Source organism: Cohnella caldifontis (genome assembly GCF_029360585.1).
Lineage (GTDB): Bacteria > Bacillota > Bacilli > Paenibacillales > Paenibacillaceae > Cohnella > Cohnella caldifontis.
On the sequence record NZ_JAQZSJ010000001.1, the window covers coordinates 282,550 to 632,241 of the forward strand.

General features: G+C 60.1%; 315 protein-coding genes, 2 pseudogenes and 3 riboswitches (1 of these 320 only partly in view). Of the genes and pseudogenes, 55 read left to right on the top strand and 262 right to left on the bottom strand.

Translation table 11 applies throughout. From position 1 onward, the window contains the following. Positions 1-69, bottom strand: partial view of an ABC transporter ATP-binding protein gene (locus PTZ19_RS01415; protein ID WP_276351802.1) — the 5' end (the start) only. 819 nt of this gene lie to the left of the window's left edge; only the first 69 of its 888 coding nucleotides appear in the window; its start codon is at positions 67-69; the stop codon falls past the left edge of the window. A 158-nt stretch (positions 70-227) separates the two neighbouring features. Here PTZ19_RS01415 and PTZ19_RS01420 point away from each other — a divergent pair, with 158 nt between their 5' ends. Then, the gene (locus PTZ19_RS01420; protein ID WP_276351805.1) at positions 228-821 is read left to right on the top strand and encodes a TetR/AcrR family transcriptional regulator; all 594 of its coding nucleotides are present in this window, start codon (positions 228-230) and stop codon (positions 819-821) included. A 78-nt stretch (positions 822-899) separates the two neighbouring features. Here the strand turns inward: PTZ19_RS01420 and PTZ19_RS01425 are convergent, their stop codons facing one another. The 6 genes from PTZ19_RS01425 to ald form a co-directional block, all read right to left on the bottom strand. Further along, on the bottom strand, positions 900-4,139 hold the full coding sequence (locus PTZ19_RS01425; RefSeq protein WP_276351808.1) for a DEAD/DEAH box helicase: 3,240 nt from the start codon (positions 4,137-4,139) through the stop codon (positions 900-902). Positions 4,140-4,298: 159 nt separating this feature from the next. Next, positions 4,299-5,126 carry a purine-nucleoside phosphorylase gene (locus tag PTZ19_RS01430; protein WP_276351810.1) on the bottom strand — a complete coding sequence of 276 codons (828 nt, stop codon included), beginning with the start codon at positions 5,124-5,126 and terminating at the stop codon, positions 4,299-4,301. Positions 5,127-5,150: 24 nt separating this feature from the next. Further along, the gene (locus PTZ19_RS01435; RefSeq protein WP_276351813.1) at positions 5,151-6,326 is read right to left on the bottom strand and encodes a phosphopentomutase; all 1,176 of its coding nucleotides are present in this window, start codon (positions 6,324-6,326) and stop codon (positions 5,151-5,153) included. A gap of 44 nt (positions 6,327-6,370) precedes the next feature. Beyond that, positions 6,371-7,276 (bottom strand): tyrosine recombinase, encoded by a 906-nt coding sequence (locus PTZ19_RS01440; RefSeq protein ID WP_276351815.1) that lies wholly within the window; start codon positions 7,274-7,276, stop codon positions 6,371-6,373. An 18-nt stretch (positions 7,277-7,294) separates the two neighbouring features. Then, positions 7,295-7,528, bottom strand: coding sequence for a DUF4227 family protein (locus PTZ19_RS01445; RefSeq protein ID WP_276351818.1), 234 nt, complete (start codon positions 7,526-7,528; stop codon positions 7,295-7,297). A 77-nt stretch (positions 7,529-7,605) separates the two neighbouring features. Continuing rightward, positions 7,606-8,709 (bottom strand): alanine dehydrogenase, encoded by a 1,104-nt coding sequence (gene ald, locus PTZ19_RS01450; protein WP_276351820.1) that lies wholly within the window; start codon positions 8,707-8,709, stop codon positions 7,606-7,608. Between the two features lie 83 nt (positions 8,710-8,792). Between ald and PTZ19_RS01455 the strand changes: the two genes are divergently transcribed. After that, positions 8,793-9,920 (top strand): S8 family peptidase, encoded by a 1,128-nt coding sequence (locus PTZ19_RS01455; protein WP_276351822.1) that lies wholly within the window; start codon positions 8,793-8,795, stop codon positions 9,918-9,920. A 42-nt stretch (positions 9,921-9,962) separates the two neighbouring features. Here the strand turns inward: PTZ19_RS01455 and PTZ19_RS01460 are convergent, their stop codons facing one another. Then, positions 9,963-10,460, bottom strand: a complete 498-nt coding sequence (locus tag PTZ19_RS01460) for a glutathione peroxidase (RefSeq protein WP_276351824.1) — start codon at positions 10,458-10,460, stop codon at positions 9,963-9,965. Between the two features lie 124 nt (positions 10,461-10,584). Between PTZ19_RS01460 and PTZ19_RS01465 the strand changes: the two genes are divergently transcribed. Next, a complete protein-coding gene (locus PTZ19_RS01465; RefSeq protein WP_276351826.1) occupies positions 10,585-11,067 on the top strand; it encodes a glutathione peroxidase in 483 nt (160 codons plus the stop codon). Positions 11,068-11,130: 63 nt separating this feature from the next. Beyond that, a complete protein-coding gene (locus PTZ19_RS01470; RefSeq protein WP_276351828.1) occupies positions 11,131-11,439 on the top strand; it encodes a hypothetical protein in 309 nt (102 codons plus the stop codon). A 387-nt stretch (positions 11,440-11,826) separates the two neighbouring features. On the opposite strand, the gene fur is transcribed toward PTZ19_RS01470, so the two are convergent. The 4 genes from fur to PTZ19_RS01490 all read right to left on the bottom strand — a co-directional run bounded on the left by fur (position 11,827) and on the right by PTZ19_RS01490 (position 14,889). Further along, positions 11,827-12,300 carry a ferric iron uptake transcriptional regulator gene (gene fur, locus PTZ19_RS01475; protein ID WP_276351830.1) on the bottom strand — a complete coding sequence of 158 codons (474 nt, stop codon included), beginning with the start codon at positions 12,298-12,300 and terminating at the stop codon, positions 11,827-11,829. A 75-nt stretch (positions 12,301-12,375) separates the two neighbouring features. Further along, positions 12,376-13,032, bottom strand: a complete 657-nt coding sequence (gene spoIIM / locus PTZ19_RS01480; RefSeq protein ID WP_276351833.1) for a stage II sporulation protein M — start codon at positions 13,030-13,032, stop codon at positions 12,376-12,378. Between the two features lie 70 nt (positions 13,033-13,102). Continuing rightward, complete coding sequence (locus PTZ19_RS01485) at positions 13,103-14,308, bottom strand: endonuclease Q family protein (protein ID WP_276351836.1); 1,206 nt, start codon at positions 14,306-14,308, stop codon at positions 13,103-13,105. Further along, entirely contained in the window at positions 14,305-14,889 is a 585-nt protein-coding gene (locus PTZ19_RS01490) for an NUDIX hydrolase (protein ID WP_276351838.1), read from the bottom strand. Before PTZ19_RS01490 ends, PTZ19_RS01485 begins: the two co-directional genes overlap by 4 nt. Before the next feature lie 126 nt (positions 14,890-15,015). On the opposite strand from PTZ19_RS01490, the gene mciZ reads away from it, so the two are divergent. Then, positions 15,016-15,207: a Z-ring formation inhibitor MciZ gene (gene mciZ, locus PTZ19_RS01495; protein ID WP_276351841.1), complete on the top strand. Its 192-nt coding sequence runs from the start codon at positions 15,016-15,018 to the stop codon at positions 15,205-15,207. A 495-nt stretch (positions 15,208-15,702) separates the two neighbouring features. Then, positions 15,703-16,134 (top strand): DoxX family protein, encoded by a 432-nt coding sequence (locus PTZ19_RS01500; RefSeq protein WP_276351843.1) that lies wholly within the window; start codon positions 15,703-15,705, stop codon positions 16,132-16,134. A 63-nt stretch (positions 16,135-16,197) separates the two neighbouring features. Here PTZ19_RS01500 and PTZ19_RS01505 read toward each other — a convergent pair whose 3' ends face one another. Both PTZ19_RS01505 and PTZ19_RS01510 read right to left on the bottom strand, forming a co-directional pair. Beyond that, positions 16,198-16,986, bottom strand: a complete 789-nt coding sequence (locus PTZ19_RS01505; RefSeq protein ID WP_276351847.1) for an anti-sigma factor — start codon at positions 16,984-16,986, stop codon at positions 16,198-16,200. After that, entirely contained in the window at positions 16,979-17,581 is a 603-nt protein-coding gene (locus tag PTZ19_RS01510) for a sigma-70 family RNA polymerase sigma factor (RefSeq protein ID WP_276351850.1), read from the bottom strand. Before PTZ19_RS01510 ends, PTZ19_RS01505 begins: the two co-directional genes overlap by 8 nt. Before the next feature lie 206 nt (positions 17,582-17,787). Between PTZ19_RS01510 and PTZ19_RS01515 the strand changes: the two genes are divergently transcribed. The 4 genes from PTZ19_RS01515 (at position 17,788) to PTZ19_RS01530 (ending at position 22,244) form a co-directional block, all read left to right on the top strand. Next, the gene (locus PTZ19_RS01515) at positions 17,788-18,939 is read left to right on the top strand and encodes a COG1470 family protein (protein ID WP_276351854.1); all 1,152 of its coding nucleotides are present in this window, start codon (positions 17,788-17,790) and stop codon (positions 18,937-18,939) included. Next, positions 18,939-19,949 (top strand): ABC transporter ATP-binding protein, encoded by a 1,011-nt coding sequence (locus tag PTZ19_RS01520; protein WP_276351856.1) that lies wholly within the window; start codon positions 18,939-18,941, stop codon positions 19,947-19,949. The genes PTZ19_RS01515 and PTZ19_RS01520 overlap by 1 nt, the downstream gene beginning before the upstream one ends. Beyond that, positions 19,933-20,979, top strand: coding sequence for an ABC transporter permease (locus tag PTZ19_RS01525; protein WP_276351859.1), 1,047 nt, complete (start codon positions 19,933-19,935; stop codon positions 20,977-20,979). The genes PTZ19_RS01520 and PTZ19_RS01525 overlap by 17 nt, the downstream gene beginning before the upstream one ends. 119 nt (positions 20,980-21,098) lie before the next feature. Next, entirely contained in the window at positions 21,099-22,244 is a 1,146-nt protein-coding gene (locus PTZ19_RS01530; protein WP_276351861.1) for an alpha-hydroxy-acid oxidizing protein, read from the top strand. A gap of 148 nt (positions 22,245-22,392) precedes the next feature. Here the strand turns inward: PTZ19_RS01530 and PTZ19_RS01535 are convergent, their stop codons facing one another. From PTZ19_RS01535 to lpdA, 7 genes are all read right to left on the bottom strand, one after another. Next, entirely contained in the window at positions 22,393-23,529 is a 1,137-nt protein-coding gene (locus PTZ19_RS01535) for a M20/M25/M40 family metallo-hydrolase (protein ID WP_276351863.1), read from the bottom strand. Between the two features lie 130 nt (positions 23,530-23,659). Then, positions 23,660-24,376, bottom strand: coding sequence for a lipoyl(octanoyl) transferase LipB (lipB, locus tag PTZ19_RS01540; protein WP_276351865.1), 717 nt, complete (start codon positions 24,374-24,376; stop codon positions 23,660-23,662). Positions 24,377-24,467: 91 nt separating this feature from the next. Then, entirely contained in the window at positions 24,468-25,019 is a 552-nt protein-coding gene (locus PTZ19_RS01545) for a DUF1697 domain-containing protein (RefSeq protein WP_276351869.1), read from the bottom strand. Positions 25,020-25,054: 35 nt separating this feature from the next. Next, entirely contained in the window at positions 25,055-26,392 is a 1,338-nt protein-coding gene (locus PTZ19_RS01550; RefSeq protein WP_422614962.1) for a dihydrolipoamide acetyltransferase family protein, read from the bottom strand. A 60-nt stretch (positions 26,393-26,452) separates the two neighbouring features. Continuing rightward, a complete protein-coding gene (locus tag PTZ19_RS01555; RefSeq protein WP_276351875.1) occupies positions 26,453-27,439 on the bottom strand; it encodes an alpha-ketoacid dehydrogenase subunit beta in 987 nt (328 codons plus the stop codon). A gap of 1 nt (position 27,440) precedes the next feature. Further along, positions 27,441-28,466, bottom strand: a complete 1,026-nt coding sequence (locus PTZ19_RS01560) for a thiamine pyrophosphate-dependent dehydrogenase E1 component subunit alpha (protein ID WP_276351878.1) — start codon at positions 28,464-28,466, stop codon at positions 27,441-27,443. Positions 28,467-28,634: 168 nt separating this feature from the next. Next, positions 28,635-30,065 (bottom strand): dihydrolipoyl dehydrogenase, encoded by a 1,431-nt coding sequence (lpdA, locus tag PTZ19_RS01565; protein ID WP_276351880.1) that lies wholly within the window; start codon positions 30,063-30,065, stop codon positions 28,635-28,637. A gap of 180 nt (positions 30,066-30,245) precedes the next feature. Between lpdA and PTZ19_RS01570 the strand changes: the two genes are divergently transcribed. Then, positions 30,246-30,557, top strand: coding sequence for a DUF2627 domain-containing protein (locus PTZ19_RS01570; RefSeq protein WP_276351883.1), 312 nt, complete (start codon positions 30,246-30,248; stop codon positions 30,555-30,557). Positions 30,558-31,500: 943 nt separating this feature from the next. On the opposite strand, the gene PTZ19_RS01575 is transcribed toward PTZ19_RS01570, so the two are convergent. Continuing rightward, on the bottom strand, positions 31,501-32,700 hold the full coding sequence (locus PTZ19_RS01575; RefSeq protein WP_276351886.1) for a foldase protein PrsA: 1,200 nt from the start codon (positions 32,698-32,700) through the stop codon (positions 31,501-31,503). A gap of 154 nt (positions 32,701-32,854) precedes the next feature. On the opposite strand from PTZ19_RS01575, the gene PTZ19_RS01580 reads away from it, so the two are divergent. The 3 genes from PTZ19_RS01580 to PTZ19_RS01590 are packed head-to-tail and all read left to right on the top strand — an operon-like array spanning position 32,855 to position 36,340. Continuing rightward, positions 32,855-34,183 (top strand): spore germination protein, encoded by a 1,329-nt coding sequence (locus PTZ19_RS01580; RefSeq protein ID WP_276351888.1) that lies wholly within the window; start codon positions 32,855-32,857, stop codon positions 34,181-34,183. Continuing rightward, positions 34,176-35,261, top strand: coding sequence for a GerAB/ArcD/ProY family transporter (locus tag PTZ19_RS01585; protein ID WP_276351891.1), 1,086 nt, complete (start codon positions 34,176-34,178; stop codon positions 35,259-35,261). The genes PTZ19_RS01580 and PTZ19_RS01585 overlap by 8 nt, the downstream gene beginning before the upstream one ends. Then, a complete protein-coding gene (locus tag PTZ19_RS01590; protein ID WP_276351894.1) occupies positions 35,258-36,340 on the top strand; it encodes a Ger(x)C family spore germination protein in 1,083 nt (360 codons plus the stop codon). The genes PTZ19_RS01585 and PTZ19_RS01590 overlap by 4 nt, the downstream gene beginning before the upstream one ends. Before the next feature lie 37 nt (positions 36,341-36,377). Here PTZ19_RS01590 and PTZ19_RS01595 read toward each other — a convergent pair whose 3' ends face one another. Further along, positions 36,378-36,827 (bottom strand): Hsp20/alpha crystallin family protein, encoded by a 450-nt coding sequence (locus PTZ19_RS01595; protein WP_276351897.1) that lies wholly within the window; start codon positions 36,825-36,827, stop codon positions 36,378-36,380. 163 nt (positions 36,828-36,990) lie between these two features. Here PTZ19_RS01595 and PTZ19_RS01600 point away from each other — a divergent pair, with 163 nt between their 5' ends. Both PTZ19_RS01600 and PTZ19_RS01605 read left to right on the top strand, forming a co-directional pair. Then, entirely contained in the window at positions 36,991-38,013 is a 1,023-nt protein-coding gene (locus tag PTZ19_RS01600; protein ID WP_276351899.1) for a hypothetical protein, read from the top strand. A 168-nt stretch (positions 38,014-38,181) separates the two neighbouring features. Next, complete coding sequence (locus PTZ19_RS01605) at positions 38,182-38,607, top strand: hypothetical protein (RefSeq protein ID WP_276351902.1); 426 nt, start codon at positions 38,182-38,184, stop codon at positions 38,605-38,607. Between the two features lie 404 nt (positions 38,608-39,011). Here PTZ19_RS01605 and spo0A read toward each other — a convergent pair whose 3' ends face one another. The 26 genes from spo0A to PTZ19_RS01735 form a co-directional block, all read right to left on the bottom strand. Next, positions 39,012-39,824 carry a sporulation transcription factor Spo0A gene (spo0A, locus tag PTZ19_RS01610; RefSeq protein ID WP_276351905.1) on the bottom strand — a complete coding sequence of 271 codons (813 nt, stop codon included), beginning with the start codon at positions 39,822-39,824 and terminating at the stop codon, positions 39,012-39,014. A 244-nt stretch (positions 39,825-40,068) separates the two neighbouring features. Then, positions 40,069-41,394, bottom strand: coding sequence for a SpoIVB peptidase (spoIVB, locus tag PTZ19_RS01615; RefSeq protein WP_276351907.1), 1,326 nt, complete (start codon positions 41,392-41,394; stop codon positions 40,069-40,071). 129 nt (positions 41,395-41,523) lie between these two features. Continuing rightward, positions 41,524-43,206 carry a DNA repair protein RecN gene (gene recN / locus PTZ19_RS01620; RefSeq protein ID WP_276351909.1) on the bottom strand — a complete coding sequence of 561 codons (1,683 nt, stop codon included), beginning with the start codon at positions 43,204-43,206 and terminating at the stop codon, positions 41,524-41,526. 79 nt (positions 43,207-43,285) lie between these two features. Continuing rightward, positions 43,286-43,735, bottom strand: a complete 450-nt coding sequence (gene ahrC / locus PTZ19_RS01625; RefSeq protein WP_276351911.1) for a transcriptional regulator AhrC/ArgR — start codon at positions 43,733-43,735, stop codon at positions 43,286-43,288. Then, positions 43,732-44,199, bottom strand: a complete 468-nt coding sequence (locus tag PTZ19_RS01630; RefSeq protein WP_276351913.1) for a hypothetical protein — start codon at positions 44,197-44,199, stop codon at positions 43,732-43,734. The genes ahrC and PTZ19_RS01630 overlap by 4 nt, the downstream gene beginning before the upstream one ends. A 268-nt stretch (positions 44,200-44,467) precedes the next feature. Beyond that, positions 44,468-45,310: a TlyA family RNA methyltransferase gene (locus tag PTZ19_RS01635; protein ID WP_276351917.1), complete on the bottom strand. Its 843-nt coding sequence runs from the start codon at positions 45,308-45,310 to the stop codon at positions 44,468-44,470. After that, positions 45,307-47,226, bottom strand: coding sequence for a 1-deoxy-D-xylulose-5-phosphate synthase (gene dxs, locus PTZ19_RS01640; RefSeq protein WP_422614954.1), 1,920 nt, complete (start codon positions 47,224-47,226; stop codon positions 45,307-45,309). Before dxs ends, PTZ19_RS01635 begins: the two co-directional genes overlap by 4 nt. Positions 47,227-47,338: 112 nt before the next feature. Further along, positions 47,339-48,250, bottom strand: a complete 912-nt coding sequence (locus tag PTZ19_RS01645; protein ID WP_276351922.1) for a polyprenyl synthetase family protein — start codon at positions 48,248-48,250, stop codon at positions 47,339-47,341. Between the two features lie 2 nt (positions 48,251-48,252). Further along, positions 48,253-48,540, bottom strand: coding sequence for an exodeoxyribonuclease VII small subunit (gene xseB / locus PTZ19_RS01650; RefSeq protein ID WP_276351924.1), 288 nt, complete (start codon positions 48,538-48,540; stop codon positions 48,253-48,255). Then, positions 48,533-49,891: an exodeoxyribonuclease VII large subunit gene (gene xseA, locus PTZ19_RS01655; protein ID WP_276351926.1), complete on the bottom strand. Its 1,359-nt coding sequence runs from the start codon at positions 49,889-49,891 to the stop codon at positions 48,533-48,535. The genes xseB and xseA overlap by 8 nt, the downstream gene beginning before the upstream one ends. A gap of 27 nt (positions 49,892-49,918) precedes the next feature. Further along, positions 49,919-50,776 carry a bifunctional methylenetetrahydrofolate dehydrogenase/methenyltetrahydrofolate cyclohydrolase FolD gene (gene folD / locus PTZ19_RS01660; RefSeq protein ID WP_276351931.1) on the bottom strand — a complete coding sequence of 286 codons (858 nt, stop codon included), beginning with the start codon at positions 50,774-50,776 and terminating at the stop codon, positions 49,919-49,921. Beyond that, positions 50,773-51,234: a transcription antitermination factor NusB gene (nusB, locus tag PTZ19_RS01665; protein WP_276351935.1), complete on the bottom strand. Its 462-nt coding sequence runs from the start codon at positions 51,232-51,234 to the stop codon at positions 50,773-50,775. Before nusB ends, folD begins: the two co-directional genes overlap by 4 nt. A 151-nt stretch (positions 51,235-51,385) precedes the next feature. Continuing rightward, the gene (locus tag PTZ19_RS01670) at positions 51,386-51,616 is read right to left on the bottom strand and encodes a DUF2273 domain-containing protein (RefSeq protein ID WP_276351937.1); all 231 of its coding nucleotides are present in this window, start codon (positions 51,614-51,616) and stop codon (positions 51,386-51,388) included. A gap of 12 nt (positions 51,617-51,628) precedes the next feature. Then, a complete protein-coding gene (gene amaP, locus PTZ19_RS01675; RefSeq protein ID WP_276351940.1) occupies positions 51,629-52,192 on the bottom strand; it encodes an alkaline shock response membrane anchor protein AmaP in 564 nt (187 codons plus the stop codon). A gap of 159 nt (positions 52,193-52,351) precedes the next feature. Then, positions 52,352-52,759, bottom strand: a complete 408-nt coding sequence (locus PTZ19_RS01680) for an Asp23/Gls24 family envelope stress response protein (RefSeq protein ID WP_276351943.1) — start codon at positions 52,757-52,759, stop codon at positions 52,352-52,354. A gap of 116 nt (positions 52,760-52,875) precedes the next feature. Further along, the gene (gene accC / locus PTZ19_RS01685; RefSeq protein WP_276351945.1) at positions 52,876-54,234 is read right to left on the bottom strand and encodes an acetyl-CoA carboxylase biotin carboxylase subunit; all 1,359 of its coding nucleotides are present in this window, start codon (positions 54,232-54,234) and stop codon (positions 52,876-52,878) included. A 102-nt stretch (positions 54,235-54,336) separates the two neighbouring features. Then, a complete protein-coding gene (gene accB / locus PTZ19_RS01690; protein ID WP_276351947.1) occupies positions 54,337-54,831 on the bottom strand; it encodes an acetyl-CoA carboxylase biotin carboxyl carrier protein in 495 nt (164 codons plus the stop codon). Between the two features lie 271 nt (positions 54,832-55,102). Beyond that, on the bottom strand, positions 55,103-55,849 hold the full coding sequence (locus PTZ19_RS01695; RefSeq protein WP_276351950.1) for a SpoIIIAH-like family protein: 747 nt from the start codon (positions 55,847-55,849) through the stop codon (positions 55,103-55,105). A gap of 23 nt (positions 55,850-55,872) precedes the next feature. Beyond that, entirely contained in the window at positions 55,873-56,523 is a 651-nt protein-coding gene (gene spoIIIAG, locus PTZ19_RS01700; RefSeq protein ID WP_276351953.1) for a stage III sporulation protein AG, read from the bottom strand. A 5-nt stretch (positions 56,524-56,528) separates the two neighbouring features. Then, the gene (locus PTZ19_RS01705; RefSeq protein WP_276352284.1) at positions 56,529-57,266 is read right to left on the bottom strand and encodes a stage III sporulation protein AF; all 738 of its coding nucleotides are present in this window, start codon (positions 57,264-57,266) and stop codon (positions 56,529-56,531) included. A gap of 33 nt (positions 57,267-57,299) precedes the next feature. After that, the gene (gene spoIIIAE / locus PTZ19_RS01710) at positions 57,300-58,547 is read right to left on the bottom strand and encodes a stage III sporulation protein AE (RefSeq protein WP_276351956.1); all 1,248 of its coding nucleotides are present in this window, start codon (positions 58,545-58,547) and stop codon (positions 57,300-57,302) included. 44 nt (positions 58,548-58,591) lie between these two features. Beyond that, positions 58,592-58,981 carry a stage III sporulation protein AD gene (gene spoIIIAD / locus PTZ19_RS01715; RefSeq protein ID WP_276351958.1) on the bottom strand — a complete coding sequence of 130 codons (390 nt, stop codon included), beginning with the start codon at positions 58,979-58,981 and terminating at the stop codon, positions 58,592-58,594. A 9-nt stretch (positions 58,982-58,990) separates the two neighbouring features. Further along, on the bottom strand, positions 58,991-59,194 hold the full coding sequence (gene spoIIIAC, locus PTZ19_RS01720; protein WP_276351961.1) for a stage III sporulation protein AC: 204 nt from the start codon (positions 59,192-59,194) through the stop codon (positions 58,991-58,993). A gap of 75 nt (positions 59,195-59,269) precedes the next feature. Continuing rightward, positions 59,270-59,788: a stage III sporulation protein SpoIIIAB gene (gene spoIIIAB, locus PTZ19_RS01725; protein ID WP_276351964.1), complete on the bottom strand. Its 519-nt coding sequence runs from the start codon at positions 59,786-59,788 to the stop codon at positions 59,270-59,272. Next, on the bottom strand, positions 59,785-60,813 hold the full coding sequence (gene spoIIIAA, locus PTZ19_RS01730) for a stage III sporulation protein AA (protein WP_276351966.1): 1,029 nt from the start codon (positions 60,811-60,813) through the stop codon (positions 59,785-59,787). The genes spoIIIAB and spoIIIAA overlap by 4 nt, the downstream gene beginning before the upstream one ends. 96 nt (positions 60,814-60,909) lie before the next feature. Next, on the bottom strand, positions 60,910-61,176 hold the full coding sequence (locus PTZ19_RS01735) for a YqhV family protein (protein WP_422614955.1): 267 nt from the start codon (positions 61,174-61,176) through the stop codon (positions 60,910-60,912). A 150-nt stretch (positions 61,177-61,326) separates the two neighbouring features. On the opposite strand from PTZ19_RS01735, the gene comA reads away from it, so the two are divergent. Further along, positions 61,327-62,145: a phosphosulfolactate synthase gene (gene comA, locus PTZ19_RS01740; RefSeq protein WP_276351968.1), complete on the top strand. Its 819-nt coding sequence runs from the start codon at positions 61,327-61,329 to the stop codon at positions 62,143-62,145. 156 nt (positions 62,146-62,301) lie between these two features. Continuing rightward, positions 62,302-62,763 carry a DUF441 domain-containing protein gene (locus PTZ19_RS01745; RefSeq protein ID WP_276351971.1) on the top strand — a complete coding sequence of 154 codons (462 nt, stop codon included), beginning with the start codon at positions 62,302-62,304 and terminating at the stop codon, positions 62,761-62,763. 18 nt (positions 62,764-62,781) lie between these two features. On the opposite strand, the gene PTZ19_RS01750 is transcribed toward PTZ19_RS01745, so the two are convergent. From PTZ19_RS01750 to PTZ19_RS01770, 5 genes are all read right to left on the bottom strand, one after another. Next, on the bottom strand, positions 62,782-64,035 hold the full coding sequence (locus PTZ19_RS01750) for an aspartate kinase (RefSeq protein WP_276351974.1): 1,254 nt from the start codon (positions 64,033-64,035) through the stop codon (positions 62,782-62,784). Between the two features lie 903 nt (positions 64,036-64,938). After that, positions 64,939-65,496, bottom strand: coding sequence for an elongation factor P (gene efp / locus PTZ19_RS01755; RefSeq protein WP_276351977.1), 558 nt, complete (start codon positions 65,494-65,496; stop codon positions 64,939-64,941). A 33-nt stretch (positions 65,497-65,529) separates the two neighbouring features. Continuing rightward, a complete protein-coding gene (locus tag PTZ19_RS01760; protein ID WP_276351979.1) occupies positions 65,530-66,603 on the bottom strand; it encodes a M24 family metallopeptidase in 1,074 nt (357 codons plus the stop codon). A gap of 4 nt (positions 66,604-66,607) precedes the next feature. After that, on the bottom strand, positions 66,608-67,054 hold the full coding sequence (aroQ, locus tag PTZ19_RS01765) for a type II 3-dehydroquinate dehydratase (RefSeq protein WP_276351980.1): 447 nt from the start codon (positions 67,052-67,054) through the stop codon (positions 66,608-66,610). Between the two features lie 106 nt (positions 67,055-67,160). Continuing rightward, on the bottom strand, positions 67,161-67,667 hold the full coding sequence (locus PTZ19_RS01770) for a YqhR family membrane protein (RefSeq protein ID WP_276351981.1): 507 nt from the start codon (positions 67,665-67,667) through the stop codon (positions 67,161-67,163). A 171-nt stretch (positions 67,668-67,838) separates the two neighbouring features. Between PTZ19_RS01770 and PTZ19_RS01775 the strand changes: the two genes are divergently transcribed. Together PTZ19_RS01775 and PTZ19_RS01780 are read left to right on the top strand one after the other, a co-directional pair. Then, positions 67,839-68,771 (top strand): DUF1385 domain-containing protein, encoded by a 933-nt coding sequence (locus PTZ19_RS01775; RefSeq protein WP_276351982.1) that lies wholly within the window; start codon positions 67,839-67,841, stop codon positions 68,769-68,771. 87 nt (positions 68,772-68,858) lie between these two features. Continuing rightward, positions 68,859-69,161: a hypothetical protein gene (locus PTZ19_RS01780; RefSeq protein ID WP_276351983.1), complete on the top strand. Its 303-nt coding sequence runs from the start codon at positions 68,859-68,861 to the stop codon at positions 69,159-69,161. Positions 69,162-69,277: 116 nt separating this feature from the next. On the opposite strand, the gene PTZ19_RS01785 is transcribed toward PTZ19_RS01780, so the two are convergent. Both PTZ19_RS01785 and mntR read right to left on the bottom strand, forming a co-directional pair. Then, positions 69,278-70,234 (bottom strand): patatin-like phospholipase family protein, encoded by a 957-nt coding sequence (locus PTZ19_RS01785; RefSeq protein WP_276352286.1) that lies wholly within the window; start codon positions 70,232-70,234, stop codon positions 69,278-69,280. 141 nt (positions 70,235-70,375) lie between these two features. Continuing rightward, positions 70,376-70,801, bottom strand: a complete 426-nt coding sequence (gene mntR, locus PTZ19_RS01790; RefSeq protein ID WP_276351984.1) for a transcriptional regulator MntR — start codon at positions 70,799-70,801, stop codon at positions 70,376-70,378. A gap of 195 nt (positions 70,802-70,996) precedes the next feature. Between mntR and splB the strand changes: the two genes are divergently transcribed. Then, entirely contained in the window at positions 70,997-72,055 is a 1,059-nt protein-coding gene (splB, locus tag PTZ19_RS01795) for a spore photoproduct lyase (protein ID WP_422614963.1), read from the top strand. Here splB and PTZ19_RS01800 read toward each other — a convergent pair. The 9 genes from PTZ19_RS01800 to PTZ19_RS01840 all read right to left on the bottom strand — a co-directional run bounded on the left by PTZ19_RS01800 (position 72,052) and on the right by PTZ19_RS01840 (position 79,318). Then, positions 72,052-72,762: a cytochrome c biogenesis CcdA family protein gene (locus PTZ19_RS01800; RefSeq protein ID WP_276351989.1), complete on the bottom strand. Its 711-nt coding sequence runs from the start codon at positions 72,760-72,762 to the stop codon at positions 72,052-72,054. The two genes, splB and PTZ19_RS01800, sit on opposite strands and share 4 nt — an antisense overlap. Before the next feature lie 13 nt (positions 72,763-72,775). After that, positions 72,776-73,582, bottom strand: coding sequence for a metal ABC transporter permease (locus PTZ19_RS01805; protein WP_276351990.1), 807 nt, complete (start codon positions 73,580-73,582; stop codon positions 72,776-72,778). A 6-nt stretch (positions 73,583-73,588) separates the two neighbouring features. Further along, on the bottom strand, positions 73,589-74,374 hold the full coding sequence (locus PTZ19_RS01810; RefSeq protein WP_276351991.1) for a metal ABC transporter ATP-binding protein: 786 nt from the start codon (positions 74,372-74,374) through the stop codon (positions 73,589-73,591). Between the two features lie 46 nt (positions 74,375-74,420). After that, positions 74,421-75,356 (bottom strand): metal ABC transporter substrate-binding protein, encoded by a 936-nt coding sequence (locus PTZ19_RS01815; RefSeq protein WP_276351993.1) that lies wholly within the window; start codon positions 75,354-75,356, stop codon positions 74,421-74,423. Positions 75,357-75,488: 132 nt separating this feature from the next. Further along, positions 75,489-77,477 (bottom strand): methionine--tRNA ligase, encoded by a 1,989-nt coding sequence (gene metG / locus PTZ19_RS01820; protein ID WP_276351994.1) that lies wholly within the window; start codon positions 77,475-77,477, stop codon positions 75,489-75,491. Positions 77,478-77,840: 363 nt separating this feature from the next. Beyond that, positions 77,841-78,092, bottom strand: coding sequence for a membrane protein insertion efficiency factor YidD (yidD, locus tag PTZ19_RS01825; RefSeq protein ID WP_276351995.1), 252 nt, complete (start codon positions 78,090-78,092; stop codon positions 77,841-77,843). Then, positions 78,089-78,541 (bottom strand): Fur family transcriptional regulator, encoded by a 453-nt coding sequence (locus PTZ19_RS01830; RefSeq protein WP_276351996.1) that lies wholly within the window; start codon positions 78,539-78,541, stop codon positions 78,089-78,091. The genes yidD and PTZ19_RS01830 overlap by 4 nt, the downstream gene beginning before the upstream one ends. Before the next feature lie 52 nt (positions 78,542-78,593). After that, positions 78,594-78,794, bottom strand: a complete 201-nt coding sequence (locus PTZ19_RS01835) for a hypothetical protein (protein WP_276351997.1) — start codon at positions 78,792-78,794, stop codon at positions 78,594-78,596. Positions 78,795-78,853: 59 nt separating this feature from the next. Next, positions 78,854-79,318 (bottom strand): hypothetical protein, encoded by a 465-nt coding sequence (locus PTZ19_RS01840; RefSeq protein WP_276351998.1) that lies wholly within the window; start codon positions 79,316-79,318, stop codon positions 78,854-78,856. A gap of 134 nt (positions 79,319-79,452) precedes the next feature. On the opposite strand from PTZ19_RS01840, the gene PTZ19_RS01845 reads away from it, so the two are divergent. The 6 genes from PTZ19_RS01845 to PTZ19_RS01870 all read left to right on the top strand — a co-directional run bounded on the left by PTZ19_RS01845 (position 79,453) and on the right by PTZ19_RS01870 (position 81,417). After that, positions 79,453-79,698, top strand: coding sequence for a spore germination protein (locus tag PTZ19_RS01845; protein ID WP_276351999.1), 246 nt, complete (start codon positions 79,453-79,455; stop codon positions 79,696-79,698). Between the two features lies 1 nt (position 79,699). Continuing rightward, complete coding sequence (locus PTZ19_RS01850; RefSeq protein WP_276352000.1) at positions 79,700-79,909, top strand: spore germination protein GerPB; 210 nt, start codon at positions 79,700-79,702, stop codon at positions 79,907-79,909. A 17-nt stretch (positions 79,910-79,926) separates the two neighbouring features. Beyond that, positions 79,927-80,565 (top strand): spore germination protein GerPC, encoded by a 639-nt coding sequence (gene gerPC, locus PTZ19_RS01855; RefSeq protein WP_276352001.1) that lies wholly within the window; start codon positions 79,927-79,929, stop codon positions 80,563-80,565. A 14-nt stretch (positions 80,566-80,579) separates the two neighbouring features. Beyond that, a complete protein-coding gene (locus tag PTZ19_RS01860) occupies positions 80,580-80,768 on the top strand; it encodes a spore gernimation protein GerPD (RefSeq protein ID WP_276352287.1) in 189 nt (62 codons plus the stop codon). Beyond that, a complete protein-coding gene (locus PTZ19_RS01865; RefSeq protein WP_276352002.1) occupies positions 80,765-81,169 on the top strand; it encodes a spore germination protein GerPE in 405 nt (134 codons plus the stop codon). Before PTZ19_RS01860 ends, PTZ19_RS01865 begins: the two co-directional genes overlap by 4 nt. A 125-nt stretch (positions 81,170-81,294) precedes the next feature. Then, positions 81,295-81,417, top strand: a complete 123-nt coding sequence (locus PTZ19_RS01870; protein ID WP_276352003.1) for a sporulation protein YjcZ — start codon at positions 81,295-81,297, stop codon at positions 81,415-81,417. 77 nt (positions 81,418-81,494) lie between these two features. Here the strand turns inward: PTZ19_RS01870 and PTZ19_RS01875 are convergent, their stop codons facing one another. The 3 genes from PTZ19_RS01875 to PTZ19_RS01885 all read right to left on the bottom strand — a co-directional run bounded on the left by PTZ19_RS01875 (position 81,495) and on the right by PTZ19_RS01885 (position 84,731). Then, complete coding sequence (locus tag PTZ19_RS01875) at positions 81,495-82,820, bottom strand: PucR family transcriptional regulator (RefSeq protein WP_276352005.1); 1,326 nt, start codon at positions 82,818-82,820, stop codon at positions 81,495-81,497. Positions 82,821-83,109: 289 nt separating this feature from the next. Then, positions 83,110-83,763: a zinc-ribbon domain-containing protein gene (locus PTZ19_RS01880; protein WP_276352006.1), complete on the bottom strand. Its 654-nt coding sequence runs from the start codon at positions 83,761-83,763 to the stop codon at positions 83,110-83,112. A 128-nt stretch (positions 83,764-83,891) separates the two neighbouring features. Further along, positions 83,892-84,731, bottom strand: a complete 840-nt coding sequence (locus PTZ19_RS01885; RefSeq protein WP_276352008.1) for an AraC family transcriptional regulator — start codon at positions 84,729-84,731, stop codon at positions 83,892-83,894. A gap of 134 nt (positions 84,732-84,865) precedes the next feature. On the opposite strand from PTZ19_RS01885, the gene melA reads away from it, so the two are divergent. Beyond that, positions 84,866-86,167: an alpha-glucosidase/alpha-galactosidase gene (gene melA / locus PTZ19_RS01890; protein ID WP_276352009.1), complete on the top strand. Its 1,302-nt coding sequence runs from the start codon at positions 84,866-84,868 to the stop codon at positions 86,165-86,167. A 71-nt stretch (positions 86,168-86,238) separates the two neighbouring features. On the opposite strand, the gene PTZ19_RS01895 is transcribed toward melA, so the two are convergent. From PTZ19_RS01895 to PTZ19_RS01945, 11 genes are all read right to left on the bottom strand, one after another. Further along, positions 86,239-86,937: a DUF1361 domain-containing protein gene (locus PTZ19_RS01895; RefSeq protein ID WP_276352010.1), complete on the bottom strand. Its 699-nt coding sequence runs from the start codon at positions 86,935-86,937 to the stop codon at positions 86,239-86,241. Between the two features lie 64 nt (positions 86,938-87,001). After that, positions 87,002-87,961 (bottom strand): hypothetical protein, encoded by a 960-nt coding sequence (locus tag PTZ19_RS01900; protein ID WP_276352011.1) that lies wholly within the window; start codon positions 87,959-87,961, stop codon positions 87,002-87,004. Next, positions 87,961-88,947 carry an aldo/keto reductase gene (locus PTZ19_RS01905; RefSeq protein WP_276352012.1) on the bottom strand — a complete coding sequence of 329 codons (987 nt, stop codon included), beginning with the start codon at positions 88,945-88,947 and terminating at the stop codon, positions 87,961-87,963. The genes PTZ19_RS01900 and PTZ19_RS01905 overlap by 1 nt, the downstream gene beginning before the upstream one ends. A 104-nt stretch (positions 88,948-89,051) precedes the next feature. Then, the gene (locus PTZ19_RS01910; RefSeq protein WP_276352013.1) at positions 89,052-91,058 is read right to left on the bottom strand and encodes a glycoside hydrolase family 15 protein; all 2,007 of its coding nucleotides are present in this window, start codon (positions 91,056-91,058) and stop codon (positions 89,052-89,054) included. Positions 91,059-91,098: 40 nt separating this feature from the next. Continuing rightward, positions 91,099-92,562, bottom strand: coding sequence for a glycogen synthase GlgA (gene glgA, locus PTZ19_RS01915; RefSeq protein ID WP_276352015.1), 1,464 nt, complete (start codon positions 92,560-92,562; stop codon positions 91,099-91,101). A gap of 37 nt (positions 92,563-92,599) precedes the next feature. Continuing rightward, positions 92,600-93,715 (bottom strand): glucose-1-phosphate adenylyltransferase subunit GlgD, encoded by a 1,116-nt coding sequence (glgD, locus tag PTZ19_RS01920; RefSeq protein WP_276352016.1) that lies wholly within the window; start codon positions 93,713-93,715, stop codon positions 92,600-92,602. Next, entirely contained in the window at positions 93,712-94,878 is a 1,167-nt protein-coding gene (locus tag PTZ19_RS01925) for a glucose-1-phosphate adenylyltransferase (RefSeq protein WP_276352017.1), read from the bottom strand. The genes glgD and PTZ19_RS01925 overlap by 4 nt, the downstream gene beginning before the upstream one ends. 24 nt (positions 94,879-94,902) lie before the next feature. Then, a complete protein-coding gene (glgB, locus tag PTZ19_RS01930; protein WP_276352019.1) occupies positions 94,903-96,918 on the bottom strand; it encodes a 1,4-alpha-glucan branching protein GlgB in 2,016 nt (671 codons plus the stop codon). Positions 96,919-96,999: 81 nt separating this feature from the next. Continuing rightward, positions 97,000-98,112 (bottom strand): NAD(P)H-dependent flavin oxidoreductase, encoded by a 1,113-nt coding sequence (locus PTZ19_RS01935; protein WP_276352020.1) that lies wholly within the window; start codon positions 98,110-98,112, stop codon positions 97,000-97,002. Between the two features lie 314 nt (positions 98,113-98,426). Continuing rightward, positions 98,427-98,897 carry an IS200/IS605 family transposase gene (tnpA, locus tag PTZ19_RS01940; RefSeq protein ID WP_276352022.1) on the bottom strand — a complete coding sequence of 157 codons (471 nt, stop codon included), beginning with the start codon at positions 98,895-98,897 and terminating at the stop codon, positions 98,427-98,429. Positions 98,898-99,091: 194 nt separating this feature from the next. Further along, positions 99,092-99,331 carry a DUF3892 domain-containing protein gene (locus PTZ19_RS01945; protein ID WP_422614956.1) on the bottom strand — a complete coding sequence of 80 codons (240 nt, stop codon included), beginning with the start codon at positions 99,329-99,331 and terminating at the stop codon, positions 99,092-99,094. Between the two features lie 165 nt (positions 99,332-99,496). Here PTZ19_RS01945 and PTZ19_RS01950 point away from each other — a divergent pair, with 165 nt between their 5' ends. Then, positions 99,497-99,838, top strand: coding sequence for a LytTR family transcriptional regulator DNA-binding domain-containing protein (locus PTZ19_RS01950; RefSeq protein ID WP_276352023.1), 342 nt, complete (start codon positions 99,497-99,499; stop codon positions 99,836-99,838). Positions 99,839-99,912: 74 nt separating this feature from the next. On the opposite strand, the gene PTZ19_RS01955 is transcribed toward PTZ19_RS01950, so the two are convergent. The 14 genes from PTZ19_RS01955 to PTZ19_RS02020 form a co-directional block, all read right to left on the bottom strand. Then, a complete protein-coding gene (locus PTZ19_RS01955; protein ID WP_276352025.1) occupies positions 99,913-100,722 on the bottom strand; it encodes a pyruvate, water dikinase regulatory protein in 810 nt (269 codons plus the stop codon). A gap of 19 nt (positions 100,723-100,741) precedes the next feature. After that, on the bottom strand, positions 100,742-101,428 hold the full coding sequence (locus tag PTZ19_RS01960; RefSeq protein ID WP_339329282.1) for a helix-turn-helix transcriptional regulator: 687 nt from the start codon (positions 101,426-101,428) through the stop codon (positions 100,742-100,744). Positions 101,429-101,544: 116 nt separating this feature from the next. Then, positions 101,545-102,195, bottom strand: coding sequence for a fructose-6-phosphate aldolase (gene fsa, locus PTZ19_RS01965; RefSeq protein ID WP_276352026.1), 651 nt, complete (start codon positions 102,193-102,195; stop codon positions 101,545-101,547). 105 nt (positions 102,196-102,300) lie between these two features. After that, positions 102,301-103,281: a class II fructose-bisphosphatase gene (glpX, locus tag PTZ19_RS01970; protein WP_276352028.1), complete on the bottom strand. Its 981-nt coding sequence runs from the start codon at positions 103,279-103,281 to the stop codon at positions 102,301-102,303. A 235-nt stretch (positions 103,282-103,516) separates the two neighbouring features. Then, complete coding sequence (locus PTZ19_RS01975) at positions 103,517-103,705, bottom strand: hypothetical protein (protein ID WP_276352030.1); 189 nt, start codon at positions 103,703-103,705, stop codon at positions 103,517-103,519. A 65-nt stretch (positions 103,706-103,770) separates the two neighbouring features. Next, a complete protein-coding gene (locus PTZ19_RS01980; protein WP_276352032.1) occupies positions 103,771-104,481 on the bottom strand; it encodes a FadR/GntR family transcriptional regulator in 711 nt (236 codons plus the stop codon). Positions 104,482-104,528: 47 nt separating this feature from the next. After that, positions 104,529-105,257 carry a LutC/YkgG family protein gene (locus tag PTZ19_RS01985; protein WP_276352034.1) on the bottom strand — a complete coding sequence of 243 codons (729 nt, stop codon included), beginning with the start codon at positions 105,255-105,257 and terminating at the stop codon, positions 104,529-104,531. Continuing rightward, on the bottom strand, positions 105,250-106,770 hold the full coding sequence (locus PTZ19_RS01990; protein ID WP_276352035.1) for a LutB/LldF family L-lactate oxidation iron-sulfur protein: 1,521 nt from the start codon (positions 106,768-106,770) through the stop codon (positions 105,250-105,252). Before PTZ19_RS01990 ends, PTZ19_RS01985 begins: the two co-directional genes overlap by 8 nt. Next, a complete protein-coding gene (locus PTZ19_RS01995; RefSeq protein WP_276352037.1) occupies positions 106,767-107,495 on the bottom strand; it encodes a (Fe-S)-binding protein in 729 nt (242 codons plus the stop codon). Before PTZ19_RS01995 ends, PTZ19_RS01990 begins: the two co-directional genes overlap by 4 nt. Before the next feature lie 164 nt (positions 107,496-107,659). After that, positions 107,660-108,427: a DeoR/GlpR family DNA-binding transcription regulator gene (locus PTZ19_RS02000; protein ID WP_276352038.1), complete on the bottom strand. Its 768-nt coding sequence runs from the start codon at positions 108,425-108,427 to the stop codon at positions 107,660-107,662. A gap of 19 nt (positions 108,428-108,446) precedes the next feature. Further along, positions 108,447-109,931 carry a rhamnulokinase gene (locus tag PTZ19_RS02005; RefSeq protein ID WP_276352039.1) on the bottom strand — a complete coding sequence of 495 codons (1,485 nt, stop codon included), beginning with the start codon at positions 109,929-109,931 and terminating at the stop codon, positions 108,447-108,449. Between the two features lie 52 nt (positions 109,932-109,983). After that, on the bottom strand, positions 109,984-111,243 hold the full coding sequence (gene rhaA / locus PTZ19_RS02010) for an L-rhamnose isomerase (protein ID WP_276352041.1): 1,260 nt from the start codon (positions 111,241-111,243) through the stop codon (positions 109,984-109,986). A 12-nt stretch (positions 111,244-111,255) separates the two neighbouring features. Continuing rightward, the gene (locus tag PTZ19_RS02015; protein WP_276352043.1) at positions 111,256-111,639 is read right to left on the bottom strand and encodes a sensory rhodopsin transducer; all 384 of its coding nucleotides are present in this window, start codon (positions 111,637-111,639) and stop codon (positions 111,256-111,258) included. 43 nt (positions 111,640-111,682) lie between these two features. Beyond that, positions 111,683-113,752 carry a bifunctional aldolase/short-chain dehydrogenase gene (locus PTZ19_RS02020; RefSeq protein WP_276352045.1) on the bottom strand — a complete coding sequence of 690 codons (2,070 nt, stop codon included), beginning with the start codon at positions 113,750-113,752 and terminating at the stop codon, positions 111,683-111,685. Positions 113,753-114,014: 262 nt separating this feature from the next. Here PTZ19_RS02020 and PTZ19_RS02025 point away from each other — a divergent pair, with 262 nt between their 5' ends. Both PTZ19_RS02025 and PTZ19_RS02030 read left to right on the top strand, forming a co-directional pair. Then, positions 114,015-114,461, top strand: a complete 447-nt coding sequence (locus PTZ19_RS02025) for a hypothetical protein (RefSeq protein ID WP_276352048.1) — start codon at positions 114,015-114,017, stop codon at positions 114,459-114,461. Between the two features lies 1 nt (position 114,462). Then, the gene (locus tag PTZ19_RS02030; RefSeq protein WP_276352050.1) at positions 114,463-114,684 is read left to right on the top strand and encodes a helix-turn-helix transcriptional regulator; all 222 of its coding nucleotides are present in this window, start codon (positions 114,463-114,465) and stop codon (positions 114,682-114,684) included. A gap of 88 nt (positions 114,685-114,772) precedes the next feature. On the opposite strand, the gene PTZ19_RS02035 is transcribed toward PTZ19_RS02030, so the two are convergent. From PTZ19_RS02035 to PTZ19_RS02065, 7 genes are all read right to left on the bottom strand, one after another. Further along, positions 114,773-116,035, bottom strand: a complete 1,263-nt coding sequence (locus PTZ19_RS02035) for an MFS transporter (RefSeq protein ID WP_276352052.1) — start codon at positions 116,033-116,035, stop codon at positions 114,773-114,775. Between the two features lie 109 nt (positions 116,036-116,144). Then, the gene (locus PTZ19_RS02040; RefSeq protein WP_276352054.1) at positions 116,145-116,447 is read right to left on the bottom strand and encodes a putative quinol monooxygenase; all 303 of its coding nucleotides are present in this window, start codon (positions 116,445-116,447) and stop codon (positions 116,145-116,147) included. Positions 116,448-116,550: 103 nt separating this feature from the next. After that, positions 116,551-117,267, bottom strand: coding sequence for a YwaF family protein (locus PTZ19_RS02045; protein ID WP_276352056.1), 717 nt, complete (start codon positions 117,265-117,267; stop codon positions 116,551-116,553). A 175-nt stretch (positions 117,268-117,442) separates the two neighbouring features. After that, on the bottom strand, positions 117,443-119,371 hold the full coding sequence (locus PTZ19_RS02050; protein WP_276352058.1) for an ABC transporter ATP-binding protein: 1,929 nt from the start codon (positions 119,369-119,371) through the stop codon (positions 117,443-117,445). After that, the gene (locus tag PTZ19_RS02055) at positions 119,368-121,104 is read right to left on the bottom strand and encodes an ABC transporter ATP-binding protein (protein ID WP_276352060.1); all 1,737 of its coding nucleotides are present in this window, start codon (positions 121,102-121,104) and stop codon (positions 119,368-119,370) included. Before PTZ19_RS02055 ends, PTZ19_RS02050 begins: the two co-directional genes overlap by 4 nt. A 75-nt stretch (positions 121,105-121,179) precedes the next feature. Continuing rightward, positions 121,180-122,127: an RluA family pseudouridine synthase gene (locus tag PTZ19_RS02060; protein WP_276352061.1), complete on the bottom strand. Its 948-nt coding sequence runs from the start codon at positions 122,125-122,127 to the stop codon at positions 121,180-121,182. A gap of 74 nt (positions 122,128-122,201) precedes the next feature. Continuing rightward, a complete protein-coding gene (locus tag PTZ19_RS02065) occupies positions 122,202-123,014 on the bottom strand; it encodes a TetR/AcrR family transcriptional regulator (protein ID WP_276352063.1) in 813 nt (270 codons plus the stop codon). A 172-nt stretch (positions 123,015-123,186) separates the two neighbouring features. Between PTZ19_RS02065 and PTZ19_RS02070 the strand changes: the two genes are divergently transcribed. Further along, a complete protein-coding gene (locus PTZ19_RS02070; protein ID WP_276352064.1) occupies positions 123,187-124,179 on the top strand; it encodes a lipoate--protein ligase in 993 nt (330 codons plus the stop codon). Between the two features lie 68 nt (positions 124,180-124,247). Here the strand turns inward: PTZ19_RS02070 and lacZ are convergent, their stop codons facing one another. Further along, positions 124,248-127,364, bottom strand: a complete 3,117-nt coding sequence (lacZ, locus tag PTZ19_RS02075; protein ID WP_276352066.1) for a beta-galactosidase, LacZ type — start codon at positions 127,362-127,364, stop codon at positions 124,248-124,250. Positions 127,365-127,481: 117 nt separating this feature from the next. Here lacZ and PTZ19_RS02080 point away from each other — a divergent pair, with 117 nt between their 5' ends. Further along, positions 127,482-128,312 carry an AraC family transcriptional regulator gene (locus PTZ19_RS02080; protein WP_276352068.1) on the top strand — a complete coding sequence of 277 codons (831 nt, stop codon included), beginning with the start codon at positions 127,482-127,484 and terminating at the stop codon, positions 128,310-128,312. A 598-nt stretch (positions 128,313-128,910) separates the two neighbouring features. Here PTZ19_RS02080 and PTZ19_RS02085 read toward each other — a convergent pair. From PTZ19_RS02085 to PTZ19_RS02095, 3 genes are read right to left on the bottom strand one after another with little or no spacing between them, the layout of a single operon-like run. Next, positions 128,911-130,407, bottom strand: coding sequence for a rhamnulokinase (locus PTZ19_RS02085; protein ID WP_276352071.1), 1,497 nt, complete (start codon positions 130,405-130,407; stop codon positions 128,911-128,913). Between the two features lie 25 nt (positions 130,408-130,432). Further along, on the bottom strand, positions 130,433-131,098 hold the full coding sequence (locus PTZ19_RS02090) for a class II aldolase/adducin family protein (protein ID WP_276352072.1): 666 nt from the start codon (positions 131,096-131,098) through the stop codon (positions 130,433-130,435). Positions 131,099-131,116: 18 nt separating this feature from the next. Continuing rightward, entirely contained in the window at positions 131,117-132,907 is a 1,791-nt protein-coding gene (locus tag PTZ19_RS02095) for an L-fucose isomerase (protein WP_276352073.1), read from the bottom strand. 138 nt (positions 132,908-133,045) lie between these two features. Between PTZ19_RS02095 and PTZ19_RS02100 the strand changes: the two genes are divergently transcribed. After that, positions 133,046-134,071: a LacI family DNA-binding transcriptional regulator gene (locus PTZ19_RS02100; protein WP_276352075.1), complete on the top strand. Its 1,026-nt coding sequence runs from the start codon at positions 133,046-133,048 to the stop codon at positions 134,069-134,071. A gap of 98 nt (positions 134,072-134,169) precedes the next feature. Here PTZ19_RS02100 and PTZ19_RS02105 read toward each other — a convergent pair whose 3' ends face one another. Together PTZ19_RS02105 and PTZ19_RS02110 are read right to left on the bottom strand one after the other, a co-directional pair. Beyond that, positions 134,170-134,763: a TetR/AcrR family transcriptional regulator gene (locus PTZ19_RS02105; RefSeq protein WP_276352077.1), complete on the bottom strand. Its 594-nt coding sequence runs from the start codon at positions 134,761-134,763 to the stop codon at positions 134,170-134,172. Positions 134,764-134,770: 7 nt separating this feature from the next. Further along, positions 134,771-135,697: an SDR family NAD(P)-dependent oxidoreductase gene (locus PTZ19_RS02110; RefSeq protein WP_276352079.1), complete on the bottom strand. Its 927-nt coding sequence runs from the start codon at positions 135,695-135,697 to the stop codon at positions 134,771-134,773. A gap of 178 nt (positions 135,698-135,875) precedes the next feature. On the opposite strand from PTZ19_RS02110, the gene dat reads away from it, so the two are divergent. Next, complete coding sequence (dat, locus tag PTZ19_RS02115; protein ID WP_276352080.1) at positions 135,876-136,715, top strand: D-amino-acid transaminase; 840 nt, start codon at positions 135,876-135,878, stop codon at positions 136,713-136,715. A gap of 101 nt (positions 136,716-136,816) precedes the next feature. On the opposite strand, the gene PTZ19_RS02120 is transcribed toward dat, so the two are convergent. The 17 genes from PTZ19_RS02120 to PTZ19_RS02200 form a co-directional block, all read right to left on the bottom strand. After that, complete coding sequence (locus PTZ19_RS02120) at positions 136,817-137,323, bottom strand: SRPBCC family protein (protein ID WP_276352082.1); 507 nt, start codon at positions 137,321-137,323, stop codon at positions 136,817-136,819. Positions 137,324-137,504: 181 nt separating this feature from the next. Then, a complete protein-coding gene (locus PTZ19_RS02125) occupies positions 137,505-139,385 on the bottom strand; it encodes an LTA synthase family protein (RefSeq protein ID WP_276352084.1) in 1,881 nt (626 codons plus the stop codon). A 128-nt stretch (positions 139,386-139,513) separates the two neighbouring features. After that, complete coding sequence (locus PTZ19_RS02130; protein ID WP_276352086.1) at positions 139,514-140,110, bottom strand: thymidine kinase; 597 nt, start codon at positions 140,108-140,110, stop codon at positions 139,514-139,516. A gap of 25 nt (positions 140,111-140,135) precedes the next feature. Further along, on the bottom strand, positions 140,136-140,435 hold the full coding sequence (locus PTZ19_RS02135; protein ID WP_276352089.1) for a hypothetical protein: 300 nt from the start codon (positions 140,433-140,435) through the stop codon (positions 140,136-140,138). A 135-nt stretch (positions 140,436-140,570) separates the two neighbouring features. Then, positions 140,571-141,308, bottom strand: a complete 738-nt coding sequence (locus PTZ19_RS25300; RefSeq protein WP_339329283.1) for a response regulator — start codon at positions 141,306-141,308, stop codon at positions 140,571-140,573. Positions 141,309-141,321: 13 nt separating this feature from the next. Next, the gene (locus tag PTZ19_RS02145) at positions 141,322-144,294 is read right to left on the bottom strand and encodes an ATP-binding protein (RefSeq protein ID WP_276352091.1); all 2,973 of its coding nucleotides are present in this window, start codon (positions 144,292-144,294) and stop codon (positions 141,322-141,324) included. Then, positions 144,291-145,421: an adenylate/guanylate cyclase domain-containing protein gene (locus PTZ19_RS02150; RefSeq protein ID WP_276352094.1), complete on the bottom strand. Its 1,131-nt coding sequence runs from the start codon at positions 145,419-145,421 to the stop codon at positions 144,291-144,293. The genes PTZ19_RS02145 and PTZ19_RS02150 overlap by 4 nt, the downstream gene beginning before the upstream one ends. Beyond that, complete coding sequence (locus tag PTZ19_RS02155; protein WP_276352098.1) at positions 145,418-146,152, bottom strand: response regulator; 735 nt, start codon at positions 146,150-146,152, stop codon at positions 145,418-145,420. The genes PTZ19_RS02150 and PTZ19_RS02155 overlap by 4 nt, the downstream gene beginning before the upstream one ends. Before the next feature lie 204 nt (positions 146,153-146,356). Next, positions 146,357-147,214 (bottom strand): GGDEF domain-containing protein, encoded by an 858-nt coding sequence (locus PTZ19_RS02160; RefSeq protein ID WP_276352100.1) that lies wholly within the window; start codon positions 147,212-147,214, stop codon positions 146,357-146,359. A gap of 83 nt (positions 147,215-147,297) precedes the next feature. Continuing rightward, positions 147,298-147,379: riboswitch (cyclic di-GMP riboswitch) on the bottom strand. A gap of 69 nt (positions 147,380-147,448) precedes the next feature. Next, positions 147,449-147,982: a hypothetical protein gene (locus PTZ19_RS02165; RefSeq protein WP_276352102.1), complete on the bottom strand. Its 534-nt coding sequence runs from the start codon at positions 147,980-147,982 to the stop codon at positions 147,449-147,451. A gap of 88 nt (positions 147,983-148,070) precedes the next feature. Next, the gene (locus tag PTZ19_RS02170) at positions 148,071-149,306 is read right to left on the bottom strand and encodes an aminopeptidase (RefSeq protein WP_276352104.1); all 1,236 of its coding nucleotides are present in this window, start codon (positions 149,304-149,306) and stop codon (positions 148,071-148,073) included. Positions 149,307-149,450: 144 nt separating this feature from the next. After that, entirely contained in the window at positions 149,451-150,653 is a 1,203-nt protein-coding gene (locus tag PTZ19_RS02175) for a bifunctional diguanylate cyclase/phosphohydrolase (protein ID WP_276352106.1), read from the bottom strand. A gap of 965 nt (positions 150,654-151,618) precedes the next feature. After that, the gene (locus PTZ19_RS02180) at positions 151,619-152,209 is read right to left on the bottom strand and encodes a DUF5317 domain-containing protein (protein ID WP_276352108.1); all 591 of its coding nucleotides are present in this window, start codon (positions 152,207-152,209) and stop codon (positions 151,619-151,621) included. An 18-nt stretch (positions 152,210-152,227) separates the two neighbouring features. Further along, positions 152,228-152,416: a helix-turn-helix domain-containing protein gene (locus PTZ19_RS02185; protein WP_276352110.1), complete on the bottom strand. Its 189-nt coding sequence runs from the start codon at positions 152,414-152,416 to the stop codon at positions 152,228-152,230. Between the two features lie 705 nt (positions 152,417-153,121). After that, positions 153,122-153,550 carry a universal stress protein gene (locus tag PTZ19_RS02190; RefSeq protein ID WP_276352112.1) on the bottom strand — a complete coding sequence of 143 codons (429 nt, stop codon included), beginning with the start codon at positions 153,548-153,550 and terminating at the stop codon, positions 153,122-153,124. A 91-nt stretch (positions 153,551-153,641) separates the two neighbouring features. After that, positions 153,642-154,958, bottom strand: a complete 1,317-nt coding sequence (locus tag PTZ19_RS02195) for a (Fe-S)-binding protein (RefSeq protein ID WP_276352114.1) — start codon at positions 154,956-154,958, stop codon at positions 153,642-153,644. Between the two features lie 52 nt (positions 154,959-155,010). Next, on the bottom strand, positions 155,011-156,426 hold the full coding sequence (locus PTZ19_RS02200) for an FAD-linked oxidase C-terminal domain-containing protein (RefSeq protein ID WP_276352116.1): 1,416 nt from the start codon (positions 156,424-156,426) through the stop codon (positions 155,011-155,013). 140 nt (positions 156,427-156,566) lie between these two features. Between PTZ19_RS02200 and PTZ19_RS02205 the strand changes: the two genes are divergently transcribed. Continuing rightward, on the top strand, positions 156,567-157,301 hold the full coding sequence (locus tag PTZ19_RS02205; protein WP_276352118.1) for a FadR/GntR family transcriptional regulator: 735 nt from the start codon (positions 156,567-156,569) through the stop codon (positions 157,299-157,301). A 311-nt stretch (positions 157,302-157,612) separates the two neighbouring features. Further along, a complete protein-coding gene (locus PTZ19_RS02210; RefSeq protein ID WP_276352119.1) occupies positions 157,613-158,905 on the top strand; it encodes an arsenic transporter in 1,293 nt (430 codons plus the stop codon). A 398-nt stretch (positions 158,906-159,303) separates the two neighbouring features. Here PTZ19_RS02210 and PTZ19_RS02215 read toward each other — a convergent pair whose 3' ends face one another. After that, entirely contained in the window at positions 159,304-162,417 is a 3,114-nt protein-coding gene (locus tag PTZ19_RS02215; protein WP_276352120.1) for a heavy metal translocating P-type ATPase, read from the bottom strand. Between the two features lie 29 nt (positions 162,418-162,446). After that, positions 162,447-162,650 carry a copper ion binding protein gene (locus PTZ19_RS02220; RefSeq protein ID WP_276352121.1) on the bottom strand — a complete coding sequence of 68 codons (204 nt, stop codon included), beginning with the start codon at positions 162,648-162,650 and terminating at the stop codon, positions 162,447-162,449. Positions 162,651-162,884: 234 nt separating this feature from the next. Here PTZ19_RS02220 and PTZ19_RS02225 point away from each other — a divergent pair, with 234 nt between their 5' ends. Beyond that, complete coding sequence (locus PTZ19_RS02225; protein WP_276352122.1) at positions 162,885-164,042, top strand: acyl-CoA dehydrogenase family protein; 1,158 nt, start codon at positions 162,885-162,887, stop codon at positions 164,040-164,042. Positions 164,043-164,078: 36 nt separating this feature from the next. Here PTZ19_RS02225 and PTZ19_RS02230 read toward each other — a convergent pair whose 3' ends face one another. The 88 genes and pseudogenes from PTZ19_RS02230 to PTZ19_RS02655 all read right to left on the bottom strand — a co-directional run bounded on the left by PTZ19_RS02230 (position 164,079) and on the right by PTZ19_RS02655 (position 264,527). Next, positions 164,079-165,365, bottom strand: coding sequence for a M20 family metallopeptidase (locus PTZ19_RS02230; protein WP_276352123.1), 1,287 nt, complete (start codon positions 165,363-165,365; stop codon positions 164,079-164,081). Positions 165,366-165,395: 30 nt separating this feature from the next. Beyond that, positions 165,396-166,325, bottom strand: coding sequence for a nucleoside hydrolase (locus tag PTZ19_RS02235; RefSeq protein ID WP_276352124.1), 930 nt, complete (start codon positions 166,323-166,325; stop codon positions 165,396-165,398). After that, complete coding sequence (locus PTZ19_RS02240; RefSeq protein WP_276352125.1) at positions 166,322-167,260, bottom strand: nucleoside hydrolase; 939 nt, start codon at positions 167,258-167,260, stop codon at positions 166,322-166,324. Before PTZ19_RS02240 ends, PTZ19_RS02235 begins: the two co-directional genes overlap by 4 nt. 36 nt (positions 167,261-167,296) lie before the next feature. Next, positions 167,297-168,460, bottom strand: coding sequence for a M20 family metallopeptidase (locus PTZ19_RS02245; RefSeq protein WP_276352126.1), 1,164 nt, complete (start codon positions 168,458-168,460; stop codon positions 167,297-167,299). Positions 168,461-168,462: 2 nt separating this feature from the next. Then, complete coding sequence (locus tag PTZ19_RS02250; RefSeq protein WP_276352127.1) at positions 168,463-169,077, bottom strand: urea carboxylase-associated family protein; 615 nt, start codon at positions 169,075-169,077, stop codon at positions 168,463-168,465. 36 nt (positions 169,078-169,113) lie between these two features. Then, positions 169,114-169,797 carry a cyclase family protein gene (locus PTZ19_RS02255; protein ID WP_276352128.1) on the bottom strand — a complete coding sequence of 228 codons (684 nt, stop codon included), beginning with the start codon at positions 169,795-169,797 and terminating at the stop codon, positions 169,114-169,116. 15 nt (positions 169,798-169,812) lie between these two features. Continuing rightward, positions 169,813-171,630, bottom strand: a complete 1,818-nt coding sequence (gene ade / locus PTZ19_RS02260) for an adenine deaminase (protein ID WP_276352129.1) — start codon at positions 171,628-171,630, stop codon at positions 169,813-169,815. Between the two features lie 12 nt (positions 171,631-171,642). After that, positions 171,643-171,903 carry a EutN/CcmL family microcompartment protein gene (locus PTZ19_RS02265; RefSeq protein WP_276352130.1) on the bottom strand — a complete coding sequence of 87 codons (261 nt, stop codon included), beginning with the start codon at positions 171,901-171,903 and terminating at the stop codon, positions 171,643-171,645. Further along, positions 171,854-172,657 (bottom strand): hypothetical protein, encoded by an 804-nt coding sequence (locus PTZ19_RS02270; protein WP_276352131.1) that lies wholly within the window; start codon positions 172,655-172,657, stop codon positions 171,854-171,856. The genes PTZ19_RS02265 and PTZ19_RS02270 overlap by 50 nt, the downstream gene beginning before the upstream one ends. A gap of 9 nt (positions 172,658-172,666) precedes the next feature. Then, complete coding sequence (locus tag PTZ19_RS02275) at positions 172,667-172,948, bottom strand: BMC domain-containing protein (protein WP_276352132.1); 282 nt, start codon at positions 172,946-172,948, stop codon at positions 172,667-172,669. A gap of 39 nt (positions 172,949-172,987) precedes the next feature. Further along, positions 172,988-173,401, bottom strand: coding sequence for a BMC domain-containing protein (locus tag PTZ19_RS02280; protein ID WP_276352133.1), 414 nt, complete (start codon positions 173,399-173,401; stop codon positions 172,988-172,990). Between the two features lie 6 nt (positions 173,402-173,407). Then, positions 173,408-174,325: a hypothetical protein gene (locus PTZ19_RS02285; protein WP_276352134.1), complete on the bottom strand. Its 918-nt coding sequence runs from the start codon at positions 174,323-174,325 to the stop codon at positions 173,408-173,410. A gap of 20 nt (positions 174,326-174,345) precedes the next feature. Beyond that, on the bottom strand, positions 174,346-174,609 hold the full coding sequence (locus tag PTZ19_RS02290; protein ID WP_276352135.1) for a BMC domain-containing protein: 264 nt from the start codon (positions 174,607-174,609) through the stop codon (positions 174,346-174,348). Between the two features lie 19 nt (positions 174,610-174,628). Then, entirely contained in the window at positions 174,629-175,969 is a 1,341-nt protein-coding gene (locus PTZ19_RS02295; RefSeq protein WP_276352136.1) for a UbiD family decarboxylase, read from the bottom strand. Next, positions 175,966-176,529 carry a UbiX family flavin prenyltransferase gene (locus tag PTZ19_RS02300; RefSeq protein WP_276352137.1) on the bottom strand — a complete coding sequence of 188 codons (564 nt, stop codon included), beginning with the start codon at positions 176,527-176,529 and terminating at the stop codon, positions 175,966-175,968. The genes PTZ19_RS02295 and PTZ19_RS02300 overlap by 4 nt, the downstream gene beginning before the upstream one ends. A 54-nt stretch (positions 176,530-176,583) precedes the next feature. Next, positions 176,584-177,180: an aminotriazole resistance protein gene (locus PTZ19_RS02305; protein WP_276352138.1), complete on the bottom strand. Its 597-nt coding sequence runs from the start codon at positions 177,178-177,180 to the stop codon at positions 176,584-176,586. A gap of 28 nt (positions 177,181-177,208) precedes the next feature. Next, complete coding sequence (locus PTZ19_RS02310) at positions 177,209-177,997, bottom strand: creatininase family protein (protein WP_276352139.1); 789 nt, start codon at positions 177,995-177,997, stop codon at positions 177,209-177,211. A 34-nt stretch (positions 177,998-178,031) separates the two neighbouring features. Next, the gene (locus tag PTZ19_RS02315) at positions 178,032-178,814 is read right to left on the bottom strand and encodes an energy-coupling factor transporter transmembrane component T family protein (RefSeq protein WP_276352140.1); all 783 of its coding nucleotides are present in this window, start codon (positions 178,812-178,814) and stop codon (positions 178,032-178,034) included. Further along, the gene (locus tag PTZ19_RS02320; RefSeq protein ID WP_276352141.1) at positions 178,804-180,480 is read right to left on the bottom strand and encodes an ABC transporter ATP-binding protein; all 1,677 of its coding nucleotides are present in this window, start codon (positions 180,478-180,480) and stop codon (positions 178,804-178,806) included. Before PTZ19_RS02320 ends, PTZ19_RS02315 begins: the two co-directional genes overlap by 11 nt. A gap of 26 nt (positions 180,481-180,506) precedes the next feature. After that, positions 180,507-181,058, bottom strand: a complete 552-nt coding sequence (locus tag PTZ19_RS02325) for a cysteine hydrolase family protein (protein ID WP_276352142.1) — start codon at positions 181,056-181,058, stop codon at positions 180,507-180,509. Positions 181,059-181,223: 165 nt separating this feature from the next. Next, a complete protein-coding gene (locus PTZ19_RS02330; RefSeq protein ID WP_276352143.1) occupies positions 181,224-181,574 on the bottom strand; it encodes a DUF2294 domain-containing protein in 351 nt (116 codons plus the stop codon). Positions 181,575-181,836: 262 nt separating this feature from the next. After that, a complete protein-coding gene (locus PTZ19_RS02335; RefSeq protein ID WP_276352144.1) occupies positions 181,837-182,757 on the bottom strand; it encodes an ABC transporter permease in 921 nt (306 codons plus the stop codon). Beyond that, entirely contained in the window at positions 182,750-183,799 is a 1,050-nt protein-coding gene (locus tag PTZ19_RS02340; RefSeq protein ID WP_276352145.1) for an ABC transporter permease, read from the bottom strand. Before PTZ19_RS02340 ends, PTZ19_RS02335 begins: the two co-directional genes overlap by 8 nt. Continuing rightward, complete coding sequence (locus PTZ19_RS02345; RefSeq protein ID WP_276352146.1) at positions 183,792-185,345, bottom strand: ABC transporter ATP-binding protein; 1,554 nt, start codon at positions 185,343-185,345, stop codon at positions 183,792-183,794. Before PTZ19_RS02345 ends, PTZ19_RS02340 begins: the two co-directional genes overlap by 8 nt. 105 nt (positions 185,346-185,450) lie before the next feature. Then, complete coding sequence (locus PTZ19_RS02350; protein ID WP_276352147.1) at positions 185,451-186,602, bottom strand: BMP family ABC transporter substrate-binding protein; 1,152 nt, start codon at positions 186,600-186,602, stop codon at positions 185,451-185,453. A 71-nt stretch (positions 186,603-186,673) separates the two neighbouring features. Further along, positions 186,674-187,492: a BtpA/SgcQ family protein gene (locus PTZ19_RS02355; RefSeq protein WP_276352148.1), complete on the bottom strand. Its 819-nt coding sequence runs from the start codon at positions 187,490-187,492 to the stop codon at positions 186,674-186,676. 190 nt (positions 187,493-187,682) lie between these two features. Next, positions 187,683-188,447 (bottom strand): DeoR/GlpR family DNA-binding transcription regulator, encoded by a 765-nt coding sequence (locus PTZ19_RS02360; RefSeq protein ID WP_276352149.1) that lies wholly within the window; start codon positions 188,445-188,447, stop codon positions 187,683-187,685. 140 nt (positions 188,448-188,587) lie between these two features. Next, positions 188,588-190,108 (bottom strand): FGGY-family carbohydrate kinase, encoded by a 1,521-nt coding sequence (locus PTZ19_RS02365; protein ID WP_276352150.1) that lies wholly within the window; start codon positions 190,106-190,108, stop codon positions 188,588-188,590. 27 nt (positions 190,109-190,135) lie between these two features. Further along, positions 190,136-191,254, bottom strand: coding sequence for a M42 family metallopeptidase (locus PTZ19_RS02370; RefSeq protein ID WP_276352151.1), 1,119 nt, complete (start codon positions 191,252-191,254; stop codon positions 190,136-190,138). A gap of 108 nt (positions 191,255-191,362) precedes the next feature. Continuing rightward, positions 191,363-191,752 carry a glycine cleavage system protein GcvH gene (gene gcvH / locus PTZ19_RS02375; RefSeq protein WP_276352152.1) on the bottom strand — a complete coding sequence of 130 codons (390 nt, stop codon included), beginning with the start codon at positions 191,750-191,752 and terminating at the stop codon, positions 191,363-191,365. 53 nt (positions 191,753-191,805) lie between these two features. Then, positions 191,806-193,266, bottom strand: a complete 1,461-nt coding sequence (gene gcvPB, locus PTZ19_RS02380; protein ID WP_276352153.1) for an aminomethyl-transferring glycine dehydrogenase subunit GcvPB — start codon at positions 193,264-193,266, stop codon at positions 191,806-191,808. Continuing rightward, positions 193,263-194,618 carry an aminomethyl-transferring glycine dehydrogenase subunit GcvPA gene (gene gcvPA, locus PTZ19_RS02385; protein ID WP_276352154.1) on the bottom strand — a complete coding sequence of 452 codons (1,356 nt, stop codon included), beginning with the start codon at positions 194,616-194,618 and terminating at the stop codon, positions 193,263-193,265. The genes gcvPB and gcvPA overlap by 4 nt, the downstream gene beginning before the upstream one ends. Next, positions 194,615-195,733 carry a glycine cleavage system aminomethyltransferase GcvT gene (gene gcvT / locus PTZ19_RS02390; protein ID WP_276352155.1) on the bottom strand — a complete coding sequence of 373 codons (1,119 nt, stop codon included), beginning with the start codon at positions 195,731-195,733 and terminating at the stop codon, positions 194,615-194,617. Before gcvT ends, gcvPA begins: the two co-directional genes overlap by 4 nt. Before the next feature lie 93 nt (positions 195,734-195,826). Beyond that, a riboswitch (glycine riboswitch) is annotated at positions 195,827-195,932 on the bottom strand. Next, positions 195,933-196,028, bottom strand: a riboswitch (glycine riboswitch). 100 nt (positions 196,029-196,128) lie between these two features. Beyond that, positions 196,129-197,859, bottom strand: a complete 1,731-nt coding sequence (locus PTZ19_RS02395) for a class I adenylate-forming enzyme family protein (RefSeq protein ID WP_276352156.1) — start codon at positions 197,857-197,859, stop codon at positions 196,129-196,131. 13 nt (positions 197,860-197,872) lie between these two features. Beyond that, positions 197,873-198,295, bottom strand: a complete 423-nt coding sequence (locus tag PTZ19_RS02400; protein WP_276352157.1) for a PaaI family thioesterase — start codon at positions 198,293-198,295, stop codon at positions 197,873-197,875. Between the two features lie 27 nt (positions 198,296-198,322). Beyond that, positions 198,323-198,661, bottom strand: coding sequence for a histidine triad nucleotide-binding protein (locus PTZ19_RS02405; RefSeq protein ID WP_276352158.1), 339 nt, complete (start codon positions 198,659-198,661; stop codon positions 198,323-198,325). 507 nt (positions 198,662-199,168) lie between these two features. Further along, a pseudogene (locus tag PTZ19_RS25355) lies at positions 199,169-199,388 on the bottom strand (IS91 family transposase); the annotation flags it as partial. A 119-nt stretch (positions 199,389-199,507) separates the two neighbouring features. Then, positions 199,508-199,711 carry a copper chaperone CopZ gene (gene copZ, locus PTZ19_RS02410; RefSeq protein WP_276352159.1) on the bottom strand — a complete coding sequence of 68 codons (204 nt, stop codon included), beginning with the start codon at positions 199,709-199,711 and terminating at the stop codon, positions 199,508-199,510. Positions 199,712-199,729: 18 nt separating this feature from the next. Beyond that, positions 199,730-200,065 carry a metal-sensitive transcriptional regulator gene (locus PTZ19_RS02415; protein ID WP_276352160.1) on the bottom strand — a complete coding sequence of 112 codons (336 nt, stop codon included), beginning with the start codon at positions 200,063-200,065 and terminating at the stop codon, positions 199,730-199,732. 1,339 nt (positions 200,066-201,404) lie between these two features. Continuing rightward, positions 201,405-201,711, bottom strand: a pseudogene (locus PTZ19_RS25360) (transposase zinc-binding domain-containing protein); the annotation flags it as partial. A 101-nt stretch (positions 201,712-201,812) separates the two neighbouring features. Continuing rightward, positions 201,813-204,191 (bottom strand): YcdB/YcdC domain-containing protein, encoded by a 2,379-nt coding sequence (locus PTZ19_RS02420; protein ID WP_276352161.1) that lies wholly within the window; start codon positions 204,189-204,191, stop codon positions 201,813-201,815. A gap of 227 nt (positions 204,192-204,418) precedes the next feature. Then, positions 204,419-205,276 (bottom strand): alpha/beta fold hydrolase, encoded by an 858-nt coding sequence (locus tag PTZ19_RS02425; protein WP_276352162.1) that lies wholly within the window; start codon positions 205,274-205,276, stop codon positions 204,419-204,421. A gap of 19 nt (positions 205,277-205,295) precedes the next feature. Beyond that, positions 205,296-207,548 carry a helix-turn-helix domain-containing protein gene (locus PTZ19_RS02430; protein ID WP_276352163.1) on the bottom strand — a complete coding sequence of 751 codons (2,253 nt, stop codon included), beginning with the start codon at positions 207,546-207,548 and terminating at the stop codon, positions 205,296-205,298. Between the two features lie 87 nt (positions 207,549-207,635). Continuing rightward, a complete protein-coding gene (locus PTZ19_RS02435; protein WP_276352164.1) occupies positions 207,636-208,817 on the bottom strand; it encodes an acetyl-CoA C-acetyltransferase in 1,182 nt (393 codons plus the stop codon). Positions 208,818-208,833: 16 nt separating this feature from the next. Beyond that, a complete protein-coding gene (locus PTZ19_RS02440; protein ID WP_276352165.1) occupies positions 208,834-209,682 on the bottom strand; it encodes a fumarylacetoacetate hydrolase family protein in 849 nt (282 codons plus the stop codon). A 23-nt stretch (positions 209,683-209,705) separates the two neighbouring features. After that, on the bottom strand, positions 209,706-210,815 hold the full coding sequence (locus PTZ19_RS02445) for a cupin domain-containing protein (protein WP_276352166.1): 1,110 nt from the start codon (positions 210,813-210,815) through the stop codon (positions 209,706-209,708). Positions 210,816-211,030: 215 nt separating this feature from the next. Continuing rightward, the gene (locus tag PTZ19_RS02450; RefSeq protein ID WP_276352167.1) at positions 211,031-212,488 is read right to left on the bottom strand and encodes an NAD-dependent malic enzyme; all 1,458 of its coding nucleotides are present in this window, start codon (positions 212,486-212,488) and stop codon (positions 211,031-211,033) included. A 152-nt stretch (positions 212,489-212,640) separates the two neighbouring features. Further along, positions 212,641-214,845, bottom strand: coding sequence for a helix-turn-helix domain-containing protein (locus tag PTZ19_RS02455; RefSeq protein WP_276352168.1), 2,205 nt, complete (start codon positions 214,843-214,845; stop codon positions 212,641-212,643). A gap of 110 nt (positions 214,846-214,955) precedes the next feature. After that, positions 214,956-216,071 carry a cupin domain-containing protein gene (locus PTZ19_RS02460; protein WP_276352169.1) on the bottom strand — a complete coding sequence of 372 codons (1,116 nt, stop codon included), beginning with the start codon at positions 216,069-216,071 and terminating at the stop codon, positions 214,956-214,958. A 14-nt stretch (positions 216,072-216,085) separates the two neighbouring features. Continuing rightward, positions 216,086-216,583: a DinB family protein gene (locus PTZ19_RS02465; protein ID WP_276352170.1), complete on the bottom strand. Its 498-nt coding sequence runs from the start codon at positions 216,581-216,583 to the stop codon at positions 216,086-216,088. Positions 216,584-216,598: 15 nt separating this feature from the next. Continuing rightward, complete coding sequence (locus PTZ19_RS02470; RefSeq protein ID WP_276352171.1) at positions 216,599-217,537, bottom strand: fumarylacetoacetate hydrolase family protein; 939 nt, start codon at positions 217,535-217,537, stop codon at positions 216,599-216,601. Between the two features lie 213 nt (positions 217,538-217,750). Further along, entirely contained in the window at positions 217,751-218,956 is a 1,206-nt protein-coding gene (locus PTZ19_RS02475) for a cytochrome P450 (protein WP_276352172.1), read from the bottom strand. 47 nt (positions 218,957-219,003) lie between these two features. Beyond that, complete coding sequence (locus PTZ19_RS02480; protein WP_276352173.1) at positions 219,004-220,122, bottom strand: CapA family protein; 1,119 nt, start codon at positions 220,120-220,122, stop codon at positions 219,004-219,006. Between the two features lie 13 nt (positions 220,123-220,135). Next, complete coding sequence (locus PTZ19_RS02485; protein WP_276352174.1) at positions 220,136-221,074, bottom strand: MBL fold metallo-hydrolase; 939 nt, start codon at positions 221,072-221,074, stop codon at positions 220,136-220,138. A gap of 49 nt (positions 221,075-221,123) precedes the next feature. Continuing rightward, complete coding sequence (locus PTZ19_RS02490) at positions 221,124-222,455, bottom strand: 2-hydroxyacyl-CoA dehydratase subunit D (RefSeq protein WP_276352175.1); 1,332 nt, start codon at positions 222,453-222,455, stop codon at positions 221,124-221,126. Further along, positions 222,452-223,606 (bottom strand): 2-hydroxyacyl-CoA dehydratase subunit D, encoded by a 1,155-nt coding sequence (locus PTZ19_RS02495; RefSeq protein ID WP_276352176.1) that lies wholly within the window; start codon positions 223,604-223,606, stop codon positions 222,452-222,454. The genes PTZ19_RS02490 and PTZ19_RS02495 overlap by 4 nt, the downstream gene beginning before the upstream one ends. 162 nt (positions 223,607-223,768) lie before the next feature. Beyond that, complete coding sequence (locus PTZ19_RS02500; RefSeq protein WP_276352177.1) at positions 223,769-224,962, bottom strand: cytochrome P450; 1,194 nt, start codon at positions 224,960-224,962, stop codon at positions 223,769-223,771. 33 nt (positions 224,963-224,995) lie between these two features. Beyond that, a complete protein-coding gene (locus PTZ19_RS02505) occupies positions 224,996-226,504 on the bottom strand; it encodes a carboxylesterase/lipase family protein (protein WP_276352178.1) in 1,509 nt (502 codons plus the stop codon). Next, positions 226,501-227,676, bottom strand: coding sequence for an MFS transporter (locus PTZ19_RS02510; RefSeq protein WP_276352179.1), 1,176 nt, complete (start codon positions 227,674-227,676; stop codon positions 226,501-226,503). The genes PTZ19_RS02505 and PTZ19_RS02510 overlap by 4 nt, the downstream gene beginning before the upstream one ends. A 31-nt stretch (positions 227,677-227,707) precedes the next feature. Continuing rightward, positions 227,708-229,168: a carboxylesterase/lipase family protein gene (locus tag PTZ19_RS02515; RefSeq protein WP_276352180.1), complete on the bottom strand. Its 1,461-nt coding sequence runs from the start codon at positions 229,166-229,168 to the stop codon at positions 227,708-227,710. A gap of 15 nt (positions 229,169-229,183) precedes the next feature. Continuing rightward, positions 229,184-230,305 (bottom strand): CapA family protein, encoded by a 1,122-nt coding sequence (locus PTZ19_RS02520; protein ID WP_276352181.1) that lies wholly within the window; start codon positions 230,303-230,305, stop codon positions 229,184-229,186. Positions 230,306-230,317: 12 nt separating this feature from the next. Beyond that, on the bottom strand, positions 230,318-231,955 hold the full coding sequence (locus PTZ19_RS02525) for an ABC transporter substrate-binding protein (protein WP_276352182.1): 1,638 nt from the start codon (positions 231,953-231,955) through the stop codon (positions 230,318-230,320). A 62-nt stretch (positions 231,956-232,017) separates the two neighbouring features. Next, positions 232,018-233,634 (bottom strand): ABC transporter substrate-binding protein, encoded by a 1,617-nt coding sequence (locus tag PTZ19_RS02530; RefSeq protein ID WP_276352183.1) that lies wholly within the window; start codon positions 233,632-233,634, stop codon positions 232,018-232,020. 119 nt (positions 233,635-233,753) lie between these two features. Further along, the gene (locus PTZ19_RS02535; protein WP_276352184.1) at positions 233,754-234,971 is read right to left on the bottom strand and encodes an MFS transporter; all 1,218 of its coding nucleotides are present in this window, start codon (positions 234,969-234,971) and stop codon (positions 233,754-233,756) included. Beyond that, entirely contained in the window at positions 234,972-236,705 is a 1,734-nt protein-coding gene (locus PTZ19_RS02540) for a CocE/NonD family hydrolase (protein WP_276352185.1), read from the bottom strand. It lies immediately after the preceding gene. A 55-nt stretch (positions 236,706-236,760) separates the two neighbouring features. Then, complete coding sequence (locus PTZ19_RS02545; protein ID WP_276352186.1) at positions 236,761-238,809, bottom strand: ABC transporter ATP-binding protein; 2,049 nt, start codon at positions 238,807-238,809, stop codon at positions 236,761-236,763. Positions 238,810-238,860: 51 nt separating this feature from the next. Then, a complete protein-coding gene (locus PTZ19_RS02550) occupies positions 238,861-239,760 on the bottom strand; it encodes an ABC transporter permease (protein ID WP_276352187.1) in 900 nt (299 codons plus the stop codon). 16 nt (positions 239,761-239,776) lie between these two features. Then, the gene (locus PTZ19_RS02555; protein WP_276352188.1) at positions 239,777-240,724 is read right to left on the bottom strand and encodes an ABC transporter permease; all 948 of its coding nucleotides are present in this window, start codon (positions 240,722-240,724) and stop codon (positions 239,777-239,779) included. A 539-nt stretch (positions 240,725-241,263) separates the two neighbouring features. After that, positions 241,264-242,376, bottom strand: coding sequence for a CapA family protein (locus tag PTZ19_RS02560; protein ID WP_276352189.1), 1,113 nt, complete (start codon positions 242,374-242,376; stop codon positions 241,264-241,266). Positions 242,377-242,393: 17 nt separating this feature from the next. Then, a complete protein-coding gene (locus PTZ19_RS02565; RefSeq protein ID WP_276352190.1) occupies positions 242,394-244,016 on the bottom strand; it encodes an ABC transporter substrate-binding protein in 1,623 nt (540 codons plus the stop codon). Positions 244,017-244,060: 44 nt separating this feature from the next. Continuing rightward, positions 244,061-245,278, bottom strand: a complete 1,218-nt coding sequence (locus tag PTZ19_RS02570; RefSeq protein ID WP_276352191.1) for a CaiB/BaiF CoA transferase family protein — start codon at positions 245,276-245,278, stop codon at positions 244,061-244,063. A gap of 285 nt (positions 245,279-245,563) precedes the next feature. Then, complete coding sequence (locus PTZ19_RS02575; protein WP_276352192.1) at positions 245,564-246,088, bottom strand: hypothetical protein; 525 nt, start codon at positions 246,086-246,088, stop codon at positions 245,564-245,566. Positions 246,089-246,107: 19 nt separating this feature from the next. Continuing rightward, positions 246,108-246,521 (bottom strand): acyl-CoA thioesterase, encoded by a 414-nt coding sequence (locus tag PTZ19_RS02580; RefSeq protein WP_276352193.1) that lies wholly within the window; start codon positions 246,519-246,521, stop codon positions 246,108-246,110. Positions 246,522-246,566: 45 nt separating this feature from the next. Beyond that, the gene (locus tag PTZ19_RS02585) at positions 246,567-247,415 is read right to left on the bottom strand and encodes an SDR family NAD(P)-dependent oxidoreductase (protein ID WP_276352194.1); all 849 of its coding nucleotides are present in this window, start codon (positions 247,413-247,415) and stop codon (positions 246,567-246,569) included. Positions 247,416-247,445: 30 nt separating this feature from the next. Further along, positions 247,446-248,987 carry a class I adenylate-forming enzyme family protein gene (locus tag PTZ19_RS02590; RefSeq protein ID WP_276352290.1) on the bottom strand — a complete coding sequence of 514 codons (1,542 nt, stop codon included), beginning with the start codon at positions 248,985-248,987 and terminating at the stop codon, positions 247,446-247,448. Positions 248,988-249,045: 58 nt separating this feature from the next. After that, the gene (locus tag PTZ19_RS02595; protein WP_276352195.1) at positions 249,046-250,263 is read right to left on the bottom strand and encodes an FAD-dependent monooxygenase; all 1,218 of its coding nucleotides are present in this window, start codon (positions 250,261-250,263) and stop codon (positions 249,046-249,048) included. 19 nt (positions 250,264-250,282) lie between these two features. Beyond that, positions 250,283-251,062: an enoyl-CoA hydratase/isomerase family protein gene (locus PTZ19_RS02600; RefSeq protein ID WP_276352196.1), complete on the bottom strand. Its 780-nt coding sequence runs from the start codon at positions 251,060-251,062 to the stop codon at positions 250,283-250,285. 20 nt (positions 251,063-251,082) lie between these two features. After that, entirely contained in the window at positions 251,083-251,946 is an 864-nt protein-coding gene (locus PTZ19_RS02605) for a 3-hydroxyacyl-CoA dehydrogenase family protein (RefSeq protein WP_276352197.1), read from the bottom strand. Positions 251,947-252,089: 143 nt separating this feature from the next. Further along, positions 252,090-253,463: an MmgE/PrpD family protein gene (locus tag PTZ19_RS02610; RefSeq protein WP_276352198.1), complete on the bottom strand. Its 1,374-nt coding sequence runs from the start codon at positions 253,461-253,463 to the stop codon at positions 252,090-252,092. Between the two features lie 13 nt (positions 253,464-253,476). After that, a complete protein-coding gene (locus PTZ19_RS02615) occupies positions 253,477-255,033 on the bottom strand; it encodes a carboxylesterase/lipase family protein (RefSeq protein ID WP_276352199.1) in 1,557 nt (518 codons plus the stop codon). A gap of 29 nt (positions 255,034-255,062) precedes the next feature. Further along, a complete protein-coding gene (locus PTZ19_RS02620) occupies positions 255,063-256,682 on the bottom strand; it encodes an ABC transporter substrate-binding protein (RefSeq protein WP_276352200.1) in 1,620 nt (539 codons plus the stop codon). Positions 256,683-256,702: 20 nt separating this feature from the next. Continuing rightward, on the bottom strand, positions 256,703-258,217 hold the full coding sequence (locus PTZ19_RS02625) for a carboxylesterase/lipase family protein (RefSeq protein ID WP_276352201.1): 1,515 nt from the start codon (positions 258,215-258,217) through the stop codon (positions 256,703-256,705). Between the two features lie 3 nt (positions 258,218-258,220). Continuing rightward, entirely contained in the window at positions 258,221-259,354 is a 1,134-nt protein-coding gene (locus PTZ19_RS02630; RefSeq protein WP_276352202.1) for a CapA family protein, read from the bottom strand. Between the two features lie 15 nt (positions 259,355-259,369). After that, entirely contained in the window at positions 259,370-260,221 is an 852-nt protein-coding gene (locus PTZ19_RS02635) for an alpha/beta fold hydrolase (RefSeq protein WP_276352203.1), read from the bottom strand. A 298-nt stretch (positions 260,222-260,519) separates the two neighbouring features. Continuing rightward, positions 260,520-260,789: a zinc-binding dehydrogenase gene (locus PTZ19_RS02640; RefSeq protein WP_276352204.1), complete on the bottom strand. Its 270-nt coding sequence runs from the start codon at positions 260,787-260,789 to the stop codon at positions 260,520-260,522. A gap of 624 nt (positions 260,790-261,413) precedes the next feature. Next, positions 261,414-261,836 (bottom strand): hypothetical protein, encoded by a 423-nt coding sequence (locus PTZ19_RS02645; protein WP_276352205.1) that lies wholly within the window; start codon positions 261,834-261,836, stop codon positions 261,414-261,416. 34 nt (positions 261,837-261,870) lie between these two features. Then, on the bottom strand, positions 261,871-263,574 hold the full coding sequence (locus PTZ19_RS02650) for a CocE/NonD family hydrolase (RefSeq protein WP_276352206.1): 1,704 nt from the start codon (positions 263,572-263,574) through the stop codon (positions 261,871-261,873). 14 nt (positions 263,575-263,588) lie between these two features. Beyond that, positions 263,589-264,527, bottom strand: coding sequence for an alpha/beta hydrolase (locus PTZ19_RS02655; protein ID WP_276352207.1), 939 nt, complete (start codon positions 264,525-264,527; stop codon positions 263,589-263,591). Between the two features lie 241 nt (positions 264,528-264,768). Between PTZ19_RS02655 and PTZ19_RS02660 the strand changes: the two genes are divergently transcribed. Beyond that, positions 264,769-266,013 (top strand): flavin-dependent oxidoreductase, encoded by a 1,245-nt coding sequence (locus PTZ19_RS02660; protein ID WP_276352208.1) that lies wholly within the window; start codon positions 264,769-264,771, stop codon positions 266,011-266,013. 14 nt (positions 266,014-266,027) lie between these two features. After that, positions 266,028-266,480, top strand: coding sequence for a DUF3237 domain-containing protein (locus PTZ19_RS02665; protein WP_276352209.1), 453 nt, complete (start codon positions 266,028-266,030; stop codon positions 266,478-266,480). A 16-nt stretch (positions 266,481-266,496) separates the two neighbouring features. Here PTZ19_RS02665 and PTZ19_RS02670 read toward each other — a convergent pair whose 3' ends face one another. The 3 genes from PTZ19_RS02670 to PTZ19_RS02680 form a co-directional block, all read right to left on the bottom strand. Beyond that, complete coding sequence (locus tag PTZ19_RS02670; RefSeq protein ID WP_276352210.1) at positions 266,497-267,696, bottom strand: thiolase family protein; 1,200 nt, start codon at positions 267,694-267,696, stop codon at positions 266,497-266,499. Further along, positions 267,683-269,758 (bottom strand): 3-hydroxyacyl-CoA dehydrogenase/enoyl-CoA hydratase family protein, encoded by a 2,076-nt coding sequence (locus PTZ19_RS02675; protein ID WP_276352211.1) that lies wholly within the window; start codon positions 269,756-269,758, stop codon positions 267,683-267,685. Before PTZ19_RS02675 ends, PTZ19_RS02670 begins: the two co-directional genes overlap by 14 nt. 291 nt (positions 269,759-270,049) lie before the next feature. Beyond that, positions 270,050-272,038, bottom strand: a complete 1,989-nt coding sequence (locus tag PTZ19_RS02680; RefSeq protein WP_276352212.1) for a glycoside hydrolase family 127 protein — start codon at positions 272,036-272,038, stop codon at positions 270,050-270,052. A gap of 135 nt (positions 272,039-272,173) precedes the next feature. Between PTZ19_RS02680 and PTZ19_RS02685 the strand changes: the two genes are divergently transcribed. Then, complete coding sequence (locus tag PTZ19_RS02685; protein WP_276352213.1) at positions 272,174-273,034, top strand: helix-turn-helix domain-containing protein; 861 nt, start codon at positions 272,174-272,176, stop codon at positions 273,032-273,034. Between the two features lie 315 nt (positions 273,035-273,349). Here the strand turns inward: PTZ19_RS02685 and PTZ19_RS02690 are convergent, their stop codons facing one another. The 6 genes from PTZ19_RS02690 to PTZ19_RS02715 form a co-directional block, all read right to left on the bottom strand. Then, entirely contained in the window at positions 273,350-274,231 is an 882-nt protein-coding gene (locus PTZ19_RS02690; protein ID WP_276352214.1) for a DUF6807 domain-containing protein, read from the bottom strand. A 17-nt stretch (positions 274,232-274,248) separates the two neighbouring features. Further along, a complete protein-coding gene (locus PTZ19_RS02695; protein ID WP_276352215.1) occupies positions 274,249-275,295 on the bottom strand; it encodes a Gfo/Idh/MocA family protein in 1,047 nt (348 codons plus the stop codon). Positions 275,296-275,347: 52 nt separating this feature from the next. After that, positions 275,348-277,171 carry an MGH1-like glycoside hydrolase domain-containing protein gene (locus tag PTZ19_RS02700; RefSeq protein ID WP_276352216.1) on the bottom strand — a complete coding sequence of 608 codons (1,824 nt, stop codon included), beginning with the start codon at positions 277,169-277,171 and terminating at the stop codon, positions 275,348-275,350. Positions 277,172-277,210: 39 nt separating this feature from the next. Next, on the bottom strand, positions 277,211-278,095 hold the full coding sequence (locus PTZ19_RS02705) for a carbohydrate ABC transporter permease (protein WP_276352217.1): 885 nt from the start codon (positions 278,093-278,095) through the stop codon (positions 277,211-277,213). Beyond that, entirely contained in the window at positions 278,092-279,000 is a 909-nt protein-coding gene (locus tag PTZ19_RS02710) for a carbohydrate ABC transporter permease (protein WP_276352218.1), read from the bottom strand. Before PTZ19_RS02710 ends, PTZ19_RS02705 begins: the two co-directional genes overlap by 4 nt. Before the next feature lie 66 nt (positions 279,001-279,066). Further along, entirely contained in the window at positions 279,067-280,422 is a 1,356-nt protein-coding gene (locus PTZ19_RS02715; RefSeq protein ID WP_276352219.1) for an ABC transporter substrate-binding protein, read from the bottom strand. 195 nt (positions 280,423-280,617) lie between these two features. Between PTZ19_RS02715 and PTZ19_RS02720 the strand changes: the two genes are divergently transcribed. Further along, a complete protein-coding gene (locus PTZ19_RS02720) occupies positions 280,618-282,405 on the top strand; it encodes a cache domain-containing sensor histidine kinase (RefSeq protein WP_276352220.1) in 1,788 nt (595 codons plus the stop codon). A gap of 25 nt (positions 282,406-282,430) precedes the next feature. Next, positions 282,431-283,459, top strand: coding sequence for a response regulator transcription factor (locus PTZ19_RS02725; protein WP_276352221.1), 1,029 nt, complete (start codon positions 282,431-282,433; stop codon positions 283,457-283,459). A gap of 130 nt (positions 283,460-283,589) precedes the next feature. On the opposite strand, the gene PTZ19_RS02730 is transcribed toward PTZ19_RS02725, so the two are convergent. From PTZ19_RS02730 to PTZ19_RS02755, 6 genes are all read right to left on the bottom strand, one after another. After that, the gene (locus PTZ19_RS02730) at positions 283,590-284,645 is read right to left on the bottom strand and encodes an NAD(P)-dependent alcohol dehydrogenase (RefSeq protein ID WP_276352222.1); all 1,056 of its coding nucleotides are present in this window, start codon (positions 284,643-284,645) and stop codon (positions 283,590-283,592) included. 33 nt (positions 284,646-284,678) lie between these two features. Continuing rightward, on the bottom strand, positions 284,679-286,313 hold the full coding sequence (locus PTZ19_RS02735) for a glycoside hydrolase family 43 protein (protein WP_276352223.1): 1,635 nt from the start codon (positions 286,311-286,313) through the stop codon (positions 284,679-284,681). Continuing rightward, the gene (locus tag PTZ19_RS02740; protein ID WP_276352224.1) at positions 286,310-288,334 is read right to left on the bottom strand and encodes a YjhG/YagF family D-xylonate dehydratase; all 2,025 of its coding nucleotides are present in this window, start codon (positions 288,332-288,334) and stop codon (positions 286,310-286,312) included. The genes PTZ19_RS02735 and PTZ19_RS02740 overlap by 4 nt, the downstream gene beginning before the upstream one ends. A 17-nt stretch (positions 288,335-288,351) precedes the next feature. Beyond that, entirely contained in the window at positions 288,352-289,833 is a 1,482-nt protein-coding gene (gene gucD, locus PTZ19_RS02745; protein WP_276352225.1) for an alpha-ketoglutaric semialdehyde dehydrogenase GucD, read from the bottom strand. An 18-nt stretch (positions 289,834-289,851) separates the two neighbouring features. Further along, the gene (locus PTZ19_RS02750) at positions 289,852-290,757 is read right to left on the bottom strand and encodes a fumarylacetoacetate hydrolase family protein (RefSeq protein ID WP_276352226.1); all 906 of its coding nucleotides are present in this window, start codon (positions 290,755-290,757) and stop codon (positions 289,852-289,854) included. A gap of 97 nt (positions 290,758-290,854) precedes the next feature. Continuing rightward, complete coding sequence (locus PTZ19_RS02755) at positions 290,855-291,613, bottom strand: IclR family transcriptional regulator (RefSeq protein ID WP_276352227.1); 759 nt, start codon at positions 291,611-291,613, stop codon at positions 290,855-290,857. Between the two features lie 468 nt (positions 291,614-292,081). Between PTZ19_RS02755 and PTZ19_RS02760 the strand changes: the two genes are divergently transcribed. Then, on the top strand, positions 292,082-292,387 hold the full coding sequence (locus PTZ19_RS02760; RefSeq protein WP_276352228.1) for an ArsR/SmtB family transcription factor: 306 nt from the start codon (positions 292,082-292,084) through the stop codon (positions 292,385-292,387). A gap of 11 nt (positions 292,388-292,398) precedes the next feature. Further along, positions 292,399-293,358, top strand: a complete 960-nt coding sequence (locus PTZ19_RS02765; protein WP_276352229.1) for a cation diffusion facilitator family transporter — start codon at positions 292,399-292,401, stop codon at positions 293,356-293,358. An 844-nt stretch (positions 293,359-294,202) separates the two neighbouring features. Here the strand turns inward: PTZ19_RS02765 and PTZ19_RS02770 are convergent. The 17 genes from PTZ19_RS02770 to PTZ19_RS02850 form a co-directional block, all read right to left on the bottom strand. Next, a complete protein-coding gene (locus PTZ19_RS02770) occupies positions 294,203-295,810 on the bottom strand; it encodes an ABC transporter substrate-binding protein (RefSeq protein WP_276352230.1) in 1,608 nt (535 codons plus the stop codon). Positions 295,811-295,886: 76 nt separating this feature from the next. Beyond that, positions 295,887-296,795 (bottom strand): carbohydrate ABC transporter permease, encoded by a 909-nt coding sequence (locus tag PTZ19_RS02775; RefSeq protein WP_276352231.1) that lies wholly within the window; start codon positions 296,793-296,795, stop codon positions 295,887-295,889. Positions 296,796-296,813: 18 nt separating this feature from the next. Then, positions 296,814-297,719 (bottom strand): ABC transporter permease, encoded by a 906-nt coding sequence (locus PTZ19_RS02780; protein ID WP_276352291.1) that lies wholly within the window; start codon positions 297,717-297,719, stop codon positions 296,814-296,816. Between the two features lie 92 nt (positions 297,720-297,811). Next, a complete protein-coding gene (locus PTZ19_RS02785; protein ID WP_276352232.1) occupies positions 297,812-300,622 on the bottom strand; it encodes a beta-galactosidase in 2,811 nt (936 codons plus the stop codon). A 257-nt stretch (positions 300,623-300,879) separates the two neighbouring features. Then, on the bottom strand, positions 300,880-301,929 hold the full coding sequence (locus PTZ19_RS02790) for a LacI family DNA-binding transcriptional regulator (RefSeq protein ID WP_276352233.1): 1,050 nt from the start codon (positions 301,927-301,929) through the stop codon (positions 300,880-300,882). 125 nt (positions 301,930-302,054) lie between these two features. Further along, positions 302,055-302,882: a carbohydrate ABC transporter permease gene (locus PTZ19_RS02795; RefSeq protein ID WP_276352234.1), complete on the bottom strand. Its 828-nt coding sequence runs from the start codon at positions 302,880-302,882 to the stop codon at positions 302,055-302,057. A 13-nt stretch (positions 302,883-302,895) separates the two neighbouring features. Beyond that, positions 302,896-303,780 (bottom strand): carbohydrate ABC transporter permease, encoded by an 885-nt coding sequence (locus PTZ19_RS02800; protein ID WP_276352235.1) that lies wholly within the window; start codon positions 303,778-303,780, stop codon positions 302,896-302,898. A gap of 63 nt (positions 303,781-303,843) precedes the next feature. Next, complete coding sequence (locus PTZ19_RS02805) at positions 303,844-305,202, bottom strand: ABC transporter substrate-binding protein (protein WP_276352236.1); 1,359 nt, start codon at positions 305,200-305,202, stop codon at positions 303,844-303,846. A 130-nt stretch (positions 305,203-305,332) separates the two neighbouring features. Continuing rightward, positions 305,333-306,706 (bottom strand): ABC transporter substrate-binding protein, encoded by a 1,374-nt coding sequence (locus PTZ19_RS02810; RefSeq protein ID WP_276352237.1) that lies wholly within the window; start codon positions 306,704-306,706, stop codon positions 305,333-305,335. Next, positions 306,703-308,541 (bottom strand): sensor histidine kinase, encoded by a 1,839-nt coding sequence (locus PTZ19_RS02815; RefSeq protein ID WP_276352238.1) that lies wholly within the window; start codon positions 308,539-308,541, stop codon positions 306,703-306,705. Before PTZ19_RS02815 ends, PTZ19_RS02810 begins: the two co-directional genes overlap by 4 nt. Continuing rightward, complete coding sequence (locus tag PTZ19_RS02820) at positions 308,542-310,089, bottom strand: response regulator (protein WP_276352239.1); 1,548 nt, start codon at positions 310,087-310,089, stop codon at positions 308,542-308,544. A gap of 586 nt (positions 310,090-310,675) precedes the next feature. Then, positions 310,676-311,734, bottom strand: a complete 1,059-nt coding sequence (locus tag PTZ19_RS02825; RefSeq protein WP_276352240.1) for an ABC transporter substrate-binding protein — start codon at positions 311,732-311,734, stop codon at positions 310,676-310,678. 104 nt (positions 311,735-311,838) lie between these two features. Then, positions 311,839-313,842 (bottom strand): methyl-accepting chemotaxis protein, encoded by a 2,004-nt coding sequence (locus PTZ19_RS02830; protein ID WP_276352241.1) that lies wholly within the window; start codon positions 313,840-313,842, stop codon positions 311,839-311,841. 55 nt (positions 313,843-313,897) lie between these two features. Beyond that, positions 313,898-314,866 (bottom strand): galactofuranose ABC transporter, permease protein YjfF, encoded by a 969-nt coding sequence (gene yjfF, locus PTZ19_RS02835; RefSeq protein ID WP_276352242.1) that lies wholly within the window; start codon positions 314,864-314,866, stop codon positions 313,898-313,900. Beyond that, the gene (locus PTZ19_RS02840; RefSeq protein ID WP_276352243.1) at positions 314,859-315,896 is read right to left on the bottom strand and encodes an ABC transporter permease; all 1,038 of its coding nucleotides are present in this window, start codon (positions 315,894-315,896) and stop codon (positions 314,859-314,861) included. Before PTZ19_RS02840 ends, yjfF begins: the two co-directional genes overlap by 8 nt. Before the next feature lie 4 nt (positions 315,897-315,900). Next, entirely contained in the window at positions 315,901-317,409 is a 1,509-nt protein-coding gene (locus PTZ19_RS02845; RefSeq protein WP_276352244.1) for a sugar ABC transporter ATP-binding protein, read from the bottom strand. 85 nt (positions 317,410-317,494) lie between these two features. After that, positions 317,495-318,541: an ABC transporter substrate-binding protein gene (locus PTZ19_RS02850; protein ID WP_276352245.1), complete on the bottom strand. Its 1,047-nt coding sequence runs from the start codon at positions 318,539-318,541 to the stop codon at positions 317,495-317,497. Positions 318,542-318,805: 264 nt separating this feature from the next. Between PTZ19_RS02850 and PTZ19_RS02855 the strand changes: the two genes are divergently transcribed. The 3 genes from PTZ19_RS02855 to PTZ19_RS02865 are packed head-to-tail and all read left to right on the top strand — an operon-like array spanning position 318,806 to position 323,175. After that, positions 318,806-320,644: a cache domain-containing sensor histidine kinase gene (locus PTZ19_RS02855; RefSeq protein ID WP_276352246.1), complete on the top strand. Its 1,839-nt coding sequence runs from the start codon at positions 318,806-318,808 to the stop codon at positions 320,642-320,644. Further along, positions 320,622-322,226 (top strand): response regulator transcription factor, encoded by a 1,605-nt coding sequence (locus PTZ19_RS02860; protein WP_276352247.1) that lies wholly within the window; start codon positions 320,622-320,624, stop codon positions 322,224-322,226. The genes PTZ19_RS02855 and PTZ19_RS02860 overlap by 23 nt, the downstream gene beginning before the upstream one ends. Then, entirely contained in the window at positions 322,177-323,175 is a 999-nt protein-coding gene (locus tag PTZ19_RS02865) for a sugar ABC transporter substrate-binding protein (protein ID WP_276352248.1), read from the top strand. The genes PTZ19_RS02860 and PTZ19_RS02865 overlap by 50 nt, the downstream gene beginning before the upstream one ends. Positions 323,176-323,189: 14 nt before the next feature. On the opposite strand, the gene PTZ19_RS02870 is transcribed toward PTZ19_RS02865, so the two are convergent. After that, positions 323,190-324,032: a helix-turn-helix domain-containing protein gene (locus tag PTZ19_RS02870; RefSeq protein ID WP_339329284.1), complete on the bottom strand. Its 843-nt coding sequence runs from the start codon at positions 324,030-324,032 to the stop codon at positions 323,190-323,192. A 183-nt stretch (positions 324,033-324,215) separates the two neighbouring features. Here PTZ19_RS02870 and PTZ19_RS02875 point away from each other — a divergent pair, with 183 nt between their 5' ends. Next, on the top strand, positions 324,216-325,292 hold the full coding sequence (locus PTZ19_RS02875) for a glycoside hydrolase family 88/105 protein (protein WP_276352249.1): 1,077 nt from the start codon (positions 324,216-324,218) through the stop codon (positions 325,290-325,292). Positions 325,293-325,360: 68 nt separating this feature from the next. On the opposite strand, the gene PTZ19_RS02880 is transcribed toward PTZ19_RS02875, so the two are convergent. Beyond that, complete coding sequence (locus PTZ19_RS02880; protein WP_276352250.1) at positions 325,361-325,576, bottom strand: CDGSH iron-sulfur domain-containing protein; 216 nt, start codon at positions 325,574-325,576, stop codon at positions 325,361-325,363. Positions 325,577-325,760: 184 nt separating this feature from the next. Here PTZ19_RS02880 and PTZ19_RS02885 point away from each other — a divergent pair, with 184 nt between their 5' ends. The 5 genes from PTZ19_RS02885 to PTZ19_RS02905 all read left to right on the top strand — a co-directional run bounded on the left by PTZ19_RS02885 (position 325,761) and on the right by PTZ19_RS02905 (position 330,285). Further along, positions 325,761-327,197, top strand: a complete 1,437-nt coding sequence (locus tag PTZ19_RS02885) for an MFS transporter (protein ID WP_276352251.1) — start codon at positions 325,761-325,763, stop codon at positions 327,195-327,197. Positions 327,198-327,254: 57 nt separating this feature from the next. After that, complete coding sequence (locus PTZ19_RS02890) at positions 327,255-327,728, top strand: hypothetical protein (protein ID WP_276352252.1); 474 nt, start codon at positions 327,255-327,257, stop codon at positions 327,726-327,728. Next, positions 327,725-328,921, top strand: a complete 1,197-nt coding sequence (locus PTZ19_RS02895; RefSeq protein ID WP_276352253.1) for a response regulator transcription factor — start codon at positions 327,725-327,727, stop codon at positions 328,919-328,921. Before PTZ19_RS02890 ends, PTZ19_RS02895 begins: the two co-directional genes overlap by 4 nt. An 85-nt stretch (positions 328,922-329,006) precedes the next feature. Beyond that, positions 329,007-329,459: a DUF2269 family protein gene (locus tag PTZ19_RS02900; protein WP_276352254.1), complete on the top strand. Its 453-nt coding sequence runs from the start codon at positions 329,007-329,009 to the stop codon at positions 329,457-329,459. 10 nt (positions 329,460-329,469) lie between these two features. Then, positions 329,470-330,285, top strand: coding sequence for an arylamine N-acetyltransferase (locus tag PTZ19_RS02905; protein WP_276352255.1), 816 nt, complete (start codon positions 329,470-329,472; stop codon positions 330,283-330,285). An 82-nt stretch (positions 330,286-330,367) separates the two neighbouring features. Here the strand turns inward: PTZ19_RS02905 and PTZ19_RS02910 are convergent, their stop codons facing one another. The 15 genes from PTZ19_RS02910 to PTZ19_RS02980 all read right to left on the bottom strand — a co-directional run bounded on the left by PTZ19_RS02910 (position 330,368) and on the right by PTZ19_RS02980 (position 348,199). Continuing rightward, on the bottom strand, positions 330,368-331,234 hold the full coding sequence (locus tag PTZ19_RS02910; RefSeq protein ID WP_276352256.1) for a sensor domain-containing diguanylate cyclase: 867 nt from the start codon (positions 331,232-331,234) through the stop codon (positions 330,368-330,370). A gap of 92 nt (positions 331,235-331,326) precedes the next feature. Continuing rightward, the gene (locus PTZ19_RS02915; protein WP_276352257.1) at positions 331,327-332,964 is read right to left on the bottom strand and encodes a glycoside hydrolase family 5 protein; all 1,638 of its coding nucleotides are present in this window, start codon (positions 332,962-332,964) and stop codon (positions 331,327-331,329) included. 52 nt (positions 332,965-333,016) lie between these two features. Continuing rightward, entirely contained in the window at positions 333,017-333,424 is a 408-nt protein-coding gene (locus PTZ19_RS02920; protein ID WP_422614957.1) for a helicase-related protein, read from the bottom strand. A 359-nt stretch (positions 333,425-333,783) separates the two neighbouring features. Beyond that, on the bottom strand, positions 333,784-334,179 hold the full coding sequence (locus tag PTZ19_RS02925; RefSeq protein WP_276352258.1) for a hypothetical protein: 396 nt from the start codon (positions 334,177-334,179) through the stop codon (positions 333,784-333,786). A 130-nt stretch (positions 334,180-334,309) separates the two neighbouring features. Beyond that, positions 334,310-335,146, bottom strand: coding sequence for a carbohydrate ABC transporter permease (locus tag PTZ19_RS02930; protein WP_276352259.1), 837 nt, complete (start codon positions 335,144-335,146; stop codon positions 334,310-334,312). Positions 335,147-335,169: 23 nt separating this feature from the next. Continuing rightward, positions 335,170-336,045, bottom strand: coding sequence for a carbohydrate ABC transporter permease (locus PTZ19_RS02935; RefSeq protein ID WP_276352260.1), 876 nt, complete (start codon positions 336,043-336,045; stop codon positions 335,170-335,172). 96 nt (positions 336,046-336,141) lie between these two features. Beyond that, complete coding sequence (locus PTZ19_RS02940; RefSeq protein WP_276352261.1) at positions 336,142-337,437, bottom strand: ABC transporter substrate-binding protein; 1,296 nt, start codon at positions 337,435-337,437, stop codon at positions 336,142-336,144. Between the two features lie 227 nt (positions 337,438-337,664). After that, a complete protein-coding gene (locus PTZ19_RS02945; RefSeq protein ID WP_276352262.1) occupies positions 337,665-338,840 on the bottom strand; it encodes a response regulator in 1,176 nt (391 codons plus the stop codon). After that, a complete protein-coding gene (locus PTZ19_RS02950; RefSeq protein WP_276352263.1) occupies positions 338,818-340,617 on the bottom strand; it encodes a cache domain-containing sensor histidine kinase in 1,800 nt (599 codons plus the stop codon). The genes PTZ19_RS02945 and PTZ19_RS02950 overlap by 23 nt, the downstream gene beginning before the upstream one ends. A 112-nt stretch (positions 340,618-340,729) precedes the next feature. Continuing rightward, positions 340,730-341,632, bottom strand: a complete 903-nt coding sequence (locus tag PTZ19_RS02955) for a nucleoside hydrolase (RefSeq protein WP_276352264.1) — start codon at positions 341,630-341,632, stop codon at positions 340,730-340,732. A 28-nt stretch (positions 341,633-341,660) separates the two neighbouring features. Beyond that, positions 341,661-343,418, bottom strand: coding sequence for a DUF5605 domain-containing protein (locus tag PTZ19_RS02960; RefSeq protein ID WP_276352265.1), 1,758 nt, complete (start codon positions 343,416-343,418; stop codon positions 341,661-341,663). A 32-nt stretch (positions 343,419-343,450) separates the two neighbouring features. Next, entirely contained in the window at positions 343,451-344,950 is a 1,500-nt protein-coding gene (glpK, locus tag PTZ19_RS02965) for a glycerol kinase GlpK (protein WP_276352266.1), read from the bottom strand. Between the two features lie 10 nt (positions 344,951-344,960). Further along, on the bottom strand, positions 344,961-345,899 hold the full coding sequence (locus PTZ19_RS02970; RefSeq protein WP_276352267.1) for a transketolase family protein: 939 nt from the start codon (positions 345,897-345,899) through the stop codon (positions 344,961-344,963). A gap of 2 nt (positions 345,900-345,901) precedes the next feature. Next, entirely contained in the window at positions 345,902-346,747 is an 846-nt protein-coding gene (locus PTZ19_RS02975; protein ID WP_276352268.1) for a transketolase, read from the bottom strand. Positions 346,748-346,765: 18 nt separating this feature from the next. Further along, positions 346,766-348,199, bottom strand: coding sequence for an L-fucose/L-arabinose isomerase family protein (locus tag PTZ19_RS02980; protein WP_276352269.1), 1,434 nt, complete (start codon positions 348,197-348,199; stop codon positions 346,766-346,768). Positions 348,200-348,433: 234 nt separating this feature from the next. Here PTZ19_RS02980 and PTZ19_RS02985 point away from each other — a divergent pair, with 234 nt between their 5' ends. Next, positions 348,434-349,504 carry a LacI family DNA-binding transcriptional regulator gene (locus tag PTZ19_RS02985; protein ID WP_276352270.1) on the top strand — a complete coding sequence of 357 codons (1,071 nt, stop codon included), beginning with the start codon at positions 348,434-348,436 and terminating at the stop codon, positions 349,502-349,504. Positions 349,505-349,692: the final 188 nt, after the last annotated feature.

Sequence of the window (349,692 nt, forward strand, 5' to 3'; positions counted from 1 at the left end):
CGAGAAAGCGACATCGAAAATGCCCCTTCCGTTCGGAAATTTCTTCGTTACATGCTCGACGGATAACATGCCGGCACCTCCGGATCTTGAAAAAATGAAATGATATCATTCAAATATTTCATATGTTATACTATTCCGGAAAGCGAGCATCGTCAATGATTTTGTGAAATATTTTTATTTAATAATTTCATAAATTACAAAATAAAAATGGAGATTGGGTGAATTTCATGAACGGATTCGAGAAACGGTCGCGGCAAATCAAAGAAAAGATCGTCAAAACCACAATCGACCTGCTCGGCACCACGGATCCGAACCGCATCCGAATCGCCGACATCGCCAATGCGGCGAAAGTTTCGCAGGTGACGATCTACAATCATTTCGAAAGCAAGGAGAACCTGCTCCGCGAAGCGATCAAGCAGTTCCTCGAAGTCATGATCGCCGATTTCGAAACTTACCTGAATGAAAGCCACTCGCTGAAGGAGAAAATCGAGTACATCCTGTTTCGGGAGAAACAATATTTCAAGCTCATCCCTCCCCGGGTTCTTCAAGAGCTGATGCTGAGCGACCCCGAAATGGCCGGTTACGTGGAGCGGATCTATCTGGAGAAGTCGCTGCCGATGACGGTTCGCATCCTGGAGGAAGGGAAGCAAAACGGGGAGATTTCCGAGCGCGTTTCGATCGAAAACGTGCTGGCGCTCATGCAGCTGTACATGAACCAGTATGAAACGATGCTGCGGATGGCCGGCGAAAGCGGCGACGTCGAACGGTTCGTCGAGGAAATGGTGCATTTGTTCTTCTACGGCATCTGCGGAAAAGAATGAGACGCGCGAAAAAACCCCAAGCCGGCGGAAAACGCCGCTTGGGGTTTCTTACGTAACATTATGCGATTCGCCGTTTGCTCAAATCATCAACAACTCGCGGATATCCTCCTCGCCCAGCGAAGCCAGCGCTTCCTCGCCCGGCTGCACGACGGCGTCGATCAGATCCCGCTTGCGCTGCTGGAGCTCGTGCATTTTCTCCTCGATCGTTCCTTGCGTGACGAGACGGATGACCTGCACGACGTTCTTCTGCCCGATCCGGTGGGCGCGGTCGGCCGCCTGCTGTTCCACGGCGGGGTTCCACCAGAGGTCGTACAGCAGCACGGTGTCGGCGCCGGTCAAGTTGAGCCCCGTTCCGCCCGCCTTCAGCGAGATCAAGAATACTTCCCCTTCGCCTTCGTTGAACCGGCCGCACAGCTCCACGCGCTCGCGGCCCGGCGTCTGGCCGTCCAGGTAGAAATACGCGACGCCCAGCTTCTCCAATTCGCCGCGGATCAAGCCGAGCATCTCGGTGAACTGGGAGAAAATCAGCATGCGTTTGCCCGCGCCGCGGCACTCTTCGATGACCTCGAGCAACTGCTCCAGCTTGCTGGAGCCTCCTTCGTATCCCTCGACGAACAGGTTCGGATGGCAGCAAAGCTGCCGCAGCCGGGTCATGCCGGCCAAAATATGCATTCGGCTCTTCTGGAAGCCTTCCTCCCGGATCCGCTTCCGCGCGTCTTCTTGCAGCCGGGTCAGATAAGCCAAATAAAGCTTCTTCTGTTCCGGCAGCAGTTCGGACGTCTGCACCGTTTCGATTTTCTCCGGCAGTTCCTTGAGCACGTCACCCTTGAGCCGGCGGAGCAGGAAAGGCCGGATTTTGCGCGCCACCTGCTCCTGCGACAGCTCCGAGAAATGCCGGCGGCTGACGAACAGCTCGGGGAACACCGCGTCGAAGATCGACCACAATTCCTCGAGCCGATTCTCGACGGGCGTTCCGGTCAGCGCGAACCGGTGCTTGGCGCGGATATCCTTGACGGACTGGGCCGTCTGGGTCGCGTGGTTTTTGATCGCCTGGGCTTCATCCAGAATGAGCGCGTGGAACATGAGCTCGGCGAAAGCGTCGGCGTCCCTTCGCAGCAGCGGATACGAGGTGATCAGCACGTCGATGCCCGCCAAATTTTCCAGGATGCCGCCTCTCGCTTCTTTATCGCCTTCCACGACGACGGCGCGGACCTCCGGCGCGAATTTCCGCAGCTCATTCCGCCAGTTATACGTCAGCGAAGCCGGGCAGACGATCAACGCCGGCCGGCCGGTTTCCCGCAGCTCGGGCAGCTCCGACAGCAGAAACGCAATGCTTTGGAGCGTCTTGCCGAGGCCCATGTCGTCCGCGAGGATGCCGCCGAACCTGTAGTGGGACAACGTCTTCATCCATTGGTATCCGAATTTCTGGTAATCCCGCAAAATCGGGGCCACCGACTCCGGAACCGGGAAATCGAGGCTGTCCGGATTCCGCATGTTCTCGATCAACTCGCGGAACCGCTGCCCCAGCTTGACATGCGCGGTCTTGTCGTCCGGATCGAGGAAACGGAGGCCCCGGGCGACCGGCAGCTGCAGCCTCGTCGACCCCAGATCGCCCCTTCGGAGATCCATTTCCTCCAGCAGCCGCCCGATCGAGGCGTAACCTTCGTCCTCGAGCGACACGTATGCCCCGTCCGGCATCCGGTAGTACTTTTTCTTTTCGACCAGATGCCGAAGCAAATGCCGGATCTCGTCCTCGTCGATGCCCTCCATGTCGAAACGGACTTCCAGCCAATCCGTGCCCGCGTCCAGGTCGATCGTGATTTTCGGAGGGCGCGGCGGCGCTTCGAGCATCCGCTCGACCTCGGGCGTGGCGTACACTTCCGTCCATCGGTTCAGCTGGGGGAGCGTCCGGAACAGGAAGTGGTAAATTTCGTCTTCCTCGTCCAAATGAAGCCTGCGGCCGTCGTAGCGGAACGGGATTTGCTCGATCAAGCCCATGACGCGGCTTTCCTTCTCCCCGTCGCGCAGGAGAATGCGGTCGGACCTTGCGCTCCGGCCTTCCCGGTCCGCCAGCGGGTCCAGCGTGACGTCGCCGTAGACGAATTCCAGCCGGGCCAGCAGCCGGTCTCCTTCGCCGCGGTCCAGGTACAGTCTCGCCGACAGCGGAGCGGTTACGATGCGGTTTTGCACGTCCTCTTCGAAGATCACCGGACCGACGCGCCTAAGCCCGGGAACGACGCGGGCCAGGAACAATTCCAGATGGGCGGGGGAAATCAGCACTTGATAGCCCGAATTGCGGGAAAACATGTTTTTCAGTTCGCCGATCTGCTTGACCGCCTCGGCGTCCATGCGGTAAATCCGGTTCCCTTCCAAGAGCAAGTCGTAAGATTCGAGAACCGTCAGAAACTGCAGTCCCTCCACCGCGACCCGGTATACGTTGGGAGAGGGTTGGCCGAATCGGAACGTGAGCGGAACGTTCCCCGGCGCTTCCTTCATCTCTTCGTACGTCTGCCCGCCGTGGACGAACCGGACGTTCGCGCGCAGCAGCAGGGGAAGCAGCTTCTCCCAAGCGAACGGCGGAATGAACAGCGCCCGCTCGTTATTGGAATAGCCGGAAAAAGCGTACATCAGGTGGGACTCCCGATACGCCGCCTCGTTGCGGGCGATCTCCCCGAGGATGGAGAGGATTTCCCGGTCCGTCTCGGTAAACGCGTGCGCGTCCGGGTCCAGCGTGAACAGCTTCGCGATTTCGAACGGGGTCCGGCTTTCCACGTGGGCGAGCAGCGGCTTGATTTTCTGGATCGTGTACAGCCGCTTGACGCCCAGCTTAAGCTCGATCGTCAGCGTCGGTTTGCGTCCGGAACCCGCGGCCGTGCAAGTATATTCCACGCGAACAAGCTCCGAATCGCCCAGCCGGTACGTTTCCCCGGACTCGGCGGCCGGCGCCCGGTCGAAAATGGCGATCATGCTGCGGGCGAGAAACAAATGTTCGTTCGTGATGACCGGAGCGGCTTCCGCCGCCATCGCGGATCCTTGCAGCTCGTGAATGCGAAGGAGAACGGCCGCTACGTGTTTGCAGAATCCGCCGTAGGAATCGCCGTACGGGCAGTCGCAATGGGCCGACGGCTTGCCGCCGTCCTCCAGCTCCAAATGGACGCGGTAACGCTCCGTCCCCACCACGACGGCGTCGAACAAGCGGCCGTCGGGATCGCGTTCCAGGCGCTGCACCCTTTTTTGCTTGAAGTAGGTTTGGCCTTTGGCATAGATGTCGTCTCCGCACCATTCGCGGATATCGGCCAGCGTTATCGGTTGCGTCATGCTCCGTCCCTTCCCGTCTCCGGTCCAATTTGGGAGTAAACCGTATCTACTCATTATATCACAGGAAGGCAAATTTACCGGTTCGGACATGAAAACAGCGCCCGGGAAGCGAGGCTTCCGGGCGCCGCGACTGTCCGGCTGACCGCCGGCAGGAGCCGATTACATTTGCGGCAATACCGCCGTCACCAGCGAGATGAACTTGTCCTTGACCTTCTCCGACGTCTCCATGACTTCCTCGTGGGACAGCGGCTGATCGAGAATGCCGGCGGCCATGTTGCTGATGCAGGAGATGCCCAGCACCTCCAAGCCGGCATGGCGCGCCACGATGACTTCGGACACCGTCGACATGCCGACCGCGTCTCCTCCGATCGTCCGCAGCATGCGGATTTCGGCCGGCGTTTCGTAATTGGGCCCCAGCAGACCGACGTAGACGCCTTCCTTGACTTCGAAGCCGAGGCCGGACGCCGTCTTCTTCGCGACTTCCCGCAGCCTGCGGCTGTAAGCCTCCGACATGTCGGGAAACCGCACGCCGAGCGCGTTGTCGTTCGGGCCGACGAGCGGATTGCGGCCGGTTAAGTTGATATGGTCGGTAATGACCATCAGGTCGCCGGGCTCGAACCCGAGGTTGACGCCGCCCGCCGCGTTCGTGACGAGCAGCTTCGACACGCCCAGCGCCTTCATGACGCGCACGGGGAGCGTCGTCCGCTCCGCCTCGTATCCCTCGTACAGATGGAACCGCCCGCGCATCAGCGCCACGTTTCTCCCTTGCATGCGGCCGATCACGAGCTCGCCGGCATGACCTTCCACCGTGGAAATCGGGAAGTGCGGGATTTCATGGTACGGGATCGTGACCGAATCCTCCAGGTCGTCTCCGAGCACGCCGAGGCCGGAGCCCAGGATGAGCAGGATTTCCGGTTTCGCCTTGATCCGGGATGCGATGTATTCGGCCGCCTCGTCGATGACGGCTTTCGTTGCGTGTTTGGACATGTTCGGGTTGTCTCCTCTCTCCGTTTAAACCAATCGTTCCAAAAAGCTATGTCCGTGCGTGTTCAAACCGACGCCGAAATTGTCCGCGATCGTCGCGGCCAAATCGGCGTACGTCGGCATCGTGCCGAGTCCGGACGGGTTGGCGAACGCGGGGCTGTATGCCAGCAGCGGCACGTATTCCCGCGTATGGTCGGTGCCGGAATGGGTCGGGTCGTTGCCATGGTCCGCGGTGATGACGAGCAAATCGCTCGCGGCCAGGGTCGCGATCAAATCCGGAACCGCCCGGTCGAATTCCTCAAGCGCCCGAGCGTAGCCGACGGGATCGCGGCGATGGCCGTACAGCGAATCGAAATCGACCAAGTTCACGAAGAGCAGCCCCCGGAACGATCCGCGCAGCTCCTGCAGCGTCGTTTCGATGCCGTGGGCGTTGCTCTTCGTCGGCGTTGCGCGCGTGATGCCTTCCCCGTCGAAAATATCGTTGATCTTGCCGACGGCGACGACGTCGTACCCGCCGCCCTTCAGCGCATTCAGAGCCGTCGGGGCCGGCGGCTTCAGCGCGTAGTCGTGGCGGTTCGGCGTCCGCTTGAACGCGCCGGGCTGCCCGACGTACGGACGGGCGATGACGCGGCCGACGGAGAACTCGTCCCGCATCGTCAACCGCCGCGCGATTTTGCACGCCGCATACAGCTCTTCGAGCGGGATGATCTCCTCGTGCGCGGCCAGCTGAAATACGCTGTCAGCCGAAGTGTAGACGATCCAGGCGCCGGTTTTCATCTGTTCTTCGCCCAGTTCGTCTAAAATTTCCGTGCCGGACGCGGGCTTGTTCCCGATCACCTTGCGCCCCGTCTCTTGCTCGAAAGCCTCGATCAACTCGGCGGGAAAACCGTCCGGGAACGTGCGGAACGGCGTTTCGATCCGCAGCCCCATCAATTCCCAATGCCCGGTCATCGTGTCTTTGCCCGCCGATACTTCCCCCATCTTGCCGAAATACGCGGACGGCTTCGGTTCCTCCGGCCAATCCCCGATCGGCGCGATGTTGGCGAGTCCGAGCCGCCGCAAATTCGGCAGCGACAGATCCGGGACCGAGCGGGCGATATGCCCGAGGGTGTGCGCGCCTTTGTCCCCGTAGGCGGGCGCGTCCGGCAGCTCGCCGATGCCGACGCTGTCGAGCACGATGACGCCGATTCTCGTGAACTTCAATTCGCTCTCCCCTTCATGCGCTTAAGCCCGGCGTCCCGCTCGCTTCAGCGGGCCCGCGGATGCGCGCGGTCGTATTCCTCTTTCACTTTCGCCCGGGCGGCGCTTTGATACGATTGGGTCGCCTGGAGGCTGACGTGCCCGAGCATCTCCTGGACCGCCCGAAGATCTGCGCCGTTCTCCAGCAGATGGACGGCGAACGAACGCCTCAGGGATTGAGGAGTCGGCTCCGCGTCCAATCCCGCCGCGCGGGCGTGTTTCTTGATGCATTTCCAGAAGCCTTGCCGGGTCATCCGCCGCCCGAGCCGGCTCGGGAACAGCACGCCGGCAAGCTTGTCCCCGTCCGCTGCCGCCTTCAACAGGGCCGGCCGGCCTTCCGACATAAAGCGGGTCAAGGCGCGTACCGCCGATGCGCCGATCGGCACGAGCCGCTCCTTGCCCCCGGCGCCGGCGCAGTGCAGAAACCCGAGATCGGCTCTCACGTGCGACGCGTCGAGCGCCAGCAGCTCGGATACCCGCATGCCGGTCGCGTACAGCACCTCGAGCATGGCCCGGTCCCGCAGCCCTTCCGGCGTCGCTTCATCCGGCGCTTCCAGCAGCTTCTCCACGTCCCCGCGCTCCAGCGCCCGCTGCGCTCTGCGTTCGGCCTTCGGCGCTTCGATCTGCAGCGTGGGATCCCGATCCAGTACCCGGTCGATCACGCCGTAGCGGCACAGCCTGCGGATCGAGGCCAGCCGTCGGGCGGCCGTGGCCGCGGACTTGCCTTCTTTGGCCAGCCGCTGCAAGTAGCTTTGCACGTGGAAAGGCTGCAACGCGGAAGGCGCGGTTACGCCTATCTTCTCCATGGCGTCCAAGAAATCCTTCAGATCCGCGCCGTACCCCGCGCGCGTGTGCTCCGAGATTCGCGGGTTCCGCGCCAGATCTTCCATATATGCCTGGATCCAGCGTCTCATCGCGGCTTTCCGTCCCCCCTACTCCCCATACCAATAGAACAGGCGAAGACGGTCTCCGGGCGAAGCGCCCGGATCGGCTCCTTCGCCGGACCGAAACACCTTATAGGCCCGCCCCTCCGGCTCCCGATACGGATCGGACGGCTTGAGCCAACCATGGAACCAGCCGAACAGGCTGTGCACGATCACCGTCATCGCGAGGAACAGCAGCGTAAACTGCAGCCGGCTCCACCATTTGCCATACGGTTCCTTCATTCCCATCCCGCCCTTGTCCGCGTATTCTCGTTACACCGTATGAGATCGGACAAGGTTTGATGTCTACCGCGCCGGGATCAGAGCGGGACGTACCGATCGCCGAGCGCCTCGGCCACTTGCGGATGCCGGAAAGCGCCGCCGTGCACGTTCACGCCGGACGCGAGAACCGGATCCGCGGCCAGCGCTCCTTCGAAGCCGAGGGACGCCAGACGCAACACATAATCGATCGTCACGTTCGTGAGCGCCAGCGTCGAAGTGCGGGGAACGGCGCCCGGCATGTTGGCGACGGCGTAATGGATCACCCCGTGCTTCTCGTAGACCGGGTTATCGTGCGTCGTCGCCCGGTCGATCGTTTCGATGGAGCCGCCCTGGTCGACCGCCACGTCCACGATGACCGCGCCTTTTTTCATCGTTTTCACCATGTCCTCGGTCACGAGCCGCGGCGCCCTCGCCCCGGGCACGAGCACGGCTCCGATGAGCAGGTCCGCCTTCCGCACGGCGCTGGCGATGTTATGGGGATTGCTGGTCAACGTCCGCAGCCGTCCCTGGAACACGTCGTCCAAATACCGCATGCGCTCGGCGCTTTTCTCCAGTACCACGACGTCGGCGCCGAGGCCGAGCGCCATTTTGGCGGCGTTCGTGCCGACGATGCCGCCGCCCAGGATGATGACCTCTGCCGGAGGCACGCCCGGCACGCCGCCGAGCAGAACGCCGCGGCCGCCTTGGAACGCCTCCAAGTACTTGGCCCCCTCCTGCACCGACATGCGTCCCGCCACCTCGCTCATCGGAGTCAGCAGCGGCAGGGTCCGGTTCGGCAGCTGGATCGTTTCGTACGCGATGGCCGTTACGCCGGCCGCGGCCAAAGCCCGGGCCAAGTCCGGCGCCGCGGCCAAGTGCAGGTACGTAAACAGGAGCAAGCCCGGACGGAAGAAACCGAACTCCTCCGCGATCGGTTCCTTCACCTTTACGATCAGGTCGGACCGGCCCCAGACATCGGCCGCGGAACCCAAAATCTCGGCGCCGGCAGCCGCATACTCCTCGTCCGGAAACCCGCTCCCGCTTCCCGCCCCGGCCTGCACCAGCACGCGATGCCCGGTTTCCTTCAGCATGCCGGCGCCGGCAGGCGTCAAGGCGACGCGGTATTCGTGTTTTTTGACCTCTCTCGGCAATCCGACGATCATTCGACGCACCCCCTTGAGGAATCCCTGCCTAAATGTTGCACAACCCTGCTGCGCTCACATATTTTGCTACGGGTGATGAAGACATGAACGTCAAAATCGAACGATTGCTGGCCAACGCGGCCAGGCGGAAGTCCGGTCCGAAATCGGAGCGGCTGCTGGTCGCCTTGAAACGGGGTCCGGCGTACCGCCGATGCATCGGCCGCCTGAAAGCTTCCGGCGTCATGCCGATTAAAACGAACGACGTCCACCGCCTCATCTGCTGCCACGCGGACAAACGCACCGGACGCGCGCGGCTGCGGAACCACCCCGACGTCGCCTACGTCGAGCGGGACGCCGGCGTCAAAGCCCATGACTGCGGATGCCGGGCGGGCATCCGCGCTATCGTCGTGCCCTGGAACGTGCGCCGGGTCAAAGCGGCGCCGGTGTGGTCCCGCACCCGCGGATCGGGGGTCCGGGTCGCGGTGCTGGATACCGGCATCGCCCGCCATCCCGACCTGAAGATCGCCGGTGGCGTGAATACGCTCGGCGGGCGCTCGTTCGCGGACGACAACGGCCACGGCACCCATATTGCGGGCATACTTGCCGCGACCGGACGCCGGCGGCTGACCGGCGTCGCGCCTGCCGTCCGGTTGTATGCCGTGAAGGTGCTGGATGCCGCGGGGAACGGATTCGTGTCCGATATCATCGAAGGAATCGACTGGAGCCTGAAGCGCGGCATCCGGGTCCTGAACATGAGCTTCGGCACGTCCGCGGACAGCTTGGCGCTTCGGAACGCGATCCGCAGAGCCCGCCGCAAAGGCGCGGTCGTCGTCGCCTCCGCCGGCAACGAGGGTCCGTTGAACCGCAGGCTGGATGCGCCCGCCCGTTATCCGGAGACGATCGCGGCCGCGGCCTCCACCCGGGCGAACCGCGCCGCCTCGTTCTCCAGCCGGGGCCGCAATATCGCCGTGGCCGCGCCCGGCGTGAATATCCTGTCCACGCTGCCGGGCGGCAAATACGGCCGGATGTCCGGCACCTCGATGTCCGCCCCGCATGTCGCGGGCGGAGCCGCCCTGCTGCGCGCCTTGTCTCCGAAGCTGTCCCCCGCTTCCGTCGCCAAACGACTGAAAGCGGCGGCTCTGCCGATTCCCGGCGGGAAACGGTCGGCCGGTTCCGGCCTGCTGCGAATCGCGCCGGCCGCCGCCGGACTTGGCACGAAAACGCGGACCTGACGCTGCCGCCGATCCCGTTAACGCTGCGGGGGCGGAATTCCCTTACTTGATCCCGAGCAACTCCCGAATCCGGGGCTCGATTTCCTCCGGTTTCACCGCGGGCTCGATCCGATCGGCGACCCGGCCTTCCCGGTCAACCAGGAATTTGGTGAAATTCCAACGGATATCCTTCTCGCCGTCGGTCGACTCCACCGGCGGCGGAGTCTGTTCCTTCAAGTAACGATACAACGGGTGCTCATCCGGCCCATTGACCTCGATCTTTTCGAACATCGGGAACGTCACGCCGTAGTTCGTCCGGCAGAACGACCCGATTTCCTCGCTCGTGCCGGGCTCCTGCGCCCCGAATTGGTTGCAGGGAAACCCGAGAACGGCCAGCCCTTGTTCCGCATACGAGTCGTACAAGCGCTGCAGCCCCTCGTATTGCGGCGTCAATCCGCATTGGCTCGCCGTGTTCACGATCAGCAGCACCTTGTTCCGGTAAGGCGTCAAATCCGTCTCCCGTCCGTCCAGCGTCCGGACTTCGAACTCGTAGACCGACATGCGATTCCTCTCCTTTAATAGGGAGTTTGACTTCGTCAATCTCTCCTGATTCAACTGGTGCCAGTTCCTGCTTCTATGATGTACAATCCAAGTATAATCGATTTGTTTCGAGGGGGGAAATTCCATGTCGCTGTACGACATCGAAGTGCGGGGCATACGCGGGGAAACGCTGAGAATGGAGGATTACCGGGGAAAGGTCCTGCTGATCGTGAATACGGCCAGCCAGTGCGGCTTCACTCCCCAGTATTCCGAGCTTCAGCGGCTGCACGAAACTTACGGCCCGCAGGGGCTGCAAGTGCTCGGTTTTCCGTGCAACCAGTTCGCCGGCCAGGAGCCGGGTTCGAACGAGGAAATCCGGCAGTTCTGCCAATTGAACCATGGGGTCACGTTCCCGCTGCACGCCAAAATCGAAGTCCGCGGACCCGGCGCCCATCCGCTTTTCCGCCATCTTACCCGCGAGGCGCGCGGATTTCTCGGAACGAAGGCGATCAAGTGGAACTTCACGAAGTTTCTCGTCGACCGGGACGGACGCGTCGTCAAACGTTTCGCCCCGAACGCCGCGCCGGCCAAAGTCGAACCGTACATCCGCAAGCTGTTGGAAGCGTGAAGACATCCAACCCTTGAACGAAACGCGAATGGGCTCCCTGACCGAAACGGCAGGGGGCCCATCGTGTCCTTATGCGCTTGTTCGCGGCCCTCCGGATCGACGAGAACCATGGCGCCTCCCGCCGATGTTTCGCCGACGGAAGCGTCGCGCAGAATTCCCTTGAACGCGTCGCTGATCATGATCGTCATGACCGATACGGCGATGTGCCGCAGCCGCTCGTCCAGCACCTGCTCCGCTTTGCCCATCGTATTCTGCGCGGAACGCGCCGCGTTCGTCTCCACGATGTCGGAGGCGATCCAGTACGAACCCCAGCCGGTGAGCGAGACGGCCAGCACGATCGGGACGATGAAGGTCATCCGCATGCGATTCTGAAAGAATTGATTGTAGTAGAAATGCGAGAGCAAGCGGCGCAACCTCCCGAAAACGGTTTCTTCTACAATCTATCGCATCAGGTATACTTTGGTAAAGAACAAACCGTTGGGGAGCATTGCGGACCCATACGATGTACGGAGAAGTCGGATAACGGCGACGTTTTTGCTAAAATAAGAGGCGGATATCCGACAAAGTCGGACAACGGAGGCACTTTTGCTGAAAATGGGGGCGGATATCCGGGAAAGTCGGACAACGGCGGCGTTCTTCGCGCGAATTCGAGCGAGATGCACGAGAAAGCCGTACATCGGCGCACATGGGAGGTTTGCATGAAAAAAGCCCGACCGCGGAGGTCGGGCGCTTTCGCACTTTTCGGGCAACTCTCGTTCGTTATTTCGCGTCTCCCGAGGATTCTCCCGCCCGGGCGGCGTTGCATTTGGCGCACAGGCCTTGGAAATCGAGGCGGTGGTCCAGCACGGTGAAGCCGTATTCCTTCTCCAGCCGTTCTTCCAGCGGAATCAGCCAGTCTTCCATAATCTCCGTCATGGAGCCGCATTGCACGCAGATCAGATGGTGATGGTGGTGCTTGGTGCTCTCCGCCCGGAGATCGTAACGGGCGACGCCGTCGCCGAAGTTCATTTTCTCGACGACATGCATTTCGCTGAGCAGCTCCAACGTCCGGTAGACGGTCGCCAAGCCGATCTCGGGCGCCTTCTCCTTGACGAGCATGAACACGTCTTCCGCGCTGAGATGGTCTTCCTCGTTCTCCAGCAGTACGCGCACCGTCGCTTCCCGTTGGGGGGTCAGTTTGTAGCCCTGAGACTGAAGCTGCTGCTTGATTTTTTCGATCCGGGCTTCCTCCAAAACCTTTCCCCCTCCGGTCCATTCGTTTGGTTCCATTATAGGGGGAGGCCGTTCCGGAAGTCAAACCCGAACCTGCTAGAATCGCGCCGCGCCGATAGATTGTACCGCCGCTTGCGCTTCGGGCGCGGCGCGTTCCAGCAGCAGCGGCGACACGTAGGCTTCGTAGAGGGAAGCGAGCGCCAGCATGCCCATCATGAGCGCCGCCGCCGCGGTATGGGCGAGGAACGGCGGCAACAGGTTGCCTTTGCGCCGGAACAGCCTATCCTTGACGACGAAGTAGGCAAACCGGGCCGAGGAGACGCTCGCGATCATGAGCGCCGGGATGACGAGCGCATTCTGGGGCGCCACGGCCGCGAGCGAGAACCACACGCCCTGCCAGGCGTATTCGTTCACGAGCAGGCCGACGGCGAAACCGATCAGCACGCCTTTCAGGAAATCCAGGATCAAGACGAGCGGAAGGCCGATCACGGACACGCCGAGCAGCCAAATCAGCACGAGCCATTTAGCATAGAAGAGCAGGCTGTCCCGGAACGCCGCCGCGACGTTCCAGTCCTCCGGGGTTTTCGCCGACTTCAGGTAAACGCCCAGATGCTGGGCGAGTTCTTGCCGTTGCTCCAGCGTCAAGGCATGGACGAGCAGCACGCCGAATACGGCCCCTACGGCCAGCAGCACGCCCACGAACAAATACAGGTTCAGGTTTTCACGGGCCGACAGATTCCACAAGCGAGCCATGATCGTCCTTACGCCCCTTTCGTCCGACAGTAGGCGGTCTCGTGCCTAATGTATGTCGGACAAGGGGGATTTAGAAGGATTCCGAAAGCTTGCCGTACTTGCCCCCGCTGCCGGGCGTGAAGGTCGCGCGGCCTTCTCTCGCGGCGACGATCGCCGAGGCGATCCGCTCTCCCGCCGTTGCCGCGATGCGTTCCCGGGACGCCCGGTGCAGCACTTCCATTTCCGTCCCGACCTCCTCCAGCAGGCGGTCCCGCAAGACGCGGCCCACGCCGGGAAAGAAGGACAGCGGCACCTGCGGCCGATAAGGAGCCCGGAACTCCGGATGCATGGGCTCGCCGCGATCCGCCAGCATCTCGATCCGGCCCGACACGCCGCGGATCAGCTTCCGGCTGCCGCAGGACGGGCAGACCTCCGCGACCTCCTCGTCCGAGCCGCTGCCGACGGCTTTGCGGCATTCCGCGCAGTAGGTCGTATGGTATTTGCCGAGTAGAGGATGGAGACCGTAATTCGCGAGAATCCGGCGTCCATCCTCGCCTCTCAGCGCCTTGACCCATTCCCGGAAAGTCGGCCCGGCCATCAGCATCTCGTTGCATTCCCGGCCGATCATGCCGGTGGAATGGGCGTCCGAATTCGTTAGGAACGGGTAGCGCTCCATCTCCGAGAGCCGGTCCGCCATGTCGGAATCCGCGCTGAGCCCCAGCTCGACCGCGGCGATGCCGTCCGGGTCGAGCCGGTCGGCGAGACGGTCGGCGGAGCAGCCGAGCAGCCCCCGGTGCGGCGTGAAGACGTGGGCCGGCACGAGAACGCCGCCTCGGGCCAACAGCTCCTCCTGCAGTTCCCTGGCGGTCGCCCGCAGCCGCTGGGAGCTGAGCATGACGTTTTTCTGCCGCGGAGCCATCCAGGCGGTCCATTCTTTCATGGCGCGCATGTCGGGGAGAAAACCGAGCAAGTGGAACGGTCCGCCGCCCGGTTCGCGCACCTCCATCTCGGCGCCGGGCAGGATCACCGTGTCGCGGTACCGGATTCCCCCGCCCTCAGCCTCTTCCATTTCCCCCGATTCGAGACAGCGGTCGATATCCGCCTGTACGGCCGGGGAATGGCAATCGATCACGCCGATCAGCTGGATGCCTTTGCGCTCCGAAGCCTCATGCGCGATCGAACGGAAGGTCAGGTCGCGGCTGGCGCTGATTTTCACCGGCTGCCCGCCGTCCGAGCGGCCGATATGCACGTGCAGGTCGGCAAAAAACGGGCGGAGCCCGTTATCCGTTTCCTTCATCCCGGCAACGATCCCGTCGTCGCCTGCAGCTGCCAGGCGTAGACGGCCAGCAGCGTCTTCGCGTCGCAAATGCGGCCGTCCCTGATGTATTGCCAAGCCTGCTCCAGCGTGATCGCCTCGCAAGTCATGAACTCTTCCTCGTCCAAGTGGACTTCACCTTGACGCAGCTCATCCGCGTAATACAGATGCACCACTTCTTCGGCGAATCCGGGGGACGTGGAGAACGATTGCAGATGCTTCAGGCTCGCGGCTTTGAACCCCGTCTCCTCTTCCAGCTCCCGGCCCGCCGCCTCGAGCGGATCTTCCCCCGGCTCCAGCTTGCCCGCCGGAATTTCCACCTGCGCCTTCTCGAGCGGCTTGCGGAACTGCTCGACGACCAACATTTTCCCTTCCTCCGTGAGCGCCAGCACGGCGACCGCCCCGGGGTGCTTCACGATTTCGCGCGTCGCGGTTCCGCCGTCGGGCAGCCGCACCGTATCCACCTGCAGGGAGATCATGCGGCCCTGGAAAATCGGTTTCGTCTCGATCGTTTCTTCATAAAAAGGGTGTCTTCCCCCTTCGTTCGTCTTCAAAAGGTTCATCCTCCCGTCATGTTCCTGCCTTATTCCTCATAGGATCAAGGTAACGGCTTGTCCCCGAGAATGCAAGCCCCGAAGCGGAGAGAGCTCGATTCCGCCAATCTCCCGATTAGAGGAGGATCTTGCGAGATGCTGAAACGATACGCCGCACCCGAACGGATTTCCTGGTCCGGGCGGGCATGGGAAATCCGCCATGCGTTGCGTCAGGAAATCCGCAATCGCGGGCGAGCGGCCCGCTTGGCCGATCTGCTGCCGGCTGCCCGACCGCCGTTGCAGGCGGTTCCGCCGTCAGGCGGAGGCCGAAACGGAAAACCGGACTGAAAGGGAAGGAATCCGGAAGGCTGCCGAAAACATGCGAAACCAGGCGATGCGGTCGCAGGCCTGGTTTTTTCGATTGGCATTTTGAACTTATAAAAACCGCAGCAACCCGTTCGCATACACCGTTCATCAAGCTATGGGAGATCGGGTTAAGGGACACAGCGGCCGCTATGGGGGACATTCCTCGAACATTTGTACGCTAACGGACTCCGTTGCGCTTATTTAGAAAAATACGCTGCATCTTCGCAAATCGTTGCAAATAAGGGCTTCCGTGTCCGTTACGATTCGAGCATGACCCTTAATCCTCAAATAGCGGCTGCGGTGTCCGTTAGTTAGGATCGGCTCCGGACGATAAGGGGGGACCGTTGGAGCGTTTTTCGTCAACTCGTCAATCGATGAGAGGCAGAAAAAAACTTTAAATATCCCTTGACAGGAATATTCTCTATGGAGTATATTCAAATCAAGGAATACAAAACAAATTTCAAGGAGAGATGGATCATGAAAAAAGTACGGATCGCTTACTGGACGGTTACCACCCTGTTCTCGCTGCTGATGTTGTTCGCGGCCGTCCCGGCCATCATGGGAGAAGCGTCGACCGTCGAGCTGATTACCGAGCATTTAGGTTACCCGGACTACTTCGTCTTCTTCAGCGGAATCGTGAAGGTGATCGGCCTCGCGGCGATCTTGATCCCCGGCTTCCCCCGGCTGAAAGAATGGGCCTACGCCGGAATGGCCTTCGATTTGGTCGGCGTCGTGTATTCCGGCCTCGCGTCCGGCGAACCCGTCGCCTCCAACTTGCCGATGCTCGTTTACTTCCTGTTGCTCGCCGGATCTTACGTGCTCTACCACAAGCTGAACGCCGCCGCGGGAGCGGCCGCGGCGGATGCCGGGAACTCGAAACAATCGAGGTTGGTCGGAGCCGGGGGTTAACCCCGGTTTTTCGTCCGTCCGGCCGTCTCCGTTCCCAGCCCCCGCGATCGACCGCCGGCCGGATCACGGGCTTCCCGTCAGTTTGACGTGAGCGGTTTCCGGTGCCGTCGGTTTCTCGCTCCCGCCTTTGGGCTCGATCGTGAAGGACACGTCCCGCACGTCCCGTACGGGCGGCAGATGGGAATACAAATGCCCTTGGGCCCGATGGAATTCCACCAATCCCAGGCTGGTGAGCCCGCCGGGAACGTCCCCCCAAGCCTGCAAATCGTTGGTGTCCGCGGGCAGCAAGCCTTCGATCAGCACGAACATCTCGCCCGTGCGGCCGTTCACCCACACGGTGACGGCTTTTTTTCCGTCCGCGACCGGTACGCCCGGCGCGAACGAAGAAGCCACCGCGTACACCTTCGTGTCGGGATCGCTGATGACCGCCGCCCCTACCGGCTCATGCAGCCGGGCGTATTCCAGCGGGGCCAGTCCTCCCGATCTTGCCTCCGGTACCGGACGCTGCGGCAATTCCCGCAGGAGCAGCCCGGATACGAGCAGCACGCAGGCCAGCGCGGCGCCGGCCAACAGCAACGGCCGCTTCGCCAGCCTTTTTTTCCAACTTCTTCTCCATACCGCCATCCGCAGCGAACGTCGAACGCGCTCCCCCGGCATCGGATCGCCCGCGGTCCCCGTCTCCGCCGACACCTCCGGCTTGCCGAGCAGCTCCCGCCATTGCGCGAACGTCCGCCTGCACGCGGCGCAAGTCTCGAGATGCCTCTCCATGGCCCAGGCGGTTTCCTCCGGCAGGCGTTTCAAATGCCAATCGATCCATTTTTCCTCGGGCACCCCGCAGCTCCGCTCATTCACCGCGTCCGCCCCCTTCCGCCCATCCGAGCCTTTCCATCGCTTTGCGCAAGTGCGACAAGCCGTACCGCACCCGCGATTTCACCGTGCCGAGCGGCACTTTCCAGTTCTCCGCGAGCTCGCGCTGGCTTCGGTAATCATAGAACGCCGCGGCCAGCGTCTGCCGCTGGGCGCCCGGCAAATCCCCCCAAGCCCGGCGGAGCGCTTCCCGCTCCAGCCGGTTCAGCACGCGGCGTTCCAAATCGCCGGCATCCGATCCTCGCGGCTCCGGCCACGCGTTCGCGGCGGATTCGAGCACCACGCGCTTGCGTTTGCGCAGCCGGTCCAAACAGCGGCTTTTCGCCAGCACCGCCAGCCATGCCTCTACCGATCCCCGGGCCGGATCGTAACGCTCCGGTTTCGCGATGACGCTCATCAGGACGTCATGGCAGACGTCTTCGGCCTCCATCCGATCGCCCAGCATTTTGCAGCCGAGCCCCATGACGAACGGGGCGGCCTCCTCGTAAAAACGGTCGAACGCCTGAAGCGATCCTTCGCGGATTTGCCGCAGCAGATCCGCCAGGCTCTCCTCTTCCGTACGGCGTTTTGGCGCTTCCATGATCGCAGGCACCTCCGAAATCCATCGTCGCTCCCTCTTTTTTTATACATACCAAAAAACGCGGCGTTCGTTAACGTACCGCGGCCGTTTTTTATCTGCCTTTAAGCTTCCTTTAAGCGAACTTTTAATTTTCGGCCTAAATCCGGCGGCCGCCTTCGTGCGTAGAGGAGGTGAAATCAAAATCGACTTGGGAGGGTCATCCGAACATGAAACGCTTTACCGGTTCCGTACGCTTGATCATGACGGCGCTGCTCTGCCTGCTGGCAGCGGCGTCGGCCGCGCCGGCATACGCCGCGGGCGGAGGCAAGGTTTACACCCCGTATACCGATTTGTCCGCGCCGCCCGGGGAGACGATCAACTATTCCGTAGACTTGATCAACGATTCCGCGGACATCCTGACGGCTGCCGTAGGGTTCAGCGCTCCTTCGGGGTGGACGTACGAGCTGACGGCCGGGGGAAACAACATCCGCCAGATCTCGGTCAAACCGAACGATACCCAGACGATGAACCTGACGCTTCACGTGCCGCTGGAGGTGGAAAAAGGCGACTACTCCTTCCAGCTCAGCGCGGGGGCTTTCGGCACGCTGCCGATCAAAGTGAACGTCTCGGAGAAAGGCTCCTACAAATCCGAGCTCACCGTCGATCAGCCCAACATGCAAGGTCATTCCGACTCCACGTTCACGTACAGCCTGTCGCTGAACAACCGCACCGCATCCAAGCAGACGTACGCGCTGACCGCGGAAGCGCCGTCCGGCTGGGACGGCAAATTCACGGTAGACGGCAACGGCGTAACCAGCGTGGACATCGATCCGGGCGCGTCCAAAACCGTTACGCTCAACCTGACGCCGGCGGAAAACGCGAAAGCCGACACCTATAAAGTCGCCGTCCACGCGGCGAGCGGCAGCTCGACCGCCGACGCGGAAGTGGAAGCCGTCATCACCGGGACATACGCCATGACGCTGTCCACTTCCGACGAAAGGCTCAGCGCGGACGTTACGGCCGGCCACGAACGCAAGCTGGAGCTGGTCGTGAAAAACACGGGCTCCGCGGACCTGACCGACATCAATCTGACCAGCACGCCGCCCGCGAACTGGGAGATCAGCTTCGAACCCAAAACGATCAACACGCTGAAGGCAGGCGAATCCAAGCCGGTCACGGCGACGATCAAAGCTTCCGGCAAAGCGCTGGCCGGCGACTACGTGGTCGGCCTGACGGCGCAGGCTTCCGAGAAATCCGCCGACGCCGCGATCCGCATGACCGTGAAATCCTCGGTCCTCTGGGGCTGGATCGGGGTGCTCATCATTCTGGCCGTCATCGCCGGCGTCTACGGCTTGTTCCGGAAATACGGGAGGCGGTAATGTTGTCCATCCAAGCGGATAACCCGGTGATCGAGCTCAAAAGCCTCGTCAAAAAATACGGAGATTTCACCGCGGTCGACTACTTGTCCCTGAACGTATACCCAGGGGAAATCTTCGGACTGCTCGGCCCGAACGGCGCCGGCAAAACGACGACGATCCTGATGATGCTGGGCCTCACGGAGCCGACCTCCGGTTCCGTTAAAGTGTGCGGAATCGACTCGACGCGCAATCCGATGCAGGTCAAACGCAAAGTCGGCTACATGCCCGACGACGTCGGGTTTTACGAGGACCGCTCGGCCTTCGACAACTTGATGTACACCTCCGGGCTGAACCGCATCCCGCCGAAGGAAGGCCGGGAGCGGGCGCTTCGGCTGCTCGAGCGGGTCGGCCTCGCCGAAGCCGCCCATAAGCGCGTCGGCACGTTCTCCCGCGGGATGCGGCAGCGGCTGGGGCTGGCGGACGTGCTGATCAAGCAGCCGGAAGTGATCATCCTCGACGAGCCGACGCTCGGCATCGACCCGGAGGGCGTGCGGGAGCTGCTCGCGCTGATCGAGGAACTCAGCCGCAAGGAAGGCCTGACCGTGCTCCTGTCCTCGCACCACCTGCACCAAGTGCAGCAAATCTGCGACCGCGTCGGCCTGTTCGTGCGCGGCAAGCTGATCGCCTCCGGCGACATCGATACGCTGTCCCGGCAACTGGACGGCGCTCCAGCCCACCGCATCGAGTTGGACGTCGCGACGGCGGCTGAACCGATCGAGGATTCGATCCGCGGCATGGAAGGCGTCTTGTCCGTCACCCGCAAAGAGACGGAACGCCTCGCCTCTTCCCAGGGGGAAGCCGCGCCGGTTACGCTCGTCGTCACTTCCCATTCGGACCTGACGGCCGAGCTGGCCGACTTCGTCGTCCGCCAAGGCGTCCGGATCCATGGCCTTCGTCCGCACCGCTACGGGCTGGACGACATTTATCACCGTTACTTCGAAGGAGGCGAAACCCGTGAGCGTATGGGCTGACAAATGGCGCGCCGCCATCGGCGGCAACCCGAGGCGGAAGGAAGCCGATTCCGCCGGCGTGACCGGCCGGAGTACCCCGCCCTTCTGGGTGATGGTGCAGAAGGAGTTCGGCGACCATATCCGCAGCTGGCGGTTCGTCATCCTGCTCGCCATCATCACCCTGGCCTGCGTCGGCTCGATCTACGCCGCGATCACGGCGCTGAAGGCCGGCGTATCCAGCACCGACGATCCGACGGATACCCGGTTCCTGTTCCTCAGCATGTTCACGGCATCGGACGGCAACTTGCCCAACTTCCTGACGTTCCTCTCGTTCCTGGCGCCGCTCATCGGCATCGCCATCGGCTTCGACTCGGTAAACTCCGAGCGGAACAAAGGAACGCTCAGCCGCGTGCTGTCCCAGCCGGTGCACCGGGACGACTTCCTGAACGCCAAGTTCGTCGCGGGCCTCTTGCTGATCGCCGTCGTCATTTTCTCCCTAGGCTTCCTCGTCATGGGGATGGGGCTGTTCACGATCGGCTACCCTCCGACGCCGGAGGAATTCGGCCGCGTCGTCGTCGTGCTGCTCATGACGACGGTGTACGTCGGCCTATGGCTGAACTTGTCATTGCTGTTCTCCGTCCGGTTCAAGCAAGCGGCCACTTCCGCCTTGTCCGGCATCGCGCTATGGATTTTCTTCCTGGTGTTCTACGGCATGATCCTGAACTTGATCGCGGGAGCGATCACGCCTTCGGATACGAGCGACGCGTCGTCGGTGATCCAGTATTCCAACACGATGCAATTCCTGTCCCGCATCTCGCCTTCGGAACTGTTCCAGGAAGCGGCCCAGACGCTGCTTTTGCCGGACACGCGGACGCTGAACCCGTTCGTGACGCAGGAGCAGGCGTATCTGGCCATCTCCGCGCCGCTGTCATTCGGGCAAAGCCTGCTGCTCGTGTGGCCGCACATCGTCGCCATGATCGCCGAAACGGCGGTTTGCTTCGCCGCCTCCTACGTGCTGTTCATGCGGCAGGAAGTGCGCTCGCGCTCCTGATTTCGCCATCAGGCCGACCAAGATTCCCTCCCCTCGCGCTGGGGAGGTTTCTTCATGCCGTTCGGCCGCATACTGCCGCATCCGAATCCCGCATATACTCCGTCAGGGGAGGGGATCGCGTGAACTACGGCGTGCGGGTCCAAAGCGCAAGGGGCGCCGAATGCGCGTCGGGTCGGGTTCCTGTCGTATCGTACTGGGAGTGGGAACGGATGGCCCGCCGTAAGCTGCCCCTATTCGCTTTCGATTACGTCGCGGGAGGCGCGGGCGGCGAAAGCACGATCCGGGCCAACCGCCGCTCCTTCGAACAATGGAAGATCGTTCCCCGGCTGATGAGCGGCGTTTCGGACCGGAAGCTGACCGTGGAGCTCTTCGGCCGAACGTACCCGTTCCCGATCGGATTGGCCCCGACCGCCAGCCAAGGGCTTTTTCACGGGATGGGAGAAGTCGCGACGGCCAAAGCCGCTGCCGCGTTAGGCATTCCTTTTATCCTTAGCACAAGCTCCTCGTATTCCATCGAGGAGGTAGCCTCCACGGGGGCTCCCCGATGGTTCCAGCTCTATCCGGGCAACGACCGCGATGTCATGTTCAGTCTGGTTTCGCGAGCCGAGAAAGCCGGTTATACCGCCATCGTCTTCACGCCGGACCGGCCCGAGATCGGTTGGAGGGAAAGAAATATCCGAAACTGCCTTTCCACATACATCGGCCCATACGCGTCAGGCAATTTGCGATCCGACCCGGTCGTGAGGAAGAAATACGGGGAACCGCTCGCGTCCCAGGCCGCCCTGGCCCTCATCACCAATCCGGGCGTTACCGCGGCCGACATGCAATTCGTCCGCTCGATCACCAGACTTCCGCTGCTGGTTAAAGGGGTGCTCCATCCCGAAGACGCGGAAACGTCGATTCGTTTCGGCGCGGACGGCCTCATCGTATCCAACCACGGGGGACGGCACGTCGACGGGGCGATCGCGGCGCTCGAGGCGCTTCCGTCCGTCGCCATGGCGGTCGGCAGCCGCGTTCCCGTACTGTTCGACAGCGGCATCCGGCATGGAGCGGATCTGTTTAAAGCGCTGGCGCTAGGCGCGAAAATGGCGTTTATCGGGAGGCCTTACGTGTACGGGTTGGCGGTGAGCGGCGAAATCGGGGTGCGAACGGTCGCGGAAAATTTGCTGGCCGATTTCGATCTGAACCTCGGAAATTCGGGAATCCGCTACGCAGCGCAGCTGCACAAGACGCACCTTGTTCGATCGGTCTGCGAAAGCCCGTGAGTCCGCCCTGGTCCGATTCGGATCCGCGGGTCGGGGAAGCAGCCGATCCCCGGCAGGCCGCGTGTACGGCATCGACCGTCCGAACCGCAAAAAAAGCCTCCGGTTCCGCTTAAACAAGCGGAATTCGGAGGCTTTCTCTCTCAATGGCTTACGCTTGCCGTTTCGCCGTTTCGGCGACGATGGCCAGCACGAGCTCGGCCACTTTCACGATGTCGTCGGCTTTGATGCGTTCGCTCGTCGTATGGATGTCTTCATACCCGACGGCCAGGTTGACGGTCGGCACGCCGTTGCCGTTGAACATGTTGGCGTCGCTGCCGCCGCCGGATTCGAATTGGCTCGGTTCGAGGCCGATCGCGCGGATCGCCGACTTGGCGATTTCCACGACTTCGTCGCCGTCGCCATAGCGGTACGCCGGATAAATCACGATATTCTGGAAGTCGACTTCGGCTCCGTGCTCGCGCGCCGCGCTCTCCGCCGCCTCCCGCATCTGCTCGACGACCTTCTCCATTTTGGCATGGTCGCGGCTCCGGGCTTCGGCGTAAATGGTCACTTTGTCCACGACGATGTTCACTTCGCCGCCGCCTTCGAAACGTCCGATATTGGCGGTCGTCTCATGGTCGATGCGGCCGAGCTTCATGCGGGATACCGCTTTGGAGGCGACCTGGATCGCGCTGATGCCGTCCTCCGGATTCACGCCGGCGTGGGCGGCTTTGCCCTTGATCGTGATGAACTGCCGGGAATTCGTCGGAGCGGCCACCGCGATCGAGCCGATCTCCCCGTTGGAGTCGAGCGCGTATCCGAATTTTGCCCGAAGCAAAGATCCGTCCATCGCGCGGGAGCCGATCAGTCCGGACTCTTCCCCGGCCGTGATGACGAACTGGATCGTGCCGTGCGGCAGGTTGTTCTCCTTCAGGACGCGGATCGCTTCGAAAATCGCGGCCAATCCGGCTTTATCGTCGCTGCCGAGAATCGTCGTCCCGTCGGAACGGATATAGCCGTCCGGATCCAGCCGCGGCTTGATGCCTTTGCCCGGGCTGACGGTATCCATATGGGAAGTGAACAGCAGGCCGGGCGCGTTCTCCGCTCCCGGAGTGGCCGGAAACCAGGCGAACAGATTTCCGGAACCGTGCCCCGTTTTCCCCGCCGTGTCATCCTCCGTCACCTCGAGCCCGAGGCCGCCGAACTTTTCCTTCAGTACCTTGCTGATTTCCTGCTCGTGTTTCGTTTCGCTGTCGATCTGCACCAATTCCATGAATTCCGCGATCAACCGTTCGCGCTGGACCATGAGCTTTCCTCCTTAGACCGCTTTCGTTACAATAGAAGATGGATAAGCTTAGACAGGAAAGGTGGAGCCGCCGTGAACAACCGCACGTTCAAAATCGTGATTTGGGTGACGCTTGCCGCCATGGTCTTTTCTACGATTCTGATGAGCGTAGGGGCGTTTCTGCAATAGACGGCCGCCGCGCCTCGTCCGGGAATCCGAACACCCGGCGAAAATGGGGAACGATACGGCGGCCGATATCTTCCGTCGTCAACGCGAGTCCGGTGAGCGCCTCCAGCGAGGTGACGCCGTACTCCGAGATGCCGCACGGGATAATGCCGCTGAAGCCTTCCTTCTCCACGCCCCGCTTGACGTTCAGGGCGAAGCCGTGGCTGGTGACGAATCCCCGCCTCGCGCGCGCCTTGTTGAACTTGACGCCGATCGCGGCGATTTTCTCGTCCCCGACCCATACGCCCGTATACGCCGGCTTGCGGCCGCCTTCCAGGCCGAATTCGCCCAGCAAGCCGATGATCGCTTCTTCCAAATCCCTTAAGTACTGATGGAGGTCCAATCCGACCGAGTCCAAATACAGCAGCGGATAACCGACGAGTTGTCCCGGTCCGTGGTAGGTAATGTCCCCTCCCCGGTCGATTTGGAAGACGGAAATCCCTTTTCGCTTCAGCTCCTCCGGTCCGAGCAGCAAGTGCTCGGGATGCCGGTCCGACCCGATCGTGTAGGTAGGCGGATGCTCCAGCAGCAGCAGCGTGTCGCCGCGCTCGCCCCGGTCGATTTCGCGTACGAGCCGTTTTTGCAAATCCCAAGCTTCCTCGTAGCCGATCCGCGACAACCATTCGACTTGCAGGGGGATCATTTCCGTCCCTCCTTTTTCCCGGATTTCCACTTTAAATTGTAACGCAACGAAAGCGCCGTCCGCAAACGGCGCTTCCATGCGCTCCGGCGATTCAGGGAAGCTTCGCTTCCGCCAGCTCCGCCAGCTTCGTCGTCGTATTCCAATTGCGCAAGGTGAGCGGAACCCCGAGCTTGCCCAGCTGCTCCGCCAGCTTCGAATCCCGCAGGCCGGCTCGAAAGGCGGCGAATACTTCGCGGTTCGAAAGCCGATACCCCTCGTTCTCGTTCACTCGGGCATCCAATTTCGCCAGCTTGTCCGCCGCCAGTCCCGCTTTTTTCATAAAGCCCACGTGCAGATGCAGCTCCTCGGGCGATCCTTCCGCCGCGAACGGGTTGGCGTCGATCGCCCCGCGCAGCTCCGCCGCCGTCCGGATCATGACGTCGACCGGAAAGCCGAAAACCTTCTCGATCTCCCGCTCGATCCGCTCTTCCAGCGCTTCGCCGCCGTCGTCGGAATCGGATTCGAAAATGACGTTGCCGCTGTTGATGTACGTGAGCACGCCTTGAAACCCCAGCGACTCGAACATCGATTTCAGCGCGGGCATGGGAACCTTCCGGTTGCCTCCGACGTTGATCCCGCGAAGCAGCGCGATGTAGACCGTCAAGCTTCCGCCTCCTCTAAGTCAAACACTCCGGCTGATCAATACAGCTTCGTATCCGGCCCGTAGCTTTCCAGGATTTCCTTGACCTTCTGATGGAAACGGCCGCAGATGATGCCGTCCAGGATTCGATGGTCGAACGACAGGCACAGGTTCACCATCGAACGGATGCCGATCATTTCGCCGATGACGACCGGTCGTTTGACGATCGTCTCCAGCGTGAGGATCGCCGCCTGGGGGTAGTTGATGATCGGGTAAGAGAGCACGGAACCGAAAGTGCCCGTATTGTTGACCGTAAACGTGCCGCCTTGCAAATCCGCGAGCTTCAGCTTGCCCTCCCTCGTCCGGCGGGCAAGATCGTGGATTTCGTGGGCGAGCCCGGTGATCGTCTTCTGGTCGGCGTTGCGGATGACCGGCGTGATGACGGATTCCTCGGAGCCGACCGCGATCGACAGGTTGATGTCCCGCTTGACGATGATTTTATCGACCGCCCAGACGGAGTTCATCAGCGGATATTCTTTGATCGCCCCGACGACCGCCTTGAGCAGGAACGGCATGAAAGTCAGGTTGATGCCTTCGTTTTTCTTGAAGTCGTCCTTCAGCGCTTTGCGAAGGTTCACGAGGTTGGTCAGGTCGACTTCAACCATCGTCCAGGCATGCGGAATCTCGTTGACGCTCTGGCGCATGTTCTTGGCGATCGTATTGCGGATCGGCGTGACGTCGATGGAATACTCGCGGCCGCCGGGCGCCGGGCTTCCTTCATCCACTTCGACTTCCGGGATGATGAGCGTCTCCGCGGCTTTCGCCGGCGTAAACGCGGGCGTCGGCGCGTAAGACAAGGCGGCCGGGGCCGGCGCGTGGACGGGTTCGGCGCCTCCACGGTTGCCCGATCCGATGGCGGCCAGCACGTCTTTGCGCGTGATCCGCCCGCCGAGTCCCGAACCCGCCACGCGGGCGAGATCCACGCCGTTCTCCGCGGCCAGCCTCTGCACCGCCGGGGAGAACCGGGAACGCATCGGCGCGTTCGGATCGAAGGCGACTGCCGGCATCGGAGCCGAAGCCGGCGAAGCTAGACCCGGCGCCCCGGCCGTCGCGGCGGGAACCGCGGCTTGCCGTTCTTCCTTCGCGCTCGGAGCGGTCGGTGCAGACGCGGCCGCCTCCTCCGTCTCGACCAAGCAGATCGCCGTGCCGACGTCCACGACTTCGCCTTCGCCTTTCAGGATTTTCACCAGCGTTCCCCGCACGGTCGAAGGCAGCTCCGCGTTTACTTTATCCGTAATAAGGTCGCAGATGGGCTCGTACATGTCCACCGTGTCGCCCGGCTGTTTGAGCCAACGGTCGATCGTGGCGTTCACGAGCGATTCCGCGAGCTGCGGCATCGTAATTTCCACCACTTGTTTCGCCAAGGTGTTCCCTCCCGCTCCAGACCGGACCGCGCATTAGAAACGCGCCAGCTCCAGCATGGCCGATTTCAATTTCTCTTTGTTCAGCAGAAAATGCTTCTCCCCCGGCGGGTTGATCGGCATCGCCGGCACGTCCGGCCCGCACAGCCGGCGAATCGGGGCGTCCAGGTCGTACAGAAGCTCTTCGGCGATGATCGCCGCGACTTCCGCGCCGACTCCCCCGGTTTTGTTATCCTCGTGCACGATCAGCACTTTGCCCGTCTTGGCCGCGGCTTCGAGAATGCCGGCGCGGTCGAGCGGCTGCAGCGTGCGCAAGTCCAGCACGTGCGCTTCCACGCCTTCCTCGCGCGAAAGCTCTTCCGCCGCCTGCATCGCGAAATGAAGGGGCATGCTGTACCCGATGACCGTGATGTCGCCGCCTTCGCGCATGACCTTGGATTTTCCGATCGGAACCGTGTAGTCTTCCTCCGGAACCTCATCCGCGACCAAACGATAGCATTTTTTGTTTTCGAAGAACAGCACCGGATCCGGATCGCGGATCGCCGCCTTCAGCAAGCCTTTGGCGTCGTAAGCGGTCGACGGGGCCACGATTTTGAGCCCGGGCGTGCCGAAAAACACCGACTCCGGACATTGGGAATGGTACAAGCCCCCGAATACGCCGCCGCCGATCGGAGCGCGGATGACGATCGGACAGCTCCAGTCGTTATTCGAACGGTAGCGGATTTTGGCCGCTTCGCTGATGATCTGGTTCGTGGCGGGAAACATGAAATCCGAATACTGCATCTCGGCGATCGGCTTCATGCCCGCCATCGCCGCCCCGATGGCGACGCCCGCGATGGCGGATTCCGCCAGCGGCGTGTCCAGCGCGCGGTCCTCCCCGAACTGCTGCTGGAGCCCTTTCGTCGTGCCGAAAACGCCGCCTTTAAGTCCGACGTCCTCCCCCATGACGAATACTTCGGGATCCCGCTCCATTTCTTCTTTCATCGCGAGCCGTATGGCTTCGATATATTCGATGACCGGCATCTCAGCGCGCCTCCCCTTCTTCGGCGTACACGTACCGGAACGAATCCTCCGGCGGTTGGAACGGCGCCTTCTCCGCGTACTCCGTCGCTTCGTCGATCATGGCCCGCAGTCTCCGCGTCAGCTCGTCCTCTTTCTCGTCGGACCATAGGCCCAGCTCGGTCAAATACCGGCGGTACACGGGGATGCCGTCTTTCGCCTTGTGGATTTCGACTTCTTCCTTCGTGCGGTAGGCCAAATCGTTGTCCGACGTCGAATGCGCCGTGACGCGGTACGTCATGATCTCGATCAGCGTCGGTCCTTCTCCCGCCGCGGCCCGTTCCCGCGCTTCCTTGACGACCCGGTACACCTCGAGCGGGTCGTTTCCGTCCACCCGATAACCCGGGAAGCCGTAACCGATCGCCCGATCGGCGATCTTTCCGGCGGATTGCTTGGAGAACGGAACCGAAATCGCGTATTGGTTGTTCTGGCACACGAAAACCACGGGAAGCTTTTGCACGCCCGCGAAATTCAAACCCTCGTGGAAATCGCCTTGGTTGCTGGAGCCTTCGCCGAACGACACGATGGAGACGGCGTCTTCCCCGCGCATTTTGGCGGCCAGGGCGAACCCGACGGCATGGGGAACCTGCGTCGTGACCGGGCTGGAGCCCGTGACGATGCGCAGCCTGCGGCAGCCGAAGTGCCCGGGCATTTGGCGGCCGGCGCTGTTGGGATCCTCCGCTTTGGCGAAAATCGACAGCATGAGCTCCTTGACGGTCATGCCGACGGACAGCACGAGCGCGTAGTCGCGGTAATAAGGAAGAAACCAGTCCCGCTCGCGGTCCATGGCGAACGCCATGGCCGTCTGCGACGGCTCCTGCGTGATTCCGGATATGTGGAAATTGATTTTCCCCGCCCGCTGCAGCAGCTGCCCGCGTTCGTCGTACATTCTGGCAAGCTTCATGATTTCGTACATGGCAACGGCCTTTTCGTCGGAAATGCCGAGTGCGGCGTGTCGGCTGTTCTGGCGTACGGTTCCCGTCTGGGTCATGGCGCGTCCCTCCCGGCTTTGATTTCGGTCCTTGTATTATAACCTGGTCTTAATACTTGAAGTTAATTCACATTATACTCTTCCTTGCCACAAAAAGAAACGCCCAACCGGCGCCGAAGAGGTCGTCTTCTCCCGATTGGGCCCGCGAAATGCCGCTGAGCGAAACGTTTAAGCGTGTCCGGCCGTCCCGTCCAGGCCCAGCATCGTCTCCTGCATGATTTCCGACAGCGTCGGATGGGGATGGATCGCGCGGCCGATTTCCCAAGGCACCGCGTCCAGCAGCTTCGCCAGAGAAGCTTCGGCGATCAGCTCGGTCGCATGCGCCCCGACCAAATGCACGCCGAGCAGATCTCCCGTGGCGGCGTCGGCCACCGCTTTGGCGAAGCCTTCGGCTTCCCCGTACACCAAAGCCTTGCCCAGCACCCGCAGCGGGATTTTGGCCGTCTTTACTTTCAGGCCGCTGGCGGCGGCAGCTTCTTCCGTCCAGCCGATCGAGGCGGCCTCCGGCCGCGAATAGATGCAGCGGGGAATGTCCCGGTCGGGACAACGCAGCGGATGCCCGCCGGTCAGATGCTCGACCGCGACCGCCGCCTCGTGCATCGCCGCGTGGGCCAGCTGAACCCCGCCGATGACGTCGCCGATGGCGTAAATGTGCGGCTCCCCGGTTTGTAAAGTCGCGGGGTTGACGGCAATGAAGGGGCCGGCCGTTTTCACGTCCGTATTTTCGAGCCCGATGCCTTCCACGTTGCCTTGGCGGCCGACCGATACGAGCATGCGTTCCGCGGACAAAGCGACGGTCTCTCCCCGCACTTCCGCTTGCAGCGAGACTTGGCCGTTCTCCGACCGGCAGCTCGAAGCGTTCAGCTTCGCCCCGGCCAGCACGCGGACGCCCCGTTTGCCGAGCGCCCGGGCGATCTCGGCGGATACGTCTTTATCTTCTCCGGGCAGCAGCCGTTCCGCCGTTTCCAATACGGTGACTTCCGTGCCGAAGTCGGCCAGCATCGACGCCCATTCGACGCCGATCACGCCGCCCCCGACGATCAGGATGGAAGCCGGGCGTTCGGTCCACGCGAGCGCCTCGTCGCTCGTCGCCACCGTTTTGCCGTCGTAAGGCAGCCCTTCCAGTTTCCGAGGGCGGGAACCCGTGGCAATGACGACATTGCGCGGGACGACCGTTTCCGATTCCCCGTCCGCCAGCTCCACCGCGATCGCTCCGCTGCGGGGCGAAAAGATGGACGGACCGATGATGCGGCCGCTCCCATGGATCACCTGGATTTTATGCTGCTTCATCAGTGCCTGCACCCCGCGGTGCAGCTGTTCGACGATGCCGTCCTTCCGCGCGAGGACCGCCGTCCAATCCACCGTTGCTTCTCCGCTTGCGATTCGGATGCCATAGGATGATGACTGTTTTAACGTCGTGAATACTTCCGCGCTTCTCAGCAGCGCTTTGCTGGGGATGCAGCCCCGGTGAAGGCACGTTCCGCCCAGCTTGTCCCGCTCGATCAGCACGACGCTGCGCCCGGCTTGCGCCGCGCGAACCGCCGCCGTGTAACCTCCCGGTCCGCCGCCAAGTACGGCGACGTCGGTTTCGATTGGCATAAGGGTCCCTCCGCCGTCTTGTTTCTTCCATCGCCCGGAAGCCGGGCATATGCTTTTCCTATTGTACCTGTTTTTAACCACGGGAACAAAGAGGCGGTTCGATATTCGACATAAAGCGATTTCATGGACAGAAAGGTAGGAACAAGGTATGATAGAAGGGATGAAAGGAGGGCCTTGGAAATGAAACTCGTCCTTTCGCGGTTGATCGCCATCCTGTTATTGGTAATTCCCGGCCTGGGCGCCGCTTATGGATTTTTGCTGATGAAAGACGCATTGTTCACCTATTTCGCGGATATGGGGAAATTAGGCCCCCAAAACCCCGATTTCGAATGGCTCCATTTCTTGGCCGGATTTTTTCTGTTCTTGATCGGCGTGAGCTTCATCGGAGGATGGATCTTCTTCCGGGACAAGAAACACAACTATTTGTCGTCCCGCTTCCGGCCGAAGCGGCCTCGGCCGCCGCGCCGCGAAGGCGCGGAAGAAAGCAAATAGGCGGAATAACCGCTGCCAGCTCGGAAACTCCCTCCTCGTAGAGGGATTTTTTGATGCGTTGATTCGATTTCAATTGCATTCCCTTTGCCAATGCGTCAAAGGAACGTTGGTCTGTCGGGAATTTGGGATCGGAGCTTGACCGGCAGCTGGGGGAGTTGGGCAACTTTCATTCTTAACGCCTGGCTTTTTATCCCTGCTGGGCTAGATTTAAGAAACTTTCTTTCTTATCTCCTGGCAATAACCCGCTGATGGGTTTCAGTTAAGAAACTTTCTTTCTTATCTCCTGGCAATAACCCGCTGATGGGTTTCAGTTAAGAAACTTTCTGTCTGATCTCCTGGCAATAACCCGCTGATGGGTTTCAGTTAAGAAACTTTCTGTCTGATCTCCTGGCAATAACCCGCTGATGGGTTTCAGTTAAGAAACTTTCTGTCTGATCTCCTGGCAATAACCCGCTGATGGGTTTCAGTTAAGAAACTTTCTGTCTGATCTCCTGGCAATAACCCGCTGATGGGTTTCAGTTAAGAAACTTTCTTTCTTATCTCCTGGCAATAACCCGCTGATGGGCTTCAATTAAGAAACTTTCTTTCTTATCTCCTGGCAATAACCCGCTGATGGGCTTCAGTTAAGACACTTTCTTTCTTATCTCCTGGCTATAACCCGCTGATGGGCTTCAGTTAAGACACTTTCTTTCTTATCTCCTGGCTATAACCCGCTGATGGGCTTCAGTTAAGAAACTTTCTTTCTTATCTCCTGGCAATAACCCGCTGATGGGCATCAATTAAGAAACTTTCTTTCTTATCTCCCGGCAATAACCCGCTGATGGGCTTCAGTTAAGAAACTTTCTTTCTTATCTCCTGGCATTCCCAGTCGCAGCGACTTCCGCAACGCAACAAAGAGCCGCACCGATCCGACGAGCGGATGGATGCGGCTCTTTTTCTATCCTTATTGGCCGGACGCAGACGCGGACGGAGATGCCGAAGCCGACGGAGTCGCCGTTTCCGGTGCCGTCGTCGCTTGGGACGCCGGGTTCAGCAAGTTGGCGAAGTGGTACTCTTCTTTCTTAGCCGTGAGCCAATCGCCGATCTTGCTTTGGATTTCCTGGTCCAGATAGTCGTTTTTGACTTGTTGCTTCACGGTATCGAAGGCGGGGGTCACCGCCGGCTTCTTATCCGTTACTTTGATGATATGGAATCCGTTCGGGGATTCCACGACGCCGCTGAGCTCGCCGACGTTCAGCTTGAAGGCGGCGGTTTCGAACTCTTCGTTCATGTCGCCTTTGCCGAAATAATTCAAGTCCCCGCCCTGGTCCTTGGAGCCCGGGTCGATCGATTTTTCCTTCGCCAGCTTCGCGAAATCGGCGCCGTTCTTGAGTTCGGCCAGCACCGCTTCCGCTTCCGCTTTCGTCTGAAGCAAAATATGCGAAGCGCGGATTTGTTCCGCCGTGCCGTAATTGGACTTGTTGTCTTCGTAGAACTTTTTCAGTTGATCGTCGGTCGGCTTGATCTGCGGCTCGAAAATTTTGCGCAGCTTGACCGAAATCGCGATCTGTTCCTTCAGTCCGTCCATTGACATGCCTTGCATCTGCAACGCCGAGTTGAATTCGTCGTCGCTGGCGAAATTTTTCTTGTATTTCGCGATTTCCGCGTCGATGTCGGCGTCGTTTACCGTGATCCCCTGCTTGTCCGCTTCGATGTCGAGCATCTTCAGGATCATCAGGTTGTCCAGCGCGGATGCGGCTTGTCCTTCGGCCATTTGCTTCACCATGTCGTCATAGAGGTCGACCTTGGTGAACGTGGCGCCGTCCATCCGGCCGACGACTTCGTTCGGGGTGCCCCCGGCCGCTTCGCTGTTGTCGCGGATCAATACGAAGATCAATGCGGCGACCGCCAGCAAGGCGACGGCAATCCACGGCCAAGGAGCCTGTTTTTTCACGGATGCCGCTGAAGCCGCGTTCGCAGAAGCGGATTCCGCCGCTGCCGCGACCGTATCTTCAGCGGATTCCTCCGTTGCGGCCACCGTATTTTCGGCGGATATCTCCGCACCCGGCGCCCCCGCGGCATCCACGGTCGTCTCGCGCCGCTCTGACGGTTCCGTTTGCGCGCCTTGGTCCGGATTCCCGTTCCGGTTCTCGTTCTCGTTCATGTAAAGATGATTCCCCCTTCGGTTAATGAGCGTAACTTCACCACTATAACACGTTTCGAAAATAAAACATTAAACCAAGATGAAATCCGGGGATCTTGAATACCGGAACCCGTTCGGGAAATACTGGGAAATCGACGCGAAAGGAGCGACGGGCATGGACCTATTGGCTTTTTTGAAAACCAGGCAGGAACAGGATGCGGATCTGTTCCTCCATCGGATGTTCGTGGCGGATCAATCGGTCGTTTTGGCCGGTTTCAAGTCCCTGATCGATTTGCCGCAAACGATGATGCTGCTCCAGCAGCAGGCCCGGAACACCGTCGCTTCGGAACGTCCGTTGTTCGCGCTCGAGAGCGGGATCGGCACCTGTATCCGGGATGCGGATGAACGGAGAGTGATGGAAGCGATTTCCGAAGGCGATTTGATCCTGCTGCCCGAATCGGTCCCGCTCTGCATCCGGATCGTACCGGTCAATCGGACGCTTACCCGTGCCATCGAGGCGCCGACGACCGAAAGCGTGCTGCGCGGACCGATTAGCGCCTTCAACGAAGACCTGGACACGAATCTCGGAATTCTGAAAAAACTCGTCGTGTCCCCCCGGCTTCGGACACGATCCTTCTGGATGGGGAGCGACGTGCGAAGGCATGCGGTTCTCGTCTATATGGAAGGCCGAATCGACCCTGCCCTGCTGACGGCGATCACGCAGAAGATCGAATCGAACCAAGAGACGGACGTTCCCGATTTAATGGCGCTCACCCGACTGCTCGGATTCCCCAAATGGACGCTGGTCACCCGTTACAATACGACCGAACTGCCGCAGAATGCCGCCTCCGCGCTCAGCAAGGGCAAAGCGGTTTTATTGCTCGACCGGTTTCCGTTTGCCATCGTGCTGCCCAGTCTTCTGCTGGACATGTTTTTCGCGGACAACGACATGAATTTCCCTTTGTTTTACGCGGTATCCTTTCGGTTCCTGCGGATGGTCGGGGTTTTGACGAACGTTTTGCTGCCCGGTTTGTACGTCGCGCTCGTATCGGTCAATCCTGAGGTTCTCCGGATCGAGATCGCGTTGTCCATCGCCGGCAGCCGCTCGGAAGTCCCTTATCCGGCCCTGGTGGAAACGCTGCTACTTCTGCTCATTCTGGAATTGACGCTGGAAGCCAGCATTCGGCTCCCGAAAACGATCGGACCTACCATCACGATGGTGGGCGGCATCATTCTCGGACAAGCCGTCGTGGAAGCGAAATTGGTCAGCAATATCCTGATCATCATTTTAGCCGCGACGACCATCGCCAATTTCGCCGTCATCGGATTCCATAATGCGACGACCGTGCGCCTGGGCAAGTATTTGATCCTGTTCCTATCTGCGGTCTACGGCCTTATGGGATTATTCGTCGGCACGGTGGTGCTCTGCGCGTACATCGCCAAGGTGAGCACCTTCGGAATTCCGTACGTATACCGGTGGAGAGCAAGGGATCGAAATGGATAAAAGTTCGCAGGTTATCGCCATGTATCTCCTCGTGCATATCGGACTGATTTTTTTCACGTATCCGGCGGACGTCATCGCCAGCCTTTCCGTCGGCCATTGGAGCGCGATCCTGCTTGGATTCGCGTGCCATTTCACCTTGCTTGGAATATACACGAAAGGATTAAGCCGCTTCGCGTCCCAGAACCTGATCGATATTTTTCGGGGAACGGGTAAAGCGTTTGCCGTCGTTTTGCTGTTTCCGGTTATGGCGTATCTCTTTATGACCATGGTCGTCACGGTTCGCGTTTACGCGGAAATCATTACGGTGGTTTTCATTGGCAATACGCCGATATGGAGCGTGATGCTCCTCGTGGTTGCGGTTTGCGCCCTGATTTCCTCTTTTGGCGTCGAATCCCTGTTCAGAACGGGTGTTCTCGTCGCGATCCTCTTTTTGCCCCTTCTTCTTGCGGTTTTTATCCTGTCCTTCCAAAACGCGGACTGGCGCTATCTTTTACCTCTGATCGATGAGCGGTCCGCTTCCTTCTCGTACGTTTTTAGGCGGCCTTACTTGCTAAGCCAGTTCGCTTTCGCGGGCGGGTTCGTCTTTTTGGGGTTCATCCCGTCCTATATCCCTTACGAAAGGCGCAAAGTCGTCCGGGCAAGCTTTTTGCTGCTGCCCCTGTTTCTGATCTCCGTCTATATCCCGCTGCTGACGTTCGGAGAAGACACGGCCGCCCGATTCCAATTTCCGTTTATCATGGCGGTGGATACCGTGGATGTCAGCTGGCTGATGTTCGACCGGGTGACGGTCTTTTTCATGATCAGCCTGATTTGCTTTGTATTGCTTTATTTATCGTTAGCCATGTGGAAAACGGTACTGCTGCTGCGGAGCGGCATTCCGCTCATCCGTCCGGTTCAGGCGAATGCGTCATTGGCGGCGGTTTTGTATATCGTTTGCGCGCTCATCCCCGATTGGGAATCCGTTGAACGGTTGTTAGGATGGAATTTGTTTTTGCTCGCGTACGTCACCATGGTGATACCATTGGTTACGTTTTTGCTGGGCTTGCGCCGAGAACGAATGGGAGCGGCCCGGCCATGATCCGGAACCTTATGTATCGGATTCCGTTGCTCTTGATTACGGTTTCGGCGGCGGTGACGTTAAGCGGTTGCTGGAATATCAAAGACATCAATCATCGCTCTTTGCCCGTTATAATGGGATTGCAGCATAAAAACGGCGTGTTCCAAGTGTGGCTGCTGCTGCCCGAGGCTTCGGAAGGCCGGTCGAACGTGAGGGTCGTGAGCGATGCGGGGAAAACGATCGAAGGAACGATCGACCGCATCGGCAAAAACATGGAGACGCGGGTCGATTTGCTGCATTTGAAAGTCATCGTTTTCGGGCAGGCTCTCGCGGAGAAAGGGCTGGGCGACACCGTTTCCGGCTTCATGCGAGCCCGCGATATTCCGGCCAAAACGCTCGCGGCGATCTGCGACGGAGAACTCGAGCCGCTTTTCGATCGCTTGAAATCCTCTACGTCGAACAACGGGATAGAAGCTTACAACTATTTCGAGAAAAACGCCGGTTGGACTCCTCAAGTGGCGCAAACGAGAATTTGGCAAATATACAGAAGCCTTCATTCCTACACGAGGGACGTGGCCATTCCCATCATCAAGCCTGGCCGAACGACCACCCTGGAAAGCACCGGCTCTGCCGTCATCAAAAACGGAAGGATGGTCGCGCGGATAACGCCGGACGAAACGTTGCTGTACAATTTGTTTAACGGACAAGGGGCGCAAGGCAGAATCGAGGTCATGGATCATGCGGCCGTTCAAATTTTGACGGACAGAATGACTCATCAAAGCGCTTTGAAGGAAGGGAAAGCCGTACTGAACAGCCGGCTGCACCTGAAAGTCACCGTTTTGGAAACGATAAGTTCCCCTACATCGGATAGGATCCGGCAAGAGCTGAACGAACTGTTGACCACGCGGTTTCAACGGATGTTCCGGGAGCTGCAGCGCGAAGAGGCCGACATTCTAGGGGTGGGCCAATTTTTCCGGGCTCGAATGTCAAGGGAAGATCTTCGGGATTGGAGATCGGATCACTATCCGCATTTGCTAATAAACTTCCGGGTCGATTCGATCATCGAAAACGTAGGACTGCTGAATACGATGGGACCGTAAAAGCAAGCCGGCCGAAAATTCCTGCTGGCTTGAACCGTCAATGGAACTGAACGTCGATGCGTTGCTTCGAATCGCCCTTCTTCTTCGGCATCCGGACTTCCAGCACCCCGTTTTTGTACGTCGCCGTCACGCCTTCGGCCGAAACCGCGGTCGGCAAGGCGACGGAGCGGTGAAAACGGCCGAAAAACCGCTCCTGGCGATGTATATTCTCTTCCTTCACTTCGTTCACGCGGTTTAACGTCCCGCTGATCGAAAGCACGTTGTCGCCGACGTCGATGTTCACGTCTTCCTTCTTTTCCAGACCCGGGATCTCGCAAGCGGCGACCACTTCGTTTTCCGTTTCGTAGACGTCGACGCTGATTCTGCCCAAACCCATTTCGCGGGACAAGCCGGCGGGCAGCATCGGCCAATCGCGGGAGAAAAACGAGTCCAAATCGCGTCTCATGTTCTCAAAATGGCGAAACGGTTCGTAAGGAACGAGCGGCATCGATTCCCCTCCTTTCAGTAGGTTCCGGAAAATAATCTTCCCGAAAAATAGCCCGTTATTCGCATGTACGGAGGAACGTCGTTTAGCGGGAAACTTTCATGCGGGGAACTACGTCAAATTAGGAAGAGGTGATCGAATGAGACGCCAATGGATGTTATCGCTTATGTGTTTGATATTGCTGTGCGCGGGATGCGCGTCATCCCCGGAGTCGTCGAAGCCGGAACCGGGCACGCCTTCCGTGACGTCGGACCAGGCCGCCGAAGCCGAACCTCGCCCGCTCCAATCCGTTTTCGACGGTGCCCAAGCCATTCCGTCGGACCTGCTGGCCAGCGAAAAGACGCTGCCGCCGGATTTCGACCGAATCGCCTTTACCCGACCGACCGTCCCCCATTACGAGTATGTCGTGTCCCGAGCCGACGATGAACAGGGAATGAAGCGGTTATGGAGCGATTTCGGACTCGCCACGAAAGTCCCGACGGTCGATTTCGAGCATAAGCGGGTGTACTTTATCGGAGTGCGTGAATCCGGCACGTGTCCCTATCGGTTGGCCGGCCCGAGCTTGAGCCCGGAAGGTACGTCATTAATCTTCGGGTTGACGGGAGCGGAGGGCGTCTGTACGGCGGACGCAACCCCGCGGACGTTCGTCGTCGCCGCGGATCATTCCGACGTCGAAGACGTGACGGAGGCGGTCCTCGCGGAAGGGGAGACCGTGACTTCGGTGCCGATCCGACGCTGGTCCAGCGAATATTCCTTGCAGATCGGGGACGGTTATTTGGCGCTCCGCGACGGAGGCGATCGAGCGGACGCCATGCTCGGCGCCCTTGCTTCGCGTCAGGTCGAGAAGCTGGAAAACGCGGATACCTATACCGGATCGTGGATCGAAAGACGGACCTACGACGGCTTGAAAATGGAACTGTTTTCGCCCAAACAAGACGGGAAAACGTTCTGGATCATGACCATGGAAGTATCCAAGAAAGGATATCCGACTTCGAAAGGCATCGAAATCGGCGATACTTTAGAGCAATTGAAGAAGGCTTACCCGGGCATCGAAATGGCCAATGACGGAAGAACCGACCCAATCAACGCCGCGTACGAGATACACGATCGCGATAGGTTTAACTTTCTTTCCTTCGAGATCGTAGACGGGACCGTGACGGGAATCAAAATATACAATTTGCTGCCTTGAAATTCCGATTCAACTCACCGTACATTGTGTTCCGCTTTGTGATGTGAAGATTCGGTTCTGTTTATTTAGTGGCAGCCTTTCAACTATTTTTAGTCGTTCTTAAAATTGGGGTATTATAATGGATCGATCGAAGATGAATACCCATTTGATTGAGGTGGATAGAGAATTATGTCAAAGGACAACATTCGAAATGATCAAGTAAAAATTATTTGTGCAGAAGATTGTGGAAACGCACCAAAAAAAGAACTGCTTAGATCATTTAACGTTGCCTTTGTTTGCAATGATGTCGGCTTTATCACGGAGACCATTACGGAAAATATCAAATGGAACTTTATCGGTAACAGTGTATTACAAGGTAAGGATGAAGTTTTCAAAATGCTTGAAAAACTGATTCACAAAAAGCCAACCGAGTTAGTTGTTAGCAATATAATAACGCATGGATATTCTGGTTCTTTAAATGGCATCTTAAATCTCGAAAACAATATAAGCTACGCTTTCTGTAATGTATATCGTTTCAACAGCAGCTTAAACAACACAAAAATCAAGGAAGTTAATTCCTATATCATTGACATTTCAAAATTAAACGAGAAGTGATTGCTAAATCACCGTTGCAGCTCTACCCCTGCCCTAACCCCTGCATCTTAAATACAGAGATCGTTATATCACATGCGCATACCTATTCCCGACTACAACGTCGACAGTTGTGGTGCTAACTTTTCCTTCAGGTAAAGCCCAAACAATTTTAAAGTCCGCTCATAACTTGCCAACGTCTTTTGCAAGGTTCCGACTTGTACAATAGAGCATGAAATTGTCTAACTGAACCTCAAAATTGCGTTATAAAAATACCACTCCCTCATTGAGTTTTGGCAACCCAATAAAGCAGTGGTATTTATACAAGTGACTTATGGTTGTTTATCGCCTTAATTTTGCGATTGAAAAAGACAATTCACAAAATTAGTCGGCTTCCCACAACCCAAAATCCTTTACGTTTCCTACTTTCACGAAACCTTATGCTCGATGCGCAGCTTGTCGGCGACCATCGCGATGAACTCGCTGTTGGTCGGCTTCGACTTCGCGATGTTGATCGTGTAGCCGAACAGATGGCTGATGGAATCGATGTTGCCGCGCGTCCAGGCGACTTCGATCGCATGGCGGATGGCCCGTTCGACGCGGGACGGCGTCGTTTTGAATTTCTCGGCGATCGCCGGGTACAGCGTCTTCGTGATCGCGCCGAGGATCTCGATGTTGTTGTACACCATCGTGATCGCTTCCCGGAGATATTGATAGCCTTTAATATGCGCCGGGACGCCGATCTCATGAATGATGCTCGTGATATTGGCGTCGAGATTCTTCGGCTTGCCGATCGGCACGATATTGGAACGGACGACATTGGCGGATGCGGCGCCTGGAGTGACGGATACGGGAGATGCCGCTCCGGCGAGCTGGCGGATGCGGTTCGCCAGCACGTCCATATCGAAAGGCTTCAATATGTAGTACGAAGCTCCCAATTGTACCGCGCGCTGCGTGATGCTTTCTTGGCCGAACGCCGTCAGCATGATGATTTTGGGCATCGGGGACAGGTTCATGTCCCGAAGCTTCTCCAGTACGCCCAACCCGTCGAGATGCGGCATGATGATGTCGAGAATCATCACGTCCGGCACCCTCCGGGTTTCCTCCAGCTGACGGATCACCTCTTCGCCGTTATACGCGACTCCAATGACCGTCATATCATCCTGTTCTTGAATGTACTCGGACAATAAATTCGTGAATTCTCGGTTGTCGTCCGCAAGAAAAACTTCGATCCGCTGCAATGTCTGGTCCTCCCTTTCTCTGTGCAAAATGATAGTCGAGGAAACGGGCATCGTTTCTCTGATTATTCGATTTCGACAAGAGATAAATAATTCCTTCTGGACCGAAAAATTTTTCTTTCTTTTTTATTTGAAATCGAATATAATTAATAATTTACGCCATTTCCTGATCTTTTTCATGGATTTTCGACAAACGTTCGGATTTAGCACAATCCGCCCGAGTGCGGCAAAACCAAAATCTAAGGCGTCATACCGCCTTAGATAAGGTTTGCTGCGGATTCACCATAATGCCGGCGTCCTGAAGCATCCATTCGATGTAGCAGCCATATCCGGATGTTGGATCGTTCACGAACACATGCGTCACGGCTCCGACAAGCTTTCCGTTCTGGAGGATCGGACTGCCCGACATGCCTTGCACGATTCCGCCGGTTCTCTCCAGCAGCTTGGGATCGGTGATCTTGATGACCATGCCTTTGGTTGCCGGAGCGGATTGTTTGGACACGTGCACGATGCGGATATCGAATTTCTCCACTTTCTGTCCGCCCACCACCGTCCAAATTTCGGCAGGGCCTTCCTTGACCTCTTCGGCGAATGCGACGGGGACTTCTTCGGAACGATAGGAATGGCTGGGCATATCGCTCATGCGGCCGAATATGCCGAACGGCGTGTTGCGCTCAACGTTGCCCAGCGTGCGTCCTTCTTTAAAATACGCCCTCTTCTCGCCCGGCTCGCCGTTTTGGCTTTTATTGATCGAAGTGACGCTCGAGTGCAGGATTTGGCCGCTGCCGACCACGATCGGGGTTTGCGTGTCCATGTCGGTAATCACATGGCCGAGCGCTCCGTATACGCCATGATCCGGGGAATAGAAAGTCAACGTGCCGACGCCGGCCGCGGAATCGCGGATGTAGAGACCGAGTCTCCACGCTTTGTCTTGCTCGTCGTAAGCGGGCCGAAGCCGGGTTTGGAAACGTTCCTTGCCTCGCTGGACGAGCAGGGTGAGCGGACGGCCGCGCTGGCCGGCTTCCTGGGCGATCGCTCCGACTTTCGTGACGTCATTGAGCGGCTTGCCGTCGATTTCGACGATCAAATCGCCCAGCTTCAGCCGTGCTTCTTCGCCTGGGGAGATTTGAGCGCCGGATCCCGTCTTGACGAGATGATGGCCGACTACCATGATCCCGGCAGCCTTCACCTTCACCCCGATCGTCTGTCCGCCGGGGATGACCTTCAAATCGGGAATGACTTGCAGTTTCACCGTCTTAAAAGGGATTTTGCCAAACAGGCGAAGCTTGAGTTCCGTCGTCCCGCTCTGTTTCGGATGTATCGACAAGGGCTTGTTCAGATCGATGGGAAAGGTGGCGTCGGTTCTGCCGTTAATGCCGGCGACCTGGGGATTGACGCTTGCTTGGGCGTGAACCGGCATGGCGTAATGCAGTTGCTTGTCCTGTCCCAGGAACATCCGAAGCTGTCCCGGGAAGGACGCGTAATGGCGGATCGGCGGGGAGCATACGGCCAATGCCAGCATCAGGACGAGAGAAAGACCGAACAAGCGGCGTTTGCGGGATTGAGGGTACAAGTTCTCACGCTCCCTTACAGTCTTGACCGGCGACAAGGAATAACCGCCGATGGCGTACCTATAAGGTAACCGTGCCCCTCCGCTTTTATGTTCCCGAAAAGCTTCCTCGAAGTCCGATTTTTCGCGTCGTTACGCGTTTTTTTGGCGTTCGGCCAGCGCCAGCATTTCCTGTGCGTGATGCCTCGTTTTTACCGTCACTTCCACTCCGCCGAGCAGCCGCGCGAGCTCTTCGACCCGCTCGTCGCCGCAGAGTTCCCGCACCGAGGTAGCCGTCCTTCCTTCTTCGCTGACGGATTTTCGGATTTCGTATTGATGGTCGGCCATGCAGGCGACTTGAGGCAGATGCGTGATCGAGAACACCTGGCAGCCGCGGGACAGCCTGGAAAGCTTGTCCGCCACCGCCTGGGCCGCCCTGCCGCTCACGCCGGTGTCCACTTCGTCGAAGACGAGCACGGGAATCCGGTCGATCGCCGCGAAAATGGATTTGAGCGCCAGCATGACGCGGGACATCTCGCCTCCGGAAGCGATTTTGGCCAGCGGCTTCGGAGGTTCGCCTGGATTGGTCGACAGCAGGAATTCCGCCGAGTCGGCCCCGGAAGCGGTTAAGGGGCCTTGCACCAGCTTGACTTCAAAAACGGAGCGCTCCATCTGAAGCTCGGCCAGTTCCTTCTCGATGGCGCCCGACAGCACCTGTCCGGCCTGCCCGCGGATCGCGGTGAGCCGTTCCGCGCGTTCGGCGAGCTCCCGGTGCAGCGCTTGCTCTCTTGCTTCCAACTCGCGCAGCCGCTCATCACGGTTTTCCAACCGCGAAGCTTCCCCATGGATCTTCTCCCGGTAAGCCAAAATGTCCTCGACGGTCTCGCCGTACTTGCGCCGGAGTCCGAACAACAGATCGAGGCGCGATTCGATCTGCGCGAGCCGCTCCGGGTTGAATTCGATGTTATCGCGGTAATCCCGAAGCTGATAAACCGCATCCTCCGCGGCATAATAGGAAGACTGCAGCTGTTCCACCAACGGCCCGAGAACGGCGGGATCCACCTTCGTCACGTCCTGCAGCCGGGCGAGCGCCTTGGACATGGCCGTTAGGCTTTTGCCGTAAAGCAGCTCATACGACTCGGAGACGGCGTCGGACAGTTTTTCGGCATGGGACAGTTTCCGCCTCTCGTCCGCCAATGTCTCGTCTTCGCCCGCCTTCAGTCGGGCCGCGTCGATCTCCTCGATTTGGAACCGGTACAAATCCAGCATCTGCATGCCTTGCCGGGTTTTGTCCTCCAATTCCCTTCTTTCCTTGACGATGTCTTGATATTCGGAATACCGTTCGCGGTATGCGGACTTCTCTCCTTCAATCGCTTCGCCCGCGAATTGGTCCAGCCATTCCAAATGGCGGTCCGTCCGCAGCAGCGACTGATGCTCGTGCTGTCCATGCAGGTTCACCAGGTATTCCCCGATTTCGCGCAGCATGGTGAGCGTTACGTTCTGCCCGTTAATCCGGGCCGACGATTTTCCCTGCGCGTGCAATTCCCTGCGGATGATCAGCGGCTCCCCGGCATCGGCCTCGACTCCGAGCCCTTCCAGAACGTTCCAGACCGGATGGCCTTCCGGCAAATCGAACAGCGCCTCGATCGAGCCCCGATCGCTTCCGTGGCGGATCATTTCAGCCGATCCCCGGCTGCCGGCCGCCAGAGCCAGGGCGTCGATCACGATCGACTTGCCCGCGCCGGTCTCGCCGGTCAGCACGTGAAACCCTTCGTGGAAGGTCACGGATACGTTCTCGATAACCGCCAAGTTACGGATGTTCAGTTCCCGCAGCATGGAATTCCTCCTCTAATCGGGAGTTTGACTCCGTCAAACTCTCACCTTACATCGGGAGTTTGACGGAGTCAAACCCGCTCTAAAGCAGCATCTCGTGGATTCGGCCGACGAGCCGGTCGGCCTGCTCTTTGGTCCGGCAGACGAGCAGCGTCGTATCGTCTCCGCTGACCGAACCGATGATTTCGGGCCAGTCCATGCCGTCGATCAACGCGGCGATCGTATTGGCCGTGCCGGGCAAACACTTGACGACGACCAAGTTCTCCGCCGAATCCGTGCTCACGAAATGGTCCAACAGCGCCCTTCTCAGCTTATGGGCGGGATTGAACCGCTGGTCTTGCGGCATCGCGTATTTGTATCGCCCGTCCTCCAGCGGCACTTTGATCAGCTGCAGCTCTTTGATATCCCGGGAGACGGTCGCTTGCGTGACCTGCATGCCCGCTTCCCCGAGCGCTTCGACAAGCTCTTCTTGCGTCTCGATTTCCCTTGAACCGATGAGCTCCCGAATTTTGCGTTGTCGTTGACCCTTCATTCGTCTCCATCCTCCACGTGAAATCGAACCATTCGAACCCACCCGTCTTTCGGATCCGCTACCAGGATCCCTTCGCACCCCGGAAACAAAAGCGCATACACCAACAGCCGCTCGCGCAGCCCGCTGGCCGTCCATTCCGTCGGCTGCCTGGCCCGTTCCAGCTTGACCAGATAGTATTTGCCGTCCTTGGAAACCAAATAATCGAAAAAGAGCCGCGTAGACATGGACGGTTCCTCGTCCACGGATACGCCCAGCGGAATCCGGTGCTTGCCCGTCAGCACTTCGAAGCCGTTGTCCTGCAGCAGCGTCACGGCTTCGTCCGGAATCACGCCGCCGTCCTTCGCCAACCGGCGGAGCCGGGCATCCGGAGACTCGTGCAGCCAGCGATCGAGCCGCCTGACGATCAGCCAGGCCAATGCGCCGGCCGCGATCAGCAACAGAAGCCAATCTCCGAACCGTGACAACGGATTCACCTCTTCGCGGGACCGAATTCGGGCAAACGTCGGATTCCCAATCAAAGGAACCCTCAAGATCCTTGCCGACGCGCGCCGCTGCCCGCTCTTTTCTGATTCGCCCTCCGGCGCGGATTTCCTTTTTTCGGGGAGGTTTCGAACAAAAAGGAGCCTGCCGCGGCGCAACCTCCTGCGGCCGTTCTTCGGCTAAGCTCCCTGAATGTTCACCCAAAAGCGCGCGACTCTTCGCAGTTGCTGCCGCATGCTCGATCTTGATCGCCTATTTCGAACGGAACGTCTCGTGCGCCTGCCGGGTCACGCCGTCGATCTGCGCTTCCAGCTCGCCCGTCAGCCACCCTTCGCCCAACGGAACGCCCGTCCGTTTCCAATAAGCCAGGAACTCGATGTTGCCTTCCCCGCCCGTTATCGGGGAGAAGGTCAAGCCCTGCAGCGCGAATCCCATCCCGTCCGCGAAGCCGAGAATTTCCCGCAGCACCGACGCATGCACTTTCGGATCGCGGACGACGCCGGATTTGCCGACTTGCTCGCGACCCGCTTCGAATTGCGGTTTGATCAGCGCCACCGTGCGGCTCCCGACGGCCAATACGCCCGCCAGCGCCGGCAAAATCAGCCGCAGCGAAATGAAGGATACGTCGATCGACGCGAAATTCGGCACCGGTCCCTTCAATTGGTCCGGCGTGAGATGGCGGAAATTGGTCCGCTCCATCACGTTCACTTGCGCATGCTGCCGCAGGGACCAGTCGAGCTGGTTATAGCCGACGTCGATCGCGTAAACGTACGATGCGCCATGCTGGAGCGCGCAATCGGTAAAACCGCCCGTCGAAGCCCCGATATCCAGCATGACGGCGCCCGCGAGGTCGATCCCGAACGTCCGGATCGCCTTCTCCAGCTTCAGCCCGCCCCGGCTGACATACGGATGCGGCGCCCCCTTCACGGCGAGATCGGCATCCCGGGGCACTTTGGTCCCGGCTTTGTCTAGCCGCTCGGTGCCTTGCCAGACCAAGCCCGCCATGATGGCCGCCTTCGCTTTTTCCCGGCTCTCGAAGTACCCGCGTTCGACGAGCAAGACGTCGAGCCGTTCCTTGGCCGCCTTTTCGTTCATGTGGCGCGCTGCTTCGGGCGGACGACGGCGGCGCGGATGCGCTGGGCGGCTTGTTCCGCGGTAAGCCCGGTCATCTGCCTCTGTTCCTTGATCGTGGCATGCTCCACGAAGACGTCCGGGACGCCGAGAATGCGGACCGGCACGTTCTGGAACGGCTCCCGCGCGTAAAACTCCAGCACCGCGCTGCCCAGCCCGCCCGCCTCGGCCCCTTCCTCCAGCACCAGAATCGGGAAGTGCTCACCCGCCAGCTGGGTCAGCATGGCTTCATCCAGCGGTTTGACGAATCGGGCGTTTACGACGCGGACGTTCATGCCTTCCCGCTTCAGAAACTCGGCCGCTTCCTGCGCGACCGTCACCATCGGCCCGATCGCCAGAATCGCCGCGGAATCTCCTTCCCGCACCGTCTCCCAGCTTCCGATCGGAATGGCGGCCGGCTCGGCGTCGTAAGGCACGCCCAGCGCCTGCTCGCGCGGATACCGGACGGCGATCGGCCCGTCGTCGTATTGCAAGGCGGTATACAGCATGTTGCGGAGCTCGTTCTCGTCCTTGGGCATCATGAGCACCATGTTCGGGATGTGGCGCAAGAAAGCCATGTCGTATACGCCTTGGTGCGTCTCTCCGTCCGCCCCCACGAAACCCGCGCGGTCGATGGCGAACACGACGTTGGCGTTATGCCGGCAAATGTCGTGCACGACCTGGTCGTATGCCCGCTGCAGGAACGTCGAATACACCGCGAACACCGGCTTGAGCCCTTCCATCGCCAGCGCGGCGCACATCGTGGCGGCGTGCTGTTCGGCGATGCCCACGTCGAACATCCGGCCCGGGAATTTGGCGTCGAAACCGAGCAGGCCCGATCCGCCCGGCATGGCCGGCGTGACGGCGACGATCCGCTCGTCTTGCTGCGCGAGCTCGATCAGCGCGTTGCCGAACACTTCGGTGTACATCGGCGGTCCGACCGGCTTGATGAGCTGCCCGGATTCGATCTTATATGCGCCGGAAACGCCATGCCATTTGTGGGAATCTTGTTCCGCCGGGGTGTACCCCTTGCCTTTAGTGGTCAGCACGTGCAGCAGCACGGGCCCGTCGACGCTGTCGGCATGGCGGAACGCCTCCAGCAGCTTGCCGATGTCGTGGCCGTCTACGGGGCCGAAATATTTCAAGCCGAACTCCTCGAACAGCATGCCGTCCGGCGTGATCAAATATTTCAGGCTGTCCTTCACCCGCTCGGCGGTTTTGGCCAGCTTGCCGCCGATCGCCGGCACTTTGCGCAGCAGCCACTCCAGCTCGTCTTTGGCTTTGCGGTACGTTCGGTCCGAACGGACCTTGCCCAAGTAGTTATGGATCGCGCCCACGTTAGGAGCGATGGACATTTCGTTGTCGTTCAGCACGACGGTCAGCTTCCGCTTCTCATGGCCGATGTGGTTGAGCGCTTCGAGCGCCATGCCGCCGGTCAGCGCGCCGTCTCCGATGACGGCGATGACGCGATGGTCCTCGCCTTTCAGATCCCGGGCGATGGCCATGCCGACGGCCGCCGACAGCGAAGTGCTGCTGTGGCCCGCCTCCCAGACGTCGTGCTCGCTCTCGCCCCGTTTGACGAACCCGCACAATCCGCCTTTCTGGCGAAGCGTATGGAACCGGTCCATGCGGCCGGTCAGCATTTTATGCACGTATGCTTGATGCCCCACGTCGAAAATGAATTTGTCGTCGGGGCTGTTGTATAAATAATGAAGCGCCAGCGTCAGCTCCACCACGCCCAGATTGGGCGCGAGATGGCCGCCGGTCACGGACAACCGTTCGATGAGGAACCGGCGGATTTCCTCCGCCAGCTGCGGCAATTCCGCCAGCGATAATTGTTTGAGGTCCGACGGGCCGTTAATCCGTTCGAGCAGCAATGGTGTTCCCCGCTTTCTCCACATCGGGATTCACGTCATTTCGCTATTATACCATAATTCGCAAACCCAGCCCAAATGATGACAAACGGCGCCAAACTCCCCGAGGAGAGTCTCGCGCCGCGCTTTGAACATCGTTTCAGTGGTCTCTCGACATGATCATGTCGGCGATCGCCGCAAGCCGCATGGGATCGGCCAGACCGGCGTCCGCGATCGCGTTTTTGGCCTCTTCCGTCAAGAGGGCGACGCGCTTACGGCTTTCGCTGAGCCCGATCAAATACGGGTACGTCACCTTCGCTTGTTTCTGGTCGCTGTTCACCGGTTTGCCCAGCTTGGCCTCATCTCCGGTCACGTCCAGAATATCGTCCTGGATTTGGAACGCCAGGCCGACGTTGCGGCCGAACAAGCCGAGCGCCTGCAACTGGCGCTCGTCGGCCCCGGCGGCATGCCCGCCGGCGCGAAGAGAGAAGGCGATCAAATCGCTCGTCTTGTGCAGATGGATCGATTCCAACTGCGCAAGCGACGTGCGCCCCTGCTCGCCCATCATGTCTTCGGCTTGTCCGCCGACCATGCCGGGAAAACCGGCATAACGGGCCAACTCGGAGATCACCGCCAGCGTTCGGTCCGCCGGTACGCCCCGCGATGCCGCTTGGGCGGCCGTATAGAACGCGTGCGTCAGCAGGCCGTCCCCCGCCAGCAGCGCCATCGCTTCCCCGTAAACCTTATGGTTCGTGGGACGCCCTCTGCGAAAATCGTCGTTATCCATCGCCGGCAGATCGTCGTGGATCAGCGAGTACGTATGGATCATTTCGACCGCCGCCGCGAACGGCAGGGCGTAGGCTGCGGGTTTTTCTCCGCCGGTCACGCTCTCCGCCGCCGCCAGCACGAAGATCGGACGCAGGCGTTTGCCGCCGGCGAGCAGCGAATATTCCGCCGCTTCGCGCAGCTTGGACGGTACGGCCCACTCCGCGGGAATCGCTTCCCGCAGCGTTTGCTCGACGAGTTTCTTCCGTTCCTCGAGGTAATTCTCCAGTTGCTCCGAATTCGTCACCTTTATTCCCCTTTGCCGTCTTCCCGGGTCGGAGCGAACGGCTTGCGGCCCGGACCGTTCTCGCCTTCGACGAGCATTTCGATCCGCCGCTCCACCTGCTCCAGCTTCCGTCCGCACAACCGTGACAGCTCCATGCCTTCCTGGAACAACTCGATCGCCGTCTCCAGCGGCACGTCGCCGCTTTCGAGCTTGGCGACGATCGTTTCCAACCGCTCCATCGCCTGCTCGAACGTTACGCCGTTCAGCGCTTCGTCCAACGCGGAATCCCGATCTCCCCGCACTTCAGCCACCCGTATTCTCCTCCCCGTGAATGCCCCAGACCTGGCAGTCCAGGCGCCCGTCCGCGAGTCTGACCCGCAGCAGGTCGCCCGGCTGGACTTCTCCAATGGTCCGGATCAACCGTTTCTCCTGCTCATCGTATACCAGGCTGTAGCCCCGCCCCATGACTTTCAGCGGGCTCAGCGCGTCCAGCTGCCGGAGCAGCGAGCCGTACCGGCTCTGCGCGTGCCGGAGCGTGCCGGACATCGCCAGCTCCAGCGACCGGCTCGCGCCGGCCAGCCGCTTGCGGGCGAAACCCGCCTGCTCGGTGGGGCTCGAAGCCGCCAGCCGGCCGCTCAGCCGGGCGAGCCGCTCCCGCGCCCGGGCTTCTTGCGCCTGGGCGCGGAAGACGAGGCGGTCGCGCAGCCGGTCCAATCGCTCGGCTTGCGCCAACAGCGTGCGCCGCGGCTGGGTGAAGTACGGCGAACGGGCGGCATGTTGCCACCGCTCCCTCGATTTGCCCGCCAGCAGCCGCAACGATTTAACCAAACGCTGCTGCAGATGGCCCAGGTGCTGCCGGAGCTCCCCCGCGTGGGGAACCGCCAGCTCGGCGGCGGCGGTCGGCGTGGCGGCCCGCAGGTCGGCGACGAAATCCGCGATCGTGAAATCCGTCTCGTGGCCGACCGCCGAAATGACGGGAATCCGCGACGCCCGGATCGCCCTTGCCACGGCTTCCTCGTTGAACGCCCACAATTCCTCCAGCGACCCTCCGCCCCGGCCGACGATGAGGACGTCCACCTCGCCGAGCCGGTTCATCGTCTCGATGGCCTTCACGATCGACGGCGCGGCCCCCGTCCCCTGTACGGAGACAGGGTGGAGCAGCACGGGCACCGAAGGAAACCGCCGCTGCAACGTGATGATGATATCGCGAACCGCGGCCCCTGTCGGAGACGTAATGACGCCGACGGCCTGCGGAAACCGGGGGATCGGACGTTTCAGCGCCTCGGAGAACAGCCCTTCGCCTTCCAGCTTTTTCTTCAGCTGTTCGAAGGCAAGGTACAGGCTGCCGATTCCGTCCGGCTGCATCGCGGTCGCGTAAAACTGGTAAGCGCCGTCCCTCTCGTAAACGGAAACGCCTCCGCGCGCCAGCACCTTCATGCCGTCCTTCGGCGCGAACGGAAGACGCTGGTTATAGGAGGCGAACATGATGCATTTGAGCCGGCCGCTTTCATCCTTGAGGGTGAAGTACATATGTCCGCTGGAGTGGCGCGTGAAGTTCGAGATTTCCCCCCGGATCCAGATGTCCTGGAGGTTCCCGTCTCCTTCCAGCTTCATTTTGATATACCGGTTGACGTCCCGGATGCTGAGCACTTTCTGCTCCACGTTCCCCCTCCTTCCGGCGCCTTGCGGTCAGCCCATTCCGTTCGCGCGCTTGCAGGATTTGAGCGTGTTGGCCATCAGCATCGTAATCGTCATCGGGCCGACGCCGCCGGGCACCGGGGTGATCCAGCCGGCCGTTTCGACCACGTCGTCGAAATCGACGTCCCCGGCCAGTTTGCCGTTCTCCAGGCGGTTCATCCCGACGTCGATGACGACCGCGCCGGGTTTGACCCAATCTTTCTTGACCAGTTTCGCCACGCCGACCGCCACGACGAGAATGTCCGCCTGCCGGGCGACGGCCGGCAAATCCGGCGTGCGCGAGTGGCAGATCGTGACGGTCGCGTTCTCTCTCAGCAGCAGCATGGAGACCGGCTTGCCGACGATGTTGCTGCGGCCGATCACGACGGCGTGTTTGCCCGCGGGCGAAATCCCCGACCGCTTAAGCAGTTCGATCACGCCGGATGGCGTGCAAGGCAGCAGCGCGTCGTCCCCGATCATCAAGTTGCCGACGCTGACGGGATGGAAACCGTCCACGTCCTTCTCTACCGCGATCGCGTCGATGACCGGTTTTTCTTCCAAATGCTTCGGCAGCGGGAGCTGCACGAGGATGCCGTGAATGGCCGGGTCCGCATTGTAACGCTCGATGAGGCCGAGCAGTTCATGCTGGCTCGTCTCCGCCGGCAGGCGGACGACCTCCGAATGGTAGCCCAGCTCCTCGCAGGCTTTCGCTTTGTTGCGGACGTACACCTGCGAGGCGGCGTCGTCTCCGACCAGAATGACGACCAGTCCCGGCCGGATTCCGCGTTCCGCCAGCCGCGCGGTTTCCTCGCGGATCTCTTGGCGGATCGACGCGGAGATCGCTTTGCCGTCGATGAATTGGGCACTCATTCAGGCTTCCCCTCTCCTGTCTGGATGGCTTGTTCTTTCTCCCGGATCATTCGCCCGAGCACTCCGTTGACGAATTTGCCGGACTCCTCCAAGCCGAAATGTTTGGCCAGCTCGATCGCCTCGTTGACGACCACTTTCGGAGGCACGCCCCGCAGGTTCATCTCGTAGGCGGCGAGCCGAAGGATCTGCCGATCCACCCGGGAAAGCCGGTCCACTTGCCACCCCGTCAAATAGGCGGCCAGCTGGCGATCCAGTTCCTCGCGGTTGGCGGAGACCCCCTCCACCAGCTCGCGGGTAAACTCGTCCACGTTCGCCAATTGGCCGACTTCCGCTCCGATCTCGTTTTCCTGCCGGGCTTCGTCCATGACCATATTCACGGCTTCCTCGCCCGTGACGCCGCTCATTTCCATTTGGTATAAGCTCGATACGGCGATTTCCCTTGCCAGTCTGCGATTCATGCGTCCTCCGTTCGGCGCTGTCCGACGTAACATTACCTAGTATGGTAACGGTTGAAAACAAAAAAACCTATGATCCGCCCGATTCCCCGGATTCGTCCGGAATCCGCGGGAGGATTTCGGTTGCTTCGGGAAGATGGACGCTCCACAGGGATCAGCGGGTCCAAGGCCAGCGGTCCGTCATCCAATCCGTCAAGCGTTCCCACGGAAAGAGCGGCCCCCGCTTCTCGTCCTTATGCTTGCCCGCCCAGAATCCGATTCCGACCAGCAAGGCGACGAACAGCATGTCCCAGAATCCGCACAGCAAATAGACGAGACCGAAAAACAAGCCCGCAGCGACGCCGCAGGTCCGTCCTCCGTAAGCGTCCCACCACGCTTTCCACATGGCCGGCACCCCCTATTCCACGCGGCTCTTGAATGAGGCCGGCGCCTGGGTTACGTTGGCGATATAGACGGAAATATTGGCGACGGGAATGCCGGTGGCCTCCTCGACCTGCTGCGAAATCGTGCGCTGCATGTCTTCCGACAGCGCGGGAATCGATCCTTCCCCGTCGATGAAGGCGCGGATCATGATTTGCAGGCCGGAATCCGCGACGCGGACGCGTGCCTTCAAATCTTTCACGCCGCGCGTGCGAGAGGCGGCTTTGAGCGCGAGATTCTCCACGGTTTCGACCGAAATCCGGATATCGCCGTGCTCGGTCTTCTGGATGATCGAAGGAGCGGAAGTTCCGCTCCGGCGGACCGAAACGATGAAAAAGCGCAGGCTCACCAGCAGGACCACGACGGAAACGCCGATTACCGTGCCTTGGACGCCGCGGTCCTCGCCCGCGAGCTCCGAGACGAATTGAACGAGGGAAGACGGTGCGAATACGCCGCTTGCGGCCAGGATGGCCAAGACGGCAAGCGCTCCGATCGCGACGCTGTATAGAAAGAGCAGCAGCCTGTCCAACACTTTGATCAACTGGGTGTCCTCCTGTTCCCCGATGAAAAAGGACTCTCTATCGAAAACTCCGATGACGCGCGCAAAGTCCTCTTCGGGAAATCCGCATCGGATTCCCCGTCGGAGGACTTCGGGCTGCGGGCCGGGCGCCGGGATGAACCGGCGCCGAACCCGGCTGGGTTATCGGACTCTCGTACTCGCGTCTTCTTCTTCCGGCTTCTCCGCCGTTTTGAAATGAACGTCATGCACGTGCACGTTCACTTCCACCACGTTCAGACCCGTCATCATCTCGATGGACCGTTTGACGTTCCTCTGGATTTCCGCCGAAATCTCCGGAATCCGGCGTCCGTATTGCACGATAATGGACACGTCCACCGCGGCTTCCCGCTGACCGACTTCCACTTTCACGCCTTTGGATAAGTTCTTCCGGCCGAGCAATTCGCCGATTCCCGAAGAAATCCCGCCGCTCATGCCCGCAACGCCGTCGACTTCCACCGTCGCCAGCCCGGCGATCACCTCGATCACTTCCGGCGCGATTTCGATGGTGCCCATGGTCGTTCTCTCGTACTCCGGGGCTATCGTTTCCAAGCGTTACTCCACCTCCATCTGACCGTGATTCCCTCGTCCGGGCGGTGCGCCCTCGTTATTATAACTATAACATTCGCGGATAATTATGACAAACGCTTGGCCGAAGCGGGACGAACTCACTCCGGCAGCTCGTTCACGTCGTGTTCTTCGAGGAATTTGATATCGAACGTCCCTTTATTGAATACGGGATGGTTAAGCAGCTTCATGTGGAAAGGAATCGTCGTTTTGACGCCTTCCACCATGAACTCTCCCAGCGCCCGGCGGGCCCTGGCGATCGCTTCGTCCCGCGTCGGCGCCCAGACGATCAGCTTGGCGATCATCGAGTCGTAATGCGGCGAAATGAGATAGTTCGGATAGGCGCCGCTGTCCACCCGCACGCCGGGACCGCCCGGAGGCAAGTAAAAACCGATGCGGCCCGGGGAAGGCATGAAATTGCGGTCGGGATCTTCCGCGTTGATGCGGCACTCGATGGCCCAACCGTCGAATTTCACGTCTTCTTGCGTGAAGGACAGGGGCTCCCCTTCCGCGATCGAGATCATTTCCTTGATCAAGTCGACGCCCGTGATCATCTCCGTCACGGGATGCTCGACTTGGATTCTCGTATTCATTTCCATGAAGTAGAATTGCCCGTCCGGACCGAGCAGGAACTCGAGCGTGCCTGCGCCGGAATAGTTCACCGCGCGGGCGGCCCGCACGGCGGCTTGCCCCATGCGCTCCCGCAGCTCGGGCGTCATGACCGGGCAGGGCGCTTCTTCGACCAGCTTCTGCCGGCGGCGCTGCACGGAGCAGTCCCGCTCGCCGAGATGGCAGACGTTGCCGTGCTTGTCGGCGATGATCTGGATCTCCACGTGCTTCATGCCCGTGAGGTATTTCTCCAGGTAGACGCCCGGGTTGCCGAACGCCTTCTGCGCTTCCTGCTGGGCGGTCGAAATTTCCCGGATCAGCATCTCTTCGTCGTCCGCCAGCCGGATGCCGCGGCCGCCGCCGCCGGCGGTCGCCTTGATGATGACCGGATAACCGATGCTCCGGGCCACCGCAACCGCTTCCTCGAGATCCTCCACCAAGCCGTCGGAGCCCGGAATGACGGGCACGTCGGCTTCTTTCATCGTCGACTTCGCCACCGATTTGTCGCCCATGCGGCTGATCGCGTCGGCGGAGGGGCCGATGAACGTAATATTGCACGTTTCGCAAATTTCGGCGAAATCGGCGTTTTCGGACAGGAACCCGTAACCGGGATGGATCGCGTCGCACTCGGTCAAAGTAGCCACGCTCATGATGCTCGTCAAATTCAGATAGCTGTCTTTGGAAGGGGTCGGCCCGATGCAGTACGCCTCGTCCGCGAGACGGACGTGCAGCGCTTCGCGGTCGGCCTCCGAATAGACGGCCACGGTGGCGATGCCCAGCTCCCGGCAGGCGCGGATGATGCGAACCGCGATTTCCCCTCGGTTGGCCACCAAGATTTTATGGAACTTCAAGGCAGTGTTCTCCCTTCTGAAACTCGCAGGACAAAGATAAACGAGAAAAGAGCCGCGATCGGACGCGGCGTTCGGCTGCCGAATCGGGCGGCAATCCCGCGATTATTCCGGTTTGACAAGGAAAAGCGCTTGGCCGTATTCGACCAATTGGCCGTTCTCGACGAGAATCTCGACGATTTCGCCTTTGACTTCCGCTTCGAGCGGGTTCATCAACTTCATCGCTTCCAAAATGCAGACCACCGTTTTCTCGGTGACCCGGTCGCCGACGTTGACGAATGCCGGCGCATCCGGAGACGGCGCGCGGTAGAACGTTCCGACCATCGGGGAAACGATCCGGCGCAGGTTGGAGGTGTCGGGCGACGCCGCCTTGGCTTCCGGCGACGGCGCGGCGGCCGGGGCCGGCGTGTCCTGGACGGGCGCCGCCTGGGGGGCGGGCACGTATGCAGAGGCGATCGGGGCAGGCTGAACGCTTACCGTCTCGATTCGGCCCGGCTTGCGGATCGCGAGGCGCGTGCCTTCGTTTTCGATTTCGAGTTCATGCACGGACGTCTGGTCCACCAATTTGATCAGTTCTTTGATTTCGCTCAGCTTGAACATCCAGTCCACTCCTTGGGATAGGGGTCGGGCGCAGGGCTTGTAAAGACGGCCTGAACGATCCCATAACGGAATCATTATACCATAATCGACCGAAATGGAAAGACAAGCTAACGCCCCGCGCTCCGTCCCCTCTTGAGTTATGCGCCGACCGGAGGGATGGCCGCCGAGTCGGCCGGATCCGCCCGCCGGGTCCGGAAAACCGTGAAGCCGAAGACCGCCGGTCCCGCGTGTCGCGGTTCCGCAGCTTCGGCATCGGGATCGGGTTCAGGCGTCAAGGCACGTATTGGACGGACAGGCGGTCCGGCTTGACGTTCAGTTCCTTCGCGGCGAGATCGATGATTTTAACGGCTTCCAGCTTTTCGAGCTTGGCGGCTTGCACGACGACTTTGAAATTGGATTCGTTCTCCACGACGACGGCGCTGTCGTAATCCTGCACCAGCTTCTCTTCCAGGCTCGTCATGCGGGATTCCATGTCTTCCAGCCGGGTCAGCTCCTCGGCGGCGGAAGAAGCGTCCTCCTGCGAATGGTTTTTCGTATCGGCGATGATCGCGGTCAAACGTTCGTTTTCGGTGTCCCATTTTTCCTTCTGGACGCGCTGCATTTCATCGAGCAGCTGCCTGCCCTGCAGGTTGGTCATCTGCTTCAGTACCTCTTCGTCGCTCGGGGAGACCGAGCCTTCCGCCTGGCCGCCCGTATCGTCCGAAGCGGCGTCCTTCCCGTCCGTGCCTGCCGCGTCCTTGCCCGCGCCGTCCGGACTTCCCGTTCCGGCCGCTTCGCTGCCGGTCTGGGGGACGGCGGAGCCGTCCGGCTGATCCGTCGCGGGATCGACTTCGGTCACTTCCACGCCCTGGGAGAGATCCCCGGTCGCCTTGGAAGCGCCCGTTACCTCCTGCTGCTGCTTGCTCCCCGCGGCGTTCTGGGCCGGCGTGACGTCTTCCGTGAACAAGTAATACGCGGACAAAATGACCATGAGACTGAGCATCGAGACGAGCCAAATCGTTTGACGCTTGTTGTTCATGTTTCCATCCTCCTATCGTTGGATCAGGTTTTTCTCGGTACGACCGAAATCCGGTTCATCGGAACGTCCAGCCCCCGCGAGACCGCTTCCTGCACGAGTTTGCGCACCGTGGCGTTCTCGGCGCCCTTGGCGACGACGACCACGCCCCGCACCTTCGGCTTGACTTTCTTGACGACGATGGGCGCCTGGCCGCCGGACACTTCGTACAGCACCACCTGGCCGTCCCTCGTTACGTCCGTGACGTGGCGGCTCGTTCCGTTTTTGTCCGACTCGGTCGTCAGCTGCTGCGTCGTTTTCTCGTTCAGCTGAACGACCGTTTCCTCCGTCGAATCCACCGTCACCAGCACGTTCACGGTGCCCACTCCGACCATCGTTTCCAACAGATCCTTGAGCCGGCTTTCGAGCTGCGACTCGATATCGGCGAACGGATCGCTCTTGCCGTCGCCTCCCAGGAACGTTTCCTGCTGTTGAGGGGGGGCGTCCCGGTCCCCGGGAGGCGTGAATTCCGTCTGGTTGCCGGAAGGCACCTTCTTGACGTTCAGGAGCGAAGCGGCCAGCAGCAAGGCGGCTCCGATGAGGCCCAGCAGCACCAGCCACCGGAACGTCTTGATCCTGCCGGCTCCTCCGGATCCCCCGCCGATGAACGATTCGAGCCGTTCCAGCCACTTGGCCATTCCCTTCACCTCCCGTCTTCGCCATTCGTACCGCCGGAATCGCCGGACGCTCCGGACTGCACGGTCACCCGGTCGGCCGGCACCCCGTACCGGGCCGAAATCCACGCCGAAATCCGATTCGCCGTCCGCGGATCCGCCGTCGCGCCTGACGCCGCGGCAGAAGCTTCCGGCGGCTCCGCGGCAACCGGGCGGGCGTCTTCTCCGACGCCTTGCACCGTCACCGGTTCGACTTCGACGGGCTTTACCGCGGCGACCGGTTCCGGCGCCTTCCGCCCGTTTCCTGCGTCCCGCCCGCCGCCGAGGTTGACCGTCACTTCCTTCACCTCGAGCGTACCGTCGGTCCTCCAACCCATGTCGACCCGGACTTCGGCCGGCTTGGATCCCTCGTTTTCCGCCAGATCGGCCCGGATCGCTTCTTCCAACCGAGCGGCCGCCAGGCTTGCGGCGTCATCCCGCTGCTTCTCCTGCCATTTCCGGCCTTCCTCCCGGATGCGGGAAAGCTCTCCGGAAGCGGACGCGGTGTTTGCCCGGAAGGATGCGTCGTTCAACCCCTCGGTGAGCCTGCTGCTGAAATCGCCCTGGATCCACCGGAGGATCGGCGAAGCCACGGCCAGCAGGATGAACAACCCCGCGACAAGCCGGACGTACCGCTGCATCGTCCGGTTCGGCAGCAGCAGATCGACGATGCCGGCCAGCAGCACGACGGCGACGACCTGCTTCAGCCAGACCGACAATCCCTCCATCACGCGGATCCCTCCTCCCTTGCGGCCGATTCGCTATCGGATCATCAAGGCGGCGTTGCCGGCGGTCAGGATGATCGTGACGGCGAGGAAGAACATCAGGCCGACCGCCGCCAGCGCGGCGAAGACGTAGATCAGCGTTTTGCCGATCATCTGCAGGCACGCCGTGATGGGAGATCCCCCCAGCGGCTGCAGGACCGCGCCGGCCACGTTGTAGATCAGCGCCAGCACCATGATTTTGATGGCGGGAAAAGCGCACAGGAACAAGAGAATGATGACCCCGGCGAGCCCGATGGCGTTTTTGACGAGCAGGCTGGCGGAGAGAACGGTGTCTGCGGCGTCGGAGAACATCCGGCCGACGACGGGCACGAAGTTGCCAGTCACGAATTTGGCGGTCTGCAGCGCGACCCCGTCGGCGACGGCGCCGGTGGCGCCCTGGATGGACAGGACGCCCAGGAAAACGGTGAACATCACGCCCATGACCCCGACGGCGACGTTCCGCAGCAGATTGGCGAGCTGCGTGACCTTGTACCGGTCGCTGATCGAGCTGACCAGGTGGAGCACCGCCGAGAAGAACAGCAGCGGAAACACGAACAAGTGAATGAACGTCCCCACCGTATGGATCATGAACACGATCAAGGGATGAAGCACCGTGACGGACGCGACGCTTCCGGTGCCGGCCAGCAGCGTCAGGAGCAAAGGAACCATGGCCAGCATGAACTGGACCATTCGCTGAATCGCTTCCCCCGCGTAGGAGGTCGCGGTCCGAAAGCTGTTGACGGCCAAGATGAGCAGCACCAGGTAGGCGATCCCGTAAGCGACCTTGCTCACGGCGCCCCGCTCGAAGGCGGTTTGCATCGTTTCCAGGATCATCGTGAATACCGTCAACAGGACGATGGTGACGAGCAGCTTGCCGCTGAACAGCACTTCGTGAAGGAAGTAGCGAAGCAGGCCGGAAAGCGCTTGGCCGAAACTCCAGGGCCGGTCGTTCGGGAACATCAGCTGGCCGACCTCGGGCAAGTTGCCGTCCGGGAAGTACCCCCCGTACTTCGTCCTCAGCTCGTTCCAGAATTGTTCGATTTCCTTCGTCTGCATCTGCAGGGACTGCTTTTCGGCCAGCTCGGCGACGACGCTGCCCGGCTCATCCGCCCCGATCCGGGACGATGGCGCCGAAGCGGCTTCCCCGCCGGTCCCGGGGGCGTTATCGGAAGCCGAAACGGACCCGGCAAAGAAAACGAATGGCATCAGCAGGAGCAAGAGAACCGCGAAACAGCGGCGGCGCATGATGGTCTCCCTCCCGTTTCTCCCGTCGCCCGGCGGCGGCCGCGTCAGGCCGGCAGCAAGTTCAGCACCGTTTCGACGACGACGCTGATGATGGGGATCGCCATGACCAGAATCAGCATTTTGCCCGCGAACTCGATTTTCGAGGCGATGCTCTCGAGCCCCGCGTCGCGGACGATTTGCGCGCCGAATTCGGCGATGTAGGCGATCCCGATGATTTTCAGCATCGTCTTGAGGTAGACGGACGGGATGCCGGATCTCGCGGCCAACTCGTCCAGCACGGACACGACGCCGCCGATTTTGCCGATCAGGGCCAGGAAGATGCCGACGCCGGTGAACACCGCGAGCAAAAACGCGAACATCGGCTTCTGTTCCCGGATCACGAGAATCAGCACGGTGGCCAGAAACGCGACGCCGACGATCTGAAGGATGTCCATCGGCTTCACCTACTGGAACAGAAAAATCGTCTTGATTTCCTGAAAGAGCTGGTTGAGCAGCCTCACCACCATGAACAGCACGACGACGAAGCCGATGACCGTAACCCAGTGCGCCATGTCTTCCTTGCCCATCTGCTTGAGTACGGTATGGATCATGGCAACGATGATGCCGATGCCGGCGATTTGGAAAATGGTGCTGACATCGATACTCATGGCCTTCTCCCCCAAACGTGACGTTAAGGCTGCTTGGTTTGGGGGCTCCCCCAAAATTGGAATGGATCACTCCGATTACAACAACACGATGACGACGAGGGCCGCTCCCAGGACGCCGAGACTGCGGCTCATTTTCTCGTATCGCTGCTGCTCTTCCCGGGCCGCCGTTTCCTCCGCCTGCAGCTGGAGCATCGCCAGCCGCACGTGCTTGAGCTGGTCTTCCCTGCCGCTTCCCCCGAGGGTCGCTCCCAAGCGGGCCAACGCTTCGCGCTCCGGGGTTTTCATGGCCGTACGGCTCCATCCTCCGGCGATGGCTCGTTCCCAGATTTCCCGGACGGTCGGGCCGGCCCGCTGTTCCAATTGGCCGGCGATATTGGCGAACAGGCCGGAAACGGGCTCGGGCACGACGCCCGCCAGCCGGGCGAGCGCTTCCGGAAGCGGCGTTTGGCCGTATTGGATTTCGGTCTCCAGCCTTTGCAGCGCGTGGATGAGCTGCCGGATCTGCCGGGGCCGGGCGGCGAACCGCGCGGCCTGCGCGTATCCGATCAGCGTCCCCGCGAGCAGGACGAGCATAGCGCCGGCGAATCGGATCATGGGACCGGCCTTTCCGCCGCGAAGGCGTCGGGAGAACGGATCGCGGGCTTTGGACGGGATTTGAATTCCCGCGACGTCTGCTCGGCGGCGATCACCCGGTGTTCCACTTTCCCGCCGGACCGGGAGAGCAGCACGTAAGCCCCGAACATTCCGCGTTCCGCCATGCCGGCCAGCACGGGCCTCGAGAAGACGTCCTCCAAATCCGCGGCGTGGGCGGTCGCCACGACCCTTACGCCGGCGTGCAGCGCTTCGGCGAGGGCGTCCGCATCCTCCTGCCGGCCGATTTCGTCCACGGCGATCACCTCCGGCGACATGGAGCGGATCATCATCATGATGCCTTCCGCCTTCGGGCAGGCGTCCAGAATGTCCGTGCGGGGACCCAGGTCGAAGGAAGGAATGCCGGCTTCGCAGGCGCCGATTTCCGACCGCTCGTCGACGACGCCGACTTTGCGCCCGCCCCAGCCGGCCGCGGCGGCGTGGGACCATTCGCCCGCGCTGATGCAGCGGATCAGGTCGCGCAGCAGGGTCGTTTTCCCTTGTTGGGGAGGCGAGACGATCAGCGTGTGCCGGACCGTGCGTTCCCGGAAATCCAGGATGCCGGGCAGCACGGCGGCGGCGCAGCCGCCGCGCGCGCGGGCGATCCGGACGTTGAAGCCCGTGATGTCCTTGAGCCGCGCCACGGTCCCCCGCTCCAGCACGGCTCGTCCGGCCAATCCGACGCGATGCCCTCCTTCGACGGTGATGTAACCTCGCTTTAACTCTTCTTCCACGGCGTACAGCGAATGGCGGGTCACCCTCTCCAGCAGCGCCCGGCATTCTTCCCTGCCCGGCGCGTAGGCGGAGCGGCCGTCCGCGGCGAGCGAACCGTCGGGGCGCACGAAGGCGTAACGCCCGGCATAGCCGATTTCGAGCGGACGGTTTTCCCGCACCCGGATTTCCTCCAGCGTCATCGCCGCATGCTCGGGGAGCCGTTCCAATACCCCCCGCAGCGGATGAACGAACAAATCGGGAACGTTCGGCGCCATTCACCAGCCCCCTTTCCGGCAGAAGTTGTCCTTTGCTCTCTCATATGTATGCCTGGACCGCCCGAATATGACTGCTTGGCCCGTTCCTCCGCGCCTCTACGTCTTGCGCAAAACGCCGATCAGGATGCAGCCGACGCCGGCGAGCACCCAAATCAGCTTGCTCGGGGACAGCTTGTCCGACAGCCCGACGAGCCCGATCGCCATCGTCGAGATCAGGACGAGCGGACCGACCAGGGCCAGCATCGAATTGACGATCAGCGCCTTCTCCACGTTGTTGAGCCGTATCATGACGATCGCCGCGGTAAGCTCGAGGCTCCCGGACAGCATTCTGAGCACCGCCATGCTGAGCGCCGACTTGTCCAAATTCGCCCTCTCCTTTTTCCGTGTTTGTATCGATTCTATGCGGAGTTTTCCGGCAACTTGTCTACTTTGTCGCTTCAGGGAACCGGCGGATAGGCAACTGCATATATTGCTTTTGATCTTCCACCTTGTGGACCGACGAGGAGAGAGAACATGGAAATTACGGCAAACCTCATGTGGCCTTTGGCGCTGTCGGACCCGAGCGGACGGCGTTCCGCCAAGCCCCGGAGCCAAGGCGTCACGATGGTGATCGACAAGGGACTGGGCCGCTTCGCGTTCGAGGATCTGGTGGCGGTGGCCGGCGCGTACATCGACATCGTCAAGTTCGGATTCGGCACGTCGCCGCTGTATCCCCTTGAGGTTCTGAAAAACAAAATCGATGCCGCCAAACGCTTCCAAATCACGGTAATACCGGGAGGGACGCTGCTGGAGACGGCCGTGGCCCGGGACGTGGTGCCTGCCTTCTTCCGCCAGGTATTGGCGCTCGGCTTCGACGGCATCGAGGTATCGGACGGCACGATCCAACTGCCCCGGGACCGGCGGGACGAACTCATCCGCGACGCTTGCGCGCTCGGACTCAGGGTGTTCACGGAATACGGCAAAAAAGCGTTCGGATCGCGGATCGACGCGCTGGAATTCGCGAGGACGGCCGAGCGGGATTTCCTGGCCGGGGCGGAATTGGTGACGGTGGAAGCGAGGGAGTCCGGCGTCGGGGTCGGATTGTTCGACGAGCAGGGATCCTGCCGGGAGAACGATTTGCGCGAAATGCTCCAAGTGGTGCCGAGTCCGGAGCGCATCTTGTGGGAAGCCCCGCAAAAAGAACAGCAGGTGTCCCTGATCAAGACGATCGGACCCGAAGTCAACCTCGGCAACATCCCGGTCCAAGACGTGCTGGCGCTTGAAACGATGCGGCGGGGCCTCAGGTCCGACACGTTCGAGCTGAACCAGCCGTACTCGGATTACGTGATCTAGGGGACTTGGATTTACCGCGTCCAAAAAGAAACGGAAAGCCCCGCAGCATCGGTCTGCGGGGCTTTCCGTTCTAAATCCGGGACGGGCTCCATATCGTGGTACAAGCGCCGTTGCTCCATGACGCGGCAATTCGTTTTCGGGAGCGTGTCTCACAGGATGAACGGTGAAATCGTGCTCGTCGCCCTGATCATCATCGGTCTGCTGGGGCGTTCTCCCATCATCACGACGGCGGCGTGCCTGCTGCTCATCATCAAGCTGATCCATTTCCAACGCTACCTGCCGGTAATCGAGAGGCGGGGGCTGGAATTCGGCTTGCTGTTTCTGACGCTGGCCGTGCTCGTCCCGTTCGCATCGGGCAAAATGCAGGTCAAGGACGTGACCGCCGCGTTTACGAGCTGGACCGGCTGGGTGGCCCTGTTCGGAGGGGCCGTCGCCACCTATTTAAACAGCAAGGGGCTCGATCTTCTCAAGATCGACCCCCAGCTGATCGTCGGCCTCGTCATCGGGTCCATCATCGGCATCGTGCTGCTGCGGGGCATCCCCGTCGGGCCGCTGATGGCCGCGGGACTCACGGCCTTGGTGATGAAAATCGTGCAGTTCATCGCGGGAAAATTTTAGCCTCGCGACGGTTAACGGTTAACGGCGTTCTTGCGGACCGCCGACGTACGCGGTGTCGGCCGTGTCCAGCCCGTACGCGGTATGGAGGGCGCGCACGACGTCTTGCAGCGGTTCCGCCGCGATCACGCACGATACCTTGATTTCGGACGTGCTGACCATTTTGATGCTGACGCCGAGTTTCGAAATCGTGTCGAACATTTGGGCCGCGACGCCCGGGTTGGACACCATGCCCGCGCCAACGATCGACACCTTCACGAGGTTTTCCTCGTAAGTCGCCTCGTCGTACGGCAACGCACCGCGGATCCCCGCGATGACGTCCATCGCGCGGGGACGGTCGGCCAGCGACACCGTGAACGAAAAGTCCGCTTTGCCGTTCTGCACGCCGCTTTGCACGATGATGTCCACGTCGATGCCGGCGTCCGCCAAGGCGGTGAACATTTTCGCCAGTACGCCCGGCACGTCCGCTACGCCCAAAATGCTGATTCTCGCCACGTTTTTGTCATACGCGATTCCGCGGACGACGACCCCTTGTTCCATTTCGGCTTCCTCCCTCACGAGCGTTCCCTCGTTCTGCGTAAAGCTGGAACGCACGACCAGATTCACGTTGTAATGTTTCGCGTATTCCACCGCCCGGGGATGCAGCACGGCCGCCCCCAGGTTCGCCAGCTCGAGCATTTCGTCATAGGAGATGGCTTCCAGCTTGCGGGCGTTTTTCACGATGCGCGGATCCGTCGAATATACGCCGTCCACGTCGGTATAAATCTCGCAAACGTCCGCCTTGACCGCCGCAGCCAGCGCCACCGCCGTCGTGTCCGAGCCCCCGCGGCCCAGCGTGGTGATCTCGCCGTCGTCCGTCATGCCCTGGAAGCCGGCTACGATGACGATGTTTCCTCCCTCCAGCGCTTGGAACAGCTTCTCGGGCGAAATATCGGTGATGCGAGCTTTGCCGTGCACCGCTTCCGTCCGGATCCCGGCCTGCCAGCCGGTAAACGATTTGGCCGCGTGGCCGCGCTGGTGGATCGCCATGGACAGCAGGGCAACCGAAATTTGCTCCCCGGTCGTGAGCAGCATATCCATTTCCCGCGCCGGCGGGTTATCGCTGATTTCCTTCGATTTATCGATCAGATCGTCCGTCGTGTCGCCCATCGCGGAGACGACGGCCACGACGCGGTCGCCTTGCAGCTTACGGTCGATGATCCGCTGGGCGACGCGCCCCATGCGCTCGGCCGTGCCGACGGAGCTCCCGCCGAATTTCATCACGATCAAAGCCAACGGTCCTTCACTCCCCAAGTAAACATTCGCATAATGCCTAACATTATAGCATATGTACCAGGGTCCAAAAAGCAAAAAAATCGTGAATAACATGGGAGTTCGCGGGATCGGATGAGGCGTAATGCTTGCTCATTCGTGGGAGCAGGCAGTAGGCGCAAATATTGCGGATTGAGCGAGGGTTCGTTTACGGAAGCAACCCTTAGGCGCAAAAACGTGGGTTGGTCTTATGTGAGCATGCAGTAGGAGCAAGGTTTGTGGTTCTAGCGAGGTTCGTTTCCGGATGCGGCCTGTAGAAGCCATATTTGGGGTAGAGCGAGGGTTCGTCTTTAGTCTGCGCGAACCAGGCTGCGGGCACGAAGATTGTGGTTTGTGCGTCCGGCAAGGCGGTTCCATACATGAGCCGGGTTTCGCTGTTCAAAAGTTCCTTTACCCCTCGTTTGCCGCGGGGTTCAACGGCCAGTTAGGAAAGAAAGTTTCTTAATTCCTCTCTAAACACGGGGTTCAACGGCCAGTTAAGAAAGAAAGTTTCTTAATTCCACTCTAAACACGGCGTTCAACGGCCAGTTAAGAAAGAAAGTTTCTTAATTCCACTCAAAACACGGGTTCGACTTCCAGTTAAGAAAGAAACTTTCTTAATTCCTCTCCTTATCTCCCCACTAATCACCTGCTGCAGCCAGGAGATAAGGATGAAAGTTCACTCAACTCCTCCCGCCGTGAAGGGTCCGAGGACCTCTCGCCGTCCCTTCCGGTCAAGATGCTCTCTGAGGACGGGCAAAACATACCGCAAAAAAATCCCCGCCGTCCAGATAGATCGGACGATGCGGGGATTCGGATCGAGATCGGCGCAATGCATCGGCTCAAGTAACTTGATCCCGCTGCGGTTTACGCTCCTCCCACGTTGGCTTACGCGCGGGAGATGTACTTGCCTTCGCGGGTGTCGATCAGCAGCACGTCGCCTTCGTTGATGAAGAGCGGGACCTGTACGTTCAGGCCGGTCTCGACCTTCGCGTTCTTGGTGGCGCCGGTCGCGGTGTTGCCCTTGATGCCCGGCTCGGTCTCCGTTACTGTCAGCTCGACGTTGTTCGGCAGGTTGATGCCGATGATTTCGCCTTGGTAGCTGAGGATGTTGACGTTCATGTTTTCCTTCAGGAAATTGATTTCCCATTCCAGCTGTTTCTTGTCCAGCTCGAATTGGTCGTACGTCTCGTTGTCCATGAACGTATATTCATTGCCCGAATTATACAGGTACTGGACCTGACGGTTCTCGATCATGGCGCGGGACACCGTCTCGCCGGCGCGGAACGTTTTTTCGACGACGTTGCCGTTGCGCAGGTTTTTGAGCTTCGACCGCACGAAAGCGGCGCCTTTGCCCGGCTTCACGTGTTGGAAGTCGATGACGGAATAGATGTCTCCGTCTACCTCGATGGAGAGGCCTGTCTTGAAATCGTTAACGGAAATCACTGAAACTTTTCCCTCCTGTGGAATGGCCGCTCCTTAGTCCAGTACAATCAGTTCTTTGGGGGAGCGTGTAAGAATTTGAATGCCGTTGTCCGTGAGGATGACGTCGTCCTCGATCCGGACGCCCCCGAAGCCGGGGACGTAAATGCCGGGTTCGACCGTCACCATCATGCCCGGCGCAAGGACGGTATCGCAAGTCAGCGACAGCCTCGGTTCTTCGTGGATTTCCATCCCGAGACCGTGGCCCGTCCCATGGCCGAAATGGTCACCATAACCATACCTTGTGATGATGTCCCTCGTCAAGGCGTCGCCTTCGCGCCCCGTCATACCGGGCTTCAGATGGTCCAGCGCGTATTGCTGCGCTTCCTTCACGATGGAATAGATTTCCCGGTGTTTGTCCGTCGGCGTGCCCACGAACACGGTCCGGGTCAAATCCGAGCAGTATCCTTTGTAATAAGCCCCGAAATCGAGCGTGACGAACTCGTCCCGGCCGACCTTTTTCTCGCTCGCGACGCCGTGCGGCATGGCCGAACGTTCCCCGGACGCCACGATCGTGTTGAACGAGGGGCCGGTCGCGCCGTTCTTCCGCATGAAATATTCCATTTCCGCCGCGATTTCGATCTCGGACACGCCCGGCTTGATGAAGCCGAGAATATGCCGGAACGTGCGGTCCGCCAGGTCCGCCGCCTCCTGCATGACGGCGAGCTCGCCGGCGTCCTTCACCATGCGCAGCCCTTCGATGATTCCGCCTGCCGGCTGAAGCTGCGCGGGCGCGAACGCTTTGGCCCACAGCGCCTGCTCGGCGACCGTGACGTGGCGGTCTTCGAACAAGAGCTTCGTGACGCCCCACGCCCCGAGGGTTTCGGCGATCGTCGCGTTCAAATCCCGTCCGTGCTCGATGATTTCGAAGCCTTTCGCCTGCTCGCCGGCTTGAAGCCGGTAACGGAAATCCGTCAGCAAGGCCGCTTTGTCCGGGGACAAGAGCACCACGCCGTGCGTCCCCGTAAACCCGGTGAGATACCGGCGGTTCACCTCGCTCGCGACGACGATCGCCTGGCCGCCGGCCTCCGCGATTTTCTCCCGAAGCCGTTTCGCTCTTTCGTTCGGCATCCCTCTATCCCCTTTGCTTTCGAATATGATCGAGCAGCGCGGTCAGCCCCAGTTCGTATCCCAGCGAACCGAAGCCGGCAATCTGTCCTACCGCCACGGGGGCGATAACGGAAACGTGGCGAAACGCTTCCCGTTTATGGATATTGGACAGGTGGACTTCGACGACCGGCAGCCCCACGGAAGCGAGGCCGTCCCGCAAAGCGTAGCTGTAATGCGTAAACGCCCCGGGATTGATCAGGATCCCGTCATGCCGCCCGTATGCCGCGTGGATGGCGTCCAGCAGCGCTCCTTCATGGTTGGACTGGAAAAAATGAAGTTCCGCCCCGAGCTTGGCGGCCGACTCTTTCAACCGGTTTTCGATGTCCTGCAGCGTCTCGCTGCCGTATACGCCGGGCTCCCGGATCCCGAGCATGTTGAGGTTCGGGCCGTTTACAACCAGAATGCTGGGCATGCCGACAAATTCCTCCCCGCCGGCGCGGGCATCCCGTGCCGTAGATTCTCCGGTAAAGTTCACCAGAAAATTGTATCACAGACCCCGGCGCAAGAAAACCGGAAGGTCAGCCGGCGGCGGGTTCCGGCTCCCGTCTCGCCTCGTCATGGAATTCGAAAGCGATGCTGTATCCGATGAACAATCCCCAAATCAGAAACAAGCAGCCGTCGGTGATCATGCTGTTCCAACCGATCTTATTCAGCGGGGGCACCGCCCCGATCGACGGCCCTGCCCAAAGATAGAAGCCTGCCCACCATGCGGCTCCGAAGAGCAAGCCCGGATAAGGGCCCCGGTACGGTTTCAGCACCACGTAGTAAACCAGCGCCGCCGCCATGGACATGAGGATGAACAGGGCCAAACCCGTGATTTGCCAGTACGCGCTGGCCAGCGCGCTCCGCTTGACCCAAGGATCGGCCAGGAAAGCCGCCGGAACCTTGGTCAGGTTCATCGCGACGGCCAGCCAGCGGACCGATCCCCAGATCAGACCGGCGAAAAAGCCGATTTTCAGACAAAACCGAACCGGCGGCGTGCGGATCGGCTCGTCTTCTTCCCGCCTTGCGGATGATTCGGCCATGACGGCACCCCTCCCAGCCTGGCTTTCGAGTCAGCTAATGGATGAACATTAGGTTATCCCGCCTCCGTTTTCCTTACTCTCCCATGCCCGGCCGCGCGGCGGTCGTTGTAGCAATCCGCCATTCGATCTAGTAAAATAAGAAACACATCCTCTTAAAGCAGGTGAAACCGAATGTCCCAACCGACCGCTGTCTACGGCGGACAGGCCGTCATCGAAGGCGTCATGTTCGCGGGCCGTACCGTGAACGTAACCGCCGTCCGGCGCAAAAACCAGGAAATCACCTTCTACGAGGTGCCCAGGAAGGATTCTTCCTCCTTATTGAAAACCGCCAAAAAAATCCCGTTTATCCGGGGGATCGTCGGCATTCTCGAATCCGCCGCCAAAGGCTCCCAGCATTTGACTTATTCCGCGGAAGCGTATGCCGAAGACGAGGCGGGCCCGGAGGCCAAACCCGAGCCGCGCAAAGAGAAATGGAACCTCTCCATGATCCTGGGCGTAGCGGTCGTCGGCATTTTGTCGTTTATCGCCGGAAAATTTATTTTGACTTTGGTGCCCGCGGCGCTCGAAGATTTGATTTTCGGACGGGCGTTCGAGAATAAAATATTGCACAACCTGCTCGAAGGCCTGATCAAAATCATCCTTCTGCTGGCATACTTGTGGGGGATTTCCCAGACGCCGATCATCAAACGGCTGTTTCAATACCATGGCGCCGAACATAAAGTGATCAGCGCTTACGAAGCGGGAGAAGAATTGACGGTCGAGAACGTTCGCAAGCAAAGCCGGCTTCATTATCGCTGCGGAAGCAGTTTCATCATCTTCACGGTGATCGTCGGCGTCATCCTTTATTCCTTTTTCAGTTGGGACACCCTGATCGAGCGCTTGGTGATCCGCATCGCCTTGCTGCCGGTCGTGCTCGGGGTTTCTTACGAAGTGCTGCGCGCGACGAATGCGGTTCGAGACGTGCCCGTGCTCCGTTGGCTCGGTTATCCCGGGCTGTGGCTGCAGCTGCTGACGACGAAAGAACCGAACGACGAGCAAATCGCCGTGTCGATCGCTTCGTTCAACCGGATGAGAGAATTGGACCGGCAAGTGAATCCGGTATAAGAATCGGGGAGGCTCCGCTAAACTCCCTATTCGCATCTGCGGGGAGAGTTTGGCTTCGCCAAACTCCCGATTAAAGGAGGAATCGCCATGCAAAGCCGTTTCCATCCCCTGTTTTACGTCATCCTGCCGCTCGCCGTCCTGGGTTTCGCGTCTCAATTCGAAACGATTTGGCGGTCCATGCTGCTGCCGCTGGCGATCATCGCGGTGCTGTTCGTCCTGTTTCTGGCCACGCAGAAACGGTCCTTCCGGCCCCGCGTATCCCGCACCTCCTACCGGCCCGCGAGCCGGCCGGCGGACCGAAAGCCGAGACCCAAATCGAAAACCGTGCCTTTCAAGGTGATCGAAGGCCGCAAAAACCGCGGCGACGAGGAGCCGCCCCGGTATCACTGAGCCTTCCGCGGATCGCCGCGAACGCCGGACGAACGCAACGCAAAAACGCCTCCTGCTCTCCGCTGCAGGGGGCGTTTTTGCGTTGCTGCGCAGCTGCGCGTCGGCTTCCGCCAGCGTTATGGAAAAGGCTTCTCCGTCCGCAGCTTGCCCGTCCGGCAGTCCCACCTGCCGAAAAACTTCCGTCCGGCGGCCAGCCCCGCATCGTACAGCTTCGCGCTGTCCTCGGGCGAGAGGTCGAATTGGGTCGTCCCCACCCCCATCGTCGGGATCCGGATCGTGCGCACCCAATTTTGCTCTTCGATGTATCGCTCGTCATGGGCGCCAAGCATCGTTTCGAACATCGCCTGGAACATCGTGATCGGACCGCTGATCCGGTGATGTTTGGCTTCCGATCTTCCGATCATCTGAAAGCCGATGACCGGCACGCCCTTGCCGTCCGCGGCGTCGTGCTCGAAAAGCCACAGCGGGAAATTGCTGAGCAGCCCGCCGTCCACGATGTAGGAAAATCTCGCCCGGACCGGCTCCCGGCTGCGCGCCTTCCTCGTCCTTAGCGGCTGGCGCAGCACGACGGGATCGAAAAAATACGGAATGCTGGTGCTCATCCGGATCGCCCGGGCGACCGGAAACCGGCGGGGATCGATGCCGTAATCCGCCATGTCGTCCGGCAGTACGAGCAGTTTGCCGTTCGTGATGTCGGAAGCGATGATCCGCACTTTGCCGGGCGGCAGGTCGCCGAACACCCGGACTCCTTTGGCGGCGAGCAGGCGCGCCACCCAATCTTCCAGGGCGTCACCCGCGTACAGCCCCTTTTTCATCAATATCCGGACGGCCGGACCGATCAACCGCACGTTGAAGATCGGGGCCCGCTGCATGAACGTGCGGAAAGGCGTGGATTGGATGATGTCCTTCATCTCCAAAGCGGTGTAACCCGTGGCGATCAGCGCCGCCACGATGCTGCCGGAGGACGTGCCCGCTACCCGATGAAAGCCCACGCCCGCCATTTCGGCCGCCCGCACCGCGCCGGCCAGGGAGATTCCCCGTACGCCCCCGCCTTCGAAAACCGCGTTCACCATCGTTCGTTCCACTCGCGTTCCCCCCGCAGCAGGATCGGTCCCTATCAGCACCATCCTATGCGGGCCGCCCGGGTGTCAGACCGCTCCGCGAATCCGGCCGAAACGGAAAAGAAGCTTCCCCGTCCGCCGGGAAAGCTTCTTCTACCCTTCGTTCTCCAATTCCGCGCGGATCCGCTGCAGTTCTTCCCTGCGGGATTCGTCGCGGTTGAAATACTCCACGAGCGTCTCGATGCAGGTGATCGAATCCCAACTTAGATGGTGCTCGATCCCTTCCACGTCGCGGTATATGTTTTCCTCCTGCACGCCGATCATTTTCAGGAACGACTCGAGCAGGTGGTGGCGGTCGACCAGCCGTTTGCCCATTCTTTTCCCTTTGTGCGTCAGGATCAGGCCTCGGTACTTTTCGTAAATCAAGTAATCGTCTTTATCGAGCTTCTGGATCATTTTCGTCACGGAAGAGGGATGGACCTCCAGCCCCTCGGCGATATCCGATACCCTGGCGTAGCCCTTCTCGTCGATCAGCCGGTAAATCCGTTCCAAATAATCTTCCATGCTCGGGGTCGGCATGCCGAAGCCCCCTTTCCACCTGATCGTCGACACCGTCGACCGCACGGGAAAACCGCCCGTGCGAACGCTTGCTTTTAGTATCATACACCGTGCCGGGCCGCAGGGGCAAGCCTGATTGTCGCCGTACGGCGCCCGGTTATCCCGCGCCTCCGCCGCGCAAACTATCCGGAAAAGGAGGCGTTTGCCTTGAGCACGCTGACACCCGCTCCTCCGCGACCGGTGCGGGAGACTCCGGTTTTCCAGCCGGAACTCGTCTATTTCGAGCCAGCCTCGCTCGACTATCCGAAGGGTCGGCGCATCATGGAATACGTCAAAGACAAGGGCCTTCCTTATCGGATGACCACCTCGCACAACCGGATCACGGGACTGCCCGGAGAATCGGAAACGGAGCAATACAAAATCGCCAAACGAACCCTCGTCGTAGGCGTGCGCAAAACGCTGAAATTCGACCAATCGAAGCCTTCCGCGGAATACGCCCTCCCTCTCGCGACGGGCTGCATGGGCCACTGCCATTATTGCTATCTTCAAACGACGCTGGGCGCCAAGCCCTATGTCCGGGTTTACGTCAACACGGAGGAAATTTTCCGGGCCGCGAAAGCCTACATCGAGGAACGGGCGCCGGAAATCACCCGCTTCGAAGCCGCCTGCACCTCGGATCCGGTCGGCTTGGAGCCAATTACGGGTTCGCTGGCGGAGGCGATTCTGTTCATGGCGAAGGAACCGCTCGGCCGGCTTCGCTTCGTCACGAAATTCCACCATGTCGATTCGCTGCTGCCGCTCGAACACAACGGGCACACGAGAATCCGTTTCAGCGTCAACGCGGACTACGTGATCCGCCAATTCGAACCGGCCACTTCCCGGTTCCATGAACGGATCGAAGCGGCGGGCAAAATCGCGCGCGCGGGATATCCGCTCGGCTTCATCATCGCGCCGATCATCTGGTACGACGGCTGGCAGGAAGGTTACGCGGAGCTGCTGGCCCGCCTGGGAGAAGCGCTGCCTGCGGAGGCGGCGCGGGACCTCACGTTCGAGCTGATCCAGCACCGCTTTACCAAAACGGCCAAAGCCACGATCCTGAAACGGTATCCGAAAACGAAGCTGGAGATGGACGAGGAGAAACGCAAGAAGAAATGGGGACGTTGGGGGCAGAACAAATACGTGTATCCGGACGACCAGGCCGACGCGCTCCGGATGTTTCTCAGCGAGCGGATCTTCGAGACGTTCCCGTCGGCCCGGATCGACTACTTCACTTAAAATTTCAGCCAGTCCGGCGTGATGCTCTGCAGCCAGATCGTGATCTCGATCATCCGGTCCGTGAACAGCAGAATCCCCATGACGATCATCAGCGCGCCGCCGATTTTCATCATCCGATTCGAATATTTCAGGATCCAGCGGGCGGAACCGAGGAAAAACGCCAGCACGAAGAAAGGCACGGCGAAGCCGAGCGAATACGCGGTCGTCAGCCCCGCCCACGTGCCGGGGTTGCTGGCCGCGAGCAGGATGATCGACGACAGGATCGGCCCGATGCAGGGAGACCAGCCGGCCGAAAAGCCGACGCCGAAAATGAAGGAACCGAGGTAACCCGCGGGGCGCGAGGACACGTCGAATTTGCGCTCCTTCATCAGCAGCTGCGGCTGGAACACCCCCAGCAGGAACAAGCCCATCAGCACGATCAGAATGGCGGAAATTTGGCGGATGACGTCCTGGTATTCCCGGAACGCCTCCGCGAACGCGTTGGCGCCGTAACCCAGGGCGAAGAACACCATCGAGAAACCCAGGATGAAAAACAGCGTATGCGACATCGTCCGCAGACGGACTTGCCGGCTCGTGTCCGTCTTGATCTGCGTCACTGAAATGCCGGTGATATAGGACAAATAAGACGGATACAGGGGCAGGCAGCAGGGCGAGATAAACGATGCGAGGCCGGCCGCGAAAGCCACGCCTACGTTGAGATCGGACATGGTGGAACTCCTTTCACACCCGGGCCATGCGGGTCCGGACAGTCAGCGACGCGATCAACAGAAGGATGAGCAGCAGCACGACGGTACCGCCGGGCGCCAAATTCCAGACGCCGGCAATCCACAGTCCGGCGAGGACGGCCGCTTCGCCGACGATCACGACGATGGCGACCGCCTGCTTGAAGCTGCGCGACAGCGCGAGGCTGCAAGCGGCCGGCACGGTCAGCAGCGCGGACACGAGCAAGGCTCCGACGATTTTGATGGCCGCGCTGATGACGAGCGCGGTCAAGATGCTGATCATCACGTTGAAGAAGCGGACGGGCAAGCCGCCGACGGCCGCAGCGTCCTCGTCGAAAGACAGCAGGAACAGCGCCTTGCGGTTCAGCCCGACGACGGCGAGCACGATAGCGGTGACGGCCGCGATCACGAGCAGGTCCGCATCGTCCAGCGTGTAGATGCTGCCGAACCAATACGAGTTGGGGTCCAAGTTAAAGCCTTTGCCTAGCGTGAATAAAATCGAGGCGAGCGCCACGCCGCCCGACATGATGATGGCGAGCGATAGCTCCGCGTAAGTTCGGTACGTTTTCCTCAGCTTCTCGATGACGAACGAAGCGGCGACGGCGAACAACAACCCGACGGCGATCGGGTACACGCCGACCAGGAAGCCGAGCGCGACGCCGGCGATGCTGACATGGGACAGCGTATCCCCGATCATGGCGAGCCGCCTTAGGACGAGAAACAGCCCCATCAGCGGGGCTGTGACCGCAATGAGCGCGCCACCGATCAGCGCTCGCTGGAAAAATTCCATGGTAAACAGATCCAACGGAGATTACCCTTCTTTCCGTATGGTGTGAAGCAGGTCCGTCTCCGCGCAGTCCTCGGTCTCGTGCGAATGGCGGACGTAAAAGCTGAGCTTGCCCGCCGTTTCCTTCGGCTCGCGGCCGAGATAGGAGCGCACCATTTCCATGTCGTGGGAAACCATCAGAAACGTGATAACGTGCTTCTGGTGCAAGTGGCGGATCAGGTGGAAGAAGTTCGCCTGCGTTTCCGCGTCGACCCCGGACATCGGCTCGTCCAAAATCAGCAGCTTCGGCCCGCTGATCAGCGCCCGGGCCAGGAACACGCGCTGCTGCTGTCCGCCGGACAGCGCGCCGATCCGCTTGTCCCCCAAATCCTCGATATGCATCGCCCGAAGGGCGTCGTCGCAGCGCGCCTGATCTTCGCGGCTTAGGCCGCGGAACAGCTTCTTCCGGCCGTACAAGCCGGATAGCACCACCTCCCGCACGGTCGCGGGAAAAAGCGGATTGAAATTACTGCGCTGGGGCACGTAACCGATGAAATGCCGATCCTTGAACCGGTCCGCGGGTTTGCCGAACAGCTCGATGCTCCCGGCGTCCGGCTTCAGCAGTCCGACGATCAAGCGAAGCAAGGTCGATTTGCCCGCCCCGTTGGGGCCGATCAAACCGACGAAGTCCCGCTCCCGGATCCGGAAGCTCAAGTCGGACAGCACCGGCTTATTGCCGAAGGAGAACGAAACGCGGTCCAGCGCGATGATCTCGGGGTGGCAGTTCAACTGGGTTTCGGTTATGGCTGGGACGGTTTGAACCGCGGTCATCATGCTCCCTCCGATTTCGGATCGGCCGAACGCCGAACGTTTTCTTTTATTGTAATGCCTTCACCAGGTTTTGCAAATTCCGCCTCATCAGACTGAAATAATCCTCCCCCGCCTTCTCCTGTTCCGGGGATAGGCCCTCCAGCGGATTCAATTCCAGCATTCGGGCATCCGTCTCGCCCGCGATCGTCTCGGTCAGTTTATTGGAAACGAGCTCTTCGAAGAAAATGGTCTTGATGCCGTTCTCCTTGATGAACCGGATGACGTCCACGAGGTCCTGCGCTCTCGGCTCCGCCTCGGCGGACAAGCCCATGACCGCCACCTGCTTAAGCCCGTAGTCGCGGCATAAATACCCGAAGGCTTGGTGGGACACGACGATATCGCGGCCTTGATAAGGAGCGAGTTCTTTCCCGAACTCCGCGTCCAGCTCGGAGAGGCGGTTTTTGAGCGCTTCGTAGCGGCTTTCGTACGCCTTGGAATGGGCGGGATCCGCTTGGACGAAAGCTTCCTTCACGTTGCCGGCCATGACGAGAACGGATTTCGGGCTGACCCAAGTGTGGGGATCCACCCCGGTATCCCCGTGCCCGTCGGCTTCCTCCGACGCGCCTTTGATGAGCGGAATGCCTTGGCTGGCTTCGACGGCCGTCAGGCTGCCGGACTTACCGATCCCGCCCAGGAAATCCTCCGTCCACGCCTCCAGCCCCGCTCCGTTGTACAGAAACAATCGCGCTTGGGAGACCGTCTGCAAATCCCGGCTTTTGGGCGACCAGTCATGGGGCTCGACGCCGGTCGGAATCAGGTTGACGACATGGGCGTCTTCCCCTCCGATCTGGACGGCCAAAAAATAGAGGGGATAAAACGTCGTGACCACGCTGACTTTCCCTTCCGCCTGCGCACCCCCGTTCCTGCCGCAGCCCGATAGGATCAAGACCGCTGCCAGAAGCGCCGGCATGGCGGCCCGAGAGACTCTGAATAAGCATTTCATCGTTTCGGAAAATCTCCTTAATCGTAATTATTCTGATTTGGATTATATCGGGCGCGTATGGCCGGTGTCAATGAAAATCGGCCTTTTATTCGTAGTTTTACGAATAAAAAGGCCGATGGACCCCTTCCGCGCTTATTTCACGATCGCGCCGTTCGGCATATGGTCCGGCACCGTCGCCAAGGTCAGCTGCCCGTCCTGGGACGCCGCGAGAATCATGCCCTGCGACGTTTCGCCCCGCAGCTTGACCGGCTTCAGGTTGGTCACGCAAATGACTTTGCGGCCGACCAGCTCTTCCGGTTTATAGTGCATCGCGATGCCCGACACGACCTGCCGCCGCTCGAAGCCGAGGTCGAGCTGCAGCTTGAGCAGCTTGTCGGCTTTCGGGATCGCCTCGCAGGCGAGCACTTGGGCGACGCGCAGCTCGACCTTCGCGAAATCCTCGATGCCGATTTCGGGTTTGAGCTCAGGCGGCGCCGCTTCGGCTTTCGCCGGTTCCTCCGCGTTCGCGGCCGCCGCCGAAGCGGGCGCGCCGCCCTGCATCGCCTGCGCGATCCAGGCGGCTTCCTCCGCCGTCTCCAGGCGGGGGAACAGCGGGTCTCCCTTGCTCACCTTGCAGCCCGCGGCAATTCCTCCGAACTTGCGCAGCGATTCCCAAGCCGTTTGTTCGCCCTCCGCGAGCCCCAGCTGTTCCCACATCCGCCGGGGCGTCCGCGTCAGGAACGGCTGGATGAGGATGGACGCGAAACGCAGCGCCTCCGCCAAATGCCCCATCACGGAAGCGAGCGCGGGGCGGTTCGCTTCGTCCTTCGCCAGCCCCCACGGCTGCGTCTCGTCGATATACTTGTTCGTCCGGCCGATGAGCGCCCAGATCGCGGTCAGCGCCACGGAGAACTCCATGTTCTCCATTGCCTCTTCCACCTTCTCCACCGTCAAGGCGGCCATCCGCTCCAGCTCTTCGTCGAACGGGGTGGCCCCGCTCTCGTAAGCGGGCACTTCGCCGCCGAAATATTTGTCGATCATCGCCACCGTGCGGTTCAGCAGGTTGCCGAGATCGTTCGCCAAGTCGTAGTTGATCCGCTCGACGAAATTTTCCGGCGTGAACGTTCCGTCCGCGCCGAACGGCACTTCCCGCATCAGGTAATACCGCAGCGCGTCCAGTCCGTAACGGTCGATCAGCGTCACGGGATCGACGACGTTGCCTTTGGACTTGGACATTTTGCCGTCCTTCATCAGCAGCCAGCCGTGCGCGAACACCTTTTTCGGCAGCGGCAGGCCGAGCGCCATCAGCATGATCGGCCAATAAATCGTGTGGAACCGGACGATTTCCTTGCCGACGAGGTGCACGTCCGCCGGCCAATACTTCTTGTAATCCCCGTCGCGTTCGGAACCGTAGCCGAGCGCCGTGACGTAGTTGGACAACGCGTCGATCCAGACGTAGATGACGTGTTTCGGATCGCCAGGCACCGGGATGCCCCAATCGAAGGTCGTGCGGGAAACGGCCAAATCCTCGAGTCCCGGCTTGATGAAGTTGTTGATCATCTCATTGCGGCGCGATTCCGGCTGGATGAACTCCGGATGCTCCTCGTAGAAAGCCAGCAGTCGGTCGGCGTACTTGCTCATCCGGAAGAAGTAGCTCTCTTCCTGCACCCATTCGACGGGACGCCCGCAGTCCGGACATTTGCCGTCCACGAGCTGGCGCTCCAGGAAGAACGCTTCGTCCGGCGTGCAGTACCATCCCTCGTACTTGCCTTTGTAAATATCGCCTTGCTCGAGCAGCTGGGCGAAAATTTTCTCGACCGCCTGCTTGTGCCGGGGCTCCGTCGTGCGGATGAAGTCGTCGTTCGAGACGTCCAGCTTCCGCCACAGCGCCTGGATGCCCTCGACGATTCCGTCGACGAACACCTGCGGCGTCTTGCCCGCTTCCTTCGCCTTGCGCTCGATTTTTTGCCCGTGCTCGTCGGTGCCCGTCAAATACCGCACGTCGAAGCCGCGAAGCCGCTTGTAGCGGGCCATCGCGTCGCCCGCCACCGTCGTGTACGCATGGCCGATATGCAGCTTGTCGCTGGGGTAATAAATCGGCGTCGTGAGATAAAACGTCGGTTTGCCGTTGTTTGCCGCCACTTGGGACCATCCCTCTTTCGATCGTGATAGAAAACAAAAAAACCCCCGTCCCCCTGGGACGAGAGCAACTGCTCACGCGATACCACCCAAATTCCCCTTGTTCTCGCGAACAAAGGCTCATCCGGTCGGATCCCCGACCGAAGCCCGTTAACGCCGGACGCCGCGCCTCCCCCTCATGCCGCACGGCAGCATCCGTCCGGCGCTCGAAAGCGGATCCTCCGGGACCATGTTCCGATGCCGTCCCATGCCGGTTCGCAGCTTCCCCGGCTCTCTGAAATGGGCGATCGCGCCGTACTTATCCCTTCATCGGTTTGATTCAAGCGGATTCGATTGAACCCAATATACCCGAGCGGTTATGCCATGTCAAGCCGGATTGTCCGGCTCTTCCGCTCGTTTACGCGGCGGAACGGGGTCGAAGCCCCCCGGATGGAACGGATGGCACTTGCCGATCCGTTTCGCCGCGAGATAAACGCCTTTGACCGCTCCGTGCACCTCGATCGCTTCCAGCGCGTACTGGGAGCAAGTCGGGACGAATCGGCAGGTCGGCGGTTTCAAGGGAGAAATGAACGTCCGGTAGAACCGGATCGGGGCCTGCAGCGCTTTGCGGGCGATCATGGCGTTCTCCCGGCCGAAGCTTGGGCGCGGTCCCCAGATTCCCGGCAATCGGCGCAATAGCCGTATACCTCGAATTTGTGGCGCACGACTTCGAAGCCGCTCGGCACCGCCGTATCCGGCATCGGACAAGAGCGGATCGGCACCGTCTTCTCGCATTGCAGGCAAATCATGTGGTGATGGTGATGGGGCTCCCCGCAGCTCCGCTTGAACTTCACCCCTTCTTCCAGCATGAATTGCTCGATGACGTCCAGTTCCTGCATGACCCGAAGATTGCGGTAGACGGTGTCGAAGCTGAGGCCGGGGTATACGCGCTGCATGTGGTCGTAGATTTCCTTGGGCGTCAAGTAGCCGGGGGCTTCCGCGAACAGCTGGGCCAGCGTCCGCCGCTGTTCCGTGATGCGCAGCCCTTGATCCGACATTCGCTGAACGATCCGTTCGGTCTCTCCCATTCGGCATCCTCTCCCGCGGAATTCCCGCGGCGCGGCCGCCGCGGATGTTAGATTAGGCAAACCAAGTATTCACGATCCAGATCATCGCGACCAGCGACAAAGCGGACAGCGCCAAATACGTGCCGCCTTGTCCCTTCCTCTGCTGGAAAAACCTCAGCACCCCGAGGCTGAGAAACGATCCGATCGCCAGAATGAAGATGACGCCGGTGACGAATAGTCCCGCCGATACGTTCGAAACGTCCGTGATTTCCACGTTCCATACCCCTTTTTCCCGATAAAAAGACAGCTCGTTTTACCTTGCATTATACCGTTTTAATAGCCGATAAACAATTCCACGTCTTCTTCGCGAACGGGCCGGCGCCGGAAACGGACCACGAGACGGCCGTTCCGAAGCGTCGCTTTCCCGGATCCGGGATACACCTGGCCGGGGAACCGGATAAGCTGCGTACGCCCGTCCGGAAGCCCCGTGATCCTCATCCGCTCCGAGTTCACGTACAATCGGATGTTCCGCGCCTCCGCATTCTTCGGCAGCCGGAACGTGATCTCCACCTTCTTCGGGTCTTTCTCCGTATCGATCATAACGGGAGATTCCGTTTCCTTGGGCGAATCGGGGGAGACCGGCGTATCTTTCGCCATCCGGGACATGAACTTGTCCAGCCATTCGCCGTCGCCTTCGCCGTCCCACTTTTCCGCCAAGTCCCAAGGAATGCCGTCTCCCAGCCAACGTTTGATTTCCTTCCAGTCGGGCAGCGGCCCGCTGTCGAAAAACGAACCCATGCGCATCCCTCCATGCATATGCCTAGATTATGTTATTCCTTATAGGCGGCAGGGTGTCTGGCGGCGAAGAACCTCTGGGCGGCCGCCTTCATATGATGGAACATGATCCCGCGTCGAAAGGAGTCGATCGGTCCATGCCCTCGATCGTCGGTGCCGTAAAAGTGCTTTCCGTCGCCTCCGGCGCCGTGATCCAGTTCGGCGACGCCCTTCAGATCCGGCCCAGCAGCACGACCAAAACGTTCGCGGGCGCCGGCTCCTTCCTGACAGGCGATTTGGCCCGCAGCGCCAACGCCGTGAGCGCGACCAACACGTTCGATCCGGATGCCGAAGATTCGTCCAACAACCAAGTAGGCGGCGCAGCCGCCGGATCGGTGGTCTGACATGTGCCTGAACGTCTATCAGAATATTACGATCAATCACCTGCGCGTCGAAGCGGTGACCAACGCGTCCGTGCTGCAGATCGGCAGCGCGGGCTTCATCCGTTCCTTGGCCCAGCTGTACAATACCGGGGGATTTACCGGGCCGGCTCCGCAAATCCTGGGTCCGAGCCCTAACATCATTTCCCTCGTCCGGCTGCCGAACCCGAGTTGATAAGGAGGCGGAAGGGGATGTCGATACCCGCTTGGAACTGGTGTTACCCGCTGCCCGACGGCACCGACCTGGTCCAGCGGCTCTTGCAGGCCGAGCAGACGATCCGCGAAATGACGGAGCGCGTCCGGAAGCTGGAGTCGTCCCTGGAGGAGGTCCGGTCGCGCTCGCCGATGCATATCGAGTACCATTTCGACCAGTTGAAGGTGAGCGAACTGAAAGGGACGCTGAACGTCGGTTTGTCTCCGCAAGGCGTGCAGGGCATGGATTCGCTCGAAGTCCCTCCTGCCTACTGGCAAGCGCCTCCCCCTCCGGATTCCGGCGTACCGCAGCCGGTCTCCGCGTTGCAGCAGCAGATGATGGACTATATGGACCGCGAGGCGCCCCTCGTATTGGCGGAAATGGAAAAACAGTACGGGGCTCCGCTCGGAGACGACCTCCGCGGCCGGGTGCTTCAGGACGTCAAAGCCCAATTGAGGGAAAGGGTTCATTACTACGCCAAAACCCTCCCATATCCCGAGAACGGCACGGAAGAAGAACGGCGGCGATGGGGCGGCACGATCGTCGAAAAAACGAAGCGGGATATCGATGCGGCGTTCGCCGCCTACTTAAACATGCGGAGAAGCAAATCGGAATTCGGGGGAGGGGATGCGCCTTGAACGGCCCGGCTTGGATGAAAGTGGTCAACGGTCCGGTCACCGTCGGCTCCGTGCGCATCGTCGGGATCACCAGCTCCGCCTCGCTGCTGATCGGGGATACGGATTCGCTGACCTTGTATTCGTTCTTCGACACGCCTCCCGAATCGGTCGTCGTCGGACCGATCGCCCCGCTGCCGTCCCCTCCGGAGGAGGACGTCATATGACCGTCGATTGGCGGCTCGTGCGGGCGGAGTCCTTGAAAGTCGTCAACATGTTCCACGGCGCCGTGATGCAGGTAGGGGATAACGGGGTTTCCAATCCGTGGGATTGGTCCATCGCCCTGCAGCGGGCGATACCGGACTTTTACGGCGACGAAACGCGGTTCGCTTCCTATTCGCTTTTTTTTCGTCCGCTCCCGGCCTGGCTGCCGGCGCCGGACGTCGGAACCGAATCCGGCGGTCCTCCGGCCGAAATCCGGGTGGGACCGGTCAAAGTCATTACGGCGAGCGCGTCGATCCTGATCCGGATCGGCTGCAGCGGAGGCCACTCCGCGGAATCCCGCATTCTCCATATCCGCCAGTACAACGGGCCTCCGCCTCCAACGGTATCCGCAGCCGATCGTTGAAATCCGCAATAATCCGGTTGCGCCGGGCGGCAAGGGGTGCAAACGCACAGGACAGCGAATACCCATCGGCATAAGCTGACATTGTGATCCGCCATCACAACTACTGGATTCGGGAGGGTTTCGAAATGGGCTTTCCGGTTGCGGGTGTCGGCGTCGGTTATCCGACCATTTGCGGCATGCACCCGGCCGCGTTCGTGCTCGTTCTGTTCGTCCTGCTCGTCATCATCCTTCGCGCCGGTTGGGTATAACGCCGCCCGCGGTAACGAAAGAAGCCTTGCCGTTGGAATGGCAAGGCTTCTTTCGTTTATCGTCTTATAAGCGGCATTTAGGGCCGATGCGCCGCGTTCATCATGCCGAGCTTGAGCGCCAAATGCAGCTGCAGCCGGTCTTCGGGATCATCGAGGGAGACGCCGAGGATATTCTGGATTTTCTCCAACCGGTAAACCACCGTATTGTAATGGGCGTACAGCTTTTCGCTGGTCAACTTGATATTTCCGTTGCAGCGGAAATACATTTCCAACGTTTCCGACAGCCTCCCGCCCCCTTTGCGGTCCGCCTGTTTCAACGGATGCGAGAAACGGCGCAGAAACTGCTCGCGTTCCTCGCCGTCCGGGATCATATACAACAGCGTGTAAACCCCGAGCTTGCCGTAGACGAGCACGTCGTCCGCAACGCCGCATACCTCCGCCACCCTTCTGGCGCGAGAGGCCTGCATCCAGCTTGCGGGCAAATCTTCGGGTCGTTCGGCGGCCCGGCCGGCATACAGCCGGAGCTCGGGTACGCCGAACATGGCGCGCAAATCGGCAAGAAGCTCGCGCAAGATCCTCTCCGCCGAAGCTTCGGCATCCTCCGCCTTCGCATTCGCGGGCAGCGGAACGACCAGCGCCAGATCGTCGTCCGCCGGCGCGGCGAGCAAGCCGCGGTCTGCCCATTCTTCCCGAAGCCGGAACGCGGCTTCGCGCAATTTGTCCGCGGACGGAAGCGGCTTGCGCCAACCGACGCGCGCCGCGCAAATCCGCTTTCCTTCCGGCACGCTCCAACCGCACAGGTCGGCGCGGCGCCTCCAGTCGGACTCATTCGGGATTTTTCCGGAGAGCCAATCCTGCAGGAAATGGCCGAGGTATTTGCTCTCCACTTCCCGTACGGTTTCCGCGTTCTCCAATTCCAAACCCACGAGCGCCGCCATCCGGTCGATGCTCAGCGTATCCAGAGGCGAAATTTCCTTGTTGCGGGCAATCAAGACGAGCGTGGCCGGCTTCAGTGCCGGGGATGTCAGCGGGGTTGCGTAGACTGGGGAAGTCCCTTCTGCCGCCGTAAACCCGCCAGCCCTCCCGCTGATTGAGGAACGGGCGGTCAGCGATTGCGGGATCGGCCGGGTTTCGGCGGAGGCAGCCCCGCGGAGGCTGACGGACAGCCACGATTTCCCGTTCTCGCGGACGACCGCGACCGGATTGTTCAGCATCGTCTCTATCGCGTCCAGCAAAGGGATGAGCCCCGCGCCTTCCAGCAACAGCCGGGCCAATGCCTGGATTCTATGCTGAAGGGAGGTAAGCTGGGACACCTCCTCCGGAAGGGTTCGTTCCGCGCTTCCCTCCTTCTGCCGTCCGACGGACGGGTCTTGAAACATTTCTTTGCGAGGCAACGACGCCATCGTGATCCCTCCTCGGCCGTCCATGTACCCGATTGATTCGCGTTTCCGACTGCATTTTGTAATTATTGCTCACAATTTTCAGTTTGCGTTTTCGTTTAATATGAATATTGTAATAATATATAACATCAATATCAATGATTTTTGATCGATTTTTCAAAAATTACCGGAAGATCAGATTTTGTTTAATCAATTATGTAATGTTATATAACATTATGGATGGTCATAAACAAAACAGCCGGCCCGGAACCCTGCCGCGGGATCCGGAACCGGCTGTTTCTATGGCGTAATTTCAAGATCGCTGCGTGCCGCAGGACGGGCAAAATCGGGCGGATGCCTCCACTTTAACGCCGCAATTCGAACAGAAAACTTTATCCCCCGTTTGGTCCGGAGACGTCCAACCCGGGGAGGGCGGAACCTCCAGGGTCGGTGTGCCGACGTCGGCCCAGTCGGAGGCGGAACGCTCCTCTTCGAGCGCCGAGCGGCCGGGGTTTTCTTCGACTGCGGGTTGCGGAGCCTCTCCCGCGTCGTAAGCCAGCGGATCTTCCCCCTGGTCAACCGTATCCGCAGCACTGGGTGCGGGTTCCGGGAACTTGTGTCCGCAGGACGGGCAAAAACGGGTGTCGTAAGGCACCTTTCTCCCGCACTCGCATTCCTTCTCATTGCGCAGCTGCATGATCCGCTCTTCCAGATCGTCGATCTCCCGTAAGATGCCGGCGATCTCCTCGCAGATCGCATGGACCTTGGCTTCATCGGAAGCTCCGTTTCCGGCGGCGAATCCCTCGAATACGATCGCTCCGATTTCCATATGTCTCTTCTCGATTTCTTTGCGTTTGCCAGAAATTTGGGCATGCAGCCGCGTGATCTCCACGGTCATTTGGGCTTTTTCGGTAGCGGTCGTCACGCCTTTGCTGACGGTCTCGGTGATTTTGCGGAACAGACTCATCGGGTGCGCCTCCTTTTTCTCCCTCGTATTATCTCATACGGCTCGCGGCCGCACTAGGTTCCCTGAGCGGATTCGCCGGGGTCTTAAGTCATGATTCCACCCGGCGTGCAGGACCCGGGGCCCCTCTCTTACCGGTTCCGCATTCGATATTCGGTCGGCGTCATGCCGGTCCATTTTTTGAATGCCTTGGAAAAATAGAGCGGATCCCCGTACCCGACGGACGCGGCCACTTGTTCCACGCTGAAAGGCTCGCGGAGCAGCAGCTTGGCCCTTTCGATTCTCGCCCGTTGCAGGTAGCGAACCGGGGACATCCCGATTTCCCGCACGAACAATTTGGTCAAATGGGTGCGATGGTACCCCAAGTCCTTCGCCAATTCCGCGATCGTGACGGGAAGGGCCAGCTGCGACTCCAGCCAGCGCGCGGCGCGGTCCGCCGTTCTCGCGGCGGCGCCGGCGCGGCTGACGGCGGGCGGACCTTGCGGCCGGTTCGTGCGCGCCCAGGAAGCGAAAGCCAAGCCCAGCCAGCCCTCCGCTTCCCAATCGGACGTCCAATCTCCGCTCCGGAACCGCTCCTCGATCGCCTGCGCGGAAGCCGCCGGCACCGAATCCGCGCCGGTCACGACCGGACTTTCCGGCGAAACGCCCGCCCCGACTAGCCATTTCGCCGCTTTCGCGCCCCGGAACGCGATCCAGCGATACCGCCAAGGATCGCGGGCGTCCGATTGGTACGTGTGCAGCTCGCCGGGGAAGATGAAAAAGCTGTCTCCCGCCGTCAGCTCGTACACCCGATCCCGGCAGCGGTACGTGCCGGCCCCTTCTATGATCGTATGCACTAAGTAGTAATCCAGCACCTGAGGCCCCATCCGATGCTCCGGCTCCGTCTGCGAATGGCCGGCGAAGAGCACGGCGAGCTCGTCGTTTTCCCGCGGATCCGGATGCACCGCGGTCATGCTGAACGGCGTTTTCATTTCCCAGGACCTCCGCGATAAACTACAAAATTCCATGCGTTGCTCTTTTCTGTCCATGGCGCAAGGAATGCGCTTTCCTCTATTCTAGAACGCGTAGAGCCTTTATACAACCGTATTTCAAGGAGGATGACCCGATGTCCAAAATCACGTTTCTGGGAGCCGGAAGCACCGTATTCGCCAAAAATGTACTGGGTGACTGCATGCTCACGCCCGCCCTTCAGGGCTTCGAAATCGCCTTGTACGACATCGATCCCGTACGGCTGGCCGATTCGGAGCGCATGCTGAACAACTTGCGGCGCACCTCCGGCAGCACGTGCCGGATCCTCGCGTACTCCGACCGCAAGGAGGCGCTGCGCGGCGCGAAATACGTGGTCAACGCCATACAGGTCGGCGGTTACGACCCCTGCACCATCACCGACTTCGAAGTGCCGAAGAAATACGGCCTGCGGCAGACGATCGCGGACACCGTGGGCATCGGCGGCATTTTCCGCAACCTGCGCACGATCCCGGTCATGCTGGACTTCGCCAGGGATATCCGGGAGGTATGCCCGAACGCGTGGTTCCTGAACTACACGAACCCGATGGCGGTGCTGACGAACGTCATGAACACCCACGGCGGCGTGCAGACGGTCGGACTATGCCACAGCGTCCAGGTTTGCGTGAAGGACCTGTTCGCGAACCTCGGCATGGATCCGGCGGGCGTCCAATCCAAAATCGCCGGCATCAACCACATGGCCTGGCTGCTGGAGGTCACGAAAGACGGGGTCGACCTGTATCCGGAAATCAAACGACGGGCCGCCGAGAAGCAGAAGGAGAAGCATCACGACATGGTGCGTCTCGAGATGATGCTCCGTTTCGGCTACTACATCACCGAATCGTCGGAGCATAACGCCGAGTACCATCCTTACTTCATCAAGCGGAATTACCCCGAGCTGATCGAGCGCTTCAACATTCCGCTCGACGAATACCCGCGGCGCTGCGTCCACCAGATCGAACAATGGAAGAACATGCGGGACCAGCTCGTGAACGACGCCGATTTAACCCATGTGCGGAGCCACGAGTACGCCTCCTACATTTTCGAAGCGATGGAGACGAACCGGCCGTTCAAAATCGGCGGGAACGTCATGAATACGGGCGGCCTGATTTCCAACCTACCCCGCGAAGCGTGCGTGGAGGTTCCTTGCCTCGTCGACGCGTCGGGCGTCACGCCGACGCATGTCGGCGCCCTGCCTCCGCAGTGCGCGGCGCTCAACCGCACCAACATCAACACGCAGCTGCTCACGATCGAAGCGGCCGTCACGGGCAAGAAGGAACATATCTATCACGCGGCCATGCTGGATCCGCACACGGCCGCCGAGCTCTCGATCGACGACATCGTCTCGCTCTGCGACGATCTGATCGAAGCGCATGGCAGCTGGCTGCCTAAGTTCCATTAAAACCGCGCCGAAACGCAAAGGGCCGTCCGCCCGGTTCGAAACCGGCCGCGGACGGCCCCTTGCGTTTCCCCTCAAGTATCCTCGCCTCTGCGCAACGCGTACATGGACCCGTACAAGATCAGGATCAACATGCCGAAAAGAATCGTAAACGCGAAGGCGTACGGATTCAGCCCCTCGATCACGCCTTCGATCAGCCGGAACGGGTTGAATATCGCGTCCCAGCTGTTGAGTCGGACGACCCTGCCCAGATAGATGCCGAAGCCGCCGAGGAAAGATGCGCCGGTTACGAACAGCCAGCCGGCCGCGCCGTTCCAGACTCGGCTCACGATGGCGTGGAAGTGCCGCATCGAAACATACCCCAGCAGAAGTCCGCCCCAGGAAAACAAGAAAAACACGACCAGGTCATACCATAGGATGAAGCTGTCCCTCCGGTAAGGGCGAAAGATCAAGTGGATGAAGTCGGTGGTCAAATAGGGGGCATTCGGATACAGCAACAGCCACCCGATGCCAAGCACGAACAAAACCGGCAGCCGGAGCGCTCCCCCGATCGATCGGCAGGCTTGCGCCGCGACAAGGGAGACGAGCAGCGGCAGCCAAGCCAGGAACAAGTTCCACAGCATGAAAATGAACGAATCGCTTCCGATCCGAAATTCCCTTACGAGAATCAGCAGCACGCACAGCACCGAGATGCCGCACAGCATCCCGTATACGGCCGGAGAAACCGGATCGATGCGGGACGATCCGTTCGCGCGGTTCGACGTTCGGGACACGATACCCCCCCATTCCTTCTGACGCGTTACGCCCGGTTCCGGTTCGCGCCGCCGAACGCCGCGCTTACCCTCCGTACTGTTCCAACAGCTTCCCGTATTCTTCTTCGAGTCGGGCCGTTTCCCGCTCCTGCTCCGACCTGCGGCCGGACAATGCCCGCATGGCTTCGTTCAGTTTGCCCTGATGGGCATGGACGGAATCGATCGAATCGCGGATGCGCCCCTGCACCATCCAATCCGCGATCAATCCGTCGAAAAAGTAATCCGCGAACGAGAGAAAACCGCCGATTTCCGGACCGCCCGCGCCAAAGCCCATGTTCACGTCCTGCAATTCCCGGGCGAAGCGCCTCAAGTGATGCTGCGCGTCGTGAATATGTTCCCGGGCTTCGTCGATCCGGCCGTGCTTGATCATCGTAGAGATCATGCCGCCGCCGAGCAGATCGTAGACGCCCCAATCGCCGGCCGATCCCAGGCGGTCCTCCGCCTGGCGGAGCGCTTGCCGGGCATCCTCGCCCGCGGCTTCCGCCTCCCGGATTTCCTTCAGCAGCCGCTGAGCTTCGGCAGCCTGGCCGGCGATCGCTTCCAGCCGCTGCGCCGTATCGGGATCGAACTCGCGGATCCACTCCTCCTTGAGCTCCATGATCCGCGTAAGCTCGGCGTCCGCGCCGGCGACCTCCGCGAGCTCCCGCTTCGTCTGTTCCCGGTCGGTCTCGAGCCGCTCTAATAAGGCTAGGGCGGCATCGTATTTCAGCTTGGCTTCGGCCGCTTCCTTCCGTTCTTTCGAGAGCCGCTCCTCCCAGTCCCCGAACAGCCCGTGCCAGAACTGGGCGAACGACGAAGCCGCGAGCTTCTCCTCTTCTTTCCGTTCCTTGTCCAGACGCTGCCGGCACTCCTCCGCCGTCCAGCGCCGGTCGGAGAGCTCCACGTCCAGATGGTTCAAACGGCGTTCCAGCTTCGCCTTTCGTCCCAAATCCTCGCGGCATTGGCGCAGCCGGTCGTTCCATTCCCGGATCGCCGCGCGTTCCATCAGTAGCTGCCCCGGATGAAAGGATGGACTTTCTCCGCATAGAAGGAGCGAAGCCGGCTCTGCTCTTCCGGCGTGAACGAGCGGACGCCCAGCGCCCCCAGATTGTCTTCCACCTGGCGGACCGACTTGAAACCCGGAATGACGCACGTGATCTCCGGGAAATCAAGCAGCCACTTCAGCGCGGCATGCGTCATGCTGCCGCCGCGGCCTTCCGCGATCCAGGCGAGCTCGCGCGCCAATTCCACGCCTTTCTCGAACGGCAGGCCGGCGAACGTCTCCCCGACGTTGAACGCCTGTCCGTTGCGGTTGAAATTCCGGTGATCGTCCGCTTCGAAACGGGCATCCGCCGTGAACTTGCCCGTCAGGAGGCCGCTCGCCAGCGGAAGCCGGACGAGCAGGCCGACGCCTTTCGCCTGCGCGGCGGGAAGCAGCGTATCGATCGGTTTCTGCCGGAAAACATTGAAAATGATCTGCAGCGCCTGCACGCCGGGCTGCTCCAGGCAGAGCAAGCCCTCTTCCACCGATTCGACGCTCACGCCGTATGCACGGATTTTCCCTTCCCGCTGCAGCCGGTCCAGGACGCCGAACACGGATCCGTCCTTCAGGATCTCGATCGGCGGACAATGGATCTGGTACAGGTCGATCGTTTCCCGCTCCAGGCGGCGCAGACTGTCCTCGCACCACGCGTTAACCTTCTCGTAGGAGTACGTCTTCGGGTCGCGGATATCCCCCGCCCGGCAAAATTTGGTGGCGATATGGATGCGGTCCTCGCGCCCTTTGGTCGCGCGGGCGAGCAGCCGCTCGCTGCGGCCGTCGCCGTATACGTCCGCCGTATCGAAGAAATTGACGCCTTCGTCCATCGCTTTGTCCAATGCCCGCAGCGATTCGGCTTCGTCCGTCTGTCCCCAAGCGCCTCCGATCGCCCATGTTCCAAAGCTCAATTCGCTGACCTGCAAGCCGGTTTTCCCGAGCGGCCGGTATTCCATGGATGCTTCCTCCGTTTCGCGATTCAAAGCGCTTCTATGATCTCTATTATTATAGCAAAAGTTACCGGAGGTTTCCGCCTTCGGCCCTTCCTCCAGCGGAAGATTCAGTTCCATGGCAGCTGGCTGTCCCGCGCGTTCCGCTGCTCCTCCGTCAAGGTCAACCGTTCCCGCTTGCGCACGTACTCGCACACGGTTTGCACATAGGTGGCGTGCGACCAGGTAAGCGGTGCGACCGACAGCGGCGAGCCGTCCACGGGATGCAGCTGTTCCGGCAAATTGCCGCCGGGCAGCGCGGAACGCGCGACCATCTCCAGCATCCGGCGCGGCTCATCCAGCTCCTCGGCGCTCCGCGCGGTTTCGATCCGGTATTTCGCCAGCCAGAGCGTGCAGATGATCCAGGGATTGCCCGGCGCGACATTCACGTCGTCGAGCGCGCGGAAATAATAGTCTCCTCTGTACCGCGCGACCCCGCCGATGTCCGTCTTGACCGTCAATCCCTCCGCGATCGCCTCCATCGTGGCGCGGACGCGGGGATCCTCCGCGGGCAGAACGCCGAATTCGAACAGGGCGAACAGGCTGCTCTCCAGCGTCATGTCCTTCTCCCAGCGGCCGTCCCGCCAGACCAATCCCCGGGCGAACCTGCCGGCTCCCTCGTCCCAGAGCCGGTCCAGAATGCCTTGCTTGATCCGGTTCGCGGCCCCCCGGTAGCGGTCGCTCCGGTCATAGTCGCCGAACAGGTCGGCGAAACATGCCGCGCCCATCAAGCCGCCGTAGACCGAGGAGGCCGTGTACGTCCAGATGCCGTAGCGCTCTTCCCACAGATCGTAGCTGGGTCGAGGCAACCCGAGCGATTCCTCGACGTATTCGCACAGGAATTCGGCCGCCCGCCGGACAAGCGAGCCGTACAGCGCCTGGGGGAGCTCGATTTCCCCGTGCCGGGCGTAATCCTTCCACAGCGCGTACGGCACGAGCGCGGTCTCGTCCTCCTGGATCGGCAGGCGGGGAACCCCGTCTACGACGTACGGATGCCAGCTGGAGCCCACGGTTCCGTCCGGATTGTATTTGTGGTACAAGTAGCCGCCGGGGGAGAGCGCCTTCGCGCAGAAATGGAAGAACGGCGCGATCGTTCCGTGATAACCGGCGAGAGACATCGCGTCCGCGATCAGCGCCCCGTCTCTCGGCCACATGTAGCTGTAATGGTCGCGGTTGTACTGCAGGATGTCGGAATCGTTCGCCGCCAGGATGGCTCCCCGTTCGTCGATCTGCGTGCGGACGATGAGCAGGCTGTGCTTGAACTGCCGGACGGCCGGCTCGGGCAAATCCCCGAATCGGCTGCCGACGCGGGACAACCAATGGTTCCAATAAATGACGATCCGGCTGAGCAGCTTCTCGGGGTGGCTGTCCGCCACGTAACGATCGAGGCGTTTGACCTCCTCCAGGCTGTCCCCGACGGACATCCAGTAATAGACCGTGCCCTCTCCTTCCGGCTGCACCCGGGTCCGGAAGGAGATCGCGCTGTCTACCGAACCCTGCGCGATCGCGTTGCCCGCGAGCTCTCCGTCCTCGGCGTCGCGCCAGGTGCCTTCGGCACCGTAGAACCGCTTGATCCCGGTCGAAAACTGATCGATGCCTCCGGTATCCGAACGCCCGTTGAACATGAAATACGAAGAACGCTTAAAGTGGAAGACGGTGCGGTTGTCCGGATAAAACGCCGCGGTATCGCCGACTTCGCTGCCGTCGATCATTAAATCCTGGTGGAAAAAGACCCGGACATCTTTCGGCGAGCCGCCCAAGTTCCGCACCACGACCCGTTTCAGGAAAATGCATTCCCGCTGATGGATCCCGTCGTTGATTTGCAGTTCCAGCCCCAGCTTCTCGTGGCGGGCCGTGACGTTGGTGACGAGGGAATCCTCGACGTAACCCAACTCGATTCGCCATGCCGGATCGTCGAGCCAGGCGAACTTTCCTTCGGCCCATACCCCGACCCGGCACTTTTGGCCTCCGACGTGGTTCAGCTGTCCGACGTAGGGATAATACAAATCGCGGATAAAGCCGTGCCGGTCCAGATTGATCAACAGCTTGCCGTTGCCGATCACCAGATGTCGCGCCATGCTGCAGCTCCCTCCTAGGATCCGCCCGATTCCGGTCGGCTTAAGCGTCCGTGCGCCCAGCGGTCTGCTCCCGCTGTCCGGCCAGCTCCCGGTAGAGGCGTTCGTATTCCCGCGCGGAGGCGTTCCAGCCGTAATCCCGTTTGGCTCCGTTCGCGAGCAGGGCGGCCCGATGTTCCGGATTCCTCCAAAAGCCCAACGCTCTTCGGACGGTATACAGCAGGTCATGGGCAGTCGGAGGACCGAAGCTGAAACCGTTCCCTTCTCCTGTATATTCGTTGTATGGCTCGACCGTGTCGCGCAGCCCCCCGGTTTCCCGCACGATCGGAACCGTCCGGTACCGCAGGGCGATCATTTGGCTCAGCCCGCAGGGCTCGAACCGGGAAGGCATCAGATACAGGTCGGATCCGGCGTATATCCGCCGGGCCAGCCCTTCGTTGAATCCGAACCGGACGGCCAGCCGGCCGGAATGACGGCAGGCGGCGTCGCGAAGCGCGGCTTCGATCGCCGGATCGCCGGACCCCAGGATCGCCAGCTGCGCCTGCTCCTCCATCAAGCCGGGCAAAGCTTCCGCGAGAAGGTCGAAGCCTTTTTGGCCGACCAGCCGGGATACGATGCCGATGAGCGGAATCCCGTCATCCTCGGCCAGTCCCAGCTCCCGCTGCAGCGCCGCTTTGTTTGGTTTCTTCTGCTCCATGGAATCCCGGTAGTTCACGGCGAGATGGGGATCCCGCATCGGATCGTATTCCGCCGTGTCGATGCCGTTCAAGATGCCCCGCAAATCCCCGGACCGCTCCCGCAGCACGCCGTCAAGCTTCTCGCCCCATTCCGGCGTCTGGATTTCCCGGGCGTACGTCGGACTGACCGTCGTGAGCTTGTCCGCGAATTTGAGGCCTGCCTTCATGCAGCTGGCCGCCCCATAGAATTCGAGCCGGTCCGGCGTGAACAGATCGTCCCCCGCGGACAGCAGATCCTGCAGCAACGACCGGGCAAACACGCCTTGGTACTGCAAGTTGTGGATCGTGAACACCGTGCGGATGTCCCGGTACCCCGGCCGGTTCGCGTACCTCGTGCGCAGCAGCAGCGGGATGAGTCCGGTCTGCCAATCGTGGCAATGGATGACGTCCGGCATCCCGTCCAGCAGCTCCAAACATTCCAACGCCGCGACGCAGAAAAAGGCGAACCGTTCCGCGTCCTCTTCCCCGTACCCGTACAAGTACCCTCTTTTGAAATAATATTCGTTGTCCAGCAGCAAAAACCGGATGCCGTTCTCGCGCAGCTCGAACAAGCCGCAATATTGGCGGCGCCATCCCAGCTGCGCGAATGTATAGCCCCGGTATGCCGCCTTGGCGGCGATGTCCGCCGGAATTTCCCCGTATTTGGGCAGCAGGACGGTCACGTCCACGCCGCGTTCGGTCAATGCTTTAGGCAGGGCTCCGATCACGTCGGCCAGCCCGCCGGTTTTGACGAGCGGCACCGCCTCCGATGCCGCGAACAGCACTCTCATGGCCTAACTCCTCCCCGGGCCGCGGCCCCGTCAAGCGTCAGATCACCTTGCGTTTGACGGCCAGGAACGGCATCTCCTCCGCCCCCCGCAAATGCTGCATCGGCCGGATTTCCACTTCCTTGTCCAGGATGCAGTTCGTCAGCGAGCCGTTTTCGCCCACCACCCCGTTTTGCATCACGATGCAGTTTTCGACCACGGCGCCCTTGCGCACTTTGACGCCCCGGAACAGGATGCTGTTGCGTACGGTGCCCTCGATGTCGCAGCCGTTGGCCACGAGCGAATCGCTGACGTCCGCGCCGGGACGGTAACGGGTCGGCGGTTCGTCCTTCACTTTGGTGAAGATCGGACCGTTCCGGAAGAACAGCTCCTGCCAAACCTCCGGCTGCAGCAGCTCCATGTTATGCCGATAGTATCCCGCGACGTTGTTCACGATGCCGAGCCAGCCTTCGTGCAAGTAAGCGTTGACCTTGAGCGTGCCCAGGCTGGACAGCACCGCGTGCCGGACGAGATGGTCCTGGCCTTTCGCCAGCGACGATTCCACCAGATCCAGCAGCAGTTCCTTGGACAGCACGTACATTTCCATCGAGATTACGTCGCTGGACAATCGGCCGTAATGCTCCTGCATTTCCGTGATGCGCCCGGCCTCGTTCACCTTCACCCTGCGGGCCAGCCCGGCGACGGGCTCCGGACTCCGCTTGCAGACGACGGTGATGTCGGCGCCGCGTTGCCGATGGTCTTCCAGCACGCGGGCGAAATCGACGTTGCAGACCATATGGCTGCGGGTAATCGCCACGTATTCGAACGGCTCGCTGCGGGTGAAATAGTCCCGATGGCGGTAGAAATGGTACAGATCCCCTTTGCCGAAATCCGTCTGATCTTCCATCGACGGGGGGAGCACGAACAGGCCTCGCCCTTTGCGGTGGAGATCCCAGCTTTTCCCGGAACCGACGTGGTCCATCAGGGAGCGGAACTTCGTGTGGGCGAAAATCGCCGCTTTCGGGATGCCCGAATTGACCATGGAGGACAGCGCGAAATCGATCAGCCGGTACCGGCCGCCGAACGGGACGGTCGCCAGGCAGCGGCCGGCGGTCAATCCGCCCATTTCGTCCGTTTCGTGGATCAAGTTGATGACGCCGAGCATCGGCAAATTCATACGGTCTTCGCCTCCTTCAGCCGGTTCTCGTCCCGATACGTTTCGCCGCTGCCCACGACGGCGATCTCGTCCGAATCCGCGCTGCCGACGCGGCAGCCATCCTCGATCACCGCTTCCTCGCCGATGATGGCGCGAACGACGCGCGCGCCCGCTCCGACGACGGCGCCCGGCATGAGGACGGAATCCTCGACGAAGCTGCCTTCCCCCACGGTAACGCCGTGGAACAGCACCGAGCGGTTGACCGTCCCCCGGATCAGGCAGCCCTCGTTCACGAGCGAGCCGGTGACGTGCGCCCCGGCCGCCGCGTAATGGGCCGGCTGGTTCGGGTTGACGGAAAAAATCCGCCATGCGGGGTCGTTCAGCCGCAGGTCCGCCCGATCGTCCAGCAAGTCCATGTTGGCCTGCCAGAGGCTCTCGATCGTCCCGACGTCCTTCCAGTACCCTTCGAAGCGATAGGAATACAGCCGGGCTCCGTCCCGCAGCATCCGGGGGATGATGTCCTTGCCGAAATCGTTGGAGGAGCTTTTGTCCGCCTCGTCCCGGATCAGCTCTTCGCGCAGCGCCGGCCAACTGAAGACGTAAACCCCCATCGACGCGAGATTGCTGGCGGGTTTCTTCGGTTTTTCCGCGAATTCGACGACCCGACCCGACTCGTCGGCGGTCAGAATGCCGAACCGGCTCGCGTCGCGCCAGGGAACGGTGATGACCGCGATCGTCGCGTCGGCCCGGTTCCTCTTGTGCGCCTCCAGCATCAAGCCGTAATCCATTTTGTAAATGTGGTCGCCGGAAATGACGAGCACGAATTCCGGCTCGTATCGCTCGATGAACCCGATATTCTGGTAAATGGCGTTGGCCGTTCCTTTGTACCAAGTCCCTCCTTTGGACCGGACATACGGCGGGAGCACGTGCATGCCGCCCTCCTTGCGGTCCAATCCCCACGGGCTGCCGATTCCGAGATATCGGTTGAGCACGAGCGGCTGGTATTGCGTGAGCACGCCGACCGTATCGATGCCGGAATGGACGCAATTGCTGAGCGTGAAATCGATGATCCGGTATTTGCCGCCGAAATGGACGGCCGGTTTGGCCAAATCCTTCGTCAGGACGCCGAGCCGGCGGCCCTCCCCTCCGGCCAGCAGCATCGCGATGCATTCGTTGCGCCGCATTTTCCGTCACTCCTCCCCGGGATTTCAAGCGTATGGCGATTCAAGCGGAATCGGTTGGCGGTATTCCGCGGGCGACCAGAATTGGAACGCCAGCGGGGGCAAGGAAATTTCCATGCTGCAAGGCTGGCCGTGCATCGGACGGTCCGAGGCTGAAGTTTCCGGCACCGCTTGGGCGCCGCTGCCCCCGTAATCCGCCTCGTCGCTGTTCATCAGCAGCCGGTAACGGCCCGGCAAGGGGACGCCGGTCCGGAAGACCGGGTAGGCCCGGCGGGAAAAATTGAACACGGCGACCAACGGAGCGTCATTCTTTGCTCCGCGGCGGATGAAGGAGACGACGGACTGCTCTGCGTTATGGACATCGATCCAGGAAAACCCTTCCGGGTCGTGGTCCGACCGCCATAAGGCGGGCGTGCGGACGTACAGCTCGTTCAAGGCGCGGACGTACCGGTGCATGCTGTCGTGCAGCGGGTAGCGCAGCAGCATCCAGTCCAGCCCGGCGTCGTCTTTCCATTCGTCGAACTGGCCGAATTCGCCGCCCATGAACAGCAGCTTTTTGCCCGGATGGGCGATCCAATAGCCGTACAGCAGGCGCTGGTTGGCGAATTTTTCGGGATAAGGGCCGGGCATTTTGTTCAGTAGGGAACGTTTGCCGTGCACGACCTCGTCATGCGACAGCGGAAGGACGTAATTTTCGGAGTAGGCATACCACATGGAGAAAGTCAGCTGCGAATGGAGGCGCGGACGGTCCTCGGGGTCGGTTTCCATGTAGCGGAGCAGGTCGTTCATCCAGCCCATGTTCCATTTGTAGTTAAAGCCTAGGCCTCCCCGGTAAACGGGAGCGGTGACGAGCGGATAGGCGGAGGAATCTTCGGCGGCCATCAGGCTATCGGGATAGCAGCGAAAAACGGTTTCGTTGAGGGTGCGGAGAAACCGCAGCGCTTCAAGATGCTCGTTCGTGCCGTGCTTGTTGAGGGTTTTCATCGGGTCCGGCTTGTCGAAATGCAGGTCGATCATGCTGGCGACGGCGTCCACGCGCAGGCCGTCGATATGGTATTCGTCCATCCAGAACAGCGCGTTCGAAATCAGGAAACTGAGGACCTCGGGCTTGCCGAAGTCGAACGCCAGCGTGCCCCAGAGCGGCTTCTCGGCCCTCCGGGGATCGGCGTCCTCGTAAAGCGCGGTGCCGTCGAACAGGCGCAGGCCGTGGTCATCCTTGCAAAAATGGCCGGGCACCCAATCGAGGATCACCCCGATGCCGCGTCCGTGGCAGCTGTCTACGAGCATCTTCAGGCCGTCGGGCGGGCCGTAACGGCTGGTGGCCGCGTAATAGCCGGTCGTTTGGTAGCCCCAGGACCGGTCGAGCGGATGCTCCATGAGCGGAAGCACCTCGAGATGGGTGTACCCCATGGCCGCGGCGTAATCGGCCAGTTCGTCGGCCAGTTCCCCGTAGGTGCGGAACTTCTCGGGCGCGTCCATCCGCCAGGAACCGAGATGCGCTTCGTAAATGAGCATCGGACGTTCGTATGGCGGATGCGCTCGTTTGGATGCCATCCACGCTTCGTCCTGCCAGGCGAAGTTGTCCAATCGGGAGACGACCGAGCCGGTCCGGGGACGGAGTTCGCCGCGGAAGGCGAAAGGGTCCGCCTTCAGCCTTCGGACGCCGTGGAAGTCGATCAGCTCGTATTTGTAAACCTCCCCTTCGCCGATTCCCGGGACGAACAGGACCCATACGCCCGTCGTTCCGACAGACGACATGCGGTGTTCCGCGCCGTCCCATCCGTTGAAATTCCCGACGACGGACACGCTCCGGGCGTGCGGCGCCCATACCGCGAAGCGGACGCCCGGCTGCCCCCGATAGACGAGGGGATGCGCGCCGAAAGTCCGATACGCGCGGAACAGCCTGCCGGTATTGAACAGAAACAAATCTTCCGTCGAGAGCAAGGCCGGCGTGTCGCGCCTCCCCGCCCGGTCGGCTTCGTCCGGCCGCGGCAGCGGGGGGTCGTTCGAACCTCGCACCCTTTTGACATCCGTAAACTCCATCATCTTGACTCCTACTTTTGCGAAATCTTAGCCAAAGATCATCCTTCCTTTCCAATATATTGCGAAGGGATGAGAAAAATTTCAGGAGTTTGTTCCGCGGAGCGCATTCTCCGCTTCGGCGGCGATCCGCCTCACGATTTCGCCCGCCGGTTCGCCGTTCCCCAGCTGCCGCAGCCCTTGGCCGGACCACAGGGACAAGTATTCGGCCCGCCCTTGGGCAGCCGCCGCCGTACGGATCTCCCTCGTCAGCGCGTTTTGCAGCGGAAAAGGAAGCGCGGCGAGGCCGGATTCCCGCCACATCCGCATGAACGCGTTATCCACGCCCCGGGCAGGACGGCCGGAGAACGCCGTCGTCACCTCGGTATCCGTTTCTTTGCTTGTCTTCAGCGCCTCGCGGTAAGCGGGGGCCGTGCCCGCCTCAAGGGACGTCAGGAATCGGGTGCCGAGCTGCACGCCTTGGGCGCCCAACAGGAGCGCCGCGGCCAGACCTCGCCCGTCCATCACGCCGCCCGCGGCGATGACGGGGATCCGCACGCGGTCTACGACTTGCGGTACCAACGCGAACGTGCCGACATTCGCTCCTCCGGGGTATCGTCCGACATCGAACGTGCCCCGATGGCCTCCGGCTTCCGCGCCTTGGGCGACGAGCAGATCGGCGCCCTGCCGCTGCGCCTCTTCCGCTTCGTCGACGGTGGTGACCATGGTGATCACCTTCATTCCCCGGTCGGCTGCTTCTTTGCGGTATTCAGCGGGCAGTACGCCGAACGTCGTGCCGACGGCCGGCACCCGCTCTTCGAGCAGCACGGCCATCTGCTCCCCGAAGTCGATCGTCCGGGGTTCGTCGGGAAGGCGATCCGCCGGCTCGAGCCCCAGATCGGCGCGAACCCGGTCGATGAGGGACAAAATACGCCGTTCCTCCTCCGCCGGCAATTCCGTTCGGCCTTTCGCCGCGTTCGCCTGCGGAACGAACAAGTTGACGCCGAACGGCCGGTCCGTGGCCGCGCGGATCTCGCGGATAGCCGCGCGGAGTTGCTCCGGCGCCAGGTATGCCGCGCCTAACGTGCCGAACCCGCCCGCGGCGGAAACGGCCGCCGTCAGCGCGGCGGTTCCCGGCCCGCCGGCCAGGCCGGCTTGGAAAACCGGATATTGGATGCTTAGTAAACGGCAAACCTCGGTATGTAGGTTGACGGACATAGGATGACTCCCCTTTCGGAATGTCGCGTTCTTCCCATTGTTTCATCCGGCGGCGGCCGAGTCAAAGGAATCCGTTGTTTCCCGAATCGTCGTCCATGTCATAGGTGGATGCCTGGAGTTACATACTCGAGTCATGCCATTCGCGGAGATTGCTGGGGGGGCGTTGCGGGGAAAAGGAAAAGTCATAACCACCGGCTTAGCCGGTGGCTTCCATCAGCCCTATAAGGGCATGGTGCAAGCAAAGCGCCTCGAAGGCGCATTGAAGATCTGCCAACCGCGTGTTGCCTCGGGCAAGCCCCTGAAAAGGGGCCTCTTTACCCGCCCTTCTTTACCGACTCACCCGTAAACGGGTCGAACAGTTCTTTCATCGTGAGTTGTTCATAATTCTTGTCTTCCATCAGTTGGTTACGAATGTACTCTTCAATGACTTTCTTATTACGCCCTACCGTATCCACAAAGTACCCTCTGCACCAGAATTGTCGATTTCCGTACCGGTACTTCATGTTTGCAAACTTATCGAAGATCATGAGTGAGCTCTTGCCCTTCAAATAGCCCATAAATTCAGCCACACTTAACTTTGGAGGAATACTGACCAACATGTGAATGTGGTCCGGGCAGGCTTCTGCTTCGATGATCTCCACACCTTTTCGTTCACATAACTCCCGTATGATCTTCCCGATTTCTCTTTTTAATTTTCCGTAAATCACTTGTCTGCGGTACTTTGGTGCGAATACAATGTGGTATTTGCAGTTCCATTTGGTGTGTGCTAGACTGCTCTTGTCCATCCCTTGTCCTCCTTGATATATGGTAGCGGTTGGCAGACCGGCTCCCATCTTATCATTGAGTTCAAGGGATGACTACTCATAGCTATAAGCTTTCCTGAACCCCCAGTCGAACTGGGGGTTTTCGTATACAATAAGACGGGCAGGAGTCACGCTCCTGCCCGTCCCATCGTCGGCGCTCGTCAGCCATATTCCCGTTAGAACAACGGCAAGTTATCGAGGTTGTTGTCTTCCCTGCCGTCCGCGTCCGAACGCAAGTGCTCGTCCCCGTCGCGCCCGCGGAACACGTTCACGTGCTCGATCTCGCCGTTTTTGGCCATTTGCTGCGCGGTTTTATAGTCGACGACACGGCCGGAGGACAGCTTGAGCTCCACGATGTCCCCGTCCCCGTTCTTCCGGACGGCCTGCACTTGCTCTTTACGGCCCATTCCTTCCATTTCCGGTCACCTCCGACCCTAGCTTGCCTCATGTTCAGCCGCCCCATGCATTATTTTTTTGGAAAACCCTCTAAATTTTTTTGTAAAAAATGCTCCGCTTCCGCATGGAATGTGTTATAATGAAAGCGCTACCACTACCATCTTTCCTAAAGGGGGACTTGACGGATGATGAATGGAGCACCGCAGTCCGACGTGTACGAGGACTTTGAACCGCGCCGGGATTCCCTGTTTTTCCGGGTGGATCCGGCCCACGGCTTGATCAGCTTCCATGGCAGGAACTACAACATCAAAAAAAGACTTTCTGCCGACGAACGAAACCGCTTGCTGTCCGACAGCACCTTCTTCCGCCTCGATTCCAACTGCTACGTCAACGCCGGCAAAATCAGCGGAATGGTCGAGGACGCGATTTGCTTCGGGGACACGAACAAGCGGATCCCGCTCTCCAAGCGCAAGAAACAGCGAATCCTCGACCTGTTGTCGACGACTTCCAAAGCGTCCGGCACGTAAACGAAAAAGAGCGCCGACGCGCTCTTTTTTTGATTTGCCGAAAATAACCATCCCTATTCCGAGTTCGCTGAAAATCAGTTCAATAAGTCCAAAATCAGTCCGGCCGTCTCTTCTACGGCCCGTTCGGTGACGTCGATCACCGGGCATCGCAGCTTTTTCATGATTTCGTCCGCGAATTGGAGCTCCTGCGTGATCCGTTCGAGCGAAGCGTAGCTGGCCCGGCTGGGCAAACCCAGGGATTTCAGCCGTTCGGTGCGCACCTTGAGCAGCCGTTCCGGCTGCATGGTAAGCCCGACGGTCAACCGGCCGGGAGAGTCGGCGAATAGTTCCTCCGGCGGTTTCACCTCGATCGTCAGCGGATAATTCGCCGTCTTGATGCCTTTGGAAGCGAGATAAATGCCGACTGGCGTTTTGGAAGTGCGGGACACCCCGACCAGCACGACCTGGGCTTCCAGGAAACCGCGGGCGTCTTTGCCGTCATCGTATTTGACCGCGAATTCGACGGCTTCGATTTTTTTGTAATACGTTTCGTCCATCGCATGCAGCAATCCGGGTTTATATTTAGGCGCGTCATGGAACGTATCGATGAACGCTTGCATCATGGGGCCCATCACGTCGACGGACCGGACGCCCGCGCGGATCGATTCTTCCCTCATCGTGTCGCGCAGCTCCGGCTGAACGAGCGTGTACGCGATAAAACCGTTCTCCCGCACCGCTTCCCGGATGACGGCCCGGACCTCCTCCTCGTCCTTGATGCCGCCGTACCGCTTGATGACCACCTGCTCCGCCGCGAACTGACGGGCCGTCGCCCGCGCCACGGCTTCCGCCGTCTCGCCGACGGCGTCCGAGCATACGAATATCGTTTTCGGCCGAACTTCCGACATTCCTTCTCCCCCTGCCCGACTACAATTCCGACGACAGGTCGACCAGCACCTGCGCCAAGCTCGTTTTCGTGATGCGGCCGACGACCTCTAGCCGGGACCGCCCTTCGGCTCCCTCAACGGACCGAACCACCGGCAGTCCGCCCACCTGATGCTCCAGCATCTTTTTCGCGGCTTCCCAGATCGTATCGTCCGGATGCACCGACACGACCCTCGGCAGCCGCGTCATGACCATGCTGATCGGGATGGAAGCCGCCGTCGGGTTGCCGAGCGCCACTTTCAGCAAATCTTTCAGCGAAACGACGCCGGCCAGCTGTCCTTGGGCATCCGTTACCGTCAACATGCCGGTATTTTCCATGAACAACGCGATGACGGCGTCATTCACCGTCTCTTGCTCGCCGATGACGAACGGGCGGCTCATCCGATCCTTCACTTTCAGATGAACCAGCTTATCCTTCAACTTGCCCTCGGCGGTATGTACTTTGCCTAGAAAATATCCGACCTTCGGTTTGGCATCCAAGTGGCCGAGCATGATCAAAATCGATAAATCGGACCGGATCGTCGGTCGGCTGACCCCGAGAGATTCGGCGATCTGCTCGCCCGTCACCGGCGCGTGCTTCTTCACCAGCTCGATGATTTCGAGCTGCCGCGGCGTAAGTTCGATTCTCCATCCCTCCTGTAACGAAACATTTGAATCAGGGGTCCCCAATAAGGAATCGGAACGTGCTTCGAAGGCCGTCTTCACTTTTGGGGAAAAGCGAGGAGGAGCCCCTCGTAAATGGCGACGCGCCAAAAGGCCGCTTCCCGGAAGAAGCGGCCGCGGCGTTATCCTTGCTTCGGAACTTTCTCCCAGTCCTTGAGGAAACGTTCGATGCCGATGTCGGTGAGCGGATGCTTCCACAGCGACGGGAACAAGGAACCCGGGATCGTCGCGATGTGGGCGCCGGCGAGCGCGGCGGCTTCCACGTGCTCCAAGTTGCGGATGCTGGCGGCGATGATTTCCGTCTTCATGCCGTACAAATCCAGCACGTCCCGCAGATCGCGAACCAGCTGCATGCCGTCCACCCCGATGTCGTCCAAGCGTCCGACGAACGGGCTGATGAAGGAGGCGCCCGCCTTGGCGGCCATCAGTCCTTGCGCGACGCTGAAAATGAGGGTGACGTTCGTCTTGATCCCTTCCTGGGACAATCGGTACGTCGCTTCCAGCCCCGCTTCGGTCATCGGCACCTTGATGACGACGTTCGGCGCCCACTGGGCGATTTCGTGCGCTTCCTTCAGCATGCCTTCGGCATCGAGCGCCACGACCTCCGCGCTGACCGGTCCGCTGACGATCGCGGTGATTTCCTGGATGACGTCCTTGAAAACGCGGCCTTCCTTCGCGATTAGCGAAGGATTGGTCGTGATACCGTCGACCAGTCCGAGTTTGACGATGCGTTTGATTTCATCGAGGTTGCCGGTGTCGAGGAAAAATTTCACGCTTCGCTCATCCTTTCGTCTAGCTTTAGTGTAGCATAAATCGGTTTATGACACCATTTTGATATTTCGACAATATAGGATGCCACGGGGGGCCCATGCTCATGCTTATGCGAATTCGGGCCGATTGCGCAGCAGCGGTTTGTTCGGCAAATAGTGCAGCGTGCGGATGAACCGGATCGTCCGCGTTTTGGCGCGCATGACGATGGAATGGGTTTCCGCCCGTTGATCGGGCAGGTAGCGGACCCCGCCTAGGAATTCGCCCGGCGTCACGCCGGTGGCGGCGAAAATGACGTCGTCGGTGCCGACCATATCCTCCATCGTGAGGACTTTGTAAGGATCGGAGATGCCCATCTTTACGCAACGTTCGTATTCCTTGCCGTCAGACGGCATCAACCGGCCTTGCAGCTCCCCGCCGAGGCAGTGGAGCGCAGCGGCCGCCAGTACCCCTTCGGGCGCGCCGCCCGAACCGACGTACAGGTCGATGCCGGTCTCCGGGAAAGCCGGGGCCAACGCTCCCGCCACGTCCCCGTCGCTCAGGAACTTGATCCGGACCCCCGCTTTGCGGAGCGTCTTGATCAGCGTTTCGTGCCGGGGCCGGTCCAGCACCATGACGGTCAGGTCGGACACGGCTTTGTCCAGGACGTTCGCCGCCGTGGCCAGCGTTCTCTCCATCGAATCCGTCAGCTTGACCTTGCCGGCCAGCTGCGGCCCGACCGCCAGCTTCTCCATGTACATGTCCGGCGCGTGAAGCAGCTGCCCCTTGCTGGCGACGGCGATGACGGACATCGCGTTGTTCAGCCCTTTGGCCACGATGTTCGTGCCTTCGAGCGGGTCCACCGCGACGTCCACCTCCGGGCCGCTGCCGCTGCCCACCTGCTCCCCGATGTACAACATCGGGGCCTCGTCCATCTCGCCTTCCCCGATCACGACGGTGCCCTGAACCGACACGGAATCCAGCATCGCCCGCATCGCCTCGGTGGCTGCGCCGTCCGCCCCGATTTTCTCGCCTCTGCCCATCCACGGCGCGGATGCCAAAGCCGCAAGCTCCGTCACCCGTACAATCTCAAGCGCCAATTCTCTCTCCACTTTGAATCGTCCTCCGTCTTTTTCGTTTAATAATGGTATATCACATATTTATTTATGACACAACATTTAACTTGTATCTTTTGTTTGCGACATCATAATAACCAAATCATGGCGGTTAGGACGGATATACGGAGGAGCGTGCGGGCTGTAGGCGCCTTTTTGGAGTGAAGGTTTGTCCGATCGTATAAAAAAAGCTTAGCGCGTCGGCGAAAACGGCCGAACCTGCGCTAAGCTTTCATCTCAAACATTCCCGTGCTTGGGTCAACGCCTCGATCAGACGGTCCAGCTCGGCCAGGCTGTCGATCTCCACCGTCACGTAACGGGGACGGTAGCCGGTGCTGGCGGCTTCGATCTGGACGCTTTTCCTTTCGGAGTCGGCATGGACGTCAAGGCATTCCGATGTGTAAACATTGCGGTAAGCCACCGAGAAAATCCCCCATCTTCTTTAGGCAATTTCCCCATATTTTACCGAAAGGCCCTCGGTTTCGTCTAGAGATATTTCATCAAAATGCTCTCCACGTGCCGCAAATGGACGATCATGGAGCGGGCCGCGCCGTCCGCATCCCCGTCCTCCACTGCGCGGCATATCGCCTTGTGTTCCGTCAGCAGCTTCTCCGCGACCGAGCGGTTGGCGTACAGCTCCACGCGGCGGACCTCGCGGATCGCGGTCTCCAGCTGTCCCACGATCGATTCGAACATGCGAATCAGGATCGGATTATGCGTCATCCGCGCCAGCGCGGCATGGAACGCGACATCGGTGCGTTCTCCTTCCGCGTCGTCCGAGGTCGCTCCCTCCATCTCGGCCGCGATGCCTCTCAACGCCTGAAGATCCTGTTCGGTCCGCTTCTCCGCGGCGATCTGGGCGTTCGATACTTCCAGCGTACGCCGGGCTTCCAGCAAGTGAAGCAGCGTAGTGCGGTTCATCCGGATCGATTCCAGCTCGGGCGGCGCGAAACCGCCGGCAGAGCCGCGAGATAAAACGCGGCAGCCCCCGCCTTGGCGGATTTCGATCCATCCCATCGCCTTCAAGGCGCTCAGCGCTTCCCTCATCGTGGAACGCCCGACGCCGAAGCGCTCGGACAGCTCCTTGGTGGAGGGCAGCTTGTCGCCGGGCTTCAGCGTGCCGTCCTCCATCATCGCGAGAAGCTGCCGCGTAATCTCTTCGTAATGATTGCGCTTGGTGAGCTTCACGATTTCCATCCCGAGCGCCGCCCTCCTTTCCAGGCCCTCTTAAGTGGCCGACGTATTTACCCGACCAGCAAAGCGTATACGATTCCGGGTCCGTGCACGCCGATCGTCAGATCGTTCTCGATGTCGGACGAGCGGCTCGGTCCCGAAATAAAATGAATGCCGGCCGGCAGGTTTTCCCGCCCCGCGCGGTCGAAATCCTTCAAGATTTCACCGAGCCGCGTCTTCAGCCGCTCCACCGGGATGATCGCGATGAGCACGGTCGGGAGCAGGCTCACCGAACGTCCTTTGTCCTTGGCGGACAGCACCGTGACGGATCCGGTATAAGCGGCGGCGTAATCGGCGACGACGACGCCGAAGTCCGCTTCGGCCGCGCGCGCTTTCCAGTGCTCGCCTTCCCCGCGGTTCCAGACGGATACCCGGGCGCCTTCCGGCAGCGCCGATTCCAGTTCCAAAGCATCGAGCTCCGCTACGTTCTGGCGGATGACGTATTTCGCGTTCATTTCCGCCGCCTTGTCGGCGATGAAGGCGCGGACCGCCTGCAGATCCGGCAATCGGGCGACGTGTCCGCCGACGGCTTGGAAGTTCTCCATGAACTTCCGGATCCGTTCCTCAAGCGGCCATTCGAAGCCGTTCCAGAAATCCGGCGCGCCGCGGAACGGGTGCTCCGGCGCTTGAACGGCCCGCGGACGCCGCAGCTTGGCCGCGATGCCGTTCATGAACGCTTCTTGCTTGGCGCGGGACTCGGCATCCATGCGTTCCAGCCAATCGCGATGCGATTCAGCCATGTCCGTGCCCTCCTTTGCCTTCGGCGCGTTCCCGCGCCAGTCGTTCCATTCTTTCCTTCATGTCGGGATCCATCTCGCGCAGGCCGGCCCGGATTTCCTGCTCCAGCGTGTCCCAGCGCTCGCGGAACGTCTCCTTGGCGAGGCTCGGCGCCACGCGGTACGTATTCCAGCCTTTGAGCGGGCCTAGCTTCGCGCGGATGCCGCCGTCTCTCACGACCAGCTTCTGGCCGATCCGGCCCAGCTTGAGCGCGGCTTTGTAGCGTTTCGCGTTCCCCATCACGGCCGCGAAGCCTTTCATGCCGGCCGACTCCAGCGCGTTTCCGCGGCCGGCTTCCACCTTGCGGCGGCGCAGGTAAATCAGCATTTCGTGCAGCGGGATTTTCACCGGGCACGCCTCGTAACAAGCGCCGCAAAGGCTTGAGGCGTTCGCGATGTCGTCCCATTCGGCGACGTTCTTCTTCAGCGCCGGCGTGAGCACGGCCCCGATCGGGCCGCTGTACGTGCCGCCGTACGCGTGCCCGCCGATGTGGCGGTAGACCGGACAGGCGTTCAGGCAAGCGCCGCAGCGGATACAGTTGAGCAGCTCCTGGAACTCCGGGTCGCCCAGCTGCAGCGAACGGCCGTTGTCGACGATGATGATGTGCATCTCTTCCGGACCGTCGGCGTCGGTTTCCCGTCTCGGTCCGGTGATGCCGGATAGGTAGACGGTCAGCTTCTGCCCCGTCGCGGAGCGCGGCAGCAGCGTCGCCATGACCTCCAGGTCCGCCCAGGACGGAACGATGCGTTCCATCCCCATCAGGGTGATCTGCGTCTTCGGAAGCGTCGACACCATGCGGGCGTTGCCCTCGTTCTCGAACAGCACCATCGAACCGGTCTCGGCGATCGCGAAGTTGCAGCCGGTCATGCCGATGTCCGCTTCAAGGAACTTCTCGCGCAGCTTCTTCCGGACATAGCCGGCCAGTACGGTCGTGTCCGGGGATAACGTCTCCCCGGCGTCGGCGGAAAGCAGCTCCGCGATTTGGTAGCGGTTTTTGTGGATGGCCGGAATGACGATGTGGGACGGCATTTCGCCGGCCAGCTGAATGATGTACTCGCCAAGGTCGGTCTCGATGGCTTCGACGCCGATCGAATCGAGCGCGTGGTTCAAGTGCAGCTCCTCGGTGACCATGGACTTCGATTTCACGACGGTTTTCGCCTGCACCCGCCGGGCGATCTCCAGCGCGATCTTCACCGCCTCGGCGCCGGTATCCGCGAAATGGATATGGACGCCGTTCTTCCGCGCGTTATCCGCGAACAGATTTAAATAGTAGTCCAGATGGGCGATCGTATGCAGCCGGATTTGCCGCCCGCGCTCGCGCCACTCGTCCCAATGGCCGTGCTGCTCCGAGGCCGCCTTTTTCCCGTTCCGCAGCCGTTCCGTCGTGAACTTCACCGCTTTGCGGAGAAATTCGTCGTTCAGCGCCAGCTTGGCCCTCTCTTTGACCGAACTTCCCGCCGTTGCCGCTCCGCTCATGCGCCTTTCACCCCTTCCTCCAACAGCTCCGCCAAGTGCATGACCCGAACCTTTTCGCCCCGGTACCGCAAGTTGCCCGCGATGTTCATCAGGCACGCCATGTCGAGTCCGACCAGCACTTCCGCTTCGGTCTCGACGACGTGGTCGCCTTTTTCCGTCACCATCGCGCCCGAAATGTCCGGCATTTTCACCGCGAACGTGCCCCCGAACCCGCAGCAGTCTTCCGCGAACGGCAGCGGCACGAACTCCAGCCCTTTGATGTGGCGCATCAGCTCCATCGGTTCGTCTTTGACGCCGAGCAGCCGGCTTCCGTGGCAGGAGGGATGGTAGGTCACTTTATGCGGAAAAACGGCACCTACGTCCTTGACCCCCAGCACCTGTACGAGGAACTGCGTGAATTCGTAGGACTTGCGCTGCAGAGCCTGCGCTTTCGGCAGCCAAACCGGGTCGTTCTCGAACAGCTTCGGGTAATGGTGGATCATGCCCGTACAAGAACCGGACGGCGAAATGACGAAGTCGCTGTCCTCAAACGCTTCCAGTATCGTTTTCGCGCTCGTCCGCGCTTCCTCCCAGTAGCCGCTGTTAAAAGCCGGCTGTCCGCAGCACGTCTGGGTTTGCGGAAACGCAAGCCGCACCCCGTACCGGGCCAGCAGCCGGACCATCGCCTCCCCCACGCGCGGGTAAAGGGCGTCGCTTAAGCAAGTGATCATCATGGAAACCTTCACGGCTTCGCGCTCCTTATGCACAATTTAATCTTATTATCAGGTTGTCAGACAACTTTGGCAAGAGAAAACATGATATTCGCGGGGCCGTAAAAGCGCGAAAGCGCCGCCTGTAATCCTTATTCAAAAACCTTCCCCTCAAGGGGAAGGCCTCGAACGCACAAGCGTCACACCGTCGTAACCGAGATCGATTTGTCGCGCAGCGCCGCGATCGCGTCTGCCGACAGGCCCGTATCGGAAACGACCGCGTCCACGTCCCGCCAATCGGCGACATGCGTGAACGCCTGCACGCCGAACTTGCTGGCGTCGGCCAACAGCACGACCTGGTCGGCGATGCCGATCATTTTCTGCTTCACGCGGGCCTGCAGCTCGTTCGACTCGCTGACTCCCCGTTCGGGATGCACCCCTTTGCAGGAGAAAAACAGCTTATCCACGTGATACGCATCCAGCGAACGTTCGGCAAGCGGCCCTACGTAGGAGAGGGATCTCCGGGCAAGCAGGCCCCCGGTGCAGATGACTTCGATCTTCTCCTTGCTTGCCAGCTCCATGGCGACTTTGATCGAATTCGTCAGCACGGTCAGCGGGAGATCCGGCAGCGACTGCGCCATGTACCAAGCGGTCGTGCTGGCGTCCAGCAGGATGCGGTCGCCCGGCTGGATCCGGCTGACCGCCGCTTCGGCGATCCGCCGTTTCTCCTCGGCGTGCTGGATTTCCCGCTCGGCATACGGAATTTCCGCCTGCTGATAGGGGGAATCCTTCACGCTGACCGCTCCGCCGTGGGAACGGCGCAGGCGGCCGGCGGCTTCCAGACGGTCCAGGTCCCGGCGGATCGTCTCTTCCGTCACGTTGCACAACTCGCTGAGCTCCGTCACCCGGATGCTGCCTCTTTCGTTGACCAGCTGCACGATTTTCTCGTACCGTTCCGCGACCAGCATGCTTTCTTCCCTCCCTTTCTTAGGCGTTGTACAGCGGCAAACCGGTCGTCGTCAGGAAGCGGCCGTATGCTTCCTGCCACTCCGAAGCCTGCGCCGGCTCGTATTCCGCCACCGGGAACGAATCCCGGATGACGCGGCGGGCCTCGGCGATGTCCCGGAACTGCCCGCCGGCAATCCATTGAACGGCCAGGTTGCCGATCGCGCTTCCTTCGGCAGGACCCGCCCATACCGGCTTGCCGATCGCGTTCGCCGTCCATTGGCAGAGCAGCGCGTTATGGATGCCGCCGCCCACCATATGCAGACCGCCGAAGCTCTGGTTCGACAGTTTTTCCGTCAGTTCCAGCACATATCGATATTTTAAGGCAAGGCTTTCCAAAATGCACCTGGCGATTTCCCCCGGCCCTTCGGGCGGACGCTGCCCGGTGCGGAGACAATATTGCCGGATGCGCTCCGGCATGTCGCCCGGCGGCAGGAACAAGTCGTCGTCCGGCTCGATGAACGCGCCGAAAGGCTTCGCTTGGCCGGCCAACTCGACGAGCTCGGGGAACGAATAGCCGCGGCCTTCGCGTTCCCATTCGCGACGGGTTTCCTGCAGGATCCACAGGCCCATGATGTTTTTCAGCAACCGGTACGTGCCGTACGCGCCGCCTTCGTTCGTGAAGTTGAGCTGCCGCGCCGTTTCATGGATGACCGGCTGATCCACTTCCGTGCCGAGCAAGGACCACGTGCCGCAGCTCAGGTACGCGAACGAGCGATCGAGCGCGGGAACGGCGGCGACGGCGGAACCGGTATCGTGTTCCGCGACGGCGATCACCGGGATGGCGCCAATGTCCAGCTCCTCCCGGACGGAAGCGCGAAGCACCCCGGCCGCGCTGCCCGGTTGGAGCACCTTGCCGAACCAAGCACCCGGAATGCCGAGCTTGTTCAGCAGTTCGCGGTCCCAATCGCCGCTCTTCGGATTGTAAAGCTGCGTCGTCGTCGCGTTGGAAAACTCATTGTACATTTCCCCGGTCAGGAAATACCGCAGCAGGTCCGGGATCATCAGAAAATGCCGCGCCTGCGAGAGCAGCGGATTCCCCGCCCGTTTCAACGCATACAGCTGGAAAATGCTATTGAACGAGAGGAATTGGATGCCGGTCCGGGCGAACACTTCGGATGCCGGGATTTCGGCGAACAGCTTCTCCATCATCCCGTCCGTATGCCGGTCGCGGTAATGGTAAGGGTTGCCGAGCAGGCCGCCGTCCGAACCGATAAAGCCGAAGTCCACCGCCCAGGAATCGATGCCGAGGCTGGCGGGCGCGGCGCCCAGATGCTTCGTTTTCAGCAATCCCTGCTTGATTTCGTGGTACAGGCGCAGAATGTCCCAATGGAGACGGTCCCCCACCTGCACCGGGTCGTTCGGAAACCGGTGAATCTCCTCCGTCTCGATGCGCCGGTCGGTCAGCCGGCCGAGCAAAGCCCGGCCGCTGCTGGCGCCCAGGTCAAACGCGAGAATGCTGGACATTCGATATCACCCTTGTTTTCATCGTCGGCTTGCGCGTATCGCTCCGATCGGATCAACCGCGTTTCAGCAGGACTTCCTTCTCGTAGCGCTTCACGTCCGCGATCCACGACTCGCGCGCGGGAACGCCCATTTTCTCGCAGTAGTAGTCCCATACCGCGCCGAACGGATACGATTTGAACTCCTCCGAGAGGGCCAGGCGCGTCGTGTAGTCGCCTTCCAGCTCCGCTTTCTTGAGCGCTTCCACCGGTTCCAGCATCGCGCGGAGCAGGGCTTTGACCGTGTTGCGCGTGCCGATGACCCAAGCGGCCACGCGGTTGATGCTCGCGTCGAAGAAATCGAGGCCGATATAGGTTTTGCCGAGCAGATCATGCCGCACCAGCTCGCGGCCGATGTCCATCAGCTCGTCGTCGAGAATGACGACGTGGTCGCTGTCCCAGCGCATCGGGCGGCTGACGTGCAGCAGGATGCCGTCCGCGAAGAGAGCGAGCGAGGAAAGTTTGTTCGAAATGACCTCGGTCGGGTGGAAATGTCCGGCGTCGAGGCAGATCAGCTTGTTCCGCGTGATCCCGTAGCCCATGTAGAACTCATGCGAACCGACGACGTACGCTTCCGAGCCGAGGCCGAACAGCTTGCTTTCCACGGCGTCGAGGTTCAGCTTCGGATCGATCTCTTCCGCGAACACTTCGTCCAGCGCGGCCATCAGCCGCTGGCGGGGCGCCATGCGGTCGGCGGGGATATCCTTGAAGCCGTCCGGAATCCAAACGTTGGTGACGCAGGTTTGCCCGAGCCGCTCGCCGAAATAAGCGCCGATTTTGCGGGACGCTTTGCAGTGGTCGATCCAGAACCGGCGGATTTCCGGGTCCGCGTGGCTCAGCGTGAAGCCGTCCTCCGACTTCTCGTGGGAGAAGCACGTCGGGTTGAAATCGAGGCCGAGGCCCTGCGCTTTCGCCCAATCCGCCCACCGCTCGAAATGCTTCGGCTCGAGCCGGTCGAGATCGACCTTCTCGTCGGTGTCGGCGTAGATGGCGTGGAGGTTGACCTTGTGCTTGCCGGGGATGAGCGAGAACGCCTTCTCCAGGTCGGCGCGCAGCTCATCGGGCGTGCGGGCGGCGCCGGGATAGGAGCCGGTCACCGAGATGCCTCCGGTCAGTTCTTGGTCCCGGTTCAGAAAACCCCGGACGTCGTCCCCTTGCCAGCAGTGCATGGAGATTTTGATCGTTTCCAGCTGCTTCAGCACCGCGTCGGTGTCAATGCCGTGGGCGGCGTATTGCTGTTTCGCGGCTTCGTAGTTTTTTTGGATATCGGATGACATGGGGTCCCCTCCTTATTTGCCCAGCTTGGTCAGCGGGTACGCCATGACCGACATCAGGGCGTTCTCCGCTTGGCTGGAATCGAGACGGCTGTACTGCACGACGACCGGAATGTCGCTGACGACTTCCATCGCGTACGGAACGCCCGGCGGAATCGTCCGGCCGTTCTTGTTCAGGGAAGAAGTCCGGATATGCTTCGTCCGGCGGCCCGGAACGACGACCATGATGTCCTCGATCGGCTCCCGGTCTTCGAAGAATACCGTGAAACGCAGCAGCGCCTCCTCCGAAGAACAATTCAGCACGCATACGGATTCGTGGCTGGTCAGCTGCCCCGAGCTCGTTTCCGGAATGTAGCCGTCCGGAATGTACCACAGCTTTTCCCCTCTGGCCTGATACATGGCGTAATGCCTCCCTCGCGGAATGGTTGATGGTTCGCTTGCCTTATCGCGTGAACGCCGCCGGAACGCCGCCGTCGATCGTGAGCATGCAGCCCGTCGTCTTGTCGGACTTCGAGGAAGCGAAGAATGCCACGCCTTCGGCGATATCTTTCGGATAAATGTTCACGAGCAGCGTCGTGCGTTTGCGGTAGTACTCCTCCAGCTGGTCCGGCTCGATGCCGTAAGCGGCGGCGCGCTCGTTGCGCCAGTTCGAGTTCCAGATCGCGGAGCCTTGCAGGATGGCGTCCGGCAAAATCGTGTTGACGCGGATGCCGAGCGATCCGCCTTCGGCCGCGATGCAGCGGGCGAGATGGGCTTCCAGCGCCTTGGCCGCGCTGTAGGCGGTGGCGTTCTTGCCGGCGTAGACGGAGTTTTTGGATCCGATGAACACCATGTTGCCGCCGATCGCCTGCTCCTTCATCGATTTGAACGCTTCGCGCGCCACGAGGAAATACCCCGTGCCGAGCACGTTCATGTTCAGGTTCCATTCCTTCAGCGACGTTTCCTCGAACGGGCTGGAAGTCGCGAGGCCCGCGTTGTTGACGAGGATGTCCACGCCGCCGTAGTTCAAGGCGGTTTCGGCGAACGCCGCGATGACGGCCTCTTCGTTCGTGACGTCCATTTTCACGGCCAACGCGCGGTTCGCGCCGTACTTGCCGTTGATCTCGTCGGCGACCTTCAACGCGCCTTCCAGGTTGAGGTCCGCGAGCACGACGTGCGCGCCTTCGGAGACGAGGCGGCGTGCCGTTTCGCTGCCGATGCCGCCCGCGCCGCCCGTGATGAACGCGACCTTGCGGGAGAATTCGGCTTCCGGCGGAGCCAGGGACAATTTATACAGCTCGAGCGGCCAATATTCCACGTTGTAGGATTCGTTCTCGCTGAGGGAGACGAATTGGCCGAGCGCGGTCGCGCCTCTCATCACGGCGATGGCGCGATGGTACAGCGCGCCGCTGACTTGGGACAGCGCCCACGATTTGCCGGTGTTGATCATGCCGAGGCCGGGGATCAGGATAACGCGCGGCGCCGCTTCGAACATGACGTCGCCTTCGTTTTTGTTGCGCTCGAAATAGGCTTTATATTGCTCTTTGTAAGCAGCGATGCCTTCTTTCAGCTTCGCCTTCAGCCCCTCGACGTCGTCCGCGTTCGGCGTCCAGTCGATGAACAGCGGCACGACTTTCGTGTGGACGAGGTGGTCCGGGCAAGCGGCGCCGACTTGGGACAGCTTCGGCGCGTCCGCGCCGCCGACGAACGCCAGCACGTCGTCTTGGTCGTCGAAGGAGAGGATCATTTTCTTGGCATCGGATACCGCGCCGCGTACGGTCGGCATCACTTGGGACACGATGCCGCGGCGCACGTCGGCCGGCAGCGCGGCGTGTTTGGCGCCGCCGAACAGCTTCGCTTCGTTTACGCGGGCTTCGATGAACGCTTCCGCTTCGTTAATGATCTTGATCGTTTGCGCGTAGCAAGCTTCGGACGTTTCGCCCCAGGTGACGAGACCGTGCTTCTCCATCAGCACGAGTTCGGCTTTCGGGCTCCCGAGCACGCCTTCCGCGATCATCTTGGACAGCGTGAAGCCCGGGCGGACGTACGGTACCCAGACGAAACGGTCGCCGAAAATTTCTTTGGCGAGCGCTTTGCCGTTATCGGCGCAGCACAGGCTGATGATGGCGTCCGGGTGGGTGTGGTCGACGTGCTTAAATGGAAGGAACGCATGCAGCAGCGTCTCGATCGACGCGCGCGGATGCTTGGAATCGATCATGCAGTGGCCGAGGTAAGCGACCATTTCCTCGTCGGTCATCGCTTCGCGCTCGAACAGCGGACGGATGTCCTCCATGCGCAGGCCGGTGAAGTTGCCGGCTTTCATCGACGCGAGATCGGATCCGCTGCCTTTCACGTACATCACTTCGACGTCGCGGCCGCGGAAATCCTTCACGACCGTTTTCGCGGACGTATTGCCGCCGAAGATGTTGCACACGCGGCGGTCGGCGCCGATGATGTTCGAGCGGTAAACGAGTTGGTCCAAGGTGTCGGTGAAGGCGGAAGCTTTCGAAGCTTCCCACAAGCTTTGTACCATGAAAGTACCTCCGATAAAGTTTGTTTTTGTCCGTTTGAAGGGATTATAACATGTTTGTTTATTTTTGAATATGCGTAATTCGGAAATATAAAACACGAAAAACGAGATTTTCACAACCTCACTCGAGTACCCTTCAAAATGGCCCGAACCAGTCGGTATGTTGGCCAATGTGTAAAAAATATTTGACGCCGTGTACGCTGAATGATATATTGTGTAAAGAATACTTTACATCAAAATCACACCTGACCGGAGGAGAGGGAACATGTCCTATCAAGAAAAGAAGCATACGGTATCGCTATTCAGCGCAATCCTCGTATTCGGTATTTATTTCGGGATCGTGTATTCGCGGTACGAAGGGGCGAACCTGGAAGGGGCGGAACTTCTCCGCTTCTGGGGGGCCGCGATGTTGATTCTCATCCCCGTCACGATCGTGGCGAGAATGATCATCGAAATGATTTTCATCATCGTCAACAAAATCTCGACGAAAGAATCGCCCCCTTCCTATACCGACGAGCTCGACAAAATCATCGAACTGAAAGCGTTGAGGGTAAACTTTTTCGTTTTCATTCTCGGGTTCTTCCTGGCCATGGGCGCCTTGGTGCTTCAGATGACGATCACCTCCATGTTCGTCATCCTTCTATTTTCGGGATTCGTGTCCGAAGCGGCCGGAATTCTCTGGCGGCTCTACCTCTACCGGAAAGGAGTCTAAAATGGTCCCGTGCCGCATCAGCAACAATATTCGCAACCTGCGATTTAACCAGAACGAGATGACCCAGCAGCAACTGGCGGATCTGGTCGGGGTGACGAGGCAGACGATCGTCGCGATCGAGAAGGGCAAATATTCGCCTTCGCTTGAGCTGGCTTTCCGCATCGCGCGCGTGTTTCGTCTTCAAGTCGAAGAAGTGTTCACATACGAAGAAGTACGGAATTGACAACGGGAGGGCATGCAATCTCCGCATGAATCCCATGAAACGCGAAAAAGACCGATCGCAGGATCGGTCTTTTTCGCGCGTGAAGACATTAATGCACCGCCGCTTGAACCCCGGTTTGCGGGTTTTCCGGCGCTTTGAGCTTCATGATCGGGACCATGAGCATCGCGCCGAGGAAGAACAAGACGCCAACGCCCGCGAAAATCGATACGAGCGGAAACGCGTGCTTCAGCGCGCCGGCAAACGACATGGAGGCGACCATCATGCCGGTAAAGAGCGGGTTCAAAACCCCGTTGACCCGGCCGACGATCGATTCGTGGGACCATCTCAGGATCATCGTGCTGATCCCGATGTGGATGCACGGGAACACGAGCCCGTTGACGAACTGAACGACGAGCGTCAGCGGCACGCTGGTCGAATACCCCACGATGATCGTACAGACCGCGCCGACCAGCATCCCGATCGCGAGCAGCAGCTGGGGAGGCACCTTTTTGGAAAAGGCCGCTACGATTCCTCCGCCGATCAGCATGGCCGCGCCGCTGACCATGAGCATGTATTGCAGGAATTCCTCGGGCTGGCGCAGCCGTTCCGTTACGATGAACAGATTGAGCGCCTGCGCGGTGCCGACGGCCAATCCCGCGATCAGAAACGCCCCTCCCAAAGACCGTAGGACCCGGCTTTCCCAAACGTACCGAAACCCTTCGGCGAACTCTTTGCGGAATTGCCCTTTCTCCGCCGCAGCCCGCTGTCCTTCATGGTCCTCCGGCAAGCGGAACAGGACGAGGGCGGACAACAGGAATACGACGCCCATGACGGCGATCGAAGTTTCGAGTCCGAAGCGGGCGAAAGCATACGTGCCGAGCATCGGCCCCAGCACCATGAAAATCGCCATCAGCGATTGGAACAAGGCCATCCCCTGCTGCAGCTGCTCGGCGGGCACGTGCCGTTTGAACAAACGCATGCCGGACGGCTGAGAAAACTGCGACAGGATCGCGGAGATAAACGTCACGAGATAGACGGAGTGCCATGATCCGAAATGAACGGCCAGCAGGACGCCGAAGACCGAGACGGAGGACAGGAAGTCGCACCAAATCATCGTCCGTTTGGGCAGCCAGCGGTCCGCGAACGTCCCGCCGATAAACGAAAACACGAAGATCGGGGCGAACTCGGCGACGCTGATCAGCGAAATGGCGTACGGATCTTTGTCCGTCACTTTCGCTACGTAAAGCAGAATGGCGAAGTTGCGCACCCAGATTCCGATTTGCAGCAGCACGTTCGACAGCAGGATCGTCTGCAAGAAACGGTTGGCAAGCAGATTAGGAGGACGCGCGGTCGTCGATTGCGAATGATCCAAAAAGAGTCAACTCTCCTTTATTTGGGCGAGATAACAGTAGAATAGCACGATTGCCGCCGATTGGCGAGAGTCGGCACGTCCAAACGTAAACACTTGGTTCTCCCCTCTTCTAAAGTCCTTTCCCTCCGACCGGACGGAGCCGGATCGACTCGCCGCCGGCGATCAAGGGGCGGCAGCGTCCGATCAACGCCAGCACCTTGTCGTCGCGAAGGGAGGCGGCGTGGGCTTCCTCATTCCGCCAAAGCTCCGTCACCCAGACGACGTCCGGGTCGTCCGCCGCTTCGTTCAGAATATACAACTCGCAGCCTTTCATCGATTCCAGGTTGTCGGCCGCTTCGAGCATCAAGCGCAGGAACTCGTCTCGCTTGCCCGGATGAACCGTCAGTTTTCCGTACATCGCGAATTTAGCCATGATTAGGCTCCTCTCTGAAATGGACAAGATCTCTGCCCAGTCTAACAAACCATTCCTGACAAAGGCTGTCAGTGTATCGGAATGAAAGGTTTGTCATGCCTCGTCATAACGTTGCTTTACTGCCGGAAGCCGCCTTCTTCGCGAACAACCGGTCCGCCGATCGAACGATCAGCCACAGCAGCAGGATCAACAGCAGCGCCACCGCTTCGAGCTCGAGAATATACCAAGGCCAGGGAGCCAACAAATCGAGCAGCGAAGGCGTATCCGGTTTACGGGCCAGGAACATGAAGTTCTCGCCCGTCGCGGCATTGACGATGCCCGCGGCCGCGGCGAAGGCGTTCAGCCAACCCCATGCCCGGAACGCGGACCCCAAGGCAGGGCGGAAACCGGCCGCCGCGGTCACGTACAATCCGGAAGCGATAATGGCCGCGTGCGCGATAAAGAAATGGAAGTACCGGAACTGGGGAAACGTCTGTTCCAAATTCGGCGTCAGCAACGCTTGCACCGCGCCGAGAATGCCGAGGAAGAACGAGATTTCGTACAACGCCTTTCGTCCCGTCAGCAGAGCGGCCGCGGAAACCCACAGGGTAATCGTGCAGAGCTGAAACGGCAAGGCGAACAATCCCCATCCATGCGAAACCGAATACCAGGCATACAGCGAGATTTCGCTAACGATCAGCAGGCCGGCAAGCGTCCGCCTTGCCCATCGGTCCGCCCTCGGACCGCGCAGACGCGCGCGGAAGAGAATGACGGCGGCCGACACGACCGCCGTAAAGCCGATCGCCGCCCAATGGGCGGGACTGAACGGTTGGAAAGCCACGGTGACGATCCCCCTCCTCCCGATTCCCGATCTTCCAGTTCCATCCTTTATCTATTTCTTCCCAATTCGACGCCCGATCCCTTTCCCCTTCCGGAGCTTCCGAAATCGGAAAAACCCGCATCTCCCCTTGCGAAGGAAATGCGGGTCTTCGTCGGATCGCCGGAATCCTGCAAGCTTATATGGCGGCGGCTTCGGCGGCATTCGCCGCGAACTGGCTGTTGTACAGATCGGCGTAAAATCCGCCGGCGGCCATCAATTCCTCGTGCGTGCCTTGCTCGATGACCGTCCCTTTGTTCATGACCAGAATGCGGTCGGCGCCTTTGATCGTGGAGAGGCGGTGGGCGATGACGAAACTCGTGCGTCCCTTCATCAGCCGGCTCATCGCCTTCTGGATATGGACCTCCGTCCGCGTATCCACGTTGCTCGTCGCTTCGTCGAGAATGAGGATCGCCGGATCGGCGAGAATCGCCCGGGCGATCGTCAGCAGCTGCTTCTGCCCTTGGGACAGGTTGCTCGCTTCCTCGTTCAGGACGGTATCGTACCCGTCAGGCAGCGTACGGATGAAGTGGTCGGCGTAGGCGGCCTTCGCCGCTTCCTCGATTTCCTGTTCCGTCGCGCCCTCGCGGCCGTACGCGATGTTATCCCGGATCGTCCCGTTGAACAGCCACGTATCCTGCAGCACCATGCCGAACAAGCTGCGGAGGTGTCCCCGCTTCAAATGCGTGATGTCCGTGCCGTCGATGGTGATGCGGCCGCCGTTCACCTCATAGAACCGCATGAGCAGGTTGACCAGCGTCGTCTTGCCCGCGCCGGTCGGTCCGACGATGGCGATCGTCTGGCCCCGCTTCACGTCGATGTTCATCCCTTCGATGACGGGCGCTTCGTCGGAATAGCCGAACGTCACGTTCTGCAGGCTGACGTCGCCTTTCGGCTCCGCGATCCGCGCCGCGTCGTCCGCCGCTTCCGGCACTTCCTCCGGTTCGTCCAACAGCTCGAACACCCGCTCCGCGGAGGCGATCGTCGACTGGATCACGTTCGCGATGCTGGCCGTCTGCGTCAGCGGCATGGAGAATTGCCGGGCGTATTGAATGAAGGCTTGGATATCGCCGATTTTGATGGTGCCGCGGGTGACTAAGATGCCGCCGACGATACAAATCAACACGTATCCGAAGTTATTGATGACGTTCATGATCGGCATGATGATGCCCGAGACGAACTGCGCGCGCCAGCCGGATTCGAACAATCGGCCGTTGACCTCGTCGAACTTGGCGATCGATTCGCGCTCCCGGCCGTACGCCTTGACGATGCGGTGCCCCGTGTACATTTCTTCCACGTGGCCGTTCAGCTGGCCGAGCTCTTTTTGCTGCCCTTTGAAATACCGCTGCGACCGGCCCGCGATGCCCTTGATGGCCAAGAAGCTAAGCGGCAGCGTAATCAGCAGGATAACCGTCAAGAGCGGACTGATCGTCAGCATCATCACGATGACGCCGACGATCGTGATGACCGACGTGATCATCTGCGTCAAGCTCTGCTGCAACGTATTGCTGATATTGTCGACGTCGTTGACGACGCGGCTCATGATTTCCCCGTGCGTGCGGGTATCGTAAAATTTCAGCGGCAGCCGGTTCAGCTTGTCGTTCACTTCCCGGCGGATCAAGTACACCGTTCTTTGGGCGACCCCCGCCATCAGGAATTGCATGATGTACGCGAAAACGGAGCTGAGCACGTACATGCCCACGAGCTGCAGCACGATTTGCCAAATCGCGGAGAAGTCGATGCCCGCGCCCGGCAAGCCCTGCACTTTGCCCATGATTCCCTCGAACAGCTTGGTCGTGGCATGTCCCATCAGCTTGGGGCTGACGATGTTGAAAACGGTGCTGACGATCGCCGTCAGAAATACGGCAAGCAACTTCCAGCGGTACGGCCGCAAATAGCCGACTAGCCGGCGAAACGTTCCTTTGAAATCTTTCGGTTTCTGGCCGGGCATCATCATCATGCCGGGGCCGCCGCCGAAAGGTCCGGGCCCGCGCCCGGGACCGTGACCGCCCGGACCGCCCGCGCCTCCACGGGCACCCGCGGCGTTCGGTTGTCTGGATCCGCTCATGCGATCTCCTCCTCCGACAGCTGGGATGCGACGATTTCGCGATAGACGGCGTTCGTTTGCAGCAACTCCCGGTGCGTGCCCCGGCCGGCGATCTTTCCGTCATCCAGCACGAGGATTTGATCGGCGTCCATGACCGTCGCCACCCGTTGGGCGACGATCAGCACGGTCGCGTCCGACGTCTCCTGCCGCAGCGCGGCGCGCAGCTTGGCGTCGGTCTTGAAATCCAACGCGGAGAAGCTGTCGTCGAACAGATAGACCGCCGGCCGCCGCACGACCGCCCTCGCGATGGAGAGGCGCTGCTTCTGCCCGCCGGAAAGGTTCATGCCGCCTTGCGCCAGCACGGAATCGTAGCCTTCCGGCATGCCGGAGATGAACTCGGCCGCCTGCGCCACCTCCGCCGCGTGAAGCACCTCTTCGTCGGTCGCGTCCTCTTTGCCGTACCGGATATTGTCCCGCACCGTTCCCGTGAATAGGACCGCTTTCTGCGGCACCAGCCCGATCAGGGAGCGAAGGCGCTCCTGCGGCAAATCGCGGACGTCGACGCCGCCGATCCGCACGCTGCCCGCTTCCGGATCGTAGAACCGGGGAATCAGGCTCAGCAGCGTCGATTTCCCCGAACCCGTTCCACCGATGATCGCCGTCACTTCGCCCGGTTTCGCCCGGAACGAAATCCCCGACAAGGCCGGCTGCTCGGCGCCGACATACCGGAACGTGACGTTCTCGAACTCCACCGTGCCGTCCGCCGGGTTCGAATCCGCGCCGCGCGAGACGCCCGGACGATCCTCGATCGTCGGCGCGGTGTTCAGCACCTCGTTGATCCGGACGGCGGAAGCCGACGCCCGGGGCACCATGACGAACATCATGGAAACCATCATCAGCGAGAACATGATCTGCATCGCGTACTGCAGGAAGGCCATCAAGTCGCCGACCTGCATGTGGTTGCCGTTAATCCGGATGCCGCCGAACCAGATGATCGCGATCGAAGCGAAATTGATGAGCAGCATCATAACCGGCCACATGAACGCCATGATCTGGTTCACTTTGACGGCCGTCTCCGTCACGTCGCGGTTGGCGTCGTCGAAACGGGCTTTCTCGCGGTCGATCCGATTGAAAGCGCGGATGACGCGGATTCCGGTGAGCGATTCGCGGAGCACCAAATTGAGCCGGTCCAGCTTTTTCTGCATGACGCGGAAATACGGAATGCCCCGTCCGGCGATCAGCCAGATCGCGCCGGCCAGGATCGGCAGCACGGCGACCAGCACGAGGGACAGCGTCGCGTCCTTGGACACGGCCATGATGAGGCCGCCGATGCACATCATCGGAGCCATCACCATCATGCGCATCATCATGACGAGCACTTGCTGAACCTGGTTGATGTCGTTGGTCGTCCGCGTAATGAGCGACGCGGTGCCGAGGCCGTCGAACTCCTGCAGCGAGAACCGCTCCACGTGCGCGAACACCTTCCCGCGGACCAGCCGCCCGAAGCCGGATGCAGCCTTCGCCGAGAAGTAGCTGGCGAGCACCGACACGACGGCACCGACCAACGTGACCAGCAGCATGAACCCGCCGATCTTCCAAATATAAGGGATGTCCTGCTCCACCACGCCTTTGTCGATAATGTCCGACATGAGGGTCGGCAAATACAGCTCCGACAGCGACTGGAGCAGCACCATCAGCAATACCGCCGCAACCGTCAGGCGGTACGGCTTCAATTCACGGAACAACTGCAGCATGAAACCTGACTCTCCTCCCTTGTGAACCTTACACGAACAGGAGTATACCGCCCCAATATGAACGGAATATGAACCCTACGGCAATCGCAAGCCGACCCGTTCGAGCGTTCGGCGGAACAACTCCGGCACCGGCGCGCGGAATTCCCGCCCGTCCGGGAGCACCATTCTCCAGGCGTGCAGCAATTGATGGTTGACGGTACCCGCGACGTGTCCGCCGTATTTGACGTCGCCGAGCAGCGGATGGCCGATGCTTTGGAAATGCGTGCGGATCTGGTGCGTGCGGCCGCTGATCAGCTCCACTTCGACGAGCGAATGGGTGCTGCCCGTCTGCAAGACGCGGTAACGGGTCGTCGCCTCTTTCTCTCCCGGGCGATCGGAACGTCCCGAACCGGAAGCGACCAGCGTGCGGTTGCTTTTCTCGTCGCGGACGAGGGAAGCGTCGATCGTCCCCTCCCCCGCCAGCCGGCCTTCGATCAGCGTGACGTAGTACTTTTCCATCTCCCGCTTCTGGATCCATTGGTTGAGCTGATGGAGCATGCCCGCCGTTTTGCCGACGAGCACGAGGCCGCTCGTGTTGCGGTCGAGACGGTTCGCCGTGGCCGGAAGAAACATCGTGCTGTCGAGCTCTCCCTTGCGGTACAGGTAGGCATGAACCCGGCCGATCAGCGTATCCTTCTGGTGCGCCTGATCGGGGTGGGTGAGCAATCCCGCGGGCTTGTTCACGGCCAGCAGCCCTTCGTCTTCGAAGACGACGTCGATGTTCGCGTTCACGCCGACGAACTTGGGCGCCTTCCGCACCGCTCCCGCGTTGGCCTCGGCGAACGCCGATTCCTCGACGTGCAGGACGATTTCGTCCCCGGCGGCGAGCTCGTAATTCTGGTTTTTGCGCTTGCCGTTCACGCGCACTTTGCCTTGGTCGATCATTTTATAGATTTGGCCGAGCGGTAAATTGGGCATCAAGTTCCGTAAATACCGGTGCAGCCTTTTGCCGCTTTCCGTCGGGGTCACTTTGCGCGTGATCATGTAAGCTCCGCTCCTGTAATCGAATGGATGGCTGAATTTTGTTTCCTACAAGCGTACCCTCCCCGGGGCAAAAATCAACGTTCCCCCTCTCCGCTTCCTACCATACGACCTCCCCTAACGTCAGGCTCAAGCTTTTTTTCGCTATCCTCCGCTTCGCCGTTGTTCCCTTCGGCATCGGGCGTCGGGCTGTTCGGTTTGAGCATCCTCATGATGATTTCGGTGTAAGGGTAGTGCTTCCGATAGTCTTCCGGCTGATTGAGCGCCAGCGTGGTCAGGCTTTGAATGCACGAGAAAACCATAAAGGCCAGCTTATCGGGCGGATCCGGCGCGAACTCCCCGGTTTTCTGCCCTTCGGCGATGAGTTGCGCGACCATGTCATGCATTTTTCGATATCGATTCCTCATCATCTCTTGGAGGTCTTTCCCGTCCGATGCCGCATTCTGAAGGTTCTGGACCATTCTGCGCATCATTTCGGCCTTGCTGCCGGAGGGCGAACCTTCCTTGGCCAGTTGAGCCGTAATGCCGAAATGGTCGATCATCTCCCGCCTGGCTTTGAGCATTTTGGAAATGAGGGCTTCCAGCTTCTGCGAGGGCGTATCCCCGGATATCCATCGCCTTCGGAAATCATTCGGGTCGGACTGCGCGACCGTCGCCGTCATTTCGCGGATGATCGCTTCCTTGTTGGGGAAGTAGTGATAGATCAGTCCCGGGCTTACGATCGCCTCAGCCGCGATATCGGCGACGGTGGTCGACCAGCCTTTGCGGGCGAATACGCTCTTGGCCGCCTCCAGGATACGACCGCGCTGCTCCTCCCGGATTCGCTTGTTTTCCGCTTCCGTTCGAGGCAGATTTGCCGCCCCCTTTTTTATATTGAATAAATTTTTCAATCAATAATTGAATTATGGCACGCGATGTACGTTTTGTCAAACCGTTCCAAACGCGCGCGCCCTATCGCGTTGCGTCCGCCGCTTCCGAGACAGTTGCTCACGGGCGGGTTGTGAGGTTCGGTTTTCTCCGTTACAATGGCGGTATTGATCCCGGAAACAGGAGGAGTGCCCTTTGCGTTTTCTCGATAACGGCAATATTCATGACGCGTCTCTCAATCTGGCATTAGAGGAGTACGCGCTTCGGCATCTCCCGGACGATGACGATTATTTGCTCTTCTACGTCAACGCTCCTTCCATTATTATTGGCCGAAACCAGAACACGGCCGAGGAAATCAACGAAGCTTACGTCCGCGAACAGGGCATCCAGGTCGTCCGCAGGCTCTCCGGCGGAGGCGCCGTGTACCACGATTTGGGCAACCTCAATTTCAGCTTCATCACGCGGGACGACGGCCAGTCGTTCCACAATTTCCGCAAGTTCACCGAGCCGGTCGTGGCGGCGTTGCGCAAGCTGGGCGTACACGCGGAGCTGTCGGGACGCAACGACATCCAGGTCGGCGAGTGCAAAATTTCCGGCAACGCGCAATTCGCGGCCAAAGGCCGGATGTTCAGCCACGGCACGCTGCTGTTCGCCTCCGAACCGGAAGCGATCGTGGCGGCGCTGAAGCCGAACCCGGCCAAATTCGAATCCAAAGCGACGAAATCGGTGCGGAGCCGGGTCGCGAACATCTCGGAATTTCTGCCCGAACCGATGTCGCTCGAGAAGTTTAAGCGGTTTTTGCTCGAATCGATATTCGGCGGGACGGACATCCCCCGTTACGAGCTGGGCGAAGCCGACTGGGACGCCGTCCGCAAGCTGGCCGACGAACGTTACCGCAGCTGGGACTGGAATTATGGCCGCTCTCCCGCTTTCAACGTCCGGCAGGTCAAGCGGATCGAAGGAGCCGGCACGTACGACGTCCGGCTGTTCGTGGAAAACGGCGTCATCCGGGAAGCCTCGGTCTACGGAGATTTCTTCGGCACGGGCGACGTCGCCGAAGTGACGGCGAAGCTGGCGGGCGTCCGATACGAGAGAGACGCGATTCGGGAGGCGCTGGCGGACGTCGATCTGAAGGTTTATTTCGGTCCCGTCGACCGGGAAGCATGGCTGTCCCTGCTCATCGAGTAAAAGCCGAACGCCGCACACATGCGGGGCAGAGCGCCCCCTGGGTGCGGCGTTTTTTCGCGGCTTCGGTTTTAGAGGCCTTGAATCGAGAAAGTGTACGAATACGTACGGTTCGCGAACAACGTAAACTCGGGATGCGCGCGCGCCCCCCAGCTGTCGTCCCCGCCTACGCCCATTTGCAGGTGGTTGATCCGCACGACCGTCTTCTCCGGCTTCGGCAGCAGATGGCGATGATCGTACTGCTCCATCTCGTTCGGCGTGTACGGCAGCACGTTCAGCTCGACGACGGGCGAACCTTCGATCCGCAGGCCCGCTCCTTCCGCGTTCATGATCGCGGCAAAGCGGACGTCCGTCTTGTTCCCGCATTCCTGGGGACGCAGGTACGGCACGACTTGGTCTTGAACCCGACCTTCATATAAGCCCAGCTTGGCGCCGGATTTGCGGTCCCAGTAGTTCTCGTGGGGGCCGCGGCCATACCACCGGATCCGGTCGAACGAATCGTCCATCGTGAACAGGAGTCCGATTTCCGGAATTTCCGGAAGCCCTTGCCCGGGCTGCAAACAACCGGATACTTCGATTTCGCCGGATCCGGACACGAGATACCGAAGCGAAAACTTGGACTCCGGAACGGTCGGCAGCGCATAAAGCGCTTCGACGCGCACGCCTCCTCCGTCCGAGCGCCACCCGACTTGCAACAGGCGGCGGTTCGCGCCGGCCTCGCGCCATATCCCCGTCCGTTCATGATGCCGGTTGCCGCGATCGTTGTCGGTAAACGCCCGCCAGAAATTCGGAACGATCGGCGTCCTCAGCAGTTCCGCGTTCCCGAATCGGTAGGAAGCCAGGTCTCCGCCGGCCAAGTCGAAGCGGACGGAGAAACGTTCCCCTTCTACGAATAAGTTGCTGCCTTCTTCGCGTACGTTCGGCGCCGGTTCGTCGGTTCGACGGATCGCCGATACGGCTTCCGCGGCAGGCAGTACGAATTGCTCCCAAGCCGACTCATGGCCGGCATGGGCCCATGCCGTATCTTCCTTCAGAACCGCGCGAATCGTCAGCACGTATTCTTCGCCGGCGACCCGCTGAGCCGGCAACGCGCGGGTCAAGTCGACCGTTACCGTCTCCCCCGGCGCGCCTTGCGTTTCGAAAGCGCCCTCCCCTTCAAGTTCCCCGTTCCGAGTCAGGGTCCAACGGAAGCCGTACGCGCTCAAATCCGTAAACAGATTCCCGTTCTTGATGGAGAAAACGCCCCGATTCCCATCTGCCGCCGCGACTTTGACGTTCTCGTAGCATTTTTTCGCTTCGTACAGCTTCGGAGAGACGCTTCGGTCCGCAAATACGAGGCCGTTGCCGCAGAAATTGCCGTCATGCGGGGACTCCCCGAAATCGCCGCCATACGCCAAACGCGCGGAGCCGTCCTCGTCCGTCACCCGGATCGCCTGGTCCACCCAATCCCAGATGAATCCTCCCTGCAGGACCGGATATTTCTCGAACAGCTCCATATATTTCGCCAGTCCGCCGCAGGAGTTGCCCATCGCGTGGCTGTATTCGCAGAGAATGAACGGCTTCTTCGGTCCGGGCCGGTTCGCGTACTCCTCCAGCGCGCGCGGCGGGGCATACATCTGGCTCTCGACGTCGGACGCCGCCTCGTACTTCCGGGCGTGGAACACCCCTTCGTAGTGGACGGGGCGCGACGGGTCTTGCTCGCGCAGGTAATCGTGCATGCGGAGGAAGTTCGTCCCGCCCCACGATTCGTTCCCCAGCGACCAAACGACGACCGAAGGATGGTTTTTGTCGCGCTGGAGCATCGAGTTGCAGCGGTCGATCACGTTGTCGGTCCATTCCGGGAGACTGGCCGGCACGGTGCCCTCTTCCGACTCTCCTTGCGAGTAGGTCCAGGTTCCGTGCGTTTCCAGGTTCGTCTCGTCGATGACGTACAGGCCGTATTCATCGCACAGGTCGTACCAACGCGGGTGGTTCGGATAGTGGGAAGTCCGGACCGCGTTGATATTGTGCGATTTCATGAGAACGACGTCCCGCACCATGTCCTCGTATCGCGGAACGCGGCCGTAATCGCAAGAAAATTCATGCCGGTTGACGCCTTTGAACAAAATGCGCTTGCCGTTGATTTTGAGGAGGCCGTCTTCGATTCCGAACTTGCGGAAGCCGATGCGGCAGCTGACATACTGCAGCGTTCGGCCGGACCCGTCGGAAAGCTTGAGTACGAGCGCGTACAGGTTCGGCTGTTCGGCGCTCCACTTGAGCGGATTTTCGACCCGGACCTTGCCTTGGACTACGCCTTCCTCCCGGTCGTCAAGGTCGGCTTCCATCCGCAGCGGAGTCAGAAGCGCGGGCGTTCCGTCCTTGCCGTACAGCTGGGCTTCCAGCTTGACGGTTCCGACGCTGCGTTCGAAATAATTGATCAGCTTGGCGGAGATCCGCAGGTCGGCGTCGCGGAAGTCTACGTCCAAATCGGTGTTCGCCTGGAAGTCGTACACGTGAACGGCAGGCGCCGTAAAGAGGTATACTTCCCGGAAAATGCCGCTGAGCCGCCAGAAATCCTGGTCTTCCAGCCAGCTTCCGTCGCACCAGCGGTACGCTTCGACCGCCATCTTGTTCTCCCCTTCCTTCAGGTAGGGCGTCAGGTTGAACTCCGCCGGCGTGAACGTATCCTCGCTGTATCCGACTAATTCCCCGTTCAGCCAGACGTAAAACGCGGACTCCACGCCCTGGAAGCTGATGAACACGGGCTGGCCCGCCCAACGCTCCGGCACCGTGAAGGTCGTGAGATAAGAGCCGACCGGATTGTAGTTCGTAGGCGCGAACGGGGGCTTGATGTCGTCGTGCTCGATCCACGGATAACGGATATTCGTGTATTGCGGGTAATCGTAGCCCTGCAGCTGCCAATGGGACGGCACGGGGATTTCCGCCCAATCCGAAGCGTCGAAATCCGGCATGTAGAAATCCCGAATACGGTTCTCGGGGTTGTTGGCCCACGTAAACTTCCAGTTCCCGTTTAAGGAATACACGTAGGGAGACGTCTCCCGGTTGCCCGCAAGCGCTTCCTCCAGCGAGTCGTAAGAGACGAAAGTGGCGTGCGCGGGCATCCGGTTCAAGGCGAAAATATCCGGATTGTTGTTCCATTCGGGATATCCGTTGACCGGCGGCGCATACCGGAATTTCGTTTTGTTCAAGCGGCTGGCACTCTCCTTCTCCATATCACGATATTCATATTATAATGTCATTGGAAACCTAATCCAATCGAAGTATTTTCATCTTGAATATCAAAATATGAAAGGATCGATGGGACGATGGATACGGCGCTTTTCCCGGTCGTGACCGATGCGGATCTCCGCCTTCCGCTGTATTTGACGTCGGTCGGACATTGGACGCATCAGGATCCCGTCCACCGTGCCGAAGGCTTCCCCGACTTCCAGTGGCTCCAGGTGTTGAGCGGGGAAGGCCAGTTGACGGTCGGAAGCCGACGGATGACGGTAAAGGCGGGACAAGGGATGTGCCTGTACCCGAACGTTCCGCACCGATACGAGGCCTCCAAATCGCCGTGGGGATTGTATTGGGTATCTTTTAGCGGCGAATTGGCGGAGCCATTGCTCCGCGAGGCCGGCATCGGGGAGTGCGGCGTGTTCGGGACGGTCCGGCCGGAGCTTGCCGTCGCCCATCTTCGGGGCCTATACGAGCTGGCGTCATCCTCCGGAGGGTCGTTCGCGGGGAGGGAGTTTTCCAAGCGGCTGTACGCCATGCTGTTGGATGTGCGCGGCGTCTTGGAGGGTTTCGGCGCCGACGGGCAGCAGATGGCGCGTCTGGCTCCGGTGCTGAGGCTGATCGACGAGCAGATGCACCGTTCGCTCACGCTGGCGGAAATGGCGGATGCGGCGGGGACGAGTCCGCAGCATCTATGCGCGCTGTTCCGCCAAGCGCTTGAAATGCGTCCCGTGGAATATTTGAACCGGGAGAGGATCAAGCGAAGCAAAGAGCTGATGTTCCGCGAAAGCGGCCTGCCCATTCGGGAGATCGCCCGGCGGGTAGGATTCGATCATGCGAGCTATTTCGGCGCCGTGTTCAAGCGGCTCGAAGGGCAAAGCCCGGAGCGCTTCAAGATGATGCACGGGTTGAAGTCGTGAGAGTTGCGGCGTTATTTCGGATATGACGGCCTCGCCGGCGCGCGAACCATGGCTTCTACCTGTCACTGCCCCGTTAAGTCGGTATGGGCGGTTTAATCCCTGCGGCGCGGTCCGCCTCTGACCCATTAAGTCGGTCTGGCCGACTTAAACTCTGCGACGCGGTCCGCCGCTCACCCGTGAAGTCGGTCTCGCCGACTTAAACTCTGCGACGCGGTCCGCCGCTGATCCATTAAGTCGGTCTCGCCGACTAAAACCTAGGGGTGCTGCCCGTCACCGACCCATTAAGTCGGTCTCGCCGACTTAAACCCTGTGACGCGGTCCGCCACTGACCCATTAAGTCGGTCTGGCCGACTTAATCCCTGCGGCGCGGTCCGTCTTTGCCTCATTAAGCCTGTCTCGCAGGCTTAAACCCCGCGGTGCTGCCCGTCTCTGCCCCATTAAGCCTGTCTCGCAGGCTTATCCGTTTCTGAACGCAGGGGTTACCCCGTTTCCGAACAAAAAACCGGAACTCGGCGGGCTTCACCCTGTCCGGTGTTCCGGTTTACTTACAGACTAACTTGCATTCACCTACTCTGTGACCGCGCCACCGCCTCCGCTTTCAGCCTTGTCCCAGGCCGCGGAATTTCCCGAAAGCTCCGTTCCAAATTGCGGCTTCCTCGGAAGGCGCAAAAACTTCCACGGGGAAGGATGCGGCGGACAGCCTCCGGGCTTCCGCCAAGTCCCGGCATTTCCCCAGCGCGATCAGCTGCGCGAGCATGTTGCCGATGGCGCTGGCCTCCACCGGTCCCGCCCAGACGGGGCGGCCGAGCGCATCCGCGGTCAACCGGCACAGCAGCCGGTTCTGGATGCCGCCGCCTACCATGTGCAGACCGCCGAACGTTCGGCCGGTCAGCGTCTCCATCTGCTCCAGCGCCTCCCGATACCGCAGCGCCAAACTTTCCAGGACGCAGCGGGCGACCTCGCCTTCGCTTCGGGGAACGGGCTGGCCGGTATCCTCGCAGAACGACCGGATTTTATCCGTCATGCCGCCGGGCCCGTAGAACCGTGCGTCATCCGGTTGGATCAGGCTGCGGAACGGCTCCGCCGCCTCCGCCGCCCGCACGATCCCGGCGTAGCCAAGGTCGGTACCCGCTTCTTCCCACTCCCGCTTGCACTCCTGCAGAATCCACAAGCCCATGATGTTTTTGAGCAGCTGGTACGCGCTGCCTACGCCGCCTTCGTTGGAGAACTGCAGCGCCATCGCTTCCGGCGTGAGCAGCGGCCGCTCGAGCTCCGTGCCGAGCAAAGACCACGTTCCGCACACCAAATACGCGAACGGTCCTTCGCCGGCGGGAACCGCCGCGATCGCGGATTCGGTGTCGTGGGTGCCGACCGCGACGGCCGTCATGAGCGGCACGCCCAGCTCCCGGCATACCTCCGGGTCCAAAGGCGCGATCAAGCTGCCCGGTTCCACGGGGTCGAGGAACAGCCCGGATGGGATGCCGAGGCGGTCCATCAGCTCGCGATTCCACTCCCGTTTCTCCGGATGGAACAGCTGCGTCGTCGTCGCCATCGTAAATTCGCAGTTCTCCCGGCCGGTGAGCAGGTAAGTTAGCAAGTCAGGCGTGAGCAGCAGCCGCCGGGCGGCGGCCAGCTTAGGCGACGCGGCTTTCTTCATCGCGTACAGCTGATACAGCGTATTGAACGGCATGAACTGAAGTCCGCTCTGCCGGAACAAGGCGTCCGCTCCGACCAAGGCGTTCACTTCCTCGATCAACCCTTCAGTATGCGGATCGCGATAATGGTACGGGTTGCCGAGCAGCTCGCCGTTCGCGTCCAGCAGGCCGAAGTCGACGCCCCAGGAATCGATGCCGAACGTCGACGGCGCGAAGCCTTCCTGAAACGCCTTGCGGATCGCCTTCTTCATCTCGTGAAGCAGGCGGAGGATATCCCAATGCAGGCGGCGGCCGACTTGGATCGCGCGGTTCGAAAACCGGTGGATTTCCGTCGTTTCGAGCCGCTCCCGGCCTTCCGCGTCACGGACCAGCCGCCCGATCAAAGCCCGCCCGCTGCCCGCGCCCAGATCGAACGCCAGCACGGTCGTTTCCCCGCTCATCCGCTCCCCCTCCTCCACGTCGCGGTCATTTCATTTTCTGCAGCAGTTGGATCCGGTAGGCCTCGCTCTCCAGCGAGGCGATTTCTTCGTACTCCTCCTGCGTCAGTATCTTCGGCGGGCGGATCGCGCTCGCGATCAAATAGATTTTGGCGCTCTCCTCCACGACTTCCGTTCGGTAGTAGGCTTCGCGCAAATTCCGTCCGGTCGTGACCAGCCCGTGGTTGCCGAGCAGGATCGTACTGGCTTCCCCGACCTTCGCGACGACCGCGTCCGCCAGCTTGTCGGTGGTCGGCAGCACGTAATCGACATACGTCGTCCGTCCCACCAGCGCCGCCTGGTCGGGAAACATGACGGGCAGCTCCCGCTCGACGAGGGTAAACGCGATGCAATACGGCGGGTGCGTATGCACGATCGCGCCGATGGCCGGGTTGGCACGGTACGCGTACAGATGCATCAGCACCTCCGAGGATGGCCGGAGTCCGATGTCCGTGATCGCCCCGGTGGCGATGTCCACCTCCACCCATTGCGCGGGCTCGATTTCATCGAGCGCGAAGCCGCTCGGGGACAAGTACATTTTACCTTCGTGCCGGGCGCTGATGTTGCCTCCCGGCCCGACGACCAGCTTGCCGGCCACGGTTTTCCGCGCGTATTTGCACAATTCTTCGCGAATCGCTGCGCTGCTGCTGCTCACGGTGAGCCCCCCTCTCCGTCAACCATATAGAGGCCCGAAGTTCGAGCAGGCGCGGTAATCGGCGCTCTCCGCGTTGTCCGTGCCGAACAGCGACCAAGCCTTCGGCCGGAAAATCCGCTCCTCGGCTACGTTATGCATGTTCACCGGGATCCGCAGCATCGAGGCGAGCGTGATCAAGTCGGCGCCGATGTGGCCGTAGCTGATCGAGCCGTGATTGGCGCCCCAGTTGTTCATGACTTCGTACACGCTGCGGAAAACGCCTTTTCCGGTCAGAACCGGCGCGAACCAAGTCGTCGGCCACGTCGGGTCGGTCCGCTTGTCGAGCGCGTCATGCACATGGGCCGGCAGGTCGACGGAATATCCTTCGGCGATTTGCAGAACCGGGCCGATGCCCTTGACCATGTTGATCCGCGACATTGTCATCGGCATGCCGCCCCGGGTCAGGAAGTCGGACGAGAAGCCGCCTCCCCGGAAATATTCCACCGACGCCGGGCGCCAGGAGGTCGCCTGCAGGCATTGGCGCGCTTCTTCTTCGCTGATCTCCCAGAACGGCTTCATCGCCGGCTTGCCGTCCCTCGTCTGCTGGCCCGTGCCGTCGAGCGCCGCCGAGCCGGAATTGAGCAAGTGCAGGATGCCGCCTGCAGCCGCGCCTTCCAGCTTGTAACCGGTGACGCGTTCCACCGATTCCGGGCTCCAATACGTTCGGACGTCCGCGAAAATCTGCGCCGTGTTCGTCAGCAAATACCCCATCAGCATGACGACGCCGTTGAGGCTGTCGTTCTCGGTGGCGACGAGATACGGGGCGCGGATGCCGTTCCAGTCGAAGGACGAGTTCAGCATCGCTTCGAGGAAATCCCCGTTCGGAAAATGGTCCGTCCACTGCCGCTGCCCCTGAAAACCCGAGACGATCGCGTTGTGCCCCATCGCTTCCTCGCCGAAGCCGAGCTCCGCGAGGCGCGGGTTGCCGACCATGAGATCGCGGGTGATGATGGCCATTTTCACGACCGTTTCCCACTCCCGGTCTTTGCGCTCCCGGGACGTTTGCAGGTGGGCCGGGTTGTTGTCCGGCCCTTCCTTGCAGTTCCCCTTCACCCAGGCCAGCGCCCGCTCGAACTCCTCCGCATCATAGATGCCTTCGTCCATCCGGCGGATGAACTCGCTCATGTCGACGTACTCGTTGCGCATGCCCAGATAGTCCTGGAAGAACGAATCGTTCACGACGGAACCGGCGATGCCCATGGACACCGAACCCATGGACAAATACGATCGGCCCCGCATGATCGCCGCGGCTAGACCGGCTTTCGCGAACGCCAGCAATTTGCCCCGGACGTCCTCCGGCACGCTCGTGTCGCCGGCGTCTTGCACCTGCTCACCGTAGATGCCGAACGCAGGCAACCCTTTTTGCGCGTAACCGGCAAGCGCAGCCGCCAGGTAAACGGCGCCGGGACGCTCGGTTCCGTTAAAACCCCACACGGCTTTCGGAATCGAAGGATCCATGTCGATCGTTTCCGTGCCGTAACACCAGCAAGGCGTGACCGTGATCGATAACCCTACGCCCGCTTTGGCGAATTTCGCGGCGCAAGCCGCCGCTTCCGCCACGCCTCCGATCGTGCCGTCCGCGATGACGCACTCCACCGGGGATCCGTCGGGATACCTCAAGTTTTCCGAAATCAGCTCGGCCGTCGCCTTGGCCATGTTCATCGTCTGCGCTTCCAGCGACTCCCGCACGCCTTGGCGCCTCCCGTCGATCGTCGGCCGGATGCCGACCTTCGGAAACGCGCCTCTCCACCGAGTCTGAATGTCCGCCATGAATGAAGCCTCCTTAATCCACAAAATGAAAGCGTTTAAAATGTTATCGGTAACTCTAACCTAACAAGGAATTCAGTTGCTGTCAATCCCCGCCTTCGGTACAATGAATATACGGAATTTCCACAAGGAGCGACACGCATGGTGACCATATACGACATCGCGGAGCGGGCCAACGTCTCTGCGATGACGGTGTCGAGAGTTATCAATAACACCGGGAAGATCAGCGAGAAAACGCGCGCTCGGGTCAAACGCGTCATGGAAGAGATGAACTACGTCCCGAACCAGAACGCCCGAAGCTTGGTGCTCCAGGAAACGCGCACCTTGTTCCTGCTGATCACCGACATCACCAATCCGTTCTATACGACGTTGGCCAGGGGAGCGGAAGACGCCGCCATTCATAACGGCTATCGGCTCCTGTTCGGCAACAGCGACGAAAGCCTCGACAAGGAAAGCGAATACGTACAGACCATCCTTTCTACCCGCGTGGACGGGGTCCTGGTCGCGCCGGCCGGCGATCCTTCCCTGCCGCATCTGGAGAAGCTGCGGCAGCACAAAGTGCCCTTCGTCTTGCTGGACCGCGAGGTTCCGGGCATCGAATGCGACCTCGTGCTCGGCGACAGCAAGGAAGGCTGCCGCAAGCTGGTGGAGCATCTAATCGAACGCGGACACCGGAAAATCGCGATGATCAACGGATCGTCGTCGGTTTCCAGCGCGCGGCTTCGGCTTCAGGGGTTTATGGAGGCGCTGAAGCTGAACGATATGCCGTTTGACCTTGCGGACATTCACGAAGCCAGCTTCGGACCGCGCTCCGACCTGTCCGGAATCGAAGCGTGGCTGGACGGCATGCCCGAGCTGCCGAGCGCCATCGTAGCCGGCAACAACGTGCTGGCGCTGGAAGTGCTGAGCGTGCTTCGCAAGCGCGGGCTCGCCGTGCCTGACCAGCTGTCGCTGGTCTGCTTCGACGATTTCGGCCCTTACGCCGAGTACGACCCGTTCATCACGGTGGTCGCACAGCAGGCATACCAATTCGGGTATCTCGGCATGCAGCTGCTGATCGAACGGATCCGGAAACGCGAACAAGCCGGGCCTTGGAAAAAAATCGTGCTGCCGGCCGAGCTCGTCGTCCGCCGTTCGGTGGCGGATATCCGAGGAACGCCGACTTGACGCCGTCAATCCGTATCCGATTCCTATACGAAAAGGACCTCGAATTCCACAACATAAAGTGGAAAAGAGGTCCTTTTTCATGTAAGCGGCACGGCGGGTTATTTCGCGACGATCCGCAATAGCCTGTCGATCTCGTCCTTCCAATATCCGGGCGCGGATGGGATCTCTTGCAGCATGAGGCCGGTGACGACTGAAAAGTAGAGAAACAACTGTTTTCGCGGATCGCCTTCGAGAAATTCCCCCGTTTCCTGGCCTTTGCGGAAGATCGGAACGAAGGGATCGATCGTCTCGTCCGGAGAAATCCGCTCCAAGTGTTGCTTCGCCTGCGGCGGCACGTCTTCGGAGGCCATCGCCTGCTGAATCAACATGAAGTACGCTTTATGGTCTTCGTCCAGCATGCGTAACGTGAAAGCTTTCAGCTGATCTTTCGGCGTTCCGGGCAGCCGGTTCAAGTTCCGGATCGCCGACAACGTTTCTTCTACCGCTTCGCGGACCAGCAGCGTGAAGATTTCTTCCTTAGAAGAGAAATAGCGGTAGGAGAGCCCTTGGCTGATGCCCGCTTCGGCCGCGATCGCGCTCATTTTCGTTCCGCTTAAGCCTTGTTTGGCAAACACTTTCAGAGCCGCGCGCTTAATCTGGTCTCTACGCTCATCCGGCGCGTTGTCCGTTCGGGGTTCCTCGGCCATCTTCATCTGATCATCACGCTCCGTTTGCTTGCGAGTGCAGCGTCCCCGCTTGTTCCTCGCTGACGGCCCAAAGACGGCGGGCAGCGTCCGAATCCCGGGCGGCCGGGGACGGGACCGCGATTTGCTTGTCTTTATAATAGCATCCGTTGTTTCGCTCCGTCATCCCGTCCGAGTCCGCCAGCCACACCAAGGTCTCGGCCCCCTGTTCGGGGCTGCGGGAAAACCGCTTCATCGCCGCCATCGTCGCTCGAGCCATCCAACCGTTCTCCTGGTTGAAGTTGGTCGCCACCAGTCCCGGATCGAAGCAGGCGGCCTTTACCCCGGTTCCTTCCAAACGTCTGCCCAATTCGGCCGTGAACAAGACGTTGGCCAGCTTGGTTTCGCCATAACGCAGGTTGGCCCCGCCCATCAGCATCCCAAGCGCGCCGAACCGCTTTTTCGCGCTCAAATCCTCGAAGTCGATTCCCTTCCTTGCCATTTTGTGTCCATGCGATGCGGTCGTGATGATCCGGGCGTCGCCTGCTTCCTTCAGCCGATCCAACAGCAGGTTCGTCAACAGGAACGGCGCCAGATGATTGACGGCCCACGTCATTTCGATCCCTTCTTCGGTCAGGATCCGCTTGACGTACATCGCTCCGGCGTTATTGATCAGCACGTCGATCCTCGGCCATTTCGCCGATATTTCCGCCGCCGCCCGGCGAATGGACGATTGAGAGGCCATGTCGGCCACGAATACGTCCACGGTAACACCGCCGCCTGCCGCCGATCGAAGCATAGCCGCGACCTCGTTCGCTTTCTCCCGGTTGCGCGCGACAATGCCCAAATTCGCGCCGCGAGCCGCCAGCTCCTTCGCGGCCGCTAGACCGATGCCGCTCGTAGCTCCCGTAATCAAGACGTTCTTGCCGTTTACCGTCCACTTCCCGTTTTTATCCGTCCGCATTTGAATCTTCCTTTCCTCAATTAGTGAATGAATGGTTCATTCATTTACGTACATCATAATTCCGTTGTGATCAACTGTCAACCCTCGAACGTCATGATTTGATGCAGCCCGCTTCACGGCTTGTCCTCCGCAGCATCGGAAGGTAAACTGGTCATAAATCGAATAAGGGGGCTTCTCCATGTCGAGAATCTACTGGTATCAAGGTCGTTTCCTGGCCGATAACGAAGTGCGGATCTCTCCGGAGGATCGGGGCTACTATTTCGGAGACGGCGTGTACGAAGTGTTCCGGGTGTACGGCGGCCGGCTGTTCGAAGCGGAAGCGCACCTCGCCCGGCTGCGGCGAAGCGCCGCGGGCGTACGCCTCCCGCTCCCCCATGCCGACGAGGAATGGCTTCGGAATCTGAACGAGCTCGTTCGCTTGAACTCCCTGCAAGAAGGAACCGTCTACTTGCAAATCACCCGGGGTACCGCGCCTCGCAATCATCTGTTCCCGCCGCAAGCCGAGCCTGTGGTCATGGCTTATTGTACGGATGTCAAAAGGCCGCTGTCCGCGATGGAAGCCGGTTACGCCGCCATCACCCTCCCGGACACGCGCTGGCTGCACTGCGATTACAAGACGCTGAACCTGCTGGCGAACGTGCTGGCCAAGCAGGCCGCGGCCGACCGCGGCGCCGCCGACGCCATCCTGCACCGGGACGGCACGGTCACCGAGAGCAGCGCCTCCAACGTCATGATCGTCAAGGACGGCCGGCTGGTCACCCATCCGGCCAACCATCTGATCCTGCACGGCGTGACGCGCGCGGTGGTGCTGAGACTCGCGGCCCAGACCGAAATTCCGGCCGAGGAACGCCCCTTCGCGCTCGAAGAGCTGTTCGCCGCGGACGAAGTGCTGCTGACCGGGACCACGATCGAGGTCATGCCGGTCATCTCCGTGGACGGTAAGCCGATCGGCAGCGGCCGTCCCGGCCCGATCACCCGAAGACTGCAGCGGGAATTCGAAGACCTCATCTCCTCTTGATAGCCCGTGTCCCGAACTCGCATAACCAAAACGCCTCTCGCTGACCGCGTCAACCGTGGCAGCGAAAGGCGTTTTTTACTTGCGGAATCGTATGAATCCCGTTAGGAACGGTCGGCCAAATAGGCTTCGAGCTGATCGAAAGTTCCTCCGAAGCCCTCCCGCATGGAGTCGAACATGCCTTCAAAAAAGCTTCTCTCCTCCTCCGTTGCGTTGACCGGTTCGCTGCATAAAGTCATGATCGTCATTCCGTTATTCTCGAGAAAGGTGACCTCATTGCGTATTTCCAGCGGGATCAAATCGCTGAACGGAGCCCGGACGATGTTGCCCGCCTCGTCGGAAAAGCTGTTGTTCCATACGATTCTTTCCGAAACCTCGATTTCCCGGTACACGAATTTCCCCCACATTCGATGTCCGTCGGAAGATTGCATGCGGTAGTGGAAATAACCGCCCGGACGGAAATCCAGATGCGCGACATCGATTTCGAAACCTTTCGGCCCCCACCACCGCTTCAAATGTTCGACTTCGGACCATGCCTTGAATACAAGCTCGCGCGGCGCATGGAGCGTGCGCGTGAGAATAAGCGTTTTCCCTTCCGAACCCTCCGGCATCTCCAAATCCTCCATTCGTCAGTGATCAACCTCCGAATTAAATATACCTCATTTAGAATATACCAGTAAAGGAATATTTTGAAGCGAATAAAGGGTACCTTTCGGTACCCACTCGGCCGGCGTTTCATAACGAAGCTTTCGAATCCCGGACGATTCCTGCCTTCCGCAAGCGCACTGCGGATCACCGTTTCGGAAGCGATTCGACGAACGTATCCGACAGCCCCATCAGCTTCATGACGTAGTCGTAATCCGCCCTATATTTCGAAATATCGGCGACCGGCTGCAGCGTATCGAGCGAGATGGCCGTACCGTCGTCGAACGATTTGCCCGGCACGAACATGACCTCGTTGTTGAAGAACGATCCGGTCGGCAAGTAATAGCGCATGCCGAACACGTTTTTCACGGTGTTGAGCAGATCGTGCCCGAACGCGGTGTAATTCTCGTCCTTCAGCGACACGCCCAGCAGGTTCGCGACGGTCGGCATGATGTCGACTTGGCCGCCCGCGGTCTTGATCACCTTCGGGGCGGCGCCGGGCGCATGGACGATCAGCGGGATATTGAAGCGGCTGATCCTTTCCTGATACGTGATATCGAGCTTCCGGCTCACGTCCTCCGGCTTGTTGTCCTGCGGCTGCAGGCCGAAATGGTCGCCGTAGATGACCAGCATCGTGTTGTCGTACAGCCCGTTCGCTTTCAGCGCCTTAATCAGCTCGCCGATCGCGTAATCCGTGTAATGGACGGCTTGCAGATAGTCGCCGAGCTGGGTGCCTTCCATGTCCGCCGGCAGCTTCAGCCACTGCTTATCCTTCGGAATCTTGAACGGGTGGTGGCTCGAAGCGGTGATCATTTGGATGTAAAACGGCTTGTTCTCATTTTTCAGCTCGACCATCCGGTTGACCGCGGTTTTGTAGAGTTCCTCGTCCGATGCCCCGAAGGCGTTGAAATGGTCATCGTTGAAATACGGCTTGTCGAAATACTTGTCGAAACCGAGCGCCGGATACAGCTTGTTGCGGTCCCAGAACGTCACGTCGTTGACGTGGAACGTCTCCGCCGCGTAACCGCGTTTCTCCAGCAGCTTCGGAAGGCTCGGAATCGCGCGGTCCCCGTAGCCGGTCGACATCGCGACTTTCGCCGTCGGATAGATCGACGTGTTGGACATGAACTCGGCGTCGGACGTGTTCCCCTGCCCGATTTGCTGGAAGAAATGCGGAAAATAATAGCTTTGGTCCGCGAGCCCGTTCAGCACCGGGGTGATCTCCTGGCCATCCAGCTGCAAGCGGATCGGGAAGTTCTGGAACGCCTCCATCTGGATAACGATGACGTTTTTACCCTTCATGGCGCCGAAACCCTCGGGAGCCGTCTCCGTCGTTTGCAAGTCCGGATTGGAAGACGCCAGCTGCCCGACCTGCTCGGTCAGTTTGCCTACGTCGATGTTTTTCACTTTGGCGGCGGCTTCCTGCGCTTTCAGCGCCGCGGAAACCTGGTAGTTGAGGAAACCGACGTCCTCGGCCTGCGCCAGCTCGTTCTCGATGGACCGCGAATTGTGGATGTACAGGTACGAACCGAACAAGCCGAGCACGGTCAAGGCGATGACGCCGAGCTTCCAAGTGCGGCTCGTCCGCCCGGCCTCGACGCCCGTGCCCCGTATCCTGCCGATCAGCCACGCGATCGCCATGACGAGCACGTCCGCGAAAAACAGGAAGTTTTGCCAATGGATCGTCGCCTTGACGCTGTCCTTGACCCCTCCGACCTGATGAAGCTCGTTCAAGGCCGAATACGTCGGGATCGTGCTGAAGTAATTAAAATACAGCGTAGAAGCGAACAACAGCAGCGAAACGACGAAATTGACCGCCCAGAGCACGTATTTCTTCGATTTGTCCGGTGAGATCGTATCGAACAGGCCGACGAGGACCAGAATCGACGCGAGGTCTGCCGGCACTTGCGCCCAAGCGATATGATCGAACAGAAAATATCGGAACAACAGCGCCTTCAGAAACAGCAGCACCGCCGCGGCCGCGAAAGGCAGCAGCCCGGAGCGCTTGGCTAAACCCGAGAAATTCATTTTCCGACCTGCCTTTGCCTGATGATTGTCAAACTCGTATAAACTGTATGTTAACACGAAATTAAACTTTTTCAAAAACGGCGCAAACGAAAACCCCCGGAGATGCCCCGGAGGTTTCCACGCGTTTCCTATTCGACCTTCGGCTCGAAAGCCTTATGGTAACAGCGCCGGCATACCGGCTTGTAATCTTCGTTGCCGCCGATCTGGATCTGTTCGCCTTCGTTCACCGGAACGCCGTCCCGGAACCGGATGACCATCGTCGCCTTGCGGTCGCAGTACCAGCAGATCGTCTTGATTTCCTCGATTTTATCCGCGTAAATGAGCAAATAATAGCTTCCTTCGAACAGCCGGTTCTGGAAATCGTTTTTCAGCCCGAACGCCATGACCGGGATGCCGAGCTCGTCCACCACGCGGGTGAGCTGCAGGATATGCCGCTGTTTCAGAAATTGGGCTTCGTCCACGAGCACGCAATAGACGTTCTTCAGTCCCGGCTCCGGCTGAAACGACTTCACGTATTCGTACAAGTCCGTCTGCTCGTCCACCGGAATCGCCTTCCGGCTCATCCCCGATCGGGACCCGATCCACTCCTTGCCGGCCCGGTCGTCGATGGCGGGCGTAAACAGGATGACCGGCTTGCCCTGCTCCTCGTAATTGTGCGCCACCTTGATGATTTCGAACGATTTGCCGCTGTTCATCGTACCGTATTTGTAATAAAGCTGCGCCAACTGCCGTTCCCTCCATGTCCGCTAGTCACATGCCGAATTTCGCAAGCTGGTCCCATAAACGTTCTTTCCGCAAAATTTCCCGCTGCTTGGGGCCGATCAGGTCGAAGTGCGGAAAAGGCTGCCGATGGTGGATGTACTTCGGATTCAGCCCGTTATCCAGGCACCAATCGGACAACCGCTTGACGTCCGAACAGCCCACCTTGGTCACCGTTCGGCAATCCGGAAAACGGGGCTCGAACCAATAATGGGTCAGAAACGCGATCTCTCCTCGGCCGACCCGCTCTTTCCAGAGCAGAAGCTCCTCTCGTTTGATTCCGAACGCCATCGCGCGGTTCCATCCTTTGTTCATCGGATTCTGTCGATTGCTCTATTATAATGCAGTTCGGCGCTCGGCATAAAGACCAAGGAAGGAAGAAGAAATGAAAAAACAGCCGGCCCTTGCGGGTCGGCTGTTCGCGAATCAGAAAACGATCTGCGACCATTCCGTGTGAATCCGGAAAAAGCTGTCGGGATTATGCTGCTTGAGCGTCTCGATGAAGCTGTGGTTGTGGCTGAGCGCTTTGACCGCCCCGCCGGCTTCATGCATCTGGCGCATCAAGCCGAGCAGGCGTTGCAAGATGTCCTCTTGCAGGAAGCCGATGCCGCCGAAATCCACGACCACGCGAAGGGGTTTGACGAACAGGAAGCCCTGCACGGCGGTTTTCAGTTCGTCCAGCTTCTCTTGGGAAATCCCGCTGCCGATCCGGACGAGGAAGATGCCGTTCCGGTTCTCGATGGCCAGCGGCTCATCGCGCCCGACGGCTTGATTTTCCGTTCCCGGCGCCGGCGCTCCCGATTTGATTTTCAGCACTTCGTCGATCGTTTCCAAAATTTTCTCCACGGTTACGGGTTTAAGGATGTAGTGCTTGGCGCCGTTCTGGATCGCCTCGAACACCATGTTCCGCTGGTCCAGGGCGCTGATCATGATGATGTTGGCTTCGGGATACGTGGCCATGATTTTCTTGACCGCGTCGATGCCGTTCATGACGGGCATCGTGATGTCCATCGTCACGAGGTCCGGCAGCAGCCGCGCGTATTCCCGGTAAGCTTCCACGCCGTCGGACGCTTCGCCGACGATCGTATGGCCGGCTTGCACGAGCATCGATTTCAGGTTTCTCCGCATGATGACGGAGTCGTCCACGATCAGGATTTTTGCCATGCGAGATGACCTCCTAAGAGAATTGGCTTTTCTTCAAAATGACGAACCCGACGCGCAGCTGACCTTCTTCGGAATCCAACAGGCACGTCCAGATTTCCGAATCCGCGTACCTGACGGAGGCCCCCTCCGTGCGGATCGTGACCGGCGGGTCCATCAGGATGAATTCTTCCAGGCTTTGCAGCTGCTTCAGGGAATTGCCGAGGATGACGTTGGCCGCTTCCGCCAGCCCGTCTTCGACGAAGGCGTCCTCTTCTTCCGCCGCCACGCCGCCGATGACCAGATGCTGCAGCAAGGCGCGCGACAGCCGGTCGTCGGCCGTAATGACGAAAATGCCTTCCAGCGCGCCCCTGACGTTGATGAACGTGGTCACTTTGCCGAGCAGCAGCTTGTCTTTTTTCTCCTGCCGCAGCAGCGTCGTCTCCCCGGCTTCCAAGCGGATCGCCGCCTGCTCCCGGAAAAACTGCCCGGTCGCGCGAATAAGCGGATCGATGACGGTCGGCACGCCCAACCGGGGCAGCTCGGAGAGATCCTCCGCCGGCAGCCGGATGCGGAACAGCGTTCCCTGTCCGATCCCCGTCACCACTTCGATGCTGCCGCCCAGCCGAAGCACCTCCGCTTTGACGGACGACAAGCCGATCCCCCTGCCGGACAGCTCCGTGACCTGTTCCTTCGTCGACATTTCATCGCGGAAGATCAGGTCGACCGTTTCTTCCTCGCTCAATGCCGTCATTTCCTCCGCGCTCAGCAAGCCGGCGGCTTGGGCCCTCGCCCGCAGCGCGGCCATGTCGATGCCCCGGCCGTCGTCGGCGATGGAGAGCACGATCCCGCCCGGCTCCTGACAGACCTGGCAGAGGATGTTGGCGTACGCTTCCTTGCCGGTTGCCTCGCGCTCCTCCGCCGTTTCGATGCCGTGGTCGACCGCGTTGCGGAACACGTGAATGAGCGTCCGTCCCAGGTCTCCGTACAAATCCGTATCCGCGAGGAAATCGCCGCCCCGGATTTCGAAACGGTTGACGAACTTCTCCATCCGCGCCGCCAAACCGTCCACGTAATCGGGATACGATTTGAGCAGCTCCTTGAACGGCTTGTACCGAAGCTTCCGCAAATCCGGCAGCAGCGCTTTGCAGTCGACGGGAGACAGCGTGCTGAGCATCTTCTTCTCGATCTCGATCAGCCGGTTCCGTTCGACCATCAGCACGTCCCGGTCTTTCAGGAATTCCTCCCCGACCGTCTCCCGCAGCAGCGCGAGATCCTCGTCCAAGGCACCCCCCAGATCCATTCCGCGGACTTGGGCCTCCCAATCCGAATCGTCACCGGGATTTAGCTTGCCAAGTCTGGAGAGCAGGGACTCCGCCTCGTGCAAGCGTTCCGTCACGCGCCGGAGCCCCCATTGGGAAAACGTCCCCTTGTACGTGTGCAGCAGGCGGAAGACGACGGTCAGCTTGTCCTTGACCGGCTCGCCGCGCGCCGCCAGCTGGCCGAGGTCGGCGCCCAGGAAGCGGCGGAAATCTTTAACGCTCGCGGAGAACTCGGCGTAATCGACCATCACCTTGACGACCATTTTCAAGGTGTTGCGTTCCTCTTCCATTTGCGATTCCAACGCGCGCTTCTCGGTGATGTCCGTCAGCACGACCATGAAAATCTCTTCTCCGGCGTTCTCGGGATCCGGAATGATTTTGTAATCGACATGGACGATCCGGCCGCGGATTTCCGTTTCTTCGAGCAGCAGCGGCATGTAGATCTCGCGTCGCGCGGAGCTCGGTTCCGCCAGCGTTTTGGCGAGGATGTTCCGCATGAAATTCCGCTGCTCCTCGTCGCCCGCCGCGATGAGATCGGCGAAGGAGCTTCCGGCGAGCGGTCCGTCCGGGGAAAGCAGCCTGGCGCACTCGTTGCTGTAAACCGGATGGATGAGCAGGTCCCGGCCGAACGTCAGAAAGCCCTGCCCCGCGTGGTTCAGGATATTGCGCAGCGCCGCTTCCTTCCGTTCGATTTCCTGCTGGGCCCGCTGAATCATCGCTTTGGATTCCATGAGCTCCAGGTTCTGGGCTTCGAGCTCTTCGTTCTGCTCCTCCAGCGTTTGCTTCTGGTTTTGCAGCTGCGCCGCGTAGGAGTTCATTTTCTGCATGATCAAATTCGTCGAGTCGGCGAGCTCTTCGATTTCCCGAAGCGGGCGCTTCAGCTCGACCCGCTGGCCGGCCACGTCTTCGTAGCGGTCTTTGGAAATGCCGCGGATATTGTCGCTCAGCTGCTTCAGCGGCTTCAGGACGGGGATCGAGAACAGCTTGCTGAGCAGCAGCGTGAGCATCGTCATGATGCCGAGCATGAGCAGGAACATGACGAAGGTCAAACCCAGCATGACCGCGGTGATCACGGGGGTGAAGCCGACCTTGACTTGTCCGACGGGCTCGCCTTCCGAATTGAACAAGGGCTTGGCGGACCCCGAATTGTACAAGCGGTCCAAAACTTGAAGGGCATTCTCGGCGGAAGTCTCGCGGGCATTGGAGTAAACCGTCGTGCCTTGAAGCTCGACCTGCACGATGATCATATCGTCGTTTAAGACGTTGCGGTCGGTTTCGGAAAGCCCAAGGTCGCCGGCTTTTTTCGCGTTTTCTTTGCGAAGCGGACCGTCCATGAGGGGAATGAAGTATTGGATTTTGGCCATCCGGTCCATCTTGGCCTTCCAAGCGAGCGCCTCCGGAGAAGCCGGCTTGAATTCTTCCAGCCGCCGGATGTTCATCTGTTCCAGAAATTGCGGGGAATTGATGTCTTCCGCGATCGAAGAGCTGATATACGTGGAGACGGCTTCCATCACCGGCTTGAAAATGACGCCGACGAGCGCGAGCGTGATGCAGGCGAACAAAAACGTGTTGATCATGTTGGACAAATAGAAAAGACGCCTGACTCTGCGTTTCAGCGTCCTGCGGTTGAATCGGCGCGCGGGGGCCGGAAACGGAGGCTGCACCGGCTGCTGAGGCGTGGGGTTCATCGGGACTCACCTGCTTCGTCAATGGGATGTTCCGGCGCCTCCTGCGGTTCGGCCATGCCGGTTATTTCGTATACGTCCACGGCATTTGTCTTGCCCTTCACCTGCACCCGGTCCACCGCACGGATCCGGAAACGGGTCGGATGCCGGAGCCGCTCCCGCGTGAATTCGGACATCAAGATGGCGGTCCCGTATGTCTTGTTGAGGTCTTCCATTCTCGCGGCGAGGTTGACGGCATCGCTGATGACGGTGCCCTCCATCCGGTCTTCGCCGCCGACGATGCCCAGCATCATCGTTCCGGTATTGAGGCCGATGCCGATGCGCAAAGGTTCCTTGCCTTCGGCCTGGCGTCGTTCATTAAAATGTTTCAGCCTATCGACCATCTGGAGCGCGGCGATGACGGCATGGTCCGGGCTGCGGTGGAACAAAGCCATGACGGAGTCGCCCATGTATTTGTCGATAAAGCCGTGGTTGCGGCTGACGATCGGCTCCATGACGTACAGATACGAATTGATCAACCGGAAATTTTCCTCCGGGGTCATCTTCTCCGACATCGCGGTAAACCCGCGGATATCGGAGACGAGAATCGTCATCTCCGTCCGGACGTGGTCGCCGAGCTTCACCTCGGTGATGCTCGACTTCTGCAGGAAGCTGATGAAATCTTTCGGAACGAACCGCTGATAGGCTTGCGTAAGCGCCTGCTGGGCCAGCTTCGCCTGCCGTTCCTCCTCGTAGCCCTGCTCCAGGTTGTCTACGTTTTTCAGGAGCATCCGATTCATGAGGATCATTTGGCGGAATGCGTCGGCAATCGCCGGCTCCGCGTCCTTGAGTTTCTCTTCGGGAATCCGGTCCAGGACGAAGCCCTCCGAAATATCTTCCAGCGTCGAGCGGAAATAGGCGAGCGGTTCGTCGATCCGGCGCTTGGTCAGCTTGTTCAGTCGATAGAGAGAATAGCCGGCTGCGGCTGCAGACAACCCGAGCATCGCGGCCATCGCGAACCGATTCGACAACGGCGCCGAAGGCATAAGCGCGACATAGAGCCCGAATACGACCGGCGGGAGAATCGCCAGCACGGCTCCCAGGCGGATGATCTCGGCCCGGAAGCCGTCCGCTGGCCGAAGGACGCTCATTCGGTTTCCCCTTCCGCCGAGATCGGTACGGACAGCGCGCCCCGCAACGCATCGGCCAACGGCTCTTGCCGGGCGCTGACCGAAACTTGGCCGCCGGCTCCGCGGATCGCGCGGATCAGCGATTCGAGAGCGGAGCCCAGTTCGGGGCGGCAACGTTCCGCGTCTCCGAACCGGAACGCGAGATCGAGCGGCTTCACGAATAAGAGGCCTTGGACGGCGGCCTGCAGCTCGGGGTACGGACCCGGTCGCATCGGATCCAGCAGCCGGACGGAGAATTGCCCGTTCCGGTTATCGACGCGGAAATATTCCACGGAGGCCGAAACGGAAGTTTCGCCCGTGCCGGTTGACCGACCCGAAGGCGCCTCCGCGGCTTCGCCGAGGATCCGGCCGACCGCGGCGAGCAGCTTGTCCGCCGTGATCGGCTTGATCAAGTATTGCTTGGCGCCGTTCTCCATCGCCTCGAACAGCATGCTGCGCTGATCGAACGCGCTGATGACGAGAATCCGCGCTCCCGGATCTTCCCTCACGATCCGTTTCACGGCCTCGAGCCCGTCCATGACCGGCATCGTGATGTCCATCGTCACCAGATCCGGGCGGTGCCTGCGGTACGCCGCCAGCGCCTCCTCCCCGTTGGCGGCTTCCGCCGCGACGGCGTAGCCCGCTTGGGTCAAAATTGCGTTCAGGTTTCTTCTCATGATGGGGGAGTCGTCGGTGACGAGTATGCGTTTCAAAGGGGAGCCTCTCTTCCATATCTTGTCTCTCCATTGTATATGGCCCGACAAGAAGTGACAATCTTCCAGCGCGCAAAAAAACCGCCATCTTCCGACGGCGGGTGAGACGCGGAAACAGATTCCGCTGCGATGATAAGAGCTTTCCGTTTATTGCCGGAGCAGCCGTTCCCCGGCGAACTCCGGTTCCCGGCGCGAGGGGATCCGTCACCCCGCGTAAACGAGCACGCCTCGCTTGGATCCTCTCTTGATCTGGTACATGGCGGCATCCGCCCGCTGGATGTAATCCTGCAGAGAATCGGCCTCCAGGCAAACCCCGATGGACGCGGAAACCTGAAGCAGTGCGCGCCCGATCCGCAATGGCCGCGACAGGCGTACCAGCAGCTGATCGACCGCCTGCAAAGCCGTCTCTTCCACGCCGTTCGGAATGATGATGACGAATTCGTCTCCGGCGTAGCGGAAGGCAAGTGCGCCGTATGGGGCGGTCACTTCCCGAAGCATGCCGCCCACCTCGCGGAGCACTTCGTCGCCGGTGTCGCGGCCGTACCGGTCGTTAATGCGCTGAAAATCGTCCAGATCCAAAAATACGACGGCTTTCGGAGCCTGGCTCGGGAGAAGATAATAAAGCGCTTCCGCGTATTTCCTGCGGTAAACCCCGGTCAGCTCGTCGAATTTGATCCTGTCTTCCGCCTCGATCAACCGGCCGATGAGTTCGGCCATCCGCTCCAGCAGGTGGGCGTCGTCCCTTTGAAACGCGCGCTTGCGGTCCAAAGCGCAAATCTGGCCGAAAACGCGGTTTTTCCCGAGAACGATAGGAAAAGCCATCCGGTGGGAGGCGCGGCCGTTCACCAGGCTTTCCATGTCCGCAAGAGAAAGCGTTGCTCCCTCCTCGACCAGTTTTTCCCCGGAGTTCCATGCGCTTAGGATCAAGTAGGATTCACCCGACAGCGCAGCCAGGAAGAAGGTATTGCACGGGATGATTTCATGCAGGGTGAGAAAAAAGCTGTTTACGGCCTCACGCAGCAGATGGTATTCCGACGTTGGATTCTGGAAACCTGCTCTCATGTGGAATTCCCCTTATCCGATATGCTTGGCCGAAAATAGAAAAGCCCATCCCGAGAAGAATGGACAGGTGGAGCCCTGCCATTTTCGGCAACCCAGCCGCCATAGAATGTCCTTAGGCCTGTGGTTTTGCGCCCTTGCCTTTCGGCAAGTTTGCCCTTTCGTATGGCCATTGCAATCGAAATGATATTGGAAACTCAGCCGTTCTATCTTTACCCCCGATCGGTCGGTTTTGAATCAAGGCTTGTCAGCGAACTCGATAAACTCGCCGGGATGGTTCCGGATTCGGGTTGCGATCCGTCGACGCAGCTCGGGCACTTGCTGTTGAAAAGTTCGGAAAGCCTCGGCGAAAGGGGCCGCCAGTCGGGAATCGGTGTAAATGAAGGTAGAGGGAGAGTCGTCTTCCTGGCCGGATTCCGGGTCAGAAGGTTCGCGCGAGGCCCGTTCGACCGCTTCCAGCGCGTTCAGGACCGATCCGCCGCCGAACGACGCCAGCGCACGCTTGATACCGGACCACAGGTTGTCGCGCGGCAGAAAGTAAGAGGTCCACCATCTGAAATCGTCGGCCGATTTCGTGGCGTGAAGTTCGTAGATGCGGTAGAAAAGCAAGTCTCTCTGAGGCGGGGTTAGCCATTCCAGTCGATCCGCCCGTACTTCGCCATCCGACATGTCCGCCGATCGGACCGTCTCGAACGCCGATTGGGCGCATGCAGCGATCAATGCGTCGTCATCCATCGATTGGAACGCCTGATTGTCCAGCTTGGTCAGCAAGGAGTTCACTCTCCTCCAGCAGGACGGTCAAGCCGCCGCGAGGCTGCCTTCAGTGTACCAAAGTCAGCCCCCCGATGGCAATCGTCTCCTAAAACGCCCAATTTCCTTTGCGGAATATCGGCTCCCGGTTACCGTCCGCGAATTCGCCGTCGATATCCAAATTTTCCGAACCGATCATGAAATCGACATGCGTAAGGCTGACGTTAAGACCCGCTGCTTGCCTCTCTTCCACGCTCATGGCTACGCCATTCTCCAGGCAGAACGGAAACGCTTGCCCGATGGCCAAGTGGCAAGAAGCGTTCTCGTCGTATAACGTCTGGTAAAAAATCAGGTTCGACTCGGAGATCGGGGATCGATGGGGGACAAGCGCGACTTCGCCCAAATGCAAAGCTCCCTCGTCGACTTCCAGCATCGCCTTCAGCGCATCCTGGCCTTTCTCCGCCCGGTAATCCGTCACGCGGCCGTTCTCGAAAGTCAGCGTGAAATTCTCGATGACGTTGCCCCGGTAACTGAGCGGCTTCGTGCTCGTGACGTATCCGCTGGTTCCGTCCCGACGGGGGGACGTGAACACTTCCTCCGTCGGGATGTTCGGAAGAAACGGAACCCCGCGCTCCGTGACGGCCGACCCTCCGGCCCAAACATGGCCTGCCGGAAGCTCGACCGTAAGTTCCGTGCCCGGCGCCCGGTAAATCAGTTTCCGGTACTGCTTGCGGGTCAGGATCTCCCTGCGGCGGTGGAGCGACGCGTCGTGTTCTTGCCAATCGCGGACCGGATCTTCTCCATCCGCTCTGGCGGTTTTCAGAATCGCATCCCACAAGGCGTCTACCGCCTTCTGACTATCAAGCCCGGGAAATACCTTCGCGGCCCACGCGGGCGAAGGGACGCCGACGATGGCCCAGGAAATTTTATTCGATGTCGTGTACCCGCGCCATTTGGCAAGCGCTTGTCCGGAAGCTTTGGAGAAAGCGGCGATTCTCCCGGCCGGCGTTTCCTTCAGAAGCTCGGGGTCGCTGGATATGATGGACAAATACGCACCGTTGTCCTCGGCGTTCTCCTCCAGCGCCTTCACGCGCCAGGACGGATACTGCCCGAATATCTCGTCGGGCGCCATCTTGTATTTCAGTTGCGTGACCGCGTCGTCGTACCATTCCACTTGGACGTCTTTCGCTCCGGCTTCGTAACATTTGCGAACGACCGACCGCACGAACTCGGGCGCGTGAATCGGAGCATGGATCCAGACCGGTTGTCCGGGCTGCACGTTCAATCCCACTCGCACGGCGATCTCCGCATACTGTTCAATTTTGGCATTCCGTTCAAGTCCCATCGAGGATCCTCCCATTTGGGGAAATACATGATTTTGTTTTCGGGTGAAGCACCTTCATCTTACACGCCGACGAACGGTGATTTCAACCGAAGCCGTCATCGCTTCCCGGCAAATTCAAAAGGAGGAGCGACGGCTCCCCCACGGTTAATCGTCATGATCCCCCTCCGCCGTAACGGCTGCTTCGGCTTCCGACAGCTTTCCCTCCATATAGCCGATGAACTGCGCGGCAAGCTCCGGATCGAACTGCGTACCCGCGCATCTGTGGATTTCTTGCAGCGCATCGGAGTACGATTTCGTTTCCTGGTACGGCCTTTCCGTCGTCATGGCATCGAAGGAATCGATTATGGAAAGCAGCCGCGCCTGTTTCGGGATTTCCTCTCCTTTCAATCCGTTCGGATATCCTTTGCCGTCGAAGCGTTCATGATGGAATTCGACCATCGGGATCAAATCCTTGAATTTGGGCGTGACCGAGACGATTTCCTTGCCCCAAAGCACGTGTTTCTTGACGATCTCCCACTCGTCTCCGGTCAGCTTGCTTTTTTTGTTCAGAATATCCCGGGGAATTTCCAACTTGCCGATGTCATGGATCAAAGCCCCGAGCACGAGTTGTCTCCGGTCTTCCCCGCGGAGTTTCAAATACTCCGCCATTTCCATGGCATAAGCGAATACCCGTTTGGAGTGCTTGTATGTATATACGTCTTTGTAAAGAAATATTTTGACCTGCTGCTCCAGTTCGTAGATGTCGTTCTCCAGCATCGGAGGCAGGCGGCTTTCTTCCCCGTAAATGAACACCGTGTTCTTGCCCTTGGCTTTCGCGGCGTACAGCGCCCGATCCGCCCAATCGATCAATTGGGACTTGTCGTACGTCTCGCGGCTGATTTCCAGGATCCCGGCGGAGAACGATACGCAGCCATGCGGGAAAACTTCCACGCCTTCGAATGGCGTGTCGTTCACCTGCTTGCGGAACGCGTCCATAAAAGACCGGGCCTGCTCTTTGGCGAAACCGGGCATGATGATCGCGAATTCCTCTCCGCCGTAGCGGGCGGCGAACAGTCCCTTGGGCTCGCAGTGGGATTTGACCATCTGCCCGAAAAAGCCGAGCAGCTTGTCTCCCTTCGGGTGCCCGAACGCATCGTTGTATTTCTTGAAGTCGTCCAGGTCGATCATGACGAGGGACAAAGGCTGCCCCTGTTCCCTCGACTGCCTCATATATTCATCCAGCTTCTCTTCGAAGTAACTGTGGCTGTACAGCCCGGTCCGCAAGTCCGTATTCGCTTTCTCGGTGACCTCGTTGTACATCTTGAAAAGCTGCCTGAAAAGATGGGACAGCACCATTCCGATAGCCAAGAAAAGAAAAAGCCCGAACGATCGATTGTTAACGATCATGATTACAAGTACGATAGAAAGCAATAAAGTACTTAAGTAAGCGAAAACAACATCCGACAAAAACCCTTTAATGATTTCATATAATCTGCCTTTATAAAGCAAGAGATAATATAAACCGATGATCAAACTATTTACTACAAAATAAATGAACAATGCGAAGAGGTACGCGGTCAAATGTTGAAGGTTAAATGCACCCGTAGTTCCTCCAAACCATGAATATACGGCTGAGGAACACAGAATCATGAATGTGTAAGCGGAAAAATTCAACAAATGTTTCCACCAAACAATCGCACGATTATGCATAAAACTGACCACAGAAGCTAGAGCTAAAACAAACAGAGTGAGATTAGTCCCGAATGAAAATAGGGCGGCCAAATATACAGAGGAATCCATGGACAGCCGGTGTCCTTCCGGCGGTATTTGAAACGTATAATGCTCCAATATCAACACAGCAGCAACCATCGAATAAATCATAACCCAATCGGACATTGAGTAGTCCGGGAGATGATGATATTGGATTGACATGAAAAGAAGTATGCCCCAGAGACATACGAAAAAAGTATACGTATATACCGGTTTACGGAGGTTGGAATACCACTGCACAATCATGCACTTTACATCCCTTCGTAATCTCTTCTAAAAGATAAGGGAAACAGGATCCCCTGTTTCCCTTTATCTTATCCGACTTTGAACCCGGATGTAAGTGCAATGACGATCGACGCAACGATTAAAGCGTTGAGTAAGATCTTAGCAATCTTTGTACCAGTGGTTTTTTTCATTCACCAATGACCTCCCCAACTTAACCGACTTTAAAGCCAGAAGTGAGAGCAATAATGACAGAGGCAACGACGAGTGCATTCAGCAAAATACGGGTAACTTTGATTCCCTCTACTTTTTTCATGAAAAATGTCTCCTCTCAAATTCATTTAATCTATATTATTTTGATTTAACAAAGAAAGCCCCATTTTACGTGATGCCATTGCATGTTGAAGATAAATAAAAATGCCTACGTTCATTACAACATCGCCAATACTGATTGCCTGTGTTCTTGGATACGGCTTCGTTAGCGGGATAATATCGCCTAAGAAAGGAAGAACGGTCGAATTGTCGAGCATGGCATGCTTGGTCGAAACGTCGCCGCTCTTCAGCATGTCGACGTAAATCGGATCCAGAACCGATGCCGCTTCCACCGATACCGGCATTTTGCCGCCGTTGACCAGCATGACCAGAAAGTTCAGCGCGACGCCGGCGAAGATCCACCAGAAGCCTTTTTCTTTGCGGTTAATTACCAGAACATATAGCCCCGCTGCATAAACGAGCATGAACATGTAACCGTTGTATTGCTGGATGAAAGATACATTGTCATGCAAGAGGTATAGGAGAAACTGGGTCGCCAGCAAAATCGGAAAAATCAAGCCGCCTTTGATCCGGATCTGGGAGAGCGCGGTGATTCCATTCCGCCAACCGGCGCGAAGGAAACCGACGATCAGCCCGATCACGATACCGTCATAGACCATCTTCGCAATTCCCTTCGATCAAACTGGACTGGGTACCGCCGCTTTCCGAAGACCGGGATTCGGCTGGTTTCTTTCCAACACGTAAGTCTTGCCGATTTTGCGGCAGTTCACTTTCCCCTCGCGGCACAATCGTTTCACGTGGTCCTGATGGACGCCCCAAAGCCTGGAGGCTTCTTCGGTGGACATGATCTCGTTGAGCGGACTCAACATCTCCCCTCCTTTGATCGAAAGAGAGGTCGGTGTCTCCGGAAGGAATCTCTCAAACTCTGAGTCTCTCTTTTTTCCTTCACGACCAAATTATAGAATGTCCGACAACGGACGTCAACAATTTTTTCGAATATTCTTCCAAATTTATTATAACCAAAGAAAAAAGACCCCGTAACCGAGGTCTTTCGAAGCGCTCGCGGCTGGCTTTTCCCGTCGAAATCGACGGATTCATCCAGTTGCGTTATAGGTACTTGGAATCATCAATTTTCCGAACGGGAAATCTCGAGCCAGTCCGCCAACTCTTCTGTCCACTGGGTCGGTTCGAATTCGATGATCTCATAGTCGGCAACTTGATGGATGCAGAAAGGATCCTGTTCCAAGCTCGCACGAATCTCCTCTTATGCCGATCGTTACGGACACCACAGCCGTTATTGGAGCAATTTCAACGTTCTTCAAATCGTAACGGACAACACGGACCTTAAGCACTGCACTTCGCGGCTAATCAGCGGTATTTTTGCTGAATAAGTGCAATCTTGTCCGTTAGAATACGATAGGTTGAGGAATGCCCCCGATAACGTCCTCTGTGTCCCTAAGCCTGATGGTGTTCGAATTTTTCGACCTGGTATGCGAATGGGTCAGTCGTAGAATAAAAACAAACCCGCCGTATGGCGGGTTTGGCGGGTTGCCTTCCCCGAGCCGATTCTTTTATTTCACGATTAAAACCGGACATTTCGCCTGCTGGACGACATGGTGGCTGACGCTGCCCAGCATCATTTCCTTGAACGGTCCAAGGCCTCTGCTGCCCATGACGATCAAATCGCAGTTTTGATCTGCCGCGTGTTCCAGGATGGCCGTCGCCGGGGGGCCGGTCAACACGGAAATTTCCGAGTACGGGAGATTCGCGATTTCCTCTTGCGCTTTCCGGATCAGCCCGTCCTCGTATTCCTTCACTTTCTCCTGGACGCTCTCCGGCATGACAAAGCCAAGCCCCTCGACGGCATAAGTCGGTCGGTACAACACGTGCGCGACCGTCAGCTTGCAGCCCGGCGCGTCCGCCAACCGAACCGCCTGCCGCAGCGCTTTCAGCGAAACTTCCGAACCGTCGTACGCCGCCAAAACATGATGGTACAGCATGCAGATTCCTCCTCTGCGATCCGCGATACAAGGTGCTCCTCTTCCACACCACTAGTATACCGCCGAAACAGAGCCGAAGATGTGAAATCCGTCACACCCGGGCGGATTTCATTCGTTCGGCGAGGAAATCCACGATATGGACGGCTTTCATCCGGTCCGACAGCCCTTCTTTTTCGATTCCGAGCTTCATCTGCAGAAGGCAGCCCGGATTGCTGGTCAGCAAATAGTGCGCTTCGGTCCGCTTCACGTGCTGCATTTTCTGATCCAGAATGCTTCCCGCCGTCTCGGGCTGGGTCAAATTATAAATGCCCGCGGAGCCGCAGCAGCGGTCGGCCTCGAACAGCTCGACGAATTCGGCGTCCGCGATCCGGTTCATCAGCTTGCGCGGGGCGTCCGACGACTTCATCCCGTTGCGCAAATGGCAGGAGTCCTGATACGTAATCCGCACGCGTTCCCCGGTTTTCGCATCGCCGAACGTCTCCGGCAGCCGGCCAAACTCGAAAAGCAGCTTGCTGACGTCGATCGTGCGGGCCGAGAACCATTCGGCGTCATTCCGCCACTGCGGATCGTCGTGCAGTAGATGCCCGTATTCGGCCAATTGGGCGCCGCATCCGCCGGCATTGGAGACGATCCAGTCCACGCCGGCTTCCCGGAAAGCGCGGATGTTGCCTTTGGCCAGCTCCGCCGCGCCGTCACGTTCCCCGCTGTGCGCATGCAGAGCGCCGCAGCAGTTCTGCGCGGGCGGAATGACGACGTCGAAGCCCGCGGCTTGCAGCAGCTTGACGGTGTTCACGTTCGTCTCCGTGAATAAGACGTCCATGATGCAGCCGCGGAACATGCCCACCGTGCCGATCCGTTCTCCGGCGGCAGGATGGACGGTGCCGATCCTCTCCGCGACGCCCTTGTAGGACGCGTCTGGCATGATCCGTTCCATCTGTTCCAGATGTTTAGGGAACAGCTTCATGAGGCCGGTCCCGCGGGCGATCGCGCGCATTCCCGATTTCTGATAGACCTTAAGCGCGCCGCCGAGCAGCCGCATCCGTTTTTGATGAGGGAACAGTCCTTTGAAAGCGATCCGGCGAGCCGCCCGAACCCAAGGCCGGTGGCTGTCGGTATGCCGTTCGATGCCGTCCCGGGCCTGCTCGATCAATTGGCCGTATTTGACGTCCGCGGGACAGGCGGTCTCGCAGGCGCGGCATCCGAGGCAATGGTTCATCTGGTCCTCGAACGCGCGGTCCGGTTCCATCAAGCCGTCGGCGACGGCTTTCATGAGCGCGATCCGTCCCCGGGGAGATTCCGCCTCCACTCCCGTCTCGCGGAACGTCGGGCAGGCGGGCAGACAGAAGCCGCAGCGCATGCAGTTCGTCAGCTGTTCGTAGTCCAGCTTGGCCCGCAGGGTGTCCCCCATCGAGCCGCAGGGCGCGGAAGTCCCATTTGCTGGTCTGATAAGCGTCGCAGAATCAGCCATGTTCGATCACCACTCTCTTGCGCGCCGATTTGGCGAAAACTTTGCCGGGGTTCAGCAGGTTGTCCGGGTCGAACGCCGCCTTGATCGCCTTCATCACGGCCATGCCGGTCTCTCCGACCTTCCACTCCAGGAACGGCGCCTTCACGATGCCGACCCCGTGCTCGCCGGTAATCGTTCCGCCCAGCCGGATGGCAGCCTCGAAAATTTCCTCGAATGCCGCTTCCACGCGATGCACCTCGTCTTGATCGCGGGCGTCCGTGGTCGCCGTCGGATGAAGGTTCCCGTCGCCGGCGTGCCCGAACGTGCAAATGGTCACGTTATGCTTCTTCGCGATCCGGTTGATTTCGACCACCATGTCGGCGATTTTGGATCTCGGCACGGTCGCGTCCTCGAGAATCGTCGTCGGCCGCAGCCGGGCCAACGCGGTGAACGCGCTGCGCCGCGCCGTGAGCAGCTTGAGCGCCTCCGCTTCGGACTTCGCGACTTCGACCCGTACCGCCTTTTCGTCCAAGCAAATTTGCTCGATGACCCGGATATCGCGTTCGACCGTTTCCGGATCCCCGTCCTGCTCGATCAGCAGGATCGCCGCCATGTCCAGCGGCAAACCCAGCTTCGCGAAATCGTCGACGACCCGGATCGTCGGGTTGTCCAAAATTTCCAGCGTGGCGGGAATGATGCGGTTCTCGATGATTTTGGAAACGGTGCGGGCCGCGTCGTACAGATCCTGGTACATGGCGAGCATCGTTTTCTTCGCTTTCGGCGGCGGAATCAGCTTCAGCGTCGCTTCCGTGATGACAGCCAGCGTCCCCTCCGAGCCGACGAGCAGCTTCGTCAGGTCGTAGCCCGCGACGTCTTTCATCAGCTTGCCGCCCGTGCGGATGATTTCCCCGCTCGCCAGCACCGCTTCGAGTCCGATGACGTAGTCCTTCGTCGTTCCGTATTTAAGCCCTCGCAGACCGCCGGAATTTTCCGCGATGTTGCCGCCGAGCGTCGACACCGCCATGCTGCTCGGATCGGGCGGATAGAACAAGCCGAGGCTTTCGATATGGGTCGCGAACTGCTTGGTGTTCAACCCGGGCTGCACGGTCGCCGTCAAATTTTCCATGTCCACTTCCAAAATGCGGTTCATCCGGTGCATGACCATGACGACGCCGCCATTGACGGGAACGGTGCCGCCGCACAAGTTGGTCCCGGAGCCGCGGCTGACGAGCGGGATTTTATGCCGGCTCAGCGCTTTCATTACGCCGGATACCTGCTCCGTGTTTTCCGGATAGACGACCGCGTCCGGCAGCGCTTGCTGCATCGGGGTTCCGTCGTAAGAGTGCGTGACGAGCGACTGCGGGTCGTCCTTGACGCCGCCCGCCCCGAGTACGGCTTCCAATTCCCGTTTCACAACGTCGGGGAGCAAATTCGACACCTGCTTTCTACTAGTCCATAATTAATCAGGTCATCTGATGACTTTAACTAGAAAAAGTATATCATGATAAGAGCAAAACAGGTACAATATTTTAAAATGCCGAGGTTGGCGGATTAGCGGGAAAGGATTCGGTGAACAGAGTGAACAACCGGCCGCTCAAGAGCAGCGAATGGGTACGGAGCGAGTTGATGCGGGAAATCGCGGAGGGACAGGTGCGTCCGGGGGACAAGCTCCCGTCGGTCGTCGAACTGTCGGAACGGTTCGGCGTCGGGCGCTCGACCGTCCGCGAGGCGCTCAGCGCCATGAAAGCGATCGGGGTCCTGGATATCCGCCAAGGCGGCGGTACCTTCGTGAAAGCGAAAGAAGCCGAGACGGCTTCGCAGCCTCTGGCGGATTGGATCGCGAATGCCGACTCCCTGCTTCAGCTCGTGGAAGTGCGGCGCGTGTTGGAGACCGGCAACGCCTCGTTGGCGGCGCGGAACTGCAAGGAGGACGACGCGAATGACTTGCGGGAAGCGGTCGGCCGCATGAAAGAAGTGCTCTCCGACGAAGTCGCCGGAGAGCAAGCGGATACGGCGTTCCATTTGCGGCTCGCCGAGGCCACCCATAACCCGCTGCTGATCGAGCTTACGCGCTCCTTGTCGGAGCAGCTCCACCATAACATGAGGCATACCCGCTCCGCATGGTTCTACGCGGACCGCCGCTCCGCCGAGCAGCTGCTGGAAGAGCACGCGGGCATCCTGCAGGCGGTGCTGCAGCGCGACGAAAAACGGGCGGCCGAGCGGATGAACGAGCATTTGGCCAAAGTCGAGCAAGTGCTCCGGGACAATCTGCGGGACGAATTACGGGAACCCGGCGTTCGCTGATTGCATCATGAAGGAGAAGGTCCAGTCTCCTCCTCCTTCATCTACAGCCCGCCCAACCGCTTCAACGGCACTATTTGTGGCTACAGCTCGCCAGCACCGCTACTCGTCCTCTCCAACTACAAATTTTGCGTCTACAGACCGTCCGCCCCGCCACTCGTCCACACCAACCACGAATTTTGCGCCTACAACCCCTCCCCCTCTACACGCCCGCTTCAACTCATATTTGTCCTTTACTTCCGGTCGCGATCGCTTATACTTGGAGTGAATTATGTCGAAAAACGCAAACTGCTGCCGCAACTCCAGGAGGATTCATGCTCGCACTCGCCGTTATCCTGTTTCTTCTTACTCTGCTCTTCGTCATTTGGCAGCCTCGAGGCTTAAGCATCGGCTGGTCCGCATGCGGAGGCGCCGTCCTGGCTCTCGCGGCGGGCGTCGTCACCGTGCAGGACGTCTGGGATGTCACGCAGATGGTTTGGAACGCGACTTTGACGTTCGTCGCGCTCATTTTGATCTCTCTCATTTTGGACGAGATCGGCTTTTTCGAATGGGCCGCGCTGCATATGGCCCGGTTCGCACGAGGCAACGGAAAGCGGCTGTTCGTACTCGCCGTGCTGCTGGGCGCCGCGGTCTCCGCCTTGTTCGCCAACGACGGGGCCGCGCTGATCCTGACCCCCATCATATTGGCGATGATTCGGGCGCTGAAGTTCGAGGAACGCATGGTGCTGCCCTTCATCATGGCGGGGGGTTTCATCTCGGACACCGCATCGACGCCGTTCGTGATCAGCAATCTGGTCAATATCGTGTCCTCGGACTTCTTCGGCATCGAATTCGCGGAATACGCGAGCCGGATGCTCGTTCCGACGTTGTTCTCGATCGCGTCCAGCCTGCTGGTCCTATTCCTCTACTACGGAAAAAGCCTGCCGGAGCGGTATGACGAAACCGCTCTGAAGCATCCCGCCGAGGCGGTCAAAGACCGGCGGCTGTTCCGGATCTCTTGGGCCGTGCTGGCCGTCTTGCTGGCCGCTTACTTCACCAGCGAATTCATCGGAATCCCGGTCTCCTTCCTCGCGGGAGCCGCGGCCTTGATTTTCCTGCTGCTGGCGCGAAGAAGCCCGAACCTGCAAGCCTGGAAACTGGTGAAAGGCGCGCCTTGGGCGATCGTGGCGTTCTCGATCGGCATGTACGTCGTCGTCTACGGCTTGCGGAACGCCGGTTTGACGGACAAGCTTGGCCAAGCGTTGGAGTGGACCGCCGATCACGGCTTGTTCGCCGCCTCCGTCGGCGGGGGCTTCATCGCGGCCGTGCTCTCGTCCGTCATGAACAATCTGCCTACGGTCATGATCGACGCGCTGGCCATTCACGGCACGGACACGTCCGGCGCGCTGCGCGAAGCCTTGGTCTACGCCAACGTCATCGGCTCCGACCTCGGGCCGAAGCTGACGCCGATCGGCTCCCTGGCCACGCTGCTGTGGCTGCACGTGCTGTCGGGCAAAGGCGTGAAGATCGGCTGGGGCTATTACTTCAGAGTAGGCTTCATCCTAACGGTTCCGGTGCTGTTCGTCACGCTGGCCGGGTTATATGTATGGCTTCGCGTGATCTATTAAATGCATCAATGCATCACCTATCTGCCCTAAATCGAACGCAAAAAGGCCGGTCTTAGACCGGCCTCCGACTGTTGAAAAACTTTCAACACGTTGATTAGCAAAATGCTTTTTATAAATATATTCGATTTTACGAGTTCAATTTTGGATATAATCGCAATTCATCGGTATTCAATATGAAAAATCGCAAACAATCGCTCGGCTTTGCGGCCGCTGGTGAAATGTATTCGAAATTTCAAACACAATCAAAAATGTTCTGCTCAAGTGATTTGTGATAGATCTTTCGAATTCGTTGGATGGTTTCCCAAAGGTATCGAAGAATCCTGGCAACGGCTTCGCCAACAGGCGGAGGCCGGTCTTAGACCGGCCTCCGTGCCTTCGGGAACCGCGGCGCCTTTCCGTCAAGCTTTTACTTCCACGACGAAAGGAACCGTCAGAACCTTGCCTTCTCTTTGGAACTGCGCCCAGATTTTATATACGCCGGGATCCTCGAACTCGGTGGCGAACGCCGCGTCGGGTCCTGCGGCTTTCTCGTCGAGCGGATGCACGTGGAGATATTGCTCCGTGTCCCGACTGAGCACGACGACGTGTCCGACCGCGCCCAGATAAGGCTCCAGATCGGAAATCGGTTCCCCGGTCGCCGCGTCCGTCAGGTGAAAACCGAGTTCCGTTTCCATGCCGGCTTCGAAACGGTCATTCCGAAGCGTTATCTTCACCCCGTCCACGACCTTCGCGAATTCCGTTTCCGGAACGATCGCCGCCGGAGCCGCGGACTCTCCTTCGACATGAACCCATTCCATCTGCACGTTTTTGCCGCCGCCGGCCGGAACGTAATCGGCGATCAGCTTGTAGTCGCCTCCGGAAGGGAAAACGTTCGTGACGGCGAAATCGCCGTTCCCCAGATACTCGGGATGGATGTGGTTGAAATAGGACAAGTCTTTGCTGACGACGATCATGTGCATGAGCTTCTCGTGCTCGATGTCGAACTCGTCGACCGGCCGACCGGCCGCATCCTGAATGTGAATGCGAATCGTCGCTTCCGCTCCCGCCTTGGCGTTATCCGTCGCCCATACCGCTTCGGTATTGACGGCATCCTCATCGCTCTCCGCCCCATGTCCGTGGCCGGACGATTCCCCGGACCCCGGCATGGCCATCCCCATCTCGTCTTTGACCGTCCCCGTCGATTGGCTTTGCTTGCCGAAACCGTACCCGGCCAGGAAGGCAATAACGACCAGCGCGACCACCAAAATCGATCCCGTTCTGCCATGAAAAGGACCGTTCGCTCTTTCCCCGTCCTTCCGATCCACGTTCTGCAGCCGCAGGGCGTTGAGGACCACGGACACCGAGCTGAGCGCCATTGCCGCGCCGGCCAGCCAAGGCTCCAGGTAACCGAACGCGGCCACCGGAATTCCGATCACGTTATACGCCAGCGCCCAAAACAGATTCTGGCGGATATTGGCCATCGTCTTCTTGCTCATGGAAATCGCGTCGGGGATGCTGTTCAAGTCGCCGCGCATGAGCGTGACGTCCGCGGCCTCCATCGCCACGTCCGTGCCGGTGCCGATCGCCATCCCGATATCCGCCGTGGCCAGCGCCGGAGCGTCGTTGATCCCGTCTCCGACCATGGCCACGGTTTGGCCGGCCGCTTGCAGCTTCTTGATCTCGCTGGCTTTGCCGTCCGGCAGCACTTCCGCGAGCACCCGGCCGATTCCGGCTTGATCCGCGATGGCCCGCGCCGTCCGCTCGTTGTCGCCGGTCATCATGATGACTTCCAAGCCCATCTCATTCAGCCGCTTAATCGCTTGAACGGACGTATCTTTGATCGTGTCCGCGACAGCCGCGTAACCCGCATACTTTCCGTCCACGGCGATCAGCATGACCGTTTTGCCCTGCGATTCCAGGCGTTCCATTTCCTCGAACGCGCGCTCCGCGCGGACGCTGTACTCGGCCATCAGCTTTTTGGTCCCGACCAGGAGGCCATGCCCTTCGACGACGGCCATGATGCCGAAGCCGGGAATGGCTTGGAAAGAATCCGTCCGCGGCAGCGCGATACCCCTGGCCCGTATTCCGGCAACAATGGCTTCCGCAAGCGGGTGCTCGGATTGGTTCTCCGCGGAGCCGACCCAGGCCAGCACCTGCGCTTCTTCGAAACCTTCTTCCAGCCGCACGTCGGTCAATTCCGGTTTGCCTTTGGTTACGGTGCCGGTCTTATCCAGCACGACCGTCTGGATCCGATGCGTATTCTCGAGATGCTCCCCGCCCTTGAACAGGATGCCGAGTTCCGCGGCGCGGCCGGACCCTGCCATGATCGAAGTGGGGGTCGCCAGGCCGAGCGCGCAGGGGCAGGCGATGACGAGCACGGCGATCGCTTTCTCCAGCGCGGAGGACAAATCGCCCGGATCCGCGCCGAAATACCAAATGAGGAACGTAACCAGCGCGATGCCGACGACGATGGGGACGAAAATGCCCGAAATGACGTCCGCGATCCGCTGAATCGGGGCTTTGGAGCCTTGCGCTTCTTCCACGACCTTAATGATTTGCGACAACGCGGTTTCCTTGCCGACCTTCGTCGCCCGGATCGTAAGCGCCCCTTGTTTGTTCAGGGTCGCCCCGAACACCGGCTCGCCGGCGAACTTGTCGACCGGCACGCTCTCCCCGGTCAGCATCGATTCGTCGACCGCCGACTGTCCTTCGGCGACGATCCCGTCCACCGGGATTTTCTCGCCCGGCCGGACCCGCAACAGGTCGCCGACCGCGACTTCTTCCACGGGCACGCCGATTTCCCGGCCTTCGCGGATCACCACGGCGGTTTTGGCCTGCAGGCCCATCAGCGCCTTGATCGCCTCGGACGAACGCCCTTTGGCCATCGCCTCGAACAGCTTGCCGAGCAGGATCAGCGTGATCAGCACGGAGCTGGTTTCATAATATAGCGCTGAAGGGACTTCCCAGATCGTGACGTACAAACTGTAGAAATAAGCAGCGGACGTTCCGAGCGCCACGAGCACGTCCATGTTCGCGCTGCCGTTCCGCAGCGCCTTGAAAGCTCCGACGTAGAAACGGCCGCCGATCAGGAACTGAACGGGCGTGGCCAGCGCGAACTGGAACCAGGGCCGCATGAACAGATCCGGTACCCAGATCCACGACGTAAACGAGAAGTGGCCGACCATGGCCCATAGCAGCGGCAGGGTGAGCAGCGCCGAAATCGCCAACGTCCATTTCTGGCGAAGGATCTCGCGGGCGCGGCGCTCCGCGCCGGCTTCGGCCCCCTTCTTGAGCTGGGCTTTATAGCCCAGCTGCTCCACCTTCTTGATCATGTCCTCCGTCGAAATGACGGAGGGATTATATTCCACCCGGGCGGACTCTAAGGCGAGATTGACCGAAGCCTTGACCCCGTCCATTTTGTTGAGTCCTTTTTCGATGCGGGTCGCGCAGGCCGCGCAGGTCATGCCGATGATATCGAAATCGGCCGTTTTCATCGTCTGCCCGGCCGAAGCCGGGGAAGTCGGATTGCTCATGCGGAATCACCATGCCTTATCTGGTGCGATTAGGAAACGACGTCGTAACCTTGTTCCTCGATGGCTTCTTTGATGGCTTGCAGGCTGACTCGGCTTTCGTCGTATTCGACCGTGACCGAACCGGAAGCGAGGTCGACTTTCGCGGCTGCCCCCTGCTTCTTGACCGCGCCTTCTACGGAATTTACGCAATGGCCGCAGCTCATTCCCCGAACGTTCAATGTGATGGTTTGCATAAGAATTCCTCCTGTATGATAATGGGTGATTTTCTTTCTGAACTCATCATACTATACCCCCCTAGTGTATGTAAAGAGCAAAATGAAGCTTTTTCTTATTATGCCTCATTTCGTATCGGTTACACGCCCGAAGGCGATTGTCCCGACTCGGGCGTCTTAAGCAACGCGGGCGGAATGTGGTACAATGCGGGGTATGAATGTTCAGGATCCAGCAATCGAAAAGGAGTGTCCCGCATGAGCCGTTTGATCGACCAATTCGTTCGAAACGAGGAAGAACGGACGCGCGTCCGACAGGTCGAAGAGCTGGCCGCCCGTTTCTCCGAACGGGCGGCCGCGCACGACCGGGACGGATCGTTTCCGTTCGAGAATTTCGCCGACCTGCGCGACGCAGGTTACTTGAAAATCACCGTTCCCAAGGCGTACGGCGGGGATGAACTGCCGCTGTACGAGCTGGTTCTGCTTCAGGAACGGCTAGCCTACGGAGACGGCTCCACCGCCCTCGCGGTCGGCTGGCATGTCGGGCAGATCCTTCATCTCCGCTCCGTCCGGAAGTGGCCGACGCCGCTGTTTGAGCAGTTGTGCCGGGACATCGTGTCGGATGGGGCGATGATTAACACTTTCGCCAGCGAAGCGGCGACGGGAAGCCCGACGCGCGGCGGCCGGCCGGAGACGACGGCCGTGCGGACGGAAGGCGGCTGGCTGATCTCGGGACGCAAAACGTTCAGCACGTTGTCCCCGATCCTCGACCGTTTCGTCGTGTCCGCCTTCGTCCCCGAGGAGGACCGTACGGACGAATTTCTGGTCCGGAAGTCCGACCGCGTTACGGTGTTGGAAACGTGGGATACCCTTGGCATGCGCGCAACCGGAAGCCATGACGTGGTGCTGGACCGCGCCTTCGCCGAAGAAGGAGCCCGAATCGTCGGCAAAGGAGAGGACGACGGAGGCGGCTGGCTGCTGCACATCCCGGCTTGCTACGCCGGCATCGCGCTCGCGGCGCGGGATTTCGCCGTTCGATATGCGCAGGATTACCGTCCCAACTATTTGACCGGTCCGCTCTCCGAAGTCCAGACCGTCCAGCAGACGATCGGCCGAATGGAAGCGGAGCTGCGGACGGCCCGCACGCTGCTGTACGCCGCCGCGGACCGCTGGGACCGGGAACCGGAAAACCGAGCCCGCATGAAGCCGGAGCTCGGTCTGGCGAAACATATCGTGACCAACAGCGCGATCCAAGTCGTCGACCTCGCCATGCGGATCGTGGGCGGCGCCAGCTTGTCCCGTTCGATGCCGCTGGAACGGTATTACCGCGACGTGCGGGCCGGTCTGCACAACCCGCCGATGGACAACATGGTGCTGCAGATGCTGGCGGCCGAGGCGCTGAAAGAAGAGCGCTGATGGATAAGGAAAGCCGGAAGAGGCCGGTAGCCGACCCTACCATGCCGCTTCTCCGTTTCCGCACCAATCGAGGATCGTCAACGCGTATACCAGAATGAAGTTCAAATAATTGTCGACCGTCACGTATTCGTTCGGTTTGCCGCATTGTTCGTTATGACCCGGCCCCATCATGACCGTGGGGATATTCCCGACGTTTTTGAGCAGTCTGGCGTCGCATCCCGCCGAAGAGCCCGTGACGGCAACCGCTTCGCCGAACACGAGGCCCATGGAGCGGCGGGCGGTATGGATCAGCGGATGATCCCGCTCCATCTCGAAGCTGCCGCCAGCCTGGTAAACGGAAATTTCAGGCGGATGATCCCGCAGCCACGGGTCCCCTTGCGAGCGGAGCCGGATTGCGCCGGCCACCTCCTCCTCGACGGACTTGCGGCACATGAGACCCGGCAGGTAATGCACGCACAATTTGAACTCGCATGCGTCCGGAACGACCGAGCCGGCGATGCCGCCCCGGATTTCCCCGATGTTCAGGGTCGGAGCCGGCAGGTCCGGATGCTTGTAGTTCATGAGCCATCCGCGCTCTAGTTCCTGAAGTTCCGCGATAAGCAGCATCGCTTTCTCGATCGCGTTTACGCCCTTCCACTTGAGCCCCGAATGCAGGCCGCGGCCTTTCACGGAGATTTTGAAGAAAAGGAAGCCCATGTGCGCGATGTTGATCATCTCGTCTGAAGGCTCGCAAATGACGGCCGCGTCCGCGGCATGCCCGTTCAGCACGGCCGCAAGCGTCCCGTTCCCTCCGCCGTGCTCGTCGACGACGGAGAGGATTTTGACCGTACCGGGGAGCTCGATTCCGGCATCCTTCAGCAGCTTGACGCTCATGATGGAAGCCATGAGACCGGATTTCATGTCGGAGGCGCCCAAACCGTACAGCTTGCCGTCCTTCAGGACGGGCTCGAAAGGATCCTTCTCCCACAAGGCGGGATCGCCGGGCGGCAGCGTGTCGACATGGCTGTCGAAGAGGATCGTCCGACCTTGGTCCGATCCCCGGAACGTGCCGATCACGTTATACCGATCCGTATAATCGTGTCCCGGATTCCCTTCTCCGCAGAGGGAGATCCCCAATTGGACGACGGCCTCGTCCATCGGTTCTATGGCGACCTCCGCGCCCAGGGAGAGAAGCAGGCTTTCCAAATAATGTTGGCCGTTCTTCTCCAGCCCGCCTTCGATGCCGTGTCCGAGCAGATGGGTATCGCAGGCGATCAGGCCCTTAAGATTCCCGATATATTCCTCCCGATGCCGGACCAGCGTATCCTTTAACTTTTCCAACACCGCGTCCGCCTCCCTCCTTCTAAACCCGCGTCATACGGTGTTTTCCAGAAAATGGGCCAGAAAACGATCCGCGTCGACCGTCAAGCAGACGTCCGCGTTCGGCCTGCGGTCCGGCTGCTCCCGCCGGTCCCCGATCGTCCTAGCCAAGGACAGGGAACCTTCTAGATCCACCTGCACATGCATCGGCACCGTAGTCACGAACGTCGGGTCGATGACCGCTCCGACGGCCAGCGGATCGTGCAGGCCGCATCCCCGGATGCCGGGATAATTCCGTTTGTAGCATTGAATGTAGAACTCCGAGATGTCCGCCATGAAAGAAGCCAGCGGCGTGTTCTTCCGGCGCCAGCGGTCCAGTTCCTCCTCCGGAAGCAGCGTTTGCATCGTCACGTCCAGGCCGACCATCGTCACCGGCGCGGACGAACGGAACAGCCATTCCGCCGCTTCGGGATCGTTGTGGATGTTGGCTTCGGCCCAAGGCGTCACGTTGCCCGGCACCGTCACGGCACCGCCCATGATGACGGCTCGTTTCATCAAACCGGCGATTTCCGGGGCTTTCATCAAGGCGAGGGCCAAATTGGTCATCGTGCCCACGCAGACCAGCGTCACCTCTCCCGGCCTCCGCTTGATTTGCTCGATCATGAAGTCGACGGCGTGCTGCTTCTCGATCCCCCGCTTCAAAATCCGGTCGGCCCGGTTGCCGAGCCCGTCTTCCCCGTGGATGGCGACGGCTTTCTCGCCCAAGTACTTGCGGAACAAGGGCTCGCCCGCGCCTTGATACACCGGAATGTCGCTCTCCAAGTAATCCAATACCGTGAGCGTGTTGCACGACGCTTCCTCCGCCGAAACGTTGCCGAAACAGGTGGTAATGCCGAGCACCTCCAGCGCGGGAGAACGTACCGCGTAAGCAATGGCTAAAGCGTCGTCAATGCCCGTGTCGACGTCCAGAATCGTCGGGTTCATCGGGCTCCCCCTTTCGCCGCCCGCGACATGAGTTCGGTCCATCCGGCGGCCAGCCGTCCGTTATTTACCTTCAGAGCGCTGTCGCAGTTATGGACCGTCGGCCGCAATCCTTTGCGCAAATCGACAAGCGTGGCGCCCCGGGACACCGTCCCTTTGATCTCGATCATGACCGAAAAGCCTTCGGTTTCAACCAAACCGGGATCCGCCGCAACCGCGACGGCTAACGCGTCTCCAGCCGGGATCCCCGAAGAAGTTCCGGTTCCCCGGATTGACGTCCTCGTCCGGATGATCTGCTCGAGGAAATCCGCAACCGCGTCGCTTTCCTTCACCAATGACCGCAGGAGCTCCGGCGGCAGAGCCGCTTCCCTCGTGACGTCCAGCCCCAGCAGGGTGATCGGGATCCCGGAACGGAAGACGCGGAAAGCCGCTTCCGGATCGCTCCATAGATTTCGCTCGGACACGGGCGTCACGTCGCCCGGCGCCTTCAGGGCGCCGCCGGCGATCACCAGCCGTTTCGCTTTGTCCGCGATCCCGGGATCTTGAACGAGGGCCAACGCCACGTTGGTGAGCGGCCCGCAGCAGATGAGCGTAATCCGCCCCCGATGCCGATTGAGCCGCTCCACGATCAACTCCGCCGCGGATGCGGGAACCGGCTTCCGCTTCGGTTCCGGCAGCGCCCAGCCGCCCGCTCCAGCCGGCTTGCATTCCCGAAGCAGCGGCGCGGCGGCGCCGATCGCCACGGGAATGTCCCGATCCGGAGCCGCGAGCTCCGCCAGCAGAAGCGCATTTCGAGCGCCTTCCTCCGCGCCGGACGTCCCGAAAACGGAGGTGATCCCCTCTAGCGTGAAGCGCGGGGACCTGGCGGCCAGCAGCACGGCCAGCGCGTTCTCCGGACCGGCGTTCAAATCCAGCATGATCCTTGTCGTATCGTCCATGTTCTCCCTCTCCCGCCTTCTATCGATCATGGAGTCCTAAACCGAAACTCCCAAATACCGAATGGCCAATTCCCGATAAAACCCGATGGCCTGCAAATAAGCTTCGATCCCGACCCATTCGTCAGGCTGATGCGCCTGCCCCGGCTCCCCGGGACCGTAAATGAGAACGGGCGGACGCCCGTTCTTCTGCATCACCGAAGCGTCCGTATAATAGGGAACGGCGCCGATCTCCGCGGCCTCGCCTCCTTGGATGTCCAGCGCATGCCGGAAAATCGGATCGTCCGTCGGCGTTCGGACGGGATTCCGGACCAGGAGAGGCTTCATAACGAAGCGGATCCCGTCCATCCCTCGGCTCCATTTTTCCAATTTGGCCGACAGTTGCGCGAACAGCGATTGGGCGTTCAGCGGAGGGACGACCCGAATATCGACCTCGAGCTCGCAGCGATCCGGAATCACGTTCGTCTGAACGCCGCCGCCGATTCGGGTGAACGCCATGCTGGAGCCCCCCAGCAACGGGTCGTTCACCCTCCACTCCGGCTCCAGGCGGCGAAGGAAAGCCGTCGCTTCCATCATCGCTTCGACCGCGTTCCGTCCGATCTCCGGCATCGAGGCGTGCGCGCTCCTTCCGATCGCGGCGATACGCAGCCACAACGCCCCTTTATGCCCCGCCGCGATGTTCCCCCCAGTCGGCTCGCCGATGACGAGCGCATCCAACTCCAAATCCCCGGCTTCTTCCGTATAGGCTCGCGCTCCGCAGCTGTCCGCTTCTTCGCCTGCCGTCGCCAGGAACGACAGCTCGCCGCCGAGCCGAATGCCGTCCCGCTTCAGAGAGGCCATGGCCAGCAGCATGGCGGCCAGGCCGCTCTTCATGTCCGAGGCTCCGCGTCCATAGATGCGGCCGCCTTCGACCGCGGCTCCGTGCGGCGGGTACTTGCCGGCGGTTTCCTTCCAGGGGGCGACCGTGTCCAAATGACCGCAAAACATCAGCTTTCTGCCCCCTCCGATTCCCGGCAGCCTTGCCTCCACGTTGCTGCGGTTTCCCCCTAAATCCCGGATCCGCGCGGGTATGCCCCACTTCCCCATGAAGGCGCGGAGCGCGGGAGACAACCGGTGTTCGTTGCCGGGCGGATTGCAGGTATCGGTGCGGATCCAATCGCGGAGCAACGCCACGGCCTCGTCCGGCTCCCAAACGTATCGCATCCCTATCTTCCTTCCAATACTTGAAGCTTGAGCGGCGTGACCCGGTATCCGTTCACCGGCGCGATATCCTGCGAGCAAGCCGACACCGCGGCGACGACATCCTCCAGCGCCTCGAGCATGACATAATCCCCGGGTTTGGACAACGGTTCCTCGATCACGTAATCGCCGTTCTCATCCAGAACGTTGTTCATGAACCAGTTGATCGGATCCGGAAGCGGCCGCGGCTTGATGCCGAATTCCCGCAGCGCTTTCTCCAGGTTGTCATGGCAATTCGGGTGATCCTCGCGCCCGAAATCCACTTTGTACCGGTAATAGTCGCACGCCGGGAAAAAGAAGTCGTGTTTGCCTACCGTATCCTTCACGAGCCTCATCAGCGGCCTTCGAAGGTTGCTGTACAGGAAATCCCCTTCTTTCAGCCGGATGCTGCTCAGAGAGGATCTCATATGGACGGGGGACACGTGCTCCCCGGGATTTTCGCGGTTAAAGCAGACGAAATCGCCGACCTGCTTGCCTTCCACGTCGATGATGCATAACCGTTGACCCTTCGAAACCTTGACGCCCCGCCCCTCGTAAGGAGGGATCCACACGGTTTCGATAATCTCGGCGCCGATCGCCATGCGAGCGTCCTCCTTTCGCATTTCGCAAGCGAAATCTTATTCGATGACGACGGCGACCGCTCGAACGGGCGACCCCGTCCCCTTGCGGATTTTGAGCGGCAGTCCGAAATACAGAAACCGGGTTCCGGCGACTTGTTCGAGCCGGCACATGTTTTCCGTGTTGGTGAGACCGTATTTTCGGCAAATGAGATGCCCGGAGAAATCCGGATCGTCCGGCTTGTCGATGGACGGCGCGTCCACCCCGATGTTCACGACGCCTTGCCGGGCCAGCCATTCCGCGGCTTCCGCGTCCAATCCGGCATGGCGGACCAGCCACTCGTCCGTTCCGTAGGACCGGTTGTAATGGCCCGTATGCAGCAGCGCGATATCGCCGCGTTCGATGAACAATCCCGAGCGTTCGAGAGCGCCGCGCAGATGGGAAACGCGGATGAACTCGTCCGGTGACACGGAGGAGACGTCGAGGCAGACCGCCGGGCCGTAGAAATATTCCAGGGGCATCTCGTCGATCGTTTTGCCGCTTGGGTCGTATTCGTACACCGCGTCGCTATGCGTCGGCCCATGTTCGTTGATCAGCAAATTGTTTGTGGCGAATTCGAAGCCGAGCTTGCGCTTGCTTTCCTCGTGCGACATGTTGGGGAAAATCATCGTTTTCTGATGCGGGGGAAAGACGGGCATCCCCTGGTAGATTTCCTGGGAGAGATCGATTAATCGGATTCCCACGGCGGCGCCTCCCCTTTACAGAATGACCGGCAGCACTTCGAACCGTTCGGTGTCGATGAGGCCGTAGTCGGTAATTTTCCATTTCGGGCTCGTGACGAGCGAGAGGAAGGACAAGTGCATGAACGGCACGTGGAGCTCGCAGCCCAACGCTTCCTGCGCCAGCCGATGAAGCTCCGCGATTTTCAGGCTCATCGCTTGACCGTCCAGCTCGTCGGTCATCAACCCCCCGATGCGCAGGGGCAGATCGCCCGCGACTTTGCCCTGGCGGATCATGCAGATGCCGCCGTTCATGGCGATCACGCGGTTCACCGCCGTCACCAAATCCTCGAAATTCGTCCCGACCGCGATGATGTTGTGGGTGTCGTGCGCCACGCTTTCCGCGATCGCGCCTTCGCGCAGTTTCATCCCCCGCACGAACGCCTTGCCGATACGGCCGTTGCGGCCGTGGCGCTCGACGACGACCAACGGCAGCACGTCCGCGGAGGGATCCGGCATCAGCACGCCGCCTTCCACCCGAAGCCTGGCTTGCGACGCACCCGTCAGGTTCTGGTCGGGAATGACCTCGATGACCCGGACCAATTGCTCGGTGCCTGCAGCCTGCAGCTGCAGATCGGAAACGGTGACCGGACCCCGCTTGACGGATTGCTTCACGTGCTGCGGATAGACATAAGAAGGGATTTCCAGCGTCAGCTTACCCTGCTCTGCCGCTTTCACGCCGCCCAGGTACACTTGATCCACCGTCATCCGGGCAAGATCGGACAGGACGACGAGGTCCGCCCGCTTGCCCGGCGCCAGCACCCCGATATCCGTAAAGCCGAAGTGGGCGGCCGGGTTGATCGTGACCATCTGGATCGCCTCGACGGGGTCGATGCCTTGCGCGATCGTCCGCCGCACGATGTCGTTCATATGGCCGTGCTTCAGCAGATCCTCCGGCACCATGTCGTCCGAGACCAGAATCGCCCGGCGGGAATCCACGCCCTCTTCGGTAATGGCCCGGATGCATTCGGCCATGTTCCGCTGGGAGGAGCCTTCCCGCATGAAGACGCTGACGCCGTAACGGAGCTTCTCCAGCATTTCTTCCTTCGTGGTCGTCTCATGGCAGGATACATGCGTGCCTCCGCCGATGATATGAGCGGCCAGTTCCTTGCCGAACAAGGCCGGCGCGTTGCCCTCGACCGTCTTGCCCAAGCTGCGGGCATAGGTAACGGAAGCGATCAAGTCGTCGATCAGGGGCGAGGCGTGGCGGAAAACGGGCATCACGTTGCTGAAGCCCTGGATTTCCCCGATTCCCTGCACCAGCGGATCGTCCAGCAGATCCTTCATATCCTTGGAGCCGATTTCCTGCCCGGCGGTCTCCAGCCCCGGCACGTCCGGCGTCAAGCACGGAACCGTGAACAACACGCGGTTCGGTAGGAGCCTCGCCTCGTCGATCATCGCCCGGATGCCCGGAACGCCCAGCACGTTGCCGATCTCGTGCGGGTCGGCGACAAGCGTCGTCGTTCCCGTAGGGATCGACAGCTTGGAAAATTCGGTTACCGTCAGCATCGCGCTCTCGAAATGCATGTGCGAATCGATGAAGCCCGGGCAAATATACTTGCCGTCCACGCGTTCGACCCGGGTATGGGGGCCGATCAGGCTGCCCGCATCCCCCACCATCAGGATCCGTTCTCCCGTGACCGCGACGTCGCCGGGATAAATCTCCCTCGTGATGACGTTCACGACGTAACCGCCCTGCAGGACCAAATCGGCGTATTTCCGTTCATCCAGCAAAGTATCGATGAGCTTGCGATACTCCAGCGCGGTTTTGATTCGATCGGTATCTATGGCTTTCACCCCCTGTCCTCCCTACTCCAAACTGTCGACGATGCCCACGATCGCGGCGTCGACCGGCGCGCCGTCCGGGGATACCGCGCGGGCCGCCATGCTGCCGGTCACGTAAATGACCCGTTCCCCGACGCCGGCTCCCACCGAATCCACGGCCACGATCGGCTGTCCCGTCAGCGTGCCGTCCATTTCGACGAGTTGCACGAGCAGCAGCTTGGATCCGACGAGACGGTCATCCTTGCGCGTCGCGACCACCCGTCCAATGACTTTCCCGATTTGCATGTTCATCGTCTCCCCATCCGGACTCGGCCCATACGATTCCGCGCTGCGAAGCCAGATCCCGGGCCAATGGCGTAATGAGAGCTCCCCGGCCTACGGCGATGGACGACCGACCGGCGGCCAGGGCCGCCTTGACGTCGTCTTCCGTGACGATTTGCCTCCGGCTGCGGTTCTCCCCCGCCCACGCGGCGACTTGCGAAACCTCCAGCAGCTGCAGTCCGTAGCTGCGGACGGTACCCATCATTTCGCGGATTTGCCGCCGCATTTCGGGAGCGGCCTGCAAGCAGCGGCTTGTCCATGCGTCTCCGCTCGGATCGGCCCCCGTGATCAGAGCAGCCGTCTTCTTGCCTTCGCACAAGCTGCGGATCACGGCACGGGAGAAGGGAGCGGCGTCGTCCAATCTCGCCACGGCCGACAGCAAGGACAGCGGAAGCACCGGCAGGAACAACCGGTCGGCGTCCTCCTCCGGCCGTCCCGACGGCGATTCGCGGCAGAAATCGTCGACCTCCGTCAGGCGGGCGATTTCGCGAGTTCCCATCCGCTCCCGCAGCTCCGGGCCGACCCAGAGCCTCAGCCGCGAATGCGGGTCGCCGCGGCGAAGCTCCCGGACGGAAGCGAGCCCTTCCTCCAGGCCGATCCAATGATCCGCGAGGAGAACCAGGATGCGGGGGCAACGCGCCGCGAGCTCCCGTTCTTTCCCGCGCCAAAGGAGTTCGCGCGCCGTTCGGTCGACTAACGCGCTTGACGTCCGCAGCATCGCTTACTCCTATTCGCGCGTCTTCGACAGGATCGCTTTTTCCACTTCGCTGTGGGGTCTCGGAATGACATGCACCGAAACCAGCTCGCCGACCCGCTTGGCCGCGTTCGCGCCCGCGTCGGTCGCCGCCTTCACTGCGCCTACGTCTCCGCGCACCATTACGGTGACCAGACCGAAGCCGACCTTCTCGTACCCGCAAATCTCGACGTTAGCCGCTTTGACCATGGCGTCCGCCGCTTCGATGGCTCCGACGAGCCCTTTCGTTTCGATCAGTCCCAATGCTTCTCCCATTGTGAATTCCTCCTTATTTTGACGAAGTCCGCATCCGGTTCAGATCCCTTCCGTCGGTCCGGCATTTTCCGGTGCCGGCGAAGCCGGCTTGTTTTTCCCGGAACGGACCGCCGCCTGCGGCTTGGCGGGCGCTTCCTCCTTCAAGGGGACCGTCTCCAGTCCCCGGAAACGGGAAAGCACCTTGCTGCCCACTTCGTCGTGCGCCCGGGGAATGACGTGGGCCGACACGAGGGTTCCGACCCTGCCGGCTTCCTCCTTGCCCGCCTCCACCGCGGAGGCGACCGCCGCCACTTCCCCGCCGAGATGGATCGTGACGCCGAGCATTCCGCCGACGCCGATGATGCGTTCCATGGCCACGAGCTTCACGTTCGCCGCCTTAAGCGCGGCGTCCGCGGCCGACACCGCCGTCGCGTAGCCGATCGTTTCGATGAGTCCCAGCGCTTGCTGTTCCATCGCTTCTTACTCCCTTCCCGACAAGTATGGTTCGGCGGCTTGCCGAAGAGCCCGGACCGCTTCGGATACCGAATCCTTCTTCCCCGTGATGACCAGGTAAGCCGGCTCCATTCGGTAACGGAAATCGGGGTTCGGATTTTTCTTCATATAGAGGTCCAGCAAGGCCACGCTGCGGTACCTCGACAGCCCCTCGATCACGGCGACCGATTCGTCCTGCCCCGTCCCGAGCTGCCGGGCCAGCATGGCGGACGGTTCGGGCGATACCAGGATCCGCGGACCGTCACCGGTCTCCCGCTGGAACGCCGCGCACAGCCGATCGAGCGCGCGCCGGACGGCGTCCGGCTCCTTCGCGGTCAGTCGGGCTTCGAACGGCCCCCCTTCGCGACTCCAGGTCACCTCGGCCTTCACCGTTTCGTTTTTCAGCGCTTCCTCCAGCACGAACAGCTGGCCGGGCGCGCTGGCGTCGGCGGATACGATGCCGAGGGTCACGGGCGGCGAAGGATAAAGGCCGAACTCCGGGCAGAGACGAGGGGACAAGTCCGGGTAATACCAACATCTGACGCCGCCCGCCGAACGTCCGATCATGCCCGCGCAGCGATCCCCCCGCTCGCCGCAAGACGGTTCCGCCGCGGCGGGGGCTCCCTCCGCGCTCTCCGTCTTCCCCTGCACCAAAGCCAACCGCAGCAAGGGAGACAGCGAGTTTTCGATGAATTCGCGGCCCGACGGAGAAGAAGATTCCGGCATCGCCGCCGCGGCTCCGCCGGGAACGTTCAGCCGCTTATGCCGGTTTTCTTGCTGATAGTTGGGCCGAAGGAATCCCCCCGGCTGCGGGCTTGCGCCGGGCCCCAGCGGGTTGACCCGGGCCGGCGCCTTCGTACCGCGTCCCAACGCCTCTTCCACGACCGCCTTGAGAAGATCGGACATTGCCGCTCACCCCTTCCCTGCTACAAAATTTTCGCCAATTCCGGATGCGGCCGGGGAATGACGTTCGCGGAGACCAATTCTCCCCCGGTTCGCAAGTGGGCGGTCTTGCCCGCTTCGATCGCGGACGTGACCGCCGCCACGTCGCCCTCGACGACGACCGCGACGAGTCCGGAACCGACCCGCTTCAAGTCGATCATGCTGACCGATGCCGCCTTGCACATCGTGTCCAACGATTCCAGCGCCGCGACCAGCCCGCGCGTCTCGATCATTCCGATCGCTTTCACTTATGCCTGTCCCCTTTCCTTACAGAAATCGGCTGACGTCAAACCCTTCGGGCACCCCGACGCTGGTTCTGCGGAAAGCTTCCGCCTCGCGGAGCGGATACGTCGCGTCAATGCCCATCTTGGCCGAAACCCCCCGCATCTGGTGGGAAGGCTCCAGCGGCGAGCCTTTCGCGCCGGGGACGACGAACACGTCCAGATCGGCCTGCACCCGCGTGGCGATCGCCCATTCCACGTCCAAGGGATCCCGGATATCTACGTCTTCGTTGACGACGACTGCGTGCTTGAGGTCTTTATCGGAGGCGAAAGCCGCCAGAAGCGCCTGCTTGGCGTCCCCTTCCGACTTTTTCTCGATTTGGATGACCGCATGGTACCGGCCGACGCCGCCCGCGGTCACGTAAACCTCCCGCACCTCGGGGACGACCTGGCGGACGGTGCTGAGCAGCACGGCTTCGCGGGCGAGCGCCATCGGAAGATGCTCCTCGTGGCCCGAAGGATAGATCGTCTGCCAGATCGGCCCGTTCCGGTGCGTCACCGCGGTAAACTCGATCACCGGCTGCATCGTCGCGTCCCCGTAATACCCCCCCAATTCCCCGAACGGCCCTTCCATCTCCCGGAGATGGGGCAGCATCCTGCCCTCCAGCACGACTTCGGCTTCGGCCAGCACCTCCAGATCGACCGTCCGGCAAGGGACGACCGGCAAGGATTCGCCGAGCAGCCTGCCGGCCACGTCGAGCTTGTCGCAGTGGAACAGGTGCGTGCTGATCTGCGAAGCCAGGATAACCGCCGGCACGACGCCGAACATGACGGCCACTTCCATCGGTTCGCCGTGCTTCTCGTACTCCGAATACTGCCGGAACAGCTCCGGCGAAGAGATCAGGATGCTGGACCGGTTGCCGCCCAGATACTGCATGCGGCGGATCGAGGTGTACCGCTTCGTTCCGTTCCTTTCCTTCACGACCAGCACGCCGGATACGAGATAACGCCCCGAATCGTCGCGGTGGTATTTGCAGATCGGAAACCGCTCGTCCAGACGGATGTTGCCCGTGATCACGTTTTCCTGCACGGGTGCCCGCTCGACCCGATGGGTCGGAAGGGGACGCACGATGGCATCGATCAGCTTGGGCACCAGCTCCGGCTCCGGGATCCCCATGCTTTCGGCGAGCATGCCGCGGTCTCCGCCCAGCCCCGAAATCATCGGGACTCCGTAACCTTTGACCTTCTCGAACCAGAAGGGCTGCTTGCCTTTGCCGCTTTTGACGATCGCCGCCAGCTCGAAATCCGGATCCACTTCATTGGTGACGTGGATGATCCGCTGACGCCGCTCCCAGTGCGCGATCAGGCTGCGAAGATCGGTCATCATTCCGCCGATTTCTCCCCCCAGCGCTCCATCAGGAAATGCTCGATGCCGAAGGCGTCCAGCACCCGGGCGACCATGAAGTTGACGAGCTCCCAGATTTCCTTGGGATGGTGGTAAAAGCCCGGCGAAGCCGGCATGATGTCCGCGCCCGCCCGCGCCAGCCGGGTCATGTTTTCAAGATGGATCAGATGCAGCGGCGTTTCGCGCGGAACGACGACCAGCCTGCGCTTTTCCTTCAGCATGACGCTGGCGGTCCGGCTGAGCAGCGTGTCCCCGACGCCGTTGGCGATCGCGCCGAGCGTGTTCATCGAACACGGAATGATCGCCATGCCGTCCGTTTTGAACGAGCCGCTGGCCACCGACGCGAACAGGTTCTTGTTGCTGAGCACCTTGGCGTAGGTCTTGATCTCGTCCATGCCGATTCCGCACTCGAATTTGAGCACCTTCTCCGCCATTTCGGTCGCGATCACGTAGGTCTCGACCTCCAGCATATGAAGCGCCCGTATGAGGGAATAGGCATAGACCGATCCGCTGGCGCCGGTGATTCCGACTACGATTCGCATGGTCATTCTCCTTGCCTGATTTCTCTTCGTTGCATAACGGCGTCCGGATTCCGCTTAGCTCCAGGGAATCATCGTTTGCACTTTCGAAAGCCTGCGCGCCAGGAACAGCACCAGGATCGGCGTGCCGATGACCAGCGGCGGAACGTCGCTGAGCCCGATCCACATCGCTCCCCACCAGAAGTTGAAAATGCCGAAAATCTGCAAGCTCGCACACGAGACGATGATCATGAGGACGCCGGCCGCGAAGGACCAAGCCGCCGACTTGACCAGCAGGGATTTATCGGCCGCGAGCTGGGCAAGCGTCTTGCCTTTGCCGACCATGACGGCGGGCAGCCAGCCCGTGAATCCGACCATGATGCCGTCGGCCAGCAGGGAGTGGGCCGGCAGGAACGTGCCGGCCAGGAGCGACCATACGACGGTACCGATGTAGCCGGAGAAAAATCCGGTTTTCGGGCCGAAGATGATCCCGATCACCGCCGGCAGAAAAGCGAAAATCCGCAAATGGATGACGCCCGGCACCAGCGTGATCGGATTGACGTACGCCCACAACACGCCGGTCATAACCCCGAAAATCACCCAGAATACAAGGTTCACGATCCCCGTCGATTGCTCTCGCGTTTCCGCTGGTGCGGCGTTCAATTGATTTTCCATCGTATCCAGCCTCCCTGATTGATCGTGGTCATGCTTTCCGATATCTCACGTTCAATACTTCCGTCAGCATGTCGCCCAGCTTCGCGACGGCATAATCCAGGAATCGGGCTCCTTTGTCCGGATTCGCCTTCGTCGGCGCTCCAATCACCCCCTTGTTCGAGACGTCGCTCGTTTTCCACCCCGGAATGATCGGTCCTTTGATGCTGACGTGGCGGTTGTCCGTCAAATGGGGATCCGGATATTCGTCCTCCGCCTTGGCCATGTCCACCAGTTCGGGACGGATGGCCAGCATCAGGGAAGTCTCCAGCTCGCAGGCGTGGAACACGCCGTATGCCCCGGACTCTTGGGATTCCGCCAATATGTCATTCCAGAAGGAGGTAAACCACCAGTCAAACACGAAAAACTCGGCGTCAAGTTCGATCCGCAGATCCCGGCTGACTACGTTCAACAGATCGGTGTTGCCGCCATGGCTGTTCACGAAAATGAAGCGGTCGAACCCGTGGCGCCGGATCGAAGCGCAAAGGTCGCGCAGCATGACCATCACCGTCGGTGTGGAGAAGCTGAGCGTGCCCGGATAATCCGAGTGTTCGTTGCTCTTGCCGATCGGAATCACCGGAGCGATCATGACGTTATGGCCCGGAAACTCCGAGCGGGAAGCCAGACCTTCCATCAGCCGGTTCAAAATGATCGTATCGGTACCGACCGGCAGGTGGGCTCCATGCTGTTCCACGGCTCCGATCGGCACGATGACGAGGGCGTTCCCTTTGTCCATTTCCGAGATTTCCTTGGTCGTGCACTGCATCCATAGACGAATCATGGCAGCAGCCTCCATTCCGTTGGGATAACGCGGATTAGTAGGGTAATTCCATGCCGCAGTACACGGCAATCGACCATAGGACCACGTAGAACGCCGCGAAACGGATGTCTTTCCCCGAGATCCGGAATTTCTGATAGGCGCTCCTCCTGCGGGCGAATTGAAGGCCGTACAAATGCATCGAGAGCGCGATCGCTTGGCCGGATTGGATCGTCCGGATGAAGAGCGGGAACAGGACGGCCGAATACCGGCGGATCCGGACGGCGATCCCGCCCTTGTCGAGCTCCAGCCCCCGCGCCCGCTGGGCGTCGGCGATCGTCTGGAATTCGGAAATCATCATGGGGATGATCTGGAATACGAGTCCGACCATGAAGGCCGCCTTGAACGGCACTCTGAACTTCTGAAGCCCATAGATCATCTCGCTGAAATTCGTGGCCATGATCAGCGTGTAGAAGGACGAGACCATGAGGAAAATCCGGCAGGCCGAGACGGCGGCTTTCCACAGGTCCGCCGGCTCCAGCTCCCAGGAGCCAACGGTCAGGAGCGCGGCTTCTCCGCCGTTCTTGGCCATACCGATCAGCAGCCACGTCACGAAAGCCATCGCGAGCAGAGGCAGCAGCCGCCTGGCCATTCCCCCGGCTTCCTTGACCAGGCCGGACAGCGTCCAGAGCAGGAGGGAGCCGGCCAGCAGCATGCCCAGCACGTACGGATTCCGGCTGATCACCGTCAGGATCGTCATTCCCAGGAACCATGAAATTTTGACCCGGGGATCGACCCGGTGCAGCAGCGTGGATCGGTTCACGTATCCGTTAAACTTCACCGCCGTCCCCTCCCTTCCGCGCAGCTTCGTTTCCGGTCAGGCAATCCAGGAATCCGGGAATGGACAGAATGTCCGGCACGCCGAGGCGATTGCCGAGCCGAGTGATTTCGGGAAGCTTGATCCTCGCTTGATCCAGAAGGTCCTCCCGGCGGAACACGTCCGCGACCGGGCCCTGTACGAGGACGTTGCCGTCCTTCATCACGATGGCGTCATCCGCCGTTTCGGCGACGAACGTCATCTCGTGGCTGATGACGATCAAGGTTTTCCCTTCCCCGGCCAGCCGCTTCATCAGATCGGCGAGCATCGCCTTCAGCCCGCGGTCCATGCCGAGCGTCGGTTCGTCCAGGATAACCACGTCCGGATCGGACAGCAGCACCGACAGGATCGTCAGCATGTGCTTGCGTCCCATGGACAGGTTGTTCGGGAATGCCTCCTTGAACTCGAGCAGCCCATGGGCGCGCAGCAGCTCCGTGACCTGCTCCTCCCTCCACGGAAGCTCCATGGAGCGGACCGAGAACGTCACTTCCTTCCAAACCGAATCTTCGAAGATCATTTGGTCGGGGTGCTGGAACACGTAAGCGACCGAACGGGCCATCTCGGCGGGGGATTTATCCCCGATCGATCGGCCGCGGTAGCGGATCGTGCCGGAGGTCGGCTTCACCAAGCGGATCAGGTGGCGGACCAACGTCGTTTTGCCCGATCCATTCTGCCCGAGCACCGCGGTGATCCGGCCCGGCATAAACCGCGTATTCACGCCTTTCAGCGCGCGAAAGCCCTCGTAATCCTTCACCAGTCCCTCGATCGCCAAGGCGGGCTCGGCCTCTTTCTCCGCGGGACGGAGCGGCGGCTCCGGCACGATCAGCTCCATGCCGCTCAACACCCGTTCGGCTTCCTCCAAGCCGAGGAACAACGGAAAGTCGCCCCTGAGCCTTGCGTGATGGTACAACTCCACCGCCTGGGGGACGGTCACGCCAAGACGTAGATACAGGGCTTCGTTCCGAAGAAACGCTTCCGTGCTTCCGTCGAACGCGATCCGGCCCTCGTCGATCCCGATGACCCGGTCGACGGCGCCGGCGGGCCAATCCAGGTTCTGGTCGATCAGCAGCACCGTCTGGCCCTGCGCCTTCAGCCGCTTCAAGACTTCGCGAACGAGTTCCTTGCCCGCCGGATCGAGGGAGCTGACGGGTTCGTCCATGATGAGCAAATCCGGTTCCATGCAGAGAACGGAGGCGATGCATACGATCTGCTTCTGCCCGCCGGACAGCGAACTTACCGCTCTCTCCCGCAAATGCCCGATCCGAAACAGGTCCAGGACGCGGTTCAGCCGGCTGTCGATTTCTTCCCGGCTTAGGCCGAGGTTTTCCATGCCGAACACGACGGCATCCTCCACCCGATAGCCGAACAGCTGGTTATCCGGAATTTGCGTGACCAGCCCGACTTGGCGGCCGCCGTCTTCCGCGAACGAGATTTCCCCGGAGAGCTGTCCGTCCTTGTACAGCTGCGGAATCACGCCGCTCAGGAGGCCGCCGACCGTCGATTTGCCGCTTCCGCTGTTTCCCGTCAGCATGACGGTTTCGCCGCGACGGACGTCGAAGCTCACATGGTCGACCGCCCGCTTCTCGCTGTATGGATACCGGTAGGAAAGCCGCTTCACCGATACGACCATGTCCAACACCCCTCCTTTCATGGCGATCAGGCCATCAGATCGTGCATGCTGACCACGCGGCCCAGCACGTAGTCGATATGCTCAAGCGCCGCTTCATGCTGCTTCTGCGTCGTGCCGGCCACGCATTCCTTCGGAACGACGACGAACATATCGTGCTGCTGCGCGTCCGTCGCCGTCGCCCGGACGCACACATCGGTGGCCGCACCCGTCAGGATGAGGGTGTTCACGCCGAGTCCTTTGAGGAGAACTTCCAGATCGGTTTGGAAAAACGCGCTGTATCTCCGTTTCTGGATCACGTAATCGGTCGGCTCCGGTTTCAGCTCTTCCAGGATTTCCACGCCTCGGGTGCCCTCCACGCAATGGATCGGTTCGCTGCGGTCCAGTTCGCGGCCGAAGTCGACGTGGTTTTTACGGTGGATTTCCTGGGTATAAATGACGGGGATCCCTTTCGACCTGGCGTAAGCCAGCAGCTTCCGATTGTTCGGAATCAATTCGGGGTCGGCCTTGCAGGGAATGACCGCTTCTTCCCCGACGAAGTCGTACTGCATGTCGATGACGATGATCGCTGTTTTTTCCATTTGATCCTTCTCCTTTCGATTCGAAAAAAATAAAAATCCGTCGTCAGAAGAGAAAACACGCACTCTCTCCAACAACGGATTTCTTCGTCGTAAACGAACCAAGAAACGCCGATGGTATGGATCCGGTATCCGCCGAGATGAATCCCGGAGAATCGCCGATTGCCTTCAAGGTTCCAACATCACCACGGTGACCGCCCACTCGGTTGCCGGATCGTAATCCCGCAGGATGGCCGTCGCCTGGAGTCCCATATCTTCTTCCAGCTTTCGGTGGAAGCGGATCTTGAACTCCGAGTGAAGCGCGTAATCGACCGCCTGCTTCATCAATCCGTAACGGGACTCCAGCGCTTTGAGCGCGGCGACCCGCTGATGCTTGACGTAAACGGAGATGGCGCCGTCATTCTCGGCAATCTTCAGACGCGTGACGCCGAAGCCGTAGATTTCCTTGTTGACCTCATTATAGATGCGGGTCAACAGCTTCTTGGCCTCATTTGTCAGGTTTCCTCTCAGAAGCGTCATCCCATTCACCCCAGTTGCAGGTCGGAAGTCTTGATGCGGCACATAACGTTCATGAACTTGACTCTATTATACGACTTTTCCCCGGGTTGTAAAGGATTGTGTAAGATAACCTTACACATTTCGAATTAGGGCTTTTTCCGTGACGTTCAAATCGCTCACGACCAGCGGGATCCCGGACCGGAACACGATCCGCGCGTCCTCGGGATCGACGTAGATCATCGTGTCCGGGACCGCAGTCGATCAAAATCGGAATCAGGCCTGTTCACCTCCCCTTGCGCAGCTTCCGAGCCTGCCTGTAAGAATAGATGACCAAGCCGAGCACCGTCGTGATATAAGGCACGGTGGAGATTAACTCCGACGGGATTTTCAGCAGTTGCAAGGCGTTGGCCAGCGCCTGCGCGAACCCGAACAGGAAAGACGTCAGCGTCGTGCCGACGGCCGTTCCGCGGCCCATCGATTCCGCCGCGAGCGCGATCCACCCCCGTCCAGCCGTCATGTCGCGGGTAAACAGCGACAAATAGCCCATGGACATGAACGCTCCGCCTAAACTGGCGAACAATCCGCTCAGCACCAGCGCGATATACTGGATTTGCTTGACCCGGATGCCGACCGATTGGGCGGCCTTCGGGTTTTCGCCGACCGCGCGGATCCGCAGGCCGAGCGGCGTCCGATTCAGCAGGAAGTATACGCCGAGCGCCGCGAGGATCGACAGGTAGGTCAGCACGTGCTGGCCGGACACGATCGGCCCCAAATAGGGGACCCGCTCGATTAGCGGTATATGGAGGTCCGGCAGCATTTTGCTCGCCAGCGTCGAGGACGTGCCTTTCTCGCCGGTCAGCACGTAGAGCAGGAACACCGTACCTCCCGAGGCGAAGGCGTTGATGGCGATTCCGCCCAGAATGATGTCCGTCTTGAGTTCCAGCGTGAACAACGCGAGGATGGCCGAAATCAGCATGCCGCCAAGCATGGCTCCCAACAGTCCCGCCAAGGCGCTGCCCGTATAGGCGCTGATCAGAACGCCCGTCAGGGCGGAGGTCAGCATGATGCCTTCCAGACCGATGTTGACGATGCCGGCGCGGTTGGAAATGAGTGCCCCGAGCGCCGCGAACAGAATCGGGGTCGTCACTCGAAAAATGGAAAAGGCGAAATCCGTGGTGAAGATAATCTCGAAGAACTTATCCATTCTTCTGCGCCTCCTTCAGCAGCATCCGGTTTTTCCAGAATTTCAGGAACTGGTCCGCCGAGACGAGAAGCAGAATGACGGATTGGATGACGGCGATCATTTCGGCCGGCACGTCCGAGTATCGGGACATCATTTCCGCGCCGATGCGGATGTAGGACAGGAAGAACGCGGAGCCGACCACGGCCGCAGGATTGTTCTTGGCCAGCATGGCGACCAGCGCCCCGTCGAATCCGTACCCGGGCAGCGCGACCCAATCGAACCGGGGATGCATGCCCAGCACTTCGACCGAGCCGCCGACCCCGGCCACGAATCCGGCCAGCAGATGCACGTAAACGATCACCCTGCCGGTTTTGATCCCCGAATACTCCGCGAATTCCCGGTTCGCTCCGGTCATGCGCAGCTCGTAGCCCCATCGCGTCTTATACAGGAAGACATGGGCTAGCGCGATGAATACGAGCACGACGATAAGCCCGATATGAACCCGGGTCCCCGGAATGATGCGGGCCAGAACCGCCGTCTGCTGGATCTTGTAGGAGGAGGTCGTATACGCGCTCGCATCCCGCAGGAAATAGTTCAAAATATAGAGCCCGACGCCCAGCAGGATGCTGTTGAACATGAGGGACGTGACGAGTTCGTTGGCGTTCCATTTGGCCTTCAGAACCCCGGGGATCACCGAGATCACGGCTCCGACGACGCCTCCGGCGGCAATCGCCGCCAGCGGATGAACGAATGCGTTCAGTCCGTTCTGGATTCCGACGGCCGCCGCGACCAAACCGGAAAAGAAGAAGATGCCTTCCGCCCCGAGATTGAACATTTTCATTTTGAAAAGCAGGGAAACGGAGATTCCGGTGAACATGAGCGGGATGGCCACTTCGATGACATTGCCGAAATGGGACATCGAGGAGAACGGCTCGAGAAGAAACACGCGCATCGTTTCCATCGGCTGTTTGCTGATCAGCGTGATGCACAGCATCGAAAGGAGCATCGCGATGAAGATGACCGCCAGGGTCCGGATCAGCTCGAAATATTTCAGCTTAAACATGGTTCGCCCTCCCGATCTGTTCCGCGTCCTGCCTTTTCATCCCCAGCATGTAGAGCCCCAGCTCCTGTTCCGATAATTCCGAGGGCTTGTCGAAGTACGCGACGATTTCGCCCTCGTACATAACGACCAGGCTGTCGCTCAGCTCCAGGATCTCGTTCAGATCCGCCGAGACGAGCAAGATCGCGCACCCTTCCTTCCGCAGCTCCAACAGCTTACGGTGAATCAGCTGGGCCGCTCCGACGTCGACCCCGCGGGTCGGCTGCTCCGAGATCAGAAGCCTCGGTTCCGAGAAGCTTTCCCGGGCAACGACAACCTTCTGCATGTTACCTCCCGAGAGCATGCCGATCTGCTGCGCAGGCCCAGAGGTCTTGACCTTGAACGCCTCGATCATGGACTCCGTCAGCTTCCACATCTTCTTGCGATTCAGCAAAGGGCCCGCGTTCCACTCTTTCCGCTTGTAGCGGGTCGAGATCACGTTGTCCAGGATGCTGGCTTCCCCCGCCGAGCCTTGACGCATGCGGTCTTCCGGAATATAAGCGACGCCGCGCCCGCGGATCGACTCGATATCGAGCCCGGAAATGTCCGCCCCGTCGATTTCTATGGCGCCGGCCGCCTCCGGAAACCTGCCCATCACCGCTTCCACCAGCTGCGATTGCCCGTTTCCTTCCACCCCGGCGACGCCCAATATTTCACCTTCCCGCACGGAAAGTTGTATGCCATGTAAGAGGAGCTTGCTTTGCGGACCCGCCAGGGACAAGTCTCGTACCCGCAGTACCGGTTTGCCGAACGGCCCGGGATCTTTCTCGTATTTCAGCACGACGTCCCGACCGACCATCAGGCGGGTAATGTCCTGTTCCGACACTTCCCCGATCGGAAAGACGCCTTCCGTGCGTCCGGCGCGCATGATCGTGATCCGGTCGCATATCGCTTTCACTTCTTTCAATTTGTGGGAAATAAAAACAATGGTATGTCCGTCTTGCTTGAGCAGCTTGAGTTCCTCGAACAATTCCGCCGTTTCCTGCGGCGTGAGAACGGCCGTAGGCTCGTCCAGGATGAGGATTTTCGCCCCGCGGACCAGCGCCTTCAAGATCTCCACCTTTTGCTTCATGCCGACGGTGAGATTTTCCACCTTCTGCAGCGGATCCACATGAAGGTTGTACTTCTCCGCGTATTCCCGGGTGATCCTCGCCGCTTCCGCGTAATCGACGGCCACGCCTTTTCTCGGTTCCATCCCGAGAATCATGTTCTCCGCCACGGTGAAGGACGGCACCAGCATGAAATGCTGATGCACCATGCCGATTCCGGCGCCGATCGCGTCTTGAGGCGACCCGAATCGGACTTTGGAGCCCCGGAGGTAAATCTCTCCCGTGCCGGGTTCCTCCATGCCGAACAAAATTTTCATGAGCGTCGATTTGCCGGCGCCGTTCTCCCCGGCCACCGCGTGAATCTCCCCTTCCGCAAGGGCAAAGTTCACGTCGCGGTTCGCGACGACGCCGTTGGGATATACCTTGGTGATATTTCGCATTTCCAGCAAAATTTCCGTCATGTCCGACTTCCCTCCCCCGATACGGAGCCCGGTTTGTTCCGTGATTGCAGGAGAAGGAAATTCCCCGCGGGGAACTTCCTTCCCGATTCATGCTGCCGGTCGGCTTTACGGTTTGACGGAGTTGCGGATGGCTTCCACTTCCGACGTCTGCATGCCCATGGCGTCGCTGACCTTGATTTCGCCGCCGGCCAGCTTGTCTTCGATTTCTTTCATTTTCGCTTGCATATCGTCGGTCATCAGCTTGTTGTAAATGTCGTTTTTGGCAATGCCCACGCCGCCTTCGGAGAAGCCCATCGTCTCGACCTTGCCGAACGGAAGCGTCCCTTCCTGGAACTTCTTGACTGCCGCCAGGATCGAATTGTCGACGTTCTTCATGGCGGACGTGATGATCAGATTCGCTTTGTCCGGATCGGTATCGTTGATGATGGCCGCTTGGTCGGAATCCACGCCGACGGCGTACTTCGATTTTTCCTTGGCGGCGTCGAAGATGCCGAGACCCGTACCGCCGGCCGCGCCGAAGATGACGTCCGCGCCGGCGTTGTACTGAACGAGCGCAAGCTCCTTGCCTTTCGCCGGGTCGGTAAAGGTGCCCGCGTAAGAGGTGATCACTTTGATGTCCGGAACGACGTATTTCGCGCCTTCGATGTAGCCGACCAGGAAGTTGTTGATGCCCGGAACGTCAAGGCCGCCGATGAAACCGATGATTTTCTTGGGATCCGCGCGGGGAATGGAAGAGGTGCTCACCATGGCGGCCGCCGCCCCTGCAAGGAAAGTCGCGTCGTTGATTTTGTAGCTCATGGCGTACACGTTAGACGGAATTTCCGTGAATTCCGTATCGAAGTCGATGAATTTCTTGTCCGGATGCTCTTTGGCTACCGCGTAGAAATATTCGGCTGACGTCGTGTTGCCGCCGATGATGACGTCCCAATTCTGGTTGGCCACGTCCTCGTAAATCGGCTGCCACTTGGTTTGGTCGGTTCCCATCTCGATGACTTTCGTTTCCGCGCCGAGCTGGGATTTGATCATCTCGAGGCCGCGGTTCGCGGAATCCAGGAAGGACTTGTCCCCCAGGTTGCCGGGAATGAGCAGCACGACCTTCAGCGGTTTGGCGGAAGTCCCGGTGCCGTTTGCGCTTGCGCTTGCGCTCGGATTGGACGCCGGGCTGGAGGAAGAAGACGCCTCTCCTCCGGAATTCGATTTGGAGCATGCCGAAAGTACGAATGCCAGAACCACGATCAAAGCCAACATCTTCTTCATTTTGCTTTCCCTTTCTTTCCTTTGGGTTTTGGATGAATGTATATGGTTCCGAACGCCGGATGACCCGACATTCAGGAGGCCAACGTGCTTCTGTACTTCCGAACCGCAGCCATGAATTCGCTGACCCTTCTCTCGTCGACCAGGTTGTCGAACACCCCGTCCGCCTTGAAGGTGGTGCCGACCACGGCGCCGTCGGCGACCGCCAGCTGCCGGGCGATCGTTTCCACGGTACAGCCCGTATTGCAGAAGACGACGGTCTCGGGTACGGCGGCTTTCACTTTGGCCAGCAGCTGGCTGTCCGTCGGGGCACCCGCCGTCAAGCCGGACACGCAAATCGCGTCGGGCCGGTTGTTGAATACGGTGGATCGGGCGATGTCCGCAATATCCCGGTCGGCCAAATACTTCGCGGCCTCCGGCACGATGTTGAACAGCAGGCGCAGGTCGCCGGCGCCGACTTCCCTCTTGTGGCGGACCGTTTCGCCGACGTTCGTGTTCCACAATCCGAAATCGCTGGCGTATACGCCCGTGATGATTTCCCGGATGAATCGGGCTCCGGTCGCCGCGGCCAAGTCGATGGACGCGATCGGATCCCACAGCACGTTGACGCCGAACGGAATTTTGATTTCGCTCTTCAGTTCCCCGATCACTCTGGCCATGGCGGCGACCGTCACGGGTTTTACCTTCGTCAGATAAGGCAGGCTGAACTCGTTCGAAAACATTACGGCGTCCACGCCCCCGTTCTGCAGCTTCAGCAGGTCATGACGCGCCAACTCGACGACTTTGCCCATGCCGCCCTCTTCTTCGAACATCGGATCGCCCGGCAGCGCCCGAAGATGGCACATCGCGATGATCGGCTTCTCGGTGCCGAATGTGGCTTTAATCCAACTCATGTCACTTCTCGTCTCCAATCGATGTAACTTATTCTTACACAAACTACTTTTGTTTGTCATTATAAAGCCTGGAATACGATTCTACAAGATCTTTTGAGATAATTTATTTATTTTTATGATTCTTTATGATTCTTTGCTAAAATAAAAAAACCTCGCCGGCTATGGCGAGGTTAACTTTGTTGACTTCCTATTAACCGGCGACGATCACTTCGACGCCGTGCTTCTCCAATTCTAGCTTGTAAGCATCCTCGATCTCGTCGATGACCAATTTATCGATGACGGAAATCTCGCAAAGAAAACAAAACACTTTCTTGTTCAGCTTGCTGCCGTCGGTGACTACGATCACTTCGTCGGCCGCGTCGATCATCGCTCTCTTGACTTCGACCTCCTGCATCGTCCGGTTGGAAATGCCGAACTGCAGGTCGATGGCGTCACAGCCGAGAAACGTTTTATTGACATGCACTTTCTTGAAAAATTCGGCGGCCTGGCCGCCGACCAGCGTATACACCGACTCGTTCAGGATTTCCCCGCCGGATACGACCAGCTTCACGCCGTTCTTATGGGCGGTCTCCATCGCGATCTTGATGTCGTTCGTCAGAATCGTGACGTCCTTGCTTTTGAGATGTTTGGCGATTTCCAACGTCGTGGAGCCGGCATCCAGGACGATAATGTCGCCGTCGTCGATCGCCGCCGCCGCCGCGGCGCCGATTTTTTTCTTCGCCGCGCTGTTCGCTTCGAATTTGCTGGAAGAAGGGATTTCGAAAGAGAGGTTGTTCGCCGTGGAAAGCACTCCGCCGTGCGTTTTAACCACGAGTCCCTTGCCCGCCAATTCGTCGAGATCGCGCCGGATCGTCACTTTGGACACGTCGAACATCCGGCTGAGCTCTTGCACGTTCGCCTTCTTTTTCTTATTGATGTATTGAAGCAGCTTTTCCTGCCTTTCCAATTGGAACATCGGCAACCCTCCGACACCCCTTCCTTGTAAGCGCGTTCGATCGCAGGGAAAGAAAGGGGGGGCATGCCGCCCCTTTCATCGTTATCCATTTTATGACAAACACGGCGCGATCTCAACCGTTCTCTTCCGCTCTCGGCTCATTACCCTTCCAGCGAACGCAAATAGAGGTCGGTCGTGTCCCTCATCCATTCTTTGAATTCGGGATAGATTTTACGATATTGTCCGAAAAAGGCTCTGTATTGGGAGTGGTGCCCGGGCACCGGCTCGTACCGTTTGGCGATCTTCACCATCGCTCGCGTCCCGTCCTGCAGGGACGGATAGACGCCGGCGGCCGCAGCCGCGCAGATGGCCGCCCCCAGGCAAGGCGCCTGATGATCCTCCGGTACGTTGACCGCCACGTTGCTTACGTCCGCATGGATTTGCAGAAACACGTCCGAATTGGCCGTGCCGCCCGCGACATTGATCTCGCGGATCGGAAACCCGTTGTCCCGGAATTGCGCGAGCAGGTTTTCCGTTCCGTACGCGATGCCTTCCATCAGCGCGCGGTACATGTGGGCGCGGGTATGGTGGAGGGACATCCCGTAAAACATTCCCCGAACCTTCGAATCCAGGTAAGGATGGCGGTTTCCCTGCCAGTAATCGAGCACGACCAAGCCTTCCGAGCCGATCGGCAGCGCGGCCGCCTCCCGGTTCAGGAGATCGAAGGGACTTTCTTTGCCGCCTTCGAGGTCGCGGCAAAATTCCCTGCGGTACCAACTGAGGATCGAACCGGACGAGACCTGCCCCCGGTAGGCCGTGTAGTACCCTTTCAACAGGTTGTCCGGACCGGCGTTGATTCCGGCTTCATGGAACATCGGCTCCTCGGTCAGCACCATGGCCAGGTTGGAAGAGCCCGTGATCAGCGCGACCTTGCCGGGTTCGCATACGCCCATGCCAAGCACGGCGATGGACGAATCGATCCCGCCCTGCGCGACCAGCGTCTGCGGATCGAGCCCCAGCTCATCCGCTGCTTCGCGAGACAAGGTTCCGATCCGATCGCCGACGGCGTAGACCCGCTCCCGCGGGAATTTCCCCACCGCTTCCTCCAACCCGACCGCTCGGTAGAACGCTTCGGCGAACCGGCCGTCCCGCGCATTGTAGCCCCAATTGCAGGAGTTGTTGATGTTCATGCTCCACTCTCCGGTTAACCGGAAAGTGAGCCAGTCTTGGTACTCGCAGAAGACGTCCGCCTCGTCGTAATTCCGGCGTTCGTTCCTTTTCAGCCACAGCAGCTTGCCCGGCATCCATTCGGCGGACAGTCTTTCCCCGGTCAACTCCGCGATGTCGAGAACTTCCCGCGATGCGCGGACATCCATCCATATCAAGCAGTCACGGACCGGCGTCCCGTCCTTCTTGCAAAGCACGACGCTGCAGCTGGTGGTGGCCGCAGCCAGTCCCAGAATCCGCTCCTTGGGAATACCGGTCGTCTCCATGACCGAGCGGATGCCCGTCTTCAGGGCATTCCACCAGTCGTCCGGCGACTGCTCCGCCCATCCGGGATGTGGATGCCGCGTCGCGTAGTCCGTGGAAGCAAAGCCCAGACGTTCCCCGTTCAGGCCATAGAGACCGACCCGGAGGCTGCCCGTCCCGCCGTCGATTCCTACTAGAATGTCCCTGCCCATGTTTGATTTCCCCTCCCCGCTCCTTCGTTAATACCGATGAAGCGGAAAATCTCGGTCGACGGAATCGATCAATGCCGCGACCAGCCGGCCGACTTGTTCCAGGTCTTTCAGGTCGCAGCTTTCCATCGGCGAATGGCTGTAACGGTCGGGCGTTCCCATGTCGAGACAAGGAATGCCGTCGTTCTCCAGCTGCAGATAGGCCGTGTCGGACAAAGCTCCCCTGGCCGCGCTTCTCTGCAGCGGGATCCCGTTCTCTTGCGCGGCCTTCTTAAGCAGCTCGTACAGTCCTTTATGCGCGATATTGCCGTTGAGCGTCCCTTTTCCGTGGAAATTGAACAACGTGACCGCGGGACCGCCGCCCAGCACGACGTTGTTGACCGATTTCTGGTCCGGCGTGTCCCCGGCTCCCGGTCCCAACAGGCAGATGGCCATGTCCGTCTTGACGGAACGGGCCGCCATCATCGCTCCCCTCGCGTTGAACTCCTCCATGACGGTGCCGACGAGATGGACCGTGCATTTCGGCGGTTTGGCCTTGATCGCGGACGCGATTTGCAGCAGGTTGACCAGCCCGGCCGCGTCATCGAGATACGTTCCGCCTATCCGGTCGTTCAAGAGCTCCACGAATCGCGGGGCGAACGTAATCGGACAGCCGACCTCGATGCCCAACTCGCGCACTTGCCGTTCGCTGACCGCGCCGATGTCGATGAACAGCGTCGAAAACGGATCCACCTTCGCTTTCTCGTCGTTCGATTGGATGTGGTATGCTTTGGCGCCGATGATCCCCGGGTAAAATCGGCCGTCTTCGCTGCCGACCATGACCGCGTTCCCTTGCGCGATCTTCTCGGAAATCCCGCCGACCCTCTCGAAGCGGATGAATCCGTCCGGCTCGATCCGGCTGATGACGAAGCCGATCACGTCCATGTGCGCGAAGACCATCAGGCTCGGGGCTTCGGGATCCGTTCCCTCGAAGGTGGCGATCACGTTGCCGAGCTTGTCGATCTTGACATGGTCCGCGTACGCCTCCACGTCCGCTTTGAATTGATAGGCCATTCGCGATTCGTAGCCGGAAAGGCGGATCGTGGCCATATACGTCTTCAGTTTGTCCTTTAACTCTTCCCGCCTCATGAGTCCATCGCCCTTCGACATTTGAATGATCCTTTGTGATCGAATAGTTTCTTTTATTTGTTTTTTATTATAGGGGCCGGAAACTCGAATGTAAAGGACCCGTGTCATCTATGTTTACATGAATGAATGCTAGTCGACGATCTGCCGGTACCGGTCGGCCGTCATCAGCTTGCCCAGCTCCGCTTCGAGATCCCCTTCCACCTCGATTTCCACGATCCACCCTTCGCCGTAAGGATCCCGGTTGACCTGCTCCGGCCGGTCAACCAAGGACGCGTTCACCCGCGTCACTTTCCCGGTCACGGGACTGTACAGTTCCGATACTGTCTTGATCGATTCGATCGACCCCATGCTTTCGCCCGCGTATACGCCGGCGCCGACCTCCGGCGTTTCCACGAACACGATGTCCCCCAACAGGCATTGCGCATGGTCCGTGATGCCGACGCGAACGGTCTTTCCTTCGACCGCTTCCGCCCATTCATGCTCTTCGCTGTACCGTAAATTCTCCTTCACTTCGCTCATCGTTCGCACCTCTTCCCACAGGATAAAATTCGATAAGGACCCGTAACGGTTCGTCAAACGCCGCAGGAGCAATTCAGCACGGGCTTGCGGGCCGCCGTCGCCTCGTCCAGCCGTTTGACCGCCGTCGTATGGGGTGCGTTCAAGACCAGTTGAGGATCCGTCTCCGCTTCCCGGACGATCCGGATCATCGTCTCGATGAAGGCGTCGAGCGTTTCCTTGCTCTCCGTTTCGGTCGGCTCGATCATGAGGCATTCTTCCACGTTCAGCGGGAAATAGATCGTCGGAGGATGGTAACCGAAATCGAGCAGCCGCTTGGCCGCGTCCAGCGTTCTCACCCCGTGCTCCTTCAGCCGTTTGCCGGACAGCACGAACTCGTGCTTGCAGACGCCCGGGTAGGGCACGTCGAAATACGGGCTCAAGCGGCTCCGCATATAGTTGGCGTTCAGCACCGCCAGCTCCGATACGCGCCGCAGCCCTTCCGGACCGTAGGTTCGGATGTAGGCGTAAGCCCGCACGAGGATGCCGAAGTTGCCGGAGTAGGCTTTCACCCGCCCGATGGATCGGGGCCGATCCCAATCCCAGCCGTAGCGGCCGTCTTCCCTGCGGATCACGGTCGGCCGGGGCAGGAAAGGAACGAGCTCGCGCTTGACGCCGACGGGTCCCGCGCCCGGGCCGCCGCCTCCGTGAGGCGTGCTCATCGTTTTGTGCAAATTCAGGTGCACGACGTCGAAGCCCATGTCCCCCGGCCGAGCGATGCCCATGATCGCGTTGGAATTGGCGCCGTCGTAATAGAGCAGGCCGCCCGCATCGTGCACGATTTCGGCGATCTCCACGATCCGTTTTTCGAACAGGCCGAGCGTGTTCGGATTCGTCAGCATGAGCGCGGCGGTGTCGCTGCCGACCGCGGCGCGGAGCGCCTCCAGGTCGACCATCCCTTCGGCGTCGGAAGGGACCGTCACCGTCTCGAATCCGGCGACGGTCGCGCTCGCCGGATTGGTGCCGTGCGAGGTGTCCGGCACGATCACCTTCGTCCGGGTTTCCCCTCGGCTCTCGTGGTAGGCCCGGATCAACATAAGCCCGGTCCACTCGCCGTGCGCGCCCGCGGCGGGCTGAAGCGTTACCTGTTCCATGCCGGTGAGGGCGGCGAGATCGTTCTGCAGCGTGTACAGCAGCTCCAGCGCTCCCTGGATGCTCTCCTCCGGCTGGTATGGATGGATTTTGGCGAACCCGGCGAACCGGGCGACGTCTTCGTTGATTTTGGGGTTGTATTTCATCGTGCACGAGCCCAGCGGATAGAAGCCGTTGTCGATGCCGAAATTCCGGCGGGACAGCTCCGTGTAATGCCGGATCACGTCGACTTCGCAAACCTCCGGCAGCTCGGCCGGCTTGCGGCGAAGCATCGCTTCGGGAATCGCCGAGGACGTCTCGATCTCCGTCACGTCGCACTCCGGCAATGAATAGGCGACGCGCCCCGGCCGGCTCATTTCGAAGATCAGCGCTTTTTCCGGTTTCATAGACACGCCTCCGTTTCACGGACGAATCCGTCGATTTCGTCTTTGGTTCTGCGTTCGGTGACGGCCAGCAGCACGTGCCCTTCCAGCTCGGGATAGGCGGATCCCAGGTCGTATCCTCCGATGAATCCGGCTTGCAGAAGCTTGGCGTTCAGCGCCGTCACGTCCGTCCCGGCCGGAAGCTTGACGACGAATTCGTTGAAGAAGGGCGCTCCGAACGGAAGGGTCACGCCAGGTACGGATGCGAGCCGGCCTGCGGCATAATGCGATTTCCGAACGTTCAATCGTGCGACCTCGATCAGCCCCGCTTTTCCCATGACCGACAAATACACCGAAGCGGACAAGGCCATCAGCGCCTGGTTCGAGCAGATGTTCGAGGTGGCTTTCTCCCGCCGGATATGCTGCTCGCGGGCCTGCAGCGTAAGCACGAAGCCCCGTTTCCCGTCGCGGTCGGTCGTCTGGCCGACGATGCGCCCCGGAATTCGCCGCATGAGCGGCTCCGACACCGCGAAGAACCCGCATGTCGGACCGCCGAGCGAAGCCGGAATGCCGAGAGGCTGCGCGTCGCCGACCGCGATGTCCGCCCCCAGCTCGCCGGGCGCTTCCAGGAGGCCCAGCGACATCGGGTTGACGCTCATGACCAGCAGGCTTTGTCTGGCGTGGACGAGCGGTTCGATCGCCCGGATGTCTTCCAGGCCGCCGAAGAAGTTCGGGGTCTGTACCAGCACGGCGGCCGTGTCGTCGTCAACCGCTTCGGCCAGCCGCGCGAGGTCGGTCACGCCGTCCCGGCAGCCGACTTCGACGACCTGCAGGCCGAGGCCGCGCGCGGACGTCATCAGGATTTCCCGCGCTTCCGGATGGACCGCCCGGGAGACGACGACGCGCTTGCGCTTCGTCGCCCCGCTCGCGAGCGCGGCCGCTTCGGCCAGGGCCGTGGCGCCGTCGTACATGCTCGCGTTGGCGACCTTCATGCCGGTCAGTTCGCAGATATACGATTGGAATTCGAAGATCGCTTGGAGCTCGCCTTGGCTGATCTCCGGCTGGTAGGGCGTATAGGCCGTGTAAAATTCGGAGCGCGAGATGACGTGGTTCACGACGACCGGGAGATGGTGATCATAGAGGCCGGCGCCGAGAAAGCAGGCATGGCGTTCGAAATCGGCATTGCGGTCCGCCAGTCCGCGCAAATGCTTGAGCAGCGCGGATTCGTCCAGTCTTCCGGATATCGGCAAGACGCCGGAGTAACGGATCGACGGAGGGATGTCGGCGAACAGCTCCTGGACGGAGCCCACGCCGATCGTTTTCAGCATTTCGGCTTCATCCTGTTCCGTCATCGGCAAATATCGATGCTTGCTCATGATGGTTCTCCTTCCCTGGATGGCTGCGATTTTTTATAGAAGGGGGTTTTCACGACGACGGCCTTGAGCCGTTTGCCGCGGATATCAACCCAGACCTCCGTGCCGAGTCCGGCGTATTCGCTGTCCAGCAGCGCCAGGCCCAGTCTGCGCTTCAACGTCGGCGACTGCGTACCCGTCGTGATTTCGCCGACGGTACGGTTCTGGACGAAGACCGGGTAATGCGATCTCGGAATGCCGCGGTCCACCATTTCCAAACCGACCAGCTTGCGTTTCAAGCCTTCCTCCTTCTGCCGGGCCAGCGCTTCCCGGCCGATAAAGCCTCCCGTCTTATCCAGCTTCACGAACATCCCCAGACCCGCTTCGAGCGGCGTTATCCGTTTGGACAGCTCCTGCCCGTACAGCGGCAGCCGGGCTTCGAAACGCAGCGTATCCCGCGCGCCCAGCCCGGCGGGAATGAGGCCGTCGGGTTCTCCTGCCTGCAGGAGACCGGTCCATACGTGCGGGGCGTCGCCCGCGTCGACGTAGATTTCGAACCCATCTTCCCCGGTATACCCGGTTCGGGAGACGATCGCCTTGCGTCCGCACACCTCGGCGTCGAACCGGAAATGGAAGGGCGGAAGCTCTCCGACGTCGTCCGCGGCGACCCGGGCCATAATCCGGGCGGCGAGCGGTCCCTGCAGCGCCAGCAGCGCCGTCCGTTCGGACCGGTCCTCGAGAACGACATCCCCGATCAGATGCTCGTTCAGCCATTCGAAATCCGCTTCGGCATTCGACGCGTTGACGACGAGAAGAAACTGATCCGGGGCGATCTTGTACGCCAGCAAATCGTCTACGACGCCGCCTTCGGGAACGCACATCAGCGTGTATTGCGCCTGGCCGGGCTTCAGCCTGGAGACGTCGTTCGTCGTCAGTTGCTGCAGGAACGTCTCCGCGTACTGTCCCGTCACCCAGATTTCCCCCATGTGGGAGACGTCGAACAGTCCCGCTTGACCGCGGACCGCGTCGTGCTCCATCTGAATGCCGTAAAACTGCACCGGCAGCTCCCAGCCCCCGAAATCGATGCACCGGACCGCGGGATAACCGGCATAATAGGGAAACAGCGGCGTCCGTTTCAAAATCCATCACCTCTCGTCGTCATCTCGCGAAAAAAAAGCAAAAGGACAGGCAGAAGAATGCGCCCGGCGCCGCGCGATCCGCGCGTCCGGCGATCCTTCCGCTCTGTCCTTTGTACCTGAGAGTTACCTCACATATCATGTTACGATCATGCGAGTTTCCCCTTGGGTGATCCTGCATGCAGGATTCTCTCCAGAGAAGCGTCCGGTAAAGGTCCTTTTGCCTGAGAGATTCACCCATACGGGCTTACTCCTTCGGCGTTACCGCGATACGGGTAATCTCTCCCGTTACCATCATCCGCATATTCGGTTGGTTAATGCTGCCATTGCTTTGCTCTTATTTATACTCCATACGACATATGATGTCAACTAATATTTCATGAATCTCACTTCTGATTTTATTCGATCTCCTCGTTGCCCGCTTTTCCCTTGCTTCGCTCGTTTAACCGGTTTTCCGCCATTTCCTTGAGGCGGAACTTCTGGATTTTGCCGTTGCCGGTCAGCGGCCATTCGGCCGCGGTGACGAACCAGACGTGCCGGGGCACCTTGAATTTCGCCAAATGCTCCCGGCAGTACTCGAGAATTTCGGTCCTCGTGCAAGCATGGCCCGGGCGCAATTCCACGAATGCGGCGCCCGTCTCCACCGTCGCCGGATCTTTGACGCCGACGACATAGGCCTGGGCGACGGCCGGATGTTTGTTGATGACGTCCTCGACTTCCTTCGGCGATACGTTCTCTCCCGAAATTTTATATTGCTCCTTGCTGCGGCCCAGCAGCTCGATGTAGCCGCGCTCGTCTAGACGCCCCAAATCCCCGGTGCGGAACCAGCCGTCCTTGTCGATCGCGGCGAACGTTTCCTCAGGTTTATTATAATATCCTCGGGTCACGATGTTTCCCCGCACGGTCAACTCGCCCACGGCGCCAACCGGCAAATCCTCGCCCGTCGCCGGATCCACCGTTTTGTACTGCACGTTGGCCCCGCTGAACTCCGCCATTCCGCTTGCCCCGCCCGGCTTGATCCGGCCGACTCTCGTCACGACGGTCTCGATGGCGTCGCCGATTTCGGTGTGCGCGGTCGAAGCCGTCACCTCGGTGCCGCCGTACCCGGTGCAGATTTCCGTCAGCTTCAGAATGTCGATGGCGCGCTGCCAGACGGATACCGGCGCCGGCGCCGCCGCGCACATGAGCGCATAAAGCGAGCGGAGATCGTAGTTCGGCACTTCGGGATGATTGATGAGGGCGACCAGCATCGAAGGCACGCACAGCATGTCGTTCACCTGGTACCGTTCGATGATTTGCAGCGTTTGGAGCGGAGAAAAGCCGGGGACCATGACGTGGGCGCCGCCGACGAAGGAGAGCGCCAGAATGCCTTCGACGAGCGCGAAAACATGGTATAAGGGCAATGCGGTGAAGATGCGGCGGCCGTCCTCGAACCCCCGGCTCATCGCGGTGGCGAACGCGCAGCGCAGGAACATGTCGTGCGTCAGCATGACGCCTTTGGGCTGTCCGGTCGATCCGGACGTATAGATGATGTCGGCGACTTCATCCGGATACCGGGACGCAGCGGCGCGCTCCTCCAGCGCTTCGTCGGACACTTCATGCTGCAAAGCAAGGAAATCGTTCCAGGGCAGGAAAAGGTCTTCAGGCGCCTTGTCCGTATTCTGGATGCAAACCATCCGCTGAAGCTTGGGCAAATCGCCGCAAATCTTCATGACGCTCTCCGTATGTTGGACGCCGCCGGCGAGTTGGTGGAGGAACAACCAGCGGCTGTCGGATTGCCGCAACACGTACTTCAGCTCTTCCCCGCGCAGCATCGTATTGATCGGCACGCAGACGGCGCCGATCTGCCAAATGGCGATCATCAGCGACACCGTCTCCGGCTCGTTGGCCATGATCATGGCCACGTGGTCCCGTCTGGCGACGCCGAGCCGAAGGAGCGCTTTCGCGTAACGCGCCGCCCCGTCCCAAATATCGGCGTAGGTGAAAACCCGTTCCTCCGTCATCACCGCGGGCCTGGTCCCGTAACGCTTCGCCTGCTCCCGGAAATGCTCCGGCAGCGTGCGCTTGGGCCATTCCGGATAACGCGCCGCCAAAGCCTCCCTGCGTTCTTGCGCGGACAACACCGACATCGTAAGCTCCCCCTTAATTTTTGGATGCGAGGCCCCATTTCTCCAATTGGCGTTCCGTAAGCACGATCATGGAGGCATTGGCCTGGGCTTTCAGTTGCCCCTCTTCCCCCGTGATCTTGGCTTCCACTTCGATCAGCCGGCTCGTCCGTTTGACCGGCCGGCCCGTAATGCGCAGCCGCTCTCCGCTCTGGATCGGTTCCAAATAACGGATGTCCAGCTTGGCGGTCATCGCGACCAGTCCCAGGAAATGCGGAACGTAGCCGGCGGCTTCGTCCAGCAGCGACGCGGTGATGCCGCCGTGCTGGATGCCCGGCCAACCGTTCATTTCCTCGGTGCAGCGGTACTCCGCGACGACCTCATCCCCGACTTTCTCGAACGCGATATGCAAACCCCGCGGGTTGTCCTTTCCGCAGACGAAGCAATGGTTCAGTTCCAATGTTCGGACTCCCCTTTCAACCTTGCGTTAAAAATGCCATTCCAGCTGCCTTCCGCCGACGACGTGGTAGTGCAGGTGGAACACCGTCTGTTGGCCGTGCTTTCCGATGTTGGTGACGACCCGGAACCCGTTATCCGCCACTCCCGTAAGCTTGGCGACTTCTTGGACGGCGAGGTGGATTTCGCCGATCAGCGGCTTGTCCGCCTCCTGGATGTCCATGACTGAAGCGATATGCTTCTTGGGAATGACCAGCACATGGACCGGCGCAACGGGGTTAATGTCGTGGAAAGCCACGACGTGCTCGTTCTCGAACACTTTGTTCGACGGGATTTCACCCTTCACGATACGGCAAAACAAACAATCCAACGTTCCCTCGCTCCTTTTCCGTCATTTTCCTATGCACATCCTCATTTTAAAGCGTTGTCCCGCCGATTGCCATCCTTCTTCTTCCACCCGGGAACCCCAAGGGGCTTGTGCCGGATCGCCGCCGGCAGCACCGACCCGATGTACGGAAAAATCGGACAACGCTGATTCATGCGAGGGATCGGAAGCGAGCGCAAAAATTGCGGTAAGAAAGAAAGTTTCTTAATTCCTTTCTAACCATGGGATTCAACCTCAAGTTAAGAAAGAAAATTTCTTAATTCCTCTTTCAACACAGGGTTCAACGGCCAGTTAAGAAAGAAAATTTCTTAATTCCTCTCTAAACACGGGTTCACCGGCCAGTTAAGAAAGAAAATTTCTTAATTCCTCTCTAAACACGGGTTCACCGGCCAGTTAAGAAAGAAAATTTCTTAATTCCTCTCTAAACACGGGTTCAACGGCCAGTTAAGAAAGAAAATTTCTTAATTCCTCTCTAAAGACGGGGTTCCGGTTCAACCGCCGGTAAAATAGATAAGTTCCTAATCTCCCGATCGACAAGATCACATGACGATGGTTGACCTGGAACACATCTTTCTCCACAAGCCTGCTCCACTCTTCCATCTCACCACTTCTTTCAGGACATTCGCTCGGATCCTGCCTTCATTCTTCCGGACAAACTTGTCCCAATGTCCATGTTTATCGAAAAAAATGCGTTGAGAATGTTGGATTCCATGCGTTCAATTTACCAGAAAAAACGAAAAGGATGAAACCTGAGCTTCACCCCGAAAAGTTACAAAATGCAATAGATATAAAAACCGTGCGGCTGTTCAGCCGCACGGCAGAAGATCAGATTCAGCCCGCCATGTCGTATCCTTGGTCCTCGATCGCTTCTTTGATGGCCTCGAGCGCGACTTTGGATTCGTCGTACTCCACCGTCACCAGTCCCGCGTTCAAATCGACTTTCCCGGACGCGCCGAGCTGCCCGACCGCGCCTTCCACCGCTTTCACGCAATGTCCGCAGGACATGCCTTCGACTTTCAGCGTTACCGTGCTCATCCCGATCTCTCCTTCGCTTTACTTGATCAGCTTGTTCATCGTGATCATAAGCTCCTTCACGACCTCGCGGTCGCCCTCCTGGATGCGTTCGATCACGCAGCTGTTCATATGGTGCTCGAGCAGCAGCTTTCCCACGCCGTTCAGCGCGGATTGGACGGCCGCGATCTGGTTCAGGACGTCGTCGCAATACGTGTCTTTCTCGATCAAGCCTTTCAATCCGCGAACCTGTCCTTCGATCCGGTTCAGGCGGCAAATGAGGTTGCTTTTCACTTTGTCGGAGTGGTGGCTTTTCCGCTCCGTCCCCTCGGAATGGCAGGTTTCCGCTTCCGGGATTGCCGTATGCTCGTGCTCCATGGTTCCGCCTCCTTGACGACTTGCTCTTATCGTATCATACCCCCGCAGGGTATATCAAGAGGTCGCCGCGCGCGGAGCGTGGATCTCGGGAATCGGAACTTTCGCCCCGTCGAAATCGGTACCGAAATAGAAGCTCGGATAGCAAGGCTGGTTGTACGCGACGTTGGAGCTGCTTCGGTACGTAAGTCTGTACCGTAGAATCTCCAGCCAGATATACGTGCGTCATGCCGGATTCTCTCATCATGAACCTCCCGTCGCTTACATGTAACCAAATACATCTTATTATAGATGTCCGACGATTCCGGCAGATGCAAAAAAACCGATCTTTTTGTTCAAAAACCAGAGATTCGTTCCGCGAACCGAAAATCGTGAAAATGCGGGGAGCGAGCGGAATCGGATTAGGCGTAAGGCTTGCTCATTCGTGGGGGCAGGCGGTAGGCGCAAATTTTGCGGTTTGAGCGAGGGCTCGTCTTCGGAAGCACTCTGTAGACGCAAATATTTGCGGTTAGTGCGAGGGTTCGTCTTCTGTCTGAAAAACCGGGCTGTAGGCGCAAAGTTCGTGGTTAGAGCGTCCGGCAAGGCGGTCCATCCTTTAGCCGGATATCGCTGTTCGAATGTTCCTTTACTCCTCGTTTGTCGCGGGAATCATCCTCCAGTTAAGAAAGAAAGTTTCTTAATTCCTCTCTAAACACGGGGTTCAACCTCCAATTAAGAAAGAAAGTTTCTTATTTCCTCTCTAAACACGAGCTTCAACCTCCAGTTAAGAAAGAAAGTTTCTTAATTCCTCTCTCAACCCGGGGTTCATCCGCCGGTTAAGAAAGAAAGTGTCTTAATTCCTCTCTCTACACGGGGTTCACCCGCCAGTTAAGAACGAAAGTTTCTTAATTCCTCTCTCTACACGGGGTTCACCCGCCAGTTAAGAACGAAAGTTTCTTAATTCCTCTCTCTACACGGGGTTCACCCGCCAGTTAAGAACGAAAGTTTCTTAATTCCTCTCTCTACACGGGGTTCACCCGCCAGTTAAGAAAGAAAGTTTCTTAATTCCTCTCTCAACACGGGGTTCACCCGCCAGTTAAGAAAGAAAGTTTCTTAATTCCTCTCTCAACACGGGGTTCATCCGCCGGTTAAGAAAGAAAGTTTCTTATTTTCTCTCTAGACACCGGGTTCAACCTCCTGTTAAGAAATAAAGTTTCTTAATTCCTCTCTCCCCACTATTCTCCTGCTTCAGCCACGAGTTAAAGATGAATGCGACTCAACTCCTCCTAACGTGAAGGTTCCGAGTACCACTCGCCGCCCTTTCCGGTAAATGCGCTCTCTGGGGATGGGCAAAATATACCGTTAAAAAGACCTCTCGAAGTCCTTCATCGATCGTCATGATCACATGACGTTGATTGACCTGGAACACATCCTCCTCCAGCAGTCTGCTCCAATCTTCCGTCTCGCACGGGAACGTGCAAACTTGCAGCGATACAGAAAAAGCCGCAGGTCGTGGCATCCTTCATGATCCAGCAGCTTAAACCCGTTCTTGAAATTCCACAATCACGGAACTTGGCGACTTCTTTTAGAACGTTCGCTCGAGTCTTGCCTTCTTTCTACCGAGCGAAATTGTCCCAGAGGCCATTCTCACCGAAAAAAATGCGCTTCAGAATGTTCGGTTACATATGTATTAATTCCGAAATGTTCAGAAAAACCTTCGACCGCAAGAGGGCCGAAGGTTTTCCGAAGGTTCTGGATAAAGGCGCTTGGATTACTGTACGAGCGGTCTGTCCCACTCGATCTGGTTCTCGGCCAGCCGGACCAATACGACCGCGAGCTGGGCCACCGTAACCGGGTCGTTCGGGCGGAACTCGCCGGATTGCGGGGTCAGCAGGCCGAGTTTCAGCGCCAGCGCCGCGGCACCCGGGTGGGCGACGGCATTGGCGTCCGTCAGCCTGGTGAAGTCCGGCAGATCCGCGAGCTTCGCGGACAGCTTCTCGTACCCCGTGACTTTGCTCAAAAAGACGGCCAATTGGTCCCGCGTCAACGGAGATTCCGGATTCAGCTTCGCTTGGGGATCGGAAACGAGCCATTTGCGCTCGAGCAGTTGATTCACCGCCGCGTATTCCGGAGAGCCCGGCTCGACGTCGGCGAACGGCTTGGGCGCGTCGCCCGCTACCGTACCGTACGATTCGTTCAAGCTCAGATACGGGTTCAGGGCCGAAGCGAGCATGCGGACCAAATCGCCCTTCGTAGCCTTGCGGTCCGGATGGACGAGGCCTTCATCGTCCGGCCGGATCACCCCGTGCTCCAGCATCGTCTTCAGCGCGTCTTCACCCCAGTGCCCTTCGATATCCTTGGGCGTTGCGGCGGGAACTTGGGCAGCCGGGGAGGAGTAGAGCTCGATCCACTGTCCGGTCACGGCATCCAGGGAGCGGTACAGCCCCTGCTTGGTCTCCGCATCCACCAACTGATACACCAGCTTGATCGCCGGATTCACGTATTTCCCCGGAGGCGTCACGTAATAGCCCCCATAACGCGTGAAGGCAAGCTCCAACTCCGCCTTCTTGAGGTAGAGGGCTTTGGCTTGATCTTCGGTCAAAGAGGCTTTCAGCGTGTCCATCTTGCGGAAAGACGCCTCGTCGGGAGTCGCGGGGCCGTAATAGTTGTACAATTTGCCCTTGCCGTCCAGCGTAACCGAGAGCACGTCGTTTTGGACCGGAATGCCGTTATGGAACAACTGATAGGATACCGACGTGTATTCCGATTGGTTCTCGCTGCCGACGTTCACGGCCGGCTTCGCGACCCGGCGGTACGAAGCGATGTTCGGCACGTTGGCGGAGACCCATTCGTCCGCGATCCGGTAGGCTTCGTCGACGGACAGCGGCTTGTTCGCGGACGGCTGCTCCTGCGGGTAGCCGGGGCCGTAGAAATCGACCCGGAAGCTTAAAATCTGCCCCGTGGCCGCGTCGACTTCGGCCCAACGGCCGTTAAAAGGCGAGTTTTTCTCATCCTGCCAACGAAGCGACCAGGTGTCATGGCCGCCGTTGCGCCCTTTCTGCAGGGAACGGCTGACCAGCGTGTATCCTTCCGGCAGATCGGCCGACGCCGCCACCTTGGCCGCGGCTTCTTCGGCGGTGACCGCTTTCGGCGCGAAAGGCTTGGCCGGTTCGGGCATCGCCGCGTATTCCGGCGGTTTCGCGGAGACCGGATTCACGACGCCGTCCAACCATTCCCCGGTTTGGGCGTCCATCTGGCCGATCGGCACGGCCGGCGCGTAAATCAAATGCCAGCTGTCCGGCGACGGGTTCCCGTAGGGGCCGGAGGAGGCGTAAGCCAATTGCAGCTTCAGGTCCGTTTCCAAACGTTTCTTGGCTTCCTCGGCCGTCACTTTGGGCTGGGAGGAAGGAAAGGCCAAGCTGTCGGCGTAGGACGAGAACGAAGTCACGACGCCTTCGCCGCTGACGGAGATCTGGAGACTTTGCCCGTTCACGAGTACGCCGTCGTGGTAAGACGTGAACATGAAATCGTAGGATACGGGACCGAACAAGGGCGTAACCGTGAACCCTTTGCCGTAAAACGCGGGGTCTTCCTGCAGCTTCTGTCCTTTCATGGACGGAGCGGCTTCCTCCAAAAACTTCTTGGCGATCTCCAGCGCTTGGCTTCGCGTGACTTTCGGAGGGTAGGCCGAGGCGCCTCGGGTCATTTCGTAAGGCAAGTATACGTTCCTCAAGTCGCCGGTCATGGCGTCCACGCGGACCGAAAAACCGGTGGAGGAGTTCCCGTTCCGGATGACGAAACTGATCTCCCACATCGGGCTTCCGCCGCTGCCCGGACCGTATGGCGAATCGTCGGTCAAGCGGGTGTCCTGAATCTCCGCTTGGGACAATACGGGAAACAGCTTGCGGACTTTGGCCGCCGCTTCCTCTTGCGTGACTTTCACGTCTTTCGCCGTCAGCGAATTTCCGGAAGCCGCTGACGCCTCCGCCGTGGAGGATGCGGCGGAAGCCGACGCATATCCCGTGCCGGTCGCGATTCCCTCTGCCGCCCCTGCCGCGGGAACGGCCGCTCCGAACAGCAGCACGGCCGCCATCGTCCCCATCACCTTCGCGCGATTGCTCGTCTGGGATCGCTTGCTTTTTGCAGACATCCATCTTCATCCTTTCCTGGAACGTTCCGATATGCCGCCGTCTCTAGATGCCGATACGCTAGACGGTAATACGCGCAAGGGGAGGGAAAGTTTTCCTGATTCCCGACTTTTAAGGAAATCTTTATATACGCTTATAGGGGCAGAAAAAAAGCCCGACTCGTCGCGAGACCGGGCGGCCGCATTGACTCCGTGCCGTATTTACGCTTGTTTCGTCAATCAGGCAGCGATCAACGTCGCGCCTCGATCAAGTCGTGGTTCAATTCGCGAATGAACGTCAGGATCTCGTGATTCACCCTCTCCGGCGCTTCCGTCGCCAGACTGTGGCTGTGATCCTGGAAAAACACGGCTTTCGCCCCGGGAACCGAGCGGGCCGCGAGCAGGGAAATCTCCGCCGAGATGATGTCGTCCTGCATGCCGCATAGGAGCAGCGTCGGCACCCTCACCCGGCTCAGGATTTCGGCGAGCTCTTCATTCGTCTCCGCTTCGGGAAACGGTTTCCGCTGATTCAGCCGAAGCTCTTCGGGCGTCATCGCGCCGAAGCTCCGGATCGCGTTTTCCAACGCGGCTTCCCTTCGCCTCAAGCGCACGGGATCGGTAGTCGGCACTTCATACAAGAGCGGTTGTTTCCGAAGGGATTCGGCCAACTTTTGCGGATCTTTCGCTCCTTCCACGGTCCGGAGCCGGGCGCGGGAGCTGTCGCCTCCCCTGCGGTCGTGGGGAGCGCCGACGATGGAAACGAACCCTTTGAGCGCTTCCGGATGCTCCAGAGCCAGCCTCCATCCTACCCCCGCGCCATGGGATACGCCGGCGTAGAGAAAAGTCCCCAAGCCGAGCTTCCGGGAGAACGCGTATACGTCTTCCGCCCAAATGTCAAGCAATCGGGCGCCAAGGTCTTCGAAAACATGGGTCGATTTCCCATATCCGCGGAGGGTGATCTGATAGACCCGGATCCCCGGATTGTGCCGGGCGAGCACTTCCAAGTAAGAATCCTTGCCGAAACCGGACATGGCGGATACGATGACTTCGTTTCCGCTCCCGAATTCCTCATAATACAACTCCGCGCCGTTCGCTTCGAGTATCGGCATCGTGGTCCTCCCTCATCCGTTATCCGTCATTCCTTGCGCCGGACTCGCGCGTGCCGGCGGAAGCGCCGAACAAATCGTACAACCGGAAAGCCAGCATCAAATGGAACCGCTGGTCCGCGTCGTCGATATCCAGTTCGACGATCTGCCTGATTTTTTCCAGCCTGTACTTCATGGAACTGCGGTGAATGAACAGCAAATTGGCGGTTTCCTTGATGTTGCCGTTCGTCTGCAAATACACGCGAAGCGTATCCAGCAAATCCTGGTTTTTACCGTTGCCATGCTTCAGCAAGGAGCCCAAATAAGTGTCGATGAACAGATGCACGGCCACCGGGTCTCCAACCTGGTAAAGCACCGAGTAGGACCCCAGCTGGTTAAACGTCATGTAGCCTTGTTGGGGAAACCGGTTGCAGAGCAGCGTCAGCGTTTTCTGCGCCTGCTTGTATCCGAAATGGTAATCTTTGAGCTTTTTCGTTTCCTGGCTGATCCCGATATGGAGGAATACATGGTCCGTTTCGGTTCGGATCAGACGCTCGATGCGCTCGTAAAACGACTTCCAAAAGTCGTTGTCCCTCAGCACTCTTTCTTTGGGAACGATCGCGATGTAATGGCCGTCGCTCCGCGTCAGAAAGAGGCTCGGTTCTTTGCGCGCGCATTGATCGCGGATCAGCTCCCAAATCCGGTTTTTCTTGGCCTCGTCCTCCAGAATGTTGGAAGACCGGTGCTCGGCTTGGGTTTTGTCGAATTCAAAGGAAAAGATCGCGATGCAATGGGGCTGCGTGATGTCCCAGTTCAGCAGATGGGCGTACTCCAAAATTTTCGCTTCGTCCGCGATCCGTTCCACGAACAGCTGATTGAAAAAACCGTCCTTCACCTGTTCGTGAACGTCCAGCACGAGCTTCTGCTTCACGAATTGCGTGGCGTACACGCTGAGGGCATGGTTCACCGTCATGCGCAGCACGAGGTCCAGCCGTTCGTTCGGGATGACCAAACCGAGATAGCCGACGGAATCCCCGCCGGCCACTACCCTCCATAAGCCGAGCTGGAAGCTGCCCGGTTCCGTCAGCCAATATTCGGACTGCACGAATTTCATCAGCGATTTTTTGTCCCGTTCCACCGCTTCCAGGATGGCCTCTTGAATCGGCTCATCCTTAGCCAGCATGTGGCGGGCGGACAGGTGCATAAACCGGTCGAACAAGAGCACGGAGCTGTTCATCATCTTGGCCAGCAGATCCGTGATTCCGCCAAAGCCTTGGTCGACCAGCGTCTGCTTGACCAAGTCCTGCTGGTGGTTCATGAACGCTTCCATTCGGGCATTGCTTTCTTTTTCGTTCGTATACAGCTTCGCGTTCTCGATCAGCGTCGAGACATGGGACGCCAGAAACTGCAGCTGTTCGAGATCCTCCGACGAAAATTCCGCGTTGTCCGCATGAATCACGTGAAGGAGGCCGATCATTTTCGAAAGGTAAACCAACGGGATGGAGATTTCCGGTCCCCCCGACCTTTCCAGGTAAGGGAAGTGCGCTTGCAATCCGGACTCTCCGTTCAACCGGATGACCGATTGCGGCTGGCAGGGACCGTACACCGGAGGTTGGATCAGCAGCCGTTGGGAAGGCTCGTCGTACAAATAGACGACGGCCGCATACGCGCCCGTTCCTTTCCCCGCGCGCTCGACGATTTTTTCGACGATCCGCTCGATCGGATACCCGAACAGATAGGCATTCTCCCGCAGCCACTCCAGGCCTTGCACCTTCTGATGCTCCGCCTCTTTCTGCAGCGCCACGTCGAATGCCGTCGCGATGTCTTTGCCGAACTCCTCGAACATTTTGCTTCCGTCCAGCACGAGCGGAACGAAAGACCGGAAGCCGATCACGCACAAACCCAAGCGGTTGCCGTCTTCGCGGCGGATCGGAATCGTGAACCAGGTCTGAAACCGTTCTTCCTGGATACGGGTTAGCAAGGCGCAGCCGTCCTTGCCCCGGATCACGTCGAACGAGCAGAGCGGCTCGTCGAATAGCTGCGGCAAGCAATCCCCCATATCCAAGGGAAAAGACGCATCCAGGCAGCTCGACTCGCCTCTTGTTACCCGGATGGACAGCTTTCGGTTCTCCAAAGTCGCGATCGACACGTAATCGCATTGAAATTGCTGAAAAAACGAGTCGATCATATAGTGCAGCGTTTCGTCGAACGTTTGGAATTGCACCATTCTTCTCGCGGTCCTGCGAAGATGCGAGTCCACCCTGTCTTTCATCCGCCGTTGCTTGACCGTATCCATTCCGCAGCCTCCCCGAAGATGCCAGAATCGAATGGTTGCGCGATGCACGACTTTCTTTACAGCCTATTCGATCGTCGAACCGTCCTTTTACAGCCTTTCCCATATGGCCGCGATCCCTTGACCGCCGCCGATGCACAAGGAGGATACGCCGTATTTTTTTCCTCTGCGCCCTAACTCGTTGATCAGGGTCAAAGAAACTCTCGTTCCCGACGCGCCAAGGGGATGGCCGAGCGCGACGGCCCCGCCGTTCACGTTGCCGATGGCCGGGTCGAAGCCGAGTTCCTTTTGGCACGCCAGATACTGGGCGGAGAAAGCCTCGTTGATTTCGACCAGATCCAGGTCGCCCAGCTGCATCCCGGCTTGCTGCAGCGCATTCCGGACGGCCGGCACGGGACCGATGCCCATGATCTTGGGATCCACGCCGGCGACGGCCCAGGAAACCAGCCGGGCAATCGGCTTCAGGCCCCGTTTCTCTGCGTAATCGGAGGAAGCCACGATGACCGAGGCCCCGCCGTCATTGATTCCGCTGGCATTGCCCGCGGTCACGACCCCGTCTTGCTTGAACTTCGGCTCCAGCTTGGCCAGCTTCTCCGGAGTCGTTCTGCGGGGGTGCTCATCTTGGTCGATCACCCGGTTCTCCCGTTGCACCCGGACTTCCACCGGCACGATCTCCGTCCGGAAATAACCCTTCTCCATGGCGTTCAAAGCCTTCTCATGGCTGTTCAGCGCGTGAAGGTCGATCTCTTCGCGGGTCAACCCGTATTGGGCGGCCAGATTCTCCGCCGTGTCCGCCATGAAGCATTGGCCGTAAGTGTCGTACAACGCTTCATATAAATAATCCTTCATCGGCGCCTCGAACAGCGGAATGCCCCACCGGGCCCCGCGGATGACGTGGGGGATCTGGCTCATGCTTTCCGCCCCGCCCGCAAGCACGACTTCCGCCTCGCCGGCCCGTATCATTCTCGCCGCTTGCGTGATCGCTTCGAGCCCGGATCCGCACAAACGGTTGACCGTCAGCGCGGGCACCTCCTCCGGGACGCCGGCTTTCAATCCGACGTGGCGGGCCATCAACACGGCGTCCGGACTCGACTGGATCACGTTGCCGTAGATGACGTGGTCGATTTCTTCTTTCTCGACGCCCGATCTTCTGATCGCTTCCTTGGCGGTGACGGCGCCCAGTTCGATGGCCGACAGGTCCCGGAAAGAACCGCCGAATTTGGTGAACGCCGTGCGGGCTCCGTCCAGGATGACGATTTCCTTGCTGCTCATGCATGATCCGCCTTTCTTATCCGATTTCTTCCCCGACCGGATTCGCCAAGGCGCCGATCCGTTCGATCGTGATCGCCACCGTGTCGCCCGGCCGGATCGGCCCGACGCCGTCCGGCGTTCCCGTCGCGATGATGTCGCCCGGCTCCAGCGTCATGACATGCGAGAAAATTTCCACCAGTTCGGCTATGGAGCAGATCATGTACTTGGTATTGACCTGCTGCTTGACCTGTCCGTTCACGGTCAGGGACATATTCAGGTTTTGCGGATCCCCGATCTCGTCCCCCGTCACGATCCAGGGACCGACGGGCGTAAACGTATCGAACGATTTCCTCAAGCATCTTTCCTCTTCATGCTCGCCGTCCGGCCTAAGCGATACGTCATTGAGTCCCGTATAGCCGAAAATATAACGGTAGGCGTCCTCCGCCTTGACGTTTTTGGCTCTTCGGCCGATGACGAAAGCCAGCTCCAGCTCGTGGTCGATCCGCCTGCCGGCTTTGACGCCCGGAAGCACGATCCGATCGCCGTGCCCGATCATCGACGAGTTCGCTTTCAGGAAAAAGCCGAGCCCTCTCGCCGTATGCAACACGTTCATTTCCTGCTTGTGGGAGAGATAGTTCACGGGCGCGGCGACGATTTTATTCGGACGGGATACGGGTTGGCGCAAGCGCACTTCCGCGATCGGGTATGAAGGCGCGTCGGCCAGCAGCCGTTCCGCGATCGGCTTGAACGTTTCGTAATGCTTGATGAATTCCACCATCGGACAATCCCGAGGAGGGCGTTCTTCGAATAGCGACGCGCCGATATCGTAAATCCTGTCGTCCCGAACCACCCCGAGCTGCCACTCGTTAAACAGCGCCACCTTCATGTTGTTCCTCCTGTTCGAAAGGCTCAAACCGTTTCCGGGGTAAAGACGCTCTCCACGAGCTGTTGTCCGCCGTTCTCGGTCATGGCTTCTTCTTGTTCCAAGCCGAGCAATTCCATGACCGGGCGATCGTTCAGGGCGAACAGATAAGCGTCCTGATTTCCGGTGTTATGGTGTTCGTGGAAGCTCCAGGGCGGGATGATGAAGAAATCGCCGGTCTCCCATTCGAATTTCCGGCCGTTGATGACCGTATAGCCGGTTCCTTCCAACACGTGGTACACGGCGCTGTGCACGTGCCGATGCGCTTGCGTACGGTAGCCCGCCGCCAGTTTTTGCATGGTGGTGCCCAACCTGGCGTCCGCCGAGCCGCCGGAAGTCGGATTGATATAATCGACGGCGAATCCGTCGAACGGATCGGGCTCGAACCGGCTAAGCCCCTCCAGCGCCTGCCGGATATGATGCCATTTGTAATTGATCAACGGGGACGGGTAGCCGTGTTTTCTCCGTTCCGAGATGGCGCGGACGCCGCTGGCATACCGGGCGGTCGATTGATCCGGCGGACCGGAGAGGGGATACTTGTCGTCGTGGTACGGCTCGAAGAACGAGCCGGTCAGCGTCTTGACCAAGCCGACGTCCAGACCGTCCATCCAGAACACCGGCTCGCTGCCTTCATGTCCGTGGTCGTGCCATGTCCATGGAGGAGTCAGGATCAGGTCTCCCCGCTCCATGTACGTTTTCTCGCCGTTCACCGTCGTGTACGCGCCGCCCGATCCTTCGATGATGAAGCGGATCGCCGCCTGGGAATGGCGGTGCGATGGGGCGACTTCCCCCGGCAGCAGCAATTGGATTCCGGTATACAGCGTGTCCGTCGCATAGCCGATCTTGCCGGATTTGAGCAGCGACGGGTTTTGCAAATAGATGACCCTGCGCTCGCTCTCCCGGCCAAGGCCGAGCAGTTCGCCGGACTCCAGCAGGTAGTCGCGGATCGTCTTCCATTTCCAGAGATAAGGCTTCACCTGATGCTCCGGCTGTCTGGTGATCATCGCGCCGAGGTTGTCCCACAGCGGACCGAGGTGATCCTCGCCGAGCCGGACGGCAAACGCGTCCAGCGCCTTTCTTTTGCCTTCGGGGTTCATGGTCGTCTCCTCCTTCATTCGTCTTATGCAGAAGACGGAATGGGGTTAAGGGGTTTGGCAACGTTTTCACCGCTTGGGTTGCCGTCCGAACGCAGGATACGGCAGCGGAAAACTACGTTCATTATAAAACCCCGTACCGGAGGGTTAAATGTACACCGTGTACGAAAAACACCCCGCGCTTTCGTCCACGGCGGCATGCGGCCGGCGACCGCGTCTTATCCCGTCACGGCGCCAGAGTTCGCGACCGAACTGAGATCGTGCGGCACTCTCCGGGCCACGCCCGTCTCGATCGCCGCCTGGATCACTTTCCTCCTGACCGCTTCCACCACCCTCGTGTTGAACACGCTGGGGACGATGTACTGCTCGCTCCGTTCATGGTCTTCGACGATGGATGCGATCGCGTGAGCGGCTGCCAGCTTCATTTCCTCGTTGATGCACGTCGCCTGGCAATCGAGCGCCCCGCGGAACATGCCGGGGAAGCAGAGGACGTTATTCAGCTGATTCGGATAATCCGACCGGCCGGTCGCCATGACCCGTACGAACGGCTCGGCGATTTCGGGGGCGATCTCCGGCGTCGGGTTGGCCATGGCGAACACGATCGGATCGCGGTTCATTTTCCGCAGATCTTCCAGCGTAATGACGCCCGGTCCCGACAACCCGATAAAGACGTCGGCCCCCTCCATGGCGTCGGACAAAGTCCCGCTCACGTTGTCGGGGTTGGTGTGTTCCGCGTACCAGCGGAACATCGGATTGTCGTAGTTCGGCCCGCGGCGGATGATGCCGACCGACCGGGTGGCGCCCACGATATGCTTCACCCCGGCGCGGAGCAAAATCCGGGTGCAGGCGATTCCGGCCGCTCCGACGCCGCTGAAGGCGACTTTGATCTCCTCCATGCGTTTTCCGACGATTTTCAGCGCGTTGATCAGACCGGCCAACATGACGACGGCCGTTCCGTGCTGATCGTCGTGGAAGACGGGAATGTCCAGTTCCCGTTTCAGGCGTTCCTCGATCTCGAAGCAACGGGGGGAAGAGATGTCCTCCAGATGGATGCCTCCGAAGACGGGAGCGATCGATTTGACGATCCGGACGATTTCCTCCGGGTCCTTCGTGTCCAGACAAATCGGGAACGAGTCGACGCCGGCCATTTCCTTGAACAGCATCGCCTTGCCTTCCATCACCGGCATCGCCGCGATCGGGCCGATGTCGCCGAGCCCGAGCACGGCGGTTCCGTCGGTCACCACGGCGACCGTATTCCGTTTGATCGTCAGCGCGTATGCCTTGGACGGTTCCTCGTGAAGCGCCATGCACACTTTGGCTACGCCGGGCGTGTATACATGGGACAGGTCGTCGCGGTTTTTGATCGGCACCTTGGAATGGATCTCCAATTTTCCGCCGAGGTGCATGAGGAACGTCCGATCGGAAACGTTGACGACGGCGATTCCCTGCTCCGCCTGCAGCCGTTTCATCAGACGTTGTTCGGATTCGCCGTCCGACACTTGCACGGTAACGTCCCGAATCGTTGCGGCCGGGCTTCGGCTGACGATGTCGACCGCGGTAATTTCCCCGCCCGCCTCGTGGACGGCGTTCGCGATCGCGACGAAAGGCACGTCCAGTTGAATCTCCATGCGGATAATCACCGTGTTGGACCGAATCGGGGAATGGCTCTTGGTCATCTCGAAACCTCCGTAAAGGGTTACTCAACTGGAAGCTCGCAAACGCTTCAACCTCCAGTCGTCTGATTCCCATTGTAGCCCTTGCAACCATCGGCATGAACGTTCATCGTGGACGAAACGCGGGGGCGCATTTCCGCAAACGCAAGCATACGTTACGAATCGGCGCCGTGCGGCTCGCCGCCTTGCAAATCGTGAAGCTTGTAGGCGAGCAGCAGATTAAAGCGCTGTTCGGCGTCGTCGATGTCCACGTTCAGCACTTCCCTGATTTTTTCCAACCGGTATTTCAAGGAGCTGCGGTGGATGAACAACAGGCCGGCCGCATCCTTGATGTTGCCGTTGGTCATGAGGTACACGCGGAGCGTATCGAACAGGTCCCGGTTTTTCCCGTACGTGAGCAGCGGTTCCAAATACGTCTTGATGAACAGCGTGCCGGCCAGAGGATCGTCCATATGGTACAGAACGGTATAAGAGCCCAGTTGGTGGAAGCTCATGTACGGCTTCCGGGGGAAGCGGTTGATCAGGATGCTGAGCGTTTTTTGCGCCTGTTTGTAGCCGAGGTAATATTCCTCGATCTCCTTCGCTTCCTGGCTGATGCCGAGGTAGAAGGAGACGTGCTTCCACTCCCCGTCCAATATTTTCCGGATCCGCACATGGAAGCGGTCCCAAAAATCGCCCGACGTTTTCTCTTTCGGCACGATGACCAAGTAGTAGGCGTCTTTGCGCGTCAGGATCAGCCCGGGTTCCTTCCGGGACACTTCGTCGCGAACGCGGTCCCAAATGCGGTTTTTCTCCGTTTCCCATTCGAGGACGTTCGGATTGCGGTCTTCGGCGGGATCGATCCGGAACGTGAACAATCCGATACAGTGCGGTTTCGAGAGATCCCAATTCAGCAGGTTGGCGTATTCCATGACTTTCGGCTTGTTTTGGGCGTCTTGGGTGAACAGTTGGTTGAAAAAGCCGTCCTTGACTTGCTCCCGTACGTCCAGCACCAACTTCTGCTTGATGAATTGCACCGCATAGACGTTCAAGGCGTGGTTGAGCGTCATCCGGAGGACGATGTCGAGATGTTTCCTGGGCATCGCGAGACCGAGATACCCGAGCAATTCCCCGCCGCCCATCACCTTCCATAACCCCAGTTCGCCGTTATCGTCCAAGTCCAGCCAATGTTCCAGCCGGCGGCTGCCGGACACCTCCCGGCCATGCTGACGGACAGCCGCGATCACCCGATCATGGCAGGGCGATTCGTCTTCGCGCGAAAACACGGACGTCACGTGGAAGAAGCGGTCGAACAGAAACACCGGGCAGCCCATCATGTTGGACAACGACTTGGAGATGTTGGAAAATCCGTCTTCCTCCACGGTATGCTTGACCAGGTCGTACTGGTAGTTCATATACGTTTCCAGCCGCGTCTGGCGTTCCCGTTCGCTTAGGTATAACCTGGCGTTTTCGATGACGGCCGACACGTGGGAGGACAGGAACGTCAGCAATTCCAGATCCTCGCGGGTGAAAGCGCCGGGTTCCTTGTCCGTGACGTGGAGAACCCCGATCAATTTCAAATTGACCGTCAGGGGGATCGTGATCTCCGGTCCGCCCGGCTTTTCCAGATGGGAGAAGAACGACTTCAGATCGTAACGCTCATGCAGATCGATCTTCCGAGGGGCTTGGGAAGCCCCGTATACCGGCCTTTGAAGCAGCAGCTCATTGCTTGTCTCGTCATACAAGTAGATGGAAGCCGATCGTGCGCCCGTGCCTTTGCCGGCCCGTTCCACGATATTTTCCACGATTTGTTCGAGCGAATACAGATTCTCTTTCAGCCAGTCCAGGCCTTTGATTTTCTTGAACTCGTTTTCCCGATGGCGGGCGAGCGCGAAGGCGGTCGCGATATCCCTGCCGTACTCGAGAAACAGCTTATCCGCCTCGAGCACGAGCGGCACGAACGAGCGGAAGGCGATCACGCACAGCCCGAGGCAGCTTCCGGTTTCATGCAGGATGGGGATCGTAAACCAGGATTGAAAATTTTCGTTGTCGAGAGAAGTGAGGAATACGCACGTCTCCTTGCCTTTGATCGAGTCGAACGAACAGTAGGATCTCTGAAAAAGCTCGGCGCAGCATCGTTCGACGGGCAGCGGAAAATTCGGTTCGAGACCCGCTGCGTCGCCTTTTTTGGCCTTCACGGCCAACGTACCGTTGTCGATCGTCAAGATCGCCATGAAGTCGCAGGCGAACTGTTGATGGAACGAGTCGATCAAATAGTGAAGCGTTTCATCCAGCGTATCGAACTGCACCAAACGTCGGGCCGTTTTGCGTAGATGTACGTCGATCTTGTTCATGATTTGCTGCTGTTTGGCATCGATCATTCGGCATCTCCCTCCCCAAGGGGTTGAATCCATCTTACTTGAATCTCCGGCATAAAGGAATCGCCCTCTTGCCGAGGCGCGGCAAAAAGGCGATGGATCAGTCGGATGGATCAGGGCAAGATCGGGGAAAACCGACCGGTCACTTCTTGACGCCCGCGGTTGCGTTCGTACGTTTCCCCGCGGACGAGATCCAAACGTTCCATGAGCGGCAAATCGCTGGCGGAGAACAGCAGCGCGTCCTCCGTGCCGGTGTTGGCGTGTTCGTGCAAAGCCCAAGGCGGGACGACGAAAATGTCCCCTTGCGACCAATCGAACCGGGTTCCGTCGATGACGGTAGTTCCGGAGCCCCTGAACACGTGGTAAATGACGGAATGCGTATGCCGGTGGGCCAAGCCTTCGAATCCCCGCGGCAGCTTCTGCATCCAGGACGCGATATTGGGCGTCGCGTTTTTGCCGTTCGAAGGATTGAAGTATTCGACCGCGACGCCGTCGTAAGGATCCGGCTCGAACCGGCTTAAGCCCTCGAGGGCTTCCGCCGTCGGCTTCCATTTGTACAAGCCGAGCGGCGCCTTCTTCTCCGTCCGGTCGGAAATCGGCCGAACCATGCCGCCCCTGTAGCGCCACGCCGAATAATCGTCCGGGCGTTCGGGCTGCTGGATGTGATCCGGGTACGATTCGAAGAACGTGCCGTTGATCCCGTACATGAAAGGAATGTCCAGGCAATCCAGCCAGAACATCGGTTCCGTGCCCGGATGGGAATGGCCGTGCCACAATCCGCCCGGCGTGGTCAGAAAATCCCCTTCTTCCATGTACAGGCGTTCCCCGTCGACGATCGAATAGGCGCCTTTGCCTTTCGAGATAAACCGCAGCGCGCTTTGGGTATGCCGGTGGGACGGCGCCGTCTCGCCCGGCAGGATCAATTGGATGGCGGCGTACAACGTCTGCGTGGCCGATGCCCAGCCCCACGGTTTTTTATAGGCGAGGCCCGGATTTTGAATATAGATCGCCCTTCGTTCCCCGCCGCGGTCCGGCGTGAAGATGGTCGACGCTTCCATCAATTTCGCGTGCAGCAGCTCCCACTTCCATAAATAAGGAACCGCTTCGGGTTTCGGCTGGTGATTCATCAATTGGGGAATGGCATGCCAGAGCGGCCCCAGGTTCACCTTTTCCAGTTCGCTGGAAAACTGCTTGACTTGCTCGCTTTGCAGAAAAGCGTTGGCTTCCATTGCGCTGCCTCCTCTTAAGCTTGGTTGGAGTCGTTCGCCAAATTCCGGTTGATCTGGTCTACGTGTTTGCCAATATGTTCGACGACGAAATGGTCCAGCAAGAACGTCATCGGCTTTTCCCCGAATTTGGGGTTGCGATGGGTGGCCGTCAACAACAGGTCATCGTCCTGCAGTCCCATCAGAACGCGCTCCGCGCGGCCTCCGGTTTGTCTCAGCCGCTGCAGCACTTCCTCGTAGTCCCGTCCGTGGGCTTGATCGACGGCCGCCAAACGGGCCGCGTCCTGGAGGCCCCGCCCCCACTCGTTTCTCTCGCGGCGGACGACGGCCTGCAGCTCGTCGAGCCAATAATTGATCGCCTCGTCCACGTGGCAGAGCACCTGCAGAATCGACCAGGCTTCCTCCGAAGGCTTCCGCAAATAGCGGGATTCCGGCAGTCCTTGCGCCAGCTTCAACATTTCGGCGAGCTTATCGCGGGTATTCCGAACGTATTCGCGCACTTTGTCCTGAGCCATCGTATCTTCCTCCCCTTATCGGCGAACGCGGTTTTCCAGCGTCCCGAGCCGATCGATATCGATTCGAACGACATCTCCGTCCTGCAGGAAGACGGGCGGGTCCATCGCGACGCCGACGCCGCCGGGCGTCCCGGTGCACACCACGTCCCCGGGCTCCAGCGTCATGAAACCGGACAGAAATTCCACGAGATCGTGCACGTTGAAAACGAAATTCGCCGTATTCGTCTTTTGGCGGAGCTCCCCGTTTACCCGGAGCTCGACGTTCAGTCGGTACGGATCTTCGATTTCATCCTTGGTCACCAGGTACGGTCCCATCGGCGCGCTTCCGTCGACCGTTTTGCCTTGCAGCCATTGAATCGTCCTGCGCTGCAAATCGCGCGACGTGACGTCGTTGACGATCGTATAGCCGGCCACGTAATCGAGCGCGTCCGCCTTGCTCACCTTGGAGGCCCGCTTCCCGATCACGAAGGCGAATTCCGCTTCGTAGTCCAGTTGGTTCGTGACGGAAGGATACGGGATATCGTCCTGCGGACCGATGATCGTGTTGGCGTATTTGGCGAAGATGACCGGGAACTGCGGGATCTCCCGCCCCATCTCCCGGATGTGCTCCCGGTAGTTATGCCCGACGCAGACGATCTTGTTCGGCGTCGTCACGGGCGCTTCCAGCTTCACCTCGCCGAGCTGAAGCGAAAGTTTCCAATCGGCCGCCGATGCCGCCGCCGGGTTCTCTTCGACGTAAGCGCAAGCACGCTCCGCCATGTCCATGCTTTCCCGGCCGCCCTGCAAAAACCCGACCATCTCCGGGGGCACGTAGGCCTCGGCAATTTCCCGGTACCGGTATTTGCCTTGCGATTTCAGCCAGAGTTGGACCGCGTAGTTCAGATCCGTAATCCGGCTGCCCTCCAGACGGCCGATTCTCGTGCGGCCTTCGCGCGTAAACGTAACGAGCTTCAACGTCTTTCCTCCTGTCGTTGCGATGTGTTCCGGGTGCGAACCAGAAAGCGCTGTCAACACTAATCTTAAGGAACGGCCGCCGAAAAGAACACCTTCACGGCGGACAAAAAACCGGGTGTTTTTTCGTTCGCGATGAAGAAAAGGACAACGAGCCGGCGCGCACGCGCTGCCGTTCGTTGTCCTGCCGGTACGTATGGCGTTGGAAGCCGCCGTTTAAGGGAACAGCTTCATCGGCGCGGACAGTACGCCCCACTCCGCCCAGACGGTCATCTTGATCTCTCCCGCCCGTTCGATCCGCGTCGTCCGTTTCAGCGCTTCTTCGATCGAATAGCGCACCATCATCCGCGCGAGCGGTCCCGCCGGGCATTTGTGCGGTCCTTCGCCGAACACGATATGCCGGTCGATGTTCGGCCGGTTCAGGATGAACCGATCGCCGTCCGGGAACACGGAATCGTCGCGGTTGGCGGACGCGTAGTTGAGCGCGATCGGTTCGTCTTTCCGGATCAGCTGCCCGTGGATGACGACATCGTGTTTGGCCGTGCGGGACATCCCCCGGTACGGCGTGAGCAAGCGCAAATATTCCTCGACGGCCGCCGGGATGAGGCTCAGGTCGCTCCGAAGCTGTTCCTGGATGTCCGGATGCTCCGTCATGTGCACGAAAATGCTGGCGATCAGCACGCTGGGCGCGATCATGCCGGCCACCAGCAGCGCCCGCACGCAGCCCAGGATCATGTCGTCCGGCAGCGGCTGCCCTTCGTAAGTCTCCGCCAGCAAGGCGCTGGTCAGGTCGTCGTCCGGAGACATCGGCTTCCGCCTGCGCTCGGCGATGACTTCGCGCGCGATGTCGTACAAGCCGAGGCTCAGCCGCTTGACCTTCTCCTGGTCGTCGAACTCCATGATCGCCTTCACGTAGGCCGTGCTGATCTCCTTGATTTTGGCGGACAGTTCGACCGGGAGATTGAAGAAATGGGCGAACACGTGAGCCGGGATCTTGTGCGAATAGTCGGCCGCGATCTCGACGGTGTGCCCGCCGATCAAAGCTTTCGCGAGCTCTTCCGTATCGCGCTGGACCAGCGGCTCGATCCGGGCCATCTTCTCCTTGGTGAAAAACCGGTTGATAAGCCTTCGGTATACCGAATGCTCCGGCGGATCGAGATGCAGGGGAGGCCGCCTTCCCGTAAACGCGACTTTGGGCACGACGTTCTGCACCGAAGTCGTGTACGTGTGGTAATCCTTCAGTACGCCTACGACGTCTTCGTACCTCGACAACACCCAGAAGCCGCCCCATTCGTTGCTGTGGGCGAGCGGGCATCGGGCCCGCATTTCCTTGTACAGCTCGTGCGCGCTGGTGAACGTTTCCGGCGCCCGGGGGACGAAATCGTCGTCCGAGCGCTTGTCGATAACGCCGGGATTGCTCATGGTCGATCCCTCCTGTATCGGATCCGCCTGATCCGGAATCCTGCCGCTTACCGGTTCCCGCCGGTTACGACGACCTCGTCGCCGTCCCACGCGAATTCCGCGTTCAAGCCGGCTTCCCTCGTAATGCGTCTCATATAGTCCAGCATCTCTTCCCCGCCGGCCGATCTCGCCAAGAGCTCGGGCTGTCCCCGGCGGTCGACGTAGCAAGGCCGGAACGCGACCCGCGTCACCCCCGCCCTGCCGATCCGGCAACGGGCGAGCATCGCGAACTTCGCTTCCGGGTGAAACGGATAGGTCTCGTACTCGGGATCGGGCTCGAAGCCGAACATCGCCTTCCTTCGCTGCGCCCAGTTGTCGGGCAGCGGCCCGGTCACGAGCGCCCGCAGCGGCAAATACACGTAACCGTTGCCCAAGCTGTGGAAGATTGCCTTTCCTTTGTACCATTCGATCCCTTTCAGGATGTGGGAATGGTGGGCCAAAATCAGGTCCGCCCCGGCGTCGATCGCCTCGTAAGCAACCTGGAACTCGTAATCCAGCAGCTTGGCGGGGGTATGCACCAACCCTTTGTGCAGCGCGACGATCACCGCGTCGCACTCCGAACGGAGCCGGCGGATATCCTCCTTCAGCCGGCCCATGCTGACCGGCTCGGCGAACGTGAAGGCTTTCGGCTGGCCGCCGGGATTGGCGTGGTCCAGCTCGTAGTGGGTAATGACGTTGACGTACGCGTTGCCGGGACGGCCCGCTGCCGCCCACGTTTCCTTCGGTCCCACGCAGTTGTAGTTCAGGAAGCCGACGCGGATCCCTTTGCGTTCCAAGACCCGCGCCCTTCTCGCTTCTTCCAGGTTCATTCCCGCTCCGACGTAAGCGATGCCGTGGCGGTCCAGCCATTCGTGCGTATCCTCGATGCCTTCCGGACCGTAATCGGCCAGATGGTTGCCCGCCAGCGTCACGATGTCGAAGCCGGCGTCCGCAAGCGGACGCAGGTTCGCCGGAATCCTGCCGAGGGAGACGGCGTGGGCGTTCCGCTCCGTATGCGTCACTTCCAGCTGCCCGACGGCGATATCCGCTTCCCGAAGCAGCTGCCGCGTCGAGTCGAATAGATGGCCGCAATCCGGCCCCAGAATGATATCGCCCGCCGCGATCAAATCCAATTCCGCTCGATCCATAGACCCGCCTCCGTCAAGCCGTGTACGTCACGATTCCGTCCGCGTACCGGGAACGGATCTGACCTTCGGCTTCCATGAAATCCAGCAGCCCGATGATTTCCGACATCACCGGACCGAACAAGGTGCCGTATTTATCGCCGTAGAAAGCCTGCGCGATCTCGGCGGCCGTCGACTTCCCGCCGAGGATCAGGCCGCGGACGGACTCGGCTTTCTTGCGGATGCGCCCGATCCGGTGTTCGATCAGGGCGGCCGCGTCGTCGATCGCGTCCCCGTGGCCGGCGTATACCCGCGCGGGGCGAAGCGGCAAGCATTTCTCCATGGAGCGGACGTAGTTCGAAAGCGACGGGAGGCGCCGGCCGTCGCGGTCCGGCTCCACGAACGCGTTGCTGGAAATCCGGCTCAGCAGGTGGTCCCCGGCGAACATCGTCCGGGAGCCGGGGAGCCAGAACGCCAGATGGTCGGGCGCGTGCCCGGGCACCTCGAGCACTACCGTGCCCTCCGCCCTGTCGGACTCCCGCACGGCCGTAATGTCCGCGCGGATCCGCAGCCCGTCGTTCCCGGACAATGCCGCCCGCAGCTTGTCGACCTGGCGTTCGCCCGCTTCGCCGCAGCCCATCTCCCGATACAGCCGGGCGTAAAACTCGACCCGCATCGAGAGGAAATCCGGATCTCTCGTCAGGCGGGGCACGGCATCCGGATGGGCATAGACCGGAATGTCGCGGCGCTCCGCGATGCGGTTCACCAGCCCGACGTGATCCGGGTGGCTGTGCGTCAATAAAATCGCCGCAAGGTCGCCGACCGAATATCCTTCGGCCGCCAGCGCGTCCTGAAAATCCCGCCAACACTCGTCCGTATCCGCGGCCGCGTCGACGAGCAGAAGCCGGTTGTCCAGCTCCAGCAGAAAGACGTTGGCTTCCCCGACCTCGTAAGGCGTGTTAAAGCGAATTTCCACTACTTTGCAACCAGCCCTTGACTCGGATGTCATGATGTGCTCGATCCCTTTACGTAAGAGGTTTGGCGCCCAGCGTATGCTCCAGGAAATCCTCCAGCTTGGCCTTCATCGCCGATTCGTCCCAAGCTCTCGCGTCCACCGGGTCGGCCTTCAGCTGAAGCACGGGAATGCCCGCGTCCTCCAGCGCTTTCTTGATGAAATACGTGCCGCCCGCGCCTTGCGTGCAGCTCTCGCTGACCAGATGGACGACGCCGTCAATCTGGTTGTGCTTCGCTTCCTTGACGTACCAGCTGCTGTTCCATGGCGGCATGTGCAGCATGTCTTCCATGCCCACGAACCGGCTGGCCAGCGTCCGGAGCGAATCTTCCCCGTATCTCGCGTACGCGTCGGCGGCAAGACCCAGGTAGATCGACCAGATGAACGCCGCGCCGTACCGTTCTTCGAAATGCTGGTAGAAGCCGAGGTTGAACCACAGGCCTCTGCCGATCCACATCAGCCGAATATTTTCTTTGGAGCACGCCGATTCTCCCCGTTCGACGATTCCGCTGACTTCCTCGTACAGCGATTTCGCGATGTCGACGGCCCACTCCGTGCCGCGCTGCCATTGCGGCACCATGACCGTCTGCACCGTGTCGGTGATGCTGACCGGCGCCGGCACGGTCCGGGCGATCAAGTCGCGCGTCTTGCGGTTATAGCTCGCCTGTTCGTTGACCAGACGGAGCACTTCGCGGAACTTCGTTTCGCTGAACGTTTTGCCGGTGTGGGTCTCAAGGAAACGGATCAAGCCTTCGAAATCCTCGACCATCAGGTCCAGGCGGTGGGGCTCGAACAGTTCGTCCCATTCGTACGGGGCTTTCTCCCACCAATTGGGGGGAATGTACGTCGGCACCGTGTTCTCCAGCGGATAGAACGGCACGCCGAACTTGCGGGACCACAGCTCGAAAATTTTCGCTTGCGAATCGCATGTCAGGCGCGTCACGCCGACCGTCGGCTTCGGCAAGCCGCCCCACGGCCCCTTGTCCGGTTCCGGATCGAAGGCGGAGGCGAGCGACAGCGAGCAATATTGGCACAAATCTTTGCGGTAGCCTTCTTCGTTCAGCAGCCCGAGGTAGTACGGCGCCATCTGCTTCGCGGAACAGACCGATGCCCACCACTGGTTAACCACATATGGAATATCCATCGCCCGGAAAATTTCCTGCGGCACGTCGGCGTTGACGATCGCCAGCGGTTCGCCGGCCGCCACCCTCTCCCTCAGGCCCATGAACCATTCCTTCTGGTACGCGGTCGCTCTGGCTGCCGTCTGAAGACGTTTGACGCTGGCTTTGCCCCGAGGGCCGTCCGTCCGGCTGTCCGGTCTGACGTCTTGTTCGTTTCGGCTCAAAGGACTCCCTCCCCGGTTGCTTTCCGTTCGCGGATCGATTGAATGAAGCGACCGATCTTGTCCCGCTCGCCGCCGTCGTCCCGCAGCCGGTAGGGCTGCCGGTCGAGCAGCAGCACGGATACGCCCATCGCTTCCAGCGCTTTGCGCTGTTCCGGGAAATCCCAAGACGGCGCGTCGTCGGACTCGTGGATATACGCGATGACGCCTTCCGCCCGGGTCTCGCGCACCCGCTTCGCCAGTTCGGCCGTGCGTTCGGTAACCGTGCCCTGGCTGGAACTGACCGATCGGAACTGGTACCGGTCGACGATCGCGTCGATCGGATCGACGTTCGGGTCGGTCATTACCGCGTAATGCCGATCTCCCTTGTCATGGTCCTCTCCGACGACGATTCCGCCGCACGATTCGGCCAGCTCGTAAAACTCGGGATGATCGTGCGCGCTGCCCGTGAAGAACAGCCTGACGCCATCCAGCGGGGCATAGCCCGGCGCTTCCTCCAGCAGTCGGCGAAGCCATTCGTTATGCTCCCGCACGGGCGTCACCATGGACGATCCGATGATTCGGAGCGCGTTCGCGCCGCTGATCCGCGGACGATCCGCCGTCCTCAGCTCCGCGACCTTATTCAGCAATTCCCGGTTCCGGTTGCAGACGTCGATCGCCGCGGCAAGGTCCTCCCGCGCGATGCGTTTGCCGGTCCACTTCTCCAGCTCTTGCAGCAGAACGTCCGTCCGGGCCCGGTTATACAAGGCGCTCATGCGGTATCGGGTATGAAGAAAATCATAGAAATACAAATCGGGAACCGGTTTGTCCGGCTCCGCCTCGCGCATCGCTCGCAAGTAATAGTAGACGCGGATCAGCGCATCGGACGAATTCGAAATGAACAATCGATCCGCGTAACGGTACGATCCGCTGACGATCTGTTCGAACAGGGCGCGTACCCCCGGATCGAACCCTTTCTCCAGATAAAGGTCGGCCGTATCCGTTGCCGCGCCGTCGCCGAAAATCCGCACCGGCAGCACGCCGGCGGCGATCAGCATTTCCTCCGGCACGTCGGCGCCCAGACAGGCGGCGACCAGGCCGCCGTTTTCTTTCCACTCGAGCGCAGCCTTATGTTTGTGGTCATAGGCTTGAACCAGCTTGTTCAGCGCCGTCAAAATCGCACCCCTCTCCCGCTGTGAAAGCGCCTTCCTTACTTTTCTTATTATAAAGGCATGCTGACGAATAACCTACGTTCATCGTGCAGTAAAAAAGAGAGCCGCATTCGTGCTTGGTGCACGATGGGCTCTCCCGGAAGCACTCGCTTCTCCCTCTATCGTCTACTCCTCGTCCGCCGGCGTGATTTTCACCGGCACGGAGGCCGCGCCCCATTCCGGCCAGTTCGTCATCTCGATGTCCCCGGCCAGCTCGATGCGCTTCGTGCGCCGCAGCAGCTCCTTCAAGGTCATTTGCAGCATCATGCGGGCCAGAGGCGCTCCGGGGCATCGATGCGGACCGACGCCGAACGCGATGTGGTCCTTGATATTGGGCCGATGCAGGATAAACCGGTCGCTTTCCGGAAACACGGACTCGTCCCGGTTAGCCGAACTGAAGACCATGGCGATCGGCTCGTCTTTCTTGATCGTCTTGCCGCCGATGACCACGTCCCGGGTCGGCGTACGGGCGAATCCCCGATAAGGCGTAAACAGCCTTAAATATTCCTCGATGGCGTCCGGCACCAAAGACGGATCCCGTCTCAGCATTTCGTGCACGGAGGGATTTTGCGCGAGGTGCACCGTCATGCTGCCGATGAAAATGACGGGCGCGATCATCCCGACGACGATCAACTGGCGGATCGTCCCCAAAATCAATTCGTCCGGCAACGGCTCGCCGTTATAGGTTTTGTTCAAATACGCGGCGACCACGTCTTCCTCGGGATCGTACGTTCCTTGCTTCCGGGAGTCGATCAGCTCGCGGGCGATTCGGTACAATTCCTGGCTGTGCCGCTGAATCGCCGGCTTGTCGCCCACATGGAGCGCATGGACGTACCGGGAGGTGGTCTCGCGGATCGTCATCGACATTTCGGTCGACAGGCTGAAGAAACTCGCCAGCGCGTAACCGGGCAGCTTGTGGGAGAAATCCTTGCACATGTCGCCTCCACCGTTCCGGATGAAAGGCTCCAGAAGATTCACGACGGCGGCGTGCACCGGTTCGCGCAATCGTTCCAGCTTCCGGTCCGCGAAAAACGGGTTCAGCACGCCGCGGTACGGCGTATGTTCCGGCGGATCCAGATGAAGGGGCGGCCGGCGGCCGGTGGTCGAGACTTTGGGCACCACGTTCTGCACGGAAGTGACGAACACGTCCGGCTGTTTGAGCGCTTCCACGACGTCGTCGTATTTCAGCAAAGCCCAAAATCCGTCATAGGAGCGGCTGTGCGCCACGGGACACCGGCTGCGGAGCTCGGCGAACGTCTCATGGGCGCTGGTGAACGTTTCCTTCGTCATCGCTTCGAAATCATGCGTGCCCGTTGTCAATGGAATCCCTCCTCCGGGAAAATATTTCGGCATTCAACTCCATACCAGACGTTCTTCGCGGTTCGGGTCCGGGATCAGCTCCGTTCGCTCGCCGAAAATCATCGTCGGACGGTGATCGAGCTCGTAGGCGGGCCATTCCGGGATGTCCGGCGTGTTCGGATCCCCGCCGCGGGCGAAGGCGATCCAGGCTTTATGCATTTGTTCGGCGAGCCGCGCCGGCGGCGAATCGCCGAGCATCCGGCGGGCCGAAGGGTTGCCGATGGTGTTGAAAACGAACGGCAGCTCCATGGCGTGGCAAGCCCCCAGCTTTCCGTCCATCGCGGGGCTTTGCCAATGGAATCGGTACATCCACACCGGAGCGTGATGGTTGACGCGGCTCTCGGCGATCCGCAAGGCGGAAGTCCAGAAAATCCGGTCGCTGACCAGCTGAATCAAGTTCCGCGTCACTTCGGCCTCGCGGGAGGGACGCTGCAAATAAAACGGGACGGCGCGCTCCGGAAACGGACCGAACCGGTGGATGAACCACTCCACGGCGGAACGTTCGTCCGAAAAGGCTTGCTCCCATCCCGGATCGGACAGATGCATGAGCGCCATTTCGTCCGACGTCGCCCCGACCATCACCGGAACCTCCCGGGCCGCTCCGTCCGCCAACGCCTCCGCCGGATGCCGGGGCAAGGCGATCCCGTCCACGACCGGGAAAAACCGCAATCCATGCCGGCGGACGATCTTCTCGGCGCGCTGCGTCAGCTCGGCCGCCGGCATCGCCTTCAGGGCGGACATCACGTCGCCGGACAAGTTCAAGCCTTCCAGCAGGATCCGGGCGGTCCGAGCGGCCGCGCCCAGCGAATGGACGTAATCCATGGCTGCGCTTTGCAGGATGGCGCGGTGGAACAGCCCCTGCGCGGACAGCATGGCCATCAGCGCGGCCACGCTCCCGGCGCCCGCCGACTGGCCGAATACGGTGACCCGCTCCGGATCGCCGCCGAACCGCTCGATGTTGTCCCGCACCCAGCGCAAGGCGGCCGCCTGGTCCAGGATGCCGTTGTTCCCGGACGCCGCGTACGCTTCGCCGCCGATCTCTCCCAGCTGCAGGAAGCCGAGCGCGCCCAACCGGTAATTGAAAGTGACGAACACGAGGTCGCCGGCTTCGCAGAAGGACGAACCGTCGTACGTCGGCTCGGCGCCGGATCCGCCGATAAACGCGCCTCCGTGAATCCAGACCATGACCGGTCTTCTCCGGTCGTCCGCTCCCGGCGACCAGACGTTCAGATACAGGCAATCCTCGCTCATGCCGAGGCCGCCCGGATCCTTGGACGTTTGCGGGGCGACCGGGGAGAAACGCGTGGCGTCCCTCACCCCTTCCCAGCGTACGGGAGGCTCCGGGGGCCGAAAACGCAAATCTCCGAGCGGAGGCCGGGCATACGGAATCCCTTTCCATACCCAGCAGCGGCCGTTGTGCCGCCCTTCCGCTTTGCCGCAGCGGGTTTCGACGATGGCGTTGCCCATGAAACCGCTCCCTCCTTCGACGCCGGCCGGGTTCATGCGTCCTCGCTCCTGTCTTGTCGGGCGGCGGTCGGATGACCGTCCCTCTTCAAATAGAGAATTAAACCGATCAAGATGGGAACGACCGTCGCCAAATACATCGCGGAATACCCCCATTGTTTGGCGGCGAGTCCGCCCAACACGGGCCCCAGTCCCGCGGCGACGTCCAGTCCGAGATAGAACGTGCTGACCGCCGCGCCGCGCCGCTCCTGCGGCGATTGGCTGACGGCCACCGAGTTCAGCGTGCTCTGCGTCGCCCCGTTGCCCGCGCCGAAGATGACGGCCGCCGCCAGAAACAAGGACAGATGATCGGCGAAATAGAGCAGTACCATCGAGCCGACCTGCAGCAGCAAGCCGGGAACGATCGCGCTGGCGGGCCCTTTCCGGTCCGCCAGCAGGCCGGAGCCGGGCCGGGACAAGACGAGCGTCAGCGCGTAAACGGTAAAGAACAATCCGATCGAACCGACGTTTTTCTGCGCGGCGTAGATGGCGACGTAGGTGGACACGACGCTGAACGACAGCCCCGAAAACGTCGCGACGACGGCCGGCTTCACCGCGCGCCGCTCGATCAGGTCGAATTGGGCGGACGCGGTCTTTGCGGCGTTGCGGGGCGCGGTCGTTCGTCTCCGATCATAACGAACCGTCAGACCGAGCGCCGCGCCTGCCGCGACGAAGCCCGCCGACACGCCGAACAGCGCATGCACGCCCCACTGCTCCATCAGGAACAAGCCAAGGCCGGGAGCGACCGCCATGGACACGACGGTTCCCAGGCTGAAATAGCCGATCCCTTCGCCGAGCCTGTGCCGGGGGATGAAATCCGCGGCAATCGTGTTGGCGGCCGTCGTCGTGATGCCGATGCCGATGCCGTGGAGGAGCCGCAGCAGCAGCAGCGGCCAGAAGGCATGCGTGATCGGATAGCAGGCGATCGCGGCGGCGGACGCCAGCTGCCCGTACAGGTAGGTGTCCTTGCGGTGTCCCGCGTCCAGCCAGCGGCCCGCGAACGGACGGGCGGCCATCGCCGTCACGACGAAAATGCCCGTCAGCAGGCCCACGATATCCTGGGCGTTGCCCAATTGCTCCAGGTATAGGGGGAAGGTCGGAGACAGCATCAAATAACTGCCGACGACCAGACTGTTCGCGATCATCATGAAGACGAAATTCCGGTTCCACATCGTTCCCGCTTCCGCGGCGGGCGTTCCCGTTTCACGCATGGCCGCCGGCCGACAGGCGCCGTTCGGCTTGTTCCCATTGCTGCCGCTCCTCGCGGCACGGGTCGTCTTCCACCCTGCTCTCGGCATCGAATACCATGACCGATCTGCGCTCCGTATCGTAAGCCGGCCAGTCGGGCCCGTCTCCCGCATTCGGGTCGCCGGTTCGCGCGAACGCGATCCACGCGCGAAACATGCGTTCGGCCAGCGCCGGATCGTCGTAGGGATTCGGACGGTTGAACACGTACGGAAGCTCGTCGCCGTGCATGGCGTATCCCGTATTCGGATTCTGCCGGTCGAACCGGAACATCCGCACGGTCGCCCCGTGCCGAATTTGCAGTTCCGCCAATCGGACGGCCGGCGCGATGAACTCGTTGCGGATGAGCAGGGGCAGCAGCTTCTCCGCCAGGTCCGGCTCATTCCGTTCCCGCTCCAGGTAGTACGGGGAAATCTCGGGCCATAAAGGGCCGATTCTCCCGGCGAAATCCTGCAGCAGTTCTTCTTCGCCCATCTCCGCCCAGCGCGGATCGAAAGCCCGGGTGAAGTCGTTCCGCGTGTACCCGATCATCACGTTGATGTTGCGGGCTGCTCCGGCTTCCGCCGCTTTCAGCGGGCCCGCGGGAAACGCCGGACCGCCGACGGTCGGCTCCAGGCTGCGGCCGGCGCGCAGCGGTGGAGCCGCTTCCAACAGGCTTTCCGCGGTAAGACTCCGCAGTCGGCCGATCTCTTCGGGCGGCACCTTCAGCTTGGCTAACATCGATGCCGCGATTTCCGACGCGCCGGCCGTCGTCGTATAGGTGCGAAGGCCGCCGCTGTGGATGATCGCTTGCTGGAACAAGCCGGCTGCCGACGGCATGGCCAGCAGCGCGCCGACGCTTCTCCCCCCGGCGGATTGGCCGAATATCGTCACGCGGTTCGGGTCTCCGCCGAACGCCGCGATGTTCTCCCGGATCCAGCGCAAAGCCGCGACTTGATCCTGCAAGCCCAAATTCCCGCATTCGTCGTATTCGGGTCCGCCGATCCCCCGGAGCTGCAGGAACCCGAGCGCCCCGAGCCGGTAATTGATCGTCACGAGCACCGTATCCCCGCTTCGGGCGAACGTCGCGCCGTCGAACCGGGGATCGGAGCCCGAGCCCATCGCGAAAAACCCGCCGTGGATCCAGACCATGACCGGCCGTCTCCGGTCATCCGCTCCCGGCGACCAGATATTCAGATACAAACAATCCTCGGAGTGTCCCTTCGGCGATAAGATCCGGTTCTCGCGCAAAATTTGTTTGGCGGCGGGACCGAAATCGGAAGCGTCCCGAATGCCGCTCCAAGCCTCGGGCGGCTGCGGAGGCCGAAACCGCAGCGGCCCCGTCGGCGGTTGGGCGTACGGGACGCCTCTCCAGACGCCGATTCCGTCTTCGAGCCTGCCTTGCAATTTTCCGTACCGGGTGTCGACCAACGTCCTCATGCTGCAGCAGCTCCTTTACGTTTCGCAGGCAACGACGGCTTCGTCGCCTTCCACGGTGTATTCGAACGGCAGTCCTTGATCCTTCGAAATCCGCTCCACGTACCGCACGATGTCGCCGAATCGCGGATCGTCCGCCGCGAGCGGCTCCGGGCGCTGCGTCCGATCGATCATGACGGGCTGGAAAGCGACCCGCTCGACGCCCCGATCCGAACACGAGCACCGCACGGCGATCGACATGAACGTATCGGGAGGCAGCTCGGCTCCGCCTTTCCCGAATTCCGGATTCAGACGGGCGATTTCCCGATGCGATTCCTTCTCGGCCAGGTTCTCCGCGAACGTAAAGGGCGACTCCAGCGCGAAGTTGCCGAGACTGTAGAAAATCGCTTTCCCCCGGTATACCTCGATGCCCTTCAGAATATGGGGATGATGCCCCGCGATCAGATCGGCTCCGGCGTCGATCGCCGCGTAAGCGAGTTCCTTCTGATAATCGGACAAAACGGCCGGCACGAAATGGATGCCCCAGTGCATCGAAACGACGACGACATCCGCAAGCGACTTGGCCCGCGAGACATCCTCCTCCATCGCCCGCAGGTCGCCCCGATGGGGGTACGTGAGCACCCGGGCAGGAGTGCCCGGCTGGTCGTGCTCGATTTGCTCATACAGCGTATGGGCGCGCAGGGGAGCGCAACCCGGGCGGTCGCTCTCCGCCCAGTATCCTTGCGGAAGAATGGAGTTGTAGGCCAGGAAGGCGACGCGAACGCCCCGTCTTTCCACGATCGCCGGCGCTCTGGCTTCGCTCAGGTTCCGGCCGGCCCCGATCACCTGCAGCCCTTGCTCCCGCAGCGCGTCGATCGTGTCCTGGAGAGCCTCCCGGCCCCAGTCCATGCAATGGTTGCTGGCGAACGAGGCCACGTGGAACCCGGCCCTGCCGATCGCCCCGGCCGCGCCCGGATCCGCGCGCATGGGCAACCGGGCTTGCGGCAGCGGCGTTCCCCTCCGCGATAGCGCCGGCTCCAGCTGGCAGAACGCGACATCGGCCTGCCGGATGCCCGGCGCCGCGTATTCGAAGATGGAATCCGGATCCTTCCGATTCGGCCCGACGTCTCCTACGGCCATCAACGTGATGCGATTATCCATGCTCCGGTCTCCTTACTTGTCGAGCCATACTTGTTCGGGCGTCCATTGCGGCGAGTTGAAATGGTCGTCCTTCACGTACTTCTGTTTAGCCGATACGTTCTTGGAGGCGTAGATCCAGAAAAGGGCCGCTTGATCGTCGGTGGCGACTTTTTGGATCTGCCGCACCAAATTTCTGGCTTTGTCCGGGTCCGGCTCGACCGCCGCTTCGCCGATCAAGGTTTTCATCTCGTCCGGGTTGTACAGAGAAGGCATGCGGACCGCGGAGACTTGCGGACCGAGCAGACGGGTATACGCGCCCAGCTCGTTCGGCACCACCGTGAACGGGATAATCGTCAGGCCGTCGGACCACCCGCCTTTCTCCGGACCGCCGGTCAGCATCGTGGCGTATTTGCCCTGATCCAGCAGTTCGACTTTGGCGTTAATGCCCACTGCCTTCAGGTAGCCTTGCGCGGCCGTTAAGATGTTGGCGTACCCCGCGGTGTTTTGCGCATACAAGGTCGTGTCGAATCCTTGCGCGTACCCCGCTTCGGCCAGCAGCTTCTTCGCGGCTTCCGGATCGTAGGCATACCCTTTCACGTCGGCGTTGTATGCCGCGCTGCCCGGAGCGGCCAATTGGGTCGTCGGCTCGAAGAAGCCGTACCCGAGCGTTTTGGCGATCGCGGCGAAATCGATGGCGTGCCATACGGCCTGGCGCACCTTGAGGTTCGCGTAAACCGATTTCTCATGCGCGCTGTCCGGTACGAGTCCGAGCACGGCGTTGGCCAGCTTGGACGGCGTGACGTCGAACTTCCCTTTGGCTTGCAGATCGCTCGCGCTTTTCGCGTCGACGTTCATCAGCACGTCGACGTCGCCGTTCTCGAACGCCGCGGCTTGCGTCATCGGATCGGCGATGACGGAGATGACGAGCCGGTCCAGCTTGGGCTCCCCTTGCCAGTAATCCGCGAATTTCTCGTAGACGATTTTTTGGCTGCGGTCCCAGCTTACGAACTTGTAGGGACCCGTGCCGACCGGATGCGTCTCCGTCCATTGCGGATCGTGCTCCCCCGCCGATTTCGGCGAGATCATCATGCCCGGGATGCTGGACAAATACGGAAGGAGCAATCCGTCGTATTCGGTCAAGTTCAGCTTGACGGTATATTCGTCGACGACGTCCACCGAGCGGACTTTGGCGAGCTCCGACCGTTTGGTCTCGATATAGCGGTCCAAATTCCATTTCACCGCATCGGCGTTGAAATCGGCGCCGTCATGGAACTTGATCCCCTGATTGAGCCCGATCGTAATGGAGGTTCGATCGGCTGCGACTTCGTAGCCTTTGGCCAGAAACGGCTCGATCTCCCCGTCGTCGGTCCGTCTGAATAACCGTTCGACGGCCGGCGCCGCGTAATTGGGATCGGCTTGGTTCATGATCGTCGGCGGATTGCCCAGGATGACGGCGTCTTCCAGGGAAGCCACGTTCAGCGTGCCTCCGGATTTGGCCGCGGCGTCCCCGGACGGGGCCGACGCGTTTCCGGATGGAGCGGACGATTCTCCGGACGGGGCGGCCGGCGTCTCGGTTTTGCCCTGCGAAGAGCAGCCTGCCGCCGGCAAGGAGACGGCGAGCGTGAAGAGGAGGGAGACGAGCAGGCGTCTCCGGGCGCGGGTGTTGCGCATGGAAGCAACTCCTTTATGGGATACGGCCTATCCCGGTTCGGACAGGCCGTATTCAGCGTTTTTTATTTGTCCAGCTTCGCGGTTTCCGGCGTCCAGCTGACCATGTAGGTCGTATCCATGCCGGCGTCATGCACTTGTTTCGATTGGATCGTCAGCGCGCTGTTCACGTACAGCGGAACGGCAAGCGCGTATTCGTCGAACGCTTTCTTCTGCAGCGTCATGGTGGCGGCCTTCTTGGCGTCGAAATCCGCCACGGTTCTGGATTGCTTCAGCAAATCGTCGAATTCGGCGACGTGCGCGGAGCTCCGCGTGTTCGTCCCGAAGGAGGCGAAGTTCCGGATCATGTTGAACGACGGATCCGTATCGACCCGGAACACATACCCGAGCAATCCTTTCCAACTGCCCTTCGCCCCGGAAATCTCCCTGAATTTGGCATTTTCGACGGGAACCAATTGGACGTCGATGCCCACTTTGGCGAGGTAAGCTTGAACCGCCGTATACAGCTGCACCGCGTCCGGACCGTTGGCGAACGTCAATTCCGTTTTGAAGCCGTTCCCGTAGCCCGCTTCGGACAGCAGTTGCTTCGCCTTGTCGGGATCGTAGCCGATCTTGACCTCATCGTTATAAGACCAGGTTCCCGGAATGCCGTATTGGTTGGTCGGCATGCCGTAACCGAAGTTCAGCGAGTCGACGAGCGCCTGGCGGTCGATCGCGTAAGACAGGGCTTGGCGCACCTTCACGTTCGACCAGGGCGAGGAAGCGTCGTCGCCGGCGATGTAGATCGTCGGTCCCGCGCTGCCGTTGCCGTTTTCCAAATTGACGACCTGGAAGCTGCCCGCGAGGTTTTTCGCCGCTTGCGGGGACGCGCCGAAATAAGCGTCGGCTTCTTTGGCCTGCAGCGCGGCCTCCGCGGTCTGCGGATCGCCGATGATTTTCCATTCGACCGCGTCCAGGTACGGCATGCCCTTCTGCCAATAGTTCTCGTTTTTCTTGAATTTGACGGAGACGTCTTTCTGCCAGTCGTCCAGAACGAACGGTCCCGTGCCGACCGGGTGCGTCGTCGCCCATTCCTTGCCGTTCTTCTCGAAAGCGGACGGCGAAGACATCTGAATGACGAGAACGGCGTCCAATAACCCGATATCCCACGTGTTCAGGTTGATGCGGACCGTCGAGTCGTCTACGGCTTCGATCGATTTCGTATCCTTCTCGTTGAAAACCGGTTTATTGGAAAGCCGGTATTGCTCCAGGTTCCATTGAACCACCGCGGCGTTGAAATCCGTGCCGTCGGTGAATTTGATGCCCGGCTTCAGCTTGATCGTGATCGTCTTGGCGTCGGCATCCGTCTGCCAGCTGTCCGCGAGGAACGGAACGAGCTTGGCGTCCCGGTCGTAGCGGCCCAGCGCTTCCAGCGCCGTCGCGCTGATCATGAAATCGGAGATCGAGCGGATTTCCGGATTGTACCCGATCGCGGTGGCGTCGAACGAAGCGATGATTCTGAGCGTGCCGCCTTGCGCAGCAGGCGAGGCGGACGGCTGAGCGGAACCGGACGCGCTTGGCGCGCCGGCGGCAGGCTTCGATTCGGCGCCGCCTTCCGAAGACGATTTCGAACAACCGGACAACAGCGCCCCGCCGACCAGCAAGGCGGTTAAAACGAGCGAAAAGACGGATTTCTTGTTCATCGGCATCCCCCTTCGAGTGGTAACGTTTTTTCGTATGACAGCGTTTTCAATGTCATTGTAAAGAATCCGCCAGATGAACGATACGTTCATGGTGGCGGATTTTCCTTCGCGTATTTTCTTTACGATGGACGACGGAATCGCCCGCGTTCCGGTACCGTTCCCATCCCCCGGTACAAGACAAGAAACGCCCCGTTGAGCAGGAAAACGGCCGAGGTGACGGCAAAAACCTCCCGGAATCCGAAAGAGGCGGCGACCGCGCTTCCGATCAGCGGTCCCGCGAAATTCCCGAGAAACCGGCTGGAGGCGCTGAACCCGAAAGCCCGGGATACGGTATCCTTCGGAGCCAATCGCTTGACCAGGACGCTGAGCGAGGTGGTCGCGCCGCCTACGAACAAGCCCAGGAAAAAGCGGCAAACCAGCAGAATCCAGAGGCTGGAAAACAACGCTTGCGGCAGCAGGGAGATGCCGGCCAGGAACAGGAGCAGGACCAGCATTTTGCGATGTCCGATCCTGTCCCCGATCCGGCCGACGAAGGGCGATCCGATGAGGTTGCCGATGCCGGTCATGGCGACGACCAGTCCGGCGATTACCGTCACGTGTGAACCCCCGTAGATCATTTGGGTGTAGACGGTGACGATCGGCTGAATCGACATCATGCCGAGCTGCGTCACCGCGGTGACCGCAAACACGGGAAGCAGCGGAATCAAAGGCTTCCAGCCGGCCGATCCGGGAACGGGTTTCCGGGGCGCGTCGCTGTCCCTATTGGTTTCAACCGGCCGGTTGTTTACGAACACGCCGACGCACAGCGTCGCCAATAACGACAACACGCCGGTAAGCAGAAACACTTGGCGAAACCCGAGCAGCTCCGCGATCCCGCCGCCCAGCAGCGGACCGATCAGCATGCCGGCCGTCTGGCCGGTCTGCATCAAGCCCAGCGCCTTCCCCGCGTGTTTCTCCGGCGTGATGGACGCTTGGAACGAGACCGACATGGCGATGAATCCGGACAAGACGCCGTTCAGCAGACGCAAAACCAGCAGCTGCCACGGAGCGGCGGCAAAGCCCATCAAAATCGTCATGACCGCCATGCCGATGCCCGAGCGCAGCAGCATTCCTTTATGTCCCCGCTTGTCGGCGATCGATCCCCATAACGGTTGAAAGAGGACCGCGGTGACGGACTGGCTCGTGAAAATCCACCCCGACCATCGGACGACGTCATCGGTATCCCGAACGCCAAGTTCTTGAATGTAGAACGGCAAAAAAGGCAGAAACAGGCTGATTCCCGTCGAAAAAATCAGATTGGCGACCCAAAGCACCCATAACGTACGCTTCCAGTCCAATCACCCGGCGCCTTCTTCGGCATTCGGGATAACGGGCAGATCGAGATAGGACAACCATCCCGTTTCATGATAGACCGTCTGCTCCGCGATGACCCCGACGGCGTCTTCCCCGCTCGGACGGCCCGTATTCATGTTCCGGTCATACAACGGAAAATTGCTGCTGGAGACGTGCAGCCGAATCCGGTGTCCTTTCCGGAAGGCATAGCTCGTATTTCCCAGACTCACCGAATACCGAACCGGCTCGTCCGGCGGAAGCGCCGCCGCTCGGCCGTCGCGGCGGCGATGGCTCGCCCTTTGGATGCCCTCCGCGATCAGAATCGACCTTCCGTCCGGGAATACGTCCGTCAGCTTCGCCGTAAAGTCGGTGTCCGCCGCGGTCGTGGCGGCGGCCAGCTGCAGGGCGAGCGGGCCCGTGACCTCCATCTCCTCCGTCAGTTCCGGAGACGTATAACAGAGAACGTCGTTCCGCCGCTCGATCAATGCTTGATCGAACGGACCCGGCACCAGACCCGCCATCGGCAGCAGCCGGCCGCCTATGGTCGGAACCGGATCGAGCGGATCATACGCATAACGGTCGCGGGGCTCGAGCCCGGGCTCCTCGCGGTTCAGCGCTCCGTCGCCCCCGGCCGTGTTCGCGCGGCCGCCGCTGTGAAGAAACCAACGCTCCCATCTGGTCTGCGGCAGCGGCCACGTTTCCCCGGTGCGCCATTCGTTGCGTCCCATCACGAAATATCGCACGGCCGGGACGTCCACGTCTCGGCCCCGCAAGTACTTATCGTAGAAATCGACCACATGCCCGCGCAGCGTCAGCTCGTCCGCGGAGGACGGCCCGAACTCCAGCTCGCCCAGGAAGCTTTTCGGACTGCCGTGATCCCAGGGGCCGACCAGCAGATGCTGGCCGCTTCGGGCAAATTCGGTGCCCGCATGCTGCTTCAGCTTGCGGCAATGTTCGAATATCGACCATTCCAATTGGTCGAACCACCCGCCCACATGCAGTCCCGGCACCTTGACCCGGTCGTACCTCCGCCTTTCGCGCAGCACTTCGGGGGAAGGCGGGGTCAAGCGCTGCTCGAGCATGGCGCGAAAGGCGGGATATTTCGCGAGCGGAAATTGTTTGAACGGCAGGTAATTGACGACCCACTGCGGATCCTGCCGCATCCGCTCCAGATACGCGGCGATCTCCGAGACGTCTTCCCCTTGCGCTTTCATTTTCTCGACGAGATCGAACGCGGTCATCGGCAACGCGTTGGCCGCCGAATAGAACGAGACGGCCCCGGTTTCCGGATTCGGCGCGATGTTCGTGCCGATGTCCCCTACGCAAGGGACAAACGCCTTCAAATGCGGCGGCGCGGCCATCGCCGCGATCCACTGCATGGCCGTCAGATAGGAAGGCCCGGCCAGCGCGACGTTCCCGTCGCACCACCGCTGCTCCGCGATCCATTCCACCGACTCGAAGCCGTCCGTGCCTTCCACTTCGAACATGCGGTGACGTTCCCATACGCCTTCGGAGGCGTAGCGGCCCCGGATGTCCTGGATCACGACGGCGTAACCCGCGCGGGCCAGCGCGACGGGATCGAACAAGCCGCCTTCGAAGCGGATTTTGTTATACGGCGTGCGGATCAGGATCGCCGGATTCGCGCCGGGCCCTTCCGGACGGTAGATGTCCGCTCTGAGTCGGACGCCGTCGGACAATTCCATGGCGACGTCGAGCTCGATGGCAATCGTGTGTCCCATTCCTTCATCCCTTTCTGATGATCGACGTACGCAAGGGGCAGCGCCCGGTTTCGGCTTACGCCCGGAGGCAGGCGACGCCATGCCCTTCCGCGACGGAGCGCAGCGGCGGTTCGGATTCTTTGCACGCCGCAGTCGCGAACGGGCAGCGGTTGGAGAAGCTGCAGCCTTTCGGTTTGTTGAGCAGGCTCGGCACTTCGCCTTGGATCACGACGTGCTCGCGCCGCTCCTCAACGAACGGATCGGGAATCGGCACGGCCGACAGCAGCATTTGCGTATACGGATGTTTCGGGCTCTCGTAGAGCGTTTTCCAGTCCGCGATTTCCACGATTTTGCCCAAATACATGACGGCGACGCGGTCGCTGATGTGCCGGACGACGGACAGATCGTGGGCGATGAACAAATACGTCAGCCCCAGCTTGCGCTGCAAATCTTCGAGCAGGTTGATGATCTGGGCCTGGATGGATACGTCCAGCGCCGAAATCGCTTCATCGCACACGATAAAGGAGGGATTGCTCGCCAATGCGCGCGCGATCCCGATTCTCTGGCGCTGCCCGCCGCTGAACTCGTGAGGCATCCGGTTGCGGACGCCCGGATTCAAGCCGACCAGGGTGAACAGCTCCGTCAGCCTTTCCTCGTATTCCTTCGCGTTTTTGACCAGCCCGTGGACCTTCAGCGGTTCCCCGACGATGTTGCCGACCGATTGGCGCGGATCGAGCGAACTGAACGGATCCTGGAAAATCATCGGCATCTCGCGGCGCAGCGGGCGAAGCCGGTTCATCGACATCCGGGTAATGTCATGGCCCCGGAACACGATCTGTCCGTCCGTGGGCTCGTACATGCGAAGCACGCTCCGGGCGACCGTCGTTTTGCCGCAGCCGCTTTCGCCGACCAAGCCGAGCGTCTCGCCTTTTCGGATTTCGAAACTGACGTCGTCCACCGCTTTGATGTCGGCGACCTTCCGGCCGAGCAGCCCCCTGGTCACCGGGAAATACATTTTGAGATGGCGCACCTCGAGCATCGTCTCCGCCGCCACGCTCCGTTCTGGAACTTCCCGTTCCGGCGCCTGGGCTTCTTGGACGGATGAGATCGAGACGGAAGCAAGGCCCCGCTCCGCCCCGCCCGAGGCGGCGACTTCTTCGTGGCAGGCGGCGAAATGCCCGGGACCCGTTTCCCTCAGTTCCGGCGCCGGCCGGCTCTGGCAAGCTTCGGTCTTGAACGGACAACGCGGCAGGAAAGCGCAAAATTCGGATTTGTGGGCCAGGTTGGGCGGCAGCCCGTCGATGGCCACGAGCTTGCGGTCTTTCGGGTCGTCCAGCCGCGGGACCGCTTTCAACAATCCGATCGTATACGGATGCTTGGGGCTGCCGAATATTTCTTTGGTCGTGCCCGATTCGACGATCCCGCCGGCGTACATCACGTAGATCCGCTCCGCGTAACGGGCGACGATTCCCAAGTTATGCGTCACCAAGATCAGCGAGGTGTTCGTTTTCTTCACCACGTCGCGCATCATCTCCAACAGCTGGGCCTGGGTCGTCACGTCCAGCGCCGTCGTCGCTTCGTCCGCGATCAGCAGCTTCGGGTTGCAGGACAACGCCATGGCGATCATGATGCGTTGGCGCATGCCCCCGCTGAATTGATGGGGGTAATAATCGACGCGGTGCTCGGCATCGGGGATGCCCACCAATTGGATCAGCTCGATCGCCCGCCGCCTCGCTTCGGCTTTGCCCATCTTCAAGTGGAGCATGACGGATTCGGCGATTTGTTTGCCGACCGTCATGATCGGGTTCAGGGAGGTCATCGGCTCCTGGAAGACGATGCCGATCTTTCCCCCTCGGACGTCCCGCATCTCTTCTCCGTTCGGGGCGAATCGCAGCAGATCGTTCCCTTCGAACTTCACGCTTCCGCCCACGATTTTGCCCGGCGGCGACGGAATCAGCTGCAGGCCGGAGTATTGCGTCACCGATTTGCCGCTGCCGCTCTCGCCGACAAACGCCACGATTTCGCCGGCGTCGATGTGGTACGACACCCCGTCGACGGCTTTAACCGTGGTTCCGTCCACGTTGAAATAGGTTTTCAAATTCCGGACTTCGAGAAGATGGCTCATGGTTTACCCTCCTGAATCTGTCTCTTTCATCCTCACGGTCGCCGTTTGCGGTTACTCCATCCCCCGAAGCCGCGGGTCCAATGCGTCCCGCAGCGCGTCTCCCACCACGTTGAACGCCAGCACGACGATGAGAATCGCGACGCCGGGAGCCAGAGACAGGACCGGGTTGGACAGCAGATACCGGTAGCCGTCGTTGACCATCGACCCCCAGGACGCCCCGGGAGGCGCGATGCCGAGACCCAGGAAGCTGAGCCCGGCCTCGGCCAGGATCGCCATGCCGAGGTTCATCGTGAGCAGCACGATCAGCGGCGAGAGGCAATTGGGCAGCACGTGCACGAGCATGTTCCTCACGTTGCCGACCCCCGTCACGACGCCGGCCATCACGTAATCCGACTGCTTGACGGACAGCACCTGTCCGCGCATCAACCGGGCGTAGGCGGGCACGATCGCGATGCCGAGCGCCACGATGACGTTCACGATGCCTCCGCCGAGAATCGCGCCGAGCGCCATGGCCAGCACGATCATCGGAATGGCGATCATCGCGTCCATGACGCGCATGAGCACCGTATCCACCCAGCCGCCGAAAAAGCCCGACAGCAGGCCGATCGTCATCCCGATCGCCCCGGCGATGAGGACCGCGACGAGGCCGACGATCAGCGAAACCCGGGATCCGTAAATAATCCGGCTTAGCACGTCGCGGCCCAGCATGTCGGTCCCGAGCCAATATTCGGCTGAAGGCTGTTTCAGAGACATCGACAAATCTTGACCATAAGGGTCGTGCGGCGCAAGCAGCGGAGCGAATATCGCCATCAGCACCATAAGCGTGAGAACGCTGAGTCCCGCAATCACGATCTTGCGGGCGAGGAATACGCGCAAAAACCGTCTGACGCTGCTCGTTTGCGGAGGCAGCTCAAACATGGAAGCAGCATCGGCTGCGGATGGTGTCGTCATTGGAGTCCCTCCCCGGTTATTTGCCCAAACGAATTCTAGGATCGATGAGGCCGTAAGCGATATCGACCGCCAAATTGCCGAGCGCGACCACGCTGGCCACGATCAGCACGACGCTCTGCACGACGACGTAATCTTTGCCGAAGATCGATTGCACCATCAACCGGCCCATGCCGGGGATGTTGAATACCTGCTCGATAAACACCGATCCGCCGACCAGCGAGGCCAGCCCCATGCCCAGAATCGTGATGATCGGGATGAGCGCGTTGCGCAGCGCGTGCTTCATGATGACGCGGTTTTCCTTCACGCCTTTGGCGCGCGCCGTGCGGATATAGTCCTGCCGGATCACCTCGAGCATGGAGGAGCGGGTCTGGCGGGCCAACGTCGCCAGCGCGCCGAGCGACAGCAAGACGACCGGCATCACCGTCTGGCGGAAGCTTTGCCCCAAATCTTCGAACGGGGACGTGTACCCTTGCACCGGCAGCCAGCCCAGCTTCAAGCTGAACAAGTAGACGCCGAGAATGCCCAGCCAAAATACCGGTACCGCCATGCCGAGGTTCGCGGTGACGGTGATGAGCGAATCCAGCCACCCGCCGCGTTTCACGGCCGCGATGATGCCGGCCGGGATTCCGAGCACGATCGCCAGTACGAAGGCGCTTAACCCGATGTGGAAAGAAATCGGGAGCCGGTCCCGAACGAGCTGACCTACGTCCTCGTTATACGAAATCGATCGTCCCAAATCGCCCTGCAGCACGTTCAACAGCCAATCCGCGTATTGAACGGGCAAAGGTTTGTCGAGCCCCAGTTCGGTCCTCAGGCGCTCGATCTCTTCCACGGAAGCCTGATCGCCCAGCATGATGGCCACCGGGTCGCCCGGCAGCATATGCATGATCGTGAAGACGATAAGGCTTACGATGAACAGGATCGCGATCGTCATAATCAACCTTCGCACGATAAAGGTCAGCATGTTTCCAGGTCTCCCTCTCTCTGTTTCGATTTGTCAGCGCTTACAATCCCTGCATACGGTCAAGCTGCGGGATCTATTTTTCTCCATTGTAAAGAAACGAGTTGCTTTGGGAAACCTGCAAAAAGTAGGAATCGCAAGGGGATTTTTCAGTCACCGTAGACGAATGCGGCTAAACGGCCGCAAACGAAAAAAACTACGGCTGACCCACTCGCATCCCAGGTCGAAAAACACGGACACCATCAGGTTTAAGGGACACAGAGGACGTTATCGGGGCATTCCTCAACCTATCGTATTCTAACGGACACGATTGCACTTATTCAGCAAAAATACCGCTGATTAGCCGCGAAGTGTTGCGCTTAAGGTCCGTGTTGTCCGTTACGATTTGAAAAACGTTGACATTGCCCCAATAACGGCTGTGGTGTCCGTAACGATCGGCATAAGGCCAATCTTCAGTATGTCAATTAGTCATCCGTAGAAAAAAAAACCGTCAGGCGGAACGTCCGCCTGACGGTTTGATTCCTGCTCAGCGTCCATCGCGGTCAATCCGCGCGAATCAGGATTTCGTCCCCCGCCCATTCGTACTTCGCGTTGAGCCTCGCCTTGCGGGTGATTTTCTCCACGTAGTCCATCACTTCCTGCCCTCTGCCGTCCCGCCCCAGCACGACCGGTTTGCCCGACTTCTCGATGATGCATGGCAACCACCCGGTTTGCACGATCGCCCCGTCTTCGATTACGCATTTGGCGATCATCGTATAGACGGCTTCCGGATGGAACGGGTAAGTCGGATACTCCGGATCGGGCTCGAATCCGAACAGCTCGATGCGGCGCATCGCCCAGGAATCGGGATCCTTATCGGCCGACGGCGCCAGCAAGGGCACCCACGTGACGAAATTGCAGAGTCCATGGTAGATCGTCTTCCCTTTGTACACTTCCGCCCCCCGGAGGATATGGGCATGGTGCGCGACCACCAGATCGGCTCCGGCATCGACGGCCGCATAGGAGACTTGCTGCTCGTACTGGGCGATTTTGGCCGGCGTATGCCCGATGCCCTTGTGGAACGCCACGACGAGTACGTCGCACAGCGGGCGCAGCGCGCGGATATCGTCTTCCATCGCTTTCAAAGTCCGCATCGTCGCCCACGAGTAGACGGTCGGAGGACCGCCCGGCGTCTCATGCTCCAATTCGTAATGCGTGATGATCTCCAGATAGGGGTTGCCCGGTTTGTCCGCGGCGGCCCAAGTCGATTTCGGGCCGACGCAGTTGTAATTCAGGTAACCGATCCGCGTCCCGCCCCGCTCGAGGATGACGGGGCGCTTCGCTTCCTCCAGGTTCATGCCGGCGCCGACATGGGCGATCCGATGCCGGTCCAGCCACTCGATCGTGTCTTCCACCCCGGCGGCTCCCGCGTCCATCAGATGGTTCCCGGCCATCGTAACCAGATCGAAACCGTTCGTTGCGAGCGGACCGAGGTGGTCCGGATGGCGGCCGAGCTCCATCGCCTGGCGGTCCCGCGTCGTATGCGTGACTTCCAGCTGCCCGACGACGAGATCCGCCTCCTGCAGCGTCGACTTGACTTCGGAGAAATAGGGTTCGGGATCGGGGCCCAGTATGATATCCCCGACGTTCAGCATCGTCAATCGGCTGCGGGTCATGCTCCGTGCCTCCCTGCTTACTTATCCAGCCATGCGTTCTCGGGCGTGAATACCGTCATGTAAGTTTGGTTGATGCCGGAATCTTTGACGTACGACTGAAGCGCCGCCGGAGCGGTGTCGACGTACATCGCGTATGCGAGAGCGTACTCGTCGAAAACCTTCTTCTGCAATTCCAAGGAAATCTGTTTCTTCGTCTCTTGGTCTTTGGCGGTTTTGGCCTGCTCCAGCAGCTGGGTCACGTCGTCGGGATGCAAAATGTTGTTCGCGTACAGCGGGCCGCCTACGCCGAAATTGCGCGGCATGTACAAGGCCAGGTCGGCGTCCCCCCGGAAGTTGTACGGCATGATGCCGTCCCACTTGCCTTTGGCGCCCGTCATTTCCTGGAACTTGGCGGTATCGAGCACTTCGATCTTGGCGTCGATTCCGACGCGGGCCAAATAGCCTTGCATCGCGGTGACCATCTGATCCTGGCCGATGCTGTAAATCGTCGTTTTGAAGCCGTTCGGATAACCCGCGTCTTTCAGGAGCTGCTTGGCCTTTTCCGGATCGTATTTCAGGCCTTCCACGTCGGGATTGTAGGACCAGGACGTCTGGGTGCCCCACTGGTTCGTCACCAGCGCAAACCCGCCCAAAATGGACGTTACCAGTTCCTGACGGTCGATCGCGTACCCCAGCGCTTGCCGCACCCGAACGTCGGCGAACGGCGAGTTCGGATTCGCGCTGTCGGTGATGAGACCGCCCGCCCGCGCGCCCAATCCGGACTGCAGTTTAATGACGTTGCCGGACCCCGTCAATTGCTTCGCGATATCCGCGGGCACGTTCAGGAACGCGTCTACGTCTTTGTTCTGGAACGTGGCGGACGCGGTCAGCGGGTCGGCGATGACGCTCCATTCGATGCCGTCCAGATAAGGCTTGCCCTGCTGCCAATAACCGGCGAATTTCTTATACTTGACGGACACGTCCTGCTGGAAGCTGACGAACTCGAACGGACCGGTCCCGACCGGATGCTTGGAGATCCCGTCCTGGCCCATTTGCTGATAGGCCGTCGGCGACATGATCCAGAGGAAGTTGGCGACGGACTCGACCATGCTGCTGTTCCACTGCGACAGGTTCAGTTTGACGGTAGAAGCGTCGACGACGTCGACGGAAGCGAGGTCCTTGAACTCCTGCCGCTTCGCTTCGATCATCAGGTCCAGGTTGAATTTCACCGCTTCGGCGTTAAAATCCGTGCCGTCGTGGAACTTTACGCCCTGTTTCAGCTTGTACGTGATCGTCTTGGCGTCCGGGTCGGTCTCCCAGCTCTCCGCCAGCCACGGCACGATATTGCCCTTCTCGTCGTAACGGCCCAGCGTCTCGAGCGCGGGCACCGCCATCAGCACTTCCTGCACGGTCCGGGATTTCGGGACCAAGCCAAGATTGACGGGCGCGCCGGTCATGGCGATCTTCAGCACGCCGCCGGTTTTCGGCGAACCCGGGCTGGCGTCCTTGCCGGAATCCGCCGGCTGCGAAGCGCCGGACGACGCCGCGGGCGTTTTCTCCCCGTTGTCTTTGGAACAGCCCGCCAGAATGGCAGCCGCAAGCAGACTGATTACCGCTAAAACCGTAATCCATTTCTTGGAAAACGATGCGTTTCTAGACATGAGTCCTTACGCTCCCTTTAGTGGTTTGTTTACTCATCTGCCAATCAAATGACTCCCTCTTGCCGCAAACGTTCGATCTCCTCGTCGGCCAGTCCCAGCATCCCTTTGTAGACATCGTCGTTATGCTGGCCGAGGAGAGGCGCGGGCCTAAGCGCGACTTCGGAATCCGACAGCTTCATCGAATTGCCGGGAATGACCATTTTCCCGCGTACCGGGTGGTCGATCTCGACCATCGTTCCCCGCTGGCGCAAATAAGCGTCGCGGGTAATGTCAAGGGTCGAAAACACCGCGCTGATCGGCACGTCGGCCGCGCCGAGTTCCGCCATCGCCTCTTCTTTCGTTCTTTCGCGCGTCCAGGCGCGAATGAGGGCATCCACCTCCTCACGGTGCTCGTATCGCGATTCCGGCGTCGCGAAGCGGGGATCGTCCAGCAGATCTTCGCGTCCGATCGCTTTCAGGAGCCTTTTCCACTGCGGGCTTCCGGGCACGCGCGACGTGTAGATGAATACATAATCGTTTTGGCCGCCGGGCTTGCAGGGATATACGTTGCAGGGAGCGACCGCGGCCATCGGCATCGCGTTGCCGACCCGCGGCGCTTCCTCGCCCGTCATGAACTGGCGTCCCCAGGCCGAACGGCTGAAGTTGATCATGACGTCCTGCATCGCCACTTCGATTTTCTGTCCGCGTCCCGTCGCGGTCCGTTGGTACAAAGCCGCCAAGATCGCGATGGCGCAATGGTAGCCGGTTCCGCTGTCGGCCAGGTTGACCCCGGCGTGCATCGGCGGTCCGTCCGCTTCCCCGGTAATACTCATGACGACGCCCGCCGCCTGTCCGATGGCGTCGAATGCCGGAAAATCGGCGTAGGGACCGTCCGAGCCGAAGCCTTTAATCTGGGCGTATACGATTCGCGGATTCACGGAACGGATCGTCTCGTAATCGAAGCCGAGCCGCTCGATCACGCCGGGCGAGAAGTTCTCGACCAGCACGTCGGCTTTCTCCGCCAGCTTGAGAACCAGCGCCCGGCCTTCCGGCCGTTTCACGTCGACGGTGATCGACTTCTTGTTCGAATTCAGCAAGATGAACCCGTAGGAATCGGCCCCTTTCTTGTCGGCGGAAGCTCCTCGCCCTTGCTCGCCCGTGACGGGCCGTTCCAGCTTGATGACTTCCGCTCCGAGCCAGGCCAACGTCTGCGTGCATACCGTCCCCGCTTCGAACTGCGTAAAATCCAGTACAACGACCCCTTCGAGCGCTGTTCGGTCCATGCCGTTCCTCTCCTTTGCTCCTCTTCGATCCCTAGGTGAAATCGCTTTCTTTGTCTATTTTCGTCTATTATAAGAGAGGGTTATGTTTCCGTAAAACGTGCACCGTGGACGAAAAGCCCATACGCGAATCCGGCGCGGTGTAGAAACCGGATCACCGGAGCCGTTGCCATGCCGGTGCGGCGGTCCGTTTCGCGCGGCCCCATGAAGAAAAACGACCCTGCCCTCATGTGCCGGGCACCGGGTCGTCCGATTTCGAATCCCCTGTTCGGAATGGTTCGAATGCCGTTACAGCAAACACAAGCGTCCTTCGAACAGGCCAAGCGGCCAGTATCCGAGTTCGAACAAGGCGATGGCGGGTTGAAGCGGATTCGACTCCGGAGGTTCCCCGGCAAGCTCCCAGCCCGCCGCCAACCCGCTCACGTACATCGCGGCGCAGACCGCGTTTCGTACGGCTTCTTGTCCGAACGCCTGCAATACGGGAAACGCGCCTCCGAAAGCGGCGTGAAAGACCGCTTCGGGCAGGTCGTCCGCGGCGAAAGAAAGAACCTCCATTCGGCCGTTGCGTTCGGCTGCCGTTCGGATTCGCTCCGGCAGTTCGAATAACGTCGGCCACATCGGACTGGAGGTGATGTCGTAACGTTTGACGAATTCGCCCGCCTCCGGCAGCGTCAGCCAACGGACGGGAACGTCCGGCAAGCCGAATGCGGCCTTAACCGGTTCGAGCAGCGCCTCCGCCCGGTCCCGCGAATCCGGATTCCCGATGGACGCAAACCACGGGATCGCGGACATCCGATCGATCCAAGTTTTCATTCGTTTTGCTCCTCACCCATTAATGGTCGCCGCCGGCCGTCAAAGCCGCGCGGAGCGGGTCCGGGATCGCCGTCGCTTTGATCTGCCCGCTCGACCCGGTGATCCACGCGCGGACTTCGTAGCCTTCCGCGACGACCTCTTCGCCCCGGTAAATGGCGTGTCCGATTTTGACGGTCTTGTTGCCGACTTCTTGTACCGTCGACACGACTTTCGCGAGATCTTCGAACAACAGCGGCTTGCGGAATTGGCAGTGGGCCTCCAGCAGCGGAATGCCCAACTGCTCCGCCAACAGTTTGCGCGTGGAATATCCGATCGCGCCGAACATTTCATGGGAAGCCTGGTCCATCCATTTGTAAAAATTCGGATAATACGCGATGCCGGCCGCATCCGTCTCCCCGAAACGCACTTTGAACTCCCATTCGGTGCTTAACATGTTGGTCACCTTTCTTCGCCGCACCGCCGCGCGATCCGGCACCGCTCAGAACAGGGCCGGAGGGGGCGATTGCGGCATGGATTCCCGCAAAAAGCGTCCGATTTCCTCTTCGCCGAAGCATTCGCCGGCGGCTTCCAGTTCGGCAACCGGGCGGGCATACCCCCACACGGACAACTTCGTGCCGCCGACGGCCAAGCATTGTCCGGTCACTTCCGCTCCTTCGGGGGATGCCAGAAAACCGAGCAGCGGCGCGACCTGCGAAGGCTTGCGCGCCTTCATCCGCTCGAGCGTCTCCCGGCCGACCGCCTTCAGCAGCACTTCTTCCGGAATGCTTTCGGACATCAGCGTCCAGGCGGCGGGGATGACCGCGTTCACGGCAATGCCGCGTTTGCGCAGTTCGGCGCTCCACGTCAGCGTCATCGCCAGCAGCCCGCCCTTGGCGGCCGCGTAATTCGTCTGTCCGGGATTGCCGCCGAGTCCGGACGCGGCGATCATGTTGATGATGCGCCCGCCTCCCCGTTCGATCATAAAGGGCACGGCCGATTTGGCGCAATAGAATGCCCCTTTCAAATTGGCGTCCACCACTTCGTCGAATTGCCGGATGGACATCCGGAGTAAAAGCTGGTCGCGCACGAGGGCGGCGTTGTTGATCAACACGTCGACCGCGCCGAAGCGGGCCGCCGTTTCCCGAACGATCCGGTCCGCGCCCTCCGGTTCGGCGACCGTCTCCCGGATCGCCAGCATGCTTCCGCGATACGCCTGCAGACGTTCCTCGACCCGGCGCAGGCGAGCCTCGTCGATATCGGCTATCGCCGCGTTCGCGCCCCGCGAAAGAAAGTATTCCGCCGCCGCCGAACCGATCCCCCCGGCCCCTCCGGTAATCAGGACGGTCATGTCACGAAATCCGCGCTCCATCGCCTGTTCTCAACCCGCTTCCATTTCCCGGATCAGGTCCCGCAGCTTGACTTTCTGGATTTTCCCGCTCGCCGTCGCCGGCAAGTCGTCCAGGAATACGATTCGGGAAGGCAGTTTGAACGGCGCGATATTCGGTTTCAAATAGGCGAGGATTTCGTCCGCGTCCGCTTGCTGTCCGGGGCGCAGCTTGACCGCCGCGCAGACGATTTCGCCCATGACGGGATCGGGCAGTCCGAGCACGGCGCATTCCAGCACTTTCGGGTGGTTGATCAACAGACGTTCCACTTCCTGGGGATAAATATTGAATCCGCCGCGGATGATCAGCTCTTTCTTGCGGCCCATGTAACGGACGTATCCGTCGCCGTCCATCGAGCCCAAATCCCCGGTATAAAACCATCCGTCTTCATCGAGCACTTCCCGCGTTTGTTCCGGCAATCCGTAATACCCTTTCATGACGCCGAAGCCTCTGCAGGCGATTTCCCCGGTTTCCCCGAAAGGCAGCGTCTCCCTGCGGCTGCCCACGATCCTCACTTCGGCGCCGCTTACCGCTTTGCCGATCGTCTCCAGGACATGCGGCTCGGTATCGTCGTATTCCGTAATCGTCACCGTGCACGTCTCCGTCGACCCGTAGGAGATGCTGAGCCGCATCCCCATCCGCTCGCGTACGCCCCGCACCGTCTCGGGCGGACAAGGCGCCGCGCCGGTCATCCCTGCACGGAGCGAGGACAAATCGTAGGCGTCGAAATCCGGATCCTTCAGCTCCAGGTTCAGCATCGAAGGCACCGCGTGCTGGATCGTCACTTTTTCCCGCTGGATCAGGTCCAGCGCTTTGCCCGCTTTGAACTTGTCGAGCAGGACCATCCGCGAGCCGCGGTACACCGCCGACAGCAGGTTGCAGCCCAGTCCGAACACGTGGAAGACGGGAGCGAGAATGAGATAGACGTCGTTCTCCGTGCAGCGCATGCTGTCCGCGATCGCGATGCCTGAACGGACCAACGCGCTATGCGTCAGCAGCGCGCCTTTCGGCGCTCCTGTCGTGCCCGAAGTATAGAGGATGCAGAACACGTCTTCTTCCGGACGGAACGCGACTTCGGGCAACTCGGCGGACACGACCGACGCCGGCAGATCTTCGTAGGAACGATAGCCGTCCTTCCGGTATCGCACGGTGACGATCTCCTGCACGAGAGACCGGACGGTCAGGAAATCGACGTTTTCGAACTCCTCGCAGACGAAAACGAGCTTGGAGCCCGAGTTTTGCAAAATGTGGCGCACCTCGTGCGTTCGGTACTTCGGGTTGAACGGGACGAGAACGGCACCGAGCCTGGCTGCGGCGAAATACAGCACGACCGTCTCGTGCCAGTTGGGCAAGGCGGCGGCCACCCGGTCGCCCGGCGCGACGCCGAGCGACCTCAGCGACGCGGCGAGCCGTTCCGCCTCCCGCTTCAATTCACCGTATGTCATCCTGCGCGCCAGATCGTATATGGCTTCCTTGTCGGCCTCGCGACCCGCCGCCTGCTCCAACAGCCCGAAGACCGACAAGCTGCTTTCCATGGCTTTCAACACGATCCCTCCTCTTGCAGTGCCCGAACGGCCGCGATCCCCAAAGCTGCTAGTATTTGGTCGACACTTTGGAAGAACCTTGCTTCGGGCCGTACGGCCCCTCGTCCAGCCATCTGCCGAGCTTGGGAACGACGGAGCACAGCGACGCGGCGAGCTCCCGCTTCATGTTCATGTACGGCGAGCTTCCCTGGATGTGCTCGAGCGCGATGCCGGCCGCGTCGCGATTATGCAAGGCGGCCGTGCGGCGTTCCTCGGCCGCGGCCGCGATCGCTTCCTCCCTTGCGCCTTCATCCGCGGCATCCAGCGCCCGGCGGATGCCCCTGGCCGCCAGGATGGCGTCGGGCACGCCCGAGTTCAAGCCGCGCGCCCCGAACGGCGCGAACAGATGCGCGGCCTCGCCGGCGAGCAGCACGCGGCGCTTCGCGTCGGCGAACGACTTGGCCACCACCTGGTAAAACTGGTACGTCGATACCCAAGTCACGCGGTCGGCGTATTTCGGATCCATCACCTTCGGCAGCCATTTCCGGACGCCGTCCACGCCGCCGAACGCCTCCGCGTCGTCTCCTTCCAGCAGCTGCAAATCGACCCTCCAGCCGCCTTTGAACGGCACCAGCAGCACGTTGCGGCCGTCCATCTCCGGATGCGAGTAATGGAACGTGCGTTCCAAAGGCATCGGATCGGCTTCATCCTCCTTGACGTCGACGACCAGAAAATAGTCCTGCGAGCGCGGTCCTTCCATTTCGATGCCGACCTCGCGCCGCACGGCGGAACGGGCTCCGTCCGCCGCGATGACGTACTCCGCGTTCCACGTCTCCCCGGATTGCGCGGTCAGTGCGACGCCGTCCGCGCCAGAACGGACCGACGCGATCGGCGCGCCCCAGACGAACCGTACGCCGGCGTCCTTGCATGCCTGATAGAGATGCTTTTCGATCTCCACCTGCGCTAGACTGGTGAAAGCCGGCAGCTCGCCGGGCGTCGGCGGCTGGTACTTGCGCACGTATACTTCCTTGCCGCGGTACAACGTCCGTTTGACCGGCCAAATCACCCCGTTCTTGGCGAGCGTATGGCCAAGGCCCGGCGAGACCTCTTCCAGCAGCGTCAGGGTCGCCTTGTGAATGTAAATCGCCCGGCTTCCTTCGCGGAACCGGCCTTCCAGCTCCGCTTCGATCACCGTCGCGGGCAGCCCCAGGCTGCGCAGCGCCAAAGCGGCGACCATGCCGACGGGACCGGCGCCCACGACGAGGACGGGCTGATTGCGGTTGTCCATGGATGCTTTCCCCCGTTTCCTATTTGTCCAGATAAACCGGCTTTCTTTTTTCCACGAAGGCGTTCATGCCTTCCTGGCGATCATAGGTGGCGAACACCGTGCCGAAACAGGCGGCCTCCAGCGTCAGCGCGCTCCTTAAGTCCGTGTCGGCGCCCGCGTTCACCGCGGTCTTCATCATCCGCATCGCCATCGCCGGCTTGGCCGCAAGCTTCGCCGCCCACTCCTTGCAGGCGTCCAGCAGCCCTTCCAGCGGCACCGCCTTGTTGGCGAGTCCGCAGGCCGCGGCGTCCGCCGCCCCGATCATGTCGCCGAAATACAGCAGTTCCTTCGCTTTGGCCTGGCCGATCAGCCGTTGCAGCCGCTGCGTGCCGCCGCCGCCCGGGATGATAGCCAGGGTGATTTCCGGCAAGCCGAAACGCGCATTCTCCGAGCAAATCCGGAAATCGCAGCACAGGGCCAATTCGCAGCCCCCGCCCAGCGCCAAGCCGTTAACCGCGGCGATCGTCGGTTTCTGCAAGTTTTCCAGCCTTTCGAACGCCCGGCGCGAGAGGGCGTTCATCTGCGCCATGCCCGCCGCGTCCAGTCCCGACATCTCCGTGATGTCCGCCCCCGCCGCAAACGCCTTTTCGCCTTTGCCGGCGATGATCACCGCTTTGATTTCGTCGCTGCGTTCCATGTACTCCAGCGCTTCGTACAGCTCTTCGAACAACTTGCGGTTCAAGGCGTTGACCGGCGGACGGTTCAAATGCAGCACCGCGATTTTTTTTTCGACGACCAGCTCCAGCGTTTCCCAGTCCATTCGCTCCACTCCAATCGCCATCATTGTTTGGGTTTGTAATCGTACCATCCGGCGCCGCTTTTCTTTCCGGTTCTCCCGGCCCGGATCAGCCGGCGAAGAGACAACGGCGCCGCGAATCGCTCGTCCTTGAACTCCTCGTAGAAGTAGTCCATGACGTGCAGGCCGATGTCCACGCCCGCGAAGTCCTGCAGCTCGAACGGCCCCATCGGGTAATTCAAGCCGAGCTTCACCGCCTTATCCACGTCTTCCGGCGTCGCCACGCCTTCTTCCACCAAGCGGATGGCCTCGATGAATTGCGGGACCATGATCCGGTTGACGATAAACCCGGGCGAGTCCTTCTTCACTTCGATCGGTTCCTTCCCGAGCTCCCGCGCGAGCGCCATCAAGCCGGCGATCGCGTCGTCGGACGATTTCAAGCCGCGCACGACCTCGACGAGCTTCATCACCGGCGCCGGGTTGAAGAAATGCATCCCCGCCACCCGATCCGGCCGCTGGGTCGCTTCGGCCAATTCCGTAATCGAGAGCGAGGACGTATTGGTCGCCATAATCGCGCCCGGACCCAACAAAGCGTCCAATCGGGCGAAAATTTCTTTCTTGACCGCCATGTTTTCGACGACGGCCTCGATGACAACGCTTCCATCGCGAAGCGCTTCCAGTTCGGAGGTCGAACGGATGCGGGACATCGCCGCGTTCTTGTCTTCTTCCGTCAGCCTGCCCTTTTCCACGCTTTTGCCCAAGGCTGCCGCGATGCGGCTCATGCCTTTGGCGACGAGATCTTCGCTTAAGTCATAGAGCACGACCTCGAAGCCTTGCTGCGCCGCCAGTTGCGCGATTCCGCTTCCCATGGTGCCGGCGCCGACTACGCCTACGATGCGTTTGCTCATGCCATACCTTCTCCTTTGCGATTGTTGCATTCCTTTGCGGTTGTGGCTAAACCCATTATAAAACCTCGATTTTCGCGCTTGAACGTACACCATGTACGAAAAACTGCATCCGGATTCGTCAGCGGTACACGAATCCCCTTCGTTCACAATTCAGCGGTGATTTCCCGAATGTCGTTCACGAGTTCCAAACCGGCAATCGCCCGGACGATCCGATCCTTCGCGGAGTCGGACAGCGGCGTTGCCGCGTATTTCGCGTTGTCCGCGAATTTGCGCTCCAGCTGCTCCAAGGTCATCGGATGCTCGGGATTGCCCAACGGGACGCGGACGGTAGCGGACAAGGACTTCGAAGCGGTGCGCAGGCGCACTTCGCCGCCCAGCGTGTCCCTCAGCTCGCGGCCGGGATCGACTTCGTACCGCACCCGCTCGGCCAATCGAAGCACATGCGGATTCCGCAGCGCCTCCGGCGTAAAATGCTCCAGCGCGACGTTGCCGTAATGGATCGCCGCCGCAACCACGAATGGCAGGCTGAACTTCGCGTTGATGGCGGAAGCCGGCGTTCGCTTCGCGTCCGCAGGTTCGCACAGCATGCGGTTGACCGGGCTGATCACGAGGCGAATGTCGGAAATCTCGAGCGGATCGATCCGGTTCTCGGCCATCAGGCCCAGTACGCCTTCGATATAGGGATGCGTCCCCCGGCAGCTCGGCCATGGCTTGAAGCTGATGTCCGCGCATTCGAAATCGGTTCCGAGGCCCCGCGTCAGCGCCGCGGCGTCGTAATTCCCCCTGGCGAACGCATGATAGAAAGCCCGTTTGCCTTCGAACGGCTGCTCGAACCCGGTCACGCCTTCCTTGGCCAGCATGGCGGACAGCACGCCGGCTTTGGCGGCGAACGCGTCCCGGATGGAACGGATTTCCGACTGCGGGCTGTTCGTGATTTCCGCGCTGCATACGGCCTGGCACATCGTCAGCGAGAAGGCGTCCAGCATCTGCCCGCCCGTGAGGCCGAGCAGCCTGCCGGCCGCCGCCGTCGCCCCGAAAGCGTTCAGAATCGGCGGCATGTACCAGCCGTACTCCAGCATGTCGTCCCGAATGGACAGTCCCATGCGGCAGACGAGCTCGCTGCCGAGCGCGACCGCGGCGATGAGCCGCTTGCCGGTGACGCCGCCTAACGCTTCGGCCACCGCCAAGGCGGCGGGAATCGTGGCCGCGTTCGAGTGAACGAGCGCCGTGTCGTGCGCGTCCTCGAAGTCCATCGCGTGTGCCATGGCCCCGTTGGCGAACGCCGCCATCGGAGCGGACGCCTTGCGGCCGAAGCCGAGAATCGTGCTCTCCGCTCGGCCGCCGTCGGCGGAGGCCAGGCGGATGAACGGCTCAACGCCTTCGCCGAGCGTACCCGCGGCCAGCGTGACGCCGATGGCGTCCAGCAGCGCCTTCTTCGTCACTTCCGCCACGTGTTCGGGCAAATCGTCGTCGCGGTATTGCGATATAAAAGTCGCGATTTCTTGGGATAAGCTCATGTTCGGGTCTCCTTTACTCGCCTTTCAAGCGTTTCCAGTACAGTCTCCGTTCGCGGCCGGGATCGCGGGCTACGCGGCACGTCTTGTCGAAAATCATCGTGGCTCTTTCTTCCAACGTATAGGAGGGCCAATCGGGCAATCCGCCGTGGTTCGGATCGCCGGTCAAGGCGAACGAAATCCAGGATCGGCTCATGTTCGCGGCAAGCTTGCCGAGCGCGGGATCCTCGTCTCCGCCAAGGATCTCCGCGTTCAGCGCGAGGTTGTCGAAGACGAACGGCACTTCGAGTCCGTGGAACGCTCCCATTTTCCCGCCCAGCATCGGTGACTCCCAGTCGAAGCGGTACATATAGACCGGCGCCGATTTCTGCTCCAGCTTCCGTTCGGCTTGCACGATCGCGTCGTAAATCGTCACCTTGTCGCTGGCGATGGACACGACGAGATCGTTGGGCGAGGCGTCGGGCCGATCCTTGCGGTACGCTTCCACCGCGCGGTCGATCTCCGCTTCCCCGACGTAATGCTTCAGCCAACGGCGCATCCCCGCCTCGTCGATGGCGCCGAGCTTCGGATCGTCCGCCAGGAAAATCGTCGCTTCGTCCTTGGAGGTGCCGATCATCACCGGCACGTCGGCGGAGCACTCGGGCCCTGCCGGGTCGAACGGGTGCCGAGGCAGCACAATACCGTCCACGACCGGCCCGATGTTGGACACGCTTCGCCCTTTCTCGGCGAACGCGTAGGGGTCCCAAGGGGTTAATCGGAAATAGGCGTCCCACAGAGCCTGGGCGGGGAGCTCCCGCAGCTTGCCGATCTCGTGCTCCCGCAAATTCAGACTCCGAAGCATGGCCAACGTAAATTCCGCCGCCGTCTCCCGCGACAGCATGCGCAAGCCGTGCGCACCCTGGACGATCGCCCGATGAAACAAGCCGCGGGCCGAAGGCATTGCGAGCAGCGCGCTGACTTTGCCGCCTCCGCCGGAATGCCCGAATAAGGTCACGTTGCCGGGATCTCCTCCGAACGCGGCGATATTTTCATTCACCCACTCCAGCGCGGCCACGAGGTCGAGCATCCCCGCGTTGCCGGAGGCCGCGTATTCCGGTCCCGCGACATCGCCAAGGTGCAGGAACCCAAGCGGGCCGAGCCGGTGGTTGACGGTTACGACAACCGCTTCCCCGGTGCGGGCCAGTGCCGCTCCGTCCGTGCCGTTGCCGGCGCCGGATCCTTTGAAGTATCCGCCGCCATGGCACCAGAACAGCACCGGGCGGGCGCGGCCGACGCCGGCGGCGGCCGTCCAGATGTTCAGCACGAGACAGTCTTCGCTTTCCGGTTCGACGATGCCGGTAGGCTTGCGGCTTCTCGACCGTTCGTTATCGGTGTTGATGAAACCTTGCGTCTGGGTGCATCGGGGTCCGTAGGCAAGCGCGTCGCGAACGCCCGCCCACGGCTCGGGCCTGACCGGCGGCATAAACCGGCGCGTCGGTCCCCCGTATGGAATCCCTTTAAAGCTGAGTACCCCGTTCGTCAGCGCGCCGCGAACTTTTCCGTATGCGGTCTCCACGACATCCTCTTGCGTCATGGCGCCCAGCCTCCTTTCTCAAAACCCGGCTATTTCGAGAGCCAAGCGTCTTCCGGCGTCCATTGGGTGGCCGAACCGGCGTTGAGGCCGTCATCATGCACCTTGGCGGACTTCGCCGTCGGGTTGGTGCTCACGCCGATCGGGACGGACAAAGCGTACTGCTCGAAAATGAGCTTCTGCAGCTCATGGGCCGTCCGCTGCCTGGAATCGTCGTCGGGTGCGGCGGCAATCGTTCCGAACAGCTTCTCCACGTCTTCCGGATGGGCGATGCTTTTGCCATACAGGCCTTTCGGACCGTATAGAGCGGGCATGAATTGACCTACGTCGGGGTCCGCGCGAAGCGTGGAATTGATGATGCCCTCCCATCCGTTGCCGCGGATTTGCAAGAACTTGGCGTTGTCGACCTGTTCGATCTGGGCTTCGATGCCGATCTTCTGCAAATAGCCTTGGATCGCCGTGAACATCTGCACGAGGTCCGGGCTGTTCTGCACCGTCATCGTCGTTTTGAATCCGTTCGGATAACCCGCTTCCGCCAGCAGCTTCTTGGCTTCCTCCGGGTTGTACGGGAATCCCTTCAGATCGGGATTGTACGACCAGGAAGCGGGGAGTCCCATTTGGTTCGTCGGCGACTGGAACCCGTAGGACATCTGTTCGACGATCGCTTTCGCGTCGATCGCGAGGGCTGCCGCCTGGCGAACCTTGACGTTGGCGAACGGCGAATCGGGATTGCCGCTGCTGAACGTGATCGCCGACTCCGCCGCGCCAAGCCCCGTGTTCAGCTTGACGATCTCGGCCGAACCCTTCAGTTCGTTGGCCGATGAAGCGTTCATGGCATAATAGACGTCGATGTCGCCGTTTTTGAAAGAGGAAGAAGCGGTCATCGGGTCCTCGATGATCGTGAACGCGACGCCGTCCAATTTCGGCTTGCCCGCCTGCCAGTAATTCGGATTTTTCTTGTATTGAACCGACACGCCGCGCTTCCAGTCGGCGAATTCGAAAGGACCCGTGCCGACCGGATGCGTGGAGGCCCATTCTTTTCCGTTGGACTGCACGGCCGTCGGAGAGGTCATGTAAATCAGGCAAGCGACCGATTCGAACGTGCTGCTGTTCCACGTCTCCAAGTTGATGCTCAGCGTCGCCGGATCCACGGCTTCCACCGATCGGATCATGCCGATTTCCGGACGTTTCGCCTGAATGAATTGGTCGATGTTCCACTTGGCCGCTTCCGCGTTAAACTCGGTTCCGTCGTGGAATTTCACCCCGCTTCTCAGCTTGAACGCGATCGTCTTGGCGTTCGCGTCGAGGGTCCAGCTTTCGGCCAGCAGCGGAACCACTTTCCCCGCGCTGTCGTAACGTCCCAGCGTTTCGAGCGCGGGAGCGCCGATGAACATCTCGCCCTGCTGGCGCATATCGCTGGCGTAGCCGAGCACGTTCGCGTCGAACGGAACGCCGATTCTCAGCGTTCCCCCGGTCTGCGCCGCCGGTGGGGCGGAGCTGCCGGAAGCGGAATTTTCGGGGCTGCCGGAGGCTGCCGCGCTCGTATCCGTCGGCGTCGGTTCGGAAGACTTCGAGCAGGCGGTCAGCAGAAGCAACAAAATCAAGCCCAACAAGAGAGAGGGCTTTGCGAAGCGCGAACGGGGGTTCTTCATTCGGACATCTCCTCCATGGTCTAAAAAGATAGGATGACAGGCTGGTGGTCGAGCTGCAGCTTTTTCGAGGCTTGGTCCCAAATGCCGCGTTCTTCCCGGTGCGGATCGTCGGCAACGCGGCTCCCGAGATGGAACAGCATCGTCTTGCGCCGCTCTGAATCGTATCTTGGCCATGCCGGTATTTCGGGCGTTCCCGGATCCCCATTCCGGGCGAAGGAGATCCAGGCGCGTTGCATCTGTTCGGCCAGTCGCTGCCGGTCCGGGGAACCTCCGGTTCGGTCCAGCGCCTCTTGCGTCTCCAGCGTGCCGAACACGAACGGCAGCTCCATTCCGTGGCAAGCGCCCAAAACGCCTCCCGCAACGGGGGATCTCCAATCGAAACGGTACGCCCATACGGGCGCCTTCCTTTCCGCCAACGCCGAAAGCAGGCGTTCGGTCGAATAGGTATACCGGTGGAACGTCATCATCCGTTTCATTTTCTCCGCCGCCGTGCGTCCCGCCGCCTCGTTGGCCCAATAGTAGGGGGCGACTTCGTCCCAGAACGGGCCTGCCATCTCCGCGCAATAGCGGACGATTTCCTCCTCGTCCTGCCGGCCGAAGACCGGGTCCCGGCTGGCGGACATCCCGTATTCGTCCAGCGTGCCTCCGGCTACGATCGGGATCGAATCCGCGGCGCCGTTCCGGATCGCCTCAAGCGGCGGCGCGCCCAGCACCGCTCCGTCCTCCACCGGCCGCAGGCTCACGAAAGGCAGGGAAGCCGCCGCCTCGGCCAGCGCTTGCGCGGGCAAGCGCTGCAGCTCGCGCAAAGCGTTCGTTCTCGAGACCCCTAGCAGGCTTAAAACGCGCGCGGTCACTTTTTCCGCATCCGCGGCGGAAGCGGTCGAAGAAGCGCTCCAGCTCTGGAGAACGGCCTGACGGAACAACCCTTGCGCCATGGGCGAAGCCAACAGAACGCTGACGCTGCCCGCGCCGGACGACTGGCCGAAAACCGTGATCCGGTCCGGGTCCCCGCCGAAAGCCGCGATGTTATCGCGAATCCAGCGCAGCGCCGCGATCTGGTCCAGCGTCCCGTTGTTGCCGGAGCCGGCGTATTCCTCGCCCCCCAAATGTCCCAAATACAAATAGCCCAACGTCCCTAATCGATAGTTGAGGGAAACGAACACGACATCGCCGTTCCCGGCGAACGCTTCCCCGTCGTATAGGGGGGACGCGGCGGAGCCGCCAATGTAAGCGCCTCCATGGATCCACACCATCACGGGCCTCCGCTTGCCGTCCGCACCCGGAGACCAGATGTTCAAATAAAGGCAGTCTTCGCCCGTCTCCGCGCCCGCCGCCAAACGTTCCGGCTGGGGAGCGGCGCGGCCGTGCCGAAGAGCCTCCCGCACGCCGGACCAGCTCGCCGGGGGCTCCGGCGGGCGAAACCGGAGATCCCCGAGCGGAGCTTTCGCGTAGGGAATTCCTTTCCAGGCCCAGACGGTTCCCGTTTTCGCTCCACGCACCCAACCGCATGCCGTCCGGACGTCCGAATGTTCCAAAACTCACTCCTCCTCCGGCGCGGCGGGCTCCACGACCACTTCGTTCCCCAGCACCGTAAAGCGCGCCTTCAAGCCTTGCGAATCGGAAATCTCCCGCACGTACCGCACGATCTCCGCGAAGCGGGGATGATCGGCCGCGACGATTTCGGGAACGTTGTCCAGGTCGATGTGGGTGGGAAGATACGACACGCGCGTGATCCGCCCATTCTCGATCGCGCATTTGACCGTCATCGACTTGTAGGAGTCCGGAGGCCACGCCGCGCGCTCCGGCTTCCAATCCGGATTCAGCCCCTGGATCTCCTTGAATTGCCCGGATTTCATTCCTTCCGACCGGAAATCGCGCGGCAGCTCCATGGCGAAGTTGCCCAAGCTGTAGAACACGGCTTTGCCCTTATACACTTCGACGCCTTTTAAAATATGGGCATGGTGGCCCAGAATCAGGTCCGCCCCCGCGTCGATCGCCGCATGCGCCATTTCCCGCTGGTAATCCGCGAGCACGGCGGGAACGAAGTGAATGCCCCCATGCATCGAGACGAACACCAGGTCCGCCCGGCTTTTCGCCAGCCGCACGTCCCGAACCATGGCCTGCAGATCCGCCCGATGGGCAAAGGTATGGATCCGGCACGGGGTTCCCGGCTGATCGTGTTCGATTTGCTCGTATACCGTATGGGCCCGCAGCGGCGCGCATCCCGGACGGTCCGCCTCGGCCCAGAACGACTGCGGCAAAATGGTGTTGTAGGCCAGAAATGCGATCTTGGTTCCTTTGCATTCCACGATCGCCGGCTGCCGGGCCTCCTCGATGTTGCGGCCTGCGCCGATGACGGCCAAATTTTGCCCGCGCAAAACGTCAAGCGTGTCCTGAAACGCCTCCCGCCCCAAGTCCATGCAATGGTTGGTCGCGAACGATACGACCTGGAACCCGGCGCGGCGGATCGCCCCGGCGACTTCCGGTTCTCCCCGGCATGCCATCCTCACCTGCGGCAGCTGCGCGCCGCGCCTTGACAGCACGGGCTCCAGCTGGCAGAACGTCACATCCGCCCCGCGGAACACCGGCGCGACGCGCGCGAAAATCGAATCGGGATCGTCCCGCTCGGGGCCTACGTCCCCCACTCCGTAAAAGACGATCGGTTCCGGCATGTCCGCTCCCTCCCTTCATCCCCAACGATGCTGGTTGATTTCGGCGATAAACAGCGCGATTTCGTCGATGACCCGATCCGGCGCTTCGCTCGCGAGCGAGTGTCCGTGGTCCTGATAGAACACGGACTTGGCATAGGGCACGGCTTTCGCGGCCAGCAGCGACATTTCGGCCGAAATGATGTCGTCCTGCAAACCCGCCAGCATCAAGGTCGGCGTCCGCACTTTCCCCAGCAGCTCGGCCAGCTCCTCGTTCGTTGCGGCTTCGGGCAGCGGCTTGCGGGGATTGATCCGCAGCTCCTCGGGCGCCATCGACAGGAAAAACCGCTTGAAATCCTCATGCGCCCGCTGCCGCCTCTCCAGCCGGTCCGGGCTCGAGGTCGGGTATCCTTTCGGGGCGGGAGCCCGATCCATCATCTCTCTGAGCGCCGCCGGATCGTCCGCCATGTCGATCGTCCGCTGTCTGGCGGGAGACACGTCTCCGCCCGCCCGGTCGTGCGGCGCGCCGACCACCGATACGAACGCCTTCAGCAGCTCCGGATAGTCGAGGGCCAGTCTCCAGCCGACTCCGGCGCCATGGGAATTGCCCGTATAGATGAACCGGGAAATTCCTTGCTGACGGGCGAACTCGGCGACGTCCCTCGCCCAAATCCGATACCACCCCGTTCCCAGATCCTCTTGGACATGGGTCGACTTGCCGTAGCCGCGCAACTGGATCTCATAGACGCGATACCCGGGCAGCGTTTGCGCAAGCCGCTTCTGGTAGGAGTCCCCGCCGAAGCTTTGCTGGGCGGAGATTACGATCTCCTCTCCGCTGCCGAATGATTCGTAGTAGATATCCGCGCCGTCTTGCGTCCGATACGTTGGCATCCTGGTTCCCCCTCCGCGCATGTTGAAATCGCTTACGGTTTTCATTGTGCAATAGAACGAGCGGAAATCCTATGTGAACCCTGCAGGAAAACGCTAGGCGGAAATCGTTCACCGTGCAGAAACGGATGCCGCCGCAAAACCGGGGAACGGTATGCCAAATGCTCCCTGAAATCCAGCACCACCTTGCCGTGCTGACCCGACATCGCGGTCTCGTAGGCTTTCTCGTAATCCGTGAACGGAAAGACAGGGGTCACGATCGGCTCGACGTTAAAATCCGGATCCCGTAAATATTCCATGGCTAGGTGAAATCTTGAGTAGCGTGATAGATGAGCGACCCGTACGGGGAAATTTCCCGCCGAACGACTTGCATGACCGGAATCTCGGACTCCGGAGCCAGACCGGTCAGCAGCATCTCGCCGCCCGGCCGGACGAGCCGCAAGCCCGTTTCGAACGCGCTTCGGGCCCCTGCCGCCTCGGTGACGATATCAAACGACATCCCCCGCGCTTCGTCGGGATGGAGAAACCGGATCGGCCCCAGGCCCGGCACCGAATAGCGGACGGGGAGCATCGATTGCTCCGCGAAACCTCCGTTCCTATTGACGCCGAGCGAAAAACTATGGATGAACGATCGATCGCGTACTCATAACGTTCAACTCTCCGCCTTAGGCCTCCCTTGTTCGTGAATGAACCGAATATTTCAGGTGACTCCCCGCCGTGATCGGTAGCGTCGAGAAGTTTGTGTAATTCGTAGGGATCGTCCAGGGGGCGAAGTATGAATGTTTGCCTTTACTTTGGTGGGCTTTGCCCAAGCGAAGGCGCGGGAGACCGGGTAATGGCAGCGAGTTAAGAAAGAATGATCCTTATCTCCATCCCAACGCCCCGAAATCGCCGACGTTGCCCGACTTTTCCGTACAACGCCCCGCTTTTTCGGAGAATTGGCCCACGTTGTCCGACTTTTCCGTACAACGCCCTGCTTTTTCGGGGAATTGGCCGATGTTGTCCGACTTTTCCGTACAACGCCCCGCCTCTAGCCTCTCTTGTTCGCAAGTAAGTGCCATAGATCGCTTTCATGAATGGAAGCATAAAGGGTTTTCGTAAATTGGTCATCCGAATAAATCAGGCAACCGCCTTCCGACGCTCCGGTCAAAAGGCGGTTGCCTGATTTCGATCCGCTTGCTCCTGGCGCGGCCGGTTACCCGGACCGGCGCGACAATACCCATTCCTTGCGGATCGCTCCGCGTTCCGTCGATCCCGCCACGCCGATCCTCAACTCTTCGCCGGACCGGGCCGATTCGAAGGAGATTTCCTGAATGCTGGCCTGCTTGTCGATAAAAGACCGGAACGTCTTCCGACCCGCCTCGGGATCGGCCGGATCGTTTTCCTGCAGCAGATACGCTCCGTTCTCTCTCCCCATCTGCGCGGGGTAGACGAACACCTTGTCGTTTCTCGCCTCGAATCGGTACGTCTCCCAATAAGCGGCCGTTCCGTTATCGCCCGCGACCTGCATGCTTCCGAACATCAGATTGTAGACCGGCTCCGTGAAATCCGCGATGAAGCCGTCGCCCTGCCATGCCCCGCTCAAGAAGGCCAGTTGGTTCAATGGATTTCGGTTCATGCCGCGTCCTCCCTTTCGATTTGAACTTCGCCGATTAACCGTTCCCGACGACCGGCAGCGTCACCGAAGAAGGCGTATCGCCCCCGCAATGGATTCGGACGACGGGCGGATCGTCGGCGCGGATGCCTTCCGGCTGTTGCACGCCTTTTTCCGCGTTGGTTACGGTGACGCGGATCCGGCTTCCCCTCGTATAGACGTAGGATACGGCTTCGAGGATAAACGCCAGCTTGGCCGGCTCGCGATCCGAGAGAGGCGCATAATCCCTTTCCAGGCTGCGGTGGTAAGGAAGGCCCATCCGGTCCCAGACTCCGTTGGCCGACTCCTTCCGATGGGAGGCCCGCATAAAGCCTTCGGTCACCAGACGGGACGTTCCGTCCGCCCGGACTTCCTCCAGATACGCGAGAAAATTGCCGTCCTCAGCCGTAGACGTCACCCACAGCTCCATGACCGGATGTCCGGTCACCTCCAGATCGCGTTCCAGCGGGGCCGACGTGTAGGTCAATCCTTTCTCGTCCAGCTTGGCGGTCAGATCTTCCGGCAAGTATCGGTTCATTCGTCCCCGGCGCGGATCGAAAACCTCGATTTCGAAGTCCGTCTTGTAACGGTCGACATGCGGCGAATCGATGGGTTCGGCGGTTAGGCAGCCGTCATTGGCGGAGCGGACGGTTCCCGACGGCCCCGGTCCGAAAAACCAGGCGATCCGCTCGGCGTTCTCCGGGGGCCAGGCGGAGGATTGACGCCATTCCTTGCCGGCCGGCGCGTTTAGCGTGTAGTACCGGACGGCCGGTTCCGCCGCGAAGCCGTTGTCGATGCCCTTCAGCGCGTAGTCGAACCATCTCAGGTGTTCCCGCGCCATATCCACTTTGCCGTTCGGGAAAGCCGTTTCCCCGTCTTTGCTGCTGCCGTGGTCCCAAGGTCCGACCAGAATATGCCCGCCCCAATCGGCCTGGGTGATCAATTGGCCTCCGCATCCGGGATCGAACCAACCCGCGATCTGATAAACGGCGACGCCCGAAGCTTTGATCTCCTCGGTATATTCGCACGGCGGGATCACCAGGTTGGGGGCAAACCCGAAGCGGGGATTCACCGTATCGCGGAACATGTTCTCCGTGAACTGGTATCCGGCGAACGACCGGTTCCGCTCGTGGTCTTTCATCGCGGCGGCGGCTAGCGGAAAGTTCGGGGCCGGATCTTCGTCGACCGGCGCTCCCATCGCTTCCGGCGGCGGAACGAAGCTTCTCGTGACCGGCAGCGCCGACACGCCGTTCGGATAGTTCTGGTAGTAAAAGTCGCTGTTGCAGACGACGGGGGTAATCGCCCGCAAATGCGGCGGCCTCCTAGCCGCGGCGGCTTCTTGGATCAGCCCCATGTTGGAGAGACCCATCATGCCGACATGGCCGTCGCACCAGCGCTGTTCGGCCGCCCACTCGATCACCGCTTTGACGTCCTCCCCGTCGGTCGGCTCGCAGAACCCTTGGGAATAACCGAACGACGCCCCGAATCCCCTCGTCTCCAGCACCAAATACGCATATCCGTTGCGGAGCAGCGTTTCGATGACGTCTCGGTACATCTCGAAGGCTTGCCGTCTGTGAAACCGGCCGGCCAGCAGAACCGCAGGCAGCGCCCCTGCTTCCGAGCCGTCCGCCCGCGTCGGGAAGTACAGATCGACGGCGAGTTTGACGCTTCCGTACCCTTCGACGTATTTGGAGCGCCGGGTATAGCCGCTGAACTCCGACATGGGCGCTTCCCCTCTCATTTCAGATAACGGTCGAGGAAATCGAATTCCCGCGCGACCGTCTCCGGCGTGAAGTAGTTCGGGTCCTCGCCGCCCCCCACTCCTTGCAGCAGGGAAAGCACGACGAGCTCTCGGCCGATGGCGCGTTCCAGCAATTCCGCGAAATGCACCGACTGCAAATACGGCAATATCTCGTGTTCCGTCCCGTGCTGAATGTAGAACGGGGGAGCGTCAGAAGACACGTACGTTTCGGGGTTGGCGGCTCGGACGATCTCGGGCACGCGCTCCATCAAGTCGCCCAAGTACAGCGCGCTAGAGTATTGCGGGGCGTCGAAACCTTCCGGAATCCGGCGCCCCAGCCGGACCAACTGCTCGTTCACCGAGGCGAAATCGACGGGCGTGAAATCTACGACCACCGCTTGGACTTTCGCATTCTGCCCGGGATGCCCCAAGCTTTTGTCTTCCAACGCGCCGACGGCGCCCGACGTGCCGGCCAATGCCGCCAAATGCGCGCCCGCGGAAGCGCCCATCAGGGCGATCCGCCCCGGATCGATCCCGTAGGCGCCGCCGTTCGCTTTGAGCCAGCGGATGGCCGCCTTCACCTCATGGATTTGCGTGGGAAACGATGCTTCCAGGCTCAGCGAATAGTCGATAACGACCGCCGCATACCCCCGATCCGGGGCATGCAGCGCATGCGCGCTGGTGACGTCGTCCTTGCTGCCCAGAAAAAAACCGCCGCCGTGAATATAGAGGACCGCGGGATACGGCCCGTTCCCGTCCTCCGGCAAATAAACGTCCAGTTTTTTGGAGTCCGGCAGGTTCGTATACGGAATATCCAGCCATTTTCTTGCAAACCGCTCTTTGTTCAGGCGGGGAAGCGCGGGCAGCTTCTCCTTGAGTTTGGCGACATACTCGGATCGCGTCATTCCGCAGACCATCCATCGGCTTTCAGACATGCTCCGTCCCCTCCTTGAGCGTCTCCCTTTGGAGTATGCCGAAACCGCCGCCCGGTGTCATCCTGTCCGGAAGACGAAAACGCCGCCGGAGAATCGTCCATGGAGCAGAAACTTCGGACGGGCCGGCGGTTTCCGCGCCGAAGGAAAGCGTGCGTGCCGGAAAAGCGGTTGCAAGCGCTTCAGAATGAACTATAATTACTGGATAGACAAGAGGAGCGAATTCCAAGGACGGAGCGAACTTATGATCAAATCCAAAAACGCAATGATCATCGGAGGAGGCATCGGCGGGCTGGTAACCGCCTTGCAGCTGCATCGGCTCGGCATGTCGGTGCGGGTATTCGAAAGCGTGGAGAACGTGCGGGCGCTGGGCGTGGGCATCAATTTGCTGCCCCATTCCGTCAAAGTGCTGACCGAGCTCGGATTGGCGGACGATCTGGACGCCATCGGCGTTCGGACCGCGGAACTGGTGTACTACAACAAATTCGGGCAGAAAATCTGGCAGGAGCCGAGAGGCCTGGATGCCGGCTATTCGTGGCCCCAATACTCCGTTCATCGGGGCAAGCTGCAAATGCTGCTGCTGAGCGAAGTGAGGCGGAGAATGGGCGAAGACGCGGTCCTCACGGGCCACCATCTGACCGGCTTCGAACAAGGGGCGGACGGCGTCACCGCTTATTTCGCGAACCGCAGGTCGGGGCAACCCGTCGGCCATCATACCGCGGACTTCATGATCGGAGCCGACGGCATCCACTCCGTGGTGCGCAAAACGTATTACCCCGACGAAGGGCTGCCGAAGTACGGCGGACGGATCTTATGGCGCGGCACGACGGAAGCCGCCCCCTTCTTGACCGGCCGTTCGATGATCATGATGGGCCACGTCGATACGAAGTTCGTGGCGTATCCGATCTCCTACCCCGACCGGGACGGGAAATCCGTCATCAACTGGATCGCCGAATTGACCGTTCCCGGCGGCATGCTGGACCGCACCGACTGGAACCGGGAGGCGCGGAAACCGGATTTCGCTCCGGCGTTCCGGAACTGGGAGTTCGATTGGATCGATGTCCCTTCCTTGATCGATCAAGCGGAGACGGTGTTCGAATTCCCGCTCGTCGACAAAGATCCCGTCCCGCGGTGGGCGTTCGGACGGGTCGTGCTGCTCGGCGACGCCGCGCATCCGATGTATCCGATCGGTTCGAACGGAGCCTCGCAGGCGATCCTGGACTCGGATGCGTTGTCCCGCTCCTTGCGGGAGCATGACGACGTGGAGGCCGCCCTCAAGCACTACGAAGAGGCAAGGCTGGAGAAGACGGCTTCGATCGTGCTCAGCAACCGGAAGAACGGTCCCGAGATCGTCATGCAGATCGTGGAGGAGCGGGCTCCGAACGGGTTTACGGATTTGCATTCCGTGATCAGCCGAGAAGAATTGGAAGAGATTTCGTCGAGGTACAAGAAACTGGCGGGCTTCGATAAAGAAACGTTGAACGCCTGAAAGGAAGCGGGAATGTGCTGAACGTCGAATTTTCTTTCGAAGCCGTCGTGGAGGTCGGTCCCATCCAAGAGGTCGGGACGACGCCGAAGGGCATAAGAAAAATGATTCCGATCCTGGGCGGACGTGTCTCGGGTCCGGACCTGGAAGGAATCATTCTCCCCGGCGGGGCCGACTGGCAGCTGATCCGGCCGGACGGCGTCGCCGAAATCGAAGCGTTGTACACGATGAAGACGACGGACGGAACGATGATTTACATCGTGAACCGAGGTTTTCGGCACGGTCCCCGGGAAGTCATGGCGAAGCTGGCGGACGGGGAAGAGGTGTCCCCCGATCGGTATTATTTCCGCACGACGCCCGTCTTCGAGACCGAAGACGGGCGTTACGGCTGGCTGAACCGCACGCTTTTCATCGGAACCGGGCAACGGACGCCGGAAGCGGTGCGGATTACGTTTTACAAAGTCCTGTGAGCGGCCTTCGGCCGCTTTACCCCACCTTCACGATGATCGCCGCGCCGTTGTCTCCCGCCGCGCAGCCGGTCGCGAGCGCGTAACCGCCGCCCTTCAGCACCGTCTCCTCGATCGCCTCGATGAGCAGCCTCCCCACCGTAGGCGCCTGGGGATGGCCGAACACCAAGGAACTGCCGTAATGGTTGAAGTTCATGGCGTCGATGTCCAGCGCTTGGGCCAAATACAGATCGTTGACGATAAACGGATTGTGGTTCTTGATCGCCTTCATGTCGTGGATCGTGAGTCCGGCTCGCTGCAGCGCCATCCGAACGGCCGGGACGGGCGCCGCCGGCATGGAGGCTTTCTCCGCCCGGGAGTAGCCGTAAGCCACGATTTGGATCGGGATGCCGGCATCGGCGCTGAGCCGGGCCGCGTTCTCCCGCGTGGTGACGACGAATCCGACGTTCCCGTCCGCGGGGTGCGTCTGGCCCCCGAACGACAGGATGCCGTTCTCCGTCGTCGGTTTCAGCTTCCGCAGCGCTTCCCTCGAGGTGGACGTCACCCCCTCGTCCGCGTCGACTACCCTCGTCTCCCGTTTGGACACCGCGATTTCCACCGGCAGCATGTAGCGCTTTTGAAAAGCCCGGTCCTCCTTTAACGCGTCCGCGTACTGCTCGTATCTCCGGAGGGTGAGCTCATCCGCCTGCTCTTTCGTAAACCCGTTTTCCCTGGCGATCTTTTCCCCGGTTTGCACCATGGCGATGCCCGTCGACGGATCGCCGCCCATATTGTCCATGTTCCAGTTTTCCGAAATCACTTCGCCGCCCGGGCCTTTCGGATTCGGCCAAATCGTGTGCGGTCCGTTGGAGCATCGGTCGACCATCAGGCAATAGGCGGAACCGGCATTCCCGAGCTCCACCGCCGACGCCGCTTGAAACAGCGTCGTGGTGGAAGTGGCGCACGCGTGCATCAAGGTAAGGCCCGGAACGTCCGGTGCGCCCATCAAGGTCGCCGCCCAAGACGCGCCGTAGAAAACGCTGGGCTGGCCCACCGTGATGCCCAAATACAAATAGTCCAATTCCTCGTTCGGGTTCCATTGTTTCCGTTCAAACCATTTTTTGCTGCATCGAGCCCCCAGCTCGATCGCGTTTTCGTGCTGGAAGCTGCCCTGCCATTTGCAGAACGGAGTGGAATAATAGCCGCCATAAGGAATGAATGCTTTTTCAAGCCTGCTCATGATAGGCGACGCTCCTTCCGATCTTGAACTTGAAAGCCGGCCTCTCTCCGGAGAGGGCAGCCGTCAGGCCGGCCACGGCGTCCTCGGTCGCGAAAATTTTCGTTAACCCGTCCAGTTCGAGTTCCATGCCTTCCTCGATCGAAAGATTCGATTGCCGATCGATCAGATCGTTCATCGTCTCCAGCGCGATCAAGCCTTTAAACGAGAGGATTTTGCCCAGCCGCTCGGCCAATTCGCCGCGCACCCCTTGGGCAGTCTCGCCATGGAACAACCGCTTGACGTTCTCGTCGGAGAAAGCCGCTTGGTATTCGCGGTAAGCGGCGGGGATTTCCCTGGCCTGGTACTTGTCGCGATTCCCTGCCTGAACGAGCCGCTCGATCGCGGCTTCCACTTCTTCCATTTCCACGAGCTCCGTCACGATTCCAAGCGAGTGCGCATCTTGCGCGGAAAGTTTGCTGCCGGTAAAGGTGTAATATTTGGCGAGCTCCTTCCCTAGGTGAAGGTTCGTACGCAGCATGCCGCCCAGTCCCGGATAGATGCCCAGCCCGCTTTCCGGGAACGCCAAGGAGCCTTGCTCCGTCGCCACGATCGCTTGGCAGGCAAGCGCCAGCTCGCTCCCGCCCCCCAGCGAAAGGCCGTCCAGCACGGCGACGGTCATTTTATCCGACGTTTCGAACCTTCGGAACAACCGATGGCCTCTTCGCGTGAAAGCCACGTTTTGATCGATCTCGTCCCGCTGAATGCAATCGATGAAAAACTTGATATCCGCGCCCGCCACGAAGGCTTTCCCCGCGCCCCGGATCGCGATTCCCCGGACCCCGGGGTCTTTCTCGGCTTGGTCGAACGCCGCCTCCAGTTGGTCCACGACCGCGGGGTTCAAGGCGTTCATGGCCTCCGGACGGTTGATCGTGATGTAGGCAATCCGATTTTTGACTTCCAGGTCGACGTACCGGAAAGCAAAGGGCGTCCCCTGCAGGGCTTGTTTTTTCATGATTTCCGGCAAATGGAAACCCGGACGCCGGGCGTTGAGTTCTTTGACCATGTCGTAAGCTTGTTCCACGCCGACTTTATTCATGAGTTCGAACGGGCCCCATTTCCATCGCAAACCGATCTTGGCCCCGCGGTCCGTATCCTCGATGCCGGCCACGCCCTCGTCGACCTGCGCGCCGGCCGCGCCGAACACGGCCGCGCAGAGATGGCGGCCGATCCGATCGAGCCGGCTTTCGTCCACTTCCCCGCTCAGATCCCAATCTTCTTTCTTTTCCGATTGTTCGATCAAGCGACGGGCCGGCGCGTAGAATTCGCTGATTTCTTTGGCCAGGTAAGCGGAGGAATGCACGGCGATCGGAATGCCCGTAACATTCATTAATTCGAAAGGACCCATTCCGATTTCAAAAGCTTGTTTGGCGGCCGCCTCGATGGTGGGAATGTTGGCGACGCCGTCTTCCAGCAGTCGGACGGATTCGTTCAAAAACGGGACAAAGTACCGATTCACGGCAAACCCGGGGGAATCTTTGACGACGATGCAGGTTTTGTTGTGCAGTTTTCCGATGAGTTTGGCGCGTTCGACCGTTTCGGCGCTCGTCGCCGCATGCGGGACGATTTCGACCAGCCGGTTCTTCGCCGGATGGTAGAAATAGTGCATGCCGACGACCCGATCCGGCCGGCGGGTATAGTTCGCGATATCCCTCACGTATAAGCTGGACGTGTTGGTTGCCAATATCGTCTTTTCGTCGCAGATTCGGTCCAGTCTCCGGAACACTTCGCCTTTTACGTCCAGATTCTCGAACACGGCTTCCACGACCAGGTCCGCTTCTTTTAAGGCTTCGAAGCGGTCCGTCGCGACAATGCGCCCCAGCGTCGCTTCCGCTTGCCGCGCACTCAGAATGCCGCGTTCGGTTCCTTCCCGCAAAAAACGGTTGATCGTGGCCAGTCCTCTGGCAGCCTGCTCGCTCGACACGTCGACAAGAACGACCTCCAAACCTTCCTGCGCCATTTTCTGGGCGATGCCGGAACCCATATTCCCGGCCCCGACCACTCCGATTTTCCAGTTTTTGGACATCTTCATTCTCCTTCGATTGGACCTCATCTATTGCATGGTTTATCCGCATCCTTCTCGATAGGATTGTAACTTGCGCGTAATTTCTCATGTACCTACACGATGAACGAAAAAACGGAGGCAATTTCATTCCTCCTAAGGGATGGACCATCCGAACCGCTCTCTGCTGCCGCGATGGCAAGGAATCCAAATATTCGCGGCACGATGGCTCAGCCGAATAAAAAAAGCGTCCACGCGCCGCTTTCGGCCGTGAACGCTTTCTCCTATGGCATTGTGATTTGCCTCTGCTTAACGTTAAACTTGCGGCTCCGCGATCCGAAGCCAAACCGCCATTTCTCCGGCTTCCCGGTTATTCCACAAGTAATACGGGATCGCCTTCAGGCGCACGTCTGCGTACGCGGGCCGATCCGCCAGCGGCCGATAGGGCGTATCGCTCTCCCAGGTCCCTTCCTCCCTGCGGCCTGCCGCTTCGACGACGACGGCGCCGCCGGGCAAGCTTCCGTCCGAACGGGCGTCGAGTTTCGTCCCGCGGACGATGGAAAGCGCCGGAAGCAGGCTGCCGTTGTCCGCCTCCTCGAAGCAATAGACGAGCGGCCCGCGCTGAATCGCCGCTTTGCCCGCGTTCGCGCGGATTTCCGGACGGGAGGCGACGAGCTCCGCTTCCAGGCGCGGCTTCCACTCGACGACGTCGCCCGGCGCCCAAGTCCTGCGGATGACGGCATAGCCGTCCGCCGTCTCGAACGCAGCGTCGGCGCCGTTGATCGAGAGCGACGCTTGCCCGCGGCACCAGGACGGAATGCGGAGCGCCAGCGCAAAGCCGCCGGTCGGCACGGAAGTCAGTTCGAATCGGACGCGGCCTTCCCAAGGGAGATCCGACTGTTGCGTGAAAGCGACCGGTCCGGACGGCAAGTCGAAACGCGCTTCGCTTCCGATGAACAAGTGCACGTACACCGCGTTGTTCTCCGAAGAAGCGGTATACACGTAATCGTTCAGCGAACCGAGCAGCCGCGCGACGTTCGGCGGGCAGCAGGAGCAGCCGAACCACGGCTGGCGGACCGCCTTCACGTGGTGCTTGCCCGGATTGCGCTCGGACGCTTCCGGCCATACCTCCAGCGGATTGACGTAGAAGTAGCGTTTGCCGTCCTGGGACATGCTGCCGATCACGTTATTGTATAAAGCCCGTTCCATCACGTCCGCGTACTCGCCCTTCGCCTCCAGCTGCAGCATGCGGCGGGCGAAGAAAATGAGGCCGATCGAAGCGCAAGTCTCCGCGTAAACCGTATCGTTCGGCAGATCGTAGTCGAACGTGAACGCTTCCCCGTGGTGCGTGGAGCCGATCCCGCCGGTGACGTACATCTGCTTGTTCGTCATGTTGTCCCACAGCCTGCGGCAAGCCGCCAGCAGCTCCCCGTCGCCGGTTAACCGGGCGAGATCGGCCATCGCGGCGTACATGTACACCGCGCGCACCGAATGGCCGACCGCCTGGTCCTGCTCGCGCACCGGTTTGTGCGCTTGGTTGTAGGCGAGCTGCTCGACGGTCGGGATCGGCAGCTTTTTCTGCGCCCAATGGCTGTAACCTTCGCGCCGCTCGCACTCGCAGACGAAAAAGTTCGGCTGCTGTCCCCGCTCGTCGATGAAAAATTTCGCCAGGTTCAGGTACCGTTCCTCGCCGGTCGTTTGGTACAGCTTGACCAAGGCGAGCTCGATTTCCTGATGGCCGTCGTAGCCCCGAATCTTCCCTTCTTCCCGTCCGAACACCGAGTCGATATGGTCGGCGAGCTTGCAGGCGACGTCCAGCAGCTTCCGCTTGCCGGTTCCGGCGTAATACGCGACGGCCGCTTCGATCATATGCCCGGCGCAATACAGCTCGTGCGCTTCATGAAGGTTCGTCCATTCTTTGCCCGGTTCCTTGACGGTGAAGTAGGTATTCAAATAACCGTCCGCGCGCTGCGCCTTCGCGACGAGCTCGATGGCTTCGTCCGCGATGCGCTCCAGCTCGGGGTCGGGAAAAGCGGCAAGCGAATAACCGACGGCTTCCAGCCATTTGGCGAGGTCGCTGTCCTGAAACACCATGCCCCCGAACTCGCCTTCCTCGAGTCCTGCCGCGATCCGGAAATTCCGGATGGCGCGGCTGGGTTCGGCGCCGGGAATCCGATCGTTGAGCGCTTCCCACTGGTACGGGATAACGGCCTTTCTCACGAGCTCTTGATAACGGTCCCAGAACGGGTCCCGGATTCGGATCTCTTCCGTTTTCGCCGGGGTTCCGACGGATCCTTCTGCCATAATCGCATCCACCTCAATTTATCCGAATTGAAACTTCCCGACTTTCAGTTTATTCTTGTAGACAGCCCCAAACCAGTGTCTAACCGAACCTTTTTTTATAAAATTTCACACTTGTCGCGAGAGAGGAACTTGCCCATGGACCCGCAAAACCTGATCGTGATGAAGCTGCCTCCGATGCCCTATTATCTCGAAATCGGACGCACCCGCTACGCGCCGGGCGAATCGCATCCGAATCGGCGCAATCTCGGCGTGTTCGATTGGCTGTTTCTCTTGAAGGGGACGCTGTTTCTCGGAGAGGACGAAAAAACTTGGGAAGTTTCGCAAGGACAATCGCTGCTGCTGCTCCCGGACCGCTATCATTACACGACGGAGCCGTGCCGGGAGGAGACGGAATTTTACTGGGTCCATTTCGATTTCCGGGGAAACCACCATTGGCACGGCGAGACGGATGATGCCGTCCCCATGCGGAACGCTTGGGCCAATCCGGGCAAACTGAGCATTCCGCAGTACGCGGCTCCCCGATCGTTCGCCAGGGCGGAGCTGCTCCTCGGGCAACTGCTGGAAAGCTCGGGGGAGCGGCGCTCGAACGCGTATTGGAAAGAGCAGCAGCTATTCCTGGAGCTGCTGCAGGAAATGGACGAGCCGGCGTTCGGCGGCCGAGCCTCCGTCACCGCCCGGAAGCTCGCGGAGCGGATCGAGACTTACTTGCGCCAGCATTATCAAACGGAGCTGACGAACGAAATGCTGGCCGACGCGTTCCATTTCCATCCCAACTACATCGTCCGGTGCATGAAAGAAATGTACCGCTGCACCCCGATGGAATATTTGCACCGGTATCGCATCGAGCAGGCGAAGCTTCTGCTCATCAAGACGGAATGGCCGATGGCGCTCGTGGCCGAACAGGTCGGTTTCCGCACGGCCCCGTATTTCTCCAACTGCTTCAAACGACAAACGGGCTTGTCGCCGCTCGCGTTCCGGAAACGGCATTCCGAGTGAAGGCAGCGTTTCCTCGGGATGTTGGGGCGCGGATTTTCCTCTTGGAGTTCGGGGGGCGTTAAGAAAGAAAGTTTCTTATCTCCCCTTCGAAAGCTGGGGTTCGGGGTTCGACACCCGTCCGCTATGTGGTAAAACCCGCCAACTTCCCGCCTCGCAATCGCCGTAGGATTGGAAAATGCCGCCGCAATCGAAAAATAGGCATGAATAGTTCGGCCGGAGCCTAACATGCGCTGAAAACCCGAAAAACCCTTGCCCCGCAAGGGTTTTTCGGCAATGAACGGCCTGTAGCGCATCGGCGGCTCATGGCGGTACCGCTCAACCGGCGCTCGGAAAAAGCTTCGCGTACAGCCGGGCCAACGAGTCCCGGTCCGCTTGGCCGTCGTGCACGTAAAGGGCGTACCGCAGCCGGAGACTTTCGCCGGTCTTCAAGGTCAGCGGCGCATCTTGCAGGAAGGCGGCCTGAAGAAACTGCATGTCCTTGTAATCGTAGGTCAGCATCGGAGACGGATGGCGGGGATTATCCGGATCGTTCATGATGCAGATCCCCGCCCACGGCCGGTCGGTGAACCCGTCTACCCGCCCGGCGTAATCGCACCAGGCGAACGGCTTGTTGTGCGTCTCCTCTGCCGAAAACACGCCTTGGTCCGTCGTGATGACGGGCCCCAGGAAATTGCGGGCCAAACGGCACGACAGCCCGGCATAGCCGCCCCAAGGCGTCTTGTCGGTCACCTCGGTGCGGTCCAGGACGACGTCTCCCGCGGTTGGCCGGAACGACGCTTCCCAGCGGATCGCGTATCCCCCGGATTCGACGGGTTCGATCTCGACCCGGCGCTCCTCGCTCAGCAAGGCGTTCCCCTCGTACGTGACGTAATCGAGGGATTGCCGGAAGCCGACCGACCCGTCCGCCAGCGGTTCGAACGCCCGCGTCACGGCCACGTTGCGCTTGCCGTCGTACATGGACTCCCAGAAATTGAGGCCGTTCAAGTATTTCCAGGAAAAGAACAAGCCGGGATGCCACGGATGGTCCCACGGCCGATACAGCGCGATGTCGCGGCCGGCCGGCGTGAGCACCCGCCGGAAAGACGGGTTCGGATCTTCCGCCTCCCCGTATACGTATTCCAACAGCGTACGGCCGCCGGACGCGACCCGCCACGCCGCGTTTTGTTGTTCGTACGCGGTGCTTAACTCCATCCCCATGATGCGGAATTCCCCCCTTAACGCGATTCCAAGCCCGCGGCGATCGTCCGGTTGACCGGTTTGCCCGTTCTGCCGGATTCGTACATCATCTCGGTCAACTCGATCGTCTTGACGATCTCCCGTCCGTCCGTCTCCGGCGTCCGGCCGTTCTTCAGGCAATCGAGGAAATGCCGCATTTGATTCGTCTGCGCATGGCCCGCCATGCCCGGGGCGTGCCGTTCGATCTCCACCCGCTCGTATCCCGCCTCGGGATCCTCGGAGCGCGAAGCCGAACGGATCCATAAGCCCGTCTCGCCTTGCCAGGGTCCGAAAAACATCGTCCCCCGTTCGCCGTATACGTACAGCATGCCGTTATCCGGCGGGTAAAACGGCGTATAGCCGGTAAAGAGATGGCCGATCGCGCCGCCGTCGAAGCGAAGCTGGCACATCGCCCAGTTCTCGGCTCCGTCCGATGACCAATCGTCCGTGAACAGCTGCTTCGTGAACACTTCCTCGACTTCGCCGACGATGTAACGGAGCGCGTCCACGTTATGGATGGCGAGCGACACGATCGCGCCGCCGCCGGCTAGGTCTCCGTTATAGATCCAACTCCCTTTCGGGAACGAAGGTCGGAAATTGAGCAGCCATTCCGTGCGCACGGCGCGGATCGCCCCGAGCTCGCCGCTTTCGACGATCCGTTTGGCGGCGACGCACCAAGGCGTATAGCGCCAGTTGTGCGCGACCATCAGCGTTTTGCCGGTCCGCTCCGACGCTTCGATCATGCGCCGGCATTCGGCGACGGAACGGGCCATCGGCTTCTCGATCAGCACGTGTTTGCCTGCCTCAAGCGCCCGGATCGTCATGTCGGCGTGCAGGTGGTGCGGGATCGCGAGCACGACGGCGTCCGCGTCCGAGTCCCGGAACATGCGGTCCGGATCGTCGAACGCGGCGCACTTTCCTTCGAATGCCCCGCGTTTCGCGGGATCCATGTCGCAAACGGCGGTGAGCTCGGCGTCCTCCAGCTCCTCCACGGCGCGGACATGCTGTTGGCCGGGCCACCCCAAACCGACGATTCCGATTTTCATATGAAGTCCCCCATTCGATCGTGGTCAACGGAAACGCGCAAAAGTCCGCGGTTTACGGCGCCGCCGCGAAGCCCCGCTCCATCAGCGCGATGAACGCCAGCAGCCCGCCCCAATGGTAGTATCGGTCGCTGTTCGGCACGTCGCAGCCTTCTCCCGTGCCGCCGTTGTAGTTCTCGTGCACGTGGCCGTGCTCCCGCCATTCCTTGAGGATCAGCGCCGCCGACTTCTCCGCGACCAGGCGGGCCGCCTCGGTTTCTCCCTGCTTGCGAAGCCCCAGATAGACGAGCAGGTTCATCGGCGCCCAAATGCGGCCCCGCCAATAATCTTGATCCGGGTAGGCGGGATCGTTCCGCGAAATGGACGGCAGCACCCAATCGCCCCAGAACTCGTCCGGGTTGTACAAGTGCTCCTCGACCATGCGGCGGACTTGCCTGCGGGTCACGTAGGGCGTCAGCATCGGGTAGAAATTCGTCGGGGCCAGGCGGCCGCTGAAAGCGCCGGTATCGGTGCGAAGATTGCGGAAAATGCCGGTCTCCTCGTCCCACAACCGCTGCAGGCCGGCGCCGAACCGGTTCGCCAGCGCCCGCAGGACGGCGGATCGCTCCGTCTTGCCGAGAATGTCGGCGATCTCCGCCAGCGCCAGGCAATCCATGACGTAAAGTCCCATGAGTCCGGCATCGGCCAGCTCCAGCGCGTTTTTCTCCCGGTTGAACGGGATCCCGTCGTACAGCGGGGAGTTGTCGAGCCCGGACTCGAGAGCCGCCCCGAACGTGTCGTTGACGCCGGCGGTCTCCCATTCGTTGCCGGTCAGCGGCTCCATCGGATCGGAGCCCCATGCCAGGAGCCCGTCTTCGATCTGGCGGTGCTCCGGCCACCAGGCGTTCCATTTCCATAGCTGCTCGAACACTTCTTCCAGCAGCCAGCGATCGCCGTGCTTGCGGTACAGCTGCAGCACGACGAACGAACCGACGGGCGGCTGGGACCGGTCGCGGGAGACGTTCACCCCCGACCAGTCGTAGTTCGGGACGAAGCCTGCCTCTACGGCGGACCGCGTGATTTCCACCGCGTTGGCGTAAGCGAGCGGCCGGTTGTCTTCCATGCACATGTATGCGGCGAAATAGGTATCCCAGCAGAACAGCTTATACCCTTGATCGTTCCAAATCCGGCTCACGGGCGTGATCACCCGGCCGAACTTGGGATCGTAAACCGTATCCCACGCCAGGCAAGTCTGCATGGCGGTCCACAGCTCGCCCGCCTCGCGGTATTCCGCGGTCCGGGCTTCCAGCTTCGACCGGGCATGGGCGACGATGTCCTTGATCTCCGCCAGCGTGCGCCGTTTCCCCGCCGACAGCCCGACGGCGCCCGTCAGCCGCTGCGCCAGGTACGGCCCGGCCGCGGAAACATGGTATTCCTCGACCAAAGACCCGGATGGATAAACGCCGATCGTCCGGTCCGGGAATACGGCTTCCGCCGCGTCCCTTTCCGGCGAGAGCCTGACGAAACCCTCCCGGTTCCAAAGCACGCCGCATTCCGCGACCAGAACGGCGGGGACGGGCTGGTTCCGAAGCGGGGTCGCGAGCAGCACCCAATCGTCGCCGTCCGCGGCGCTTTCCACCCGGAGTTCGATATCCTGCCAGGTGACGGTCAGCTCCGTGTACGTGCCGTCATAGGATCGGATGCCGGGCCGGACGGTCTCTTGCCCCGCCCCTTGGCGCCCGATCAACGCTTCGCGGAGATAACGTCCTTCGCGGTACTCTTTGATCCCGATTTGAACGGAGAGCCCGCGCGGAAGCAGAACGTGCGCCATGACGCTGCGCGTATGCCACGTATTCCAGCCGGAAGCCAGGGATTGCTGAAGCTGCGTATATTCGGACATTCGTACGGCCTCCTTTTTTGCCGGGCAGAACGAAGGGCTCTATTTAATGCCCGTGAGCGTAATGCCTTCCACGATTTGCCGCTGGCCGAAAAAGAACACGACCAGACAAGGAACGAGCGAAACGACGCTGAATGCCATCATGTAATGCCACTGCACGTTGAACTGCGTCCGGAGGAACTGGATGCCGAGCTGCAGCGTGGCTTTGTCCGGATCGGTCAGGAAAATCAGCGGGCCGAGGAAGTCGTTCCACGTATAAAAGAAAGAAAAGATGGCGACGACGACGAGCGCGGGTTTCAGGTTGGGCACGACGACGTTCCACAGCACCCGCGGCAGGCCGGCTCCGTCGATGCGGGCCGCCTCCTCCAGCTCCTTCGGAATGCCCATGACGAACTGGCGAAGCAGGAAGATGGAGAACGCGTCCCCGAAGAACGAAGGAACCCAGAGCGGGAGAAACGTGTTGTACCAGCCGATTTCCTTGAAGAGGATGAACAGCGGCACCATCGTCACCGCCCAGGGCACCATCATCGTCGACAGCAAGATGACGAACAGCACGTTTTTGCCGCGCGCCCGGTATTTCGCGAATCCGTAGGCCACGAGCGTGCAGGAGATCAGCTTGCCGGCGATGTTCATGACCGTGATGTACGCCGTATTCCCCATATAGCGGAAAACCGGGTATTGCCGGAATAGTTCGACGTAGTTGTTCCATTGGAATTTTTCCGGCAGCAGCCTCAGATCGAGGCTCATCACCTCGTGCGGCGCCTTCAGGGACGTGGACAGCATCCACAGCAGCGGGAAGATCAGAAACGCCGAAAACAAGCAAAGCAACAGGAAGACGACGATCCGGGACGCCTTGATCCGGCCCGAACGCCGGCGGGCGGCGGAAGCCGCGGCCGTCTCGCCGCCGGTACTCGCCATGATGCTCATGAAGCGTCGCCTCCTTCGTAGTACACCCATTTGCGGGAGGATCGGAACGTGTACAGCGCGAAGATCAGCGTCAGCGTGAACAGCACCCAGGCCAATGCGCTGGCGTAACCGAACCGCGAATACGCGAACGCGTTCTGGTACAGGTACAGGTTGAAGAACAGGGTCGCGTTCGCCGGTCCCCCGTTCGTGATGATGAGCGATTCGGTGAACGTCTGGAAGGACGAGATCATCAGCATGATGAGATTGAACAGGATCGTCGGCGTGAGCTGGGGAACGGTGATCGTGAAAAACCGCTGCAGCTTCGACGCGCCGTCGAGCTCGGCCGCCTCGTACAAGCTTTCCGAAATATTCTTGAGTCCCGCGAGGAAAATGATCGCCGTGCTGCCGACCGCGTACAGCGACGTCAAGATCATGGTCGGGAGCGCCCAACCCGTGCTGGAGAACCAGCCGGGTCCCTGGATGCCGATCAGGCCGAGCAAGCCGTTCGCGAGTCCGAAATTGGGGTTGAACACCCAAATCCACAGCATCGACACCGCCACGCCGCTGACGACGCTGGGCAGGTAGTAGATCGTGCGGAAAACGCCAATGCCCGGAACTTTCTGGTTCATCATGAGCGCCAGCAGCAGCGCCGTGACAAGCGCCAGCGGCACGCGGAACACCACGTAGACCAGCGTCACCTTGAGCGACTGCCAGAACAGCGGATCCACGCTCAGCATCTCGCGGAAATTGCGCAATCCGACGAATTTCGCGGGCGAAATGAGATCCCAATCGTAAAAGCTGAGGCCGAGCGAGCCCAAGATGGGCCCCAAAGTAAACACGACGAGCCCGATCAGCCATGGCGAGATCAGCAGGTAAAACGTATACGATTCTTTCCATTTGGCGCCGGAGCCGGAGGTTGAGATCATCGGTGAACGCCTGCCTTTCCTATAAGCATGACAACGGGGGAAACTCCCCCGTTGTCCCTTACCCGTTTATTCCGCGGCCCGCTTGAGCTCGGTGTCGATCTGACCGGCCAAATCGGTCAGTTTCGCCTTGATGTCGACGTTCTTCTGCAGCAGGATATCCTGGATCGCCGGAGCCAGCAGCTTGTCGCCGACGGAGCCCCAAGCGCTGTTCGCGAAATAGCCGCTGACGATGGCGTTGTCGAGCTGTTTGACGAACTCGCCGAGATAAGGATCCTCGTTCTGCTTGCTGGACGCGGCCAGCTTCTGCGAGACGGCCAGGTTGGACTTGGCCCAGCCTGGGCCGATTTCCGAATCCGGGGAGGTGAGCTCCATCAGGAAATCGAACGCTTCCTGCTGGTGCTTCGATTGTTGAGCGATGCCGAAGCCCGAAGTATAGAGCAGCGACGTCTGTTTGCCGGTCGACATCGTCGGCAGCGACACGACGCCGAACTCGATGTCCGGATTATTGCGCAGATCGCTCTGCGCCCAGGAGCCGTTGACGTTCATCGCCACTTGTCCCGTCGCGAACAGGTCGATGCCCTTCAGCGCGATCAGCTCCGCCGGATTCGGCGCGACATTGTCGACGTTGTACAGGTCGTAGATTTTCTTGAACGCGTCCACGGTCGCGTCCGCGTTCAGGTAACCCACCGCGGTCGAGCCGTCCGGAGACAGGTAGCTGCCGCCGTTGCTGACGACGAACGGCTCCACCCAGTCTTTGCCCAGGTTCAGGTTCGCCCCGTACTGCTTGATTTTGCCGCCTTGGCGGATCGTCAGCTTCTTGGCGATGTCCCGGAACTGCTCCCAGGTCCAACCGTCCTGCGGATAGGGGATGCCTGCCGCGTCGAACAGCTTCTTGTTGTAGTACACGCCGATCGTCGCGCCGCCGACCGACATGACCGGAAGCTTGCCGTCCACCAGCATGAGCTTTTTGACGTTCGGCGTGATGTCGTTCAGATCGTACTTGCCTTCGGCGAACGGCGTGAGGTCGACCACGATGTTCTTCTTGACGTACCGCGAGAAGTTTTGCTCGCCGACTTGGATGAGATCCGGCGGATCGCCCGCGCCGAGCTCCGTCTGCAGCTTCGTCATGTAGTTCTCGTACGGGGACGCTTCGATTTTCACCGTCGCGCCGGGATGCTCGGCCTCGAATTTCTTCTTCGCCTCGTTCAGGATGGCCGTGTTCGTCTCTTCCGTCTGCCAAGTGGCGACCCGCAGCTCATACGGCTTGCTCTCGCCGCCGGCCGCGCCGCCGCTCACGCTTTCGCCGGCGGAACCCGGCGACGACTGTGCGCCGGAGCCGCCCGAACTTCCGCATGCCGAGAGCAGCGCGCCGACCAGCAGCGGCACGGCGGACGCGATTCCCCATTTTTTGAACCGGTTCATGTGAATCCCCCTTTTCGTGAGTGCCTGGATTGTAGGGCAAGGTCATTGTAACCGGAACGCGAAAACGCTCACAATGCGGCGATCTTCCGGTTTGGTGCGGTTTTCTTCGGGACCTGTCCCCGGAGGGATGGCGCGCCTTCGGAGATATGGTACGATACGGATAAGCCATCATCGCACAAACGGGAGCGCGAAGCCATGAATGGGTTATACCGGACCAGCATCAGGGGCAAGCTTCTCGCGGCCTATCTGCCGCTTATCATTTTGCCGGTCGTCGTGATCTCCGTCGCCTCGTACGCGTTGTTTTCCTACAAAATGTCTTCGGCTTCCCGGATGCTCGCGGAACAGAACGCCAAAGAGATCAACCGCCACCTCGAAACGTATCTGGACGAATTGGAACGGCTCAGCCTGTTCCCTTACTTCCACACGAACGTCATGGACGTGCTGCGGGACAACCGGCAGTTCGATTCGCCGGAGCAAATGTACCAGGAATACAAAATGTTCGACGACATGTTCGGCAACATCATGCTGAATCCGCGCCAGGACCTGCTGAACGTGTTCCTCTACCGCTCCGACGGCACGAGATATTTCAACACCCGCGTCAACGTCACCCTGAACGGCGATTACGATTGGAAGACGTCGGACTGGTACCGGCGGACGCTGGAGGCGGACGGAGCCGTCGTCTATACGCCCAACGCGGGCCGGGACGGCCGGTTTACCGTCCTGCCGTACGACATCTTTTCGATCTCCCGCCTCATTAAGTCCGATAACGGCCAGGTCGTCGGCACGATCCTGATCGACGCCAATTTCCAAGGCGTGGAAGACGTGCTCCGGGACATCGGGCTCGGGCAGAAGTCCAACGTCGTGCTGAAGGACCAGAGCGGCCAAATCCTGTTCGCGCAGAACGGCCTCTACCTGGACCAACTCAAGTCGTTGCGGAATGCCGAAAACGTCACGCTGAGGGCGGACGGCGAGAAACTGTTCGTCGGCAGCGACGTTTCCGCGAAAACCGGCTGGACGGCCAGCGTCGTTATCCCGTCCGAGAATATCTATCGATCTTTCATCTCCATCCGCGAGGTCATCCTTTGGCTTGCGGCCATTTTCGGCGCCATCGCCCTGATCGTCACCTTCTGGCTGTCCGGCAGCATTACCCGCCCGATCCGCGAAATGTACCGGATGATGAAGAAAGTCGAAAGCGGCCAATACGACGTGGAGCTGAACGTGACCAGCCAGGACGAGATCGGCAGTCTTGGACGCGCTTTCAACAAAATGAGCTCGCAGATCAAGGAGCTGATCCACGAGGTGTACGAGTTCGAGATCCGCCAGAAGGAGGCGGAGCTCAACAATCTGAAAATGCAGATCCGGCCGCATTTTCTGTACAACACGCTGGAAGCCATCCGGTCGCTCGCCGAGCTGAGCGACAACCGCGAAATCGTGGAGATGACCGGGAGCCTCGGCTCCATCCTCCGCTACAGCATCAAGACGCACCAGAAGCTGGTGCTGCTGGACAAGGAGCTCGATTACATCCGCCAGTACCTGAATATCCACCAGATCATGAACGGAGACGCCGTCCGGTTCGAATTCGACATCGAACCGGATGTCCGGCGCCGCTATTCGATCCCGCTGATGTTCCAACCGATCATCGAAAACGCCCTGCAACACGGTTTATACGGCAGGCGTTCGGGAGGTTTGCTGCGAATCAGCGGCAAAGCGGAAAACGAAGCGCTCACGTTCACGATCGCCGACAACGGCGTCGGGATCCCGCCAGGCGACATGGAAGAGCTGAACGCCAAGCTGAGCGAACCCGCCCTGCCTCATCGAGCCGATGCCGAATCGGCGGACGGGATCGGGCTGCTCAACGTCAACCGCCGGCTGAAAATCGTGTTCGGGGACGCTTACGGGCTCACGGTTGGACCGAATCCCGGGGGCGGCACGGTCGTGTCGGTCCGCATCCCCGCCGTCTCCGATCAGCGGGAAGTCGGATAACCAGGAGAATGGGAGGGCCATCGCCATGCCGAAATATTTGATCGTCGACGACGAACCGTTGATCCGCAAAGGGCTGATGAAGCTGATTTCCCGGGTCGCCCCGGAATGGACGCCGTGCGGCGAAGCCTGGAACGGGCTGGAGGGCGTCCAGCTCGCGACGGAGCTGTTGCCCGACCTGATCCTCTCCGACATCCGCATGCCGGAAATGGACGGGCTGGACATGGCGCGGAAGCTGATCGAACTCGCCGTGCCCGTCCCGGTCGTGTTCTTCACCGGCCACGACGAATTCGCCTATGTCCAGACCGCCATCCAGAACAACGCATTCGATTATCTGCTGAAGCCGATCAAGGAGCAGGACGTGCGGCAGCTGCTGGACCGATACGAACGGGAATTCGGCCAGGCGGGTCCGATCCGCCGCGAGGACGTTTCGCAAATCAAGCAATTCGAATTCCGGCTGCAAAGCGCGTTCGAAGCCGGGAACGCGGAAATGCTGGAGGAGCTCGAGAACTGGTACGACCGGCTGAAAACCTCGATCAGCCTGCGCACGTTCGTCGACCTGACGACGCGGACGCTCCAGTCGTTTCTGCTCCGGCACGACATGATCTGCGCCGAGTTCAAGCCCGTCATCAACGACACGAACGCGTCCAACGTCATCCGCAGCCTGCAGGCGTTCTGCGCCGCGCAGCTGGAAGAAACGCTCGGGAACCGGACGAATCCCCTCATCCGGAAAGTCAAGGACTGGGTGGAGGAGCGCATGGAAGACAACCCCTCCCTCGCGGAAGCGGCCGAGCTCGTCCATTTGAGCCCCACCTACTTCAGCGAATATTTCAAGAAACATGAGGGCGAAACGTTCCAACAGTACGTCGTCCGGGTCAAAGTCCAGCGCGCGAAGCAGCTGCTGGAGGATCCCCTCCTGCGCGTCTACGACATCGCTTCGCGGGTTGGCTACGCCGACCACCGGCATTTCAGCAAGGTGTTCCAATCCAAGGTCGGCGCGACGCCGACGGAATACCGCAACCGGATCCTGGGGATCGCCGGCGCCGCGAAGGAATAAGCCGATCGCGCGGTGTTGGTGTTGACCTTGGCCTTGGCCGGATCATTCGCGGGCGGAAACAACGAACCACCGGTCGGATTTTCGTCCCGACCGGTGGTTTTCCGTTCCGTTCCGTTTCGTCCGCGCGCCGTTACGGCGAATTCGGATAAATCATGACTTTGATGCTCGTGTCTTTCTGCGTCCGCGCCGTCTCTACCGCTTCCCGGATATCCGACAGCGGGAAGCGGTGGGTGATGATTTTCCCGATATCGGCGCCGGAGCCCCGCAATGCTTGGATGGCGGCGGGATACGTGTTCGCGTAACGGAACACGCCGTAAGCGTCGATCTCCCCGTCGATGAGCTGGCCCATATCCATCGGGACGGCGCCCTCCGCGGGCAATCCGACGAATACGATCCTTCCGCCGCGGCGCACGAGCCGGATCGTGTCCGCCATCGCCCGGGCGTTGCCCGACGACTCCACCACGAGGGTGATGCCCGTCCCGCCGGTCAGTTCGGCCAGCCGCTCCCCGACGTTCTCGTTCGCCGGATCGAGCGCCGCCGTGAAGCCCATTTCGAGCGCCAACTCCCGGCGGAACGGCACGACGTCCGTCCCGTAAATTTCGGTAATGCCGAACAGCTTCGCCGCTTGCCCCGCGAGCAGCCCGATCGGGCCGAGCCCCGTGATCAGCAGCCGGTCGAACGGTTTGGCATGCCCTCGCTGCAGGGCGTGAAAGCCCACCGACAGCGGCTCCAGCAAAGCCCCCTCCTCGAAGCTCATCGTGTCCGGCAGCTTGAACAGGTAGTCGCTCGGCATGGCGATATACTCCTGCCAGGCTCCGTTCACCGGCGGCGTCGCGAGAAAGACGACGTCGGGACAAAGGTTGTACCGCCCGGACCTGCAATAATCGCAATGTCCGCACGCGACGCCGGGCTCGACCGCCACCCGGTCGCCGACCGCCACGTTCGTGACGTTTTTGCCCACCTCGACGACTTCGCCGGCCAGCTCGTGGCCGAGCACGATCGGCTCCTTCACGACGTAACGCCCGATTTTCCCATGCTCGTAATAGTGTACGTCGGAGCCGCAAACCCCGATGCAGTACACTTTGACCAGCGCCTCGTCCTCTTTCGGCACGGGGATGTCCACTTGCTGAACGGCGATGGACAGCGGTTTGTCCATGATCGCCGCGCTCATCTTTCCTCTAGGCATGTTCTCGTTCCCCTTTCGGTTGGGATTGCCGCGTCAAGGCGTTTCCGCATCCTCTTCCGTTTCCCGGTAGGCGAAATAATCGAAATCCGCGTGTTTGCGCGCGCCGCTCAAATCCTGGACGCAGACGCCGACGAACGCGCCGGTGAAGCCTTGGTCGAGCAGGAAACCGTCCCGGACGGTCTCCGCGTTCTCGTCCGACATCCGGCCTGCTTCCAACGCGGGGCCGACGGCCTTCCAGTCGCTTCCGTCCGCGGAATAATGGAACTGCGCCCGCTCGTAGTCCAACGTCAATTTCAAATAAACACGGTCCCACCCGTCCACGGAAACTTCCCGCTCGAGCGGCTCGCCGTACACGCCCCGGTCGCACGTCAGGATGGCGAGGCTTTTGCCCAGCTCCTCGTCGCGGCTGATCCGCAAATAATACCAATTCTTCGCGTTGTAGTAGTAGACTAGCCCGGCCATCTGCTGGTACGTGTCGGGCTCGAACTCCACGACGGTCTCCGCCTCGGCCGCGAACGCCTGCTGCCGGCGCGCCAAGAGGCTTTGACCGTGGGCGGACGAGAACGACTCCCTTCCGCGGAGGCGCAAAAATCCCGGGCGTTCCCGCAGCGTCAGCCAGCTCTCGTCCGCCGGCTCCCGCAGCGTGTTCCAGTGAACGCCGAGCGTCTCTCCGTCGAAAGAATCCATACCGGTGCCATGGGCGGGCTCGTCGAACCGGAACTCCGGCAGATCCGCCGGCGCTTCGACCATGAGCCGCGGCTCGCGGCCTCCCCCCTTCAGGCGGAGCCAGCCGTCCTCCGTCCATTCGACTTGCTGGATCGCGGTCTCCCGGCCCAAGTTGCACATGCGGGACGCCTTCAGCGGCCGGCCGCACAGATGGACCATGTACCATTCGCCCGAAGGCGTTTCCACCAGGTCACCGTGGCCCGAGCGCTGGAGCGGAAGGCCGGGATCGTGGCGGGACGTCAGGATCGGATTGGCCGGATCGACTTCATAAGGGCCGAACAGCGATTCGGATCGCGCCATCGTGACCGCATGGTTCCAGCGGGTGCCGCCTTCCGCGGTCAACAAATAATAGTATCCGCCCCTGCGGTACACATGCGGGCCCTCGGTCAGACCGAGCTCGGTTCCGCGGAACAGGTTATGGATCGGACCGACCAGCTTCCGCCGCGACTCGTCGTACTCCTGCATCAGGATGCCGCCGAAATGGTTCCGCCCCTTGCGGTGGTCCCACACCATGTTGAGCAGCCATTTTCGGCCGTCTTCGTCGTGGAAAAGCGACGGGTCGAAACCGCTGCTGTTCAAATAGACCGGCTCCGACCAAGGGCCCATGATGTCGGGCGCGGTCACGAGATAATTGTGCGTGTCCTTGAACGGTCCGAGATGGCTCTTGACGTCGGTGTAGACGAGATAGTACGTTCCGTCGCTGTAGCTCAAACAAGGCGCCCAGATGCCGCCGGAATTCGGATTGCCGAGCATGTCGAGCTGGCTTTTCCGCGTCAGCGGATGCGTCAGCAGCCTCCAGTGCCGCAGATCGCGGGAATGGTGGATTTGCACCCCGGGAAACCATTCGAACGTGGAAGTGGCGATATAATAATCGCCGCCGACGCGCAAAATCGACGGGTCCGGGTTAAACCCCCTCAGGATCGGATTGACGATGGCGTTCATGGCTCAGGTTCCTCCTTTTCGGCCGAAGCGGCCGCCTGCTCTCCGGCTTCCGCCGCGAGCGCGCGCCGGCCGGCTTCCAGCAGCCGGATGATCCGGTCCGTATCGTATACGCAGCCTTTCCAAGTTCCCCCGCTCGCCGCCTGCAGCGAGGCCCACAGCCGGGTATCGTCCGGCAGCGCGGGGTCGGCCGCAAGTCCGGGATGCGGGGGCCGGGAGGCCAGCACCGCCGCGCCGGTCTCCGGCGTATCCGGCCGTTCGCCGCACCCGACCATGTCGATTCGGCCCTCCAGCTTCCTCGTGTCGACGCGGATGTCGACCCAGTCGCCGTCCCGCAGCCGGCCGACGGGGCCGTCGGCCAGCGCCTCGGGTCCGATGTGCCCGATGCAGGCGCCGGTCGACACGCCGGAAAACCTCGCGTCGGTCAGCAAGGAGACATGCTTGCCGAAAGACAAGTGCTTCAGCGCCGACGTCAGCTGGTACGTCTCTTCCATGCCGGTGCCCGACGGCCCCCGCCCGATCAGCGCCAGGATGTCGCCGGCGGCGACGCCGCCCGTTTTGATCGCGCGGATCGCTTCCCGTTCGGTCGTGAACACCTTGACCCGGCCGACGTGCCGGAACACGCCTTCCTCGTCCAGCACCTGCGGGTCGATGGCCGTGGACTTGATCACGGAGCCGTCCGGCGCGAGATTGCCGGACGGGAACGTGAGCGTCGGGGTTAGCCCCGCCGCGCGGGCCCGATCCGGGTCGTAAATGACCGTGTCCGGATCGATCCCGTCCCGTTCGGCGAGGCTGGCACGCATGCGGCGGCGACGTTCGGACGACGCCCACCAGTCCAGCGTTTCGCCGAGCGTGACGCCGGAGGCGGTGAGGACGCGTTCGTCCAGGACGCCGAGGCGCCGCAGATGCAGCATGACCTCCGGCACGCCGCCGGCGAGGAACGCCCGGATGGTCGGATGCGGGATCGGGCCGTTCGGCAGCACGCTGACCAGCCGGGGTACGGCGCGGTTCACTTCCGCCCAATCGCCGGCGTCCGGCACCGCGAGACCGGCTGCGTGCGCGATCGCGGGAATGTGCAGCAGCAGGTTGGTAGAGCCGCCGAATGCCGCGTGTACCGCCATCGCGTTGCGGATGGAGGCATTGGTAAGCAATTCGCCCATCGTCAAGCCTTGAGCCGCCAGCGCCAGCGCCGCGCGGGCGGACTGCCGGGCCATCGCGGTCCAGACCGGCTGGCCGGACGGCGCGAGCGCGGCGTGCGGCACGGTCAAGCCGAGCGCTTCCGCGACGACTTGCGCCGTTCCCGCCGTCCCGAGGAATTGACACCCGCCGCCCGGCGTCGCGCAGGCGCGGCAGCCGAGATCGGCCGCTTCTTCCAGCGACAGTTCCCCGTTCGCGTATCGGGCGCCGATCGTTTGGATTTTGCCGGCGTCCTCGCCGCTCGTCGGCGGCAACGTCACGCCGCCCGGCACGATGACGCCGGGCAGTCCCTTCATGCCGGCCAGCGCCAGCATCATGGCGGGCAGCCCTTTGTCGCAGGTGGCGACGCCGAGGACCGCCGCGCGGGTCGGCAGCGAGCGGATCAGCCGCCGCATGACCGTCGCCGCGTCGTTGCGGTACGGCAGCGAATCGAACATGCCCGTCGTGCCCTGCGTGCGTCCGTCGCAAGGATCGCTGACGTAACCCGCGAACGGGATGTGGCCCGCTTCCTTGATTTCTTCCGCCGCGGCCTTCATCAGCAGGCCGATTTCCCAATGCCCGGTATGATAGCCGAGCGCCGCCGGCGTGCCGTCTTCGTTGCGGATGCCGCCCATCGTGCCCAGGATGAGCACTTCCTTCGCCCTCAGCCGGTCCGCCCGCCAGCCCATTCCCACGTTCTGGCTCCATCCGAACAGATCGCCGCTCGGCGCGTTCAGCAGCAAATCGTGCGTCAGCGGCAGCGTCCCGGCCGGCCCCGGCGCATGCGTCTCCACCCCGTACCACGCTTCGTCGTCGGGTCCCATGACGGCCCGCAAACGTTCCGACATGTCGCAGCCTCCTCCCGTTACGGCTTCACGAACGCCGTTTTCACCGCCGTGTAAAACTCGATCGCCGCCCGTCCTTGCTCGCGCGAATGGGAGCTGGAGCCTTTCATGCCGCCGAACGGCGCCTGCAGCTCGACGCCCGCCGTCTCGGCGTTGACGCGGACGAGCCCCGCATCCGTCTCGCGGATGAACGTCAGCGCGTTGCCGATGTCGCGCGTGTACAGCGAGGCGCTGAGCCCGTACTCCGTATCGTTGGCGAGCGCGATCGCCTCCTCCAGATCCCGCGCCCGGATCAGGGCGAGCACGGGTCCGAAAATCTCTTCCTTCGCGATCGTCATCTCCGGCGTCACCCGGTCGAATACCGCCGGCGTCACGAAAAACCCGTCCGCCAGCGCCGGATCGTCCGGCCGTCCGCCCCCGATGAGCAGCTCGGCGCCTTCTTCCACCCCTTTGCGGATATAACGCGTCACGGTCTCGTACTGCTTCTCGCTGGCGCAGGGGCCGAGCCAGGTTTCCCCGTCCAAGCCGTCGCCGACCCTAAGCTCCTTCACTTTCGCGACCAGCTTCTCCTTGAACGTCTCGTACACGCCCTGCACGACGATGACGCGGCTCGTCGCCGTGCATTTCTGGCCGGTGGAGCGCAGCCCGCCGCTGACCGTCGCTTCGACCGCCAGGTCGAGATCGGCGTCTTCGGCCACGATGACCGGGTTTTTGCCGCCCATCTCGAGCTGGTACTTCGCGCCGCGGGCCAGCGCGATCTGGCCGACCCGTTTGCCCACGGCGTTGGATCCGGTGAACGTAACCGCATGAATGCCCGGATGCTCGGCGATGCCCTGACCGATCACCGCGCCGTCGCCGATGACCATGTTCACGACGCCCGCGGGAAACCCGGCTTCATGGAAGCATGCCATGATCAGCCCGGCCGTCACGGCGGTTTCGGCCGCGGGTTTCCAGACGACGGCATTTCCGTAGATCAATGCCGGCGCCATTTTCCATATCGGAATGGCTACCGGGAAATTCCAAGGCGAAATCACGCCGACGACGCCAAGCGGCGTCCGGGTCGTGAACATCAGCGCGTCCGCGTCCGTGGACGGAATGACGTCGCCGACCGGCCGCATTCCTTCCCCGGCGTAATAGCGCAAGATGGCCGCCCCGCGGATCGTCTCCCCTTTCGCTTCTCCCAGCGTTTTGCCCATCTCGCGGGTCATCGCCCGCCCGATCTCCTCCGCGCGGTTCTCCAGCAAGTCCGCCGCCTTGTACAACAAGGCTCCCCGCCCGGCGCCGGAAAGCTTGCGCCAGGCATGCCGCGCCGCGTCCGCCGCGGCCACCGCTTCGTTCAAGTCGGCCGGTTCCGAGTCCGGCACCCATCCGACGACCTCGCCTTTCCGCGCGGGATTGAGGCTCGGGATCCGCCGTCCCGACGCGGGCGCCCGCCAGCTTCCCCCGATATAATTGTCGACCGTTACCGTTTCCGTTTCCGTCTTCGCCAAATTCTCTGTCATCGTGCTTCCAGCTCCTCTTTAACCTTGGATCATTGCCGCGTCCAACTCGGCCGCGTAGACTGCCGTGTTCACCAACGTTCCGATTCCCTCGATCTCGATTTCGATCCGGTCGCCGGAAGCCAGCGTGAACTGGTTCGGCGGAACGAGGCAAGTGCCGGTCAGCAGCACCGTGCCGTCGAACAACTCGTTGTCCCGCTTCAGGAAGCCGACCAACTCCTCCAGCCTGCGCTTCAACTGGCCGGTGTTGGCCGTCTCTTCGACGACCATGCGTCCGTCTCGATAGATGCGGCAGGCAATGCCCAGCGCGTACGGATCCGCCACCGTTTCCGCGAGCCGCACGAACGGCCCGATCGCGCAAGAGCGCTTCCAGATTTTCGCCTGCGGCAGGTACAGCGGATTTTCGCCTTCGATATCGCGGCAGCTCATGTCGTTGCCTGCCGTATAGCCGACGATCGCGCCGCCGCGGTCCAGCACGAGCCCGAGTTCCGCCTCCGGCACTTGCCACGTCGAATCGCTCCGCAGGCACACCTGGGCACCGGGCCCGACGGTGCGGGCGGCGGTCGATTTCATGAACAGCTCCGGGCGCTCGGCTTCGTACACTTTGTCGTAAAACGTGTCGGCATCCAGCTTGCCGGCCGTCGCTTCGAAATTGCGCGCTTCGCGGCTCCGCTGGTAGGTCACCCCCGCCGCCCACACTTCCGGCGCGTCGAGCGGCGCCGCGAGGTCCAGCGATTCCGCCCGAACGCCGATCGGAACCGATTGGGCGAGGTTTCGCAAGACATATCCCGAAACGGACAACCCCGCGGCGCGCGCTTCCCCGACGAGCGACATCAAATCCGGGGCGTTCAGCCGGTAAGCCTCCCCTTCTTCCGTAACCGCTCCCAAATGGATACTCGAACTTTCCCGATAACGAAAAATGCGCATCGTACCATCGCCTCCGAATAGTGTTTTATATTATAAAACTGTGTTTTGTAATCCGATCAAAATAAAGCAAACCGCCGGCCAGGCCCTTTTAGCCGCCTTAACGAGGGCGGTAGCCGAGCCCTGCCGAGATCCGTTCCGCCGTCCCGCGCAAGCGCTCGGCGAACGCCGCCAACTCCCGGTCGTCCACCGCGGACGCCATCGTCGAAATGCTGATCGCCGCCGCGATGTGTCCGTTATGGTCGTATACCGGTGCCGCCGCGCAGCGCACGCCCGGCTCGTTCTCTTCCCGGTCGAAGGCCTGGCCCGCTTTCCGTACGGCTTGAAGCTCTTCCCGGAACGCTTCCTCGGTCGCGATCGTGTTCGGGGTATGGATGGAATACTCGTATCCGGCCAGCACTTTCCCCCATTCGGAATCCGGGAGGAAGGCCGCCAGCACTTTGCCGACCGCGCTGCTGTGCAACGGAACGCGTCGTCCGATCCGCGAATACCGGATGGCGGCTTTGCTGCCCTCGACCTTATCGATATACACCCCTTCCGCTCCGTCCCGGATGACGAGATGGACGGTTTGCCCGGTTTCCCCGGACAGCTCTTGCAGCGGCTTGCTTGCGATTTCGCGGATATCCAAGCCCTGCAGCAGCAGCTGTCCCTTCTCCAGCAACCGCATCCCGAGCCGGTACAGCCCGTTCTCGTCCTGCTCGATGTAACGGTGGAGCTGCAGCGTTTTGAGCAGGGAGTGCACGGTGCTTTTGTGCAACCCGACGCGCGCGCTGATTTCCGTGATTTTCAGCTCGCGGTTGTTTTCGTCGAATAAGTCCAGAATGGTGAGCGCGCGGTCGAGCGATTGGATGATCGGCATAATCCGTTTCGATGCTCCCGTGTTTTATATTGTAAAACAATGTTTGATATTATATTTATTTTAACATAGGGATACCGATTTTCCCAAGATCTTTTTTTCTAAGACTGACCCATTCGCATACCAGGTCGAACAACACGGACACCATCAAGGCTAAGGGACACAAAGGACGTTATCGGGGGCATTCCTCAACCTATCGTATTCTAACGGACACGATCGCACTTATTCAGCAAAAATACCGCTGATTAGCCGCGAAGTGTTGCGCTTAAGGTCCGTGTTGTCCATTACGATTTGAAAAACGTTGAAATTGCTCCAATAACGGCTGTGGTGTCCGTAACGATCGGCATAAGGCAAATCTTCTGTATGTCAATTAGTCAACCGTAGTTTTTTACGGGTTGACAAATGTTCCCTCTCTTTATAATATTCGAATATGAATATTTGTTCATATTGTAAGCAAGGAGCTGCAGCCAAATGAAACCGCACGAGCACGCCTTTTTAGCTCCGGAGAAAGCCGAGCAAGTCGCCCGTATTTTCAAGGCGCTGGCGGATCCGACCCGAGTGAAGATCCTTTACCTGCTCTCTCAAGAAGAGTGTTCCGTAGGGCATATCGCGGAGGTTCTGGAAATGACGCAGTCCGCCGTTTCCCACCAACTCTCCTTCTTGCGCCATATCCGGCTGGTCAAAAACCGCCGCGCGGGCAACATGCTCTACTACAGCTGCGACGACGAGCACGTGATCTCGCTATTGCGGCAAGCCGTCACCCATGCGGATCATTAGGAGGCGCCGACATGCACATCCACCGCGGACACGACCACGGACATCACGGGCACGATCACGGCCATCATGGACATTATCACGGACATTCGCATGACCACGCCAGAGCGGGCAATCAAAAAGGGTTGGCCGTCGCGCTTTCGGTCACGGCGGGGATTATGGTACTGGAATTCGTTGGCGGATGGTTGACCGGGAGTTTGGCCCTCCTGTCGGACTCCGGCCATATGTTAAGCGACGCCGGCGCCCTGCTCCTCAGTCTCGTCGCCATGTGGTTCGCCGCAAGGCCCGCGTCCCCGAACAAGACGTACGGATTTTACCGGTTCGAAATATTGGCCGCTTTGTTTAACGGCGTAGCGCTTTTCGGGATCGCCGGATTCATCGTCTGGGAAGCCGTTCGGCGCTTTGACGATCCGCCCGAGGTGACGAGCGGCCCGATGATCGGGATCGCCTGTATCGGGCTGCTCGCGAATCTGGTCAGCGCTTGGGCGCTCATGCGCCAAGGGGACGTGAAACAGAACGTGAACCTCCGCAGCGCCTATCTCCACATCCTGGGCGACGCTCTAGGTTCCGTCGGAGCGGTGGCGGCCGGCATCGTCATGATCGCGTTCGGGTGGTACGTCGCGGACCCGATCATTTCCGTGCTGGTGGCATTGTTGATTTTGAAAAGCGCCTGGAGCGTCATCCAGCATACCGTGCACATCCTGATGGAAGGCACGCCGGCCGCCATCGACCATGACGAAGTCAAAGCCGCGCTCCTGGCCATCGAGGGCGTCCAAGACGTGCACGACCTGCATATTTGGACGATCACGTCGGGTTTCGACTCCTTGAGCTGCCATCTGCTCATCGAGGACCACGGGGACAGCCAAGCCGTGCTGCAACATGCGATCCGGCTCGTCGAAGAACGATTCAAAATCGTGCATACGACGATCCAAGTCGAGACCCCGAGCATCCATCACGGGGAGATTCATATCTAGCGGCCTTCGATACCGAATAATAGGAAACCCTCCCTTTATTTTTCCTTGTTCCAGGGGTGGGTGTGAAATCCTCCGGGCTTCGGTTCGGGAGCAAACTTCGTCAATCGAACGGAATACAAGGGCCCCAGGCTGGACGTTGACCTACGGCCACATACGTACCACACTTTCATCCCCCATACGAAAAACCCTTGCTCCCGCAAGGGTTTTTCGCCGAACCTTTCCTATCTCACCGTCAGGCCGCTGCAATAACGTACCCCATACGCGAATTCGCCCATCTCTCCGTCAGGTCGCTGCAATAACATACTCCACACGCTAATTCGCCCATCTCACTGTCAGTCCGCTGCAAATAACGTACCCCATACGCTAATTTGCCCATCTCACCGTCAGTCCGCTGCAAATAACGTACCCCATACGCTAATTCGCCCATCTCATCGTCAGGCCGCTGCAATAACGTACCCCATACGCGAATTCGCCCATCTCTCCGTCAGGTCGCTGCAATAACGTACTCCACACGCTAATTCGCCCATCTCACCGTCAGATCGCTGCTATAACGTACCCCATACGCGAATTCGCCCATCTCACCGTCAGGTCGCTGCAATAACGTACACCATACGCTAATTCGCCCAACTCACAGTCAGAAAGCTGAAATAACGTACCCCATACGCTAATTCGCCCATCTCATCGTCAGGCCGCTGCAATAACGTACCCCCTACGCGAATTCGCCCATCTCACCGTCAGGTCGCTGCAATAACGTACGCCACACGCTAATTCGCCCATCTCACCGTCAGGCCGCTGCAATAACGTACCCCATACGCGAATTCGCCCATCTCACCTTCAGGCCGGATTACTCCCCGACCAGCTTCTTATACTCGTCCAGCTGCTTCTGCAGTTCCGCCACGATTTTGTCGTAGCCCGCCGCTTTGAGCTGGTTGCGGAAATCGTTCACCGCTTTCTCGGGATCGCCGGCTTTGCCGAACACGATCGCGGGCAGCGATTGGCTGACCACTTGCGTGAGGGCGGTCAGTTCGTTGTTGATCGGATCTTTCAAGAAGACGAACCGGCCGTACGGGTACGGTTTCTTGATTTGGTCATAAGACGCGTACAGGTCCTGATAGCCGTCCCACAAAGTGCCGTCCGGAATTTCGTTTTTGTCGACGCGTCCGCCCCAGAAATCGGAATAGAATTCGTCCCGCTGCACGTCATAGCCGTCCGGACGATACCGTTTGCCGTCTTTCACCACGTATTGCACGCCCTCGATGCCGTAGTTGAACAAGCGGTAAATCTCCTGGTCTTGGCGCAGCAGATCGTACACCATCAAGGCCCGCTCCGGATTTTTGCTGTGCGCGCCGACCGCCGTCGCGCCGTGCGTGATCGACATGGCCACCAGGTTGTTCCGCGTCGCGGACCAAGGGAAGAACTGCAATTCCGATCCCGGCTGCAGCTGATCCATCCGATACCGGTTGCCCAGATACGATTGCGTATGGTGCTGAACGCCTCCGGACTTGCCCGCCTCCATCGCGTTTTTGGCGTCGCCTTTGTAGCTGAGGACGTCCTGGCGCCAGTAGCCTTTGTCTCCCCATTCCTTCATCAGCTTGGCGAAGTCCACGAACGTATCCTCGAAAACGGGGCTTCCGGCCGTAAACCGCTGATCGTACGAAGGGGCATAGAAGATCCCGATCGGTCCGGTGCTGACCGGCAGCGAGATGGCGTCCGTCTTGGACGTCACGTACCCGTCGAACATCTCCAGGTTCGTGCCTTCCGAATCCCAAGGAATCACGCCTTGTTTCTTGTCTTTGATGTTCTGGAAGTACTGGCCCAGCGTCTCGAAATCCTTGATCGGCGAGGTGATGCCGAACTCCTTCGCCCAGTCGCCGCGGTACATGAATCCGTGGTTGACCCATTGCGTGTAGTGGTCTTCCGGAATCATCACGATCTTGTTGTTGTATTTCGTTTCGGCCCAATGATCCTGCGGCACCTCTTCCCAAGTTTTCGGCGCGTATTTGGGCAGCAGGTCGTCCAGCGCCATGAAAGCGCCTTTCTGCGCGTTCGGCCAGGCGTCGAGCCAATCGGTCGCCGTCGTGATCAGATCGAGCGATTCGCCGGAAGCGAGCAGCAGGTTGTATTTCGTTTGCCAGTCGGCCCACTCCACCCATTTGATCTCCAGGTTCGCGTTGACCTTTTCCTTGAGCAGCGCGTTGACTTTCTCCATTACTTTTTCGAACTGCCCGTTGGTCGGCTTGTTGCCGAGCATGACGTAAGAGACCGTGACGAACTTCGAGGTGTCGGTGGCTCCGCCGTCCGAAGACGCCGGCGAGGACGCCGGCGCGGGCGAGCTTCCTCCGTCGCTTCCTTTGTCCGAACCGCTTCCCGCGTCCTTGCCGCCCGAGCAGGCCGCGAGCGTTACGGCGAGCAAGGCCGCCAAGGCCATGCTCAATATTCTGCGTACCTTCATGTCTGGAAAACCTCCCGTTTTCGATATGGGTGTTGTATCGAACAAGCAAGGTTCGGCCTTGCCTGCGCCAACCGAATCAGCCTTTCACCGCGCCGACCGTGATGCCTTTGATGAAAAACCGCTGCACGAGCGGATAAAACAGGATGACGGGCCCCGTCGCGACGACCGCGGTGGCCATCTTCATCGATTCGAGCGGCATATCCCGCGGCTGGATATTCGAAGCGACCGACGAGTTTCTCACGAAATCGGCGCTGGTCACGACGTTATATAGGAACAGCTGAAGCGGCCGGTACGTCATGTTCGGCGAGAGAAACAGCATCGCGTTATACCACTCGTTCCAATAGCCGATGGCGATAAACAGTCCGATCGTGGCGAGCGCCGGGGTCGTCATGGGGAGGATGAGCTGCAGGAAGATGCGGAAATCGCCCGCCCCGTCCATCTTGGCCGATTCGGTAATGGCGTGGGGAATCGAACGGACGAAGCTTTTCATCATGATGACGAGAAACGGCGTCATCAGACCGGGAAGCAGGACGGACAAGTAGTTGTCCTTCAGCCCGAACCACTGGGTCATGATGATGTAGAACGGCACGACGCCGCCCTGGAACAAGGTCGTGAAATAAATCAGAAACGAGATCGCGTTGCGGGAGCGGAAATCGGGGCGTTGGAGCGCATACCCGGTCATCGCGACGACGAACAGGCCGACCGCCGTGCCGACGATCGTGATGCAGAGCGTGACCGCGTACGAACCGACGATCATATCCGGATTTTCGAACACGATCTTATAGGCGAACGTGCTGAAGTCCCGGGGCCAAATGTTGTAGCCGTGCAAGGTGATCGTTTTCTCCGCCGTAAGCGAAGTCCCGAGCACCAGAATAAACGGAAGCAGGCAGAAAAGGGCGAATAGTCCGATCAGCGCATAACCGACCCCGCGGACGAGCGCGGACGTACCGTCCTTGCCGCGAAAACGGGCGATCGAGGTTTCCAAGATCCTTCACCTCCTTGGCTAGAACAGCGTATTATCCGGGGACACTTTCCGCATGAACCAGTTGGCGGAAACGACGATGATGAAGCCGAATATCGACTGGTACAGACTGACGGCGCTGCCGAGCGGGAAGTTGAAGTTGTTGACCAGCGTACGGAAGACGTACGTCTCGATGATATCCGTCGAATTGAACAGGACCGAGTTGTTCGCGCCGACCAGGTTGTAGATCAGGCCGAAATTGCCCCTCAGGATGCCGCCCAGCGAGAAGAGCAGCAGAATGATGAACGTCGGCTTCAGCCAGGGCAGCACGATATAACGGATGCGTTGCAGCGCGTTCGCTCCGTCGATTTCGGCGGCTTCGAGGATTTCCGAATCGAGGCCCATGATCGCCGCGAAATAAACGATGGAACCGTATCCGGTCGATTGCCATAAATAAGTGACGACGATGATGTAAGGCCAGATTTTCGGGTTGGAATACGTCTGGATCGGATCCATCCCCATCGTCTTCAGCAGGCTGTTGAGCAGCCCGTAGTCGTAACTCAGGATGTTATAGGCGATCAGGCCGACGAGGACGAAGGAGATGAAATAGGGCAAAAACAGGAGGGACTGCGTTAGCTTCTTGAACCATTTCGTCCGCAGTTCGTTCAGCAGGACGGCGATGAGGATTTGCAGCGCGTTGCCGAACAAGATGAACGCCAGATTGTAGGCGACGGTGTTGAACGTGAGCTTCCACAGCGTGCCGGAATGAATGAGGAATTGGAAATTGTCGAAGCCGACGAAGGGGCTGCGGAACATCCCGTCCGTATAGTTGAAATTGACGAACGCCAGGTAAAGCCCCGGCATCGGCAAATACGACATGACCAGGAAAAACGCGATCGCGGGCAGGCACATGAGCAGCAAGGTCCGGTCGTTCCAGAACAGCTTCATCCTCGAGCCTAACGAGGATGAAGCCTTCGGATTCGCCCTGGTTCGGGCAACGCTCTCCATCGGCAGGTTCCTCCTCTAACCGTCTAATCGGGTTATGCTTTCATCCATTCCAAAGATTCGAGCCGCCCGGGGGATTCGGCATCTACCGCTTCGAGCAGCATCAGCAGTTCGCCCGATCCTTCTTCGAACCACGGACCCGGCAGATAGAACGAATCGGCGCTGCCGCCGGTCATGACCGGCCTCGCGGCTCCGCCCGGCAGCCAGAGACGTCCGACGACGCGGCCCGCGAAGAGCGCGGTCAGCTTCAAGCCGCGCCCGATCGCCCGGACGCGCCAGCCGGTTCCCGCCGCCGAGTTCGGGACGGAGCCGGCGAGCCAGGCAACGTCTCCCGGCTCCAAGACGGCCGGAAGCGCTTGCACAATCCCGTCGCGGGCGGCGCTACGGGCGCTCTCCGCCAGCTCCCTTTCCTCCGCGGCCGACACGGAGTATGCCCGGGCTTCGACTCCTTCGTACACCCATACGCGGCCCGAGGACCCCCATCTCTGCAGGCGGACTTCCAGCTCCGCCCGCTCTCCGGGCGAGAGGAACGGCGTAAGGTCGACATAGGGGGCATAGGGCTGAGCGTCTCCCGCCTCGCGGCCGTTGACGCGGACTTTCGCATACCCTTGGAGATCTTGGAAACAGACCGTCCACGCGTCGGCGTCAGCCGAGGCTTCGAACTCCCTTCGATAAGCATGAAGCGGAGGAAGCTCCGGAGACAGCCATCCGCCGAAACCGACGACCGGCTGCAAGGCGTCTTCATCCAAATGGCCGTGTCCGTTCGAAGAGGCGTTTGCCGTCAGAACGCGCCAGTTCGAGGTGATGTCCCGCACCGCGGTGACCGCGGCCAAACCGGCGATGCCTTTGCGCGCGTTCAACCGCAAGCCCGGCATCCGGGGATCGTCGAAATTGGAATGTCCCCAGATTTCGACTCTCGCTTGCAGCCTCAGCGCGTCGAATGGCATCGGCCCGTCGCCGCCCGCCGGGAGGTACGCGCAGCTGCCGCCGGGAACGACGGTTCCGGCATAACGGCCGTCCGCGTATAGGGACACGACGTCGCCGGCACCGCGGATCAAGTATCCGAGAACGTTCCGGTCTCCGCGCGGCGGGACGGAAGCCTCGTACCACGCATAACCGCGGTACACGCCCAATCGTTCCAAAGGCTCCGCGCGGTCCAGGCCGCTCGAGACGGCGGCGGCACTTGCGAGAGGCGCCGCGGATTCCAGCGCGGCTAACCGCCAGGCGATCGCGGGCCCGGAGTCGGGGTCGGCGGCATGCCCGTTATCCGCTTCCCCGTCTTCCGCCCGCGCGGGAAGGTTCGGCGCGGGCGGAGCCCCTCCGTATCGAAGCGCCTCCGAACGGCTGCCGATGAGCACGGTAAGCTTGCGGCCGTCCGCCAGCGTCAGGGTGCAGCTCCCGCCGCGATCGCCGGCGGAGGAGATTCGAATCCGGTCCCCCTGAAGCACCGCATGGACGCCGCTGGACGCGGCACCGGCCGGCGTTTCCAACGCCAACGCGATTTCGCAGGGGCCTTCGGCGTGGAAAGCCAGCACCGTTTCGCCTTCGTTCCGCTCCTCCAAATACAATTCCGCCGTCGCATGCAAGATCGTCCCCGGCAGGTCCCAATGCGACAGCGGAACGCCGATCGGCAGCGCCGCGGAACGGCCTGCGGCCAGCCGGACGTTGAGGGATAAGGCGATGCCCGTTCGTTCGCGCAGCGCGATTTCCGCTTCGCGTTCGCCCACGTTCGAAACGAACAAGAGACGGCCCCCGCCCTTCAGCTTCAAACCGAACGGACCCGCGATCCCTTCCGCTCCCTCTCCCGTAATCGACCATTCCAAGCCGTTATCCGGTACCGCTTCGGCCAAAGCAGGGCCGTAAGTCCGGATCAGCCGCCCGAGCAGCCTGCCTTCGAACGCTTCTTCGTTCAAATGGCCTTCCGGCGAAACCATGCCTCCGAAGTCATAGTCCGACGTCAGGAAGGCGAGCGGATCGCCCCAGTTGTTCACCGCGTTCGTAAAGCCGAAATTGACGCCGGACACCTGCAAATAAGGACCGAGAAGCTTGGCGCCGCACGACAGCAGCCTTCTCAGCAGGAAGTGGCTTCGATTCGTCTCCGTCACCAGAAGGGGGAAGTTGAGCCCGGCCAATACTTCCCGATAGTGTGTTGCTTTTTCCTCGAAATCCGGGTCCCGGTTGTCGGGATAGAAGTTGCAGGTCGGCACGACGCCTTGGACCAGCCCCGATGCCTGCATCAGCCCCCCTTGGCCCGCGCAGGCGATCAGCGGAACGGCGATGCCGTTCTCCAGCGCCAGATCGCGGAGCGCCTGTATGTACCCCTGGGGATCTTCGCAGCCGTAGAAATCCAGTTCGTTGTCCAATTGGACGCAGATGACGCTTCCGCCGCGGCCGGCCTCATGGCGGCCGACGATCGGCAGGATCCGGCCGAACCACTCGGATACGTACCGCAGAAAGACCGGATTCCGATCCCGCAGCCGGATGCCGGGTTTGTCGAGCAAATACGCGGGCAGCGCGCCGCCGTCCCATTCCGAGCATATGTACGGACCCGGCCGGGCAATCACCCATAACCCGACTTCCGCGGCCGTGTGCAGGAACGCCTCCGCGTCGCGGTCGCCGCCGAAATCCCACTCGCCCTCCCTCGATTCGTGGAAGTTCCAGGGAAAATACACGTCGATGCAGTTGTAGCCCAGCGCTTTGACCTGCTCCATCCTCTCGCGCCACAGCTGCCGGGGAATGCGGAAGTAGAACAACGAAGCGCTGAGCAGGATGACGGATTCCCCGCCGATGCGCACGGCATCCCGCGTGAAGAGGACAGCGGATTTCGTTTCGGCGCTTCTCGTCATGGCAGATCGGCTCCTTTACGCGGTAAAATACTGAAACCCATTTCATGAAACCTATTTCATTTTATCGAAAAGAAAGAGGCCAGCTGGTTTTTCCGTAACGGAAGCTTTGCGGCCCTGTCGTTCATGCTGCCCTGACGCCACGTAATGAAACGGGTTTCATTTAAGTGCGGCAACGAGATATGTAAGTGCTTTCAAACCCATTTTATCGCGCCCGGAAGCCGGTGTCAATATCCGATCGCCGCCCAATTTGCCTGACTTCATGCCCGAATCGGCGCGGTGGATTCGCGGACGATCAGCTCCGGCTGCAAGACGGTCGTTTTGCGCACTTTCTCCCCCGCGATGAGCTTATGGAAAATTTCCGCCGCCGTTCGGCCGAGTTCGCTTGCCTTCAGCGAGATCGTAGTCAAGCCCGGAATGCTGTTCGCGGCGAACGGAATATCGTCGCAGCCGACGATCGAGAGATCCCGCGGCACCCGCAGCCCCGCCTTGACCGCTCCTTTCAGGACCCCGATCGCCACCAGGTCGTTCATGCAGAATACCGCCGTCGGCCGTTCGGGCATGCTCAGCAGCTGCCCGATGAACGCTTCCCCGCTGTCCACCGAGAAGCCTTCCCCGAGCACCCATTCCTTGCGGACCTTCAATCCGGATCGCTCCATCGTTCTCACGACGCCCGACGTTCGCTGGATCGTGTTCCGCATATTCCGATAGCCGCCGACGATCGCGATGTCCCGATGTCCGAGCTCCAGCAGATGCCGGGCGGCCAGTTCGGCGCCGAGCCGCTCGTCCGTCGCGACCCGGTGCAGGGAAGCTCCGGGCAAATCCCCGTTGATCAGCAGAATCGGCACCCGCTTGCCGATGTCCAGCACTTCCGTCACCAACTCCCGGCTGGGCTTCGCCAGGTCGACCCTCCCGCCGATCATGACGATTCCGTCCACCTGCTTCTCGCAGAGCGCGTTCAAATACTGCGATTCCCGAACGTACTGGTCGGCGACGTCATAGTCCGCGGACATGGTATCGCAGAGAAAATACGTATACCCTTTGTTCCGCACCTCCCGGTCGAACCCGGACAGCACCTGCGGAAAGAACGGATTCGTGATGTCGGGCAGGATGATCCCGATCATGCCGGTTTCCTTCTTGATCAAACTTCTGGCGAGCGCGTTCGGTTGAAACTGATACTTGTTGATCAGCTCCATGATCCGCTCCCGCGTCTCCTTCTTGACGGGAGCCGTGTTGTTCAGCACCCTCGATACCGTGGCGACGGAAACGTTCGCTTCTTTGGCAATGTCGTAAACGGTAACCGGTTTCACTAAGGGCCACCTTTTCTGCGGTTGATACGAGACAAACCAAGCATAGCAGAATCGGCGCGGCGTGAAAACAGCGAAAAATACCGCCGGCGACCTTCCGTCAGCGGCGGTATTCCGACCCGTATCCCCTACTCGCCCTTCAAACCGGACAGCGTGACGCCGCGGACGAATAAGTCTTGCGCGAGCAGGAACACGATCAAAATCGGCAGCACCGTTATGACGGTCGCCGCCATGAGACCCGGCCAGTCCGTCGAATACAGCCCCTGCATGTTGGCCAGACCGAGCGTCAGCGTCATTTTCTTCATCGAGCTCAGGAATACGAGGGGATTGATGAAGTCGTTCCACGTTCCCATCGTGATGAAAATGCCCAAGGTGGCCAGCGCCGGCTTCGACAACGGCACGAATACTCTCCAGTAAATGCCGAACGGCGTGCATCCGTCGATTTTGGCGGCTTCCTCCAGCGCGCCCGGAATCGTCGAGAAAAACTGGCGGAGCAAGAACGTGCCGAATGCCGATACGAGTCCGGGCAAAATCAACGACCAATGGGTATCGAGCAGTCCGTAAAATTTCATTAGCAGAAACGTGGGAATCATCGTGACTTGAGCCGGCACCATAAGCGTCGCCAAGTACAAGCCGAACAGCCCGTCGCGGAATCGGAACCGCAGCCTCGCGAACACATAACCCGCCATCGAGCTCGTCACGAGCTGAAAAACCACGACGATCGCCGTGATTTTAAGGGTATTGAAGAAGAAAAGATCAAACGGGAAGCGATCGGTCATATGCAGGTAGTTGGAGAATTTGAGGCGCTCCCCCAGAAACTTGGGCGGATAAGTGAACACCTCGTTCAAATTCTTCAGGGACGTACAGATGGACCAAATAAACGGGAACAGCATAACGGCGGAGCCCAGAAGCAGGATGACGTGGGCCGCCGGTTTCATCCATAGACGCGGTTTCATCTCGGCCTCCTCCTTAGTAGATGCTCCATTTTTTCTGTCTCCAGAACTGGACGAACGTGACGAGCAGAACGATAAAGAACAGAACGTAAGCCATCGCGCTCGCATAGCCCATCCGGAAATACTGGAACGCGTTCTGGAAGATGTAGAAGACGAGCACGGAAGTGGTCCGGGCAGGGCCGCCTTGCGTCATCAAGTAGACCGTATCGAACACCTGGAACGAATTGATCACGGACATGACCGTGACGAAGAAAGTCGTCGGGGACAACAGCGGCACGGTAATGCGGCGGAACTTGGAGAACCATCTCGCGCCGTCGATGTCGGCGGCTTCGTAATAGGATTCGGAGATGGATTGAAGGCCGGCGAGAAAGATCAGCATGTTGAACCCGAGGCTTTTCCATACGCTCGTTATGATGATGGACGGCATCGCCCAATGGGTGCTGGTGAGCCAAGCGGGGCCGTCGATACCGAACCAAGACAAGGCGTAATTGAGCAATCCGAATTCGGGATTGTAGATCCATTGCCAGATGACGGCAACAGCGACCATCGAGGAGATGACCGGAATGAAGAAGGCCGCGCGGTAGAACCGCATGAAAGCCAGCTTCTGGTTCAGGAATACGGCCAGCAGCAAGGACAGGACGATGCCGATCGGCACGCTGACCAGCGTAAAATAAAACGTATTGCCGAGCACCCGCGGGAACACGGGATCCTCGAACAACTCTTTGTAATTGTGCAGTCCGTTGAATTGGAACGAATCCGTCAGATTCCACCCGGAGAAGCTGATCGCGAACGTAGCCAGTACCGGCAGGAGCAGGAACATCAGGAATCCGACCATGTTGGGCAGCAGCATGAGGAAGGCCCAGAAGCCGTCCTTGTAAAGCATGGAAGTACGCGTTTTCATCGTCTCACCCCGGCAGCGGGACCCGGGAAAGCTTTCCGCCTTCCCGGGCGCTCTCTTTCTGTTTTAGGAATTGGCGGCGATATCTTTGTTGGCCAGCGATTCGATGTTTTGGACCGTATCGTCGACCGACTGGTTGCCGATGAAGAACTTATCGAGCTCGGCCGTCGTGTCTTCCTGGATTTTCTGGCTGCTGAGCAGCGCATACGGATACGGTTTCGAAGAGGTGAAATACGGAATCATGTCCTTGAACCCGTCCGGATGCACGCCCGCCGTCAGCCACTTCTGAATGCCTTCTTCGGTGTACAGCGATTTGTGGTTCGGCAGCCACAGGCCGGCTTTGACGTTCATGAGCTGGTATTCTTCGGAGGACAGGAACTTGATCAGCTTCCAGGCCTCTTCCGGATGTTCCGTATGGGCGGAGGCGACGTGCAGATGCGCTTGGCCATGGGTGACGGCGTCTTTGAATTTCGGAAGAACCCCCATGCCGACTTTGAAGTCCATGTGGGACAGTTCCTGCAGCGACCACGAACCGTCCACGAGCATCGCGATTTTGCCCGTTTGCAGCATTTGCGCCGGGCTCATCCCGCTGTTCGTCAGCAGCTTCGCTTCCGGGCTGACCCCGTCTTTCTTGCGCAGATCGGAGATCGCCTGAAGAACCTCTTTCACTTCCGGCGTATTGGCCGCGGATTTCGTCAAATCTTCCGAGAACCAGTTGCCGCCGTTGCTCATGATTTCCGCGATCGTCATGTAGTAGTTTTCCAAGCCGTACACGCCGTATTGCTCGGTTTTGTCGCCGTTCTTCACGGTCAGTTTCTTGGCGGCGTCCACGAACTCTTTCCAGGTCCAAGCTTTGTTCGGATCGGTCGGCGGATAAGCGACTCCGGCTTTGTCGAAGAGATCCTTGTTGTAATACACGACCGGCGCCACGATGCAGGCCTCGATGCCGTAGTACTTGTTGTCCACCGTGCTCAGCTTGACGGCGGAATCGATCAAGTCGTCCGCCACGCCTTCGGCGTTGACCCGATCGGTGATGTCGAGCAGGCTTTTCCGCTTGACGAAATCGCGGTAGTAATCGCTTTGCAGGAAGAACACGTCCGGCGCCTCGTTGCCGAGCACGAGCGCCTGCATTTTGGCCACGTACTGCGTGCCGCCCGGAATCGTCGTGTATTCGACCTTGATGTTCGGGTTTTCTTTCATGAACAGCTCCAAGCCTTTTTTCACGCTTTCGGTTTCCAGCGGGCTCACTTCCCAGCCCATGAACTTCAGGGTCACTTGTTCTTGCTTTCCGCCTTGCGAGTCTCCGTTCGCCGCGGAAGCCGAACCTTGCGGGGATCCGGCCGCGTCGTCTTTCCCCCCGCCGCAGGCGGCGAGCAAGATGGAGACGACCAGAAGAATTGTCGTTGCGAGAGACCATTTTTTCATGCGAAAGACCCTCCAGCATCCCGTATAGTCGACGGCGAATTCGCGTTTTGAAACGCTTTCGCCGTTCGCTCGTTCACTATACCGAATGAGTGGAGGGCCGAAATTGCAGTTTTTTTCGATTTTTCGACTTTTATTGGGAATATAATCCGCCGACCTTGTCCGCGATCCGATTCAGCGCTTCTTGGGCGCTCTCCTCCCCTTGCCAGACCGGGATCAGCCCCGCGGTCACCTCCGGGAAAATCTCCTTTTGGTTGTGCAGATCATAGCCGACGCTGGGGATTCCGTTCTCCAGCAGCTGCTTCATCATCGCGTCCTTAAAGCCCGGAGGATGGGCGTGCGGATTGGGATTGACCCATTGGGCGACCAGGTCGGGATCGGTATACCACTTTTTGTAAACCGGCATCCATAAGCCGTCCGTGTACAGATTGATCGCCTTGTTCGGATCGGCCAGCCACTTATACAATAACCAGGCTTCTTCCGGATGCTTGGAAGACCGGAACAGCACCGTCGCTCCGCTCAGGCCGACCGTCACGCTGCGTTTCAGCTTCGGAAGCACGCCGATGTCGTAATTCACTTTGGCTTTGCCCAAGTCCAGGTTCGTCCACTGCCCGTCCACGATCATGGCCGCAAGCCCCGCCTGCAGCGCGATGTTCATCGCCGGCAGCGACTTGGATTCGAACGGCGAAGGGGCGACATGGTAGACGTTCGCCAAATCGGCCAGCTTCTGAACCGCCTCCGCCGCTTCGGGCGAGTTCAGCGTGAACCGGGTGCGGTCCGGGCTGACCCAGTCCCCTCCGTTGCCGAAAATGAAATTGTTGAGCGGATCCGACCACGTCTCGAACATGATGCCGTAACGGACGATGTGATCCTTGTCGAACTGCGGATCGTCCGCGTTCCGGCCGTTCCGATCCAGCGTCAGCTTCTTCGCGGCGGACACGAACTCATCCCAAGTCCAAGCGTCGGCCGCTTGGGCGGGAGGAGGCTGTACGCCCGCCTCCTCCAGCAAATCTTTCCGGTAGAAGAGACCGAAGCACTCCCCTGCCGTGCTGATCCCCCAGGCGTAATCGGGCGAGGAACGGTACCACAGGTAATCGAGGAAGTCTTCTTTGCGGAGTTCGGGATCCCGATCCAAGAAATCGTAGAAATTGAGGAACTTGTCCTGCCGGGCGAAGGCTTCGCCAAGCTCCGTCGTCATGTACGCGATATCGGGTTCTTCGTTGGAAGCCGACATGGCCAGCATCTTCGTGTTGTAATCGGAGTTGGGCAATTGAATCGGATCGACCGTAATCCAAGGATATTCCTGCGAAAACCGGGCAAGCGCGCTCTCGATCGCCTTCTTCTCCTCGACGGAGCCCCAATACGTGAACCGAAGCGAGACTTGCTCCCGATGTTGCGGATTGGTTTCCGAAACAGCCGGCGTACCGGCATCCCATCGCCACATTCCCATCGCGGCGAGAACGGCCATCGCCGCCGTGCCGACTGCCGCGGCGCTTTTTCGGTTCATGCGGTCATCCCCCTCGATTCCTGCGGCAACGTGACGGACACGGTCGTGCCTTCACCCGGAACGGAAGCGATTTGCAGGCCGTACGGCTCCCCGTACAAAATCCGGATGCGGCGGTTGACGTTGGACAAGCCGACATGGCTCTCTTCCAGAAGTTCGGCCTGTCTTGCGGCCTCCATTCCCTGCCCGTTATCCTCGATCCGGTATACCCTCGCCTGCCCTTCCCGAAAGCAGGAAATCCGCAGCACGCCGTTCTCCTTCCAGCCTTTGAAAGCATGAACGAACGCATTCTCCACGATCGGCTGCAGGAAAAACTTCGGAACCTCGTCGTCCAGCATGGCGGAATCGATGTCGTATTCGACCCGAACGGAGCCTTCGAACCGTTTGCTCATGATGGTGACGTAGCCTTCCAAATAGGCGAGGTCATCCCGGAAACGGACCAAAGCCGCTTCGGTTTTCACCATGTACTTGAGCATGTTGCTGAGGCTCACGACGATCTCGCTGATTTCGGACTCTCCTTTTTCGAGCGACAGGAGGCTGACCATATTCAAGGTGTTGTACATGAAATGGGGATCCAGCTGCAAATTCAGCGCTTTGATCTCCGCTTCCTTCTCCCGGATTTGGGTCTCGTAATTTTCCCGGATCAGCTTATGGATATTCTCGTTCATGTCGTTGAACTTCTTCATCAGCACTTTGAACTCGTAGCTGCCGGTTTCTTCGAACCGCGTTTCGAACCGCCCCTCGCCGGTATTCACGAAAGCCCGGATCATCGTGCGGAAGGGTTGGCTGATCAGGCGGGACAGGAAGTAAGACAGGCTGATGAACAAGAGGGTCACGATGCCGACCGAAATGAGCAGATGGCGGACGTATTGGCGGATGACCGGGCCGAGCAGCTCTTGCGGCGGAATGACGGCGAGACTCAGCCAACCGGTGATCTCGGAGCGCGAGAACGCGACGACCTGTTCCTTGCCGTCCACTTCCATCATCCGCACGCCTTGCTTTTCGTCCAGAAGCTCGCCCAGCCGGGGAAGATCGACGGATCGGGTGAGCAACGAACGGTCCGGATGGGCGACGATCCGGCCTTGGTCGTCCACGACGAAATAGGTGCTGCCGCTTACCGGTATGCTCTCCGCGAACACCCCGGTGAACAAGGAGTCCTTGAAATTCAAGATGAGGACGGGCTTGTCCTGCATGTCCGAAAACGCCCGAAACGTCCCTTTGAAATAAGTGCCCTGAATCATCGTGACCGCCGAAAAAAGGTACTTGTAATCGTAGTCCATCGGCTTCAGATAAGGCACGCGGAACATTTCCGCGAAATCGTAGGTGGGGATCCAGCGGGTTTTGCCCGCCCCGAGACGGGCGATCCGGCTTAACTCGGTATCCGAGAATCCTAGCATCGGAATGAAGTTTTTGGCGTGCTCGCTGTTGGCCGACGATGCGGTTCCGAAGATGAAATAGGAAGTCGCGACCTGCACGGAATACAGGTCTTGGGATTGGGCGAAGTATTTGTCGAGAATGCCTTTGATCCGCAGATCGGCCGTCAGCACTTCGGTCTTGTCCGCCGGATGCAATCGCGAGAAAACCTCGTAAAATTCCGCGTCTTCGGTGAACCCGTAAATCATCTCGCGGATCCGCGAAAACTTCGCGTCCAAGATTTCGTTGTTTTTCTTGACGATCGTGAAGACGTCTTTTTTCGCCATTTCGAGCACGGTTTGGCGGCTGAGCCGGTAATCGCTGTAGCTTAAGATCAGGATCGTGACGGCAAGCAGCAAAACGTAGGTGCTCAGCAGCTTCGTATGGAGGCGGCTCTCCCGGATCGCGTTCAAAAGTTTGTCCATTTACCTGTGTCCTTTGATCTGACGGTAGGCGTTGGGCGAAAAGCCGGTCTTGCGCTTGAACATTTTATTGAAATACGCCGCGTCCCGAAAACCCGCCTTCTCCGCGATGCCGGAAATTTTCTCGTCGCTGTTCTCCAGCATCCGCATCGCCTGCCGAATCCGCAGCTCCAACAAATACCCGGAAAAATTCACGCCCGTTTTGTACTTGAACAGCTGGCTGAAATAAGACGGATTGAAGTGGAATAAGGCGGCGACGGATTCCAGCGACAGATCGTCCCGGTAATGCTCCTGCAGGTAGGCCTGGCATTTCAAGATGATCAAGCCGTTCTTGTCTTCATGGGCTTTGCCGGACGACTCCAGGAACGCCTCCACGATTTTCTTGAACCGGAACCGGAGCGCCTGATAATGGCAGCATTCCTGCAATTGCCGCAAATTCCGTTCATACGACAACGGCTCCGCATGAGGCTGGGCCACGTCCCGCAGGCCTTCCGTCAGCCTCCACAACATCAGTTTCAATTCTTCCTTGATCCGTTCCGGAGCCGGATAAGGCGCTTCCCGCGATTGGAAAAACGCGTCCAGCAGCTCCATCGCCTTGGCGCGGTCCCCGGTCTTCACCGCAAGCGTAAGCGGCTCGGCCAGTTCATTGGAGCCGGGCGACACGGCATCCGTGAACGGGCGGCTGTCCGATCCCCAGAGAATCGCTTCGTCGGACGTATAGAAGAGATGGCGCAAAGCCAGTACGGCTTCGTCATAGGCTTCCTTCAAATCTTTCGAGAGATCGGGGCGGACGGTGCTCACCCCAAGGACGTACCCCGCCGGGTTTTCCGTCCGGAGCCTCTCGAACAGCCGGTTGATTTGGCTGGCCGTATGGAACGGCTTGGCCGCAAGCGAGCGGTCCAGCCAGACGAAGGACACGATCCGGCCGGCTGCCGCGTCTCCGAAGACGATGTTCCGCCCCATGGCCGACAGGAGATCCGTCCAAGTCCTTCGGGCCGCCTCCATCGGCGCCCCGTCCTCAAGGAACGGGTCCCCGTTCCGTTCGATCGCCATGGCGATTCCCGCCCCGGCCGCCGGAATCCGAAGCTCCAGCCGCTGCTTCTCCGTCAGCGTGCCGGCGATCAGCCCGTTCCACAAGTGCTCTTGGTAGACCGCCTGCGAGTGCTTCAGAGAGGACTCCTTCGCGAACAGCTCCTCCAGTTTGAGCAAAATCCGTTCGATGTCCGGCAGGCCGATCGGTTTCACCAAATACTCCACGACCCGGTGCTCGAGCGCTTTTTGGGCGTATTCGAATTGGCCGTATCCGCTGATCAGCACGGTTTTGACATGCGGCTTGGCTAACGTGATCCTCTCGATTAACGTCAGCCCGTCCGTTTCCGGCATGCGGATATCGGTCAGCACCGCGTCCACGTGCTCCTTCTCCATGATCTCCCAAGCGGATTCGGCGTCCGCCGCTTCGAGAATCCGGTACTCCGGCCGCTGCCTGCCGATGATCGCGGACAACGACTTGACCTGGCGGGGTTCATCGTCTACGAGCAGCAAAGTGGTCATCGTCTCACCTCTTGTTGAAAACGCTGTCATTCCTTAATATAATCTAATTTCCTCCGCGGGGAGGAAGGAATTTCTTTGGAAAACCGGATTTTTTTTAGATTCCGGCAACTCGAGCCTCAGATCCGTTCCCGTTGAATCTGATCCGCGAACGCCCTGAATCGGAAGAGGTGATCGATCCGCGAAGAGGTGAAAATGGGAATCAATGCGGGTTGCGCCGCATTTCCATCTTGTTGCGCACCGTGATCCGATATCCGTTCAGGTCTCCATCGGGCTAAGGGACGCAGGAGACGCTAACGGGGGCGATCCTCAACCTATCGGATTCTAACGGACGCAGCCGCACTTATTCAGCAAAAATACCGCTAGATGGCCGCGATATGGAACGGTTAAGGTCTGTGGTGTCCGTTGCGATTCGAAAACCATCGAAATCGCCCAAATAACGGCCGCGGTGTCCGTAACGATCGGCGTAGGGCGATTTTTCCGGATGCCGATTGGTCAGCCGCCGCCGAACCGGATCACGGCCTCTTCTGCCATAGCAACGCGTGAGGCTGTCCCTAACGTCATAACGACGGAGGGGCAGCCTCTTCCGCTAATATTTCCTGTTGTTCACTTCTTTCGCCGCCATCTCCTCGGTGAACACGCTCTCCGGCGGCACGATCCGTTTCGGCAGCGTATGGCCCTGCATGATTTCGCCCGCGGCCTGCATGATCATCGGACCGAGCAGCGGGTTGCATTCGATGACGGCGTTGATTTTCCCCTCCGTCATTTTCTCGAACGCGCTGCGGGTGCCGTCGATCGAGATGATGACGATGTCTTTGCCGGGGCGCAGCCCCGCTTCCTCGATCGCTTCGATGGCGCCGAGCGCCATATCGTCGTTATGGGCGAACAGCACCTGCGGCGGTTCCGGCTCCTTCTGCAGGAATTCCTTCATGACCGCTTTCCCCTTCTCCAGCGTGAAATCCGCCGGGGCGCTGCGGACGATCGCGAAGTCCGCGCGGGACCGGATCGTGTCGCGGAACCCTTTGCCCCGGTCGATCGACGGCGAGGAGCCTACCGTTCCCGCCAGCTCGACGATCCGGATGCGCCCGGGCGCGTCCCGCATTTTATCGAGCAAGTATTTGCCGGCTTTCACGCCTTCCTCGTAAAAATCGGAGCCGATAAACGTCACGTAGAGCGAAGTGTCCGTGACGTCGACCGCCCGGTCCGACAAGATCACGGGAATGCCCGCTTGTTTGGCTTCTTTGAGGATCGGTTCCCAGCCGGATTGGATGACCGGGGCGACGGCGATGACGTCGACTTTCTGCCGGATGAAGGAACGTATCGCCTGGAATTGCTTCTCCTGGGACTGCTCCGCGTTTTCCAGCAGCAGCGTCACGCCGGCTTCCTGGGCCGCTTCCTGAATCGATTTCGTATTCGCAAGCCGCCAGTCGCTCTCCGAGCCCAGCTGCGAAAATCCGAGGACGATCGGTTTTTCCGGCCGGCCGGTCTCGTCCGAAGGCTGGGCCGTTTCCGGCTGGGGAGCCGGCGTCTCGGTCAGCGCCGGATCGTCGTGAACGGATGAACCGGCCGGCGAGCATCCGCTCCCCAAGATCCAGAATGCCAACAACAGCAAGCCGAACGCCGAGTATCGGAACTTCCTCCTGCCCATGCCGCTCCCGCCCCCGCTTCCGTCATCGTAGTGCCCGGTCCGGTCTGACCGCCCTTACGTTTTGAAGATCATCATATCATTCGTCAGCTTGCCGGAAACTTCCTTCATGCCTCCGGAAATCCGAAGCAAAGACTCGCCGATCCGCTTCTGCACGGCCAGAGCGAGGCGACCTGCTCGGAAGCGGCGGAAGCTTCCTGGGAGACGCCCGATACTTCGGCCGCGGCCGCCGCCAGCTGGAATTGCGTCTGCTCCAGCTCGCGGACCGCGGCAGCGACCGCTTCCGAGCGCTCCTTCACTTGCTTCATGTTCCGCTCGATATCCGAGAAATGGCGGTGAACCGATCGTACGTCCTCCGCCATTCGGCCGAAGAACGGAAGCGCGGTTTCCATGGCGTCAACCGTCCCCCGCACTTCGCTCCGGATGGCCTCCGTCAGATCCCCCGCTTGGACGATCGCCTCGTTGGATTGGCCCGCGAGCCGGCGGATTTCTTCGGCGATCACTTTGAAACCCGCGCCGGCGGCCCCCGCACGGTTCGCCTCGATCGAGGCGTTGAAAGAGAGAATCGTCGTCTGCCGGGCCATCTGCGTCATGAGAAGGAGCAGCGCCTGAATCGATTCGGCGCAATCGCTGAGCTCGTTCACCCGCTCGCGGACTTGACGGAGCCGTTCCTCCGCGAGAGCCGAGTTGCGCATCAGCTCCTCGACCGTTCCTCCGCCGAGCCGGCACGACTCGTAGGCGTCCTCGGCCGAGCCGGCCATCCGGTTCTGCTGCTCCAGCACCGTACCGAGCCGCTCGCCGGCCGATTCCACGCGGCCGCTCGTCTTCTCCGCATTGGCCGCCAATTCGACCGCCCCGCCCGCGATCTGCTCGATCGCCTGGTGGATTTCGCCGGAAGCGCCGGCCGTTTGCCTGGCGGCATCCAGCATCTCCTCGCTGGAAGCCGCCACCTCGCCGGCGGTCGTTCTGGCCGAGCGGACGAGTTCGCCGATTCGTTCCATCATCCGATTATAGGCCTCCGCGACCCGGCCGATCTCGTCTCGGCCCCGGTGGCGGATCCGGCCCCGCAGGTCGCCTTCCGCCGCTTGGAGCATCAGCTTTTCCAGCTTGCCGAGCGGAAACCCGATCATCCGGTACAGCCAGAGGCCGACGACCAGCGCCAGAAGCACGCTGACGGCCACGGCCCCGTAAGTCGTCGTTTTGATTTTCGCCGTCGCCTCCGTGAGCTCGCCCATCGGCGCGATGCCGGCGAGCACCCAACCCGAAATCGGGGATTTGCGGTAAGCGAGGAATCGATCCTGCTCCCCCGCGCTTCCGGTCCGGATTTCCGAGGACGCTTCTTGGCCGCCCGCGATCGTCAGGGAGGTCAACCCGGCCTTCCCCTTCGTGCTGACGATCGGCTTGCCGTCACCGGCGAACAAGGCGGTCTCGGCGGACGGACTCAGCTTGACGCCCCCGATCATGCCTTCCAGAACGGTGGCTTCGATCTGCACGAGCAGGACGTAGTCGCCGGATCCGACGTTGTTTTTGCCGATCAGCCTGCCGTAGGCGAACAGCGGTTTCGGCGAATTTCCGAGGTAGCCCCGTTCTTGAATGGGAAACCATACCGGCTTGCCTTCCGCCGCGATCGTTTCCTTCACCCAGGCTTCCTCCCGGTTCCATCCGGGGAGATCCCGTTCCGTGCCGATCGGATCGACGGCGTCTTCCAGCGGAAACAGCGTCATGTCGCGGATTTGCGGATCCGACAGGATCAGTTGGTCGAACAGGTCGCGGACCGCGTCCACCCGGCTTTGCAATTCGCCTGCCGGCATCGTCGCCGCGTTCGCGAACTGGAAAAGCTGTTCCGTGAACGAATTGTTCTTGATCAATTGGTCGGCCAAGTCCAGGTAAAACCGCTGCTTCATGTCCAGCTTCTCGCCCGCCAGCGTGATCGTCTGGACCGAGCTCGACTTCGTCTGCGAGAGCATCGCGGTTTGCGCCGTGGAAGAGGAGAACAATCCCAAGGAGACGACGGACAGGCAGACGAAACAGAAAAACAGCAGGAACAGCTTCGATCCGATCGAACGTTGCGGAGAACGGGCCAAACCGCGAATCCCTTTGTTCCATTCCATGTGTCCGATCCCTCCAGGGGGTGGTGTCGTTCTTCCTCCGGCCGGCAACCGCCGATTACGTTCGGACGGCCTGGCGCCCTTTCGCGCTGAGCAGCCGCTGCAGCAGGATGAACAGGAACAGCAGCAGCCCGATCACGATTTTCGTCCACCAGGAGCTGAGCGTTCCCTCGAAGCTGATGATCGTCTGGATGACCCCCTGGATCAACACGCCGAAGAACGTGCCGGCCACGAATCCGACGCCGCCCGTGAGCAGCGTGCCGCCGATGACGACCGCCGCGATCGTGTCGAGCTCCGTCCCGACGGCATGCAATCCGTATCCGGAGAGCATGTAGAACGTGAACACGACGCCGGCGAGCGAGGAGCAAAAACCGCTGAACGTATAGACCAGGATTTTCGTCCGGGCGATCGGCAGCCCCATCAGCAAGGCGGATTGCTCGCTGCCCCCGATGGCGTAGACGCTGCGGCCGAACCGCGTGTAATGGGCCAGGTAGAGCGCGGCGATGACGACGACCAGGGCGATGATGACGCTGATCGAAACCGTATCCCCGCCCGGCAGGCGGACTTTCGTCTGCGCCATCGTCGTGTAGAACGGGTTGTCGATCGTGATCGTGTTCAAGCTGATGACGTAACATAAGCCCCGGGCCAGGAACATGCCCGCCAGCGTCACGATGAAAGGCTGGATTTTGAAATAGTGGATGATCGCGCCCATCAGCCAACCGAACGCCGAGCCCATGCACAGGACGAGCGGAATGACCACGCCCGGCGGCCACCCGTGTTCCTGGACGAGGCTCGCGGACACCATCGTCGTGAGCGCGATCATCGAACCGACCGACAAATCGATGCCGCCCGACACGATGACGAACGTCATGCCGACGGCCGTGATCAGCAGATACGCGTTGTCGATCAGCAGGTTCAGGATCACCTGGAACGAGAAAAATCCGTCGTAGCGCAACGATCCCGCGGCGAACATGAGGAGGAACAGGCCGACCGTCACGATCACGGGCAAGTATTTGCGGTTAAGCATGGCGGGTCACCTCTCTCTCGGCGGGATAATGCCGCGTCCGCCAGCGTTCGGCGATTTTATTCCGGAACGTCTCCGATTGAATCAAGCAGACGACCAATACGACGAACGCTTTAACGACCAGCGTGATTTCGGGCGGCACGCCGATGACATAGATGGTCGTTGTCAGCGTCTGGATGATCAGGGCGCCGATCACGGTCCCGGTCAAATAAAACCGGCCGCCGTTCAAGGAAGTGCCGCCGATGACGACCGCGAGGATCGCGTCCAGCTCGTACCAGAGCCCGGCGTTGTTCCCGTCCGCGCTGGCGACGTTCGAGCTGAGGATGAGGCCGGCGATGCCCGCGCACAATCCGCTGAACACGTATACGGAAATGAGCACCACCCGGGACCGGATGCCGATCAGCCGGCTCGCCCGCGGGTTGTTGCCGACCGATTCGATGAACAGGCCGAGCGCCGTCCGCCTTGTCAGCAGCGCGGCGATTCCGAACATGGCGGCCACGACGAAAATGGAAAACGGCAAAGCGGCCAGCGAGCCGGTTCCGATATACGAATACGGCTTGCTCGAAATGGTGATGATCTGCCCGCTCGTGATCAATTGGGCGATGCCGCGGCCGGCGACCATGAGAATCAGCGTGGCGATGATCGGCTGGATGCCGGCTCCCGACACCAACAAGCCGTTCCACAAGCCGAGCGCGAGCGAAAGCAAGACGGCAAGGCCGATGGCGGCGAACGCGAGGCCGGGCGAATTTTGATCGGCGCCCTTGCTGATCCACAAGCAAGCCATCGCGCCCGAGATGGCCACGACCGAGCCGACGGACAAGTCGATGCCTTCCGTCGCGATCACGACCGTCATGCCGAGCGCGACCAGAATGAGCGGGGCTCCGAAGTTCAGGATGTCGATCAAGCTGCCGTACAGATGGCCGTTCCGCACGACGATGGAGAAGAAATCCGGCGAATACAGCAGATTGAACAGCAGCAGCGCGGCCCATACGGCGAGCGGCCAAAACAGATGATGCCTGACGAGTCGTTTCATGCGATTACCCTCCCGCGATGGCCTGCATGACGTTCTGCTGGTTGATGTCCGGCTCCGCGATTTCCTTCACGATCCGGCGGTCGCGCAAGACGGCGATCCGGTCGCTGACGCGCAGCACCTCTTCCAGCTCCGAGGAAATGAACAGGAACGCCATTCCCCGTTCGGACAACGTCATGACCAGCTTCTGGATTTCCGCTTTCGCCCCGATGTCGATGCCGCGGGTCGGCTCGTCCAGGATGAGCAGCTTGGGCTGCGTCAGCAGCCAGCGGGCCAGGATCACCTTCTGCTGGTTGCCGCCGCTTAAATTGCGGATCAGCTGTTCGGGATCGGGCGGATTGATATTGAGCAAACGGATGTATTCCAGGGCGATCTCATCCTGCCGCTTGCGGGAGATCGCGCGGAACCATCCCCGCGTGGCCTGCAGCGCCAGAATGATGTTTTCCCGAACGGTCAAATCCTCGATGATGCCTTCGGTTTTGCGGTTCTCGGAGCAGAAGGCGATCCCTTTGTCCAGCGCCGACCGGGGGGAAATCGAGGTTGCTTCCGCGCCCGACAGTTCCAGCCTGCCTTGATCGGAACGGTCGGCGCCGAAGAACAGGCGGGCCGCCTCCGTGCGGCCGGAGCCCAGCAAGCCGGCCAATCCGACCACTTCCCCTTGATGGATCGCAAGGTCGAACGGCTCGATCGCTCCTTTGCGCCCAAGCCCTTTGGCGGCCGCGACCGGAATCGTCCGATCGGCGGCGGAAGCCTCGCCGCGGATCCGCCTTTCCAGCAGTTCGACTTCTTTGCCGATCATCCGGCTGACCAGCTCGAGCCGGGGCAAGTCCGCGGCCGGATACTCCCCGACGAATTCCCCGTTCCGGAGAATGGTGATCCGATCCGAAATTTCGTACACCTGATCCAGGAAATGCGTGACGAACAGGATGGCGAGCCCCTCTTGCTTGAGCTTGCGCATCACGCGGAACAGCTGCTCCACTTCGCCGCGGTCCAGACTCGACGTCGGTTCGTCCAGGATCAGCACCTTAGAGGAGATGTTCAGCGCCCGGGCGATCGCGACGAGCTGCTGCACGGCGACGGAATAGTCCTGGAGCGGCAGCGTGACGTCGATGTCCAGGTGCAGCCGTTCCCGCAGAAGCTCCGTCGCCTTGCGGTTCATTTCCTTCCACAGGATCCGCCCGAACCGGCGCGGCTCGCGCCCGACGAAGACGTTCTCCGCCACGGTCAGGTTGGGGCAAAGATTCACTTCCTGGTACACCGTGCTGATGCCGAGCGCTTGCGCCTCCAGCGGGCTCCTGGCCGCGACCTTGCTGCCGCCCAGCGTCACCGTGCCTTCGTCGATCGAATAGACGCCGGTCAGCACCTTGATCAGCGTCGATTTCCCCGCCCCGTTCTCCCCCATCAGCGCATGCACTTCGCCCGGAAACAAGCGAAAAGAGACGCCCGAAAGCGCCGTTACTCCCGGGAACCGCTTATGGATTCCCGTCATCTGCAAAATCGGCTCGTTGTCTTGCATACGGCTCTCTCCTCTCCCGAGAAAAGGGCCGCTCCGCGGCTTCAATTTCGATCGGAGCGGCCCGGTTCCCCCGGTTGCTGGCGGATTAATATTGACGGGTCGGGAGCGCTTCCTTCGCTTGCTCGGAAGTAAACGCGCTTTCTTTGGTCACGATCCGCTGCGGGATTTCCTTGCCGGCGAGCACGTCCTTGACGGCATCCATCAATTGCGGCCCGAGCAGCGGGTTGCACTCGACGATGTAGTTGATTTTGCCTTCGCTCGCCGCTTGCATGCCGTCATGCACGCCGTCGACGGAGATGATCTTGATGTCCACGCCCGGCTTGAGGCCGGCCGCTTCGATCGCTTGGATCGCGCCAAGCGCCATGTCGTCGTTGTGGGCGTAGAGCACGTCGATTTTCTTGTGCGCCTGCAGGAACGCCTGCATGACTTCCTTGCCTTTGGCCCGGGTGAAGTCGCCGGTTTGCGAAGCGATGATCTTCAGGTTCGGATGATCCTTAATGACTTCCTTGAAGCCGGCCATGCGGTCGTTGGCGGGAGCCGACCCCGTCGTGCCTTCCAACTGCACGATATTGACGTCGCCTTGCGCGTCCTTCGTCGCTTCGACCAGCCACTGGCCGGCTTTGCGGCCCTCTTCCACGAAGTCGGAGCCGATGAACGTCCTATAGAGCGAAGTGTCCTTGGAGTCGACGGCGCGGTCGGTCAGGATGACCGGAATGCCGGCGTCCTTGGCTTCCTTGAGGACGGTATCCCAGCCCGATTCCACGACCGGCGAGAACGCGATCACGTCGACTTTCTGCTGGATGTAGGAACGGATGGCCTTGATTTGGTTCTCCTGCTTCTGCTGGGCGTCGGAGAACTTCAGATCGATGCCCGCGGCAGCCGCGGATTCCTGGATCGATTTCGTGTTCGCCGTCCGCCAGCCGCTCTCCGCGCCGACTTGCGCGAAGCCGAGCACGATTTTCTTGTCGGCCGGCGGAGCGGGTTCGCTTGCCTTCGGACTCTCCGATGCCGGAGCCGCCGCTTGGCTGGCGCTCGGCGAAGGGCTCGTCTCGTTCTTCTTGCCGCAAGCCGCGACGACGACCATCATCAGCGCCAGTACGGCCAGCAGGCTCAATTTTCCGAATCTCTTCATGAATCTGTTCCTCCCCTTCGAATCGCCATAGGTGTTGGCGTGCCTTCATTGTACCGGGGGGGCGGAAACCGTTGATACGGACATTCATGGGCGTTCGATGCGTTATTTTGGGAGATTTGCGGACGAGCTTCGCGAAACGTGTGTTTTTTTGTTCGGAACTTGGAAATTTTGATTACGCTTCCAAATTCGCCCCTCGCGCGCGCGTTTATTTGCTATAGTAAAAACAAACCTGATTCCCGCCCGAACCGGAGTGGTCCCGCGCCGATGAGGAACGTCGTACGAGTCGTGACTTCCAGTTTAAAAGCCAAGCTGCTTACCCTGTTCGTGCTGCTCACGTTCATCCCTCTGATGACCGTCGGATTGATCTCCTACCAGAAGTCTTTCGACACGATCTCGGGCCACAGCAAAGCGTCCACGCTGCTCGTCGCCGACCAGCTCGCGCGGGACATCGACGTGCTGTTCCAGGACACGGGCAAGCTGCTGGAATTGGAGAAAAATCCCCAGGTGCTCCGGTTTCTGTTCTCCCAAAGCGAGACGTACGAGGACGCCAAGGAAATTTTGCGGACGTTCGGGCTGTACCGGGATATTTACGGATACGAAAGCGTTCTCAACATCACGATGTTGAATCTGTACGGGAAAGGGATCAGCGAACGGAAAGGCGTTTTCCAGCTGGACCACAACCCGCTCCGGAATCCCCATTTCAAGACGTTGATCAGCGAACCGGAGAAAGTCCTCCATATCCCGCCTTCGGAAGGCTCCGACCTGGACCGGCTGGACGGATTCACGTATCCGCGCTCCAGCGTCATCTCGATCATGGCCACGATCAAGCAGCGCGTCACCCACGAGGTGATCGGCTTCATCGTGATCGACCTCGACGATTCGATCGTCGAAAAGTTCTGCAACAGCGTCACGATCGGGAAAACGGGCTCCTTCTTCGTGACCGACCAAGCCGGCGCGCCGATCTTCCAGCCCGGCAAGACCGATCCGGCCCTGCTGCGTTCGCTCACGGCCGGTCTGTCTCCCGAGCGGATCGGGAAAGACCGCGACAGCTTCGTGCTCGCCGCCGAATCCAAATCCCGCTTCGTCGTTTACTCCACTTCTAAATTCACCGGATGGAAAATCATCGGCAACGCGCCGCTGCAGGAAATCGTGGACGACGCGAACAAAATCCGCCAATTGATTTTCGTCACCGTCGGCTTAAGCATCCTGTTCACGATTACGCTCTATTATTTCATTACCGCCCGCCTCACCCGCCCCATCCAGCTGCTCAAAAACAAAATGCGGCAAGCGGCCGCGGGGTACCTGGACGCCAAGGTGAAGCCGGCGGGGAAAGACGAGATCGCGGATCTCGGCAGCAGCTTCAACATCATGCTGGAGAAGATCAAGGGACTGCTCGACCAGAGCATCAAGGAACAGGAATTGATCCAGAAAGCCGAGCTCCGGACGCTGCAGGCCCAGATCAATCCCCATTTTCTGTACAACACGCTGGACTCCATCGTGTGGATGGCCGAGGCGGGCAAGAACGAACAGGTCATCCGGATCGTCCAGGCGTTCTCCCGTTTCTTCCGCCTCAGCTTGAACAAAGGCCGGGATTGGATCTCCATCCGTTCGGAGCTGGAGCACGTACGCAGCTATTTGATCATCCAGCAGATGCGGTACCGGGACATTCTCGACTACGAGATCGAGGTCGATCCCGAGCTGTCGCCTTACGCCATTCTCGGCATGACGCTGCAACCGCTCGTCGAGAACGCGCTGTACCACGGCATCAAGAACAAACGCGGCAAAGGGCTCATCCGCGTCGCGGGACGCCTGGAGAACGGGCTCGACATCGTGCTCTCCGTGGAGGACAACGGAATCGGCATGAAGCCGGACCGGCTGGCGGAAATCCGGTCCCATCTCGAGCGGGCCAGGGACGACGCGGAACCATTGGAGGAAACGGGACGCGGCTTCGGTCTCCATAACGTCCATCAACGGCTGAGGCTGTATTTCGGGGAACGGTACGGCGTCGAGGTCGACAGCCGCGAGGGCGAAGGCACCCGGGTGTCGATCCGGATTCCGAAGAAACAAGGGGGCAAGGCACATGAAGAAAGTCATGCTGGTTGACGACGAAATCGTGATCCGGGAGAACATCCGCGACTGCATGGACTGGGAGAAAGAAGGCTTCGTCTACTGCGGCGACGCCTCCGACGGGGAAGTCGCGCTCCCGCTGATCGAAGAGCGGCGGCCGGACATCCTGATCACGGACATCAAAATGCCCTTCATGGACGGCATCGAGCTCAGCTCGGTCGTCCGCCAGCGCCTGCCCGACACGAAGATCGTCATCCTGAGCGGACACGACGAGTTCCATTACGCCAGATCCGCCCTGCGGATCGGCGTGGAGGAATACATTCTGAAACCCGTCAGTTCGGCGGATCTCATGGAAGTGCTGCATTCCGTCAGCCGCAAAATCGATCGGGAACGCAGGGAAAAACGCAAGCCCGCGTACTCGCGCGAAAAGCTGCTCAGCGACCTGTGCGGCGGGCTCGTCACGGCTGCGGAAGCCGCCGAAGCCGCCGCCGCGCTCTCGCTTCCGCTCGAGGCTCCCTGCTATGCGGTGGTGGTGTGGGATTTGCGCTGCCTGGAGTCGGCTTCCCCTCCCGGGTCCGACGTTTGGTTGGAAACCGAAACGTCGCTGAACGAACGGGCGGCGGCGCTGGGCGCCGTCTGGACGTACAAACGGAGCCGGACGGAAGCGGTGTGGATCCTTCGCGGACAGACGGAGGCGGAGGTCGCCGCGATGCTGGAACGGCTCAAGGCGAGCGTGCTTCCGGAGCTGGAGCGGACGTTGCCCTGCACCGTCTGGGTCGGCATGGGCAGCGTGCAGCACCGCTTGCAAGGCATCCATACTTCCTTCCTGGAAGCGGAGGAAGACCGCCATTTGCTGAGGCTGACCCGGCAGAACCGCAGCGCGTTATGGGACGCGACCGGCGAGACCCAACAAATCGCGTTCCTCGACCGTACCAAGTTCATGGAATTCCTGAAAATCGGAACGCCGGCGGCCGCGGACGGATTCCTCCGCGAATTCGCGGGGGCGCTCAAACACCTGGATTGGAAATCGTCGCTGTACGGCTATTATTTGCTCAACGACTTGACGCTGGAGTCGCTGCACGAAGCGAAGCGCACGTTCCGGCTGGCGGAAATTTCCGGCCCCGCGATCGAACGGCTGCAGCAGCAAATCAAGCGGATCCGCGACTGGGAGCAATGCCTCGGCTATTTGCGCGAGTTGGCCGGCGTCTTCTGGCAATGGCGTTCGGAGGCGTCGGGCAAATACGGGGACCTGATCGCCAAAGCGAAGGAGTTCATCCGGCAGCGGCACGCCAGCGACGGCTTGTCCCTGCAGGACGCGGCGGACTACGTGAACGTAAGTCCGAGCCATCTCAGCAAAGTGTTCAGCCAGGAGACCGGGCAGACGTTCATCGAATATTTGACCCAGACCCGGATCCGCAAAGCGATGGAGCTGCTGCAGACGACGAACGAGAAAACGTACGAAATCGCCTATCGGGTCGGTTACGGGGACGCCCATTATTTCTCCAACCTGTTCAAGAAAATGACCGGCATGACTCCCCGCGATTTCCGGCGCCAAGGGGGCAACGGCGATGAAAGCGCGGAAGGTGACGCGGATGAAAGCGAAAGCCGGTTGGCGTAACGCGGCGGCCGCTCTGCCGGCCGTCTTGCTCCTCCTGGCCCTCGCCGCGTGCCGCGGATCCGGCGCGGATGACGGCGGGTCCGCGGATCCCGGCACGAAGGAGACCAAGATCAGTAAACCCGCGCTGACGTTCGGCCTGATCTACCCGATGGCCCATCCGTTCTATGAATGGATCACGGAAAACGCGGAGAAGGAAGCCCAGCGCGCGGGCGTTCAGCTCGTGGTCAAAGCGCCGGACGAAGCGAACCTGGAGCAGCAAATCCGCATGATGGAAACGATGATCCGGCAGAAGGTGGACGCCATCGCGATCGACCCGGTCGATTCGGATGCGCTCGTGCCCGTGATCGACAAAGCGGTCGAGAACGGGATTCCGGTCCTCTGCTTCGAATCGGACGCCCCGGGCAGCAAGCGGATCGCGTTCGTAGGGACGGACCAGAAGCAAGCCGGCATCCGGCTGGGCCAAATCCTGGACAAGCAGCTGCAAGGCCGGGGCATGGTGATCGCGGAAGCCGGCATGAGCCGGATGGAAAGCGTCAGGCAGCGGCTCGACGGCTTACTCTCCTACCTGAACGAGAATACCGGCATTCAGGTGCTGGAGGTGAAATTCAATGAAGGCAGCGACGCGAAGGCGCTCGCCGACCTGGAAAACATGATCGACGCCCATCCCCACTTCGATGCTTTCGTGGGCTTGGACGCCGTGTCCGGACCGGTGTCGATCTTGGTGTGGAAAGCCCAAGGCCTGGGCCGTTACGCGCTAACGTTCGGGGTCACCGAGGAAATCCGCGAAGCGCTGAACAACGGCCAAATCACCGCCGCCGTGTCCTTGAACGAGGCCGAGATGAGCCGGCGCATCGTGCAGAGGCTGCTGGATGCGGCCCAAGGGCGAGCCGTTCCCCCGATCGACGACACGGGGTACACCGAGATGGATGGGCCGACGCAGCCGGAATAAAGAACAATCGTCGGCTATTTTCCTTTGCGATAATAGAGCGGCGCGTGACCGGTGACGGCCTTGAACACCCGGCCGAAATGCGTCACGCTGCCGAATCCCGCTTTTTTGGCGATCAGGCCCACCTTCAGGTTGGAAGACTCGAGCAGCTTCTTCGCTTCCTTGATCCGAACGCTGTTCAGATATTCCACGAACGTAAACCCCGTCGCTTCCTTAAAAAACCGGCTTAAATAATAGGGGCTGACGTAAAACCTCTCCGCCAGCCGATGAAGCGAGAGGTCCGACGCGTAATGTTGGTTGATATACCGGGCCACCTCGGACATTCTTTCGTGCATCGGGCTTGGCGACGCCAGCAGCGGTTCCGGATCGTCAGGATTAAGCTGCCGGCAGCACGCGATCGATAACTGAAGAACCGATGCCTGGACGTACATCTCGAATCCGGGCTTCCGCTCTTTCAGCTCCCGTATGATGCCGCGCGCCAATTCCTCGATCGCCAGCCGGTCTTGCAGGGAACAGCGGACGATGCGGTACTCCTTCTCGAACAGCGGCCGCAGCATGTCCCGGTAAGCGCGGTTCGCCGAAGCCATCACGCGCTCGTGCACGTTCACGACCAGCCGTTCGTATTCGGGGATGTCCGCATTCGTGGTCCGGTGCAGCACGTTCGGGGAAATGATGACGATGTCCCCCTCCGCGATCGTCAGGGTGCGGTCCTGGATGAAAAACTCCCTCTTGCCGGACATCAAATAGAAAATTTCGAACGAGCCGTGGAAATGATTCGCCGGCATATGATGACTCCGCGCTTTCCGATGGGAAACGACCAATGTCCCTTCCTCGTTCTCGTACTGCAGGTCTTCCACCACCCAAGCCCCGCCTTCCGTGCCTTTTGATGTCTCTATTATAGCTCACGACACGCCCTCTCTCAGCAAAATATAAGAAGAATTCCGCCAAACTCGCAAAAAACGCACATTTTCCGGTGCTAAGATAGGCTTGAAGATATGCAGAAGGGGGAACGATCGTTGATGTTGCAGAAGGAGTTTGCTCCGATGGAATGGGCGGAAAAAGCCTGCGAGGCGCTCATGGCCAAATTCGAGCCGGAAAACCTTCCGCCGGACCGGTTTCACTATCATCAAGGGGTTTTCCTGTCGGGAATGGAGAAATGCTGGCAGGCGACCGGAAAGCAAGCGTATTTGGACTATATCAAACGTTGGGTGGACAGCCAGGTTCTCGAAGACGGCAGCATCCGGAAGTATCATGCCGACGAACTGGACGATATCCAGCCCGGCATCCTGCTGTTCAATCTGTATGAGCAAACGGAAGACGAACGGTATGCGAAAGCGTTGCATACGCTTGTCCCCTTATTGAAGGCATGGAAAAAAAATCCGTCGGGCGGCTTCTGGCACAAAGAACGGTACCCGAATCAAATGTGGCTGGACGGCCTGTACATGGCGGGTCCCATCGCCGTCCAATACGCCAAGACGTTCGGCGCGAGCGAATATTTCGATCTGATGACCTTCCAGGCGCTCTTGATGGCGGAGCATACCCATGATCCCAAGACCGGCTTGCTGTACCACGGATGGGACGAAACGAAAGCAGCCCCGTGGGCCGACCCCGTCACCGGTCGGGCGCCGGAGTTCTGGGGCCGCGCGATCGGCTGGTACGCCGTCGCTGTGCTGGATATGTTCGAATACTTGCCCGAGGATCACCTGGATAAGCCCAAGCTGGTCCGCATCCTTCAAGATTTGCTCGTCGCCTTGACGAAATACCAGGATGCCGTCACCGGCTTATGGTATCAAGTCGTCGATAAAGGCGACCGGCCGGACAACTGGTTGGAGAATTCCTGCAGTTCCTTGTACGCGTATGCGATCGCCAAAGCCGTGCGAATGGGCTATCTGGACGCCCGGTACCTGCCCTATGCCTGGAAAGGATATCAAGGCGTCATCGACACGTTGACGTTCGACGAGAACGGGCATGTGGTCATCGGCCGGATCTGCATCGGCACGGGCATCGGGGATTACGCCCACTATATCGCGCGTCCGACGAGCGAGAACGATCTGCACGGCGCCGGCGCTTTCCTGCTCCTATGCGCGGAGATGGATCGGGCCGCGGACCGCAGTTCGTAGATGTTCATCATGCATGCCGGCAACCCGGTCTCGAGGCGAGACCGGGTTGCCGTTTTCCATGGGCTTTCTTAGTCTTTCTTCGCTCTCGGAGCGCTTTCGAAACCGATCGACTTGTGCGTTCCGTCGCAAAACGGCTTGTTGCCCGATGCCCCGCACCGGCACAGCGAGAACGATTCCTTGTGCTCGAACGGGTTGCCTTCCGCGTCCACGAGCACGACATCGCCCGTCACGCGGAGAGATCCGTTGTCGTTCACTTTGATCGTCACTTTGTTCGCGTCCGTCATAAGTCCGCCTCCTCCGAAGGATCATCTTTACCATTATACCCGGTGTTAACGCGAAAAAGAAAAGCCGTCGCTCCTGCAGCCCGCAGAAGGCCGGACGAGCGTTTTGCGGGGGAAACGGCCTTTCATGGTATAATGGGACGAATTCATCATGATCCGAAACCGAAACGCAAAAGGAGCTTCACCCTTGGACAACGCGACTGCAGAACGGAATCCCGATTCCCTCGGAAACTCCTCCCGAACGCCGAATCGCTGGCTGATCCTGGCCAACGTTTCGGTCGGAACTTTCATGTCCACCCTGGACGGCAGCATCGCCAACGTGGCCTTGCCTACCATCTCCGAGCAGCTGAATACGCCGATTCACGTCGTGCAGTGGGTATTGACCTCCTACCTGCTTACCATCTGCGCTACCTTGCCCATTATGGGCAAGCTGGCGGATTTGTGGGGACGCAGCCGGATTTACAATTACGGCTTCCTCTTGTTCGCGCTGGGCTCGGCTTTGTGCGGACTGTCGCATACGTTCCCGATGCTGGTCGCTTCCCGCGTCGTTCAAGCCATCGGCGCCTCGTGTCTGATGTCGAACAGCCAGGCGATCGTTGCGGAAGTATTCTCCCAGGGCGGGCGCGGGCGCGCGATGGGCATCACCGGCACGATGGTGTCGCTCGGCTCGCTGACGGGTCCCGGCATCGGCGGGATTCTCGTCGGTTGGCTCGGCTGGCCCTCGATCTTCTGGATCAACGTGCCGATCGGCATCATCGGGTTCATCGCCGGGCTCTACTTGCTGCCGCGCCCCTCCGGCCTGCCGAAGCGGGAACGGTTCGACTATGCCGGCTCCGTCCTGTTCATCGCGGGCATGTTCTCGCTACTCTATACGTTATCCAACGCCCAGGACTGGGGTTGGGCGTCGCCCGCCACCTGGGGGGCGTTCGCCGCGTCGATCGCCGTATTGGCCGTTTTTTACGTCTGGGAACAACGCGTTTCGAATCCGATGCTCGACCTCGGCCTTTACCGCATCCGCGCATTCGCGATCGGCAACGCCGCGGCGCTGCTGTCGTTCATGGCGCTGTTTTTCTCCAACGTCATGATGCCGTTCTACATGGAAAACGTCCTCGGCTATTCGACGGAGCAGACCGGCTATACGATGATGATCTATCCGCTCACGATGGCGGTCGTCGCGCCGCTGTCCGGCTGGCTGTCCGACCGGATCGGACCGAATCTGCTCACGACGGCGGGCCTCGCGGTCAACGCGCTGGGCTTCGGCTTGCTGAACGCGCTCTCGGCTCATGAGCCTTCCTGGGTCGTGGGACTGCATCTGTCGCTGTTCGGGCTCGGGGGCGGCTTGTTCCAATCCCCCAACAACTCCAGCGTCATGGGCGCCGTGCCGAGACCGAAGCTGGGAACCGCGGGCGGGCTGAACGCGCTCGTGCGGAACGTCGGCATGGTGCTCGGCATCTCGCTGTCCGTCTCGATCTATTCCAGCCGCCTGCGGCATTTGGGTGTCGACGCCGGCGCGTCCGCGGGCGGTCCGGCGGCTTTAAGCGCGCTGCATCTCGTATTCTGGACCGCCATGGGCGTCTGCCTGCTCGGCTTGGCGATCTCCGCCAGGCGGATCCGCCATGCATGAGTCTGTTCACTCAGATCGCGTCTAATGGAGTCAGACAGGAGGAAATCGAAACCCGCCATGCGGAAACCGCCGCAAGAACTGATCGACTTTACGCAACGGCACGTTCCGATCTTTATCCATTTGGCGGCAGCCATGCCGAACGAAGTCCCTTTCCTGTGCAGGGGGTACGGATTCGAGCTGGACGCCGGGACGGAGCGGCTTTGGGTCTATATACTGAAGAATCAGGGGTTAAGATTGAAAGAATACGGTCGACCGTTAGGGATTCTATCCGCGCTTCTCACCTCGGGAGTGGATAACGAATCCTATCAGTTGAAAGGGCGATTCGCGGATGTCCGGTCTCTATCGAAAGAAGACGCTTCCCTGCTGGCGGAACGACACCGATGGGTCGCCTTGCATACGCCCGCGCTGGCGCCGATCGTACGCGTGAACGCTTCGGACTGTCTGGCCGTCGGCTTGCGGGTTCAAACCGTTTACGTGCAGACGCCCGGGCCGAATGCCGGTTTCCCGCTGTGGGAAGGGGGAGACCGATGATCCCTCCGGAAGATCTCCTGCCGATCTTCGAAGGCGTGTTTCCTTCCGCCATCGTCACCGGTTCGGCGCAAGGGGTCCCCAATGTCGCCAATCTGACCCGGGTTTGGCACGTCGGAAGCAGCCATGTCGCCGTTGCCGACCAACTTTTAAACAAAACCTACCGGAATTTGATGGAGTGTCCGTTGGCCCTGCTGAAAATGATCCACCCGCAGAGTCTGATCCATTGGGAAATTTCCGTTCGTTATCTCCAAACCGAAAACGAAGGTCCCCTGTTCGAACGGGTCAGGGACGATCTCCTGACCGTTTCTTGGATCGCGGGCGTCCGGCTGCCCGCCGAGCTGCGGGGCGTATTGGTGTTCGAAATCCTGAATATCCGCCAATGCGCCGAAGAAGCCCTGCATCTGAAGCACAATCCGGAGACGTACGGGGATTTTCTGAATGCTCTGGCCGCCGCGCACCAATGGAAGCAGCTCTCCTATTGGATTCCCGTAGAGAACGGCCAACACGTAAAACTGCAGGCTTCCCGCGGGATTCCGGGCGCCGGAGTCGATTCGTCGGTATTCGGTTACATGGAGCGATTGGCCCGATTGGTTCTGAAAGAACGGCGCGTCATCCGCCTGAATAACATCCGCTCGTTGCTGCGGTATTTTCATTCGATGGAACCCGATGCCCGGCGACGGGCGGAAGAAAACCGGTCCGCCGGATTTCCCGTAACGGAGGCCACTCCTTCCCACTACTTGGGACTTCCCGTCTTCGTAAGCGGGTCATGGGTCGGGATCCTCTGCTGCGAAGACTTGCAGGGCCCGGCCGATTCCGTCCCTGCCTTTGAAGACCGCTACTTCACGATTCTCGCCGCGAGCATCGGCGAAGCGCTGCTGCAAAGTTCGGCCGTGCCCGAGGAAGAACGGGAAACGCTGTTCCGGCAAGCCGTGGAACGCGCCAAGCTGCAGTGGGGCAAGGAAGCCGCCCCCTTCCCTTCCATGCTTAGCGCAAGGGAACGCCAAGTGGCCTTGCAGGTGGCCGAAGGGCTTAGCAATGCGGAAATCGCCAAACGATTGTTCATCAGCCCGCGAACGGTCACTACGCATCTGGAACGGATCTTTCAAAAACTGAACGTGCCTTCCCGCGCCGCGCTGACCCGATACGTGCTGGAAAAAAATCTTTTCGCGGACGAGCCGGAACCGCGGGAATAAATACGTATTTTCACCGATACAAGGCGATTCCGCCGGCCGCTATGATGAGAGAGGAAACAAAACTCTCACGAAAGCGGTGTTCCCTATGGTTTGGTTGGTTGCGATTCACGTCTTGTCCGCGGTGCTGGGTTTGGGACCGGCATTCGCGTTCCCGTTCATGCTCCGGAGCGCTTCCACGGCCCCAGAGATGAAACGGAATTTGCAACAGGTCTCGTACCTGGAAACGTTCCCGAAGATCTTCGGGACGCTCGCGGTTCTCTCGGGACTGGGATTGTTCTTCTGGGGATCTTACGGGCCGTTTATGCAAGTGTGGATTATCGGTTCGCTTATGGTCTATGCCGCGATCGAAATTCTCGTCATCGGGTTCCTGAATCCGGCGGCGGCGAAGCTTCTGAAGCTCCTGGGCGAAAGCCGGGCAACGGCGGCCGAGCCGCCGAACCCGGAGATGATCGGCTTGTACGCGCGAACGCGGAATCTCCATCTCTGGTCGGGCGTTTTGGGCATCGTTCTCTTAACCCTGATGATCGTTAAACCTTGAGGGGATCGCCATGGATCGCGCGACTCAGCGTCAGTATTTGTCGTTCCTGCAGGCGGCGCCGCAAGAACCGTCTCTGGATTATTTGCGATTCTTGATCAGAAGGCACCTGCATCGGTTCCCTTTCGAGAACGCGAGCAAGTTCCATTATTACGCGAATCATGGGAAGACGGGTTTTCAGTGGTTTCCGTCCGTGGAAACGTTCTTGGAAAACTTCGAGCGCATGGGCTTCGGCGGCAATTGTTACATCCTGAACGCCCATTTCGGACAACTGCTCCGGTCCCTCGGGTTCCAAGCGGAAACGGTAAGAGCGACCAACGGCAACGTCCACCTGGCCAATAAAGTGACCGTCGAAGGCCGGTCGTACTACGTCGACGTAGGTTATGGAGCCCCGCTGTTCGATCCGCTGGATCTCGAAGAACAGCCCCGGTTCTCGCGGTTCGGGGAAGAAATCGAGATCCTCCGGCTGGATAACGATCGGTTCATGATCGACCGGAGAGCGAACGGGCAAAGCATCGTCACCAAATCCATCGAATGGAAGCCGGTCGCGCTGCGGGATTTTGAAGCGGATATTACGCATTCGTTACGGGATGAAGAGGAGAATCCGTTCATGCGCCGGATCGTCGCGACGTTATTCCGACCGGACGCTGCCTGTTCCGTCATCAATCGGAAGTTGTTCGTCAAATCCGAACGCCACGTCGCGGTTCATGAATTCACGGCGAAACGGGAATGGATGGACATGATGGGGAAAACGTTCGGTTTGCGGGAGGAAGCGCTGAATTCCGCGCTCGGGTTTATCGCGGAAAGAGGGCACCGCCTGTTTCCGTAAGGGACGGCAACGGCGAACGGAAAAAATGCCATGCTTCGGACAAAGCCGAGGCATGGCATGATCGTTTCGCGGATCCGGAAAGTCAGAGCCGGTTTTTCGTTTCGTTTTTGGCCCGGTACATCCCCGCATCGGCATTCCGGATGAGCGCCTCCAACGATTCCCCGTCTTCGGGGAACAGGGAAACCCCGATACATGCGGTCACGCGCAGCGTTTGGCCCGCAACCCGATAAGGTTCGGAGATCGCGTCCCGAATCCGTGCGGCTAACGAATCCAACTCCGCCCGGTTTTCGACGGCGGCTCGGAAAACGGTGAATTCGTCTCCGCCCCACCGAGCCGCAAAGCCCTTGTCTTCGACCGTTCGCTTCAACCGATTCGCCGCTTCGGCCAGAAGCAAGTCCCCGACTTGATGGCCGTACGTATCGTTAACGGATTTGAATCCGTCCAAATCAAGCAGCATCAGGCCGTGACGCGCGCCGGATTCTTCTAAATGCCGATCTGCGCGGCTTCCGAACGACCGGCGGTTGGGCAAACCGGTCAAGGCATCGTGGTAGGCCAGGTGCGAGATGGTCTCTTCCGCGATTTTGCGGTCGGTGATGTCGCGCCCGACGCCGATCTTCTGGACGATGTCCCCGTATGGATCGCGAATATATTCGACGGTCGTTTCGTACCAACGGTACTCGCCGTTCTTATGCCGAACGCGGCCGGTAAACCGCAGCGTGCCCTGATCGGTCACGGCGGAGTCGCGGAATTTGCCCAACAGCATATTGTCGTCCGGATGGTTGAATGCCGTCGCCGGTTTCCCGATGACCTCTTCCGGCCGATATCCGAGCAATGCGGTCACCGTCGGAGAGACATAGGTGAACACGCCGTCGGCCGAAAAGGACGAAATGATGTTTTGGGATTTCTCCGATAGGAACTTGAACATTTCCTGAATGTCCGATGTTTGCATGCTTGACGGCCCCACCTTTAGACCTCGGGAAGAATCCTGCTAGCCTCATTATATCATTCTCCCCTCTGGGCATAAGGGCCTCGCGTAAAACCTTATTTTCCCTGAAGTCTGCCGAACGCGATTTTCTCCAGTCGCAAGATTCCTTCGTTGACCGCGATTTTGACCTTGGACTCCCCGGCCCCAGCAAGCGCGATCGCGGGAGACGTCCGTTTGCCGCCCGGCGGCAATTCGAGCTCCGCCATCTTGCGTTCATCCTGAAACACCGACACGGATACGGGCGACTCACAGCCGTAGACGAACGAAACGCCGCTGTCCTCCGTCGTGCCGTTGACGGCGTACACGGCGAACTCGCCGGCTTCTAATTCCAGTACGAACCGGTCCCATAAAACGTCGAAGAAGAACCGTTTGTCCAGCGACTCCAGCGGAACGTCCTCGACGATCCGCATGCCGGTCAACGCCCGATAACCGAACGGATTTCCTTCTTCCCGCCTGCCGCTGAAGGATACGCCTTTGCCCGGCAGCTCATCGAAGTCGGTCGCGCGGACGGAGCATCCCGGCGTGCGGAACACGGAATGGGTGACTTCCGGGTTGTACGCGCAGTTTTCGACCTTGACGTTATGCAGGTATTCGTCGAAAACGGCCCTGGCTCGTCCGAAACCCGGATGGGGACCGCCTTTCGCGTACGCGATGATTTCATTCCAGCCTTCGGGCGGCCGAATGGAGTAAGGAGAATTGGCTCCGTCCATTTTTTTCCATGGCCATAGATTGATCCCGATGTTCAATTGCAGCGACAGCGGGTAGAACGCCGCATACCATTCCGGCACGTTTTCCCCCGTCTCGCCCAGCCACAACGGAACGTTCCATCGCTCGGACAGCTCGATGAATTCCTTCAAGGACGCGATCTCCGGCAAACAAGCATAACGATGAAAATGGATCACCATGTTGCCGTCGTATTTCCGATGGAAAATATCCGTTTTCGTCGCCCAATGATGTCCTTCGATCGACAGCAGGTGCTTCCCGTCGATTTCCCGAATCGCCGCGATCGCCTCTTCATAGAATCGGACAAGCCGGGGCACCAGATGGTCGAAGCCCTTTTCCCCGGCGAACGGGGGCCGGATCGGTTCGTTGAGCAGATCGTACCCGCCGACGATCCAGCGGTCCTTATAGCGTTCGGCCAGCTTTCTCCACAAGGCGATCCCTTTGTTCCAGCTGTCTTCGTCCGTGAACAGCCTCGGCACGTCGTCGACGGAATCGTCGATGTTATGGCCCGTCTGGCCGCCGGGCGCTCCATGCAGATCAAGGAAGGCATAGAGGCGGAACTCCTCGCACCAATCCAAGCATCGGTCGATCCGGCGGAAGCCCTCTTCCTTCCAGACGATGCCCGGCTCGTCCTCCATCAGGATGCGCCAGTTGAACGGGATGCGCACGGAATTGTACCCTTGCTCCGCCATCCGGCGAATGTCCTCCCGGGTGACGTAATCGGACCGGAACCGCTCCCAAAATCGTTCGGTGTACGCGGACCCCGTCAGTTCCCGGATGACCGCCTCGATCCGCCGCGGCCGATCGAAGCGGGCGCTGCCGTCGCTTTTCCACATGTACCCTTCCGGAAGGAGCCAGTTTCCGAGTCCCCAGCCGCAGAGCACGATTTCTTCGCCGTCTCCGTTCACGAGGGATCGTCCTTCCGCCCTCAAGAAACCTTTCACCCGATCGTTGCTGAGCCTGGCAATCATCGTCTTGTCCTCCTCGGTCGAAGATTCGATGATTCCATTATAGAGTCGTCATTCAGCTCCCGTAAGGCGCGGAATTTCGGTTGACGGCGCGATTCTTCGGTTCCGAGCAGGCGAATTCGAACTCGTCGATCCGTCCGGCCGTCATCAGGTAATAGATGACGGCTTCCGGATGCCCCGAGGTCTGTCTGGAAATCCGGTTATTCCGCCCCGTCATGTCCGTGGATTTAAGCGGATAATCGTAATGGATCAAATGGTTCGCCGCCGTCACGTCCAGTCCCGCGTTCGCGGAATCCGTCAAGACCAGCACGGTCGATTCCGGCCTTTTGCCGAACTTCTCCAGGATTTCAATCACGTCGTGCACGGAGTCTTGATTCGTGATGTTGAGGACCGTCCGCGAGCCGAAACGCTCTTCGAGGAACGCTGCCAGGTCCGAGGCGACGACGTTCGATTTCGTGATCAATACGGCCTTTTCCCTCCGCTCCCGAATCCGCGAGACGATATCGGCCAGCGCGTCCCGTTTGCGCGGATTCCGGTNCGTTCGATTTCGTGATCAATACGGCCTTTTCCCTCCGCTCCCGAATCCGCGAGACGATATCGGCCAGCGCGTCCCGTTTGCGCGGATTCCGGTTGCACAACGATGCCATCTCTTCTTTAATGGCCATCATCTTTTTCTTTTCCTCGATGGAGGAAGCGCGGCCGTCCCGTTCGGAAGCCGCGAAATACTCGTTCAATAGCACGTTGTACCGGCTGTCATCCGGCTGTTCCAACGTAACGGCGATCGGGGTCTCCACGATTTTCATTCGCCGGCGGCCTCCTTTCTCAGGCGCGATTCAGGAAATCTACGATATGCTCTTCCAGCTCTATCGCCGCGTTCTCATAGGATGGATCCATGAAATACCCTGCCGTTTTCGCGCCCGGAAAGTTCCATTTCGTGGGCATGCCCAGAAAGAAGCGCTGACACTCCCAAATGACGATTCGGCGCGAGTCCAATACCGTCTCGTTGCGCGAGACCGTTAGCGTTACCTCGGAGCGGTAATAGGGAGAATACGAATCGTGGCCTTCCCGCGACATCCGGAACTTGACGTCCACGTTACTGGCGGCAGCCGGTTCTCCGTATATGAGATTCATCCGGTCGCACCATTCGCTCCATTTCCGTTCGGCTTCCGTGATTTTTCCTTTCAACGTTCCGGTAAACTCGTATTGTTCCAGTCTCATGCTGCGGCCCCCATCTATCTGCAGGTTATGAAGTTCCGTTCCATTATCTCACGCGAAAACGCGAGAGCCGCCGGAGAAATTTTCCAATCCGCAAGCAAAAAAAAAAGCCGACGCCGAATAAACTCCGACGTCAGCCTTTCACCGAGCCGGCCAGGCCCGATACGAAATACTTCTGGAACAGCAGATAAACGACGAGCGTCGGCACGATGGAGATGAGCACGCCGGCGTTGAGCAGCGGATAATCGGTCGCGCGTTCGCCGCGGAACGACATGAGGCCCGTCGTAATGAGCTTCATCTTGTCGTCCGTGATGAAGATCTGCGCGAGCAAAAATTCGTTCCAGGTCGCCATGAAGTCGAAAATGACAAGCGTGGCGATGGCCGGCAGCGCGAGCGGAACGATGATCCGGAAGAACTTGCCGAAGTCGCCGCAGCCGTCGATCAGCGCGGCTTCATCGAGCTCCTTCGGAATCGTGCGGAAAAACCCGCGCAAAATCAGGATGCCGAACGGGATGCCGAATCCGACGTAGATGAAAAAAAGTCCGGGATACGTGTTGACCAAGTTCGTCTTGTGCAGGAAGATGTTCAAAGGAACGAGCGTCGCCTGCATCGGCACCATCATGCCGACCAGGAAAAAGGCGAACATCCCGTTGCTCCATTTGAACTTGAGCCGCGTCAGCGCGAATGCGGCCAGTGCTTCGATGAGAATGCCGAGCGGCACCTTCACTAAGCAGATGAACGCCGTGTTCTTCATGTACAAGCTCATTTTCCCTTGCTGCCAGGCTTTCAGGAAGTTGCCCCATTGGATTTTCTCGGGAAAGTAATAAAACGGATGGGACGCCAGATCCGCCCTCGTTTTGAGCGCCGTGAAGGCGACGAACACGATCGGGATGACGAATAAAGCGGCCAGTAGGATCAGGAACGTATACCTGGCCGCGTTCAGCGCCGGGTGCAGCCGCATTTCTTCCATCGCAGTTTCGCCTCCATTGCAACTTATACGTGTGATTTTTTCGTGGTGTAATAGACATACGGAATGATCACGACGAGCGTAATCAGGACGAGCGTCAGCGAGATGGCCGAACCGGTGCCGATGTTGGCGAAGCGGAACGTCTGGTAGTACATCCACGAGGCCAGCACCTGCGTGCTTTCCGCAGGACCGCCGCCCGTCATGCCGTAGATGATGTCGTATACTTTCATCGAGCCGATCATCGTCGTGGCGACGACGATAAGGAACGTTTCCCGCAGCAGCGGCAGCGTAATGTAACGGAACGTCTGACGACGCTTGGCGCCGTCGATGATGGCCGCTTCGTACGGCTCCTGCGGGATCGTCTGCAGTCCGGCCAAGAAGAGCACCATCGGCTGTCCGACCCCTTGCCATAATGCCGCAACGAACACCGCATACAGCGCGGTCTTCGGTTCCGCCAGCCAGGCATGGGTCCAAGATTCCAGGCCGATCGTTTCCAGCAGCTTATTTATGAAACCTTGCGTCGGGTTGTACATCCACGCCCAGCCCGAGGCGACCACGATGCCCGACAGCACGTAAGGGAAATAGAAAATGCCGCGGAATGCGGTACGCCCTTTCATTTTCCGGTTCAACAGCATGGCGAGCAGCAGTCCGAACCCCATGATGAAGACGAGCGAACCGACCATCCATAGCAAATTGTTCTTCAGCGCTTTTACGAACACGTTGTCGACCATGAACAAGTCGATGAAGTTTCGCAGGCCGACGAACTGTTTGTCCGGCGTCACGCCGTTCCAGCGGAACAGGCTCAAATACGAAGTATAGACCGCCGGAACGAAGATGACCGTCAAATAGACGAGCAGCGCGGGAGACAGAAACAGCCAGGGCTTCAAGTTCCTCAACGTCACGCGGTTTCTCCTTTCCAACAGGTTGGAGCGACCAATCGCTTGATCGCTCCAACGGTCTTCAGCGTCCGGTTCCCCGTGTACGGCTTCCGGCAAGATCTACTTGCTTTTCGCTTTGTAGGCGGCCGCCGCTTTCTCCATTTCTTCCGCGGCTTGCTGCGGCGTCCATTCCTTGAACGCGACTTTGTCTTGCGCTTCGAACAGCTTCTGTACGACTTCCTGCGGCAACGCCTGGTCCGTAATGAGGAACCCGCCGTCGTTCGCATGGTCGAGCAGCGTCTTGAGGTGCGGCATCTCCGGCGGCATATTCGCGTTCAAAACGGCAGGCGATCTGCCGGGATACTTGTTCATGACTTCGGCGCTCGTCAAATATTCGCCGAACTTGATGGCCGCGTCTTTCTTTGCGCCTTGCAATTCGGCATTCAACTGGAACATCTCGGAGAATACGGTCGCTCTCTCCGGCTTTTGATCGGTCGGGAACTTAAACACGTCGAATTCCGTATTGTCGAATCCTTCGCTGGAAATCGTGCCGTCGAACCACGTACCTTCGCTCACCATGCCTGCCTGCTTCTGGTAAATCAGATTGTCGGCCTCTGCCGGGTCCAGGGAAGAGTAGCCTTTCGGGAAATACCCTTTATCCGTGTATTCGCTCAGTTTTTCGAATGTTTTCACGACGGCGGGATCGTTCCAGGATGCTTCCAAATTGCTCAATTTGTCATGCAGCTCGGGACCGGCGAAGTGTTCCAACAGCTGTTCGGTAAGCCGCATCGTGTGCCACCCGCCTTTGCTGCCGAACGCCAGCGGTACGACGCCGCTCTGCTTCAACGTTTCGAGCGAAGCTTCGAATTCGGCGAACGTCTTCGGCGGCGCCAACTTCGCTTGTTCGAACACGCTTTTCGGATACCACATGCCCAGCACGTTCAAATGAATCGGGATGCCCGCTACTTTGCCGTCGTAGGTGGCCATATCGAGGGCGGCTTTGTTGTAAATTTCCGACCACTTGTGATCTTGCGCGACTTGCGTCAAGTCCAGCGTCAGCCCGTTCTCGGGGTAGAAAGATCCGAGCGATCCCCCCCAAGTGAACCACATATCCGGCAACGTTCTGGAGCTCGCCGCCACCTTGAGCGCTTCCTTGATCGGATCGGTCTCGTAATGCGTCACTTCCACTTCAAGATTCGGGTCGACCGCTCGGTAATCTTCAACCGCTTTTTCAACCCAATCCCAGTTGGCATTCAGCACCCATATGGACAACTTGACTTTCTCGCCCGCGGCCGGCTGACTGGATTGCTTGCCGGTATTGGTGCCGCCGTTACTGTTGTTGCTTGACGATCCGCATGCCGACAACAGCAGAGCCGCGAGCAGCACGCTGACCAAAGCGCACATCCACTTCTTCATGTTCCGTTCCCCCTGCCTCATCTCGTATTTTGATCGCGGAGCCCGGATGGATCCGTTGCTGCGCCCCACGTCAATCATTGTAACGGACCGGATTTCGGCGAAGTAGAAGCCCGTTTTGCGGTTTTGTTCGTTTTCGTGCGGAGTTGAGGATGGAGGAAGCGCGCGGTCGGCTCCGCCGATGGAAGAATGATGACATTTCGTACGTTTTGATGATCAGGCCGGGTCATTTACCGACTTCGGTACTCTAGAGGCGTGACGCCCGTGCGCTCCTTGAACAGCTTGCTGAAATAATGCGGATTCGCATAGCCGATATCCGCCGCGATCTCGTATACTTTGCGGTTCGTCTCGCGCAGCCGTTTCTGGGCGAGCTCCATCTTGTTGCGGATGATATATTCGCTGAAATTTTCTCCGACCTCCCGGTAGAACACGCGGCTCAAATGTCCGGGACTGACGTGAATCGCCTGCGCGACCTTGGCGAGCGAGATGTCTTCGACCAAATGGAGATCGACATACGCTTTCGCCTGCCGCACGATCGGATGATCGCACTGCTCATAAAGCGGGCTCCGCAGCAAAGCCTGCAAATAGGCTTCAGGCAGCTGTTCCATGTCCGCGTAGGACGGACTCGACGAATACAGCAGCGCCACGCTAAGCAGCTCCAGCACTTTATGCCGCAATTGATCCAGATAGCGGGTAAAGTCGGAAGGAACGTCTCCGCTGCGGGGCGTCAGAGGCGAGATCCAGATCACTTCCCTCAGTTGACGTTGAAACACGATCCCGCCCCAGTCTTTCGATACGTATTCGTCAATGAAATATTGGGTCGAAAGAAAACGCAGCTGCTCCGATTCGCCGTCGTGCAACACCGCATCGTCACGCTTGCGGAACACGACGAGCCGAAACCCGGAGGCGTACGTCTCGTCCCGCAGCTCCGGGAGCAACGGACTTTCCGGGTACGTGCAGGCATCCAGCAGCGACAGCAAATATTCGTTTCTTTGTTCCTGCGTCATCTGCTGCTTCGCCTCCGCCGTCTGTCTCAGCATATCGACCGCTTTGCCCAACGCCCCGGCGATTTCTTCTTCGTCCATGGTCGCTTTGTGCAAATAATCGACCGCTCCGATTCGGATGGCTTCCTTCGCGTATTGAAATTCGTCATAACTGCTGACAAAGATCACTTGCACTCCGGGATTGTGCGCTTTAATCCGTTTGGCCAATTCCAAACCGTCCATTCCCGGCATGCGAATATCCGTGAGCACGATATGAATGTCTTCGCGGCTGAGGATCCGCAGCGCTTCCTCGGCTCCGTTCGCCTCTGCTTTCCAGACGACGCCGTACCGTTCCCAGTCCACCATGAAACGAAGCCCTACCCGGACGATCGGCTCGTCCTCAACCGCTAGCAAGTTCCACATCGCCATCCTCCTCCCCTTCGATCCCCTTGAGCGGCATGCGGAGCGTCACGCAAGTCCAGTCCCCGCGCCTTGCGGCCTGCAGTCCGTAATCTTCGCCGAAACGGAGCCGGATTCTGTCCCGTACGTTGCGCAGTCCGATGTGCGACGGCTTCCGCTCTCGATCCTCAAGCGACTCAAGCTCCGTTCCCGGATGGAAACCCGCCCCATCGTCCGCCACTTCGATGACGAGCAAACGATTCTCGTCTGTCCGAACGGCCGCGACGATGATTCGCAATTTGCGTTCCAAGCCTTTCCCGCCGTGGAAAATGGCGTTTTCCAACAGCGGCTGCAGCAGCATGGGCGGAACGGCCGCTTGCTGCACCGAAGGGTCGATTCGCCACTCGATGTCGAACACGTTCGTATATCGCAAATCCATGAGCGCCGCGTAATCTTTGAGCAACCCGATTTCTTTCGCCAGCGGAACGAGATCGTCCTCCAGCCTCATATTCGCTTGCAGCAGCTTGCTGAGCGATTGAAGCAGCTTCGCGATTTGGGCGGATTGCTGCAGAATGGCCAGCATGCGAATGGAGTTCAGCGTATTGTACAGAAAATGCGGCTGAATCCGCGCGCGCAGCGCGTACAATTCGGCATGGCGCTTCTGCCGCTCCTTCTCCTCGATGGATTGGATCAACTCGTCCAGCCGGTGCACCATCTTCCCGTAGCTTCTTTCCAATAATCCGATTTCGTCTACCCGTTCGAAGGTGAACGGGACCTGGAACTGTCCTTTCTCGACGTCGCGCATGGAGCGGATCAAGCGATGAATCGGCTTCGACAGGCTTCTGGCCAGCAGCCAAGAGACGACCGCGGCCGCGAAGCTGACGGCAACGACGATCGCCAGGGTGAACTCCCGGATGGATCGGCTGCCCTGCAGCATTTCGTCGCGGTTAATTCCCATGTACACTTTCCAGCCCAAATATTCGCTCGTCTTGAAAACGCCGAGGTATGCCGGGCCTCCGCCTGGCAGCGCTTTCATTTCCCACGTTCCTTTTTTCTCCGCCTTAGGGGCGGCGAGCACGCTGTCGGCGACACGGTCGTCGGAAGCGTAGACAAGCATGCCGTTCCGGTCGAGCACCGTGACCTGAACGCCCGGCAGCTCCAGCGAACGGACGATTTTCGGAATGAATTCGGGGGAAATGAACATGGCGATCACGGCGAGCGGGCGATAATCGTCGTCCATCAGCAGCCGGGAACCGATAATGGCGGGAAAAGGCGCGCCCTTGAATTGCGTGATTTCCTGCACGCCGGTAATGACGAATCCGCCTTTGCGTTCCAGCACTTGGCGATACCACGATTCTGCTTTCACGTCCGCATCCGGATTGATCGTTTCGTTGCCGCTGATTCGATAGCCATTGATCGACCCGTTCATGCCGTATACCGTCAAGCCTTTAATCGAAGAATTGATCGACGGGTAGGCGCTCATGAGCCGAGCCATCGTCCGTTGCGCGACGATCTCCGCCGAGCCCCAATTTTCTTTCGATACGGGCGGCTGATTCAGAAACTGGAAGATGCCGGGCATATAGTACGGAAGCATCGTAAACCGGTCGAAATCGTTGATCTGGCGTTCGACGGAAGTCGTCATCTGGTCCAGGATCACGCTCAAGTCTTGCTCCGTCTGGGCATGGAACATGTCCGACGATTTCCGGTAAGCCGTCGTTCCGATGAGCAGCGCCGGTACGCAGCTCAGCAGAATGAACAGGACGAGCAGCTTCGTTCGGTACCGTCCGCTCTTCCCTCTCATGCGGGTCGCCCCCTCTTTTTCTATGCTGCTATAGCTAAATTCCCAATCACCGAAACCTCAGATGATTGGGAATTCGCCGATCGCCGGACGGCCGAATGCGGTCCGTTCGGATCTATGAGCCGTAATGAAGCTGAAGCTTGGCGTACATGTCTTCCAGCGTGAAGCGCGGATCGATGAAATGATACCATCGGACCAGGCGCTCTTTCTGGTCGTGCACGTACCGCATGTCCTTCGTAATTCGCGGCGCAGGCTTCATTTCGTACCCGTATTCGTGTTCATCCAGCAGCACGCTGACCGCCGGAGAATCGCCCAGGCTCCACATTTCGCCTTTGGGCCATGGCCCATTCCCGCCCATCCGAAGATTGAAGTCGACCAATTGCCGATAGAGGTATGCGCCGACTGGCCCGCAAGGCTTCACCCTGACGGCAAGCTCCGCGATGCCGACCCGGATCGTCGAGTAGACGTTCCGCGGAATGACCCACAGCGGAATCTCCGAACGGAAAATGACGTTGGCCGCGTCGATATCGTTGCTTAAATTGAATTCTTGTTCGCCGTTCGGCCACGCGCCTCCTCCAATCCATACCGCGGTCAATCGGCCGGCGATCGAAGGCTCTTGCAAGTAAGCGGCGGCCAAGTCCGTGATCGGGCCGAGGAAGATGACGTAGAGCGGCTTCGGATCGTCCGAGAGCGCTTCGCGGATGATGAGCTCGGCACCTTCGGACATCGCCGGAGTCCGTTCATCCGGCATCGCCTTTTCCGCGCCTTTGAAGATCGGCACTTCCTGCGTCAAATTCATCAGTTCCAGCAATTTGGCGACTTCGTCATAGCTTTCCTGCATCGATGCCGTCGTCCTGCGTTCCCCGAAGTGGGCAGCGATGATCCCTTTGACGATAAATCTTGGGGTGAGCAGCGCGTGAACGATCGCGAATTGGTCATCCGCTTCGTTCTTGGCGTCCGTGTTGATGATCAGGCGGATTTTTTTGCTCTCGGGAATATCGAACGGATGGTTCAACATGGCATTCATCCTCCTCGGACTCGGGTGATCATGACGTCCATTTCGTAAGCCGTACGGCTATGAACGGCCGAGCGGGCAGCTCAATCCGGAACGATCCTTCATACGGGTCCGGCAGCGTCTCGATCGTCATGTTCCAGGTATCGATCACCTCGACCCGATACCGGATGCCGATTTTGTGACGGAACGTCCGGAAACGGGGCCGGTTGAAGCCGAAATAATACAGATAATATTCGTCGCTCTTGCCCGCGCACGGCAAATCCCAGTCGGAGGGCAGCGGCTCGAGCACGCCTCCGGGGCTCTCTTCCATGATCCTTCGCAGGAAGGCGATCCGCTCCGGACTCGTTCCCGTCAACTTGCCGCCCTTGGACCACCATAGTACCTCTTCCGGATTCAGATAGGTTTCGCCATGCCCCGCGTAGCCGCCCCGGATCGCGCCTTCCCAGAAACGGCGGGTCATTTCTTCGCCGGTAATGTTGCCCCAGCCCTGATCGATGTCCCCTTCATACGCGCACTCGTCGATGACGATGGGCTTTCCCCACTGCTCGCGCCATTCGTTCGTCGCTTCAGCCGTCTTGTAGACGTCGATGCGCTGAATGCTGCAATGGGTCACCCATGGTTTCCCATAATCGTAGAACGTCCTGCAATTGTGAATGGACATGAGGTGTCCGTACGGATCATTCTCCGCCACGATGGAGGCGAAGCGCTCCCAATCCTCCTCCGTCTTCGCCCACATCAGATCGAATTCGTTGGCGAGCGACCACCACACGTTGGCGTAAGCCGCGAGACGCGCCGTCACGTACTTCAAGTACCGATCGTCGGCGGATTTCGGCATCTCGCTGAAGTCCCAGATGTCGTACGGATGGAACAGGATCAGGTCAGCCTCGATCCCAAGCTCGCCGAGCTGCGCGATTCTACGCTCCAGGTGCCGGAAGAAGGAAGGGTTGAATCTTTCGAAATCCCACCCCGTCTCGAGCGAGCCTTCGAACGGATACCGCGGCGGTTCATCCAGATTGTAGAGATAGGCTTTCGGAAACACGCACATGCGCACCTTATTGAAAGGAGATTCCCGCAGCGAACGAAGCGTCTGCTCCTCCAGCTCGCCCGATTGATGCGTCCACGCGTAGCAAGTCGTTCCGATCGGCAGGTAAGCCGTTCCATCCTCGTAGGCGAAATGGAACGTATGGTTCACGCGGACAGGACCATGGTCAGCCGGCTTGGCCGGACCGCATTGGAACCGTCCCTCAATGGAATCGAGCGATCTCGCGTTGCTTGCGGTGCGGAAAGACCATTCTCCTTCCGCATCCGGCATGAATCGGATTTTATACTGGCCATCGCCGTCATAGAAGCCTCTTTGACGAATGCTTCGTTCGCCGCAGCGGAAATCGGCATGGAGTTCTACGTCAACGAACGGATTGCCATGGGTCGGGCCGCTCAGCGATACTTCATAGACTCCCCATTTCGATGCGGTCGCCGCCGCTTGAACCGCGGCGGAGCCTATGGCGGTATCCGCGGATTCGTACGTATCCGAAGGAGGAGACGGCAACCTGTCGACCGGGCCGGTCGGTACCGGAACGGAGGCAAGCTCGTCTACGATCCGCTGGACCGCATGGTCCGGCAAGTCGATCGAGCGTCTCATCCCGTTTACGAATTCCTCTAGTGTATTCGTCTTCAAGAAGGAGAGCAAGTAGGGCTGGTCCAAAATGCTCGGAAAATGCTTCCTCAGCACGTCACGCGCCGGTTGATTGAGCAATAGTTCGCCTAGTCTGCTTTGATTCGAATAGACCATGGATTTTCTCCTCTCCTCTAGGGAAATTGTCCTTACACGGCGTGAACGCGGCCGACGACCGCGCGTACTGCCCGTTTCCAACCCTCGTAGTTTTTGTCGCGGGCTTCCGCCTCCATTGCGGGTGCATAATGATAGGCTTCGACTTCCAGCGCGGTTATCTCATCCAAAGACGTCCAGTAGCCCGCTCCGAGTCCGGCCAAATAGACCGAACCCATCGCCGATAACTCCGCAATCTTCGATATCCGCAGCGGCAAATGGAGCATATCCGCCTGAAACTGCATGAGCAAGGGATTCGCGGTGGCGCCTCCGTCCGCGTTGAGCTTGATCAGCGGGATACCGGTCTCCCCGGCCATCAATTCCGCGGCGTCCCGCACCTGGTAAGCGATGCTCTCCACCGCCGCGCGGACGATATGCTCCCGGCCGGTCGAGCGGTTCATGCCCGTGATCGACGCTCTGGCGTAAGGATCCCAATACGGCGCCCCCATTCCCACGAAGGCGGGCACCAGGTAGACGCCTTCGTTGTCCGGTATCCTCCGAAGCATGGCGTCCATTTCTTCGAAGGTTTCAAACAGGCCCAAATTGTCTCTCACCCACTTCACGGTGTCGCCGGAACTGCGGATAATGGCCTCGACCGCATACGTGACCTTCCCGCCGCGTCCCCAGGCGATGGTGGTCACCAATCCGTTGTTTGCCGCGACGGGTCGCTCCCCGATATTCATGAGCACCGACGTGCCCGTGCCGTAGGTGGCTTTGGCCATGCCGCGCTCCCAGCATTGTTGGCCGAACAGCGCCGCTTGGGAATCTCCGATGATTCCGGAAATCGGCACCGGTTCGGGGAACAGGTCCGGATCGGAAATATATCCGTATATCTCGTCGGAAGATTTGACTTCCGGCAGCAAGCTGCGCGGCACGCCGAAGAGGCCGCACATTTCGGCATCCCACGCGAGCGAGTAAATATTGAACAGCGAAGTGCGGCTGGCATTCGTATAGTCCGTCGCATGGACTTGGCCGCCGGTCAGTTTCCAGATCAGCCAGCTGTCCATCGTGCCCGCCAGCAGCTTCCCTTGCGCGAGGCGTTCTTGCGCCCCTACCGCGTGCTCCAGCATCCAGCACCACTTCGTCGCGGAGAAATACGGATCCAGCATGAGTCCGGTGGCGGCCTTAACGGCGGGACCGTGCCCCGCTTGCTGCAAGGCGGAGCATTGATCGGCCGTCCGCTGGCATTGCCAGACGATGGCGTTATGGACGGGCTTGCCGGTCGTCCGGTCCCACATCACGGCCGTTTCGCGCTGATTGGTGATCGTGAGCGCAGCGAGTCGGCTTGCGCCGATCCCGGCCTGCGCCAGCGCCTGGCGGGCCGTCCGTTTCACGTTCTCGTAAATTTCCTCGGGATCGTGTTCCACCCAACCGGGAGCCGGATAAATCTGCCGATGCTCCGCGGAGCTTCTGGCGAGAATGCGGCCGCTGCGGTCGACGACCAGCGCTTTCGTGCCCGACGTGCTTTGGTCGATCGCCAGGATGAAGGTTTCCATGCCCGCCACCTTATTTCCCCAGCATCCGCAGCGCGATCTGCTTGATATTCGAAGCGCTGATGCCGTAGTGCTCGAATACCTCGGACGTCTTGCCGGCGATGGCCGGTTCGTCCGGAATGCCCAGGATCCGCATCGGCACCGGCCGGTGCTGCACGACGACCTCCGCGACCGCGGCTCCCAGACCCCCGTGGATGCTGTGCTCCTCGACCGTAAGGATATGTCCGGTTTCCTCCGCCGCCTTGAGGATCGCCTCTTCATCCAACGGCTTGATCGTATGCATGTTGAGGACCCGGCAGGATACGCCCGCTTCTTTCAACGCTGCTTCCGCGTCGAGCGCGACCCGGACCGTCTCCCCCGCGGCGATGATCGTCAGATCCGTGCCTTCCCGCATCGTCACCGCGTTGCCGATCGCGAATTCGTAATCGTCCGACTCATACGAGTCTTCGACGGGGTTCCGCCCGATGCGGACGTATACGCCGCCTTCATGGCGGACGAGCGCTTCCGTCATCTTCTTCGTCTCGTGGCGGTCGGCCGGAAGGATGACGGCCAGCCCCGGTATGGCGCGGGCGACCGCGATATCCTGCACGGAATGGTGCGACATGCCCAGCGCGCCGTAGCTGACGCCGCCGCTGATGCCGACCAGCTTGACGTTGGTCGCGGAATAAGCGACGTCGACCTTGATTTGCTCGATGCTCCGCATGCTCAAGAAGCAGGCAGGCGACGTGACGAACGGTTTTTTGCCGCTATGCGCCAGCCCGGCCGAAATGCCGACGATGTTCTGCTCGGCGATGCCGACTTCCACGAACTGATCCGGGAACGCTTTGGCGAACGGGCCCATGGCCGCCGACCCTCTGGAGTCGCTGGCCAGCACCATGATGTCGCGGTCGTCTTTCGCCAGCTCCAAGAGCGTGTCGCAAATGACCTGCCGGTTCGCAATCGTATTCGCCATGATTATCGCACCTGCCCTTCCTGCTGGTAACGCTCGAGCTCCGCCGACAGTTCCTTCAGCGCGAGCTCCAGCTGCTCGTCGTTCGGCACGTGATGATGCCAGTGCGCGACGTTCTCCGCGAAAGACACGCCTTTGCCTTTGACGGTATTGGCCATGACCAGCGTCGGCTTGCCCTTCGCTGACGGCACCGCTTCGAACGCCCGTACGAGCGCGTCCATGTCGTTGCCGTCGATGGAGACGACGTTCCAGCCGAAGGCCGCCCATTTCTCTTCGAGCGGCTCCAGCCCCATGACGTCCTCCGTCGATCCGCTGATCTGCAGCCGGTTGCGGTCGACGATGCCGACCAGATTGTCCAGCTTGTAATGCGCGCCTGCCATCGCGGCCTCCCAGACCGAGCCTTCGGCCTGTTCTCCGTCCCCCATCAGGCAAAACACGCGGTAGCCGCGGTTGTCGCGTTTCGCCGCCAGCGCCATGCCGACGGAAATCGCCAGCCCGTGGCCGAGCGCGCCCGTGTTCATTTCGATGCCCGGCACTTTGTTGTTGGGATGTCCGATCAGCCGGCTGCCGAATCGGCTGTACGTTTTGAGCTCGTCTTTCGGGAAGAACCCCCGGTCGGCGAGAATGCACCAGAGCGATTCCACCGAATGGCCTTTGCTGGCGATGAAACGGTCGCGGTCTTCCCATTTGGGTCGGGCCGGATCGATTTTCATGATCTTGTAATATAGCGCAGTCAGAATATCGGCGTTGCTCAAAGAACCTCCCGTATGGCCGGTCTTCGCGCCGTGGATCAGCTTGAGCAGATCCATCCGGATTTGGGCGGCTTTCGCTTTCAGCGCCGTCGTTTCCATTCGTTTCCCTCCTCCGCTTTACAGCCCTGCGCCGCGCAGCCAAGCGCGGATTTCTTGTTCGGTCGGATCGACCGGATCCGGCGTCAGTCCCGGAATGTATTGGCAAGCTTCGTACAAGGCCGGGATCGCGTTCGCATGGATGCCGACCGAATGGTGGACGTACGGACCTTTCACCAGCTTCTCTTCCCAGAGCGGCCAGTCGTTCACTTCGACCCAAACGTAGGAGCCGCGGGTGTAAGGGCCTTGGATGCCGCGGGCTTTGCCGAGGAACATCTGATACTCGCCATGGTCGCCGTCGAAACGGGCCAGCGTCATGTTGCCGCCTTTGATCTCCCCTTCGTGCGTACCCGGGGAATGATCGTCGAACAGGAAGTGCTTGCGGAGCTTCGGTTTGTCCTCGACCGTCAGGGAGACCGGGAAGTTGCCGCAATGGAACAGCAGCTCTCCGTTCGGGTTCTCCGGGTGGCGGACCGTCAGGTCGGCGAAGAAGGTCGGATGCTGGTTCATCGTGGCCGCCTGCACCATGACCGAAGTGATCGCCCCGTGTATGTCCGTCTCGCAAGTAACCGGAATCTGCTCGTCGGTCAAGATGGCGTTCGCCAAGCAAGGCATGATGCCCATGGCGTCCTGGAGCGAAGACCAGCATTGGATCGCGATCGCGGTGCTGCCCGTTTTTTCCGCGTATTGCTTCATCGCGACTTTGAGGGCCGCGATGCGCCGGACGTCGGCTTCGGTCACTTCCGACCAGTCCAGCTTCGCCTTGATGTAATCGATCGCTTCGGCCAGCTCCGGGCTGTTGCCTTTCTCGATGCGCTGGGAAGCGCGCTGGATATCCACCAGCGTGATCGGATGGATCTCGATGCCGAACCGTTCGAGCAGTTCCCCTTCGTTGCACATCATCGTCCAGAAGGAGGCCGGGCGGGGTCCGATTTGCAGGATGCGGAGGCTGCGGAACTGGCGGACGACGTTCGCGGCCGCGACGAAATTCGTGAATCCTCTTTCGAAAACGGGATCGTTCACCCGGCTGTTCGTGACGTAAGTGAAGGGAACGTTAAACCTCCGAAGCACCTTGCCGGTCGCGAACAGGCCGCACTGCGTATCGCGGAGGCGCATGCCGTCCTCGAGCGGCGCTTCGTCCCGCGGTCCCCACAGCAGCACCGGCTTGCCCAGCGCTTTGCCGACGCGGGCGACCGTATCTTCCGTCCCGAAGTTGCAGTGCGGGAAAAATACCGCGTCCACGTTCTCCTGGCGGAAACGGCCGGCGATTTGATCGGCGTTAATGTGGTCGTCGTACAGCAGTCCTTCCTGGTTAAGCCCTTCCAGGTCGACGATGTCGATGTCCAAGCCGAAGCTCTCGATCTTTTCCTTGATCAGCACTTTGTAACGGAAGGCGTCTTCCGCGCTGAAGACGAAACGGCGCGTGGGTGCATAGCCTAACTTCAATTTTTTCATCCGATGCCCTCTCCCTCGTCCTAAACATTTACTTAACAAAATTAAGCGTTTACTTGCCGCAAACCAAATTTAACACTAAAATTGGGGGTGGTCAACGATATTTAGTCGATTTTAGTGGTGTTTTTATTAAGTTTATCTCTGAACTTAGTAAACATGTTTGGGATTAACCTTGCTTCTAAACCGTATTAACTGTACACTAAACTTACTAAACCCCATGGATCGAGGGATTCGACTTTGAAGATGGACGACATCGCCAGGCTGGCGGGGGTTTCCAAAGCGGCCGTATCGTTGGCGCTTAACGGCAAACCCGGAATCGGACCCGACACCCGGGAACGGATTCTCCAAATCGCGGCCGAACACGGTTACCAACCGAAAACGAGAACGGCCTCGCGCGATCAGCCGGCCGGTTCGATCACGTTTCTCGTATTCGCCAATTCCGGCATCGTGCTGGAGCAATATTACCAACAGCCCTTCTTCCGGGAGCTGATCCAGTATATCGAGGAACGCTGCAGGGCTCACGGCTATTCGCTGCTCTTCACTTCCGTGGACATGGCGAATTTCCAAGAAGGAATCCGGGCCGTAGCCGAAGAGAAGCGCAGCGACGGGGTCATCCTGCTCGGCACGAATTTGAACAAAGAGCGGCTGGAGCAAATCGCGGATTCATTGAACGGCCCGCTGGTCGTGCTGGACACCTGTTTCGAGACGCTTCCGATTCCGTTTATCCAGATCAACAACGTCATGGGAGGCTACCAGGCCGGTTCTCACCTGTGCAGGCTGGGTCATCGGGACATCGGCTATATCGCTTCGGACATTCGGATCCGGAACTTCGACGACCGCCGGGTCGGCTTCCTGCAGGCGCTTCGGGAAGCCGGGGCGGAGCTGGGCGCGGACAACGAGTTCGCGGTCGCGCCGACCATCCTGTCCTCGCAGGACGCCTTGAAAAAGCAGCTCTCCGCCTACCTGGACAAGGGACGCTCCTTGCCCACCGCCTTGTTCTGCGAGTGCGATTATATCGCCATCAGCGCGATCAAGTCGTTAAGCGAGCTCGGTTTCCGCGTGCCGGAGGACGTTTCCGTCGTCGGCTTCGACAACATCACCGAAGCGCTGATCGTCTCGCCCGAATTGACGACCGTCCACGTGGAAAAGGAACGCATGGCGCATTTGGCGGTCGACAGCCTCATGGAATCCATCGAATCGGGCTCGGCCGTCGCGGCTTCGAAAATCATGGTGGATACGCAGTTCATCGAGAGGTCGTCGTCCCGGGCTCCGGCTCCGGCTGCGGCCGCGAGCTTGGCGAAGGGGTAAATGGCGAATCGCCGCAAACAGACAAATTGAGCAGGCCGTCACGGCCTGCTCAATTTGTTGAAATCCCTTTAACAAGCCCCCATCTTGCGGTCGCCTAGCGGAATAGATTCCGAATATCCAACAGAATCAAGATACCGGGATGCTTTATGTAACTTTTTTCACTGGCGTTGCATAAACACTGACATCAG

What these genes read in the sequence shown, in the direction of transcription:
- PTZ19_RS02520 (WP_276352181.1), bottom strand. Translation starts at nt 230,305, where the DNA reads ATGGATAATCGCATCACGTTGATGGCCGTAGGAGACGTCGGGCCGAAT.
- PTZ19_RS02975 (WP_276352268.1), bottom strand. Translation starts at nt 346,747, where the DNA reads ATGGAAACGACGGCGCTGAAAGCGAAAGCCGCCCAAATCCGGATGGAT.
- PTZ19_RS01510 (WP_276351850.1), bottom strand. Translation starts at nt 17,581, where the DNA reads ATGGAAGCGCCAAAACGCCGTACGGAAGAGGAGAGCCTGGCGGATCTG.
- PTZ19_RS02060 (WP_276352061.1), bottom strand. Translation starts at nt 122,127, where the DNA reads ATGATCACGCGCAAAGTGACCCCGACGGAAAGCGGCAAAAGGCTGCAC.
- PTZ19_RS02480 (WP_276352173.1), bottom strand. Translation starts at nt 220,122, where the DNA reads ATGGATCGAGCGGAATTGGATTTGATCGCGGCGGGCGATATCATTCTG.
- lipB (WP_276351865.1), bottom strand. Translation starts at nt 24,376, where the DNA reads ATGATCCCCCTGCAAGTCGAATGGTTGTCGCGGATCGGCTACGAGGAA.
- PTZ19_RS02770 (WP_276352230.1), bottom strand. Translation starts at nt 295,810, where the DNA reads ATGAAGGTACGCAGAATATTGAGCATGGCCTTGGCGGCCTTGCTCGCC.
- PTZ19_RS02570 (WP_276352191.1), bottom strand. Translation starts at nt 245,278, where the DNA reads ATGGACCGAACAGCGCTCGAAGGGGTCGTTGTACTGGATTTTACGCAG.
- PTZ19_RS02980 (WP_276352269.1), bottom strand. Translation starts at nt 348,199, where the DNA reads ATGAAAAAATTGAAGTTAGGCTATGCACCCACGCGCCGTTTCGTCTTC.
- PTZ19_RS02320 (WP_276352141.1), bottom strand. Translation starts at nt 180,480, where the DNA reads ATGGTCGTATCGGTGAAGCGGCTTTCCTACCGGTATCCATACAGCGAG.
- PTZ19_RS02740 (WP_276352224.1), bottom strand. Translation starts at nt 288,334, where the DNA reads ATGTCGGAACGTTTGCGGGCCGTCATGGGACCCGACGACGAAGCGTGG.
- PTZ19_RS02845 (WP_276352244.1), bottom strand. Translation starts at nt 317,409, where the DNA reads ATGCAAGACAACGAGCCGATTTTGCAGATGACGGGAATCCATAAGCGG.
- PTZ19_RS02510 (WP_276352179.1), bottom strand. Translation starts at nt 227,676, where the DNA reads ATGTGGAACCGGAATTTCGTCTTCATGATGATCGCGAACAGTCTGGTC.
- mciZ (WP_276351841.1), top strand. Translation starts at nt 15,016, where the DNA reads ATGCTGAAACGATACGCCGCACCCGAACGGATTTCCTGGTCCGGGCGG.
- PTZ19_RS01455 (WP_276351822.1), top strand. Translation starts at nt 8,793, where the DNA reads ATGAACGTCAAAATCGAACGATTGCTGGCCAACGCGGCCAGGCGGAAG.
- PTZ19_RS02465 (WP_276352170.1), bottom strand. Translation starts at nt 216,583, where the DNA reads ATGGCTCAGGACAAAGTGCGCGAATACGTTCGGAATACCCGCGATAAG.
- PTZ19_RS02110 (WP_276352079.1), bottom strand. Translation starts at nt 135,697, where the DNA reads ATGCGGACGGATAAAAACGGGAAGTGGACGGTAAACGGCAAGAACGTC.
- PTZ19_RS02735 (WP_276352223.1), bottom strand. Translation starts at nt 286,313, where the DNA reads ATGAACGCCATCGTCAATCCGATCCTGAGGGGGTTTAACCCGGACCCG.
- PTZ19_RS02720 (WP_276352220.1), top strand. Translation starts at nt 280,618, where the DNA reads ATGAATGGGTTATACCGGACCAGCATCAGGGGCAAGCTTCTCGCGGCC.
- dat (WP_276352080.1), top strand. Translation starts at nt 135,876, where the DNA reads ATGTCGAGAATCTACTGGTATCAAGGTCGTTTCCTGGCCGATAACGAA.
- PTZ19_RS01425 (WP_276351808.1), bottom strand. Translation starts at nt 4,139, where the DNA reads ATGACGCAACCGATAACGCTGGCCGATATCCGCGAATGGTGCGGAGAC.
- PTZ19_RS02310 (WP_276352139.1), bottom strand. Translation starts at nt 177,997, where the DNA reads ATGATTCGTCTATGGATGCAGTGCACGACCAAGGAAATCTCGGAAATG.
- PTZ19_RS02810 (WP_276352237.1), bottom strand. Translation starts at nt 306,706, where the DNA reads ATGAACCGAAAAAGCGCCGCGGCAGTCGGCACGGCGGCGATGGCCGTT.
- PTZ19_RS01800 (WP_276351989.1), bottom strand. Translation starts at nt 72,762, where the DNA reads ATGTCCGATCTCAACGTAGGCGTGGCTTTCGCGGCCGGCCTCGCATCG.
- PTZ19_RS01420 (WP_276351805.1), top strand. Translation starts at nt 228, where the DNA reads ATGAACGGATTCGAGAAACGGTCGCGGCAAATCAAAGAAAAGATCGTC.
- PTZ19_RS02170 (WP_276352104.1), bottom strand. Translation starts at nt 149,306, where the DNA reads ATGGGACTTGAACGGAATGCCAAAATTGAACAGTATGCGGAGATCGCC.
- PTZ19_RS02210 (WP_276352119.1), top strand. Translation starts at nt 157,613, where the DNA reads ATGCTCGCACTCGCCGTTATCCTGTTTCTTCTTACTCTGCTCTTCGTC.
- PTZ19_RS02560 (WP_276352189.1), bottom strand. Translation starts at nt 242,376, where the DNA reads ATGACCCGCAGCCGATTGACGATGCTGAACGTCGGGGATATCATACTG.
- PTZ19_RS02650 (WP_276352206.1), bottom strand. Translation starts at nt 263,574, where the DNA reads ATGTCGGAGTTCAGCGGCTATACCCGGCGCTCCAAATACGTCGAAGGG.
- PTZ19_RS02675 (WP_276352211.1), bottom strand. Translation starts at nt 269,758, where the DNA reads ATGTCCAAAAACTGGAAAATCGGAGTGGTCGGGGCCGGGAATATGGGT.
- PTZ19_RS01760 (WP_276351979.1), bottom strand. Translation starts at nt 66,603, where the DNA reads ATGCCGAACGAAAGAGCGAAACGGCTTCGGGAGAAAATCGCGGAGGCC.
- PTZ19_RS02455 (WP_276352168.1), bottom strand. Translation starts at nt 214,845, where the DNA reads ATGATCGATGCCAAACAGCAGCAAATCATGAACAAGATCGACGTACAT.
- PTZ19_RS02750 (WP_276352226.1), bottom strand. Translation starts at nt 290,757, where the DNA reads ATGCGCATTTTTCGTTATCGGGAAAGTTCGAGTATCCATTTGGGAGCG.
- PTZ19_RS01635 (WP_276351917.1), bottom strand. Translation starts at nt 45,310, where the DNA reads ATGAACGAAAAGGCGGCCAAGGAACGGCTCGACGTCTTGCTCGTCGAA.
- PTZ19_RS01985 (WP_276352034.1), bottom strand. Translation starts at nt 105,257, where the DNA reads ATGGCTGAATCGCATCGCGATTGGCTGGAACGCATGGATGCCGAGTCC.
- PTZ19_RS02450 (WP_276352167.1), bottom strand. Translation starts at nt 212,488, where the DNA reads ATGACCAAGAGCCATTCCCCGATTCGGTCCAACACGGTGATTATCCGC.
- ald (WP_276351820.1), bottom strand. Translation starts at nt 8,709, where the DNA reads ATGATCGTCGGATTGCCGAGAGAGGTCAAAAAACACGAATACCGCGTC.
- spoIIIAD (WP_276351958.1), bottom strand. Translation starts at nt 58,981, where the DNA reads ATGGACATCCTTCAGATCGTCGGCGTCGCGTTTCTGGCCACCGTGCTG.
- PTZ19_RS02700 (WP_276352216.1), bottom strand. Translation starts at nt 277,171, where the DNA reads ATGTCCGAATATACGCAGCTTCAGCAATCCCTGGCTTCCGGCTGGAAT.
- PTZ19_RS02015 (WP_276352043.1), bottom strand. Translation starts at nt 111,639, where the DNA reads ATGTATCAGGCCAGAGGGGAAAAGCTGTGGTACATTCCGGACGGCTAC.
- PTZ19_RS02840 (WP_276352243.1), bottom strand. Translation starts at nt 315,896, where the DNA reads ATGAAACGACTCGTCAGGCATCATCTGTTTTGGCCGCTCGCCGTATGG.
- PTZ19_RS02360 (WP_276352149.1), bottom strand. Translation starts at nt 188,447, where the DNA reads ATGTTCCAATTGGAAAGGCAGGAAAAGCTGCTTCAATACATCAATAAG.
- PTZ19_RS01520 (WP_276351856.1), top strand. Translation starts at nt 18,939, where the DNA reads ATGTTGTCCATCCAAGCGGATAACCCGGTGATCGAGCTCAAAAGCCTC.
- PTZ19_RS01875 (WP_276352005.1), bottom strand. Translation starts at nt 82,820, where the DNA reads ATGGCGTCGTTGCCTCGCAAAGAAATGTTTCAAGACCCGTCCGTCGGA.
- PTZ19_RS02955 (WP_276352264.1), bottom strand. Translation starts at nt 341,632, where the DNA reads ATGTTGAACCATCCGTTCGATATTCCCGAGAGCAAAAAAATCCGCCTG.
- PTZ19_RS02600 (WP_276352196.1), bottom strand. Translation starts at nt 251,062, where the DNA reads ATGGACTGGGAAACGCTGGAGCTGGTCGTCGAAAAAAAAATCGCGGTG.
- PTZ19_RS02145 (WP_276352091.1), bottom strand. Translation starts at nt 144,294, where the DNA reads ATGAACCCCACGCCTCAGCAGCCGGTGCAGCCTCCGTTTCCGGCCCCC.
- PTZ19_RS02805 (WP_276352236.1), bottom strand. Translation starts at nt 305,202, where the DNA reads ATGAAAAAATGGTCTCTCGCAACGACAATTCTTCTGGTCGTCTCCATC.
- PTZ19_RS02865 (WP_276352248.1), top strand. Translation starts at nt 322,177, where the DNA reads ATGAAAGCGCGGAAGGTGACGCGGATGAAAGCGAAAGCCGGTTGGCGT.
- folD (WP_276351931.1), bottom strand. Translation starts at nt 50,776, where the DNA reads ATGAGTGCCCAATTCATCGACGGCAAAGCGATCTCCGCGTCGATCCGC.
- PTZ19_RS01515 (WP_276351854.1), top strand. Translation starts at nt 17,788, where the DNA reads ATGAAACGCTTTACCGGTTCCGTACGCTTGATCATGACGGCGCTGCTC.
- PTZ19_RS02615 (WP_276352199.1), bottom strand. Translation starts at nt 255,033, where the DNA reads ATGACGCAAGAGGATGTCGTGGAGACCGCATACGGAAAAGTTCGCGGC.
- PTZ19_RS01600 (WP_276351899.1), top strand. Translation starts at nt 36,991, where the DNA reads ATGTGTTTGATATTGCTGTGCGCGGGATGCGCGTCATCCCCGGAGTCG.
- PTZ19_RS01745 (WP_276351971.1), top strand. Translation starts at nt 62,302, where the DNA reads ATGAACGGTGAAATCGTGCTCGTCGCCCTGATCATCATCGGTCTGCTG.
- PTZ19_RS01670 (WP_276351937.1), bottom strand. Translation starts at nt 51,616, where the DNA reads ATGTGGAAAGCGTGGTGGGACGCTTACGGAGGACGGACCTGCGGCGTC.
- PTZ19_RS02915 (WP_276352257.1), bottom strand. Translation starts at nt 332,964, where the DNA reads ATGATTGCCAGGCTCAGCAACGATCGGGTGAAAGGTTTCTTGAGGGCG.
- PTZ19_RS01465 (WP_276351826.1), top strand. Translation starts at nt 10,585, where the DNA reads ATGTCGCTGTACGACATCGAAGTGCGGGGCATACGCGGGGAAACGCTG.
- PTZ19_RS01575 (WP_276351886.1), bottom strand. Translation starts at nt 32,700, where the DNA reads ATGAACGAGAACGAGAACCGGAACGGGAATCCGGACCAAGGCGCGCAA.
- PTZ19_RS02105 (WP_276352077.1), bottom strand. Translation starts at nt 134,763, where the DNA reads ATGAAGATGGCCGAGGAACCCCGAACGGACAACGCGCCGGATGAGCGT.
- PTZ19_RS02335 (WP_276352144.1), bottom strand. Translation starts at nt 182,757, where the DNA reads ATGGATAAGTTCTTCGAGATTATCTTCACCACGGATTTCGCCTTTTCC.
- PTZ19_RS02020 (WP_276352045.1), bottom strand. Translation starts at nt 113,752, where the DNA reads ATGGTACAAAGCTTGTGGGAAGCTTCGAAAGCTTCCGCCTTCACCGAC.
- PTZ19_RS02785 (WP_276352232.1), bottom strand. Translation starts at nt 300,622, where the DNA reads ATGACGAGAAGCGCCGAAACGAAATCCGCTGTCCTCTTCACGCGGGAT.
- PTZ19_RS02585 (WP_276352194.1), bottom strand. Translation starts at nt 247,415, where the DNA reads ATGACCGTCCTGATTACCGGAGGGGCCGGGGGGATCGGTTCGGCGGCG.
- PTZ19_RS02460 (WP_276352169.1), bottom strand. Translation starts at nt 216,071, where the DNA reads ATGGAAGCCAACGCTTTTCTGCAAAGCGAGCAAGTCAAGCAGTTTTCC.
- yjfF (WP_276352242.1), bottom strand. Translation starts at nt 314,866, where the DNA reads ATGCTTAACCGCAAATACTTGCCCGTGATCGTGACGGTCGGCCTGTTC.
- spoIIIAA (WP_276351966.1), bottom strand. Translation starts at nt 60,813, where the DNA reads ATGGCGCCGAACGTTCCCGATTTGTTCGTTCATCCGCTGCGGGGGGTA.
- PTZ19_RS01485 (WP_276351836.1), bottom strand. Translation starts at nt 14,308, where the DNA reads ATGAAGGAAACGGATAACGGGCTCCGCCCGTTTTTTGCCGACCTGCAC.
- copZ (WP_276352159.1), bottom strand. Translation starts at nt 199,711, where the DNA reads ATGAGCACGGTAACGCTGAAAGTCGAAGGCATGTCCTGCGGACATTGC.
- PTZ19_RS02275 (WP_276352132.1), bottom strand. Translation starts at nt 172,948, where the DNA reads ATGGGAGAAGCATTGGGACTGATCGAAACGAAAGGGCTCGTCGGAGCC.
- comA (WP_276351968.1), top strand. Translation starts at nt 61,327, where the DNA reads ATGGAAATTACGGCAAACCTCATGTGGCCTTTGGCGCTGTCGGACCCG.
- PTZ19_RS02900 (WP_276352254.1), top strand. Translation starts at nt 329,007, where the DNA reads ATGGTTTGGTTGGTTGCGATTCACGTCTTGTCCGCGGTGCTGGGTTTG.
- PTZ19_RS02855 (WP_276352246.1), top strand. Translation starts at nt 318,806, where the DNA reads ATGAGGAACGTCGTACGAGTCGTGACTTCCAGTTTAAAAGCCAAGCTG.
- PTZ19_RS01590 (WP_276351894.1), top strand. Translation starts at nt 35,258, where the DNA reads ATGATCCGGAACCTTATGTATCGGATTCCGTTGCTCTTGATTACGGTT.
- PTZ19_RS02030 (WP_276352050.1), top strand. Translation starts at nt 114,463, where the DNA reads ATGGTCCCGTGCCGCATCAGCAACAATATTCGCAACCTGCGATTTAAC.
- PTZ19_RS01770 (WP_276351981.1), bottom strand. Translation starts at nt 67,667, where the DNA reads ATGGCCGAATCATCCGCAAGGCGGGAAGAAGACGAGCCGATCCGCACG.
- PTZ19_RS02160 (WP_276352100.1), bottom strand. Translation starts at nt 147,214, where the DNA reads ATGAGAGCAGGTTTCCAGAATCCAACGTCGGAATACCATCTGCTGCGT.
- PTZ19_RS02595 (WP_276352195.1), bottom strand. Translation starts at nt 250,263, where the DNA reads ATGGACAACCGCAATCAGCCCGTCCTCGTCGTGGGCGCCGGTCCCGTC.
- PTZ19_RS02540 (WP_276352185.1), bottom strand. Translation starts at nt 236,705, where the DNA reads ATGGGACACACGATTGCCATCGAGCTCGACGTCGCCATGGAATTGTCC.
- PTZ19_RS02280 (WP_276352133.1), bottom strand. Translation starts at nt 173,401, where the DNA reads ATGGAACAGCAAGCGCTGGGACTCATCGAAACGATCGGCTACGCGACG.
- PTZ19_RS01850 (WP_276352000.1), top strand. Translation starts at nt 79,700, where the DNA reads ATGTGCCTGAACGTCTATCAGAATATTACGATCAATCACCTGCGCGTC.
- PTZ19_RS02725 (WP_276352221.1), top strand. Translation starts at nt 282,431, where the DNA reads ATGCCGAAATATTTGATCGTCGACGACGAACCGTTGATCCGCAAAGGG.
- PTZ19_RS01845 (WP_276351999.1), top strand. Translation starts at nt 79,453, where the DNA reads ATGCCCTCGATCGTCGGTGCCGTAAAAGTGCTTTCCGTCGCCTCCGGC.
- PTZ19_RS02435 (WP_276352164.1), bottom strand. Translation starts at nt 208,817, where the DNA reads ATGAGCAGCAAGGAAATCGTCATCCTGGACGGAGCCCGCACGGCGTTC.
- PTZ19_RS02430 (WP_276352163.1), bottom strand. Translation starts at nt 207,548, where the DNA reads ATGGATACGGTCAAGCAACGGCGGATGAAAGACAGGGTGGACTCGCAT.
- PTZ19_RS02875 (WP_276352249.1), top strand. Translation starts at nt 324,216, where the DNA reads ATGGAATGGGCGGAAAAAGCCTGCGAGGCGCTCATGGCCAAATTCGAG.
- PTZ19_RS02505 (WP_276352178.1), bottom strand. Translation starts at nt 226,504, where the DNA reads ATGAACCCGGCCGGCGTCGAAGGAGGGAGCGGTTTCATGGGCAACGCC.
- PTZ19_RS01905 (WP_276352012.1), bottom strand. Translation starts at nt 88,947, where the DNA reads ATGGAATACCGGCCGCTCGGGAAAACCGGCTTGCAGGTCAGCGAATTG.
- PTZ19_RS02355 (WP_276352148.1), bottom strand. Translation starts at nt 187,492, where the DNA reads ATGAGTTGGATTAAAGCCACATTCGGCACCGAGAAGCCGATCATCGCG.
- PTZ19_RS02245 (WP_276352126.1), bottom strand. Translation starts at nt 168,460, where the DNA reads ATGCGATACGTTTGGGAGCCGGACGAGGCCGTGGCGTTGCTCCGCGAT.
- PTZ19_RS01440 (WP_276351815.1), bottom strand. Translation starts at nt 7,276, where the DNA reads ATGAGACGCTGGATCCAGGCATATATGGAAGATCTGGCGCGGAACCCG.
- PTZ19_RS01810 (WP_276351991.1), bottom strand. Translation starts at nt 74,374, where the DNA reads ATGACCGCGGTTCAAACCGTCCCAGCCATAACCGAAACCCAGTTGAAC.
- PTZ19_RS01560 (WP_276351878.1), bottom strand. Translation starts at nt 28,466, where the DNA reads ATGACCCAGACGGGAACCGTACGCCAGAACAGCCGACACGCCGCACTC.
- PTZ19_RS02890 (WP_276352252.1), top strand. Translation starts at nt 327,255, where the DNA reads ATGCGGAAACCGCCGCAAGAACTGATCGACTTTACGCAACGGCACGTT.
- PTZ19_RS02590 (WP_276352290.1), bottom strand. Translation starts at nt 248,987, where the DNA reads ATGGAAAGCAGCTTGTCGGTCTTCGGGCTGTTGGAGCAGGCGGCGGGT.
- PTZ19_RS01705 (WP_276352284.1), bottom strand. Translation starts at nt 57,266, where the DNA reads ATGGAGGGATTGTCGGTCTGGCTGAAGCAGGTCGTCGCCGTCGTGCTG.
- PTZ19_RS02605 (WP_276352197.1), bottom strand. Translation starts at nt 251,946, where the DNA reads ATGAGCAAACGCATCGTAGGCGTAGTCGGCGCCGGCACCATGGGAAGC.
- PTZ19_RS02350 (WP_276352147.1), bottom strand. Translation starts at nt 186,602, where the DNA reads ATGAAGAAGATGTTGGCTTTGATCGTGGTTCTGGCATTCGTACTTTCG.
- PTZ19_RS02780 (WP_276352291.1), bottom strand. Translation starts at nt 297,719, where the DNA reads ATGAAGCTGTTCTGGAACGACCGGACCTTGCTGCTCATGTGCCTGCCC.
- PTZ19_RS01910 (WP_276352013.1), bottom strand. Translation starts at nt 91,058, where the DNA reads ATGGCGCGACATCTGGTGATCGGCAACGGCAAGCTGTTGATCAATCTG.
- PTZ19_RS02180 (WP_276352108.1), bottom strand. Translation starts at nt 152,209, where the DNA reads ATGGTCTATGACGGTATCGTGATCGGGCTGATCGTCGGTTTCCTTCGC.
- PTZ19_RS02945 (WP_276352262.1), bottom strand. Translation starts at nt 338,840, where the DNA reads ATGTGGAACTTGCTAGCGGTTGAGGACGAGCCGATCGTCCGGGTAGGG.
- spoIIIAC (WP_276351961.1), bottom strand. Translation starts at nt 59,194, where the DNA reads ATGAGTATCGATGTCAGCACCATTTTCCAAATCGCCGGCATCGGCATC.
- PTZ19_RS01550 (WP_422614962.1), bottom strand. Translation starts at nt 26,392, where the DNA reads ATGCCGCAGCTCGCGGAATCGCTCGTGAACGCCACGATCGACCGTTGG.
- PTZ19_RS02695 (WP_276352215.1), bottom strand. Translation starts at nt 275,295, where the DNA reads ATGAAAATCGGAATCGTCGGTTTGGGGTGGCCCGGCCAACAGCATGTC.
- PTZ19_RS02055 (WP_276352060.1), bottom strand. Translation starts at nt 121,104, where the DNA reads ATGCTGCAGTTGTTCCGTGAATTGAAGCCGTACCGCCTGACGGTTGCG.
- PTZ19_RS01945 (WP_422614956.1), bottom strand. Translation starts at nt 99,331, where the DNA reads ATGGAAGGAATGGGCCGTAAAGAGCAAGTGCAGGCCGTCCGGAAGAAC.
- PTZ19_RS02395 (WP_276352156.1), bottom strand. Translation starts at nt 197,859, where the DNA reads ATGTCGGTGTTGTCCGCGCAAGAACGCAGGGAGGCTTTGGCGGCGCGT.
- PTZ19_RS02340 (WP_276352145.1), bottom strand. Translation starts at nt 183,799, where the DNA reads ATGTTTAAGCTGAAATATTTCGAGCTGATCCGGACCCTGGCGGTCATC.
- PTZ19_RS01430 (WP_276351810.1), bottom strand. Translation starts at nt 5,126, where the DNA reads ATGTCCAAACACGCAACGAAAGCCGTCATCGACGAGGCGGCCGAATAC.
- PTZ19_RS02475 (WP_276352172.1), bottom strand. Translation starts at nt 218,956, where the DNA reads ATGAGCAATCCCGGCGTTATCGACAAGCGCTCGGACGACGATTTCGTC.
- PTZ19_RS02630 (WP_276352202.1), bottom strand. Translation starts at nt 259,354, where the DNA reads ATGCCGGAACCGATCGTCTTTTACGGAGTGGGGGACGTAGGCCCCGAG.
- glpK (WP_276352266.1), bottom strand. Translation starts at nt 344,950, where the DNA reads ATGGAAACCTTCATCCTGGCGATCGACCAAAGCACGTCGGGCACGAAA.
- accB (WP_276351947.1), bottom strand. Translation starts at nt 54,831, where the DNA reads ATGTTCAAGCTGAGCGAAATCAAAGAACTGATCAAATTGGTGGACCAG.
- PTZ19_RS02555 (WP_276352188.1), bottom strand. Translation starts at nt 240,724, where the DNA reads ATGCTGACCTTTATCGTGCGAAGGTTGATTATGACGATCGCGATCCTG.
- PTZ19_RS02325 (WP_276352142.1), bottom strand. Translation starts at nt 181,058, where the DNA reads ATGGAAAAAACAGCGATCATCGTCATCGACATGCAGTACGACTTCGTC.
- PTZ19_RS01580 (WP_276351888.1), top strand. Translation starts at nt 32,855, where the DNA reads ATGGACCTATTGGCTTTTTTGAAAACCAGGCAGGAACAGGATGCGGAT.
- PTZ19_RS02795 (WP_276352234.1), bottom strand. Translation starts at nt 302,882, where the DNA reads ATGAAACCGCGTCTATGGATGAAACCGGCGGCCCACGTCATCCTGCTT.
- gucD (WP_276352225.1), bottom strand. Translation starts at nt 289,833, where the DNA reads ATGACAGAGAATTTGGCGAAGACGGAAACGGAAACGGTAACGGTCGAC.
- PTZ19_RS02575 (WP_276352192.1), bottom strand. Translation starts at nt 246,088, where the DNA reads ATGAAAACTTGGATCGATCGGATGTCCGCGATCCCGTGGTTTGCGTCC.
- PTZ19_RS02295 (WP_276352136.1), bottom strand. Translation starts at nt 175,969, where the DNA reads ATGATGACCGATCTTCGCAGCCTGATCGCGCACTGGGAGCGGCGTCAG.
- PTZ19_RS02545 (WP_276352186.1), bottom strand. Translation starts at nt 238,809, where the DNA reads ATGAGCCATCTTCTCGAAGTCCGGAATTTGAAAACCTATTTCAACGTG.
- PTZ19_RS02880 (WP_276352250.1), bottom strand. Translation starts at nt 325,576, where the DNA reads ATGACGGACGCGAACAAAGTGACGATCAAAGTGAACGACAACGGATCT.
- PTZ19_RS01775 (WP_276351982.1), top strand. Translation starts at nt 67,839, where the DNA reads ATGTCCCAACCGACCGCTGTCTACGGCGGACAGGCCGTCATCGAAGGC.
- PTZ19_RS02050 (WP_276352058.1), bottom strand. Translation starts at nt 119,371, where the DNA reads ATGAGCGGATCCAGACAACCGAACGCCGCGGGTGCCCGTGGAGGCGCG.
- PTZ19_RS01980 (WP_276352032.1), bottom strand. Translation starts at nt 104,481, where the DNA reads ATGGAAATCGTGAAGCTCACCAAGCGCAATCATTACGAAGAGATTACG.
- PTZ19_RS01490 (WP_276351838.1), bottom strand. Translation starts at nt 14,889, where the DNA reads ATGAACCTTTTGAAGACGAACGAAGGGGGAAGACACCCTTTTTATGAA.
- PTZ19_RS02000 (WP_276352038.1), bottom strand. Translation starts at nt 108,427, where the DNA reads ATGCTGGTCGCGGAACGGTACGAGAAAATCGTGCAGCTGGTCAACGAA.
- PTZ19_RS01585 (WP_276351891.1), top strand. Translation starts at nt 34,176, where the DNA reads ATGGATAAAAGTTCGCAGGTTATCGCCATGTATCTCCTCGTGCATATC.
- PTZ19_RS02645 (WP_276352205.1), bottom strand. Translation starts at nt 261,836, where the DNA reads ATGAACCGAAATCCATTGAACCAACTGGCCTTCTTGAGCGGGGCATGG.
- PTZ19_RS01860 (WP_276352287.1), top strand. Translation starts at nt 80,580, where the DNA reads ATGAAAGTGGTCAACGGTCCGGTCACCGTCGGCTCCGTGCGCATCGTC.
- PTZ19_RS01460 (WP_276351824.1), bottom strand. Translation starts at nt 10,460, where the DNA reads ATGTCGGTCTACGAGTTCGAAGTCCGGACGCTGGACGGACGGGAGACG.
- PTZ19_RS01555 (WP_276351875.1), bottom strand. Translation starts at nt 27,439, where the DNA reads ATGCCGGTCATCGAATATATCGAAGCCATACGGCTCGCGATGAAAGAA.
- glgA (WP_276352015.1), bottom strand. Translation starts at nt 92,562, where the DNA reads ATGAGAGTGCTGTTCGCGGCATCGGAGGCGGTGCCGCTCGTCAAAACC.
- PTZ19_RS02365 (WP_276352150.1), bottom strand. Translation starts at nt 190,108, where the DNA reads ATGGGCAGGGACATTCTAGTAGGAATCGACGGCGGGACGGGCAGCCTC.
- PTZ19_RS01840 (WP_276351998.1), bottom strand. Translation starts at nt 79,318, where the DNA reads ATGGGTTCGTTTTTCGACAGCGGGCCGCTGCCCGACTGGAAGGAAATC.
- PTZ19_RS02760 (WP_276352228.1), top strand. Translation starts at nt 292,082, where the DNA reads ATGAAACCGCACGAGCACGCCTTTTTAGCTCCGGAGAAAGCCGAGCAA.
- gcvPB (WP_276352153.1), bottom strand. Translation starts at nt 193,266, where the DNA reads ATGAAACCGGAAAAAGCGCTGATCTTCGAAATGAGCCGGCCGGGGCGC.
- PTZ19_RS02370 (WP_276352151.1), bottom strand. Translation starts at nt 191,254, where the DNA reads ATGTCGAAGGGCGATGGACTCATGAGGCGGGAAGAGTTAAAGGACAAA.
- PTZ19_RS02565 (WP_276352190.1), bottom strand. Translation starts at nt 244,016, where the DNA reads ATGTCTAGAAACGCATCGTTTTCCAAGAAATGGATTACGGTTTTAGCG.
- dxs (WP_422614954.1), bottom strand. Translation starts at nt 47,226, where the DNA reads ATGTGGAGAAAGCGGGGAACACCATTGCTGCTCGAACGGATTAACGGC.
- gerPC (WP_276352001.1), top strand. Translation starts at nt 79,927, where the DNA reads ATGTCGATACCCGCTTGGAACTGGTGTTACCCGCTGCCCGACGGCACC.
- PTZ19_RS01500 (WP_276351843.1), top strand. Translation starts at nt 15,703, where the DNA reads ATGAAAAAAGTACGGATCGCTTACTGGACGGTTACCACCCTGTTCTCG.
- PTZ19_RS02940 (WP_276352261.1), bottom strand. Translation starts at nt 337,437, where the DNA reads ATGAAGAAGTGGATGTGCGCTTTGGTCAGCGTGCTGCTCGCGGCTCTG.
- PTZ19_RS02235 (WP_276352124.1), bottom strand. Translation starts at nt 166,325, where the DNA reads ATGAACCCGACGATTCTGGACGTCGACACGGGCATTGACGACGCTTTA.
- glgD (WP_276352016.1), bottom strand. Translation starts at nt 93,715, where the DNA reads ATGAATTTGCCGATGCTCGGCGTCATCAACTTGATCCACGAAACGGAC.
- PTZ19_RS02620 (WP_276352200.1), bottom strand. Translation starts at nt 256,682, where the DNA reads ATGAAGAACCCCCGTTCGCGCTTCGCAAAGCCCTCTCTCTTGTTGGGC.
- PTZ19_RS02125 (WP_276352084.1), bottom strand. Translation starts at nt 139,385, where the DNA reads ATGAATTTCTCGGGTTTAGCCAAGCGCTCCGGGCTGCTGCCTTTCGCG.
- PTZ19_RS02440 (WP_276352165.1), bottom strand. Translation starts at nt 209,682, where the DNA reads ATGAAGGTGGCGCTGTTTAACGAGTGGCAGCTCGGGGTGGTTCGGGAC.
- rhaA (WP_276352041.1), bottom strand. Translation starts at nt 111,243, where the DNA reads ATGTCATCCGATATCCAAAAAAACTACGAAGCCGCGAAACAGCAATAC.
- PTZ19_RS02150 (WP_276352094.1), bottom strand. Translation starts at nt 145,421, where the DNA reads ATGAGCGTCCTTCGGCCAGCGGACGGCTTCCGGGCCGAGATCATCCGC.
- PTZ19_RS02190 (WP_276352112.1), bottom strand. Translation starts at nt 153,550, where the DNA reads ATGCTGTACCATCATGTTTTGGCGGCGTACGACGGTTCGGAAGTTTCG.
- PTZ19_RS02095 (WP_276352073.1), bottom strand. Translation starts at nt 132,907, where the DNA reads ATGGCGGACATTCAGACTCGGTGGAGAGGCGCGTTTCCGAAGGTCGGC.
- PTZ19_RS02800 (WP_276352235.1), bottom strand. Translation starts at nt 303,780, where the DNA reads ATGAAAACGCGTACTTCCATGCTTTACAAGGACGGCTTCTGGGCCTTC.
- PTZ19_RS02860 (WP_276352247.1), top strand. Translation starts at nt 320,622, where the DNA reads ATGAAGAAAGTCATGCTGGTTGACGACGAAATCGTGATCCGGGAGAAC.
- PTZ19_RS02960 (WP_276352265.1), bottom strand. Translation starts at nt 343,418, where the DNA reads ATGGTCTATTCGAATCAAAGCAGACTAGGCGAACTATTGCTCAATCAA.
- PTZ19_RS02215 (WP_276352120.1), bottom strand. Translation starts at nt 162,417, where the DNA reads ATGAGCAATCCGACTTCCCCGGCTTCGGCCGGGCAGACGATGAAAACG.
- PTZ19_RS02285 (WP_276352134.1), bottom strand. Translation starts at nt 174,325, where the DNA reads ATGTCCGATCTTCTCAAGGCGGTCGTGGAAGAGGCGTTGGGACGCGGT.
- PTZ19_RS02705 (WP_276352217.1), bottom strand. Translation starts at nt 278,095, where the DNA reads ATGAGCATCATGGCGAGTACCGGCGGCGAGACGGCCGCGGCTTCCGCC.
- PTZ19_RS02425 (WP_276352162.1), bottom strand. Translation starts at nt 205,276, where the DNA reads ATGCCGATACTCGAAGCGAACGGCGCGGAGTTGTATTATGAGGAATTC.
- PTZ19_RS01570 (WP_276351883.1), top strand. Translation starts at nt 30,246, where the DNA reads ATGAAACTCGTCCTTTCGCGGTTGATCGCCATCCTGTTATTGGTAATT.
- PTZ19_RS02930 (WP_276352259.1), bottom strand. Translation starts at nt 335,146, where the DNA reads ATGGAAGAAATGCGGCTGCACCCGGCGCTGAACGCGGCCAGGTATACG.
- PTZ19_RS02610 (WP_276352198.1), bottom strand. Translation starts at nt 253,463, where the DNA reads ATGAGCTTATCCCAAGAAATCGCGACTTTTATATCGCAATACCGCGAC.
- PTZ19_RS02640 (WP_276352204.1), bottom strand. Translation starts at nt 260,789, where the DNA reads ATGCTCCCCGTCCGCTATTCGGTGCCGGGCCTGGGGCCGATCCGGTTT.
- PTZ19_RS02240 (WP_276352125.1), bottom strand. Translation starts at nt 167,260, where the DNA reads ATGGACGATACGACAAGGATCATGCTGGATTTGAACGCCGGTCCGGAG.
- PTZ19_RS02910 (WP_276352256.1), bottom strand. Translation starts at nt 331,234, where the DNA reads ATGCAAACATCGGACATTCAGGAAATGTTCAAGTTCCTATCGGAGAAA.
- PTZ19_RS01535 (WP_276351863.1), bottom strand. Translation starts at nt 23,529, where the DNA reads ATGGTCCAGCGCGAACGGTTGATCGCGGAATTCATGGAATTGGTGCAG.
- spoIIM (WP_276351833.1), bottom strand. Translation starts at nt 13,032, where the DNA reads ATGGCTCGCTTGTGGAATCTGTCGGCCCGTGAAAACCTGAACCTGTAT.
- PTZ19_RS02085 (WP_276352071.1), bottom strand. Translation starts at nt 130,407, where the DNA reads ATGAGCGGGGAAACGACCGTGCTGGCGTTCGATCTGGGCGCGGGCAGC.
- PTZ19_RS02895 (WP_276352253.1), top strand. Translation starts at nt 327,725, where the DNA reads ATGATCCCTCCGGAAGATCTCCTGCCGATCTTCGAAGGCGTGTTTCCT.
- PTZ19_RS02040 (WP_276352054.1), bottom strand. Translation starts at nt 116,447, where the DNA reads ATGGCTAAATTCGCGATGTACGGAAAACTGACGGTTCATCCGGGCAAG.
- PTZ19_RS02925 (WP_276352258.1), bottom strand. Translation starts at nt 334,179, where the DNA reads ATGAGACTGGAACAATACGAGTTTACCGGAACGTTGAAAGGAAAAATC.
- PTZ19_RS01870 (WP_276352003.1), top strand. Translation starts at nt 81,295, where the DNA reads ATGGGCTTTCCGGTTGCGGGTGTCGGCGTCGGTTATCCGACCATTTGC.
- mntR (WP_276351984.1), bottom strand. Translation starts at nt 70,801, where the DNA reads ATGCCGACCCCGAGCATGGAAGATTATTTGGAACGGATTTACCGGCTG.
- PTZ19_RS01935 (WP_276352020.1), bottom strand. Translation starts at nt 98,112, where the DNA reads ATGTCCGTCAACCTACATACCGAGGTTTGCCGTTTACTAAGCATCCAA.
- gcvPA (WP_276352154.1), bottom strand. Translation starts at nt 194,618, where the DNA reads ATGAGCAAGCATCGATATTTGCCGATGACGGAACAGGATGAAGCCGAA.
- PTZ19_RS02195 (WP_276352114.1), bottom strand. Translation starts at nt 154,958, where the DNA reads ATGGGGGACACCCTGCGGGCCAAGCTGGACTACGAACAGCTGACGAAC.
- spoIIIAE (WP_276351956.1), bottom strand. Translation starts at nt 58,547, where the DNA reads ATGCGCCGCCGCTGTTTCGCGGTTCTCTTGCTCCTGCTGATGCCATTC.
- PTZ19_RS02815 (WP_276352238.1), bottom strand. Translation starts at nt 308,541, where the DNA reads ATGGACAAACTTTTGAACGCGATCCGGGAGAGCCGCCTCCATACGAAG.
- PTZ19_RS02005 (WP_276352039.1), bottom strand. Translation starts at nt 109,931, where the DNA reads ATGTCCAGCATTCTCGCGTTTGACCTGGGCGCCAGCAGCGGCCGGGCT.
- PTZ19_RS02305 (WP_276352138.1), bottom strand. Translation starts at nt 177,180, where the DNA reads ATGGAAAATCAATTGAACGCCGCACCAGCGGAAACGCGAGAGCAATCG.
- PTZ19_RS01950 (WP_276352023.1), top strand. Translation starts at nt 99,497, where the DNA reads ATGATGAATGGAGCACCGCAGTCCGACGTGTACGAGGACTTTGAACCG.
- PTZ19_RS01595 (WP_276351897.1), bottom strand. Translation starts at nt 36,827, where the DNA reads ATGCCGCTCGTTCCTTACGAACCGTTTCGCCATTTTGAGAACATGAGA.
- PTZ19_RS02580 (WP_276352193.1), bottom strand. Translation starts at nt 246,521, where the DNA reads ATGTTAAGCACCGAATGGGAGTTCAAAGTGCGTTTCGGGGAGACGGAT.
- PTZ19_RS02850 (WP_276352245.1), bottom strand. Translation starts at nt 318,541, where the DNA reads ATGAAGAGATTCGGAAAATTGAGCCTGCTGGCCGTACTGGCGCTGATG.
- PTZ19_RS01990 (WP_276352035.1), bottom strand. Translation starts at nt 106,770, where the DNA reads ATGAGCGGAGCGGCAACGGCGGGAAGTTCGGTCAAAGAGAGGGCCAAG.
- PTZ19_RS02970 (WP_276352267.1), bottom strand. Translation starts at nt 345,899, where the DNA reads ATGGCGAATACGATTGCGAACCGGCAGGTCATTTGCGACACGCTCTTG.
- glgB (WP_276352019.1), bottom strand. Translation starts at nt 96,918, where the DNA reads ATGGAGTTTACGGATGTCAAAAGGGTGCGAGGTTCGAACGACCCCCCG.
- PTZ19_RS02550 (WP_276352187.1), bottom strand. Translation starts at nt 239,760, where the DNA reads ATGACGACACCATCCGCAGCCGATGCTGCTTCCATGTTTGAGCTGCCT.
- PTZ19_RS02415 (WP_276352160.1), bottom strand. Translation starts at nt 200,065, where the DNA reads ATGGAGCACGAGCATACGGCAATCCCGGAAGCGGAAACCTGCCATTCC.
- PTZ19_RS02825 (WP_276352240.1), bottom strand. Translation starts at nt 311,734, where the DNA reads ATGGGCAGGAGGAAGTTCCGATACTCGGCGTTCGGCTTGCTGTTGTTG.
- PTZ19_RS01900 (WP_276352011.1), bottom strand. Translation starts at nt 87,961, where the DNA reads ATGGAACGCGCGGCGATCCGGGAATGGAACGACCGGCTGCGCCAATGC.
- PTZ19_RS02330 (WP_276352143.1), bottom strand. Translation starts at nt 181,574, where the DNA reads ATGACGCTTCTGAGAGGAAACCTGACAAATGAGGCCAAGAAGCTGTTG.
- PTZ19_RS02445 (WP_276352166.1), bottom strand. Translation starts at nt 210,815, where the DNA reads ATGAACCCCGAAGGCAAAAGAAAGGCGCTGGACGCGTTTGCCGTCCGG.
- PTZ19_RS02100 (WP_276352075.1), top strand. Translation starts at nt 133,046, where the DNA reads ATGGTGACCATATACGACATCGCGGAGCGGGCCAACGTCTCTGCGATG.
- PTZ19_RS01695 (WP_276351950.1), bottom strand. Translation starts at nt 55,849, where the DNA reads ATGAACAACAAGCGTCAAACGATTTGGCTCGTCTCGATGCTCAGTCTC.
- PTZ19_RS01780 (WP_276351983.1), top strand. Translation starts at nt 68,859, where the DNA reads ATGCAAAGCCGTTTCCATCCCCTGTTTTACGTCATCCTGCCGCTCGCC.
- PTZ19_RS02225 (WP_276352122.1), top strand. Translation starts at nt 162,885, where the DNA reads ATGAGCCGTTTGATCGACCAATTCGTTCGAAACGAGGAAGAACGGACG.
- PTZ19_RS25300 (WP_339329283.1), bottom strand. Translation starts at nt 141,308, where the DNA reads ATGGCAAAAATCCTGATCGTGGACGACTCCGTCATCATGCGGAGAAAC.
- melA (WP_276352009.1), top strand. Translation starts at nt 84,866, where the DNA reads ATGTCCAAAATCACGTTTCTGGGAGCCGGAAGCACCGTATTCGCCAAA.
- PTZ19_RS02025 (WP_276352048.1), top strand. Translation starts at nt 114,015, where the DNA reads ATGTCCTATCAAGAAAAGAAGCATACGGTATCGCTATTCAGCGCAATC.
- PTZ19_RS02690 (WP_276352214.1), bottom strand. Translation starts at nt 274,231, where the DNA reads ATGGGGATGGAGTTAAGCACCGCGTACGAACAACAAAACGCGGCGTGG.
- PTZ19_RS02765 (WP_276352229.1), top strand. Translation starts at nt 292,399, where the DNA reads ATGCACATCCACCGCGGACACGACCACGGACATCACGGGCACGATCAC.
- PTZ19_RS01605 (WP_276351902.1), top strand. Translation starts at nt 38,182, where the DNA reads ATGTCAAAGGACAACATTCGAAATGATCAAGTAAAAATTATTTGTGCA.
- PTZ19_RS02270 (WP_276352131.1), bottom strand. Translation starts at nt 172,657, where the DNA reads ATGCTGCGGACGTCAAGCGCGTTAGTCGACCGAACGGCGCGCGAACTC.
- PTZ19_RS02635 (WP_276352203.1), bottom strand. Translation starts at nt 260,221, where the DNA reads ATGCCAACGTATCGGACGCAAGACGGCGCGGATATCTACTACGAATCA.
- PTZ19_RS02345 (WP_276352146.1), bottom strand. Translation starts at nt 185,345, where the DNA reads ATGACGGAAATTTTGCTGGAAATGCGAAATATCACCAAGGTATATCCC.
- PTZ19_RS01865 (WP_276352002.1), top strand. Translation starts at nt 80,765, where the DNA reads ATGACCGTCGATTGGCGGCTCGTGCGGGCGGAGTCCTTGAAAGTCGTC.
- spoIIIAG (WP_276351953.1), bottom strand. Translation starts at nt 56,523, where the DNA reads ATGGCCAAGTGGCTGGAACGGCTCGAATCGTTCATCGGCGGGGGATCC.
- aroQ (WP_276351980.1), bottom strand. Translation starts at nt 67,054, where the DNA reads ATGCCCAGCATTCTGGTTGTAAACGGCCCGAACCTCAACATGCTCGGG.
- PTZ19_RS01955 (WP_276352025.1), bottom strand. Translation starts at nt 100,722, where the DNA reads ATGTCGGAAGTTCGGCCGAAAACGATATTCGTATGCTCGGACGCCGTC.
- PTZ19_RS02660 (WP_276352208.1), top strand. Translation starts at nt 264,769, where the DNA reads ATGATCAAATCCAAAAACGCAATGATCATCGGAGGAGGCATCGGCGGG.
- PTZ19_RS02820 (WP_276352239.1), bottom strand. Translation starts at nt 310,089, where the DNA reads ATGACCACTTTGCTGCTCGTAGACGATGAACCCCGCCAGGTCAAGTCG.
- PTZ19_RS01785 (WP_276352286.1), bottom strand. Translation starts at nt 70,234, where the DNA reads ATGGTGAACGCGGTTTTCGAAGGCGGGGGCGTACGGGGAATCTCCCTG.
- yidD (WP_276351995.1), bottom strand. Translation starts at nt 78,092, where the DNA reads ATGATCGCCCGCAAAGCGCTGCAGGCCCCGATCCGGTTCTACCGGACG.
- PTZ19_RS02950 (WP_276352263.1), bottom strand. Translation starts at nt 340,617, where the DNA reads ATGAGAGGGAAGAGCGGACGGTACCGAACGAAGCTGCTCGTCCTGTTC.
- PTZ19_RS01815 (WP_276351993.1), bottom strand. Translation starts at nt 75,356, where the DNA reads ATGAAATGCTTATTCAGAGTCTCTCGGGCCGCCATGCCGGCGCTTCTG.
- lpdA (WP_276351880.1), bottom strand. Translation starts at nt 30,065, where the DNA reads ATGCCAATCGAAACCGACGTCGCCGTACTTGGCGGCGGACCGGGAGGT.
- PTZ19_RS02715 (WP_276352219.1), bottom strand. Translation starts at nt 280,422, where the DNA reads ATGAACCGGTTCAAAAAATGGGGAATCGCGTCCGCCGTGCCGCTGCTG.
- gcvH (WP_276352152.1), bottom strand. Translation starts at nt 191,752, where the DNA reads ATGAGCGAAGTGAAGGAGAATTTACGGTACAGCGAAGAGCATGAATGG.
- PTZ19_RS01830 (WP_276351996.1), bottom strand. Translation starts at nt 78,541, where the DNA reads ATGGGAGAGACCGAACGGATCGTTCAGCGAATGTCGGATCAAGGGCTG.
- recN (WP_276351909.1), bottom strand. Translation starts at nt 43,206, where the DNA reads ATGCTGCGGGAACTGAACATCCGTAACTTGGCGGTTATCGAGAACGTA.
- spoIIIAB (WP_276351964.1), bottom strand. Translation starts at nt 59,788, where the DNA reads ATGATCCGATTCGCCGGCGCTATGCTCGTCCTGCTCGCGGGGACGCTG.
- PTZ19_RS02265 (WP_276352130.1), bottom strand. Translation starts at nt 171,903, where the DNA reads ATGCAAATCGGGAAAGTCATTGGACGGGTGGTCGCGACGCGCAAGGAT.
- PTZ19_RS02830 (WP_276352241.1), bottom strand. Translation starts at nt 313,842, where the DNA reads ATGGAATGGAACAAAGGGATTCGCGGTTTGGCCCGTTCTCCGCAACGT.
- PTZ19_RS02420 (WP_276352161.1), bottom strand. Translation starts at nt 204,191, where the DNA reads ATGTCTGCAAAAAGCAAGCGATCCCAGACGAGCAATCGCGCGAAGGTG.
- PTZ19_RS02685 (WP_276352213.1), top strand. Translation starts at nt 272,174, where the DNA reads ATGGACCCGCAAAACCTGATCGTGATGAAGCTGCCTCCGATGCCCTAT.
- PTZ19_RS01925 (WP_276352017.1), bottom strand. Translation starts at nt 94,878, where the DNA reads ATGCGGCGCAACGAATGCATCGCGATGCTGCTGGCCGGAGGGGAGGGC.
- PTZ19_RS02515 (WP_276352180.1), bottom strand. Translation starts at nt 229,168, where the DNA reads ATGAGGACGTTGGTCGACACCCGGTACGGAAAATTGCAAGGCAGGCTC.
- ahrC (WP_276351911.1), bottom strand. Translation starts at nt 43,735, where the DNA reads ATGAAGGGTCAACGACAACGCAAAATTCGGGAGCTCATCGGTTCAAGG.
- PTZ19_RS01445 (WP_276351818.1), bottom strand. Translation starts at nt 7,528, where the DNA reads ATGAAGGAACCGTATGGCAAATGGTGGAGCCGGCTGCAGTTTACGCTG.
- PTZ19_RS02905 (WP_276352255.1), top strand. Translation starts at nt 329,470, where the DNA reads ATGGATCGCGCGACTCAGCGTCAGTATTTGTCGTTCCTGCAGGCGGCG.
- PTZ19_RS02755 (WP_276352227.1), bottom strand. Translation starts at nt 291,613, where the DNA reads ATGCCGATCATCCAATCGCTCGACCGCGCGCTCACCATTCTGGACTTA.
- nusB (WP_276351935.1), bottom strand. Translation starts at nt 51,234, where the DNA reads ATGAATCGCAGACTGGCAAGGGAAATCGCCGTATCGAGCTTATACCAA.
- PTZ19_RS01880 (WP_276352006.1), bottom strand. Translation starts at nt 83,763, where the DNA reads ATGAGTCTGTTCCGCAAAATCACCGAGACCGTCAGCAAAGGCGTGACG.
- PTZ19_RS02250 (WP_276352127.1), bottom strand. Translation starts at nt 169,077, where the DNA reads ATGGCGATCGGCGCCGAGATTATCGAAACCGTGTGGATCCCTCCTTAC.
- PTZ19_RS02530 (WP_276352183.1), bottom strand. Translation starts at nt 233,634, where the DNA reads ATGAACAAGAAATCCGTCTTTTCGCTCGTTTTAACCGCCTTGCTGGTC.
- tnpA (WP_276352022.1), bottom strand. Translation starts at nt 98,897, where the DNA reads ATGGACAAGAGCAGTCTAGCACACACCAAATGGAACTGCAAATACCAC.
- PTZ19_RS02680 (WP_276352212.1), bottom strand. Translation starts at nt 272,038, where the DNA reads ATGGCAGAAGGATCCGTCGGAACCCCGGCGAAAACGGAAGAGATCCGA.
- PTZ19_RS02135 (WP_276352089.1), bottom strand. Translation starts at nt 140,435, where the DNA reads ATGGCGTTCGGAATCAAACGAGAGGAGCTTCTGCTCTGGAAAGAGCGG.
- PTZ19_RS01885 (WP_276352008.1), bottom strand. Translation starts at nt 84,731, where the DNA reads ATGAAAACGCCGTTCAGCATGACCGCGGTGCATCCGGATCCGCGGGAA.
- PTZ19_RS02300 (WP_276352137.1), bottom strand. Translation starts at nt 176,529, where the DNA reads ATGCGAATCGTAGTCGGAATCACCGGCGCCAGCGGATCGGTCTATGCC.
- PTZ19_RS02710 (WP_276352218.1), bottom strand. Translation starts at nt 279,000, where the DNA reads ATGATCTCAACCTCCGGCTCCGGCGCCAAATGGAAAGAATCGTATACG.
- PTZ19_RS02730 (WP_276352222.1), bottom strand. Translation starts at nt 284,645, where the DNA reads ATGCCTAGAGGAAAGATGAGCGCGGCGATCATGGACAAACCGCTGTCC.
- PTZ19_RS02525 (WP_276352182.1), bottom strand. Translation starts at nt 231,955, where the DNA reads ATGCGCAACACCCGCGCCCGGAGACGCCTGCTCGTCTCCCTCCTCTTC.
- PTZ19_RS02670 (WP_276352210.1), bottom strand. Translation starts at nt 267,696, where the DNA reads ATGAGCAGGCTTGAAAAAGCATTCATTCCTTATGGCGGCTATTATTCC.
- PTZ19_RS02120 (WP_276352082.1), bottom strand. Translation starts at nt 137,323, where the DNA reads ATGCCGGAGGGTTCGGAAGGGAAAACGCTTATTCTCACGCGCACGCTC.
- PTZ19_RS02655 (WP_276352207.1), bottom strand. Translation starts at nt 264,527, where the DNA reads ATGTCTGAAAGCCGATGGATGGTCTGCGGAATGACGCGATCCGAGTAT.
- PTZ19_RS02220 (WP_276352121.1), bottom strand. Translation starts at nt 162,650, where the DNA reads ATGCAAACCATCACATTGAACGTTCGGGGAATGAGCTGCGGCCATTGC.
- PTZ19_RS02080 (WP_276352068.1), top strand. Translation starts at nt 127,482, where the DNA reads ATGGATACGGCGCTTTTCCCGGTCGTGACCGATGCGGATCTCCGCCTT.